Genomic DNA, 461,373 nt, shown 5'->3' with positions numbered 1-461,373 from the left:
AAGGCGCCCTGCATACGGGTGGGCTTGTTGGCGCCCATCGGCAGGAACAGCCCGTCGCCCTTGCCGATCAGCTTCTCGGCGCCCGGCTGGTCGAGGATGACGCGCGAGTCGGCGAGCGAGGAGGTGGCGAAGGCGAGCCGTGAGGGCACGTTCGCCTTGATCAGGCCGGTGACGACGTCGACCGAGGGGCGCTGGGTGGCGAGCACCAGGTGGATGCCTGCCGCGCGCGCGAGCTGGGTGATCCGCACGATGGAGTCCTCGACGTCCCTCGGCGCGACCATCATCAGGTCGGCGAGCTCGTCGACGATCACCAGCAGGTACGGGTACGGCTGGAGCTCGCGTTCGCTGCCCTCGGGCGGCTTGACGGTCCCTTCGCGCACCGCGCGGTTGAAGTCGTCGATGTGCCGGTAGCCGTAGGCGGCGAGGTCGTCGTAGCGCAGGTCCATCTCGCGGACGACCCACTGCAGTGCCTCGGCGGCCCGTTTGGGGTTGGTGATGATGGGCGTGATGAGGTGGGGGATGCCCTCGTAGGCGGTCAGCTCCACGCGCTTGGGGTCGACGAGGATCATCCGGACGTCCTCGGGGGTGGCCCGGATCATGACCGAGGTGATCAGGCAGTTGATGCAGGACGACTTGCCGGAACCGGTGGCGCCCGCGACCAGGATGTGCGGCATCTTCGCCAGCGAGTGCATGACGTAGCCGCCCTCGACGTCCTTGCCGAAGGCGACCAGCATCGGGTCGTCGTCCTCGGCGGACTCGGCGAGCCGCAGCACGTCGCCGAGGTTGACCATCTCGCGGTCGGTGTTCGGGATCTCGATGCCGACCGCGGACTTGCCCGGGATCGGGCTGATGATCCGTACGTCCGGGCTGGCCACGGCGTAGGCGATGTTCTTCGCCAGCGCGGTGATCCGCTCGACCTTCACGGCCGGACCGAGCTCGACCTCGTAGCGCGTGACCGTCGGCCCGCGGGTGAAACCGGTGACGGCGGCGTCCACCTTGAACTCGGTGAAGACGTTCGTCAGCGAGGCGACGACGGCGTCGTTGGCGGCGCTGCGCGCCTTGCCGGGGCCGCCGCGCTCCAGGAGGTCGAGCGAGGGCAGGGCGTAGGTGATGTCGCCGGACAGCTGGAGCTGCTCGGCGCGCGCGGGCATCTCGCGCGGCGCCTCGGGGGCCGCCTTCGTCAGATCCGGTACCGCTCCCCCGGTGTTCGTTTTCTGCTGCCGGGGCCGGCCGGCCGGCGCGGGGACGGGCGTGGGCACGGGGGTCGGCACGGGAGTCGGCGTGGTCGGTTCCCCGTCGGCCGTGGTCACGCCCTGCGTGAGGTCGGCGACGATCCGCGAGGGCGGCATGCCGTGCAGGACGGCGCCGTCGAGGTCGGCCGCCGCGGCCGCGGCGATGTCCACGGCGTCCATGCGGCGGTCCATGGCCGGCTGGGGCACGGCGGAGCGCCTGGGGCGGCCGCGTCGCCGGGTCAGCGCCTCCTGCTCGGCGCTGTCGGGGTCGTACGCCTCGGGGGCGCTCGTGCGCCGTCGGGGGCGCGCGGGGAGCGCCTCACGCCACTGCTCGTCGTAGCGGGCGTCGTCGTCGCCGAACTCGTCGTACGCGTCCTCCTCCGGGTCGCGCAGCAGGCCGAGGGTCACACCGAGCCGGCGTAGCCGCTGCGGGACGGCGTTGACCGGGGTGGCCGTGACGACCAGCAGTCCGAAGACGGTGAGCAGCACCAGCATCGGTACGGCGAGGACCTCGCCCATCGTGTAGGTGAGGGGGGTCGCCACGCTCCAGCCGATGAGGCCGCCGGCGTCCCTTATGGCCTGCATGCCGGCGCTGCGGGCGGGCGCGCCGCAGGCGATGTGGACCTGTCCGAGCACGCCGATGACGAGGGCCGACAGACCGATCACGATCCGGCCGTTGGCCTCGGGCTTCTCGGGATGGCGGACGAAGCGCACGGCGACGACGGCGAACAGGATCGGCACGAGCAGGTCGAGCCGTCCGAACGCGCCGGTCACCAGGATCTCGACGAGGTCGCCCACGGGGCCGCGCAGATCGGCCCAGGTGCCCGCGGCGACGATCAGCGCGACGCCGAACAGCAGCAGCGCGACGCCGTCCTTGCGGTGGGCCGGGTCGAGGTTCTTGGCGCCGTTCCCTATGCCGCGGAACACGGCGCCGACGGCGTGCGCCAGTCCCAGCCACACGGCGCGCACGAGCCGGTACACGCCCCCGGTGGGGCTGGGCGCGGGTGGGGGCGCGGGTTTTCTGGCCGCGGCTTTCCTGGCGGGCGCCTTCTTCGCCGGGACCTTCTTCGCGGCGGCCTTCTTCGCCGGAGCCTTCGCCGGAGCGGCCGCCTTCCTGGCGGGCTGCTTCTTGGCTGCGGAGGGACGTGAGGCCATGGTGTGAGGTTACCGGTGGAGACCACTGGGGACACGTGTGCCCACTGCTTCACCCGTTCGTGTCGCCCGCGCCACGGTGCCGGACTGACGCGTGCGGTCCGCTGTGCGGGGGAACTGACGCGCCCTCATGCACAACTTGTGCGTCGCACGCGTCAGTTCCGGCGGGTTCTTCCGTTCAGTTCGGCGAGGGCAGCGAGGCGGCCCCGCCGCCCGTGCCCGGCTCCAGGGCGTCCAGCGCGCGCCGCAGACCGGTGAGTTTGCGCTCCAGGTGGGCCGCCGTGGCCACCGCCGCCGCGTCCGCCGACTCGTCGTCCAGTTGCTTGGACAGGGCCTCGGCCTGCTCCTCGACGGCCGCGAGGCGCGCGGAGAGTTCCGCGAGCAGCCCGGCCGGCTCCTTGACGTCGCCGCCCGCGACGGCCCTGCCGCCGCCCTCCAACTGCAGCCGCAGCAACGCCGCCTGCTCCCGCAGTTGACAGTTCTTCATGTACAGCTCGACGAACACCGAGACCTTCGCACGCAGCACCCACGGGTCGAACGGCTTGGAGATGTAGTCCACCGCGCCGGCCGCGTACCCGCGGAAGGTGTGGTGCGGCCCGTGGTTGATCGCGGTGAGGAAGATGATCGGGATGTCCCTGGTCCGCTCCCGCCGCTTGATGTGCGCGGCCGTCTCGAAGCCGTCCATTCCCGGCATCTGGACGTCCAGCAGGATGACCGCGAAGTCGTCCGTCAGCAGTGCTTTGAGCGCCTCTTCCCCGGACGATGCCCGCACCAGCGTCTGATCGAGCGCAGAGAGGATCGCCTCCAGCGCCAGCAGATTCTCCGGCCGGTCATCGACCAGGAGGATCTTGGCCTTCTGCACCATGGCCCGCCCTCCTCGCCCCGGCAGTGCACCGGGCGCCGCCCCTGGGGACGACTCCTTTGCGCCGCCCTTCCTTGTGCCGGTCATGGTAGCCGCACCCCGACCGTCGCCACACCCTGTCACCGTGATGTCACTGTGCACATAGCAGGAACGCGGCGCAGGACCAGAAGGTTCCCCGCATCGCGCCCCGCCACACGGCGACGGCCACCCTGAGTCAGCAACTCCCGGCCCGCACCGAAGGTTCCCGTCACGCCCAGGGTTCCCGTCGGGCGGCGCCTCACTCCTGCCTCATCCACTGCTGCATCACCGACAACAGGTGATCGGGGTCGACCGGCTTCGTCACGTAGTCGGAGGCGCCCGACTCGATCGCCTTCTCGCGGTCGCCCTTCATCGCCTTCGCGGTGAGCGCGATGATCGGCAGCCCCGAGAACTGCGGCATCCGCCGGATCGCCGTCGTCGTCGCGTAGCCGTCCATCTCCGGCATCATGATGTCCATCAGGACGACCGCCACGTCGTCGTGCTGCTCCAGGACCTCGATGCCCTCCCGGCCGTTCTCCGCGTACAGCACCGACAGGCCGTGCTGTTCCAGGACGCTGGTCAGCGCGAACACGTTGCGGATGTCGTCGTCGACGATGAGCACCTTCTCCCCGCCGAACTTGATGCCCGCGCGCGCGGGCGCCTCCGCCTGCTGGGCGCGGGCCGGCCACTGGTCGGGCCTGCCGACCTGCTCACCGCCGCTCACCAGCCGCCGCCGGCGCCGGAAGAGCGCCGCCGGACCGTTCTGCGCGTCCCGGTACGACCGCACCTCGGCCGGCGTCTGGATCTCCGCCGGGGACAGCTCCGACAGCTCCGCCGCCCCGTTCTCCGACGCCACCAGGTCGCCGGCCTCCAGGGCGGGCACCACCTGCTGGTAGCCCTGCGGCGGCAGCTCGCTCGGGTGCAGCGGCAGGTACAGCGTGAAGGTGGAGCCGCGTCCCGGCTCGCTCTGCGCGTGGATCTCGCCGCCGAGCAGCTGCGCGATCTCCCGCGAGATCGACAGTCCGAGGCCCGTGCCGCCGTACTTGCGGCTGGTCGTCCCGTCCGCCTGCTTGAACGCCTCGAAGATCACCCGCATCTTGCTGGCCGCGATCCCGATGCCGGTGTCGGTCACCGAGAACGCGATCAGCGGGGCGTCCGGGTCGGTCAGCGAGCCGGCCTCCAGCAACTGCTCGCGGATCGCCACCGGCACCTCCGCGCCGGCCGGCCTGATGACCAGCTCCACCGACCCGGAGTCGGTGAACTTCACCGCGTTGGACAACAGGTTGCGCAGCACCTGCAGCAGCCGCTGCTCGTCCGTGTGCAGCGTGGCCGGCAGCTCCGGCGACACCCGCACCGACAGGTCCAGGCCCTTCTCCGCGGTGAGCGGACGGAAGGTGGCCTCCACGTAGTCGACCAGCTGGACGAGCGCGATACGCGTCGGCGAGACGTCCATCTTGCCCGCCTCCACCTTGGACAGGTCCAGGATGTCGTTGATCAGCTGGAGCAGGTCGGAACCGGCCCCGTGGATCGTCTCGGCGAACTCGACCTGCTTGGGCGAGAGATTGCCCTCCGCGTTGTCCGCGAGCAGCTTCGCCAGGATCAGCAGCGAGTTGAGCGGCGTGCGCAACTCGTGCGACATGTTGGCGAGGAACTCGCTCTTGTAACGCATCGACACCGCGAGCTGCTCGGCCCGCTCCTCCAGGACCTGCCGCGCCTCCTCGATCTCGGTGTTCTTCACCTCGATGTCGCGGTTCTGCTGGGCCAGCAGCTCGGCCTTCTCCTCCAGTTCGGCGTTGGACGCCTGCAAGGCCTTCTGCCGCTGCTCCAACTCCGCGGAACGCTCGCGCAGTTGCTCGGTCAGCTCCTGCGACTGCTTCAGCAGCTGCTCCGTCTTGGTGTTGACGGAGATCGTGTTGACGCTGGTCGCGATCATCTCGGCGAGCTGGTTGAGGAAGTCCTTCTGGATCTGCGTGAACGGCGTGAACGACGCCAGCTCGATCACGCCGAGCACCTGGCCCTCGAACAGCACCGGCAGCACGATCACCTGCGCGGGCGGCGCCTCGCCGAGCCCCGAGGCGATCTTCAGATAGCCGCTCGGGGCGTTCGCCACGAGGATCGTGCGCTTCTCCTCGGCCGCCGTCCCCACCAGCGCCTCACCCGGCCGGAACGACGACGGCATGGACCCCATCGAGTACCCGTACGAGCCCAGCATCCGCAGCTCGTAGAGGTCCGCGTCCCCGTCGGCCGGCGGCATCGCCAGGAAGAACGCGCCGTGCTGCGCCGCCACCAGCGGCGGCAGCTCGCTCATGATCAGCGAGGCGACGTCCTGGAGGTCGCGCCGACCCTGCATCAGAGCCGACACACGCGCGAGGTTGCCCTTGAGCCAGTCCTGCTCCTTGTTCGCGATCGTGGTGTCGCGCAGGTTGGCGATCATCTTGTTGATGTAGTCCTGGAGCTCCTGGATCTCCCCGGACGCGTCCACGTCGATCTTGAGGTTCAGGTCGCCGCGGGTCACCGCGGTCGCCACGCGCGCGATGGCCCGCACCTGCCGGGTCAGGTTCCCGGCCATCTCGTTCACCGACTCCGTCAGGTCGCGCCAGGTGCCGTCGACGTCACGCACGCGTGCCTGACCGCCCAGCTGCCCTTCGGTGCCCACCTCACGGGCCACCCGGGTGACCTCCTCGGCGAACGACGACAGCTGGTCGACCATCGTGTTGATGGTCGTCTTCAGCTCGAGGATCTCCCCGCGCGCGTCGATGTCGATCTTCTTCGTCAGGTCGCCCTTGGCGATGGCCGTCGTGACCATGGCGATGTTGCGCACCTGGCCGGTCAGGTTGGACGCCATCCCGTTCACCGAGTCGGTGAGGTCCTTCCAGGTGCCCGCCACCCCCGGCACATGCGCCTGACCGCCCAGGATCCCGTCCGTGCCCACCTCACGGGCCACCTTGGTGACCTGCTCGGCGAACGAGCTCAGCGTCCTCACCATCGTGTTGAACGTGTCGGCGAGCTGCTGCACCTCGCCGCGCGCCTCGATGGTCACCTGCCGCGTCAGGTCGCCGTTGGCGACGGCCGCCGCGACCTGCGAGATGTTGCGCACCTGCATGGTCAGGTTCTTGGCCATCAGGTTGACGTTGCCGCTGAGGTCCTTCCAGATGCCCGTGACGCCCGGCACGTGCGCCTGACCGCCCAGGATGCCCTCGGTGCCCACCTCACGGGCCACCCGGGTCACCTGCTCGGCGAACGACGACAGCTGGTCGACCATCGTGTTGACGGTGGTGACCAGCTCCAGGATCTCGCCCTTGGCGTCGACCGTGATCTTCTTCGACAGATCGCCCTTGGCGACCGCCGTCGTGACCTCCGCGATCTGGCGCACCTGGATGGTCAGGTTGTTCGCCATGAAGTTCACCGACTGCGTGAGGTCCTTCCAGGTGCCGGAGACGCCCTGCACCTCGGCCTGGCCGCCGAGCTGCCCCTCCGTACCCACCTCACGGGCCACCCGGGTGACCTCCTGGGCGAACGACGACAGCTGGTCGACCATCGTGTTCAGGGTGTTCTTCAGCTCCAGGATCTCCCCGCGCGCGTCCACGGTGATCTTCTGGGAGAGGTCACCGCGGGCCACCGCGGTGGCGACCTGGGCGATGTTGCGCACCTGGGCGGTCAGGTTGCCCGCCATGCCGTTCACCGAGTCCGTCAGGTCACGCCACACACCGGCCACACCGGGCACTTGCGCCTGCCCGCCGAGACGCCCCTCGGTGCCCACGTCCCGCGCCACCCGGGTCACCTGGTCGGCGAAGGCGGAGAGCTGGTCGACCATCGTGTTGATGGTGTTCTTCAGCTCCAGGATCTCCCCGCGCGCGTCCACGTCGATCTTCTGCGACAGGTCGCCCCGCGCCACCGCCGTCGTCACCTGGGCGATGTTGCGCACCTGCGAGGTCAGGTTCCCGGCCATGGAGTTCACGGAGTCCGTGAGCTCCTTCCAGGTGCCCGACACCCCGTCCACCCGGGCCTGACCGCCCAGCCGGCCCTCGGTGCCCACGTCCCGCGCCATCCGCGTCACCTGGTCGGCGAACGACGACAGCTGGTCCACCATCGTGTTCACGGTGTTCTTCAGCTGCGCCATCTCACCGGACACGTCCACGGTGACCTTCTGCGACAGGTCGCCGTTGGCCACCGCCGTGGTCACCTGCGCGATGTTCCTCACCTGTCCGGTGAGATTCCTGAACGCCGTGTTGACGGAGTCCGTCAGGTCCTTCCACGTGCCGGCCGCGCCCGACACCTGCGCCTGACCGCCCAGCTCGCCCTCGACGCCGATCTCCCGCGCCACCCGCGTCACCTCGGCGCCGAACGCCGACAGCTGGTCCACCATCCCGTTGACGGTGTTCTTCAGCTCCAGCATCTCGCCGGCCACGTCCACCGTGACCTTCTGCGACAGATCGCCGCTGGCCACCGCCGTCGTCACCGCCGCGATGTCCCGCACCTGCGTGGTCAGGTTCCGGAACACCGTGTTGACCGAGTCCGTCAGGTCCTTCCAGGTGCCCGCCGCGCCCGGCACGTTCGCCTGACCGCCCAGCTGCCCCGCGGCGCCCACCTCGTTGGCGACGCGCGTGACCTCGTCCGCGAAGGTCCGCAGCGTCTCCGTCATCTGGTTGATCGTGTCCGCGAGCTGCGCGACCTCACCGCGCGCGGAAACCGTTACCTTCTGCGACAGATCGCCGTTGGCGACCGCCGTCGTCACCTCCGCGATCCCGCGCACCTGGGCCGTCAGGTTCCCGGCCATGGTGTTCACCGAATCGGTGAGTTCCTTCCACACCCCGTCCACACCGGACACCTGCGCCTGCCCGCCGAGAATGCCCTCGGTGCCCACCTCGCGGGCGACCCGGGTCACCTCCGACGAGAACGCCGAGAGCTGGTCCACCATCGTGTTGACGGTGTTCTTCAGCTCGAGCATCTCGCCCTCGACGTGAACCGTCACCTTCCGTGACAGATCACCCTTGGCCACCGCCGTCGTCACCAGCGCGATGTCCCGCACCTGCGCCGTCAGCCGGTACGCCATCGTGTTGACGGACTCCGTGAGGTCCTTCCACGAACCCGACATACCGCGCACCTGGGCCTGACCGCCCAGCTTGCCCTCGGTGCCCACCTCGCTGGCCACGCGCGTGACCTCGTCGGTGAACGTCGACAACTGGTCGACCAGGTTGTTCACCGTCCGCCCGACCTTCAGGAACTCCCCGCGCAGCGGATGCCCGGTCCCCTCCGGGGTGTGCGTCCGCAACTCCATCCGCGACGACAGATCACCCTCGGCGACCGCCGACAGCACCCGGCCGACCTCGGAGACCGGACGTACGAGGTCGTCGACCAGCGCGTTCGAGTTGTCGATCGCGGTCGCCCAGGACCCCTCGCAGGCCCCCGTCTCCAGCCGCTCGGTGAGCTTCCCCTCACGCCCCACCATGCGCCGCACCCGCGACAGCTCACCCGTGAGATGCAGATTGCGGTCCGCGACCTCGTTGAACACGGCGGCGATCTCCGACATCACGCCGTCGCCGGAGACCGTGAGCCGCTTGCGGAAGTTCCCGTCCCGCATGGACGCCAGAGCCGTGAGCAAACGGTCCAGAGCTGCCGTGTCCACGACAGTGGTACCTCCGCGTGGGGTGCGTGGCCTGCTCAGAGACTGTCCGCCTTTCGCGCGCGTCTTAGTGCCCCGCGTCGCTGCGCCAGACTCCACGTTGTCCCTCCCGCAGGGGTCGACCGTTACCACTGTGCCCGGATGCCGCTCGCCGCCGTTCCTGGGTACCACCCGGTACCGCGCCCGACACGACCGGGCGAGCCCGGAGGGCTGCTGCCCGCCGAACCAGGACGACACTCACTCCGCCCGGACCTTCACCACAAGCCTGCCCAGTGTTTCACCATTGCCGAACCAGGCCATAACAGTTCGGCAGCTTCGCACACGGTCCGCACACCCTCGGGCGGAAACACCGTGACCGGCATCCGCACGGCCCCGGAAGGTAAGTAACCTTGCATGCGGCTGTCCAGCCACACCGGTCCGACGGTCTGGGCGGTGGCACCGGCACTAGCGGGCATCGGAGGGGCGGCCGCACACATGACCACCGGACTGATCCCGGGGGGACACCCCCCGGACCCCCGGCCCTCAGCCGCGCGCACGCCCCACCAGCGCCGCGACCCGGTCGGCCGGGGAGCCCTGTCCGCAGACAACCGGCCGAGGAGTTCTGTGATCACCGCGCGCGCGGCCGCCAGCTTCGAGCCCGTCGGGCGATCGGTGGCGACCGCCCGGTCCTTCGTCCGCGACACCCTCCAGGGCTGGGGCTTCGCCGACATCATCGACGACGCCGTCGTCCTCACCAGTGAACTGGTGACCAACGCGGTCGTCCACGCCGGCACCCACGCCGACGTCCTGTGCCTGCGCAGCGACGACGGCGTCCGCATCGAGGTGGCCGACCGGTATCCCGAGCGCGAGATCCCCCTCCAGGGCTCCCTCGCCACCATGGGCAACCCCGACCGCGAAGGCGGCCGCGGACTCCAGCTGTGCGCCGCCATCGCCGCCCGCTGGGGCGTCGAGTACACCCCCACCCAGAAGCAGGTCTGGTTCCGGCTCGACCTCCCCGACCGCCCGGTGGGCACCCGCGCGGCCGGCCCCTCCCTCCCGGCCGACCTCCTGCCGCTCGCCGACAGCCGGGTGCGCGTCGCCGTGGTCCAGATCGACCGCACGGGCGCCATCTCCGCCTGGAACGAGGACGCCGAGGAACTCTTCGGCTACGCCGCCGACCAGGTCACCGGCAAGCCCCTCACCGACCTCGCCGCCTGGCCGCACACCCCCGGCACCAGCACCGGCATCGTGGAGGCCCTCCAACTCTCGCGCTGGGAGGGCAGTTACGGCATCCGCGCCGCCGACGGCCGCGTCACACCGGTCTACGCCTCCCATCTGCGGGTCCGCGACACCGGCGGCGAGCCCTCCACCGTCTGCCTGCTCGTCCGCAACCACGAACGCGCGGTCCTGCAGACGCCGTTGCGCGTCCCGGCCTCCGACACGAACACCGGCTCCGACGGCCAGAGCACGGACCCCTTCGAGGTGTTCATCGGCTCCCCCGCGCCGGACGACCTCGACGGTCTCCTCCAGCGCACGGTGGAGCGGGCCCGCGACATGCTCGACGCCGACTCCGCCTTCCTCCTCCTGGCCACCGACGACGAGACCGAGCTGGAGGTCCGCGCCTCCACCGGCCTGCCCTCGGCCCGGCAGCGCTTCGCACGCGTGCCCGTCGAGGCGGGCCCCGGCCGCTACGGCTCGGCCCGCATGCCGGCCGTCCACGAGGACCTCCTGGCCGTCCCCGGCGCCGTCCCGCTGCTGAGCGGCACGGGCATGCGCTCCGTCGTCACCGTGCCCCTGAAGGTCGAGGGCCGCCTGACGGGCTCCCTCGGCGTGGCGGCGGAAGCCGCGGGCCGCTACTCCAACGAGGAGGCCCTGCGCCTTCAGTTCGCGGCCGACCGCATCGCGCTGGCCGTGGAGTCGGCCCGCCTGGGCGAGCTGGAACGCCTGCGCCGGGGCTCCCTGAGCTTCCTCGTCGAAGCCTCCGACCTCCTCGCGGGCACCCTGGACCGCGACCAGACCCTGGCCCTGATGGCCCAGATGACGGTGCCGACGCTGGCCACCTGGTGCGCGGTCTACACGATCGCCGACCAGGCCTCCGAGCCCTATCTGTCGTACGTCCTGCACGAGGACGAGGAACTCATCGACGGCATCAAGTCGTTGCTGTCGAAGGTCCCGCCCCCGGACCCGGTCCCCACCCCCGGCGCGCGCGTCTGGGCGGCCCCCGCCGAGGCCGCGCACGACGCGGCCCTGCGCAGCTCCATGCGCAGCCTGGGCCTGACCGGCGGCCCCACCCACCAGGTGGCCTCCGGCATCGGTCCGACGCTCGCCACGGCCTCCGCGGTCGGCGGCGAGACCGTCGTCCTCCCCCTGGTCGCCCGCAACCGCGTGATCGGCATGCTGACCCTCGGCAAGCCCACCGACGAGCACTTCCGCCAGGAGATCCTCGAACTGGCCGAGGACCTGAGCCGCAGGGCGGCCCTCGCCCTGGACAACGCCCGCCTGTACTCCGAGCGCACGGCCATCAGCCAGGCCCTCCAGCGCAGCCTCCTGCCCCCGGAACTCCCGTCCATCGACGGCGTCGAGGTCGAGGTCATCTACCGCGCGGCCGGCGAGGGCAACGAGGTCGGCGGCGATTTCTACGACGTCTTCCCGATCAGCGACGGCGCGTACGGCTTCGCCATCGGCGACGTGTGCGGCACGGGCCCGAACGCCGCGGCGGTGACGGGCCTGGCGCGGCACGCGCTCAGGCTCCTGGCCCGGGAGGGCCTCAGCGGCCCGGCGGTGCTGGAGCGCCTGAACTCGGCCATCCTCGACGAGGGGGCGCGCAGCCGCTTCCTCACTCTCCTCTACGGCGAGATGCGCCCGCAGGCGGACGGCAGCGCGGAGTTGAAGGTGGTCTGCGCGGGCCACCCGCTGCCCCTGCGCCTCCGCCAGGACGGCACGGTCGAGCCGGCCGCCGAACCCCAGCCGCTCCTGGGCGTCATGGAGGACCTGGAGCTGTACGAGGAGTCGGTGACCCTCGACCCGGGCGACGTCCTGCTGTGCGTCACGGACGGCGTCACCGAACGCCGCGAGGGCACCCGCATGCTGGGCGACGACGGCCTCGCCGACGTCCTCACCACGTGCACGGGCCTCACGGCCGGCGCGGTCGCCGCGCGCATCATGCGTGCCGTGGAGCGCTTCGCGTCCGACGCCCCTTCCGACGACATGGCCATCCTGGCGATGCGCGTGGCGTGAGAATCAGCCCGGACATGAGAAAAGCCCCCGCCCGAAAGGGCGGAGGCTTTTTTCGTGGAGCCCCCTAACGGAATCGAACCGTTGACCTTCTCCTTACCATGGAGACGCTCTGCCGACTGAGCTAAGGGGGCTGGTCACTTTTCGAGGTTTCCCTCGCGGCAACGGAATAGAGCATACCCCGAACAAGCCGATGTTCTCAAACCCGTTCGGGCGGCGGTCTGAACCCGTTGGTGCGGGGCCTGCGGCAGCCCGCCGCTCGCCTCGCAGGCCGCCACGGCTCGACGCCGGCCCGAAAGCCGACGAACAACAACGCCCCGAACGCAGGAAACCCCCGCACCAACGGTGCGGGGGTTTCCCATACAATTTGTTCGGCGGTGTCCTACTCTCCCACAGGGTCCCCCCTGCAGTACCATCGGCGCTGTAAGGCTTAGCTTCCGGGTTCGGAATGTAACCGGGCGTTTCCCTCACGCTATGACCACCGAAACACTATGAAACTGTCAGCCGCACCACACCCGTGACCATGGGCATGGGGCTGTTCGTGGTTTCAGAACCAACACAGTGGACGCGAGCAACTGAGGACAAGCCCTCGGCCTATTAGTACCAGTCAGCTTCACCCATTACTGGGCTTCCACATCCGGCCTATCAACCCAGTCGTCTACTGGGAGCCTTACCCCATCAAGTGGGTGGGAATACTCATCTCGAAGCAGGCTTCCCGCTTAGATGCTTTCAGCGGTTATCCCTCCCGAACGTAGCCAACCAGCCATGCCCTTGGCAGAACAACTGGCACACCAGAGGTTCGTCCGTCCCGGTCCTCTCGTACTAGGGACAGCCCTTCTCAATATTCCTGCGCGCGCAGCGGATAGGGACCGAACTGTCTCACGACGTTCTAAACCCAGCTCGCGTACCGCTTTAATGGGCGAACAGCCCAACCCTTGGGACCGACTCCAGCCCCAGGATGCGACGAGCCGACATCGAGGTGCCAAACCATCCCGTCGATATGGACTCTTGGGGAAGATCAGCCTGTTATCCCCGGGGTACCTTTTATCCGTTGAGCGACGGCGCTTCCACAAGCCACCGCCGGATCACTAGTCCCGACTTTCGTCCCTGCTCGACCCGTCGGTCTCACAGTCAAGCTCCCTTGTGCACTTACACTCAACACCTGATTGCCAACCAGGCTGAGGGAACCTTTGGGCGCCTCCGTTACTCTTTAGGAGGCAACCGCCCCAGTTAAACTACCCATCAGACACTGTCCCTGATCCGGATCACGGACCCAGGTTAGACATCCAGCACGACCAGAGTGGTATTTCAACGACGACTCCACAACCACTGGCGTGGCCGCTTCAAAGTCTCCCACCTATCCTACACAAGCCGAACCGAACACCAATATCAAACTGTAGTAAAGGTCCCGGGGTCTTTCCGTCCTGCTGCGCGAAACGAGCATCTTTACTCGTAGTGCAATTTCACCGGGCCTATGGTTGAGACAGTCGAGAAGTCGTTACGCCATTCGTGCAGGTCGGAACTTACCCGACAAGGAATTTCGCTACCTTAGGATGGTTATAGTTACCACCGCCGTTTACTGGCGCTTAAGTTCTCAGCTTCGCCACACCGAAATGTGACTAACCGGTCCCCTTAACGTTCCAGCACCGGGCAGGCGTCAGTCCGTATACATCGCCTTACGGCTTCGCACGGACCTGTGTTTTTAGTAAACAGTCGCTTCTCGCTGGTCTCTGCGGCCACACCCAGCTCGAGGAGCAAGTCCTCTCACCAAACGTGGCCCCCCTTCTCCCGAAGTTACGGGGGCATTTTGCCGAGTTCCTTAACCATAGTTCACCCGAACGCCTCGGTATTCTCTACCTGACCACCTGAGTCGGTTTAGGGTACGGGCCGCCATGAAACTCGCTAGAGGCTTTTCTCGACAGCATAGGATCATCCACTTCGCCACAATCGGCTCGGCATCAGGTCTCAGACTATATGGTGTGCGGATTTGCCTACACACCGTCCTACACCCTTACCCCGGGACAACCACCGCCCGGGATGGACTACCTTCCTGCGTCACCCCATCACTCACCTACTACAAGTCTGGTTCGCCGGCTCCACCACTTTCCATTCCCCGAAGGGTCCGGAACGGCTTCACGGACTTAGCATCGCCTGGTTCGATGTTTGACGCTTCACAGCGGGTACCGGAATATCAACCGGTTATCCATCGACTACGCCTGTCGGCCTCGCCTTAGGTCCCGACTTACCCTGGGCAGATCAGCTTGACCCAGGAACCCTTAGTCAATCGGCGCACACGTTTCTCACGTGTGAATCGCTACTCATGCCTGCATTCTCACTCGTGAACCGTCCACAACTACCTTCCGGTGCTGCTTCACCCGGCACACGACGCTCCCCTACCCATCACGATCCCCGTTGGGGGTATGTATCGCAATGACACGACTTCGGCGGTACGCTTGAGCCCCGCTACATTGTCGGCGCGGAATCACTAGACCAGTGAGCTATTACGCACTCTTTCAAGGGTGGCTGCTTCTAAGCCAACCTCCTGGTTGTCTGTGCGACTCCACATCCTTTCCCACTTAGCGTACGCTTAGGGGCCTTAGTCGATGCTCTGGGCTGTTTCCCTCTCGACCATGGAGCTTATCCCCCACAGTCTCACTGCCGCGCTCTCACTTACCGGCATTCGGAGTTTGGCTAAGGTCAGTAACCCGGTAGGGCCCATCGCCTATCCAGTGCTCTACCTCCGGCAAGAAACACACGACGCTGCACCTAAATGCATTTCGGGGAGAACCAGCTATCACGGAGTTTGATTGGCCTTTCACCCCTAACCACAGGTCATCCCCCAGGTTTTCAACCCTGGTGGGTTCGGTCCTCCACGAAGTCTTACCTCCGCTTCAACCTGCCCATGGCTAGATCACTCCGCTTCGGGTCTTGAGCGTGCTACTAAAAACGCCCTGTTCGGACTCGCTTTCGCTACGGCTTCCCCACTCGGGTTAACCTCGCAACACACCGCAAACTCGCAGGCTCATTCTTCAAAAGGCACGCAGTCACGAGAATGGAGCAAGCTCCATTCCGACGCTCCCACGGCTTGTAGGCACACGGTTTCAGGTACTATTTCACTCCGCTCCCGCGGTACTTTTCACCATTCCCTCACGGTACTATCCGCTATCGGTCACCAGGGAATATTTAGGCTTAGCGGGTGGTCCCGCCAGATTCACACGGGATTTCTCGGGCCCCGTGCTACTTGGGTGTCTCTCAAACGAGCCGCTGATGTTTCGACTACGGGGGTCTTACCCTCTACGCCGGACCTTTCGCATGTCCTTCGCCTACATCAACGGTTTCTGACTCGTCTCACGGCCGGCAGACCGTAAAAGAGAGATCCCACAACCCCGTATGCGCAACCCCTGCCGGGTCTCACACGCATACGGTTTGGCCTCATCCGGTTTCGCTCGCCACTACTCCCGGAATCACGGTTGTTTTCTCTTCCTGCGGGTACTGAGATGTTTCACTTCCCCGCGTTCCCTCCACACTGCCTATGTGTTCAGCAGCGGGTGACAGCCCATGACGACTGCCGGGTTTCCCCATTCGGAAACCCCCGGATCAAAGCCTGGTTGACGACTCCCCGGGGACTATCGTGGCCTCCCACGTCCTTCATCGGTTCCTGGTGCCAAGGCATCCACCGTGCGCCCTTAAAAACTTGGCCACAGATGCTCGCGTCCACTGTGCAGTTCTCAAACAACGACCAGCCACCCATCACCCCCAACCTGAGCTGGAGTTCACTGGGGCCGGCATCAGAAGGACGACCTTGCGGCCCTGCCCTCAGACACCCAACAGCGTGCCCGGCCCTCCCGCCGCTTCCCTCATTCGTTCCACGCCCCGAAGGACAGTACTGGAAGGAGAAGACAGTCAAGAGTGCCGAATAATCAACGTTCCACCCTTGAGCAACCAGCATCGGACGTTCGCCGATGAACTGGCCTCTGACCTCACCCCGGAGGGATCGGTGAGAAGTGCTCCTTAGAAAGGAGGTGATCCAGCCGCACCTTCCGGTACGGCTACCTTGTTACGACTTCGTCCCAATCGCCAGTCCCACCTTCGACAGCTCCCTCCCACAAGGGGTTGGGCCACCGGCTTCGGGTGTTACCGACTTTCGTGACGTGACGGGCGGTGTGTACAAGGCCCGGGAACGTATTCACCGCAGCAATGCTGATCTGCGATTACTAGCAACTCCGACTTCATGGGGTCGAGTTGCAGACCCCAATCCGAACTGAGACCGGCTTTTTGAGATTCGCTCCACCTCACGGTTTCGCAGCTCTTTGTACCGGCCATTGTAGCACGTGTGCAGCCCAAGACATAAGGGGCATGATGACTTGACGTCGTCCCCACCTTCCTCCGAGTTGACCCCGGCAGTCTCCTGTGAGTCCCCATCACCCCGAAGGGCATGCTGGCAACACAGAACAAGGGTTGCGCTCGTTGCGGGACTTAACCCAACATCTCACGACACGAGCTGACGACAGCCATGCACCACCTGTACACCGACCACAAGGGGGCGACCATCTCTGGCCGTTTCCGGTGTATGTCAAGCCTTGGTAAGGTTCTTCGCGTTGCGTCGAATTAAGCCACATGCTCCGCTGCTTGTGCGGGCCCCCGTCAATTCCTTTGAGTTTTAGCCTTGCGGCCGTACTCCCCAGGCGGGGAACTTAATGCGTTAGCTGCGGCACCGACGACGTGGAATGTCGCCAACACCTAGTTCCCACCGTTTACGGCGTGGACTACCAGGGTATCTAATCCTGTTCGCTCCCCACGCTTTCGCTCCTCAGCGTCAGTAATGGCCCAGAGATCCGCCTTCGCCACCGGTGTTCCTCCTGATATCTGCGCATTTCACCGCTACACCAGGAATTCCGATCTCCCCTACCACACTCTAGTCTGCCCGTATCGAATGCAGACCCGGGGTTAAGCCCCGGGCTTTCACATCCGACGCGACAGACCGCCTACGAGCTCTTTACGCCCAATAATTCCGGACAACGCTTGCGCCCTACGTATTACCGCGGCTGCTGGCACGTAGTTAGCCGGCGCTTCTTCTGCAGGTACCGTCACTTTCGCTTCTTCCCTGCTGAAAGAGGTTTACAACCCGAAGGCCGTCATCCCTCACGCGGCGTCGCTGCATCAGGCTTTCGCCCATTGTGCAATATTCCCCACTGCTGCCTCCCGTAGGAGTCTGGGCCGTGTCTCAGTCCCAGTGTGGCCGGTCGCCCTCTCAGGCCGGCTACCCGTCGTCGCCTTGGTGAGCCATTACCTCACCAACAAGCTGATAGGCCGCGGGCTCATCCTTCACCGCCGGAGCTTTCAACCCCCACCCATGCGAGTGGAAGTGGTATCCGGTATTAGACCCCGTTTCCAGGGCTTGTCCCAGAGTGAAGGGCAGATTGCCCACGTGTTACTCACCCGTTCGCCACTAATCCCCACCGAAGTGGTTCATCGTTCAACTTGCATGTGTTAAGCACGCCGCCAGCGTTCGTCCTGAGCCAGGATCAAACTCTCCGTGAATGTTTTCCCGTAATCGGGACCACACATCACGAGAGCGGAACGGTCAGGCGGAATAGGCCCGACCGTTCACAGCGTCCTCGCTGTGTTTTTTTCAAAGGAACCTCATCCTCGGCTTTCACGGCCGGGGACGGGGTATCAACATATCTGGCGTTGATTTTTGGCACGCTGTTGAGTTCTCAAGGAACGGACGCTTCCTTTGTACTCACCCGAACTTCTCGGGCTTTCCTCCGGGCGCTTCCCTTCGGTCTTGCGTTTCCGACTCTATCAGACCGTTTTCCGATCCGATTTCGTCGATGCTTTCCAGGTTCCCGCTTTTGTTTCGCGGTTTCCTTTCCGGCGGTTCCGACTTTATCAGAAGTTCTGAGTCGGTTTTCCCGGCCCCTCCCGGGTTCGGTCCCGACGCGCAAGGCGTCGAGGCGTTCCCGCTCGGGCGGAGCCGTAAACGTACTGGAGCGGGGCTGCCCGATGCAAATCGGGTGGCCCCGCTCCTGGTTCACCTGTACGGCGGGTCGTGCGCCGGTCAGACCTCGACGACGACCGGGAGGATCATCGGCCTGCGGCGATAGGTGTCGGATACCCACTTGCCCAGTGTGCGGCGGATGAGCTGCTGGAGCTGATGGGGCTCCACGACGCCGTCCTGGGCGGAGCGTTCCAGGACCTCGGCGATCTTCGGGGTGACGGCCGTGAAGGCCGAGTCCTCGATGCCCGAGCCGCGGGCCTGGATGTGCGGACCGCCCGTGATCTTGCCGGTGGAGGAGTCCACGACGACGAAGACCGAGATGATGCCCTCGTCGCCGAGGATCTTCCGGTCCTTCAGGGCCGGCTCGCCCACGTCACCGACCGAGAGGCCGTCGACGTACACGTAGCCCGCCTGCACCTTGCCGGTGATCTTGGCCTTGCCCTCGACGAGGTCGACGACGACGCCGTCCTCCGCGATGACGATGCGGTCGTGCGGGACGCCGGTCAGGGCTCCCAGCTCGGCGTTGGCGCGCAGATGACGCCACTCGCCGTGGACCGGCATCAGGTTCTTCGGGCGGCAGATGTTGTAGAAGTACAGCAGCTCGCCCGCGGACGCGTGGCCCGAGACGTGCACCTTGGCGTTGCCCTTGTGGACGACGTGGGCTCCCCAGCGGGTCAGGCCGTTGATCACGCGGTAGACCGCGTTCTCGTTGCCGGGGATGAGCGACGAGGCCAGGATCACCGTGTCGCCCGGGACGATGCGGATCTGGTGGTCGCGATTGGCCATCCGGGACAGGGCCGCCATCGGCTCGCCCTGGGATCCCGTACAGACCAGGACCACCTCGTGGTCGGGGAGGTCGTCGAGCGTCTTGACGTCCACGACCAGACCCGGCGGGACCTTCAGATAGCCGAGGTCGCGGGCGATGCCCATGTTGCGGACCATCGAGCGGCCCACGAAGGCGACGCGGCGGCCGTACTCGTGCGCGGTGTCGAGGATCTGCTGGATGCGGTGGACGTGGCTCGCGAAGCTGGCCACGATGATCCGCTTGCGGGCGTTCGCGAAAACGGTGCGCAGGACGTTGGAGATGTCGCGCTCGGGCGGCACGAAGCCGGGGACCTCGGCGTTCGTCGAGTCGGAGAGGAGGAGGTCGATCCCCTCCTCGCTCAGACGGGCGAACGCGTGCAGGTCCGTGAGGCGGCCGTCCAGCGGGAGCTGGTCCATCTTGAAGTCGCCCGTGTGGACCGCCATGCCGGCCGGCGTGCGGATGGCGACCGCGAGAGCGTCCGGGATGGAGTGGTTGACGGCGATGAACTCGCAGTCGAACGGGCCGATGCGCTCCCGGTGCCCCTCCGTCACCTCGAGGGTGTACGGGCGGATCCGGTGCTCCTGGAGCTTGGCCTCGATCAGCGCGAGGGTCAGCTTGGAGCCGATCAGCGGGATGTCCGCCTTCTCCCGGAGGAGGTAGGGGACGGCGCCGATGTGGTCCTCGTGACCATGGGTGAGGACGATGCCCTCGATGTCGTCGAGGCGGTTCCTGATGGACGTGAAGTCCGGCAGGATCAGATCGATGCCGGGTTGCTCCTCCTCGGGGAAGAGCACACCGCAGTCGACGATCAGCAGGCGGCCGCCGTACTCGAAGACCGTCATGTTCCGGCCGATCTCACCGAGGCCGCCCAGCGGGGTGACGCGCAGGCCGCCCTCCGGCAGTGGCGGCGGCGGGGCGAGTTGTGGATGCGGATGACTCAAAAGACTCTCCTCACACACGCGCGCCACGTACCGGTGGGCACGTGGCGCGCATGACGTTCGTGCAGAAGCAGTTGTCGTTGTGGATCGCAGGCACCGGTGGCCTGCCTATTCAGTTGTGAAGTCCGTTGTCAGAGCTGTACCCCGCCCGCGGCAAGATCGATCTTGAGCTGCTCGATCTCTTCGGGCGAGCACTCGACCATCGGTGAGCGCAGCGGTCCGGCGGGCAGGCCCTGGAGCGCGAGCGCGGCCTTGGTCGTCATGACGCCCTGGGTGCGGAACATGCCCGTGTAGACGGGCAGCAGCTTCTGGTGGATCTCGGTGGCCTTCTGTACGTCGCCGGCGGTGAACGCCTCGACGAGGGCGCGCAGGTCCGGGGTGACCACGTGGCCGACCACCGAGACGAAGCCGACCGCGCCCACGGAGAGCAGCGGCAGGTTCAGCATGTCGTCGCCGGAGTACCAGGCGAGGCCGGAGCGCGCGATGGCCCAGCTCGCGCGGCCCAGGTCGCCCTTGGCGTCCTTGTTGGCGACGATCCGCGGGTGCTCGGCGAGCCGGACCAGCGTCTCGGTGCTGATCGGGACGCCGCTGCGACCGGGGATGTCGTAGAGCATGGCCGGCAGCGCGGTGGCATCGGCGACGGTCGTGAAGTGCCGGTACAGGCCCTCCTGTGGGGGCTTGTTGTAGTACGGGGTGACGACCAGGAGGCCGTGCGCGCCCGTCTTCTCCGCCGCCCGGGCCAGCTCCACGCTGTGGCGGGTGTCGTTGGTGCCGACTCCCGCGACGACGTGGGCGCGGTCTCCGACGGCCTCCAGGACGGCTCGTACCAGGTCCGATTTCTCCGCGTCACTGGTGGTGGGGGACTCGCCGGTGGTGCCGTTGACGATCAGGCCGTCGTTGCCTGCGTCCACCAGGTGGGCGGCGAGCCGCTGCGCGCCGTCGAGGTCGAGTGCGCCGTCCGCCGTGAAGGGCGTGACCATGGCGGTGAGGACCCGCCCGAAGGGGGTCTGCGGAGTGGAGGTCGGAGCCATGGGTGACACGCTACTCGTTGCTCACCGCGGGGTCTGCCCACGGGGTCCGGAAGGTCATGACAAAAGAGGAGCCCGGCACTGCCTGCTCGGGGGTTCAAGCAGTGCCGGGTCCGTTTGATCAGGCTAGATGAACTTCTCTAAATGCCGCAATACGGACACTTCGCACGGATGATCCGTACATACGTCTCCGTGACCGCGTCCCCTCAGGGGGCCACCCGGCCGTTGGCGTTGAAGGCGGCGTAGGTGAGGGGCATGAGCCGGGCCCATTCGGCCTCCATCTTCTCGCCCACCATCTCGATCTCCCGCTGCGGGAACGAGGGGACCTTCGCCAGCTCGTGCTGGGTGCGCAGGCCCAGGAAATGCATCAGGGAGCGCGCGTTGCAGGTGGCGTACATCGAGGAGAAGAGGCCGACCGGCAGGACCGCGCGGGCCACCTCACGGGCGACGCCGGCGGCGAGCATCTCCTGGTAGGCCCGGTAGGCCTGGCGGTAGGAGTCCTCCATGGTGCGGCTGACGAGTTCCTGCTGGTCCTCGGTGCCCTCGACGAAGACGTACTTGCCGGGCCGCCCCTGCTGGACGAGCTTGCGGTCCCCGCCGGGGACGTAGAAGACGGGCTGGAGCTCGCGGTAGCGTCCCGACTCCTCGTTGTAGGACCAGCCCACGCGGTGTCGCATGAACTCGCGGAACACGAAGATCGGGGCGCTGATGAAGAACGTCATCGAGTTGTGCTCGAACGGGCTGCCGTGGCGGTCCCGCATCAGGTAGTTGATCAGGCCCTTCGAACGTTCCGGGTCCTTGCCCAGCTCGTCCAGGGACTGCTCGCCGACGGTCGAGACGCGGGCGGCGAAGAGCACGTCGGCGTCGGACGCGGTGTGCTTGACCAGCTCGACGGTGACGTCGCTGCGGAAGCCGGGTTTGAGGTCGTCGGCGGGGCTGTCGGTCACGGTGCGGGGGTCCTTCCGTCGCGTCTTCGGAGCGGCGACAACTCTACGGGGACCGGCGGGGCGGGCTTCCGTCGGCGTGCCCGGAGGATTCGTGCGGGACGTCTGCCGATATGGGGCACGTTTTCGGGCACTCGCTCGTCTGAACCAGTGACGAGGTCCCCCTCGGCAGCGTCCTCACGACATCTCCCAGGAGGAAGTACCCACCATGTTCCGCCGGCGCGAGCCCGTACCCTTCGCCTTTCTCGCCGAGGCCGACAGGTTCCGTAGCAATGTCACTCCCCCGCCCCCCGAACGGTCCTCGGTGAGCCAGATAGCCGGGCGCTGGCTGCTGGGGCTCACCATCGTGGCCGCGCTGGTGGGCTCCCTGGTCGTCGGGATGCCGGCGCTGAGCCAGAACCAGCCCGCGCAGGGACCGCAGTCACAGGCCTCCCAGGGGCGCTGAGCACCGCGCCGCCGCCATCCGGCCCCCGAAGGTGGTGAGCCGGGACACAGCCGGATAGCCTCACCGGGCACAGCCCACGCATGGACGAGTGAGGACCAGCCGTGCCCCTGCCCTTCCTGACGGCCGACCGCGCGTTCGAGACGGCGGACGACGTCGCGTTGCCCTTCGACGACCGCGACCGCTGGCGGCGCCCCTACCGGCCCGGTCCCTGGCGGGTCGGCGCGGCCGCGCTGGCGTTGCTGCTCGCCTCGTACGTGCTGTTCGCGGCCGTCATCATCGCCCTGACCGGATCGGTGTCCGAGGCGGGGACGGTCTTCGGCTGCTCGCTCGTCGTCATCGCCGCCGCCCTGCGGCTGCTGCGCGTGGGAGTGTGGGTGAGCGACCGCGGACTGCGGCATGTGGGCTTCCTCCGCACGCGCACCCTGCCGTGGGAGCGGGTTCTGGCCGTGCGGACGGTCCAGCAGCCGGTGCGCTGGCTCGGGCTGCCGCGGACCGTGCAGGGCGAGGCGCTGACCGTCGTCCGGCGGGACGCGCCCGGTGAGGCGGTGCCGCTGCTCACCACGCACGGGGCGGACTTCCTGGCGCGCCCCGAGGCGTTCGACCGGGCGGCCGACGCCGTCGAGGCGTGGGCGTCGGAGAACCGGCGCGGCTGAGTCCGCGCAGAGGGACGTGAGGGCCGGCCCGCGGTGTCGCGGGCCGGCCCTTCTCGTGTGCGTGCGGTCGCGGCCGCCGGTAACCCGCTGTTCAGGCGGTGTGGACCGGCTTGCCGTCGTGCAGGGCGATCGCGCGCTGCATCGCCTTGCGGGCGCGGGGGGTGTCGCGGGCGTCGTGGTAGGCGACGGCGAGACGGAACCAGGTGCGCCAGTCCCCCGGCGCGGCCTCGGTCTCGGCCTTGCGCCGGGCGAACACCTCGTCGGCCGAGTCGCGGTCGACCCGGCCGCCGGGGGTGCGCCTCAGCTCGTCGACGGGCAGGCCGCCCTCGGCGTCGAGTTCGGCTGCGAGGGCGTTGGCCCGGCGGACGAACTGGGTGTTCTTCCACAGGAACCAGACGCCGATGACCGGCAGGATGAGCACCGCTACGCCGAAGGTGACGGTCAGGAGCGTGCCGGACTGGATGAGCATGACACCGCGGCTGCCGACCAGGACGAAGTAGAAGACCAGGACGGCGGCCGTGACGGCATAGGAGATCTTCGCGCGCATGACGTCACAGACTCAGTTCAGGTCCAGGAAGTGTTCCAGGCCGAAGGTGAGGCCCGGCGTGGACACCACCTTGCGGGCGCCCAGCAGGATGCCCGGCATGAAGCTGCTGTGGTGCAGCGAGTCGTGGCGGACGGTGAGGGTCTCGCCCTCGCCGCCCAGCAGGACCTCCTGATGGGCCAGCAGTCCGCGCAGCCGGACGGCGTGCACGGGGATGCCGTCCACGTTCGCGCCGCGCGCCCCGTCCAGGCCCGTCTCGGTGGCGTCCGGCGCCGGTGCGGTGCCCGCGTCGCGGCGGGCCGCGGCGATGAGCTGGGCGGTGCGCGTGGCGGTGCCGGAGGGGGCGTCCACCTTCTTGGGGTGGTGCAGTTCCACGACCTCGACGGACTCGAAGTAGGGCGCGGCGATCTGCGCGAACTTCATGGTGAGGACGGCCCCGATGGAGAAGTTGGGCGCGATGAGCACGCCCGTGCGGGGGGAGGCGTCCAGCCAGCCGCCGAGCTGCGCGAGGCGTTCGTCGGTCCAGCCGGTGGTGCCGACGACGGCGTGGATGCCGTGTCCGACGCAGAACTCCAGGTTGTCCATGACCGAGGCAGGGGTGGTCAGCTCGACGGCGACCTGGGCGCCGGTCTCCGTCAGCGTCTCCAGCTTGTCGCCGCGGCCGAGGGCGGCCACCAGTTCCATGTCCTCGGCGGCCTCGACCGCCCGGACCGCCTCGGAGCCGATCCGGCCGTTGGCGCCGAGGACGGCCACGCGCAGCTTGCTCATCTCTGTGCTTCCTTACCGAAGATGCCTGCCGGAGGTGCTCACCGGGAGGTGCGTACCGAAGGTGCTTGCGGAGGTGGTGGTGCCTGACGACCCGGCCCGGCCGGGCCGGGTCAGGCGACCGCGTCGTGCAGGCGGGCGGCCTGCTTGTCCTTGAGCGGGCCGATGACCGACAGCGAGGGGCGTCGTCCCAGGATGTCGCGGGCCACCGAACGGACCTCGTCCGGGGTCACGGCGGCGATCCGGGCGAGCATGTCGTCGACCGACATCTGCTCGCCCCAGCACAGCTCGCTCTTGCCGATGCGGTTCATCAGCGCGCCGGTGTCCTCCAGGCCGAGGACCGTGGAGCCCCTCACCTGGCCGATCGCGCGGGCGATCTCGTCGTCCGACAGACCCTGCTCGGCGACCTGGTCGAGTTCGTCGCGGCAGATCTTCAGGACGTCGTGCACCTGTGAGGGCCGGCAGCCCGCGTACACGCCGAACAGACCGCAGTCGGCGAAGCCCGAGGTGTACGAGTACACGCTGTAGGCCAGGCCGCGCTTCTCGCGGACCTCCTGGAAGAGCCGGGAGGACATGCCGCCGCCCAGGGCGGTGTTCAGCACGCCGAGCGCCCAGCGGCGGTCGTCCGTGCGGGCCAGGCCGGGCATGCCGAGGACGACGTGCGCCTGTTCCGTCTTGCGGCCGATCAGCTCGACGCGGCCCGAGGTGCGGATCGCGCGCCGGCCGTCGCGCGGGGCGATGGGCTCGGCGTCGGCGCTCCGGAAGGCGCCGGCCTTGTCGAAGGCGGCGCGGACCTGGCGCACGACCTTGTCGTGGTCGATGTTGCCGGCGGCCGCGACCACCAGGTGGGTGGGGTCGTAGTGCTTCTTGTAGAAGCGGCGGATGCGGTCGGCGGTGAGGGCGTTGACCGTGTCGACGGTGCCGAGGACCGGGCGGCCCAGGGCGGTGTCCCCGAACATCGTCTGCGCGAACAGGTCGTGCACGCAGTCGCCGGGGTCGTCGTCGGTCATGGCGATCTCTTCGAGGATCGCCCCGCGCTCGACGTTGACGTCCTCCTCGCGGATGAGCGAGCCGGTCAGCATGTCGCAGACGACGTCGATGGCGAGCGGCAGGTCGGTGTCGAGCACGCGCGCGTAGTAGCACGTGTACTCCTTCGCCGTGAACGCGTTCATCTCGCCGCCGACCGCGTCTATGGCGGACGAGATGTCCAGCGCCGACCTGCGGTCCGTCCCCTTGAAGAGGAGGTGCTCCAGGTAGTGCGTGGCGCCGTTCAGGGACGGCGTCTCGTCGCGGGAGCCGACGTGCGCCCAGATGCCGAAGGTGGCGGAGCGGACCGAGGGGAGGGTCTCGGTGACGATGCGCAGGCCGCCCGGGAGGGTGGTCTTGCGGACGACGCCGATGCCGGCCGTGCCCTTGATCAGGGTTTGGGTACGGGCGACGGCCCGCGCCTCCGAAGAAGTGCGGGCCGTCGCCTGGGAGCTACTCGACGTCACTTGTCGGAGTCGTCCTTCGTGTCCTCAGCAGCTTCCTCGCCCTCGATCACGGGGATCAGGGAGAGCTTGCCGCGCGAGTCGATCTCGGCGATCTCGACCTGGACCTTGGAGCCCACGCCGAGCACGTCCTCGACGTTCTCCACGCGCTTGCCGCCGGCGAGCTTGCGGATCTGCGAGATGTGCAGCAGACCGTCCTTGCCCGGGAGCAGCGACACGAACGCACCGAAGGTCGTGGTCTTGACGACCGTGCCCAGGTAGCGCTCGCCGACCTCCGGCATGGTCGGGTTGGCGATGCCGTTGATCGTGGCGCGGGCCGCCTCGGCCTGCGAGCCGACCTGGGCGCCGATGTAGATGGTGCCGTCGTCCTCGATCGTGATCTCGGCGCCGGTGTCCTCCTGGATCTGGTTGATCATCTTGCCCTTCGGGCCGATGACCTCGCCGATCTTGTCCACGGGGATCTTGACGGTGATGATCCGCGGGGCGTTGGGGGACATCTCGTCCGGCGTGTCGATCGCTTCCATCATCACGTCGAGGATGTGGAGGCGGGCGTCGCGGGCCTGCTTGAGGGCCGCGGCCAGGACGGAGGCCGGGATGCCGTCCAGCTTGGTGTCGAGCTGGAGGGCGGTGACGAACTCCTTGGTGCCGGCGACCTTGAAGTCCATGTCGCCGAAGGCGTCCTCCGCACCGAGGATGTCGGTGAGGGCGACGTAGTGCGTCTCGCCGTTGATCTCCTGGGAGATCAGGCCCATGGCGATGCCGGCGACGGGGGCCTTGAGGGGCACACCGGCGTTCAGCAGCGACATGGTGGAGGCGCAGACCGAGCCCATGGACGTCGAGCCGTTGGAGCCGAGGGCCTCGGACACCTGGCGGATCGCGTAGGGGAACTCCTCGCGCGTCGGCAGGACCGGCACGATGGCGCGCTCGGCGAGCGCGCCGTGGCCGATCTCGCGGCGCTTCGGGGAGCCGACGCGGCCGGTCTCGCCGACGGAGTACGGCGGGAAGTTGTAGTTGTGCATGTAGCGCTTGCGGGTCACCGGGGAGAGGGTGTCCAGCTGCTGCTCCATGCGGAGCATGTTGAGGGTGGTGACGCCCAGGATCTGGGTCTCGCCACGCTCGAACAGCGCCGAGCCGTGCACGCGCGGGATGGCCTCGACCTCGGCGGCGAGCGTACGGATGTCCGTGACGCCGCGGCCGTCGATGCGCTTCTTCTCCTTGATCACGCGCTCGCGGACGAGCTGCTTGGTCAGGGAGCGGTACGCGGCGGAGATCTCCTTCTCGCGGCCCTCGAACTCCGGCAGGAGCTTCTCGGCGGCGAGCGCCTTGACGCGGTCCAGCTCGGCCTCGCGGTCCTGCTTGCCCGCGATGGTCAGCGCGGAGGCCAGCTCCGGGCGGACGGCGGCGGACAGCGCCTCCAGGATGTCGTCCTGGTAGTCGAGGAAGACCGGGAACTCGCCGGTCGGCTTCGCGGCCTTGGCGGCGAGGTCGGCCTGGGCCTTGCAGAGCACCTTGATGAAGGGCTTCGCGGCGTCCAGACCGGAGGCGACGACCTCCTCGGTCGGCGCCTCGGCGCCGCCCGCGACGAGCTGGATGGTCTTCTCGGTGGCCTCGGCCTCGACCATCATGATCGCGACGTCGCCGTCCTCCAGGACGCGGCCGGCGACCACCATGTCGAAGACGGCGTCCTCGAGCTCGGTGTGCGTCGGGAACGCGACCCACTGGCCGTTGATCAGCGCGACGCGGACGCCGCCGATCGGGCCGGAGAAGGGCAGGCCGGCCAGCTGCGTCGACGCGGAGGCGGCGTTGATCGCCACGACGTCGTACAGGTGGTCGGGGTTGAGCGCCATGATCGTGGCGACGACCTGGATCTCGTTGCGCAGGCCCTTCTTGAAGGACGGGCGCAGCGGGCGGTCGATCAGCCGGCAGGTGAGGATGGCGTCCTCGGAGGGACGGCCCTCACGGCGGAAGAAGCTGCCGGGGATCTTGCCGGCGGCGTACATCCGCTCCTCGACGTCCACCGTGAGGGGGAAGAAGTCGAGCTGGTCCTTGGGGTTCTTGGAGGCGGTGGTGGCCGACAGCACCATGGTGTCGTCGTCCAGGTACGCCACGGCGGAGCCGGCGGCCTGCTTGGCCAGGCGGCCCGTCTCGAAGCGGATGGTGCGGGTGCCGAAGGAGCCGTTGTCGATGACGGCCTCGGCGTAGTGGGTCTCGTTCTCCACTAGCGAATTCTCCTCGTCTTCGTCCCTCGCTGCCCGTGTGGCAGGGGGACGGTTGCGGAGAAGCGCTCCGTGCGGTGCGGGCCGGTCTTCGATCGAAGCACCCGGGATTCTCTGTCCGGGGGCCACTACCGAGGACCGGCGGCGGTGCGGTGCGCTTCTCCTCGTTCGGTGTGCGTGGTGACGTCTACCCGCAGCGGGCACGCGTCATCACGCTGGGTCGTACGTCCTGCGTTGTGCTACCACACTACAAAGCGTGGGTGACACTCCGCACGTTTCCGCGACCGGCAGGGCGTACGACGGACCCTGCCGGTATGAGTCCCGCGGCTGCACGACTCGTGTGAGCCGTGTACGCGGTTGCGAGCCGTGTACAGCAAAAGGGAGCGGTCCCGATGCTGCCGGGAACCGCTCCCCTCACGGCGTCCTACTTGGCGCCCGCCGCACCGCGGCGGATGCCGAGGCGGTCGACCAGCGCACGGAAGCGCTGGATGTCCTTCTTGGCGAGGTACTGCAGCAGGCGGCGACGCTGACCGACCAGGATCAGCAGACCACGACGGGAGTGGTGGTCGTGCTTGTGCGTCTTGAGGTGCTCGGTCAGGTCCGAGATCCGGCGCGACAGCATGGCGACCTGGACCTCGGGGGAGCCGGTGTCGCCCTCCTTCTGGCCGAACTCGGTGATGATCTGCTTCTTCGTAGCGGCGTCGAGCGGCACGCGTACTCCTCGTAGTCTTTTCAGTGGCCACCGAGTGCCCCCGGTCTGTGTCTCGGGGGAGCTTCCGTTACTCGGGAGGCGGGGATCCGCTGAGCGCGACCTCCAGAACCTGAGGCACTGCCTCAGGGCGCTTCCGGGGGTGCGTACACAAACGGCCGAGAGCCAGGGTATCAGGCCGTTCCGCCGGGCTTGTCCGGGACGGCCCGGGGGCGGGCTCGGGACGGGCGGGCGGGCGCCGCGCGGGCGGGCCTCTCGCCGGCGGGTGGCGCGTGGGCGGGGGCCGCGGTGGGGCGGGGGTGTCCCTCTCGCCGGGTGGGGGCAGTGTAGGGGGCGTGATGCCGGGCCGGAACGTAAAGGAGGAACCTCTGAGCTGGGAGAACTGCGGCAAGTAGGGTGACGCCACAGCTCGTTGGCACAGCGGGAACAGAGGGAAGGGTCGGAGCCGATCATGGCGGATGACATGGCCGAAGCCGAGAAGACCGGGCGGGCCGGGCAGGCGGGACAGGCGGGACAGGCCGGGAACGCCCAGCAGGCTGCGCATGCCGGGGGCGCAGGGAACGCCGGGGGCGCCGGGGCAGCCGAGAGCGCGGCGGCCGTCCGGGCACGCAAGGACCGGGAGCGTGACGAGCTCTACGCGCTCGACATCTCCGGCGTCGAGTGGCAGTGCGCGCCGGGCACGGAGCAGCACGAGGAGCGCGTGGAGATCGCCCACCTGCCCGAGGGCGCCGTGGCGATGCGGTCGTCACTCGACCCGGAGACGGTGCTGCGCTACACCGAGGCGGAATGGCGGGCCTTCGTGCTCGGCGCCCGCGACGGCGAGTTCGACCTGGAGCCGGCGCCGGGGGACGGGGGCTGAAGACGGGACGGCGGGAGCCCGTCGCGGTCCGGGTCCTGTGAGGCGGCGCGGAGGTGAGCGGCCGGGACGACGATCGTCACGGCCGCTTTCCGCGTGCGCGAGCGGGTCAGCCGGTCATCGAGCGCGCGGTGGCGTAGACGTCGAAGACGGCCAGCGCCAGCGGCACCAGGGTCAGCAGGACGAAGCCCTCGGCGATCTCCGCGAACCGGCCCCAGAACGGCGTGAGACCGCCGCGGGAGCCGATCAGGCCGATCGAGGTGACGATCGCGGAGGCAGCGGCGATCGCGGCGACGAGCCAGATCGTTCGGAGGTCCAGGCCGGTGCGGTCGCCCGTCAGGGCGGCGTGGACCACCGGGTGGGGCGGGTTCAGCGCCAGACCGACAGCGAGCAGGACGAGGGAGCCGAGGCCCGCGGCCAGCACGGGGGCGACCTGCGCGGTGTAGCGGAAGAGGTGCGCACGCATCAGCAGGGCGATGCCCGTGGCCAGTGCGAGGAGCTGCGCCCAGACGTCGTCGGAGAAGCCGAGCACGGCGCAGGCGCCGACGGCGATCACCGCGCAGCCGCCGACGAGGCCCACCAGGAGTTCGTGGCCGCGGCGGGCCTGGGCGGCGATCCGTTCGGCGTCGACCGGCTCCCGGGGCGTGGGCTCGGCCCCGTACGCGCCGCGCGCGCCGGAGTCCGGGGCGTCGAAGCCGATCGGCAGGCGGGCGAAGCGCATGGACAGGCCGGGCAGGAAGGCCTGGGCTCCCACGCCGACGGGGGCGCACAGAGCGGCCGTCTCGGCGGGGGTCCAGTGCGCGAGGATCGCCGCGAAGGCCGCCGTCATTCCCGTCCCGGAGGCGACCACGAAGGCGACGAAGGGGCCGTCCCCGCGGGGTGAGCACAGGGTGAGCAGGACCGAGGCCAGCAGGACCGCGGCGCAGGCCAGCAGGAACTGGAGCCGGCCGATGCCCTGGCCGTCGGCGAGCGGCAGGAGGCCGGAGCCCGCGACCGCCACGTTGGGCAGCGCGCCGAGACCGAGGGCCACGGCGGAGCCGCGGTCGTCGTAGACGCGGGCCCGGACGCAGGCGAGGGCGACCAGCAGGACGCCGACGACCGCGGCGAGGACGCCGGGCAGGCTGTTCATGTCGTGGCGCGGGTCGCCGTTCCAGGCCACGAAGGCGAGCAGGGCCGGCAGGACGCCTCCGCCCACGAGGCCCGCGGCACGGGTCAGGTGGCCGCTCCACAGGGTGTGCTCGCGGGTCACCGCGGCGGCGACCGCCTCGGAGACGTCGTCGAAGACCGCGGGCGGCAGGGACTCGGAGAAGGGGCGCAGGGTGAGGAGTTCGCCGTCGAGGATGTGCTGGGCGGCGAACGACCGCGAGCTGTCGAGGACGGTTCCGTCCCGGCGGACCAGGTGGTAGCCGACCGGAGCGCCTTCGGCGGGGCTCTGCCGGGCGAGCCTGAGGATCTCCGGGTAGATGTCGGCGACGGGAACGTCGTCGGGCAGCGCCACGTCGATCCGGCTGTCGGGGGCGACGATCGTGACCCGGCAGAAGCCGAGCCCCGTCCCCGCCGTGGCCGCGGCGCCGCGCCCTTCTGCGGTGGCTGCCGCGGAGGCCGCGATACTCACCTGCTGCTCCCCCTCCGTGATGGTTCCGCGTCGACGGTGTGACCGTGCGGTGTGCGGCGTCCCGCTCGGGTGCGTGCTCCGAGCGGCCGCGGTGTGCTCACGCGAACATCCGGCACCCTACCGTCCTCGGGTCGCGGGGGTGGTCAGTAGGATCACGCGGCGGCCTGCGTCCGGCTGACACGGGGTGACGGACGGTATTTCGGGGGCCTCGCAAGAGGATTGGTGAGCAGTGAGCCATATCGTCGTGAAGCGCCCACCACGGGCGCTGCCGTCCGAGGTGCCGACGGACGAGGTCGTCCTGCAGCCTCCGCCGGAGCTGCCACGGGGGCATCAGGAAAGCGTGCTGATGCAACTGCTGCCGACGCTCGGCATGGGCGGTTCGGTGGTCTTCTTCTTCACGAGCGGGCAGCCGTTCATGAAGATCATGGGCATGGTCATGATCGCCTCGACCGTGGCGATGTCGATCGCGATGGTGGTGCGCTTCCGCCGGGGCTCCCAGGGGCAGTTGGCGGACATGCGCCGGGACTACCTGAGCTATCTGGCGCAGACCCGGCGCACCGCGCTCGACACGGCCCGGGCCCAGCGCGACGCCCAGTACTACCTGCACCCCTCTCCGGAGCAGCTGTGGGCCCTGGTCGCCGAGGGCAGCCGGGTGTGGGAACGCAGGCCCGGGGACGAGGACTTCGCCCAGGTCCGGGTAGGGCTCGGCCCGCAGGCGCTGGCGACCCCGCTCGTCGCCCCCGAGACCGGCCCGGTGGAGCAGCTGGAGCCGCTGACGGCGGGCGCGCTGCAGCGCTTCGTCACCGTCCACGGCAGCCTGGACGACCTGCCGATGGCCGTCTCCCTGCGGGCCTTCTACCACGTCACGCTCAGCGGCGACCCGGAGTCGGTGCGCTCGTGCGCCCGTGCCCTGGCCGGTTCGCTGGCCGCGCTGCACTCGTCCGAGGACATGGTCCTCGTCGTCGCGGCCGGGCGGGGGGAACTGCCGCACTGGGACTGGGTCAAGTGGCTGCCGCACGTCCAGTCGTCCGACGCCGTGGACGGGGCGGGCAGCCGCAGGCTCGTCGGCACGGACGTCCGCGGGCTGGAGCAGTTGCTCGGGGCGCGGCTGGCCGGCCGGCCGCGCTTCCATCCGAACGCGGCGCCACTGCCCGACGAACCGCATGTGGTCGTCGTCCTGGACGGTGTCTCCCTCCCTCCGGACTCGGTCCTGGCCAACCCCGAGGGGCTGCAGGGTGTGACGGTGCTGGAGGTCGTCCCCGGTGAGCTCGCGGGAGCGGGAGGCGAGCTGGACATCGTCGTCCAGCCCGGCGCTCTGCGGCTGGAGTCGGCGCACGGCGCCGTCTACGAGGGCACGCCCGACGCCCTCTCGCCGGAGTCCGCGGAGGCGCTCGCCCGGCAGCTCGCCCCGCTGCGCATGGCCTCGGGCGGGGACGACGACGAACCGCTGCTGGCCAACCTGGAGTTCACCGATCTGCTGAACCTCGGGGACGCGGCGGCGGTGGACCCCTCGCGCACCTGGCGGGCGCGTTCGCTGGCCGAGCGGCTGCGCGTGCCGATCGGGGTGGGCGAGGACGGCCGTCCGGTGATGCTGGACCTCAAGGAGGCGGCGCAGGAGGGCATGGGCCCGCACGGCCTGTGTGTGGGCGCGACGGGATCGGGCAAGTCGGAGCTGCTGCGCACGCTGGTGCTGGGCCTCGCGGTCACCCACTCGTCCGAGACGCTGAACTTCGTCCTCGCCGACTTCAAGGGCGGCGCGACCTTCGCCGGCATGGCGCAGATGCCGCACGTGGCGGCGGTCATCACCAACCTCGCGGACGACCTGACGCTGGTCGACCGGATGGGCGACTCCATCCGCGGAGAGCTCAACCGGCGTCAGGAACTGCTGCGGGACGCGGGCAACTACGCCAACATCCACGACTACGAGAAGGCGCGGGCCGCGGGAGCCGCTCTGCAGCCAATCCCCTCCCTGGTGCTGGTGATCGACGAGTTCAGCGAGCTGCTGACGGCGAAGCCGGACTTCATCGAGATGTTCGTGCAGATCGGCCGGATCGGCCGCTCCCTCGGCGTGCACCTGCTGCTGGCCTCGCAGCGCCTGGAGGAGGGCCGCCTGCGCGGCCTGGAGACGTATCTGTCGTACCGCGTGGGTCTGCGCACGTTCTCCGCGGCGGAGTCGCGAGCGGCGCTGGGCGTGCCCGACGCGTACTCGCTGCCGAACGTGCCGGGTTCGGGGTTCCTGAAGTTCGGCACGGACGAGATGGTGCGGTTCAAGGCGGCGTACGTGTCCGGCGTCCACCGGGCGGGCGGGCAGCGGGCGGCGGCCGTCGGCGGGGCGCTCCCGGTGGACCGGCGGCCGGTGCTGTTCACCTCGGCCGAGGTGCCGGTGCGGCACGCGGCCCTGCCGCGGCAGCCGCGTTCCGGGGACGCTCCGGAGGTCGACGAGGCGCTCGCCGACACCGTCCTCGACGTGATCGTGCGCCGGCTCGAGGCGCAGGGGCCCGCGGCGCACCAGGTGTGGCTGCCGCCGCTGGACAGCCCGCCGCCGCTCGACGCGCTCCTGCCCGGTCTCACGGCCGTGCCGGGCCGCGGGCTCACCCAGCCCGGCTACGAGGGCGCGGGCCGGCTGGTCGTGCCGGTCGGCCTGGTGGACAAACCGTTCGAGCAGCGGCGCGACTCCCTCTGGGTGGACTTCTCCGGCGCGGCCGGCCACATGCAGATCATCGGCGGCCCGCAGTCCGGCAAGTCGACGCTGGTGCGCTCGCTGATCGCGGCGTTCGCCCTCACCCACACGCCGCACGAAGTGCAGTTCTACGGACTCGACTTCGGCGGCGGCGGGATGTCGACGGTGGCCGGTCTGCCGCATGTGGGCGGCATCGCCTCGCGGCTGGACCCGGAACGGGTGCGGCGGACGGTGGCCGAGGTGTACGGCGTCCTGAACCGGCGCGAGGAGTACTTCCGCTCGGCCGGGATCCCCTCGATGGCGGACTTCCGGGCCGGGCGGGCGAGGGGCGACATCCCGGTGGCGGACCAGCCGTGGGGCGACGTGTTCCTGGTCATCGACGGCTGGGGGAACTTCCGCGCGGAATACGAGGCCCTGGACCAGATCATCCACGAGATCGCGGCGCGCGGCCTCGGCTACGGCATCCACCTGGTGCTGACCGCGTCGCGGTCGATGGAGGTCCGGTCGGCTCTCAAGGACCACCTGATGAACCGCCTGGAGCTGCGCCTCGGAGACATCATGGACTCGGAGATCGACCGCAAGGTCGCGGCGAACGTCCCGGCGGGCGTTCCGGGCCGCGGCCAGTCCCCGCAGAAGCTGCACTTCATGGCCGCGGTGCCGCGGATCGACGGCCTCACCTCCGACAGCGACCTCTCCGAGGCCACACAGGCGCTGGCCGCCGAGGTCACCCGGCACTGGGAGGGCTCCGAAGCTCCCGAGGTGCGGCTGCTGCCGCGGGAGTTCCCGGCCGCCTCGCTGCCGCCGGGGGGCCGTTTCCCGCGTCGCGGCGTTGCGTTCGCCCTGGACGAGAACGCCCTCGAACCGGTCTTCGTCGACTTCGAGCAGGACCCGTTCTTCCTCGTCTTCGGTGAGGGCGAGTCCGGTAAGTCGAACCTGCTGCGGCTGCTGATCAAGCAGTTGACGGAGCGCTACTCGGGCGACGAGTGCAAGCTGTTCGTCGTCGACAACAGGCGCTCCCTGCTGGACGTGACGCCGTCCTCGCATCTGGCCGAGTACATCCCGATGTCCAACGCCATGGAGCACCACATGGCCGCGCTGGCGGACCTGATGAAGCGCCGCACGCCCACGGCCGACGTCACGGCGCAGCAGTTGCGGGACCGCAGCTGGTGGCGCGGGCCGACGGTGTACGTGGTCATCGACGACTACGACCTGGTGGCGACGTCCAGCGGCAACCCGCTGGCCGGACTGACGGAACTCCTGCCGTTCGCCCGGGACGTGGGCGTGCGGTTCATCATCGCGCGGTCGACGGCGGGCGCGGGGCGGGCGTCGTACGAGACGTTCATGCAGCGCATCAAGGAACTCGGCGCACAGGGCGTGGTGTTGGCGGGCGACCCCGGAGAAGGCGACCTCCTCGGAGGCGTACGGCCTCGTCCGATGCCTGCCGGACGGGGCGTCTTCGTGTCACGCCGGCGAGGGAAGCCGCTGGTGCAGGTCGGACGGGTGCCGGAAGGTACGGATGAGCGGGCGTAGGGGGCAGGCCTGGCCTCGGCCAACACCGGGGCGTGCGGGGCGAGTTGGGGTAAGTAGGGTGAGATGCGTGAACTCACCGGACCCGAGTTCACGCATCCGTCTGCCGGGAGCGGGCGCGGCTCTCCCGTCCGGCAGGCGGACTCACGGGGACACGGGGACACGGGGACACGGGGAAGGGGATCACGCATGGCGTGGGAAGAGTGGGAGCAGGCTAAGGCAGCGGCGGCCGGTCGGCATGCCACCCGGATGCAGCTCAACCAGTACCCGGCCGACCAGGGCGGGGACGGCACGCAGGGCGACCTGGTGGCCGGCCACAAGGATCTGGAGGCGGTCGGCAAGGCGGCTCACGACCTGTTCGTGGACTTCACGACCTACAGCGGGCACGCACGCGTGGCCTCCGCCGCGGCCGCGGGCGGACTCAAGGGTGAGGGTTTCGCGCTGGGCGCGGCCCTGGACCACGTCACGGAGCGCTGGAGCGAACAGACCAGGACCCTGCTGGACGCCTGCGCCCACATCTCCAACCACCTGCGGTTCACGAAGAACCAGCACGCGGCGGACGACTCGTACATCGCAGGCGCGGTCAGCAGCATCGCGACGTTGGACAAGGGTTTCGACGACCGGAAGGGCCACTGACGCCGATGGACCTCGACGCTCTGCGCCACGGGGACTTCTCCAAGCTCGGTGAAGCGGTCACCGACTGGAAGCAGATGACGAAGAATCTCGCGGAACTGCGGAAGGACGCGGAGACCAACCTCAAGGCGAAGGCGGACAAGGCCAAGTGGGCCGGGGTCAACGCCACCGTCTCCCGTGAGTTCATCACCAGGACCGCGGCCGAGTTCGCCGACGCGCACACCCAGGCCGACTCCATCACCAAGATCCTCAGCGACACCCGCGATGAACTCATCGACTACCGGACTCAGTTGAACGACGCGATCAGCCGAGCCGCGGGGCAGCATCTGACCGTGGTCGACACCGGTGAGGGCACGTTCACCGTCGCCGGGAACACCCGGCCCGACTGGGCGTCCGACCCCAGCGGGAAGACCGGTGTGACGGATCAGAAGGTGGTGGACGCCTTCCGCGACGAGATCCAGGGCATCCTGAGCAAGGCGACACAGAGCGACAACAGCGCCGCGAAGGTCCTGCGACTGCTCGTCGACCAGGCCAAGTACGGCTTCGCCGACGCAGCTTACGCGAACCGGGACGAGGCTGCCGAAGCCGTCGCGGCAGCGGAGAAGCTCGCCCGGATGGCCAGGAACCCGGCCGACATGAGCCTCGACGACATCGCCGACTTCAACCGCACGATGGAGAAGTACAACGGCGACGCCCTGTTCGCAGAGCAGTTCGCCACCCGCCTCGGCCCCAAGGGAACGCTTCAGTTCTGGACCGAGATGACCTCGGCGCACGCCGGTGCCAGGGGCACTGAACTGGAGACGATGAAGAGCCTCCAGAACAACCTGAGCCTCACCCTGGCCACGGCGTCCTTCTCGGACTCGGACGCCATGCGGGACTGGAGGAAAGACCTGATCGCCGAACGGAACACCAACTTCCGCGCCACGAACGCGCTCAGCCCGATCGGCGCTCTGGGCTCCCAGGTCATCAGCAGCCTGATGCGGGAGGGGCAGTACGACACGGAGTTCCTGGACGACTACCGGAAGATTCTTTTCAAAAGGGACGAGGTGGGTGGCGAGAACAACACCGACGCCCTGTGGGTCAAGGGCTATGACGCCGTCGACCTCGTCTTCGGCGACGGCAACGGGCGGGACCCGCTGGAGGGACTGTTCGAGGGCCTGTCGCACAATCCCGAGGCGGCGACGCACGCGTTCGACTCCAAGACCGACCTCAACCGCTTGCTGGCCACGACCGCGTACACGGACCGGGGCCCCTCACTCGGGCACGCGCTGGAAGCCGCGGTGACCGGTGTCGGGTTGGGGGACTCGATGGCCGCAGCTCCGCCCCACAGCGAGACCCAGGTCCAGATCATGGCGAACATCATGGAACAGGTGGCGCAGGCCGACGGCGGCGCCGACCTTGTGGGAAGAGGGATGGGCGAGAGTTTCGGGCACATGGCAGCTGCCTATATGCCGGAAATCAGCAGGTCGTTCGGGGGACCGGAGTCCGAGGCGATCTTCCTTTCACCCAGCGACTCCGTCTCGGGACTGCAGCGACCGGAGGTGGCTCGATTCCTGGCAGCAACGTCATTGGATCCGTCCGGAAGAGCAGGAATCGTCTACGGAGAAAGCATCTACACCGGCAGCCTCCTTGACGCGCACTTGGCTGACCCGTCTCTGTACGACGGAGACCGGGACCAGGTTCTTCAGGGCATCGGAAGAAACGCTGGGATCATCGAAGGGATCGTCGGGCATTCGATTGCTGACGCGGACATCGAAAAATCCGTGGAGTCCGAAAAGGCGTACAACGACAGCCTGAAGAACCAAGGAGATTTCTTCAATACCGTGCTCTCGGCCGGAATCGGGTACGGCACCGCCATTCTGACGCCCAGCGGACCGGCAGGTGCCGCATATGCCGGAGGTGGAGGTTTCGTCACTGGTGTCGCCGGCATGGCCGTCGGCCGTCTGCTCGACGGAAGAGAGTTGGACGGCGCTCTGGATGAGGCGATATACCGGAACGGGCAGGATCTCAGCAGGGCCCAGGACTCGGTCAACCAGCAGACGCAATGGTCGACGCAGGACGCCTTGAAGCGTCATCACGTGAATCTCCCGGAAGACGGAACCAACACCCTCGTCCGAAACGCCGTCAACGAGGGCTGGGAATCGAGCAGCAACATTTTGAGAGACAACAAGAAGCTCTCGAACTGAGAAGGATGTCGACACGTTTCCCATGCGCAAGAACACAAAGATCCTGGCACTCGGTGCAGCCACACTGACCTTGGCGATGGGAGGCTGGTTTTCCTATCAGGAATACTTCACGAAGGGGCTCGACAGCCTTCCGGAGAAGGTATGCGATGAAAGCGTGCCGAGGGAGACCGTGATCCGCATCCTCCCGGAGAGCAGATCGGCAGAGGAGGGCTCCGACACCAGTGGCAGCGGAAACGGCTTCATGTACAGCTGCCACATATACGGCGACGGAGACTCGATCCTTTCTGGTGAGGTAAAGATACAGAACTCATCGGTGAAGGGCTGGGAGGATTACTATCAATCTTACGGCGGAAAATCGGGGGCGGCGGCGGAGAAGGTTTCCTTCAATGGAATGCACGCCCTTGCCAGAAGCAATTTCGCGAGCATCTACGTTCCATGCGTTCCCAGCACAACAAAGCCCGGCACAACGTCAGGGAACTACGCGCTGGTATCCGAGGTGCGGGTGATCGGAGAGAGTCGAACCGCGGGGACTGCACTGCATCAGGCGTTGACCGACTTTGCCTACGGGATCACGCAGCACGCGCACAGAGCGGGCAACTGCGGGAGCGACATCACATTCCCGACCCAACCCCCTCGCTTCGAAGAAGACCAGACCGGCCGCTGATCGCCCACGCGAAGGGCCCGCAACGCCGTCAACCAGGGGTGGGACGGCGCCCGTGAGTTGTTGCACCGCACGAAGGAGCGGCCCCAGTGGTGAACAAGTCGACATGGAGCCACGCAAGAATCGCCACATGGGAGTGCGGGAAGGGCCTCGTGCTCTGCCTCGTGGTCCTGAGTCTCCTGGGCGGTGCCGCTTGGCTGTTCTTCATCAAGGGCCTGTACATGCTCCCGGAGAAGATGGTGCGACGGCACACTGGAGCGGAGCGTGGTCACTCGGGTTCTGCCGAACGCGCGATCGGCGGACGAGGGTTCCCACAGCAGAGGCGTCGGAGCCGGCCTCTCCTTCTCCTGCTATGTCACCACGAGCAACGACTCGGGGATCTCCGGCGAAGCGCGCGTACAGGCCGCTTCCAGCCAGGAATGGCTCAAGCACTATCGGGAAACGGGTGGCAATAAGAAGGTCATTCGCATGTCTGCAGGTGCCGTCGAGGCTCTGGCGCAGATCGACTCGGAAAACGGCACCGCATCCGTTTATGTGCCCTGCACTCCGCCCGCCGTCCCCGAGTACAACGCCTCCGAGCCCTATGCGGTGATCGGTGAGGCCCGTGTCGACGGAGGCACGGACATCACGGGCAGACCGCTGCGGCAGACCCTGACCGACTTCGCCTACCGGCTCACCGAGCACGCGTACGAACTGGCCGAGTGCAAGGACGCCCGTGATTTTCCCGAGGAACTGCCTCGCTACGAGGACAACTGACGACGGACGCGGAGATCGTCGGGCGCTTCGACGGATGCGGGTGGTGCAAGGTCCTTCGCGGGCAAGAGGTCGAGCGTTTCTGACGACTCGGCTCCCAGCCGACAGCCGAACTGCCTTCGGACGCGAGCTTCCCGACGGCGCGAGACGGCGCGGGGTGGGCACCTCCCGTGCGTGCCCACCCCGCGCCTGCCTTGGTGACCGGTCTGGTCCGGTCCGGTCCGGGTCAGAGGAAGTAGCCGGCCGCCTTGAGGTCGCCCCCGCGGTAGTCACCACTGGCCTCGGTGACCCGGTGGCCGATGGCGAGAAGCGCCGCGTGGATGGCCGCGGCGTCCTTGTCCCAGTCGGCCATCTTGGTCTGGAAGGCTCCGGCGGCCTCGCCCTCCCAGCCCGCGGCGACCTGCTGCACGGCGGCCTTCAGGGCCGCCAGGTCGTCCTCGAGCTTCTTGGCCTGGTTGCCCAGCTCGGTCGTGATCGCGTCGAGACCGCCGTACTTAACGGCGAGCTCGTCATAGTGCACGTTGACCATGGGTTACTCATCTCTAGGTAGGAGTGCGGGCCGTGACGGCCCCGGTGCTGGAGAGAGAGCCGGTCCGGTCGACCGGCTGCGCGGATCAGTAGCTGTGGAGAGCCGAGTGGGCCCCGCCGTACTGGACGTCGATGCTCTTCATGGTGGCGAGCACCTGGTCGTCGGTGTGCGAGGAGAGCTTGCGGGTCTCGTTGATGTTCTCCAGGAACCAGGCCAGCAGCCCGCCGATGTGCTTGACCTTCTCGTTGATCTCGGTCTGCTTCGCGTTGAAGGCGCCGGCACCGATGCCCTTCCAGTGCACCTCCATCGTGTCGAGCGTGCCCTGGAGGCTGCTGAGCTGGCCCTTGATGGACTCGTACCGCTCGACGATCTCCTTCTCGAGCTTGATTACCTGACTGTCACTGAGCCGCTGCCCATCTGCCATTTCGGGACGTCCCTTCGTGATGTTCCGCTGCTGATTCGGGTTCTTTCATGACGCGCTCGCGGGTTGTCAGGCGGCGCGCCTCCTGCGTACCACCGCGAACACACCGCCGCCGATCGCCGCGACGAGAACCGCGCCGAGAACGCCGTACCACTGGGTTGTGCTCCCGGAGGAGTTCGCACCGGTTTCCGCGACGCTTTTCGGGGGCTGCGACGAGGTGGAGGCGGAGGGAACCGGAGAGGCCTGGGCGGCCGGGGTGTCGCCGGTGACACCTGCCGCGTTTTCCTTCGCGAGGGGGTCCGTGTCGGCCGGTCCGGGGTTGAAGTCGCTGTTCTCCAGAACCTTACGGGGGCGGATCAGGCCGTATCCGAGGTAGGTGCTCGGGTCGTCCTTGGCCCAGTCGCGTCCGGCGGTGTCGATGAGGCTGGCGAGGACCTGGTTGGCGGTCCACTTGGGGTGGGCGGACCAGATGAGGGCGGCGGAGGCGGAGGCGATGGCTGTGGACATACTCGTTCCCCCGCTGAGGCAGTACGAGCGAAATGTCTTGTCACACCATGTGGGTACACGCAGCCCGGGAGCCGCCAGGTCGACGTAGTTCCCGTACTCCGAGAACTTGCCGACTTTACCGGATTCATCCGACGCGGCCATGCCAACCACATACGGGAAAGCGGCCGGATACCCTATCGAATTATCCTTTTCGGCGTCGTTTCCCGTGCCGGCGATCATCAACTTGCCCTTGGACTGGGCGTATTTAATCGCCGCGTCCATGGCCGGATAGGCAACTTGACCACCATAGGACATGTTGATGATTTGGGCATCACTGTCGGCAATGGCCCTGATAACCGCTTCTTCGGTGGGCGCCTTTTCTCGTTCGGTCTTGCTGTCGAGGCCCTTGAGCGAGATCCGGTAGGGAACGATCTTCGCCCCGGGGGCAAGGCCCTTCAGCCCGCCGCCCGCTCCAGTACCGGCGATGAGTTCGGCCATGGTCGTCCCATGACCCGTGTAGTCATCGGTGGCCTTGTAGCCGACGCCCTTCGACACATCGCCGACGAGCACCTGCCCCTTGAGCGAGGGGGTAGCCGGGTTGACTCCCGTATCGACGACGGCCACCTTCACACCCTTGCCGGTGCTCACCTTCCACATCTCATCGGCCTTCATGGCTGACAGGTACCACTGCTGGGACTGAGCGTCGGCTGCCGTCGCCTCGGGAGCCAGACCCGCAGACAGGACGACCAAGGCACCGAGCGCTGAACAGACGGCGGACACCCGTCCCCTGTTTCGTCCTGAGAAGGGCGTGCTCCGCCCGCGTCGACTGATCCCTGACACCATGCCTCTGTCTGTCCTCGCTCTTGTCCGGTCAGTCGGTCGAAGATTCGTCACGGCGCTCATCACGGCGTGAACGCCTGTCGTCGGAACGCTGGTTGCCCCTGGCGCCGCGCGTGATGCCCGCGCCGCCCGGCGTGGGCCGGCCGTTCCCGGATCCCGGCGTCCGTCCCTTCGGCGTTCCGACCACCCCATCAGGATTGGCGACGGGGCGACGCGCTTCCTGCCCCGCTCCCTTTGTTGAGGCCGGGGCCCCGATCACCCCCCGTTGGCCGGGATTTGCGCCCGCGCCGGGCCGGGTGGGCGCAACCTGACCGCCGACCACCGTTCCACGTGGCACCTTTGCGCCGTTGGCTCCAGACGCGGCTCCAGTGATCGGCTTTCCGCCGACAACGCCATTGGCGGGACGACCGGCACCGGTGCGGCCGGGCCCGGCGCCCATGCCGTTCACGGGACCGCGGGGCGCACCGCCGGCTTGGCTCGCCGTCGGTCCGCCGGTCCTGGGCATGCCTCCGACCACCCCTCGTCCCATGGGGGCGGCGGTGCGGCCGCCTGTCTGAGCAGTGCCACCGGCCCTCCCCATCGGCCCCACGGGCCCGGTTCCCGTGCGGCCCGTTGTACCACCGACTCGGCCCTGCGCCGAGGCCGGGCCCTTCGCTCCGGGCCCACCGCCGAACACTGCCGCACGCCCAGCAGGCCCTCGCAGAGCGGCCGGCACTCCGACGGGCTTGACCGGAGGCGTTGTTCCGACAGGAGTGACGGCGGGACCCGTCGATGTCGGCGCGGTGGGCGCCGGCTTCGTCGTCTCCAGGGGCGGCAGGGCACCGACGCTGTCGATCTCCGTGCCCACATGCTGTTCGGGAGTTCTGATCGAGTCGTCCACGCTCTTGTGGGACGACAACGTCTCGCCCGAACGGGGCCGCCCTGTCCCGGAATCCACCGAATCCCTTCGAGTCGTCGCCGAATCAGTCAATGGAGAGAGGGACTCGCGCGTGGATAGTGGCGTCTTCGGAGGGTCGTATCCCGGCGGCGGTTCCGGTACCCCCACGCTCGGCATTTCCGGGAACACCGGCTCCTTCGCCAGTTCCATCATTCCGCTCGACACCGTGTAGAACGACGCCAGTCGGTACATCTGGTTGATCGCCTCTTGGCGGTCCTTCTCGGCCTTGACCGCCGCCGTGTACTCCGCGTTGCCCTCGACCTGCTGGGGCGTCGGGATGTCGTCGACCTTCTTGGGGACGAGGCGGCTGTCGCGCGGGGGCATCGACTTGCGTACGGAGGCGAGGCCGGAGCTCGCGGCCAGGACCTGGGTGCCCACGTCGTCGGTGTAGGTGGCCAGCTCCAGTGCCGTGGTGGTGAGGTTCATGCCCCAGGTGTAGAAGGCGGTGTGCGCCTCGCCCTTCCAGTCGACGTCGCCCAGATTGCGGCTGAGTTCGTCGGCGGCGTCGCTGATGGCGTCCCGGGCGTCGACGAGGGCCTTGGCGGCGCTCTCCAGCGTCTCCGGGCTCGCCCCCTCGACGATGTCGATCATGGTGTTGAGGTCGTAGCCCTCGAAGCTGGTCTTGCCGAAGCCGCCGGGACTGCTGAGCATCCCGGGGCTGATGGCCACGGCCTTGTTCACGGCGTCGTCCACGCCGCTGTTCTGCTGGGTCGCGTCCTGGCGTTCGGCCTGGTAGTGGTCGGGCTTCTTCTTGCCGCCGCTCATCAGTACCCCGCGTCCGTGTGGTCGGCGTCGTTGGTCCGCTTGATCTGCGGGTTGAGCGCCTCTTCCCGGTCCCGGTTCACCTCGGTGCGGATCTCGTGGAACCGGTAGCGCAGGTCGGCTTCGAGGTTGTCGAAGGTGACGTCCACGCCGTGCACGGCGATCTGCATGGCCTCCAACTGGAGCCCCAGCGACCTGGAGAGCGCCGTGATGCGCTCGTGCACGCGCGCGTACTGGAGGTGGAGCGCCTTTGCCTCAGGAAAGTGTCCCGCGCCGAACGTGGTCTCCGACAGGCTGTGGTCCCCGACCTTGGCCGAGCCGCCCGCGCTTTTCTCGAAGGCCGTAAGCAGGTCGTCCACCCGCTTCTTGAACGTCGAGAGCGCCATGTAGCCGCGCCGGACGTCGGCGGCGCCCCCACCCAGATCCGCAGGAATCACTGCAGCCCATCTCCCCGTTGTTCGCTGCCCGTCCCGAGCAGCTCATCCGCGCCTTTCACGTGTTCATGATTGCGACACGACCACTCTAATGACTCCCACTGACAGCCCCAACTGCCCTGTACAACAACCCTGCTGTGGATTCGAGCACACTCGGTTCATTGGGCGCGGAACGCCGTATAGCGGCCATGACGCCTGGACCGTCATGTTCCGATCGTTTTCGTCTGCAACCAACGCCGCGCCCCCGCCTCGCCCGGATACTCGCGGACGGTGAGCATGGCCACGCACCAGCCGACGCCCCACGCGACGATCGCCGGCAGTACGGGGGCCGCGATCAGCAGGGGGATCACGGCGGCACGGGCCAGTCCGGTGGCACGGCTGGTCTCGCCGCGCCTGGCGTTCTCCGTCTGCCGCGGGGTGGGCGGGTCGAGGAGCTTGGCGCGGTGATCCCGGCGCTGCTTCCTCCACCCCCACCCGACGGCCACGACCGACGCGGCTGCCTGCGCCCCGTCCCACACCGTGCGCGCGGTCGCGGGCAGGTCGCTGCGAGGAACGCCCAGGTAGAGCCTGAGCGTGAGGTAGCAGACGAAGGCGAGGACGGACAGGAGCAGGACGGCCGTCCAGGCGCGGCGCGCCCAGTAGCGGGCGCCGCGCTCGTGCCATGTGGTGCCGAGTCCCGGCAGGGCCGGGACCGCAACCGCGGCCCCGGGAGCGGGAACGTCAGAAGATGCTCTTGATGCCATGCCAGACGTCATCCTTGAGTCGTACGAAGTCGTCCCCGGTCTCGGACAGGACGTCGCCGGTGCCGTGCAGCACCCCGCCGACCACTCCGTGGTCGTGGATGTCCTCGCTCCAGTGCTCGTGGAAGGAGTGGTCGATGATGCCGGTGGCGCCGATCACCACCAGCCCGCCGCCCACGGCCACGGCCGCGACGGGGGCTTCGACGGGCAGGGCGGCCACGACCCCGGCCGTGACGGCGGTACCGGCCACCAGGCCGGCGACGTTGGCGCCGCCGTCGACGGCCACCGACTTCTGCCACGACCAGCCCTTGTCGTGGTCGTCGGAGGCCTCGAGGATCCCGCAGGCGCCGGCCGCCGCGACGTCCAGGACCGGGATCTCCTTGAGGAAGTCCGGCAGTTTCTCCAGGCTCCGGCCCGCGCGGAGGGCGTCGGCGGCGTCGGCCAGTTTGACGTTGAGGGCCCGGTCGTAGGGCAGTGCGGTGCTGCCGTGCTCGGCGCGGGCCATGGCCTCCTCGAGCGAGTCCACCTTCATGACCGCGTCGGCGTACGCGCTCTTGGCCGGGAGGTCGTGGGGCAGGGCGCGGCCCGCTTTGCGGAACGCCTTCCGCTCGGCGCGCAGTTCCTTCTTGGCCGCCTTCTCCTCCGCTTTCGCGTCGTCGATCTGGGTGCGGGCCTTCGCTCCCCCGGCCCGCGCGTCCTCGGCGTCGTAGGCGTACAGCCCGCGCAGATAGTCGGCGAGGGTGACCTTGTCGCCGGTCGAGGCGGGCGCCGTCACCTGTGCGTACAGTCCTCGCAGCTTGTCCGCCGCCACCAGTCGGGCGTGCTGAGCCGTGTGCAGCACCTCCTGGCGTACCCGGTCGTACTCGCCCATCGCGGAGATCGTCTGCCGGTCCTGCGCACTCGGCGGGTTCGCGGTCACGATGGCCCGGGGCACGCCCGCCGCCGTCATGGGCACGCCCTTGCGGGTCGCCACGTGCTCGGCGTTCTGCAGGGCGGTCTCGCAGGCGGTGAGAGCGTCGGCGAGGTCGGAGAGGATCTCCCCCGCGTCGTGCACGAGACCGGCGAAGGCGCCCGCCGTCAGCGCGTCCTCGCTCCAGGCGGCCCGGAAGGCCTCGGCGGCCTCGCCCTTCCAGGCCGCGTCGCCGACGAGCGCCTCGACGGCCCGGCTGACCGGGGTGACGACGTCGTCGAGCTTGTCCTTGGCGTTCTTGTACGTCTCGGCCATCGTGCGCAGTCCGCCGATGTCGCCGCCCACCCAGCTGTCGGCCATCAATCGTCCCCCGTCATCAGGTCCTCGAAGAGTCCGTGGACGTCGATGTCGTGCCGCCGGAAGGAGTCGCGGGCGTACGCCACCTTGTCGCCGTGGTCGTCGAGACGGTCGGCGAAGCCGATGTGCAGGGCGACGATGAGGTCGGCGACCTCCTTGAGGGCGTGGTCGAGCCCCGGGTCGCCGCCGCTGACGAGGGGCGGGGCGACGTCGGCGTGCAGCTTGCGGTAGGTGACGGCTTCGTCGTGGAAGGTCTGGGACATCGAGGTGAGGTCGGCGAGGACGGCCTTGAAGTCGGGCGGCATCAGCGCACCTCCCGGGCGTAGGCGGCCAGGTCGTCCGGTCGCCAGTTGTGGTGTCCGGGGGCGACGTGCGGGTCGAGGAGGACCGTGCCGTCGTGTGCGGCGACGGCCTCCGCCAGAGGACCGATCGAGGTGGCGACCCAGGGCTGCGCCTCGCCCAGTGCGGCGACGAGCCGCTCGCGCGTGGTGAAGGCGAACGCCACCGCCCCCGTCCCCGCTGTGGTCACGGTTTCCGTTGCCGCCGCCGGGTGCGCGAAGAGCTCGTACGCGATGAAGGGCGTCCGGGCCGGGCGGCCGTCTGGGCCCGTCACGTCGGCGTACCGGGGATGGGCCGGGACGAACACGGGGGTGTGGTAGGCGGGCACTCCGGGCTGCGGGCCCTTGGGCGCGGACCGGGCCGCTTCGGCGTCGGCGTCGGCGTCGGCGGGTCCCGCGTAGTCGAGGAGGCGTGATCTCGCGCTGCGCGGTCCGGGCGTCGGCGCGGGCTCCGGTGGCGCACCGGTGGGCGGCTCTGCCTCGACGTAGTCGAGCAGGCGTGAACGGATGGGTGTGCCCACCGCCGTCTCCTGTTCCCCGTGGACCTGCGGATCTGCGGATGCGTGGATCCGCGGATGCGTGGTGGCACCACCGTAGCCAGGGACGTTTCCGGTAAGTCCCCCCATGTCAGGTTGACGTGTCCCGAGCATGCGGAACCCATACGGGTGTTTGGCCGCGGCCACATCAGGACTTGACCGCGAGATGACCCGGTGGGCGCCTATCGTGCCCGGCCGGCGCCGCCCGCATCCGCCCGTTCCGCGGCTCGCCGAGTCCGCCGCCGTGCGTCCCTGAGGGCCACCGCAGCGCCGCCGAGGCCCGCGACCAGGACCGCCGCCGCCACGACCACGTACGTGGCGAGACGGGCGTTGCGCTCGTCGGGGGTCTCACCGATCCGGAACTTCGCCGGGGACGGCGCCCGGACCTGGCCCATGCCGTCGCGGGGAGTCGGCGACTCCACGGGCCGGTCGTCGTCCGTGAGGGCGCGGACGGGGTCGACGACACCCCATCCGACCAGCCGGTCGTGGCCCGCGATGGTGCGTTCCGCGGTCTGTTCGATCCGGGCGACGATCTCTTGCGCTGTCCAGTCCCGGTGCCTCGCCTTGAGCAGCGCCGCCACACCGGCCACGTAGGGCGCCGAGAAGCTCGTCCCGTTGTCGGAGCAGTGGCCGCCCTTGGGAACGGTGGAGACGATGTCGACGCCCGGGGCGGCCACACCGACGAAGTCGCCGGACTGGGAGAAGGAGGCGCGCTCGTTGTTGCGGTCCGAGGCGGCGACCGCCAGGACGCCGGCGTAGGACGCCGGGTAGGTCTTCTTGACGTTGCCGCCGACGCCGTCGTTGCCCGCCGAGGCCACCACAACGACCTTGCGGGCCAGAGCCTCGTCGACGGCCCGCTCGAGGTCGTCGGAGGGCTTGACCGCGTCGGACGTGTCCTGGGAGATGTTGATGACGCCGGCCCCGGCCTGGACGGCGTACCGGATCGCTCTGGCCAGCGACTCGGTGTCGCCGTGGCCCTCCGCGTCGTTCTGCTGGACGGGGATGACGGTGGCCGCGGGGGCCAGTCCCACGAAGCCGGTGCCTTCGAGGGGGCGGGCCGCGATGATGCCGGCGACCTTAGTGCCGTGGCCGACCGTGTCCGTCGTGCCGTTCTCGTTCCCCCGCTCGATGGGGTCGCCCTCGTCGTCCTTGAGGTTCTTCGGCAGGAGGTTGCGGCCCGCCTTGACGTCGACCGCCGCGGTGAGCTGAGGGTTGGTCACGTCCACGCCCGTGTCGATGACGGCCACCCGGACTCCCTCGCCCTTGGACCGGCTCCACAGCTGGTCGAGGAGGACGCGTTGCAGGGCCCAGGGGCGGCCAGGGTACTCGCCGTTGGGGAAGGTGCACTGGTCCGAGTAGGGCAGCTTGCCGGCCGCGGCGGCCGGGGGTGCGAGGGCCGTGGCCGTCGTGAGCAGCGCGCCGGCCACGGCGAGCGCGGTGCGCAGCAGCGCGGCCCGGCCGGGCGTCGTGACCGCAGGGAGCGCCATCGGTGTACGGGGCACCTTCGTCCCTTCCACTCAGGAGCCCTGGGGCTGGCGGGCCGCCGCTGTGGACAGGCGCGGTCCGGTGGGCAGGAACTCCGACCACGCGACGGGGATCGGCGCCGCGTCGACGTCCTTGTAGCCCAGCAGGGTCTGGGCCTGCCGGGCCTCCTGCTGGAGCTGTTCACGCTTCTTCGCGTTCGTGCCGATGCCGGCGTCGTCCGTCGCGCTGTCGCCGTTGGACTGCAGGACGTACCGCAGGCCCGTGTCCGTGACGAGGAAGACCGGGCCGACCCCGGTCTCCTGGCCCTGGAACTGGCGGTAGAGCTGGCCGGAGCCGGGCGTGACGTACGCGCTGGAGGAACCGGTGGGAAGTTCGGCCGGGAAGTCGGTGCCCGCCCAGGTGCTCAGGGTCGTCGCGCCCGTTCGGGCGTTCACGCCGCGCAGGACGTTGCAGACCGTGCTGCGGCCGCCCGTGTCCCGCGAGGCCTCGTTGACCGGCGCGGGGTCCCCGGTGGGCCAGTGGTGCTCGGTGCCGAACGCCTGCCCCGGCACGATGGCGCCGGGGCTGATCTCGCGCGCGTGGCCGGCCTGGCCGAGGGGCGCCAGCTCCTTGCTGAAGAGCAGGAGCTGCGCGACGAAGGCGGACACCGGAGCCACGCGGTCGCTCAGCACGACGTAGTACTGCTGGGTGTTGTTGTCGAAGGCCTTGAGGACCGTGCCGATCTTGCCGGCGTCTCCCTCCAGCCGGCCCGGCGCCGTGGTCGCGGCGCCCGGCCGGCCGGGGACGTCCGGGAAGGCGATCGGGTCGCCCCGGTGCAGGGTCGCCAGCCATTGCGTGGACACCCGCTGGGGTTCCCGGCCGGAGCCGACCACGGCGCGCAGCAGCAACTCGTCGCCCTTGTCGACCTGGTAGGCCGTGCCGGCTGCGTCCACGACGTAGCGGGTGCCGGCCGGGTCGCTCACGTAGAGCAACTGCCCGCCGTGCAGGCGGTTCGCGCCCTCGGTCGCGTCCTTCTCACGGGACGCCAGGACCAGCGCCGCCCGCTGCACGGACGCGCCGCCCGCGCCGGGCCGCTCGCAGACCGCCCAGCGCTTGGCGGTGCCCGCCTCCGAGGCGGGCGGCAGCCGGTCGGGGGCGTACGGGATGCCGACGGTGACACCGTGCGGGATCTTGCCGCTGTCCAGGACGGACTCCGAGACGGTGACCACCTCGCCCTGCCCCTCGTCGAGGAGGAGCCTGGCGGATGCCATGTTCAGGACCGGGTGCAGCTGGACCTGCTTCCCGGTCTTCAGGACGACGTAGCGGGTGGTCGACTTGCTCGCGACGATCACCTTGGCGTTGGGCGCGTCCCAGCCCTTGGGCGCGGTCGGCTTGAACATGCCCCACGCCCCGAAGACGGCCATGACGACGACCCCCACGACGACGCCCGGCAGGATCGCGCGCAGCGGGCGTGGCGCCCCCTCTTCCGAACCGTCGGGCGAGGACTGCAGGAAGGCCGCCAGCATGCGGCGCTTCGCGAAGGTGTAGGCGTTGAGCTGATCCCGCCGAGATGCCATCTGTGCCCGTCTCTCCCCGTTTTCCGGCCGATCCTCGTGAGCCTCGGCACGGTGCCCCGGTACCGCATCCTCGATGTCAGAGCGGCCACCTACTATGCCTGGTGACCGTGGGGACTTGAGGAGCGGGTAGGGTTCCCCGGCCGTCGAGTGCCCGGTGCGGTGCCGCACCACGGGGGAAGCGTGAACGGAACGGGGATCGAGTGATGGCTTCGCGAACAGGCGTGCGCTCCGCCGGCCGGTCACGGCCCGGGGGCTCCGCGGCTGCCGGATCGCCGCCGCCCGGGCGGCCGTCGGCTCACGGCACGCTCCGGGTCCGGTCCGGTAGCGGCCGACGCCGGTCGTTCCGCCTGCAACGGCTCGTGCTGGTGGAGATCGCGGCCGCGCTCCTGCTCGTCGGCTGGGCGAGCGGCCCCATGGCGCTGCCCGCTGCGGGGATCCTCGCCGTGGTGCTGGTGGTCCTCGCCTTCGTCCGTCGCCGGGGCCGCTCGCTGCCGGAGTGGCTCGCCACCGCACGGGAGCTGAAGGCCCGTCGGCGGCGTGCGGGCAGGCTGGGGATACCGCCCGGCACCGAGCCCGGTTTCGGGCCGGCCGTGGAGTGCGATCCCGGGCTGCGGACCTACGTGTACGGCGGCCGTGACCGCCGGCCCGTCGGGCTCGTCGGGGACGGGACCTTCGTCACCGTCGTGCTCCAGGTGGAGGCCGACGCGACGGCGATGCGGGCACCGCGCGACCGGCAGCCGCTGCCGCTCGCCCTGGTGCGGGACGCCCTCGACGTGGACGGCATCCGGCTGGAGTCCGCGCAGATCGTGCTGCACACCCAGCCGGCGCCCGCGCTGCATCTGCCTCCGCAGTCCGTGGCCGTGGCCAACTACCTCCCCTTGCAGGAGCAGACCGGAGCGCCTGCGGTGCGCATCACCTGGATCGCGCTGAAACTCGATCCGGAGCAGTGTCCGCAGGCCGTGGCCGTACGCGGAGGCGGTCTGATCGGGGCTCAGAAGTGCGCCGTCCGCGCGGCGGATCACCTCGCGAGCCGGCTCACCGGCGCCGGATTCCGGGCGACGGTGCTGAACGAGGAGGAGCTGACGGCCGCCATCGCCACGTCCGCCTGCGCCAATCCGCTGGTGACCGCGGAGGCGGGACGGACCGGGCAGCTGGATCGGCGCACCGAGGAGAGCAGCCGGAGCTGGCGGTGCGACAACCGGCGTCACACCACGTACTGGTTGCACCGGTGGCCCGCGTCGGGCGCCGACGGCCCGTCCCTTCCGCAGTTCGTGGCCCTGATCACGGCGGTGCCCGCGCTCGCCACCACGTTCAGCGTCACCCTCGCGCGCGGTGACCGCCAGGAGGTGTCCCTGGCCGGGCACGTGCGGGTGACGGGCCGCAGCGACGACGAACTCGTGGCGGCCCGGCGCGCGGTGCAGGGTGCGGCCCGGCACGCCGGCGCCGGACTGGCCCGTCTGGACCGCGAGCAGGTGCCGGGCATGCTCGCCACGCTGCCCCTCGGAGGTGCCCGATGACGTCGGTCCCGACATCCGGCGCCACTGCCGCCGGCGAACCCGAGCCCTCCCCCGGACGGTTCCGGCGCCTCTCGTCGCGCAGCGGTTTCGGCCTGATCGGGCCACGGCACGGACGTCACTCCGTGTCCGTCGACCAGTTGGCCGCCCTCACGCTGCCCATCGGGGACGACGGTGTCGTCGCGGGGGTGGATGCCGAGGGGCGGCCTGCCGTGCTGGGGCTGAACCGGCCCACGGCGTACGACGTCGTCCTGATCGGGGGGTTGTGGACGGCGCAGGTGCTGGCGCTGAGGGCGGCGGCGACCGGCGCGCGGGTCGCCGTGGAGACGGGGCGGCCGCAGGCCTGGGTGCAGATGCTGCACGCGATGGGCGGCGGGCAGAACGGGCTGGCCGTGCACGAGGTGGGCCGGGTGCCTCCGCAGGGCGCTTCGGCGGGCACGCCGGTGCTGGTGGTGCGGGACTGCGGGATGCGGCCGCCGCGGGGGCGGGTCGCCTCCGGGCCCTGGCAGGCCGTGCTGACGTTGCTGCCGTATCTCAGCCCGGTCGCCCCGCGTCTCATCCGGCAGGCCCGGCTGGTCGGCGTCCAGCGGATCTCACCGGACGAAGCCGCTGAGCTGGGGCGCGCGTTGGCGCTGCCCCGTGCGGACGTGGAGGCGCTTCCCACGCTCGCCGACGGCTTGACCCTGTGGTGCGCCGAACGTGACCGGCAGTACGTGATGACGCAGCCCACGGACGCGGAGACGGGGTTGCTGGGCACACCGCGCCGCATGGACTGAACCGAGACGTCAACGAGACCTCGGGCCGCTACTCCCGCCCCGCGCGCGGCACTTCCGGTCTTTTGCCCGGTTTTCCGTGTGACGCGGCGAACTGCGACCGCTTCGTCGTGGAGTCACCGGCGTGGTCGCGGCGTCACCGACGTGATGGACTGGTGCCGAGGGGCGGGCGGGCCTGCCTGTGCCGGGCGTCCGGTGATTAGGCTGGTGCGGGGGCGCGGTACCGGAAACCGTGGGACGGGTGTCCACGCCTCTGGGGGAGGGCCGGTGCATCGGACGACCTCAGACCGCCTCGCATCACTTCGGACGACGAGAAAAACGGTCGCCCCGCCACGGCGTCAGGGTGCTCGACCACTTCAGGAGGAATTGTGAGCAGCGATCGGGACGGGATCCGCGGGGGCTGGGCCACACCCGGCGATGACCAGCCCGACGCGGAGTCCTCCGTCGAGGCGACGGGCGAGTTCACCATCGACTACGCGCCGCCGGCCTGGTACACGCAGAACGCGGGCGGTGGCGCGCCGAGCGGCGCGACCGGGCCGGCGGCGCCGATGACGCCCACAGGTCCCCCAACGCCCACAGCGCCCGCAGCGCCCGCAGCGCCCACGGCCGTGCATCCCGCCGCGCCCGCCGGATCCGCGGAGCCCGGCGCGCCGTTCGCTCCGGCCGCTCCAGCCGCTCCTCCGGCGTCCTTCGCGCCGGAGATGCCCGTGCCGCCGGGGACGCCTCCCGCGGCCGTCACACCCCCCGCGCCCGCCGCGCCCGTCCCTCCGGCGCCCGCTCCTGAGCAGGCGCCGCAGGCTCCGTTCGCATCGCCCGCACCGCCCGCGCCACCGGTGCAGCCCGTGTCGTCCGCCCCGCAGTCGGAAGCCGTGCCCGGCGTTCCGGCGGACAGCGGGTTCGAGCTCCAGCGTCCCTCGGCTCCGGCTCCGGCTCCGGCTCCGGCCCCGGCCCCGGTCCCCCAGCCCGTCACCGCTCCGGTGCCCGACCCTGTGACGCCTCCGGCCGCGCAAGCGTCGGGAGAGGAGGGGGACTCCGGGAACGGCGATATCGAGAGCGGCGCCACCATGCGCTTCTCCGCGGTCGCCCTCAAGCGGGAGATCGCCGAACACGCCGCCGCCGCGGCCGAGCCCGTGGGTTCCGCGCAGGAAGCCGCCGCCGGGGTGCGCGAGGGTGACGAGGACTCGCCTGTCGCGCCCGAGCGCGACCGAGGCACGGACGGGGCGCAGGGTCCGGTGGACGGTTCCCGGCCCGCCCAGCTCCCTGCCCCGGACGTGACCGAGCCGCCCGTGGCGCAGACGGAGCCGACCGGGGCCCACGAGCCCCACGCCACCGCCGACGCTGCCGACGACGAAGGCGGGAGGGACGCCGGCGCGGCCGGAGCCCGGTCTTCCGAGGAACCGGTGGCTCGGGAGGGCGAGGGTGCGGCTGTCGCCGTGCCCGAGGAATCTCCCGTGGTCGGGGACGCGGCGCCCGGACACTCCGCCGCCGAAGCTGCGTCGGACACCGCTGCCCCGCAGGCCCCGGAACCCCCGCACCACCAGGAGCCGCAGGACAGCTTGCCGCAGGACAGCGTGCCCTCGGACGGTGCGCCCCGGGACAGCGTGCCTCAGGACGCTCCGCCCACCGGCCCGCCCGTCTGGACTCCCCCGCCCGTCCCTCAGGGGGATCTGCCTCCGCTGCCGCCGTCGTACGAGCCGGCCGCCCCCGCTCCGGCGGCCCAGTGGCCGGCCCAGCCGCAGCCGGCCGATGCCCCGGCGCCCGTCCCGGCTCCCGCGCCCGCGCAGCAGCCCCCGGTCCAGCCGCAGACGGCTCCCCCCGCGCCGGCCGGGTGGAATCCGCCGGGCCCGCAGCCCGTTCCGGCCGCACCGCAGCCCGGTTACGGCTTCCCGCAGCCCGGCGAGACTCCGGCGCCCGCGCCCGGAGGCTACGGCTTCCCGCAGCCTCCGGCGCCCGCGCCGACGGCCCAGCAGGCGCCCCCGGCCCCGCAGCCGGGCTACGGTTTCCCCCAGCCCGGCGCTCCGGCGCCCAGCCCCGCGGCCCCGCCCGGCGGCTACGGCTTCCCGCAGCAGAACAGCGGCCCCGTCGCGCCCCAGGCGCAGCCCGGCTACGGCTTCCCCCAGCCGTCCGCGCCGCAGCCGCAGCCCCAGGCCCAGTCGCAGGCCCCGCAAGCCGCCCAGCCGCAGCCCGGTGTCCAGCCGGGGGTTCCGCAGCAGCCGGACGGGTCCTTCCCGATGGCCGCTCCTCAGGGGTTCCCCCCGGGCACTCCGCACAGCGCGGCCCCGCAGGGCCATCCGCAGGGCCATCCGCAGGGTTTCCCGGGAGGCGCTCAGCAGCAGGCCCCGTACGCGCCTCAGGCCCCCGCGCCCGCCCCCGCGCCCGGACAGGCGCCGATTCCTGCACAGACGCAGGCGCAGACGCAGGCGCAGGCGCAGGCGCAGACGCCGGTGACCGCGCCCGGTGCTGACGTGCCGTCGCAGAGTCACCCGGCGGGCGCACCGCAGATGCCGCAGCAGCCCGTCGACCCCCGGACCGGGGCCGCGTGGCCGCAGCCGATCCAGCACGACCAGCGGCAGCCGGTCAATCCCGGTGCCGCGCCCCTGGGTTACACGGCCGCCGTCGAGCTGTCGTCCGACCGGCTGCTCAACAACAAGAGGCAGAAGGCGAAGAGCGGGCGTCCCGCCGCCTCGTCGTCCCGGTTCAAGCTCGGCGGGAAGAAGGAGGAGGCCGAGCGGCAGCGGAAGCTGGAGCTGATCCGCACGCCGGTGCTGTCGTGCTACCGGATCGCGGTGATCAGCCTCAAGGGCGGCGTGGGCAAGACGACGACCACCACCGCGCTCGGGGCGACGCTGGCCACCGAGCGCCAGGACAAGATCCTCGCCATCGACGCCAACCCGGACGCCGGCACGCTCGGCCGGCGGGTGCGCCGCGAGACCGGGGCGACGATCCGGGACCTCGTCCAGGCGATCCCGTACCTCAACTCGTACATGGACATCCGGCGGTTCACCTCCCAGGCGCCGTCCGGCCTGGAGATCATCGCCAACGACGTCGACCCGGCCGTCTCGACGACGTTCAACGACGAGGACTACCGGCGCGCGATCGACGTGCTCGGCAACCAGTACCCGATCATCCTCACCGACTCGGGCACCGGTCTGCTCTACAGCGCCATGCGCGGGGTGCTCGACCTCGCCGACCAGCTCATCATCATCTCCACCCCGTCCGTGGACGGCGCGAGCAGCGCCAGCACCACGCTGGACTGGCTGTCGGCGCACGGGTACGCCGAGTTGGTCTCGCGGTCCCTCACCGTCATCTCCGGGGTGCGCGAGACCGGCAAGATGATCAAGGTGGACGACATCGTGGCGCACTTCGAGACCCGTTGCCGCGGTGTCGTCGTCGTGCCCTTCGACGAGCACCTGGCCGCCGGCGCCGAGGTCGACCTCGACATGATGCGGCCCAAGGTGCGCGAGGCGTACTTCAACCTGACGGCGTTGGTCGCGGAGGACTTCATCCGTCACCAGCAGCGCCAGGGGCTGTGGACCAGCGACGGCAACCCGCCCCCGGTGGCCGCCCCGCCGATGCCGGGTCAGCAGACGCCGGGTCAGCCGGCGCCCGGGCAGCCGTACCCGGCGCAGGCGGGCCAGCCGTACCCGCACGTTCCGCAGCCCGGCCCCGGCCAGCCCTACCCCCAGCAGGGGCAGCCCTACCCGCAGGACCCGGGCCACCCCTATCCGCACCAGCAGCCCCCGCAGGCTCAGCCCCAGTCCCAGCCCCACCCTCAGTCCCAGCCGCAGCCCCAGCAGCCGCACCCGGGGTATCCCCCGCCGGGCTACGGCTACCCGCAGCAGCCCCAGCCCCAGCAGCCGCACGCGCCGCAGCCCGGGCAGCAGCCTCCGCAGCAGTAACCGTCCGCAGGTGCGGCCGCCGCGGCGGCGGCCGTCCCGGCGGTGGCCGTGGCCGGGGCGAGCAGTGGTCGGTGACGGCGAAGGGCGGCCGGTGTCCTGGGACACCGGCCGCCCTTCGGCCGTTCACGGTCAACCCGCGGCGCGGCTACGGCTGCTGAGCCGCCACCAGTTCCCGGCAGCGCTGCACGTCCCGCGCCATCTGCTCCAACAGGCCTTCCAGCGAGTCGAACTTGGCCTGACCGCGCACGAAGGCGAGGAAGTCGACGGCGACGTGCAGTCCGTAGAGGTCGAGGCCCACGCGGTCGATGGCGTACGCCTCCACGGTGCGCTCCGTGCCGTCGAACTGCGGGTTCGTGCCGACGGAGATCGCGGCGGGCATCGCCTCGCCGGCCACGTGCAGCCAGCCCGCGTAGACGCCGTCCGCCGGGATCGCGGTGTGCGGGAGCGTCTCGACGTTCGCTGTGGGGAAGCCGAGTTCGCGGCCCCGCTGGGCCCCGCGCACCACGACGCCCTCGACCCGGTGCGGGCGGCCGAGGATCTCGCCGGCGCCCGCGAGATCGCCCTCGGCGACCAGGCGCCGGGTCAGCGTCGAGGAGAACGGCTGCCCGCCGCCCGCGTCTCCGCACAGCACCAGGTCGACGACCTCGACGTCGAAGTCGTAGACCTTGCCCTGCTCCGTGAGGAAGTCGACGTCGCCCGCCGCCTTGTGGCCGAAGCGGAAGTTGGGGCCCTCGACGACCGCCTTGGCGTGCAGCTTGTCGACGAGGACCTTCACCACGAAGTCGGCCGGCGAGAGCTTCGAGAACTCCGTCGTGAAGGGCAGGATCAGGACCGCGTCGACGCCCAGTTCCGCCATCAGCTCGGCGCGGCGGTGGTGCGGGGCGAGCAGCGGCGGGTGGCTGCCGGGGCGGACGACCTCGCTGGGGTGCGGGTCGAACGTGACGACGACCGCGGGAACGCCCAGCTCACGGGCGCGGTCCACGGCATGCCGGATGATCAGCTGGTGCCCGCGGTGGACCCCGTCGTAGGACCCGATGGTGACGACGCTGCGTCCCCAGTCCTCGGGGATGTCCTCCAAGCCACGCCAGCGCTGCACTGTGACCGCTCCTCGAACCCGTGTCCGTATCCACTGTTGTCTCTTACGCAGGTCTAAGGGTGCCATGCCGGGTGCTCGGGGCCCGCATCGGCATGGAGGTGTGACCCGGCACACGGAGTCCGCCCCGGTGTGCCCACGGCCCGTCCGGTGCGCCCGGCCCGCCCGGTGCGCTCACGGGCGCGCCCCGGGTGCGCTCACGCGGGCACGCGCGCTCCCGCCAGGCTCTCCAGGGTCCGGCGGGCGCTGGGTCCGACCACCGCCGCCCACTCCCCCGGGTCCCGGGTGAGCCAGTCCACCACCTGGGCGGCGAATCCCGGCACATGACGTCCGAGGTCGACCAGGCCGCGGTCGAAGCGCGTCGCGCCGTCCGGGGTGCGGACGAGGAGGAGGCCGGTGCGGTGGACGAGTGCGCGCAGGTCCTCGCCGTCGCGCCCGGCGGCCCCGTACAGGACGGCGGCCAGGACGGCCGGGGCGCGTTCGTGTGTGAGGAGGCGGTCCAGGAGTTCGCGGCGCAGGGGCTCGGACGGCGCGGTACCGGGAGCGGCCAGCATCCCGGCCAGGGCGGCCCGCGCCTGCTCGGGACAGTCTCCGTCCAACAGGGCGCGGACCAGCGGGAGGACGAGGGCGCGCGCGGTCGGACCGTCGTCCAAGCGGCGGCCGACGGACTCGGCCAGACGCCCGGCGCACTCCGGCCGCCGTTCGAGCGTCTCCCGCAGGAGCGCGGCGATCCCAGGGGCGAGGGCCGGGGTGGCGGCCTCCACGAGGGCGTTCAGGATGCCCTCCGTCCCCGACCCCCTCCCCGAACCCGTTTCCTTCTCCGCCTCTGTCTCCGTCTCCGGCTCCCTCGCCGGCCCTGTTCCCGGCTCCCTCGCCGACCCTGTTCCCGGCTCCCTCTCCGTGTCCGTCCTGGGTTCCGTCTCTGTCTGTGGCAGCCGAGGGCCCGTCCGACGCGTGTCCGTCCGCCGGTCGGGGGCCTGCCGGTCGGGGGCCTGCGGGTCGGGCGCCGGGCGGGCGGGGGTGTGCAGGCGGGTGCGGAGGGCGTCCAGGACCGGCTCGGGGTGGGTGCTCAGGGCGGTGAGCAGGGCCTCCGGGGGCAGCCGCGGGTCGCCCGCCGCGAACCGCTCCAGGGCGTGCGCGAGGTGGTGGGCGCGCGTCCCGGGGTCCCGGACGAGGAGGGCGAGGGCGCCGCCGTGCAGGGTGCGGTCGGCCGGGCGGGCGAGCAGGGCGCGGGCGGCGCGGCGCAGCAGCAGGCGGTCCCGTTCCGTGCGCACGTGCGGTGCGACGTGCGGCGCGTGGGTCGCCGCCGCCGCCCGCCGGGCGGGCCGCTCGTCGTGCGCCCACCGGTCGACGGCCCGGCACAGCGCGGACGGTTCGTCCTCGGCGAGCACCGCGAGCAGTTCGTCGGCGCGCGGGTGGGCGCAGTCGGCGAGGGCCTCGGTGAGGTCGTCGGGCGCCCGGTGGCGGTGGGTGTGCAGCAGCGCCTGCGCCGCTGTCGCCACCGTCGCGTGCGGGGTCGCGGGCAGCGGCCGTTCGTCGTCGAACCAGTGCGTGAGGTGCGACTGTACGGCGCGGGGGTCGGCGGCGAGGAGGCCGGCGACGGCGTCGAGGTAGCGGGGGGCGTCCGCGTCGTGCGGGGCGCCGTCGGCGAGGACCAGGCGGCGCAGCAGGTCGAGCCGGGCGTCGGGCGGGAGGGCGAGCCGCGTCCAGAAGGCGGGGCCGAGGTCGGCGGACCGGAGGGCGTCCGCGGCGCCGGCGCCGATCAGGTCCGCGATCAGGCGCAGGACGGCCGTGTAGGGGGTGGCGTCCGGGACGCGCAGCAGGGTCTCGGTGAGCAGGCGGGCGGCCCACCAGGAGTCCGGGTCGGCTTCGAGGGCGTGGGTCAACTCGCGGAGCCGGGCGGCGAGCCGGTGCGGGCCCTGCTGGCGGGCGAGGAGGAGCAGGGCCTGGACGACGGGGCCGATGCGGTGGTGCGGGACGGGCAGCGGGCGGCCGTCCTCGGGGGTGTCGCAGCGGTGGACCAGGGCGCGCAGTGCCTCGTCCAGGTCGAGGTGGGCGCCCTGGATCCAGTCGGCCAGTTCCTCGTGGGCGAAGCGGTAGCCGTCGCCGGCCGGCACGAGGAGGCCCTCGGCGAGGACGGCGGACGCCCAGCCGGTTCCGCCTCCGAGGCGGGCGGGCGCGGGCCCCCAGGGGAAGACGTCCTCGAACGACGCCCGGTCCAGGCCGCCCTGTCCCGGCCCGAGGCTGCGCCGGGCGGCCTCGTGCACCTGGCCGGAGACCTTGGCCGCGAGGCGTCGTACGGCGTTGCCGCGCAGCCCGTTCGCGGCGGCGAGGCGGACCGCGACGCGCAGGCACATCAGGTCGAGGTGGGCGGACAGGACGTCGTCGCGGTCGACGGGGTCCGGTCCGGGCGGGCCGGGGAGCGCGGCCCGGACCTCGCCGAGCAGGCGCAGGGTGAGCGGGTGCCGGTCGTCGGGGAAGACGAGCGCGCCGTCGGGAAGGCAGTGGCGGGCGCGGGCCTCGCGCGCCTCCTCGGGCGTGAAGTCGCCCAGCCGGACGCAGGGCGGGAGCGGATCGCCCGCGGGCGCGGATCCGTGCAGCGTCTCGGGCGGGAACAGGGCTCCCGCGTGCTCCCAGTACTCGCTGCGGCACGCCACCACCAGCCGGGCCCCGGTCTCCGCGAGCCATCGTGCCGTGCCCTCGGTCCACTCGGTGAGCCGGTGCGCGAGGACCGGGGGCATCTCCTCGGGGCCGTCGAGGAGGATCAGCAGCGGTCGCCCGACGGCGCGGGCGAGGCGGGCGAGCCGTTCGGGGGTGACGTCGCCGGGGGCGGCCGGGGCGCAGGAGGCCGCCGGGGTGGGGGCCGGGGCCGGTCGCGAGGCCGTCACGATGCGGGCGGCCCTGGCCAGGGTGCGGCGGGCCGCGTCGGCGAGCGAGGCGTCCTCGTCGCGCAGGTCGGCGCCGCGCAGCCACAGCGTGGGTGCGGGCCGGTCGCCCCCGGCGCGGCGGGCGGCGAGGGCGGCGAGTTCCGTCGTACGGCCGCTGCCCGGAGCGCCGACCAGGCCGAGGACGGTGGCCTCGCTCGCCGCGAACCGCGCGAACTCCCGGGCGGGGAAGGCGCGTTCGACTGGCTCGGAGGCTGCGGTGCGGGATCCGTTCCCGGTGCGGTCGAGGGAGTGGCGCAGCGCGCCCTGCGGACCGTCCGAGCCGACGGACGTCGCCGTGAGCTCCAGGACGGCCGCCAGGTTGAGGTCCGCACCGTACGCGGGGACGGTGGCCGCGTTGCGGGCGAGCAGCTCGGCGAGGGGCCCCTCGGGCCGCGCCCGCACCGCGCTGGCGGCGGGGCGGATCACGGTCGGCCGTGCGCCCGGAGTCCCGGCGGCCTCCGCGGCCTCTGCGGCCCCCGCAGCACCGCAGGTACGAGCCGCCGCCGTGGTCGGCGAGGGCGTTCCCCGTGTCCGGACACCTTGGGCCGGGGCTCCCGCCTCCGGCATCGCCGCGCCGTCGGCCGCGATCGCCTCCCCCGGCCTCCCCACGCCGTCGGGCCAAGCCGCCTCCCCCGCACGCGCGGGCAGCTCCTCCGCCGCCCGGCCGGCCCCCCAAGTCCCCCAGGCCGTTGCCGCTGTCGACGCCGCTGTCGACGCCGTTGCCGACGCCGTTGCCGCCGTTGCCGCCGTTCCCGCTGTCGCCGCCGCCGTCGGGGCCGTCGGTGAGGCCGTGACCGGTTCGTTCCTCTTCTCGTCCCGCCGGTCGCCTGTCGCGCCGGTGAGGGGCCGCAGCGGCACGGCGAAGCAGGCGTCGCGGTCGTCGCGGCGCAGCGCGGTGTTCAGGACGGCGACGACCGCGCCGGTCCCGGCGTCGAGGACCGGCCCGCCCGCCGCGCCGCCGCCCGGCCGCAGCGCGTCCCGGCCCGCGGTGCCGATGGCCAGCTCCAGGACGCCGTCGAGGCGGTGAGGGCGGTCGGGCGCCGGGTACGTCGCGCTCGCCTCGGCAAGGACCCGGGCCTCGCGCCAGCAGCCGGCGGCCAGCCGGACGTATCTGCCGCTCTCCACGCCGTCCCGCACGGTCACCGGCAGGGGGTCCGTGCCGAGGCCCTCGGTGCGCACGAGGGCCAGGCCGAGGCCGGGCAGCGGGGTGACCGCGTCGGCGGTGACGGTGCACGTGCGGTCGCCGTCGGCGTGCAGCACGAGCCGGGACAGGCCGTCGACCGCCTCGTGGCCGGTGACCACCGTGCCGTGATGGTCGGCGACGAACCCGGCGCCGCGCGGCCGGCCGGTGTGGTCGCTGATGCGGACGAGGCCGGGGACGGCGTCCGGGGCCGTAGGGGTGCCGTGCGCGACGGTACGGGTGGCGTCCGGGGCGGTACGGGAGGCGTCCGCCGGAGCGTCCCGGGGCGCGCCGCGCCCGCCGTCGTGCCACGGTGCCCGCGGGCCCCGTCCCGCCATCGTCGTACCTCCCCGCCGCGCCCGCGTGTCCTGCGTCCGACGGTAGGCGGAGATGATCAGCGGGACGGATCGCCGGGCGAAAGCGCCCCCCTGCACTCCCTCGGTTCACTCCGAGCGCCCGCCCGGACGGGTGAATGAACCGGAGCCGTCGGACACACGCTGGAGGTGGGGGAACCGAGGGGGGACCGTGGAGCGGCGGCGCAGCACCACCCCGTGTCCGCCGCTCCACGGGCCGGGACGGGCAGGGACGGGGCGGGGGCGGGACGGGACGGGACGGCGAGATCGCACCCGCACCCGAGCCCACACCCACACTCGTACCCGCACCCGTACGGCGACCCGTACGGCGGCCGCGCCGGTGACCGGGGCGGGAGGAGCGGGTCAGCCCAGGACGGCCAGGCTCTTCGCCTTGCCCTTCTGTTCCTCCACCAGGGCCAGGAAGCGGCCCTCGGGGTCGAAGACGGCCACGGCGCCCGCGTCGGCGTACTCCTCGGGCATCTCCAGGCGTACGCCGTTGAGGAGCAGCCGGGCCCGCTTGGCGTCCACGTTCCAGCGGGGGAACGCGGCGGAGGCCGCGTCGGCGATGGGCATCACGCTCAGCTCCTGCTGGAGCTGGTCGAGCGTCTTGGCCGAGTCCAGCTTGTAGGGGCCGACGCGGGTGCGGCGCAGGGCGGTGAGGTGGCCGCCGACGCCGAGTCCGGCGCCCAGGTCGCGGGCGAGGGCCCGGATGTAGGTGCCGGAGGAGCAGACGACGGAGACCACCAGGTCCAGGACGGCGGTGCCGTCCTCGGCGACGGCGTCGCGGACGTCGTAAACCGAGAAGGACGAGACGGTGACCGGGCGGGCCGGGATCTCGAAGTCCTCGCCGTCACGGGCCCGCTTGTAGGAGCGCACGCCGTTGATCTTGATGGCGCTGACCTTGGACGGCACCTGCATGATGCGGCCGCTGAGCTGGGCGATGCCGGCGTCGATCGCGTCCCGGGTGACCTTCGAGGCGTCCGTGGACCCCGTGATCTCGCCCTCGGCGTCGTCGGTCAGGGTCGTCTGGCCGAGCCGGATCGTGCCCAGGTACTCCTTCTCGGTGAGCGCGAGGTGCCCGAGGAGCTTGGTCGCCTTCTCGATGCCGAGGACGAGGACGCCCGTGGCCATCGGGTCGAGCGTGCCGGCGTGGCCGACGCGGCGGGTGCCCGCGATCCCGCGCATCTTGGCCACGACGTCGTGCGAAGTGAAGCCCGACGGCTTGTCGACGATGACGAGGCCGTCGGGCGGGGTCGGCTTGCGGTTCATCAGGCGGAGTCGTCCGTCTCGTCCTCGTCGCCGGGCTTCTTGTACGGGTCGGCGTCGCCCGCGTAGCCGGCTCCCGCGGACACCTCGCGGACCTTCTCGTCGGCGGCGCGCGCCTTGTCGAGGAGGTCGTCGATGGTGCGGGCGTTGTCCGGCAGGGCGTCGGCGACGAAGGCCAGCGTCGGCGTGAACTTCACGCCCGCGGCCCGGCCGACCTCGGAGCGCAGGACGCCCTTGGCGCTCTCCAGGCCGGCGGCGGCGGCCGCCCGCTCCTCGTCGTCCCCGTACACGGTGTAGAAGACGGTCGCCTCACGGAGGTCGCCGGTGACCCGGGTGTCCGTGATGGTGACGTGGGAGCCGAGCCGCGGGTCCTTGATCCCGCGCTGCAGCTTCTGGGCCACCACCTGCTGGATGAGGTCCGCCAGCCTCTTGGCGCGCGCGTTGTCGGCCACTGGTCCGTCTCCCGTTCTTTCTTCTGCTTGGTGCGCTCTCGCGCGTTCTTGCGTTTCGCGTGGTCTTCGCGTGGTCGGTCGGTCGTCAGTCGTCTTCGCCGTGGAAGCGCCGTCTGACCGACAGCAGTTCCACCTCGGGGCGGCCGGCGACCAGCCGTTCGCACCGGTCCAGCACGTCGGTCAGGTGCTCCGCGTCGCCCGAGACCGCGGCGAGGCCGATCCTGGCCCTGCGGTGAAGGTCCTGGTCGTCCACCTCGGCCACGCTCACCGCGAACCTGCGCTGGAGCTCGGCGACGATGGGACGGACGACGGAGCGCTTCTCCTTCAGCGAATGTACGTCGCCGAGGAGGAGGTCGAAGGACAGAGTCCCCACGTACATGTGTATCCGGTTCACCCGCCGGTACGGGATCGATGGCCCTGCCGCCGTGGGACAGGGACATCGAGAACGGTACAGCGTTCCCGGCGGCCGCTCGACGGGGTTTTCTCCCGCGCGCGTGTGCCGGACGCCGTACCGGCCGGCGGGGAGCGATCCCCCGCCGGCCGGTACGTACCTCGGGTGGTTACACCCGCGGCTTCTCGCGCATCTCGTACGTCGCGATGACGTCGTCGATCTTGATGTCGTTGAAGTTTCCGAGGTTGATACCGCCCTCGTAGCCTTCGCGGATCTCGGTGACGTCGTCCTTGAAGCGACGCAGGCCCTCGATGTTGAGGTTCTCCGCGACCACCTTGCCGTCGCGGATGAGGCGCGCCTTGGTGTTGCGCTTGACCTCGCCCGAGCGGATGAGGACACCGGCGATGTTGCCGAGCTTGGACGACTTGAAGACCTCGCGGATCTCCGCCGTGCCCAGCTCGAACTCCTCGTACTCCGGCTTCAGCATGCCCTTCAGGGCCGCCTCGATCTCCTCGATCGCCTGGTAGATGACCGAGTAGTACCGGACGTCCACGCCCTCGCGCTCGGCCATCTGCGCCGCGCGGCCCGCCGCGCGGACGTTGAAGCCGATGACGATGGCGTCCGAGCCCATGGCCAGGTCGATGTCCGACTCCGTGACCGCACCGACGCCGCGGTGCAGGACGCGGATGTCGACCTCTTCGCCGACGTCCAGCTGGAGCAGGGAGGACTCGAGGGCCTCCACCGAACCGGAAGCGTCACCCTTGATGATCAGGTTCAGCTGCTGGACCTCGCCGGCCTTCAGGGCGGCGTCCAGGTTCTCCAGGGAGAACCTGCGCGTGCGCTTGGCGAAGGCGGCGTTCCGCTCGCGGGCGGCACGCTTCTCGGCGATCTGGCGGGCGGTGCGGTCCTCGTCGACGACGAGGAAGTTGTCGCCCGCGCCCGGGACGTTGGTCAGGCCCAGGACCTGGACCGGCGTCGACGGGCCGGCCTCGGCGACGTTGTTGCCGTTGTCGTCGAGCATGGCGCGCACCCGGCCGTAGGCGTCGCCCACGACCATCGTGTCGCCGACCCGCAGGGTGCCTCGCTGGACGAGGACCGTGGCCACGGCGCCGCGGCCGCGGTCGAGACGGGACTCGATCGAGATGCCCTGCGCGTCCTGGCTGGGGTTGGCCCGCAGGTCGAGCGAGGCGTCGGCGGTAAGGATCACGGCCTCCAGCAGGGAGTCGATGTTCAGACCCTGCTTGGCGGAGATGTCGACGAACATGGTGTCGCCGCCGTACTCCTCGGCCACCAGACCGAACTCGGTGAGCTGACCGCGCACCTTGGTCGGGTCGGCGCCCTCGACGTCGATCTTGTTGACCGCGACGACGATCGGGACCTCGGCCGCCTTGGCGTGGTTGAGCGCCTCGACCGTCTGCGGCATGACGCCGTCGTTGGCCGCGACGACCAGGATCGCGATGTCCGTCGACCGGGCACCACGGGCACGCATGGCGGTGAACGCCTCGTGACCCGGGGTGTCGATGAAGGTGATCGCGCGGTCCTCTTCGTTGACCTGGGTCGAGACCTGGTAGGCACCGATGTGCTGGGTGATGCCGCCGGCCTCGCCCGCGATGACGTTCGTCTTGCGGATGGCGTCGAGCAGTCGGGTCTTTCCGTGGTCGACGTGACCCATGACGGTGACGACCGGCGGACGGACCACCAGGTCCTCGTCGTCGCCCTCGTCCTCGCCGAACTCGATGTCGAAGGACTCGAGCAGCTCGCGGTCCTCCTCCTCGGGGCTGACGATCTGAACCGTGTAGTTCATCTCGCCCGCGAGGAGGTGCAGCGTCTCGTCGGAGACGGACTGCGTGGCCGTGACCATCTCGCCGAGGTTCATCATCACCGCGACGAGCGACGCCGGGTTGGCGTTGATCTTCTCGGCGAAGTCGGTGAGGGACGCACCGCGCGACAGGCGAATGGTCTCGCCGTTGCCGCGAGGCAGCATCACGCCGCCGACCGACGGGGCCTGCATGGCCTCGTACTCCTGGCGCCTCTGACGCTTCGACTTGCGACCGCGACGCGCGGGACCGCCGGGACGGCCGAAGGCGCCCTGCGTGCCGCCACGGCCACCGGGACCGCCGGGACGACCGCCGAAGCCGGGACGGCCACCGCCGCCGCCGAAGCCACCGCCGCCGCCGGGACCGCCGGGACGGCCGGCGAAGCCGCCGCCGCCACCGGGACGGGCACCGCCGCCGGGACCGCTGGGACGACCGGCGAAGCCGCCGCCGCCACCGGGACGACCGCCGCCGCCGCCGGGACGACCGGCGCCGCCGGGACCGCGGCCGCCGGGGCCGCCGCCGGGACGCGGGCCGGCAGCCGGACGCTGCGGCATCATGCCGGGGTTGGGACGCGGACCGCCGCCGGGACGGGGACCGCCGGGGCCTGCGCCCTGGGGACGGGGCATCCCGCCCGGGCTCGGACGTGCTCCGCCCGGAGACTGCGGACGGGGGCCGCCGCCCTGGCCGCCGGCGGCCTGGGGACGGGGACCGGCGCCGGGAGCACCCGGGCCGCCGGGACGCGGGGCGCCCTGCGGACGGGGCGCCTGCGGACGCGCCATGCCGGCGTTGCCGCCGGACGTGAAGGGGTTGTTGCCCGGACGCGGACCCGAGGGACGGGCACCGCCCGGACGCGGGGCGCCTGCGCCACCGGGGCGCTGCCCCTGAGCGGCGGCCGGACGCTGGCCGCGGTCGCCACGCTCACCACGGTCACCGCGCTCGCCACGGTCCTGACCGGGCGCGGGACGGCCGGCGGGGCGCGGCGCGCCGGGGCGCGGTCCCTGCGAGGCCGGCCGCGGGCCGGACGACTGGGCCGGAGCCGCGGGGGCGGCCGGAGCGGCCGGAGCGGCCGGCGGAGCGGTGAACTCCGGGGCGGCCGGGGCCGGACGCGGCGCGGGCTTGGGGCCCGGACGCGGGCCGGAGGCCGCCGGTGCGGGAGCCGACGGGGCGGCCGGGGCGGCGGGAGCCGCCGGAGCCGCGGGCGTCTGCGCCGCGGGAGGCTTGGGGGCGGCCGGCCGAGGCGCGGCCGGACCCGGACGGGCCGCCTGCGCCGGGGAGGGCGCGCCGGGCCTGGGGGCTGCCTTGCGGGGGGCGGACTTGCCGCCGCCCTGGAAGGCGTCAGTCAGTTTGCGGACAACGGGCGCTTCGATGGTCGAAGACGCCGAACGGACGAATTCACCGAGTTCCTGGAGCTTGGCCATGACGACCTTGCTCTCCACCCCGAACTCCTTGGCGAGTTCGTATACCCGGACCTTAGCCACTTCGCTCCTTTTAGGTCCGGGTGTGTCCGGACCGTCGCTACTTCATGGGCGTACTCATCGCGTGCTCATCGAGTGCTCATCGCAATCTCGACCTACTTCCAACTCGCGGGGTACCGGAGCCGCACGGGGGTTTCCGTGAGACGCCTTCTTACGGTGCCGCCTGTTCGGCGACGTTCGTCTGCTCGACGTACTGGCGCAACGCGTTGGTGTCGAGCGTTCCCGGGGCTCGCAACGCCCTCGTGAACGCCCGGCGGCGCACCGCCTGGTCGAGACAGACCGGGGCGGGATGCAGATACGCACCCCGGCCGGGCAGCGTACCGCGAGGATCGGGGACGCATGCGTCCTTGATCGCCACGATGCGCAGCAGCTCCGTCTTGGCCGCCCGCTTCCGGCACCCCACACAGGTGCGTTCAGGGCATGCTCCGGTGCGCGTCCGGCCAGACACAGTCAAGTCTACCTCCCCGCGCCGACCTCGCCCCAATGGGGCAGGAATCGAACACGTGCCGTGACGAACTCTGACGTGATCTCAGCCACCACAGGCCGAGATCTATTCCTCCGGCTGTTCGGTGTCCGGACGGATGTCGATGCGCCAGCCGGTCAGGCGGGCGGCCAGCCGGGCGTTCTGCCCTTCCTTGCCGATCGCCAGGGACAGCTGGTAGTCCGGCACGGTCACGCGCGCGGAGCGGGCCGCGAGATCGACGACCTCGACCTTCGAGACCCGGGCCGGGGAGAGCGCGTTGGCCACCATCTCGGCCGGGTCGTCGGACCAGTCGACGATGTCGATCTTCTCACCGTTCAGCTCGCCCATCACGTTGCGCACCCGGCCGCCCATGGGGCCGATGCAGGCGCCCTTGGCGTTCAGACCCGAACGGGTGGACCTGACGGCGATCTTCGTGCGGTGACCGGCCTCGCGGGCGATCGCGGAGATCTCGACCGATCCGTCGGCGATCTCCGGCACCTCCAGGGCGAAGAGCTTCTTCACCAGGTTGGGGTGCGTGCGCGAGAGCGTCACGGACGGACCGCGCACGCCCTTCGCCACCCGGACGACGTACGACCGCAGGCGCAGGCCGTGCGTGTACGTCTCGCCGGGGACCTGCTCCTGCACCGGCAGGATGGCCTCCAGCTTGCCGATGTCGACGAGCACGTTCTTCGGGTCGCGGCCCTGCTGGACCACGCCGGTGACGATGTCGCCCTCACGGCCGGCGTACTCGCCGAGCGTCGCGTCGTCCTCGGCGTCGCGCAGGCGCTGCAGGATGACCTGCTTGGCCGTGGTGGCGGCGATACGGCCGAAGTCCGACGGGGTGTCGTCGAACGTGCGGGGCTCCTGCCCCTCGTCGAGGTCCTCGGGGTCCTCCTTCGCCCACACGGTCACGTGCCCGCTCTGCCGGTCGAGCTCCACGCGTGCGTGGCGGCGGCTTCCCTCGGTGCGGTGGTAGGCGATGAGGAGGGCCGACTCGATCGCCTCGACCAGCAGGTCGAAGGAGATCTCCTTCTCCCGTACCAAGCCCCGCAGGGCGCTCATGTCGATGTCCACGGCTACGCCTCCTCTTCCTTCTCGTTGTCGTCGTGCTTGTCCTTGCGGTTGAACTCGACCTGCACGCGCGCGGCGTCGACGTCGCCGAAGGCGACTCTGCGGGCGGTGGCCTTACGGCCCTTCACGCCCGGCACCTCGACGTCGAGTCCGTCGTCGTCCACCCGGAGGATCCGGGCGACCAGCTCGCCGTCGTCGGCCAGCCGGAAACGCACCAGCCGGCCGGTGGCGCGCACGTAGTGCCGGTGTTCGGTGAGGGCGCGCTCCGCGCCCGGGGTGCCGACCTCGAGGGTGTACTCGCCCTCGCCCATCGCGTCCGTCTCGTCGAGCTTCGCCGAGAGCGCGCGGCTCACATCGGCGATCTGGTCCAGGTCCGCCCCGGTGTCGGAGTCGACGACCACGCTCAGCACCCGCTTGCGTCCTACGGAGTCCACGGTGATCTCTTCGAGATCCAGTCCCTGGGAGGCGACGAGCGGTTCCAGGAGCTCTCGCAGCCTCTCGCTGTGGGTGGTGCTCATCCGGGTGACTCCTCGGCCGCGTGTGCTGTTGTGGGACGGTGCGCGTGTCTGGTCAAAGGGTATCCGGTCGCAGGGTGTGTTGCCGTCCACCTGTGCACGGAGGGTGGCGAACGCTCTCGCACGCGGTGCCGCTGAGTGGTGGGGAAGCGGCGCGCGGGTACGGTGATCACGGGCCTGCCCCCTTCTTGGTGTTTCTTTCGTACGAGTTCCCGAGGACGTCCGCCGTGCCGCTCCCCCTCCCCCCGCGCGCCCCGTCGGGACCGCGCAGAAGATCCCTGCTCGCGTCCGCCGCGGGAGCGGCGCTGCTCGCCGGCTGCTCGTCGGGCTCCGGGGGCGGACGGGAAGGCGGCGCGGACGCGAGCGGCAGCCCCGGCGTCACCGAGCGGGCACGCGCGCGTGCGGCCGTGGACAGCGACGCACTGGTGGCGCGGTACGACGCCGTCCTGGCCGTCCATCCGGGGCTGGCGGGGCTGCTGGGGCCGCTGCGGGCGGAGGTGGTCCGGCACGTGGAGGCGTTCGGCGGCGTCCGCCGGCCGTCCCCGTCGCCGTCCGCCTCCGCCACCGGCCCGGCCGCCGGTTCGCCCACGGGCTCGGCCACCGGCTCCGCCGCGACCCCGCCGCCCTCGGCCGTGCCGTCCCCCGTCCCGGTGCTCGAGAAGGACGCGCTGGCGCAGCTGGCCGGGGCCGAGCGGGCGCTGGCCGACCGCCGGGCCGCGGAACTGGGCGAACTGCCGGGCGAACCGGCCCGGCTGCTGGCCTCCGTGGCGGCGGCCGGCGCGGCCCACGCCTATCTGCTGACGGAGGGGACGCGATGAGCGCGGAGACGAGCGCGGAGCTGACGGCGTTGCAGGCGGCGCTGGCCGCCGAGCATGCCGCCGTCTACGGCTACGGGGTCGTGGGCGGGCGCGTGGGCGAGGCCCGGCGGGCCGAGGCACGGGCGGGCTACGACACGCACCGGGCGCGACGTGACGCGCTGGCGCGCGAGGTGCGGGCCATGGGCGCCGAGCCGGTCGCGGCGAGCGCCGGGTACGCGCTGCCGTTCGCGGTGCAGGACTCCGCCGCGGCCGTGCGGCTCGCCGCCGAGCTGGAGGGACGCGTGGCCGGGGTGTACTCGGACCTGGTGCGGGCGACCGGCGCCGCACGGCGCCGGGAGGCGGCGGCCGCGCTGCGGGAGGCGGCGGTGCGGGCGGCGCGCTGGCGCGGCGGCAGCGTAGCCTTCCCTGGTCTCGCGGAGCGGGACGGCACGGATCCGGCCACGCACCCGGCGCCCGCCACGACGGCGGCGCCCGCCGCGCCCCCGGCAGCGGCGACGGCGGCGACCGCGGCGACGACGGGGTGACCGACGGCTCGGCCGCAAGCACGGAAGGGGACGACTCGCGCATGGCTTTCGCACCGCCGCAGCGTCTGGTCAAGGCGCTTGGTGAGACGGCGCCGGACGGGGACGGCTGGCTGGAGAGGCTGCCCGAGACGGTCCGCGAGGCCGTCGCCCTGCGCGAGCTGACCGTCGACCGGGTGCAGGTGCCGGGCGGCAGGTCCAGCCTGGTCGTGCTCGTGCGCCGGGCGGACGGGACGCCGGCCGTGCTGAAGCTCGCCCCGCCGCGTTTCCGCCCCGAGGCCGAACGGGCCGCACTCGCGCACTGGGACGGCCTGGGCGCCGTGCAGACGCTGGACGGGCCGCAGACGGCGGGGACGCTGCTCCTGGAACGGCTGCACCCCGATGTGTCGGTGCGGTCCCTGCCGGAGGCGAAGGCGTTGCTGGAGGCGGCGGGGACGCTGCGCCGGCTGTGGGTGCGACCGCCGGCCGGTCAGGTCTTCGAGACGGTGGCCGAGCGGACCGGCCGGCAGGCCGAGGCGATGCGGAGCGCCGCCGTCGGGGCGGGACCGGCGGTGGCGGCTCTGGTGGACGGGGCGCTCGCCGCCCGCGAGGAACTGGTGGGAACGGCGCCGGAGGTGCGGTTGCTGCACGGCACGTTCCGGCAGAGCAAGGTGCTGGCGGCCGAGCGGTCGCCGTGGCTGGCGGTGGGCCCGGATCCGGTGGTCGGCGAGTGCGCGTTCGATCTGGCGCGGCTGGTGCGCGACCGGGTGGAGGATCTGATCGGCTCCCCCTCGGGGGCCGCGACCACACGGCGACGGGTGCGCAAGCTGGCGGAGTCGCTGGAGCTGGACGGCGAGCGGGTGCGGGGGTGGACGCTCTTCCGCGCGGTGGAGTCCGGGGTGCGGGCGATGCGGGTCGGACGGCCCCGGGACGCGGAACTCCTGCTGGAGTTCGCGAGCTGGCTGTGACCGCCGCCGCGGCGTGAGTCCCGCCCCCGGTGCGCGCAGAACCCCGCGACAGACCGGGAGTCCGGGTCGACGTGTCGATACACCGGTGCCGGGTGCGCAGCCAGAGGCCATCCGCGCGGGGCGGGAGCGGGGCCGTCGGCGCGGGGCGGGAGGAGGACCCGTCGGCACAGGGCGAGAGCAGGACCCGTCCACGCGGGGCGGGAACAGGACCCGTCGGCACAAGGCGCGAGCGGCGCCCGTCGGCGCAGGGCGGGAACAGGACCCGTCGGCACAGGGCGCGAGCAGGACCCGTCCACGCACGGCGAGAACAGGACCCGTCCACGCCCAACGGGACCGTGACCTGTCCGCGCACGGCGGGAACGTCAGGCCGACGGCTCCGTCACCCCGGGGTGAGTTCCGCGCCCCGCGCACAGGGGCGTGGCCGACCGTGAAACCCGGTCGACATGTCGATACGCCAACCCCGGGCGCGGCTCACGCCTCCGAGGGCCGTCAGGGCTGTGGTGGGTCCTGACGGCCCTCGGGGCGGCTCGTGCGTCAGGCGGTGAGGCGGGCGATCGCCTCGTCCACCGTGAGCTCCTCACGCTCGCCGGTCCTGCGGTCCTTCAGCTCCAGGACGCCCTCGGCGGAGCGACGGCCCGCCACCAGGATCTGCGGCACGCCGATCAGCTCGGAGTCGGTGAACTTGACGCCCGGGGAGACGCCGGCCCGGTCGTCGACCAGGACGCGCAGTCCGGCCGCCCGCAGCTTCTCGGAGACCTCCAGCGCCAGCTCGGTCTGGAGGGCCTTGCCCGCGGCGACCACGTGCACGTCGGCCGGGGCGACCTCGGCGGGCCAGCACAGGCCCTTGTCGTCGGCGGTCTGCTCGGCGAGGGCGGCGACCGCGCGGGAGACGCCGATGCCGTAGGAGCCCATGGTGACGCGGACCGGCTTGCCGTGCTGACCGAGGACGTCCAGCTTGAGGGCGTCGGCGTACTTGCGGCCCAGCTGGAAGATGTGGCCGATCTCGATGGCGCGGTCCAGCTTCAGGCCCGTGCCGCACTTCGGGCAGGGGTCGCCCTCCTTGACGACGACGACGTCGACGTAGGCGCCGACCTCGAAGTCGCGGCCCGCGACGACGTTCTTCGCGTGCGTGCCCTCCTTGTTGGCGCCGGTGATCCAGGAGGTGCCGGGCGCCACGCGCGGGTCGGCGATGTAGGTGACCTTGTCGCCGAGGCCCTGCGGGCCGACGTAGCCGCGCACCAGGTCGGGACGCCCGACGAAGTCCTCGGCGGTGACCAGTTCGACGGCGGCCGGCGCGAAGTGCGCCTCGACCTTGCCGAGGTCGACCTCGCGGTCGCCGGGCACGCCGACGGCCACGATCTCGCCGTCGACCTTCACCAGCAGGTTCTTGAGCGTGGCGGAGGCCGGGACGCCGAGGTGGGCGGCGAGGGTCTCGATGGTCGGGGTGTCCGGGGTGGGGATCTCCTCGAGCGCGGCGACGCCGGCGGCGTCAACCGGCGCCAGCTCGTAGGTGATCGCCTCGGTGTTCGCCGCGAAGTCGCAGTTCGGGCAGTCGGCGAAGGTGTCCTCGCCGGCCTCGGCCGGGGCGAGGAACTCCTCGGACTTCGAGCCGCCCATGGCGCCGGCGGTGGCGGCGCAGATGCGGTAGTCGAGGCCGAGGCGCTCGAAGACCCGCTGGTAGGCCTGGCGGTGCAGGGCGTAGGAGTGGGCGAGGCCCTCGTCCTCGGTGTCGAAGGAGTAGGAGTCCTTCATGAGGAACTCGCGGCCGCGCAGGATGCCGGCCCGCGGACGGGCCTCGTCACGGTACTTGTTCTGGATCTGGTAGAGGATCACCGGCAGGTCCTTGTAGGAGGACGCCTGGTCCTTCACCAGCAGGGTGAAGATCTCCTCGTGGGTGGGGCCGAGCAGGTAGTCGCCGCCCTTGCGGTCCTGGAGGCGGAACAGCTCGGCGCCGTACTCCTCCCAGCGCCCGGTGGCCTCGTACGGCTCCCGGGGCAGGATGGCGGGGAGCAGCACCTCCTGGGCGCCGATCGCGTCCATCTCCTCGCGCACGATGCGCTCGACGTTGGAGAGGACCTTCTTGCCGAGGGGCAGCCAGGACCAGATGCCGGCGGCGGTGCGGCGGACGTAGCCGGCACGGACGAGGAGCTTGTGGCTGAGGACCTCGGCGTCCGCCGGGTCGTCGCGCAGCGTCTTCGCCATCAACTGGGACATGCGCTGGACCGGTGCGTTGGCCATGGTTGTCGTACTCCTGCCGATGGGGTACCCCCGCTCGGAACGGGGCCGGGAGCGGAGGAGGGTGTTGGCTAGGAGGTTAGCCGGGAGCGCGGCGTGCCCGGAAATCGGTTATCGCGCTCGCAGCAGCGGAAGGGGGGCGCCCATCACCGCGTAAGGGCGGGGGGCGCTGGGGAAGAGGACGCGGCGGGCCAGGTCCCGGTAGCCGAGGGAGCGGTAGAGGGCCCGGGCGGGGCTCTCGGTGTCGATCGCGGACAGGATCGAGCGGGGCTCGCTCGCGGTGTCGGTGATCGTGGTGATGAGGGCCCGGCCCGCGCCGCGGTTCTGGTGGGCGGGGTGGACGTGGAGTTCGGTGATGACGAAGGAGTCGTCGAGCCAGTGCTCGTGGTGCTGGGCCCGCAGGTAGGGCTGGACGACGGTGGACCACCAGTGGGTGCGGTCGTTGGGCATGCCGTAGACGAAGCCGACGAGACGGCCCTCGGACGTCGTCGCTCCGAAGGCGCGCGCGCCCGGGTTCGTCATGTGCCGCAGCACGATCTGGCGTCTGACGGCGACTTCGTCGGGGCCGAGCCCGAAGGCGAAGGCCTGGACGCTCAGGGCCTCGTCCACGTGGGCGGGAAGGTCCAGGGGGCCGATGACGAGGTCCATGGCGGGAGCCTACAGGGGCGTCAGAAGAGCACGCTCGTGAAGGCGCCGACCTCCTGGAAGCCGACCCTTCGGTAGGTCCGCCGGGCCGCGGTGTTGAAGTCGTTGACGTAGAGGCTCGCCACGGGGGCCACGTCGGCCAGGGCGTAGCGCAGGACGGCCGCCATGCCGGGGGCGGCGAGGCCCTGTCCGCGGTACTCGGGGGCGACCCAGACGCCCTGGATCTGGCAGGCCCGCGACGTCGCCGCGCCGATCTCCGCCTTGAAGGCGACCTTGCCCCGCTCGTCGAGGCGGGCGAACGAGCGGCCGGAGCCGACGAGTTCGGCGACCCGAGCCTGGTACAGCAGTCCGCCGTCGCCGGCCATCGGGGAGACCCCGACCTCCTCGGTGAACATCGCCACGCACGCCGGCATGATCGTGTCCATCTCGTCCTTGCGGACGCGGCGGACGTAGGGGTCGGGGGCGATGTCGTCGGGCATGCGGTCGGTGACCATGAGGGGCTGGCGGGCGCGGACCTCGCGGGCGGGGCCCCAGTGGGGTTCGAGGAGTCGCCACAGCTGGGTCGTCGGCTCGGCGGGGCCGACGATCGAGGAGCAGCGGCGGCCCGCGCGGCGGGCCCGGTCGGCGAAGGCGCGTACCGCGCGCGGGCCGGCGCAGATCGGGACGAGGTTGGCGCCCGCGTAGCACAGGGACGTCAGCATGCCGTCCTCGTACCAGCCCCACATCTCGCCGCCGAGGCGCCAGGGGTCGAGGCCCGCGACCTGTACGCGGGACGTCACGAAGGCGTTGGCGACCGGCTCGCGGTCGAGGACGGCGAGCGCGGCGTCCAGGTCGCTCGGTTCGAGGACCCGGGAGGTGGTCTGGGTCAACACGCGCGGGGCCTCACACTCAGGTCTGCTGATCTCCGCACTGTACCTGCGGAAGCTTTGCGGTGCCGCCCTGCGTTCGGTCCGCGTTCGCGTTGGTCGCCGTGGGCGTGGGGTGGCGTGCCGTCCTCCGGGGACTGCCGCCCCCGGACTCCCGCTTCGGCCCTGAACGGGCCTCGTCCTCGAACGCGGGACGGGCCGGCTCTCCCGGCCCGGCGCCGAGCGGTTCCTGCCAGCCGTGGACACCGGACGGGCTGGATGCCCGAACCCGGCGCCGACGGGTCTCGTCGGCCCCGGACCGGCGGACGGGCTCGGGTCGCGGGTGTCAGCCGGCGACCGACACCGACGGTTCGCCGGAGGCGACGCCGTCCTGTTCCATCTGCTCGGCCAGCTTCATGGCCTCCTCGATGAGGGTCTCCACGATCTTCGACTCCGGGACGGTCTTGATGACCTCGCCCTTGACGAAGATCTGGCCCTTGCCGTTGCCGGAGGCGACGCCGAGGTCGGCCTCGCGGGCCTCACCGGGACCGTTGACGACACAGCCCATCACCGCGACCCGCAGCGGGACCTCCATACCGGTCAGACCGGCCGTGACCTCCTCCGCCAGCTTGTACACGTCGACCTGGGCACGGCCGCAGGACGGACACGAGACGATCTCCAAGCCGCGCTGCTTGAGGTTGAGCGACTCCAGGATCTGGTTGCCGACCTTGACCTCCTCCACCGGCGGCGCCGACAGAGAGACCCGGATGGTGTCGCCGATGCCCTGTGAGAGCAGCGCGCCGAAGGCGACCGCCGACTTGATCGTGCCCTGGAACGCCGGACCCGCCTCCGTGACGCCGAGGTGCAGGGGGTAGTCGCACTGCGCGGCGAGCTGCCGGTAGGCCTCGATCATCACGACCGGGTCGTTGTGCTTGACCGAGATCTTGATGTCGCGGAAGTCGTGCTCCTCGAACAGCGACGCCTCCCACAGCGCCGACTCCACCAGCGCCTCAGGCGTCGCCTTGCCGTACTTCTGCAGCAGACGACGGTCCAGCGAGCCCGCGTTCACCCCGATCCGGATCGGCGTGCCGTGCTCCTTCGCCGCCTTCGCGATCTCCCGCACCTTGTCGTCGAACTGCTTGATGTTGCCCGGGTTGACCCGCACCGCCGCACACCCCGCCTCGATCGCGGCGAACACGTACTTCGGCTGGAAGTGAATGTCCGCGATCACCGGGATCTGCGACTTGCGCGCGATCGTCGCCAACGCGTCCGCGTCGTCCTGCGTCGGACACGCCACCCGCACGATCTGACACCCCGACGCCGTCAGCTCCGCGATCTGCTGCAACGTCGCACCGATGTCCGACGTACGCGTCGTCGTCATCGACTGCACCGACACCGGGGCGTCCCCGCCCACCGCCACGGAGCCGACCTGGATCTGCCGGCTCCTGCGGCGCTCGGCGATCTTGGTCGGAACGGACGGCATGCCGAGAGAAATCGCAGTCATCTGCTGTGCAACCCCAAGTCGTGGATCAAGGTCCGGTCCCGTCAGCAGCGGGCTCCGATCCTTGAGATTACGGCACGAGCGTGAACGAGAGCGCATGGCGTCCCATCGGTTCGCCCGATGGCGTCCGGTAGCGGCGGCCCGGGCATGGCACCCGATCAAGAGGACATACTCTCTGGCTGCGCATGCCCGGGCCTCGCGTCGCGGATGATCAGCGGAGAACTTCGGCGTCGAGGTCCGTGCGGATGACCATCGCCGGGGCGGCCTCGTAACTCAGGACTGGCGTGCTCTCCCACGCGTCACCCAGGAGCTTCACGATGTCCGCCCACACGCCGTCCGCCAGCCATGTGCGCTGCCTGCAACGAACCTTCCGAGAATCCCCGAACTGCTCAGGAAGATCACGCCACAGGATTCCGGTGCGCAGACGGTGCAGCATTCCTGCGCATGCAGCCCGCAGGTTCAGGCGCGACCTGAAGTGGTGGGCCGGATACCTGGAGCGCAGCAGTTCTTCAATACGAGCCCACTGACAGTCCGTGGGGTCGGGCGGCACCGGTGTCCCCGTACGCAGATGCCACTCCGTCGTCAGGCAGCGCGTCCCCTCTCGATAGCGGAATGCGGGATCCATCATTTCCACGCGTACCTCCACCAACTCGATGATGCGGCGCTTTTCGGACGGCGAGAGGGTCCGGATGTCCGGTGCCGGCGATGCCAGCACAGTTCGCAGCCGGTTATCACGATTGCCCTCGTTTTCGAGTTCACGCAGCCAGTCCCGCGCATGGGCCAGAATCCGGCCGACCACTTCCACATCCGATTCGAGCTGACGCGTGGCAGCCTCGGCGATGAGGCCCTGTTCACCACGGCTCCGCAGCGCATCGAGTTCCTGCCGGTATCGGGCGGCAAGCCGATCAAGCGACCTCACCCGCTCAAGGTGCCGGATCAACGTCGCTGACGCCTGACCGGCAGACGGCAGAGCCGACCGGACGTCCGGCGGCGTCGAGGCGAGCAAGGCGTTGATGCGCTCCTCCACCTCGCGCTCCACGTAATCGGCGCGAAGGAAGACGCACCCGCAGGAACCCGGCTTACCGAGTGCCGAACACCGGTAGGTACGAATCCCGTCCTTCCCACGGAACGATCCGACGTACGGAAGTCCGCACACCCCTTGGATACGCCCCGTGAGCGGGTACACCAGATTGGGTTTGCGGCCGGGCCTCGTCAACCTGGCCAGCGCTTCCTGAAAACTCTTGATCCGATCCGTCGAGAGGATCGGAGGCAGCGGAATCACCACGCTCGCGCCGTACAGGGGGAGTCCGTCGCTCCCGAGTTTGGTGCAGTGTCCACCCCACTGCTGATCAGAGCGGCGAAAGACCGCCTGTCCGAGAAACGTGGATCCCCTCAACCGCTGATGAAGGTTCGCGCAGGTCCAACGACTTCCGTTCCGGGTGAGGAATCCACGTACGTTCAGCTCCTCAGCGAGCTCCACGAAGGTGCGGCCCCCCCCTCGATCACCAGGTCGGCGATGAGCCTCACCACCCGGGCTTCAGCAGAATCCACCTCGAGCGTCGAGCCGAACGAGCCCTTGCCCCTGATCCTGTAGCCGTAGGGAGCCGGACCACCAGGCCAGCCACCCTCGACCGCCTTGAATTGCCGACCGGCCTGCGTGCGCGCGACAAGGCGCCGGTAGTCCGCTTCGACACCTGCGCCAGCCGGTCGACCGTACGCCACCGTTCGACACCCCGCTCGCCGAGCGGTTCGGTGCAACACTCCACCCGCCCCCCGGCGTCCTCGATCTGCCAGATGCAACGCCAGATGGCAGCCTCCGTACGCCCCAGCCGATCCAGACGGTGCACCAGGACGATCTTCACGCGGGCTGCTGCGATGTCGTCGAGCAGCGCGTCGAATCCAGGGCGCGAATACGCCGAGCCCGATTCACCGGCGTCCTGCTGGGACCCCACCAGGCTCCAAGACGGCCACTGCTCCACGAACTCCCGGATGGCTTGCGCTTGAGCGGGAATCCCGAACCTGCCCTTTTGTTCGGCGGTCGAGACCCGCATGTAGGCCGCGACACCAACGGTCTCCGCGGGTCCGCCCGGCTGATCTGCGCACGGCGCAGTACCTTTCTGCATGTCAGTCCCTTCAAGACTGGCCAGACCCCGGGGTGTTGCAGCACCGCCGGGGTCACCCATGAACAGCAGAAACGTACGAAATTCGTAGACATGACGGCATGCGAAGGCCCCACCCTCCACTCTCACGAGTGACGCGAATGAAGGGTGGGGCCGAACGGTCTTTCAGTCGAAATATCCGCTTAACTGATTTTGACTGGGTTTACCACATCTGCGATCAACACCAAGATCGTGAAGCAGATGAAGACGCCCGCCACCACGTAAGCGACCGGCATCAGCTTCGCCACGTCGAACGGGCCCGGGTCGGGGCGGCGCAGGGCCTTGGCCAGGGTGCGGCGCAGGGACTCCCACAGGGCGCCCGCGATGTGCCCGCCGTCCAGGGGCAGCAGGGGGAGCATGTTGAACAGGAAGAGGGAGAGGTTGAAGCCCGCCACGAGCATCACGGCCAGGGCGAGCTGCTGGGAGGCCGGGATGTCCAGGGTGAAGATCTCGCCGCCGACGCGGGCCGCGCCGACCACGCCCATGGGGGAGTCGGGCTCGCGGGGTGCGCCGTCGAAGGCCGCGTTCCACAGGGCCGGGATCTTGCCGGGCAGGGCGGCGAGGGAGTCGACGGCCTCGCCCACCCGGTCGGTCATCCAGGAGACGGAGTCGCCGAAGTCCTGCTTGACGACGCCGTTGGCCGCGCTGAAGCCGAGGAATCCGGCCTTGACGAACTGGCCCTGGACGTAGGCCCCGCTGGAGTCCTTCTTGGCGACCATGTTGGTGGCGATCTTCGCGTGCAGGGTGAGTTCGCCGCCCTTGCGCTCGACGACGATGGCGACGTCCTTGCCGGCGCTGACCCGGATCAGGTCGGAGAGGGTGTCCCAGTCGTCCGTGCGGTGTCCGGCGAAGGAGACGATCCGGTCGCCCGGCTTCATGCCGGCGGCGGCGGCCGGGGAGGCCGGGTCGGAGGGCTTGCAGGCGTCACGGTTCTGGCTCTGCGCGATGACGCAGGGGGAGACCGAGCTGACGCTGGTGGTCTGCTGGGAGATGCCGAAGCCCATCAGCACGGTGAGGAACAGGACGATCGCGAGGATCAGGTTCATGAAGGGCCCGGCGAACATGACGATGACGCGTTTCCACGGCTTGCGCGTGTAGAACATGCGCGTCTCGTCGCCGGGCTGCAGTTCCTCGTAGGCCGCCGAGCGGGCGTCCTCGATCATGCCGCGCCAGGGCGAGGTGGAGCGGGCCGTGATCCGGCCGTCGTCGCCCGGCGGGAACATGCCGATCATGCGGATGTAGCCGCCCAGCGGGATCGCCTTGACGCCGTACTCGGTGTCGCCCTTCTTCCGCGAGAAGACGGTCGGGCCGAAGCCGACCATGTACTGCGGGACCCGGATGCCGAAGAGCTTGGCCGTGGACAGGTGTCCCAGCTCGTGCCAGGCGATCGAGAACAGCAGACCCGCCGCGAAGACGACTATGCCGAGGATCATCATCAGGGCTGTCATGCACGCGCCTCCGCGGTAGCCGTCAGTTCTTGGGCCCGGGCCCGTGCCCAGGTCTCCGCTTCGAGGACGTCCGGCACGGTCAGTGAAGTTCCCGTCACCGGCGTGCCGTGCTCGTGCACGACCCGGGTGACGGTCTCCATGATGCCGTTGAAGGGCAGCGCGCCCCTGCGGAACGCCTCGACGCACTCCTCGTTTGCGGCATTGAACACCGCCGGGGCCGTGCCCGCGAGCTCGCCCACGTGCCGGGCGAGGCCGACCGAGGGGAAGGCCTCGTCGTCGAGCGGGAAGAACTCCCAGGTCGACGCGGTGCTCCAGTCGAAGGCGGGCGCGGCGTCCGGGACCCGTCCGGGCCAGCCGAGGCCGAGGGCGATGGGCCCGCGCATGTCGGGGGGCGTCGCCTGCGCCAGTGTCGATCCGTCCGTGAACTCAACCATCGAGTGGACATACGACTGCGGGTGGACGACCACCTCAATGCGCGAGAAGGGAATGTCGTAGAGCAGGTGCGCCTCGATGACCTCCAGGCCCTTGTTGACGAGGGTCGCGGAGTTGATCGTGATGACCGGGCCCATGGACCAGGTGGGGTGGGCGAGGGCGTCCTCGACCGTCACGTTGGCCAGTTCCGCCTTCGTCCGGCCGCGGAAGGGGCCGCCGGAGGCGGTCACGACCAGCTTGCGGACGTCGGCGCGGGTGCCGGCCGCGAGGCACTGGAAGAGGGCCGCGTGCTCGGAGTCCACCGGGATGATCTGGCCGGGCTTCGCGAGCGCCTTGACCAGCGGGCCGCCGACGATGAGCGACTCCTTGTTGGCGAGCGCGAGGGTGCGGCCCGCCTCCAGGGCGGCGAGGGTGGGCGCGAGGCCGATGGAGCCGGTGATGCCGTTCAGCACGGTGTGGCAGTCGGAGGCGGCCACCTCGGTGGCGGCGCCGGGGCCGGCGAGGATCTCGGGCAGCGGCTCGGCGGCGCCGTACCGGGCGGCCAGCGCCTCGCGCAGGGCGGGCACGACGTCCTCGCGGGCGACCGCGACGGTCCGCACGCGCAGCCTGTGGGCCTGCTCGGCCAGGAGGGCGACCCGGCCGCCGTTGGCGGACAGGGCGCTCACCCGGAAGCGGTCCGGGTTGCGCAGCACGAGGTCGATGGCCTGGGTTCCGATCGAGCCGGTGGAACCGAGGATCGCCACGTCCTTGGGGCCGTCGCCCACGACGGGGTCGTAGACGCGGTGCGGGTCGGCGAGGGGGGCTGGACTGTCGCTCATCCCCCCATTGTTGCCGCAACGGGAAGGCGGCCGGACGGCGCGTCCCGCTGAGGGACGCGCCGCGACCCGGCCGCCGGGCAACCGTGTTCGACGGATCACCTGATCGGGCGGTGGACGTTCTCCCGCTCGCTGGGGCCGGGGGTCGCGTCGGCGATCCAGGGCGCGTCACCGGACAGGTCGACGACGCCCTGCTCGAGCCACTCGTAGGCGCCCGCCATGACGCCCTTGACGACCTTGCGGTCCAGCTCGTCGGTGTTGTGCCACAGGCGGGCGAAGAGCTCGTCGACGCGGATGCGGGACTGGCGGCAGAACACGTCGGCGAGCTGGTAGGCCTCGCGGCCGTTCTCGCCGCGCGAGCGCAGCAGTTCGGCGCGTACGCAGGCCGCGCTCATCGCGAACAGCTCCGCGCCGATGTCGACGATGCGGCCGAGGAAGCCCTGTTTGGTCTCCATCCGGCCCTGCCAGCGGGACATGGCGTAGAAGGTGGAGCGGGCGAGTTTGCGCGCGTGCCGCTCGACGTGCCGCAGGTGCGGCGACAGGTCGACGCCGGCGTGCTTGAACTCGGCGTAGGAGGAGGGCAGTTGTCCCGGTCCCGCGACCAGTTTCGGCAGCCACTTGGCGTAGAAGACGCCGGCGTTGGCGCCTGCCCTCGCCTTGTCCTGGAGGGATTTGTCGGGGTCGATGAGGTCGCCGGCGACGGTGAGGTGGGCGTCGACGGCCTCGCGGGCGATGAGGAGGTGCATGATCTCCGTCGAGCCCTCGAAGATGCGGTTGATCCGCAGGTCGCGCAGGACCTGTTCGGCGGGGACGGCCTTCTCGCCGCGGGCCGCGAGGGATTCCGCCGTCTCGAAGCCGCGGCCGCCGCGGATCTGGACCAGTTCGTCGGCCATCCGCCAGCCCATCTCGGAGGCGAACAGTTTGGCCAGCGCGCCCTCGATGCGGATGTCGTTGCGGTCCTCGTCGGCCATCTGGGAGGACAGGTCGAGCACCGCCTCCAGGGCGAAGGTGGTCGCCGCGATGAAGGAGATCTTCGCGCCGACCGCCTCGTGGTGGGCGATCGGCTTGCCCCACTGCTCGCGGGCCGCCGACCATTCGCGGGCGATCTTCAGGCACCACTTGCCGGCGGCCACGCAGGACGCCGGCAGGGAGAGCCGGCCGGTGTTGAGGGTGGTCAGGGCGATCTTGAGGCCGGCGCCCTCGGGGCCGACGCGGTTCGCGGCCGGGACCCGGACCTGGTGGAAGCGGGTGACGCCGTTCTCGATGCCGCGCAGGCCCATGAAGGTGTTGCGGTTCTCGACGGTGATGCCGGGCGAGTCCGTCTCCACGACGAAGGCGGTGATGCCGCCCTTGTGCCCCTCGCTCTTCGGGACCCGCGCCATGACCACGAGCAGGTCGGCCACCACGCCGTTGGTGGTCCACAGCTTCACGCCGTCGAGGACGTAGTCGTCGCCGTCGGGCACCGCGCTCGTGGCGAGGCGGGCGGGGTCGGAGCCGACGTCGGGCTCGGTGAGCAGGAAGGCGCTGATGTCGGTGGTGGCGCAGCGCGGCAGGAACCTCTGCTTCTGCTCGGGGGTGCCGAACATCTTCAGGGGCTGGGGCACGCCGATCGACTGGTGCGCCGACAGCAGCACGCCGACGGCGGGGCTGGCGGAGCCGATCAGGGCCAGCGCCTTGTTGTAGTACACCTGGGTGAGACCGAGGCCGCCGTACTTGGGGTCGATCTTCATGCCGAGGGCGCCGAGTTCCTTGAGTCCGCGCACGACCTCGTCGGGGATGCGGGCCTCGCGTTCGATGCGGGCCGCGTCCACCTGGGTCTCGCAGAAGTCGCGGAGCTTGGCGAGGAACGCCTCGCCCCGCCGGACGGCCTCGTCGGAGGGGACCGGGTGCGGGTGGACGAGGTCGAGCCGGAAGCGGCCCAGGAACAGTTCCTTGGCGAAGCTGGGCTTGCGCCAGTCCTGTTCCCGGGCGGCCTCGGCGACCTGGCGGGCCTCACGCTCGGTGACGGTGGGTTTCTTGAGGGGTGGTGCGGACATGAGGCTCACCTCGCCGCGAATCGGGATCTCGGGCCACATTGGTTACCGATGGGTGCTACCCGATCGTTGGTACCCGATCCGGGCCGCGGTGGCCACCCCACGCGCGCGCCTTCGGGCGGGCGGGGGCCCGGCGGCGGGGCTGGGAGGGGGCGGCTCCGCGGCGTCCCGCGGGCGTCGCCCGGCGTCCGCGCGCGGGCCGGGCGGGGCGCTCGGCGCGGTGGCGCGGCCTGGGCCGAACGGGTGTGGGCGACTCGCGCGCCGTGTTCGGCGTACTCTTCTCCACCAACTCGCCACAACTCCGTGTCGAAGCGCTTCGACAACCTATGGACACCCACTCGCGCTAGAGCTACTGTCGAACCACCCTCACTCGCCCCTGTTCGCAATGCGCACTGTCGAAGCGCTTCACAAAACTTGGAGAGCTGGATGGTCACCCTCGCCGAGGTCGCCCAGCACGCCGGAGTCTCGGCGAGCACGGTGAGCTATGTCCTCAGTGGCAAGCGGTCCATCTCCACGACCACCCGGCAGCGCGTCGAACAGAGCATCCGGGAACTCGGCTACCACCCGAACGCGGGCGCGCGCGCCCTGGCGAGCAGCCGGTCGAACATCATCGCGCTGATGATCCCGCTGCGCACCGACATCTACGTGCCGGTGATGATGGAGATCGCCATCGCGGTGGCCACCACGGCCCGCACCCACGGGTACGACGTGCTGCTGCTCACCGGCGAGGAGGGCTCCGACGCGGTCCGCCGCGTCACCGGCAGCGGGCTCGCCGACGCGATGATCCTCATGGACGTCGAACTCGACGACGAGCGGCTGCCGTTGCTGCGCTCCTGCGGCCAGCCGTCCGTGCTGATCGGCCTGCCGGCCGACACCTCGGGTCTGACCTGCGTCGATCTGGACTTCGGGGCGACCGGCGCGCTGTGCGTGGAGCATCTGGCCACACTCGGCCACCGCGACATCGCCGTCATCGGCGAGGCCCCGGCGGTCTACGAACGGCACACCGGCTTCGCCGAGCGCACGCTCGACGGGCTGCGCGGCCGGGCGAGGGAACTCGGCCTGCGGCTGCTGCACCGCCCGTGCGAGGGCGGGTACGACGCGATGGCGGTCACCCTGGCCCGGATCCTCGACGAACGTCCGGGCACCACCGGGTTCGTCGTGCAGAACGAGTCGGCGGTGGAGCCGCTGCTCGCGCTGCTGCGCCAGCAGGGCCGGGCCGTGCCGGAGGACGTCTCGGTGGTGGCGATCTGCCCCGACCAGGTCGCCGTCCAGGCATCGGTGCGGCTGACGTCCGTGGCCATCCCCGCGCAGGAGATGGGGCGGCACGCGGTGGAACGCCTGGTCGCCAAGCTGGAGGGGCGCGGCGGCGACGAGGTCGTGCTGATCGCGCCCGAGCTGACCGTCCGGGCCAGCACGGGACCGGCGCCCTCCGGAGCCTGACCCGCCCCCTCGCACCGCCGTCCGCCCCCGCGCACGTCGACCCGCCGCCCCTCCCCCCTCTCACGCCTTCCCGTTGTCACGCCTCCCCTCGCCACGCCTCACCGTCGTCACGCCGCCACGTCCTCGTCTACCGCGCCGGTCCGGGCGCCCCCGTGCCCGCGTCCCCCGCCTCACTCCCGTCTGCACTCCTTCAAGGAGCACCCCTCGTGAACCAGCCTGCCGAAAACCAGCCACAGGTCAGCCTCGCGCAGTCGTCGCCCACCGTCGGCACCTTCCGGGAGCGCGACGGCGCGCTGGAGTGGAGCGGCCGTCAGGAGACCCTGCGGGTCGAGCCGTGGGGTCCGGACGCCGTCCGGGTGCGCGCCCGGCTCGGCGGCCCGATCCTCGAGGGGCTGCCCGGCGCCCTGCTCGACGGGCCGCCCGCCACCGAGAGCAGCGTCAAGACGAGCGAGGCGGAGGGCCTGCTGACGGTGGGCGCGCTCACCGTCGAGGTGAGCGCCGAGGGCCTGGTCCGCTTCCTGCGCACCGACGACCGCACCGAGATCCTGGCCGAGGACCGCGCCCACTTCTGGTGGCCGGGCTCGCGCCTCTACACGGCCGTCGGCAACGGCCACCACCGCTTGGAGCAGCGGTTCGCCGCCTACGACGACGAGCGGCTGTACGGACTCGGGCAGCACCAGCACGGCCGGCTCGACCAGAAGGGCCTGGTCCTGGATCTGGTCCAGCGCAACGCCGAGGTCGGCATCCCGGTGCTCACCTCCAGTCGCGGCTACACCCTGCTGTGGAACAACCCGGCGATCGGCCGTGTCGAGCTGGCCGGGAACGGCACCCGCTGGGTCGCGGACTCGGCACGCCAGATCGACTACTGGATCACCGCCGGCGCCCCGGCCGACGGCCAGCGCCGCTACAGCGCGGTCACCGGCCGCACCCCGATGCTGCCGGAGTGGGCGGCGGGCTTCTGGCAGTGCAAGCTGCGCTACCGCACCCAGGACGAACTCCTGGACGTGGCGCGGGAGTACAAGCGCCGGGGGCTGCCGCTCGACGCCATCGTCTGCGACTTCTTCCACTGGACGCACCTGGGCGACTGGAAGTTCGACCCGGCCGAGTGGCCCGACCCGGCCGCGATGGTCCGCGAGCTGGCGGAGATGGGCGTCAAGCTGGTGGTGAGCGTGTGGCCGTCGGTGTCGCCGCTGAGCGAGAACCACCAGCTGATGGAGCAGCGCGGGTACTTCATCGGCACCCAGTACGGTCCGATGGCGCACGCCGACTGGCCCGACAAGGGGGTCGCCTCGACGGTCCAGGTGGCGTTCTACGACGCGACCAACCCCGAGGCACGGGACTTCCTGTGGTCGAGGATCCGGGACAACTACCTGGCCCCGTACGGCATCACGGCCTTCTGGCTGGACGCCTGCGAGCCGGAGCTCAAGCCGGGCTTCCCGGAGAACCTGCGCTACTGGGCGGGTCCGGGTCTGGAGGTCGGCAACATGTACCCGGCCGAGAACGCGCGCACGTTCTACGAGGGGCTGCGCGCGGCGGGCGAGGAGGAGATCGTCAGCCTCAACCGTTCGGCGTGGGCGGGCAGTCAGCGGTACGGGGCCGCCCTGTGGTCCGGTGACATCGGGACCGACTTCCCGACGCTGCGCCGGCAGATCGCCGCCGGCCTCAACACCGCGCTGTCGGGCATCCCGTGGTGGAACACCGACATCGGCGGCTTCCACGGCGGGGACCCGGACGACCCGGCGTACCGGGAGGTGATGGTGCGCTGGTTCCAGTTCGGGGCGGTGTCGCCGCTGATGCGCCTGCACGGCTTCCGCGATCCGGGCATGCCGCTCGGCCCGGACATGACCGGCGGCCCCAACGAGGTGTGGTCGTACGGCGAGGAGGCGGGCGCGATCCTGGAGGCGTACCTGCGGCTGCGGGAGCGGCTGAAGCCGTACGTCATGGACGTCATGCGGGAGGCGCACGAGGAGGGCCTGCCGCCCATGCGGCCGCTGTTCCTGGAGTTCCCGGACGACCCGGCGGCCTGGTCGGTGGACGACGCCTACCTCTTCGGCCGGGACCTGCTGGTCGCGCCGGTTCTGACGGCGGGCGCGACGACCCGCACGGTCCACCTCCCGGCGGGCGCGGTCTGGACGAACGCGTGGACGGGCGAGACGTACGAGGGGGGTGCGCGGGCCACGGTGGACGCCCCGCTGGAGCGCCTCCCGCTGTTCCTGCGGGACGGGGCGCGGCTGCCGGTGGCCGAGTAACGCCGGTCCGCCGCATACGGGTCGAACTGCCTTGTGCGATAGGGGGGTTGGCGGGGTAGGGAGCTGGGGTCCGGGCGTCCCCCCTGCCCCGCTTTCCCCCGTCGCTCCCGACCGTTCCCCCGCCGACCCCGCGAAAGGGTGTCCCCCCATGGCGTCGTCCCCGCTCGCCCTCACCGTGGCCAACCAGGTGCTGCGGCCCGGTTTCCGCTCCCGCCGCACGCCCGACCGCGTCTTCGACCGGCTCTCGGCGCAGGCGGGTTCGGCGCCCGGGGACGAGGAGTTCGCCGAGGAGTTCCGGTTCCTGCTGCGCCACTGGGCCCGGGACGGGAATCTCACGCCGGTGGGCTGGTGGTCGGCGCAGGGCCATGTCCGGCGGCATCTGGCCAACCGCGCCCGCGTCCGGCGGCTGATCGCCGAGCACCCCGGCATCGCGCGGGAGCCGGTCGAGCGGCCGGTGTTCGTGGTGGGGCTGCCGCGCACCGCGACGACCCTCACCCACGGTGTGCTCTCGCTGTCCGAGGAGCACCGATGTCCCCTGCTGTGGGAGCTGCTCACCCCGGACCTGGCGGGCCCGCCCGAGCGGCACCGCAGGGCTGTCGCCGGGGCCCGTCTCATGGTCGGCGCGATCGATCTGTTCGCGCCGCGCTACCGCGACATCCATCCCCTGGTCGCCGAGGGCCCCGAGGAGTGCACCTTCGCGCTCCCGCACACCGTCATGCCGCTGTCCCAGGCGCGCATCCCGGCCTACCGGGCGGCGCTGGAGGAGCGGGACTTCGTCCCCGACTACGCCTACCTCAAACAGGTCTACCAGGTGCTCCAGCACGGCCGCCCCCGCCGCCGCTGGGTGCTGAAGTCCCCTCTGCACACCGGCCATCTCGACGCGCTGCTGGCCGTCTTCCCGGACGCCACGCTGGTCTGGACGCACCGGGAGCCGGCCGCCGTCGTGGCGTCGTTCTGCAGTCTGGTGGAGCACGGCATGGCGATCACCCGGCGCCCGCTGGACCTGCACGAGCTGGGCGCGACCTGGCTCGCCCTGCTGAGCCGTTCCGTGGAGCGCGGACTCGCGGCCCGGGCCGCCGTCCCGCGCGAGGCGCTGGTGGACGTCCCCTACTCGTGGCTGGGCTCCGATCCGGCCACCGGAGCCCCGAAGCTCTACGACGCCGTGGGCGCCCGCTGGACCGACGCCGACGCCGCGCGGCTCCCCCGGGTCGCCGCCCGCCCCAAGGGCAGCCGGCCGCACAGCTACGACCTGGCCCGCTACGGCCTGACGCGGGCCGGCGTCGACGCCGCGTTCGCCGGGTACGACGCCCTGCGCGCCGAGGTCGACCGGGCCTGACGCCCGGCCCGGCGCGCCGCCCCCGCCCCCGCGCACGGCGGGGGCGCTGACGGGGCAAGGGGCGCCGGGCGCGTCCTGTGGACGCTCACCACGTCCCCAGGGTGAGGACGTGCTCCTCTCCGGCGACCAGGTCGACCGTGCGGGGATCGCCGTCGGGGGTCCGCACGTCGACGCGGTGCGTGCGCCGCGGTGTGAGGACCGCCCGGCCGCCGTCGGGGCCCCAGGTCAGGTCGAGTCCGGCGCCGAACCGGGTGCGCACGCCGCGCAGTTCGCCCGCGGGGAGCGCCGGGGGCACGGCCGGCAGCAGCACCAGCCGGTCGGGGGTGGACTGGACGAGCGCCTCGATCAGCACGGCGGGCAGGGTGTGCGCGGCGTCGGCGTTGTAGACGTCGCGGCGGGGGTAGTGGGCGCTCATCAGGGAGTCGTGGAAGAAGTCGCCGTCGAGGACCGCTCCCAGGGCGTTGGCGACCCGGTGGGCGTCCCGCAGCCGGGCGGCGATCAGGGCGTGGTGCAGGTGGCCGTGCGCGGAGTCGTTCTCCGCGCCGCGCAGTTCCAGGGCGCGGTGGGCGGCCGCGGCCTGCCGCGGGGTGTCGTAGGGGTTGATCTCGTCGAGGGGCCAGACGCCGTAGAGGTGGCTGAGGTGGCGGTGGTCGTAGGAGTCGTCGAGGCCGGGCCAGGCCCACTCGGCGAGGGCTCCGTCGGCGTTGGTGCGGTGGGGCGGGAGGCGGTCGGCGAGGGCCCGCCAGCGGGCCGCCTCCGGGGCGCCGGGGTGGTAGTCGGCCGCGGTGAGCAGGGCGTGCCGGGCGGCGGAGAGGTCCATGGCCGCGTTCAGCGCGCCCCAGCCGCCGTTCGCGGGCCGGTTCTCCGGCGAGTAGGAGGGGACGACGACGAGCCGGCCGTCCGCGTCGGTGCGGGTGAGGAAGTCCTCGTAGAAGCGGGCGGTCTCGGCGAGGGCGGCGGCGGTGCGCGGGTCACGCGCGCCGCGGGTGTCGTCGTGGTCGACGAGGGGCTTGAGCAGCCAGTCGGCGCCGGCGGTCCACAGGTGGAGCGGGTACTCGCGGCTGAAGTGGTACGACAGCCCGGACTCCCCGTCGGAGTGCGCGGGCGCGACCGCTCCGCGGGCGCCGAACACGGCGCGCGCGTTGGCCCGCCAGTCGTCTAGCTGACGGTCGATCAGTGAGGCGAGGGCCTCGGTGACTTCGGGGAGGGCGGCGGCCGCGGCCGAGGCGGTCTGGAGGTTGACGTTGGCGTCGTTGGTGAACGCGCCGGACCAGGCGGTGTCCCAGTCGCCGGTCCACAGGCCCGGCAGGCGGGGCGGGTTCAGGCCGGAGGAGGACAGGAGGTGGTAGCGGCCCGCGGCGAAGAGCCGCTCCAGGAGGGCGGGGCTGCGCGGGCGCGCCAGCAGCTCGGAGCCGGGCAGGGCGCGTTCGGCCGGGTCGGCGCGCAGGTCGAGGGTGACACGACGGTAGGCGGTGCGGTGCGGGGCGAGGTGGCGTTCGAGCAGTTCGCCGTAGGAGTGCGGCAGCCGGTCCAGGGCGTGCCGCTCGGCGAGGACGTCGAGTTCGCCGGTGTGCCGGCGCACCCGGGTCAGCAGGAGCACCGACGTGGCGCCGGTGACCCGCACGCCGGGCAGGGTCAGGTCGGCGCGGCCGCCGGCGGCGACGACGAGGGTGACGCCGGTGTAGGAGCGGTCGCTGTCCGGGTAGCGGGCGCGCAGGGTGAGCAGGGCCCCGGACGGTGTGCGGACGGCGCTGTGACCGACGGCGAGGCCGGCGGGGGCGCCGGGGAGCCGGTGGTCGAGCGCGATGTCCACGTCGAGTCCGGTGACCTGGTGGACGATCACGTCGTCGGCGCGGGAGACGAACACCCGGCCGGTGGCGTCCGCACGGCTCGCGACGGTCTCGCCGGTGGTGAAGTCGACGGACCGCAGGAGTCGGCCGTCGCCGCGCGACCCGTGCGAGGGCGGGCGGCGCACGCTCATCCGGAAGGCCGGGTGGAAGGGCTGGACCCACCGCAGCGGGCGGTGGTCGGTGAAACTCTCGGCGGCCGTCGTGTCACCGGCGAGCAACGCGTCCTGGAGCGCGGGGAGTTCGTCGGCCAGCTCGGGCGGGCGGGCGTGTTCGGAGCCGTTGGGGCGGACCAGGGTGTGATGGGTGACGACGACCCGTTCGTCATGGGGGTCGCCGAACACGAGGGCGCCGTGCCGGCCGTTGCCGCTGAGGTAGGCGTCCTCCCAGCGGGCGGCGGGCCGGTGTTCCCAGGTGCCGTGCACGGGGCCGTCGGCGCCGCCGAAGCCGGGAGGGGCGGGCTCGGCCGGACGGGAGGCAGGGGTGGGCTGTGTGGTCATGGGCGCAGCACCGCCACGCCGTGGCGGCCCAGTTCGATCCCGTCCGTGACCGTCGTGCCGGTCAGCAGCTCGTGGTGGGCCCCCGCGAGGGGGACGGTCACGGGCTCGCGGCCGTGGTGGAGCAGGAAGAGCAGGTCGCCGCGGCGGACGGCCTCGACGCCGGGCGGGAGGCCTTCGAGGACGGGCCGCACGCCCGCCTCGGCGGCGATCCGGGCGAGGAGGGTGCGGAAGGCGCCGGGTTCGGGGAGGGTGGACAGGTACCAGGCGCGGTCCCGGCGCAGGACGGCCGGCATGCCCTCCAGCTCGCCCCGCCGGTAGACGGCCTCGACGCGGGCGTCGGCGGCCGGTTCCAGTTCCTCGGACCACAGGACGCCGTCGAAGCCGTCGGTCCCGACGCTCTCCCCCGCGTCCAGCGGCCACCACTCGTGCAGGACGCGGATGCCGAACAGCTCGCGCAGCCGGGCGTCCATGCCGCCCTCGCGCACCCGGTCGTCCTCGTCGGCGACGCCGGTCAGGAACCCGCAGACGAGGACGCCGCCGCCGCGGACGTAGCCGAGGAGGTTGTCGATCGCCGCGTCGGTGAGGGCGTACAGCTGCGGGACGAGGACCATGCGGTAGCCGGACAGGTCGTGCGCGGGGTGGGCGAAGTCGGCGGTGAGGTTGTTCTCCCACAGGGCGCGGTGCCAGGCGGTGAGGACGGCCGGCAGGTCGACCTCGGCGGACGGGCGGGCGTCCTGGGCTCCGGCCCACCACGCGTGCCAGTCGTGGAGCACGGCGACCTCGGCGGTGATGTGCCGGCCGGCCGTGTGCGGGCCGAGTCTCGCGAGGTCGGCGCCGAGCTGCTTGACCTCCTGGAAGGTGCGGCCCTCCTCGCCGGCGTGGCTGACCATCCCGGAGTGGAACTTCTCCGCGCCCTGCCGGGACTGCCGCCACTGGAAGTAGCAGACGGCGTCCGCGCCGCGGGCGACCGCCTGAAGGGACCACAGGCGGTTCATGCCGCGCGGCTTGGGGTGGTTGACGCCGCGCCAGTTGACGGGTCCGGCGGCCTGTTCCATCAGCATCCAGGGGCCGCGCGCCTGGGAACGGGTCAGGTCCTGGACCATGGCGGCCTGCTGGGCGCCGTAGGGGTCACGGGGGTCGGGGTAGAGGTCGACGGAGACGACGTCCTCCTCCTCGGCCCAGCGCCAGGCGTCCTGGCCGATCCACAGCGGCATGAAGTTGGTGGTGACCGGCAGGTGCGGGGTGTGCCGGGCGACGATGTCGCGTTCGGCGCGGAAGCACTCCAGGAGCATGTCGGAGGTGAAGCGCCGGAAGTCGAGGACCTGGGTCGGGTTCTTCAGGTAGTGCGGGGTGCGCGGGGGCAGGACGCCGTCCCAGGTGTCGTAGTCCTGGGACCAGAACGCGGTGCCCCAGGCGGTGTTGAGGGCGTCGAGGGTGCGGTACTTCTCGCGCAGCCAGCGGCGGAACGCGGCGGCGGCCTCGTCGCCGTGGTCGAAGGTGCAGTACTCGTTGTTGATGTGCCACATGGTGAGGGCGGGGTGGCCGCCGTAGCGGGCGGCCAGGTCCTCGGTGATGGCGGCGGCGTACCGGCGGTAGACGGCGCTGGAGTGCGAGAAGTGCTGGCGGCCGCCCCACCACTCGGTGCGGCCGTCCTCGGTGCGGGGCAGGGTCTCGGGGTGCAGCCGGCCCATCCAGGGCGGCGGCGAGGCGGTGGGGGTGGCCAGGACGACGCCGACGCCGCTGTCGTGCAGCAGGTCCATCAGGGTGTCCAGCCAGCCGAACTCCCGTGTGCCGGGCTCGGGTTCGAGCCGGGACCAGGAGAAGACGCCGAGCGTGACGGAGTTGACGCCGGCGTCGCGCATCAGCCGGACGTCCTCGTGCCAGGTCTTCTCGGGCCACTGCTCGGGGTTGTAGTCGCCGCCGAAGAGGATCCGGCCGCGGGTGGCGTCGCCCAGGTTCGGCATCAGACGGGCTCCCCGTACTGGATGCCGCGCCCGTTGGTGGCGATGTAGACGCGGCCGTACAGGCGCGGGTCGGCCGCGAGGGTCGCGCCGATCCAGCCCCACTGGTGCCGGTCGTCGTTGATCCGCGTCCAGGTCTGAGCGCCGTCGTCGGAGCGGTACACGGCGGTGATCGTATCCGTCGAGCCGACCATGTAGACCGCCGGGTACACGGCGCCGACGGCGGCCTTGCCGAAGGCGAGGGTGTAGGAGGCCCAGCAGCTGGTCAGCTTGGTGAAGGTCACCCCGCCGTCGGTGGACCGGTACAGCCCGTTCCACTTGGTGCTGAGCCACAGGTCGCCGGACCGGCCCGGGGCGGCGGCGAGCTGGAACTGGCTGTCCCCGGACGGCAGTCCGCTCGCCCGCCCGGTGAACGTGAGGCCGCGGTCGGTGCTGGCGAACAGGGTGCCGGTGTCGGTGTCGTAGGCGTAGAAGCGCGCCGGGTCGGCCGGGTCGGCGAGCGGGGTGGCGCCCTTGGGGAAGGAGGCGACCTCGGACCAGGTCGCGCCGTCGTCGGTGGAGCGCTGGGCGGGGTACTTGGTGCCGTCCCAGTGCACGAAGGACCACAGCAGCACGCTGCCGTCGCTGTTGGCCGCGATCGGGCCGGGGGCGTCCTTGGCGATCGCGGGCTGGGCCGCGAAGGGCGCCCAGGTCTTCCCGCCGTCGCGGGAGTACGCGCCGTTGCCGTGGTCGCCGAAGCCGGTGCGCACGACGTACGAGGGCCTGGCCGCCGCCTGGGCGAGTCCCGTCGTCGAACCGAACACCGGGTTGGCCGCCATGCCTCGGGACGGCGAGGCCGTGAGCCGGTCGTGGTACATCACGCCGACGTCCCCGAGGCCGCTGATCAGGTGCGCCGTCCCCGTCGGCGGCGAGATCAGCTGGCGCACGGAGGTCTCCTCCAGGCCGCGGATCTGCGGGGCCCAGTGCTTCAGGTCCCGGGTGCCGTAGAGGGTGGCGCCGGTGCCGTACACGACGTGCTTCGAGTCGTACGGGTCGACGGCGAGGGCCTGGATCCACCAGCCGAACTTGGGCTCGTCGGCGCCGAAGGTGAGGAACGGCGTCTCGGACACGTCGAGGACGGCGGAGTCCTTGAGGGACGTCCAGGTGCGGCCGCCGTTCGTGGTCCGGAACAGGGTGTCGACGGCCGACCAGCGGTTGTTCGTGGAGACGACGACGGTGCCGGGCCGCCGGGCGTCGACGGCCGCCCCGCCGTAGCCGAACGAGTCCCGCCCTCCGTCGCCCGTCGTGCCGCCGGGCACGACGGGGGTGACGTCGGTCCATCTGCCGGTGGCCGTGGCCAGCTTGTGCACGCTGCCGTCGGACTGCCCGTTGGGTCCGGGCGCGTCGGCGTACGTCACGTACAGCTCGCGGGTGTGGCAGTCGTAGGCGGCCCGGATCGGCACCCTGGCGTTCGCGCCGGCGGGCTGACCGGGGACGGCCTGCCAGGTGCCGCCGTCGGTGGTGCGGTACAGGTTGGCCGCCCGGCCGTCGGAGTCGCCCCAGCCCGCGTAGAGGGCGCGGCCGGCGGCGACGAGGAGCGTGACGCCCTGCCCGGTGGCGGACGGCGTCGCGGGGAACCCGGCCGCGGCCGCCCAGGTCGCGCCCCGGTCGGTCGACTTCAGCAGGCCGTCGTGGCGGGTGCCGAGCCACAGGGTGTCGCTGTCGCGCGGGTCGACCAGCAGCCGCTCGCCCGTGCCCCGGCCGTCCTCGTTGCCGCCGAGCTTCACGGTCAGGTCGGTGCGCGCCCAGGTGGCGCCGCGGTCCTCGGAGCGCAGGACCGCGCCGTTGCCCGCCCAGGACTGGGCGTAGGTGCCCAGGGCGAGGTAGAGGCGGTTCGGATGCGCGGGGTCGACCGCCATCGCCTCCACGCCGAGCAGGTTCCAGTCGTCCCAGCCGAGGTGGTCGGTGAGCGGGGTCCAGCGGGCGGTCCGGTCGTCCCAACGGTAGGCGCCGCCGATGTCCGTGCGGGCGTAGGCGAGACCGCGCACGGCGGGGTGGAAGAGGACGCCGGTGACGAATCCGGTGCCGCCGATGACGGCGTTGCGCCACCGGTAGGCGGGGGCGGCGGCGCCACCGGCGGTCGCGGTGGCGGCTTCGGCCGCGTCGGCGCGCCCCTGCACCACCGGGAGCGCGGTGAGCGCGGCGGCGGCAGCGGTGCCGGCGAGGACGCTGCGGCGGCTGAGCGGGGAGACGGACATGGGGTACCTCGCAGGGTGGGGTCGCGGTTCGGGGGCGCTGCCGGGGACGGCGGACTGCGGGCGGCTGGCGGCTGGCGGGGGGATGTGTGTCGGACGCGGGACGGCAGGGTGCCGGGGGCGCGACACGGGGTCGTGGGACGGGTGGGGGCGATGGGAGGCACCGGGGGCGTGGGGGCCGGCGCGGTGTGCGGCTCCGGGCCACGGGGTGGGTGGAGGGGCCGGTCGGGCGCGGGGGCCGCGAGGTGTGCGGCTTCGGGCTCATGGGATGTGGGGGCGACCCCGGGGCGGGGGGCGAGGGTGTGCGGTTCCGTCGTGTGGGCGCGACCGGTGACGGCCGCCACGCGGCGGCAGGCCCGACGGCCCCGGCGGCCCCGGCGGCCCCGGCGGCCGCGGGGGCGGGGCCGCCGGCGCCGTGGCCTGAGGGGCTCACCGGCTGGTGAGGCCGGCCCGGCTCGGGCGCTACCCCTTCACCGCGCCGGTGAGCATGCCCTTCTTGAAGTGCTTCTGGACGAACGGGGAGAGCACGGCCACCGGCAGCAACGCCATCACCATGACCGCCATCTGCACGGCCAGGGCCGACAGTTGTCCCGTCTTGATGGCCTGTCCCATGCCGACCGGAGCCTCCTGCTTCTGCACCAGCTGGATCATGACGTTCTGCAGCGGCATCATGTCCTGGTCGTTCAGGTACAGCGACGCGTTGAACCAGGCGCTCCAGTAGCCGACGGCGTAGAAGAGCGTGATGACCGCCAGCACCGCCCTCGACAGGGGCATCACGATCTGCCACAGGATGCGGAACTCGCCCGCGCCGTCGATGCGGGCGCTGTCGATGAGTTCCTGCGAGATGCCCTGGAAGAACCCGCGCAGGACCAGGATGTTGAACACGCTGATCGCGCTCGGCAGGATCAGCGCGAGATAGGTGTCCGTCAGGCCGAGGGACTGCACGAGCAGGTACGTGGGGATCAGGCCGGCGCTGAAGAACATCGTCGCCAGCAGGATCATCAGCAGCCAGCGGTGTCCGAGCGAGCCCGAGCGGGAGAGTCCGTAGGCGCACAGCACGGACACGCTCATCGAGAAGAGCGTGCCGACGAGGGTGATCAGGACGCTGATGACCGCGGCCCGGGTGACCTGGCCGCCGCCGAGCAGCTCCCGGTAGGCGACGAAGGTGAGGCCCTTGGGCACCATCACCAGACCGCCCGCCTCGTCGATCGTCTTGCGCGAGGAGAGGCTGGTGACGAGGACGATCCACAGCGGGAAGAGGATCGCCAGGCAGGCGAAGGACAGGGCGACGCCCTTGCCCGCGAGGCCGGCCCTGCTGGGCGGTTCCTCCCACACGGGCCGCGGGGGCGCGGCCCACCGGCCGGGCGGGCGCGTCGGCTTGTCGATGACGGCGGTCATTTCTTGTACACCCCCTGCTCGCCCATCAGATGGGCCACCTTGTTCGCGACGAGCACCAGCCCGAGGCTGATGACGCCCTTGATCAGACCGGCGGCGGCCGCGTAGCCGAAGTCCTGGTTGCGGACGCCGTTCCACCACACGAAGGTGTCGAGCACTTCCGACGCCCCGGGTCCCACCGCGTCGCGCTGCAACAGGATCTGTTCGAAGCCGACCGTCAGCGCGTCGCCCACCCGCAGCACCAGGAGCAGCGCGATCACCGGCCGCAGGGCGGGCAGCGTCACGTGCCACATGCGGCGCCAGCGGTTGGCGCCGTCCATCGCGGCGGCCTCGTACAGGTCCGGGTTGACGGAGGCGAGCGCGGCGAGGAAGACGATGATGCCCCAGCCGGCGTCCTTCCAGACGCTCTGCGCGGTGATCAGGAACTTGAAGGTGTCCGGGTCGGTCATGATGTCGACGCCGTCGTACCCGTGCTGCCGCAGCAGCTGCGAGAGGATTCCCGCGCCGCCGAACAGCTGCTGGAAGACGGCGATGACGAGCACCCACGAGAAGAAGTGGGGCAGGTAGAGGATCGCCTGCGACACCGCCCGGATCCGGGGCCGGACCACGCTGTTGATGAGCAGCGCGACCAGGATCGGGACGGGGAAGTACAGGACGAGCTGGAGGAAGAAGAGCACCAGGGTGTTCTGGACGGCGCTCCAGAAGGCGGAGTCCTCGAAGAGCCGCTGGAAGTTCTCCAGGCCCACCCAGGGACTGTGCAGGATGGAGACGACGCCGTTGTCGCTGACGTAGGGGTCGTAGTCCTGGAAGGCGACCACGTTGCCGAGGATCGGCACGTAGTTGAAGAGCAGGACCAGCAGCACCGCGGGCAGGGTCATCAGCAGCAGGACGCGGTCGCGTCTGAACCTGGTCCGCAGACTCAGCTTGCCGGCGGTCCGCCCGCTTCCGGGACCGGCGGTCCCGCCGGACGCCGCCGGCGTCTTCTGCGCCTCGTCGGCCTCGGCCCTGCTCCGAGGCACCGTGCTGTTCGACACGGCCGTTCTCCTCGCCCCGGTCCTGGTCAGCTCGCCGCCGGGCCGTTGTCGTCCAGCAGCTTCTGGTACCAGTCGCGCAGCTGGTCGCCGCCCTTCTTCTTCCAGTCGGCGACCGCCTGCTGCATGTCTCCGATCTTCTTGCGGCCGCGGACGATGTCGTCCTCCAGCTGCTCGAAGTCGTTGGAGAGGTTGGTCCAGCGGGTGGGCTCGGTGATCTGCATGCCGTAGAAGGCCGACTTCTTGGTGAAGGCGCCCATTCGCTGCTGCCACTCGACCTGGCCCTTGGCGACGTCCGGGAAGTCGGGGTGCGCGATGGTCGCGGCCGGGCTCGCGATCATCACGAAGGCGTTGGCGACCTCCTGGTTGCCCTTGTCGTTCTTGACGGGCACCCCGTCCTTGACGGTGTAGTGCGTGCCCTCGACCCCGTAGTTGGTGAGCATGTACTCCTTGGTGCCGTACGGGGCGGCGGTGACGTTGGCGACGGCCAGCACGTCGCGGATGACCGACTCGGAGGCCTTCTTGTTGACGAAGGCGAAGATGTTGGCCGGCTGGGTGGCGTAGATGACCGGGTCGGCGCCGCCGTGGCCGAAGATGTCCATGCCCCAGATCCGGAAGTCGGGGTTCTGGGTGGCCTGCGAGGCCTGCTGCCCGTACCAGCTGGAGATGTCGTTGTTGTAGATCAGGAACTCGCCGGCCGCGAACTTGGTGCTCGGGTCGACGGCCTGGCTCTTGCCCAGCTTGAAGTCGGGGTGCACGTACCCGGCGGCGAACAGCTTGCGGGACCATTCCAGCGCTTCGAGGTAGGCGTCCAGCTCGATGCGGTTGACGAGCTTGCCGTCGACGAGGACCCAGCCGAGCGGCTTCTCCTGGCCGGAGGGCACCCCGAAACTGTTGAACGCGGTCCACTTCATGTCGCCGCAGGCCCACACCTTGGCCTTGGCGTCAGTGATCTCCTTGGCCAGCGCCGTGAACTCGTCCGTCGTCTTCGGGACCTCGTAGCCGTGCTTGTCGAAGAGGTCCTTGCGGTAGAAGGGGACGATGTTCGGCACGTACGAGGACGGCATCGGCAGGGCGCGCAGCTTGCCGCCGAAGATCGAGCGCTGCCAGGCGTCCGTGGGGATCGCCGCGAGGTTCGGGTACTCCTTGACCTTGTCGCCGGACAGGTAGGGGCCCAGGTCGGCGAACTTGCTGAGGATGGCGCTGGGTATCTTGCCGCCCATGTTCCAGCCGGGGACGACCACCACGTCCGGCACGTCGCTGGAGGCGAGGACCGCGCCGAGCTTCTGGTCGTAGGTGTTGCCGTCCTGGTTCTGCCAGACGACGTCGACGCCGGTGAGGCTGTTCATCCCCGTGTAGTAGGGGTTGTCGGCCTTCGGCGGCGAGCCCCAGAACGGCGACATGACGGTGACCTTGCCGCCCTTGCCGAGCTTCTTCGGCACGGACGTCTTCAGGGCCGAGAGGTCGAGCTTGCCGGTGAAGCCGACCGCGGAGCCGTTCTTGGACGGGATGTCGGGCGTCACCACGCCGGCGGCCACGTAGGCGGGCAGGATGTTCTTCGCGGCCTTCCCCGACGTGGTCCCCTCGCGTGAGTCGCCGTCCGACCCGCCGCAGGCGGCGAGCAGGGGCATCCCGCCGGCCACCGCTGCGGTGGCGACCGCCGTGGAGGCGAGGAAGCTTCTCCGGCTCGGTCCGGAAGGACCAGAAGAGAAGGAAGCGGCGTTCGGCGTCATTGCGTCAACCCTTCATGGCGCACCAGGACACCCGGCGGTGGCCGTCGGCTGCGGTGTCTCGAGTGGAACTGGCTGAGCCGAAGCGGTTCCTGCGGCCCCGTGTGCTGGGGCTTTCCAGTCGAAGCGCTTCGATGTTGCTGCGAGGTTAAGTGAACACCCCGGGGTGCACAAGGGTCGTTCCCAAGATTCCTCCGCGGTAGCGCGGGTGACCTGTTCGTATGCACCGCTTGAAATATGCGTGAGGTCCCCTTGACACCCGGCGGGGTGCCGACTGAGCATCGAAGCGCTTCGAAAGAGCCCAGCCCGCTCCACCGCAAAGGGAACCCCACGTGACCGCACACCCGCCGCCCGCGCCGCCCTTCCGTGATGCGCGGCTGCCGTTCGCGAAGCGCATCGACGACCTGCTGTCCCGGCTGACCCCGGACGAGAAGGTCTCCTTCCTGCACCAGTTCGCCCCCGCCGTCGAGCGGCTCGGGGTGGCCGCGTTCCGCACCGGCCAGGAGGCGCTGCACGGCGTCGCGTGGATGGGCCCGGCGACGGTGTTCCCGCAGGCCGTGGGGCTGGGCGCGACCTGGGACACCGACCTGGTGCGCCGGGTCGGCGAGGCGGTGTCCAGGGAGGTGCGGGCGATGCGCGCCCTCGACGAGCGCGTCGGCCTGAACGTGTGGGCGCCCACCGTGAACCTGCTGCGCCACCCGTTGTGGGGTCGCAACGAGGAGGGCTACTCGGAGGACCCGAAGCTGACCTCCGCCATCGCCACGGCGTACACCCACGGCCTGCGCGGGGACCATCCGACGTACTGGCGCACGGCCCCCGTCCTCAAGCACTGGCTGGCGCACAACAACGAGACCGACCGGGCCGTCACCTCGTCCTCGGTGCGCCCCCGGGTGCTGCACGAGTACGATCTGCGCGCCTTCCGCGACACCGTCGAGGCGGGCGCGGTGGCGGGTGTGATGCCCGCGTACAACCTGGTCAACGGCCGCCCGAACCATGTCTCGCCGTATCTGCGCGAGCAGTTGCGGGCCTGGACCGACGAGGATCTGCTGGTCTGCTCGGACGCGGGCGCGCCCTCCAACCTGGTCGACAGCGAGCACTACTTCGACACCCACGAGGAGGCGACGGCGGCCTCGCTGCTGGCCGGCGTGGACAGCTTCACCGACCACGGCACCGACGGCTCGACGATCGCCGCCCGGGTCCGGGGCGCGCTGGAGCAGGGGCTGCTGACCGAGGCCGACGTCGACGCGGCGGTCCGCCGCCAGCTCTCGGTCCGCTTCCGGCTCGGCGAGTTCGACCCGCGGGACGACCCGCACGCGGGGACCGGCGCGTTCGACACCCCCGAGCACCGCGCGCTGGCCGGCGAGGCCGCCGAGAAGTCGGTCGTGCTGCTGCGCAACGACGGGGTGCTGCCGCTGGCCGCGGACGCCCGGATCGCGGTGGTCGGACTGCTCGCCGACGAGTGCAAGACCGACTGGTACAGCGGCACGCTGATCCACCGCTCGACCCCCCTGGAGGGGCTGTACGAGCGGTTCGGCGCCGAGCGGGTCGAGTTCGCCGAGGGGGTGGACCGGGTCCTGCTGAAGACCTCGGCCGGGACGTTCCTGACGGTCCCCGCCGCGCCCGAGGCCGCCGGCGGGGCGCGCGGCGCGGAGGGCGCGCTCGACCCGGCGCTGCTGGCCGGCCGCACCGACCTGCCGCCGCTGACCGCGGACGCCGGGGGCACGGAGCTGGCGCTGGTGGACTGGGGCGAGGGCGTGCTGACGCTGCGCGCCCCCGACGGCCGCTATCTCTCGGTCGCCGAGGACGGGCTGCTGCGCGCCTCCGCCGACCAGCCCGGCGGCTGGGTCGTCCAGGAGACGTTCCGGCTCGAACCCCATGAGAACGGTCACCTCCTGCTGCATCTGGGCACGGGTCGTCATGTGTGTGTCGCCGCCGACGGCGTGCGGGTTGCCGGGCCGCAGGAGAACGGGGCGGATCCCGAGGTCCCTGAGGTCTTCGAGGTCATCGTCGTCGAATCCGGCGAGAGCGCAGTGACGCGGGTCACTGCCGGGGCCGACGTGGTCGTGGTGGTGGCCGGCAACGACCCGCACATCAACGGCCGGGAGACCGAGGACCGCGCCACGCTGCGGCTGCCGGCCCACCAGGAGCGGCTGCTGGCGGCGGCCCGGGCGGCGAACGCGCGCACGGTGCTGGTGCTGGTGTCGGCGTACCCGTACGCGTTCGAGCCGGGAGAGACGGCCGCGGCGCTGTGGACGGCCCATGGCGGTCAGGCCGCGGGCGCCGCCCTGGCGCGCGTCCTGGCGGGCGACGTCTCCCCGGCCGGCCGCCTGCCGCAGACCTGGTACGCCGACGACGCGGACCTGCCCGGCCTGCTGGACTACGACGTGATCGGCGCCCGGCAGACCTACCTCTACTTCGAGGGCGCCCCGCTGTTCCCGTTCGGGCACGGCCTGTCCTACGCGTCGTTCTCGTACGCCGGTCTCACGGCGCGGGTGGCGGACGGCCGGGCGCACGTGGTCTGCACGGTGACCAACACCGGCGACCGGACGGCCGACGAGGTCGTCCAGCTCTACACCCGCGCCGTGGACCCGTCGGTCGTCCGCCCGCGCCGTGAGCTGGTCGGCTTCCGCCGGATCACCCTGGCCCCCGGCGCGAGCGCGGACGTCGCCTTCGACGTGCCGCTGTCCGCCTTCGCCTTCTGGGACGTGGCGCGGCGCGCGCCGCGTGTGGAGCCGGGCCCGTACGAGCTGCTGGCCGGCGCGTCCAGCGAGGACGTCCGGCTGCGCACGACCGTCGTCCTCGACGGCGAGCCGTCGGCGCCGCGCGCGGTGCGCGAGGACGGGCTCGCGGCGGCCGACTTCGACGAGCAGAGCGGGACCGAGATCGTCGACCGCGCGAAGGAGGCGGGCGACGCGGTGACCCCGGCCGGCCGCGGGACGGGCGAACTGCTCTACCGCGCCTGCGACTTCGGCACGGGCGCGGAGGCGGGCACGCCGGGGGTGACGGCCGTGACGGTGACGGCGTCCGGCGAGGGCACGGTGGAACTCTCCCTCGACGGCGGCCCGGTGCTCGCCACGGTGGCCCTCGGCACGCCGACGCCGGGCCCCTACTCCTACGTGACCGTGGACGCGCCGTTCGTCGCCGGCGGCGTCCACGACCTGCGCCTCGGACTGCGCGGCCCGCTGCGGCTCGCGCACGTCGGCTTCTCCGGTTGAGGGTCCGGACGAGGCCGACGACAGGAAGGGGCCCGGCGCCGGCAGGCAGCGGCGCCGGGCCCCTTCGGGCACGCGGAGCGGGGATCGTTCCCGTCAGCCGGTCACCGGGGCGGGATCCGGCCCCCTGAGGGCGACGGGATCAGAGCGCGAGGCCCGTGAGGACCAGCACCCGCTCGTAGGTGTAGTCGTCCATCGCGAACCTGACGCCCTCGCGGCCCACCCCGGACTGCTTGGCGCCGCCGTACGGCATCTGGTCGGCGCGGTAGGAGGGCACGTCGCCGATCACGACGCCGCCCACCTCCAGCGCGCGGTGGGCCCGGAAGGCGGCCTGGAGGTCGTGGGTGAACACGCCCGCCTGGAGGCCGTACTTGGAGGAGTTGACGGCCGCGAAGGCCTCGGCCTCGCCGTCCACCCGCTGCACGGTGAGGACCGGTCCGAAGACCTCCTCGCACGCGATCGTGGCGTCCGCGGGCACGTCGGTGAGGACGGTCGGCGCGTAGGAGGCGCCGTCGCGCTCGCCTCCGGCGAGGAGCTTCGCGCCCGCGGCGACGGCCTCGTCCACCCAGGACTCGACGCGCCGGGCCGCGGCCTCACTGACCAGCGGGCCGACGTCGGTGGCGTCGTCGGAGGGGTCGCCGGTGACCTGGGCCTCGACGGCGGCGACGATGCGCGGCAGCAGCCGGTCGTACACGGAGGCGTCGGCGATGACCCGCTGCACCGAGATGCAGGACTGGCCGCCCTGGTAGTTGGAGAAGGTCGCGATGCGGGCGGCGGCCCGGTCGAGGTCGGCGTCGGAGGCGTAGTCCGCGAGGACCACGGCCGCTCCGTTGCCGCCCAGCTCCAGGGTGCAGTGCTTGCGCGGCACCGAGTCCATGATCGCGTAGCCGACCTGCTCGGAGCCCGTGAAGGAGATCACCGGCAGGCGCTCGTCCTGGACGAGGGCGGGCATGCGGTCGTTGGCGACGGGCAGGATCGACCAGGAACCGGCCGGCAGGTCCGTCTCGGCGAGCAGTTCGCCGAGGACGAGGCCGGACAGCGGGGTCGCCGGGGCGGGCTTGAGGATGATCGGCGTGCCGGCCGCGATCGCCGGGGCGACCTTGTGGGCGCACAGGTTCAGCGGGAAGTTGAACGGCGCGATGCCGAGCACGACGCCCTTCGGGAAGCGCCGGGTGAGGGCGAGCCGCCCCTGGCCGCCGAGGTCGGTGTCCAGGCGCTGGGCCTCGCCGCCGTTGAAGCGCCGGGCCTCCTCGGCCGCGAACCGGAAGACCGACACGGCACGGCCGACCTCGCCCCGCGCCCACTTGACGGGCTTGCCGTTCTCGGCGGAGATCAGCCGGGCGATCTCCTCGGTGCGCTCGGCGAGCCGCTTGCTGACGTGGTCGAGGGCGGCGGCGCGCACATGGGCCGGGGTGGCGGCGAACTCGTCCCGTACGGCGTACGCGGCGGCCACGGCCTCCTCGACCTGGGCGTCCGTCGGCACGCCGACCCGGGCGACGAGACGGCCGTCCCAGGGGGAGGTGACGTCGAAGCTGTCCTCGCCGGTGACCTGGCGGCCGGCGAGCCAGAAGGCGTGGAGGGAAGTCATATGCGGGTCCCGGCCCTTCCGCTTAGGGGGTGTCAAGAGGTGTGCGTGGTCCACGGTAGGGGCGGAACGCCGGGCGGGCGCTTGTCCGAGTCGTACGGATGGCGGGCGGTTGTGCGCCGCTTTGGCGCGGTCGCCCCGCGCCCGGCTTCCCCCGCTCCCGTGCCGGCCTCCCCCGGTCCCGGTCCCGGTGCGGTTCCGGTCGCCGCTCCTGCCCTTCCCGCTCCCCGCCCGGCCCCGGCTCCCCCGCCGGCCCCCGGTCCACCGCCCCCGCGTCGCTCCCCCAACCGTTCCCCTCGGTCCTCGCGCCGCCGTTCCCGTCGCAGGAAGAGCCGCAGCGCGCCGAGCAGCACCGCGCCGAGGCACCAGCTCGCCACGACGTCCAGTGGCCAGTGGTAGCCGCGCCGGACCAGCCCGAAGGAGACGGCCAGGACCAGGAGCACGCCCGCGGCGACCGCTGCCCGGCGGGCGCGTGGCGTGCGCAGCCAGGGCAGCAGCACCAGCACGGCCGAGCCGTAGGCGACGGCCGCCGTCGCCGTGTGCCCGGAGGGGTAGTAGCCGGTGGCAGGCGGCACGGCGGGCGTGCCGGGCCGGTCGATCCACTCCTTCAGGGGGACGACGATCAGCGGCGCCAGCGCCATCAGGCAGAGCGCGGCGGCGGACGGCGCCCACCACCGCGCGCGGCCCGCGCCTCTGCCCCGCCACGCCGTCCAGCCCGCCACCAGCACCAGCACCGGGACCGCGACCTGCACGTTCCCCAGGTCGGCCAGCAGCTCGCCGGTCCGGCCGGGATGGACCAGGGCACGGCTGAGGCGCTCGTCGCGGGCCACGAGCGGCCCGCCGGCGGCCACCTGCCAGGTGATCAGCGCGAAGAGGACGGCGGGCGGCAGGAGGCCGAGGAGGGCGCGGCTCGGTCGGGACGGCATGGCCCCCAGCTTGTCAGCAGCGCCCGGCCGGCCGCCGCCGAGGGACCGGGCGGAAGGGCGGGAGGGAAGGAGACAGGAGGGGAGGCAGGGGAAACGCGCGGGTCGGTAGGGGGAACGAGAAAGGGCCCCGGAGCGCGTCCAGGGCCCTTTTCGTGGTCTCGCCGGCGGACCGTGTCAGTGGTCCGCGTCAGTGTTCCGTGCCGGAGAAGGAGGTCGGCCACCCCGGAACAGGGGGGGTGGTTCCGGGGTGGCCGTCCGGACCGGGTCGTCGGCCGCCCCGGGGGGTTTGGGGCGGACGACCGTCCGATCGGTGTGGAGATTTCCGAAGCCGGAAGCTCCGGTTGTGTGCGCGAGGGCACGACCAGGTCGAAGCTGGGGAGGCCCCGGCCCGGTGTCCGTCCACAGTCCCCTGTGGGCGGGGTGTATCTCTCATCTGGGAAGAACCTACGGCAGGGACGGGCGCCGCGACAGGCCGAATCCCGTCCCGCCATCCTCCCCGCACACCTTCTTCACACGCTCTGCGGGCGCGGGGAGACAGGTGTGCGAGGGGCCCGCTCAGATGCGCGCGAAAGCCTGCTCGATGATGTCCAGGCCCTCGCCGAGCAGGTCGTCGCCGATGACCAGCGGGGGCAGGAAGCGCAGCACGTTGCCGTAGGTGCCGCAGGTCAGGACCAGCAGGCCCTCCTGGTGGCAGGCCTTGGCGAGGGCGGCGGTGGCCTCGGGGTGCGGCTCCTTGGTCGCGCGGTCCTTGACCAGCTCGACCGCGATCATCGCGCCGCGCCCGCGGACGTCGCCGATGACGTCGAACTTCTCGGCCATGGCCGACAGACGGCCCTTCATGACGCTCTCGATGTGCTTGGCCCGGCCGTTGAGGTCCAGTTCCTTCATCGTCTCGATCGCGCCGAGCGCGCCCGCGCAGGCGACCGGGTTGCCGCCGTAGGTGCCGCCCAGGCCGCCCGCGTGGGCGGCGTCCATGATCTCGGCGCGGCCGGTGACGGCGGCGAGCGGCAGACCGCCCGCGATGCCCTTGGCCGTCGTGATCAAGTCCGGGACGATGCCCTCGTCCTCACAGGCGAACCACTGGCCGGTGCGGCAGAAGCCGGACTGGATCTCGTCGGCGACGAAGACGATGCCGTTGGCGGAGGCGAACTCGCTGATGGCCGGCAGGAAGCCCTTGGCGGGCTCGATGAAGCCGCCCTCGCCGAGCACCGGCTCGATGATGATCGCGGCCACGTTGTCCGCGCCGACCTGCTTGGTGATCTGGTCGATGGCCTGCGCGGCGGCCTCGGGGCCCGCGTTCTCGGCGCCGGTGGGCCAGCGGTAGCCGTAGGCGACCGGGACGCGGTAGACCTCGGGGGCGAACGGGCCGAAGCCGTGCTTGTACGGCATGTTCTTCGCCGTCAGGGCCATGGTGAGGTTGGTCCGGCCGTGGTAACCGTGGTCGAAGACGACGACGGCCTGGCGCTTGGTGTGCGCACGCGCGATCTTGACGGCGTTCTCGACGGCCTCGGCGCCCGAGTTGAACAGCGCGGACTTCTTGGCGTGGTCGCCCGGGGTCAGCTCGGCGAGCGCCTCGGCGACCGCCACGTAGCCCTCGTAGGGGGTGACCATGAAACAGGTGTGGGTGAAGTCGGCGAGCTGGGCGGTGGCCCGGCGTACGACGGCCTCCGCCGAGGCGCCGACGGAGGTCACCGCGATGCCGGAGCCGAAGTCGATCAGACGGTTGCCGTCGACGTCCTCGATGATGCCGCCGCCCGCGCGCGTGGTGAAGACGGGGAGCACCGAGCCCACGCCGGCCGCCACCGCGGCGGTACGGCGGGCCTGCAGCTCCTGCGACTTCGGGCCGGGGATGGCGGTGACGACGCGGCGCTCCTGCGGAAGGGCGGTCATGACGGGCTCCTGTGGTTCTGCGAACGGGTCTGTGCGGACGCTTTTCCCTCTCTTCTCGCAGGCTAGGACGGCGGACGGGGCGTGGGCATGCTCCATGTGGGCGGTGTCGGGGTGACGCGTTGTCCGAGATGGACAGTGCCGAAGGGAGCCGACGCGGCCGGGCCGGACCGCGCAATCGGTGAACTCCCGTTGCGGGGGCGTTAGATTGACTCGCTGATGTCGGATGGAACGGCTGGTCAGGGGGCAAGGGCGATGGACAGCGACGGGACGCAGGACGCGCGGGGCACGCATGCGAATCCCGTGCCGCGCCCGGCGGGGCCCGCGCACCCGCCGGCGCCGCCGCGGCCGACCCGCGCGCCGGGCGTGCCGCCGGCCGCCGAGCACGCGCCGCGGGCCGCGTCCGCCGTCGCCGCCTGGCTGGACGAGGCGCGTCCGGCGGCCCGGCCGGGGATCTGGCGGTTCGGCCACCGGCCGCCCGCGCCGCCGCGGGCCTCGGAGCGGCTCGCGCCGGTGACCGTCGTCGGCGTGCTGGTCCCGCTGGTGATCGCGCTCGTCCTGTGGTCGCTGTGGCGGCGGGGCGCGCTGCCCTACCAGTTCACCCTGCTGAGGCTGTTCACCCCCGGCGACTGGTGGTGGGGCGGCACGATCGCCTCCCCCAAGACCATGGACGGCGCCGAGGCGCGGGTGGTCTACGACGGCGTCTTCTTCGCCGTCCTGCTGTACGCCATGGGCCGGCTGGGCAGCTGGCCGCACGTCGTGCGGCACTTCGTCGGCCGCCGGCCGCAGCCGTCGCGGGCCCTGATCGCGCTGCTGGGCGCGCTGGCCGCGCTGAGCTTCGTCTTCCCCGGCGCCTTCGGCGTCGGCTGGGACGCGCTGCCGGTCGTCGACCCGCTGTTCTCGCTGATCGTGCTGATCTCCGGCGGCTACGAGCTGTTCGCCTCCCCGCTGTTCACGAACGCCCTGTATGCCGTCGTCACGACGCTGGTGGTGTGGCCGTTCGCGCGGGTCGGGGGCTGGCTGCCCTACGCGCGGGAGCGGCTCGCCGCCCGGCAGGCGGGTCCCGCGCACCCGGCGCCCGCGGCCGAGCGGCCGCGCTCGCAGTGGCCCGAGCTGCGCGACGCCGGTGAGCACGAGGCGGCCGACCTGCTCGCCGGGGAGGTCGCGGCGGGCCGGATGAACGACGTGGACTGCGCGCGGGTGCGCCGGGCGTGGAGCGCGGGGCTCGGGGACTTCCGGGAGACCGTGCTGCGCCAGGGCGGCGCGGCCTGGACGCATCCCTCCGGCGACCGCGACCTGCCCCGGCGCACGGCCCGGCACGACCTGCTCGCCGGGCAGGTGCGCATCGGCCGCTGGGTGGCCGCCGAGCGCACTCCGCCCGCCTACCACGACGCGGGCGCCGCGCTCGGCCCGGAGCTGCTGGGCACCTCCCTGCTGGCGGTCGGGCCGTCCGGCTCGGGCAAGACGCGCACGCTGACCGGGCCGCTGACCGAGGCGCTGGCCCTCCAGGCGCTGACCGGCTCGTGCGCCGTGGTCGCGGTGTCCGCGCCCGGCGGCGGCCCGCTCGGCGCCGATTCCGCGTTCGACGTGATCGTGCGGATCGGCGACCCCTCGTCGGTGCACGACCTCGACCCGTACGCGGGCTGCGACGACGCCGACGAGGCGGCCGCCGTCCTCGCCGAGGCGCTGGTCGGCGACCTGGACTCGGTGAGCGCCCAGGGCGCGGCCACGGCGCTGGCGCAGCTCCTCGGCCCCTACCGCGCCGCGTACGGGCGCTTCCCCGCCCTCGCCGGGCTGCGCGAGCTGCTGGAGGGCGAGCCCGCGGCGCTGGCCGCGCTGGGCGAGGCGGTGGCCGGGGACGAGGTGATGCGGCGCGAGTTGCAGGCGCGGGTCCGGCAGACGGGCACGCCGGGCGACCCGGGCCGCGCCCTCGCCGACCGGCTGGCGCTGCTGAGCCGCCCGGTGTTCGCGGGGTTCTTCGGCGCGGACGCCGACGCGCACCGCACGTTCTCGCTGCGCGCCGTCGCCCACCACCCGCTCCGGGTGCGGATCGACCTGCCCGAGCGCGGGCACGAGGAGGCCGCCCGGCTGATCACCCGGCTGGTCCTCGCGCAGTTCCACACCGTCGTGCGGGAGCGGCACGACCACTTCGCCTGTCTGGTCCTGGACGACGCCGCCGGCGCCGTCACGGACGGGTCGGTGCGCCGGCTTCAGCGGCTGCGCTCGCAGAACGCGGGCGTGGTGCTGGCCCTGCGCAGCGTCGGCGACGTCCCCGAGGCCCTGCACGGGCCGCTCTACGGGGCCGTCGGCTGCCGGATGGCGTTCTCCGGGATCACCACCTGGGACGGCGGCCGGTTCGCGCGGACGTGGGGCACGGAGTGGGTGGAGACCACGGAGGTCGCCAAGCACACCGTGTTCGCCGACCAGCCGATGACCCGCGCCATCCACGCGCTGCGCAAGCTGGTCACCGGCAACGCGGTGACCACGGACGCGGTGACCGTGCGCCAGGTCGAGCGGGAGCGGTGGTCGGCGTCGCAGCTCGCGCACGAGGTCCCGCCCGGACACGCGGTGCTGTCCCTGACGAGCGTGGGGGGCGAGCACACACCGCCGCTGCTGGTGGATCTGCGGGGCTGAAGCGCGACCCGCGAGCCCTTACGGTGAGGCAGAATCGGCAGTGGCCCTTCATACGAAGCGGCCAAAAGATCGCGTCGCCGACGCCCCCGCCGCTCGCTCGTCCCCTCGACCTGAAGGCCCCATGCCTCTCACGCTCGCCTCGCTCGCCCACCACTCCGCGCTGAAGCTGACCGTGCGCGCGGGCGGGGACCGCCTGGACGTCCCGGTGCGCTGGGCGCACGCCAGCGAACTCGCGGACCCGGTGCCCTACATGGAGGGCGGGGAGCTGCTGCTGATCACCGCGCTCAAGCTGGACGCCGAGGACCCGGAGGCCATGCGGCGCTATGTGCGGCGGCTGGTCAAGGCCGGGGTGGTCGGGCTGGGCTTCGCCGTGGGCGTCCACTACGAGGAGATCCCCGGGGCGCTGCTGGACGCGGCCGGGGAGGAGGGCCTGCCGCTGCTGGAGGTGCCGCGCCGCACGCCGTTCCTCGCCATCAGCAAGGCGGTGTCGGCGGCGATCGCGGCGGACCAGTACCGGGCGGTGACGGCCGGGTTCGCGGCCCAGCGGGAGCTGACCCGGCAGGCGCTGACCGAGGGCCCCGAAGGGCTGCTGGGCGCGCTCGCCGCGCAGGTGGACGGGTGGGCGGCCCTGTACGACGCCTCGGGCTCCGTGGTCGCGGCCGCGCCCGAGTGGGCGGGCCGGCGGGCGGCGCGGCTGACCGCGGAGGTGGAGCGGCTGCGGGAGCGGCCGGCGCCCGCGTCGGCGGTGGTCGGGAGCGGCGCCGCGGACCGGCCCGGACACGACGGCCGCGACGACGACCGGATCGAACTGCACTCCCTGGGCACCGGGCGGCACCCGCGCGCGGCGCTCGCCGTCGGCACCGCGTCGGCCCCGGGCACGGCCGAGCGGTACGCCGTCCACTCGGCGGTCGCGCTGCTGACGCTGACCACGGAGCGCTCGCGCCCGCTGCACGCGGCCCAGCAGCGGATCGGCGCGGCGGTGCTGCGCATGCTGCTGGCGGGCGAGCCCGACCACGCGCGGGCCGTCGCCGGGGACCTGTACGGGGATCTGCTCGACGCCCCCTTCCGGGTGATCGTCGCCGAGGCGCCCTCTGCCTCGCGGCCGCACCCGGAACCGCCGGCGCGCGGATCCGCGGGCTCCGTGGAGGGGCCGCTCGCGCGCGGGGCGCTCGCGGTCCAGCCGGCCGGCGACCCGTTCGGCGCGCTCGTGGAGGCGATCGAGTCGGCCGCCGCCCGCGCCGGTGAGGCGGTGCTGGCGGTCCCCGAGGGCGACCGGCTGACGGCGCTGGTCAGGGACGGGGGCGCGGCCGCGGCGGCGTGCGCGCGGTACGCGACGGCGCGGGAGGGCGCGGGGGCGGACGACAGCGTCGCGGCCGGGCCGGCCGACGAGCCCGAGCTGGTGGTGGGGCTGTCGGCGCCGGCGGGGCCGATCGCGGCCGCGGCGGCCTACAAGCAGGCGGAACAGGCGCTGTCGGTGGCGCGGCGGCGGGGGCGGTTCTTCGTGGAGCACGAGCAACTGGCGGCGGGCTCCGTGCTGCCGTTGCTCGCGGACGACGCGGTGAAGGCGTTCGCGGACGGTCTGCTGCGGGCGCTGTACGAACACGACGCGACCGGCCGCGGCGACCTGGTGGCCTCCCTGCGGGCGTGGCTGTCCCGGCACGGGCAGTGGGACGCGGCGGCGGCCGACCTGGGCGTCCACCGCCACACCCTGCGCTACCGGATGCGCCGGGTGGAGGAGATCCTCGGCCGCTCCCTCGACGACCCGGACGTGCGCATGGAACTGTGGCTGGCCCTGAAAACAACATCACCGACCTGACGCCCGGCCCGCCGCCCGGCGGGCGTACCGGCCCGGCCCGCGCACCCCGGACCCGGCCCCGCGCACCCCGGCGCTCGCAGGTCAGTCCCCTCCCGGCCCCCCGCCGGCCGACGCACCCGCCCGGCCCGCGCCCCCCGGACCCGGCGCCACGCACCCCGCGCCCCGGCCCTCGCAGGTCAGTCCCCTCCCGGCCCCCCGCCGACCGGCGCACCCGCCCGGCCCGCGCACCCCGGACCCGGCCCCGCGCACCCCGGCGCTCGCAGGTCAGTCCCCTCCCGGCCCCCCGCCGGCCGACGCACCCGCCCGACCCGCGCCCCCCGGACCCGGCGCCACGCACCCCGCGCCCCGGCCCTCGCAGGTCAGTCCGCTCTCGGGCCCCGCCAAACAGTCCGGCTCCCGGCCCGCCGCCGGCCGGCGCACCCGCCCGGCCCGCGCCCCCGGGCCCAGCCCCGCGCACCTCGCCCCGCGCACGCGCACCCCGCCCCGGCGCTCGCGGGTCAGTCCCCTCCCGGCCCCCGCCAAACAGTCCCCTCCCGGCCCCCCGCCGGCCGGCGCACCCGCCCGGCCCGCGCCCCCAAGGCCCGGCCCCGTGCACCTCGCCCCGCGTACCCCGCCCCGCGCACCCCGCCCGGGTGCTCGCGGGTCAGTCCGCTCCTCCGTCCGCCAGGGTCGCCGCCGCCTCGTGCATCGCCAGTTCCAGGAGCGCGGGGTCGGTCAGGGTGCCGGTGCCGTCCGGGGGGACCAGCCAGCGCACGGTGCCGGTCGAGCGGCCCGGGTAGGGCACGACGATCCAGGTGCCGGGCCCGGCCGTGCGGATGCCGGTGCCGAGCCAGTGGGCGGCCGTCCCGGGCGCCACGAAGAAGCCCATGCGGTCGTCCCCGAAGTCGACGAGCACCGGGCCCGGCCGGTCCAGGATCCGGGTGAGCACGTCGAGGGTGGGATAGCCGAGCCCGCCCGGCAGGATGAGCACGTCCCAGGCCCGGCCGGCGGGCAGCAGCGCCACCCCCAGGGGGCTGCGCTCCCATTCCCAGCGGCACGCGGCGGGATCCGGTGCGACCGATGCCAGCCATTCGACGGCCGTCTTCGCCCCAGCCATGAGAAGACCTCCCCTTCACTCGTGGACGCGGTCGCGTCACAGGGGAGAGGGAGGTTCCCGTCCGGCATTACGCGGGTTCGGGCGACCCGTCGGAGTGAACCGGGCCGCCCGTCACCGGTCCCGTCAGCTGTCGAAGCCCAGTCCCAGTCGGTCCATCGTCCTCAGCCACAGGTTGCGCCGACCGTCGTGGGCGTCGGCCCTGGCCAGCGACCACTTGGTGAGGGCGATGCCCGTCCAGGCGAACGGCTCGGGCGGGAAGGGCAGCGGCTTCCGGCGGACCATCTCCAGCGCGGTCCGCTCGGTGGTCTCCCCCGACAGCAGGTCCAGCATCACCTCGGCCCCGAACCGGGTGGCCCCGACGCCCAGACCGGTGTACCCGGCCGCGTAGGCCACGTTGCCCCGGTGGGCCGTGCCGAAGAACGCCGAGAAGCGCGAGCAGGTGTCGATGGCGCCGCCCCACGCGTGGGAGAAGCGGACGTCCTCCAACTGGGGGAAGCAGCCGAAGAAGTGCTCGGCGAGCTTGGCGTACGTCTGCGGGCGGTCGTCGTACTCGGCGCGCACCCGGCCCCCGTAGGGGTAGACGGCGTCGTAGCCGCCCCACAGGATCCGGTGGTCGGCGGACAGCCGGAAGTAGTGGAACTGGTTGGCCGAGTCGCCGAGCCCCTGCCGGTTCTTCCAGCCGATCGAGTCGAGCTGTCCGGGGGTCAGGGGCTCGGTCATCAGGGCGTAGTCGTAGACCGGCACGGTGTACGCCCGCACCCGCCGCACCAGGCTGGGGAAGATGTTCGTGCCCAGGGCGACCTGCCGGGCGCGGATCCGCCCGTACGGGGTGCGGACGGCCATCGCGGCGCCGTGCGGCTTCAGGTCGAGCGCGGGCGTGTGCTCGTACACGCGCACCCCGAGCCGCAAGCAGGCGGCCTTGAGGCCCCAGGCCAGCTTGGCGGGGTGGAGCATGGCGACGCCCCGGCGGTCGTACAGGCCGGCCTCGAAGGTGGGCGAGGCGACCTGCTCGCGCACCGCGTCGGCGTCGAGGAACTCGACGCCCTCGCCGAGGCCGCGCCGGTCCAGCTCCTCGTACCAGTCGCGCAGTTCGCGCGCCTGGTACTCCTCGGTGGCGACGTCGATCTCGCCGGTGCGCTCGAAGTCGCAGTCGATGCCGTAGCGGGCGATCGCCGCCTCGATCTCGTCGAGGTTGCGCATGCCCAACTCCTGGAGCCGGTGGATCTCGTCCGGCCAGCGGGTGAGCCCGTTGGACAGCCCGTGGGTGAGGGAGGCCGCACAGAACCCCCCGTTGCGGCCGGAGGCGGCCCAGCCCACCTCGCGGCCCTCCACCAGCACCACGTCGCGCCGCGGCTCGCGCTCCTTGGCGACGAGCGCGGTCCACAGGCCGCTGTAGCCGCCGCCGACGACCAGCAGGTCGCAGGTCTCGGGGCCGGTGAGCGCGGCCTCGGGGCGGGGCCGGCCGGGGTCTTCCAGCCAGTACGGGACCGGCTGGGCGTCGGACAGGGAAGCGGTCCAGCGGTTCATGGCGCTCGGGGCCATGATGTCAACTCCCTACGGAATGCTGTGCGGGCTCACGCCTTCTGCTTGTTGCGGCGGTTGCCGATGACCATCGACGTCAGGACGAGGGCCACGGCGACGAGGAACATGGCCGTGCCGATGACGTTGATCTGGACGGGCGTCCCGCGCTGTGCCGAGCCCCAGACGAACATGGGGAAGGTGACGGTGGAGCCCGCGTTGAAGTTGGTGATGATGAAGTCGTCGAAGGAGAGCGCGAAGGCGAGCAGCGCGCCGGCGGCGATGCCGGGGGCGGCGATCGGCAGGGTGACCCGCAGGAACGTCTGCGCGGGCCCGGCGTAGAGGTCCTGGGCGGCCTGTTCGAGACGCGGGTCCATCGACATCACGCGTGCCTTCACCGCCGTCACGACGAAGCTCAGGCAGAACATGATGTGGGCGATGAGGATGGTCCAGAAGCCCAGCTGACCGCCCAGGTTGAGGAAGAGGGTGAGCAGCGAGGCCGCCATGACGACCTCGGGCATGGCCATCGGCAGGAAGATCAGCGAGTTGACGGCGCCCCGCGCGCGGAAGCGGTAGCGCACCAGCGCGAAGGCGATCATCGTGCCGAGGAGGGTGGCGCCCAGGGTCGCCCAGACGGCGATCTGGAGGCTGAGCGACAGCGAGCCGCACATGCCGGCGACTCCGCACGGGTCCTTCCAGGCGTCCGTGGAGAACTGCTGCCACTCGTAGTTGAAGCGGCCCTTCGGCTTGTTGAAGGAGAACACCGTGACGACGACGTTGGGCAGGAGGAGGTAGGCGAGCGTGAGAAGTCCCGCGATGACCACGAAATGGCGCTTGAGCCAGTTGACGAAGGGCATTTAGACCAGATCCTCCGTCCCGGACCTGCGGATGTAGAAGGTGACCATGAAGAGGATCGCGGCCATGAGGATGAAGGACAGGGCCGCGGCCGTCGGGTAGTCCAGGACGCGCAGGAACTGCGTCTGGATGACGTTGCCGATCATGCGGGTGTCGGTCGAGCCGAGGAGTTCGGCGTTGACGTAGTCGCCGGAGGCGGGGATGAAGGTCAGCAGTGTTCCGGAGACCACGCCCGGCATCGACAGCGGGAAGGTGACCTTGCGGAAGACGGTGGACGGCCGGGCGTAGAGGTCGCCCGCCGCCTCGTGCAGCCGTCCGTCGATGCGCTCCAGCGAGGAGTACAGCGGAAGGATCATGAACGGGAGGAAGTTGTAGGTCAGACCGCAGACGACCGCGAGCGGGGTGGCGAGGACCCGGTCCCCGGCCGTCCAGCCGAGCCAGCTGGTGACGTCGAGGACGTGCAGGGTGTTCAGGGCGCCGACGACGGGGCCGCCGTCGGCGAGGATCGTCTTCCAGGCGAGGGTGCGGATCAGGAAGCTGGTGAAGAACGGCGCGATCACCAGGATCATGATCAGGTTGCGCCAGCGTCCGGCGCGGAAGGCGATCAGGTAGGCCAGCGGGTAGCCGAGCACCAGGCACAGGACCGTGGCGGCGCCCGCGTAGAGCACCGACCGCAGGAACTGCGGCCAGTACGCGCCGAGCGCGTCCCAGTAGGTCGCCAGGTGCCAGGTGACCTTGTAGCCCTGCTCCAGTGAGCCCGTCTGCACGGACGTGGAGGCCTGGTAGATCATCGGCAGCGCGAAGAACACGACCAGCCAGAGCAGGCCGGGCAGCAGCAGCCAGTACGGCGTCAGACGACCGCGCTTGCGCGGGGGCTTCGTCGCCGGCGCCGTCGGGGACAGAGGCGGGGGCGCCTCGGTGAGCGTCGCCATCTCAGACCGCCGCCTCTTCCTGGATGCCGGCGTCGATGTCCTGCGCCGCGTCCAGGCCGAAGGTGTGCGCCGGGCTCCAGTGCAGGACCACGTCGGCGCCGGGCACCAGGCGGGCGTCCCGGTCGATGTTCTGCGCGTACACCTCGAACTCGGGGCAGACCGTGCTGTCGATGACGTACTGGGTGGAGACGCCGATGAACGAGGAGTTGGCGATCTTCCCGGTGATGCGGTTGCGGCCCTCGGGGATCTGGCCCGCGTCGTCGGCGTGGCTGAGGGAGATCTTCTCCGGGCGCACGCCGACCAGCACCCTGCCGCCGGTCGTGGTGGGCGCGGAGCAGCGCGCCCGGGGCAGCACCAGCTTGCCGCCGCCCGCCTTCAGGACGATGTCCTCGCCGCTGCGGGAGTCGACCTCGGCCTCGATGAGGTTGGAGGTGCCCAGGAAGTTGGCGACGAACGTGGTGTGCGGGTTCTCGTAGAGGTCGGCCGGGGAGCCCAGCTGTTCCACGCGGCCCGCGTTCATCACCGCGACGGTGTCGGCCATGGTCATGGCCTCTTCCTGGTCGTGGGTGACGTGCACGAAGGTGATGCCGACCTCGGTCTGGATGCGCTTGAGCTCGAGCTGCATCTGGCGGCGCAGCTTGAGGTCGAGGGCGCCGAGGGGCTCGTCGAGCAGGAGCACCTTGGGGTGGTTGATGAGGGCGCGGGCCACGGCGACGCGCTGCTGCTGGCCGCCGGAGAGCTGGTGCGGCTTCTTGCGGGCCTGCTCGCCGAGCTGGACGAGTTCCAGCATGTCCTCGACCTGCTTCTTCACGCTCTTGATGCCGCGCCGGCGCAGACCGAAGGCGACGTTCTCGAAGATGTCGAGGTGCGGGAAGAGGGCGTAGGACTGGAAGACGGTGTTCACCGGGCGCTTGTAGGGCGGCAGGGCCGTCACGTCGAGGTCGCCGAGGTGGACGGTCCCGGAGGACGGTTCCTCCAGGCCGGCGATCATGCGCAGGGTGGTGGTCTTGCCGCAGCCGGACGCGCCGAGCAGGGCGAAGAAGGAGCCCTGCGGGACGGTCAGGTCGAGCGGGTGGACGGCGGTGAAGGAGCCGTAGGTCTTGCTGATGCCGGTCAGCCGGACGTCGCCGCTGCCGCTGTCGTTGGTCTTCATCTGCTCACGCCCCGGTCAGCTTCGCGAACTTCGCTTGGTAGGCGGTCTCTTCCTTCGCGCTCAGGGAGCGGAAGGCGTGGGACTTGGCCTGCATGGCCTTGTCGGGGAGGATCAGCGGATTGTCCGCCGCCGACTTGTCGATCTTGGCGAGGTAGGGCTTCACGTCCGCGACCGGACTCACGTAGTTGATGTACGCGGCGAGTTCGGCGGCGGGTTGGGGCTGGTAGTAGAAGTCGATCAGCCGCTCGGCGTTCGTCTTGTGGCGCGCCTTGTTGGGGATCAGCATGTTGTCGGTCGAGGTCATGTAGCCGCTGTCCGGGATGACGTAGTCGATGTCGGGGTTGTCGGCCTGGAGCTGCACGATGTCGCCGGCCCAGGCGACGCAGGCGGCCAGGTCGCCCTTGCTCAGGTCGGACGTGTAGTCGTTGCCGGTGAAGCGGCGGATCTGCCCCTTGTCGACGGCCTTCTGGATGCGGGCGAGGACGGCGTCGTAGTCGTCGTCGGTGAACTTCGCCGGGTCCTTGCCCATGTCGAGCATCGTCATGCCGACGGTGTCGCGCATCTCGGTGAGCAGGCCGACCCGGCCCTTGAGCGCCGGGGTGTCGAGCAGGTCGGAGACCGACTTCACCTCGACGCCGTTCAGCGCCTTCTTGTTGTAGGCGATGACCGTCGAGATGCCCTGCCAGGGGTACGAGTAGGCGCGGCCCGGGTCCCAGTCGGGGCTGCGGAACTGGTCCGACAGGTTGGCGAAGGCGTTGGGCAGGTGGGAGGCGTCCAGCTTCTGCACGTAGCCGAGCCGGATCATGCGGGCGGCCAGCCAGTCGGTGAGGACGATGAGGTCGCGGCCGGTGTCCTGGCCGGCGGCGAGCTGCGGCTGGATCTTGCCGAAGAACTCGTCGTTGTCGTTGATGTCCTCGGTGTAGGTGACCGCGATGCCGGTCTGCTTGCGGAACGCGTCCAGAGTGGGGTGGCGTTTGCCGCTGTCGTCGACGTCGATGTACTCGGGCCAGTTGGAGAACTTGACGACCTTCTCCTTCGCCGAGTGGTCGTCGGCGGAGACGCCGCCCTGGGACTTGCCGGCGGCGGGGATGCCGCAGCCGCTCAGCGCGCCGAGTCCGCCCAGGGTGAGCGCGCCGCCGGCGGAGGCGCGCAGCACCGACCGGCGGGTCATGGCCGCCCTGCCGTTGCGCAGGCTGCGCCGTATGGCGGCCAGGTGGGCCGGGCTGAGGCGGTCTGGCTCGTACTGCTCCATGCGCGTGGTGCCCTTTCGGGAGGTACGGCCGTGGTCGGCGGCCGGTCGTCGTCGCTTTATGAGTCCCCGAAGACAGTGCGGTGCCAGGGCTTGCGGGCAACCGCCGTGTTATCGAACATAACGTGCTTTACCTGGGTGTACTCCTCGAACGAATACGCTGACATGTCCTTGCCGAATCCGGAGGCCTTGTAACCCCCGTGCGGCATCTCGCTGATGATCGGGATGTGGTCGTTGATCCACACGCATCCGGCCTTGATCTCGCGCGTCGCCCGGTTCGCCCGGAACACGTCCCGGGTCCACGCGGAGGCGGCCAGCCCGTAGGGGGTGTCGTTGGCGAGCGCGATGCCCTCGTCGTCGCCGTCGAAGGGCAGGACCACCAGGACCGGCCCGAAGATCTCGGACTGGACGACCTCGCTGTCCTGGGCCGCGTCCGCGATCAGCGTGGGGAGATAGTAGGCGCCGTTCTTCAGCTCCCCCAGGGGCGCCTCGCCGCCGGTCACCACGCGCGCGTAGCCGCGCGCCCGGTCGACGAAGGCCGCGACCCGGTCGCGCTGCGGGTGCGACACCAGCGGGCCGAGGTCGGTCCCGGGGGCGAAGGGGTCGCCGACCCGGACCGTCTCCATGAGCGCGGCCGTCCGCTCGACGAACGCCTCGTAGAGCGGCCGCTGCACGTACGCGCGCGTGGCGGCCGTGCAGTCCTGCCCGGTGTTGATGAGCGCGCCCGCGACGGCGCCGTTGGCGGCGGCCTCCAGGTCGGCGTCGTCGAAGACCAGCAGGGGCGCCTTGCCGCCCAGCTCCAGGTGCAGCCGCTTGACGGTCGCGGTGGCGACCTCGGCGACGCGCTTGCCGACGGCCGTGGAGCCGGTGAAGGACGTCATCGCCACGTCGGGGTGGCCGACGAGGTGCTCGCCCGCCACCCGCCCGGTCCCGGTGACGATGTTGACGACGCCGTCGGGGATGCCGGCCTCGGTGGCCGCCAGGGCGAACAGGAGCGAGGTCAGCGGGGTGAGTTCGGCGGGCTTGAGCACGATGGTGTTGCCGGCGGCGATCGCCGGGAGGATCTTCCAGGCGGCCATCTGGAGGGGGTAGTTCCAGGGGGCGATGGAGCCGACCACGCCGATGGCCTCACGGCGGACGTAGGAGGTGTGGTCGCCGGAGTACTCGCCGGCCGACTGCCCCGCCAGGTGGCGGGCGGCGCCGGCGAAGAAGGAGGTGTTGTCGATCGTCCCCGGGACGTCGAACTCGCGGGTCAGCTTCAGCGGCTTGCCGCACTGCAGGGACTCGGCGCGGGCCAGGTCCTCCGCGTGGCCGGCGAGCACCGAGGCGAACCGGTGCAGCGCGTCGGAACGCTCGCCCGGAGTGGCCGCCGACCAGCCGGGGAAGGCCGCGCGGGCGGCGGCGACGGCGGCGTCGACGTCACCCGCGCCCGCCAGCTCGTAGGTGAGGACCGCTTCGCCGGTGGCGGGGTCGATCACGGTGTGGGTGGCGCCGGACGTGCCCTTCGTCAGGCGGCCGGCGATGTACTGCGCGCCGTCCGAGAAACGTTCCTGTGCGGGAAACCGGTCCTGCATGTCGCTCTCCTCCGCCTTCGCCCCGAAGTGTTCCGCAGCGGGTGGCGTAGCTCCAGCTCGATTTGATTGCCGATCCTGACAGAGCAGGGGCACTCCAACAAGTGATTCCGTTGTTGCCTTTTGGTTACGCGACGGAATCTGTCGGCAGGGGTCGACCAGGTGTCGAGTCGGAGCGGAAAAGGGGGGACGCTCTGTCAGTGGCGCGTGCCATGCTCGGCTGCATGGACAGGATCGAGGACCGGGAGGCGCTGGTCAGCGCCGTCCGGGCGGGGGCCGGGATCAAGTACCTGCACTTCTGGGGACACCGGCCCCGGCCGGACGGGCGGATCGGCGCGAGCTGCCTCAGCCAGTGGTGGCCGTCACCGTTCGTGGTCGACGGGGTCGGCTATGCGACGGCCGAGCACTGGATGATGGCCGCGAAGGCCCGGCTCTTCGGCGACGCGGAGGCGGAGCGGCGCGCGCTGGCCGCCGCCTCCCCCGCGCAGGCGAAGAAGGAGGGGCGCCTGGTGCGCGGCTTCGACGAGGAGACCTGGCGGCGGGAGCGGTTCGGGATCGTCGTCGAGGGCAGCGTCCACAAGTTCGCCTCGGACGACGGGCTGCGCGCGTTCCTGCTGGGCACCGGCACCCGCGTGCTGGTCGAGGCGAGCCCCATGGACCGCGTCTGGGGCATCGGCCTGGCGGCGGACGACGAGGCGGCGATGGATCCGCAGCGGTGGCGGGGGCCGAACCTGCTGGGCTTCGCGCTGATGGAGGCGAGAGAGCGGCTGCGCACCGACGCCTGAGCGCGCCCGGAGCGCCGCCCGGGGGTCCGGGCGACGGCCGAGGGGTCCGGGCCGGTGCCCGAGGGTCCGGGCCGACGGCCGAGGGGTCGTCCTCGAGAGGGGTCGACCTCCAGAAGGGTCGCTCCTGCGGGATCGTCCTCCTGAGGCCTCAGGACTCCGTGAGGGTCAGCGCCCCACGATCGTCAGGACGCCCAGCGTGACCGCCAGCGCGACTCCCACGGCCCCGCAGATGATGCCCGCCAGCGCCTGCCCGGGGTTGGAGGCCTCGCCCCGGCCGGCCTTCCGCCGCCCGATCGCGCCGAAGACGACACCGAGGACGCCGAGGACGACGGCGAGGGGCCACAGACAGAAGAGGACGGCGCCGAGGATGCCGAGCACGAGCCCGGCGACGCCCATGCCGTTGCTGTCCCCGGTCCCGTTCCATCCGTACAGTCCCGGGCCGCCGCCTCCGTACGGCGGCGGGTACCCGTAGCCGTAGCCCCCGGGGTAGCCGTAGGGGACCTGCCCCGGGCCACCGGGGGCGATGGGCGGCGGCGGGACGGCCTGGGCGGGAGGCGCGAAGGGGTTGGGGGGCGGACCGCCGACGACGGTCGCCGGGTCCGGCGGCGGGAACGACGCGAACGGCTGCCCGGCCTGCGGGGCGCCGAACGGATGCGCCCAGGGGCCCGCGGCGCCTCCCGCGGCCGGCAGCGAGGTGACCGTCCGCTGGTCGTGCACGGACGGGGGCGCCTGGCCGTGGCCCACCGGGGCCTGACCGCCGGACCGGCCGGGCCCGCTCGGCCCGTCGCCGCCACCGGGAACGGCCCAGGGGCCGGCCCCCGCCACCGCCTCACCCGACGGCGCCGCATCGGCCGGGGGCGCTCCCGCCCAACCCTTGCCGAACGACACCTGCGGCCTGTCCGTCTCACCGGGGGCGGGCGCGGACCACGCGGGGCCGGGGGCGTCGACCGGGCCCCCTTCCCCCGCGACCGCCGGACCCCCACCGCCGTCCACCGCTCCCGCGCCCTCCACACCCTTGCCGAACGACACACCGCCGACCGCGCCCTGCGGCCCAGCCGTCTCACCGACGACGGGCGCGGGCGCGGACCACGCAGGGCCGGGGGCGTCGACCGGGCCCCCTTCCCCCGCGACCGCCGAACCCGCACCGCCGTCCACCGCTCCCGCTCCCGCTCCCGCGCCCTCCGCACCCTTGCCGAACGACACGCCGCCGACCGCGTCCTGCGGCCCAGCCGTCTCACCGACGGCGGGGGCGGGCGCGGACCACGCAGGGCCGGGGGCGTCGACCGGGCCCCCTTCCCCCGCGACCGCCGGACCCGCACCGCCGTCCACCGCTCCCGCTCCCGCGCCCTCCGCACCCTTGCCCATCGCGAGTCCACTCGCCGCGTCCGCCGGGTCGCCGCCCGGCCGGGGGCCGGCGGGGGCAGCGTCCCGCGGACCGTCCGACCCCTCGGCGGCGGTGGGCCGTGGGGAGGTGGGGGCGTCGTCGGTCGGGGTCGGCGCCTCGTCGGACATGCGTGGATCCCCCTGTCGCCCGCTTCCGGGCCTGTGTCCTGCGTTCCGTCATCCGTACGCCGTTCCGCCCCGCGCACGTTCCGTCATGCTACGGCCCGAGGCCGGTGCGGAGCGCGGCCGGGGCGAGGCCCTCCGCGGCTCGCGGGCCCTTCCGCCTACGATGATCCCGGCCCACCGATCAGCCGATCACCCGCGTCCCGTCCGGCCCGCCGGGCCCGGGGCGCCGTCCCGGGAGGACCCCATGACCGACCGCCTCGACGCATCCTCAGCAGCCCCCGCGTCCGGCTCCCCCGCGTCCCCCGCGTCCGGCGCGCCCGCCGGTCCCACCGCCGGGGCCGCGGCCGGCGGCCGCGATCTGCACGCGTTCATCGCCGGGCTGCCGAAGGCCGAACTGCACGTCCACCACGTGGGCTCCGCCTCCCCCCGCATCGTCTCCGAGCTGGCCGCCCGGCACCCGGACTCCCGGGTGCCCACCGACCCCGAGGCCCTCGTCGACTACTTCACCTTCACGGACTTCGCCCACTTCATCGAGGTGTACCTGTCCGTCGTCGACCTCATCCGCACCCCGGAGGACGTCCGGCTCCTGACGTACGAGGTCGCCCGGGACCTGGCCCGCCAGCAGGTGCGCTACGCCGAGCTGACGATCACCCCGTTCTCCTCGACCCGGCGCGGCATCGACGAACTCGCCTTCATGGACGCCGTCGAGGACGCCCGCAAGGCGGCGGAGGCGGAGTTCGGGACCGTGCTGCGCTGGTGCTTCGACATCCCCGGAGAGGCCGGGCTGGAGGCCGCCGAGGAGACGACCCGGCTCGCCACCGACGACCGGATCCGCCCCGAGGGGCTGGTCTCCTTCGGGCTCGGCGGGCCCGAGATCGGGGTCCCGCGCCCGCAGTTCAAGCCGTACTTCGACCGGGCGATCGCGGCCGGGCTGCGGTCCGTGCCGCACGCCGGCGAGACCACCGGACCCGAGACGGTGTGGGACGCGCTGACGCATCTGCGCGCCGAGCGCATCGGCCACGGCACCAGCTCCGCGCAGGACGCGAAGCTGCTCGCCCACCTCGCCGACGCCCGCATCGCGCTGGAGGTGTGCCCCACGTCGAACATCGCCACGCGCGCGGTCCGCACCCTCGACGAGCACCCCCTGGCGACGTTCGTGGAGGCCGGCGTCCTGGTGACGGTGAACTCCGACGACCCGCCCATGTTCGGCACGGACCTCAACAGCGAGTACGCGGTGGCCGCCCGGCTCCTCGACCTCGACGAGAGCGGCCTCGCCGGCCTCGCGAAGAACGCCGTCGAGGCCTCCTTCCTGGACGAGAGCGGCAAGCGGCGCGTCCGGGACGAGATCGACGCCTACACCGCCGGGTGGCTCGCCCCCTGACGGCGTCCCGCCGCGATCCGCCGCCGCCCGCCACAATGGGCGCATGCAGAACGTGACCGCCGTCGCCCACCGCGGCGACCCCTACCGCGTCCGTGAGAACACGATCGCCTCGCTGCGGTCCGCGCTCGACCGGGGCGCGGACGCCGTCGAGTGCGACGTCCGGCTCACCAGGGACGGCGTGCCCGTCCTGCTCCACGACGAGACGCTGAAGCGGCTCTGGGGGCTGGACCGGCCGCTGCGGTCGCTGTCCGCCGCGGAGGTGCGCGGGCTCACGGCCGGCGGGGTGCCCACCCTGGCGGAGGCGCTCGCGGCGACGGACGGCAGCCGGCTGATGCTCGACCTGCCGGGCACCCGGGACGCGCGCACCGCGCGGCGGATCGTCGACGCCGTGCGCGAGGCCGGCGCGGCCGACCGGGTCCACTACTGCGCCGACGCCGTGGCGATGCTCGCCGTGCGCGCCGCGGACCCGTCCGCCGAGATCGCGCTGACCTGCACGAGCCTGGCGCCCCCGCGGCCCGCACTGCTCGCGGCGGTGAAGCCGCGCTGGCTCAACTACCGCTTCTCCCTGGTGGACCGCGACCTCGCCGCGCGCGTCCACCACGACGGCTTCCTGCTCTCCGTCTGGACCCCGGACACCCGCCGCGCGCTGCGTCGGCTCATCGACCTGGGCGTCGACTCCGTCACCACCAACCGCATCGACGTCCTGACCGCGCTGCGCGACCGGGGCTGAACCACGCCCTCACCGCAGCCGGACGGACCTTCACCGCAGCCGGACCTTCACCGCGGCGGGGCCCTCACCGCAGCGGCACCTCCAGCGGCACGTCGCTCACGCCGGGGAGGTGACCGTCCGGCTCGCCCGGTTCGAACCGGCACACATGTTCACCGCGTGCCAGGAGCGGTCGGCCCGGACGGCTACGGTGCGTGAATCGGCCTCAGCGGCGCGTCTTCGACGCGGACGGCGCGGTGGACGGCGCACTCGACCGCGTGCTCGACTGCGCCACCCGCCGGGGCGACGTCGTGTCCTGCGCGACGGGCGTCGGGCTGGAGCGGCCGGTGCGGTCCGTGTCCGGGGCAGCGGTGCCGGTGGCGGCAGCGGGGGTGCCGGGGGCGTGGGTCGCGTCCGCCCCCCGGGTAGGGCGTTCGGTGCTCCGCGGCGGCGGGAGCGACGGCACGGGCCGGGGCCCGGTCGACGGACCGCCGGTGACCGGGGGCGGGGCGAGCGGCGTCGTGGGGCGCGCGGGCGCGTCGGAGGACGCCGAACGCAGCGGCAGCAGGACGGCGAGCACGGTGACCGCGCACGCCGCTCCGACTCCGGCCGCGCGCAGCGTCCGGCGACGGGTGGCGCCGCGGCGGATCTGCTCGTAGCGGCCGGGCGGTGGGCCGAGGTGTCCGGCGGGAGGGCGCAGGATGACGGTCAGGGGGTCGTCGGGGTCGAGGTCCGGGCCGTCGTCGAAGTCGTCAGCCGGTGTGATCAAGGCTTCTCCTCAGGTGGACGCGGAGCAGTTCGCGGGCCGCGTGCAGGTCGGCCTTGACGGTTCCTTCCTTGCGTCCGGTCAGCACGGACACCTCCCGGATCGGCATGTCAGCGTAGTAGTGCAGCAGGATCGGCACGCGCAGCCGGTCGGGCAGGGACTGCACGAGCATCCGCACCGACGGGTCGGCCTGTTCGGCCGGCGGGGCCACGGCGACCTCGACGGTGACCCGGCGCACGGCCCGGCGTTCGCGCTCCAGCTTGCGCCAGTGGTCGCGGACCAGGTTGGCGGCGGTGACGAAGAGGAAGCCCTGGGGCTCGGACACGGTCGTCCAGCGTGCCCAGAGCCGGGTGAACGCCTCCGAGGCGATCTCGTGCGCCGTCTCGTCGTCGTCGACGAGGCGGCGGCACCAGCCGGCGAGGCGGGGGTAGAGGGCGGCGAACAGTTCGGACGCCGCCCTCTCGCGCGAGCGTGGGCGTTTCAACGTTCTCCCGCGGTGCTCGACGCGTCGCCCGCCGCCGCCCCGGGCCCCGAGGAGGCTCCGGAGGAAGCCCCGGAGGCGGCCCCCGGGACCAGGGCGGCGAAGACGATCACGTTGTCGCGGTACCCGTCGCCGGTGCGCGGGCCGCCGCACGTGATGAGACGCAGTTCGGGCCGGCCGACGTTCCCGTAGACCTCCCCGGTGGGGAAGCTCGCCTTGTCGACGGTCCGCACGCGGGTCACGGCGAACGCGGCCGTCGTGCCGTTCTCCAGGCGCACCGCGATCCGGTCGCCCCGGTGCAGCCGGTCCAGGCGCCGGAACACTCCGTCGCCGTACCGGCCGACCGTGACATGGCCGAGGATCACCGACGGCCCGGTCCGTCCGGGGGTCGGCGAGTGCTCGTACCAGCCGGCCCGGTCGTGCCGCTCGACCGGAGGCACCTGCACGCTGCGGTCGGCGGCCAGCCCCAGCCGCATGAGCGGGGTGTCGACCCCGATGGCCGGGATCCGCAGTCCGACCGGCGCCGAGCGCGCGAGGGGGCGCGCGGCCCGGGCGGCCGGAGCCGGGGACCCCGCTGCGCCCGCGGCGGCAGTGGCGTCCGTGGCGGTCGCGGCGGCGGTGCCGGACGTCGCGGCCGGTCCGTCGCTCTGCGCGGTGCAGCCGCAGAGCAGCAGCGCCGCCAGGGCCGCGAGCGCCGGGGCGCGCCTGGAGAGCGGGCTCATGCGCCGGTCGCCCTCCGGCGCCGCACGACGTAGAAGACGGAGCCGGCGGCGGCGACCGCCGCGGCCGCGCCGCCGCCGATCAGCGTGCCGTGGCCGTCGGACCACGGCTCGGCGACGCCGGTGTCGGCCGCTCCGCGCGGGACGACGCCGACCTGGGCCGGCGCGGCGGACGGGGCGTCGGTCGCCTCGGGCGCCTTGGTGGGCTCGGTCGCCCTGGTCGGGGCGGTGGTGGGGCCGCCCGGGACCGGGCTCGCGCTGCGGGTCCCGGGCGCGGGGGTCGGGGTGCCCGCGTCGGCGAGCGCGGGGGCCGCGCCGGCCAGCAGGGCCGTGCTCGCAACTGCCAGGGCGGCGAGGCCCGTTCGGGGCATGAGTCGCATGGGTCGCTCTCTTTCGTCGGTCCGTTGACGGATCGAGCGAAGAGACGAGGCAGCCCCGGACCGGGTTGTAAAGAGATGGCAAAGCCGTCGCGGGCTTTGCTGACGGCCGGTCACCCGTCGCCCCGCACACGCGCGGACGGGCACGGCGGCGGACCGCCGTGCCCGTCCGGGGCACATCCCGCGGGGCGTTACGCGTCGAGGGACGTCATGACGTGCTTGATGCGGGTGTAGTCGTCGAAGCCGTAGCCCGAGAGGTCCTTGCCGTAGCCGGACTTCTTGAAGCCGCCGTGGGGCATCTCGGCGACCAGCGGGATGTGGGTGTTGATCCACACGCAGCCGAAGTCGAGCTTCTTCGACATCCGCATCGCGCGGCCGTGGTCCTTGGTCCACACCGAGGAGGCGAGGGCGTAGTCGACGCCGTTGGCCCACTCGACGGCCTGGTCCTCGTCCGTGAAGGACTGGACCGTGATGACCGGACCGAAGACCTCGTTCTGGATGATCTCGTCGTCCTGCTTCAGCCCCGAGACGACCGTCGCCGCGTAGAAGTAGCCCTTGTCGCCGACGCGTTCGCCGCCCGCCTCGACCTTGGCGTGGGCCGGCAGCCGCTCGATGAACCCGGCCACCTGCTTGAGCTGGTTCGGGTTGTTCAGCGGCCCGTACAGCACGTCCTCGTCGTCCGGCTGCCCGGTCTTCGCCTCGGAGGCGGCCTTGGCGAGCGCGGCCACGAACTCGTCGTGGATGGACTCCTGGACGAGGACGCGGGTGGCGGCCGTGCAGTCCTGGCCGGCGTTGAAGTAGCCCGCCACGGAGATGTCCTCGACGGCCTTGGCGATGTCGGTGTCCTCGAAGACCACGACCGGCGCCTTGCCGCCCAGCTCCAGGTGGACGCGCTTGAGGTCACGCGAGGCCGACTCGGCGACGGACATGCCGGCGCGCACTGAACCGGTGATGGACGCCATCGCCGGGACCGGGTGCTCGACCATCAGCCGGCCGGTGTCCCGGTCGCCGGTGACGACGTTGAAGACGCCCTTGGGCAGGATCGAACCGATGATGTCGGCGATCAGGACGGTCGAGGCCGGGGTGGTGTCGGACGGCTTGAGGACGACCGTGTTGCCGGCCGCGATCGCCGGGGCGAACTTCCACACCGCCATCATCATCGGGTAGTTCCACGGCGCGACCTGCGCGCAGACGCCGACCGGCTCACGGCGGACGATCGAGGTCATCCCGTCCATGTACTCGCCGGCCGAGCGGCCCTCCAGCATCCGGGCCGCGCCCGCGAAGAAGCGGATCTGGTCCACCATCGGCGGGATCTCCTCGGAGCGGGTCAGCCCGATCGGCTTGCCCGTGTTCTCCACCTCCGCGGCGATGAGGTCCTCGGCGCGCTCCTCGAACGCGTCCGCGATCTTGAGCAGGGCCTTCTGGCGCTCCGCCGGGGTGGTGTCGCGCCAGCCGGGGAAGGCCCTGGCGGCGGCGGCCATGGCCGCGTCGACGTCCGCCGGGCCGGACAGCGGCGCGGTCGCGTACGCCTCGCCGGTCGCGGGGTTGACCACCTCGGTGGTCCGTCCGTCGGCGGCGTCCCGGAACTCACCGTCGATGTAGTTGCGCAGACGACGCAGCTCGGTGCTCACTGCCGGCCCTCCAGATGTGGGTGTCCATTGACTGAGACACCCACACTAATCAATGCGCTGACGTTTTCAACACCCCCGATCCCGCCACGGCTGCGGAATCCGCAGATCTCACACACGTAAACAACGAATTTCATCGCCCCGACCTTGCGGAACTGTCGAGACGTCGTGCACAGTGTGGCCGTGGCCAGTCGAAGCGCAGAGCACAGGGACTCCCGCGAGTCCAGGAACGGCAGCACCCCTCACCTGGATGCCGTGAGCCTCGCCATCATCGAGCAGCTCCAGGAGGACGGCCGCCGGCCGTACGCCGCGATCGGCAAGGCCGTGGGCCTGTCCGAGGCGGCCGTGCGCCAGCGCGTCCAGAAGCTGCTCGACCAGGGCGTGATGCAGATCGTCGCCGTGACGGACCCGCTCACCGTGGGCTTCCGCAGGCAGGCGATGGTCGGGGTCCACGTCGAGGGCGACGTCGAGTCCATCGCCGAGGCGCTGACCGCCATGCCGGAGGTCGAGTACGTGGTGATGACGGCGGGCTCGTTCGACATCCTCGCCGAGATCGTCTGCGAGGACGACGACCACCTGCTCGACGTGATCAACAAACGCATGCGCGCCCTGCCCGGCGTGCGCTCCACCGAGAGCTTCGTCTACCTGAAGCTGAAGAAGCAGACCTACATGTGGGGAACCCGATAACCGTGAGGACCCGATAACCGTGAGCACCAAGGACCTCAGCCGCACCGCGTACGACCACCTGTGGATGCACTTCACCCGCATGTCCTCGTACGAGAACTCGCCGGTCCCGACCATCGTCCGGGGCGAGGGCACCTACATCTACGACGACAAGGGCAAGCGCTACCTCGACGGTCTCGCGGGCCTGTTCGTGGTCCAGGCGGGCCACGGACGCGTGGAGCTCGCCGAGGCCGCCTTCAAGCAGGCGCAGGAGCTCGCGTTCTTCCCGGTGTGGTCCTACGCCCACCCCAAGGCCGTGGAGCTGGCGGAGCGCCTCGCCCACCACGCGCCGGGCGACCTCAACAAGGTCTTCTTCACCACCGGCGGCGGCGAGGCCGTCGAGACGGCCTGGAAGCTCGCCAAGCAGTACTTCAAGCTCCAGGGCAAGCCGACCAAGTACAAGGTCATCTCCCGCGCGGTCGCCTACCACGGCACTCCGCAGGGCGCCCTGTCCATCACCGGTCTGCCGGCGCTCAAGGCCCCCTTCGAGCCGCTCGTCCCGGGCGCGCACAAGGTGCCCAACACCAACATCTACCGCGCCCCGCTCTTCGGCGACGACCCCGAGGCCTTCGGCCGCTGGGCCGCCGACCAGATCGAGCAGCAGATCCTCTTCGAGGGCCCGGACACGGTCGCGGCCGTCTTCCTGGAGCCCGTGCAGAACGCCGGCGGCTGCTTCCCGCCGCCGCCCGGCTACTTCCAGCGGGTGCGCGAGATCTGCGACCAGTACGACGTGCTGCTCGTCTCGGACGAGGTCATCTGCGCCTTCGGCCGCCTCGGCACGATGTTCGCCTGCGACAAGTTCGGCTACGTCCCGGACATGATCACCTGCGCCAAGGGCATGACCTCGGGCTACTCCCCGATCGGCGCGTGCATCATCAGCGACCGGCTGGCCGAGCCGTTCTACAAGGGCGACAACACCTTCCTGCACGGCTACACCTTCGGCGGCCACCCGGTGTCCGCCGCGGTGGGCCTCGCCAACCTCGACCTGTTCGAGCGCGAGGGCCTCAACCAGCACGTGCTCGACAACGAGGCAGCGTTCCGCTCCACCCTGGAGAAGCTGCACGACCTGCCGATCGTCGGAGACGTCCGCGGCAACGGCTTCTTCTACGGCATCGAGCTGGTCAAGGACAAGGTCACCAAGGAGTCGTTCGACGACGAGGAGACCGAGCGCGTCCTGTACGGCTTCCTCTCCAAGGCGCTGTACGACAACGGCCTGTACTGCCGTGCCGACGACCGCGGCGACCCGGTCGTCCAGCTCGCCCCGCCGCTGATCTCCAACCAGGAGACCTTCGACGAGATCGAGCAGATCCTGCGCGCCACGCTCACGGAGGCGTGGACGAAGCTGTGACGTCAGCCTGATCAGCTGATCAACACCGGCCCCGGCGTCGACCGTTCGAGTGAGAAACGGCGGCCCGGGGCCGCGTGCTGTCCGGATGCCCGCGCTCGCCTCCTTAGCGTGCCAGTGACCGATCGGCCCTGCCTTCGTTCCCCCGGTCGGGGGATCGGCACGGGAACCACAGATCTGAACGAGGTGTACGCCCATGGAGGCCCCGCCGGACAACGACGTGCTCTGGGCACGCTCCCTGCACTTCTCGCACCCCGACGGCTCCCCCGGGCTGGCCGGGGTCTCGCTGGGTGTGCGGGAGGGCGAGATCCTCGCCGTCAGCGGCCCGCGCGGCAGCGGCAAGACGACCCTGCTGCGCTGTCTGTCGGGCCTGACGACCGCCCGGAGCGGCGAGGTCTGGTTCAACAGCGTGCCCGTGCACACGATGGGTCCGGCGGCCCGCGAACGGCTGCGCCGCGACCGCTTCGGCTGGATCGACCCGGCGCCGCTCCTCGTCCCCGAGCTGAACGTCTGGGAGAACGCGGCGCTGCCCCTGATGCTGCGCGGCACCGGTCGCCGCCGGGCCAAGGCCGCCGCGCTGGAGTGGCTGGAACGCCTGGACATCGGCGACCGGTCCCGCTGCCGTCCGCACGAGCTGACCCAGGCCGAGCGCCAGCGGGTCTGCATCACCCGCGCCCTGGCCCCGGCCCCCTCGGTCCTGTTCGCGGACGAGCCGACGGCCCCCCTGCACCGGGCGGACCGGGCGCACGTCCTGCGCACCCTGACGACCGCCGCCCGCTCGCACGGCATCACGGTCGTCCTCGCCACCCACGACGCGGAGACGGCGGCCCTCGCCGACCGCACGGTGCCGCTGCTGGACGGCCGCCGGGTCAAGACCGTCCACCTGCCCCCGGTCGCCGAGTCGGAAGGCCGGGGGGCGGCGTGCTCGCTCTCCGTCTGACCCGCGGTGCCCGTCCCGCCGTCCAACTGCGCCGGCTGCTGGTCGCGGCGGCGTCGGCGGGCACCGGCTTCCTCCTGCTGAGCACCCTCGGCCACGCCCTGACCCACCCCGAGAACCCGGCGGCCTCCGCGCTGCGGCTGGCCTGGTGCCTGGTCCCGCTGGCCGCGACCGTCCACCTCGCGCTGGCCGTCGCCCGCACCGACCCCGGCACCCGGCCCCGCCCCGGACTCGCCGCGATCGGCCTCGGCCCGGCCCGTCTGATGGCCGTCTCCGCGATGACGACGGCCCTGTCGACGCTGCTCGGCTCCATGCTCGCGCTGCTGTTCTTCCTCCATCTGCGCGGCGACCTCACGGGCATGCCCTTCGACGGGGCGGCCCGCGACTTCCTGGCGGCCGGACGGCCGCTGCCGTGGCCGGCCGCCCTGACCCTGCTGGCCCTCGCCCCCCTGTCCTCATCGATCGCGGTCGTGCTCATGCTGCGCCCGCGGGACACCCGGGTCGCGGCCCGGACGGCGCCGCGGATGTTCGGCCGGTTCGGGGCGTACGCGACGACGGGACCGGGCGAGACGTTCGGCGCGTACGGCAGGTTCGGCAGCCGGACCGTCCGCCCCTTCGCCGCCCGCGCCGCCGCGACCACCCCCGCGTCCGCCTCCGCCGCGCACGACGTGCCCCCGACGCCGGACGGCACGCTCCCCGCTCCGGCGGACGGCGGCCCCGGCGAGACGGTCCCGGCCGCCGTGAACGGCTCCGCGCGGCAGGACGTCCCCCCGGCCCGCGACGTCCCGGCCCCCGACCCCACCGCCCTGCCCTGGGGCACGGCCCTGCTGGCGGTCGGTCTGGCCGTGGAGGCGTACGCCGGCCGCGGCCCCGACGGCGGCGGGCTCCCCCTGCCCGGCGGTCTGCCCACCGGGCCCGCCGCCGTCCTGCTCGGCTGGACGCTCACCGCGGTGGGACTCGCGCTCGCCGGCCCCGGACTCACCCACCTGTGCGGCCGGCTGCTCCAGGCGGTCCGCCCCGGCGCCCTGCGCCTGCTCGCGGGCCGCGGGCTGATGCAGGAGGCCTCCCGCATCGGCCGCCCGCTGGGCGTGGTCTGCGCGGTGGGCTCCGGCGCGTACACGATGGCCCGGCTGTACGACCCGGCCGACCCGTCCTTCGGTCCGCTCACCACGCTCGGCGCCGTGGTCGTGGCCGGCTGCACGGTCGCCACCCTGCTGACCGCGGCCGTGGAGGCGAGGCAGTGCCGTGCCGACACCACGGCCGCCCTCGTGCGGCTCGGCGCCCCGGCCAAGACGCTCCGCAGCGCCGCCGCCCTGCGCACCGCGGCCCTGCTGGCGCTCTTCGTCCCGCTCACCCTGCTCGTGGCCGAGCTGGCCGCCCTCCCGCTGATGCGCTGAACCCGCCGTCCGCGCGCTCCCGAAAAAAAACTCTCCCCGGCTCCGATGAGTTCCGCGCGGCCCCCCGGTCCACCCCTCGACACCGCACACAGCGACAGCGATCCCCCGGGAGAGACCAGATGAGCACCTCCGCCCACCAGCAGATGATCTTCGTGAACCTGCCCGTGAACGACCTCGACGCCTCGAAGAAGTTCTTCACGGAGCTGGGCTACTCGATCAACCCGCAGTTCAGCGACGACAACGCGGCCTCCGTGGTGATCAGCGACACGATCGTCGCGATGCTGCTCACCAGGCCGTTCTACTCGACCTTCACCAAGAAGGAGATCGCGGACGCCACGACCACCAGCGAGGTGCTGATCGCGCTGAGCGCGCCGAGCCGCGAGAAGGTCGACGAACTGGTCGACCGGGCGCTCGCGCTGGGCGGTTCGCCGAGCGGCGAGACCCAGGACCACGGCTTCATGTACGGCCGCTCCTTCGACGACCTCGACGGCCACACCTGGGAGATCGTCTGGATGGACCCGTCGGCCGTCGAAGCCTGACCGACGCCTCCGACCCGGCGTCCGCTCCGGGTCCGGCTCCGGCGCCCCACGGTCCGGACCGGACGAGAACGGCGGACGGCCCGGGGCCCCGGTCCGACGGTGCCTAGCATGGGCGGGTGCATCCGACGACACCCGCCCAGCCGTTCGACGGTCCCCACGACCGTGAGATCGAGTCCCTCGTCGAGTTCGACGAGGTGGTCACCGCCCACGGCGCCCTCGCCCACTTCCGCGTCCAGTCCGTCGACCTGACGGGCCGTACGGACGCCCTGCTCTCCCTCGACGCCTCGGGCGCCGTCTTCCTCGGCTGCCCGATGGACCCGGCGGCCGCCGCCCGCGTACGGGCCTGCGGCGCCCTGGTCTTCCCGCCCGTGCCGGGCCTGCCCTTCGACCCCTACCGCGGCCGTGTCTACTCCCCGGACGAACTGTTCGCCTCCCTCGACGAGGGGTACGAGGCGACCCCGGACGCGCGGACGTACGCCTGGTTTCAGCGCACGAAGGGGGACGGCGACGTCTTCGGCTCCATGCTGCGCTCGCTCCACGACGACGCCGTCTCGGACGCCCTCGACGAACTGCTCGCCGGGGAACGGGTGGTGGGCGTCATGGGCGGTCACGCGATGGCGCGCGGCACCGAGGAGTACACGGGCGCGACCCGGCTCGGCCGTGAACTCGCCCGCACCGGACTGACGGTGGCCACCGGCGGCGGGCCGGGCGCCATGGAGGCGGCCAACCTCGGCGCGTACGCGGCGCCCTTCGACCCGGGAATGCTCACCGAGGCCCTGCGGATCCTCGCCAAGGCCCCGGGGTTCACGCCCTCGGTGACCGACTGGGCGCGGGCCGCCTTCGAGGTCCGCGCGAACTGGCCCGGCGGCGGCCCCTCGGTCGCCTTGCCCACCTGGTTCTACGGTCACGAGCCGCCGAACCCGTTCGCCGCGCACATCGCCAAGTACTTCTCCAACGCCACCCGCGAGGACGGGCTGTTGGCCCGCTGCACCGCGGGCGTGGTGTTCCTGCCGGGCGCCGCGGGAACCGTCCAGGAGATCTTCGACAACGCGACGCCCAACTACTACGAGTCGCGGGGCGAGCCGACGCCCATGGTCCTCGTGGACCGGGCGCACTGGACGCGGCGGCTGCCCGCCTGGCCGCTCCTGCGGTCCCTGGCCCGGGAGCGGTCGATGGAGTCCCGCATCACCCTCGTCGACCGGATCGAGGAGGCACCGGAGGCCCTGAAACGTCTCAGTGGTTAATAAGCAGGCAAAGCCAACCGCTCGCAGGGGTCGTGACGTTGACAGTGCTTATGAAACGCTTATAGACCTGAGGGTCTGCTGGGGATGGTGACGCACTCGGCTCACCCGGGGGCGCCATCTCCCCCTCCACCCCCCGCAGTTGCGCTTCCCGTAAAGGACAAACGTGTCCCTTTCCCGCCGTACCGCCGCCCGTTCGGTGCGCATGCTCGGTGTCACCGCCGCCTCCGCGGCCCTTGCTCTCAGCGCCGCCGGCACCGCGCTGGCCTGCGAGATCTCCGAGTTCTCCGCCTCTGCCGCCTGTGACGGCGCCAAGGGCGTCATCACCGTCACCGACAAGGACCCCACGGGCGTCCCGGCCGTCGTCACGGTCTTCCTCGAGAACAACGGCGCCGACCTCCGCCAGGTCGGCAAGGAGCAGACGGTCACCGGCTCGAAGAAGGGCGTCACCGTCTCCTTCGCCGAGGACTGGGAGCCGAACGCCGAGTACCGGGTCCACATCGTGGCCGTCAAGGGCAAGAAGAAGCTCGTCGACGCCGACATCGCCCCGAACGTGACCACCCCGTCCAAGGCCTGCCAGGCCGACGACACGACGACCCCGCCGACGAGCCCGTCCTCGTCGCCGTCGTCGACGCCCTCCACGCCGTCGTCGCAGACCGCGTCGCCGCCGGCCGGGACGGCCACCCCCTCGCCGGCCCCGTCCGACTCGGCCGCCGACAGCGCCGCGCCCCCGGCCTCCGCGAGCAACGCCCCCTCGCCCGCGGCGCAGGAGTCCAACCTCGCCGAGACCGGCGCCAACTCCAACACCGGCCTGATCGTCGGCATCGCCGCCGCTCTGGTCGTCGTCGGCGGCGGAGCGGTCTTCTTCGGAATGCGCCGCCGCGGAGCCAGCCACCGCTGACCCGAACGGCCGCGCACCGCACAAGGCACACAGAGAGGGCCCGCCCCACACAGGGGGGCGGGCCCTCCCCGCGTCCATGTCCGCGTCAGCCGAAAGTCGCCTTCTCCCTGGCGCGGCTCAGTCCAGCACCACGGTCTCGGCCGGGTCGAAGGACACGCCCACCGCGCTGCCGACCTCGGGGGCGTCGCGCAGCGCGCACGCCGCCTCCAGTCTCGGCGCGCCCTCTGGCTGGAGGTGCAGGGCGACGTGCGTGCCCCGGAAGGTGCGGGCGGCGACCGTACAGCGCAGCCCGTCGTCCGCGTCGCCCAGGAGCACGCCCGCCGGCCGGACCAGCAGGGTGCGCGCCCCCTGGGCGGACCCGGCCGCCACCTGCGTCTTGCCCCACGGCGTGACCGCGACCTCGCCGGTGACGGTGGCCTCCACGACGTTGTCGAAGCCGAGGAACCGGGCCACGAACGCGTCCGCCGGCCGCTGCCAGACGTCGAGCGGCGTCCCGGACTGGGCGATCCGGCCGTCCCGCATCACCACGACCCGGTCGGCCAGCGCGAACGCCTCGCCCTGGTCGTGGGTGACGGCCAGCACGGTGGTGCCCAACCGGCCGAACAACTCCCGCAGTTCGACGACCAGCCGCTCGCGCAGCGACCGGTCGAGCTGGCCGAGCGGCTCGTCGAGCATCAGCAGCCGGGGGCGCGGCGCGAGGGCCCTGGCCAGCGCCACCCGCTGCTGCTCGCCGCCGGAGAGCGAGGCCACGGCCCGCCTCGCCGCGCCCGGCAGCCCGACGAGTTCGAGCAGCTCCGCCACCCGCTCGCCCTGCCCAGCCCGTGGCATGCCACGCATCCGCAGGCCGAAGGCCACGTTGCCGCCGACGTCGCGCTGCGGGAACAACTGGTGGTCCTGGAACATCAGCCCCAGCTCGCGCCGGTGCGCGGGCACCCCGGCCTGGTCGCGCCCGTCGAGCGAGACCCGCCCGGCGTCCAGGGGCTGAAGACCGGCCACGGCCCGCAGCAGCGTCGACTTGCCGCTGCCGCTGGGCCCGAGCACGCACACCACCTCGTGCTCGGCGACGGCCAGATCGACGGCGTCCAGCACGGCCCGGCCGCCGAACCGCACGGTGGCCCGCTCCAGTTCGAGCGCTCGCATCAGAACTCCCCCGCCCGGTCGGTCCGCAGCCGCTCCAGCACCAGCAGGGCCACCGCGCACACCACCATCAGAATCGTCGAAAGGGCCATCGCCTGCCCGTAGTTGAGTTCCCCGGCCCGGCCGAGCAGCCGCGCGACGGCCACCGGCAGGGTCGGGTTGTCGGGCCGGGCGATGAACACGGTCGCCCCGAACTCCCCCAGCGACACCGCGAACGCGAACCCGGCCGCGACCAGCAGAGCGCGCCGCACCATCGGCAGGTCGACCTCGCGCCACACCCGCCAGGGCGACGCCCCGAGCACGGCCGCCGCCTCCCGCAGCCGCTGATCCACCGCCCGCAGCACCGGCAGCATGGTCCGCACGACGAAGGGCACGCCGACCAGCGCCTGCGCCAGCGGCACCAGGATCCATGTGGCGCGCAGGTCCAGCGGCGGCTCGTCGAGCGCGATGAGGAACCCGAAGCCGACGGTCACCGCGGACACGCCGAGCGGCAGCATCAGCAGCGCGTCGAAGCCCCGGACGAGCCGTCCGGCGTCCCTGCGGGTGAGCGCGGCCGCGGCGAGGCCGCCGACGGCCACGGCGATCGCGGTCGCGGCGAGCGCGTACCGCAGCGAGTTGCCGATGGCGTCGATCGGCGGGACGAGGAAGACGTTCCCGTCGTCGCGGGTCAGCGCCCGGTAGTAGGCGAAGCCGGGCGCGTCCAGCGAACGCTGCACCAGCACCGCGAGGGGCAGGACCAGCAGGACGGCGATGCTCGCGAGCACCCCGGCGAGCAGCGCCCACTGCCCGGCCCCGCGCGGCCTGCGCGCCGTCCCGGCCGCGTCCACCAGCCGCAGCGAGGCCTCCCGCCGGCGCACCGTCCAGGCGTGCACGGCGAGGATCGCGCCGACGGCCGCGAACTGCACGATGGTCAGGACGGCGGCCGTGGACAGGTCGAAGATCTCGGAGGTCTGCCGGTAGATCTCCACCTCCAGGGTGGCGAAGGTGGGCCCGCCGAGGATCTGCACCACCCCGAAGGAGGTGAAGGTGAACAGGAAGACCATCAGCGCGGCCGCGGCGACGGCCGGCCCGAGCGCCGGCAGGGTCACCGTGCGCCAGGCCCGCAGCCGGGACGCGCCCAGCATCCGCGCCGCCTCCTCCTGCCGCGGGTCCAGCTGCGCCCACAGGCCGCCCACCGTGCGGACGACGACCGCGTAGTTGAAGAAGACGTGCGCGAGCAGGATCGCCCACACGGTGGTGTCGAGGCGCACCCCCCACAGCTCGTCGAGCAGTCCGCCGCGCCCGACGAGCGCGAGGAACGCCGTGCCCACGACGACCGTCGGCAGCACGAACGGGACGGTGACGACGGCGCGCAGCACCTGCCTGCCCGGGAAGTCCAGGCGCGCGAGGACGTAGGCGCCCGGCAGCGCCACCAGCAGGGTGAGCGCGGTGGAGGCGAGCGCCTGCCAGGTGGTGAACCACAGCACGTGCCGGACGTCGGACTCCCCGAGCACGTCCCACAGCCGCCCGAAGCGCCACGCCCCGTCGACGTGGAGCCCTCGGGCGACGATCGCGGCGACCGGCCAGGCGAAGAAGACCGCGAAGAACGCGACGGGCACGGCCAGCAGGCCGAGCCGGGCCGCCGCGCCCCGCCGGCCGGCTCCCTTGCGCGGGCCTACTTCAGTACGAGCGAGGTCCACGACTTGACCCACTGGTCGCGACGGTCGGCGATCTTCGCCGGGTCCATGGTCTCGGGAGCCTTGGCGGCGGGCCCGAACCGGGTGAACTCGGCAGGCACGGCCGCGTCCTTCGCCACCGGGTAGACGAACATGTTGAGCGGCATGTCCTGCTGGAACTCCTTGCCGATCAGGAAGTCGATCAGCGCCTTGCCGCCCTCGCTGTTGCCGGCGTTGCTCAGCAGGCCCGCGAACTCGGTCTGCCGGAAGCAGGTTCCGGTCGCGACGCCGGTCGGCGCGGTGGCCGGCTTCGGGTCGCCGTAGATCACCTCGGCGGGCGGCGAGGAGGCGTACGAGACGACGAGCGGCCGGTCCGCCTTCGCCTTCCTGCCGCCGGCGGAGCCGGAGAACTCCTCGTTGTAGGCCTGCTCCCAGCCGTCGACCACCTTGACGCCGTTGGCCTTGAGCTTCTTCCAGTAGCCCTCCCAGCCTCCGTCCCCGTACTTCGCGGCCGTGCCGAGCAGGAAGCCGAGGCCGGGCGAGGAGGTGGAGGCGTTCTCGGTGACGAGGAGGTCCTTGTAGGCGGGCTTGACCAGGTCGTCGAAGGAGGCGGGCGGCGCCAGCTCGTGCGCGGCGAAGTACGCCTTGTCGTAGTTGACGCAGATGTCGCCGAAGTCGACCGGCGTGACCCGGTGCTTCTTCGCGTCCAGCTGGTACCGGCCGTCGACCCGCGCCAGCCCCTTGGCCTCGTAGGACTGGAACAGCCCGTTGTCGAGGGCGCGCGACAGCAGCGTGTTGTCGACGCCGAAGAAGACGTCGCCCTGCGGATGGTCCTTGGTGAGGATCGCCTTGTTGACGGCCTGCCCGGCGTCGCCGTCCTTGAGGACCCGCACCTTGTACCCGGACCGCTTCTCGAAGTCGGCGAGGACGCTCTTGGAGACGGCCCACGAGTCGTGGCTGACGAGGGTGACCGTCTTCGAGGCCGCCGAAGCCGTCGAGCCGGTCGTGCCCGAGGTTCCCTTGCCGTCCGTGGACCCGCACGCGGACAGCACGGGCGACACGACCAGGCCGAGCCCGACGGCCACGGCCACGAAGGTCTTGTTCTGCACTGGATTTTCCTCCTGGGTTGACCAGGAAGAGACGCGGCCCCGCCCGGGTCCGCACGGACTCCGGGCAGGGCGCAACAGCTCGAGTGATGACCGAACTTCCTACCCAGAATGACCTGGGCGAGGTTCAGAGGGTCTGCGGGCCTGGGTGCCGCACTCTCAGCGCTGTGGCGCTCCCCTGTCGGAATATGAAGATGTCGGAATACGAAGATGCGTACGGTCCTCAGACTACCGCTCGGTGGCCGCGAGCTGACCGCACGCCCCGTCGATCTCCTGACCACGGGTGTCCCGGACGGTCACCGGCACCCCGTGCGCGGCGATCGCCTCGACGAAGGCCTTCTCGTCCTCCGGCCGCGACGCCGTCCACTTCGAGCCCGGCGTCGGGTTCAGCGGGATCAGGTTGACGTGCACGGGCTTGCCGCGCAGCAGCCGGCCCAGCCGGTCACCGCGCCACGCCTGGTCGTTGATGTCCCGGATCAGCGCGTACTCGATGGACAGCCGGCGGCCCGACCGCGCGGTGTACTCGAATCCGGCGTCCAGCACCTCGCGCACCCTCCACCGCGTGTTCACGGGGACGAGGGTGTCGCGCAGTTCGTCGTCCGGCGCGTGCAGGGAGATCGCCAGGCGGCACTTGAAGCCCTCGTCGGTGAACCGCTGGATGGCCGGCACCAGCCCGACCGTCGACACGGTGATCCCGCGCTGCGACAGCCCGAGCCCGTCCGGCGCCGGGTCGGTCAGCGCGCGGATGGCGCCGACGACCCGCTTGTAGTTGGCGAGCGGCTCGCCCATCCCCATGAAGACGATGTTGGAGAGCCGGGCCGGCCCGCCGGGCACGTCCCCGTCGCGCAGCGCCCGCATCCCGTCGACGATCTGGTGCACGATCTCGGCGGTGGACAGGTTCCGGTCGAGCCCCGCCTGCCCGGTGGCGCAGAACGGGCAGTTCATCCCGCACCCCGCCTGCGAGCTGATGCACATGGTCACCCGGTCCGGGTAGCGCATCAGCACCGACTCCACGAGCGTGCCGTCGAACAGCCGCCACAGCGTCTTGCGGGTGGTCCCCTGGTCCGTCGACTGATGCCGCACGACCGACATCAGGTCCGGCAGCAGCGCCTCGCGCAGCTTCTCGCGCGCGCCGGCCGGGATGTCCGTCCACTCCGCCGGGTCGTGCGCGTACCGGGCGAAGTAGTGCTGCGACAACTGCTTGGCACGGAACGGCTTCTCCCCGATCTCCGCCACGACCTCCTTACGCTCGGCGGGCGAGAGGTCGGCGAGATGCCGCGGCGGCTTCTTGGCTCCGCGGGGGGCGACGAAAGTGAGTTCTCCGGGTGCAGGCATAACACGTCCAGTGTGGCAGATCATCGGCGGGGGCCCGGGCCCGGACCGGCGTGGGGGTGGTCACCCACGGACGCCGACTGCCGACGCCGGTCGGTATCGGCCGGCTTCCGACGGCCCGGGGACGGCCCGGGGACGGCCCGGGGACGGCCCGGGGGCGGCCCGGAGGCGTGCCACTCGAGATGGGATGATCTCTCCGGAGGGGTGCGAGTGGACATGCTCGAACTGATGGAGTGGCCGGCCGAGCGCGGCGTCACGACCGTCTTCACGCTCGACGGTGACCGCATGGCTGAGCGACGGGCGGCATGGATGGTGATCGTCAGCGGCGGTCAGTTCGGCAACAAGGGCCTGTCGCCGTTCGCATGATCGACGACAAGGACCCGGGCTTCGGCTTGCCGCGAGGGGCGACAGGCTTTCGTCGGCCCAAGGACGACTCCCTTCCCGAGACCGATCTACGAGCCTTCAGGGGCGCCCTGTATGCGGCTGCTCGCGCTGCCGGAGGCAAGGTGGGCAAGGTGGAGGAACAGGCATACCCCCGCACGTTCCACACCGCGTCGGCCGTCGAGGACACAGGCCGCCGCATCATCTTGTGCCACGCCCATCAGCCCTGGATCGCGTTCGCTCAGATGCGCAGGGACTGGTACAGCGAGGAGTTCGTCGCACCACCGCCCTGGGCCGGCACCTTCATGCACGCCGGGTTCCTGGTGCTCGACCGCGAACAGCTCACCGCACCTCTTGCAGACGTGAACACCTCGGACCTGTCACAGGGCGAGTGGCGCGAGATCCGTTCCTATGGCATCACCACGCTGGGCGGGGTGATCTTCAACGCGTGGGACTGAGTGGTCCAGGGGACAGGCCACGCCGCAGAGGCGGCGTGCGCCCGCGCCGTGCGCGGACTTCGGGAGACTGCGGCCCATGCGCCCAGGGGCGATCCGGCAAGAAGCGATCGGGGCGGGATGGCCCCTGGCTCACTCAGAGATGCGGGCCGTCGAGGCTGTCCGGTCCGCCGTATTCGTCACCGAGGTCGGTCTCGACCCCGTCAGGGGTGTGGCCCGAGGATTTCGTGAAGTCCGGGGCTTGTGGCCACTCGGGCAATGGTTCCTCCCACAGCGGCTCCACAGCCAGGTCCGTCGCACCGGGCTGAGTGACGCTCCGGACCTCGCCTTCGAGACCGGGGCCGTCGACCGTCGCAACACCTCCAGGTTGCGGGCCGTCCGTGTACGGGAACTCCAACAACTCGGCGAGGCGGCCGGACACCAGGATCGCGTCGAGGTCGTTCACACAGTCGATCAGCTTCTTGACGTGCAGGGAGTACACCGCCTGTCCGATGATTTCCGTGACGTCGTCCAGGATGAGCAGGGCTGTGGGATGCAGGAGGTACTTGCCGAGCTTGACCGCCCGCTCGAGCGTCTCGTTCCCCTCCGCCGCCCGGGTCACGAGTTCGGCCGCCCAGCCCTGCGGTGAGGCGTGCGGCAGGATGAGTTTACCGAGGGCGTCGAAGCCGTCGGCGGCTCCCGTCTCACCGGCGTTCTCCGTCCTCACCACCTCGTCCACGGCCTCTGGCGTCAGTTCTTCGTCGCCCCAGTTGTAGGCCCGCAGAAGCACCGCGAGTTCGCCCGCGCACCTGATGAGCTCCTGTTGGTGTGCGGTGTCCAGCGGGCCGGGATCGGGCAGGCCGGGGAGCAGCTCCGCGACCGCCGTCCACAGGTCATGCACCTGGTCGTCGAGCTCGGCGTGCCCGGACTCGTCCGGATTCGGTCGCCGATCGAGCAGGCGAGCGGCAACTCGAGCCGTTCGCAGCACGCGAAGAGCGCCGTCTTCGCGCTCCCGCCTCGTCATCGGCGCGAAGCAGAAGTCCCTCTCGTCCCCGTCCTCGGTCATACTCGCCCCCTCGTGATGTCCGGCGCCCGGTCCTCGGCCGGCGAACGACGACGGTAGACGACGCCCGACGCCGGCGGGTGATCGGTGCGGACGCCGGGGCGAGGGGCGCGCAAGTGGCGAATGAACCGGTCGGAATGCCTGCGAACGGGCGGCTTCCGCCCTGACGCGAGCGGGCCCCGTCCATGGAGCAGGACGGGGCCCGTGCGAGCCTTCCGGCGCGGTGCTGTACCGCTTGTGCGCCGTGGGTCAGCCCGACCCGACGAACAGCACGAGCAGCAGCCAGACGACGGGCGCCGTCGGCAGCAGGGAGTCCAGCCGGTCCATGATGCCGCCGTGGCCCGGGAGCAGCGTGCCCATGTCCTTGATGCCCAGGTCCCGCTTGATCATGGACTCGCCGAGGTCGCCGAGCGTGGCGCTGGCGGCGACGGCGAACCCGAGCACCAGCCCCTGCCACCACCTGCCGTCGTCGATGAGGAACTGCATGCACAGCGCGCCGGCCGCCATCGCGAACGAGACCGCGCCGAGCAGGCCCTCGCGGGTCTTGCCCGGACTGATGCGCGGGGCCAGCTTGGTCCTGCCGAAGCGCCAGCCGACGGCGTACGCGCCCGTGTCGCTGACGACCGTCAGGAGCAGGAAGGTCATGACGCGGAACGCGCCGTCCTCGGCGGTGAGCATGAGGGCGACGAACGTGGCCAGGAACGGGACGTAGAAGGCCGCGAAGACGCCGGCCGTGACGTCCTTGAGGTAGCCCTCGGGCGGTTCGGTCATCCGCCAGACCAGCACCGCGAGCGCGGTGAGGGCCATGGCCACCCAGGCGCCCTCCGGTCCGCGGACGTATCCGGCGACCACCATCGCGGCGCCGCCGACCGCGAGCGGCACGAGCGGAGCCTTGATGCCCTTGCGCTCCTGCAGCCTGCTGGTCAGCTCCCACAGGCCGACGACGACGGCGACCGCGATCACGCCGATGAAGACGGCCTTGACGACGAACAGCGACGCGACGATGACCACGCCGAGGCCGACCCCGACCCCTATGGCCGCGCCCAGGTCGCGGCCGGCGCTCTTCTTCGGCGGCGGCGCGGTCGCCGGGTGAGGGGCGTCGGGCATGGGCTCCGGATTCTGCGGCGCCGCCGCGTGGGGCTGGGCCGTCGGGGTGTCGTCGCCGTGGGCGGCGAGGCCGTGGGGCTCGCCGCCGTAGGGCGCGTTGCCGTGGTTCTCGTCGTGGAACAAGGGGCCGCCCATGCGGGCGGCCCCCCGGTCGTCATCCTGGTTTCCGCCGTGTGCGCGGACGTCGGGGACGATGGGCATGGGGCGGGTCTGCTGCGCCTCAGGCGCATCGTACGCGGGACCCGCCGGGGCGGCTCCCTGGACGGGCCCCTGGTCGGCGGGCCCCCAGTACCCGGCCCGCGACCCGGCGTGTGGCGGTGAGCCCCAGGAAGAGTCGTTCATCAGACCTCGAGCAGCTCCGCTTCCTTGTGCTTCAGGAGCTCGTCCACCTGGGCGACGTACTTCGCGGTGGTGTCGTCGAGTTCCTTCTCGGCACGGCGGCCCTCGTCCTCGCCGACCTCGCCGTCCTTGATCAGCTTGTCGATCGCGTCCTTGGCCTTGCGGCGGACGGCGCGGATGGACACCTTGGCGTCCTCCCCCTTGCCCTTGGCGACCTTGATGTAGTCGCGGCGGCGCTCCTCGGTCAGCTCGGGGAACACCACTCGGATGATGTTGCCGTCGTTGCTCGGGTTGACGCCCAGGTCGGAGTCGCGGATCGCCTGCTCGATGTTGCGCAGCGCGGTCTTGTCGAACGGCGTCACGACCGCCATGCGCGGCTCCGGCACGGAGAACGAAGCCAGCTGGTTGATCGGCGTCGGCGCACCGTAGTAGTCGGCAACGATCTTGTTGAACATCGCCGGGTGCGCACGGCCGGTGCGGATCGCGGCGAAGTCCTCCTTGGCGACCACGACGGCCTTCTCCATCTTCTCCTCGGCCTCGAGGAGGGTCTCTTCGATCACCACTTGCTCCTGCGTGTCTTGAGTAGGCCCGGCTGCGGATCCTTGCGAGAGGGCGGCGGCCGGCTGCGTCGCGTCTTCTTCCTGCACGGTTCCCGACCGGCAGGACATTGTCCATCCTCCGCCCAGGGTCCGTCCCCCGGTCGGACGTTGCCGGGGAGAGCCCGGACGGCGCCGGTCAGGACCGGCTGCCCTGCTCCCCCACGAGCGTGCCGATCTTCTCACCCTTGACCGCGCGGGCGATATTGCCCTCGGCCAGAAGCTCGAAGACGAGGATCGGCAGCTTGTTGTCGCGGCACAGCGTGATCGCGGTCATGTCGGCGACCTTGAGGTCGCGGGTGATGACCTCGCCGTAGCCGAGGGCGTCGAACTTGACGGCCCCCGGGTTGGTCTTCGGGTCGGAGTCGTAGACGCCGTCCACGCCGTTCTTGCCCATGAGCAGCGCCTCGGCGTCGATCTCCAGCGCGCGCTGGGCGGCGGTGGTGTCGGTGGAGAAGTACGGCATGCCCATTCCGGCGCCGAAGATGACCACACGGCCCTTCTCCAGGTGCCGCACGGCCCGCAGCGGGATGTACGGCTCGGCGACCTGGCCCATGGTGATGGCGGTCTGCACGCGGCTGTCGATGCCCTCCTTTTCCAGGAAGTCCTGGAGGGCGAGGCAGTTCATGACCGTGCCGAGCATGCCCATGTAGTCCGAGCGGGCCCGGTCCATGCCGCGCACCTGGAGCTCGGCGCCGCGGAAGAAGTTGCCGCCACCGATGACGACCGCGATCTCGGCGCCGTCGCGGACGACGGCCGCGATCTCCCGGGCGATCTTGTGCACCACGTCGGGGTCCACGCCCAGGCCTCCGCCGCCGGAGAATGCCTCACCGGACAGCTTCAGCAGAAACCGGCCGCGTAGTTTGCCGTCGTCGCTCTTCTGGGCCTTGGTGGTCATGGGAGATCCCGCCTCTTTCACGTGGTGCACATACGAAGAAGGCCACTGCCGGTGGGGGGTCGTGGGCAACCCGTGCGCGGCAATGGCCTCCTCGTCAGATCTGCTGTCGTCCGTCACGCGTGCGCGTGACGGCGTACCGGACGACTGCTCCCGACCCTATCGGGCCGACGCGTCGCTCGCGGTACGGACTCAGATGCCGACCTTGATGCGCGTGAAGCGCTTCAGGGTGACACCGGCCTCGTCCAGGACCTTCTGGACGGACTTCTTGTTGTCCAGGGCGTACGGCTGACCGAGCAGCGTGGCGTCCTTGAAGAAGCCGTTGAGGCGACCCTCGACGATCTTCGGCAGGGCGGCCTCGGGCTTGCCCTCGGCGCGGGTGGTCTCCTCGGCGACGCGGCGCTCGGACTCGACGACCTCGGCCGGCACGTCCTCCTTGGAGAGGTACTTCGGCGCGAAGGCGGCGATGTGCTGGGCGACGCCCTTGGCGATCTCGGCGTTGGGCTTGTCGAGCTCGACCAGGACACCGATCTGCGGGGGCAGGTCGGGCATCGTGCGGTGCATGTAGGCGGTGACGTAGCCGTCGGCGAACTGCGCGAAGCGGTCCAGCACGATCTTCTCGCCGAGGTTGGCGTTGGCCTCGTCCACGAACGCCTGGACGGTCTTGCCGGGCTCGATCTCGGAGGCGAGCAGCGCCGCGATGTCGGCCGGGGCGGTCTTGGCGACGTGCTCGGCGATCGCGCTGGCGACGGCCTGGAACTTGTCGCCCTTGGCGACGAAGTCCGTCTCGCACTTCAGCTCGACGAGGACGCCGGAGGAGTTGTCGTCGGCGATGATCGAGACCACGGCGCCGTTCTCGGCGGAGCGGCCCTCGCGCTTGGCGACGCCCTTCTGGCCCTTGATGCGGAGCGCCTCGACGGCCTTGTCGACGTTGCCCTCGGCCTCGTCCAGCGCCTTCTTGCAGTCCATCATGCCGGCGCCGGTGAGCTCACGGAGCTTCTTGACGTCAGCGGCGGTGTAGTTCGCCATGATCTGTGAATCTCTCTCGGAGTTCGAAGTCTCGAAGATCTACGAAGATCTGGGGGCTGTGGGTGAACGGCGGGCGGCGCACTCGGCGCCCCCCGCCGTCACTTCGTCCCTGGGCCGTGCGGGCGCGACGGCGACCGCACGGCTCACGGCCTGGATCAGGCCTGCTCGCCCTCGGCGGCCGGAGCGGCCTCGGCGGCGGGAGCCTCGGCCGGGGCCTCGGTCTCGGCGGCCGGAGCCTCGGCAGCGGGGGCCTCGGCAGCGGCCTCGGCGGCGGGGGCCTCGGCAGCGGCCTCGGCGGGCTTCTCGGCGGCGTCCGCGCTGTCGGCGTCGGCCTTCTTCTCGCCCTCGAGGAGGTCGCGCTCCCACTCGGCCAGCGGCTCGCTCGCGGCCTTCTCGCCCTTGTCGCCGGTGGCGACGCCGGAACGGGAGATGAGGCCCTCGGCGACGGCGTCGGCGATCACGCGGGTGAGCAGGGTGACGGAGCGGATCGCGTCGTCGTTGCCCGGGATCTTGTAGTCGACCTCGTCGGGGTCGCAGTTGGTGTCGAGGATGGCGACGACCGGGATGTTGAGCTTCCGGGCCTCGCCGACCGCGATGTGCTCCTTCTTGGTGTCCACGATCCAGACGGCGCTGGGCACCTTGGACATCTCGCGGATACCACCGAGGGTCTTCTCGAGCTTGGCCTTCTCACGCGAGAGGACCAGGAGCTCCTTCTTCGTCAGACCCGAGGCGGCGACGTCCTCGAAGTCGATGAGCTCGAGCTCCTTGAGGCGCTGAAGGCGCTTGTAGACGGTCGAGAAGTTGGTGAGCATGCCGCCCAGCCAGCGCTGGTTGACGTAGGGCATGCCGACGCGGGTGGCCTGCTCGGCGATGGCCTCCTGCGCCTGCTTCTTCGTGCCGACGAACATGACCGTGCCGCCGTGGGCGACGGTCTCCTTGACGAACTCGTAGGCGCGGTCGATGTACGACAGCGACTGGAGCAGGTCGATGATGTAGATGCCGTTGCGCTCGGTGAAGATGAAGCGCTTCATCTTCGGGTTCCAGCGACGGGTCTGGTGACCGAAGTGGACGCCGCTTTCCAGCAGCTCCCGCATCGTGACGACGGCCATGGCCGTTCTCCTCGTTTTTCTCGGTTGTGCCGCGGGTGCCGGACGGCTCCCGCGCCTGACGCCCGCGATGCGCCGAGCCACTGAGGACCGAGGGGCGCGAGTACCGGGAGACCGGCCGGAACCGGTCCCCGTTACCGGGGCGTGCGAAGTCGACCCGGTGACCCGGATCGCCAGTAGAAGTGTACGGGACCCGGGGGGCACCGGGTGACGCCGCTGTCCACAACCGGGCGGCGGTCCACAGGTCCGGGCGGTGCCGGGCGGGATGCGCGACGGTTCCCGCATGCACGTGAAGCGACTTCTCCGCGGCCTGGCGCCGCTGCTGATCCTTTCGGTGCCGGCGACCCCCGGCTGGGCGACCCCGCCGCCACCGCCCCACGCCTCCGCACCCCCGCCGGGCCTCACGGCTCCCTCTCCCCCACCGGCATCTGCCTTCCCCACTCCCTCGTCGGCCCCGCCCGCCTCGCCGACCTCGCGCGCCCCCACAGCCCCAGGAACCCCGTCCACCCCGGCCACACCCGCCCCACCGGCCGCACCGGCCGCACCGGTCCCTCAGGACTCGACTGCTCCGGCCACCCCGGCAGGACCAGCGGCCCCTTCGGATCCGGACGCCCCGGACGCCCCGGACGCCCCGGACGCCCCGGCTCCGGACGTCGTGGCCGTCCCCGCGGTGGCCCGGGTCTGGCCGGTGGGCTCGCGCCCGCGGGTGGTGCGCGGCTGGGAGCCGCCGACGACGCCGTACGCCCGCGGTCACCGCGGGGTGGACCTGGCGGCGGCGCCGGGGACCCCTGTGCGGGCGGTGGCCGCCGGCCGGGTGTCCTTCGCCGGGCGGGTGGCGGGCAGGGGCGTCGTGGCGGTGGAACTCGCGGACACGGGCGAGCCGCCGCTGCGCACCACGTACGAGCCGGTGGCCGCGTCGGTGCACGCGGGCGACCGGGTGGTCGCGGGCCAGGTCGTCGGCACGGTCGAACCGGCGGGCTCGCACTGCGCCGGCGGCTGCCTGCACTGGGGTCTGCTGAGAGGCGAGACCTACCTGGACCCGCTCTCCCTGCTGCCACCCTGGCTGAGGCGCAGCCTCCCGGCCCGTCTCCTCCCGGTCCTCGGCGTCCCCCTGCCCTGAGCCCGACACCGCCGCCCGGCCCGCGGTGCGCCTCTCGCACGGACCACGAGCCCGCCCCTGCCACGTCCGGCCTGCGAGCGCGGGCCCGGGGGCACGGCGCGTGAGCCCGACCCTGCCGCCTCCGGCCTCCGGCCTGCGGGCATGAGGGCACGAGGGGCGTGCGAGCCCCACCCTGCCGTCTCCGGCCTGCGGGCGCGAGGGCGCGGGGGGCGTGCAAGCCCCGCCCTGCCGTCTCCGGCCTGCGGGCACGAGGGCACGAGGGCACGAGGGGCGTGCGAGCCCCACCCTGCCGTCTCCGGCCTGCGGGCACGAGAGGGCGCGAGGGGCGTGCGAGCCCCGCCCTGCCGTCTCCGGCCTGCGGGCACGAGAGGGCGCGAGGGCGCGAGGGGCGTGCGAGCCCGACCCTGCCGTCTCCGGCCGCGGGCACCTGCCGCATGGGGGGCGAACCTCCGCCGCCCCAGGGCTGCGCGTGCGGGCCTGGCGGGGCAGCCCGCCTTCCCCTGCTGCCCTGACCGCGAGCCTCCGCCGGCAGCGATGCACCAGGCCCGGCGTCGCCGCCGCCACCCCACGGCCCCCTGCCATGGGCGGCGTGCACCGGCCGCCGCCTCCAGTCTGCGGGGCGGTGGGGCGGCGAGGCGTGCAAGCGCGACTCCGCCGCCTCCGGGCTGCGGGCACCTGCCGTGTGGGACGCGAACCCGAATCTGCGGCGCGTCCGGCCCTCTGCTCCGGCCCCTGAACGCCTGCCATGACCCCTTGCCATGGGCAAGGGGTCATGGCCAACGGGCCATGGGCAGGGGGCCGGGTGCGGTCGGACGGGGTTTCAGCTGCCGACTCCGTGCAGGGCCATCGCCACCGCCGCGTCGGTGATCGCCTCGGGTTCTTCGGCGGCCCCGAGTTCGATGCGCCGCACCGCCGCGTCGACGACGCCCTGGAGGAGCATGGCCGTCAGCCGGGGCTGTGTGTGGCCCAGGTCGGCCAGCGCCTCCCCGATCATCGCCACCAGGGCGCCGTGCGCCGCGCGGATCTTCTCCCGGGCGCCGGCGTCCAGTTCGCTCGCCGAGATGGCCACGACGGCCCGGTGCCGCCGGTCCCCGACCAGCGCGAGCTGACCGCGGACGTAGGCCTCGACCTTGGCCTGCGCGCCGTCGGCCGCGGCCATCGCCGCCTCGACCTCCGCCGTCCACAGGGGGAAGTCGACCGCGCACAACTCCTCGACCACGGCGGCCCGCGACCGGAAGTACTCGTACACGGACGAGCGCGCGAGGCCCGTCCGCTCGGCGAGGGCCGGGAAGGTCAGCGCTTCCGTCCCGCCCTCGGACAACAGGGTGCGCGCCGCGTCCAGGAGGGCTGCACGCTGCATCGACCGGTGCTCGGCCACGGAGGCCGCTCGAATCCTTGGCACGTCGTCCACTTTACGGACGCGTCGCCCCCGACGGGAGTGACGCCGACGAGGTCCGTGTCGTCGGCGCAGGTCAGCGTCCGAAGCTCGCCAGTTTCGCGCGCAGCTGGAGCACGGACTTGGTGTGGATCTGGCTGACCCTGCTCTCGGTCACGCCCAGCACGTTGCCGATCTCGGCGAGCGTCAGCCCCTCGTAGTAGTACAGCGTGACGACCGTCTTCTCCCGGTCGGGCAGCGTGTTGATCGCCCGGGCCAGGAACCTCCGCAGCTCGCGGTCCTCGGCCACCTCCACCGGGTTGTCGGCGGCGGTGTCCTCCAGCGTGTCCATGAAGCTGAGGCCGTCGCCGTCGTCGCCTCCGACGTGCAGCAGCTCCTCCAGCGCCACCACGTTGGCCAGCGACAACTGGCTGAAGACGGCGTGCAGTTCCTCGACGGCGATGCCCAGTTCGGCGGCCACCTCGTACTCGGTGGGCGTCCGCCGCAGCCGGGCCTCCAGCGTCGCGTAGGCCCGCTCCACGTTGCGGGCCTTCTGCCGCACCGACCTCGGGATCCAGTCCAGCGCCCGCAGTTCGTCGATCATCGCGCCCCGGATCCGGGTGATCGCGTACGTCTCGAACTTGATCTCCCGGTCGACGTCGAACTTCTCGATCGCGTCGATCAGCCCGAAGACCCCCGAGGAGACGAAGTCGGCCTGTTCCACGTTGGGCGGCAGACCGACGCTCACCCTCCCCGCCACGTACTTCACCAGCGGCGAGTAGTGCAGGATCAGCTGTTCGCGCAGCCGCTCGTCGCCTGTCGCCTTGTACGACCGCCACAGCTCGTCGAGCGTCGAGGGAGCGGGCGGCCGCACGCTGCCACCGTCACGGGCGGCTGGGGGGATCGCCGCCCGGTCGGACCCGGAGGTGTGCTGGGGCATTCGTCGCCTTGTGCCGTTCTGCCGTGAAGTGCGTGAGGTCGGTACCGCGTGGTGCAGTGGTCCGGTCTGTGCCGGAATCCACGTGAGCGTAGCGTGACTGAGGTGTCGCGGTGAGCGAAGGGCGTGCCCGGACCGGTACGCAGATACGTTCCGCTGAACGCTCTCCGGAGTCACGGCGGTCGCTGCGGGTGACGGTCGGGTGGGTCAACTGCCTGAATTCTCAAGGCTTTCGACGTTCCCCCGGACGGCCGAACCCCCCGGGTCAACATCGTGGCCGGCCTCCTCGAACGGAGACCATCGCCTGGCGTGTCAACTTCCAGCAGTCGCCGTGTCGTTCGACGTAGCCGAGCGCCCGGAGCTCGTACAGCCGGGCGATCGCGTCGTCCGGTGTGGTGCCCGCCTCCCGGGCGATCTCGTGCGGGGAGGCGGGCCGCCGGGCGGGGAGGGCGGCCAGGACCCGGCGGGCGCCCGGCTCCAGCAGGTCGCGCGGCAGCTGCGGCCCGCGCCGGTCCGGGGCCAGCTCCCCCATGTTCCCGACGAGTTCGACGACCTCCGCCGCGTCGGTGACCAGCACCGCCTCGCCCCGCAGCAGTTCGTGCACCCCGGCGGACAGCCCGCTGGTGGCGGGCCCGGGCACGCCCATGGTGTGCCGGCCCAGCCGTTGCGCCGCCCTCGCGGTGACCAGTGAGCCGCTGCGGTAGGCGGCCTCGACGACGACCGTGCCCCTGGTGAGGGCGGCGATCACCCGGTTGCGCTGGATGAACCTGGCGGGCGTGGGATGGTCGCCCGGCGGCAACTCCCCCACCACCAGACCCTGTTGCGCGATCCGGCCGATCAACTCCGTGTGGCCGCTCGGGTAGGGCCGGTCGACCCCGCAGGCCAGAACGGCGACGGTCGCGCCACCCGCGCCGAGGGCGCCCCGGTGGGCCGCGCCGTCGACCCCGTAGGCCCCGCCGGACACGACCACCCACCCTCGTTCGGCGAGGCCGCAGGCCAGGGTGGCGGCCATGTGGGCGCCGTACTCGGTGCAGGCACGGGCCCCGACCACGGCGACCGACCGCAGCGCCCACATGCGCAGGCTGGGCCGCCCGCGCACCCACAGCCCGAGCGGCCGGGCGTCCCCGAGTTCGTCCAGCGTGCCCGGCCACTCGGCGTCGCCGGGACAGACGTAGCGGACCCCTGCTTCCCGGGCGACGGCGAGATCGCGCCGGGGGTCGGCCTGCTCGGCCCGCGCGAGCAGCCCGGCCCAGCGTCGGGCGGTCACCCCGGGCAGCGGCTCCCCGTCACCGCGCAGCCGGCGCACCACCTCCCGCACGCCCCGTTCCCGCACCCACTGACCGCTCACCTCGTCCCCGGGCTCGACGACCCTCCCGAGGAAGACCCGGGCGAGCCGCTCCTCGTCCCGAGATCCTTCGTCCGCGGGTCCTTCGTCCCAACCCTCACCGTCGGGACGATCGCCGTCCGACGGACGGTGGGCCGGAGAACCGTGGGTCGGAGAACTCTGGGTCGGAAAAGCCTGGGCCGGAGAACCGGAAGCCGGGGAACCGTGGGCCGGAGAAGTCCGCGACGGAAGACCGTGGGCCGGAGAACCGTGAGCCGGAGGGTCGTAGGTCGAGGGGTGGTCGGGCCGGGAGCTGTCGTGGCGGGGGCCGTCGGCCGTCATGTCAGCGCTCCCAGGGCCATGGGGACACCGCGTGGCACCCCTGTGCGCAGTTGCAGGGCGAGGGCGACGTCCATGGCGTCCGGCCGGTCGTGGCCGACGAGGTCGGCGACGGTCCAGGCGACGCGCAACACCCGGTCGAGGCCCCGCGCCGTCAGCACCCCGCGCTCCAGGTTGCGTTCGGCCTCGTCCATGGCTCCCGTCGCGGCGTGCCAGCGGTTGCGCAGTTCACGGCCCGGCACTTCGCTGTTGGTCCGCCACGGCGTCCCCGCCAGCCGGGCCGACGCCCGCTCGCGGGCGGCCCGGACCCGGTCGGCGACGGTCCGGGTGGACTCGCCGCCCGGGCCCCGGTGGGCCAGCTCGGCGCGGCCGACCGGGTCGACCTCGACGCGCAGGTCGACCCGGTCGAGCAGCGGGCCGGACAGGCGGGCCTGGTAGCGGCGGATCGCGGAGGGCGAGCACTCGCACAGGGTGTCGCGCTGCGAGAAGCGGCCGCACGGGCACGGGTTGGCGGCGAGCACCATCAGGAACCGTGCCGGGAAGCGCACCACGCCCGCGCTGCGCGCGATCACCACGTGGCCCGCCTCCAGCGGCTGGCGCAGGGCGTCGAGGGCGTGACTGCCGAATTCCGGTGTCTCGTCGAGGAAGAGCACCCCTCGGTGGGCCAGTGAGACGGCGCCGGGCCGGGCGACACCGGGGCCGCCTCCGACCAGCGACTGCATCGTGGCCGAGTGGTGCGGCGCGCAGTAGGGGGGCACGTCGATGAGGGGCTTGCCCGGTGGCAGCAGCCCGGCCACCGAGTGCACGGCCGTGACCTCCAGCGACTCCTGCCTGCCGAGCCGGGGCAGCACCGCCGGCAGGCGTTCCGCGAGCATGGTCTTGCCCGCTCCCGGGGGGCCTTCCAGGAAGAGGTGGTGGCCGCCGGCCGCGGCGACCGCGACGGCGGTGCGCGCCGAGCGCTGTCCGACCACGTCCGCGAGGTCGTGCCCCTGGTCCTGCTGGGCGGCGCCCATGCCGTGCATTCCGGTGGCCGCGCCGGAGCCGGGCATCCGCAGCCCGGCCAGGAGCGGATCGGGGCGGCCCGCCTCGTCCGGCTCCTCCTCGGGCACCGGCTCGTCGGCGAGGACGGCGATCAGCTGGCGCAGGCTGCGCACGCCGAGCACGGAGACGCCCGGCACCAGCGAGGCCTCGGCGGCGGCGCATTCGGGCACGACCACCTGTTCGTATCCGGCGTCGGCCGCGGCGAGCACCGCGGGCAGGATGCCGCGGACCGGGCGCACCCGGCCGTCCAGACCCAGTTCCCCGATCATCACGATGTCGGCGAGCACCCTGGGGTCGATGCGTTCGGCCGCGCCGAGCACGGCACAAGCGACTGCGAGATCGAAGCCCGACCCTCCTTTGGGGACGGAGGCCGGGCTGAGGCCGACCGTGAGCTTCTTCTGCGGCCACTCGGCGCTGGAGTTCACGACCGCCGCCCGTACCCGGTCCCGGCTCTCGCTCAGGCTCTTGTCCGGCAGCCCCACCAGGGTGAACGCCGCCACTCCGGGCTCCAGGTCGGCCTGGACCTCGACGACGACTCCCTCGACGCCGACCAGCGCCACCGAGCACGTACGCGCGAACCCCATCTCAGGCCACCCCCCGCGCGTGCTCGACGACGGGCGCTCCGCGGCGGGGCAGGACCACGCCGACGAGGTCGATGCGGACGCCGCCCGGCGGGGCTCCCCCGTGCGCCTGGATCCATCGCGCGGCGAGCGCGAGGAGTCGTCGCGCCTTCTGCGGCGTCACCGCGGCCATCGGGTGCTGGAACGCGCCGCCCCTGCGGGTCTTCACCTCGCAGACGACCAGGACGTCGCCGTCCCGGGCGACGATGTCGATCTCGCCGGTCCTGCCGCAGCGCCAGTTGCGCTCCAGGACGGTCATGCCGGCCGCGGCGAGCCGTCGTGCGGCCAGGTCCTCGCCGTACCTGCCGAGTGCTCCTCGGGCCAGATCCGTGTTCGTGCTCATGTGGGCACCACCTCCGGCACCCACGCTCACGCATCCGCCGCCACCGAAAAGATCTTGGTGGACAACCCGGCGGCTGTGGAAAACCCCGTCACCCGCACGGGCGGCGCTGCGGGCGGTATGCGGGACTCAGCTGCTCGGAAGCTCCAGATCGCTCTTGTTTAGCTCCTCGATGTTCACGTCCTTGAACGTGAGCACCCGCACCTGCTTCACGAACCGGGCCGGCCGGTACATGTCCCAAACCCAGGCGTCGGCCATCGACACCTCGAAGAACACCTCGCCCTGGACCGAGTGCACCTGCATCTCGTAGTCGTTGGTGAGGTAGAAACGCCGCTCGGTCTCGATCACGTATTTGAACAGACCGACGACGTCGCGGTACTCCCGGTAGAGCTTCAGCTCCATCTCGGTCTCGTACTTCTCGAGGTCCTCGGCGCTCATGGCATGTTCCCCTTCAGCCGTGCGATCTCCCCATTGTGCGCCAGTCCCGCGCGCCCCTAGACGATTTCCGTGTCCAGGGTCACCGGCCCGGCGGGGAGACCGTCGTCGAGCAGCGTGCGCAGCAGCTCGGCGAGTCTGGTCGGATACACCGTCTCATGTGCCCGGGCCAGTTCCCGACACGTCCACCAACGCGATCCGGCGACGCTGCGGCGCTCCAGCTCGGTCAGGGCCGTCGCCCCGGTCGCCGTGCCCGTCGTACGGGCCAGGAAGTACCACTCGTCCTGGTCCCAGCGACGGCCGGCGAAGGGGAACGAGCACACGCGCCGCCACAGCACCGGGCCCAGCTCGACCTCGGTGATGCCGGTCTCCTCGGCGAGTTCGCGCAGGGCGGCCTCCGCACGGGTCTCGTCGCCCTCGACACCGCCGCCGGGCGTGAACCACCAGTCGTCGGAGGGGTCGTCCGGCTCATGGCCGTGCAGCAGCAGGATGCGGTCCTGCGGGTCGAGGAGCACGACCCGGGCGACCTTGCGCAGCCCGTCCCCGGCGGAGGCGGCGCCGGCCGGCCCGTCCGCCGTCTCAGCGGGCACCGGCGGCCTCCGGCCGGGCGCGGCGGCCCGAGGTCCGCTTGGCGATCGGGCCGTACGCGCCGCCGCCGAGCACCAGGACCGCCCCGGCGACGATCAGCCAGCCGATCGTGCCCAGCGGACCGGGCCGGGAGAGCGCGCCGAGGGTCTCGAAGCCGGTGGGCCGCTTCAGCATGCCGTTCATCGGCCAGACGACGGCGTCGACGCGGGCCTTGACGGCGGTGCGCGCGACGGTTCCCTGCGCCGCGTCGGTGAGGTGGGCGGTGGAGTCCAGGGAGCCCTCCCGCTCGTCGCCGAGCAGGAACAGCCGGCCGTCCGGGACCTTCACGGTCGGGATGTTCTTGTTCTCGGCCAGGCTGCCGGCGGGAAGATACGGTTCTTCGATCTGCTTGCCGTTGACGGTCAGCTTGCCGTCGGTGCAGCAGGAGACCGTGTCGCCGCCGACGGCGACCACCCGCTTGACCACGGGCGCGTCGCTGACCCAGGTCTTGTCGGTGAAGACGACCACGTCCCCGCGGCGCACCTCGCCGCCGTCGACGCGCTCGGCCAGCACCCGGTCGCCGGCGGCGATCGTCGGGCTCATGGAGCTGGTGGGCACGGTGTACGGCCGGTAGACCAGGGCGCCCCAGCCGAATCCGCCGAGGAACAGCACGAGGCCCAGCGCGACGGCCAGACCGGACAGACGTTGTCCGGTCCGGCTGCCCACCGGGCCACTGCTGGTGCCGCCGCTGCGCGGGGCCGTACGTGTAGTGCTCTCGCCACCCATGGATCCGCACCCTACCCGGCGGTACCGAGCCGGGTCAGCCCTTCACCCCAGGACTTCCCCGGCCCCGTCCACAAGCTTGGGAAAGGGTTTGCACGGCGGAGAGGGGGAGGTCAGCGGGTCCCGGCGGTCCGCTCGCGCCGACGACGCCACAGGACGACCGGTACGGCGCCGGCCAGGGCGAGACCGCCGGGGGCGGCCGTCAGCGCCGCGGAGGCCGCGGACTGGTCGTTCAGGCCGGTCTGGTCGAAGGTGTCCGGCACCGGCAGCGTGCCCCAGTGGCTGATCGGCCAGGCCTTGACGATGGCGCGTCCGACGACCTGGTCGACGGGGACCATGCCGTGGTTCTTGTCGGACTGGTTGTAGCGCGAGTCGCGCGAGTTCTGCCGGTGGTCGCCCATCACCCAGACGTAGCCCTTGGGGACCTTCACCGAGAACTGGCCGCCCTGGTCGTCCTGGCTGCACGGGGTGTTGCCGGGGTAGACGTACGGCTCGTTCAGCGCCTTGCCGTTGACCGTGAGCGGGCCCGTGCCCTTGCAGGAGACCGTGTCGCCGCCGACGCCGATGACCCGCTTGATCAGGTCCTTCTCCTCCGCGGACGGCATCAGGCCGATCCAGCTGAGGACGGTCTGGAAGGCGTTCGGCTCGGCCGGGTTCTCGCCCGCCAGCCAGTCGTCGGGGTCGTGGAAGACGACGACCTCGCCGCGCTCCGGCTCGGAGCCGAACCACGGGGTCAGTTTGTCCACGAGGACCCGGTCGCCGATCTTCAGCGTGTTCTCCATCGACGCCGACGGGATGGAGAACGCCTGCACCAGGAACGTCTTGATCAGCAGCGCCAGGACGAGCGCGATGCCGATCAGGATCGGCAGCTCCTTCCAGAAGGAGCGGGGCTTCTTCGCCTTCGGCGCCGTGCCGCCCGATCCCTCGCCGCCGGTCCGCGGCGGCTCGCTCGACGGCGGGCCGTCACCTCCGGTCGCAGGGTCACTCCCGGAGGTCACGCCGTCGTCCGGCGCCGGATCGGCGGCTTCCACGGGGTGTCCGCGGTGTTCCTCGCCGTCGTGCCCGGACCGTGCGCCAACCGCCACATCCCCCACGCCAACTCCTCACTCTGTGCCGCTGCCTGCGCCACGTACGACGCAGACCCACCACTCCCATAACGAGCGGGAGTTCCGCAGGGCTCGGGAGTTGCCGGACCGATCCGTTCGGATCGCCGGTAGCAACACTATGCGACAGCCGGGGCGACGCGGTCGCCCCGGCGGCCGAGGCGGTCACGGACGAGAAAGTTTGCGGTTCCTTGAGGCGCACCCAGTGCCCCAGCGGCCAGGCGATGACCATGGCCCGGCCCACCACCTCGTCCTCCGAGACGGTGCCGCCGTAGTCGGTGTTCTGGTGGAACCGGGAGTCGGCCGAGTTGGCCCGGTGGTCGCCCATCACCCACAGCCGGCCGGGCGGGACGGTGATGTCGAACGGGGTGCTGGAGGGCGCGTTGCCGGGGTACAGATACGACCCCTCCTCCAGGGGAGCGCCGTTGACGGTCACCCGGCCCTGGGCGTCGCAGCACACGACGCGGTCGCCGCCCACTCCGACGACCCGCTTGATGAGGTCCTTCTCGTTGTCGGAGGGCAGCAGACCGATGAAGGTGAGTCCTTCCTTGATCTGCTTGACGACGACCGGGTCCTTCTTCTTGACGGTGGTCTGCTCGTCGTTCAGCCAGCCGCCCGGGTCCTTGAACACGACGACGTCCCCGCGCTCGGGCTTCGAGCCGAACCACGGGGTGAACTTGTCGACCAGGACGCGGTCGCCGATCTGGATCGTCTGCTCCATGGAACCCGAGGGGATCACGAAGGCCTGGACGAGGAACGTCTTCAGGACGAGGGCGATCAGCACGGCGACGCCGACCAGCAGCGGGATCTCCCGGACGGCCGACCGCCTGCGCTTGCGCTTGACCTTGCGCTGAAGCTTGCGCCGCTCCGCGCGCGAGCGTCCGCCGCCGGGGCTCGCGGCGCGCCGTGAGCCGGTGGGCAGCAGGTTGTCCGCCGGGGACGCGGACACGCCGCGCGGTCTGCCGCGGTTACCCATGGGCGCCCTCCGGGCCGGGCACGCGCGCGTAGGCACCCGGACGGGACAGCCGGGTCAGGTGTGCGTAGGGCCAGACGATCCAGTCGGCGCGGCCGACCACGTCACCGACGGGGATCATGCCGCCGCCCGGTGAGCCGAGGTGGTTCCGCGAGTCGCTGGAGCGGGCGCGGTGGTCGCCGAGGACGAAGAGCCTGCCGTCGGGGACGACGACGTCGAAGCCGACCGTGGACGGGCTGTCACCGGGATACAGGAACGTCGACTCGTCGACCGACCGGCCGTTCACCTGGATCCTCCCCTCCTTGTCGCAGCAGACCACGTGGTCTCCCCCTACCCCCACGACGCGCTTGACGTAGTCGGAGTTCCCGAAGTAGCCGGTGCCGTCGAACACGACGACGTCGCCGCGCCGGGGGGCGGCACCGAAACGGTACGCCAACTTATTTACGAGAACCCGGTCCCCGATCCTCAATCCGTTCTCCATGGATCCGCTGGGAATCTGGAACGGCTGTGCCACGAAAGCGTTGACGGCGAGCAGGAACACCAGGCAGACCAGCAGCGTCAGGCTGACCCGGCCGCCGGGGAGCCACCGGGCGAGACGCGCCGCGAACGCGAAACGCGACCGGCCCTCCGGTCCCTCCGGGCCCGGGGTCTCCTGGGAGACGCCGGGTGCGGAAGGGCGGGAGGAGCGGTCGCGCTCCGTCGGCTGAGCTTCGGTGTCCATCGGGGCCAGATGGTATCCGGCCCCTCTGTGAACCCCGGAAGGCGCTCAGTTGTCGCGCTTCTCCTTGATCTTCGCGGCCTTGCCGCGCAGCTCACGGAGGTAGTAGAGCTTGGCGCGACGCACGTCGCCGCGGGTCACGAGCTCGATCTTCTCGACGATCGGGGTGTGCACCGGGAAGGTGCGCTCCACGCCCACGGAGAAGGAGACCTTGCGGACCGTGAAGGTCTCGCGGACACCGGCGCCCTGACGGCGGATGACGACGCCCTTGAACTGCTGCACACGGGAGCGGTTGCCCTCGATGACGCGGACGTGGACGTTGACGGTGTCGCCCGGGCGGAAGGCCGGGACGTCGCTGCGCAGCGACGCTGCGTCGACGGTGTCGAGAAGGTGAGACATTTCGTCTGCTTTCTTCGCTGATGCCACAGGTCATCAACGGAACTAGAAGTTCGGGGATTGAGTGCCGTGTGCCCGTCGAGGCGGGCGTCGTGTCCCCCTGTGGCAGGGGCGCACACCGGACGGCGCACAACAGCGACCTATTGTTCCACGCCGCCGGTCCTGCGCCAAAATCGACCGTGGGGCGAGCCCTCGGGGTCGGGTGTCCAGCCCAGGATGGAGAGCATCTCGCGGTCCTTCTTGTCGAAGGCCTCCGGCGGGCAGCGCTCTATCAGGTCGGGCCGGTTGGCGGTGGTGCGGCGCAGCGCCTCGTCGCGCCGCCAGCGGGCGATTTTGCCGTGGTGCCCGCTGATCAGCACCTCCGGGATCTCCCGGCCGCGCCAGGCGGGCGGCTTGGTGTAGACGGGGCCTTCCAGGAGGTTGGCCATGGCGCCGGGGGCGAAGGAGTCGTCGCGGTGGGACTCGGCGTTGCCGAGCACGCCGGGCAGCAGCCGGGCCACCGCCTCGGTGACGACCAGTACGGCGGCCTCCCCGCCGGCCAGCACGTAGTCGCCGATGGAGACCTCGTAGACGGGGAGCCTGGTGGCGTACTCGTCGACGATGCGCCGGTCGATGCCCTCGTAGCGGGCCGGCGTGAAGATGAGCCAGGGGCGCTCGGAGAGCTCGACGGCCAGTTCCTGGGTGAAGGGGCGTCCGCTCGGCGTCGGGACGACGATCGCCGGGGCGTGCGCGCCGGTCTCGTAACCGTCGGCCAGGACGGAGTCGAGGGCGTCGCCCCAGGGGTCGGTCTTCATGACCATGCCGGGGCCGCCGCCGTACGGAGTGTCGTCGACCGTGTTGTGCCGGTCGTACGTCCATTCCCGCAGGTCGTGCACGCGCACGTCGAGCTGCCCGCGCGCGCGGGCCTTGCCGACGAGGGAGACGTTCAGCGGCTCCAGGTACTCGGGGAAGATCGTGACGACGTCGAGGCGCATCAGGACCCGTCCTCGGTCGCGTCCTCGGTCGCGTCCTCGGCCGCGTCGCGGGAGGAGGCGATCTCGGCGCGGTCGTCGATCAGGCCGGGCGGCGGGTCGATGACCGCCCGCTGCTCCTCCAGGTCGATCTCGGTGACGATCGACTCGACGAACGGGATCATCACCTCGCTGCCGTCGGGCCGCTCGACGATGAAGAGGTCCTGGGAGGGGAGGTGGGAGATCTCGGTGATCCGGCCGACCTCCTCGCCGTCCTTGGTGACGACGTCCAGGTCCATCAGCTGGTGGTCGTAGTACTCGTCCTCCTCCTCGGGCAGCGCCTCGGGGTCGACCTCGGCGATGAGGAGCGTGTTGCGCAGGGCTTCGGCGGCGTTGCGGTCGCGGACGCCCTCGAAGCGCAGGAGGAGACGGCCGCTGTGCACCCGGCCGGTCTCGATGGTCAGCGGGCCGGTCGAGGCCGGGTCCGTGGACAGGACGGCGCCGGGCGCGAGCCGCAGTTCCGGCTCGTCGGTGCGTACCTCGACGGTGACCTCGCCCTTGATGCCGTGGGCGCGGCCGATCCGTGCGACTACGAGCTGCACTTCTCAAGATCTCCTGTCGTGCCTGTCGTGCCTGTCGGTGCCGGCGATGCGCGGGGGCACGAGTACGTCGTACCTGCGGGGGTGCGGGTGCCGGAACGACTGCGGGCCGGGGAAGGCCGAGTGGCCCTCCCCGGCCCGAGCCGGTGCTGCGAAACGCGTCAGCGGACGTGATCCACGTCGACGAGGTCGACGCGGACGCCCCGGCCGCCGATGGCGCCCACGACGGTGCGCAGAGCGCGCGCGGTGCGGCCGTTGCGGCCGATCACCTTGCCGAGGTCGTCCGGGTGGACCCGGACCTCGAGCACGCGCCCGCGGCGCAGGTCGCGCGAGGCGACCTGCACATCGTCGGGGTTGTCGACGATGCCCTTCACGAGGTGCTCAAGCGCCTCTTCGAGCATGGTGCTCAGGCCTCGGTCGACTCGGAGGACTCGGCGGCAGCCTCGTCCTTCTTCTCGGCCTTCTTCTTCTGGGTGATCGCCTCACCCTTGCCCGAGTCGTCGCCACCGAGGGCCTCGAACACCGGGCGGGCCTTCTTCGGCTCGGCGACGAGCAGCGGCGCCGGGGCGGGCTCGCCCTTGAACTTCTGCCAGTCGCCGGTCTTCTTCAGGATGGCGAGGACGGGCTCGGTCGGCTGCGCGCCGACACCCAGCCAGTACGCCACACGGTCGGCGTCCACCTCGATGATCGACGGGTGGTACGTCGGCTGGTACTTGCCGATCTCCTCGATCGCACGACCGTCACGACGGGTACGGGAGTCGGCGACGACGATGCGGTAGTGAGGCGAACGGATCTTGCCCAGACGCTTCAGCTTGATCTTGACTGCCACTGGAGTGGGTTCTCCTGGTTTTGACGTGATTGGGCACGGCGAAGTTGCCGCGTGGGGTTGCGGTACCCGAGTGCCCGATGGACGCGTCAGCCGGAGGAGAGAGGGGTCCTGTGCGACTGTCGAGTACAGCTTGCCATTGTGCCACACCCCGCGGGGCGCCTCGGGCCGAGGTCCCGTCGGCGGCCGCCCGGCCCCGGCCGGGCACGCCGCGGGGGCGTCCGGCGCCGCGGACGCCTGCCGTGTGCGTGGCCGGAGCCGTGAGGCCCCGGCCGCGCCCGCCCGTGCCGCCTGGCCGTCGACCGGCAGCCACGAGATGCCGGTGCCGGGCCGCCCGGGTTACGCCGCGCCGGCGATCTCCGGGATCCGGAACGGCTTGCCGCAGCCCCCGCACACGATCGGCGCCTGGGCCAGGACCGAGGGCACGACCCGTACGTTGCGCCCGCAGTCGCAGACGGCCTTGACCCGGACGCCTCCGCCCGAGGAGCCGTGCCGGGCCGCCGGACCGCGGAAGGTGCGGGCGGTGTCCGCGGAGGTGGCCGCCGTGTGGGCCTTCAGGGCCCGCTGGAGGCGCTCGATCGTCGGCCGGTAGCGGCGCTTGGCCTCGGGGTTGAGCGTCACCAGCGAGAACCCGCTGCTGGGATGCGGCTCCTCGGGGTGGTCCAGCCCCAGCTCCTCGGCGATCGCGAGGAACCGGCGGTTGTGGTAGCGGCCCGCGCGGGAGGTGTCGCGGACGCCGCGGGCGGCGGCGATGCCATGGACTGCCTCATGGAGCAGTCGCTCGAAGGAGAGCTCGTGACCGCAGGCGGACGACGACTCCCCGATCAGGGACTCTGGCGCGGCGAGATCCGGCAGCTCGGGGTGGTACCGCTGAATGTCGGCCCACGCCTCTGCCAGCTCTGCGGCGAGAACTGGTGGTGTCTGTGTCGTGCTCACGTAATGACAACGAGCGGGGGTGCCCTCGTGTTCCTATTCCGGGGCATCCCAAATAATTTGCACGTACCCGTCAGTCGGTACTGATGCGTCCGGACGAGGGCGGGTGCGCTGATCTGCGGAGAAGCCTCACAGCTCATACCAAGCTGGTGCGTAGGCCGCGCTACGACCCGGCGCGTAGGCCGGGTCCGCACGCCGGGGCGCGGTTGTTCCGAGGGGCGCAAGGGGCCTTTCGGACGCTCTCGCCGGCGAAGGGCGCTGCTTCGGTAAGCGCGTGCGACGACCGTGACGTTACCGCGACCGTCCTCGCCGTCCGGCACCGGGCCGCCGACGGACGCCCGGCGAGGGCGGGAGCCTCGGCCACGGCCGCGATGGTACGGCCCCGCGTTGCCGGGATGTGAATTCTCGCCACAGGCACATGCCGTCCCCAACCGGGGCACCGCAACCCCTGGACGCGGCCGCAGACGGGGAGTTACCTGGCATACGGGAGCGGTGCGAGGGCACTGCACGGGGGCCCACCTGAGCGAGTCGAGCGGCAGACTCACGGCGGATTGGGGCGCTTTTCCATGACACCTGTGCTCGTGCGACGGAACCTGGCTCACGCGGGGCCGGCGCCCCGCGCTGATCTGGGCGCCCGCGCGCGTGACTGGTCCGAGATCCAGGAACGGATGCTGGTTCCGCTCTACGAGGCGGTCCACGAACGACTGGACGTGGGGCCGGGCACCCGGCTCCTGTCCCTCGGCTGCGGCTCCGGGCTCGCCCTGGTGATGGCGGCCTCCGCGGGCGCGGCCTTCACGGGCGTCGAGCCGGCCTCCCCCGCCCGGCTGGCCCTCGCCCGCGAGCGGCTGCTCGGCGAGAACCCGGGGGCACGCGCGCGTGCGGGCGTCCGGCTCACGGACCGCCTGCCCGTGGCGTCCGCGGACCGGCCGGGCGGACAGCCGTCCGCGTACACGGCGATCACGGCCTTCGAGCCGATCGGGCGCGTGGCGGGCGACGCGGAGGAACTGGCCGGGACGCTGGCGGCCGCGACGCCGCTCGCCCGGCGCGGCGCGCCGGTGGTGCTGGTGGGCTGGGGCCCGCCCGAGCGCTGCGCCACCACGGCGGTGCTGCGGGTCGCGGCCAAGGCGGCCGACCAGGACCGCGGCACGGTCCGTCTGCGTCCGGCGGTCCGCGACGAACTGGAGGACGTAGCCCGGCGGGCCGGACTGCGGCCTGACGGCTCGGGACGGGTGGCCTGCCCGTTCGGGTACGCCGGCCTGGACAGCGCCCTCAAGGGGCTGCTCTCCACGGGCCTGTTCGACGCGGCGGTCGCGGCGACCGACCAGGCGCAGGTCGACAAGGAGGTCACGGAGGCGCTGCACCCGTACCTGCGGCCGGACGGGACGGTGTGGATGCCGAACGTGTTCCGGTACCTGATCGCCCGTACCCCCTGACGCGCGTGCGCGTCCGGGGCCGCGGGCCGGGTCGCGGCCGTCAGAACTGCGCGTCGGTCTTGGTCAGCCGGGAGATGCCGACGATCCGGTACGCGTCCGCCTCCTCCAGCGTCTCGTGTTCCAGCAGCGCCTGGGCGAGGGCGTCCAACTGCCCCCGGTGGTCGCGGAGTTTGCGGCAGGCCTCCTCGTAGCACTCGTCGACGAGGCGGCGCATCTCGCTGTCGATGGCGTCGAGGGTGGCCGGTGCGGCGGCGAGGCCGTAGGCCTGCTGGGCGTCGCCGGGCAGGGCGGACAGGCGGCCGACCCGTTCGCTCATGCCCCAGCGCGCCACCATCCCGCGCGCGATGTTGGTGACCTGTTCCAGGTCGTTCTCGGCGCCGGTGGTGACGACGTCGTACACGACCTGCTCGGCCGCCATGCCGCCGAGGGCGCCGATGATCCGGCCGCGCAGGTACTCCTCGGAGTGCGCGTACCGCTCGACCTCGGGGGTCGACATGGTGACCCCGAGGGATCGGCCGCGCGGCACGATGGTGACCTTGCGGACCGGGTCGGCGCCGGGTTGCAGCATGCCGAGGAGGGCGTGGCCGCTCTCGTGGAAGGCGGTGCGCCGGCGGTCCTCCTCGGGCATGACCAGGGTGCGCTCCGCGCCGAGCTGCACCTTCTCCAGCGCCTCGGACAGGTCGGACTGCGTCACCTGCTCCTGTTTGCGCTTGACGGCGAGGAGCGCGGCCTCGTTGGCGAGATTGGCCAGATCCGCTCCCGTCATGCCGGGGGTGGTCCGGGCCACCCGGGTCAGGTCCACGTCGGGCGCGAGCGGGATGTCGCGGGTGTGGATGGCGAGGATGGCCTCGCGTCCGGCGCGGTCCGGCGGGGAGACGCTGACCACCCGGTCGAAGCGGCCGGGCCGGGTCAGTGCCGGGTCGAGGATGTCGGCGCGGTTGGTCGCCGCGATGACGACGACGCCCTCGGAGCCGGTGAAGCCGTCCATCTCGGTGAGGATCTGGTTCAGGGTCTGCTCGCGCTCGTCGTGGCCGCTCACCGAGGCGCCGCCGCTGCGGGCCCGCCCGATGGTGTCGATCTCGTCGATGAAGATGATCGACGGCGCCACCTTGCGGGCCTCGGCGAACAGTTCACGGACCCGGGACGCGCCGACGCCGACGATCATCTCGATGAACTCCGACGCCGAGGCGGAGAAGAACGGCACGCCGGCCTCACCCGCCACCGCCCGTGCCAGCAGGGTCTTGCCGGTGCCGGGCGAGCCGGCCAGCAGCACGCCGCGGGGCATCTTCGCGCCCATCCGGCGGTACCGCTCGGGGTGTTCGAGGAAGTCGACGACGTCGTCCAGCTCGCCCTTGACCTCGTCGATCCCGGCGACGTCGGCGAAGGTGGTGCGCCGGCCGTCGGGCCGCAGTTCCACCGGCTTGGGCGGGGTCTTGCGCCCGAGCATGCCGCCCGCGCCGCCGAGGCCGCCGCCGAGTCGCCGGGCGAAGAAGATCCACAGGGCCGCCAGCAGCACGATCGGCGCCAGCGAGAGCAGGACGTTGGACAGCAGGCTGCGCTGCTGCACGACCGGGCGCGCGGTCACGGTGACGTCCTGGCGGTCCAGGCTCCGCCAGAGGTCGTCGTCGGCGAAGGCCGGGCGCTGGGTCTTGAAGGTGGTGTACTGGCCGCCGCCGTCGGGGTCGTCGCGCGCCTTCTTCAGGCGACCCTGGATGGCGTCGCCCTTGGAGTAGATCTTCTCGACGTTGCCCGAGTCGACCTGTCTGCTGAACTCCGTGTAGGAGATCGTCGGTTCGTCTCCCCCGCCGAGGTAGTTCAGCCCGATGTAGGCCAGCAGGAAGACGATCACCGCGGTTATGGCCAGCCCCCACCAGCGGCCCCGCGGTCTCCTGCCGTCCGGGGATCGCTGCCGGTCGTCCGGGGTGCCCTCGGTTCGCCACGGCTTGTCGGGGGCCTTGCGCGCCGGAGCGGCATTGCTCATATCTGGACGTTACGGCAGAGCGCGCGCTACGGCATGCGCTGAGGGCGCCCTCCGGTGCGGAGAGCGCCCTCATGGCCTTGCGGGGCCTCAGCCCATGAACTTCTTGAACTCGTCCGGCAGCTCGAAGTCCTGCGCGCCCTGCTGGGGCAGACCGAGCGCGTTGCCGCCCTGGGCCTGGGCCTCGCGCCGCCGGGCCGCCTCCAGCTCCTGCTGCTTGCGCTTCATCGGGTTGCCGGAGCGCTGCTTGCCCTTGGCCTGCTTGGGCTGCTTCTTGGTCCGGCCGGCGCCGCCGCCCATGCCCGGCATCCCCGGCATTCCGGGCATGCCGCCGCCCTGGGCCATGCGGGACATCATCTTGCGGGCCTCGAAGAACCGCTCGACCAGCCCCTTCACGGCGCTGACCTCGACGCCGGAGCCCTTGGCGATACGGGCGCGGCGCGAGCCGTTGATGATCGTCGGGTCCTGGCGCTCGCCCGGGGTCATCGACTTGATGATGGCGGCCGTGCGGTCGACGTCGCGCTCGTCGAGGTTGGCGATCTGGTCCTTGATCTGGCCCATGCCGGGCAGCATGCCGAGCAGCTTGGAGATGCTGCCCATCTTCCTGACCTGTTCCATCTGGGCCAGGAAGTCGTCCAGGGTGAAGTCCTGGCCCTTCTTGGACGCCAGCTTGGAGGCCATTTTCTCGGCCTCTTCCTGACTGAACGTCTTCTCCGCCTGCTCGATCAGGGTGAGCAGGTCGCCCATGTCGAGGATGCGGGAGGCCATCCGGTCGGGGTGGAACGCGTCGAACTCGTCGAGCTTCTCGCCGTTGGAGGCGAACATGATCGGCTTGCCGGTCACCGAGGCGATCGACAGGGCCGCGCCGCCGCGGGCGTCGCCGTCGAGCTTCGACAGCACGACGCCGTCGAAGCCGACGCCGTCGCGGAAGGCCTCGGCGGTGTTGACCGCGTCCTGGCCGATCATCGCGTCGACGACGAAGAGGATCTCGTCGGGCGAGACGGCGTCGCGGATGTCGGCGGCCTGGCGCATCAGCTCGGCGTCGATGCCGAGGCGGCCGGCGGTGTCCACGATCACGATGTCGTGGACCTTGGACTTCGCGAACTCGATGGAGTCCTTCGCGACCTGGACCGGGTCGCCCACGCCGTTGCCCGGCTGCGGGGCGTAGACCGCGACGCCGGCGCGCTCGGCGACGACGCTGAGCTGGTTGACGGCGTTGGGGCGCTGGAGGTCGCAGGCGACGAGCAGCGGCGAGTGGCCCTGCTCCTTCAGCCAGCGGCCGAGCTTGCCCGCGAGGGTGGTCTTGCCGGCGCCCTGGAGGCCGGCCAGCATGATCACCGTGGGCGGCTGCTTGGCGAAGCGCAGCCGGCGCGTCTCGCCGCCGAGGATCGTGACGAGTTCGTCGTTGACGATCTTCAGGACCTGCTGGGCGGGGTTCAGCGCCTTGGAGACCTCGGCGCCGAGGGCCCGCTCCTTGACGTTCTTGATGAAGGTGCGGACGACCGGCAGGGCGACGTCGGCCTCGAGGAGCGCGATGCGGATCTCGCGCGCCGTGGCGTCGATGTCCGCTTCGCTCAGGCGCCCCTTGCCGCGCAAGTTCTTGAAGGTCGCTGAGAGGCGATCGGAGAGAGTATCGAACACGGCGGCGTCGGTCCTCGGAGTCGGGGGCAGTCTGAGCGTCTTCCAGGGTATCCGGCCGCGCAAGACATTCGTCCCCGCCTGTCGCATTCGGCGACGGGGACGACGCGCGCGCCGCCGTGCTCACGCCCGCAGCGCCTCCTCCAGCTTGCGGGTGACGGAGGCCGCCTCGTCGGCGGGCAGGGGCGCGCCGTCGGCGCCGGTGACGTAGAAGGCGTCGACGGCGTTGGCGCCGAGGGTGGAGACGTGCATGCTGCGCACGTGCAGGCCCTCGTCCTCCAGGGCCTGTCCGATGCGGAACAGCAGGCCCGGCGCGTCCTGGGCGCGCACCTCGATGACGGTGGCGTGCCGGGAGGCGGCGGAGGCGACGGTCACGCGCGAGGGCGGCGGCACCACGCCGCGGCGGCGGGGGTAGGCGGCGTCGCGTTCGGCGAGCCGGCCGGCGATGTCCAGCGAGCCGTCGAGGGCACGGACGAGGTCGGCGCGGAGCCGGGTGGCCTGGGGAAGCGAGCCGTACTCGGCGGCGACGCGCCAGTTCAGCAGCAGGACGGAGCCGTCGACCCCGGTGGGCAGGTCCAGGGCGCGCAGTTCGGCGGTGCGCACGGTGAGCCGGTGCACGGCGAGCACGCCGGCCACCGCGGGCAGCACGCCGGCCTGGTCGGGCACCGCGATGAGCAGTTCCACGCCGAGCGGTTCGGGGTCGCCGGCCGGCCCGTCCTCGGCGGGCGGCTCGGTCTGGGCGTGCAGGGACAGCACCGGGCCGCCGGTGGCGATCGCCTCGATGGCGAGCCGCTCCTGCTCGGCGGTGGGCGCGGCGGCGTCGGGCTCGTCGGGCTCGTCCCCGGCGAGGACCGCCGCGACCCGCTTGACCAGGTCCGTCACGAGCGAACCGCGCCAGGAGGACCAGGCGGCGGGCCCGGTGGCGAGCGCGTCGGCCTCGGTGAGCGCGTGCAGCAGCTCCAGGGTGCTCTGCGAGCCGACGGCGTCGGCGACCGAGCGGACCGTGGCCGGGTCCTCCAGGTCGCGCCGGGTGGCCGTCTCGACGAGCAGCAGGTGGTGCCGGACGAGGCAGGACAGCACGGCCGCGTCGGCGCGGTCGAAGCCGATGCGGGCGGCGACGTCCTTGGCGATGATCTCGCCCGCCACGGAGTGGTCGCCGGGCCAGCCCTTGCCGATGTCGTGCAGCAGCGCGGCGACCAGGAGGAGGTCGGGGCGGCCGACGCGGCGGGTGAACTCGGAGGCGCGCACGGCCGTCTCGATGAGGTGCCGGTCGACGGTCCAGATGTGCACGGCGTTGCGCTGCGGGCGGCAGCGCACCCGCTCCCAGTCGGGCAGCAGCCGGGTGATCAGGCCGTCGGCCTCCAGCGCCTCCCAGACGTCGACGGTGGGCGGGCCGGAGCCGAGCAGGGTGACGAGCTGCTCACGGGCCTCGGCGGGCCAGGGTGTGGGCAGCGGGCGCACGGTCGCGGCGAGGCGGCGGACGGCGTGCAGGGAGAGCGGGAGGCCGGCCTGGGCGGCGGCGGCCGCGGCGCGCAGCGGGAGCACGGGGTCGCGTTCGGGGCGTGCGGCGCGGGCGAGCACCACTTCGCCGTCCTGCTCCACGACGCCCTCGGCCAGCGGCGACCGCTCGGGCGCGGGCTTGCCGCCGCCCACCAGTCTGCGCAGCCGCGGCCGTACGGCGCGCGAGCGCAGGACGCGCCCCACCTCGCGCCAGGTGACGTCGCTGGCGTACGAGATGACGCGTGCCGCCTCGTACACCTGCCGCAGCAGGGCGTCGGCGTCCAGCAGGCCCAGCTCGGCGGCGACCTGGTCCTGTTCCTGGAGGGCGAGCCGGTCGGTGGCGCGGCCGGTGGCGAGGTGGAGGGCGTCGCGTACGTCGAGGAGGCGGCGGCGGGCGTCGTCGAGGCCCTCGCGGGGCGCGTCCGCCAGCCAGGAGGCGGCGACGGCGCGCAGCGCGGTGGCGTCCCGCAGCCCGCCGCGCGCCTCCTTGAGGTCGGGTTCCAGCAGGTACTGGAGTTCGCCCTGGCGCTCGGCGCGCTCGGCGCACAGTTCCTGGAGTTCGGGCAGACGCCTGGGCGCCTGGTTGCGCCAGTCGGCGAGGACCGAGGTCCGCAGCCCGGCGGTGAGGCCGAGGTCGCCGGCGAGGTGGCGGGCGTCCAGCAGGCCGAGCTGGACCTTGAGGTCCTCCCCGGCGGTCCTGCGGGCCTCGGCCGGGGTGCGGACGGAGTGGTCGAGGGCGAGGCCCAGGTCCCAGACGGGGTACCAGAGCCGGTCGGCCAGGGCCGCGACCGCCTTGGTGTCGCCGCCGTCGTGCAGCAGGAGGAGGTCGAGGTCGCTGCGCGGGGACAGCTCGCCGCGCCCGTAGCCGCCGACGGCGACCAGGGACACGCCCTTCAGGTCCTCGGAGCCGGCGGCGAACAGGCCGGCCAGCCATTCGTCGGTCAGTTCGGCGAGGGCCGCACGGCGCGGCGGCCCGGACCGCGCCCCCTCGGTGAGGAGGCGCAGCCGGGCCGCCGCGTAGCCGCTGGGTCCCGAGTCCTCTGCATCCTTGCGCACGTTCGTACTCGTCACCCAGCGACTCCTGTTCTGTTCTGCCGTCAGAGCGCGTCCGGGCCGCGCTCGCCGGTGCGGACCCGTACGGCCGTCTCGACCGGGAGGGACCAGACCTTGCCGTCACCGATCTTGCCGGTGCGGGCCGCCTTGACGACGACGTCGATCAGCTGTTCGGCGTCCTCGTCCTCGGCCAGCACCTCGATGCGGATCTTGGGCACCAGGTCGACGGTGTACTCCGCGCCCCGGTAGACCTCGGTGTGTCCCCGCTGACGACCGTAGCCGCTGGCCTCGGTGACCGTCAGGCCGTGCACGCCGAACGCCTGGAGGGCTTCCTTGATCTCGTCGAGCCGGTGGGGCTTGACGACGGCCGTGATGAGCTTCATGCGTCCACCTTCTTGTTCGCGCCGGCGACCGCTGTCGGCAGGGCGGTCGTGCGGGCGGCGCCACCGCCGGCCCCGCTGAAGTCGTATGCGGTCTCGGCGTGCTCCGCCTGGTCGATGCCGGCGATCTCGTCGTCCTCGGAGACCCGCATGCCGATGGTCTTGTCGAGGAGGAAGGCGAGGACCGCGGAGACCACCAGCGAGTAGGCGAGCACCGCGAAGACGCCGGCGCACTGCTTCCACAGCTGGTCGAAGGAGTGGTCGCCGTAGAAGACGCCGGTCGCGGTGGACTGGCCCTTGCCGGTGGCGAAGAAGCCGATCAGCAGGGATCCGGCGATGCCGCCGACCATGTGGACGCCGACGACGTCGAGGGAGTCGTCGTAGCCGAACTTGTACTTCAGGCCGACGGCCATGGCGCACAGCAGACCGGCGATGGCGCCGACGGCGATCGCACCGAGCGGGGAGACGGCGCCGCCCGAGGGGGTGATGGCGACCAGGCCGGCGACCGCGCCGGAGGCGGCGCCCAGCGTGGTGAACGCGCCGTGGCGGATCTTCTCGTAGACGAGCCAGGCCAGCATGGCGGCGGCGGTGGCGACCTGCGTGTTGACGAACATCAGCGCGCCGACGCCGTCGTCGTTGCCGAGCCACGAGCCGGCGTTGAAGCCGAACCAGCCGAACCACAGCAGACCGGCGCCGAGCATGACCAGCGGCAGGCTGTGCGGGCGCATCGGGTCCTTCTTGAACCCGACGCGCTTGCCGATGACGAGGATCACGCCGAGGGCCGCGGCGCCGGCGTTGATGTGGACCGCCGTGCCGCCGGCGAAGTCGATGACGCCCAGCTCGAAGGCCCAGCCGCCGGCGCCCCAGACCCAGTGCGCGACCGGGAAGTAGACGACGGTGGCCCACAGGGCGACGAAGAGCGCCCAGGCGGAGAACTTCACCCGGTCGGCGAGCGCACCGCTGATCAGGGCGGGCGTGATGATGGCGAACATCATCTGGAAGACCATGAAGACGAAGACCGGGATGGTGTAGCCGTCCCAGAGCTGCGTCAGGCCGATGTCGCTGAGGCCGACCCAGTGGGAGTTCCAGCCGATGAGGCTGCCGGAGTCGGTTCCGAAGGCGAGCGAGAAGCCGTACAGCACCCACAGGATGGTGACGATCCCCATGCTGATGAAGCTCATCATCAGCATGTTGAGCGTGCTCTTGACGCGGACCATGCCGCCGTAGAAGAAGGCGAGGCCCGGGGTCATGATCAGCACCAGGGCGGAACAGATGAGCATGAAGCCTGTGTTCGCGGAGGACAGCTTGGGTGCCTCCGCGGCAAGCGTGATGGCTGCTGCCATCGGCGTCTCCTCGTCGTAGGTACGGCCCCGTGCGGGCGAAGCCGGAGCGGGTTCGTGAGGGGCGGGCCGGTTATGCGCCATGAGATTCGCGCAGTGCCGTTTCGGTGGAAGCCCCTCGTTGTTTCGCCGCCGTGACGAAGACGCCTCCCGCGTTACGCCTCGATGAACTGCCCTGTGTCCGGCGAGTCGATCGTTATCGTGGCGCAACCTGCACGGCGGGAAGAGGAACCGGCCGCGGTCGGCCTTCCGATGACCTGGCACGGGGGAGCCGAGTCGGGCTGTTCGGGAGGGCCGGCCGCGGCCGGGGTACCGGGGTGCCGCGAGGCGTTCAGACCGCCTCGGCCGTCTCCGGGAGTTCGATGGTGAGCCGTTCGGTGAGGTCCACGACCTCGGACAGCTCCCCGAAATCGCGTACAGCGCTGTCGACGGTCTTGCGGATGCGCGTGTTGACCCGTTCGGAGCGCACCTTCTTCGCCTCTCTCATGGCCTGGGTGGCGAGGGCGGCGCTCTGTTCGGGCTCACGCTGGAGCAGATGGACGGTGGCCATGCCGATCAGGTTGAGCACGTACGACCGCTGGTGGTCGCGGTCGCCCGCGAACAGCTCGACGGCCCTGTGCATCAGGGGCTCGGCGAGCGAGGCGTACGCGGGGCTGCGTCCGGCGACGTAGGCGAGGTCGCGGAAGGAGTGGCTGTTCTCGCCGTACAGCTCGGCCTCGGAGAAGAAGCGGATCCAGTCCGGGTCCGGCTCGTCCCACTCGCCGGCCTCGGTGAAGGTGTCCTCGGCCATCCGCACGGCCCGCTTGCAGCGGCCGGGCTGCCCCATGTTGGCGTAGGCGCGGGCCTCCATCGCATACAGCATGGACTGGGTGCGCGGGCCGGCGCAGTCCCGGCTGCCGTACTGGGCGAGGTGGATGAGTTCCAGCGCGTCCTCGGGGCGGCCGAGGTGGATCATCTGGCGGCTCATGCTGGACAGCACGTAGCTGCCGAGCGGCCGGTCGCCCGCCTCCTTGGCGGCGTGCAGCGCGAGGACGAAGTACTTCTGCGCGGTCGGGTGCAGGCCCACGTCGTACGACATCCACCCGGCCAGCTCCGCCAGTTCGGCGGCGACCTTGAAGAGCTTCTTCGCGGTGGCCTCGGGCTGCGGTTCCTGGAGCAGGTCGGTCACCTCGTGGAGCTGACCGACGACCGCCTTGCGGCGCAGCCCGCCTCCGCACTGGGCGTCCCACTGCCGGAACATCACGGTGGTGGACTCCAGCAGCTCCAGTTCGGGCCGGGAGAGCCGGCCGCGGGCCCGGCTGGTCGGCATCGAGTCCGGTTCCGGGAGCGGGGCGGGCGGCGAGGGGACCAGCCAGCGCTGCATCGGCTCGATGAGGGACGGTCCCGCGCACAGGGCGAGCGAGGTGCCGAGGAAGCCGCGCCGGGCCAGCATCAGGTCGCTGCGTGAGAACTCGCTGAGCTGGGCGACCGTCTGCGGGGCCGTCCAGGGCAGGTCGACGCCGGTCGCGGAGGGCGCCTGGCGCGCGGCGCGCAGACCGAGGTCCTCGACGGAGACGACGCAGCCGAACCGCTCGGAGAACAGCTCGGAGAGGATCCTGGGGATGGGCTCGCGGGGGTTCTCGCCGTCCAGCCAGCGGCGCACCCGCGAGGTGTCCGTGGAGATGTGGTTGGCACCCAACTGGCGGGCCCGGCGGTTGACTTGGCGGGCCAGTTCGCCCTTCGACCAGCCGCTGCGCACGAACCACGAAGTGAGCAGCTCGTTCGGGCGCTTGTCCGCGCCCGCAGCGTTGGTTCCGCTTCCGCCGTTGCCGCTCACTGGAACGCCCCCATTCCTGAGACCACTTGTCACCGAGTGCGCCAAGCCCTATCAGAATGCCGGTAAATACGGCCCGCCGTACGGCACTTGTCACCCTTCGAACGGAAAGGCGACTTGCCTCCGGCATACCCACAAGCGCATGTGCCTCCATGACCCGCACACTCAAAGTAGTCCTACGATCACGCTCCCAGCCACGGGGATCCCGGAATCGCCACCATTCGCCACCCCTTCGAATGAACTCTCGGCGGCCCGCACGCGATTCACTTGACATAGGACGGGCGGGAGTGAGCGGAGCGGTGCACTCAGGGGCGCGCGAAGCCGGGCACGCCACCGAGGGCGCTTCCGGGCGCTGCCTGGAACGCGCGGCCCGCGGGAAGCGACAACACAGAGCGTCACGGAACGGGACCGCTGCGTAACCATCGGTGCGGCGGGCCGTTGGAGGGGGCAGTCGGACCCGTTGGAGGGGGCATGGGCTTCACGATCGGCGGCATTCGCGAGATCCGATCCGGGGCGCGCAGGCGGGGCCGCGCGTCCGAGTGCACCGCCGTCGCCGAGTTCACCGGGCTGTGGGGCTGGGACGCGGTGCCGGGCGCGCGGGCCTCGGCGGGCGTCTGCTCGTGCGGCCGCCCCGACTGCCGCGCACCGGGCGCGCACCCTCTGGAGTTCGCCCCGCGGGTTCCCGCCGGGGCCACCCTCGACGACGTGACGAGGACCTGGTCGGAGTTCCCGGGCGCGGCGATCATGCTGCCCGTCGGGCGCGCGTTCGACGTGATCGACGTCGCCGAGGCGGCCGGGCGGCGCGCCCTGGTCCGCCTGGAACGCATGGGGCTGCCGCTCGGTCCGGTCGTCGCCGCCCCGCAGGGCCGCACCCAGTTCTTCGTCGCGCCGGGCGCCGCCGCCGAACTGCCCGGTCTGCTCTACCGCATGGGCTGGGACGATCCCACCGCCCTCGACCTGCGCGGTCTCGGCCCCGGCACGCACGTCACGGCCCCGCCCTCCGACCGCGGCGGCCTCGGCCCGGCGCGCTGGCTGCGCCCGCCCGCGCTGGACTCGGCCACCCGCCCGCCGGAGGCGCGGCTGCTGCTGGGCACCCTGGCCTACCTGGCCCACCGCGCCCGCGCCTGAGCCGGGGCGCCCGGCCTCACCCGCCGGCACTCCGCACGCCCCGCGCACGACACGCACGACGCGTGCGAGACCCGCGCGGGCGTACGGCACGGGCGGCGCGGGCGCCGGACCGCGGCGGCCTCGGCCCGGCGCGCTGGCTGCGCCCGCCCGCGCTGGACTCGGCCACCCGCCCGCCGGAGGCGCGGCTGCTGCTGGGCACCCTGGCCTACCTGGCCCACCGCGCCCGCGCCTGAGCCGGGGCGCCCGGCCTCACCCGCCGGCACTCCGCACGCCCCGCGCACGACGCGCACGACGCGTGCGAGACCCGCGCGGGCGTACGGCACGGGCGGCGCGGGCGGCCCGTGCAACGGCGCACACAGCGAAGCGCCCGCTCCCACTGCACCTGGGGGCGGGCGCTTCTCGCCGCCGGCGGCCGGGCCCCCGAAGCCATGCGGCTTGCGGGCCGGGGCCGTTCCTCGGGTCGCTCAGTCGCCGATGAGGGCGTCGACGAACGCCTCCGGCTCGAAGGGCGCCAGGTCGTCCGCGCCCTCGCCGAGCCCCACCAGCTTGACCGGGACGCCCAGCTCGCGCTGGACCGCGACCACGATGCCGCCCTTGGCCGTGCCGTCCAGCTTGGTCAGCACGATGCCGGTGATGTCCACGACCTCGGCGAAGACCCGGGCCTGGACGAGTCCGTTCTGCCCGGTGGTGGCGTCGAGGACGAGCAGCACCTCGTCCAGCGGGGCGTGCTTCTCGACGACCCGCTTGACCTTGCCGAGCTCGTCCATGAGGCCGGTCTTGGTGTGCAGCCGGCCGGCGGTGTCGATGAGGACGACGTCGACCCCCATCTCCTTGCCCTCCTTCACCGCGTCGAACGCGACGGAGGCGGGGTCGCCGGCCTCGGGCCCGCGCACGGTGTGGGCGCCGACGCGCTCGCCCCAGGTCTGGAGCTGGTCGGCGGCGGCGGCGCGGAAGGTGTCGGCCGCGCCCAGCACCACGGTGCGCCCGTCGGCGACGAGCACGCGCGCGAGCTTGCCGGTGGTGGTGGTCTTGCCGGTGCCGTTGACCCCGACGACCATCACGATGCCCGGCTTGCGGTCCGCGGGCTCGGTCTTCACCGTGCGGTCGAAGTCCGTGCCGACCAGCTTGAGGAGTTCGTCGCGCAGCAGGGCGCGCAGTTCCTCCGGGGTGCGGGTGCCGAGCACCCGCACGCGCTCGCGCAGCCGCTCGACCAGTTCCTGGGTGGGCTGCACGCCGACGTCGGCGGTGAGCAGGGTGTCCTCGATCTCCTCCCAGGTGTCCTCGTCGAGGTGCTCGCGCGACAGCAGCGTGAGCAGCCCCTTGCCGAGGGCGTTCTGCGAACGGGAGAGCCGGGCGCGCAGGCGGACCAGACGGCCCTCCGTCGGCTCCGGGATCTCGAGCTCGGGGACCTCGGGAGCGGGCGGCTCCTCGACGGCGGTGCCGGTCGCGCCGCCGCCGGGGAGGTCCACTTCCTCGATCGTGCGGCGCGGTTCGTCGCGCGGCGTCTCGGCCTCGTCGCCGACGTGCGGCTCGGTCGGCGGGGCGGTGATGTCGGGCGTGGTGGGGGGCGGCGGGGGCAGCGACTTCTGCCGTCGACTGCCGACGACGAGCCCGCCGAGCACCGCTAGCACGACCACGGCGATGACTACAGCAAGGATGACGGTTTCCATAACGCACCCAGTATGCGCGACCCCTCCGCGCCGGGACGGACGGCTCCACGCCGGGACCTCCGACCCACCGAACGCTCCCGCGGGCCCGGGGGCCGGCGGCCCCGTTGCCGGGCCACCGAAAACATGACGGGGGCCGCCACGCTGCACGCGCGTCCGCTGCCGTGGGCCGGCGGTCGTGGGCGGTGCGGATGTCACGGTCACGGCGGGGGTTCGCGGGGATGGATATCTGACGTTGCGTCAGTTACCGTCCCTCGCATCCGCCGAAGGGGGTCGCCATGCCCGTCACCGTGGTCCGGTTCAACCTCGTCGCGCCGGGCGCGACCCGCGCCGAGCTGGGCGCCCGTTACCGGGCCGCGCTGGAGATGGCCGCGTACGCGGACGGGCACGGGGTCACGACCGTGCAGACCGAGGAGCACCACGGCGTCGAGAACAACTGGCTGCCGTCCCCGTTCACGTTCGCGGGCGCGGTGCTGGGGGCGACCCGGCGGCTGGCGGTGACCGTCTCCGCCGTCATCGGCCCGCTGCACGACCCGCTGCGGCTCGCCGAGGACATCGCGGTGCTCGACCTGCTGAGCGGGGGCCGGCTGGTCACGGTGGCCGGGATCGGCTACCGGCCCGAGGAATACGCGCGCGCGGGCGTCGAGTGGAAGCGCCGGGGCCGGCTCCAGGACGAGTTGCTGGAGACCGTGCTGCGGGCGTGGACCGGCGAGGAGTTCGAGTACCGCGGCCGCACCGTACGGGTCACCCCGCGCCCGGGGACCGCGCCGCACCCCCTGCTGCTGGTCGGCGGCTCCTCGCGGGCCGCCGCCCGCCGGGCCGCCCGGCTGGGTCTGCCCTTCTTCCCCAGCGCGCATCTTCCGGAGCTGGAGGCGTACTACAAGGAGCGGCTGGTGGAGTACGGGACGGAGGGCTGGACGATGATGCCCGCCGCCGAGACCCCGCTGCTGCACGTGGCCGAGGACCCCGACCGGGCCTGGGCGCACTACGGCGGGCATTTCCTGCACGAGGCCAGGACGTACGCCTCGTGGCAGTCCGGGGAGATCCGCTCGGCGGTGCGCTCGGGCGCGCTCACGGTCGACGAGCTGCGCGACGAGGGCGTGTACCGGATCCTCACGCCGGACGAGTGCGTGGCGCAGGGGCTCGACAACCTCGTCCTGCATCCGCTGGCGGGCGGGATGCCGGTGGAGGAGGCCTGGCGGAGCCTGCGGCTGTTCTGCGAACGCGTGCTGCCCCGGCTCGGGCAGTGAGCCGGGGCGGCACGCGTCACGGGTGTCGAGGAGCGGGCGGCGGGGACTCGGCCCGGCTCCTCGAGTTCGGGGGGATCGCGGGCCCCGTCACGGGACCCGGCCTGGATCCGTGGTTCAGCCCATCTCCTCCAGTGCCTTGCCCTTCGTCTCCTTGACGTACTTGAGGACGAACGGGATGGAGAGCGCGGCGAAGACGGTGTAGATCACGTAGGTCCCGGACAGGTTCCAGTCGGCCAGCGACGGGAAGCTCGCGGTGATGGCCCAGTTGGCGATCCACTGCGCGGAGGCGGCGACGCCGAGGGCGGCGGCGCGGATCCGGTTGGGGAACATCTCGCCGAGGAAGACCCAGACGACCACGCCCCACGACAGGGCGAAGAAGAGGACGAACACGTGGGCGGCGATCAGGGCGATCCAGCCCTGGGTGGCCGGGAGCTTGCCGTCGACGAGGTCGAAGGAGAACGCCCAGGCCTCCAGCGCGAGGCCGACGACCATGCCGACCGAGCCGATGAGGGCGAGCGGCCTGCGGCCGACCCGGTCCACGAAGATCATGGCGATGACGGTGCCGATGATGTTGATGATCGACGTCGTGAAGGAGTAGAAGAAGGACTCCGTCGGGTCGACGCCGACCGACTGCCACAGCGTCGAGGAGTAGTAGAAGGCGACGTTGATGCCGACGAACTGCTGGAAGACCGACAGGCCGATGCCGACCCAGACGATCGGCTTGAAGAAGAAGGAGCCGCCGAGCAGGTCCTTGAAGGTGGACTTGTGCTCGCTCTTCATCGCGTGCTCGATCTCGGCGACGCGGGCGTCCAGGTCGATCTTGTCGCCCTCGACCTCTTCCAGGATGTCGCGGGCCCGCTCACGCCTGCCGACGGAGATCAGGAAGCGCGGGGACTCGGGGATGGCGAAGGAGAGCAGTCCGTACAGGACGGCCGGGACGACCATCACGCCGAGCATGACCTGCCAGGCCTCCAGGCCCATGAGCTTGCCGCGCTGGTCGCCGCCGGCGGCGTTGAGCAGACCCCAGTTGACCAGCTGCGAGATCGCGATGCCGATGACGATGGCGGCCTGCTGGAAGGAGCCGAGCCGGCCGCGGTAGGCGGGCGGGGCGACCTCGGCGATGTAGGCGGGGCCGATCACGGAGGCCATGCCGATGGCGAAGCCGCCGACGACCCGCCACAGGGCGAAGTCCCACAGCGCGAAGGGCAGGGCCGAGCCGACGGCGCTGACCGTGAACAGGACGGCGGCGATCTGCATGACCCGGATGCGGCCGATGCGGTCCGCCATGCGGCCGGCGGTCGCCGCGCCGATGGCACAGCCGATCAGGGCGATGGCGATGACCTGCGCGAGGGCTGCGGAGCCCACGTCGTAGCGGTCGCGGATGGCCTCGACGGCGCCGTTGATCACGGAGCTGTCGTAGCCGAAGAGGAAGCCGCCCATCGCGGCCGCCGCGGCGATGAAGATGACATGCCCGAGATGATCGGGGTGAGCCGTCGCGGCTCCTGACTTGGGTGCCTGCGCTGTGCTGGTCACGTGAACTCCTCGGGCACCGGCAACGCCGCCGGCGTGGTCAGCCCTCCAGGTAGGTGGCACCTGAAGGTAAATCCAACGTTCCTGACCTTATGCCTTCAAGTTTCAAAATCAAACGTGGTGAGTTGTGAGAACCCAGACAAGATCGAGGGCAGATGTGTTCACTTCTTGAAGACAGCGCGCATCGCGGCGTGCGCCCTGGGACCGGGCGGCCCGGTCGTCAGCGCAGCCGCTGACTGATCACCTTGGACACGCCGTCGCCCTGCATGGACACGCCGTAGAGCGCGTCGGCGACCTCCATCGTGCGCTTCTGGTGGGTGATGACGATCAGCTGCGAGGCCTCCTGCAACTCCTGCATGATCCGGATCAGCCGCTGGAGGTTGGTGTCGTCGAGAGCCGCCTCGACCTCGTCCATGACGTAGAACGGGCTCGGACGGGCCTTGAAGATCGACACCAGCATCGCGACGGCGGTCAGCGAACGCTCGCCGCCCGAGAGCAGGCTCAGCCGCTTGACCCTCTTGCCGGGAGGCCGCGCCTCGACGTCGACGCCCGTGGTGAGCATGTTGTCGGGGTCGGTCAGGACCAGCCGTCCCTCGCCGCCCGGGAACAGCCGGCCGAACACGCCCTCGAACTCGCGGGCGGTGTCCCGGAACGCCTCGGTGAAGACCTGCTCCACCCGCTCGTCGACCTCCCTGACCACCTGAAGCAGGTCGGTGCGGGTCTTCTTGAGGTCCTCCAGCTGCTCGCTGAGGAACTGGTGGCGCTCCTCCAGCGCGGAGAACTCCTCCAGGGCCAGCGGGTTGACCTTGCCGAGCTGCTGGTAGGCGCGCTCGGCGGCCCTGAGCCGCTTCTCCTGCTCCGCCCGGACGAACGCCCTCGGCCGGTTGCGCGGGTGCTCGGGATCCTCCGGCAGCTCCTCGCCCTCGGCGGGGGGCGAGGGCGGCACCGGCAGCTGCGGACCGTACTCCGACACGAGTCCCGCCGGTTCGACACCGAACTCCTCCAGAGCCTTGGTCTCCAGCTGCTCGATCCGCAGCCGCTTCTCCGCTCCGAGTACCTCGCCCCGGTGAACCGAATCCGTCAACTTGTCGAGTTCCGCCTTCAGATCACGCCCCGCGGTGCGGGCGGCGGCCAGCTCCTGCTCCCGGCGCGCCTTCGCGGCGTCGGCCGCGACGCGCTCCTCCTGCGCCCGCCCGAGGGACACCTCGACATGGGCGAGCAGCTGACGGGCACCGGAGGCCACGGCCTGCGCGACGGCGGCCTCGTGCCGCAGCCGCGCCCGCCGCTGCTCGGCACGCGCGCGTGCCTCGCGTTCGGTGCGCGCGGCCCGGTCCAGGGAATCGGCCCGCCCGGCCAGCCCCTTGACCCGCTCCTCGTGGGTGCGCACCTGCAACCGTGCCTCCATCTCGGTCTGCCGGGCGTTCGCCCCGTCCGCGGCGAGCCGGTCGCGCACCGAGGTGTCGGGCTCCTCCTCGACCGGCATCTCCTCGGCCACGGCCAGCCGTTCGGCCAGCTCCTCGGCCTCCTCGACGGCGCGGTCCAGCGCGTCCTGCGCCCGCGCCGCGGCCGCCGCGGACCGCTCCGCCTCGCCCGCAGCGCCCCGCGCCTGGCCCGCGAGCCGCCCGAGCTGCTGCGCCACGGCCGACTTCTCCCGGTCGGCGGCCCGCCGCCGCTCCCCCAGCTCCTCGACGAGAGCGGCACACCGCGCGCGCCGCTCCCCGGCCGCGCTCTGCGCCCGCGCCAAGTGCTCGCACCGCACCGCCAGTTCCTCCAGCTCGGCGTCGGCCTCGTCGACCGACGCCTGCACCTCCAGCAGACTGGGCGCCCCGGCCGACCCGCCGTGCGCGAAGTGCGCCCCCAGCAGATCGCCCTCGGCGGTGACGGCGACGAGGTCGGGACGGCCGTAGACGAGGTCCTCGGCGTCCTCCAGGGTGCCGACGACGACGATCCCGCGCAGCAGCCGGCGCACGGCGGGCATCAGCTCGGCGGGGCCCCGCACGAGGTCGGCGGCCCAGGGCGGACCGTCGCCGCGCCGTTCCCCGGGCGGCTCGTCGGCGGCGCCGCTCAGCAGCAGCGCGGCCCGGCCGGCGTCCTGCTTGCGCAGCAGGCGGATCGCGTCGGCCGCCGACGCCGGCGTCGCCACGGCCACCGCGTCCGCGGCCGCCCCGAAGGCGGCCGCGAGGGCGACCTCGTGTCCCGGGGTCACCGTGAGGAGTTCGGCGGCGGGACCGAGCAGGCCGCTCAGCCGGTCCCGCGCGCCCAGCAGCACGCCGGTGCCGTCCTTGCGGCGCAGTCCGAGCGCGAGGGCGTCGCGGCGGGCCCGGGTCGCGGCGCGGCTGCGCTCGGCGGCCGTGGTCGCCTCACGGGCCTCGGCGAGGGCGGCCTCCGCCTCGGCGAGCCGCACCCTGGCCGTCTCGTGCCGCTCCCCCAGTTCGTGGTCGTCGGCGTCGAGGCCGTCGACCTCGGCCTTCAGCGTCTCGTACTCCTCCTGCGCGGCGGCGGCGCGCTCCTGTGCCTCGTCGCGGGCGGCGGCCAGCCGGTCGATCTCGGCCTGGGCGGACGCGGCGCGCGAGCGGGCGGCGTTGACCTGCCCGTTCAGACGGGCCAGCCCCTCGCGCCGGTCGGCGATCGCGCGGGCCACGTCCTTTAGCCGGCGTTCCTCCCCGGCGAGTTCACGCTCCAGGTCGGCGCGGTGGGCGACGGTGTCGTCCAGGGCGTGCCGGGCGGCTTCGAGGGCGGCCTCCAGCTCGGCCTCCTGCTCGCGGACGCGGGCGGCCTCGCGTTCCATGTCCTCGGGGTCGCGGCCGCGCCGCTCCTCGGGGGGCGCCGAGGTGGCGCTCTTGACCCGCGCGTCGGCGAGCGAGATCGTGCCGCGGACGCGCTCGGCGAGCTGGGACAGCTCGTACCAGGTCTGCTGGGCGCGGTGCAGCCGGGGCGTGAGGCGGCGGACCTCGTCCTCCAGGAGGGACTCGCGTTGCAGCGCCTTGCGCAGCTCCTGCTCGGCGGCGTCCTTGCGCTCCTTGAGGGCGGCCTCGTCGGCGATCTCGCCGCGCAGGGCCTCGCGCAGTGTGACGAGGTCGTCGGCGAGGAGGCGCAGCCGGGCGTCGCGCAGGTCGGCCTGGATGACGGCGGCCCGGCGGGCGACGGCCGCCTGGCGGCCGAGGGGCTTGAGCTGGCGCCGCAGTTCGTCGGTGAGGTCCTGCACGCGCGCGAGGTTGGCCTGCATCGCGTCCAGCTTGCGCAGCGCCTTCTCCTTGCGCTTGCGGTGCTTGAGGACGCCCGCGGCCTCCTCGATGAAGGCGCGGCGGCCCATCGGATCGGCGTGCAGGACGGAGTCGAGCTGGCCCTGGCCGACGATGACGTGCATCTCGCGGCCGATGCCGGAGTCGGACAGCAGGTCCTGGATGTCGAGCAGGCGGCAGGTGTCGCCGTTGATCTGGTACTCGCTGCCGCCGTTGCGGAACATGATCCGCGTGATGGTGACCTCGGCGTACTCGATGGGCAGCGCCCCGTCGGAGTTGTCGATGGTCAGCGACACCTCGGCGCGGCCCAGCGGGGGGCGGCCGGTGGTGCCGGCGAAGATGACGTCCTCCATCTTGCCGCCGCGCAGGGACTTGGCGCCCTGTTCCCCCATGACCCAGCTGAGCGCGTCGACCACATTGGACTTGCCCGAGCCGTTCGGACCCACGACGCAGGTGATGCCCGGTTCGAACCGGAGGGTGGTCGCCGAGGCGAACGACTTGAATCCCCGGAGGGTCAGGGCCTTGAGGTGCACGGCGCTGGACTCTACCTTCCGGGCCTGTCTCACTCCATGAACGCGCGGTTTCACCGGTGAACACGCAGGGCACACCAGACGTCAAGAGAGTGAAAGGGTGCGTGGGGGAAGCGTCGGCGGGGGCCACGGGAGCGGCGGGAAAGAAAGAAGGGACGCCGAGGAGGCGTCCCTTGCAAACTCTGACAACTTAGCGGTCCGACGCGGTTGGTGTGTGCCGCCCGACCACTGCGATGCCGTTGTGCAGCCGTGCAGCGATCAGGTGAGCGCAGGCTCCGCCTGGCGTGCGTCGATGCTCTCCAGAAGCGATTCGTGAGAAGCGGCAGCCGTCAGCGCGTCGTTCTCGGCCTGGATCCGTCCGAGCTCGGATTCCAGATCCTGTACACGCTGCTGGAGCCGTCGCATCTCGGCGAGGAGTCGCGGGTCGGAGCCGCCGACGTAACCGAGAAGCGCCTTTGCCATGATGGATGGTCCTCCACAATGAGTGACCGACCGAAGCGGTGTGGGTCGTGAGGGATTCGCACCCGCGATGCCTGGCGGGATCTTGTTCTTGCTGCCGTTGATCCATGCCGGACAGCGAAGGTGCGCGGGGTGCTTTCAGCGTCTCACCAAAAAGTTTGACGGTCAACACGATCACGCCCCGTATTGGCGGGCGACCCGGTGGCATGCGGCCGTTCACGGCGGCGCTGCGGCTCCTGCGGGGCCCTGGAGGCGTGGCGATCATCCTTGCGTGCGGAGCCTGCCACTGCAAGCGATTCTTGGCAACCACCTGCGCTTTCCTCTTCCGGCAGCTGCCGGTGGCACATCCGCCCGTTTCCGGGGCGCCGGCCCGCCTCCCCCGATCAGCGGATGGCGAAGCCGTCGTAGCCCCCGCGCGGTGTGTCCCATATCTCTGTGACGCCGTCCACGCGTCCGGGCGTGTCGTCGCCGAGGAGCCAGTCGAGCAGTTGCTCGCAGCCCTTCCGCGCGCCCTCGGCGACGACCTGGACCCGGCCGTCGGCCAAATTGAGAGCAAAACCACTCAGGCCGCCGATCTCCAGAGCCTTGGCCCGCGTGAACCAGCGGAATCCCACGCCCTGGACGTTTCCGCGCACCCAGGCGACCAGCCGTACATCCTCGCTCATGGGTGCAACCTAACCGGGCAAAGTCACTCGGGGCACTTCCTCCCCGGGCGCCATGCGGTACCGTCCCCACCCAATGATTCTCATATGAAACTCACTCGATCGGGTGAGTCCGGTTGACCAGGGGGAGCAGGAGGCGCGCGACGCCCCGAGCCCCCGGCCGACCCTGGGGAAACACCGCTTGGACGAGGAAGGCAAGGACATGGGACGCCACCGACGCTCCGCCGCCGGCCGCGCCGCCACGAGCCGCGCCACGGGGGTCGCACAGACGCACGGCTCGCTCGCGGACGGTCACACCCCGCAGGACCGGTACGGCGCCGACCGCCCCGCCATGGGCATCGCCCCGTACCTGAACCCCGAGGCCTACGCCGACTCCGTGGCCCGCAGCCAGGAGTACCTGTTCGCGAGGGACGACGAGCACGGGCGCGCCGACACCGCCGTCTTCGCCTCCGGCGGGTTCGCTCCAGGCGGCAGGCCTGCGGGCCGGGACGGCTCGGGCCGCCGCCGCAAGAAGCGCGTCGTCACCCCGGTGAAGACGGGGCTGCTCGGCGTGTCCGCGGCGGTCGCCCTGGGCACCGTCGCGGTGGCCACGGGCGTGGTGCCGGGCCTGGACAGCTACCGGCTCGGCGGCGGCAGCGGCCCCGCCGACAAGGTGCAGGCGGCGGGCTCGCCGACCAACTCGGCCGCCGAGCAGGGCGGCACGTCGGGCTCCGCCGAGTCCGGCCGCGGCCCCGCGTCGACCAGCCGCGACGCCGGCCGGGCCGCCTCGCCGTCCGCCTCCTCGGCCGCCCCGTCCCCCTCTACCTCCGCACCCTCGGCCTCGACCTCGCCCTCGGCCTCTCCGAGCAAGACGGCGGCCGAGAAGCCGCAGGTCACGCCCTCGAAGCCGGCGCGGAAGCCGCAGAGCACGCCGTCCACCTCGAAGCCGTCGGCCAAGGCGCCGCAGCGGGCCGAGACGCCGATCACCGTCTCCGCCGAGGCCCAGGCCGCGGCCGAGGTGCTGAGCCTGGTCAACGAGGAGCGGGCCAAGGTCGGCTGCACCCCTCTCTCCGCGAACAGCGCCCTGTCGGACCTCGCCGAGAACTTCAGCGACGACATGGCCGCGCGCGGCTTCTTCGACCACACCGACCCGGACGGTGCGAGCCCCTGGGACCGGGCGGCCAAGGCCGGCATATCCGACCTCGGCGGCGAGAACATAGCCCGCGGCCAGTCCGACGCCGCCGCGGTCATGGCGGCCTGGATGAACAGCCCCGGCCACAAGGCGAACATCCTGAACTGCGACTTCAAGACGCTCGGCGTCGGCGTCCACTTCGGCTCGGGCGGCCCCTGGTGGACGCAGGACTTCGGCTACTGAGGGCCCTCCCCCCGCCCTGAGCGCAGAAACGATCAAGCAGCCCGGTTGCGGCCGGCCAGGAAGACCGCGGCCGTCTCGGCGACCCTGCGGCCCAGGTGCTCCGCCGTCGCGAGGTCGGCCTTGTGCACGGCGTCCGGGCCCTCGTCGACGTTGGTCTGGGCGGCCGCGCCGAGGAACACGCCGAGGCGGTTGAGGTCGTGCTCGGAGCCGGTGGAGCTGTTCCAGCCGGGCAGCAGACCGAGGCTGACCCAGTGCATGCCGAGCTGCGCGGCCAGGATCTGGAAGAACTGAAGCGTGTGAAGCTTGTCGCCGCTCTTGGAGCCCGAGTTGGTGAATCCGGCGGCCAGCTTGTCCTTCCAGGCCTGGGTGGCCCAGCGCGCGGAGGTCGCCTCGGCGAAGGCGTGGAAGGCGCCGGACGCGGTGCCCATGTAGGTGGGTGAGCCGAAGACGATCGCGTCCGAGCCGTCGAGCAGGGACCACTGCTCCTCGGTGATCTCGTCGACCTTGATCAGGTGCACCTCGGCGCCGGCGTCCAGGGCGCCCGCGCGCACGGCCTCGGCGAGGACGGCGGTGTGGCCGTGGCCGGAGTGGTAGGCGACGGAGACGACGGGCGGGGTGGGGAGGACGGGGGCGGCGCCGGCGGCCGTGGTGACAGGGGCGGACATGCTCACTCCTCATGAACAGAGCCGTTGGGCAGCTCAGGGACAGTGAATGAAGGAAAGCACTAACTTTTGGTTAGTGCAACCTGCCGGTTAGCGCTGCCTTGGAGTACGCTCGCGTCATGACCACCACCCGGACGGACGAGGAGGACCAGGCCCTCCCGTTCAACGTGTTCGCCAGGGCCTGCCCCTCGCGCGGCACGCTGGAGCACATCACCGGCCGCTGGGGCGGGCTCACGCTCGGCGCGCTGTACGAGGGCTCACTGCGGTTCAACGAGCTGCGCCGCCGGGTCGACGGCGTGAGCGAGAAGATGCTGTCGCAGACGCTGCACGCCCTGGAGCGCGACGGGCTGGTGCACCGTGAGGCGCAGCCCACCAACCCGCCCCGCGTGGACTACGAACTGACCCCGCTCGGGCGTGAGGTGGCCGAACGCCTGCTCAGCCTGATCCATCACCTCGAAGGACGGATGGACGACGTCCTCGCGGCCCGCGAGCGTTACGACGGTATGCGCGGCGGCGTCTGACACTTCGGGCAGAAGTAGCTGGACCGGTTCATCCACGGGCGCCGGCGCATGGGCGTGCCGCAGCGCTTGCAGGGCAGGCCCTCGCGCCCGTAGGCGTCCAGCGACCGGTCGAAGTAGCCGGATTCGCCGTTGACGTTGACGTAAAGGCTGTCGAAGCTGGTGCCGCCGACGGCGAGCGCCGCGTTCATCACGTCCCGGACGTGGCCCAGGAGTTCACGCGTGCGCGGACGGGTGAGGTTCCCGGTCGGGCGGTCGTAGTGCAGACGGGCCCGCCACAGCGCCTCGTCCGCGTAGATGTTGCCGACTCCGCTGATCAGCGACTGGTCGAGCAGGGCCCGCTTGATCGTGGTGCGCTTGCGCCGCAGGGCCTGGTGGAAGGCCTCGTCGTCGAACAGCGGGTCGAGGGGGTCGCGGGCGATGTGCGCGATGACGTCCGGCAGTCCGTCGGGGGTGACGTCGTGCAGGGACAGGCCGCCGAAGGTTCGCTGGTCCACGAAGCGCAGTTCGGTGTCCACGTCGTCGGCGAAGCGGACCCGGACGCGCAGGTGCTTCTCGTCGGGGGCCGCGTGCGGCTGGACCAGGAGCTGGCCGCTCATGCCGAGGTGGGCCAGGACCGCGAGGCGGGTGTCCTCCAGCGGCAGCCACAGGTACTTGCCGCGGCGGCTGGGCGTGCCGACGCGATGGCCCTCGACGCGGTGAGCGAAGTCGTCGGCGCCCGCGAGGTGGCGGCGCACGGCGCGCGGATGCAGCACCTCGGCGTCGGCGACCGTGCGATGGGCGACCCACCGCTCCAGACCGCGCCGGACGACTTCGACCTCGGGCAACTCGGGCATGGGATCCCCCGTACGGAACGCCCGCCTCCCTGCGGGGGGGGGCGGGCGTTCGTCTCGTACTGCTGGTACTGCTGGTGCTGCCGGGTACTGCTGGTGCCGGCACTGCGGTGCTGCTGTGTCGCTGCCGCGGTGCCGGTCAGGCGGAGGCGGACTCGGGGTCCGGCGTGCTGCCGTCGGCGACCGGGACGGCCTGGGCCGTCTGCTCCGCCTTGGCGCGCTCGTCCGCCGCGGCCCGGATGGACCGCCATGCGGACTCGGCGGCCTGCTGCTCCGCCTCCTTCTTGCTGCGGCCGGTGCCGGTGCCGTACGAGACGCCTCCGACGCGGGCGGCAGCAGTGAAGGTCTTCTCGTGATCGGGGCCGGTCTCCGTGACCAGGTACTCGGGGACGCCGAGCCCTTCGGTCGCGGTGAGCTCCTGGAGACTGGTCTTCCAGTCCAGGCCGGCGCCGAGGTTGGAGGACTTCTCGATCAGCGGGTCGAACAGGCGGTGCACCAGTTCGGAGGCCGCTTCGAGGCCCTGGTCGAGATAGACCGCGCCGATCACCGCTTCCAGGGTGTCGGCGAGGATGGACGCCTTGTCCCGGCCGCCCGTGCCCTCTTCGCCCCGGCCCAGCCGGATGAAGGAGCCCAGGTCGAGGCCACGGCCGACCTCCGCCAGCGCGCGCGAGTTGACCACCGCGGCCCGAAGCTTGGCCAGTTGGCCTTCGGGCAGGTCGGGGTGGGTGCGGTACAGCGTGTCCGTGACGACGAGGCCGAGCACGGAGTCCCCGAGGAACTCCAGCCGCTCGTTCGTCGGCAGACCGCCGTTCTCGTACGCGTAGGAACGGTGGGTCAGCGCACGCACCAGAAGGGCGGACTCGAGCTGATAGCCGAGCCGCCCTTCCAGAAGCGTGTGGGACGAGGCTGTGGTGTCCGCCTTTTTCTTGGCGGTCGTGTCCGCCTTGGCGTCAGACATGAAGCCTCTCACCAGCCGCTCAGACCTCGAGGACCTGGCGCTTGTTGTAGGTGCCGCAAGACGGGCACGCGATGTGCTGCAGCTTGGGCTCGTGGCAGCGCTCGCACGCAACCAGGGTGGGGACCGCAGCCTTCCACTGCGACCGGCGGTGGCGCGTGTTGCTGCGCGACATCTTCCGCTTCGGAACAGCCACGGCTACTTCTCCTGCTTCTCGTCGGCGGGCGCTGATCGAGGCACGCCGCCGCTCATCTCGTCCTTCTCGCCGTCTTCGAGTGAACCGGCGAGTCCCTGCAATGCCGCCCAACGGATGTCGGTGGCGTCATGGTGGTGTCCCGGGTCGTCCGCCAGCCGGGCTCCGCACTGGGAGCACAGGCCGGGGCAGTCGTCCTGGCACACCGGCTGCATCGGCAGTGCGAGCACTACCGCATCACGCAGCACGGGTTCGAGGTCGAACAGGCCGTCCTCGAGAAAGAGCCTGTCCTCGTCTTCCTCGGCGTCGTCGGCCGGCTCCGCTTTCACGCGGCCCCGGTCGTCGGCGTCAGGGTACGAGAACATCTCCTGGAACTCCGCTTCGAGATCGAGCTCGAGCGGCTCCAGACACCTTACGCACTCCCCCTCGGCCTGTGCACGGGCGGTGCCTGTGACGAGCACCCCTTCCATGACCGACTCGAGTCGGAGCGCGAGCTCCACCGGGGCGCCTTCCGGCACCCCGATCACTCCCTGGATCCCGAGATCCCTGGGAGCGTCGATCTCACGGGTCAGGCGCTGGAGTGCGCCAGGACGCCGCCCCAGCTCGTGTGTGTCGAACACAAGAGGGTTGCGGTGGTCGAGGCGGGCGTTCAGAGCCATTCCTGCTTTCGATCTTCGAACTCGGGACGCCGCCCCCGGTGTGGACGGGCGGCATCGATCGCGGGCGCATGCGAAATCGGCCAGGCGCACACGCGACCGAAGAGCCAGGATACTGGAGCTTTCGCCCACAGCCCAATCGGGTGGTGCGGGCGCCCCTACAGGCCGCGCTCCTGCTCGTACGCGCGCAGTTGCTCGGCACTGATCATGCTGGTGTCGAAGAGGCTGGTCTCGTCCAGGGCGTACCCCGGCCGGTCCTGCTGCTGTTGCTGCGCCTGCTGTTGTTGCTGGGCCTGCTGGGCCTGCTGGGCCTGCTGGACGGCCTGGTGGGGGTCGTAGGACGCCTGCCCGCTGTCGTAGCCGTACGCGTAGGGGTCCGCCTGCTGGTAGCCGTAGGCGTCCTGCCCGCCGTAGGTCTGCTGCTCCTGCTGCTGGTAGCCGCCGTAGGGGTCCGCCTGCTGCGGGTAGCCGTCCCCCGGCTGCTGATAGCCGTACGCCGGCTGCGGCTCCTGCTGTCCGTACGGCTGCTGGACGGGCTGTGCGGCGTTCGCGTCCTGCTCCGCGAGAGCGGCCAGGTCGGCGAGGTAGTCGGCGTCCGAGGAGTGCTGGAACGTCGTCGGGTCGCCGGCGAGGGCGCCGAGGTCGTCCGTGGCGATGCGGCCGTGCAGCTTCTGGCGGCCGCGGCCGACCGCCTCCAGGGTCTTGGCGAGGACCGCCTCGAAGGCGCCCAGCTTGGTGTCGACGTAGGCGTCGGCGTCCCGGCGCAGGGTCTCGGGGTCGTGGCTGCGCTCGGGGGCGTCCTCGTCCTCGTAGCCGTTCTCGTCGACGCCCGGGCCGGTGCCGAGGAGCTTCTCGCGGCCGCGCCCGACGGAGCCGAGCGTCTTGGTGAGGACGACCTCGAAGTTCGCGAGCTTGGAGTCGACGTAGTCGTCGGCCTCGGCGCGGACCTCCTCGGCCTCCTTGCGGGCCTCGGCGAGGATCCGGTCGGCCTCCGCCTGCGAGCGGCGGGCGATCTCGGTGTCGGAGAGCAGCGAGCCGCGTTCGGCGTGCGCGCCGGAGATGATCCGCTCGGCCTCGGCGCGGGCCTGCTCGACCATCTGCTCGCGGCCGCCGATCAGCTCCTCGGCCTGGGCCAGGGAGTCGGGCAGGGCCGCGCGCACCTCTTCGAGCAGGGCGAGCAGGTCCGCGCGGTTGACCACGCACGAGGCCGACATCGGCATCGACCGGGCACTGGAGACCGCCGTGACGATCTCGTCGAGCTTCTTCTGCACGTCCACCGGTTGCTCGCCACTCTCTACAGCTGGGTTGGAGACGGACGGGTCGACTGTAAGGCCACGGGGTGTCCGCCGGACAGCGGATGACGGGCCGTCAGGAACCCCGTTCGGCGTCAGTCCCGCCGGAGGCGCTCGCCGAGCGCCGCGAGGACCTGCGCGGGCACCAGGTGGGAGACGTCGCCGCCCCAGGTGGCGACCTCCTTGACCAGGGAGGACGACAGGAAGCTGTAGGTGGGGTTGGTCGGCACGAACAGCGTCTCGACGCCCGAGAGGCCGTTGTTCATCTGGGCCATCTGCAGCTCGTAGTCGAAGTCGCTGACCGCGCGCAGGCCCTTGACGATGGCCGGGATCTCGCGTTCCTTGCAGAAGTCGACGAGGAGGCCGTGGAAGGCCTCGACGCGGACGTTGCCGTACTCGGCGGTGACCTCGCGGATCAGGTCGATCCGCTCGTCGATCTCGAACAGGCCCTTCTTCGACTTGTTGATCATCACCGCGACATAGACCTCGTCGTACAGACGGGAGGCGCGGGAAATGATGTCGAGGTGTCCGTTGGTGATCGGGTCGAACGACCCGGGACAGACGGCACGGCGCACTTGTGGTCCCTCGCTCTCCGGTCCGGTCATCGTGCGTCTTCGCACGTAGAGGCGGCGCGACCGTACCAAAACGTTCCCTCGCCGTAGCGACGGGCCCGCAGCGCCGCGAAGCCGTCCGGCCAGGGGAACTCCCCGCCTCTGGTGCTGCGCTCCACGGTGACGAGGGCATCGGCCGCTAGCCAGCCCCCCGAGCGGAGTGTGAGCAGGATCTCGCGAAGATCGTCGTCGGAGACGGCGTACGGGGGGTCGAGGAACGCGAGGTCGTAGGGGGCGGCGGGCTCCTCCTGGACGACCTGGCGGGCCTTGCCCGCGCGGACCTCGGCGCCGGGCAGGCCGAGCGCCTTCACGTTCTCCCGGATCGTGCGGGCCGCGCGGGCGTCCGCCTCGACCAGGAGGGTGTGGCCCGCGCCGCGGGAGAGGGCCTCCAGGCCGACGGCGCCGGAGCCGGCGTACAGGTCGAGGACGCGTTCGCCGTCCAGGGGGCCGCCGAGGAGCGACTGCCAAGTGGAGAAGAGGCCTTCGCGGGCGCGGTCGGAGGTGGGACGGGTGCCGTTCCCCGGCGGGACGGCCAGGCGACGTCCGCCTGCTGCGCCAGCGATCACGCGGGTCATCTCGGGTCCTTGTTCGGCAGGGGTCACGGGCCGCCCGTTGCGGACGGGCCCGACGGTCACGGCTCCAGTCTCTCAGGCGGGGACGGGACGCCCTCGTGGCCTGCGGCGGCCGCTGTGGCTCAGCCCTTCTCCAGGTACTGCTCCCGCTCCTCGTCCAGCAGGGCGTCCAGGGCCGTGCGCAGGCCCGGGTAGGCGCCGAGTTCCGGGTCGGCCGTGACCACGGCCACCGCCTCCTGACGGGCCTCGGCGATGACCTCCTCGTCCTCGATCACCGCGAGGACGCGCAGGGAGGTGCGGGCGCCGGACTGGGCCTGGCCCAGGACGTCCCCCTCGCGGCGCTGTTCGAGGTCGATGCGGGAGAGCTCGAAGCCGTCGAGGGTGGTGGCGACGGCGTCGAGGCGCTGCCGGGCCGGGCTCGCCTCCGGCATCTCGCTGACCAGGAGGCACAGGCCGGGGGCCGAGCCCCGGCCGACCCGGCCGCGCAGCTGGTGGAGCTGGGAGACGCCGAAGCGGTCGGCGTCCATGATCACCATCGCGGTGGCGTTGGGGACGTTGACGCCGACCTCGATGACGGTCGTCGCGACGAGGACGTCGGTGTCGCCGGCGGCGAAGCGGCGCATGACGGCGTCCTTGTCGTCGGGGTGCATCCGGCCGTGCAGCACTTCGACGCTCAACCCGCTCAGCGGGCCCTTCGCCAGTTGCTCGGCCACCTCCAGGACCGCGAGGGGCGGGCGCTTCTCCGCCTCGTCCTCGGCGGACTTCTTCCGGCCGCCCTTCCCGGACTCCCCCGGCTCGTCGGCGTCGTCGCCGATGCGCGGGCAGACGACGTAGGCCTGGTGGCCGCCCGCCACCTCCTCGCGCACGCGCTCCCACGCGCGCGCAAGGAAGTGGGGTTTGTCGGCGGCCGGGACGACATGGCTGGCGATGGGCGAGCGGCCGGCCGGGAGCTGGTCCAGGACGGAGGTCTCCAGGTCGCCGAAGACGGTCATGGCGACGGTGCGCGGGATCGGCGTGGCCGTCATGACCAGCAGGTGCGGGGGCTGCTTGCCCTTGCCGCGCAGGGCGTCGCGCTGTTCGACGCCGAAGCGGTGCTGCTCGTCGACCACGACCAGGCCGAGGTCGTGGAACTGGACCTTGTCCTCGATCAGCGCGTGCGTGCCGATCACGACGCCGGCCTCGCCGGTGACCAGGTCGAGGAGGGCCTGGCGGCGGGCGGCCGTGCCCATCGACCCGGTCAGCAGCACGACCTTGGTGCCGTGGTCGGATCCGCCGAGCATGCCCCCCTCGGCGAGGTCGCCCATCATCTCGACGACGGAGCGGTGGTGCTGCTGGGCGAGGACCTCGGTGGGGGCGAGCAGCGCGGCCTGCCCGCCGGCGTCGACCACGGCGAGCATGGCGCGCAGGGCGACCAGGGTCTTGCCCGAACCCACCTCGCCCTGGAGCAGCCGGTGCATCGGGTGGTCCGTGGCCAGGTCGTCGAAGATCTCCCTGGAGACCTTCCGCTGGCCCTCGGTGAGGGTGAACGGCAGACGGGCGTCGAAGGCGGTGAGGAGGCCGTCGGGGGCGGGCCTGCGGGGGACGGCCGGGAGTTGGGCGTCGGCGTGCCGGCGGCGGGCCAGGGCGACCTGGAGGACGAACGCCTCGTCCCACTTCAGGCGGGCGCGGGCGTCGGCGATGTCTGCCTTGGTGTGCGGGCGATGGATCTTCAGCAGGGCCTCGGGCAGGGAGACCAGGCCGCGGCCCTCGCGCAGGGAGTCGGGGAGGGGGTCGACGGCGTCGCGGGCGTCGGGCAGGACGGTCTGGACCGCCTTGGCGATCTTCCAGGACTCCAGTTTGGCGGTGGCCGGGTAGAGCGGGATCAGGGCGCCGGCCCAGCTCTCGACGGACTCCTCGGAGTCGGCGCGCAGCAGCTCGTAGGCCGGGTGGGCGAGTTGGAGGCGGCGGTTGAAGACCGAGACCTTGCCGGAGAACATCGCGCGCGTGCCGGGCAGGAGGTCCTTGTGGGGCTTGTGCACGCCGCTGCCGAAGAAGACCAGTTGCAGCCGGCCGCTGCCGTCGGTGATCGTCACCTCCAGGCGCTGGCCCTTGCCGCGGGGGGCCTTGGCGGAGGCGAAGCTGTGCAGCCGGGCGTCGGCGACCTGGGCGACCACGGTGACGTGCTCGTCCATGGGCAGGTCGGCGAGGTGGGTGAGCTGGCCGCGCTCCTCGTATCTGCGGGGGTAGTGGTGCAGAAGGTCGCCGACGGTGTGCAGGCCGAGGTGCTCGGCCATCACCTTCGCGGTGGCGGGGCCGAGCACTGACTTCAGCGGTCGTTCCAGTGGTTCTTTCAGCGCGGGCACGGGATCCATTGCACACCACGGCACTGACATCGCCGCACAGGTGTCCCGAAACCCCTGGTCAGACGGCTCGTTCGGGCCCTACGATGGCGCTTTGGCCATCATCCGCGGTCACCGCCCCACCGGGACCGCCCGACCCCGCGCCGTGCTCCTCCCCCAGCCCGCGGCGCTGCAGCGATGGACTCCCAGACCTCACAGTCATCCCAGGCGCCCCGGCCGCCTCACACGTTCCAGGTCGACCTGCGCGGCCTGGTGGACCTGCTGTCCCATCACCTCTACTCCAGTCCGCGGGTCTACCTGCGGGAGCTGCTGCAGAACGCGGTGGACGCCGTCACCGCCCGGCGGGCCGAGGAGCCCGGCGCCCCGGCGCGGGTGCGGCTGGTCGCGGCGGACGGGCGGCTGCGGGTGGAGGACTCGGGCATCGGGCTCACCGAGGCCGACGTGCACAGCCTGCTGGCCACCATCGGGCGCAGTTCCAAGCGCGCCGAGGGCCTCCAGGAAGCGCGTTCGCACTTCCTCGGGCAGTTCGGCATCGGGCTGCTGGCCGCCTTCGTGGTCGCCGAGCGGATCCGGGTGGTCAGCCGCAGCGCGCGGACGCCGGACGCGCCGCCCGTGGAGTGGACGGCCCGCGACGACGGCTCGTACACCGTGCGGACACTGCCCCACGAGGAGCGTCCCGAGCCGGGCACCACCGTGCATCTGGAGGCCCGCGCGGGCGCCGGGGAGTGGCTGACGCCGTCGCGGGTGCGGGAGCTGGCGCGGGACTTCGGGTCGCTGCTGCCGTACGACGTCCGGGTCGGCGACGAGGCGGTCGCCGACCTGCCCGCGCCCTGGGACCGCCCGTACCCCTCCCCCGCGGCCCGGCGGGTCGCGCTGGCCCGGCACTGTCACGAGCTGTTCGGCTTCACACCGCTGGACGCGGTCGAACTGGACGTGCCGCTGGCGGGCGTCCGCGGGGTGGCGTACGTGCTGCCGTCGGCGGTCAGCCCGGCGCAGCGCGGCGGTCACCGGGTGCACCTCAAGGGCATGCTGCTGACCGAGCGGGGCGAACAACTGCTGCCCGACTGGGCGTTCTTCGTGCGCTGCGTCCTGGACACCGACAGTCTGCGCCCCACGGCGTCGCGGGAGTCGCTGTACGAGGACGAGACGCTGGCGGCGGTGCGCGAGGCGCTGGGCGGGCGCATCCGGTCCTGGCTGACGGGACTGGCCGCCGGCGATCCGGAGCGGCTCACGGCCTTCCTGGCGGTGCACCACCTGGGCGTGAAGTCCCTGGCGCGGCACGACCGGGAGATGCTGCGCACGATGCTGCCGTGGCTGCCCTTCGAGACGACCGACGGACGGCTGTCGCTGGAGGACTTCGCCCGGCGCCACCCGGTGGTGCACTTCACCCGGACCGTGGAGGAGTTCCGGCAGGTCGCGCCGATCGCCTCCGCGCAGGGCGTCGGGGTGGTCAACGGCGGTTACACGTACGACGGCGAGCTGGTGGAGGCGCTGCCCTCGGTGCGGCCGGGGACCGTGGTCGCCGAGCTGGACGCGCTCACCGTGACGGCCCACCTGGACGGCGTCGACGCGGCCGACGAGCTGGCGCTGGCGGGCTTCCTGGCGGCCGCGCGCGCCAGGCTGGACCCGCTGGGGTGCGACGTCGTCCTGCGGGCCTTCCATCCGCTGTCGGTGCCCGCGCTCCATCTGGACGACCGGGCGGCGAGGCACGAGCAGGCGCGCGCACAGGCCGAGGACGAGGCCGACGACCTGTGGGCGGGCATCCTGGGCTCGCTGCGCGGAAGCGCCCCACGCGCGCGTCTGGTGCTCAACCATCTCAACCCGCTGATCCGGCGGATCGGTTCGCTGCGCGATCCCGAGCTGATCGGCACGGCCACGGAGTCCCTGTACGGGCAGGCGCTGCTGATGGCGCAGCGGCCCCTGCGCCCGGCGGACTCGGCGCTGCTGAACCGGGCGTTCATCGGCCTTCTGGAGTGGGCCACACACGGGGAGCCGGCCCATCGGGAGCCGGCGGAGGGACAGGCGGCCGACGATGAGTGAGATCACGGACTTCGACTCGCTGCGCCGGGCGATGGCGGAGAACGGCGAGCAGCCGGAGGGCCCGGCCCGCAACGCGCGCGCGGAGCAGTTGCTGGCGGAGGCCGAGCGGCTGGGCATCCCGCTGGCCGTGATCGAGGCGCTCGGGCACCAGCTGAAGGTCTACAACTACAGCTCCGAGAAGGCGAAGATGTTCGTCCCGTTCGCGCGGCTGCTGCGCATGTGGGACGAGCGGCCCGAGGACTTCGACGCGTACGAGACGCACACGCTGCACTGGGTCTTCAAGTGGATGTCGGCGGGCATGCTCGACCAGCCGCACGTGCCGCTGGCGTCGGTGGAGAAGTGGCTGGGCGAGATGGAGCACCGCTACCGTCTCGCCGGGCACTCCGAGCGGGCGGTGCGCAGCGCCGAGTTCAGCGTCGCCGCGCACGTGGGCGACGTGGAGCGGGCCGAGCGGGCGTTCGCCGCCTGGCTGGCCGCGGACCGGGACGCCATGGCCGACTGCCATGCGTGCGAGCTGCACGGGCAGGGCTGGTGGCAGGCGGAGCGCGGCCGGGACGCCGAGGCCCTGGAGGTGTGGGCGCCGGTCCTGGAGGGCGAGTACACGTGCGCGCACGAGCCGCACACCGTGCTCGCCTCGTCCCTGCTGCCGCTGCTGCGGCTGGGCCGCGCGGAGGAGGCCCGCGCCCACCATCTGCGCGGGTTCCGGCTGGTGCGGCCCATGGAGTCGATGCGGGGGGCCTACGCCGACCACGTCGAGTTCTGCGCGCTGACCGGCAACGAGGCGCGTGGTCTGGAGCTGCTCGCGGAGCGGCCCGCGTACTTCACCGACGAGGGGCACCCGCGCAGCAGGATGGAGTTCCTGAGCGTGACGGTGCTGCTGATGGACCGGCTGGCGGAGCTGGGGCTCGGCGGTCAGCGGGTGCCCGGGCCGGCCGGCCGGGAGTGGACCGCCGCCGCACTCGCCGACCACGCGCGCGTGCAGGCGCTCGCGCTGGCCGCGCGTTTCGACGAGCGCAACGGCACCCGGCACGTCAGCGAGCGGGCCCGCGCGCGGATGGCGCGGCGGCCCCTGGTGGAGCGGCTGCCCCTGGGGGTGCGGACCGCGCGCCCGGTGTCCGCCGGGGCCGTCCCGAAGCCCTCGGCGCAGGCTCCGGCCGCGGCCGGGGAGTCCGGCGGGCCGCAGTCGGCGGCTCTGCTCGCCGAGGCCCGGCGGCTGTCGGAGACCCTTCAGCCGCACGCCGTCGAGGCCTGGGCGCGGGTCGCCGAGGCGGCCGCCGGCCCGGAGGGCCTGGAGCTGGGGGCGCGTGACCTCGCGGAGATCGCCGACCACGAGGCGATCGGCCTGGGCCCCGAGGGCGCCGGGAGGTTCGAGGAGGCGGCCCGGCTGTACGAGCGGGCGGGCGACCCCGGCGAGGCGCTGGCCGCACGCGCGCGTGCCGCCTACGTCCGCGCGCTCGCCGGCGAGGTGGACGAGGCGCTCGCGGCGGTGGCCGGCCCCTACGACCGCGTCCTCTCGCTGTACGCCGACGGCGGCACCCAGGTGCCGCAGGCGGCCGGTGTGCTGATGGCGCGGGCCCGGATCCTGATGCGGCACGTCCACGGGGCCGAGGGCCCGGTGCCGGACGGCGTCCTGACGGCGGCGGAGGCGGCCGTGCGGGAGCTGCTGGCGCTGGTGGAGGGCCGGGCGGGCGACGACGTGCGGCTCGCCGCACGGGTCGCCGAGGGCCACGCGATGCTCGCCGAGCTGGCGGTGCGGTCGGGGGAGCCGGAAGGGGGCGTGGAGCTGTTCGCCCGGGCGGCCGGCGAGTTCGTCGCGGCCGGACTGCCGTGGTTCGCCGTGGAGTACGAGGCACGGCTGGCCGGTCTCGCCCACCAGCTCGACGACATGGCGGAGGCGGAGCGGGCGCTGCGGGCGGCGCTGGAGCACGGCGGGCCGTACCTGGAGGCGGTGGGGCGCGCCCAGCTGCATCTACAGCTCGCCGAAGTGGTCGGGGGCCGGGGGGAGGACGCCGAGGCCGCCGAGCACGCCCTGGAGGCGGCGCACTGGGCCGACGAGGCGGGCGTGGGCCCGACGTTCGGCGCGTGGGCGCGCCACCAGCTCGGCGGGTACCTGGTGCGGCAGGGCCGCTGGGCCGAGGCCGCGGAGGTGCTGGAGTCGGCGCTCGCGGACCTGAGCGCGGACACGCACGGCGACGGCGCGGTCGTCCAGACGCAGTGGTGGCTGGGCGACTGCCTCAGCGAGCTGGGAGAGCACCGGGACGCCGCCGAGCGGCGGTTGCAGGCGGCCGAGACCGCCCGCCACTGGCCCGAACAGCACGACCACGCGACCCTGGCCCACCTGGCCGCCGAGTCGCTCGGCCAGGCCGGTCTGCATGCCGACGCGGACCGGGCCTACGCGCGCGCTGGCGCGCTGTGGCGCGAGCTGGGCAACGTCCACGGGCTGGTCCGCTCACTGCGGGCCCGCGCGTGGCTGGCGTTGCGCGCCGAGGGCGGCGCCGAGGCGGCGCGCGACCTGATGGCGAGCGCCCTGGAGGAGTGCGCGGACGCGTTCGACGCGGCCCGCGACGACGACGAGGTGCGCCGCCGGATCGTCGTCGAACTGGGCGACACCCACCGCCAGTTCGGGGATCTGCTGGCCCGCTCGGCCGCCGAGGACGCCGACGACGACGCGATCCGGGCCGCTCTGGACGAGGCGCTCTCCCAGATGTCCGAGGCCGTCGCGGTGTTCGTCGCCCTGGGCGACAGCGCCCTGCACGCCCGGACCGGCGCGGAGCTGGCGGCGGGCTGGCTGGAGAGCGACCTGGGGCGTCCGGCCGAGGCGGCGGCACGCGCGCGTGCGGTGCTGCGCTCCTACGCGGACGCGCAGTCGCGCGCCGGGTCGGGCGCCGACGCGGAGGCCGGACACGGCCGCCTCGACGAGCCCGGCGAACACGGTGAGTACGGCGGCGGCCGGCGCGGCCGGAGCCCGCAGGGCGACGACGGGACGGCGCGGGCACGGCGGGCCGAGGCGGAGCAGCTGCTCCAGGTGGCGGAGGAACAGAAGGACCGCTGAACGCCCCGGCGCCCCCCAGGGGCCCGCGAACCGCAGGGCCCACGAACCGCGAGCGGTGAGGCCGTGGTGACGCCGTGGGCCGCCTCCCGTGGGGCCATGCCCCGACGAGGGGGCGCCCCCAGGCTCCCGATGGGGGCGCGCCCCCACACCCCCGCACCCCGTGCCCGCCGCGCCCCGTGGACGCCACGCTCCGGGCTCGCGGAGCGGCCGGGTCGGGGCCCGGTTCAGGACGGGCCGGGTCGGCACCGGGTGCACCGGGCTACTCCAAGGAAGCGCCCAGGCTCCCGATGAGGGCATGTCCCCATGCCTTTGAACCCCGAGGACGCCGCACCCCGTGGGCGCCGCGCTCCGGGCTCGCGGAGCGGCCGGGGCGGGGCCCGGTTCGGGGCCGGGCCGGGCCGGGGCCACCGTCGAGGGTGGGCGGGGTCGGCGGCGAGGGTGGGCCGGGGCCGGCGGCGAGGGTGGGCTATTCCACGCCGATGAGCAGCAGGGCGCCCTGCCGGCCGCCCCGGTACACCACCGTGTCGACGGCGAGGTACGCCTCCCGCACCCGTGCCTCCAGGTGGTCGGCGACCCCCTCGGGGGCCTCGTCGCCCAGTACGAGGGTGACGAGTTCGCCGCCGGCCGACAGCATGCGGTTCAGGACGGTCTCGGCGGTGGCGGTCACGTCGGAGCCGATGACGGCCACGTCGCCGTCGACGAGTCCGAGGACGTCGCCGGCCTGGCAGATGCCGGCCATGGTCCACGACTGGCGCTCGGCCAGGACGATCTCGGCGTGCCGGGTCGCGCCGGCCGCCGAGGTCATCGAGACGACGTCCTCGTCGAAGCGGCGTTCCGGCTCGTGGACGGCGAGGGCGGCGATCCCCTGCACGGCCGAGCGGGTCGGGATCAGGGCCACCCGGATGCCCTCCGTGCGGGCCTGCTCGGCAGCCGCGGCGGCGGTGTGGCGCAGGTCGGCGTCGTTGGGCAGCAGCACGACCTCCCGCGCGTGGGCCCGTCGTACGGCGTCGACCAGTTCGCCGCTCGCGGGCGGCTCCCCGGGGCGGGCGAGCACGGTGGTCGCGCCCGCCTCGGCGTAGAGCCCGGCCAGCCCCTCCCCGGGGACGACGGCGACGACGGCGCGCTGGACGCGCTCGCGGGGCGGACGCTCGCTCCCGCGCGTGTGCGCGTCACCGGCGCCGAAGTGGGTGATGCGGATCCGGTAGGGCCGGCCCGCGTCGACGCCGGCCTCCACGGCGGCGCCCGCGTCGTCGACGTGCACGTGGACGTTCCACAGTCCGTCGCCGCCGACCACGACGAGCGAGTCGCCCAGGGCGTCCAGCCGTCGGCGCAGCCGCCCCACGGCGGCGTCCTCGGCCTCCAGCAGGTAGATCACCTCGAAGGCGGGACCGTTCCCGTGCTGCGGCCCGTCGCCGCAGTCCCGCGCGGGACCCTCGCCACCGCCCAGAGCCGACCCGCCCTCGCCCTCCCGCTCCCCGCGCTCCCGCACCGGCCCTCCGGACGCGACCGGGGAGAACCCGGGCGCCTCCCCGGTGAACGTCTCCACCAGGGCCGCGAGCACCGCGACCAGTCCCCGGCCGCCCGCGTCCACGACTCCCGCGCGCTCCAGGACGGCCAGCTGCCGCGGGGTCGCGGCGAGCGCCGCGCAGGCCCCCCGGTAGGCGGCGCGGGCGACGATCCCGCAGTCGTCCTCCGCCCCCTCGGTCCCCCCGGCCGTCCCGGCGGCGTCGGCGGCGGCCGAGGCGACCGACAGGACGGTGCCCTCGACGGGGTGGGCGACGGCCTGGCGGGCCGAGTCGGCCGCCCGCCGGAGGGCCAGCCGCAGTCCGCGTCCGTCGGTGTGAGAGGCCTCACCCTCGGCGGCGAGCACCTGGGCCATGCCGCGCAGCAGCTGCGCGAGGATCGTCCCCGAGTTGCCGCGCGCCCCGATCAGCGCGCCGTGCGCCATCGCGCGGGCGGCGTCGGCCAGGGCGGGCTTCCCGGCGGGCGCGGAACCGGCGCCCGCACCCGAACCGGCCTCGTACCCGGCGAACACCGCCTCGACGGCGGTCGCCGCCGACTCGACGGTCAGATACAGGTTGGTGCCGGTGTCCCCGTCCGCGACCGGGTAGACGTTGATGGCGTCGATCTCCTCGCGCGCCCGCCCCAGGGCCGTGAGGGCCAGGCCGCACCAGGTGCGCACCGCGAGAGCATCGAAGAATGTCTGCGGCACCTGCGCCACCTGCGCCTCCCTGGCTGCTGGACTGGACGCAGCGTAGACCCCGGACGGGTGAACGGCGGAAAGCGGCCGGGCCGGGCCGGAGCGGGCGGGACGGCTCCGGGCGGGGGCCGGGCCCCTGAGCAGCCATGGTAGTTTCGTTGTACCGGCGCGGCCGTTGTATGCTGCTCCGGTTGCCCGATCCGCATCGGGCCATCCCCCTGGCACCGCCACTCAGATCCTAGATCCGATCCCGGCATGCCGGGATCATCCGTAAGTGCATCTGAAGTCTTTGGAGTGACCCGTGGCTGCCAACTGCGACGTCTGTGGCAAGGGGCCGAGCTTCGGCAACAACATCTCGCACTCGCACCGCCGTACGTCCCGTCGCTGGAACCCGAACATCCAGCGCGTCCGTACCGTGGTGGGCGGGACGCCGAAGCGCGTGAACGCTTGCACCTCGTGCATCAAGGCCGGCAAGGTCTCGCGCTGACGCACGTTCCCCCGCGCTCGACTCCGTTCGAGCCGGCGGGATCCCCATCGCGCGCGGCCACTGCTGGTTCGCTGCATCGAGCCGGTCCACCCAGTGTGGACCGGCTTTTTGCCGTCCCCGACGGGCCCGACCGTCCGAAACGCGACCGTCCGAGGCTCGACGACCCGGAGCACGACCAGCCGGGGCACGGCCGTCAGGATGCCGGGACGTCCCGGTCGAGGGCCCAGCCGTGGTCCACGGGACCGATGCCCGCCCCGAGCGCGAAGCCGGCGGCGATCGCCCCGGTGACGTAGCTCTTCGCCGCCGTCACCGCCTCGGGCACGGACCGTCCCTTCGCGAGGTGCGAGGCGATCGCCGACGCGAGGGTGCAGCCGGTGCCGTGCGTGTGCCGGTTGTCGTGCCGCCGGGCGCGCAGCCAGTGCTCCTCGACGCCGTCCGTCAGCAGGTCCACCGCGTCGCCGGGCAGATGGCCGCCCTTGATCAGCGCCCAGCGCGGTCCGAACGCCAGCACCGCGGCCGCCGCCTCCCTGAGCTGATCCTCGGACTCGACCCGCACGCCCGTCAGCCGGGCCACCTCGTCGAGGTTGGGGGTGGCGACCGTGGCCCGCGGCAGCAGCTTCGTACGCACGGACTCCAGCGCGGAGACGGCCAGCAGCGGATCGCCGTGCTTGGAGACGCCGACCGGGTCGACGACGACGGGCGCGTCCGTCCCGGCCAGCAACTCGGCGACGGTCTCGACGAGTTCGGCGGAGGAGAGCATGCCCGTCTTGACGGCCTGGACGCCGACGTCGTCGACGACGCTGCGGTACTGGGCACGGACCGCCTCCGCCGGCAGCTCCCAAGCCCCCTGCACGCCGAGGGAGTTCTGCGCCGTGACGGCCGTGACGACGCTCATGCCGTGCACCCCGAGGGCGAGCATCGTCTTGAGGTCGGCCTGGACGCCGGCCCCGCCGGCGGAGTCGGAGCCGGCCACGGTCAGCACGCGGGGCGGGGCCGGTCGGGCGGTCACGACTCCATGTCCCCGAAGTGGTCCCAGCCGCCCTTGCTGGTCCACGGCGCCCCGTCGACCGTCACCTGGGGCAGCGCGGACGGGTTGAGCACCTCGCCGATCACCTTCCAGCGGGCGGGCAGTTTCACGTCCGGCGGGAAGGTCGCCACGATCGCGTGGTCCTCTCCCCCGGTGAGCACCCACTGGATGGGGTCGACGCCGACGGCCTGTCCGATGTCGTTCATCTGGGTGGGGATGTCTATGGCGCCCGAACGGATGTCGATGCGGACCTTGCTGGCCTCGGCGATGTGCCCGAGGTCGGCGATGAGCCCGTCGCTGACGTCGCACATCGCCGTCGCGCCGAGCCCGGCGGCCGCCGGACCGGCGTGGTAGGGCGGCTCGGGACGGCGGTGGGCCTCCACGAAGGCGCGGGGCGAGCGGAAGCCGCGGGAGAGGACCGCGTACCCGGCGGCGGACCAGCCGAGCCACCCGGTCACCGCGACGAGGTCGCCGGGCTGGGCTCCGCCGCGGGTGACGGGCTCCTGGTTGCGCAGATCGCCGAGCGCGGTGATCGACACCATGATCGTGTCGCCCCGCACGACGTCGCCGCCGACCACGGAGGCGCCCGCCACCTGGCACTCGTCGCGCAGTCCGTCCATCATCTCCGACGGCCAGGTCACGGGCAGCTCGGCGGGCACCACGAGGCCGAGCAGCAGGGCCGTCGGCACCGCGCCCATGGCGGCGATGTCGGCGAGGTTCTGCGCGGCGGCCTTGCGTCCGACGTCGTAGGCCGTCGACCAGTCGCGGCGGAAGTGCCGGCCCTCCAGCAGGATGTCGGTGCTGGCCACGACCCTGCGGTCGGGCGCGGCGACCACCGCGGCGTCGTCGCCGGGGCCGACCCGGACCGCGGGGGTGGTGGTGAGACGGGAGGTGAGCTCCCTGATGAGCCCGAACTCGCCGAGTTCACCAACAGTGCCCTTCATTTGCCCTTCGGCCCCTTCTGTACCTGTCCGTGCCCGGTCGCGCATACCCAGTGTCCTCGATACGGTCGAGGCGACCGTCGTCTTCTTCCGTGCCCCCGTACCCCGGCGCGCGAGCCGTGGTCCTCGTAGGTCTCCCCGCGGCGCGCGGCGACGCGATACCGTGGCGTTCCTTTTCCCCACATGATCCTCGTGGCCGCCCTGGAGGTTCCGTGGTACAGGCGTACATCCTCATCCAGACGGACGTCGGCAAAGCGTCGACCGTCGCCGAGGAGATCGGCAGAATCCCTGGCGTGGTCCAGGCCGAGGACGTGACGGGACCCTATGACGTGATCGTGCGAGCCCAGGCCGACACCGTGGACGACCTCGGCCGCATGGTGGTCGCCAAGGTCCAGCAGGTGGACGGGATCACCCGCACCCTGACCTGCCCGGTGGTCCATCTGTAGCCCCCGTCTAACCTTGGCCGGTGAACCTTTTCCGTCACCGGCCCGTCGTCCTGCCCTCGCTCGCTCTCCTGCTCGCTGCGGGGGGCTGCTCCTCAGCAGACGGCGCCACGTCGACGGCGGTTCCCAGTCCCACGGCAGCGGTCACCGAGCTGTGCCGAAACCTGGACGAGGCGCTGCCGTCCGCCGTGGACGACCTCGACCGCCGGGATCCCTCGCCCGCGTCCGCGCTGACCGCGGGCTGGGGGAACCCGGCGATCATACTGCGCTGCGGTGTGGAACGACCCGCGAAGATGAACGACTCCGAGGCCGAGGGCGTCGAAGTGGACGGGGTGGGCTGGCTGCTGGAGAAGCGGGACGGCGGGGCGTTCCGTTTCACCACCACCCTGCGCAAGGCGTATGTGGAGGTGACGATCCCCGAGAAGCGCACGGGGGACGGCATGGCGCCGCTCGTCGACGTCGCCCCGGCCGTGAAGAAGGCGATCCCCGAGGGGATCGCCGACTAGGTCCTGCACGGCCTGCACGGCCGCGTGCGCCGAGTGTCCTGTTCGTGCGGATCCGGCCGGTTCCGCCGGGGTCGCGGCCCCGGACCGGGCCGCCTGACGGCTCCGAGCCGGGGGTCAGCGCAGGCCCGTGGACCTGCGCAGCGCCGCCTGCACCAGGCGGTCCACCAGCTCGGGGTAGCCGATCCCGGTCTCCTGCCACATCTTGGGGTACATCGAGATCGGCGTGAAGCCGGGCATCGTGTTGATCTCGTTGATGACGAACTCGCCGTCCTCGGTGAGGAAGAAGTCCGCGCGGACCAGGCCCTCGCAGGACGCCGCGTCGAAGGCCTCCACCGCCAGCCTGCGGACCTGCGCCGTCTCCTCGTCCGTCAGCGGCGCCGGGACGATCCCCGGGGTCGAGTCGATGTACTTGGCGTCGAAGTCGTAGTAGGCGTGCGCGTCCGGCGGCGGGATCTCGGCCGGGAGGGACGCGCGCGGGCCGTCCTCGAACTCCAGGACGCCGCACTCGATCTCGCGGCCCCGCAGCGCCGCCTCGACGAGGATCTTCGGGTCGTGGCGCTGGGCCTCGGCGATCGCCTCGTCCAGGCCGGACAGGTCGTCGACCTTGGTGATGCCGATGGACGAACCCGCGCGCGCGGGCTTCACGAAGAGCGGCCAGCCGTGCTCGCCCGCGAAGTCGACGATCTTCTTGCGGGCGGCGGACTCGTCCTGCGCCCACTCGCGCGGGCGGATCACCACGTACGGGCCGACCTTGAGCCCGAAGGAGGTGAACACCCGCTTCATGTACTCCTTGTCCTGGCCCACGGCCGAGGCGAGCACGCCCGCGCCCACGTAGGGGACGCCGGACAGCTCCAGCAGGCCCTGGAGCGTGCCGTCCTCGCCGTAGGGGCCGTGCAGCACCGGGAAGACGACGTCGACCTCGCCGAGCGCCTTCGGCACCGATCCGGGCTCGTAGTAGACGACTTCGCGGTTGGCGGGGTCGACGGGGAGCACCACTCCGCCGTCCCGCGACTCGGCGAGCTCCTCGACGTCGGGCGTGCGGCGGTCGGCGATCGCCATGCGCTCGGGCGCGTCGGCGGTGAGGAACCAGCGGCCCTCGCGCGTGATGCCGATCGGCAGGACCTCGTACTTGGTCCGGTCGATGGCCCTGAGGACCGCGCCGGCGGTCACCACGGAGATCCCGTGCTCGGAGCTGCGGCCGCCGAAGACGACGGCCACCCGCGGCTTGCGGACGGGCTGCTGAGGGCTCTGGGGGAGGTTCTCGGTGCTCATATCGGTGTGAGAGTACCCGGTGGTAGGGCCGGGAGTCAGCGTCCGCCCGCCGGGGTCGCTCAGCGTCGTTCGGGCTTCGCGCTGCGCGACATCAGCTCCTTGACGGCGACGACCGGAGGCTTGCCCTCGTGCACGATGGCGACGACCGTCTCGGTGATCGGCATGTCGACGCCGTGCCGGCGGGCCAGATCCAGCACCGACTCACAGGACTTGACGCCCTCGGCGGTCTGCCGGGTGACCGCGATGGTCTCCTGGAGGGTCATGCCCTTGCCGAGGTTGGTGCCGAAGGTGTGGTTGCGGGACAGCGGCGAGGAGCACGTGGCCACCAGGTCGCCCAGACCGGCGAGTCCGGCGAAGGTGAGCGGGTCCGCGCCCATGGCCAGGCCCAGCCGGGTCGTCTCGGCGAGCCCGCGGGTGATCAGCGAGCCCTTGGCGTTGTCGCCGAGGCCCATGCCGTCGGCGATGCCGACCGCGAGCCCGATGACGTTCTTCACCGCGCCGCCCAGCTCGCAGCCCACCACGTCGGTGTTGGTGTAGGGCCGGAAGTAGGGCGTGTGGCAGGCGGCCTGGAGCCGCTGGGCGACGGCCTCGTCGGTGCAGGCGACCACGGCGGCGGCCGGCCTGCGGGAGGCGATCTCCTTGGCGAGGTTGGGACCGGTGACCACCGCGACGCGGCCGGGGCCCACCTTGGCGACGTCCTCGATCACCTCGCTCATCCGCATGGTCGTACCGAGTTCGACGCCCTTCATCAACGACACCAGGACGGTGCCCGGGGCGAGCAGCGGCGCCCAGTCGGCGAGGTTGGCGCGCAGCGTCTGCGAGGGCACCGACAGCACGGTGTAGTCGGCGCCGGCGGCGGCCTCGGCCGGGTCCGTCGTGGCCCGCAGACCGTCCGGGAGCTCGACGCCGGGGAAGTAGTCGGGGTTGGTCCGGGTGGTGTTGATCGCGTCGGCGACCTCGGGGCGGCGCGCCCACAGGGTGACGTCGCACCCGGCGTCGGCGAGCACCATGCCGAACGCCGTCCCCCACGAACCGGCGCTGAACACCGCCGCCTTCACGGACTTGCTCACTTGCTGTTCTCCCCCTCGTGACGGTCCTGCGCGCGGCCGGTCTGCGACTGCGTGCGGCGGCGCTGCTCGATCCGCTCCCGGCGCGGGTCGTAGGGCCTCTCGGGCGCCTTCTCGCCGCGGATCTCCTCCAGCTGGGCGGTGACGGCCGCCATGATGACCTCCGTCGCCTCCTTCAGCAGCTCGGGGGTCATCTCGTGGCCGTAGAACCGCGAGAGGTCCACGGGCGGGCCGGCGAGCACATGGTGGGTCTTGCGCGGGAAGAGGTGGGGCTTCTTGGCGTAGGGCGGCAGCAGTTCGTTGGCGCCCCACTGGGCGACGGGGATCACCGGGCACCTGGTCTGCAGGGCCACGCGGGCCGCGCCGGTCTTGGCGGTCATGGGCCAGCCGTCGGGGTCGCGGGTGAGGGTGCCCTCGGGGTAGAACGCGACGCACTCGCCGCGTTCCACGGCGTCGATCGCGGCCCGGAAGGCGCTCAGCGCGTCCGTGCTCTCGCGGTACACGGGGATCTGCCCGGTGCCGCGCATCGCGGCTCCGACGAATCCCTCCCTGAAAAGCCCGCTCTTCGCGAGGAATCGCGGCACCCGCCCGGTGTTGTACTGGAAATGGGCGTACGCGAAGGGGTCGACATGCGAATTGTGGTTCACCGCGGTGATAAATCCACCCTCTGCCGGAATGTGCTCCATTCCGCGCCAGTCCCGCTTGATCAGAACCACCAGCCAGGGTTTGCAGAGGACCGCTGCGAAGCGGTACCAGAAGCCGATTCTGCGGCGGGGCACGCGGACACCTTCCTCTAGGACTTCCCGAGGCCTGCTCCTGGACCCGGGGCCGCACAAGTGTCGCCCCGGGCCGCTGGTCTGTCGAGAACACCGTACGCCCGCCTCCGCGGCGTGCCGACGGGCCGGGTGACAATGGCCGCGACGAGAGAGGGACGGTACACCGGTGCAGTGGACCTTGGTCATACCCCTGAAGCCCTTGGCGCTGGCCAAGAGCAGACTCGCGGACACCGCCGCCGACGGGCTGCGCCCCGGTCTCGCCCTGGCCTTCGCCGAGGACACCGTGGCGGCGGCGCTGGCCTCGGCCGCGGTGCGGGATGTGGCCGTAGTCACGGACGACGCGCTGGCCGCGCGTTCCCTGGCGGCGCTGGGCGCCCGGATCGTCCCGGACGAGCCGCGCGCGGGCCTCAACGCCGCCCTGGAGCACGGCGCGGCCGCCGTACGGGCCTTTCGTCCGGATTCCGCGCTCGCGGCCCTCAACGCCGACCTGCCCGCGCTGCGCCCACCGGAATTGACGCGCGTTCTGGAGGCGGCCGCCGAATTCCCCCGTGCTTTTCTCGCCGACGCGGCCGCGATCGGCACGACTCTTCTCACCGCCGCTCCGGGAAGCGCGTTGCGGCCCGCGTTCGGCGCGGATTCCCGTGCCCGTCACCGGGCCCGCGGAGCCGAGGAACTCCGTCTCGACGCGGTGGATTCCGTGCGCCGGGACGTGGACACCGGCGAGGACCTGCGTGCGGCGCTGGCCCTGGGGGTGGGGCCCCGGACGGCCGCGGCGACCGCGCGGCTGCTGATCCCGGGGCAGTAGGCTGCCGCACATGCAGGCGACCGCGTACACGTACGACCCCGCCACGCGCAGCGGACAGGTGCTGCTGGACGACGGCACTCCCGTCCCCTTCGACGCGTCGGCGTTCGACGCGGGCGGGCTGCGGCTGCTGCGGCCCGGACAGCGGGTGCGCGTGGAGACGGAGGACGGTGGCGACGGCGCCGGCCCGCGGATCACCCTGGTGACGCTGCAGACCTTCTGAGCGCTCCGCGCACACGCCGCGGGCCGGGCTCCGTGCGGAGTCCGGCCCGGCGTGTGAGTGCCCCAGCTGCCCTACGCCTTGCGGGCGGTGGCCTTCTTGGCGGTGGTCTTGCGCGCGGTCGACTTCTTGGCGGGGGCCTTGGTGGCCGTCGCCTTCTTCGCGGCCGGGGCCTTCTTCGCCGTCGTCTTCTTGGCGGTGGCCGACTTGGCGGCCGTGGTCTTCTTCGCGGCCGCCGGAGTCGCCTTCTTGGCGGTGGTCTTCTTGGCCGTCGTCTTCTTGGCGGCGCCCGTGGTCTTCTTCGCCGCGCCCGTCGTCTTCTTCGCCGCGGCCGTGGTCTTCTTCGCGGCGCCGGCCCTCGTCGAGGGGGAGGCCTTCTTCGCGGCGGCCTTCTTGACCGTGGCGGAAGAACCGCCGGTCAGGCTGCCCTTGGGGGCCTTCTTGACGGCGACCTCGCCACCGCGGGGAAGCTTCTTCGACCCGCTCACCAGGTCCTTGAAGCCCTGGCCCGCGCGGAAGCGCGGGACAGACGTCTTCTTGACCCGCACCCGCTCGCCCGTCTGGGGGTTGCGGGCGTAGCGGGCCGGCCGGTCGACCTTCTCGAACGAACCGAAGCCGGTGACCGAGACCCGGTCGCCGGCGACCGTCGCGCGGACGATGGCGTCCAGGACCGCGTCGACCGCGTCGGCGGCCTGCTGGCGGCCGCCCACCTTGTCGGCAATCGCTTCTACGAGCTGCGCCTTGTTCACGTCTTCCCCTTCGGAGACATTAGCCGGAACGATACGTTCAAGCTTTTTCGCACGTTAGGCAGATATATACCGCAAATCAAACACGAAACGGGCTAATCACCCTTGTGCCGCAACGAAATCGGCGGCTCCGGAGGCGATCAACGCCCCTCTTCGGGCGTTCGCCCTTCGTCGAGGTCCGCCATGAACCGCTCCAGACGCCTTGTCGCATCGGCGAGATCGTGCTTGGCCGCGGCCGTAATGACCAGCAGCTTCCGGGTCAGCGCCATCCGTACGCCCTCCGGGACTTGCAGTGCGCGCACCCTCGCGTGCGCTTCCTTGAGTTGGTTCGCGACCGCCGTATAGAGCTCGAGTTGGCCGTCGTGTTCCATGCACAGATTGTGCCATCTGGGGCGAGTTGTCGCCCGCTCAGGGGGCAACTGCCGCCTCGGACGGCCGTTCCGGCACCTGCGGCGGTCGCGTCGTCATCAGCCGCGTACCCCGGCAACACCCCGCCTAACGTGGGAAGTTGGCGGCGGCGGACGGGGACCGCAGGGCCGAACGGGTGCAGACACAGCCGTACCCCCGATCGGCGGGATCGGGGGTACGGCGGGGGTGTCGCGGTGGCCGAAACTCGACCTGCCCGGGGCGTGCCGGGCTCCGTGATCAGACCGGGAGCGTCCTCGGCTTGTACGACGGGCGCTTGGCCTCGTAGGCGGCGATGTCGCCCTCGTCCCGGAGGGTGATGGAGATGTCGTCCAGGCCGTTGAGCAGCCGCCAACGGGCGTTCTCGTCGAGCTCGAAGGCCGCGGTGACGCCCTCGGCGCGCACCTCGCGGGCCTCCAGGTCGACGGTGATCTCGGCCGTCGGGTCCTTCTCGCTCAGGTCCTGGAGCGCCTCCACGGTCTTCTGGTCCAGGACGACCGTGAGCAGGCCGTTCTTGAGCGAGTTGCCCCGGAAGATGTCGGCGAAGCGGGAGGAGATCACGGCCTTGAAGCCGTAGTTCTGCAACGCCCAGACGGCGTGCTCACGGGAGGAGCCGGTGCCGAAGTCGGGGCCGGCGACCAGCACGCTCGCGCCCTGCCGCTCGGGGCGGTTGAGGATGAACTCCGGGTCCTTGCGCCAGGCCTCGAACAGTCCGTCCTCGAAGCCGTCCCGCGTGACCTTCTTGAGCCAGTGAGCAGGGATGATCTGGTCGGTGTCGACGTTGGAGCGGCGCAGCGGGACGGCCCGGCCGGTGTGCGTGGTGAATGCTTCCATGACTGATCAGACTCCAGCGGGCGTGCGGTTCTCGGCGTCGGACAGGTCGGCCGGGGAGGCCAGGTGCCCCAGGACGGCCGTGGCGGCCGCGACCTGCGGCGACACCAGGTGGGTGCGCCCGCCCTTGCCCTGCCGGCCCTCGAAGTTGCGGTTGGAGGTGGACGCGGAGCGCTCACCCGGCGCGAGCTGGTCGGGGTTCATGCCGAGGCACATCGAGCAGCCCGCGTGCCGCCATTCGGCGCCGGCCTCCTTGAAGACGACGTCCAGGCCCTCGGAGACGGCCTGGAGGCCGACCCGCGCCGAGCCGGGGACGACCAGCATCCGTACGCCGTCGGCGACTTTGCGGCCCTCGACGATCGCGGCGGCGGCGCGCAGGTCCTCGATGCGGCCGTTGGTGCAGGAACCTACGAAGACGGTGTCCACGTTGATGGAGCGCAGCGGCTGTCCGGCCTCCAACCCCATGTACTCCAGGGCCTTTTCGGCGGCGAAGCGCTCCGAGGCGTCTTCGTACGAAGCCGGGTCGGGGACGTGGGCCGAAAGCGGCGCGCCCTGGCCGGGGTTGGTGCCCCAGGTGACGAACGGCGACAGCGCGGCGGCGTCGATGACGACCTCGGCGTCGAACTCGGCGTCGTCGTCCGTCCTCAGCGTCTTCCAGTACGCGACGGCGGCGTCCCAGTCCTCGCCCTCGGGCGCGTGGGCGCGGCCCTCGAGGTAGGCGAAGGTGGTCTCGTCGGGGGCGATCATGCCCGCGCGGGCGCCGGCCTCGATCGACATGTTGCAGATGGTCATCCGGGCCTCCATCGAGAGCTTCTCGATGGCGGAGCCGCGGTACTCCAGGATGTAGCCCTGGCCGCCGCCGGTGCCGATCTTCGCGATGATCGCCAGGATCAGGTCCTTGGCGGTGACGCCGTCGGGCAGCTCGCCGTCGACCGTGATCGCCATGGTCCTCGGGCGGGCCAGCGGCAGCGTCTGGGTGGCCAGCACGTGCTCCACCTGCGAGGTGCCGATGCCGAACGCCAGCGCACCGAAGGCCCCGTGCGTGGAGGTGTGCGAGTCGCCGCAGACGACGGTCATGCCGGGCTGGGTCAGGCCCAACTGCGGGCCCACGACGTGCACCACGCCCTGCTCGACGTCGCCGAGGGGGTGCAGCCGCACGCCGAACTCGGCGCAGTTCTTGCGCAGCGTCTCCAGCTGGGCGCGCGAGACCGGGTCGGCGATCGGCTTGTCGATGTCGAGAGTCGGGGTGTTGTGGTCCTCGGTCGCGATGGTGAGGTCGAGACGCCGCACCGGGCGGCCGTTCTGACGGAGGCCGTCGAAGGCCTGGGGGCTGGTCACCTCGTGCAGCAGGTGCAGATCGATGAAGAGGAGGTCGGGCTCGCCCTCGGCGCGCCGGACGACGTGGTCGTCCCAGACCTTCTCCGCGAGTGTCCTACCCATCGCTTTCCCTCCGGCCGGCGCAGGAGCACCGGCCCAACTAGAGATCTGGTGGAGGCGACGCCCTCGTCGTGTTCTCGGCGTTCCCGGGCACTCGCCGCCAGGCCCGTTGGTCTGCGGGCCGTCATGTCTCCAAGGGTTGCGCGTCTCACGGAAAAATGAACTTGCGTTTCACAGAGTGAGACGGGAGTATCGTTTCATGGACAACAGTAGCGGCGTCGGCGTCCTGGACAAGGCAGCCCTTGTCCTGAGCGCCCTGGAGTCCGGTCCGGCCACCCTCGCAGGCTTGGTCGCTGCCACCGGACTCGCACGACCCACGGCCCATCGTCTGGCCGTGGCACTGGAACACCACCGTATGGTGGCGCGGGACATGCAGGGACGGTTCATCCTGGGCCCCCGGCTGGCCGAGCTGGCCGCGGCCGCGGGCGAGGACCGCCTGCTGGCCACCGCCGGCCCGGTGCTCACCCACCTGCGGGACATCACGGGCGAGAGCGCGCAGCTCTACCGCCGCCAGGGCGACATGCGCATCTGCGTGGCCGCGGCGGAACGCCTGTCCGGTCTTCGGGACACGGTCCCGGTGGGCTCCACGCTGACGATGAAGGCCGGCTCCTCCGCGCAGATCCTGATGGCCTGGGAGGAGCCCGAGCGCCTGCACCGCGGCCTCCAGGGCGCCCGGTTCACGGCGACGGCCCTGTCGGGCGTGCGGCGCCGCGGCTGGGCCCAGTCCATCGGCGAGCGCGAGCCGGGCGTGGCCTCGGTGTCGGCCCCCGTGCGCGGTCCCTCGAACCGCGTGGTGGCCGCCGTCTCCGTGTCGGGCCCGATCGAGCGCCTGACCCGGCATCCGGGCCGTATGCACGCACAGGCCGTGATCGACGCGGCGGCCCGTCTGTCGGAGGCGCTGCGCAGGACGGGCTGACCCGCCGGGGGGGGGGGACGAGGGCAGCCTCAACGCCGCGGCGGCCCTCTCCCCTACGGCGCCGACCGGTGCGCGAACCGGTCCCTGGCGTACCGTCCCCGCTGTTCCAGCGGGATCTGCCCGTGCGCGGCCGCGAGGCCGAACGCGGGCATGTCCCCGTAGACCGCCTCGTAGGAGCCCTCCGGCACGACATACGTCTCGTGCCAGATCCCGACGTGACCGCGGATCCGCCCGCGCCGTTCCATGCGGTTGATCTTCGCCCACGCCTCGTGGTGGAAGGCGTCGGGCGCGGTCGCGTAGGCGTAGAGCTTCTCCTTGGACTCCCAGTACTGGACGACGTAGTACGTGCGGGGCGAGGCCGTCAGCAGCACCCGGGAGAGCAGCCCGCGCTCCGGGTCCTTCTTCAGCTCCGCGAGCATGCGGAACATGGCCAGCATGACCGGCACCCACTGGTGCACGGCCCAGAAGTGGTTGACGCGCATGCCGATCAGGAGGACGACCACGTCTCCCCGGGCGTCCGCGGTGGTGCGGGTGGCTTCGACAGACATGCTTGGATAGTGGCGCTTCCCAAGGAGAGACGCAAGACATGCGACTGGCCGAACTGAGCGAACGCAGCGGTGTGTCCACCGCGACGATCAAGTACTACCTGCGCGAAGGCCTGTTGCCGCCCGGCCGCCAGGTCAACCGGACCACCGCGGAGTACGACGAGGAGCATCTGCGCCGGCTGCGGCTGGTGCGCGCGATGATCCAGGTGGGCCGGCTGCCGGTGGCCACGGTCCGCGAGGTGCTCGGCCATGTCGACGACGACTCCCTGGGCCGCACGATGCGCCTCGGCGCGGCCCTGTGGGCGCTGCCCCAGGCGCCCGAGCCGGACACGGACGACGACCACGTGCGCGCGGCGCGTCAGGAGACGGACGAGCTGCTCGCGGGCCTGGGCTGGGAGAACGCCCGGCTGCTGACGTCCCTGTCCCCCGCCTACCGTTCGCTGGTGGTGTCGGTGGCCGCGCTGCGCCGGCTCGGCTACGAGTGGGACGCCGAACTCCTCGCGTCCTACGCCCGGTTGATGCACCGGGCGGCCTCGCTGGACCTCGACTTCGTGGAGACGCAGGAGTCGGAGGCCGAGCGGGTCGAGACGGCGGTGCTCGGCGCGATCCTCGTCGAGCCGATGCTTCAGGCGCTGCACCGGCTGGCGCAGGAGGAGGAGTCGGCCCGGCGGTACGGCTTCGAGTGAGCGCGGTCACAGGAGTGGTCGGGACGCCCGCGGACGCACGAGGAAGGCCCCCCACCGGAGTGGAGGGCCTTGCCTGATGCGTACCCCCGACCGGATTCGAACCGGCGCTACCGCCTTGAGAGGGCGGCGTGCTAGGCCGCTACACAACGGGGGCGAGGATCTTGCGAGCGAGTGAACTGCACCGCCGCAGATCCGAGCTGGTCTACCAGGACTCGAACCTAGACTAACTGAACCAGAATCAGTCGTGCTGCCAATTACACCATAGACCAATGTGGTTTAGACCAGTTTGTACCCCCGACCGGATTCGAACCGGCGCTACCGCCTTGAGAGGGCGGCGTGCTAGGCCGCTACACAACGGGGGCCCTAGCGATCCTGCATCGAGGTGAGCGGGAGCTACCCGAACTCCCCCCGCGGGAAGGATCTGTACCCCCGACCGGATTCGAACCGGCGCTACCGCCTTGAGAGGGCGGCGTGCTAGGCCGCTACACAACGGGGGCGTTTGCGGAGATGATCTCCACGTGCGCAGATGAGCTCTGCGAGCTGGCCTACCTGGACTCGAACCAAGACTAACTGAACCAGAATCAGTCGTGCTGCCAATTACACCATAGGCCACTGGAACGCAAGCCCCGAAGGGGATCTCGTTCTAGTTTCGCTCCTCCGGTCCGGCCTTTCGGCCCGCTCTCCGGCGGCGCAGGAAGAACATTACCCGAAGGTGGACTGCGCTCCAAAACGGGTATCCGCGCCGAGCAGCGCGGGAAGTTCGGCGAGGCTGACGATGCGGTGCCGGCCGGACGGGAGCTCGACGGTGGCGCCGCCTCCGGGGCGGTCGATCCACACCGACAGGAGTCCGGCGTCGGCGGCGCCCCGTCCGTCGATCTCCGGATGGTCGCCGACGTAGGCCACCTCGTGCGGGGGCAGGGAGAGGGCCTCGCAGGCCGCGAGGAAGGCGGCCGCCTCCGGCTTGGAGACGCCCAGCTCCGCTGCGCACAGGACGGCCTCGAAACGGTCGTGGACGCCGAGGACGCGCAGCTTGTGGTCCTGCACGTGGATGCTGGAGTTCGACAGCACGGCGTGGCGGTGGCTGGCGGCGAGGGCGTCGAGCACGGGCAGGACGTCGGGGAAGAGCGACCAGGCCGCCTCGTAGTGCGTGATGTAGCGGCGGAACCAGGCGTCGGCCTCGTCGTCGGTCAGCTCCGGTCGCTCCAGGAACGCCCGTACCCGGTCGCGGCGCTGGTCCTCGAAGGTCATCCCGCCCGCGGAGAACCGCGCCCACTGCTGGTCGGTCACCTCCCGCCAGCGCGCGAGGGCCTCCTCCGCGGTGCCGAAGCGGTCGAGCAGCCGCTCGGTGGTGAGGTACGACCGCATGCCCTCGCGGTCGGCGGTCGTGTAGTCGAAGAGGGTGTCGTCCACGTCCCAGACCACGGCACGAATGCTCATGCGCCGACGGTATCGCGGGCCGGCACGCTCCGGACATGACCGAGTACGCGTTCAGTTCACCGTCGAGGCACAGGCCGCGTACGACGCCGCGTCCGGCGAACGCCGGGCGGGACGGGACAGGGCCGTGCGGATACTGGCGAGCGACCCGTTCAGCACGAAGTCCAGCGCGCCGATCGGCGCCGGCGACCGCTTCCGCAGGGCTTGCGCGGCCCCCGGAGTCAGGATCGAGTACAGGGTCCGGGGGCCGTCGTGATCGTCGTCGCACGGGAGATCTTTGACGGGTTCGCCTACCTGATCGACGAGAACGACGCCGTCTGAGGCGAACGCGTGAGGGGCGGCCCCCGGTGGTGTCCGGGAGCCGCCCCTCACATGGGTTCCGCCGCTACGCGGCGAGCTTCGCCAGGGCGGCGTCGATGCGGGCCAGCGTCCTGTCCCTGCCCAGGATCTCCAGGGACTCGAAGAGGGGCAGGCCTACGGTGCGGCCGGTGACGGCGACGCGGACGGGGGCCTGGGCCTTGCCGAGCTTGAGGCCGTGGGCCTCGCCGGCGGCCAGGACGGCCTCCTTCAGGGACTCGGCCGAGGACCAGTCCGCCGCGTCGAGCTTCTCGCGCGCCGTGGTCAGCAGGGCGTCGCTGCCCTCCTTCATCGCCTTCGTCCAGGACGCCTCGTCGACGACGGGTTCCGGCAGGAAGAGGAAGTCGACGTTGTCGGTGATCTCGGAGAGGACCTTCAGGCGGGTCTGGGCGTGCGGGGCGATCGCCTGCCACTTCGCCTCGTCGAAGTCCTCCGGCGCCCAGGGGGCGGCGGGGGCCTTCAGCCAGGGGGCGCAGCGCTCGGTGAAGTCCTTCACGTCCAGCAGGCGGATGTGGTCGGCGTTGATCGCCTCGGCCTTCTTCAGGTCGAAACGCGCCGGGTTGGGGTTGACGTCGGCGATGTCGAAGGCCGCCGTCATCTCGTCCATCGTGAAGATGTCCTGGTCGGCCGAGAGCGACCAGCCGAGGAGCGAGAGGTAGTTGAGCAGGCCCTCGGGGAGGAAGCCGCGCTCGCGGTAGAGGTTGAGGGACGACTCCGGGTCGCGCTTGGAGAGCTTCTTGTTGCCCTCGCCCATCACGTACGGCAGGTGACCGAAGGCGGGCACGGACTTCGCGATGCCCAGCTCGATCAGCGCCTTGTAGAGGGCGACCTGGCGGGGCGTGGAGGACAGCAGGTCCTCGCCGCGCAGCACGTGCGTGATCTCCATCAGCGCGTCGTCCACCGGGTTGACCAGCGTGTACAGCGGGGCGCCGTTCGCGCGGACGATGCCGTAGTCGGGGACGTTCTCCGGGGTGAACGTCAGCTCGCCGCGCACCAGGTCGGTGAAGGTGATCGTCTCGTCGGGCATCCGGAAGCGGACGATGGGCGTGCGGCCCTGGGCCGTGTACTCCTCGACCTGCCCGGCGCTCAGGTCGCGGCAGTGGCCGTCGTAGCCGGACGGCTTGCCGGCGGCGCGGGCGGCCTCGCGGCGGGTGTCCAGTTCCTCCTGCGAGCAGTAGCAGCGGTACGCGTGCCCGGCTTGCAGGAGCTTGTCGGCGACGTCCCTGTAGAGGTCCATGCGCTGCGACTGGCGGTACGGCGCGTGCGGGCCGCCGACCTCGGGGCCCTCGTCCCAGTCGAAGCCCAGCCAGCGCATCGAGTCCAGCAGCTGGGCGTAGGACTCCTCGGAGTCGCGGGCCGCGTCGGTGTCCTCGATGCGGAAGACCAGCGTGCCCCGGTGGTGCTTGGCGAACGCCCAGTTGAACAGGGCGGTGCGGACCAGGCCCACGTGGGGGTTGCCGGTGGGCGAGGGGCAGAAACGGACGCGTACGGGGGAGCCTGATGCGCTAGCCACGCTTGACAACCTTGTTGGTGAGAGTGCCGATGCCTTCGATGGTGACGGCGACCTCGTCGCCGACAGCCAGGGGGCCGACCCCTGCCGGGGTGCCCGTGAGGATCACGTCGCCGGGGAGCAGCGTCATGGCCTCGGTGATGTTGACGATCAGATCCTCGATGGAGTGGATCATCTCGCTGGTGCGGCCGAGCTGCCGCTGGGCGCCGTTGACCGTGAGCTGGACGGTGAGGTCGCCCGCGGTCTTCAGGTCCAGGCCGGTCTCCACCCAGGGGCCGAGGGGGCAAGAGGTGTCGAAGCCCTTCGCGCGGGCCCACTGCTTCTCGCGCTTCTGCACGTCGCGGGCGGTGACGTCGTTGGCGCAGGTGTAGCCGAAGATCACGTCCTTGACGCGTTCGCGGGGCACCTCGCGGCACAGCCGGCCGATGACGACGGCCAGCTCGGCCTCGTGGTGGACCTCCGCGGAGAAGGACGGGTACTGGATGGCGTCGCCGTCGCCGATCACGGAGGTGGACGGCTTGAAGAAGGCGAACGGCGCGTCCGGGACCTCGTTGCCCAGCTCGCGCGCGTGTTCGGCGTAGTTGCGGCCGAAGGCGACGACCTTGTTGGGCAGCACGGGCGGGAGCAGCCGGACCTTGCTCAGCGGCACCTTGGTGCCGGAGAGCTCGAAGTCCGTGAACGGGATGCCCTTGATGATGTCGAGGACGAGCTCGTCCGGCTTGTCGCCCTCGACCGCGCCGAAGGCGACGTTCCCGTCGATGGAGAACCTGGCGATGCGCACGGGTTGGTTGGCCCCTTGACTGAGCTGGCTGGAGTGTGACGCTCCAGGCTAACGCGGAAGGGCGTCCCCGGCCGGGGACGCCCTTGACATCGGGGACGGTCGCCTTGAGCATTCGGCGGCCGCCGCCCGTACTCCTCCACGAAGATCGGCGAACGACGACGAGCGTGTGGAGCGACGGGTGGGTCTACTGCGCGACGGAGGCCGCGACCGGGATCTCCATGAGGACGGTGCGGCGGGGGTTGGCGGTCTGGGCCGGGAGGTCGACGGCGTGCTCCGGCTGCTCGGGGAGCTGCAGTTCGTCGGCGCCCGCGAGGTGGGCCAGCGTGGTGCGCCGCGGGTTGGCGATCTTGTGGAACATCGTCGTCGTCTTCACTGTTCTACTGGACCCTGTCGTTTCCGGGCGCCGGAGAGGCCTTCGAGGGCCTCCGCGCAGGCGCGTCTTGTCGGATTTGCCATCCCTGTAAAACGCCAGGCTAAACACGCGAATGCCGGTGAACCCGTGAAGGTCACATGATCGGCGTGTGAGTTTCCTCACGAATCCAGGGGCAAACCGGTCAATTCAGACCCCCAAGGGAACGCAGAAAAACGGACATTGGGCATCTGAAGCCCTCATTCCGCTCCTGATCATCGCGACTGGGACACCGCCAGCACCCTGCGGCTTCGCCCATTTATGTCCGCCTTATGTGGGATCGGCCTCTACATCCCGTGACGCCACCCTCACTTCGTGTCACGGATGTCACAGCCTGGCCAACGGGCCTTGTTGGAGATCCTGCACTGTGCTGGAATTCCTCGGACCGCCGCGGGATCGAGCCGGCGCACAGAGGGCGCGTCAGAGCGCCCGGTGGCGGCGAGGTTAGGGGGAGCCGGCGCCGGTACTCACGACCATTCGGGGGGCGTAATTCAGGACGCCCCTCCACACGCCGACACCGTCCTTCCGTTCACGCGGGAGGGCGCCTGGTCCAGAGGTTGCGACGCTAGTGCAGGGACGTTTCAAGAGGGATGGCAGCGCTTCGGCCGAGCCGGAGCCGCACGGCGGGACTGGCCCGATGGCAGTCGGCTCCTCGCCCCAGCACGCCCAGAACCCGGGCCATGCTCCGTCCGGCGACGGCGGTGAGCGCTCCGGGCGCCCCGGCGCGTCCGCGTCGTCGAGTTCTCCCACGCCCACTCCGACGGTGAAGCCGCCGGCCGGTCCCCCCGGTCCCGGCTCGCGCGTGGCGCTGCGCAACTGGCGCATCTCCACCCGCCTGGTGGCGCTGCTGACCCTGCCGGTGGTCGCGGCCACCTCGCTGGGCGCGCTGCGCATCAACCAGTCCATGGACGACATCCAGCAGCTCGACAACATGAAGCTGCTGACGGACATGACCAAGCAGGCCACCACGCTGGCCGACCGGCTCCAGGACGAGCGCGACAACTCGGCCGGCCCGCTGTCGCACGGCGGCAAGGCGAACGACTTCGGCGTCACGGGCTACCGGGACAAGACCGACAAGGCCCTCACCGCGTTCCAGGACGCCTCCGAGGAGATCGACGCCGCCACCGCGGACGGCAACCTCGAGGGTGTCCGCGACAGCCTCGTCGGCCTCCTGAGCGACCTCGGCAGCCTCAACAAGATCCGCAACACGGCCTATGCCGAGCGGGGCAACTCGACCCAGACCGTCGAGGCCTACCACCGGCTGATCACCGGCCTCCTCGACCTGTCGCAGGACATGGCGCAGGCCACGAGCAACCCGGAGATGATCCAGCGCACGCGTGCCCTGGCCGCCTTCTCCGCCTCCCAGGAGTACGCCTCGGTCCAGCGCGCCGTGCTCGCCGCGGCCCTGCCGGTGGGCAACTCCGTCACCGGCAAGATGTCCGAGAACGACCGGCAGTACGGCAACGCCGCGGTCGACAACGAGGACCGCGAAGAGTCGACCTTCCGCAGCATCTACGGCAACGACGCCGCCGACGAGCTGCTCCAGCCGATCGACAAGGGCAACCCCGTCATCGAGGAGGCCGACACCTACGCCCGCCGCGCGCTCAACTCCAGCACGGGTCTGCAGTCCCTGGACAAGCGCTCGTACCGGGACTGGATCGACGACAGCTCGACCAAGATCAAGCAGATGAACAACATCGAGCACACGCTGCTCGAGGACATGGAGCAGAAGGCGCGTGAGCTGCGCTCCGAGTCCGAGCGCGAGGCGATCATCTCCGGTGCGCTCATCCTGCTCGTGCTGGGCGTGTCGCTGGTCGGCGCGTTCGTCGTCGCCCGGTCCATGATCCGCTCGCTGCGCCGCCTCCAGGAGACCGCCACCAAGGTCGCCCAGGACCGGCTGCCCGAGCTGGTCAAGCAGCTGTCCGAGTCCGACCCGCAGGACGTCGACACGTCCGTGGAGTCGGTCGGTGTGCACTCCCGCGACGAGATCGGCCAGGTGGCCGCGGCCTTCGACGACGTGCACCGCGAGGCGGTCCGCCTCGCCGCCGAGCAGGCCCTGCTGCGGGGCAACGTCAACGCGATGTTCACCAACCTCTCGCGCCGCTCCCAGGGCCTCATCCAGCGTCAGCTCTCGCTCATCTCCGAACTGGAGTCCCGCGAGGCCGACCCGGACCAGCTGTCCTCGCTCTTCAAGCTCGACCACCTCGCGACCCGCATGCGCCGTAACGGCGAGAACCTCCTCGTCCTCGCCGGCGAGGAGCCCGGCCGCCGCTGGACCCGGCCGGTCCCGCTGGTCGACGTCCTGCGCGCCGCCGCCTCCGAGGTGGAGCAGTACGAGCGCATCGAGCTCTCCTCCGTGCCCACCACCGAAGTGGCCGGCCGGGTCGTCAACGACCTCGTGCACCTGCTCGCCGAGCTGCTGGAGAACGCCACGTCGTTCTCCTCCCCGCAGACCAAGGTCAAGGTCACCGGTCACGCGCTGCCCGACGGCCGCGTGCTGATCGAGATCCACGACACCGGCATCGGCCTGTCCCCCGAGGACCTCGCCGCGATCAACGAGCGGCTCGCCTCGCCGCCGACCGTGGACGTGTCCGTCTCCCGGCGCATGGGTCTGTTCGTGGTCGGCCGGCTGTCGCAGCGTCACGGCATCCGCATCCAGCTGCGCCCGTCCGACTCCGGTGGCACGACCGCGCTGGTCATGCTGCCCGTGGACGTCGCCCAGGGCGGCAAGAAGCCCCAGCCCAAGCCCGGCCAGGGCGGCTCGGCCGGCGGTCCCGCCGCCGCGCAGGCCGCCGCCGGCGTCGCCGCCGCGCGTCGTCAGAACGGCTCGCAGGGCGGTGCGCTCGGTGCGGGCGCCCCGAACGGCGGCGGCGCCCTCGGCGCCGGTTCCGGCGGGGGCGGCCGGCTCGCCGGCGGCCAGGGTCCCCGGGCCGCGCTGCCCGGCCGTGACAGCGGTGGCCGTCCCGGCGGCCAGCCGCCGCGCGGACCGCAGCAGCCTCCGCTCTCCCCCCAGCAGGGCCGTCCGGCTCCGGCCGGCGCCGGCTTCGGCGGCCAGGCGCCGGGCGCGCCGCAGGGCATGCAGGCCGCCGGCACGGGCACGCAGGGCACGGACATGTTCGGCGGCGGACGTCCGCCGCAGCAGCGGGGCGCCAAGAACGAGCAGGGCGGCCGCGGCCGTCAGCCGCAGCTGCCGCCGCGCGGGGGTCCGCGCGCCGAGCTGCCCGGCGGCAACCCGCAGCCGCGCGTGACCAGCTGGGGCGACGAGAACGCCCAGCCGCCGGTGCCGCGCACCCCGCTGGACGCTCCGCGCGGCCACGAGGAGCCGGACGTCGCCCAGACGTCGCGGATGCCGCGCATCGACGACCGGCAGGGTCCCGGCGCCACCGCCGAGATACCCGCCGTCCCGCGGATGGACGAGCGCCAGGGCCCGGCGGGCCCCGCCGACTTCGGCCGTCCGGTCGCGAACGGGCTGCAGAGCACGGGCCAGTTCCCGGCTGTGAGCGCCCCGCAGGGCGGTTACGACGGACGCCAGGACACGGGCCAGTTCCAGCGTCCGGGCCTGAACGGCGTCAACGGCGCCAGCGGTGCGAACGGGCAGCAGGACGGCGGCCGCTTCGAACGGCCCGGCACGTCCGGCCGCCCGGACGACAACGGCTTCACCCGCTCCGACGTCTTCGGTGCCCCGGGCGGGCAGAACGCCCCCGCGAACCCCGGCCAGTACGCCCCGCAGGCCTACGACAACGGCTCCACCGGTCAGTACGCCGCCCCCGGCTACGACGGCTCCGGCACCGGGCAGCACGCGCTGCCCGACCGCCAGGACCCCTCGGCCGCGGGCCGGTTCGCCGCTCCGCAGCAGGACGGCTACGGCACTCCGGACCGGCCGGAGGCCCTGCCGCCGGCCGGTCCGGGCGACGGCCGCACCCCGCTGTACGACACGCTGGAGACCAACTGGTTCCACGGTCAGCAGGCGGGCGGCACGGCCCCGGAGCCCCAGCAGTCGCAGCCGCAGCAGCCGGCTCCGGCCGCACCCCAGCGTCCCGCCGCCACTGCCTCCTGGCGCACCTCGCCGAACGACGAACTCGTCCGGCAGGCAGAGCGTGTCAGGCAGCCGGCCGCGGGCGGCGTCACCACCTCCGGTCTGCCGCGCCGGGTGCCCAGGGCGAACCTCGTCCCGGGCACCGCTCAGCAGCAACAGCACCAAAGCGGTCCGCAGGTCTCGCGTGCGCCTGACGACGTACGCGGCCGGCTGACCAATCTCCGTCGGGGCATCGCACAGGGTCGACAGGCCGGCAACGGCCCCCAGACCGGCAGTTTCCCCAGCCCCACTCACCAGCAGGAGCGTTAGTTGAGCCAGATGAGCCAGGCAGCACAGAACCTGAACTGGTTGATCACCAACTTCGTGGACAACACCCCAGGGGTGTCCCACACCGTCGTGGTCTCCGCCGACGGGCTCCTGCTCGCGATGTCCGAGGGCTTCCCGCGCGACCGTGCCGACCAGCTGGCGGCCGTCGCGTCGGGACTCACCTCGCTGACCGCCGGCGCGTCCCGGATCTTCGAGGGCGGCAGCGTGGCGCAGACCGTCGTCGAGATGGAACGAGGGTTCCTCTTCCTCATGTCCGTCTCGGACGGCTCGTCGCTCGCCGTGCTCGCGCACCCGGAGTGCGACATCGGCCTCGTCGGCTACGAGATGGCGCTCCTCGTCGATCGTGCGGGAGCGGTGCTCACGCCGGATCTGCGCGCCGAGCTCCAGGGCAGTCTGCTCCACTGACCCGCCCTCGTACCACCCACCTCACGAAATCACCGTCCGGCCGACACAATCCCCCCACCGGCCCAGACGGACGGCACGACAATCCGAGAATGCTGTCCCGCCCGGAGGATCCATGACCCCGCCCACCGCCCATCATGACCCGTACGCGGAGCCGTACGGGGATGAGGGCGACCAGCCGCTGGTGCGTCCGTACGCGATGACCGGTGGCCGGACCCGGCCGCGTTATCAGCTCGCCATCGAGGCGCTGATCAGCACCACGGCCGACCCGGCAGCGCTCATGGGGCTGCTTCCCGAGCACCAGCGCATCTGCCACCTGTGCCGTGAGGTGAAGTCGGTCGCCGAGGTGTCGGCGCTGCTGGCCATGCCACTGGGGGTGGCTCGGATCCTCGTCGCGGACCTCGCCGAGGCCGGTCTGGTGGCCATCCACCAGCCGGGCGGCGACGAGAACAACGGCGGCGCACCTGACGTGACGCTGCTCGAAAGGGTGCTCAGTGGACTTCGCAAGCTCTGACGGAGGGCGGGCCACCACCTCCGCGAAGATCGTGGTGGCGGGCGGCTTCGGCGTGGGCAAGACCACGTTCGTGGGCGCCGTCTCCGAGATCAACCCGCTGCGCACGGAGGCCGTCATGACGTCCGCGAGCGCGGGCATCGACGACCTCACCCACACCGGGGACAAGACCACCACCACGGTGGCCATGGACTTCGGCCGCATCACGCTCGACCAGGACCTGATCCTCTACCTGTTCGGGACGCCGGGTCAGGACCGCTTCTGGTTCATGTGGGACGACCTGGTGCGCGGCGCGATCGGCGCCGTGGTGCTGGTGGACACGCGGCGGCTGGCCGACTGCTTCCCGGCGGTCGACTACTTCGAGAACAGCGGCCTGCCGTTCGTCGTCGCCCTCAACGGCTTCGACGGCCAGCAGCCCTACCAGCCCGAAGAGGTGCGCGAGGCGCTGCAGATCGGTCCGGACACCCCGATCATCACGACGGACGCCCGGCACCGCTCGGACGCCAAGAGCGCGCTGATCACGCTGGTCGAGCACGCGCTCATGGCACGACTGCGGTAATTTTCGACAACACCGTGCACCTACGGCGGTTGTCGTAGACGCTTCGGAGCCGGCTGTGGCCTTTGACACGGCCGGCTCCGGTGTTCATAACGTTTCGGCAGAGGAATCGGCGAACGCGGCCACGCGTCGCGGTCGTTCGGTCTCACTGTGCGCACGAAGGCCCCGTCTTTTGACGGGGCTCGTTCTTTTTGACCGTTTTATCTGGGGTTTACATCACGTCGAACCCTCTCTTACTCATGTTTGGAAGAGGACTGGTCGTCGTGCTGGAATGCCTGAACTGCCCAATAGTCAATGACGTACTCATGGTCGATGGCTGACCGGGCTCTGAGACACTGCGGCACGACGAAGGTGCCGACCGCCGAGAGGTTGTTGGTCGAGTGAGGCGAAGCAAGAAAAGTCCCGAGCCGGCGGCGCGGGGCAACTTCACCCCGCCGCCGCGCGGAGCGGCGACCGCCCCCGTGGCCGGCTCGGAGCCGGCGGCCGCGCCCGCGAAGAGCGGCGGCCGCCTCTCCCCGCGCAACTGGCGGGTGCCGACCCGGCTGAACGCGATCCTGCTCATACCCGTGGTGGTCGGCCTGGTCATGGGCGGCTTCCAGGTGAAGAGCTCGATCGACACCTGGCAGGAGGCCGAGGACGCGGAGAACACCGCGCGTCTGGTGCGGGCCGCGCTGAGCTACGGCGACGCCCTCTACAAGGAGCGCGACGTCTCCGCGGCCCCCCTGCTGGCCGGCAAGAAGGACGACGCCACGGTCGCGGACTCCCGCAAGGCCACCGACGCCGCCGCCGACGCCTTCGACGCGGCCGCGCAGAACATGCCGTCCAAGCCCGGCCTGGAACGCAGGCTGAAGCTGTTCCGCGTCACCGAGACCAAGCTGCCCGCGCTGCGCGCGGCCTCCTACACCTCCAAGCTCGCCGGCGTGCAGACCGAAGAGGGCTACACCCAGGTCGCGCACCCGCTGATGGAGTTCTCCAACGAGCTGGGTCTGGGCACCGGAAACATCACCTCGTACGGCCGTACCGTCTACGCCATCTCGCTGACCAAGGCCGCGCTCTCCCTGGAGCGCTCGATCGGCATGCACCTGCTGATCAAGCCGGGCCCGCAGGACACGGACTTCGCCAAGCAGAAGGTCTCCCTCTCCTCCTACGCCTACCTCGAGGGCATCGCCGTCGAGGAGTACATCGGCGGCGGCACCGAGGCGGACGCGAAGCGGCTGGAGGACGCCAGCGCGAAGATCAAGGGCGACGGCGCCGCGCTGGCCGCCGAGCAGAAGCAGAAGGACCCGGACTACGTTCCGCCGCCGTCCGACCCGACCACGATGGTCGGCGCGATCTCCACGATGGAGACCACCTCGGGCGCCGAGCGCGCCGGTCTCGCCCAGAAGGGCATCAGCAAGGAGAACTGGTGGGCGGTCACCACGCTGAAGTACGACGCCTACCGGCAGATCGAGTCGGACATGGCCGACAAGGCCGTGACCGAGGCCTCGGACATCGCCGCTGACGCCAAGACGTCCGCGATCATCACCGGCGCCGCCGTCGTCGTCGCCCTGCTTCTGGCGTTCATCCTCGCCGGCGCCGTGGCACGCCAGATGAGCCGCGCGATGCGCCAGCTGCGCAACGCGGCCTTCGGCATCGCCGAACAGCGGCTGCCGATGCTGGTCGACCAGCTCTCGCGCACCGACCCCGGACGCGTGGACACCCGTGTCCAGGCCATCCCGATCACCACCACGGACGAGATCGGCGAAGTCGCCCGCGCCTTCGACCAGGTCCACCGCGAGGCGGTCCGGCTCGCCGCCGAGCAGGCCCTGCTGCGGGGCAACATCAACGCGATCTTCACCAACCTCTCGCGCCGCAACCAGTCGCTGATCGAGGGCCAGCTGACCCTGATCACCGACCTGGAGAACAACGAGGCCGACCCGGACCAGCTGGAGAACCTCTTCCGCCTGGACCACCTCGCGACCCGTATGCGCCGCAACGGCGAGAACCTCCTGGTCCTGGCCGGCGAGGAGCCGGGCCGCCGCTGGGACCAGCCGGTCCCGCTGGTCGACGTGCTGCGCGCCGCCTCCTCCGAGGTGGAGCAGTACGAGCGCGTCGAGCTGTCGGGCGTCCCGGAGGCCGAGATCCACGGCCGCGCCGTGACCGACCTCGTGCACCTGCTCGCCGAGCTGCTGGAGAACGCCACCACGTTCTCCTCGCCGCAGACCAAGGTCCGGGTGACCGCCACCCGTCTCCCCGACGGCCGGGTCATGATCGAGATCCACGACAAGGGCATCGGCCTCACCGCCGAGGACTTCGCGGACATCAACCACAAGCTGGCCAACCCGCCGACCGTGGACGCCGCGATCTCGCAGCGCATGGGCCTGTTCGTGGTCGGCCGGCTGTCCGACCGGCACGGCATCCGCGTCCAGCTGCGCCCCTCGGGCGAGCAGGCCGGCACCACCTCGCTGGTCATGCTGCCGGACGCCATCACCCACGGTGGCGGCGGCGAACAGCAGCAGTCGCGCGACGACTTCACGGTCTCGCAGATCATCCCCGAGCAGCAGCAGCAGAACTTCGGCGGCGAGGACTTCAACACCGGTCTGCCGATGCGCACGGCCGCCGAGCTGGGCTTCGACGACAGCCGCTACGAGGTCCCGGACGACATCCGCGAACTGGACCCGGTGGGCCGCTCCCTGCTGCGCGAGGAACGACGCGCCGCACTGGAGACCCCCGGCGACCAGCAGGACCAGCCGGGACAGCAGAGCCAGCAGGGACAGCAGGGGAACCAGGTACAGCCGGGGAACCAGGTACAGCCGGGCGGGCAGGGGCAGCAGGCCGGTCAGTTCGGGCAGCAGCCCGCCGAGGCCGGCTCGTACGCCGAGGGCTTCGACGCCCCCCGCCAGCAGGAGTACGGCGCGGGACAGAACGGCTACGACCCCGCGCAGAACGCCGCCCAGAACGGCTACGACCCCAACGCCACCGGCTACGCCGACCGGCCCGGGACGTTCGACCGGCAGACGGCGTACGAGGAGCAGCAGCGCCCGGCGTACGACGACCAGTACTTCGGTCAGAACGGCGGCCTGCCGCAGAACGACGCCTTCACCTCGAACGGCGGCTATCCGGACCCCGCGTACGCGGAGCCCGTCCAGCCCGTCCAGGAGGAGCGGACGCCTGCCCCGGCCGACGGCTCCGAGGGCTTCCCGCCCTACGAGGAGCAGCAGTCCTACCAGGACGACTGGCCTCAGCAGAACGGCCACACGAACGGTTACCAGAACGGTTACCCGGACCAGTACGCTCCGGAAGCGGAATCCGTGCAGGCCGCTGACGCGGGCGAACAGAACCGCGTAGGCTTCGACCGTCCGGGACCGGGCCCCTCCGCCCCCCACGCGCTGACCGAAGCCGGTCTGCCTCGCCGCGGATCCACCGCAAGCGGTGCGAACGGCACGCGGCCCGCGAGGCAGGAAGCGCCGGCCACCTCCTCCGAGAACGGCGGCGGCAGCGACGTCTGGCGATCGGCGAACGACGAGCGCTGGCATCAGGCCTCCGCTCTGAAGAAGCCCAAGGCGGGCGGGGTCACCTCCTCCGGCCTGCCGCGGCGGGTGCCCAAGGCCAATCTGATCGAGGGCGCCGCCGAGAACACACCTCAGGGCGGCCCACAGGTCTCCCGCGCCCCGGAGGACGTCCGAGGCAGGCTGAGCAACCTGCGTCGGGGCGTCCAGCGCGGACGCAACGCAGGCAGCAGTGAAACGAACGGTCAGGGCTTCGGTTCTGACAGCACCTACGACCAGGAGCGTTAGTGTGAGCCCGATGAGCCAGGCGGCACAGAACCTGAACTGGTTGATCACCAACTTCGTGGACAACACCCCGGGGGTGTCCCACACGGTGGTGGTCTCCGCCGACGGACTCCTTCTGGCGATGTCCGAAGGCTTTCCCCGTGACCGTGCCGACCAGCTCGCGGCCGTCGCCTCCGGCCTGACGTCCCTGACGGCAGGCGCCTCCCGGATCTTCGAGGGCGGCAGCGTGAACCAGACGGTTGTGGAGATGGAGCGGGGATTCCTCTTCATCATGTCCGTATCCGACGGTTCCTCGCTCGCGGTGCTCGCGCACCCGGAGGCGGACATCGGCCTCATTGGGTACGAGATGGCCCTTCTGGTGGACCGGGCCGGCTCGGTCCTGACGCCCGACCTTCGAGCGGAGCTCCAGGGGAGCCTTCTCAACTAACAGCGGGACGGTGCGGTTTGACGTCCCGAGGCCGTAGGGTTTCGGGACGCGGCTTCCATGCGATGGAGGCCAGGCACAGTCGGAGGAGGAGAGAGAGTGGCAACACCACCAGGCGGTTCCAATTCGGGTAACTGGTCGTACGGCCCTGCCCAGGGCCAGGGCGACGGTTCCCAGAACCCGAACCGTTACAACTTCCCCTCCGCGCCCAGCCAGCAGCGGCCGTACGCGCCCCAGTCCCCCCAGGGTCCCGGGCCTTCCCCGTACGACCAGCCGCAGGCGCCGCGCATCCAGCCCGTGCAGCCCCATCGCCGCACGCCCGAGGCGGCTCCCGCCGGGGCGGCGAACAACCCGCTGGTGCGTCCGTACGCCATGACCGGCGGCCGGACCCGCCCGCGTTACCAGCTCGCCATCGAGGCGCTGGTGCACACCACCGCGCAGCCGCACCAGATGCAGGGCCAGTTGCCCGAGCATCAGCGGATCTGCAACCTCTGCCGAGAGATCAAGTCGGTCGCCGAGATCTCGGCGCTGCTGACCATCCCCCTCGGCGTGGCCAGGATCCTCGTCGCCGACTTGGCGGAGGCGGGCCTGGTCGCCATCCATCAGCCCGGCGGCGACGAGAGCGCCGGCGGCCAGCCAGCCGTGACACTGCTCGAAAGGGTGCTCAGTGGACTTCGCAAGCTCTAGCGGGGGTCCCTCCCGCTCCACCACTTCCGCGAAGATCGTGGTGGCGGGCGGCTTCGGCGTGGGCAAGACCACGTTCGTCGGGGCTGTTTCGGAGATCAATCCGCTGCGCACCGAGGCCGTCATGACGTCAGCGTCGGCGGGCATCGACGACCTCACCCACACCGGGGACAAGACGACCACCACGGTCGCGATGGACTTCGGCCGCATCACCCTGGATCAGGACCTGATCCTCTACCTCTTCGGCACGCCCGGCCAGGACCGTTTCTGGTTCATGTGGGACGACCTGGTGCGCGGCGCCATCGGTGCGATCGTGCTCGTCGACACCCGCCGTCTCGCCGACTGCTTCCCCGCGGTCGACTACTTCGAGAACAGCGGCCTCCCCTTCGTCATCGCGCTCAACGGCTTCGACGGCAACCAGCCGTACAACCCGGACGAGGTGCGCGAGGCGCTGCAGATCGGCCCGGACACCCCGATCATCACGACCGACGCGCGCCACCGTGCGGACGCGAAGTCGGCTCTGATCACGCTCGTGGAGCACGCGCTGATGGCGCGCCTGCGGTAGTCGGGCACGCGGCCACCGGGCCGCCCGGGACGTGCGCAGGCCGTCCGGGGCGGCCCGTGTCCGTTCGCGGCCGGCGGTGCGCGGTGCGCCGCGCCTGCCCCCCCCCGGTTCTCCACGCCGCCCGGGCACGCCTCCCCGGCGTGCGTGCTCACCAGGCGACGACGAAGGGCCCCTCTCCCGCGGGAGAGGGGCCCTTCGTCGTCGCGTGGTGCGGGGTCAGCGCCAGCTGTGCGGGGCGCGGAAGCCGCCCTCGCGCTCCAGGCGGCGCCAGCCGGCCCTGGGCCGGATGCGGTGCGCGGTGGGCTCGGAGGGACGGGCGGCCGCGCGGGCCAGGAGGATCGCCGTGATGGCGGCGACTTCCTCGGGCTCGGCATGGCCCTTCTCGACGCGGATGTCGGGAGCGTTCATGGGTGTCAGTCTCCGTTGATGAGGTTTCCGCAGGGGGTCCGCCGGGTTGCCGGCGGGCTACTGCGGGGGGTTGCCGTGCTTGCGCGAGGGCAGGTCCGCGTGCTTGGACTGGAGCATGACCAGGGACCTGATGAGGACCTCGCGGGTCTCGGCGGGGTCGATGACGTCGTCGACCAGGCCGCGCTCGGCCGCGTAGTAGGGGTGCATCAGCTCGGACTTGTACTCCTTGACCATGCGGGCCCGCATGGCCTCGGGGTCCTCGGCCTCGGCGATCTGACGGCGGAAGATGACGTTGGCGGCGCCCTCGGCGCCCATGACGGCGATCTCGTTCGTCGGCCACGCGTAGGTGAGGTCGGCCCCGATGGACTGGCTGTCCATGACGATGTAGGCGCCTCCGTACGCCTTGCGCAGGATCAGTGAGATCCGGGGCACGGTCGCGTTGCAGTAGGCGTACAGCAGCTTCGCGCCGTGGCGGATGATTCCACCGTGCTCCTGGTCGACGCCCGGGAGGAAGCCGGGTACGTCCAGAAGGGTGACGATCGGGATGTTGAACGCGTCGCACATCTGCACGAAACGCGCGGCCTTCTCGCTGGCCTCGATGTCCAGGACGCCCGCGAGGGACTGCGGCTGGTTGGCGACGATGCCGACGACCTGACCGCCGAGGCGGGCGAGGGCGCAGATGATGTTGCGCGCCCAGCGCTCGTGGACCTCCAGGTACTCGCCGTCGTCGACGATCTCCTCGATGACCTTGGTCATGTCGTAGGGCCGGTTGCCGTCGGCCGGGACCAGGTCCAGCAGGACGTCACCGCGCCGCTCGGCCGGGTCGGAGGAGTCGACGCGCGGCGGGTTCTCGCGGTTGTTCTGCGGCAGCAGCGACAGGAGGTAGCGCACCTCCGCGATGCAGGTCTCCTCGTCGTCGTAGGCGAAGTGGCAGACGCCGGAGGTCTCGGCGTGGACGTCCGCGCCGCCCAGGCCGTTCTGGGTGATCTCCTCACCGGTGACGGCCTTGACCACGTCGGGGCCGGTGATGAACATCTGCGAGGTCTCGCGGACCATGAAGACGAAGTCGGTCAGGGCCGGGCTGTAGGCCGCGCCGCCCGCGCACGGGCCCAGCATCACCGAGATCTGCGGGATGACCCCGGACGCCCGGGTGTTGCGCTGGAAGATGCCGCCGTACCCGGCGAGCGCGGACACGCCCTCCTGGATCCGGGCGCCCGCACCGTCGTTGAGCGAGACCAGCGGCGCCCCCGCCGCGATGGCCATGTCCATGATCTTGTGGATCTTCGTGGCATGCGCCTCGCCCAGCGCGCCGCCGAAGATGCGGAAGTCATGGGCGTACACGAACACCGTGCGCCCCTCGACCGTCCCCCACCCGGTGATGACCCCGTCGGTGTACGGCTTCCTGGCCTCCAGCCCGAACCCGCTCGCCCGGTGCCGGCGCAGCTGCTCGACCTCCTGGAAGGACCCCGCGTCCACCAGCAGCTCGATCCGCTCCCGCGCGGTCAGCTTGCCCTTGGCGTGCTGCGCCTGGGTCGCCTTCTCGCTCGGGCCGGCCAGCGCCTGCGCACGGATCCCGTGCAGCTCGGCCACGCGACCACGCGCGTCCGTGGGCTCCGTGGTCGGCTCACCGGTCGTCTCTTCCAAAACGGTCATGTAGTGACCTTACGAAGCCCGCCAAGGAAAGAGTGACGTCGACTCCGTACAGTCCTCGGAGCGTTTTCCTGGTACGACCGAACAGAACCGGGTCGGCATGCAGCCGTTCCGACTGCTCAGAGGGCCCGGGGGTTGTAGGTGTCACACAAACCCGGCGGCGGAGACCCCGCTCACATTTCGCCCCGCGCCTGCCCTCCCCGGGGTGAACCGGCAGCGCCGGACGGCGGTCGCCGGGGCCGTCCGGACGCGACGCGGGGCCCTGCGGGAGTCCCTCGGAATCCCCCGCCAGATTAAGTTGAAAGTTGAACTGAATGGGACTACAGTCGTCCATGTCAGCTCGTTGAAGGTTAAACATCTTCGACCTCCTCCTCCGTCCCCAAGGAGCACGTCATGGGCATCTTCGGCCGCAAGAACACCGACGAGACCACCACCGCCGCCGACACCGCCGACACCGCCACCGTGAACCCCGGCCTCGCCGCCCTGACCGGCGAGTACGCGATCGACCCGGCGCACTCGACGATCGGCTTCACCGCCCGCCACGCCATGGTCACCAACGTCAAGGGCAAGTTCGGCGACTTCAGCGGCTCGCTGCTGCTGGACGGCGTCGACCCGTCCCGCTCGACCGCCTCCATCGACGTCAAGATGGACAGCATCGACACCGGGTCCGCCGACCGCGACGGCCACCTGCGGAGCGCGGACTTCTTCCGCACCGACGAGTTCCCGGCGATGACGTTCCGCTCCACCTCCGCCGAGGCCCTGGGCGGCGACGACTACCGCGTCTCCGGCGAGCTGAGCATCCTCGGCGTGACCAGGCCCCTCACCATCGACCTGGAGTTCAACGGCTCCGCCAAGGACCCGTTCGGCAACGAGCGCGTGGGCTTCGAGGGCAAGGCCGAGATCCTGCGCTCCGACTGGGGGCTGACCTGGAACGCGGCGCTGGAGACGGGCGGCGTCCTGGTCTCCGACAAGATCAAGCTGAACTTCGACATCTCGGCGATCAAGAACGCCTAAGCCTGTGGCCGAATACGGCGAATACCGGCAGAAAGGGGCCGGAAGCGAAGAGCTTCCGGCCCCTTGATGTGTCCTGTGTCACAGTCGCGAACCATGAGCATCAAGACCGGACCCCAGCACTACCCCGGCGCCGACCGCGAGCACTGGTACCAGGACGACTTCGGCGGTGACCGCATGGAGGTCAACGTCGTCGTCCTGCACACCACGGAGGGCCGCTCGCTGCCCGACTACCAGGGCGGGTCGGTCGCGCCCAACCTGACGGCCGTGCCCGACCTCGCCGCCAAACGGCTCAAGTGGTACCAGCACTTCGAGATCGACGTCTCCTCGCGGGCGCTGGCCAACCGGCGCGGGGGCGTCGAGACGAACACGCTCAACGTCTGCCAGGTGGAGCTCGTCGGCACCTGCGACCCCAAGCTGCACACCAAGTGGAACACCCACGGCCAGGCCCACGTCTACTGGCCCAAGGCCCCGGAGTGGGCGCTGCGCGCCCTCGCCGAGTACCTGGCCTGGATGCACATCCACCACGACGTGCCGCTGCGCGGGCCGACGCTGTGGCCCGCGTACCCGAAGTCCGCGGGCACCGGAGGCGGACAGCGGATGGGCTTCGAGCGCTGGAACGGCTTCAAGGGCGTGTGCGGCCACATGCACGTGCCCGAGAACGACCACGGCGACCCGGGGGCGATCGACTTCGAGGCGCTGATCGGCTTCGCCAAGGCCGCCGCCCAGGACTGACCGCCCGCCCGGCGGGCCGCGGGCCGGGCGCGCCGCGTCAGCTCCGCAGGCGGGCGTTGAGCCGGGCGGCCTGGCGCGTCAGGTGGTCGCGTTCGGCGAGGTCGGACGCCTGGTGGGCCGCCTCGGCGTACAGGCGCGCCGCCCTCGCCGGGTCGCCGTCGCGCTCGTGGAGGTACGCCGCGACCGCGGTGTGACGGGGCAGCGACGCGTCCAGCGCGGCGAGCGCCGCGAGACCGGCGCGCGGTCCGTCGGCCTCGCCGACGGCGACCGCGCGGTTCAGCCGGGCGACCGGGTTGCCGGTCAGGGCCACGAGTTCGTCGTACCACTCGACGATCTGCACCCAGTCGGTCTCCTCGGCGGTGGGCGCGTCGGCGTGCAGGGCGGCGACGGCGGCCTGGGCCTGGAACTCGCCCAGCCGGTCGCGGGCGAGCGCCCCCTGGAGGACGGCCACGCCCTCCGCGATCGCCGCGGTGTCCCACCGGCCGCGGTCCTGCTCGGCGAGCGGCACCAGGCTGCCGTCGGAGGCGGTCCGGGCGGCGCGCCGGGCGTGGTGGAGCAGCATGAGGGCGAGCAGGCCCGCCGCCTCGGGATGGTCGACGGCGGCCGCGAGCTGCCGGGTGAGCCGGATGGCCTCGGCGGCGAGGTCGACGTCGCCGGAGTAGCCCTCGTTGAACACCAGGTACAGCACGCGCAGCACGGTGGCGACGTCGCCGGGACGGTCGAACCGGACGTCGGAGACGGTGCGCTTGGCCCGGCTGATGCGCTGCGCCATGGTGGCCGCGGGCACCAGGTAGGCGCGGGCGATCTGGCGGGTGGTGAGCCCGCCGACGGCGCGCAGGGTGAGCGCGACGGCGGACGACGGCGTCAGCGACGGGTGGGCGCACAGGAAGTACAGCCGGAGCGTGTCGTCGGCCGTGGGCGGGGGGCCGGGGGCCGGCTCCTCGTCGACGCGGTCCTCGCGCCGGCGGCGGGCGGTGTCCGCCCGTCTCGCGTCGAGGAACCGGCGCCAGGCCACGGTGATCAGCCAGCCCTTGGGATCGCGCGGAGGGTCGTCCGGCCAGACGCGCAGCGCCTCCAGGAGCGCGTCCTGGACGGCGTCCTCGGCGGCCGCGAAGTCGGCTCCGCGGCGGACGAGGACGGTGAGCACGTTCGGCATGAGGCCGCGCAGCAGTGCCTCGTCCATCGTGGCGGTCACTCCGTGACGGTGCAGTGCTCGCCCATGAGCGGGCGCACCTCGAGCCATTCGTGGATCGGCCTGCCGCCGGCCCCGGGGGCGGCCGACAGTTCGCCCGCGACCTCCAGGGCCCGTTCGTAGCTGTCGACGTCGATGATCGTCCACCCGGCGATGAGGTCCTTGGTCTCGGCGAAGGGACCGTCGGTGACCGGCGGGCGGCCCTCGCCGTCGTAGCGCACGAACGTGCCCTCGGGGGCGAGCGCCTGGCCGTCGACGAATTCGCCGGTGTCCCGCAGGCGGTCGGCGAAGTCGTTCATGTACCGGACGTGGGCCGAGATCTCCTGCGGGGTCCAGTGCTCCATGGGGACGTCGTTCACCGGGGCCGGGGCGCCTCGGTAGTGCTTGAGCAGCAGGTACTTGGCCATGGCGGTTCTCCTCCGTGCGGTGTGCGGCCCATTGTGGCCGCGTTCGCACCGGGGACGGAGCCGGACGCGGGTTCTCGACATCGCCGTCCGGTGGCCGGATCGCCTCTTGTGCGCGGGGCGGCACGGTTCGCATAATCCAGCCATGGTTTTGACCTGACCATGTCAGGAGGAAGAGCGATTCTTTACGCGTGTCGCATGCATTGACATGCGCACGTCAGCGCAGGGCGACCCCCCACGGAGGGCAGCACCTTGAAGAAGCTCCTCACCGCACTCAGAAGATGCGCCGTCGTCGGCGCGGCCGCGCTGGCGATCGCCGGCCTCCAGCCCGTCCCGGCCGCGCAGGCGGCCCCCGCGCCCGTCGTCGGCGGGACCCGCGCCGCACAGGGCGAGTTCCCGTTCATGGTCCGGCTCTCCATGGGCTGCGGCGGGGCGCTCTACACGCAGCAGATCGTGCTCACCGCCGCCCACTGCGTCGGCCGGACCGGCGCCGACACCGGCATCACCGCCACCGCCGGCGTCGTGGACCTGCAGTCCACCGGCGGCCGGGTCCAGGTCAGGTCCGCCTACGTCTACCGCGCCCCCGGTTACAACGGCAACGGCAAGGACTGGGCGCTCATCAAGCTCGCCTCGCCGATCACCACCCAGGCCACCCTGAAGACCGCCACCACCCCGCAGTACAACACCGGCACCTTCACCGTCGCCGGGTGGGGATCCGCGTCCGAGGGGGGCGCCCAGCAGCGCTATCTCCTCAAGGCCTCCGTGCCCTTCGTGAGCGACGCGACCTGCCGTTCCTACCGGGGATACGGCGGACTCGTGGCGAGCGACGAGATCTGCGCCGGGTACGCGGCCGGCGGCACCGACACCTGCCAGGGCGACTCGGGCGGCCCGATGTTCCGCCGCGACGACGCCGGCGCCTGGATCCAGGTCGGCATCGTGAGCTGGGGCATCGGCTGCGCCCGGGCCAACGCCCCCGGCGTCTACACCGAGGTGTCCACCTTCGCCTCCGCGATCGCCTCGGCGGCCGCCTCGCTCTGACCCGCACCCCGGCGCGCCCGGCCGCGACGTCCCCCGGCCGGGCGCTTCCCCGGCAGAGCGTCGGCAGCGCTTCCGCCGGCCCCCGGCACACCCCCGGCAGCCCCCCACGGGGTCCACGGGCCCGGCGCCACCGCACTCAGCGGCGCCGGGCCCGTACCCGCGCCGCGGGTACGGGGTGGGCTGCGGGTGCGGGCCGCCCGGTCAGAACCCTCCGCCGAAGTCGCCGCCGCCCCCGCCGCCGAAGTCCCCGCCGCCCCCGCCGCCGAAGCCGCCCCCGAAGTCGCCGGGGTCGAAGTCCGCGCCGGAGACGTCGCCGCCGTCGTAGCCGCCGCCGAAGTCCCCGTAACCGTCGCCGTAGCCGGCCGCGTACGAGGGGGTGGCCATCATCGAGCCGAGCATCGTGCCGACGAGGAGGCCGGGCAGGATGCCGCCGCCGAAGTAGCCGCCCGCCCAGGGGCCGTAGGCCGGACCGGCCTCCCAGTACGGGCGCCGACCGTAGTCGCTGTCGACCTCGCGGATCACGGGGTCCCGGCCGTCGGCCAGCCGGGTCGCGTCCGCCGCGCAGACCGGGACCTCGCGGGTGGCCCCGCCCGGCGGCGTCCAGGTGGCGTCGGCGACCGAGGGGCCGTGGCGGGGATCGAAGAAGCAGGGCGGACGGCGCTCGGGCAGCGGCCTGCCCTCCCTGCGGGCCGCCAGCGACGCCAGGGAGAACCGGCCGTCCTCCAGCGCTTCCGTGACGGCCCGGACGTCCTGCGGTTGGCCCGCCGCCGCCATGGCCGCCTTCGCCCGCTCGTAGGCGTCCAGGGCGCGCTCGTAGTCGGCGCGCATGGCGTCGTCGGCGCCCGCCTCGGCCGGATGGAAGTCGAGGCGGTCGAGTTCCTCGCCGAAGGCGGTGATGTCCTCGTCCACGACGACCCGCAGCCGGTCGAGCGCGGCCCGCTGCTCCTCGGCCCGGCGCCGGCGGCCCCGCCGCACCAGGGTGTACGCGCCCGCCCCGCCGGCCGCCAGGACCGCGCCCGCGACGATCAGCCCGGAGGACGAGATCCCCCCGCCGCCGCCCGGGGAACCCCAGCTCGCGGGGGCGGAACCGCCCATGCGGGTGAGGGCGCGGTCGGTGAAGTCGGTCAGCTGGGTCGCGGCGTCCCCCTCGCCGTCGACGCTGCCCACCAGGTTGCGCACGGCCGTCCGCGGCAGGACCGAGGAGTCGGCGCGGGCGTCGAAGCGGTCGCCCAGGCGGATCGCGTACAGACCGGTCACGCCGGTCGCGGTGCGCAGGTCGCTGAAGAGTCCGGCCGTGGGATAGCCGGCCGGGAGGACCGCGATGAACAGCGGTTTGTCGGCGTCCTCGATCCGCCGCTCCAGGGCGCGCTCCTGCGCCGGGGACAGCTGCCCGGCCGCCTCGGGGTCGACGTAGACCGGATCGCGGCGCAGGGAGTCGGCGATCGTCGAGACGCCCGTGGCGGCGGCGGCCCGCGGGGCGCCCGCCCCCCACACGGTCCACACCGTGAGGGCGGCGAGCACCAGCGCGAACAGCGCGCCGGTGAGGGCTCGGGCCCGGCGGGCCGAGAGCACGGCCTTCATCCTTCGACGCTACCGCGAACTCTCACCGGGCGGGCGCCGGCCGCCTCCCGGACGTCACTGCGCCGGGTCCACGCCCGCCCGCAGCAGTCCGTAGGTGTACGCGTCCTCCAGGGCCTGCCACGAGGCGGCGATGACGTTCTCCGCCACGCCCACCGTGGACCACTCCCCCGTGCCGTCGGTCGTGGAGATCAGCACGCGGGTGGTGGACTGGGTGCCGTGGACGCCCTCCAGGATGCGGACCTTGTAGTCCACCAGGTCGAGCTTGGCCAGCTGGGGGTAGATCTTCTCCAGGGCCACCCGCAGGGCGCGGTCGAGGGCGTTGACCGGGCCGTTGCCCTCGGCCGTCGCGACGATGCGCTCGGCCTTGGCCCAGAGCTTCACGGTGGCCTCGTTGGCGTGGGTGCCGTCTGGGCGGTCCTCGACGATGGCGCGCCAGGACTCGACGTCGAAGTACTTCAGCGGCCGGCCCTCGACCTCGGCGCGCAGCAGGAGTTCGAAGGAGGCGTCGGCCGCCTCGTAGGTGTAGCCGCGCAGCTCGCGCTCCTTGACCCGCTCCACGACCCGGCCCACCAGCTCGCGGTCGCCGCCCAGGTCGACGCCCAGCTCCTTGCCCTTCAGCTCGATGGAGGCCCGGCCGGCCATGTCGGAGACCAGCATGCGCATGGTGTTGCCGACCTGCTCGGGGTCGATGTGCTGGTAGAGGTCGGGGTCGACCTTGATCGCCGAGGCGTGCAGCCCGGCCTTGTGGGCGAACGCCGAGACGCCCACGTAGGGCTGGTGGGTGGACGGCGTGAGGTTGACGACCTCGGCGATGGCGTGCGAGATGCGGGTCATCTCCCGCAGGCGACCCTCGGGCAGCACCTTCTTGCCGTACTTCAGCTCCAGGGCGGCGACCACCGGGAACAGGTTCGCGTTGCCGACGCGTTCGCCGTAGCCGTTCGCCGTGCACTGGACGTGGGTCGCGCCCGCGTCCACCGCGGCGAGGGTGTTGGCCACCGCGCAGCCGGTGTCGTCCTGGGCGTGGATGCCGAGGCGGGCGCCCGTGTCGGCGAGCACGGTCGAGACGACGGCCTGGATCTGCGCCGGGAGCATCCCGCCGTTGGTGTCGCACAGGATGACGACGTCGGCGCCGGCCCCGGCGGCGGCCCGGACGACCGCCTTCGCGTACTCGGGGTTGGCGCGGTACCCGTCGAAGAAGTGCTCGCAGTCGACGAAGACCCTGCGGCCCTCGCCCCTGAGGAAGGAGACCGTGTCGCTCACCATGGCCAGGTTCTCGTCCAGGGTGGTGCGCAGCGCCAGTTCGACGTGCCGGTCGTGGGACTTCGCCACCAGGGTGATCACGTCGGCGCCCGACTCCAGCAGCGCCCTGACCTGCGGGTCCTCCGAGGCCTTCGCACCGGCCCGGCGGGTCGCGCCGAAGGCGACCAGCTGGGCGTGCCGGAAGGCGATCTCCTCCTGCGCGCGGGCGAAGAACTCGGTGTCGCGGGGGTTGGCGCCGGGCCAGCCGCCCTCGATGAAGCCCACGCCGAAGTCGTCCAGGTGCCGGGCGATGGCCAGCTTGTCGGCGACGGTCAGGTTGATGCCCTCCCGCTGCGCGCCGTCGCGCAGGGTGGTGTCGAACACGTGGAAGGAATCGTCGAGTTCGCTCGGTGCGGTCATGGTCTGAAGACTCCTGTGTCGGATCTCGGTCGTTACCGGAATGACCGGCTCCACCGTCCCCCCATGGTCCCCCGCGCGCGCTCGCTCCCGGCTGTGGGTGGGCCAGAAAAGCGAAAAACCCCTCGCGGGTGCGAGAGGTCTGCGCGCGGGTCGAGGACGACGATGGCCGCTCGTACCTGGTCGTACGGAGCGGTCACTGCGGACCGGCGCGCCTGCTGCCAATAATCATGGCGAACGAGAGCACGGGGGCAGTTTTGCACAGACCGCCCTCGTGCTCACGGGGTGTCTCAGGATGCGAACAGCGCGTTCTCAGGCGTCGGTGAGCAGGCTCCCGGCGAGGAACTCCCCGACGTGTGCGAGGACCTGCGCGCGGTCCGTGCCGCGCAGGCCGACGGCGACGTGGATGGAGAACCCGTCGAGCAGGGCCCGCAGCCGGGCCGCGAACCGGTCGGGGTCCACCTGCCGGAACTCGCCGCGGGAGGTCCCCTCCGCGAGCAGGGCGACGAGGTCGCGGTGCCAGGCGCCCTCGATGGCCGCCTGGCGGTCGCGCGCGTCCGTGTCGTCGGCGGCGTTCTGCGAGCGGTTCCAGACCTCCAGCCAGAGCGTCCAGTGCGGGTCGCGGTGGCCGTCGGGGACGTACAGGCCGACGTAGGCGTCGAGGCGCTCGCGGGCGGGCGCGGCGCGGGCCAGGAGCCGGGCGCGCTCGGCGCCGAGCCGGCCCTCGCTCCACTCCAGGGTGCGCAGCAGGAGTTCGTCCTTGGAGTGGAAGTAGTAGAGGAGATGGCCGCTGCTCATGCCGACCCGGCGGCCGAGCGCCGCCATGGTGAGCTTCTCCAGACCGCGTTCGGCGATCATCCCCATGGCGGCGGCGAGGACGTCCTCGCGGGGCGGGGCGTTCCTGCGTGCCCGTGCCGCTGCGGCCATGTCCCCGCTCCCCTGCTCTCGCGTTCTCGTGCTCGCGTGCTGTCGTGCTGTCGCGCTCTTGCTCGTCGTCGGCCGGGGGTCAGACCCTCGGCTGCTGCTGGGTGACGCAGTGGATGCCGCCGCCGCCGGAGAAGATCGTACGGGCGTCCACCGGTGTCACCGTGCGCCGCGGGAACAGCCGCCGGAAGACGTCCGCGGCGAGTTCGTCGCGCGGGTCGCCGAATCCGCAGAGCACCACGCCGCCGTTGCAGAGGTAGTGGTTGATGTAGGACCAGTCGACCCAGTGGCCGTCGGCCTCCAGCACCGTCGGGGCGGCGACCTCGACGACCTCCAGCCGGCGGCCGCGCGCGTCGGTCTGCGCCCGCAGCAGTGCGACGGCCTCGCGGGTCACCTCGTGGTCGGGGTGCGCCGTGTCCGGCTGGCTGTGGGCGACGACGACTCCGGGGCGGGCGAAGGCGGCGACGATGTCCACATGGCCGAGGGTGCCGTAGCCGTGCGGCGGGTAGTCGGCGGTGAGGCCGCGCGGGAGCCAGATCGCCTTGCGGGTGCCGAGCATGGCGTGGATCTCCGCCTCGGTCTCCTCCCGCGTCCATCCCGGATTGCGCTCGGGGCCGAGTTGCACGGTCTCCGTCAGCAGGACCGTGCCCTCGCCGTCGACGTGGATCGCGCCGCCCTCGTTGACCAGCCGCGAGGCGTAGGTCCGGGCTCCCGCGAGGTCCGCCACGGACGCGGCGATCTTCGCGTCGTGCTCCCAGCGGGCCCAGGGCTGGGCGCCCCAGCCGTTGAACGTCCAGTCGACGGCGGCCAGTTCACGGCCGTTCGTGAGGAACGTGGGGCCGATGTCGCGCATCCAGGCGTCGTCGAGGTCGCGTTCCACCGTGTCGACGTCCGGGCCGAGGAGGGCGCGGGCCCCCGCCGACCGGCCGGGGCCGCACACCACGGTCACCGGCTCGAAGCGGCGGACGGCGCGGGCCACCTCGGCCCAGGCGGCGCGGGCGGCGGCCAGGCCGTCGGGGTCGTCGAAGGTGGGGTTGGGGCCCGGCCACGCCATCCAGGTGCGTTCGTGCGGGGCCCACTCGGCGGGCATGCGGAAGCCGGCGGCGGCTGCCTTGCTCATGGGACGGTCCTTGGTCGGTGGGGCGTCAGAGGAAGTAGAGGCGGTTGAGGGACACGGACTGGGCCGGCCCGGAGCGCAGCGGCTCGCCGTCGAGGGTGACCAGGCCGGTGCGCCCGTCGACGTCGACGGTTCCGGTGCGCGAGTTCAGGCGCAGGTCGGCGGGGCCGATGCCGCGGGTGCCGTGCACGGCGACCCGGCGGCGGCGGGTGGGCATCGAGTCGTTCCCCCGGTCGAGGGCCGCCCGGGCGACGAAGGCGACGGAGAGGTCGGCGGGGGTGGCGCCGTACGCCCCGAACTGCGGGCCGAGGACGAGGGGTTCGCAGGTGTCGGTGGCCGCGTTGGGGTCGCCGGTCACCCCGTAGGCGGGGAAGCCGGACTTGAGCACGAGTTGCGGCTTGGCGCCGAAGTACTCGGGGCGCCACAGCACGATGTCGGCGAGCTTGCCCACCTCGAGGGAGCCGACCTCGTGCGACAGCCCGTGGGCGATGGCGGGGTTGACGGTCAGCTTGGCGATGTAGCGCAGGACGCGCTCGTTGTCGTGGTCGTCGTGCGGGGCGCCGGACTCGGCCTTCATCTTGCCGGCCATGGCGAAGGTGCGGCGCACGGTCTCGCCCGCGCGGCCCATGCCCTGCGCGTCGGACGAGGTGATGCCGATCGCGCCCAGGTCGTGCAGCACGTCCTCGGCGCCCATCGTGCCGGCGCGGATGCGGTCGCGGGCCATGGCGGCGTCGCCCGGCAGGTCGGTCTTCAGGTCGTGGACGGCGACGATCATGCCGTAGTGCTCGGCGACGGCGTCCCGGCCGAAGGGCAGGGTCGGGTTGGTGGAGGAGCCGATGACGTTCGGCACGCCCGCCATCTTCAGCACGTTGGGCACGTGGCCGCCGCCGCAGCCCTCGATGTGGAAGGCGTGGATCGTGCGGCCCTCCAGGACGCCCAGGGTGTCCTCGACCGAGAGGCATTCGTTCAGCCCGTCGCTGTGCAGGGCGACCTGGACGTCGTGTTCCTCGGCGACGCGCAGCGCCGTGTCCAGCGCCCGGGTGTGGGCGCCCATGTCCTCGTGCACCTTGAAGCCGCACGCGCCGCCCTCGGCCAGCGCCTCGACGAGCGGGGCGTCGCGCGAGGACGAACCGCGGGCGAGGAAGCCGATGTTGACCGGCCAGGCGTCGAAGGCGCCGAACGCGTGCCGCAGCGCCCAGGGCGAGTTGACCCCGACGCCCCACACGGGCCCGAACTCCTGCCCGATGACCGTCGTCACGCCGGAGGCCAGCGAGGCTTCCATGACGCGCGGCGACAGCAGGTGGACGTGGGTGTCGACGGCGCCCGCGGTGGCGATGAGCCCCTCGCCGGACACGATCGAGGTGCCGGTGCCGACGACGACGTCCACCCCGTCCAGGGTGTCGGGGTTGCCGGCGCGTCCGATCGCGTGGATGCGGCCCTCGCGGATCCCGATGGAGACCTTGCGGATCCCCTGCACCGCGTCGATCACGACGACGTTGCTGATCACGACGTCGCAGGTGTCGCGGACGGCGGCGGCCTTGAGGTGCAGGCCGTCGCGGGCGGTCTTGCCGAAGCCGGCGAGGAACTCGTCGCCGGGCAGCTGGGAGTCGGACTCGACACGGACGACGAGGCCCGAGTCGCCGAGCCGGAGGCGATCGCCGGCGCGCGGGCCGTGGGTGGCGGCGTACTCGTGCGGGTTCACGCCCTCGCCCCCAGGTATCCGCAGGCGGCGGCCCGGCGCAGGGCCTCTTCGCGGGCCCCCGGGGCGTCCAGCGGCCCGTCGACGAGTCCGGCGAAGCCGATCGCCACCCGTTCGCCCCCGATGGGGACCAGGCCGACCTCGGCGCTCTCCCCGGGCCCGAACCGCACGGAGGACCCGGCGGGGACGGCGAGCCGCATCCCGTAGGCGGCGGCCCGCGCGAAGTCCAGCCGCGGGTTGGCCTCGAAGAAGTGGAAGTGGGACGTCACGGAGACGGGCACGGCGGCGGTGTTGACGACCGTCAGGCGCACGGCCGCCTCGGGCTCGGCGTGCGCGGGTCCCGGCAGCAGCGCGCCCGGCCCGAGGCCGTCCGGTCGCCGGGCGCCCGCGCCGCCCGCCCCGATCGGGTCGCGGACGACGGCGAGCCGCGAGCCGTCGTCGAAGACGGCCTCGACGTGCACCTCGGTGACGACGTCCGCGACGCCCGGCAGGACGTCGTCCGGGCCGAGGACGGACCGGGCCCGCTCGATCGCCTCGGCGAGCCGGAGGCCGTCGCGGGCGGCCTCGCAGACGGCGTCGGCGACCAGCGCGGTGGCCTCCGGCACGTTGAGCCGCAGCCCGCGGGCCCTTCTCGCGCGGGCCAGCTCGGCGGCCCCGAAGAGCAGCAGCCGGTCCCGCTCGGTGGGGGTGAGTCGCACAAGGCCTCCCTGAACGTTCTTAGAACGGCACTCTAAACGTTCCGCTCGATGATCAGAAGACCTGGCGGCGACTTTTAGAACGCCGCTCGATAGCGAGGGCGCGGCGGCGTGCGGGGGGCGGAAACGCCGCAGGGCCGCCCGGTTCGGGGGCGGCCCTGCGGCGGCGTCGGAGGCGCCGGGATCAGCCCAGGCGGTGCATCCAGCCGTGCTTGTCCTCGGCGGTGCCGCGCTGGATGTCCAGCAGGGCCTGCCGCAGCCGCAGGGTGACCTCGCCGGGCTCGCCGCCCGACTGCCGCCACTCGCCGCCGGTGCGCTTGACCGTGCCGACCGGGGTGATCACGGCCGCGGTGCCGCAGGCGAAGACCTCCCGCAGCGCGCCGCTCTCGGAGTCGCGCTGCCACTGGTCGACGGAGACGCGGCCCTCCTCGGCCTCGTAGCCGAGGTCGCGGGCGACGGTGAGGAGGCTGTCGCGGGTGACGCCCTCGAGGATGGAGCCGGTCAGCGAGGGCGTGACGATCTTGTTCCCGTAGACGAAGTACAGGTTCATGCCGCCGAGCTCCTCGACCCACTTGCGCTCGACGGCGTCGAGGTAGCAGACCTGGGCGCAGCCCTGTGCGGCGGCCTCGGCCTGGGCGAGCAGGGAGGCGGCGTAGTTGCCGCCGGTCTTGGCGTCGCCCATGCCGCCGGGGACGGCGCGGACGTGGTCCTCGGAGACCCAGATGGAGACCGGCTTGACGCCGCCCGGGAAGTAGGCGCCGGCCGGCGAGGCGATCACGATGAAGAGGTACTCGTTGGCCGGCTTCACGCCCAGGCCCACCTCGGTCGCGATCATGAAGGGGCGCAGGTAGAGGGACTCCTCGCCGCCGTGCGCGGGCACCCAGTCCTTGTCCTGCGCGACGAGCGCGTCACAGGCCCCGATGAACGTCTCGACCGGCAGTTCCGGCATGGCCAGGCGGCGGGCGGACCGCTGGAACCGCTTGGCGTTCTGGTCCGGGCGGAAGGTGGCGACGGAGCCGTCGGGGCGGCGGTAGGCCTTCAGTCCCTCGAAGATCTCCTGCGCGTAGTGCAGGACGTTGGTCGCGGGGTCGAGCGGGATCGGCGCGTACGGAACGAGCTGACCGTCGTGCCAGCCGCGGCCCTCGGTCCACCGGATCGTCACCATGTGGTCGGTGAAGTGGCGGCCGAAGCCGGGGTTCGCCAGGATCGCCTCGCGCTCGGCGGCGGAGAGGGGGCTGGCGGAGGGCTTGAGCTCGATCGTGGGCGTCGTCATGAGTGGTTGTCCTTCACCGGTTGTGTGTGACGGGCCGCGCTCACGTCCGTACGGCCAGTGGCGTGTGCTAGGACGTCCGAGCATTGCCTGATACCGCGGCTCCGCGTTCGATTATCGCAAGCGGGGTGCGCGGAGGAAAACGGCGTGCGTGCGACCCGGGGTCGATGGTGGCACCCGGCAGGACATACGAGAAGCCGCCGGGTGCGATGTGACCCGGCGGCTTCGATGGGGTGCCCCCGCTCCGGGGAGCGGGAGTCGTGCGGTGCGCCGGGTCAGCCGGCTACTCGTGCGGAGAGCGCGTCGCCGATCTCGGAGGTGCTGCGGGCGGGCAGCGCGGCGCGCTCGGCCAGGTCGGCGGAGACGGCGTCCTCGATGCGGACCGCCTCGGCGTCGTGGCCGAGGTGGCGCAGCAGCAGGGCGACGGACAGGACCGTGGCGGTGGGGTCGGCCTTGCCCTGGCCCGCGATGTCCGGGGCCGAGCCGTGCACGGGCTCGAACATGGAGGGGAACTCGCCGGAGGGGTTGATGTTCCCGCTCGCGGCGACGCCGATGCCGCCGGAGACGGCCGCGGCGAGGTCGGTGATGATGTCGCCGAAGAGGTTGTCGGTGACGATGACGTCGAACCGGCCGGGGTCGGTGACCAGGTAGATCGTCGCGGCGTCCACGTGGATGTAGTCCGTGGTGACGTCGGGGAACTCCTGGGCGACCCGGTTGAAGACGTTCGTCCACAGGTGGCCGGCGAAGGCCAGCACGTTGTTCTTGTGGACCAGCGTGAGCTTCTTGCGGGGGCGGGCCTGGGCGCGGGCGAAGGCGTCGCGGACCACGCGCTCGACGCCGAAGGCCGTGTTCACGGAGACCTCGGTGGCGACCTCGTGCGGGGTGCCCTTGCGGATCGTGCCGCCGTTGCCGGTGTACGGCCCCTCGGTGCCCTCGCGGACCACGACGAAGTCGATCTCGGGCTGGCCGGCCAGCGGGGTGGCCACGCCGGGCAGCAGCTTCGAGGGCCGCAGGTTGACGTGGTGGTCGAAGAGGAAGCGCAGCTTGAGCAGGAAGCCCCGCTCCAGGACGCCGGACGGCACGCTCGGGTCGCCGATCGCGCCGAGCAGGATCGCGTCGTGCTGCCTGAGCGCCTCGGCGTCGGCGTCGGTGAGGGTCTCACCGGTGGCGTGGTAGCGCCGGGCGCCGAAGTCGTACTCCTTGGTCTCCAGCTTCACGTCCTGCGGGAGGACGGCGGAGAGGACCTTGAGACCTTCGGCCACGACCTCCTGGCCGATGCCGTCACCGGGGATCACTGCGAGATTGAGGCTGCGAGACATGCGGGAAACCGTACTCCTCGTCCCATGGGATGACACGGACCGTCCGTCATGCGGACAGCGCGTCGCGGGCGCGCGGGGGTGCAGGGGGGCGCGGAGCGGAGCAGGGCGGCGCGGGGCCCGGCGTCCCGTGCGGACGCCCGCGACGCGCCCCTGTTCGGCGACCTGTGCTCAGTGGCCGGTCTCGCCGCCGTTGTCGCGGCGGTCGAGGGCGCGCTGGAGGGCGGCGGCGGCGTTCTTGCGGTCGGACTCGGTGCTGCGGGAGACGTGGCGGACTCGGCGGCGGACGGTCGTCTCGGCCATGGGGAATCGACTCCTTCTGGTTCCGGGGAGTGCGGAAGGGTTGCGAGACACCGGAAGGGGCGGGGAGCGGACCGCAGGGGTTGCCTGCACGGGGCCCGGCTCACGACCGCCGTTCGCTTGATCGAGCGAGACGTTCGGCTCCTACAAAACTAAGGGAGGAGCGCGCGCCTGTCTCTACAGTTACTCGGACTTCCTACTATCTGAGACGGCACGGTCCGATGGAGCCCCCGTCACGGGCGATGGCACGCCGAACGGGCCGGTCGGGGAAGACCGGCCCGTTCGGGGTACGTGCGCGCGTTGTGCGCCGTCAGCCCATGTGCGGGTAGCTGTAGTCGGTCGGCGCGACCAGGGTCTCCTTGATGGCGCGGGTCAGGGTCCAGCGCATCAGGTTCTGCGGGGCGCCCGCCTTGTCGTTGGTGCCGGAGGCGCGGCCGCCGCCGAAGGGCTGCTGGCCGACGACGGCGCCGGTGGACTTGTCGTTGATGTAGAAGTTGCCGGCCGCGTAGCGCAGCTTCTCCATCGTGTACGCGGCCGCCGCACGGTCGCCCGAGATGACCGAGCCGGTCAGCGCGTAGTCCGACACCGACTCCATCTGCGTCAGCATGGCGTCGTACTGGTCGTCCTCGTAGACGTGCACGGCGAGGAACGGGCCGAAGTACTCGGTCGTGAAGACCTCGTTGGCCGGGTCCGTGCACTCGACGACGGTCGGGCGCACGAAGTAGCCGACGGAGTCGTCGTACGTGCCGCCCGCGACGACCGTGCAGGCCGGGTCCGCCTTGGCGCGGTCGATGGCCGCCTTGTTCTTGGCGAAGGACCGCTCGTCGATGACCGCGCCGATGAAGTTCGACAGGTCGGTGACGTCGCCCATGGTCAGCTGGTCGACCTCGGCCGCGAACTCCTCCCTGAAGCCGGAGTTCCAGATCGACGCCGGGATGTAGGCCCGGGAGGTCGCGCTGCACTTCTGGCCCTGGTACTCGAAGGCGCCGCGGGTGAGGGCGGTCTTCAGCACCGCGCGGTCGGCGCTCGGGTGCGCGACGACGAAGTCCTTGCCGCCGGTCTCGCCGACCAGCCGCGGGTAGGAGCGGTACTTCTCGATGTTGGCGCCGACCGTCTTCCACAGGTACTGGAACGTTTTGGTGGAGCCGGTGAAGTGGATGCCGGCGAGGTCGCGGTGGTTCAGGGCGACCTCGGACACCTCCAGGCCGTCGCCGGTGACCAGGTTGATGACGCCCTTGGGCAGCCCGGCCTCCTCCAGGAGCCGCATCAGCAGCACGGCGGCGTGCGTCTGCGTCGGCGACGGCTTCCACACGACGACGTTGCCCATCAGCGCGGGCGCGGTCGGCAGGTTGCCCGCGATCGCCGTGAAGTTGAACGGCGTGATCGCGTAGACGAAGCCCTCCAGCGGGCGGTGGTCGAGACGGTTCCAGACGCCCGGGGAGTTGGCCGGGGGCTGCTCGGCGAGGATCTGGCGGGCGTAGGCGACGTTGAAGCGCCAGAAGTCGACCAGTTCGCAGGGACAGTCGATCTCCGCCTGCTGGGCGGTCTTCGACTGGCCGAGCATGGTCGACGCGGCGAGCGTCTCGCGCCAGGGGCCGGAGAGCAGTTCGGCGGCGCGCAGGATGATCGCCGCGCGGTCGTCGAACGACATCGCGCGCCAGGCGGGCGCGGCGGCGAGGGCCGCGTCGATCGCGTCCTGGGCGTCCTGGCGGGTGGCGTTGGCGTAGGTGCCGAGGCGGGCCTGGTGGTTGTGCGGCTGCACGACGTCGAACCGCTCTCCGCCGCCCATCCGCCGCTCGCCGCCGATGATGCAGGGCAGGTCGACCGGGTTGCCGGCCAGCTCCTTGAGCTTGGCCTCCAGCCGGGCGCGCTCCGGGGAGCCGGGGGCGTAGCCGTGCACCGGCTCGTTGACGGGGGTGGGGACCTGGGTCACAGCGTCCATGAGTTCAGTGACTCCTTACTGAGCGGTGTTGCGGGCGGTGTGGCGAGCGGGGGTGGGGCTCAGCCCTTGCTGACCATCGAGCGGAGGAAGAACCGCAGGTTGGCGGGCTTCTCCGCCAGACGGCGCATGAAGTAGCCGTACCAGTCGGTGCCGTAGGCGGTGTAGACGCGCATGCGGTGGCCCTCGGCGGCCAGGCGCAGGTGCTCGTCGCCCCTGATCCCGTACAGCATCTGGAACTCGTACTCGTCGAGCTTGCGGCCGGCCCGGCGGGCCAGTTCCTGCGCGATGGAGATCAGGCGCGGGTCGTGGGACCCGATCATGGGGTACCCCTCGCCCTCCATCAGGATGCGCAGGACCCGGACGTACGCCTTGTCGATCTCGTGCCTCTGCTGGTACGCGACCTCCGCGGGCTCCTTGTACGCGCCCTTCACGAGCCGGACCCGGCTGCCGCTCGCGGCGAGGCGGCGGGCGTCGGCCTCGGTGCGGAAGAGGTAGGCCTGGATGACGCAGCCGGTCTGCGGGAAGTCCTTCCGCAGCTCCTCGTGGATGGCGAACATCGAGTCGAGGGTGGTGTGGTCCTCCGCGTCCAGGGTGACGGTGGTGCCGATGGCGGCGGCGGCCTCCACCACCGGGCGGACGTTGGCGAGCGCCAGCTCGTGCCCGCCCTCCAGCGCCTGCCCGAACATCGACAGCTTGACGGACATCTCGACGCGGTCGCCGAGCGCCGGCCCCGCCAGACGGTCGATCAGCGCCAGGTAGGCGTCGCGGGCGGCGCGGGCCTCGTCTTGGGTCGTGATGTCCTCGCCGACGACGTCCATCGTCAGCTCCAGCCCCTGGGCGGTGCGCTCCTCGATGATCGGCACGATGTCGTCGACGGTCTCACCGGGGATGAAGCGGTCCACGACCTGTTTCGTCACCGGGGCCGCCGAGATCAGACGTCGCATCCGGTCGCTGCGCGACGCGGCGAGAATCACGGGACCCAGCACGGGGCACCTCCACAAACCAGCAGACAGAACCACCGTGAAACCTAAGGATCCCTCCGATCCTGAGCCATCGACAGCTGTCACGCATCCGTGCCGCAGATCTCAGACAGATGTATGAAGCGCCTGGGGGAATGGGGGAGAATGCCCCTGTGACGGCCGATGCTGCATCCTCCTCCCACGCGGGCGACTACCAGGAGCTCGTCGACGAGATCTCGGCGCTGCTCGGCGCCCCCGCGACCCTGGAGAACCGCGACTTCGAGCTGATCGCGTTCGGGGCCTACGACAGCGACGACGAGCTGGACGCGTCCGCGCTGGACCCGGTGCGCACCCGCTCGATCCTGACCCGGCGCTCGACGGCCGCCGTGCGCACGTGGTTCGAGGGCTTCGGCATCACCCGCGCCACCGGCCCGGTCCGCATCCCGCCCACCCCGGCGGCGGGGGTCCACCGCGGGCGCGTCTGCCTGCCCGTACGGCACCGGGGGGTCGCCCTCGGCTACGTCTGGCTGCTGGACGACGACCCCGGGCCCTCGGACGCCCAGCTCGCGGCCGCGATGGAGGTGACCGCGCGGATCGGCGCCCTGCTCGCGGACGAGGCTCAGCACGGCGCGGACCTCACCCGGGAGCTGCGGGCGGTGCTCACCGCCGGCCGCGGCTGGCCCCGGGACATGGCGGTGGCGGAGCTGCGCACCGCGCTCGGCGCCCGCGCCGACGCGTCGCACACGGTGGTGTGCGTGGCCCCGTGGCCGTCCGCCGACCCGGACGAGGCGCCCTCGCTGCGCACCCTGCCGGGGGCGACGGCGCTGTGCACGGTGCCGTGGGCGACGACCGGTCAGTGCCTGGCGGTGCTGGTGCGGCTGCGTTCCGCGGACACCCTCACCCCGGCGACCTCCGCGGCGGCCCGGCTGCTGGAGCGGGCGGCGGGGGCGGCGGCGGGGGTGGCCGCCGGTCGGGTCGGGCTGGCCGGGCTCGGGGCGGCCTGGGAGGAGGCGTCGGCGTCGGCGCGGGCCGCGCTGGCGGAGCCGCGCCTCGGCCCGGTCGCGCGGTGGGCGTCCGTCGGCCCCTACCGGCTGCTGACCTCGCTGCCGCCCGAGGTCGCCCGGGATCCCGGCGTGCTGCCCCTGCTGGCGCCCGCCCAGCGGGAGCTGGCCCGCACCGCCGAGGTGTACCTCGACTGCGCGGGCCAGGCCGGCCGCACGGCCGCCGAGCTGGGCATCCACCGGCAGACGCTCTACTACCGGCTGTCGCGGGTGGAGCAGTTGACGGGCCTCGACCTGGACGACGGCGAGGACCGGCTGCTGCTGCACATGACGCTGAAGGCGGCCCGGCTGCCCTGACCGGCCGCGCCGGAGGCGGATCAGTCGCGCGGATCGCGCGGATCGCCCGCGGCGCCCGCGATCACCCGCCGCAGCCCCTCGGTGAGCTGCTCCGCGCCGGTCGCCGACGGGGGGTCGAAGAGCCACTGGACCATGAGCCCGTTGAGCAGGGTCTGGTAGAAGCGGCCCTCCGACTCGACCGTCTCCTTGTCGAGTTCGCTCTCGGGGACGCCGGTGAACATGGGGACGATCCCGGCGCGGCCCTGCTCCTGCGCCACGGCGAGCAGCGAGCGCACCTCCTGCAACCGGTCGGCGTAGAGGATGACTTCGAGGCTCAGCATCCACACCCCCCGGGCCTCGGGCATCGACCGGATGATGTTCGCCCAGACCTCCTGGAAGCGCTCCAGCGACCTCGGCGCCGACGAGCTGTCGCCGCCCGCGCCCCAGCCGGGGTCGAAGGTGTCGCCGAGGCCCTCGATCAGCGAGACGTAGGCCTGCACGAGCAGGGCGTCCTTCGATCCGTAGTGGTAGCCGATCGACGCGAGGTTGGTCCCCGACTCCTTGACGATGTCGCGCGCCGTCGTGCGCACGAAGCCCTTGTCCAGCAGGCAGCGCCGGGCGCCTTCGAGCAGATCCTCACGGTGTCCCATGCCCGACACCCTACTCCGGATCCATACAGCCGTCCTAGACGCATGATTTATACAATCGTTCTAGACAACCGTTTAAGACGCCCGTACAGTCGTCGCCATGACGAACCCGACGAGCACCGCCACACCCCCGGCCGCCCGCGCCGGACGACGCGAATGGACCGCCCTCGGCGTGCTGATGCTGCCGCTGCTGCTGGTCTCCATGGACGTCTCGGTCCTCTACTTCGCGATCCCCGCGATCAACGCGGACCTGCACCCCAGCGGCACCCAGCAGCTGTGGATCTTCGACGTCTACGCGTTCGTCCTGGCCGGGCTGCTGATGACGATGGGCTCGCTCGGCGACCGCATCGGCCGCCGCAGGCTGCTGCTGATCGGCGCGGCCGCCTTCGGCGCCGCCTCGCTGACCGCCGCCTACGCCGACAGCGCCGGAACGCTGATCGCCGCCCGCGCGGTGCTCGGCATCGGCGGCGCGACCCTGATGCCCTCCACGATGGCCCTGATCCGCACGATGTTCGCCGACCCCGGCCAGCGCGCGAAGGCGATCGGCCTGTGGTCCGGCGTCATGACGGGCGGCATCGCGCTCGGCTCGGTGATGAGCGGCGTCCTGGTCCAGTACTTCTGGTGGGGCTCGGTCTTCCTGGTCAACCTGCCCGCGATGGCCCTGCTGCTGGTGCTCGGCCCGGTCCTGCTGCCCGAGTCGCGCGACCCCGCCCCGGGCCGCTTCGACTGGCCGAGCGTGCTGCTGTCGATGGCCGCCGTGCTCCCCGTGATCTACGGCCTCAAGGAGATCGCCGCGCAGGGCTGGCACACCGACCACGTCGTCTCGATCACCCTGGGCCTGCTCTTCGCCGCCCTCTTCGTCCACCGCCAGCGCACGACGGCCGACCCGATGATCTCCCCCGCCCTGTTCCGCGGCACGGGCTTCGGCCCCGCCGTCGTCCTGAACCTCGTGTCCTCGTTCGGGATGCTGGGCTCGGCGTTCTTCACCACGCAGTACCTGCAGTCGGTCCTCGGCAGGAGCGCGCTGGAAGCGGCGCTGTGGGCGCTGCTGCCCTCGGTCCCGATCGGCGCGGCGGCGCCCCTGGCCACCTCCCTGGTCCAGAAGGGGGTCGACCGGGCCCACGTGGTCACCGCGGGCTTCGTGACCGGCGCGGCCGGCTACGGCCTGCTCACCCTCGCCGGCACCGACTCGATGTGGCTCGTCCTCACCGCGTGCGGGGTCCTCGCCTCCGGGATCGTCATGGTCCTGTCCCAGATGACGGACCTGGCGCTGGGCACGGCCCCCGTCGAGCGCGCCGGCTCCGCGTCCTCCCTCCTGGAGACGGGCACCGAGTTCGGCGGCGCGCTGGGCATGGCGGTGCTGGGCTCCATCGGCACCGCGATCTACCGCCACGAGATGCCGGCCTCGGCGCCGGCGGAGGCCCGCGAGACCCTCGGCGGCGCCCTGGCCACCGCCGCCCACCTGCCCGGGCGCACGGGAGACGCCCTGGCCACCGCCGCCCGCGAGGCCTTCACCCACGGGATGCAGGGGGCGGCGATCGCGGGAGCGGTGATCCTCGCGACGGCGGGAATCGCGGCGACGGCGACACTGCGACGAAGCCGCGTAGGCGGCGCATAACCGCACAGCACAAACAAGACGCCGGACGGGCCGGATCACTCCAGCCCGCCCGGCGTACACCTTCATCGAGCCCGGTCGGCGTGCACCTTCAAGCCGGGGTCGAATATCCCAGCCCGTCTTACGTGCCCCTTCAAGCCGGGGCCGGACATCTCAGCCCGTCTTACGTGCACTTTGAGCCCGGGTCGGACATCCCAGCCCGTCTTACGTGCACTTTGAGCCCGGGTCGGACATCCCAGCCCGTCTTACGTGCACTTTGAGCCCGGGTCGGACATCCCAGCCCGTCCGGCGTTTGAGGACAAGGCCCGTTCAGGGCCGGAGCGGGGGCCCGGGGGCGGCAGCCCCCGGACCGTGCGGCGAACCTCAGACGAGGTTCACGGCACGAGCAGACGTCGCGCCGATCTCCTCCGCCACCTCCGCCAGCACCGCGGCCGGCACCGTGTCGTCGACCGTCAGCACGGCGAGCGCCTCGCCGCCGGCCACCGCGCGGGCGACCTGCATGCCGGCGATGTTGATCCCGGCCTCGCCGAAGACCCGGCCGACCGTGCCGACGACGCCCGGCCGGTCCTCGTACCGCAGGACGACCATGTGGTCGGCGAGCGCGAGGTCGACGTCGTACTCGCCGACCGCGACGATCTTCTGGAGGTGCTTGGGGCCGGCCAGCGTGCCGGACACCGACACCTCCTCGCCGTCCGAGAGGGTGCCGCGCACGGTGACGACGTTGCGGTGGTCGGCCGACTCCGAACTGGTCGTCAGCCGCACCTCGACACCGCGCTCCTGCGCGAACAGCGGGGCGTTGACGTAGGACACCGTCTCGTCGACGACGTCCTCGAAGACACCCTTGAGGGCCGACAGCTCCAGCACCTTCACGTCGTGCTGGGTGATCTCGCCGTACACCTCGACGTCGAGGCGGACGGCCACCTCGCCGGCCAGCGCGGTGAAGATCCGGCCGAGGCGCTCGGCGAGCGGCAGACCGGGCTTGACGTCCTCGGCGATGACGCCGCCCTGGACGTTCACCGCGTCGGGGACCAGCTCACCGGCGAGCGCGAGGCGTACCGAGCGGGCGACGGCGATGCCGGCCTTCTCCTGCGCCTCGTCGGTGGACGCGCCGAGGTGGGGGGTGGCCACGACCTGGTCGAACTCGAACAGCGGGGAGTCGGTGCAGGGTTCCTTCGCGTACACGTCGAGTCCGGCGCCGGCGACCCGGCCCTCCTTCAGCGCCGAGTACAGCGCCTCCTCGTCGACGATGCCGCCGCGCGCGGCGTTGACGATCCGCACGCTCGGCTTGACCTTGCGCAGCGCCTCGTCGCCGATCAGGCCGACCGTCTCGGGCGTCTTGGGCAGGTGGACGGTGATGAAGTCGGAGACCTCGAGCAGCTCGTCCAGCGACAGCACCTTGACGCCCATCTGCGCGGCCCGCGCGGGCTGCACGTAGGGGTCGTAGGCGACGACCTTCATCCCGAAGCCCGACATGCGCTGCGCGACGAGCGCGCCGATACGGCCCAGGCCGACCACGCCGAGCGTCTTCTCGGCCAGCTCGACACCCGTGTACTTGCTGCGCTTCCACTCGCCGTTCTTCAGCGCGGCATTGGCCTGCGGGATGTGGCGGGCGGTGGCCAGCAGCAGACCGCAGGCCAGCTCGGCGGCGGTCACGATGTTCGAGGTGGGGGCGTTGACGACCATCACGCCGGCCTTGGTCGAGGCCGACACGTCGACGTTGTCCAGGCCGACGCCGGCCCGCGCGACCACCTTCAGCCTGCTCGCGGCGGCGATCGCCTCGGCATCCACCTTGGTGGCCGAGCGGATCAGGATCGCGTCCACGTCGGCGATGGCCGGGAGCAGTTCGGCCCGGTCCGCTCCGTTGCAGTGCCGGATCTCGAAGTCCGGGCCGAGCGCGTCCACGGTGGCGGGCGACAGCTCTTCAGCGATGAGTACGACAGGTTTCGAGCTCACGTGAGTCCTCACAAGTCCAGAGCGTGCGGACGGCCGTCCCGACGGCCGCAGGCGGAGGGAGGGGCTAGCCGCGTGGAAGACGCACGACGCTGTGGGCCTGAACGCGAATGTAGGCAGCAGTGTAGTGCTGCGACGGAGGTCGCCTCATGCCTCCGCGGAAGGATCACCCGTCCGTGGCCGGACGGAATGGACAACGGGCCGGAGCAGTGCGCTCCGGCCCCTCGTCCTGAGGCTACGCCTCTTCGTTCACCCAGCTCATCAGCTTGCGGAGCTGCTTGCCGGTGGTCTCCAGCAGGTGCTCGGAGTCGGCGTCCTTGTACTCGTTGTACTTCTTCAGACCGCCGTGGTACTCGTCCATCCAGTTCCGGGCGAAGGTGCCGTCCTGGATCTCGGTGAGGACCTGCTTCATCTCGGCCTTGGTGGCGTCGGTGATGATGCGCGGGCCGGTGACGTAGTCGCCCCACTCGGCGGTCTCGGAGACGCTCCAGCGCATCTTCTCCAGGCCGCCCTCGTACATGAGGTCCACGATCAGCTTCAGCTCGTGCAGGCACTCGAAGTAGGCGATCTCCGGCTGGTAGCCGGCCTCGACCAGGGTCTCGAAGCCCGCCTTGACCAGCGCCGAGGTGCCACCGCACAGGACGGCCTGCTCACCGAACAGGTCGGTCTCGGTCTCCTCGGTGAAGGTCGTCTTGATGACGCCCGCGCGGGTGCCGCCGATGCCCTTGGCGTACGACAGCGCCAGCGCGAAGGCGTTGCCCGTGGCGTCCTGCTCCACCGCGGCGATCGCGGGGACGCCGCGGCCCTCCTCGTACTGGCGGCGGACCAGGTGGCCCGGGCCCTTCGGGGCGACCAGGGCGACGTCGACGCCGGCCGGGGCCTTGATGAAGCCGAAGCGCACGTTGAAGCCGTGGGCGAAGAACAGCGCGTCGCCGTCCTTCAGGTTCGGGGCGATGGACTCCTCGTAGACCTGGGCCTGGATCGGGTCCGGGATGAGGATCATGATGACGTCGGCCTCGGCGGCGGCCTCGGCCGGGGCCACCACGCGCAGGCCCTGCTCCTCGGCCTTGGCCTTGGACTTGGAGCCCTCGTGCAGACCGACCCGGACGTCGACACCGGAGTCACGCAGCGACAGGGCGTGGGCGTGGCCCTGGCTGCCGTATCCGATGACCGCGACCTTGCGGCCCTGGATGATGGACAGGTCGGCGTCGGCGTCGTAGAACAGCTCGGCCACTTTGGGTTCTCTCCTTGGGGTGCAGGTGTTGCGTCCCACCGTATGACGGCGGGCGGAAGGGAAGTCTCGGGGTCTCGGCATACGGGCGGCCGGATGACGCCGGCCGCCCGTTCCGTGTCTTAAGCCGACCGGTCGAGGGAGCGCAGGGACCGGTCCGTGATCGAACGGGCGCCACGGCCGATCGCGATCGTTCCCGACTGGACCAGTTCCTTGATGCCGTACGGCTCCAGCATCTTGAGCATGGCGGACAGCTTGTCGCTGCTGCCGGTGGCCTCGATGGTCACGGCCTCCGGGGAGACGTCGACCGTCTTGGCGCGGAAGAGCTGGACGATCTCCACGATCTGGGAGCGCGTCTCGTTGTCGGAGCGCACCTTCACCAGAACGAGTTCGCGCTGGACGGCCTGTCCCGGTTCCAGCTCGACGATCTTCAGCACCTCGACGAGCTTGTTGAGCTGCTTGGTGACCTGCTCCAGCGGCAGGGCCTCCACGCTCACCACGATCGTGATGCGGGAGATGTCGGCGTGCTCGGTGACGCCGACGGCGAGCGAGTCGATGTTGAAGCCGCGGCGCGAGAACAGGGCGGCGATCCGGGCGAGGATGCCCGGCTTGTTCTCCACCAGGACGGAGAGCGTGTGCTTGGACATGTCTTCTTTACGTCTCTCTCGCTCAGTCGTCTTCGTTGTCGCCGAAGTCGGGGCGGACGTCACGGGCGGCCATGATCTCGTCGTTGGAGGTGCCGGCGGCGACCATCGGCCACACCATCGCGTCCTGGTGGACGATGAAGTCGACGACGACCGGGCGGTCGTTGATCGAGTTCGCCTCCTCGATGACCTTGTCGAGGTCGTCCGGGGACTCGCAGCGGATCGCGTGGCAGCCCATCGCCTCGGACAGCTTCACGAAGTCCGGAACGCGCGTGCCCCGGGCGTCCGGGTTCACGTCGTTCGGACCGGAGTGCAGCACCGTGTTGGAGTAGCGCTGGTTGTAGAACAGCGTCTGCCACTGGCGGACCATCCCGAGGGCGCCGTTGTTGATGATGGCGACCTTGATCGGGATGTTGTTCAGGGCGCAGGTGGTGAGTTCCTGGTTGGTCATCTGGAAGCAGCCGTCGCCGTCGATCGCCCAGACCGCCTGGTCCGGCACGCCGGCCTTGGCGCCCATCGCGGCCGGGACCGCGTAGCCCATCGTGCCCGCGCCGCCGGAGTTCAGCCAGGTGGCGGGCTTCTCGTACTGGATGAAGTGGGCGGCCCACATCTGGTGCTGGCCGACGCCCGCGGCGAAGATCGTCCCCTCGGGGGCCAGTCGGCCGATCCGCTCGATGACCTGCTGCGGGGAGAGCGAGCCGTCGGAGGGCTGGTCGTAGCCGAGCGGGTAGGTCTCGCGCCAGCGGCTGAGGTCCTTCCACCAGGCGGTGTAGTCGCCCCGGTGGCCCTCGCTGTGCTCCTTCTGGACGGCCTGGACCAGGTCGGCGAGGACCTCGCGCGCGTCGCCCACGATCGGGACGTCGGCGGTGCGGTTCTTGCCGATCTCCGCCGGGTCGATGTCCGCGTGGACGATCTTGGCGAAGGGCGCGAAGCTGTCCAGCTTGCCGGTGACGCGGTCGTCGAAGCGGGCGCCCAGCGCGACGATCAGGTCCGCCTTCTGCAGTCCGGTGACGGCGGCCACCGAGCCGTGCATGCCGGGCATGCCCAGGTGCTGCGGGTGGCTGTCGGGGAACGCGCCCAGCGCCATCAGCGTGGTGGTGACGGGCGCGCCGGTCAGCTCGGCGAGGACCTTCAGCTCGGCGGTGGCGCCGGCCTTGAGCACGCCGCCGCCGACGTACAGGATCGGCCGCTTGGCGGCGGTGATCAGCTTGGCGGCCTCGCGGATCTGCTTGGCGTGCGGCTTGGTCACCGGCCGGTAGCCGGGCAGGTCCATGGCGGGCGGCCAGGAGAACGTGGTCTTCGCCTGGAGGGCGTCCTTGGCGATGTCGACCAGGACCGGGCCCGGACGGCCGGTGGAGGCGATGTGGAAGGCCTGCGCGATGACCTGCGGGATGTCCTCGGCGCGGGTGACCAGGAAGTTGTGCTTGGTGATCGGCATGGTGATGCCGACGATGTCCGCCTCCTGGAAGGCGTCCGTGCCGATCGCCTTGGAGGCCACCTGCCCGGTGATCGCCACGAGCGGCACCGAGTCCATGTGGGCGTCGGCGATCGGGGTCACCAGGTTGGTGGCGCCGGGGCCCGAGGTCGCCATGCAGACGCCGACCCGGCCGGTGGCCTGCGCGTAGCCGGTGGCCGCGTGGCCGGCGCCCTGCTCGTGCCGGACCAGGACGTGGCGGACCCGGGTGGAGTCCATCAGCGGGTCGTAGGCGGGAAGGATCGCACCGCCGGGAATGCCGAATACCGTGTCGGCGCCGACCTCCTCGAGAGAACGGATGAGGGACTGCGCACCCGTCACGTGCTCGACGGACGCGGAGTGTCCTCCGGATCGGGGCCGCGGCTGCGGATGGGCCCCGGTGGCCTGCTCGGTCATCGGCATTCTCTTCTCGATGCTGAGGGTTTTACTGAGGGTCGTGCGGGTCGTGCGGGTGGTGCGGTGCCTGCGGGTTTTGTGCAACAAAAAACCCCTCGTGCCAAAAGGCAAGCGAGGGGAGCGCGCCGGGTGTGGGTCGCGGTGTGTTCCGGTCCGACCGGACGTCACCAGCTTCAGCCGACGCGCTTTCCAAGTACGAGAATTCGGGTGCGCATGGCATTGACCCTCCCTCTGGCGCGCACCGACTGTCAAGTGGGTGGGACGGGAGTCTCATTATGTGAGCGAAGGGCATTCCCGCTCCCGAGTACGGCCGTGACGCCGCCGGCGACGACGCCACCTGCGTGGACACCACTGGTGTACACCCCCGCGCCCCCGCCCGCGAACGCGGGTTCCACGGGCTCGTGGGGCACCGGGAAGCGGCCCGTCGCCAGGGCCCGGCGCAGCCGGTACTCGTCCAGCGGTCCGGTGAAGGCCATGCCCTGGCCGTGGGTGCAGCCCATCGCGCGCAGGGCGACGACCTGTTCGGGAAGGTCCACCCCGTCGGCGACCGACTGGAGCCCCAGATCGCCGGCGATCCGCAGCAGCCCGCTGGTGATCTTGTGCAGCCGGGCGGACTCGACGACGCCCTCGACCAGGGAGCGGTCCAGCTTGAGGATGTCCACGGGGAGCCGGCGCAGCGCCGTGAGGGCCGCGTAGCCGCTGCCGAAGCCGTCCAGGGCGATGCGGACGCCGAGGCGTTTCAGAGCCCCCAGGCGGCGCTCCAGCTCGTCCAGCGGCACTCTGGGGTCGGTGTCGGAGAGTTCGATCACGAGGGAACCGGACGGCAGGCCGTGCCGGGTCAGCAGCGCCTCCACCGAGCCGAGGGGCAGCGAACGGTCCGTCAGCCGCCGGGCGCCCATCCGTACGACCACCGGCAGGGTCAGCCCGCTCGCGGTGCGGTCGGCGGCCTGTTCGACGGCCTCCTCCAGCACCCAGCGGCCCAGCTCGGCCGCTCTGTCGCCGTCCTCCGCGACCCGCAGGAACTCGGCCGGCGTGAAGAGGACTCCCTGGGAGGAGCGCCAGCGGGCCTGCGCGGCCACCGACGTGATCCGGCCGTCGTCCAGGCGCACCACGGGCTGGTGCAGCAGCGCGAACTCGCCGTCGTGCAGCGCGGCCCGCAGCCGTGTGGCCAGCTCCGCCTTGCGGACGACGTCCTGCTGCATCTGCGGCTTGTACAGCTCGACGCGGCCCTTGCCGCCAGCCTTGGCGCGGTACATGGCGAGGTCGGCGTTGCGCAGCAGTTCGCCGGCGCCGAGACCGGGGTCGGCGAAGGCGACGCCGATGGACGCGGCGACCCGTACCTCGCCGCCGTCGATGAGGTACGGCTGGGAGAGCGTGAGCCGCAGGCGGTCGGCGAGTTCCAGTATCTGCCGTTCACGGGCGGCCCGGTCGCGGGCGCCGTCGCCGACGATCAGGGCCGCGAACTCGTCTCCTCCCAGCCGGGAGGCGGTGTCCGACTTGCGGACCGCTTCCTGGAGCCGGCGGGCGGCCTGGACCAGGAGCTGGTCGCCCGCCGCGTGGCCGATGGTGTCGTTGACGGCCTTGAACCCGTCGAGGTCGATGAACAGGACGGCCGTGCCCCGCAGGGCCTGGCGGTCGGAGCTGCGCCGGCCGGACAGGGCCTGCTGGACGCGCCGGGTGAACAGGGCGCGGTTGGGCAGGTCGGTGAGCGGGTCGTGCTCGGCGTTGTGCTGGAGCTGGGCCTGGAGCCGCACGCGTTCGGTGACGTCCCGGCTGTTGAAGATGAGGCCGCCGTGGTGGCGGTTGACGGTGGACTCGACGTTGAGCCAGCCGCCGTCGCCGGAGCGGAACCGGCACTCGATGCGGGTGGTGGGCTCGTCCTGGGGGCTGGCGGCGAGGAAGCGGCGCACCTCGTGCACCACGCAGCCGAGGTCGCCGGGGTGGATCAGGTCGGCCAGCTCGGTGCCCACCAGGTCCTCGGCGGGCCGGCCGTAGACGCCCGCGGCGGCCGGGGAGACGTAGCGCAGGACCCCGCTGGGCGCGGCGATCATGATGACGTCGCTGGAACCCTGCACCAGGGAGCGGAAGTGGTTCTCCTTCTGGGCCAGTTCCTGGGTGAGGGTGATGTTGTCGAGCAGCATGATCCCCTGGCGCACCACGAGGGCGAGCACGACCGTGCCGCCGGTCAGCAGCACCACGCGGTCGACGCTGCGGCCGTTGAGGACGTTGTAGAGGATCCCCAGGGTGCAGACGGCGGCGGCGAGGTAGGGCGTCAGCGCGGCCAGGGAGCCGGTGATGGGCCGGGTGGACGGGAAGCGGCCGTGCTCGCCCTGCTGGGCAGGCGCCTGCGCCTGGGGGTGCGGGGCGGTGTGCGCGGTCGGCCGGCCGGGCTGCGGGGTGCGGCCCGGGGTGCGCGGCGGCGTCTGCGGGCGGGCGCCGGCGCGCCGGCCGGGGAGGTGTTCGAGGACCACGCGCGTGTGTCCCTCCTCCGCGGCCTGCCGTCGGGAGGCGGCCCAGGGCGCGTAGGCGAGGAGCAGCGAGCCGGCGAACCAGCCCGCGTCGAGGAGTTGGCCCGAGCGGTAGTTGTTGTGCAGCAGCGGCGAGGTGAACAGGGCGTCGCACATCACGGTCAGCGCGAGCGCGCCGACGGCCGTGTTGACCGCCGTGCGGTTCACCGAGGTGCGCCGGAAGTGCAGCACCAGCACCATGCTCACCAGCGCGATGTCCAGCAGCGGGTACGCCAGCGAGAGGGCGGCGTGCGCCACGCTCGGCCCGTCGAACTTGGCGGCCTGGGCGAGCGCGAGACTCCAGGAGAGGGTGAGCAGCGAACCGGCGATCAGCCAGGCGTCGAGCGCCAGGCAGACCCAGCCGGCCTTCGTCATGGGGCGGGCGGCGAGCACCAGCAGCCCCACGATGGCGGGGGGCGCGAAGCACAGGAAGAACAGGTCGGCGAAGCTGGGGCTGGGCACGGGACGGCCGAGGACCACCTCGTACCAGCCCCAGACGAAGTTGCCGAGGGCCGCCATCGCCGAGGAGAGCGAGAACAGCAGCCAGGCGGGTCGAAAGCGGACGCGGCGGTTGCGCGCGTAGAGCAGGCACGAGACGGCGGCCGTGCCGGCCGCGGCGGTGAGCCCGAAGTCGCCCATGATCAACGCGAGTCGGTCGGAGCCCCAGCCCAGCGCGGAGCCGACGGCGTACACCGCGCAGACCAGGGCGAGCAGAAGTTGGTGGACCAGGTTCGATCCGGGGCCGTGGGCGGACGGCGGTCCGAGGCGCGGCCTCCCGGCAGGGGCCGCCTGTGTCCGCGGCGCTCCGTCGAGGAGGGGCGTGGAGGTCGACGGCGAACTCACCGCGGCCTCCCGGTCCGTGTGGCTCCCGGGCCCCTCGGGGTGCGGGACGGTGGCTGCGTCCGCCTCCCGCGGCCGCCGCATCCCGAGGAAGGGGGGCCGTGGGGAGAACCGTGGTGGGTGCGGTGACCGTGACCGCCCGCGGCCGGGTGCCAGGGTCGCCGCCGGCGGCTCCGCCGCGTCGGATCGTTCGTCCATAGGCCGTGCATCGCCCGTCGCCCCCCTCACAAGTCTGAAATGTCCATCCCTGACGCCGATCCTGCGCGGCGCAGCCCCTGTCGGGACGATACACCAGTCTCGTCACTCAGGGACATAGTTCCTCTACGCTGCGTGACGATCATCGGCATATGCGCCCGGATGAGGTACAGAACGCGTCCGCAGGACTGCGGAGCGTGCCCGTGCAGGGGCGGCGGAGTTCCCCGGCGCCGTCAGGATCCGTCGTCCGTGCCCGTCGTCACGATCACGTTGCGCAGCGGTTCACGGTTCACGAAGCGGGTCAACTGGTCCGCCAGCAGGCGCTCGGCGCGGGGACGGAAGGCCGAGGTGGGTCCGCCGACGTGGGGGCTGATGAGGACGCCCGGCGCGGTCCACAACGGGTGGCCCGGGGGCAGGGGTTCGGGGTCGGTGACGTCCAGGGCGGCGGTGAGGCGGCCCCGTCGGAGTTCGGCGAGCAGCGCCTGCGTGTCGACGACCCCTCCGCGGGCCACGTTGACCAGCAGCGCGCCGTCCTTCATCCGGGCCAGGAAGCCGGCGTCGACCAGGCCGCGCGTGCTGTCGTCCAGCGGCGTCGAGAGGATCACCACGTCCGCCTCGGGGAGCAGGGCGGGCAGTTCGGCGATCGGGTGCACGGGGCCGCGCGCCGTCGTGCGCCAGGAGCGCGCGACGCGCGCCACCCGCGCCACCTCGAACGGCACGAGCCGGTCCTCGATGGCGGCGCCGATGGAGCCGTACCCGACGACGAGGACGTTCTTGTCGGCGAGCGCGGGATGGAACGCGCCCTGCCAGCGCCCCTCGTCCTGCGCGCGCACGAACCCGGGGATGCCGCGCAGGGCGGCCAGGGTGAGGGTGAGCGCCAGTTCCGCGGTGCTGGCCTCGTGCACCCCGCGCGCGTTGCACAGCCGCACCCCGGGCACGAGGTCCGCCAGGCGCGCGGTGATGTCGTCGACGCCGGCGGTGAGGGTCTGCACGACCTGGAGGCGGCTCATCTCCCGCAGCGGACGTACCTTCACGGGCTGCCGCTTCATGTACGGCACCACGTAGACGACGCAGCGCGCGGGGTCACCGGGGTAGGGCTGGTCGCCGCTCTCCCCGCCGTCCCAGAAGAGGTAGTCGAGCCCCTCGGGGAGCCCGTCGATCTCGTCGGGCGGGATGGGCAGCCATACGTCGCGTGCCAGGTCAGCGGTCATGCCAGGAGGCTATGTCAGGGGTGTGCCGGCCCAGCGGTTAGGTTGGGGGGTCCGGCGAGGGAGGGTCACGAGCAGGTGGAGCGCAGGACGATCGGCGCGGGGGCGCTCGAGGTGGGGGCCGTGGGCCTCGGGTGCATGCCGATGAGCTGGGCGTACAGCGGGTCGCGGCAGCGCGGTGACGAGTCGCTGAGGGCGGTGCACCGGGCGCTGGACGCGGGTTCGTCCCTGCTGGACACCGCGGACATGTACGGGCCGTTCACCAACGAGCTGTTGCTGGGGCGGGCGTTGAAGGAGCGGCGGGCGGACGCGTTCGTGTCGACGAAGGTGGGGCTGCTCGTCGGTGAGCAGCACATCGTCGCCAACGGCCGCCCCGGATACGTGAGACGGGCCTGCGACGCGTCCCTGCGGCGCCTTCAGACGGACGTCATCGACCTCTACCAGTTGCACCGTGCCGACCCCGAGATCCCGGTCGAGGAGACCTGGGGCGCGATGGCGGAGCTGGTACGGGTGGGCAAGGTGCGGGCGCTGGGGTGGTGCGCGGTGGGGGCGCGCGGCGGCCGCCGGTCGGGCGGTCTGTACGACGGAACGATTCGGCAGCTGGGGCGGGTCCAGCAGGTCTTCCCGGTGGCCGCGGTGGAGGCGGAGCTGTCGGTGTGGTCGCCCGAGGCGCTGGAGGCGCTGCTGCCGTGGTGCGAGGCGCGCGGCGTCGGCTTCCTGGCGGCGATGCCGCTCGGCAACGGCTTTCTCACCGGCACGCTGAAGCCCGGCCGGGGCTTCGAGCCGGACGACCTGCGGGCCCGGCATCCGCGGTTCACCGCCGAGATGATGGCCGCGAACCAGCCGATCGTGGCCGGTCTGCGCCGGATCGCCGCCCGGCACGGCGAGGGGGTGACGGCGGCGCAGGTGGCGCTGGCCTGGGTGCTGTCGCGCGGCCGGCACGTGGTCCCCGTGCCGGGCGCCAAGCAGGAACGCTGGGTGGCGGAGAACGCGGCGGCGGCCGGGCTGCGTCTGACGCCGCAGGACCTGGCGGAGGTGGCGAAGCTGCCGGCGGCGCTGGGATCGTGGGAATGAGTGCCCCTCGGGGGTGGTGCCGGCGCAGATCGGGAACCCTGGAGACGTGCGCTGCGTAGGACTGGGCGTAGGACGAATGGACCCGCCGAAGGAACCGCCGTGCCGAAGGGACCGTGATCGTGGAACGTCGAGCTGTGTCCGCCGTGTTGGCCGTGCTGGCCGGGGGCGCCCTGCTGGCGACGGCCGGCTGCTCCCCGGGCGCCGGGCCGTCGCCGCGCGCCTCCGCCAGCCCCTCACCGGGCGGCGCGTCCGCGCCGGCGGCCTCCCCGTCGGCGGTACGGACCCCGCCCGCGAAGGGCACGGTCACGGTGGTGCGCACGGTCGCTGAGGGTCTGAACAGTCCCTGGGGGCTGGCCCCCCTTCCGGAGGGCGGCCTGCTGGTCGCCTCGCGCGACGAGGGGACGATCACACGGGTCGACGAGAAGACGGGCGCGAAGACGCGGCTCGGCGAGGTGCCCGGCGTCTCCGCGGCCGGCGAGGGCGGCCTGCTGGGCCTCGCGCTGTCTCCCCGCTACGCCTCGGACCGCATGGTCTACGCGTACGTCACCACGGCGTCGGACAACCGCGTCGTCCGTATGCTCTACGACGCGAAGCGGCCGGCCGGGGACCAGCTGGGGGCGCCCGACACGATCTTCAAGGGCATACCCAAGGGCATGATCCACAACGGTGGCCGGATCGCCTTCGGTCCCGACGGGATGCTGTACGCCGGCACCGGCGAGAACGGCGACCGCGGGCTGGCCCAGGACCCCAAGTCCCTGGGCGGCAAGATCCTGCGGCTGACCCCGGAGGGCGAACCGGCTCCCGGCGACCCCTTCCCCGGCTCACCGGTGTACTCCTACGGCCACCGCAATGTGCAGGGCCTGGCCTGGGACGCCGAGCAGCGGCTGTTCGCCTCGGAGTTCGGCCAGGACACGTGGGACGAGCTGAACGCGATCGCGCCGGGCGCCGACTACGGCTGGCCGGTCGCGGAGGGCAGGAGCGCCGGGGGCGGCGGCGCGGACGCGAAGTTCCGCGACCCGATAGCCCAGTGGCACACCGACGACGCCTCCCCCAGCGGCATCGCCTACGCCCGGGGGTCGATCTGGATGGCCGGTCTCAAGGGACAGCGCCTGTGGCGCGTCCCCCTTCGCGGGACGGCCGCCTCGGCGGCGCCGCAGGCCTTCCTGGCGGGCGAGTACGGCCGGCTGCGCACGGTGGTGTCGGCGGGCGGGGACCGGCTGTGGGTCACGACCAGCAACACGGACGGCCGCGGCGGCCCGAAGCCGGGGGACGACCGGATCCTGGAGCTGCGGGTGAGCTGAGCGCCGTCACCCGCCCCCGGCCGCGCCATCACCCGTCCCCGCCCGCGCCATCACCCGTCCCCGCCCGCGCCGTCACCCGTCCCCGGCCGCGCCGTCACCCGTCCCCGGCCGCGGGGTCCGCCCGGTCCGGTCCCCCGCGGACCGGCCCGTCCCCCGCGGGCTCCTCGCCCCGCCCCTCTCCCGGCTCCGCCTCGATCGTGTCGGTCTCGATCGGGTCGGTCTCGGCGGCCCGGACCACGACCTTTCCGGAGGCGAGGTCTATCGGTCCGTGCCCGGGGTCGGCGTCGCCGACGTCCTCGCGGGTCAGCTCCAGCCGGTTCTGCTCGTCGCGGGTGTGCTTGCGGCCGGGCGCGAAGAGTTCCTCGAAGGGGCTGAACATTGTCCTCCTCCGGCGTGCCTGGTCAGCGGCCCGAGCCCATTATCGCGCGGCCACCCGGTCTTCGGCGTTCGGCGGGAACAGCCCCTGCCGGTGGGCCAGCGCCGCCGCCTCGCCCCGGCCCGAGACGTCGAGCTTGGACAAGATGTTCGAGACGTGGACGCTCGCCGTCTTCGGCGAGATGAACAGCTCCTCGGCGATCTGGCGGTTGGTGCGGCCCTCGGACACCAGCCGCAGGACGTCCCGTTCCCGGCTGGTCAGGCCGAGGGCCGTCAGCGGGTCGACGGGAGCGGCCGGGGCGGCGGCGCGGTCCGCGACGGGCGCCGGGCCCAGGCGGGCGCGCCGGCCGAGCAGGGCGGCGGCGTCGGCGAGGGGACGGGCGTCGAGGTGGGCGGCGACCGCGTGGACGAGGCGCAGCAGCTCGGCGGCCCGGTCGCGTTCGGCGGCGTCGCCGGTGGAGAGCAGGGCCTCGGCCAGCCGGAGCCGGGTGCGGGCGAGGTCGTAGGGGCGTTCCAGGCGTTCGAAGGCGGTGACGGCCTCGCACCAGTCGTCGGGGCCGGCGCCGCCCTCGGCGCGCAGGACCTCGGCGCGCACCCAGTGTTCGTGGGCCTGCCAGACCGGCGCGATCGTGACGAGCTTCTTGGCGGCGTCGCGGATCCGGGCCAGGAGGCCGTCGCGGCCGGCGTCGGCGGCGGGCAGCGCGCGGGCGTCGCCCTCGGCGGCCGCGGCGGCGAGCAGCAGGGGCCAGGCGTCGCGCTGGGTGCCGGGCGGGAAGCCGCGGTCGAGGACGGGGACGACGTGGGCGCGGGCGTCCAGCGGGCGGCCCCGGGCCGCGGCCAGTTGGACGACGAGGCGGGTGAGGGGCAGGTGGTGCTGCGGGGCGCGCTCCTGGGAGCCGAAGTAGTCGCGCCCCGCGTCGAGCCGGCGCGCGGCCTCGGCGAGGTCGCCGCGCGCGAGGGCGAGTTCGGCGCGGAGGATGGCGTGCACCCCGCGGACCGCCACGCCCTGGCCGACCCGGCCGGCGGCGGCGCACGCGCGGTCCGCCTCGTCCCAGCGGCCCAGGGAGAAGAGGGATTCGGCGAGGTTGCCCCACACCCAGGCCTCGGTGTCGGGCGGTCCGTGCCGCCGCGCGAAGTCGAGGCCCTTCTCCAGCATCGGGACGGCCTCGCGCGAGCGGCCGACCGCCTCCAGTTCGGAGGGCAGGTTGACGTAGGCGTTGAGGGCGACGGCGGGGGCGTCCTCGGCGAGGGCCCGCTCCCTGACCTCGTGCAGCTCCGCGAGTCCGGCCTCGATGTGGCCGGCGTGGACCTTGAGGACGCCCAGGATCTGGCGGGCGTCCAGCTCGGTCTCGCGGGAGCCGATCATGCGGGCGTACTCCACGGCGCGCTCGGCCGCCTGGTAGGCCTCGGGGCCGGGGGCGTGGATCGTGGACCAGTGGGCCAGGTGGGCGAGCACCTCGGCGTGCACCGCGCTGGGCGGCAGCCCGCCCAACAGCTCCTGAGCGGTGGCCAGTTCCTCGCGGCCGCTGCCGCGGCCGAGGGCGCGCGCGAGCCGGGAGCGCTGCATCCAGAACCAGGCGGCGCGCAGGGGGTCGTCCTCGTCCTCCAGCAGCCGCAGCGCCCGCTTGGCGATCTTCAGGGCGCGTTCGCGCTCCCCGCAGTAGCGGCCCGCGACGGCGGCCTCGGCCATGAGGTCGAGATAGCGCAGCGGGGTGGCGGCGGGGTCGCGGCCGCCGGGGGTCCCTCCACACCTCTCGGGCAGTGGGCGGGGGTAGGCCTCGGTGTGGTCGACGGCGCGCAGCGCGGCCCGCACCTCCTGCGGGGCGGACTCCCACAGTTCCATCGCCCGTTCCAGAAGCCGCAGTTGTTCGCTGTAGGCGCGCCGGGAGCGGGCCTCGACGGAGGCGTCGAGGACGGCGGGCAGGGCCTTGGCCGGGTCGTGGGCGTGGTACCAGTAGCTGGCCAGCCGCATGACGCGCTCGTCGGCGGGGACGAGTGCCGGGTCGGCCTGGAGGGCTTCGGCGTAGCGGCGGTTGAGGCGGGCGCGCTCGCCGGGCAGGAGGTCGTCGCTGACGGCCTCGCGGACCAGGGAGTGGCGGAAGCGGTAGCCGTCGCCGTCGGGGGTGGCGAGCAGGAGGTTGGCGTTGACGGCGGCGCGCAGCGCGTCGATGAGGTCGTCCTCGGCGAGCCGGGCGACGGCGTCGAGCAGCCGGTACTCGACGGTGGAGCCGCCCTCGGCCACGATCCGGGCGACGTGCTGGGCGCTCTCGGGCAGCGCCTCGACGCGGACGAGGAGCAGGTCGCGCAGGGAGTCGGTGAGGCCGGTGCGGCAGCCCTCGTGGGCGGCGACGGCGAGTTCCTCGACGAAGAAGGCGTTGCCGTCGGAGCGTTCGAAGATGTCGTCGACCTGGGCGGGGTCGGGTTCGCGGGCGAGGATGCCGGCGATCTGGCGGCAGACCTCGTCGCGGGTGAGGCGGGCCAGTTCCAGGCGGCGGACGGTGCGCAGCCGGTCGAGTTCGGCGAGCAGGGGGCGCAGCGGGTGGCGGCGGTGGATGTCGTCGGCGCGGTAGGTGGCGAGGACGACGAGGCGGCCGGTGCGCAGGGTGCGCAGCAGGTAGGACAGGAGGTGGCGGGTGGAGGCGTCGGCCCAGTGCAGGTCCTCCAGGACGAGGACGACGGTGTGCTTCGCGGCGACGCGTTCCAGGACGCGGGCGGTGAGTTCGAAGAGGCGGGCCATGCCCTCCTCGTCGTGGCGTCCGGTCCGGTTCGGCCCCAACTCCGGCAGGAGCCGGGCGAGTTCCTCCTCCTGGCCGGCGGCGCAGGCGGCCAGTTCGTCCGGCAGGGTGCGGCGCAGGGCGCGCAGGGCGGTGGAGAACGGGGCGAAGGGCAGTCCGTCGGCGCCGATCTCGACGCAGCCGCCGAGGGCGACGACGGCCCCCCGGCGGCCGGCGGCCGTGGCGAACTCCTCGACCAGCCGGGTCTTTCCGACGCCGGCCTCGCCGCCGATGAGCAGCGCCTGCGGTTCTCCCGTCGCGGCGCGGGTGAGCGCCTCGTTCAGGGTGTCCAGTTCGTCGGCGCGGCCGACGAAGACGGGGCTGACTGACCTGGTCTCCACGGGGGCGAGCATGGCACGCGCAGACGACGAGGGCCCAGCGGATATCGCCGGGCCCTCGTCCGCGGGGCGGCCGACCCCCGTGCGGCCGCCCCGCCCGGTGGCGGTGCTCACGCCGGCCGGGGGAAGCCGAACCGGCGCGGGCGGCGGGTATGCGGTTCGCTCTCGGCTTCGCCCTCGGAGCGCTCGGCGGCGCGTGCGGTGGCTTCGCGGCGGGCGGCGCGGGCGCCGCGGACGGCCTCGTGGGCCAGTCGCTCCTCGGCGGCCCGGCGGCGCAGTTCGGTGGAGCGGGCCTGGTGGAGTTCGAGCTCGTACATGGTGTGTCCCCTGAGAGGTCGGTGTCGGGCTTCGCTTGCTGCGATGCCTTCACTGTCGTCTGCCAGGGGGGTGCGCCACATCGGGAGAGTGCCGCATCTTCGGCGGCGGGCGGGGGCCTTAGACGCGCCGGAGGGGCCTCAGGCCGGCCGTAAGGTGCTTACGGCGGGTCTGAGGCCCCTCGTGACGTGCGCGGACTCAGCCGCCGGAGGGCAGGCCGAGCAGGGCGTCGGTGTACTTCAGGACGGCCAGCAGCAGGCCGACGACGCCGAGGACGACGCCGGCCCAGGAGACCGACTTGATCCAGGCCGCCTGCGGACGGGCCGGGCTGCTGAAGGCGGGGCGCGCCAGCACGACGACGCCGGTGACCAGCGCGGCCAGGGCGAAGAGGCCGGCCCACAGGGCGGTGGCCTGCCAGGCGTCGCCGTAGATCGCCTCCAGCTGCTTGGCGACGGTCGTGCCGGAGGAGGCGGACGTCTGCAACTGGCCGACGAGGGTCTGGCGGGCCCCGGCGAGGGTGCCGATCCAGCTGCCGGTGAGCGAGACGAAGCCGAGCACGGCGGAGACGACGGCGCCCGCGCCCTGGCCGACGCCGGCGGAGCCGTCCGTGACGGCGGCCTCGTTCCCGGCGGCGAGTTCGTCCACGGCGGCGGGTTCGCCGGCGCCCTCCCCGGAGTGCGGGGCCTCCTCGGTCACCTCGCCCGTGGCGCCCACGACGGCGGCCTTCTCGTCGTCGGTCGTGGTCCCGGCGGTCTCGGGGCCGGTCTCGTCAGCAGTCTTGGTTCCCATACCTCGCACCGTACGGACGCTCTCTGAGAGGTCTCTTAATGATCGTCGTGAGCGGTACGCGCGCGTGCGTCGCGCCACTCCTGGGCCAGCACGGACCACACCTCCAGGTCGTGCCGCACCCCACGATAGGGGTACGCCTGCCGGCGCACGCCGTCCCGGGTCATGCCGAGCCGGCGGGCGACGTCCAGGCTGGGCGTGTTGCCGGCGGAGGCGACCCATTCCACGCGCTGGATGCCGCGCTGCTCGACCGCGAAGTCGATCAGCACCCGGACGGCCCGGGTGACCAGTCCGCGGCCGGTGCCGGCGGGCTCCAGCCAGCACCCGACCTCGCAGTTGCCGGCCTCGGCGTCGAAGTTCAGGAAGAGCACGCCGCCCACGAGCCGGCCGTCCAGCCACAGGCCGTGCAGCGAGCCGGTGTCGGCGGCCCGCATGTCGGCGTAGCGCTGGAGCACCTCGCGCGCCCCGGCCGCGTCGGTGGCCTTCGAGCCGAAGGGGACGTAGCGGTTGATGAACTCGCGGCCGCGTTCGAGGTGGGCGAGGAACTCCTCGGCGTGCCAGGGCTCCAGGGGGCGCAGTTCGGCTCCGTCGTCACCCAGCGATGTCGCGTACATCGGCTCGCGGCTCCTTCTCCGGTACGTGGGCTGCGTCCACAGCCTGCGCGAGCCTCTCATGGGCGGCGCGGCACTCGGGAGCCTCGATGCTGATCCTCGGCAGCCGCCGGTCGAGCCCGCGCGGCAGCCACCAGTTGGCGCCGCCGAGCAGGTGCATCAGCGCGGGCACCAGCAGCGTGCGCAGCACGAAGGCGTCGAGGGCGACGGCGGCGGCGAGGCCGATGCCGAACATGGCGATCACCCGGTCGCCGCTGAGGACGAAGGCCAGGAACACCGAGATCATGATGACGGCGGCGGAGTTGATGACCCGGCTGGTCTCGGCGAGGCCGACGCGGACGGCGCGCCGGTTGTCGCCGGTCTCCAGCCACTCCTCGTACATCCGGCTGACCAGGAAGACCTGGTAGTCCATGGAAAGGCCGAACAGCACCGACACCATGATCACGGGGAGGAAGGGCTCGATCGGGCCTGCCCGGCCGAGGCCCAGCGGTTCGCTCCCCCAGCCCCACTGGAAGATCGCGACGACGACTCCGAACGCGGCGGCGACGGCGGCCACGTTCATCACGGCGGCCTTGAGCGGTATGCCGACGGAGCGGAACGCGAGCAGGAGCAGCAGCGCGCCCAGGGCGACGACGACGCCCACGAACAGGGGCAGTTTGCCGACGATGACGGCGGCGAAGTCGTCGTAGCCGGCCGTCACCCCGCCGACGTGCACGTCGAGGGAGGTGCCGGCCCGCGCGCGGGGTAGCACCTCGGTGCGCAGCCGGTGGACGAGGTCGCTGGTGCGCGGCGACTGCGGCGAGGACCGCGGCACGACGGTGAGGTGGGCGGCGCGGCCGGCGGAGTCGAAGGTCACCGGCGTCACGGACGCGACGCCGTCGACGGCGCGCAGGGCCGTGCCGAGGTTGTCCAGGGCGAGCCGGTCCTCGGCGCCGTGGACGCGGGTCACGAGGGTCAGCGGGCCGTTCACGCCGGGTCCGAAGCCGTCGGCGAGGAGGTCGTAGGCCTGGCGGGTGGTGGCCGACCGCGGCCCGTTGCCCTGGTCGGAGCTGCCCAGGCGCAGGGAGAGGGTGGGCAGGGCGAGGACCGTGACGACGACGAGGGCCAGCGCGCCGAGCAGCCGGGGGTGGCGCTCCACGAACGCCGACCAGCGGGCGGCGAGCCCGGTCGGCAGTTCGGGCCGGGGCCCGTGGTCGGCGAGGCGGCGCCGTTCGCGGCGGCTGAGGGCGCGCATGCCGAGGAACGACAGCAGGGCGGGCAGCAGCGTCACGGAGGCGGCGACGGTGAGGACGACGGTCAGCGAGGCGGCGACCGCCACGCCGTTGAGGAAGCTCAGGCGCAGGGTGAGCATGCCGAGCAGGGCCAGGCACACGGTGGCGCCCGCGAAGACCACGGCGCGTCCGGTGGTGGCGACGGCGTTCGCGGCGGCCTCGGCGACCGGCAGTCCGCGTTTCAGTCCGCGCCGGTGCCGGGTGACGATGAACAGGGCGTAGTCGATGCCGACGCCGAGCCCGACGAGCAGGCCGAGCATGGGCGCGAAGTCGGCGACCGTCATGGCGTGTCCGAGCAGGGAGATCCCGGCGTAGGCGGTGCCCACGCCGACCAGGGCGGTGGCGATGGGCAGCGCGGACGCGGCGAGCGAGCCGAAGGCGAGGAACAGCACCACGGCGGCGACGGCCACGCCGACGATCTCGGCGAGATGGCCGCCGGAGGACTCGGTGCGGGCGATCGCGGCGCCGCCCAGTTCGACCTGGAGGCCGTCGCCGCGGGCGGCCCGCGCGGTGTCGACGACGGCCCGCGCCTCGTCCCGGCCGACGTCCTCGGCGCGGTCCGCGAAGACGACGGTGGCGTAGGCCGTGCGTCCGTCCTCGCTGATCTGTCCGGCGCCCTGCTCGTCGTAGGGGCCGGCCACGGAGGCGACGCCGGGCAGCTCGGCGATCTCGTCCAGGGTCCGGGTCATGGTCTGTTCGACGTCGGCGGCGCGGACGGCGCCCGCCGCCGTGTGCCAGACGACGGTGTCGCTGTCGCCGCCGAGGTGCGGGAAGGCCTCGGTGAGCAGAAGGGCGGCGCGGCCGGACTCGGTGCCGGGGACCTCGTAGTCGTCGGAGTACGCGGAGCCGGCGACGACGGCGGCGGTGGCCGTGCCGCCGAGGGCGAGCAGCCAGAGCAGCACCACGAGCAGGCGGTTGCGGACACACCAACGTGCGAGGGCTGCCACTGACGTGCTCCCGGAGGTGAATTGTGGATCTTTGACCGGGAAACAGCCCGCAAAGAACGTATGAGCGATACGTGGTCACTCTCGCAGGCACACGAGATCGTTTGTCGCGTTCGTGTGGCTTTTCACAGGAGTGGGAGGCAGCTCACAGGACAAGGGCGCCGGTGCTGTCGGGGGACGTCAGTCGGCCTGGTCGCCGAACGCCATGACGGTGACGCCCGCCACGAGCAGCCACAGGGCGCGCCGGGTGCGGCCCCGGGAACCGAGGAACGCGGCGACGGCGCAGACGGCGGCGCCGAGGGCGTAGGCCGCCGGGACGAGGGCCGGGGCGGAGCGGGTGAGGCGCATGAGGGAGGCGGCGAGTCCGGCGAGGGTGAGCAGGGCGCCGGTGGCGGTCGCCGTCCAGCGGGCCTTGCGGGCGTCCTCGGCGCCGTACTCCTCGTCCGGGTCCCGCACGTCGTCCGGGTCCTCTATGCCGCTGTGGGGTTCGGAGTCGGTTCGTGCGCTCATGGCGGGCGAGCGTAGCGCGTCGCGCCGCGGACGGCGGAGAGGGGTGCGCCGGCGACCGGTGCACCCCTCTCGACTTCGCCGCCGCGGGTCTCAGCCCTCGGTGACGCCCAGCTTCTCCAGGATCAGCTCCTTGACGCGGGCGGCGTCGGCCTGGCCCCGGGTGGCCTTCATCACCGCGCCGACCAGCGCTCCGGCGGCGGCGACCTTGCCGCCGCGGATCTTGTCGGCGATGCCCGGGTTGCCGGCGATGGCCTCGTCGACGGCCGTGCCGAGCGCCGAGTCGTCGGAGACGACCTTCAGGCCGCGCTCGTCGACGACCTCGTCCGGGCCGCCCTCGCCCGCGAGGACGCCCTCGATGACCTGGCGGGCCAGCTTGTCGTTCAGGTCGCCCTTGAGCACCAGCTCGGCGACCCGGGCGACCTGCCGCGGCGTGATGGCCAGCTCGTCGAGCGCGACGCCCGACTCGTTGGCGCTGCGGGCCAGTTCGCCCATCCACCACTTGCGGGCCGAGGCCGCGTCGGCCCCGGCGTCGATGGTGGCGACGATCAGGTCCAGCGCGCCGGCGTTCAGGATCGACTGCATGTCGGTGGCGGAGACGCCCCACTCGGCGACGAGGCGGTTGCGGCGGGCCAGCGGCAGCTCCGGCAGCCCGGCGCGGATCTCCTCGACCCACTCGCGGGACGGGGCGACCGGCACGAGGTCGGGCTCCGGGAAGTACCGGTAGTCCTCCGCCTCCTCCTTCACGCGGCCCGAGGTCGTCGACCCGGTGTCCTCGTGGAAGTGGCGGGTCTCCTGGATGATCGTGCCGCCGCCGTTCAGGACGGCCGCGTGCCGCATGATCTCGAACCGGGCCGCGCGCTCCACGGACCGCAGCGAGTTCACGTTCTTCGTCTCGGAGCGCGTGCCGAACTTCTCCCGGCCGTGCGGGCGCAGCGACAGGTTGACGTCGCAGCGCATCTGGCCCTGCTCCATGCGGGCCTCGGAGACGCCGAGCGCCTTGATGACCTCGCGCAGCTCACGGACGTACGCCCGCGCGACCTCGGGGGCGCGCTCGCCGGCGCCCTCGATGGGCTTGGTGACGATCTCGATGAGCGGGATGCCGGCCCGGTTGTAGTCCAGCAGCGAGTGGGACGCGCCGTGGATACGGCCGGTGGCGCCGCCGACGTGCAGCGACTTGCCGGTGTCCTCCTCCATGTGGGCGCGCTCGATCTGCACCCGGAAGGTCTCGCCGTCCTCCAGCTGCACGTCGAGGTAGCCGTCGAAGGCGATCGGCTCGTCGTACTGGGAGGTCTGGAAGTTCTTCGGCATGTCCGGATAGAAGTAGTTCTTCCGGGCGAAGCGGCACCACTCGGCGATCTCGCAGTTCAGCGCGAGACCGATCTTGATCGCCGACTCGATGCCGATCGCGTTGACGACCGGGAGCGCGCCGGGCATGCCGAGGCAGGTGGGGCACGTCTGCGAGTTCGGCTCGGCGCCCAGCTCGGTCGAGCAGCCGCAGAACATCTTCGTCTTGGTGCCGAGTTCGACATGGACCTCGAGGCCCATGACGGGGTCGTACGACGCGAGTGCGTCCTCGTACGACACCAGGTCGGTCGTGGTGGTCACGGTGAAACTTCCCTCTCAGCCCAGCAGGACGTCGTCGTCGCCCAGCCGCTTCAGCTCGCGGTACAGGATGGCGAGGCCGGTGACGATGGCGACGGCGGACACGGTGGCGTCGATCAGGACGAGCGTGTCCTTCTCGGCACGGGCCTTCTTGAGCCGCTTGGCGACGCCGAACGCGCCGAACGCGGTCCCGGCGATGGACAGGTACGTACCGGACTTGGACTTCTTGAAGCCCTTGGCCTTGTTCAGTGCGCTCACAGCGACGGAGCCTCCTCGAGAAGCGGGTGCCCCCACCTTTCCACGAAGGCGGCCTCGACGGCGGCGCCGACCTTGTACAGCCGGTCGTCCTTCAGCGCCGGGGCGATGATCTGCAGACCGACCGGGAGGCCGTCCTCCGGGGCGAGGCCGCAGGGCAGCGACATGGCCGAGTTGCCCGCGAGGTTGGTCGGGATGGTGCACAGGTCGGCCAGGTACATCGCCATCGGGTCGTCGGCGCGCTCGCCGATCGCGAAGGCGGTGGTCGGGGTCGTCGGCGACACGATCACGTCGACCTGCCCGAACGCCTTCTCGAAGTCGCGCGTGATGAGCGTGCGGACCTTCTGGGCGGAGCCGTAGTAGGCGTCGTAGTAGCCGCTCGACAGGGCGTACGTGCCGAGCATGATGCGGCGCTTGACCTCGGGGCCGAAGCCCGCCTCCCGGGTGAGGGAGGTGACGTCCTCGGCCGAACGGGTGCCGTCGTCGCCGACCCGCAGGCCGTAGCGCAGGCCGTCGAAGCGGGCCAGGTTGGACGAGCACTCGGACGGCGCGATCAGGTAGTACGCCGACAGGGCGAGGTCGAAGGACGGGCAGTCCAGCTCGACGATCTCGGCGCCCAGCTCCTTCAGCAGCGCGACGGACTCGTCGAAGCGCTGGATGACGCCGGCCTGGTAGCCCTCGCCGCGGAACTGCTTGACGACGCCGACGCGCATGCCGTCGACGCTGCCGTTGCGGGCGGCCTCGACGACCGGCGGGACGGGCGCGTCGATCGACGTGGAGTCCAGCGGGTCGTGCCCGGCGATGACCTCGTGCAGCAGCGCCGCGTCCAGGACCGTGCGGGCGCAGGGGCCGCCCTGGTCGAGGGAGGACGAGAAGGCGACCATGCCGTACCGCGAGACCGCGCCGTACGTCGGCTTGACGCCGACCGTGCCGGTGACGGCGGCCGGCTGGCGGATCGAGCCGCCGGTGTCGGTGCCGATGGCCAGCGGCGCCATGTGCGCGGCCAGCGCGGCGGAGGAGCCGCCGCCGGAGCCGCCGGGGATCTTGGTGAGGTCCCAGGGGTTGCCGGTCGGGCCGTAGGCGCTGTTCTCGGTGGAGGACCCCATGGCGAACTCGTCCATGTTGGTCTTGCCGAGGATGACCACGTCGGCGGCCTTCAGCCGCTTGGTGAGCGTGGCGTCGTACGGCGGGATCCAGCCTTCGAGGATCTTCGAGCCGACGGTCGTCGGGATGCCCTCGGTGGTGAAGATGTCCTTGAGCGCGAGCGGGACGCCGGCGAGGGGGCCGAGCTTCTCGCCGCGCTCCCGCTTCTCGTCGACGGCGCGGGCCTGCGCGAGGGCGCCCTCGCGGTCGACGTGCAGGAAGGCGTGCACCTTCTCGTCGACGGCCTCGATGCGCGCCAGGTGCGCCTCGGTGACCTGGACGGCCGTGAGCGCGCCGGAGGCGATCCGCGCGGCGGTCTCGGCGGCGGTGAGCTTGATGATGGCGACGTTGTCCGTCATGGCGGTTAGTCCTCCCCCAGGATCTGCGGCACCTTGAAACGCTGCTGCTCCTGGGCCGGGGCGCCGGAGAGCGCCTGCTCGGGGGTGAGCGACGGACGGACCTCGTCCGCCCGCATGACGTTGGTCAGCGGGAGCGGGTGCGAGGTCGGCGGTACGTCTTGGTCGGCGACCTCGCTGACGCGGGCGACCGCGCCGATGATGTCGTCCAGCTGTCCCGCGAAGTGTTCGAGCTCTTCGGGCTTCAGCTCCAGACGCGCCAGCCGGGCGAGGTGGGCGACCTCCTCGCGCGTGATGCCAGGCATGCAGCGTTCCTCTGGGGTGGGGTGAGTGAGTGTGGTTTTGGGGCCAATCCTATGGGGCGGGCGGCGGTGGCCGTGACGCGGTTTCGCCCGGGGGCGGCCGGAGCGGGCCCGGGCGCCGGCGCGGGGGCTGTGCCGGCGGGCGGACGAGCGGCCCGCCGGGTCATTCGTCGGAGGCCGCCGCGGGCAGCGCCGCCGCCGGGCGCTGCCAGCCGCGTGAACCGCGGGCGCGCAGCCAGGCCGTCGTCTCCTCCGGGGGCATCGCGGCGGCCACCAGCCAGCCCTGCACCGCGTCGCAGCCCAGGTCGCGCAGACGCTCCCAGGTCTCGTCGTCCTCGACGCCCTCGGCGACCACCAGCAGCCCCAGGGAATGCGCCAGGTCGAGGGTGCAGCGCACGATCTCGGCGTCCTCGGCGTCCACGGCCAGCCGGGCCACGAAGGAGCGGTCGATCTTCAGCTCGCTCACCGGCAGCCGGCGCAGGTGGACCAGGGAGGAGTAGCCGGTCCCGAAGTCGTCCAGGGACATCTTCACGCCGTGGCCGGTCAGCGCGTTGAGGGTGTCGGCGGCCCGCTGCGGGTCCTCCAGCAGGACGTGCTCGGTGATCTCCAGCTGGAGCGCGCCCGCGGGCACACCGTGCCGGGCCAGGCGCGCGGCGACGGACCCGGCGAACCCGGGCGTGTGGACGTCGCGGGGCGAGACGTTCACCGCGACCGGCACGAACAGGCCCTGGGCCCGCCAGCGGGCGACCTGGGCGAGCGCGGTGTCCAGCACGTACTCCGTCAGATGGGGCATCAGTCCGGACGACTCGGCGATCGCTATGAACTCGTCCGGCGGCACCTTCCCGCGCTCCGGGTGCACCCAGCGAACCAGGGCCTCCAGGCCCGCCACCTGTCCGTCGAAGCGGACCTTGGGCTGGTAGTGCAGCTCGACCTCGTGCGCGTCCAGGGCGCGCCGCAGGTCGCCCAGCAGGCCGAGCCGGTCGGGAGTGTTGGAGTCGCGCTTGGACTCGTACACCTCGACCCCGGTGCGGTCCCGCTTGGCCTGGTACATCGCCACGTCGGCCCGGCGCAGCAGGCCCTCGGCGTCGAGCGCGTGATCGGGGAAGACGGCGACCCCGGCGCTGGCCTCCAGCACGAGGGTGAGGCCGTCGAGGTCGAGCGGCGAGCCGAGGTCGGCGACCAGGGCGCGGGCGATCCGGCTCGCGGAGGTGGTGGAGTCCGCGACGGGCAGTAAGACGGCGAACTCGTCCCCGCCGAGCCGCGCGACCTCGGCCCCGCGCGGGAGGGCGACGCGCAGCCGGTCGGCGATCTGGAGCAGCAGCCGGTCCCCGGCGAGATGGCCGAGGGTGTCGTTGACGGAGCGGAAGCGGTCGAGGTCGATCAGCATCAGGGCGGCCCGGGCGCCGATGCGCTCGGCGTCGTCCAGGGCGGTCCAGATGCGCTCCAGCAGCCACTGGCGGTTCGGCAGTCCGGTCAGCGGGTCGCGCAGTTGCTCCTCGGCGCGGGCGCGCGCTATCCACAGGGTGGAGTCGAGGGCGATGAGCGGGATCGCGAACAGCGGCAGCAGGACGGGCTTGGCCAGGGCCACCACGCAGATCAGGGGGGCGATGCCCAGCAGGGCGACCGCCAGCAGGCCCTGTCTGACCAGGGCGGTGCGGGCGACGGTCGGCAGTCCGCCGACGCGCGGCGCGTGCAGGTACCAGAGCAGGACGCGGGTGACGGCGAGGTAGGCGACGGCCACCAGGACGACCTGCGGGGCGGTGTAGAGCGTCCAGGTGTCGGGGGCCCAGGGGTGCTCCACGGACGGTATCCGCCCGCAGGCGGCCAGCAGGAGCGCGCCCGCGCCGATGCCGAGGACGTCCACCGCGCCGTGCAGGACGCCCTGCCGCCAGCGGTGGCGCCGGGCTATGCCGACCAGCACGACGACGGTGAGGCTGACCATCCCGGCGGGCACCCAGCCGTACAGCAGCAGCACGGCGAGGGTGAGGGCGGCGCCGGAGCCGGTGCCGCCCCACCAGCGGGCGCGGCCGAGCAGGACCAGGTGTCCGACGATGACGCCGGCGAGGACGGCCAGCGCCCAGCCGGCCGTGCCGCACGGGAAGAGGGCGTGGCCGTCGGTGAAGGCGCGGTAGAAGCCCGCGCCGAGGGCGAAGGCGGCCGCGCCGACGACGGCCGCGGGCAGTGTGGGCCAGGACAGGTGCCGGTCGGACGCGGCGCCGCCGGGCAGACCGGGAGGCGGCTGGACCCGGGCGCGCGCGTCCAGCGTGGAGTGCGGCTCGGTGTGCGGTACGAACGCCTCCGCGCCGGGACGCCCTCCGGAGCGCTCCGCCCACCAGCTCCCCCACCAGACGCCGGCGACCCCGCGTCGGCGCACCGTCGCGTCCGGGGCGGCGCTCTCGGTCGGTTCCATTCCCGTCCCTCTCACAGCCGGCGGTGCCCACGCCACGCGGCCCGTTGCCCGGCGATCCCGGGCGGCGCCGCGTTGGGAAAACCCTTCCTTCTGCCCGCCTGGAGCAGAGGGATGCCCCGGCCGCAGCTGGGCACGGCAGGGCGCACGCCTCAACAGTAGGCCGCGGAAGGCTTCCACGGGCAGCGGTCGTCGACGGTTGCCCGAATGCGCCCCGGCCACCCGTATGCATCTGGTATGCGCCGATCGGGTGGCCTTCGACCGCCGCCGGGCGCTACTCCTCGACGGGCAGGGCCGCTTCGGAGGCCGCCTCGGGGCCGTGTTCCAGCAGGACGGTGAAGCCGTCCTCGTCCAGGACCGGAACCTTGAGCTGCACCGCCTTGTCGTACTTCGATCCGGGGCTGTCACCCACGACGACGAACGACGTCTTCTTCGAGACCGAACCGGTGACCTTGGCCCCACGGCTCTGCAGGGCGTCCTTGGCGCCGTCCCGCGTGAAGTGTTCGAGGGTGCCGGTGACGACGACGGTGAGCCCTTCGAGGGGGCGCGGCCCCTCGTCGCCGGCGGAGCCCTCCTCCTCCATGCGGACGCCGGCCGCCTTCCACTTGCGCAGGATCTCCTGGTGCCACTCCTCGGCGAACCACTCCTTCAGGGAGGCGGCGATGATCGCGCCGACGCCGTCGGTCGCCGCGAGCTCCTCCTCGGTGGCCCGCTCGATGCGCTCGATCGAGCGGAACTCGCGGGCCAGCGCCTCCGCCGCGACCGGTCCGACGTGGCGGATCGACAGGCCGGTGAGGACGCGCGCCAGCGGGCGGTCCTTGGCGGCGGCGATGTTGTCGAGCATGGCAAGCGCGTTCTTGCGGGGCTCGCCCGACTGGTTGGCGAAGACGGTGGCGATCTTCTCCTCGCCGGTCTTCGGATCCCGCTTGGGCAGTCCGCTGTCCTGGTCGAGGACGTACGCCCGGATGGGCAGCAGTTGGTCGACGGTGAGGTCGAACAGGTCGCCCTCGTCCGCCAGCGGCGGCTCCGCGGGCTCCAGCGGCTTGGTGAGGGCGGCCGCGGCCACGTACCCGAAGTGCTCGATGTCCAGGGCCCTGCGGCCCGCCAGGTAGAACAGCCGCTCGCGCAACTGGGCCGGGCAGCCGCGGGCGTTGGGGCAGCGCAGGTCGACGTCGCCCTCCTTCATCGGCCGCAGCGCCGTACCGCACTCGGGGCACTCGGACGGCATCACGAACTCGCGCTCGTCGCCGTCGCGCAGGTCGACGACGGGGCCGAGGATCTCCGGGATCACGTCACCCGCCTTGCGCAGCACCACGGTGTCGCCGATCAGGACGCCCTTGGCCTTGACGACGTCCTTGTTGTGCAGGGTGGCGAACTCGACCTCGGAGCCGGCCACCGTCACCGGCTCGACCTGGGCGTACGGGGTGACCCGGCCGGTGCGGCCGACGCCCACCTTGATGTCGACGAGCTTGGTGTTGACCTCCTCCGGCGCGTACTTGTAGGCGATCGCCCACCGGGGCGCCCGGGCCGTGGAGCCGAGCCGGCCCTGGAGCCGGATCTCGTCGAGCTTGACGACGACGCCGTCGATCTCGTGCTCCACCGAGTGCCGGTTCTCGCCGAAGTAGGCGATGAACTCCCGTACGCCGTCGAGGTCGTCGACGACCTTGTTGTGCCGGGAGGTGGGCAGGCCCCACGTCTTGAGCAGGTCGTAGGCCTCGGAGAGCCGGCCGAGCCCCTCGTAGCCCTCCAGGGCGCCGATGCCGTGCACGACCATGTGCAGCGGACGGGACGCGGTGACGCGGGGGTCCTTCTGGCGCAGCGAACCGGCCGCCGCGTTGCGCGGGTTGGCGAAGGGCTTGTCGCCGGCCTCGACCAGACGGGCGTTGAGCTCCTCGAACTTCTCCATCGGGAAGTAGACCTCGCCGCGGATCTCCACCAGGGACGGGACGCCGTCACCCGTGAGACGGTCGGGGATGTCCGCGATGGTGCGCACGTTGGGCGTGATGTCCTCGCCCGTGCGGCCGTCGCCGCGGGTCGCCGCGCGCGTGAGACGGCCCTTCTCGTAGGTGAGGTTGACGGCGAGGCCGTCGACCTTCAGCTCGCACAGGAAGTGGTGGCTGAGCGATCCGACGTCCTTGTGGACGCGCTCGGCCCAGGCGGCCAGCTCCAGGTCGTCGAAGGCGTTGTCCAGCGAGAGCATCCGCTCCCGGTGCTGGACGGCCGTGAACTCCGTCTCGTACGCGCCCGCGACCTTCTGGGTCGGCGAGTCGGGCGTGCGCAGCTCGGCGTACCGCTCCTCCAGCGCCTCCAGGGCGCGCAGGAGCCGGTCGAACTCCGCGTCGCTGATGACCGGAGCGTCCTTCACGTAGTACCGGAAGCGGTGCTCCTCGATCTGCTCAGCGAGCTGCGCGTGCTGCTCCCGTGCCTCCGAGGGCACCGTCGTCTCCGCTTGCCTGTCGCCGGCCACCGTGTCGTCCTCCCGTTACTCAGGGTTGTCCGCGAGGGATCTCGCCGCCCGGACGCAGTGGGCGAGGGCCTGGCGGGCGTACGCGGGAGAGGCCCCCGCGAGTCCGCACGACGGCGTGAGCGTGACCGCCTCCGCGAGCAGCCCCGGCCGCAGCCCCAGCCTGCGCCACAGCGTCCTGACACCCCTGACGCTACCGGCAGGGTCCGACAACGGGGCGTCCACGCCCGGCACGACACCGGCGAAGAGCCGGGTGCCGGCCTCGACCGCCTCCCCGATCGCGTCGTCGTCACGCTCGGTGAGCAGCGAGAAGTCGAAGGAGACGGCCGCCGCTCCGGCCCGGCGCAGCAGGGCGAACGGGACGTCCGGCGCGCACGAGTGGACGACGACGGGCCCCTCGCCGTTCACCCCGGCGACGTCGCGCAGCGTGCCCTCCACGATCTGCCGGTCCACCGCGCGGTAGGTGCGGTAGCCGCTGGCGCTGCGGACGTGGCCGCGCAGGACGGCGGTGAGGGAGGGCTCGTCGAGCTGGAGGACGACGTCGGCGCCGGGGACGCGCCGCCGCACCTCGTCGAGGTGCAGGCGCAGGCCTTCGGCGAGGGAGCCGGCGAGGTCGCGGCAGGCGCCGGGATCGGAGAGCGCGGCCTCGCCGTTCCGCAGCTCCAGCGCGGCGGCGAGCGTCCAGGGCCCGACCGCCTGCACCTTGACCTGTCCCTCGTAGCCCTGGGTGAACTCCTCCAGCGCGTCGAGGTCCTCCCCCAGCCAGGACCGCGCCCGCCTGGTGTCCCGGCCGGGCCGGTCCCCGATGCGCCAGCCGCTGGGCTCCACGCGCGCGAACAGCTCGACGAGCATCCCGGCGGTGCGGCCGATCATGTCCGCTCCGGGGCCGCGGGCGGGCAGTTCGGGCAGGTGCGGGAAGTCCTCGAAGGACCCGGTGACGGTCCTGGCGGCCTCGCGGGCGTCCCCTCCCGGCAGGGAGCCGATGCCGGTGGCGGGGCCGAAACTGAAGTGTGCGTTCACGGGTGAAGCCTACGTAGCCGCAGCGGCGCGTCCGCCCACCGGGAACCGCCCTCCCGCGCGCGGGGCCGGCCTCAGCTTCCGGGGCGCACCGTGAGGTCGTTGACCTCCGCGTCCCTGGGCAGGTCGAGCGCCATGAGGATCGTCGTCGCCACCGACTCGGGGTCGATCCACTCCGCCGGGTCGTACTCCTTGCCCTCCTGCTGGTGGACCTTGGCCTGCATGGGGCTGGCGGTGCGGCCGGGGTAGACGGAGGTGACGCGGACGCCGTTGCCGTGCTCCTCCTGGCGCAGGGAGTCCGCGAGCGCCTTCAAGCCGTGCTTGGAGGCGGCGTAGGCGGACCATTCGGCGCTCGCCCGCAGGCCCGCCCCGGAGTTCACGAAGAGGACGTGGCCGCGGGCGGCGCGCAGCTGGGGCAGGAAGTGCCGGGTCAGCTCGGCGGGGGCGATCAGGTTGACGTTGAGCTGGTGGCGCCAGGCCTTCGGGGTGAGGTCGCCGACGGGTCCGAGGTCGACGACCCCGGCGACGTGCAGCAGGGAGTCGACCCGGCCGGGGAGCGTCTGGTGGGAGAAGGCCCAGCTCAGCTTGTCGGGGTCGGCCAGGTCGCCGACGAGCGTGCGCGCGCCGGGGAAGAGCGCCGCCAGTTCCTTCGCGCGGCCCGCGTCGCGCGCGTGCAGCACGAGGTCGTCCCCGCGCGCGTGCAGACGGCGGGTGACGGCCGCGCCGATGCCGGAGCCCGCTCCGGTGATCACATGAGTAGCCATGTCCGCCATGCTCGCATCACCGCCGGGTCACTCGATGCCCCGGCTCTCCTCCAGGCAGGCGAGCGCGCCCACCGGCTCCTCGGCGAAGAACACCAGGTCGGTGAGGGGCAAGGGCAGGAAGCCCTCGTCCTCCATGCGGCGGAACTGCTCCTTGAGGCCGTCGTGGAAGCCGGCGGTGTTGAGCAGCACGACCGGCTTGTCGGTGTGTCCGTGCTTCTTCAGCTCCAGGATCTCGGTCGCCTCGTCGACGGTACGCGGGAAGAACCGGCGGCCCGCGCGTGCTGTTCCGGTATGGCCAACGGACACACGATCACGATCGAGCGGGACGGCCGGCGCGTCAGGGCCGTCCACGGGAAGCACGTCCTCGCCGAGACCGGCCGGGCGCTCGCGCTGCGCGAGACCGGCTGTCCCGTGCGGTACTACATCCCCGCCGAGGACGTACGGCTCGACCTCCTGACCCCTTCCGACACCCACACGTACTGCCCGTTCAAGGGCACGGCGTCCTACTGGTCGCTCCCGGACGCGGCCGACCTCGTGTGGTTTTACCCCGATCCGAAGCCGGACGTCGCCGCGATCAAGGACCATCTGTGCTTCTACGAAGTGGAAGTCGCGCCGGCCGAGGTGTCGTAGGCCGATGAGTGCCGTGCCGTGCGGCAGTCTGCATGAGCATGGACAAGAAGACTGTTTCCCGCGACGGCACCGAACTCGCGTACGAGAGCACCGGCCGGGGCCCCGCGGTCATCCTGGTGAGCGGGGCGATGTCCACGGGCGGCACGATGGCGCCCCTGGCCGCCCTGCTCGCGGACGGCTTCACGGCCGTGCGCTACGACCGCCGGGGCCGCGGCGAGAGCGGTGACACGGCTCCGTACGCGGTGGAGCGCGAGGTCGAGGACCTGGCGGCGCTGATCGAGGCGGTGGGCGGCGAGGCCGCCCTGTACGGCGTCTCGTCGGGCGGCGCGCTGGTGCTGGAGGCGGCGGCCGCCGGGCTGCCGGTGAGCCGGGCGGCCGTGTACGAGACGCCGTTCGCCCTGGACGAGGAGGCCGCCGGGGCGCGCGCGCAGTACACCGCGAACCTCACCGAGGCGCTCGCGCAGGACCGGCGCGGGGACGCCGTCGAGCTGTTCCTGCGGCTGACGGGGCTGGCCGAGGAGATGATCCAGGGGGCCCGCCGCTCGCCCATGTGGGCGGGCATGGAGGCCGTCGCGCCGACCCTGGCCTACGACGACGCGGTCATGGGCGACGGGCGGCCGCCGAGGGAGCGGCTGGCGTCGGTCGGCGTGCCGGTGCTGGCCCTGGCGGGCGGGGCCAGTCCGCCCTGGCTGCGGGAGGCCGTGCGCACCGTCGCGGAAGCGGTCCCGGACGGCGTGTACCGGACGCTGGAGGGCCAGACCCACATGGTCGACCCGGCCGTCCTCTCGCCGGTGCTGGCGGAGTTCCTCGGGGGCCGCCGGGACTGACGGGGTCAGGCGACCGGGGCCGCCGTCCGCACGGTGGAGGCGATCGTCGCCGAGCCCACCACGCGCGTGCCGTCGTACAGCACGATCGCCTGGCCGGGGGCGACGCCGCGGACCGGCTCGGTGAAGGCGACCTCCAGGCGGCCGTCGACCAGTTCGGCGCTCACCTCGGTCTCGCCGCCGTGGGCGCGCAGCTGGGCCGTGTAGACGCCGGGGCCGGTGGGGGCGGCGCCGCACCAGCGGGGCTTGATCGCGGTGAGGGCCGTGACGTCGAGGGAGGCGGCGGGACCGACCGTCACCGTGTTGTCCACCGGGGAGATGTCCAGGACGTAGCGCGGCTTGCCGTCGGCGGCCGGGGTGCCGATGCGCAGGCCCTTGCGCTGGCCGATGGTGAAGCCGTACGCGCCGTCGTGGGTGCCGACCTTCGCGCCGGACTCGTCGACGATGGCGCCCTCGGAGCGGCCCAGCCGGGTGGCGAGGAACCCCTGGGTGTCGCCGTCGGCGATGAAGCAGATGTCGTGGGAGTCGGGCTTCTTGGCGACGGCGAGGCCCCGGCGCTCCGCCTCCGCGCGGATCTCGTCCTTCGTCGTCACGGTGTCGCCGAGCGGGAAGAGGGCGTGGGCGAGCTGGCGGTCGTCCAGGACGCCGAGGACGTAGGACTGGTCCTTGGCCATGTCGGAGGCGCGGTGCAGTTCGCGCGCGCCGTCCGCGCCGACGACGACCTTCGCGTAGTGGCCGGTGCACACCGCGTCGAAGCCCAGCGCGAGGGCCTTGTCGAGCAGCGCGGCGAACTTGATCTTCTCGTTGCAGCGCAGGCAGGGGTTGGGCGTGCGGCCTGCCTCGTACTCGGCGACGAAGTCCTCGACGACGTCCTCGCGGAAGCGGTCGGCGAGGTCCCACACGTAGAACGGGATGCCGATGACGTCGGCGGCGCGGCGGGCGTCGCGGGAGTCCTCGATGGTGCAACAGCCCCGGGCGCCGGTGCGGAACGACTGCGGGTTCGCGGAGAGCGCGAGGTGGACGCCGGTGACGTCGTGGCCGGCTTCGGCGGCGCGGGCGGCGGCGACGGCGGAGTCCACTCCGCCGGACATGGCGGCGAGTACGCGAAGGGGGCGGGGGCGCGGCGAGGTCTCAGTCATAACCCTTCCAGGGTACGGGTCGCCGGGAACCGCGGCCCGCGAGTATCCGTTGACGATCTCGAGGGGCGAGGAAGGGCGCGGACATGGGGGACGGCAAGAGCGACTCCGACCGGAGGATCGGGCGGCGGGCCCTGCTGATCGGCGGGGCGGCGGCCGCCGCCGGCACGGCTCTGCTCGCGCGTGAGGAGCTGGAGCGGCTGTACTGGCGCCTGCCGGGCGTGCGCAAGGCGCGCGTGGAGGGCGCGGTGGACTTCCGGGGCGCGCGGTGGGTGGCGGCGTCGGAGGCGAACTTCCGCTGGGCGGACCGGCCGGACGACTACGACGTCGACATGGTCGTCGTCCATGTCACGCAGGGCGACCTCGGCAGCGCGGTGAAGGCGTTCGAGGACCCGGGGCACAAGGCGGCCGCGCACTACATCGTCGGCCAGGACGGCCGCGTCACGCAGATGGTCCGCGAGCTGGACGTCGCGTACCACGCGGGCAACCGCTCCTACAACGAACGCAGCGTCGGCATCGAGCACGAGGGCTTCGTGGACCGGCCGCGGGACTTCACCGACGCGATGTACGCGGCCTCGGCCCGGCTGGCCGCCGCGGTCTGCCGGCGCTACGGCATACCCGTGGACCGCGAGCACATCATCGGGCACGTGGAGGTGCCGGGCACCGATCACACCGACCCCGGCGAGCACTGGGACTGGGACCGGTTACCTGCGGCTCGTCGCCCGGGCGCACACGACGCCGGCCGTCTGAGGGCCACAGCACCGGGGCCGGCGGCGCGGGCGGCCCCGTTCAGGCGGCGGGGGCCGGGGCGGCGCTCCCGTCGCCGCCGAAGATCCGGTCCAGGTGATGGGCCGGCACCGCGGCGGCCGACTCCGGGGCGTGCCGGCCGACAAGCACGGCGGCGCCGAGCCCCGCGGACAGGGCGGCAGCGCCTGGTGCCGGGGGCTCGGGCCGAGGTCGTCGCGGGCACCGGTCACGGGCCGCAGATCGATCACGCCGACGAGATCAACCGGCGGATGCCGGACTTCATGGACTCCGTCGGCTGACCGGCGGCCCGCCCGTCAGGTCAGGCCCGCGGCCCGGGCCCGTTCCACCGCGGGGCCGATGGCCTTGGCGACGGCCTCGACGTCGGCCTCCGTGGAGGTGTGGCCGAGCGAGAAGCGCAGGGTGCCGCGGGCCAGGTCCGGGTCGACGCCGGTGGCGAGCAGGACATGGCTGGGCTGGGCGACGCCCGCGGTGCAGGCCGAGCCGGTGGAGCACTCGATGCCCTGTGCGTCGAGCAGCAGCAGCAGGGAGTCGCCCTCGCAGCCCGGGAAGGTGAAGTGCGCGTTGGCGGGCAGCCGGTCGACGGGGTCGCCGCCGAGGATCGCGTCCGGGACGGCCGTGCGGACCGCGTCGATGAGGCCGTCGCGCAGGGCGCCGATCTCGCGGGCGAACCACTCGCGCTGTTCGGCGGCGAGGCGGCCGGCGACGGCGAAGGAGGCGATCGCGGGGACGTCCAGGGTGCCGGAGCGGACATGGCGTTCCTGGCCGCCGCCGTGCAGGACGGGCACGGGCGTGTGCTCGCGGCCCAGGAGGAGCGCGCCGATGCCGTAGGGGCCGCCGATCTTGTGGCCGGAGACGGTCATCGCGGCGAGGCCGGAGGCGGCGAAGTCGACGGGCGCCTGACCGAAGGCCTGGACCGCGTCGGCATGCAGCGGCACGCCGAACTCGGCGGCCACGTCGGCCAGTTCACGGACCGGCAGGATCGTGCCGATCTCGTTGTTCGCCCACATGACGGTGGCCAGCGCCACGTCGTGCGGGTTGCGGGCGAGGGCCTCGCGCAGGGCGTCGGGGTGGACGCGCCCGTAGGGGTCGACCGGCAGGTACTCGACGGTGGCGCCCTCGTGCTCGCCCAGCCAGTGCACGGCGTCGAGGACCGCGTGGTGTTCGACGGGGCTGGCCAGAACCCGGGTGCGGGCCGGGTCGGCGTCGCGCCGGGACCAGTACAGGCCCTTGACCGCGAGGTTGTCGGCCTCGGTGCCGCCTGAGGTGAACACGACCTCGCTGGGGCGGGCGCCGAGCGCTTCGGCGAGCGCCTCACGGGCTTCCTCGACCGTGCGGCGGGCCCGTCGGCCGGCCGCGTGCAGGGAGGAGGCGTTGCCGGTGACGCCCAGGTGCGCGGTGAGTGCCTCGACCGCCTCGGGGAGCATCGGCGTGGTCGCGGCGTGGTCGAGGTATGCCATGGTGGCCCCGATTCTACGGGGGCCCGGCGGCGCGCCTCGATGCCAGGTGGGCTCGACGGTCAGAAGCTCCAGGAGACGGTCGAGTCCGCCTGCATGAACGCCACCAGGACCAGCAGGTCGGCGACGCCCAGCGCGAGACCGAGGTAGGCGCGGCCGCGGCGGGCCGTGCCGCGCCAGAGGGCCGCCGCGGCCAGGACGATGGCGACCGGGCCGAGGAAGATGTTGAGCACGAGCAGGCCGAGCAGGCCGAGGATGAAGGACGCGACGGCCATGCCGTCGGCGTCGCGGACTCCGGTGCGGCGGGTGGCCGGTGCGGTGAGCTGCATGGTCGGTCGACTCCTGTCGGTGTGCGGGGCGGTCAGCGGGTCGGGTTGTGCCGGCGGCCGTGGCGCTCGCGCAGCGCGAAGATGCCGAGCCAGGCGGCGATCACGGCGGCGGCGACGGCGGTGAAGGCGAACGGCGCATGGGCGACGGTGCCCATGACGACGCCCAGCAGAAGCAGTGCGGCGACGAGGAACAGCATGGGATCGGATCCCCCTCCGTGAAGTTTGGGTGAACAGTTGTGGTTACACTTGTTCACTGACTCTTGAGTCTAGCGCCTCCCGCGGCTTTTCAATTCCGGAGAACAGTTGTTAACTGGATGACATGAGTCACATCCTCGGCGTTCGGCAGGCCCAGAAGCAGAAGACCCGGCAGGCACTCATGGACGCGGCGCTGGCGCTGCTGGAGGAGCAGAGCCTGAGCAGTCTCGGTCTGCGCGAGGTCACCCGCGCCGTCGGGGTCGCCCCGACCGCCTTCTACCGCCACTTCCGCTCCACCGCGGATCTCGGCGTGGCCCTGGTCGAGGAGGCGCTGGGCAGCCTGCACCCGATGATCCGGACCACGGTCACGTCCGCCGACTCCAGCGGCGAACGCATCAAGCGCGCTGTCGAGTTGATAGCCGGTCACGTCAACGCGTACCCCGCTCACGTCCGTTTCATCGCCCGGGAACGACATGGCGGGGTGCAGATCGTGCGGGAGGCGATCCGCGACCAACTGGGCCGCTTCGCCGACGAGGTGAAGACCGAGCTGGCCAAGGACGCCCAGGCGCAGGGGTGGAGCGACGACGACCTGCTGATGCTCGCGCATCTCTACGTCGACCAGATGCTCATCACGGCCTCGCTGTTCCTGGAGACGCTGGAGGCCTCGCCGGAGGAGCGCGAGCGGGTCGGCCTGCGCGCGACCCGTCAGATGCGGCTCATCAGCATCGGCCGCCACCACTGGCTGGACTGAACGGGCGCGGGAGCCGCGGCAGGAGCGGGGCCCGCGCGGGGACGCGGCGGACGGGCTTCGGCGCACGCTTCCCGCGCGACGGCTCCGGGGACGAGACGACGAGGAGAGCCCGGAGCGCACTCGACCGACAGCGCCCGGGGCCACCTCGGGTGGCCCCTGTCCCCGGGCCGCCAGGTGGAGCGCCACGCGCCCCGAGTCACCTCACCGGAGCGGGAGTCCGTCCGGGCGTCCGGGGCATCCGGGGTGCGGGCCGGTACGGCCCGGGGACGGGAGGGGCCGGGGACAGGAGGAGCTGGGAGGGGCGGGGGACGGGAGGGGCCAGGAACCCGTCAGCCGAGCCTGACCCGGGCCAGCTGGCGCGACTGGGCGACGAGCCGGTCCGCGCTGTCCCAGACCTCGGCGTCCTCCTCCAGGAAGCCGCCGGCGAGGTTGCGGGTGGTGATGGACACGCGCAGCGGGCCCGGGGCCGGACGGCAGCGGACGTGCACCGTCAGCTCGACGGTGGGGACCCAGCCGCGCAGGCCGATCTCGAAGGCGGTGGGCGGCAGCGCGTCCACGGCGAGCAGCAGGGACAGCGGGTCGTGGTCGCGGCCGTCCTTGAGGCCGAACCAGGCCCGCATCTCGCCCTTGCCGGAGGGCTGTCCGAGCGCCCAGCCGAGGGTGGACGGGTCGAGCTTGAGCATCAGGCGCTCGGTGATGGCGGAGCTGCCGTCGACCGGCGCCGGCCCGTCCTCGGGGCCGAAGCACTGGTCGAGGGGCGGGATCGCGGGCGGCTGCGCGGTGGTGCGGACGTCGTCCGGCAGGGCGTCCAGGTCGCCGTAGGAGGCGAGGACGCGGATCCGCTCGACCTCCGCGCCGTGTTCGTCGTACTGGAGGAGCGAGGCCTGGCCGGTGGACAGGGTGCGGCCGGTGCGGACCACGTCCGTGCGGACCACAGCCGGGCCCGGCTGGGAGGCGGTCAGGTAGTGCGCCGTGATCGTGAACGGGTCGCGGTGCGGCAGGGCGTCCGCGAGCGCGCGCCCGAGGACGGCGAGGAGGTAACCGCCGTTGACCGCGCTGATGATCGTCCAGCCGGCCGACAGGTCGATGTCGTAGACGCCGGGCTCGCGGCGGGTGAGCGCGGTGTCCCGGTCGAACTCGCTGTCCCCGACGGTGGCCCGCCGCGCCGTCGCCATAGCTGCTTCTGCCATGGCTGCACGGTACAACATGGCATTACTAAGCGGTAGCTTTCCATAGGGCCGTACGGGCGTATCCTCAGCCCGCCTCTGCAATTTCTTGGTAAGTGTCCGAACTCGTCCGTAACCTCGACGCCCCGTTTTCCCTCTGCTAAGGCATGAGCCTCACCGGGACTCCGTTCCTCTACACCCTGATCGCGCTGTCCGCCGTCGCCGTCGTGCTGCCGCTGCTGCTGTGGTCGCGACTGCGCGGGCCGCGCATCCTGCGCGCCGCGGCCCGGGTCATGATGCTGCTGTTCGCCCAGACCACGGCCGTGGGCCTGGTCTTCGTGCTGGTCAACAACTCCAACGGCCTGTACGACACCTGGGCCGACCTGCTGGGCACCGGTTCCCATGTGCAGCAGGCCGCCGACCTGGGCGCCGACGGCACCGGCGGCATCGCGCTGGACCGGCTGCCGCGGGTGCGGCAGAAGTTCACCCGGGCCGAGGGCCCCGGGATGCACGCGGCCGGCGGGGTGCGCGTCACCCAGGTGCAGGGACGCGTGTCCGGCGTCAACGCCGAGGTCTACGTCTGGCTGCCCCCGCAGTACGACGAGCCGGCCTACAAGCACCGCCCCTTCCCCGTCGTGGAGCTTCTGCCGGGTTACCCGGGCTCCGCCAAGACCTGGTACAGCACGCTGCACGTGCACGAGCAGCTGGCCCCGCTGATGCGCGAGGGCAAGGTCGCGCCCTTCATCCTGGTCGCCCCCCGCACCACCCTGCTGCCCGGTGTGGACACCGGCTGCGCCAACGTCGCGGGCACCGTCAACGCCGACACCTGGCTCAGCGTGGACGTGCCGAAGATGGTCACGGACAACTTCCGGGCCCTGCCCGCGCCCAAGGGCTGGGCCTTGGCCGGGTACTCGGCGGGCGGGCACTGCGCGACCAAGCTCGCCGTCGCCCACCCCGACCGCTACCGGGCGGCGGTGAGCCTGTCCGGCTACAACGACCCGGTGGTCGAGCGCGACTCGCTCGCCGCGCAGGACGCCAGGCTGCGCCGGGAGAACAACCCCTACCTGCTGCTGCGCAAGGCGGTCGCCCCGCCGCCGGTGGCGCTCTACCTGTCGGGCCAGCCGCACGACGGCTACGAGGCGGCCATGGCCCTGCGCCAGGAGGCGAAGGCCCCGACCACGGTGCACGTGGTGTACATCCCGCGCAACGCGGGCGGGCACACCATGGGGCTGTGGCGGCCGCAGGTGGCGCCGGCGTTCCGCTGGCTGACGACCCAGATGGGCCAGCGCGCGGTCGTCGACGGAAAGGGCTCTACTCCTCACGCACCGTCGAGCGGCGGTTCCAAGCGCGCGGAGCTCGCCAGTGGAAGCGCATCGCGAGCAACCGCAGGACGAAAGCGGTGACCGCGGCCACCCCGCCGGCCAGCGGCGTGAGCGCGTCGTAGCGGATGCACAGCGCCACCATGACGGCGCCGGCCATCGCGGGGACCGCGTAGAGGTCGCGGTCCCAGCGCAGCAGCGAGGGCACCTCGTTGGCCAGCACGTCACGCAGCACGCCGCCGCCGACGGCGGTCGCGATCCCGAGGGCCGCCGACGCGGTCAGGTTCAGCCCGTAGGCGTGCGCCTTCGTCGTCCCCGTGACGCTGAACAGGCCGAGGCCCGCCGCGTCGAAGACGTTGACCCCCAGCTGGATGCGTTCCACCTGGGGGTGCAGGAAGACGACCAGCAGAGCGGCGATCAGCGGCGTGAGGAAGTACCCCAGGTCGGTGAAGGCGGCCGGGGGCACCGCCCCGATCACCAGGTCCCGGAACACGCCGCCGCCCAGCGCGGTGACCTCGGCGAGCATGGCGATGCCGAACACGTCGAAGTTCTTGCGCACGGCCAGCAGCGCGCCCGAGATGGCGAAGACGAAGATGCCGACCACGTCGAGGGTGTGCTGGACGGAGGGGCTGAAGATTTGCTCGTACACCCCTACATTCTCACCCGTCGCGCGACCTTCGCCTTACATTACAAGGCGGACCGACCTCACAGGGACGGTTTTCCCGGCGTGAAGAGCCAGGTCCGGAAGAGGTCGTCGAGCTGGCGTCCGGAGACCTTCTCGGCGAGGCGGATGAAGTCGTCGGTGTCCGCGTTGCCGTAGCGGTGCAGCCGGGTCCAGGCGGGCAGCAGCCGGAAGAAGGCCCGGTCGCCGATCCGCTCGCGCAGGACCTGTAGCGCCATCGCCCCGCGCTGGTAGACGGCGGAGGCGAACATGGTGTCGCGCTGGGGGTCGCCGACGACCGTCTGCCAGAAGGCGTTGCCGGCGGGGCGGGCGTCGTAGCCGGCCAGGAAGGAGTCGTGCGCCGAGCGGACGCCCTGGTGCTCGGCCCACAGCCACTGGGCGTAGGTGGCGAACCCCTCGTTGAGCCAGATGTCCTTCCAGTGGGCCACCGACACGGAGTCGCCGAACCACTGGTGAGCCAGCTCGTGCACGATCGTGGACTCGTCGCGGACGGCCGAGTAGGCCGGCTTGGACTGCACCTCCAGGGAGAAGCCCGCCTGCGGCATGTCGTCGACGATCGCGCCGGTCTCCTCGAAGGGGTACGGGCCGAAGACCCGCGACCAGTAGTCGGTGGCCGCGGCGGTGACGGCGTACACGTCGACGGCGTTGCCGTCCGCGAGCACCGGGTCGATCGCGACGTAGATCGGTATGCCGCCGGGCGTCCTCCCGGTCCGCACGTCGAACTTCCCGATGGTGGCGGTCGCGAGGTAGCTGGCCATGGGCTTCGTCTCGCGCCAGTGCGTGTACGTCGAGGCGCCCTTGTCGTACGTCGAGACGAGCCGGCCGTTGGAGACCGCGGTCAGGCCGCGGGGCGCCTTGACGCGGATGTCGTAGGCGGCCTTGTCCGAGGGGTGGTCGCTGGACGGGAACCAGGTCGAGGCGGCGTTGGGCTCGCAGGCCACGAAGACGCCGTCGGCCGTCTTCATCCACCCGTAGGAGGAGCCGAAGACGATGGGGCCGCCGAGGGGTTCGGGGACGCCGCCGTAGGTCACGGCCACCTCGAAGGTCCGCCCCTTGCGGATCGCTGCGCGCGGGACGATGCGGATCTCGTCGCCGACGCGGGTGAACCGCGCCTTTCTGCCGTCCACTTCGACCCGGGATACCTCGAGTTTCTGCAGGTCCAGATCGAAGGACGACAGGCTCTGGGTGGCCCGGGCGGTGATCGTCGTCCGCCCGTCGAGGCGGTCGGTGTCGGGGTCGTAGGCGAGGGAGAGGTCGTAGTGGCGGGCGTCGAAGCCGCCGTTGCCGAGCCGCGGGAAGTAGGCGTCGCCGATTCCGTCGGAGCCCGGGGTGGGGGCGGAGGAGGCGGCGATGACGAGGAGGGAGGCCGCCGCTGTCGCGAGGGCCCCCCGACGTGCCGAACGGGAGAGTGCCATGAGTCGTCCCTTCGAGCGCGTGCCGTGGTACCGGACGCGGACGACTCTGCACTCTCCCGTTAAGGCATGTACATGACTTTACTAACTCGTCATGCCCTACTTGTCGGTTGACTCCTGGCGCCCCTCGGACTCCCCGGACTCCCCGGACTCCCCGGACTCCTCGGACCCTTCGGTCCCGGCGGCCTCGGTCGCAGCTGCCGGCTCGGCCTTCGCGAGCTTGCCGGGCTCGGCGACGACGGCCGGCTCGGGGGCCGCCGCCTCGGCGGGCTCGGGAGCCTCCTCCGTGGCCTCGGTGGCCTCGGTGGCCTTGGTGACCTCAGCGGTCTTCGGAGCCTCGGCGTCCTTCGCGGCCTCCGCGGTCTTCGCGGTCTTCGGAGCCTCCGCGGCCTCGGCCGCCAGCGCCGCCGACGTCTCCGCCGACTCCGCCAGCACCTCGTCGGCCACCAGCTCCGCCGCCTCCTTCGCGGCGGTCAGCAGAACGGTGTCCTGCGGAGCCTGGTCCTCGAAGTTCTCCGGGTGGTGGCAGGCGACCTGCTGACCGGTCCGCAGCTCGACGAGCTTCGGCTCGGTGGTCTTGCAGATCTCCGTCGCCTTCCAGCACCGGGTGTGGAACCGGCAGCCGCTCGGCGGGGAGATCGGCGAGGGCACGTCGCCCTTGAGCAGGATCCGCTCGCTCTTGGCGTTCTTGCGCCGCGGGTCCGGGATCGGCACCGCCGACATCAGCGCCTTGGTGTACGGGTGCATCGGCGACTTGTAGAGCAGGTCGCGGTCGGCCAGCTCCACGATCTTGCCGAGGTACATCACCGCGATGCGGTCCGAGACGTGCCGGACGACCGAGAGGTCGTGCGCGATGATCACGTACGTGAGGCCCAGCTCCTGCTGGAGGTCGTCGAGCAGGTTGACGACCTGGGCCTGGATCGACACGTCCAGGGCCGAGACCGGCTCGTCGGCCACGACCAGCTTCGGGTTCAGCGCGAGCGCGCGGGCGATGCCGATGCGCTGGCGCTGACCGCCGGAGAACTCGTGCGGGTAGCGGTTGTAGTGCTCGGGGTTGAGCCCCACGACCGACAGGAGCCGCTGCACTTCCTTCTTGATGCCGCCCTCGGGCTCGACGCCCTGGAGCTTGAAGGGAGCGCCGACGATCGTGCCGATGGTGTGCCGGGGGTTCAGCGACGAGTACGGGTCCTGGAAGATCATCTGTACGTCGCGGCGCAGCGGACGCATGCCGCTGACGCCGAGGTGCGTGATGTCCTTGCCCTCGAACTCGACCGTGCCGCCGGTCGGTTCGAGCAGCCGGGTGATCAGCCGGCCCATGGTGGACTTGCCGCAGCCGGACTCGCCCACGACGCCGAGCGTCTCACCGGAGCGGACCTCGAAGTCGATGCCGTCGACCGCGTGCACCGCCCCGACCTGCCGCTGGAGCAGGCCCTTCTTGATGGGGAAGTGCTTCTGCAGCCCGGTCACCTTGAGCAGGACCTCGCCGGGGGCGGCGTCCTTGGTGAGGGTGGCTCCCGGCTCGGTCCGGCCGTCGGCCTGCGCGGGGATCGTCACCGCTTTCTCTTCGTCGCTCACAGCTTCGGCGCAATCTCTTCGGTCCAGATACGCTCCCGCTGCTCCTGGCCCAGGTGGCAGGCGGCCCAGTGCCGGCTCCCGACCTCGGACAGCTCGGGCCGGACGGTGCGGGTGACGTTGTCCTTGGGCAGATCCGCGTACGGGCAGCGCGGGTTGAAGGCGCAGCCGGACGGGATGTTGATCAGCGAGGGCGGCGAGCCCTTGACCGGGATCAGCCGCTCCTGCTGGTCGCGGTCCAGACGCGGCATCGAGCCGAGCAGACCCCAGGTGTAGGGGTGCCGGGGCTCGTAGAACACCTTGTCGGCCGGGCCCCGCTCGACGCAGCGGCCGCCGTACATCACCAGGATGTCGTCGGCGAGTTCGGCGACGACGCCCAGGTCGTGGGTGATGACGATGACCGCGGAGCCGAACTCCTTCTGCAGGTCGCGGATGAGGTCGAGGATCTGCGCCTGGACGGTCACGTCCAGGGCGGTCGTCGGCTCGTCCGCGATGAGCAGTTCGGGGTTGTTGACCAGCGACATCGCGATCATCGCGCGCTGGCGCATACCGCCGGAGAACTCGTGCGGGTAGCTCTCCACCCGCTTGTCCGGCTGCGGGATGCCCACCCGGTCGAGCATCTCGACCGCACGGCGCTTGGCGGTCTTCTTGTCGACGTCGTGGTGGATGCGGTACGCCTCCACGATCTGCTGGCCGATCGTGTAGTACGGGTGCAGCGCGGACAGCGGATCCTGGAAGATCATCGCCATCTCGCGGCCCCGCAGCTTGCGCACGTGGTCGGGGTCGGCGGACAGCAGCTCGGTGCCGTCCAGCCAGATCTCGCCGGAGATCTGCGCCTTGCGCTTGCCGTACTGGCCGGCGGTGTGCAGGCCCATGATGCCCAGCGAGGTCACCGACTTGCCGGAGCCGGACTCGCCCACGATGCCGAGGGTCTTGCCCTTCTCCAGCTGGAAGCTGAGTCCGTCGACGGACTTGACCAGGCCGTCGTCGGTGGGGAAGTGCACCTTGAGGTCGCGCACTTCGAGGAAGGCGGTCGGCGCGGGCGAAGCGGGGGAGGGCTCGCCCACGGCCGCTCCGCTCTTGCTGAGTTCGGTCATGCCAGCCTCACTCGGGGGTCGATCACGGCGTACATAATGTCCACCACGAGGTTGGCGACGAGCACCGCCAGAGAAGTGATCAGGGTGACGCCCAGGATGATGGGCAGGTCCTGGTTCTTGATGGCGTTGAGCACCGCCTGGCCGAGGCCGGGCAGGTTGAACGCCGTCTCGGTCAGGATCGCACCGCCGATGAGGGCGCCGAGGTCCATGCCGAGCATGGTCAGCAGCGGGGTCATCGTGGAGCGCATGGCGTGCTTGCCGATGACGGTGTGTTCCTTGAGGCCCTTGGCGCGGGCCGTGCGGATGTAGTCCTCGCCGAGGATCTCCAGCATGGTGGCCCGGGTGATGCGGGCGTACATCGCCGCGTACAGGAACGCGAGGGTGACCCAGGGCAGGATCATGCCGCCGAACCAGCCGGTGAAACTCTCGTCCAGGGGGACGAACTGCCCGTCGAACAGGTCGAGTCCGTACACGAAGATCGACAGGGCGACCATGCCGGTGAAGTAGATCGGCAGGGAGACGCCCGAGAGCGCGATGACCATCGCGCCGCGGTCCCACATGCTGCCCCGCTTGAGCGCGGAGAGCACACCCGCCGAGACGCCGAAGATCAGCCACAGCACGGCGGCGCCGAGCGCGAGCGCCAGCGTCACCGGGAAGCGGTCGGTCAGCACCGGCCAGACGGCCTGCTCGCTGCGGAAGGAGTAGCCGAAGCACGGGGCGGCGCAGTGGATGGAGTCGCCACCGCCCGTGTAGGTGCGACCGGCGAAGATGCCCTTGAAGAACTCCCAGACCTGGGCGTAGATCGGGTCGCCCAGGCCCAGCTTCTCGCGCACACCCTCGACGGCGGCAGGGTCGGCCTGCTTGCCCACGAAGCTCAAGGCGATGTCTACGCCAGCCCACTTGGGGATGAGGAAGAAGATGCCGAAGACCACCATGACGATGACCACGAGCATCACTACGGCGGCGAACAGCCGCCTGATGAGGTAAGCGAGCACAGCTCTCGGCCCGCCGCGGACCGCGGGCCACCGGATTGTGTCCAGTGACCCGCGGGTCCGCCGCGCCGGCCTTCACCTGCCTTTCGTGCCGTTCGGCGGGTGTGCCGGGACTACTTCTTCGGGTTCTTCAGACCGAGGTTCACGAAGTCGTACTGACCGCTGTAACCGTCGGTGGTGTAGACGTTCGCCAGGTTGTCCGAGCGCCAGTTGATGAACCGCTCGAAGACGAAGGGCAGGTAGTACGCGCCCTCCATCACCTTGTGGTTGATCTCCGTGGCGATCTTGGTCTTGCCGGCGTCGTCCAGCGTGGTGACGTACGACGAGAACAGACCGTCGATCGTCTTGTCGTTGATCAGCGCGTAGTTGTTGTTACCGCTCTGCGCGATGTACTTGCTGTTCCACAGCGGCAGACCGAAGCCCTGGACGGACGGGAAGTCCGGACCCCAGCCCATGATGATGATGCCGTAGCCCTTCTTCTTCACGTTCGAAGGGCTGCCGATGATGCCGGCGGTCTGCGAGCCGTCGTACTGGTCGATCTCGGCGGTGATGCCGATCTTCGCCAGCGACGCCTGGAGCGACTGGGCGGTGGCCACCTCGACCGGCTTGTTGTTGCGCACCGCGATGGTGGTCTTGAAGCCGTTCGGCTGACCGCAGGCCTTCAGGGCCGCCTTGGCCTCGGCCGCGTTGCCGTTCTTGTTGTCGCCCGCGAGCTTGTACGGGTCGTACTTCTGGCCCTCGGCGCCCGGGACGGACGGCGGGAGCATGTTGGTGCCGATGTCGCCGCCGGCGACCGGGCCGCCGCGGGCGGTCTGGAGCGACACGTGGTCGGCGCCGAGGATGACGGCCTTGCGGCACTCGATGTTGTCGAACGGCTTCACGCTCTGCGGGAAGACCGCGTAGCGGACGTAGCCGGAGACCGGGTTGTCCAGGTTGGCCTTGTGCTGCTTCAGGGCGGTGGTGCGGCCCTGCGGCGACATGCCGGTCTGGTTCAGGTCGAGGTCCAGGTCACCGCTGAGCAGACGCTGGTCGAGCTGGTTGGCGTCCGAGAAGAACTTGATGGTGATCTCGTCCGGGTAGGCCTTGCGGACCGGGTCCGAGGCCTGCTTCCAGCTGGTGTTGCGGACCAGCTTGAGGTCCTTGCCGGGGGCGTACGAGGCGAACTTGTACGGGCCCGAGGAGAACGGCTTCAGGCCGTACTTGGACTTGGTGTCCATGTCCTGGCGGACCGGCGACGCCGACACCAGGGCCAGCATCTCCTCGAAGTCCGAGTTGGCCTCGGGCAGGTGGAAGACGATGGTCTTGTCGTCGGGCGTGTCGATCGCCTTCAGACCCAGCTTGTCGGCCGACGTGTCCTTGTAGGGGCCCTTGTAGGCGCCCTTGGGGTCGAGGACGTCCTTCAGGTACGTCGGACCGCCGGACAGCACGTCCTGCGCCCACACGCGCTCGATGCCGTACTTCACGTCCTTGGACGTGACCGGCTTGCCGTCCTCCCAGGTGACGCCGTCACGCAGGGTGTACGTGTAGGTCTTGCCGTCGTCCGTGACCTTCGCGGTCGCGGTGGCGAGGTCCGGAGTGATCTCGGCGCCCGCGGCGCCCGGCTCGGCCTTGTTGGTGACGAGCTGGCGGCTGTAGTAGCGGGCGAAGTTCCACATCATGCCGTAGTAGCCACGCGTGGTGTCCCACGAGTCGGCGTCCTGCGCGGCACCGAACTTCAGCGTGCCGCCCTTCTTGGCGGCGGAGGCCTGGGCGACCTTGTTGTTCGCGGCGTCGAAGCCGGCGGCGCCGGTCTTCGAGCCCTTGTCGTCGTCTCCGCCACCGCCGCACGCTGCCGTGGTCAGCAGCGCGGCGACCGCGGCAGTAGCGGCGAGCGCCTGCTTCCGCCGCCCTGAGGTGCGTTGGGTAGTCACGATCTCGGATCCTCCGGATAGATGAGAGATATCCCGTGTAAAGACCACGGAACGGTTGGGGCGCCGTGTTCCCGGCGGTTCTGCGGCTCGCTGTGGTCGCGGATCCCCTGCGGGGCGGATCAGCGCGAGGCCTTGGGGTCGAGCGCGTCCCGGATGCCGTCACCGAAGAGGTTGAACGCCAGCACGGTGATGAAGATCGCCAGACCGGGGACCACCATGTACATGGGGTCCGACTCGTAGTAGTCGATCGCGCTCGAGAGCATCTGTCCCCACGAGGCGGTGGGCGGCTTGACGCCGACGCCCAGGAAGCTCAGCGCCGCCTCGGTGAGGATGTTGGTGGGGATCATCATCGTGGTGTAGACGACGATCGGGGCGACCAGGTTGGGCAGCAGCTCCTTGAACAGGATGTACATCCGTCCGGCGCCGAGCGAGCGGGCGGCCTCGACGTACTCGCGCTCGCGCAGCGAGAGCGTCTGGCCGCGCACCACGCGTCCGATGTAGGGCCATCCGAAGAACCCGATGACCAGGATCATCACGAAGACGCGCACGCTCGAACCGGTGAGGCCCAGCATGTGGTTCGGCATGACGGAGACCAGCGCGATGATGAACAGCAGCTGCGGGAACGCGAGCAGACCGTCCATCACCCGGCTGATCAGGGAGTCGACCCAGCCGCCGAAGAAGCCGGCGAGGATGCCCAGCACCGTTCCGAGGATCACGGCCACCACGGCGGACAGGAAGCCGACCAGGAGGGAGATCCGGGCCCCGTAGAGGATGCGGGCGAAGATGTCGCGGCCGTTGACCGGCTCGACGCCGAGCAGGTGGTCGCCGCTCAGGCCGCCCAGGGAACCCGTGGGGGTGCCGAAGAGCGGGTCGATGAGGTTCTCGTGGTACTCGTTCGGGTCCTGCCCGAGGAGGCTCGTGATGACGGGCGCGAGCAGCGCGACCACCACGAGGAGGAGCACCACGATTCCGCCCGTGAGGGCGAGCTTGTCCCGCTTGAGGCGCTCCCAGGCGATCCGGCCCAGGGAACGGCCCTGAACGGCCTTGGCGTCGCTGCTGGCGACCGCCGCTTCCTCGGCCGCACTCGGGGCCGCTTCCGCGGTCGGCTCGTGCAATGGTGCCGTCATCTGGCAGGGACCCCTCTCAACCGGCGGTAGCCGGCCCGCACTTGCCGCTGTAGCGGCGTGATCAGTCCGTAATACGCGGGGGATAAGTCCCCCTGGAGCGGGAGTCTTCAACGCTTTGGCGATCTGTTGCCAGACTTGGCAGTGAATGGATGCGTAAACGTGATGCGGGTAGAGGGGTTCCGTTATCCGGACGGCGGGTAACGCCCCCCGGACAGTGACAAATTCGGGCATATTGGGCGCGTCCACCCCATATCGCTGTTATCTACGCGCGAAGAAGTCCGACTCCTGCCATGGAGTCAGGAGCGGCGAAGGGGTCAGTAACGTCCGGCGGGCGGAAAGCCGTAGCCGCCCGCGGGAGCCTGGGCGGGAGCGGCGGCGTGCGCCTCGCGGTCGTAGAACGGCCGCGCGTTGGCGCGCATCCACATGACGACGGGGTCGTACTCGTCGGTCATGGCGACCGTCGAGACCGGCAGCCCGTCCGGCACCGCCGCGACGGACTGCTGCATCATCGCCCGGACGGCGTCCACGGCCGGCGGGGAGGACTCGTAGACGTCGAGACCGAGGGCCAGGTAGGGCGCGCCCAGCGCGGGCTGCACCCAGGCCCGGCGCAGCGCGCGGACCACCGGGGTGCGGTGGGCGTTCTGCGCGAGCAGGGCGTAGAACTGCGGGATCTCGATGCCGGGCTCGGACAGCCGCAGCGGGCCGGCGGGCTGGCGCTCCAGACCGGTGGCGATGCGGCGCAGGTCCAGCCAGGGGATGCCCATGCCACCGCCGGGGGCGTGCGGGTTCAGCCAGAGGCCGTAGTGGTCGGGGTAGAGCGTGCGGGCCGCGTCCAGCCCGTCGATCACCTCGTACGACCTGTTCCAGCCGCTGGCGCTCAGTTCCTGTGCGGAGGTCACGCAGGGCGCGTAGCCGTGGCCCTCGACCTCCATGTTCCCGTACTGCGCGTCCGGGGAGCCGGCCTGGCCGTGCCACAGCAGCATCCAGACCTGGCCGGAGGAAGGGGTCGCGAGCGCGCGCAGGAGCGCCTCGTAGGCGTCGTAGCGCCCGGGCGTGACCTGGCGCAGCATGTGCTCGACCTGACCGGTCGCGATGCCGCTGGCGCTCACCTGTACCGCCCCTTCTTCCGTGTCGTCCCGCGTCGGAGTCCAGCTTAAGCGTCCAAGGGGTCAGGAGGACCGGCACGTTGGCGGGTGCGGTCCGTTTGTGACCCCGGGCCCCCGCGCGCGAGCCGTAGCGGGCCGCGGCCCCCCGCCCCCGGGCCGCCCCCACGGCCCGTCCGCCCGACCTGGTCCGCGCGGCCCGTCCCCACGGCCTTTCCCCGCGGCCTCGCCGCGGGAACGCCGTCGGCCGCGGCCTCGCGGCCCTCCCCGCCGCCTTGTGGCGGGAACGCCGTCGGCCGCGGCCTCGCGCGATTGGTCAGGGCCGCGTGTAGAAGGGGCGGACCCGTTCCCGCAGCCACTCCCCCACCGGGTCCTGGGCGACGTCCAGCAGCACCAGGTTGACGGGCCAGGGCGACGCCGTCGCGCCCAGCGCCCTGCCGAGGGCCTCCAGCGGCAACGCGCGCAGGTCGCCCTCCCACTGGGAGAGTTCCACACCGACGAACATCACCGGGTCAGCCGTCTCGATCGCGGCCAGGCAGCGGCGGGCGGTGCGGACCACGCCGATGGCCTCGAACTCCGCGGAGGCCGCGGCCAGGAAGTCGACGGGGTCGTCCTGCCAGTCGGGCTCGTAGAGGCGGACCCGGCCGCCGCTCGCCGGGCCGTCCAGCGGGGTGCGGCCCGCCCGACACAGTTCGGCCACGGCCGGCGGCGGCAGCGGGACGCCGACCACGCCGTCGGGGTTGACCAGGATGCCGGCCTGCGGGGGCAGCCCGCGGGCGAACTCCACGGCCGGGGCGACCGTGAACGACATGTGCGCGCCGGCGACCCGGCGCAGCTGCTCCTCGGAGCTGAAGACCGGCACGTACACCTGGCCGTCCAGCTCCAGCGTGGGCAGGTCGAGGGGGCCGCTGTGCGGGCCGCCGCCGCCGGGCAGCGGCACCCATACGAAGCTGCGGCCGAGCACCTCCACGATCCGGGCGCCGGCCTCGGGCACGCCGAGGGAGGCGGAGAGCACCTCCTCCAGCTCGTTGCCGGGCCATCCGCCGTGCGAATGGGGGTGTGCCTGCGCCGGGAATTCCGTCGGGAAGTCCGCCGGTGGGAAGTCCATCTGCCTACCGCCTGCCGAGAACCGCTCTCACTGCTGTGACCGAAAGGCTAACGGGTGCCGGGAGGCCCGGTTCAGCCCGTGAAGCCGATGCGCCGCAGGACGTCGGCCGCGGGCCGGTCGAGCAGGACCGCCGCCCCGCAGCCCGCGGGCAGCCGCCCCTTCTCCACCGCGCGCAGCAGCCGGGCGGCCGCGCGGCGGTGCCGCAGGAAGGCGTAGCGCGAGACGCCCCGGCCGCGCTCGCGCTGGCCCGCCAGCGCCGTGTCCGCGCCGACGTCGAGGACGATCAGGTGGAGCGTGCCGCCGCGGCGGCGGGCCGCGCGGCCCAACCAGCCGCGGACCCAGGCCTGCGCGCCGCAGTCGTGCACGACGACGCCCCCGCCGCCGCGCAGGGCCCGGCGCAGCCCGGCGTAGTGGGAGAGGCGGACGAGGGGGCGGTAGAGGGCGTAGGGCAGGAAGCCGGGCATGCGCGCGTCCCAGCGGTCGCGGGTGTCCTGGGAGTCGACGCGGACGCCGCCCGCCGTCCGCCGCATCAGCGTGGACTTGCCGCTGCCGGGCAGGCCGGTCACCACGACCAGGTCGCGGGGTCCGAAGAGCAGGCCGTGCGGGCTGCGGCCGGCCCGGTCGCGGAGGTCACGGACGACGGGCGCGGGCCGCGCAGCGCGCGCGTCCCGGGCCGTCGGGCCCGGCCGGGCGGGCAGCGCGATCCCCGCGCCGGTGGCCAACGCCGTGGTCGTCGCCGTGCGCGTCGTCCTGTTCACCGTGATCGTCCTCCCCTGGGGTCAGGTGGGCCTCATCCCCGCCAAGCGTAAAGAGAAGGTAATGGGCGGCGTCTCGCGTTTTCATGCGCGTACCGACACAGGCCGGTTACAGATACGGCCCTGCCGTGATCGGGGCGGGCCGTGCGATGATGGCCGCGCCAACTGCATACCGGCCGTTTGAATCCGCGCGGGAGAGTCCTCAGCAGCAGCTTCGCTGGGGCGCCGAAGGAGCAAGTCCCTCCCTTGAATCTCTCAGGCACCGTTACCGCGCGGGCGAGGCACATCTGAAAAGCGGGTCGCCCACGGGCGGCTCCACCCAAGGTGCAAGTCACGATCTTCGCGATCATGGCGAACCTCTCAGGTTCCGATGACAGATGGGGAGGAACGACCTCGCCATCCCCCACGCCCGGATCCGCTCGCGCGGGGGACCCCATTGCCCCTGGGAGACGACCGACCGATGAGCAGTACCGAATCCACGGCCGTGCGCCGCACCGCGCTCGACGCCCTGCATCGCTCGCTCGGCGCGACGATGACCGACTTCGCCGGCTGGGACATGCCCCTGCGCTACGGCTCCGAGCGCGACGAGCACACCGCCGTCCGCACCCGGGCCGGGCTCTTCGACCTCTCGCACATGGGCGAGATCACCGTGAGCGGCCCGCAGGCGGCCGAGCTCCTGAACTTCGCGCTGGTGGGCGACCTCTCGGCCGTGGGCACGGGCCGCGCCCGCTACACCATGATCTGCCGGGCCGACGGCGGCATCCTGGACGACCTGATCGTGTACCGGCTCGCCGAGAGCGAGTACATGGTCGTCGCCAACGCCTCCAACGCCCAGGTCGTGCTGGACGCGCTCGTGGAGCGCTCGGCGGGCTTCGACGCCGAGGTCCGCGACGACCGGGACGCCTACGCGCTGATCGCCGTCCAGGGCCCGCAGTCGCCCGGCATCCTGAAGTCGCTGACCGACGCCGACCTCGACGGCCTGAAGTACTACGCCGGCCTGCCCGGCACGGTCGCCGGCGTCCCCGCCCTCATCGCGCGCACCGGCTACACCGGTGAGGACGGCTTCGAGCTGTTCGTGAAGCCGGAGCACGCCGTCGAACTGTGGCAGGCGCTGACCGAGGCCGGCGAGGGCGCCGGCCTGGTCCCCTGCGGTCTGTCCTGCCGGGACACGCTGCGCCTGGAGGCGGGCATGCCGCTGTACGGGCACGAGCTGAGCACCTCCCTCACCCCGTTCGACGCCGGGCTCGGCCGGGTGGTGAAGTTCCAGAAGGAGGGCGACTTCGTGGGCCGCGAGGCGCTCGCCGCGGCCGCCGCCCGCGCCGAGGAGAAGCCGCCGCGCGTGCTGGTCGGCCTGGTCGCCGAGGGGCGTCGCGTCCCCCGCGCCGGGTACGCGGTCGTCGCCGGCGGCGAGGTGATCGGCGAGGTCACCTCCGGCGCCCCCTCCCCCACCCTCGGCAAGCCGATCGCGATGGCGTACGTCGACGCGGCCCACGCGGCGCCGGGCGCCCCGGGCGTCGGCGTCGACATCCGCGGCGCGCACGAGCCGTACGAGGTCGTGGCGCTGCCGTTCTACCGGCGCCAGAAGTAGACACTGGGCGCGTCCCCGCGCCGCAGCGTGCGACCGGGCCGCGTGAGACTGCGCACATTCTCGCTGCTCACGTGCGTCCGCAGCCGTCCCCCTTCAACAGCACTCCACCGCGTACAGGAGAATTCAGGCCATGAGCAACCCCCAGCAGCTGCGCTACAGCAAGGAGCACGAGTGGCTGTCGGTCGTCGAGGACGGCGTCTCGACGGTCGGCATCACGGAGCACGCGGCCAACGCGCTCGGCGACGTGGTCTTCGTCCAGCTCCCGGAGGTCGGCGACGCGGTGACCGCGGGCGAGTCCTGCGGCGAACTGGAGTCGACGAAGTCGGTCAGCGAGCTGTACGCGCCCGTCTCCGGTGAGATCGCCGAGGTCAACCAGGACGTCGTCGACGACCCGTCGCTGGTGAACTCCGCCCCCTTCGAGGGCGGATGGCTGTTCAAGGTACGCGTGACGGACGAGCCGGGCGACCTGCTCTCCGCCGACGAGTACACCGCCTACACCGCCGGCTGAGGAGTCGCAGACGCATGTCCGTCCTGAACACGCCCCTGCACGAGCTCGACCCGGAGATCGCCGCCGCGGTCGACGCCGAGCTGAACCGCCAGCAGTCCACGCTCGAGATGATCGCCTCGGAGAACTTCGCTCCGCTCGCGGTCATGGAGGCGCAGGGCTCGGTGCTGACCAACAAGTACGCCGAGGGCTACCCGGGCCGCCGCTACTACGGCGGCTGCGAGCACGTGGACGTCGCCGAGCAGATCGCGATCGACCGGATCAGGGAGCTGTTCGGCGCCGAGTACGCCAACGTGCAGCCCCACTCCGGCGCGTCCGCCAACCAGGCCGCCCTGTTCGCGCTGGCCCAGCCCGGCGACACCATCCTCGGGCTCGACCTGGCCCACGGCGGCCACCTGACCCACGGGATGCGGCTGAACTTCTCCGGCAAGCAGTTCGACGTGGTCGCCTACCACGTGGACCCGGTGACCGGCCTGGTCGACATGGCCGAGGTCGAGAAGCTCGCCAGGGAGCACCGCCCGAAGGTGATCATCGCGGGCTGGTCGGCGTACCCGAGGCAGCTGGACTTCGCCGAGTTCCGCCGCATCGCCGACGAGGTCGAGGCGTACCTGTGGGTGGACATGGCGCACTTCGCCGGTCTGGTCGCGGCGGGCCTGCACCCGAACCCGGTCCCGTACGCCGACGTCGTCACCTCCACCACCCACAAGACGCTGGGCGGGCCCCGGGGCGGTGTCATCCTCGCGAAGAAGGCGTTCGCGAAGAAGCTGAACTCGTCCGTCTTCCCGGGCTTCCAGGGCGGCCCCCTGGAGCACGTGATCGCCGCCAAGGCGGTCTCCTTCAAGGTCGCGGCCTCGGAGGACTTCAAGGAGCGCCAGCGCCGTACAGTGGACGGTGCGCGCATCCTCGCCGAGCGCCTGACGGCCGAGGACACGCGCAAGGCCGGTGTGAACGTCCTGTCCGGCGGCACGGACGTCCATCTGATCCTGGTCGACCTGCGCGAGTCGGAGCTCGACGGGCAGCAGGCCGAGGACCGTCTCCACGAGGTCGGCATCACCGTCAACCGCAACGCGGTCCCGAACGACCCCCGGCCGCCGATGGTCACCTCGGGTCTGCGGATCGGCACGCCGGCCCTCGCGACCCGCGGCTTCACCGCCGAGGACTTCGCGGAGGTCGCGGACGTGATCGCGCGGACGCTGACGGCGCCCTCGCCGTTCCCCGAGGCCGACCGCGCGGAGCTGAAGGCGAGGGTCACGGCCCTGGCCGACAGGCACCCGCTGTACCCCGGCCTGAACAAGTAGTTCCACGGCGGGGGCGCCCGACGACGTGCGCCCCCGCCCTTTTTGAAGGAGTACCCGTGGCCATCTCGGTCTTCGACCTGTTCTCGATCGGCATCGGCCCGTCCAGCTCCCACACGGTCGGCCCGATGCGTGCGGCGCGCATGTTCGCGCGGCGGCTGCGCAACGAGGGCCTGCTGGAGTCCACCGCGTCCGTCCGCTGCGAGCTGTACGGCTCACTGGGCGCGACCGGCCACGGCCACGGCACCCCCAAGGCGGTGCTGCTCGGCCTGGAGGGCGCCTCGCCTCGCACCGTCGACGTGGCGGGGGCGGACGACCGGGTGGCGCGGATCAGGGAGTCCTCACGGCTGCGGCTGCTCGGCAGCCACGAGATCCCCTTCTCCTTCGACGACGACCTGGTGCTGCACCGCCGCAAGGCCCTGCCCTACCACGCCAACGGCATGACGGTGTGGGCCCACGACGCCTCGGGCGCGGAACTGCTGTCCAAGACGTACTACTCGGTCGGCGGCGGCTTCGTCGTCGACGAGGACGCGGTCGGCGAGGACCGCATCAAGCTCGACGACACGGTGCTGAAGTACCCCTTCCGCACGGGTGACGAGCTGCTGCGCCTGACCCGTGAGACCGGCCTGTCGATCTCCTCCCTGATGCTGGAGAACGAGCGCGCCTGGCGCACGGAGGACGAGATCCGGGCCGGGCTGCTGGAGATCTGGCGCGTGATGCAGGCCTGTGTGTCCCGGGGCATGTCCCAGGAGGGCATCCTGCCGGGCGGCCTGCGGGTGCGCCGCCGCGCCGCCATGACGGCCCGTCAGCTCCGGGCGGAGGGCGACGCGTTGGCCCACTCCATGGAGTGGATCACGCTGTACGCGATGGCGGTCAACGAGGAGAACGCGGCCGGCGGACGGGTGGTGACGGCCCCGACGAACGGCGCGGCCGGCATCATCCCCGCGGTCCTGCACTACTACATGAACTTCGTTCCCGGCGCGGACGAGGACGGCGTGGTGCGCTTCCTCCTCGCGGCCGGCGCGATCGGCATGCTGTTCAAGGAGAACGCCTCCATCTCCGGCGCCGAGGTCGGCTGCCAGGGCGAGGTCGGCTCCGCCTGCTCGATGGCGGCGGGCGCCCTGGCCGAGGTGCTGGGCGGCTCCCCCGAGCAGGTCGAGAACGCGGCCGAGATCGGCATGGAGCACAACCTCGGCCTCACCTGCGACCCCGTCGGCGGCCTGGTGCAGATCCCCTGCATCGAGCGCAACGGCATGGCCGCGGTGAAGGCCGTCACGGCGGCCCGCATGGCGATGCGCGGCGACGGCTCGCACAAGGTGTCCCTGGACAAGGTCATCAAGACCATGAAGGACACCGGCGCCGACATGAGCGTCAAGTACAAGGAGACGGCGCGCGGCGGGCTGGCCGTGAACATCATCGAGTGCTGAGGGCGTGAGCCCTGACCGGGGCGTTCGCGGGCCTTCAGCGCTGTCTGAGCCTCTCCTGCTTACACGGCGGAAAGCCCCTGGAAACTCCCCGGGACAGGCTTGAAAGGCCATGAAAAAGTCTGTGGGAAATCCCGTGGTAAAGCTCGACCTGGACGAGCTCCCCCGCCATCTCGATGGCCAGCACGGGATCCCAGGGGCTGGCCGCAGGGGGTCCCGCGAGCGGCGTGGACTCGCCCTTACCGAGTGCCGCCCTGTAGTCGGTGGCGTTATCCGCCAGGGGTGGGCAACGTGGCGGGCCACGGCGTCCGTGGTGATATACAGGCCGAACCGATCGAAGTCGGCGCGCCAGTACAGCCCTGCTACCGCGCCCACGGCATCGCCGCGCAGCTTGTGGCAGGCGGTGGACGGGACGCCCTCCGTGCACACGGGGGCCACAGCGATACCTTGGAGTTCACCGGCGGCGAGCAGTACGGCCGGGTTCTCGCAAGCCAGGGCCCCGCCCGACCCCGGTGGCCATGAGGCCCGCCGGCCGAGCGGGAGGGGCGCGCCGTTCTACGTGACCGCCGTCTTCGTCGCGCCTCCGTGTTGGGTGACCCTGGGACGGCACTGGATCCGCACCGCGCCTCGAGTGAATGCCTCGTCCGTGGCTTTGCCGGACCAAACGAAGGCCTCACCCGGCTCGAGCCCCGCCATCTTCTCCGGAGTGAGGCTGGAAAGCGCCGCATTCGCCTTCTGCAAGTGCTTGAGCCACGCCGGGGACGTGAATTTGTGCAGCACCATATGGTTGGACAACTCGATCAGCGAAATGGGCACAGAGGGCGGATCCTGGCTGGCCACCAGGATGGACATTCCCTTGTGGCGCATTTCCCGGACGCTCGCCACAAGACCATCCACGAGATCCGGACTGTGAATGTATTTATGGGCTTCGTCAAAGACGACCAGCTTGTTGAAAGGCTCGCCATCCTGCCGGGCGTCGGCGAAGAGCTGCATCAGGACGACGAACAGGCCGAGTGCCTCGTCCTTGTCGATGTACTCGTCACGCAGGTCCACAATAATCAGTCGTCCTGGCCGGACCAGGTCTTTGAGACGGACGCTGTCGTCGATGTAGTCGGCAGCCAGATCCAGCCGCTGGAAGGCCAGCTGCTTCAGCGAGTCGGAGAGCGACGACTCGTCCACGCCTTGCCGGATAGCCTCCAGAGTGAGGTCGTGGCGGTGGGCTTTCATGATCCGCCCGAGCTGACGGATGTAGATCGCCTGGTTACCGATGGCCCCCATCAGGAACCGCCAGTGCGCTGCCTGAAGCTCCGAAGATGCGAACGCGAGAGGGCGCACCTCCAAGTCCGGATACTCCGCCTTGCGTTCCTCCACCTTGTCGGAGGGGGCCAGCAAGAGGACGTCGGACAGAGCGGCAGGCTCCGCGCCGTAGCGGGCGCGGAGTCCTGCGACCTGTTCCACCTCGCTGTTGGCCCTGGTCATGCTGGTGAACTCCGGCGCGTAGTCCTGGGTGTCGCTGTAGTGGAAGACGATGCTGGCCAGCGGATGGGAGAGTTGGTTGACGCCCGGCGCGGGAAGACTGGCCATCTCCAGGATCGAGCCGAGGGTGTAGCTCTTGCCGCCTCCCTGGACACCGAACAGGCTGATGGTGTGGGTCTCGTTGAGGTCCAGAGCCACCTTTCGTCCCGCGGTCATACCGAGCAGGCCGTACTGTTGCGTCTGGTGAGACGCGCCGAGGAACACGTCCACGTTCGCAAAACCGTCCCCGGCCTCCGCCGTCTGCTCAGCGACACGCGGCTCGGCCCACGCATGCTCGTCCCGCGGCGGATGTGCCGACGCGGACGCCGGGGGCGCCTCCGATGCCGTGTCAAGCCGGGCGGGCTCCTCCGGAGGCCGCTGGGGAAGCTCGTCAACGGCTACGCGTCGGGCGTCCTCCGGAGCCGGCGACGACTGCGGCTCCGGCTCCGGCTCCGGCTCCGGCTCCGGCTCCGGCTCCGGGGCGTAGTCGACCACGGCCTGTAGGGGGGCGGGCTCGTCGGGTACTTCACGGGTCCGCTCCTGGGGACCCAGACTCCGCGCGGCCTGACCGTGCTCGATACCGAGATCGGCGATCGAGAGCTGCTTCGGCGAGCTGTGTACCTGGCCGCCGAGGTATTCGGTCTCGATGGCCTCCAGCAGCCGCTTCACCCCGTCCTTCCCGACCCGGTGGAAAGTGACACCGCCGTCGGTCTCGACGTCAGTACCTGCCTGGCCCAGATCGAAGATCAGCCCTGTCCTGGCGAACTCCAGCGAGTAGCCGTGATCGAGGTGGTCCAGCAGCCAGTGCGCTTCGGCATACCCCTTGTCGTCGAAGAGTCCGTACCGGTTCGCGCGGGCGAGGTAGTAGCCCAGCAGGGAGCGCAGGGTGAGGTTCTGCAACGGGCGGTCGGTGCGCTCGACTGCGGGGTCGAACTGCGCGGCCAGCACTCGCTGGCTTCCTTCGACCTGCTGAGCGATCTGCTTCTTCTTCGTCTCGTACGCCCCGAGACCACCCGCCCCGGTGAAGCATTTCACCTCGACCAGCCTGCACACTACTGTCCTGCGTGCCGCGTCGAGGTCGAACAGCGCCAGGTCGGTCCGGTGCAGCCGGACCATCGCGTCACCGGCTGCGGCGCGACGACGGTCTTCGCCGTACAGATCGGTGTGCGCGTCGAGCGGGATCAGGATCTGGTTCCCCAGAGCGCCCTGGCATCCGAGGTACAGGCGCGCCAGGGCCAGGCCGAGGACTTCGCTGTGGCTGCTCTCACCGAGGGCGGCGAGTTTGAAGGCGAAACTGCCGGACAACTCCCGCAACTGGTCGAAGAAGGTCGCCACATGGCGCTCCTCGATGTCCAGGTTCCGGTCCGCCAGGACAGGGCCGATCAGGGCACGCAGCTCGTCGACCGAGCGGGAGGAGACCACGATGTGGTGTCCCATACCGGTCTGAGACGTGGCCGAGTAGTCGATGACGTATTCGGGCCGGTCGGCACGGCCGTGGTCGAAGTACTCGACGCCGAGGGTCCGGTCCACGGTGACGACCCAGTCACTGGCGTGGTGAACGTCGTGCAGCAGTGCCCGGTCGTCGGGCGACAGCCGCAGGGTGATCTGCGGCAGGTACCCGGGGCGCGGCTCGCCGGACGTAGCGGCGACAACGGCGGCCGAGAGCGCCTGAGGAAGTGCCGCCAGCAGATCACCGGTCTCCTCGGCCCCCTCCAGCGGGTCGGTAGCGCCGTGACGCGGCTGACGGCTCCATGCCACGTACTCCTCTTCCTCGGCGTAGGAGCTGGAGAGTTCCTGGACGAGGCCGTGGGCGGCGACACGGCCCGTGGTGGTGACACCAGGCGCAATGTCGTACTGCTCCCCGCCGAACGGATCGAACAGGATGCTGAGGTGAGCCGGGAACTCCCCGGCGCGCCGGCGCAGGTCGGCCGCGTGACGTACGACGACGGCGAGTTTGGGCCGGAGCGGGTCGCCCGGCGTGGCAAATGCCTCGGCGGCTACGGACCGGGGCCCTGACCCGGGCGAGAACAGGTCGGTCAGTGCTTCGCCGACCCAGGGCTCGGTCGGGCTGTCCGAGAACAGCCTGATGGTGAAACGCAGGTGGGCCAGGTGCTTGCGGCTTTGCAGTTCGGTCAGCATCGCGGCGAGCAGGTCCCCGCGGCCGGCTCCCAGAGCGTTGATGACGAGGCTGTCGACGTACGGATGGAGCCTGACATAGCGTTCGATCCGGTCGGCGAGGTCACCACCCGTCACCATGCCGGAGGCCGCCGCGTCGTCAGCGGCGCCGACCGACGCGGCGAGCAGGGACACCGTCCCGCGTGGGTCGGCGGTCTCGCTCGGCAGACACACCTGCCAGTAGTCGGTGAGCTGCCCGCCCGCGAAGGTCAGTTCGCCGGTGGCCAGGGGCACGACCAGGGGGAAGCCCAGCGGCACCAGCGACGTACTCAGGCTGTGCAGGCGCTCCAGGACGGTGGCCCGGTCCTCATCGGCGAGCCGGTCGAGCCAGTGGTCGGCCAGGGCGGCTTGCCCGCTCCACCAGAGCATCCGCAGCGGATGGGTCGGGGCGACGAGGACGACCCGGCGCCGGCCGCCCCGTACATCGGTCAGGTCCACCTGGAGCGTGTCGGTGCGCAGGAGCAGGGCCAGTTCGGCGCGGTCTCGGTCGGCGCCGCCCGAGTGCGCGTTCTCCAGGGAGCGGACGCACCTGTTCACTGCCCTGAGGTACGCCTCGGCGTATGCCTCGGTCTCCTTGCGCACGGTCCGCGGGTCGGTCGCCTCCACAACCAGAGGCGCCGTGTCCTCGGTGTCGTCCCGCACGGCGGCGAACAGCACCGCCCGGGCCTGGAGGTAGTTGTCGAAATCGCTGTCGGGCTCTGCTGTGACGGCGGGCGTCTCGTCGTCACCCAGGAGTGCGACTCCGGTGGCGTCGACCGTGAGGCGGGGCCCTTCGAGAGCGTACGGCCGGGCCAGCATGCGCTCTTCGGCCTCGGCCAGCGGGATGGGCAGGTCGATGGTGACGGAACCGGCCGCGCCGAACGACGCTTTCAGGGGCCGGGTCTTCGCGGTCTTGGCACCCCAGCCGATGTCGCGGCAGGTGACCCGCGAGGGGTCGCGGCCCTCGGCCCGCGCGGTGAAGCGCAGCTTGTTGAGTGCCTGAGCCAGGCCGGGCGCGTGCTGGGACCGACGGACCGGCGGGTCGTCGAACTCGCCCTCGGGGACGACGTAGAAGCGGTCGCTCTCGTGCGGCCGTTGCGTGCCCTCCGCGCCCACGACCGGCATGGGGTCGCCGTTGGTGTCCAGCGGGGTGACCCTGACGAAGTGCCAGCCTTCCTCCCAGTCGGCCTTGCGCCCCTTCTTCAGTTTCACACTCGATTTGTAGAGCGTCTTGGCGGTCCTGGTCACGGACACGGTCGCGGTGAAGCCGGTGGGACTGGCGGTGGTGGTCCCGTTGTCGCCGTCGGTTTCGGACTCGGCATAGATCTGTACGGCGAATCGGGCGAGCCCAGGGATATGACGGGCGTCCGGCTCGACGGTAAAGGCCACGGGCAGCGAACTGAGCCCGCCCGGCAGCAGATACTGCGCCCCGAAGAGCCGTTCCAGGGCAGGGTGGTTGCGCAGATCGTCCTGGTTCTGGCCAGCCTTGGGCAGCACCGAGAGGTCCTGGACCTCGATGCCCACCGTTTCGTCGCCGGGAGCGTTCTCCTGCGGCCACAGGTGGAAGGCGAGCGGCCAGTTCTCCTCGTCGACAGCGATGGCCCTGCACCAGCGCGACGGCTCGTCCAGGCCCGCGTCCGCGGCGAACTCGACCAGACGGCGCACGAACGCCTGGTGCGCCCGGGAGTTCTGGGGCAGGCCGAGGCCAAGGATCCGCTGACGGTCGGTGGCCGCTGATTCCGTGAGCCGTGCCACGCTGCGGCGGTTGCGGTCCGCCTTGCGGGCGACCAGCGTCATGTCGTTGAACAGCTCGAAGTCGGGGATCAGCCCGAGCAGGAAGACCGCCGCTCCCGCCGCCTGGAGATCGAAGTCGTTCTCCCGCAGGGTCAGCAGATAGCGGACGACCGCCTGACCGTTCGCGGCGGGCCAGTCCTCGGCACGGAGCCGTTCCAGGAGTTCGGTGACGGCCGGGCGCAACGCGTCAGGTACCTCGCGCAGGAGCGATGCCTTCAACTGCGTGTGGACGTCACTCAGGGACAGCTGCTCGAAGGTGGCGACGCCGAAGGAGTCCTCCGCGCTGGCACGCATCCCGGGCGGTACGAAGACCAGCAGCGGCGGTCGCAGTGCGCCGTCCTCATCGGGATTGCGCAGCTCCACGAGTTTGGTGCTGGTCACCGCGACGTCCGCGGGCAGGTGCGACTCCGCGTTGCCCAGGACGAACACCTGGGAGTGGGGAACGGTCGTGCGCAGTCCCCGCACCAGCCGTGCGGCGAGTTCGGCGCCGAGGTCACCGAGCCGCATGCAGTGTCCGGCCTCCCGGCCGCGCAGTACGGCGGCGAGCCTCGGCAGCAGAGCGTGCTCCAGGGCGTCGCGCCACTGGGCCTCGCTGATCTCGTTCAGTCCGCGTGCCATGCCGTTACCTTCCGCCCGCCGTCACTGTGCCGTCCTCGGAGATCACGAATCTGGGCGTGATCACCTGGGTGAGGTAGGCGTCGGACAGGTCGTTGTAGAAGCCGATCTCCCGCATCCGGGTGGTGAACGCCTCGGCGTTGGACCGCAGCGCCGTCTGCTCCTCGAAGCCCGGGGACGCGAAGCCGTCGGCCACAGGCAGCTGGTTCACGTACAAGCCGTAGCGGGTCCGCAGGATGTCCATGAACTCGTCCAGCCGAAGGGACACCGTGTGGTACATGAAACGGGACCTGGTGCCACGCGGGTTGGGCCTCAGCAGTGCGATCTGCACGAGCACTTCCAGCAGAGCGCTGTCCAGGACGAAACGGCGGCGGCCCCGGTAGGGCTGGGCGATGACCGCACCTTGCCGGTTCTTGAGCAGCAGCGAGTCGATGGTGTCGATGATGTAGTCGTTGTGGTATTTGCCCCGGTAGGCCATCAGCAGTTCGATGTACTGCTCGAAGAAGCCGAGTCCCATCGCGGCGTCGAGTAGCGGCCGTACCTCCTCGGGTTGCTCGTCGACGGGGGTCTCGTCGAGGAGCGCGTCCATCCTGGCGGCGAAGAACTGCTCACGCCGCTCCTTGTAGTCCTTGCCGCCGTACCGCAGCACTTCGGCAACCGTGAAGTAGCCGCCCGCCGGCTTGGCGATCTCGCCACGACCGGCCATGTGCTCGGCGAACTCACCGAGTTTGCGCACCACGTACCCGGCGCGGACGAAGCCGGGGATGCGCCGCAGCCACACCTCCGCGCTCCGCTCGGCGAGGGCGGCGGCCGGCGAGCCGGGCACCCCGGCCGCGTCCGCGAACAGTCCGACCTGGAACGGGCAGGTTCCGAAGGCGTCATGGCCCTGATCAGGACCGGCGGGGCAGTTCTCCGGCCCGCAGCCGGGCTCGGGGCCGGACCGTTCCACGAAGGACGGCAGCAGCTTCATCGTCTTCAGCTGCCCCAGGGCCAGGTGGAAGGCGAAGAGGATCTTCAGATACTCGACCATCACGATGCGGGGCAGCAGATCACGCAGGGACAGCAGCCGCAGCACGTCGTCGGCGAGCAGGTCGGACTGTCCCACACACAGCGGCGGGGCGGAGTACCAGCCCTTCACCGTCTGCGGGGTGTCCGGCTTCACCTGGCTGTTGAGGTGAAGTACGGCCTGGGTCTCGACATCGAGGCTGCCGCCGGACAGCGCCGTCCCGAGCGCCGGGTCAAGACCGTTGAAGAAGAAGCCCCGGATCCCGTCCAGGGCGAGGCCGCCCCGGCCCCCACGGGCGTGCCTCAGCATCTCGTACAGCTGTGCGTCGGCCCCGTAGGCCCGGGAGTGGTAGTAGTTGCGGAATTTGTACGTCAGGCCGTGCAGCGGACGCAGTCCCGCGACCGCCTGGCTGGGTTTGCCCCGGTTGACCATGTCCAGGAGCTGTGTCTCGATCCAGCGGCGGGCCATCTCCGGGGAATCGCCGAAACCCTGGAACCGGTCGGCGTACTTCTTGTCCAGGAACTCCTGGACGAACTTGTCGCTCGTGAGGGCGAACCGCCCGGTGAGCTTGCCAGGCTGGCCGTTGTGGTTGACGCGCATCAGGAATCCGGTGAGCACCCGGTCCATCTCGACCCGCTTGAACTCCAGGTACGACACGCCGAGGTGCCGGAATTCGCTGTCCCGCTTCCGCAGGGCCATCAGTCTCTCCCCGTTCCCGTCCCCGTGCCGTGCGCTGACTCGACCGGCGCGAGCCGCAGCGCCCCGTCCGCCAGACGACTGATCCGGTGCGGCACACTGCCGGGCGCCGTCAGCAGCACCTCCTGGTACGGGGTGGCCGACAGAGCGTTCTTGAACACCGTGAGCGCCAGATTCTGGCCCTGCCGGTCCTCGACGCCCGGCTGGTAACCGGTGTGGAGCCTGATCAGCAGCTCGTACAGGTCGAGCCTGACCACGAGTTCGGCACTGTGCCGCCGCCCCCCGTCGGGGTCCTCGTAGCGCACGATCAGCTCACGGGAGCTGGTCTCCACATACCGTGAGGCCGCCGGAACCCCGATGGCCAGCGTGAACCGGTCGGCGGGGAACAGCCGGTAGCTGCGGACGCTCCCACCGGGGACCGCTCTGACCTGGAGCGCGAGTGCGGGCCGGCCGTCCAGGGCCGCGCCTGGCAGCCCCTCGCCCCGGTTGACGGCCTCGATGATCCGCTCCAGCTCGGCGGGGCCCGGCTCGCCGCCGGTGAGCAGGTCCAGGAACCGGCCGCCCGCGTGATAGCTGAGCATGCTCTTCCAGCGACCGTCGTCGAGGCTTTCGAAGTAGAAGCGCCGCCGGGCGGCAGCGAGGTAGGCCCGGTGCGCGGAGGCCGCCCGTACGTCAGCCGACGGGGTGCGCGGCAGCGCGGCGAAGCGGTCTCTCAGCAGCTCGGCGTCGTGGTCGCCGCGCCGATCGACGGCGACCAGGCTGTGGCCGCCTTCCGGCCCCACATAGTCCAGCTTGCGATCCAGTTGCGGGTCCGGGACCGTGGCGATGTCCAGCTCGCGCAACTGGCCGAGCAGCCGGTCCGGTTCGCCGCCGCCATCCGTGTGCAGGCCCGCCCAGCTGGTGAAGTAGAAGCCGTCCAGGCGTTCCTGGACGCTGTCCGGCCGCTCGTAGAGCTCGTGGATCTGCGCACAGTCCCGGCCCGAGGTGAGCGTGTAGGCGAGAGCAGACCGCAGGTCGCGCAGGGTGATGTGCAGCCGCCCGCGCAGATGGGTCATGCGGTACAGCGACGCCAGTCGCTCGGTGACCTGGGGTCCGGCTGCCGGGTGAGCGAAGGTCTGCGCGTTGTGCCGGGCGTAGCAGCGGGGCGCGAGGTCGCAGGAGGCACAGGCGGCCCAGTGCTTGGCGTCCGTCATCACGCCGATCATGTGGTGCAGGATCGACTCTCCGGCGCCCCCGGGATCGGCGACCACGTCCCGGGCGTTGAGATTGACCACCGCGACGCCGTGGGCGGCCGCACCGGATCCCAGTCCCGTGCGGATGGTCCCGGCCAGCAGCGGATAGGTGTCGTCGTGCTCGGTGACGAAGTCGACCAGGCGCCCTTCGTTGATGGCGATCAGGCGGGTCTCTCCGTCCGGCCAGGCGTCCGGGTCTGCGCCCCTGTAGGGGGCGAGGAAGGCGTCGAGCACGGTGTCGTTGTCCTGCTCGCCCTCGTCCTGGCTGCCGTCGTGGTTGGTACGGAAGGTCCGGCCCTGGAAGACGAAGTCGTCGCCGTTGACCCGTTTCTCCCCTCGGGTCGCTCCTCGCTTGACCGCCTCGACGACGAGCTGTTCGAGGAACGCCGTCTTGCCGTCCCCCGCGTTGCCGGTGATGACGACCAGCCGGTGTTCCCCGGCCAGAACGGCGGCGCGCAGCCGGGTGTCGAGGGCCGTGGCCACGTAGAGCGGGAATTCCGCGGGGTCGAGCCCGCGCGTTCCCGCGTTGGTGCGGGTGCTCTGGCTGTACAGCGTCTGGAGGTGGCTGACGAAGGAGTTGGTGTTGGCGGTCTGCGGCACGTGCGACACGGCCGGCAGGGCATACGCGAGGCCACTGTGCGGGTCGGCCGGTGCGATCCTCACCTCGCCCATGGCCCGTACGGCGGTCAGGAACGCCTCGGCGTCGGCGAAGCGGTCGGCCCTGCGTGGTGCGATCGACCGCAGCAGCACGTCGGCGAAGGCCTGGCTTAGATCACCGAGGCCGGCGATCTTCCGGGGGTCGAGGCCGCGCTCGTCGCGGGGCGGCTGCCGTTGGCCGGGCCAGGGGTAGTCCCCGGTCAGTGCCATGTAGGCGGAGATTCCCAGGGCGTACAGGTCGAGGTCGGCGAGTTCCGCGCGGGTGGGACGCTGCCGGTGGACGGCGTCCGGGGCGTAGTAGCGCGGTGAGCCGAGGGTGGGGGTGAGGGTGGAGTCCACCGAGACCGCGGCGTTGAAGTCCAGCAGCCTGGTGCCCTCGGGCGTCCACAGCAGGTTGCTGGGCTTGATGTCGCAGTGGTAGACGCCGTGCTCGTGGAGGTGTCCGAGCCCGCTGAGGCAGTCCTCCAGCAGCCGTTTCACATCGGCGGCGCCGAGTCGGCGCTCTCGGCCGGACACGACCTGGAGGTCATGCCCTTCGGCGAACTCCAGGCGCAGATAGGGAAATCCGCCCTTGGGCAGCCAGTCGGCGTCGATGACCTTGACCAGGTTCGGGTGGGGCGGCAGCTGGCGCAGGATGCGGTACTCGAGTTTCAGCCGGGTCTCGACCGACTCCCGGTCCTTGGTGATGATCTTCAGGACCTCGTCGGTGTCGTCCAGGGTGTTGAACACCTGGTAGACCACGCCGAAGCTGCCCCGGCCCAGCTCCTTGCGGACACGGAACTTCTCCGTGAGCCGGAAGCCCGCCGGCAGGTCGTAGAAGCTGGTCGGGCTGTTCCAGTCGAAGGGTTCGTCGGGCTCCCCGGGAGGCGCCTGAGGCCCCGCGCCTCGGCCACGTCCGCTCCCGCCCGAGCCAGCCCGCAGCAACTGCTCCAGCTCGGCGACGGCCGTCCGCGCGTCGGGCCGCCGCGCCGGGTCGGCGTCGAGCAGGCGTCTGATCAGGTCCCGGATCCCGGAGTCGATCCCGTCCGTTTCACCGAGACTGTCGACGAGCCGGTTTCCGCCGGTCACCGCCGGCAGTTCACCGGTGTACAGCTCGTGGAAGAGGACTCCGGCGGCAAAGACGTCCGACGCCGTCCCGAACCCCTGCGGCCCCTGCAGACACTCCGGCGCCAGGTAGGCGGCGTCATGGCGCGCGTACGCGTCCATCACCACCGTGCCTGCCCGGCGCTGCCCGGTGTGGGCGTAGTCGAAGCCGGTGATCATGGCGGTGCCGTTGCGGTCCACCAGCACCGTGTCCGGGGTGAGGTTGCGGTGCACCACCCGGTAGCTGTGCGCCGTCGCGAGCCCCGACAGCACCCCGGACACCACCCGGCGCTTGGCGTCCGCGCCGAGCACGGCGCGGCCAGCGGCGGCGCCGCCCGTGCCCATCCGCACGCGCAGCGCCTCCGCGTGCACGTCCTTGAGGACCACCGCGTACCCGCTCTCGTCCTCCAGCTGGACGACGTCGACGCACGGCACGATGTTGCGGCTGGGCGGCAGCTTGTTGAGCGCCTGCAGCGGATTGCCGATCTTCTCCCGCGCCCGGGTGTGCTCCTCCTCCGGCAGCAGCGGGTCCACGGTGTGCACCTGGACCAGGTACGTCCCCGTGTTCGGCTGGTCGGACCGCACCGCCCGGTACACCGACACCCGGTCCGCGTCGTCCGCCGCCTCGCCGCCCGCCTCGGCCAGCGTCTCCCTGGCCTCGTAGATCCCGAACCGCCGCGGCCCGGACCGGGGCCGGTACACCGCGCCCAGGGTCCGCGCGATGTCCTCGTGCAGGGGGGTGATGGGCAGTACGGGCCGGCCGTTGGACGGCTGATGCCCCTGGAGGAAGGGCACCAGGTCCCTCAGCAGGACCGTGCTCTTCTCGTCCTTGCCGTCCGCGTCGACCAACTGCGAGTCGTCGTACGGGAGGATCACCAGCTCCTCGCACCACACCGAGCCCATCTGCGACGAGGCGCGCGACTGGCGGAGCAGGCTCGCCACCGTCTTGGCGTGCTCGCGCACCTTGCGCACAGGACTCGGGTACGGCTGACGCCCCTGAGGGAACCACCGGGGCCCGTGCACCTCGATACGGCCGTGGGTGCCCTTGGTGTCGGCGATGTAGCAGGCACGGTCGGTGAGGATCGCGAGATCGATCTCGAAGGTCTGCCGATGCCGGACGATCTCGAAGTTGTGGATCACGGTCCAGTCGGCCGGAGCCTTGTCCCGCAGGTGCCGCAGCACCATGCTCTCGGCGTCGTTGACGGGCTCGCCGACCCTGATGATCCTTGCCATGCGCCGCCCCCGGCCCCCGTCCCTGCTGGTCAAGCGGATGCGGGTGTGATGTGCACCGCACCACCATGTGCGCGAGTCACTTTAGTCCCAGGCCAAGGGCAAATTCAGGCGCTCCTGCCTCGATAGGGTGATTGTCGGCCAGGTCGGCAACGGGGAGGGCACATGTCGAATCCGGTTCACGTCCGCAATCTGCGCAAGCAGCTCAACGAGCGCTTCCTGCCGCTGATCAGCACGACGGACGTCTCGGAGCACGAGAAGGACAAGAAGTTCCTCAGCCGGGCCGTCGCCGCGCTGGCGGTCAAGAGCGAGACGGGATGCGGCGACCGGGACGCGGCGCTCTCGGTGATCGACGGCCGGGACGACTGGGGTATCGACGCCGTGGCCGTCGAGCAGCGCGGCAACCGCCACCACGTCACCCTGATCCAGGCCAAGTGGAGCGACAAGGCGACAGCGGGCTTCGGGCAGAACGAGGTGGATCACCTCCTGCGTGGGCTTGACTACCTGCTCAACCTGGAGTTCGGCAAGTTCAACAGGCGTATCGAGCCACATACGGAAGCCCTGGAACGGGCGTTGGAGAGCGGTTCCCCCAGAGTGACGCTCATCCTCGCCCTGGTGACGGACACCGACCTGCACCCCGACACCCGGCATCTACTCAAGACCGAACTGGCCAAGCGCAATTGGGGCCACACCGGGGAGGAGATGGTGGACTACAAGGTCGTCGACCTGCGCGGTCTGTACCGCGAGATCCTCGGTGAGCACGCCGAGCGGAAGATCACCTTGGAGGCGTGGCTCGATAGCGTCGGTATGGAAGAGGTCCCCTACCGGGCCTTCTACGGCACCATGTCCGCCGAGGACATCGCCGCCTGGTACGACGAGCACGAACGCCACCTGTTCGCCCGCAACATCCGTGACTCGCTCGACTCCAGCGATGTCAACGAGAAGATCCACAGCACGCTTCTGGAGCGGCCCGAGGACTTCTGGTACTTCAGCAACGGCATCACCCTGGTCTGCGACCGTATCGTGAAGAAGGGCAGGGGCGAGGTCCGGCCCGGTGCCGGTGCCGGGTTCGTGCTGGAAGGCGCCAGCGTGGTCAACGGTGCCCAGACGGTGGGCGCGATGTCCCGCGCGATGCTGCGAAACGCCTCGTCCGCCCGTCGGGGCCGGGTGCTCGTCCGGCTCATCTCCCTCGAAGAGTGCCCGGACGGCTTCGGGGACGAGGTCACGATCAACACCAACACGCAGAACCCGATCGAGGAGCGGGACTGGAAATCCAGGGACCCGATCCAGATCGCCCTGCGGGACGACTTCGCCCTGACGCTGAGAAGTACGTACGTCGTCAAACGTGGTGAGCCCGCGCCCGAGCCCGACAGCGGCACCACCATGACCGAGGCAGCGATCGCCCTCGCGGCAACCCACCGTGCCGCCGAGATGGCGGCGCGAGCCAAGAGGGACGTCTCACTGCTCTGGGAGAAGGAGAACTACCGCGCACTGTTCGGCTCGGGCGCGGGCAACTCGCTCGGCGCGCTGAGAGTATGGCGCTGCGTACAACTGCTGCGCGCGGTGCAGTCCGCGCTGGCCGTCCAGAGCGACAACCTCTTCGGCCGTGCGGCCAGCGCCGCCAGCAACGGCGATCTGCTGATCACCCACGTGATCTTCCAGGTCCTGGACACCACCGACATCGAGAAGGAAGGCGCGGACTGGGACTCCCGGCTCGCCCTGGTGCCGGACCTCGTCGAGCGGGCCCTCGGCTGGCTGGTAGCCACGGTCGACGTGGCGTACGGCCGCAACAGCCAGATGCTGACCGCGATGCGCACGTTCGAGCGGGTCCGCCTGGTCGTACGACGTGTCGTGGATGGCATGCGCTCCGGTGAACCCGCCCCCGACAATGCCGATTACCGGGTGGAGGAGCGGGTTCAGGGCAAGCGCGCCCGCTCGACCAATGCCGTGAGCCTCATCGTCAAGTCGGCTCGGATCACGGACGGCACCCCCGTGGAGTTCCGTCCCGTGACCCGGCCGGACCGGCAGGGCCTGTCCGCCTGGCTGGCGGCCGATCCGGCCCGGGGCCGGGCGGAATGGCAAAACAACACGTCCAAGCCGCTGGTCTGGGCCGGGGACGGCGAGTCGTACGCCCCCAGCACACTCGTCCGCAAGATGCGGAAGGAAGCCATGAACAACAACCAGCAGGTACAGGGCACTCTCTACTGGCACGTGGTCGGTGAGGGTTCACTCGTCGATCTGGCGGCGGAGCTGCGGGCCGAGGACGAGCTGGACGTGGTCGACGACCAGCTCGGGTGAGCACGGCGGCCTTGACCGACGTCGGGACCTGAAGGAGGTCGTTGGCCGTGGACGTGTCCAGGGCGCGAGCAAGGTCACTCTTCAAGCACAGACACCGGACAAGGTATTCATTGGTATTCTCCCTCTATGGCTGACACCACTATCAAGATCGACGAAGGCATAAGAGATCGCCTTCGCACGCTGGCCGAAGAGCGCGGAATGAGTACCCGCGCGTACGTGGAACGCGTTGTCGCGGCAACTCCCACCGAAGGCGAGCGGGCCGAGCGGACAGCACGGGCGATCGCGTACGTCCGCGCGAACCTGCGGCCGGATCTGACCGATGAGGACGTGCGCGAGGCTCAGGCCTGGCGAGCGGAAATCGCCGCGGGCCGCTTGGGGGAGCGCCGGTGATCATCCTGGATCACACGGCGGTGGTCGCCCTGTGCAGGGGGCATCGCCTGCTGTCCGGACTGGCCGTGGTCGAGGTCGACGATCCGCTTCAGCGCGCGCACGTCCCCGCATTGTGTCTGTTCGCGGCAAGCCAGGAGCTTCCTGGTGCGGCGGCGCACACGGGGGCGCTTCCCGGCCTGGAGTTCCTGCCCCTCGACTTCGCGGGAGCGGCCGCCGTGGAACAGGCGACCGTCGCGGGCGTCGACTGGCGGCACGCGCACGCGCTCTACGCTTCGGCGGCCGGCCAGGGCGAGGGTCAGGTACTGACCGCGACCCCGGAGGCGTACGACGGCACGGGCGTATGGGCGGTGGACATCGGCAAGCCGTGAGACCGGTCCGGGTGAGCTCGGTGAGGCTTGAGCCGGCATCGGCCCTCACGACAGCGGTACGACGTCTCCCGGGTCGGTGGTCCACTCACGGCCGCCGCCCACCGGACGGATGAAGGCGAGCAGCCGGGGCGGCCGGACGACGGAACCCGGGACCGGCCGGCTGTCCGGGGGCTCGTAGGGGAGCACGTCCCGCAGGGTGCCCTGGCGACCGGTCGCCGTGTCCCGGACCAGGGTGCCTACGGGGATGCCGGGCAGTCCGGCGGCGGGGGTGTACGCGCTCGCGTTCACTTTCTCGTTCGCTTTCGGTGACGGGTCCAGTGGGTTCTGCTGGTCCGGTGGGTTCCGGCGGCTCACAGGATCTCGCCCCGGCTACGGGCGTTGGCGCGGGCCACGCGTGGGCCCAACTCCTCGCCCGCGCAGGCCGGTTCGACGTCCTCCGGCCGCGCCGCCCACTCCAGGCCGCCGCCCTTGGGACGGAGGTGCACCTGCCCGCCCGTACGTTCCATCACCACGCCGTAGCGATCCCTTCTGGTGTCGTACGCCAGGTCGCCGACGGCCGGTGACGATGGCGGTTGCGGTACGGCTCCGGCGGGGGGTGCGCCCGGGACGTAGACCGGGCCGATGTCGCGCGAGCCGATCCAGAACCCGTCGTAGTCGGAGGCGGGTCGGGCGGGCGGACGGTCCGGACCGGGGATGGGGCTGGGGCTGGGGGCAGGGCCGGTGGTGAGGGTGGGAGCGTCGGGCGACTGGGCAGCGTCCATCAGGGATCTCCGAGAACGAGGGTGCGTGCGAGCGGCGGGAATCACCGTTCGTGCCTCTATCGTCACCATCCGTCGCTACTCTCGACAGGGGTGATCCGTCCCCTCCGGGGACCTGGAACAGCGAGAATCACGGGACCAAGGAGGACCGACGGATGACGGTTGGCGCACGTGACCTCGAACCCGCGCGCTCGGCACGGGAGTTGTACGGAACCGAACTGCACCGGCAGCGGCAGCTGGCCCGGATGTCCCTGGACCGCCTCTCGGACGTCGTCAACTACAGCAAGACGCATCTGCACGGCGTGGAGACGGGGGAACGGCTGCCGCTGCCGCCGATCTCCGAGAAGCTGGACGCGGCGTTCGGGACCGGGGAGTTGTTCCAGGGGTTGTGGGGGGTCGTCAAGCGGGAACACACGCCCAGGCGGTTCGACCACTGCTTGGAGCTGGAGGCGAAGGCGGCGCGGATTCAGGAGTTCGGGGCCAGCATTGTTCCTGGGCTGCTTCAGACGGAGGCATATATGCGGGCACTGTTCCGCGAGTGCAACCCTGGAGCCGGCGTAGCGGAGATCGACAGCCTCGTAGCAGCTCGCCTGAGCCGCCAGGAGGTTCTACGCGGAGACAACCCACCGGATTTCTGGTGGATCCTCAACGAGGCGGCCGTCCGGCAGGCAGTCGGCGGCCCAGCTGTGATGTACGAGCAACTCGAAGCGCTCCTACCGCTGGTGCAAACCGGGCGCACAACGATTCAGGTCGTCCCATTCAGCGCCGGGGCCTGCGCCCTGATGAACGGCACGCTCATCCTGCTCACGCTCCCTGACAACTCCACGACCGTCTACCAGGAAGGCGCCGGGAGTGGGGAAGTCTTCGACGACAGGGAGACCGTCACCCGGCGACTGCGGGAGTACGATCGAATGAAGGCCTGCGCCCTGCCGCCGCGGGGGTCCGCGGCATTGATCGAAGCAGCGATGGAGAACTTCAAGCCATGCGAGCCACCCCAGATCTGAGTGCCGCCCTGTGGCGCAAGTCCAGCTACAGCGGCGGGGAACAAGGCGACGCCTGCGTGGAGGTAGCCGACGGCATCCCGGTCCTCGTCCCCGTCCGCGACAGCAAGACCCCTCTCGCTCCTGTGTTGGCCTTCGCGCCGGACGCCTGGGGCCCGTTCGTCGCCGCCCTCAAGAACGGCACGACACCTGCCGTCTGACGCCTCCACCCACGCCCCGGTCCGCAGTGGGCCGGGATACCGATACACCCAAGGCTGTTCCATGAGCTCGTGGGGAACAGCACCCCATTATCCACGTCGAGCAGACTCAAGCTCACGCGGTCGTGCTGTGCTCCAACACCGCCTGCTCCAGAAGCGCCAATGCCCAGTCTTCGTAGACATCGGCCTCGTCGCGCTTCCGGTATGCGGTACGAATCGTTTGCTCAATGTGTTCCCGGTCCGTCGCGGTGAGAACTGGCACCGCGATGTCGCCGCACAAGCCAGTGTGAATGTCCTGCTGCTTGCCACCTGTGGACATAGAACGCAGGGTCCTAAAAATCGCCTCAGAACGGAAAAAGGCGAACAGATAGGCTCCGGAGATTTCCGAGCCTCCAGGACGGATTCGCAAGAAGTGCTCCGAGAAGGCATGCCTCAGCCAGGAGCCAGTAGCGAAGACAGGGCGAGCGAAGACCTCGTTTTCGCCCAACGTTCCCTGCGAAGCAATAAGAATCGTCTCATCTCGCGCCAACACCGCAGGGGACGTCTTCGCCTTGCTGATCCAACGCCCTTCCGGGCGCATCCAGAATGCCTGCCGCTGACCCACCAACTTGTAGCTGTGTTGCGGCCCCACGGCGCCATCCACCCGCGTGAATCGTAGCCCCCGACTCAGCTGCCCACCCGCGCAGATGTCACGAAGAAGCACATGATCCGCATCCCGCAACTTGCGCAGGATCCGACCTGCCCGCGGCTGATAATTGAGCGCCCGCAGAGTCGTCGACGTGATCCCCCGCTGCGCGAACCCCAGATCACGAGGCTGCTCATGCCACCGCAGGTCGAGCAGCTCCTCCAGCCCTGCCCTGGTGAACAGGTCCGTGGTCGCCGCCTCCAGCCCGGCCTGGAACTCCACCCGAAGCCGCGCCGCCTCTTCCACAAGCTCGTGGATACTCTGCTCCACCTCCGGAGCGAACCGCGGCACGGGCAGGCTCGTGATGTGGTGCGGCTCGATGTGCTGGATGATCGCGCCATACGCCTGGCTTGTGATCATGGGAATGCCGAAGCGGCTGCGCAGAAAGGTGTTGAGGTAGCCGGACGGCACACGGTCCGGGTTCGGCTGGACCTTCATTACGTGCTGGGAGGACCAGATACCCCGCATGTCGGTCCGCACGTACGACATGCGCCCGATGGTCCCCGAGCAGGAAATCAGAGTCATGCCCGGCTGGATATCGAGATAGGGAAACTTATTGGCTACTTCATGGCTGAGCAACGGCAGGTGAGTGAGATCGGCCTCCATCATGTCGGTGCTACCGAGGAACGGAACGCCGATCTCGGGATCGTTGACATACACGCGGCTGAACTTCGGGCCGTTGAAAACCCCCCCGTTGTGCCCCTTGGTCAGTTCCGCCAAGGGGTCCTTGTCCACGGGCAGCCGCTTCAGCAACTGCCTAGCGGCGAACGCCCCCGACAGATAAGGCGCCGCGTCCAGCCGCAGCCCCTGTTCCGCGAGCCAGCCGATCTTTACCGGGTTGTCGTGGGACGCGATCTTCACTGCGTGTGCTCCGTCTGTTCCGTGTTGTCCACCGCGTAAGTCGATGCGTCAGCCGATGCGTGAGTCGTCACGGCTCGTCCGTCCGTGGCCGGGAACCACTCGGCGAGCGTGGCCGTCAGCAGCCGGAACGACTCGTCCGTGCACCCCCGCACCGACGGCAGCGCCAGGGCCAGCCGCTTGAAGATGCCGTTGAGCATGTCACGGCTGTACCCGTTCTCGTACAGGTACTCCACCGCCTTCTTCGGGTCGAGCGGCTTGTCGGCTCCGGCCTGCCACAGGCCCGCCTCCGCCAGTACTTCCCTGGGGGTGCGGTCGCCGCCCTTCGCCGTCCACAGCAGGACCTTCTTGACCAGGTCGGGGTAGTCCACCCAGAACCAGTTCTCCAGCTCCGGCTCGATGACAATGACGGCGAACTGCTCCCAAGTGCCGTCGAGTTGGGCGGAGATCCGCTCGCGGATCTTGTCCGGGGCGAGGGGGTTGTCGTAGGCGTGGTCCACGACGACGATCGCGCGGCGGAACTCGTGCCTGCGCCGGTTGAGGATCAGCCCGGCTTCCTTCTTCACCAGTCCGGGATCGTGGCCGCCGGCGCGCACGATGTCGGTCTTGGGGTTGAAGTCGAAGTCGGCGCAGCGGAGCTTGTGAGGGAAGTCCGGTCGTCCGAAGAAGGCGCCGATCATGGCCTCCATGCCCTTGTCCGCGACCAGGAACACCAGTTCCCGCTTGGTCTCCTCGGCAACCGGGGCGGCCTGCCGGGGCACGACGGGTGTCGCGGGGCTCCCCCGCCCTGCGGCGCGGTTCCGTCTGGCGTTGGCGCGGGTCACTCGAACACCCCCGTGGCGAAGAGGGTGCCGAGGTCGAGATCGTCGAGTCCGGCCCGCCAGTCGGCCATCCGGGGGTGCTGGTCGCCGCGTACGACGGTGACCGCGCCGGTGGCCGGATCCATGCGGGTGGCGAGTACGTCCGCGAGGCCGACGTTGGCCAGCACCAGGGGTGACTGGGTGGCCACGAGTACCTGGCTGCCGCGTACGTTCCGCAGGGCCTGCATGACGATCTCGATGGCCTGCGGATAGATGCCGTTCTCCGGTTCCTCGGTCAGCAGCAGGGCAGGGGTGCGGGGCAGGTACGGGAGCAGGGTGAGCGCCAGTACGCGCAGGGTGCCGTCGGAGAGGCCGGAGGAGGTGACCTGGTAGCCGCCGGAGTAGGTCACACGGAAGTAGGCGTGGCGGTCCTCCTCCCGCTCGACGACCTCCACCTGCTCCACCTGGGGCAGGGCGAGCTGGACGAGATCGACCCAGGCGCCGTACAACTCAGGGTCCTCGCGGCTGAGCTGGAGCGCGAGCCAGGGGGTGTTGCGGCCCTGGGTGTCGAGTGCCGGTTCTCGGCCGGCGGGCGGGGCGGCCTGACGGAGAGCGGACCACTCGGGGTCGTAGAGGACGGCGCCGTCCCGGAGAAGGTTTTGGAACCACAGCGCGGCCGGGAACTGGGTGTCGTCGAAGGGAACGTTGGCCAGGGCCAGGCTGCTGTGCTGGCTCTGGAGGGAGAGCTGGGGCGCGCGGCCGGTCTCGTCGGTGAAGCGGACCACCGTGCCGCCGGTGCGGGCGAACACCGGGCGCCAGGATTCCTGCCAGGGGTATTCGACCCGGCGCGGGCGACGGCCGCTGCCCGGGATGACCACGGTTTCGTCGGGGTCGTCGAACATTTTCTGACGCGGTACGGGGCGTACGGGGTTCTCCTCGTGGAAGAGCACCAGATACTCACCCGCGATCTCCATGCCCAGACCGCTGTCCACCGGCGCGAGATGGAGTTCGTACCGCAGGTGCGTGGGAACCGGGAACCGCGGGTCGCGTGAGGATTCGGCGATCGCGTCGGCGATCTCCCCCGGGAGGATGGCCTCGACGGCGAAGCCGAAGCCGCCTCCCTGGCCCCGGTGCGCCGACTCGGCGAGGGACAGCGCGCGCGGCGGCCGGCCGGTGGACGGAGAGGGGGCCAGGAAGGCGTCCGCGATCTGCCGGACGGTGAGCAGGTCACGGAGCAGGACGGGGATGTCCAACAGGGTGCTCTTGCCCGAGCCGTTGGCCCCGGCGAGGACATGGAAGCGGGACAGATCGATGGCGAGATTCTCGAAGCAGCGGTAGTTGTAGGCCTCGATGCGAGTGATCACGTACGGGCCTTCCAGGGGAACTCGTGCGCGTGCCGCTTCACGAACTCGTGGTACTCCTCCGCGATCTTGGGAAGGTCGTTGTCGACGATGGGGCGCTGACGCTTGAAGGTGCGCAACACCTCGCGCTGCCCGATGCGCAGAACCTCCGTCTCCTCGTACTCCTCGGTGATCACGTCCCCTTCGGGAGAGCGGACCAGGACCGGGTTCCCCCGGCGGTCGACTCCCACCTTCTCGGCGACCGCCATGAACACCGGGTAGTCGGCCGCGCCGTACATGCCCTCTTCCTGCTTCTCCTGCTCGGTCTTGCGGCGCAGGAAGAGCAGCGTGGTGAGGATGTTGACGTTGGCCTCGACGATGAAGGTCTCCACCGGCAGCTCGATGCTGGCCATGACCCAGCACTCCTGAAGGATGAGCCTGCGTGCGGCCTCGTCCGACGGGCCCGGGTTGGACAGGATGCCGTTGGGCAGGACGATGCCGATACGGCCGCCGGGCTTGACCCACTCGATGGCACGCTGGACGAAGAGCTGTTCCGGGGCGACGGCCGAGGCGGGAACGGTCGACGGCTTCAGCGTGCCGTCCTTCTCCCGGGAATAGGACCAGGCGACGCCCCACTTACGGGCACGCGCACGGTACTTGCCCAGGACGGCGGCCTCGGAGAAGGGGATATCGGCGCCGAACGGCGGGTTCGTCATCAGGACATCCACATTGCCCAGCTGGATCTCCGGGACCTTCCGCGCTTCCTCGTTGCCCGGCAGATGGCCGTCGGGGAAGGCGATCGAGTCCATCTGGAAGGCGTTGCCGGCGACGTCCGTGAGCATCATGACGCTCATCGCGGTGGCCCGGCGCAGGAACGGGTCGAAGTCGGCGCCGAAGATGTGCCCGCGCGCGTAGTCCGCCAGCTTCCTGCGCAACGGGGGCAGGATCTGTGCGTACTGCTGACTGGTGAAGGTACCGTTCTTGGGCTTCCACTGGTCCAGCAGGTGGTTCAGGGTCTCGCGGAGGAAACCGCCCGTGCCGCAGCAGGGGTCGAAGACGGTCTCGTGCTCCTTGGGGTCGAGGATGTCCACCATCAGTCGCACGGCGCCGGTGGGGGTGAAGTACTGCCCGCGGTCACCGCGCAGGTTGTCACCCACGAGTTCCTGGTACGCCACGCCCTTCGCGTCGATCGGTGTGGCATACAGGTTGAAGGGAGCCAGCTCGCCGGTGATGAAGGTGAGGGCCGCGGACGACAGGGTCAGCTCGTCGCGGTGATCGAACAGGAGCTGGTCCGCGTAGAACTTCCTGACCTCTTCGAACAGTTCCTTTATGCGTGCGGCGACCGCGGGGCTGCCCGTGTGTCCCTCGGGATCCAGGTCTTCGATACCCACTCGGAAGCGCGGCGTCCGGCCGTTCTCCCGGACCAGCCGCTCGTCATGGATCTTGGCGAACAGCACATACAGGAACTGCCAGAAGGCGGCGTCCTTGGGCAGGCCCTCATTGCCGTGGATGAAGTTGTGGCAGCGCCGGAAGGCGAAGCGGAGCATGTACTCGTCGGCATGGCGCATCTCCGCCAGTGAGGAGGCGTCCCGCGTGGCGTCGAACTCCTCGGCGTCGCCGCTCGGCCAGTTCGGCAGCGGGTGGAACTCCGGCTCGAAGCGGGTGTCCTTGCGCTCGACGAAGTACAGGTCCTTGTCATCGGTCCACATACCGAGCGTGCACGACGGCCCGGCGGCGAGCATCAGTTCGCGAAGCTCCGCCAGCTGAGCGTCCGCCTGGGCGTAGGTGCGGATCTTGGTGACGGTACGGCTGCCCTTGGGGCGGGCCTTGGTCACGACGATGCGCTTCAGGGTTTGCAGGCTCTTCGGCTTGCCGTGCTCGAAGATCGCGATACTGGCGCGCCTGCGGCTCGTCCGCCCCGTCTCGGCGTTGGGGACCTGTAGCCCGTAGTCGCGAACCATGTCGTCGGGGTTGATGCCGTACTGGTGGACGAGCACCTTGGCGATGCGCTGACGGACGACCTCGGCCTCGGTCAGTTTGACGACATCCTTGTTGCTGATGTAGTCGATCGTCTCGTCGTCGCCGAGCCTGCGTGGGGGGCCGGCCTGATCGGAGCCCTCTTTGGACCCGCCCTTGCCCCCCGGCCTTTCCGGCATCGGAATTCCGAGGTCCAACTGCTCGTCCGCCATGTGTACCGTCTGCTCCGTCCCGACCTTCGCCGACCCTGCCGTCAAAGGGGCCCGCGTACGCTGCGAGCCCCACCTTAGTAGCAGCTCCCCGCACGGCCAGCGGCTGTCGGTGACTGCCGGCCAGGATGACCGGGCGGTGGCCTTCGTTGGCGAACCCGCCCGGCGTCCCGGCTCAGGGGCCGGCAGCCGCATAACTCCCCAGCCACCCCACGGCCACCCGGTCCCCGCCCCTGGTGAAAACAGCGGCGCCGCCGTTGCCGTACGGGCCCTCGCCGTGCCGTCCGGCGGCAGGAGCAGCGTGCTCCCCCCGCCTTCGCCGATACGCAGGGTGGTCGTAGCGCCGTTCCACAGCCGGATCACCGCTCCCGGCGGCGCCGCCACCCGGACTTCGCCGTCGTCCTCCCGAAGGTCCAGGCGAATCCTGGTGGCGTGCTCCCCGAGCAGCGCCCGGTAGCGGTCCGGGGCAGGCCCCAGTCACCGAGCGGAGTCGTGCCGCTCCAGTCGGGGGCGTCGACGTCGCGGACCTGGGCCGCGCGCCACGGCGCCAAACTCCGCGACGGCGCCTTCTACAACCCTTCACCCCCGCGGACGTCGAGCTCACCGCGTAACTTCGGCAAGCCCAAAACCGCTCAAACCCGCTATTTGCGCCTTGGCGAACGGCATAGAGGCACCCCCGTGTGCGCCGAAGGGAGGGAGAGCACCAGTGTGCCCACTATGGCGTCGCCCTTCGCCGAATCCTGGTGCGGAACGAAGGACTGGCCGTTGCCCGGGTGCGGCTCAGCCCGCAACCGGCTCGCCGCAGGGAGCCCGAGAGCATCCCGGAAGTACTCCAGCGCGCCACCCGGCAGCGACGACCGGAAGGACCGGCAAGACTGGTCTGATCCGGCGAGATCTGCGGGGCGTCCCGCAGGCCGGTGTCGCTCGACGTCTGTTCGCCCCGCCCGGACCACGCCGGCCGTGCCACCGAGATCAGGCGCTTCACCGCTTCCTGCCCGACCCCCGGCGGAAACAGCCGATCGCCCCACGACGCCCGTTTCCGCCGCGGAATTGTTCCCCGATTTCCCTCGGGCCCCTCCCCCGCATTGGCCGATGCCATATATTCGACGCGCCGTACGAACGCACGCCCGAACGACGGGCCGGCTCCACGGGGGATTGACGGTGCGTTGTCTGCCTCCGCACGAGGGAGGATTACTGTGACGGAACAGGGGTCCGGAGCATCCGAGGACATTTCCGGGGAAAGTCCGGGGCTTTCCCGGCGTTCCCTGCTGCACCGTTCGGGCGCCGTCGGGCTGGGGGCGCTCTGGCTCGGCGGCGAGGCGGGACCGCTCGGCGCGGGCGGCGTGGCGTACGCCGACGACGCGGCCGGCAGGGCGGCCGGCGACGGCCTCGTCCGCGTCGACACCCATGAGAGCGCCAATCTGTGCGTCGCGCTGTCGCCGGACGGCACGACGCTCGCGATGGACGCGCTCAACGCGATCTGGCTGTTACCGCTCGCGGGCGGCACGGCCCGCCGGCTCACCGACGACGTGCTGGACGCGACGCAGCCGCACTGGGCGCCCGACGGGCGCAGCCTGGTGTTCCAGTCGTTCCGCGACGGGACGTACGACCTGTGGCGCATCGGCGTCGACGGGTCCGGGGCGCGCCGGCTGACCAGCGGCGACGGGTACGACCAGGAGCCCAAGGTCTCGCCGGACGGCCGTTCGGTCGCGTTCGCCTCGGACCGGGACAACGCCGGGCGGATCGAGGTCCTCGACCTCGCGACGGGCGCGCGCCGCGCGATCACCCGGCAGGACCGCGACCTCGCCATGCCGACGTGGTCCCCGGACGGGCGGGAGGTGGCCTACGTCGCCGAGTACGGCTCGATCGAGGCCGTCGACCTCGGGACGGGAGCGGCGCGGACCCTGCTCACCGGCCCCGCGGACGCCGCCCTGTACGCGCCGTCGTTCGCCCCCGACGGCCGCCGGTTGGCGTACGTCCGGGTCACCGGCGCGCGCGCCGAACTCATGGTGGACGACCGGGTCGTCTCCGAGGACGAGGACGTCTTCCCGCTGGCGCCGGTCTGGCTGTCGGCCGGCGAGCTGCTCTACACGGCCGACGGCCGGATATGCCGGCGCAGGCTCGACGGCGGCGGCGGGCGCGCCGAGGTCCCGTTCACCGCCACGGTCGAGGTGCGGCGGGTGGACCACGACAAGCGCAGGGGACCGGACCTGACCGGCGACGGCCCCCAGGACGTCCTGGGCATCGCCGACCCCGCGCTCTCCCCCGACGGCCGCAAGGTCGCCTTCCGGGCGCTGAACGCGCTGTGGCTGCGTACCGGCGCCGAGCGGCCCGTCAGGATCGTCTCGGACGGCTACTCCAACTCCTCCCCCGACTGGTCGCCCGACGGCCGCTCCCTCGTCTACGTCAGCGACCGGGCCGGCACCGCCAACCTGTGGCGCCACGAGGTCGCCTCGGGCGTCTCCGAGCGGCTCACCGACCTGCCGAACGCCCAGCTCTCGCCCCGCTGGTCCCCGGACGGCTCCCGGATCGCCTACCAGGACGAGAGCGGCGCCACCTGGGTGCTGACCCTGGCCGACGGCTCGGTCACCCAGGTCGTCCCCGCCCTGTACCAGCCGGGTCCGCCCGCCTGGTCGCCGAACGGCAGGATCCTCGCCCTGGCCGCGGCCGCCCCCTACTCGCGGCGCAGCGTCAACGGCGTGAACCAGATCCTCACCGTCGACCTGACCACGCACGAACTGCGCTACCAGGCCGTGGCGCCCGGGCGTTCGGTCTCCACCCGCAGCGGCGACGGCCCGCTGTGGACGCCCGACGGCACGCATCTCGTCGTCGGCATCGAGAGCCAGGCGTGGAAGGTCCCGGTCGACGCGGCGGGGACGATCACCGGCGAGCCCGTGCTGATCGCCGGCGACGTCGCCGACTCGCTCTCCGTGGGGACGCGCTGCGGCGCGCTGCTCTACCTCTCGCTGGGCCGGCTGCGCATGGTCGGCCTCGACGGCGGCTCGCCGCGCACCCTGCCGACCCGGCTGACCTGGACCCGCCGGCCCGCCCCCGCCGGACGGACCGTGGTGCGCGCGGGAGCGGTGTGGGACGGCACGTCCGGCTCGCTGCGCCACGACGTGGACGTCGTGCTGCGCGGCGACCGCATCGAGGAGATCGTGCGCCGGGGAGGCGCGCGCGGCGAACGGATCGTCGACGCCTCCGGCCTCACCGTCATGCCGGGGCTGATCGACACCCACAACCACTGGCACTGGCGCGGCCCGCAGTGGGGGGACCGGCAGGGCCGGGCCTGGCTCGCGTACGGCGTCACCACCAGCCGCAGCCCCGGCGATCCCGCCTACCAGATGGTCGAGACGCGCGAGGCCCTGGCGGCCGGGACCAAGGTCGGGCCGCGCTACTTCGGGTCCGGCGAGGGTCTGGAGGGGACCCGCGGACGTCACCGCGTGATGCGGCCGGTCTTCTCCCGCGACCAGCTGGACCGGGACCTGCGGCGCGCCCTCGCGCTGCGCTACGACCTGCTGAAGTCGTACATCCGGCTGCCGGTGGAGTACCAGCGGGAGGTGGTGGCGCGCGGGCACGCGGCAGGCATCCCGGTGACCTCGCACTACCTCTACCCGGCGGCCCGCGAGGGCCTGGACGGCATGGAGCACACCGGGGGCGGCAACCGCCTCGGCTACTCGCGGACGCTGAGCTTCGCCGCCGGGCGGACCTTCCAGGACTCGGTGGACCTGCTGGCGGCGAGCGGCATGTGGATCTCCACGACGACGCTGTTCGCGAGCGAGCTGTTCGTGGAGGACCGCTCCCTGGTCGAGGACGAGCGGACCCGGGTGCTCTACCCCGACTGGGAGTACGCCCGGCTGGTGCGCAAGGCGGACGACGCGGCGTCGGACAGCGCGGACACCCGGCTCAACCACGCCTGGACCGTCGGGGACTGCGACATGCTGCTGCGGGTGCACCGGGCCGGCGGGCTGGTCGTCGCCGGCACGGACTCGGCCCTGGACGACATCGGCATCAGCCTCCACCAGAACCTGCGGATCCTGGTGAAGTACGGGTTCACCCCGCGTGAGGCGCTCCAGACGGCCACCGGCAACGCCGCCCGGGCGCTCGGCCTGGGCGACCGGCTGGGCCGGGTGGCGCCGGGCCGTCTGGCCGACCTGGTGGGCGTCGCGGGCGACCCGCTCACCGACATCCGCGCGGCGGCGGCGGTGCGCACGGTCATGGTGGGCGGTCACCCGCACGAGGTGCCCGAGCTGCTCGCGCCGTTCCGGCCGGCCGCGGCCGCCGCCCGTGGCGCCGCACCGGGCGGCGCCGTGCGCAACACGGTCCGGGCGGCGGCGCCCAGCGCCCGCGACGACGCCGCGTACTACTGGCACGAGGCGGAGTGGCGGCACCTGGGCTGCTGCCGCTCCCGCTGACGCCCGGGGACTCGGCCGGGACCCGCGGGAGCCCGCGGGTCCCCCGCGCGCAGCAGGGTCCGGGACCGGCTTCGGCCGGTCCCGGACCCGGACCCGTGTCCGCGGAGTTCCCGCGGGGAAATCCCCCCGAACCCAGGAACGCCCGGAGGGCGTCCCGGAACGCCCGGAGAATACCTGCGGGAATGCATGCGGAAATCCCTGCGGAGTTTTCCGCAGGGATTTCCGCAGGGTTTTCCGCGGGGAATCCTTCCGCGCTTCCCGTACTTCTCGGGCGGCCGCTCCCTCGCCGTCAGTTCACCTGGCGTTCGCGGTCGGCCCAGAATTCCTTGCGGAGTTCCCTCCTGAGGATCTTTCCGCTGGGGTTGCGGGGCACGCGCTCGATGAATTCGTAGCCGCTCGGGGACTTGAAGTCGGCGAGCCGCCCCTGGAGGTGGAGCTTCAGCTCCCGCGGGCTCGCCGACATCCCCGGTCTCAGCACGACGAAGGCGCGCACGACCTCGCCCCAGCGGTCGTCGGGCACCCCGATGACGGCGGCCTCGGCCACCGCCGGGTGGGTGGCCAGCGCGTTCTCCACCTCGGCCGGGTAGACGTTCTCGCCGGCGACGATGACGGTGTCCTTGAGGCGGTCGCACACGTAGACGTAGCCGTCCTCGTCGAGGTAGCCGGCGTCCCCGGTGTGCAGCCAGCCGTCGGCGAGGGTCTCCTGGGTCGCCTCCTTCATGCCCCAGTACTCGACCATCACCGCGGGCGTGCGCAGACAGATCTCCCCGATGGCGCCGGACGGGAGGGAGTCGCCCTCGTCGCTGACCACCTTCACCTCGACGCCGGGGTACGGGCGGCCCGCGGCGCGCAGTCGGGGGCTGCCGGCGCGGTGGTCCGAGGGCGGCAGGCACAGCGCGGTGTTGCCGCTCTCGGTGAGCCCGTACAGCTGGCCGAGGTCGCAGCCCAGCATCGCCATGCACTGGAGCATCAGCGTCTCGGAGATCGGGGAGCCGCCGTAGGTGACCTTGCGCAGCGAGGCGAAGTGGCCGGGCCCGACGCCGGGTTCGGACACCATCATCTGCAACATCGCCGGCACGGCGCAGGTGGTGGTGACGCCGTGTTCGCGGATCAGCCGTACGGCGTCGTGCGCGGCGAACATGCGCATGGCCACGTTGGTCACGCCGGCGTTGAAGGCCTGCATGGCCCACCAGATGCCGGCGACGTGGAAGCCGGGGATGCAGATGAGGCTGACGTCCTGCGGGTACCAGTCGATCCAGTCGAGGCCGTGGTCGGCGAGCAGGTCGCGGACCGCGAAGAAGCTGCGGTGCGCGAGGACGACGCCCTTGGGCAGGCCCGTGGTGCCGCTGGTGTAGATCTGGGTGACCGGGTCGTCGGGCTGGGCCCGCGCCGCGAGGTCGTCGTCGGTCCGGTCCGCCTTCCACTCCCGCAGGCCCGCGCCCCGGTCGTCGCCGCCGTCGATCACGACGAGCGCGGGGCGGGCGGGCAGCTCCTCGCGGATGCGGGCGGCGACGGCGGCGTACTCGCCTTCCACGAAGAGGACTTCGGCGCCGGAGTCGCGGAGGATGTGCTCCACCTCGGCGGGGGTGAGCCGCCAGTTGATCGGGACGAGCACCGCTCCCGTCTTGGCGCAGGCGAAGAAGATCTCGTAGTAGTGCTCGGACTCCTTGCCCAGGAAGGCGACGCGGGTGCCCCGTCCGGCGCCGGCCGCCAGCAGGGACCGGGCCGTGCGGTTGCTCTCCCGGTGCAGCTGCTCGTAGGTGACGCTGCGGCCCTCGCAGCTCAGGGCGGTGCGCCGCGGGTGGTGCGTGGCGTGAAACGCCACCGTGTCGACGGCGGTCCTGAGGTTCGGGTAGTGCATGAAGGGGTGTCCTGTCCGTAGAGGGCTGAGACTCAGATCCAGTTGTGGTGGTCGGGCCAGTGGCGCCGCCGGACGAGCGCCGGGCCGGGGAGGTGGAGCAGTTCGGGGCGCGGGCGGCCGGCGGGCCACCACTCGTCGGTGGCGGGGGCCTCCCCGGCGAGGTGGCGCCGGACGCGCCGGGCCGCCTCGGCGGCGTGCGCGGTCACGGCGTGGGCGTCGGAGCCCGTACCGCCGTCGGCCGTCACGGCGTGGGCGTCGGAGCCCGGGCCGCCGTCGGCCGTCACGGCGTGGGCGTCGGAGCCCGGGCCGCCGTCGGCCGTCACGGCGTGGGCGTCGGAGCCCCTGCCGCCGCCAGCCGTCACGGCATGAGCGTCGCAGCCCGTACCGCCGTCGGCCCTCGCGGCCTGTTCCAGGGCGGCGAGGAGGTCGTCGCGGTCGTGGACGACGGCCGCGTACCGGACGGCGGGGTGGTCGCGGCCTTCGGCCAGGGTCCGGCAGACGGCGGCGGGGCTCCAGCCCGCCCGCCGCCGCAGATGCCGGTGCAGCCGGGCGGCCGTGCCGGCCAGTGCCTCGGCGCTGTGGGCCGAGAGCAGCAACGGCCACGGGCCCCCGTCCCCGTGGGCCCCGGCGTCCTCCAGGGATCCGGCGGACCCGACGGACCCGGGAGTCCCGCCGGACCCCGCGGACCCGGCGGTGCCGACGGACCCGGCGGTGCCAACCCTCCCCGCGCCCACGGCGGTTCCGGCCGCCCCGGCGGTTCCGGCCGCCCCGGCGGACCCGGCCGCCCCGGCGGACCCGGCCGCCCCGGCGGACCCGGCCGCCCCGGCGGACCCGGCCGTCCCGGCGGTTCCGGCGGACCCGGCGGTGCCAACCTTCCCCGCGCCCCCAGCGGTCCCGGCCGCCCCGCCGGACCCGGCCGCCCCGGGGGTTGCAGTGGTTCCGGGGGTTGCGGTGTCCGTGGTGGGTGGGCGGTCGGGGACGCTTTCCAGGACGACGTGGGCCAGGGTGCCGCAGAACCCGAAGCCGCTGACGGCCGCCCGCCTCCTGCCCCGCGTGGGCCAGGGCTGCGGCTTCGCGGCGAGCCGCAGCGCGGTCCGGCCCCAGGGGATGTCCGGGTCCGCCTCGTCCTCGCCGGGCTGCGGCGGGATCTCGGCGTGGGCGAGCGCCAGCACCGTCTTCATCAGCCCGGGTGCGCCGGAGGCGGTCTCGAGGTAGCCGAGGTTCGCCTTGCAGGAGCCGATGTACAGCGGCGGCGCGTCCGGTGAGCGCCGCGCGTACGCGTCGGCCAGGGTCTCCGCCTCGATCTGGCCGCCGATCCGCGAGCCGTTGGCCTGCGCCTCGACGTACTGCACGTCCTCGGGGGCGATGTCCGCGTCCTGGAGGGCCCGCTCGATCACGGTCTTCTGACCGCGTGCCGGGGCGACCGAGATGCCGGGCCGGTCGCCCTGGGCGTGGACGGCGCTGCCGCGCACGAGGGCGTACGGCCGGTCCCCGTCGGCGGCGGCGTCCGCGTACCGCTTCAGGACGACGACCCCGCAGCCCTCGCCGCGGACGTGTCCGTCGGCGTGCCGGGTGAAGGGCCTGCTGCGGCCGGTCGGCGACAGCATCCCGGCCCGGTCGAGGATGCCGGTGCTGAACGGGGAGAGCAGCAGATTGCAGGTGCCGACGAGGGCGATGTCGCACTCGCGGGCGCGCAGCGCCCGCACCGCCAGGTGCACGGCCGTCAGCATGGACGAGGACGCGGTGTCGACGGTGACGGCCGGGCCGTCGAGTCCCAGCGACAGCGCGATGCGGCCGCTGAAGGCGCTGGGCGAGGAGCCCGTGCTCATGTGCCCGGTCAGCGCGTCGGCGGGGATGCCGCCGCGCAGCCAGGCGTACGGGTACTCCACCGGCCCGGCCACCGCGTACACGCCGACGGTGCGGCCGCGCAGCCGCTGCCGGGACAGGTTGGCGTCGGCGAGGGCCTGGGCGGCGACCTCCAGCAGGAGGCGCTGCTGCGGGTCCATGTGGCGGGCCTCCTCGTGTCCGATGCCGAACCGGTCGGCGTCGAAGAGGTCCACGTCCGTCAGGTAGGCGCCCTGGCGCAGCCGGGGGGCCAGCGGCGCGAGGTCGGGCGCGGCGAGGTTCCAGCGCGGGCGGCCGAGGCTGTCGACGGGCACGCCGGCCGTGTCGGTGGGCAGGACCCGCCCCTCGCGGAGCGCGGTCCAGAACTCCTCGGGGTCGTCGAGCCCGCCGGGCAGCCGGCAGCCCATGCCGATGACGGCGACCGGCTGGGTCCGCTCGTGGTGCTGCCTGGCCAGCATCACCATGAGCTGTTTCCTCGACAGGGTCTCCAGGTGGTCGATGTAGCTCGTCACCTTCGGGCCGCCCGTCACCGGAACATCTCGCGCAGCGCGTCGAGTTCGTCGTCGGCCTCGGCGTCGGTCAGTTCGCGCACGTCCTCGCCGGGGTTCTCCCGCGGCGGTGCGGCCGGTGCGTCCCCGGCCCCGTCGGGCACGAGCTGCTCGTCGAGGAAGACGGCCAGCGAGCGCACCTCGGGGTGGTCGAAGAGGGCGGAGGCGGGCAGGGGCACGCCGAGCACGGTCTCCAGGGCGTTCTTCAGTTCCACCGAGCCGAGCGAGTCGAGGCCGAGGTCGACGAAGCGGGCGTCGAGGTCGATCTCGTCGGGCGAGTCGTAGCGCAGCACGTCCGCGATGCGGGCGCGCAGCAGGGAGCGCAGCGCGGCCTCGCGGTCGGGCTTCGGCCGGGCGAGCAGTTCGTCGACGTCCAGTTCGGCCCGGTCCGGCGCGCCGTCGCGGGCCGAACCCAGCTCGGCGAGGAGGGCGTCCGGGGTGGGCTGGGCGTTCGTGTAGGCGTCCCAGTCGAACTCGCCGACGACGGTCTGCGCGTACGGCCGGGCGAGCGCGGCGAACAGCGCGTTCAGCGCGGCGTCGGGCTTGACGAACTTCAGGCCGCGGGCCTCGATGCCGGCGATCTGGCGGTCGGTGAGGGAGGCGGCCATGCCGATCTGGGCCCACGGGCCCCAGTTGACGCTGAGTCCGGGCAGTCCGGCGGCGGCCCGGACCTGCATGAGGGCGTCCAGGTAGGCGTTGCCGGCGGCGTAGTTGGCCTGGCCGGCGGAGCCGAGCACCGAGGCGATCGACGAGTAGCCGACGAAGAAGCGGACGGTGGGCACCTCGGCCAGCGCGCGGTGCAGCAGCCAGGAGCCGTAGAGCTTGGCGCGCAGGACGGCGGTCATGCTCTGCGGGGTCTGGGCGGTGAGCGGGGCGTCGGCGAGGACGCCCGCGGCGTGCAGGACGCCGCCGAGCGGGGCCTCGCCGCCGGCGAGGGCGTCGACGATCCGCCGGACGTCGGCCGCGTCGGCGATGTCGCCCTGGAGGATTCGCACCTCGACGCCTTCGCCGAGTCCGGCGGCGATCTCGGCCCGCCGGTCCTCGTCGACGGCCCGGCGGCTGACGAGCGCGATGCGGCGGGCGCCCTGGCGCACCAGCTTGCGCGCGGAGGCCAGGCCGAGCGCGCCGAGGCCGCCGGTGACGAGGTAGGTCTCCCCCGCGTCGATCCGCACGGGCTGTGCGGGCAGGTCGCGTTCGTCGCGGAACTCCAGCACGACCTTGCCGACGTTGGCGCCGCGGCTGAGGACGCCGAACGCCTCCTCGACCTCGTCGAGGGAGTAGCCGACGACGGGCAGGGCGGTGAGCCGGCCGGCTTCGACGTGGTCGGCGACCGTGCGCAGGATGTCGTGGTTGAGGCGGTCGAGTTCGTCGGCGGGCAGCTCGCTGAGGTCGAAGTTGTGGTAGGCGACGTCGGGCCGGCGGGCGCTCATCTCCTCGGGGGTCCAGACGCCGATCTTGCCGAGTTCGACGAACCGGCCGCCGTCGGCGAGGCAGCGCAGGCCTGCCGGGATGTAGTCCTTGTTGAGGCTGTTGAGGACGACGTCGACGCCCCGGCCGCCGGTGGCGGCGAGGACCTCGTCGGCGAAGTCGAGGGTGCGGGAGTTCATGACGTGCCGCACGCCCTGGGAGCGCAGCAGGGGCCACTTGCGGGGGCTGGCGGTGGCGTACACCTCGGCGCCGGCGAGCCGGGCGAGGCGCACGGCCGCCTGGCCGACGCCGCCGGCCGCCGCGTGGATCAGGACGCGGTCGCCCGCCTTGAGCCCGGCGAGGCCGTGCAGCGCGTGGTGGGCCGTGACGTAGGCGGCGGGCAGTCCGGCGGCCTCGGTGAAGGTGAGGCCGGCGGGCTTGCGCACGACGACCGTGGAGGGGACGGTGACCCGCCGCCGCATGCAGCCGATGCGGCTGAGCACGACGTCGTCGCCGGGCCGGAACGCGGCGTCGGGTCCCGCCTCGACGACGGTGCCGGACGCCTCGAAGCCGAGCGGGAGGGGCTCGTGCGGGAGGCCGTGGTCCAGCGCGTACTGGCGGAGCATGCCGAGCGCGTTGAGGACGTCCTTGAAGTTGAGGCCGGCCGCGTGGACCTGGACGGTGACCTCGTCGCCGGTGGGCGGGCGGTCCTCGACGGGCAGCGGGCGTACGGCGGAGAACTGGCCGTACTCGGTGATCGTGAGTTCCGTGTTGACGTCGTCGCGGACGGCGGCGGGCGGCGGGGAGAGCCGCTTCACGTGGCGCACGCCGGACCGGTAGGCGATGCGGTGCTCGCCGCCGGAGGCGTCCGCGGCGAGCAGTTCGTCGGCGAGGGGCCGCAGGTCGGTCCCGTCGAGGTCGAGCAGCACGGGCCGCAGCGCCGGGTGCTCGTGGGCGAGGACCGCGCCGAAACCCCACAGGGAGGCGGCGGCGAGGGCGTCGCCGTCGCGGGCCGCGCCGTCCGCGACGTCGCCGGGCAGCCACTGGGCGCGTTCGGTCACGAGCAGGATCCGCGGGTCGCGGCCGGCCGCCGGGCCGTCGGCCAGGGCCGCCACGAGGGCGAGCAGGTCGCGGTAGTTGCGCTCGGTCTCGGCGCGCAGCCGTTCCTCGCCCCGCAGGGCGGGTTCGGGCGTCCAGAACCAGCACAGGTCCGTGACGGCGGGGTCCGCGGCGAGCAGCGCGGCGGCGGCCGTCGCGTCGGGGGCGTGCAGGGTGTGGACGTCCGTGCCGGCGAGGAGGTCGTCCAGGTCGCCGGGGAGGCCGTCGCCGGGGTGGACGACCAGGACGCGGCGGTCCTGTCCGCCGGTCCTGGCGGCGGGCAGGGAGCGCTTGAGCCAGCGGGGGCGCAGCAGCATGCGCTCGGCCGGGTCGGCCGGGGCGTCGGCGACGCGCTTGAGGCGGACGCCCTTGACGGCGAACACCGTGCGGGCGCCCTCCAGGGCGACGATGTCGGCGGTGAGTTCGCCGGGGCCGAGGTCGACCTGGACGAGGACGCGCAGGCCGGCCTTGGGGCGCTTGAGGAGTTCGACGGCGTCGAAGCCGACGGGCAGGTAGGTGCCGTCCAGGTCGACGGCGGCGCCGAGGGTCTGCATCGCGCAGTCGAGGACCGAGGCCCGCAGGTGTTCCCCGACGGGGGTGTCGAGGGCGCGCAGCTCGCCGGTCGCGAAGCCGTCGGCGTGCCGGTCGACGCGCAGGACGCGCCGGAACTCGGGGCCGTAGGGCAGCCCCAGCTCGGCGTACCGCTCGTACAGGTCCTCGCCGGACCGGCGGGACTGCGGCTCGTCCAGGGCCGCGGCCGTCTTGCGCAGGCGGTCCACGACGTCGCCGAGGGCGGCCGGGCCGGTGGGCGCGCCGTCGAGGACGGCGGTGGCGTGGACGCGTTCGATCACGCCGTCCCGGCCGTCGACGCGGCTGACGATCTCGACGTCGGCGGGCCCGTCGGCCTCCGCGCGCGGGCGCAGCCGGGTGCGGATCTCGGTGGGTTCGCCGTCGCGCAGGAAGAGGGGTTCGTGGATGCGCAGGTCGCGGACCGGCCGGCCGGTCTCGCCGTGCACCGCGTCCTGGAGGGCCAGCACGATCTCGACGTATCCGGCGCCGGGGAACACGGCCTGGCCCATGACGACGTGGTCGGCGAGGTAGGCCGGGGAGGCGGGGGACAGCGGTGCGCCGAACTCGCGTTCGCCCGTCGCGCGGCGGTCATCGGCGGTGACGTCGACGCCGAGCAGCGGGTGGCGGGCCGGGCCGACGGCGCGGCCGGTGAGGGCGGCGCCGGCGCGGGCGGAGGGCAGCGGGTGGCGCTTCTTCGCGAAGACGTAGCCGGGCAGCGGCACGTGCCGTCCGCCGCGCTCGGCGTGGTAGCCCGTCCAGGAGACGGGGAGTCCGGCCCGGTAGCAGCGGGCGACGGCGGCCGCGGCGGTGGCGGCGCCGTCGTCGGACCTGGCCATGCTGGACACCCAGACGTGCGCGTCGGGGTCGCCGTTCTGCCGGCCCAGGGCGGTGAGCGCGCCGGACGGGCCGACCTCGACGAGGACGTGGGGGCCGCGGGCCTGGACCCGGCGCATGCCGGCGGCGAAGTCGACGGGCTCCAGGATGTGGCGGACCCAGTAGTCGGGCGTGCCGACGTCGGCGAGCGCGGCGACCTCTCCGGTGAGGTTGGAGACGAAGCTCAGCCGCGGTTCGTGGAAGGCGATGCCGGCGATCGCCTCGCGGAACGCGTCGGCCACCTCGGCCATCAGCGGCGAGTGGAAGGCGTGCGACACCGGCAGGTCCCGGACGTCGACGCCCCGGTCGCGCAGGACGCCGGCGAGTTCGGCGAGGGAGTCGCGTCCGCCGGAGACGACGCACTGGCGCGGGGAGTTGACGGCGCCGAAGCCGAGGTCGGGGTAGCGCTCCAGGTGCGGGGCGATGTCCTCGGCGGGGGCGAGGACGGCGGCCATGCCTCCGGGCGCGGTGACGGACTGCATGAGGCGGGCGCGGACGGCGACCAGCCGGACGGCGTCCTCCAGCGAGAACAGGCCCGCGATCGCGGCCGCGGCGATCTCGCCGACGCTGTGTCCGAGCAGGACGCCCGGCCGGACGCCCCAGGACATCCACAGGCGGGCGGTCGCGTACTCCAGGCTGAACAGGGCGGGCTGGGTGTAGAGGGTCCGGTCGAGGTCGCGGTCGCTGTCCGGGGCGTCGCCGAACATGACGTCCTTGACGGAGCGGCCGAGGTGGGCGGCGAAGAGCCGGTCGCAGGCGTCGAGGTGGCGGCGGAAGACGGGGTGGCGCTCGTACAGGCCGCGGCCCATGCCGACGTACTGGGCGCCCTGCCCGGAGAACAGGAACGCGGCCTCGGTGAACCGGGGTCCGTCGCCGTCGCGGCCGTCGTCGGCGAGCTGGCCCTCGAGCAGGCGCACCAGGTCCTCGCGCGAGGAGACCGGTCCGGCGAGCCGTGCGGGCAGGTGGGCGCGGCCGAGGTTGGAGCTGCGGCAGAGGTCGGGGACGGCGAGACCGGGGTGGGCGTCGAGGAAGCTCAGGTGGGCGGCGGCCTGGGCGCGCAGTCCGGCGTGGTCCTTCGCCGAGAGGGTGAACACGGCGGTGCCGTCGTCCGGCGCCGGTGCGGGCGCGGGGACGGGCGGCGCCTCCTCCAGGACGACGGAGGCGATGGTGCCGGCGAAGCCGAAGGAGTTGACCAGGGCGCGCCGGGGTCCGTCGGCCCGCCACTCGCGCAGTGCGGTGGGGACGGTCACCCGGTAGCGGTCCCAGGGGATGTGCCGGGACGGCGTCTCCAGGTTGATGTGCGGGTAGATCACGCCTTCCCGGAGCTGGAGGAGGACCTTGGCGACGCCGCCGATGCCGGCGGCGGCCTCCATGTGGCCGATGTTCGTCTTCACGGAGCCGACGGGCAGCGGTTCGCCGTGCGCGCGCGACTCGGCGAAGACGGTGTTGACGGACCCCATCTCGATGGGGTCGCCGAGGGAGGTGCCGGTGCCGTGCGCCTCCACGTACTGGATGTCGGCGGGCTCCAGGTTGGCCGAGGCGAGCGCGTCGCGCATCAGGGCGACCTGGGCGGTGCCGTTGGGGACGGTGAGGCCGCCGCTCTCGCCGTCCTGGCGGACGGAGGAGCCGCGCAGCAGCGCGAGCACGGTGTCGCCGTCGCGCCGGGCGTCGGAGAGCCGCTTGAGGACGACCATGCCGGATCCCTCGCTGCGGCCGTAGCCGTCGGCGGAGTCGTCGAAGGTCTTGCAGCGGCCGTCGGGCGAGAGCATGCCGGCGCGGGAGTAGACGATGTGGTTGCGCGGGTGGTGGGTGGCGTTCACGCCGCCCGCGAGGGCGATGTCGCACTCGCGCCGGCGCAGTCCCTGGGCGGCGAGGTGCAGGGCGACGAGCGAGGCGGAGCAGGCGGTGTCGACGCTGATGCAGGGGCCGCGCCAGCCGAGGAAGTACGACAGTCGTCCGGCGGCGGCGCTGTGCGCGGTGCCCGCGGCGACGTGCGCGTCGAGGTCGACCGGGTCCAGGGCCTCGACGTCGATGGCGAAGTCCATCTGTCCGACGCCGAGATAGACGCCGCCGTTCCTGCCGCGCAGTGCGGCCGGGTCGAGCTGGGCGGATTCCATGGCGCGCCAGGCCGATTCCAGGGCCCAGCGGTGCTGGGGATCCATGAAGTCGGCTTCCTTGGGCGATATGTTGAAGAACTTCGAGTCGAATTCGTCCGCACCGGAGACGAATCCGCCGCCGGCCGCGAGGGGACTTCGGCCCGCCTCTTTCTCGGCGGCCTGCAAGGCGTCCATGTCCCAGCGGTCCGCGGGCACCGGGCCGGTTCCCGCCCGGCCTTCCCTGAGGAATGCGGAGAATTCCTCGGGAGTGTCGTTGTCCCCCGGGAAGCGGATGCCCAGCCCGATGACGGCGATCGGCTCGTACTTCTCCAGAAGCAGGTCCTTCAGCAGGGCGTCGGTGCGGGACGAGGCCGTGTCGGTCACTGGTAGAGCTCCTTGAGGATGTCGTTGACCAGGTGCTTCGTGGACGTGGACACTCCTGCGTCCTGGGCCGGCTCGGGGGCGGGCGGGCCGGCGGAGAAGAGTTCGGGCAGCACGTCGGCGGTCAGGAAGTCGACGAGGTCCCCGACCGTGGGGTGGTTGAACAGGAAGGCCGCGTCGAGCGTGCGGCCGAGTTCCTGTTCGAGCCGCCGCCGGGTGTCGACGGCGCCGAGGGAGGTGAGTCCGAGTTCGAAGTAACTCACCCCGAGAGGCATCACCTCCGTGTCGTCCATCATCAGTTCCCGTTTGAACTCCGCGACGACCAGCGATTCGAGGAGCGCCCGGCGTTCGGAAGGCGGAGTGTCTGACAATTCCTGAATCCAGGGTGTACGCGAAGTCATGCCGCTCCTTGGCTGGATGGTTTTCTGGTCTGTTGACCGGGGTCGCTCACGGATGGAAGGATCGGCGCGCCAAGTCCGGAGAAAACAAAAGGAATTGAGGGCATTCGATGACGGGGACCGGCGAGGAGAGCGACCTGGAGTTCGCGGCCCGGCGGCGCGCCGAGGAGCTGTACGCGAAGGACCGCACCTGCGAACTGCTCGGCATCGCCCTGCTGGACGCCGGGCCGGGGCGGGCGACCGTCGGCATGCGGGTCACGGAGGCCATGGTGAACGGCCACGGCATCGGGCACGGCGGCTTCCTCTTCCTGCTGGCGGACGCGGCGTTCGCCTTCGCCTGCAACACGTACGGGCCGACGACCCTGGCGCAGGGCGCCCAGATCACCTTCCTGCGCCCGGCCGAGGTGGACGACGAGCTGGTCGCGGAGGCGGTGGAGCGGACCCGGTTCGGGCGCGGCGGCCTGTACGACGTCACCGTGCGCCGGGCGGACGGCGTCGCGGTCGCCGAGTTCCGGGGGCAGAGCCACACGCTCGGGAGCCGCCCGGCTCCCGAGGCGCGGCAGCAGGACCCGTCACGCCGGTGACCACCGCGGGTCGCGGCCCAGCGAGGCGAGCAGCCGGTCCTCGGCGCTCGCCGCGCCGGCCGGGTCGACCGGCGGCCCGAACGCCGCGCCGGGACGCTCCCGTGACGGCCCGGTCGGCACCTCCTTGACGGCCACCTCGGCGGCGGCCGCGACGAGGTCGTCGTCGTACGCCGCCGGTACGCCCACGGAGACCGCGACGTCCCAGCCGTGCACCACGTAGTCCACGAGGTGGAAGCCGATCGCGCGGGCCGCGGCGAACCGCATCGTCGGATGGATCCACGGCAGGGCGAACTCCCGGTCGAGCACGCCGTCGGCGGCGAACGCGTCGAGGACGCGGTCGACGGAGTCGGCGTAGGCGCGGCGGGGATCCGCGAGCGGCGTCTCCCGCCAGACCGACTCGTCGACCGGTCCGCCGCCCGCGGCCGCGGCGAAGCCGAGGTGCTGGGCGGTCATATGGGCGAGGAGGCGGCGCAGGGACCAGTTCCCGCAGGGGGTGGGGGCGTCCCACTGGTCGTCGCGGATGCCCGCGACGATCTCCGCGCTGCGCAGCACGGCCCTGCGGTCGAGTTCCTGGACCGCGCCCTCGGACGGGTCGGCGGCGGGGTGCCGGTCGGTCATGATCAGCCCTTCTCCTGTGCGTTCTCCCGCCACCAGCGCCGGCCCGCCTCGGGCAGCGTGGTGATGGGGTCGTAGAACGGGTGACGGCGTGCGAGCGCCTCGGGGTCGTCCAGCTCGATGCCGGTGCGGTAGTTCTTCGTCCACTGCGAGACGCCGCGTTCCCGGTCGTAGTCGACGAGTTGGTGGACCCAGCGCTTGCCGACGTAGGGGACGTCGCACACGATCCGCGGTGTCGCGTAGCCGGGCAGGTAGCCCATGACGGCGTGCTGGAGCTCCTGCGCCTCCCACACCGCGATGCGCCAGTGCTCGGCGTTCGGGATCATGTCGCACATGTAGAAGTAGTAGGGCAGGATGTTCGCCTCGCCCTGGAGGACCATGCACAGGTCGAGCAGCGCCTTGGGGGTGTCGTTGACGCCGCGCATCACGACGCCCTGGTTGCGGATGTCGCGCACGCCGGCGTCCAGCGCGGCCCGGGCGGCCTCGGCCACCAGCGGGGTGACGGACTGGGCGTGGTTGACGTGGGTGTGCACCGCCAGGTTCACCGAGCGGCGGGCGGCGGTGCGCGCCACGCGTTCCAGTCCTTCGAGGACCGCCGGCTGGAGCCAGTGCTGGGGCAGTCCGGCGAGGGCCTTGGTGGCCAGCCGGATGTCGCGGACGCTCTCCAGGTCGAGCAGCCGCATCAGGAACGACTCCAGCCGCGGCCACGGCACGTTGGCCACGTCGCCGCCGGAGACGACGACGTCGCGGACGCCGGGGTTGCGCTTGAGGTAGTCGATCATCTGGTCCTGGCGGTCCGCCGGTTTGAGCGTCAGCTTCAGCTTCTCCACCTGCGGGGTGGAGCCCCCCACCAGGTCCATCCGGGTGCAGTGGCCGCAGTACTGGGGGCAGGTGGAGACCAGTTCGGCCAGGACCTTGGTCGGGTAGCGGTGGGTGAGCCCTTCGACGACCCACATCTCCGCCTCGTGCAGCGAGTCCCGCTGGGCGTAGGGGTGGCTCGGCCACTCCGGGTCGCGGTCGGAGGCGACCGGCAGCATGTAACGGCGGACCGGGTCGGCCAGGAAGGCGTCCGTGAAGTCCGCCGGCCGTAACGGCGCGTCGGGCGCCATGGTGTTGAGCATCTGCGGGGTCAGCAGCATCGACATGGTGGCGAAGCGCTTGTGGTCGGCCTCCAGGTCGTCGTAGAAGCGGTCCTGGAGCAGCGGGCCCGTCACCGCCCTCAGCTGCCGGGCGGTCTTCACGCAGTGCGCGCGCTGCCACTGGGCGTCCCGCCACTGTTCGGCGGTGACCTCGCTCCAGCCCGGCAGGCGACGCCAGTCGGGTTCCACCGGGACGACGCGCTCGTACTCGTAGGGCTGCGGTGCGGGCAGGGTGTGCGGTCCCTGTGTCGTCATGATTCCCATCGGATTCCTAACTGACCGGCAGCGCGGGCGCGGCGCCGGTGAAGAGGGTGGCCCAGCGGGTGCGTAGCTCCCGCTTGAGGACCTTGCCGGTGACGCCGGTCGGGAAGTCGGCCGCGTCGCGGGCGACGATCACGGCCTCCAGCGGCGTGAGCCCGGCGGCGGCCAGTTCCTTGTTGGCCTGTGCGCACAGGTGCGTCGCGGACGGTTCGACCACGCCGGGCTGAAGCCGTACGACGGCGACGGGGACCTGTGCCCTGCCGTTCTCGGCCGGCACGCCGACGACGGCGCAGTCCTGCACCACGTCCCCGCAGTCGGCGAGCAGCACCTCCTCGGCGGGCAGGCTGTAGACCGGGCCGTCCTCGGTGTCGATGACGTCCACGGTGCGGTCGAGGTGGTAGAAGTTCCCCTCCTCGTCCCGGCGGGCCACGTCGCCCGTCAGCCAGTAGCCGTCGACCTCGAAGCTGCGGGTCAGCTCGGGGGCGTTCCAGTAGCCGGGGGTGCGCGAGGGGGTCTTCACGGCCAGCAGGCCGGCCGTGCCGTCGGGGACCTCGCGGCCGTCGGGGTCGAGGACGACGGCGGCCGTGACGACCTCGGTGGGCTTGCCGACGCAGCGGTCGTCGCGCTCGGACTCGGGGGTGGTCACCTGCCCGAACAGGGCCATGCCCATCTCGGAGGAGCCCAGTCCGTCGATGAACTGGGAGCCGGGGACGGCCTCGTCGCCCGCGTGGCCGCGCGGCAGCAGCCACGGCTTGATGAGCCCGGCGGGCCGTTCGCCGAGCCGCACCAGACGGCGGACGTGTCCGTAGTGGGCGCTGTCGCCGGTGTTGAACCAGCTGTGCACCCTGGCGGCCGCCCGGGTGGGCGGCTCCCCCGTGGCGAGTTCGACGAAGGTGCGCGGGAAGGAGGCGACCATGGTCGGCCGGAACGCCTCCATGACGGGCTCCACGGCGGCGCGCCGCCAGTCGCCCATGACCACGGTGGGCAGCCCGAGCAGGGTGGCGGTGAGGAAGTAGCTGAGCCCGCCGGCGTGGGTGTGCGGCATCAGGGACATCAGCCGGTCGTCCGGCGAGGCGGGGAACCGCTCCATGCGGGGTTCCTTGCCGGCCCAGAACTGGCGGTGCGCGAGCATCGTCGACTTGGGGGTGCCGGTGGTGCCGGAGGAGTGGATGAGCGCCACGACCTCGTCGTCGGCGTGCTCGTACGGGTAGTCCTCGGGCAGCGGGCCGCTCGGTTCGTACGCCTTGATCTCGGCGGCCGGGACGACGAAGCGGGGCCGGCGGCGGTTGGCGTCGGCGCGGTAGGCCGCGACCAGCCGGGTCGGGTCGTCGGCGACCAGGCCCACCGCGCCGACGTGGTCGATGTAGCGCAGGGCCGTGGTCTGCGGCATGGCGTCGTTGATGAGGGCCGGCACCGCGCCGAGGGCGGTGAGCGCCAGGAAGTGCAGCAGGGGTTCGAGGCCCTCGGCGACGACGACGGCGACCGGCTCGCCCCGGCGGACCCCGTTGGCCAGGTACCAGTGGGCGTACCGGTCGCGCAGGGCGGCCAGGTCGCGCAGGCTGTGGCCGCGCAGCACGACCTCGCCCCGGTGGTCGGTGGTGTGGGTGAAGGCGTACGGGACGGTGTTGTTCGGGTTCGCCTCCAGCGCCTTCTGGAGGAAGTTGCCGGCTCCCAGGGCGGGGTCGGTCATGAACTGCCGCCGGACGGCGAGCGGGGCGATCGGGCTGGTGGTCACGGTGCTCTCCAGAGAATGTCGGGGTGGTCTCGTGACTCGGGCCGGCCGACCGCGGGCGTCCGGCCCTGTCGCGCCGGACGACGGCGAACGCCGGACGACGGCGGGGGCCGGGCGGCCGCGACGGGCGGGCGGTTCCCGCGGGCGGACCGGGCCGGGACGGAAGCGGCCCGTCGGCGGCCCGCTAGCGGGGGGCGGTCAGTTCCGCGGCGGCCCGGTGGCCCGATCGGACGGCGCCCTCCATCAGCCCGAAGAACTCGGTGCTGGTCTCGGTGCCGGCCCAGTGGACGCGGCCGTGCGGGCGGGTCAGGTGGGGGCCGAGCGCCGACCAGTCGCCGGGACCGAACAGGGCGGCGTAACAGCCGCGGCTGTAGGGGTCGTTGACCCAGTCGGTCACATGGAAGCCGACCGGTTCGGGCAGGTCGGGGAAGAGCCGGCGGGCCTGGGCGACGGCGGCCGCGCGCTGTTCGGCGAGGGGCAGCGCGGCGAAGCGGCGGGCCTCCTCGCCGGTGACGAAGCCGGTCAGGATCCCCGCGCCGCCCTCGGGTGAGTCGTCGACCGTGGACAGCAGCGGGCCCTCGGCGCTCACCGACCAGCCGGACAGGCCCTGTTCGCGCCACAGCGGGGACGGGTGGACCAGATGGACCTTGACCGCGCAGCCGGGGCCGGTGCGCTCCCCCGAGCGCGGGGCGGGCAGGGCGGGCGAGTAGTCGATCCGGTCGGCGAGGACCGGGGGCAGCGCGACGATCACCGCGTCGGCGCGGGTGGCGCCGCTCGCGGAGCGCACCGTCACGCCGTCGTCGTCCTGCTCCACCGCGGTGACCGGCTCGGACAGCCGCACCCGGTCGCCCAGCCCGGCCGCGAGGGCCTCGCCGAGCCGGTGCGCGCCGCCGTCGATCCGCCACTCCTGGGCGCCCCCGGCGAAGGCGTTGAGGTAGCGCAGCCCGCCGCCGGAGCGCAGGTAGAAGGCCATGTGCAGGACGGACACGTCGGCGGGGGCGGCGGCCATCATCTCGCCGAGGAACAGCGGGAAGAACAGCCGGCTGTCCGGGTGCCGCAGCCGGGCGTCCGCCCACTCGGCGGCCGTCATGGCGTCGAGGCGTGCGGCGTCCGGGGTGAGCCAGGGGGCGTCCACGCGCACGGACCGGGTGACCTCGTCCAGCAGGTCGAACAGCTCGCCCAGCGCCACGCCGCTCAGCGGCGGGAAGCGTCCGGGGACGCTGTCGGCGCGGTCCGCGCCGGAGACGTCGAAGCGGCTGTCCCCCTCCATGACGGTGGGCGCCGTCTTGAGGCCGGAGGCGGCCATCAGCGCGAGCAGTTCGGTGTGCCGCTCGCCCAGGTAGGCGGCGCCGGCGTCGGCCCAGTCACCGGGGGCGACCTCGATGCCGTGGGTGCGTCCGCCGACCCGGTCGCGGGCTTCGAGGACCTGGACGTCGACGCCGCGCCCGGCGAGGTCGGCGGCGGCGGTGAGGCCCGCGAGCCCCGCCCCCACGACGACGACGCGCGCCGGGGCGCCGGCCGGGGCGTTCGCGGCCGGGCTCATCGGGCCACGCTCGCGACGCGGTCGGCGAGCAGCGCGGGCGTGGGGGCCCCGAGGAGGTCGTCGAAGGTCAGCTCCACTCCCCGGGCGCGGGCGACGGCGCTCAGCACGCGGGTGCCCATGAGCGAGTCGCCGCCGGACTCGAAGAAGTCGGTGTCCGCCGTGACGCCGTCGGTCTCCAGAACCCTGCGGAAGATGGCGACCATGTCGTCGGGACTCATCGGTTGTCCTGTTCTGTGAGGCCGCCGGGGCGTTCCGCCGGGGCGGACGGTGCGGCGGCGGGTGAGTGACGTCGGTGGGTGCCGAGCCGGTCGATCTTTCCGCCGGCGGTGTGGACGAGTCCGGGGACGACGGTGACCCGGTGGGGCACGAGATGGCCGGGCACGCTCGCGCGCAGGTCGCGCAGGACCTGGCGGGCGAGGGCGGCGTCGTCGGCGCCGGCCCGCTGGGGCACCACGTACGCGGTCACGGTCGTGCGGTCCTCGACCCGGGTGCCGACGACGACGGCGACGCCGACCTCCGGATGGGCGGTCAGGTGGGCCTCGATCTCGCCGGGGTCGACCCGGATGCCCCGTACCTTGAACTCGGCGTCGAGGCGGCCTTCGTGGACCAGGTGTCCGTCCGCCCGGCGGGCGACCCGGTCGCCGGTGCGGAACCAGCGCACGGGTCCCTCAGGGCCCTGGCGGGTCACGAAGCGCTCGGCGGTGATCTCCGGCAGATCCCGGTAGCCCAGCGCCAACGCCGGTCCGCTGACCAGGAGTTCGCCGTCCGGGCCGATGGCGTCGGCGACGTGCGGCAGCGCCTTGCCGACGGGGACGCCGCCGTGCTCGCCCCACCAGGATCCCGGTCCGGGCGCCTCGGGGCCGTGCAGGTCGGCGGCGTGCGTGATCAGCGTCGTCTCGGTGCACCCGTAGGTGTTGACGAGCCGGACGCGCGCGGTGTCGCGGGCCCGCCACTCGGCGAGCCGGGCGGGGCTCACGGCCTCGCCCCCGATGACCACCGTGCGTACGCAGCCGGGCAGTTGTTCGTCGCTGTCGGTGAGGTGGCGGACGAGTTCGTGCCAGAACGCGGTCGGCAGGTCGAGCAGGGTGACGCCGCTCGCGGCGACGGCCCTGAGCAGCCGGGGGATCGAGCCGGTGTACGCCTCCCGGTGGAAGACGAGGGTCGCGCCGGTCGTCAGCGCGGGGAGGATCTCCTCCAGACAGGTGTCCCAGTTGAGCGAGGCGAACTGCAGGACCCGGTCCGCGGGGGTGAGGGCGAAGAGGTCGCGCAGCGAGGCGACCGAGGCGGCGATGGCGCGCCGCGGGGTGAGGACGGGCTTGGGCTTCCCGGTCGATCCGGAGGTGAAGAGCGTGTACGCGGGCGCTTCCGGGTCCTCCGCCTCCGGCACCGCCCCGGACGCGGGCCACGCCCTGGAATGCTCGGACGGCTCGGACGGCTCGGAGGGGTGGGACGGGTCGAGGACGCGGGTGCAGCCGGCCGCCTCCAGGAGCGCCTGCCGGCGGGCGGCGGGGAAGGCCGGGTCGACGGGGACGTAGACCCCGCCCGCGGCCAGGATGCCCAGAAGGGCGACGACGGTGGCTTCGGAGCGGTCCGTCAGGACCCCGACCGGTCCGGGCCCGGGTCCCAGCTCGCGGGCCGTCGCACGGACCCGGCGGGCCAGTTCCGCATAGGTCACTTCACGTCCGTCGCATTCGACGGCGCACTTTTCAGGAAAGGTGCGAGCCATTTCCAGAAAGGCGGGCACTATACCCACCATCAACATATCCCTTCATTTTCCAGCATGGCCATGACGCTACCACTCCAAAATCTCGACGAGTCAAGCGAGTTTCGCACGTGATCCACATCACATGGATTTCCGTGCGCCGAGGCGGCCTTGCCCGCCCCAACTGCATGCGGTAGGAATTCATCCATCCACAGGAGGAGGTCGACTGCACATGACGAAACCGTTCCAGTTGCGGCTCACCGTACGGGGCTACGAACTCGACACACAGGGACATCTGAATCAGGCCGTCTATCTGCAGTACTGCGAGCATCTGCGCTGGGAGAGCCTGCGCGCGGCCGGGATCTCGCAGGACAAGCTGATCGCGACGCAGATCGGCCCGGCCGTGCTGGAGAACACGATGCGTTTCCGCCACGAGCTGCGCGGCGGCGACGAGGTCGACGTGACCTGCCAGTGGGTCTGGGGCGAGGGAAAGACCTTCCGCGTCGAACAGGAAATCCGGCGCGCCGACGGCGTCCTCGCCTGCGAATTGTCGAGCGTCGCCGGACTCATCGACCTGACGCAGCGCAAATTGATTTCCCGGCCGGCCGAGCATTTCGCGAAACTGGCCGACCATCCGGAGATCATGGGTCTCTGAGCCACGCCGGCCCTCACCGGCCGAGGGCACCCGAAAGCACCCGAGGACGATTCTCCCGGCACTCGACGGCAGAATCCTCCGAGGGTGCTTCCGGCATTTCACACCCCGTCCGCCGCTTCGGAACTCACTCCTTCTGCGACGCCCCCCGCCCTGCCGACACATGGGGCGGCGGGAGCCGCGACAGCATGAGCAGCGCCCGCCCGATGTCGGCCCCCTGGCGGCCGAGCGCGTCGGCGTACCGTCCCAGCACGGCGTTCTCCCAGGCCAGCTCCGAGGCCGGCAGGCCCGACAGGCGCCGTGCCGACTGGTCGTAGCGGGCCAGCTCGGCCCGGCGCAGCACCAGCGTGATGATCTGGCCGTCGAGGTCGGCGAGCAGCGCGCGGACCTCCGCCTCCCCGGCGTTCGCGGGGACCGCGCGCGGCGTCCGGGTCAGCGCGGCCGGCAGGTCCAGGGCGGCGCTCACGCGTCCACCGCCTCGCCCGGCGACGGCACGGCGCGGGCCGTTCCGGCCACTATGGCCGCGGTCATGGTCCGCGACTTCACCAGCGTCTCCTCGTATTCCTCGGCCGGCTCGGACAGCGCGATCACCGCACCGCCCACGCCGAAGGAGGCGCCCTCGTCGGTGGCGACGATCGTGCGGATCACGATGCTGAGGTCGGCGGCGCCGGCCAGCGAGAACCAGCCGAGCGCGCCGGAGTAGACCCCGCGGGCCCCGCCCTCCAGCCGGTCGATGATCTCCATGGTCCGCAGCTTGGGCGCGCCGGTCATCGACCCGCCGGGGAACGACGCCCGCACGCACTCCACCGCCGACACCCCCTCGCGCAGCGTGCCCCGCACGGTGCTCACGAGCTGGTGGACGGGCGCGTACGTCTCCACGTCGAACAGCTTGGGGACGTGCACCGATCCGACCTCGCACACCGTGTTGAGGTCGTTGCGGAGCAGGTCCACGATCATCAGGTTCTCGGCGCGGTCCTTCTCGCTGGCCAGCAGGCCGTCCCGCAGCTCGCGGTCCTGCTCGGGGGTGGCGCCCCGTGGACGGGTGCCCTTGATGGGCTTCGACTCCGCGACCCGGTCCGTGCCGATGCTCAGGAACCGCTCCGGGGACGCGCTGAGCACGGCCGCCTCGGGGAAGTCCAGGAGCGCGCCGTAGGGGACGGGGCTGATGTCCCGCATCAGCCGGTAGGTGGCCAGCGGGTCGATGACGGCGGGCGTGGAGACCATGTTCGTCAGGCAGATCTCGTACGACTCGCCGTCGCGGATCGTGTCCAGGCACTGTCCGACGCGGTCCAGGTACTCCTGCTCGTCGTGGCGCTGTGTGAGCGCGGCGCCGGCGAGCGGGGGCGCCTCGGTGAGCGGGGTGCGCTCGCGGTCGGTCTGGTCGGGAAGCACGGCGAGGCGTCCCGCCGTGGCGTCGAGCCACTTGACGGCGTCCGTGTCGTCCGGGCCGGTGCCGAGGCAGAGCAGGTAGGTGCAGCGCGCGCTGTGGTCGACGACGACGGCGCGGTCGGCGAAGAGCATCGCCGCGTCCGGGGTGGGCGCGGTGTGCGCGGCGCTCGCTCCGGCCTCGGCCTTGAGTTCGTAGCCGAGGTAGCCGACGTAGCCGAGGTTGAAGGAGAACGGCAGCCGTGGGTCGGCCGGCAGCGCGCGCCGCTGTAACTCGGCGTCCAGGTGGTCGAAGAAGCCGCTGGTGACGTACTCGTCGGGGCGGCCGGTCCGCTCGATGCGCACGGTGCCGGTGGCGACCCGGTAGGTGAGGTACTCGGCGAGCGGACCGCTGCCGTCGCCGAGGACGGAGAAGCGGGAGTCGCCGTCGGCGTGGGAGCCGCTGTCGAGCCAGAAGCTGTGCGGCCGGCCGGCGAACAGCTCGGCGTACACCGCGTCCGTGTCGGGCGCGTGGTCCAGCCGCCGGGTGTGCAACCGGTACGGCGACTCGGCCGGCGTCGCGTCCGACGCGCGCCTCAGGGACAGGTCGCGGAAGTTGGCGAGCAGTTCGCGGCCGAACTCGCTGGATATGGACTCGGGGTGGAACTGGACGCCCCACACGGGGCGCGTGCGGTGCCTGAGTCCCATGAGGACGCCGTCCTCGGTCCAGGCGACGCCCTCCAGTTCGTCGGAGAGCGCGGAGACCGCGAGGGAGTGGTAGCGGACCGCGGAGAACGGCGAGGGCAGCCCGGCGAAGAGGTCCTCGCCGTTGTGCAGGATCCGCGACAGCCGGCCGTGCATCGGCTCGGGAGCGTGCTCGACCGTGCCGCCGAACAGGGCGGCGATGCCCTGGTGTCCGAGGCAGACGCCGAGCACGGGCAGTCCGGAGTCGCGGATCGCGCGGCTCCCGACGCCGAAGTCGCGGTCCCGGTCGGGGCGTCCGGGGCCCGGCGAGACGACGATGTTGTCGTAGTCGCCGAGGTGCAGGGCGGACCAGTCGACGTCGTTGCGGACGACGACGGGCGGCTGGCCGTTCACCTCGCCGAGGAGTTGGTAGAGGTTGTAGGTGAACGAGTCGTAGTTGTCGACGAGGAGGGTGCGGACGGGGCGGCTCATGAGGCGACGTCCCGGGCGCGCGCCCTGCCGCCGATGTCCGGCGCGTCGGTCACGAACTCCTCCACGGGGCTTGCCTCTTGGATGGTCAGGTCGTGCGTCCGCCTCGTGGACGGGCTGTCGGCGCCGTGCTTCCGTGCGTGCCGCGCACCCCGGACGCGGATGTCGGTCCGGGTCCTCGGGGTGTGGAGCGGCGTCGCGTTCTCGCAGTGGGGTTCGGCGTGCGGACCCGCCAGCCCGGCTTCAGGGCTCGAGGTCGTCGTCATGCCTGTGCCTTTCTGAACGTCGTGGTGCAACGGGCTGGTTCCGTCGGGTGTGGGGTCCTCCCGGTGTCGGGAAGGCACGGCCCAGTACGGCCGCGCGTGTGTTCAGGGCTTCGGTCGGCGGGACCGCTCGGCGCCGTTGCCCAGCGTCCCGCCAAGGTGGCCCTGTGAGCCAAACACACGGCGCGAAGGCCCCCCAAAGCTTTTAGCTGAGGCTAAAAGCTCCGCACGAAGCCGCTCACGGACACGGACACGGGCCGGTCCGCGAGAGTGAGTCGGACGGTGCGGAGGGGGCGCCGCCAACACTCCGGACCGCCGGAACGCCCAGCTCACAGGGGCTGCGACGGCTTGGTCACAGGGGGTGCGACGACCTGGTCGCAAGGGACGAGGCGGCCTGATCGCAGGGGGTGGGACGGCCGGTTCACAGAGGGCGCGACGGCCGGATCGCGGGGGACGAGGCGGCCTGATCGCAGTCGTCGGCGACGGCCCGCGGGCAGGCCGGGAGGGACGACCTCCCGAGCGGACCGGCCGGCGGCCGACGGCGACCGGACGTCGCGGCGGCCGAGGGCCGCTGTGCCCGGCAGCCCGGCCTCGCGGTCTCCGGACGCCCGGCGGCCCGGCGTCCCGCATCGCGGTGTCCGGACGCCCGGCGGCCCGGCGTCCCGCATCGCGGTGTCCGGACGCCCAGCGGCCCGGAGTCCCGCATCGCGAAGTCAGGCCGCCCGGCATCGCAGTGGCCCGCATCGCGGAGCCTGGCCGCCCGTCGCGGAGCCCGGCGGCGCAGTGTCGCGCATCGCGGTGTCCGGACGCCCAGCGGCCCGGAGTCCCGCATCGCGAAGTCAGGCCGCCCGGCATCGCAGTGGCCCGCATCGCGGAGCCTGGCCGCCCGTCGCGGAGCCCGGCGGCGCAGTGTCGCGCATCGCGGTGTCCGGGACGCCCAGCGGCCCGGCGTCCCGCATCGCGGAGCCCGGCCGCCCGGCATCGCAGTGGCCCGCATCGCGGTGTCCGGACGCCCGGCGACCCGGAGTCCCGCATCGCGGAGCCCGGCCGCCCGGCACCGCAGTGGCCCGCATCGCGGAGCCCGGCCGCCCGGCATCGCAGTGGCCCGCATCGCGGAACCTGGCCGCCCGTCGCGGAGCCCGGCGGCGCAGTGTCGCGCATCGCGGTGTCCGGGACGCCCGGCCGCCCGGCATCGCAGTGGCCGGTTGTCAGACCGCGCGGCCGGCGGAGTGCTCGGCCCCGCGGACGAGCGCTTCGCCCGTCTCCGTGAGGGCGTGCACGACCCGTTGCCCCGACCGCTGGCTGGTGACCAGGTCGCAGCCTCTGAGCACGGAGACGTGCTGGCTGATGGCGCCCGGGGTGACGTCGACCATGGCGGCCAGCTCGCCCGTCGAGGAGGGCGTGAGCAGGGCTTCGAGGACGGCGGCGCGGACGCCGCCGAGCAGCGCCCTGAGCGGGCTGGGGCGGTCCTCGCCGTGGTGACGCCAGATGTCGGCGACCGCGGGCCGCGGGTACACGATCATCGCCTGGAGCGGCGGCAGCATGGTCAGCACCTCCGGGCCGCAGAAGACGCTCGGCACCAGGACGATGCCCTGGCCGTTGAGCGACTCCTCGAAGACGTAGCTGCTGCGTACGACGAGGCGGTCGTCCTGCCAGCCGATGCGCTCGTTGAGCGTGGAGAAGACGGAGGCCGCCCCCGAGTTCTCCATCACCCGCATCCGTGAGCGGACGTCGGACACGAGCCCGGCGTGCAGTTTGTGCCAGGACGGTTCGAGGGCCACCCGCCAGTAGGCGCGCAGCCGTTGGGTGATCTGCTGGAGGGCCTTCTCGGGCTCGTCCAGCATCTGCCGGTGCAGCGGCGCCGTCTCCCGGCGCCAGGCGAGCGGCGTCCCGGTGTCCCCCACCATCCAGGCCAGCTCGTCCACGAAGTGGGACAGGCGGGTGGCGCGCACCGCCTCCAGCTCGTTCTCGAAGCTGGAGGGCGTGCCGGTGGGCGGTGGGGTGAGGAAGTCCGGCACGTATCCGGTGGGCGGGATCACGGCCCGCAGGGGCCGCAGGTCGAGGCCCTTCAGCCGGTGGAGGACGTCGTCCACCCACGGCTGGTGCTGCCTTCTGCGCTCGGGGGACGCCAGCATGCGAAAGCTGTAAACGGTTTCCCCGAGCGGAGACATTGAAAATCGAACTTTCGCGACGTCATCGGCGGTCGCACTGTAGCTGATCAACGTTCCCCCGTTTCTCTGCTGCACCTGCTCCTCTCACGGTAGGCCGGTGAAGGCGCCGTTGCGCAACGCAATCCGGCCGTGGAACACCAAGGAGAGGCGAACGCCGCCGCGCCGGAAGAAGGCCCGCCGGGAACGAAAACGGCCGCGCACCCCGCCGATCACGGCGGAGATGCACGGCCTTGACGAGGTTCGACACGACTTCGCCCAGGGGGAATCCGAACAAGTCAAGCAACATTCCGGTCAGATGGCAGCCGAAGCCGCACCCCGGGAATTCGGCCATGAATATGTCCGGAAACAGCGCCTCCCGTCCGGGTGCGGCCGTGGGGCGCCGGCGCGGGTCCTAGTCGGTCCCGGCGGGGGCGATCTCCCGGGCGAGGACCGCGTACACGTACTCGCTGCCCCAGCCCCGGTCGTCGCGGTCGTTCTCGATCAGATGCGCCTCCCGACGCATCGACAGCCGCTCGCAGATCCGCTCGGAGGCCGTGTTGTCGGCGTCGATGCGGGCGAACAGACGGTGCACGTCCAGCTGTTGAAAGGCCAGGTCACGCAGGGCGAGCGCGGCTTCCGTGGCATAGCCGCGGCCCCCGTGGTCCGGATGGAAGACCCACCCGATCTCGGCCTGCCGGGCGTACGCGCTCGACAGCGTCACCTGCACCTCGCCGATCACCCCCGGGGTGTCGCGGCGGCACACCGCCAGGGTGAGGTTGTCGCCGTCCTCCTTCCAGTGCGTGCCCTGCCCGATGCGCTCGACGACCTCGGCGCAACGCGCGCGGTCACGCGGCGGCCGGTAGAGGAACCGGGCGACTTCGGGCAGCCCCTGATAGGCGTGCATGTCGTCGACGTCGTCCGCCGTGAACAGACGCAGGACCAGCCGGTCCGTCGTCACCGGCTGGGAAATCGCGAAATTCATGGGAACCGCTTCCCTATTCATAGGATTGACACCCCATCATGCGCAACTTAGACTCCACGGCGCTACCTGGCCAGTGGCAACTGCAACGGGGGAACATGAGGCAATGCGGCGAAGTGCACAGTCCCGGGCCCTTGTCGGGGGATCTTCGGACTGGACCTCCACCCCATTTCCCATCCCGTTTCGGAAGCGGCCCCCTGAGGCTGCCGAAAGCGGACGTCTAGGCGGCGTGGCAGTACCCACGCCCCGGCGGAACCGCGAGGCCGCCCGCCCTTCACACCGCGCACCACGCCCCTGTGGCAGGCGTGCGCGCGGTGGCGGACACGTGGCTCAGGACAGCGCGGTCCGAGCGACCGTCTGACGCCCGTCCGGGCACGACGACATCCCCACCCTTTCTCACGGCCGGAGCACGCGCCGAGCGGCGCCCCCGTGCCCGCAGACACGAGGAGAACCATGTACGCAGGGCCACAGCAGACTGCCGTCGTCGTCGGCAACGGAGCGGTGGGCGCCTCCATCGCCTACGAGTTGAGCAGCCGCGGATTCCAGGTCACGCGCGTCGGCCGGGAGAACCGGCCCTACGCCGCCTCGCTCGCCGCCGGCGCGATGCTCGGCTGCTTCGGCGAGGTCACCACGTCGCTGCTGGCCAGCGACCACGGCCGGGCCAAGCTCGACATGGACCACCGGGCCCGCCGCTACTGGACCGAGTGGGACGAGCGCCTCAGCCAGGACTCCGGCGACTCGCGCACGCTCTTCAGCGCCGACGGCACCTTCGTCCTCCTCAACACGATGGGCTCGGCCGCCGTCGACTCCGGCAACTTCCGCGCCATCGAGGCGACGCTGCGGGAGTACCAGGAGCCCTACGAGACCGCCGACCCCGAGGACCTGGACTGGCTGGCCCCGAACGACCTCTCGCGTTCCCTGCGCGGCATGTACATCCCGGGCGAACACGCCGTGGACTCCCACCGGTTGCTGGTCAAGCTGGACCAGGCGCTGGTGAAGTCGGGCGGCCGGGTGGTCGACGCCGAGGCGCTGCGGGTCCGGGTGAGCGGCGGCCGCGCGACCGGCGTCGAGCTGGCGAACGGGGAGGTCCTGCCCGCCGACCACGTCGTGGTGGCCGCCGGCGCCAGGTCCCTGACCCTGCTGGACGAGGTGGCCGAGGCCCGCGCCCAGATGCCGCCCATGGTCAGCGGGTACGGCGTGTCGGTGCTGGTGGAGACCGAGGACCGCGCGCTGCCCTCGTCCGTGGTGCGCACCCCCAACCGGGCCTTCGCCTGCGGCCTGCACGCCGTTCCCCGCGCCGACGGGGTGCTCTACCTCGGCGCCACCAACATCATCTCCGAGCAGCCGCGCCGCTTCGCCGCCGTCGGCGACCTGCAGTTCCTGCTCGGCTGCGCGGTGGACCAGCTGCACACCGACCTGTCCGAGGCCTCGCTGCTGTCCGTGCAGGTCGGCAACCGGCCCGTGCCCGCCGACGGCTTCCCGCTGATCGGCAACGCCGGCGCGGAGGGGCTGTGGCTGGCCACCGGCACCTACCGCGACGGACTGCACCAGTCCCCGCTGCTGGCCCGGCACATCGCCACCCTCGTCGAGGGCGGCACGAGCGAGTACGACTTCCTGTCGTCGTTCTCGCCGGTGCGCGCCCCGCTGGCCGGCGGGACCCGCGAGCAGGTCGTCACCACGGCGGTCGAGCACATGATGGCCACCGGCTACGAGTACAAGTGGAACGTCACGCCGGAGTGGCCGCCGCGCATCGAGCGTCATCTGCGCCGGTTCTACGGCTCCCTGGTGGAGGAGCTGCACCCGTCGTTCACGCCCCCGGCCGAGCTGGTCGCCGCGATGACCGACGGCATCCGCGCCTCCCTCACCCGGTACTACGCGGCGTGGTCGTGATGACGACGGCGCAGGACATCCGGTCCGTGCGGGACGCGGCCCGCGCCCGGCTGGCCGAGGCGGGCGTGTGGGACGTCGACGGCGACCTCGCCGCCCTCGGGGAGCGCTTCCTCACCGGCGGCGCGGCGGCCGTGGCCCGCTTCGAGGCCGCCGTCGCCGAGCGCTGCCGGCGCATCCCGCTCGGGCACATCACCGGCTCGGTCGAGTTCGACGGCCTCGAACTCGTCGTCGGCAGCGGGGTGTTCGTGCCCCGGCACGAGAGCACCGCGCTGGTGGCCTGGGCGGCCGACGGCAGGGCGCTGCCGCGCGAGGGCGTCGCCCTCGACCTGTGCTCGGGCGTCGGAGCGCTGGGCCTCGCCCTGTCGCGGCGGCGCCCCGACGCGCGGGTGACGTGCGTGGAGCGGGACGACACCTGCCTGCAGTACCTGCGGCGCAACGTGGCACGCCACGAGGGCGTCCTGGGCACGGTCGACGTGCTCGCCGCCGACCTCACGGAGCCGGGCTGCCTCGACGCCTTCACCGGCCGCACCGACCTCGTGGTCGCGAACCCGCCCTACGTCTCGCCCGACGTGCGGCTGCTGCCCGAGTGGTCCGAGCACCAGCCGCGGGCCGCCGTCTACAGCGGCGCCGACGGCCTCGACCTGATCCGCCGGATCGCCCGCCTCGCCGCCGCCGCGCTGCGCCCCGGCGGGCGGCTGGCGCTCGAACACGACCGGGCGCAGCCCGAGCAGGTGCGCGCGCTCCTGCACGGCGACGCCTTCGACGACGTCACCACGTTCGCCGACACCGCAGGAGAACCGAGGATCACGGTCGCCCGCCGTGCCGACCAGGAGGGAACCCCGTGAGCGCGTCCCCGACCACCCCGACCACGCAGAACTGGCTGACCACCCGCAGGGACCGCACGTCCTCGGCCCTGGACCTGTGCTTCGCCGAGGGACTGACCGGGCACACCGTGGTCTCCCGCGACGGCAAGCGGGTCACCCTCCAGGACGGCTCCACGGCCACCGAGTTCGTCTCCTGCTCCTACCTGGGGCTGGAGTCGCACCCGGCGCTGGCGCAGGCCGTGGTGGAGGCCGTCGGCCGCTTCGGCGTGCACCTGTCGTCCTCACGCAACCGGATGCGGCCGTCCTACCTGCCCGAGCTGGAGGAACTGCTCGGCCGGGTCTATCCGGGCGCCACCCCCTGCGTGTTCACCTCCACCAGCAACGTCCACCTCGGCGTGCTGCCGCTCCTGGCGTCGGGGTCGCTGCCCAGCTACCCCGTGCAGGGCGGCCCGCACCTGTTCGTCGACCGGACCGCGCACGCCTCCATGCAGGTGCTGCGGGGGATCTTCGAGCAGTTCGGCCCGGTCGACCGGTTCCGCTCCGACGACCCCGCCTCGGTGGACGAGGCGCTGCGGCGGGCGACCGGGGCGGGACGCACCCCGGTCCTGCTGGTGGACGGGGTCGGTTCGATGAACGGCCTGGTCCCCGTCCAGGACCTGGCGCAGCGCACCGCGTCGGCCGGCGGGTACCTGTACGTCGACGACGCCCACGGCATCTCCATCGACGGCGCCGGCGGCTGCGGTTACGCCTTCGACGCGCTCGGGGGCAAGCTCCCCCACAACGTCGTCCTGGCCGGCTCGCTGTCGAAGGGCTTCGGCGGCTCGGGCGGCTTCCTGCTGGTGGCGTCCGGCGACGACGTCGCCGTCGTCAGGAAACTCGCCAACCCGCTGGTCTTCGGCCACTCGGTGATGGTGCCGATGATGGCCGCCAACGTGGCGGCGGCCCGCATCCACCTCTCCCCCGAGATCACCGCGCTCCAGCGGCGGCTGTGGGCGAACGCGGCCCGGCTCGACGAACTGACCGGCGGCAGGCTGTCCAACGCCGGTCTGCGCACGCCCGTGCGCGGCGCGGAGTTCGGCACCGAGGAGGAGGGGCTGCGCGCCGTGCGGCGGCTCAAGGAGCGCGGGGTGATCATGCTTCCCGCGTTCTACCCCACGGTGGCGCAGGGCCGGTCCCTGCTGCGGTTCGCGCTGTCCGCACTGCACAGCGAGGAGGATCTGACCCTTCTCGCGGACACGCTGGAGGAGAGCGGGCCGTACGGAAACGGTCAGGAGCCCGGCGGCCGTGACTGAGCAATCCACCTCGCCGGCCGCGGCGGCGGAACCCGCGCCGCCCGGCCCGGCGCTGGGGCCGGTCGTGCGTCCGCTCGCCGTGTCGCACTTCGTCACCTACTTCGGCGACGGCCTGTTCTACGTCTGCGCGGCGCTGTACTTCACCCGGGTGGTCGGACTGGCGCCGGTCACCTACGGGGCCGCGCTCACCGCGTCCTGGCTGCTGGCCATGGTGCTCAGCGTGCCGGTCGGCCATCTCTCGGACCGGTTCGAGGCCCGCACCGTCGCCGTCGCCCTGCTCTCGGTGGCCGGCCTGTCCCTGTGCCTGTACCTGGCGACCTCCAGCGTGCCGCTGTTCTTCGTGGGGGCCTGTCTGCTGGCGGTCTCCACGCAGGGCGCCATGTCGGCCCGCTCCGCGCTGATCGCCCGCTCGTTCCCCGCCGCACAGGTCACCCGGGTGCGGGCGGTGCTGATCGCGACCGCCAACGCCGGTCTGGCCGTGGGGGCGGCGCTGGGCGCGCTGGTCATCGCCGTGGACACCGACGCCTCCTACCGGCTGGCGTTCGCCGCGGACGGGCTGTCGTTCTTCCTCGCCGCGGCGCTGCTGCTCAAGGTTCCGCGGACCTCGCGCGCGGCCGCCGCCGCCACGCCGGACGGCGACGCGGCCCCCGGCGTCGGCGGCTCGCCGCTGGCGGTGTTCCGCGACCGCGGCTACGCCGCCGTCAGCCTCGTCAACCTCGTCCTGATGCTGCACGTCCCGCTGATCGACGTGGCGCTGCCGCTGTGGATCGCCCGCGAGACGCACGCGCCGGAGTGGAGCATCGCCGCCGTCTTCGTCGTCAACACCGGCCTGGTGGTGGCCCTTCAGTACCGCACCTCGAAGGCGGTGACCAGCGTCGACGCGGGGGTGCGCAGCCTGCGCGCCGGCGGGCTGCTGCTGTTCACCGGCATGGCGCTGTACTCGCTGTCCGGGCTGCCCTCCTCGCCCTGGGCGGCGGGCGGGGTGCTGCTGCTGGCGGTCACGGTGCTCACCTTCGGCGAGATCCGGCAGATCTCCAGCATGAACGAGATCAGCTTCCGGCTGGTGGCGGACGGCCGGTACGGCGAGTACCAGGGGTTCTTCGGCATCGGCTCCACCATCGCCGAGGCGGTCGGCCCGCTCGCCCTCACCTGGCTCCTGCTGTCGCACGGCTCCTGGGGCTGGCTGGTCCTCGGCGCCCTGTTCCTCGTCGCGTCCTACGCCATGAAGTACTGCGTCGCCCTGGCCCGCCGCTCTCCGCTCGTGAGGGAGAACGCCCTGTGACATCCCCCGCCCCGCGCCGTCCCGTGCTCCTGCTGCTCAGCGGCAGCCGCCGGGTCGTCGACAAGGCCCTGGCCCTCGGTCTGGACGTGGTGCACCTCCAGGCGCCCACCATGACCGACCCCTCGCTGGACCCGCTGTGCCTGCGCTCGGTGCGCACCGACCTGCTCGACGTGCCCGGCGTCGTGGCCACGGCCCGCGCCCTGCACGAGGAGTTCGGCTTCGCCGGGGTGTGCAGCAACCACGAACCCGCGTGCGCCGCCGCCGAGGCGGTCGCCCTGGACCTGGGGCTGACGGCGCCCGGCACCGGCGTCGCCGCGCTGCTGCGCGACAAGGCCAGGACCCACGAGGTGCTCGACAAGAGCCCCGCGCTGCGCTCCGTCTGGGCCCGGCTGACCGGCCCCGAGGACGCGCTCCGGGTCGCCGGGGAGGCCGGCTGGCCGCTCATCCTCAAGCCCGTCGACGGCTCCGCGAGCCTGGGCGTGCTCAAGGTCGACGGCCCCGAGGACCTCGACGACGCCTGGCGGCGGGTGCGCGAGACGCTGCGCAACGGCCACCGGTACCACGAGGTGCTGCCCGTGACCGGCTATCTCGTCGAACCCTTCGCCGACGGCGAGGAGTTCAGCGTCGAGACGTTCAGCCGCGGCGGCGTCCACGAGGTGCGGGCGGTGGTGCGCAAGCTCGTCGGCGGCGCGTTCGTCGAGACCGGCCATCTCGTGCCGGCCGACCTCGACGCCGGGCGGCGGCGGGCGGTCGTCGACCGGGTCGTCGCCTTCCTCGACCACGTCGGGCTGGCCGAGGGCCCCGCGCACACCGAGGTCATCGTCGGCGGCACGGACGTCCACCTCGTCGAGTCGCACGCCCGGACCGGCGGCGACGAGATCCCGGCCCTGCTCACGCTGGTCACCGGACGCGACATGGAGGCCGACATGCTCGCCCACGCCTGCGGCCTGCCGCTGCCGCCCGCGGCGCCGCCGCTCGGCGCGGCCGCCGTGAAGCGGTACCTGCTGGCGGACCGCGCGGGCCGGGTCGCCGCCGTCGACGGCACGGCCGAGGCCGCCGCGCTGCCGGGCGTGCACAGCGTGCGCGTCTGGACGGGCCCCGGCGACACCGTCCGCCCGGCGACCGCGAGCTGGGACCGGCTCGGCGAGGTCGTCGCCGTCGGCCCGGACACCGCGAGCGCCGCGGCCGCCGCCGAGCGGGCCTGCCGGGCCATCACCCTACGGATGGAGGAACAGTGAGACTCCTCGCCGATCTCACGCTGCCGCGCCCGGAGTTGCTGGCCGTCCAGGCCGGCAACCTGGCGCTCATGCGCGACGCCGTGCGCCGGTCGCCGACCTGCACGGCGCTGCGCCCCCACGCGGACGCGCTGACCCCCGAAGGGCTGGAGCAGGTCCCGCTCACCTCCCGCGACCGGCTCGCCGAGTGGAGCGCGGCGCCCGGCGCGCCGAACCGCGTCACCGAGGGCGACATCCGCCTGGTGCTGCGTTCGAGCGGCTCCTCGGGCCGGGTGCGGACCCTGCTGCACGACCGCCCGTTCAACGAGCGGGTCGAGGCCCTCGGCGCGCGCGGGCTGTGCGTCGACGGACTGGGCGACAACCCGTTCGTCCTCAACTCGCTCGCCCCGGGCGACCTGTTCGGCGGGTTCGGCTTCGCGGACGCGGTGCTCTCCCGCCGGGGCGCGGCCGTGCTCCCGGCCGGCACCTCCATGCCCGCGCCGCACCTCGCGGAACTGATCGACGACCTCCCGGTCACCGCGATGGTCGGCCTGCCGGGCTACGTCGAGCGCCTGGTCGCCGAGATCCCCGCGCAGATGCGGCGGCTGCGCACGCTGTACTACCTCGGCGAGCGCATGGCCGGACCGGCGGCTGACCTGCTGACCGAGGCCGGCTGCGCCGTGCGGTCCTTCGCGTACAGCACCACGGAGACCGGACCCATCGGGTTCCAGTGCGCCCATCTGACCGGCACGGACCACCATGTGCACGAGGACCTGGTGATCGCCGAGGTCGTCGACGACGACGGCCGGCGGCTGCCGGACGGCGTCGCGGGCGCGCTCGCGGTCACCGTGCTGGCCGACACCGGCACCGCGCTGGTGCGCTATCTCGTCGGCGACCGCGCGAGCCTGCGGACCGCCGGCTGCCCCTGCGGCTCGACCGCCCGGGTGCTGCGGATCGGGGCCCGCGACGACGTGTCGGCCAACCTGGACGGCACCCTCGTCACCCGCTCCATGTTCGACACCGCGCTCGGCCTGCCGCCGGACGCCCGCTACCAGGTCGGCTTCGGCTCACGCCGGGGCATGCTGCGGCTGGCCCTGCGCGGCGCCGCCCTGGGCGCGCTGACGGGCGAGGCGGCGCGCACGGCCCTCGGCCGGCACCAGACCCTGCGCAAGGTCGTCGGATCGGCGCGCTTCGCCGGACTCACGGTCGACGCCGGGACCGCCCCGCGCATCACCACCCGGGCCAAGGCCCCGTTCTTCTGGGATGACAGTGAAGAGGACTGAGATGATCACGTCTGGTGCGGCGGCCGGCGAGGCCGAGGCCGCCACGGTGCTGGGTCCGCTGCGCGACCGGCTCGACGAGCTGGACCGCCGGCTGCTCGCCCTCGTCGTCGAGCGGATGGACCTCTGCCTGGACATCGCCAGACTCAAGGCCGAGCACGGGATCCCCATGATGCAGCCCTCGCGCGTCGGGCTCGTCGTCGGCCGGGCCCGCGCCCACGCCGCCGCGCACGGACTGCCCGAGGAGTACCTCGGCGACCTGTACGAGCGGATCGTGGCCGAGACGTGCGCCCAGGAGGACGTGCTGATCGCCGAGCTGGACGGGGCCGGGGAGCGGTGAAGGTCCTCGTCGTCGACAACTTCGACTCCTTCACCCTCAACATCGCCCAGTACCTGTACGAAGTGACCGGCGTGCAGCCGCTCGTGGTGCCCAACACGACCCGCTACGACGACCTGCCGCTCGACGAGTGCGGCGCCGTCGTCCTGTCGCCGGGCCCCGGACGGCCGTCGCGGGAGGCCGACTTCGGCGTCTGCCGCGAGATCCTCGCGCGCTGCGCGCTGCCGCTGCTCGGCGTCTGCCTGGGACACCAGGGGATAGCCGAGTTCTTCGGCGGACGCACGGTCCACGCGCCGGTCCCCGCGCACGGCGTCGTCGACACGGTCGCCCACGTGGGCACCGGGCTGTTCGCGGGGCTGCCGCAGGACCTGCCGGTGGTGCGCTACCACTCACTGGTCAGCACCGACCTGCCCGACTCCCTGGAGCGCACCGCGTGGACGCGGGACGGGCTGGTCATGGCCCTCGCGCACCGTTCCCGGCCGGTGTGGGGCGTGCAGTTCCACCCGGAGTCCGTCGAGTCGGCGGGCGGCCACGGCCTGCTCGCCAACTTCGTCGCGCTGGCCGCCCGGCACCACGCCGGGGAGGACGCGCGGCCGCCCGCCTCCCCCGCCGCCGGCGGGCGGACGGCCGCCGAGCCGCCGTCGGTGACGGCGTTCCGCGGGGCGGGCGGTGCGCTGCGGATGCGGCTGGAGGCCGAGGCCTTCACCACGCCGGACACGCCCGAGGAGTTCTTCCACCGGCACTGCGCCGGCCGCCCCTACGCGTTCTGGCTCGACTCCGAGGGCAGCGAGCATCCCGGCTCCCGGTACTCGCTGATGGGCGCCTGGGGCGAGCCGGGCGACGTCGCCCTCGGCTACGACCTCGCCGCACGCCGTCTCACGCTGCGCGGCCCCGGCCGCACCGAGGAGGTGACCGGCGACGTCTTCGCGCTGCTGGAGGAGATCGTCGACGCCGTGGAGGTCACGGCGCCCGCGGACTGGCCGCTGCCGTTCCGCGGCGGTCTGGTGGGCTGGTTCGGGTACGAGCTGAAGGCGCTCACCACGGGCGTCGAGCGGCACTCCTCGCCGGAGCCCGAGGCGTGGTTCCTGCACACCCGCGCGTTCACCGTCTTCGACCACCGGCGCGGCGTCGCCCTGGCCTGCCGGCTCGTCCCCGAGGACGGGGAGGGGACGCCGGACCGCGCGCCCGGCGCCGGCGCGGACCGGGCCGTCCCCGCCCCGCTCACCGCCCCGCTCGCCGCCCCGGCCGCTCCCGCGACGACGGCCGCGGCGACGAACGCGACGGCCGCGGCGAGCACGGCGGACGCGGGCGGTTCCGCCGCCTACGCGCCCGGTCCGGTGTCCGAGCGGCTGCTGGAGCTGCGCGACGACCGGGCCGCGTATCTGGCGAAGATCAAGGAGAGCCAGCGCCTCATCACCGACGGCGAGAGCTACGAGATCTGCCTCACCAACAGCGCCGAACTGACCGGCGTGGGCGCCGGACTGCCCGCCTACTCGCGGATGCGCACGGTCAGCGCGGTGCCCCGCGGCGCCTATCTGCGGGCCGGGGACGTCGAGGTGCTGTGCTCCTCGCCGGAGACCTTCCTCCGGGTGGACGAGAGCCGCATGGTGGAGTCCCGGCCGATCAAGGGCACCCGGCCGCGCGGGGCGACGCCGCAGGAGGACGCGGCGCTGCGGGAGGACCTGCGGTCCTCGCGCAAGGACCGCGCCGAGAACCTGATGATCGTCGACCTGGTGCGCCACGACCTCAACTCGGTGTGCGTCCCGGGCAGCGTCCACGTCCCGCACGCGTTCACGATCGAGAGCTACTCCTCCGTCCACCAGCTGGTGTCGACGGTGCGCGGACGGCTGCGGCGCACCGAGTCGGCGCTCTCGGCGGTGCGGGCCTGCTTCCCGGGCGGTTCGATGACGGGCGCGCCGAAGAAGCGGACCATGGAGATCATCGACGAGCTGGAGGGCGCCGCGCGCGGTGTCTACTCGGGCGCGCTGGGCTGGGTGTCCTTCTCGGGCGCGCTCGATCTGAACATCGTGATCCGTACCGCGGTGGTGCGCGAGGGCACGGCCCGCTTCGGCGTCGGCGGTGCGATCACCGCGCAGTCCGACCCGGACGAGGAGTACGAGGAGACCCTGGTGAAGGCGAGCGTGCCGTACTTCGGGCTGCGCGGCTGGCAGCGGCAGGAGCAGGAGTGAGCGGCCCGGACGCGGGCGGCGCGGTGGCGGGGCGGCGGGTCGTGCTGCTGGGCGCGGACGGCACGGTCGGCCGCTGGTACCGCACGCATCTCCTGGCCGGCGCCGACACGGTGACGACCGCCGGCCTCGGCGCCGGCGCCGACCACCGCGGTGACGCGCGCACGCCCGGCGCGGGGTTGCGCGAGGCCGTCGCCGCCGCCGACGAGGTGGTCCTCGCGCTGCCGGAGGACGTCGCCGCCGCGTGCCTGGGGTGGCTGGCCGGGTGCACCGGGCCCGGGACGGTGGTGGTGTCCACCTGCTCGGTCCAGCTGCCGTTGTTCGAGGCCGCGTCGCAGCGGGGGCTCCGCGCTCCGCTGCGCGGCGTCAACCCGATGTTCTCGCCCACGCTGCCCTCCGCGGGGCAGTCCGTCGTGGTGATCGCCCCGGACGGCGAGGCGGACGCCCATGTCCGCCGGACGCGGACGCGGCTGGAGGCGGGGTCGATGACGGTCTCCGTCATGGACCCGGCCGGCCACGACGCGGCGATGTCCGTGCTCCAGGCCCTGCCGCACGCGGCGGTGCTGTCGTTCGTGGACGCGCTGCTGGCCGCGCCGGTGGACGTGCCCACGCTGATGCGGATCGCCCCGCCCCCGGCCCGCACCCTGGTGGCGCTGGCCTGCCGCATCCTGGCGGCTCCGCCCGAGATCTATTGGGACATCCAGCGGGCCAACGCGCTGGGCGGCGAGCGCCGCAAGGAGTTGTCGTCCTCCCTGCTGCGGCTGGACGCGCTCGTCGAGGCGGACCGGGCCGACGACTTCCGCGCCGCGCTCGCCTCGGCGGCGCGGGGCCTGGGACCGTACGCCGCCGAGGGCGCCGAGGAGTGCCGCGAGCTGTTCGAGCTGATCCAGCGGCGGCGGACGGCCCGGCGGTCCGCCGGGGGCGGGGCGCCGGGCTGAGCGGGCGCGGTCAGCCGCGGAACGCCTCCGGCCGCTGCGGGCTCGCCTCCGCCAGGGCCTCGGCGACCGTCTCGACGCCGGCCCGCAGCCCGTAGACGGGGGTGTCGGGCTGCTGACGCCAGGAGTCGTCGATGCCGCCCGCGTCGACGGTGTCGAAGCCGAGCGCGTCGATGAGGGCGCGCACCTTCGCCTTCGCCGCGGCGTCGTCGCCCGCGACGGGCAGCGCGATCCGGCCGGGGTCGCCGGCCGGCCGCGGGCGGTCCAGGATGTCCTGGGCGTAGGTGCCGTTGAAGGCCTTGACCACGGGATGGCCGAGCCGGTGTTCGACCCAGCGGCTCTCGGTGAGGCCCTCGTCCTCGATGGCCGCGATCCGGCCGTCGCGCTGCCGCGGGTAGTAGTTGTTGGTGTCGATGACGACCACGCCGTCGGCCGCGCCGTCCAGCAGGTCCGACGGCAGGTCGGGGACGGCCTTCAGCGGGACCGTGACCACCACGATCTCGGCGTCGCGCGCCGCCTCGCCGACCGTCACGGGCGTCGCCCCGGTCTCCTTCGCGAGGTCGGTGAGCGTCTGCGGGCCGCGTGAGTTGGCGACCGCGACGTCGTGGCCGAGGGCGCTGAGACGCCGGGTGAGGTTGCCGCCGATGTTGCCCGCGCCGATGATGCCGATCTTCATGACAGGTCCTGCCTTCCGATGCGATCCGGGGACGGTGAGCGATCCAGAGGACGGTGGGCGCTCCACTTGAATGCACACGCATGCGTCTGGACGGCGTCAACCAGGTCCCGCGGGCGCCTATTCCGCGCCCCGCCGCGTTCCCTTCCCCACGGCGAAGGGGGCGCCGCTCGTGCGGCGCCCCCTTCACCGATTCGGCTCGGCGAGCCGGCTCACTTGTCGAGGTGGGCCCAGAACTCGTCGAACGACAGAACCTTGTCGCCGTCGAGGTCACGGCTCTTGATGATGACCTCGGCCACCGACTCCGTGACGTTCCAGTCGCCGCCCTGGGCCAGGGCGGTCTTGAACTCGGCCGCGGTGATGTAGCCGTCACCGTCCGTGTCGATCCGCTGGAACTGCTTGCGCGCCTCTTCGATGTCGGCCACCGATCCGCCCCTCTTGACGATGCCTTGCGGTCATACGTGCTGTCTTGCCTGTCCTGCTGACGCAGGTCAGATTAACGGCCCCCGCGGGCGCGTGGCGCGCCGCCCACCCGGGAGCCGCCCGGGAGCCGCCTCACACGGTGGCTCCCGGGTGGACGCGAGCGGCGGGATCCGGCGGATCCGGCGGATCCGGCGGATCCGGCGGGGGCGTCTACCGGAAGACGCCCGTGTGGCCGAGCGAGTAGCGGCCGGGCTGGGGGTAGACGGCCAGGCCGTGGGGTCCGCTGCCGACCTTGACGCGGGCGAGCTGGCGTCCGGTGCGGGTGTCGATGGCGTACACCTCGGAGTTGTAGCGGCCCGACAGCCACAGGACCTTGCCGTCGGCCGAGACGCCGCCCATGTCGGGGCTGCCGCCCTGCGGGAGGCGCCACTTGTCGGTGACCTCGTTCGCGGCGAAGTCGAAGACCGAGACGGTGCCCTCGCCGCGGTTCGACACGTACATCGTGCGGGAGTCGCGGCTGACGTAGAGCCCGTGGCAGCCCTTGCCGGTGGGCAGGAACGCCGGCTTGCCGAACGTGTCGCCGTCGACGATCCACATCCCGTCGGCCTTCATGTCCGCGATGTAGAAGCGCTTCCCGTCCGGGGAGACCTTGACGTCCTGCGGCATCGCGCCCCGGAAGGGCAGCTTCTGCTGGGCGACGACCTTCATCTTCTCGGTGTCGACCTTGAGCAGCTCGCCGCTGAACTCGCAGGACACGATGAAGTACCTCCCGTCGAGGGAGAAGTCGGCGTGGTTGACGCCGTAGCAGGTGACCGGTTCGGTCTTGACGCGCTTCATGGTGTGCGGGTCGCGGAAGACGAGTTCGCGGTCGAGGGAGGCCATGACGACGGCGTACTTGCCGTCGGGCGTGAAGTAGAGGTTGTACGGGTCGTGCACCTCGACCGACTTGCCGGTCTTCCCGGTCATGGGGTCGATGGGAGTGAGGGTGTTGCCGCGGTCGTTGTTCACCCAGAGCGTCTTCAGGTCCCAGGAGGGCACGACGTGCTGCGGCTGGCGTCCCACCCGGAGGGTGTCGATCACCTGGTACGTCTTCGGGTCGATGACGGACACGGTGTCGGACTCGGTGTTGGGGACGTAGACCCGGGAGGGGAAGTCGCGGACCACCGGGGAGAGCCGGTTCGGGCGGTCCGCGGCGTAGACGTCCTTGGGGTCCAGCACGGGCGGCATACCGGGCAGCCCGTCGACGGCGGGCTTGCGCACGGTCTTCTTCGCCGGGGCGGGGGCGGCGGCCCTGGTGGCGCCGTCCGGGCCGGCCTTGGTCGCGGCGCCGCAGGCGGCGAGGACGGCGAGCGCCGCGCCGGTGAGCAGGGTGCGTGTGACGAGGTTCGGGTGCATCAGCCGATCAGCTCCGTGGCAGTGACCGCGCGCAGGCGGCGGCGGGCGAGTTCGTCCAGCAGGACGGGGAGGGCGGCGACCGTGTCCGCGTAGCCGAAGTGCAGGCTCACGACGGATCCGTCGCGGACCCCGCCGAGGACGTTGCGGGTGACGGCGGGGGCGCCGGGCGAGGTGAAGTCGAGGGAGTCGACGTCGTAGGAGAGGACGTGCGGATATCCGGCGCGCCGGGCGAGCCGTTCGACGAGGGGGGAGGCGCGGGCGGCGCGGGAGGGGCGGAACCAGGTGCCGACGGACCCGGTGAGCCTGCGCAGCCGGTCGGCGCACCCGGTGATCTCGGCCGTCGCGTCGGCCTCGGACATGGCGTTGACGTCGAGGTGGCGCAGGGTGTGGTTGCCGAGGTCGTGGCCGCCGTCCAGGATCCGGCGGGCGATGCCGGGGTGCTCGTCGAGCCAGGTCCCGACGGCCAGCACGGTGACGCGTGCGCCGTGCCGTTCGGCCTCGTCGAGCAGGGCGCGGGCGACGGCGGGGTCGCCCTGGCCGTGGAAGGTGAGGGCGACGCGGGGACGGTCGCGGGCCCCGTGCGCGATCTGGACGGGCTGTCCGGGGAAGGCGCGCGGCGAGGGCGCGGCGAGGGGGCGGGCCGCCCTGCCGGGGGCGGCCGGCGCGGACGGGGCGGCGTCGTGGGCGGCGACGGCGGCGGAGGGGGCGGCCGGGGAGGCGGCCGGGGGTGAGCAGGCGGCCGCGAGCGCGCCTCCGGCGACGAGCCCGGCGCCCGCCCGCAGCGCGGAACGGCGGTCGGATGTGGTCATCCCTCCCATTTAAGGGGTGATATGCCGCAATCCGGGCGATTGACGCAGCCCGCCGTCCGACGCCTTACCCGTTCCTTGCCCGCACGGGCGGGCCCGCTCCCGCTGCCGTCCGCGGCCCGTCGCCGGTACGGGAGCGGTCGGGCGCGGGCCGTCTACCGGTCGGCGACACGCATCTCGAACCAGGTCGTCTTGCCGCGGGGCAGCAGGTCGACGCCCCAGCGGTCGGACAGCTTGTCGACGAGGAACAGGCCCCGGCCGCTGACGTCCATCTCCTGGACGGGCATCAGACAGGGCAGGCCGCGGGAGGGGTCGCGGACCTCGACGCGGATCCAGCCGCGCCGCCGCCGCATCCGCAGCCCGAACATCCGGGCGCCGGTGTGCCGTACGGCGTTGCCGACGAGTTCGGAGACCAGCAGGACCGTGTCCTCGGTCATCTTCGGCGTCAGTCCCCAGTGGCGCAGGACGACGACCTGGGCCAGCCGGCGGGCCGAGGCGGCGGACTCGGGACGGGACGGCAGTGAGACCTCGCCCTCCGTGGGATTGCCGAACAACTCCAGCGCCTTGAGCGCCCGTTCGTCCTCGACCGCAGGCGACCAGCGCGCCGCGGCAGCACGGCTGTGTCCCCGCGGCTGTCCGATGCCCTCCAGCCCCGCCATGCCCCCATCATGGCCGCCCGCCGGGCCCCCCGGGGCCGTTCCGCCGGAATACGCCCCCCGCGCGCGACCCCTCCCCATCAGGCGTCCGACGTGCGACGGAGCCGGGACGGGCACCGGGGCACCCGCGCCCACCTGCGAGGACGGCGTGCCGGAGAGTGACCGGCGATCACCGCCGGCTACACGGTCCCGACCGTCCCGCGAGGCCCCCTCGAGGGCGCGGAAACCGCCCCTTCGGGGGACCCGGGTGAGACGTCTCGTCAAGGGCAAGCGCTTCCGGCGGCCCGGAAGGAGACGATGATCACAGGAACGTGGCCTTGCCCGGGCCCTCCTCCACGAAGCTGCGCATGCCGGTCTCGCGGTCGGCGGTCGCGAAGAGACCCGCGAACCAGTTGCGTTCGACCGCCAGGCCCGTCTCGATGTCCGTCTCCAGACCGGTGTCGACCGACTCCTTGGCGGCGCGCAGCGCGATCGCCGGGCCCTTCGCCAGCCTGGCGGCCCACGCGTGCGCCTCGGCGTACACGTCGGCGGCCGGGACGACCCGGTCCACCAGGCCGAGGGCGAGCGCCTCGTCGGCCTTGACCATGCGGCCCGTGAAGATGAGGTCCTTGGCCTTGGAGGGGCCGATCAGCCGGGAGAGCCGCTGGGTGCCGCCGGCGCCGGGAATGAGGCCGAGCTGGATCTCGGGCTGGCCCAGCTTCGCGTTGTCCCCGGCGATCCGGAAGTCCGCGCACAGCGCCAACTCGCAGCCGCCGCCCAGCGCGTAGCCGGTGACGGCCGCCACGACGGGCTTGGGGATGCGGGCGACGGCCGTGAAGGAGTCCTGGAGGGCGCGGGCGCGCACCACCATGGCGGCGTGGTCCATCGCCTGCATCTCCTTGATGTCCGCGCCCGCCGCGAACACCTTCTCGCCGCCGTACAGGACGACCGCGCGGACGTCGTCACGACGGCCGGCCTCCTCGGCGAGTTCCTTGAGACGGTCCTGGGTGGCCACGTCCAGCGCGTTCATGGGCGGGCGGTCGAGACGGATCGTGCCGACGCCGTCGGCGACTTCGAGATTCACGGTCATGCCAGCAGGTTAACCACCATTAACGACGACGGGCCCGGTGCCGTGGGTCACAGCACCGGGCCCGTCGGGAGGGCGCGCCCTCCGGGGCGTCCGCCGTCCTACTTCTTCCACTCCGCCCAGGGGATGTTCCAGCCGTTGAGGCCGTTGGCGGGGTCGACGGTCGGGTCGGTGGAGTTCTTCACGACCACCACGTCGCCGACGATCGAGTGGTCGAAGAACCACGCGGCCGCGACGGAGCTGTCGTAGCCGCCGCGCACGTCGCGCAGGCCGATGCAGCCGTGGCTGGCGTTGTAGTTGCCGAAGGCGTCGCCGCCCCAGTAGTTGCCGTGCACGAAGGTGCCGGAGTTGGTCAGGCGGACAGCGTGCGGGACGTCCTTGATGTCGTACTCGCCGTCGTAGCCGACGGTGTCGCCGTTCATCCGGGTCACGGTGAACTTCTCGCTCATGACCATCTGGCCGTTCCAGGTGGCGTAGCCCGGCTTGCCGGTGGTGACCGGGATGGTCCTGACGACCTTGCCCTCCTGCGTGACCTTCATCGTGTGCTTCTTGGCGTCCACGACGGACACCTGGTTGCGGCCGATGGTGAAGGAGACGGTCTTGGACTGCTTGCCGTAGACGCCCTTGCGGCCCTCGACGCCGTCCAGGTTCATCTCGACCGTCACCTTGGTGCCGGCCTTCCAGTACTTCTCCGGGCGGAAGTCGAGGCGGTCGTTGCCGAACCAGTGGCCCTCGACCTCGACGGCCGGCACCGTCGTGACCTTGATGGCCTTCTCGACGTCGTCCGGCTTGGTGATGCCCCGCGTGAAGTTGACCGAGAACGGCATCCCGACGCCGACGGTCGAGCCGTCCTCGGGCGTGAAGTTGCCGATGAAGGTGTTCTGCGGGCTCAGCGTGGTGAAGGACGAGTCCTCGGCGGCCGTCCGGCCCGCGGAGTCCTTGGCGACCGCGTGCACCTGGTAGGCGGTGGACGCGGCCAGGTGGGTGGCGGGCGTCCAGCCGGCGCCGTCGGCCGAGATCGCGCCCTCGATCTTCCTGCCCTTGGTGTCCTTGACGGTCACCTCGGTCAGCTTGCCCTTGGCCGCGGTCACCTTCAGGGCGCCGCTGGTGTCCACGTCCTTGGCGCCGCTCTTCGGGGCGATCGTGACGACCGCCTCCGACTGCTTGCTCTGCGCGGCGGTCGTCGCGCCCTTGCCGCCGTCGCCGCCGGCCTTGGCGTCGGATCCGGAGCCGTCACCGCCGCCGCACGCCGTGACGGCGAGCAGTATTCCGCCGGCGAGCAGCGCCAGCCGCCTGTTGCGGCCGCGTGAGCGCCCCCCAACCGACGCCCCCCGTATCGGTCCCACGTTCAAAGTCCTTCTCCCCACTCCCCCGGGCCCTCCCCGGGCCGCACAGCGACGCGTCCCCCGCGTTCGCCGCATATTAACCACAAGGTCAGCGGCCTGGACGCGCCGAAAATGTCACCGTTCAGTCCCAACTTGGACCATGGGACAGCGGGGAAGGTTGCCCCCGGGGGGGCGGGGACTTTCCGCGGGTCAGTCCGCGGAGGCGGCCGTCCACTCCTTCCAGGTCATGTTCCAGCCGCCGAGACCGTTGTCCGGGGCGACCTGCTTGTCCTTGCTGTGGACGACCTCGATGACGTCCCCGACCAGGCTGCGGTCGAAGAACCAGCCCGCGGGCGTGTCCGAGGAGCCGCCCTTGACGTCGCGCAGGCCGACGCAGCCGTGACTGACGTTGGCGCGGCCGAACACGTCGTCCGCCCAGTAGTTGCCGTGCAGAAAGGTGCCGGAACTGGTCAGGCGCATGGCGTGCGGCACGTCCGGGATGTCGTACTCGCCCTTGCCGTTCGCCTTCCTGAAGCCGACCGTGGCGCCGTTCATCCGGGTCAGCTCCAGCATCTCGCTCACCACCATCCTGCCGTTGTAGGTGGTGTTCTTCGGCGCCCCGGCCGTGACGGGCACGGTGGCCAGCAGTTCCCCGTCGCGCCGGACCTCCATGGTGTGCTTCGCCGCGTCGACCAGCGACACCTGGCTGCGGCCCACGGTGAACGAGAACGACTTCTGCTGTAGCCCGTAGACGCCGGGCGCCGCCTCGACGTCGCGCAGCCCCAGCGCCACCGTGACCCGGGTGCCGGGCTTCCAGTACTCCTCGGGCCGGAAGTCGAGCCGGGCCCTTCCGAACCAGTGCGGCCGGACCTCCACCGGCGGCTGCGCCGTGACCCGGACGGCGCGTTCGACGGCCGCCCGGTCGACGATCTCCCGGTTGAACTCCAGCGAGACGATCATGCCGGTGCCCACCGTCGAGCGGTCCTCGGGCGTGACGTAGCCGATGAAGCGCTTGTCGGGGACGAACGTGGTGAACGTGGTGTGACGGGCCGAGCGGTCGCCGTCCCCGTCGAGGGCGACCACGTCCACCGTGTAGCGGGCCGCGAGGCCCAGCCGGTCGTCGTCCGGCCGCCAGCTCAGCCCGTCCGCGGCGATCCTGCCCTTCACCTCCGTCTCCTCGGCGTCCTGCGACCGGACGACCTTCACCGACTCCAGCCGCCCCTCGGGCACCCGCACCCGCAGGCGCTCCCCGGGACGCACGCCCTTGGCGCCGTCCAGCGGGGTGACGCCGATGACGTCCTCGGGGGCCGGCGGTTTGCCGAGCATCCGGTCGAGTCCGCTGCGGCTGTCGCCGCCGGTGCAGCCGGCGGCCCCGGCCAGTAGTCCTGCCCATGTCAGTACGGCGGCCAGTGCGACCCCCGCGCGCCGTGCGCGCCCATGTACGTGCCTCACGGCGTGCCCAACGACCGGGCACGCCTCGGGGAAACGTGAGTGCGAGGGCCGCTCTGGGCAGGAATGGAGGGAGGACGACACGACGGGGAGCCGCGGCAGGGACACCGCGCGCCCCGCACCCCCGTCGTCCCACGAGCCGCGGGAGGCTGAACGGTGTCCAGCGCAGCCGAGCAGGAGGCGGTGGCGGCCCAGCGCGCCACGCCGGCCACCGTCGTGAACGGTGCGCCGCGCAAGGTGCCGGGCCCACCCGTGCGGCCGGGTGCGCCGACGCCCCTGGGCGCCCGGTTCAGGGTCGGCCCCGACGGGGTCGCGGGCACCAACTTCGCCCTGTGGGCGGGCGGGGCGGAGGCGGTCGACCTGTGCCTGTTCGACGAGGCCGGACGCGAGACCCGCGCCCGGCTCACCGAACTCACCCACGAGATCTGGCACGGCTTCCTGCCCGGCGTCATGCCGGGCCAGCGGTACGGCTACCGGGTGCACGGCCGCTGGGACCCGTGGACCGGCGGCCGCTGGAACCCGGCCAAGCTGCTCCTCGACCCGTACGCCCGCGCGGTGGACGGCGAGTTCGCGCTGCCCGCGGAGGTCTACGGGCATGTGCGCGACTGGCCCCAGCAGCAGGTCGCCGACACCGTGCGCGACGAACGCGACTCCGCGCCGCACGTCCCCAAGGGCGTCGTCGTCCACGACGACGACGACTGGGCCGACGACCGCCGCCCGAAGACGCCCTGGGCGGACTCCGTGATCTACGAGCTGCACGTGCGCGGCTTCACCCGGCTCCACCCGGGCGTCCCCGAGGAACTGCGCGGCACCTACGCCGGGCTCGCCCACCCCGCGGCCGTCGGCCATCTGACGCGGCTCGGCGTGACGGCGGTGGAGCTGCTGCCCGTCCACCAGTTCGCGCACGAGGACCATCTGCTGCGCCGCGGCCTGAAGAACTACTGGGGCTACAACTCGATCGGCTACTTCGCCCCGCACGCCGCCTACTCGTCCGCGGGCACGACGGGACAGCAGGTCGGCGAGTTCAAGCGGATGGTGCGCGCGCTGCACGCGGCCGGCATCGAAGTGATCCTCGACGTCGTCTACAACCACACGGCCGAGGCCGGCGAGCTGGGCCCGACCCTGTCGCTCAAGGGCGTCGACAACCGCGGCTACTACCGGTTGCAGGCCGACGCCCGGCGCTACGCCGACTACACGGGCTGCGGCAACACCCTGCACGTGGTCCAGCCGCACGTGCTGCGGCTGATCACCGACTCGCTGCGCTACTGGGTGACGGAGATGGGCGTCGACGGCTTCCGCTTCGACCTCGCGGCGGCGCTCGCCCGCTCCATGCACGACGTCGACATGCTGTCCCCGTTCCTCGCGGTCATCGCGCAGGACCCGGTGCTGCGCCGGGTGAAGCTCATCGCCGAGCCGTGGGACGTCGGTTCCGGCGGCTACCAGGTGGGCGCGTTCCCGCCGCTGTGGACGGAGTGGAACGACCGCTACCGCGACACCGTGCGCGACTTCTGGCGGCACGCGCTGCCCGACGTGCGGGAGATGGGCTACCGGCTGTCCGGGTCCAGCGACCTGTACGCCTGGGGCGGCAGGCGCCCGTACGCCTCCGTCAACTTCGTGACCGCGCACGACGGTTTCACCCTGCGCGACCTGGTGTCCTACGAACGCAAGCACAACGAGGCCAACGGCGAGGGCAACCGGGACGGCACGGACGACAACCGCGCCTGGAACGGCGGCGCCGAGGGCGAGACCGCCGACGACGCCGTACGGGCCCTGCGCCGGCGGCAGTTGCGCAACCTGCTCACGACCCTGCTGCTGTCGACGGGCGTGCCGATGCTGGTCGCGGGCGACGAGCTGGGGCGCACCCAGCAGGGCAACAACAACGCCTACTGCCAGGACAACGAGATCAGCTGGCTGGACTGGGGGCTGCTGGACGACCCGGGCTGGCGGGCCCTGTTCGACCTCGCCTCACGGCTGATCGCGCTGCGCCACCGCCACCCGGTGCTGCGCCGCCGCGCCTTCTTCTCCGGCCGGGCGCACTCGGCGGACGGGCTGCGGGACCTGGCCTGGTTCACGGAGCGGGGCACGGAGATGACGGAAGGGGACTGGTACGCGCCCGCCGCGACGCTGGGGATGTACCTGTCGGGGCGGGACATCCCCGGCCGGGACGAGCAGGGGGCCCCGATCACCGACGACAGCTTCCTCGCCGTCCTGCACGCCGGGGACCGGCCGGTCGACTTCGTCCTGCCGGGGCCGCCGTGGGCCGAGCGCTACGAGGTGGTCGTCGACACCTCGCGCGAGAACCAGGACGAGGCGCCGGGCGTGACGCTGCCCGCGGGGGTCGCGGTCACGGTGCCGGGGCGGGCGGTGCTCCTGCTGAGGGTGACGGGCTGAGCCGGCGCCCCGCCCGCGGGCCCTTCCCCGCCCGCGAGCCGTTCGCCGCCCGGGGCGCGGGCGTCGCGGCGGGGGCGCCGCCCGCCCGTCGCGACGGCTCGCTCGAACGCGTGTCGGCCGATCGGTGGATGTGCCGGTGCGACCCCTCGAACCGCGGGTCGTAGGACCTGCGGTTCGAGGGGTCGCACCGCAGGTCGTAGGACCTGCGACCGAGCCCGGCCGGGCCGAAACTCGGTGGGCGATGTCAGTGCCGGTCCGTAGGCTCGCAGTGATGGCCCAGACACGTGCAACCCCCGCCCCCGACCGCTCCGCCGTACGGTCCCTGCTGCGCCTGTGGCCGTACGTCCGCCCCGTACGGGCGCGGCTGTTCACGGCCGCCCTCGTCGCCGTGCTGGCCTCCTGCACGGGGCTGGTGATCCCGCTGGTCCTGAAGTGGATGGTGGACGGCCCGGTGGCGGACCGGGACACCTCCGGGGTCTGGCTGGGGGCGCTCGTCCTGCTGCTGCTCGGTCTCACGGAGGCGCTGCTGTTCGGGATACGGCGCTGGCTGGTGGCGCGTCCGCTGGCGCACGTCGAGGCGGAGATGCGGGCCGAGCTGTACGGGCGGCTGCAACGGCTGCCGGTGGCGTTCCACGACCGGTGGGCGTCGGGCCAGCTGCTCTCGCGGGCGACGGCCGATCTGGGGCTGATCCGGATGTTCCTCGCCTTCCCGCTGACGTTCCTGCTGGTCAACTCGGTGACGATCGTCTTCGGCGTTGTCGTCATGCTGGTCCAGGACTGGACGCTCGGGCTGGTCATCCTGGGGCCGGCCGTCCCCGTCGTCGTGATGTGCGTGTACTTCGAGCGCCGGTACGCGCTGGTGGCGCGGCGGGCGCAGGACCAGGTCGGGGACCTGACGACGGTGGTCGAGGAGAGCGTCCTCGGCATCCGCGTCATCAAGGGCTTCGGCCGGCACCGCACGCAGGCGCGCGCCTTCCGGGAGCTGTCCTCGACGCTGCGCGGCACGGAGCTGGCCAAGGCGCGGCTGCTGGCCACGATCTGGGCGGTCATCGTGACGCTGCCCGAACTGGCCATCGGGGCCGCGCTGGTGCTGGGGGCGGTGCGGGTCGCGGACGGGGACCTGTCCGCGGGCACCCTGGTCGCCTTCCTGTCCACCGCGCTCGCGCTGCGCTGGCCGGTCGACTCGATCGGGTTCCTCCTCGCGATGAGCCAGGAGGCGTCGACGGCGAGCGAGCGGTACTTCGAGGTGATGGACGAGGAGCCGGAACGGGACGCGGCGGTGCGGTCGGCGCCGGCGTCCGACACCGGGCTGCGCTTCGACGGCGTCGTCTTCCGCTACCCGGACGCCGTCCCCGGTTCCCGGCCCGTCCTCGACGGGGTCGACCTGCACGTCCGTCCCGGCGAGTCGATGGCCCTGGTCGGGGCCACCGGCAGCGGCAAGACCACCCTGACGGCCCTCGTGCCCCGGCTGCACGAGGCGACGGCCGGACGCATCACCCTGGACGGCGAGGACGTCGCCGGGCTGCCGCGCGAGGAGCTGCGCGCGCGGGTCGCCGTCGCGTTCGAGGAGCCCACCCTGTTCTCCGCGAGCGTCGGGGAGAACGTCCTGATGGGCGCCGACGACCGGGCGGGCGCCGTCGAGCTGGAGCGGGCGCTGGCCGTGGCGCAGGCCGCGTTCGTGCACGCGCTGCCGCAGGGCGCCGACACCCAGGTCGGCGAGCAGGGGCTCAGTCTCTCCGGCGGGCAGCGGCAGCGGCTCGCCCTGGCGAGAGCCGTGGTGGGCCGCCCCCGGTTCCTCGTCCTCGACGACCCGCTCTCCGCGCTGGACGTGCACACCGAGGCCGCCGTGGAGGCCGCGCTGCGGCAGGTCCTCGCGGACACCACCGCGCTGATCGTCGCCCACCGCCCGTCGACCGTGCTCCTCGCCGACCGGGTGGCCCTGCTGTCCGGCGGTCGGATCGCCGCCGTCGGCACCCATCACGAACTGCTGCGCGACAACCCCGAGTACGCCCACCTCATGTCAGGAACCGGCCGCCAGGAGGACGACCGATGACCGCCTCCGCCACTTCCGCCCCCACGACCGGCGGCGGACCGGACCTGCCCGACGGACCGGACCGACCGGACGGACCGCCGTCGGGCGACGCGCGGGATCCCTTCGACCGGGACGTCCTGCCCACCCCGCCCGGCGCGACCGGCGCGCTGCTGCGCTCCCTGCTGGCCCCCATGCGGGCCCGCGTCGCCCTCACCGCGCTGGTGCTGCTGCTCCAGCAGGCGGCCGTGCAGGCGGGCCCGCTGCTGGTGGCGTACGCCATCGACCGCGCCGTGCCCGCGTGGCGGGGAGCCGACCACGGGCCGCTGGTCGCGGTGGGCGCCGGCTACCTGCTGTGCGCGCTGGCCTCCGGCGGGCTCCAGTACGCGTTCCTCATCGCCTCCGCCCGGATCAGCCAGGACGTGCTGCTCGACCTGCGCGGCCGGATCTTCCGGCACGCGCAGGCGCTGAGCCTGGACTTCCACGAGCGCTACACGTCGGGCCGGCTCATCTCCCGCTCCACCAGCGATGTGGAGGCCCTGCGCGAGCTGCTCGACGAGGGGTTGCAGGAACTCGTCTCGATGGTGCTGTCCTTCGTGTTCATCTCCGCGATGCTGCTCTGGCTGGACCTGGGGCTGGGCGCGGTCGCGGTGGTGTCGTTCGTGCCGCTGTACCAGCTGGTGCGGGTCTACCAGCGCCGCGCGGGACGGGTGTTCACGGCGCGCTCCACCGCGATCGCGGCCGTCATCGTGAAGTTCGTGGAGACCATGAACGGCATCCGGCCGGTGCGCGCCTTCCGCCGCGAGGCGGCCAACGAGGCGGGCTTCCGGGTCCTGAACCGACGGCACGAGCGCAGGAACGGCGACGCGCTGCTGGAGATGGCCCGGTACGTGGTGGGCTCCCGGCTGGTCGCCAACACGGCGGTCGCGCTGATCGTGCTGTGGAGCGCGACCCGGGTCGCGCGGGGCTCGCTGGAACTGGGCGTGCTGGCGGCGGCCGTGCTGTACCTGCGGCGGCTGTACGACCCGATCGACCGGCTCGGCATGTTCCTGAACTCCTACCAGTCGGCCGCCGCCTCGCTGGAGAAGATCGCGGGCCTGCTCGCGCAGCGGCCGTCGGTGCCGGAGCCGTCGGCGCCGAGGGAACTGCCCGCGCCCCGCGGCGGTCTGCCCGGCCGCGAGGTCGTCTTCGACGGGGTCTCCTTCGGCTACCGCACGGGCGGCGAGGTCCTGCCCCGCTTCGACCTGGTGCTGCCCGCCGGTCAGACGGTCGCCGTGGTGGGCTCCACGGGCGCGGGCAAGTCCACGCTGGCCAAGCTGCTCGCCCGCTTCTACGACCCCTCCCGGGGCCGGGTGCTGCTGGACGGGGTCGACCTGCGCGAGCTGGCCGGGCCGGAACTGCGGCGCGGGGTGGTGATGGTGACGCAGGAGGCGTTCCTGTTCTCCGGCACGATCGCCGAGAACATCGCGATCGGGCGGCCGGACGCGTCCCGCGAGGACGTCGAGCGGGCGACGAAGGCGATCGGCGCGCACGAGTTCATCAGCGCCCTGCCGGACGGCTACGACACCGACGTCCGTAAGCGCGGCGGCCGCATCTCCGCCGGGCAGCGCCAACTCGTGGCGTTCGCACGGGCGTTGCTCGCCGATCCGGCGGTGCTGATCCTCGACGAGGCGACCAGCTCGCTCGACGTGCCGGGCGAGCGGGCCGTGCAGGCGGCGATGGCGACGGTGCTGAAGGGCCGCACGGCGGTGGTGATCGCGCACCGGCTGTCGACGGTGGAGATCGCCGACCGGGTGCTCGTCATGGAGCACGGCCGGATCGTCGAGGACGGCACTCCGGCCGAACTCGTCGCGGGCGACGGCCGCTTCGCCGACCTGCACCGCGCCTGGCGCGACAGCCTCGTCTGACCCGACCCCACCCGGCCCGCCCAGACCGAACCGATCGGGCGAAACCGCCCGTCCGCCCCGCCTGCCCGAACCGCCCGCCCGACCCCCGGGGGACTGTGTGATCGACGCCTACGAGGATCCCGGCACGCCGGACAGCCGCGGCGGCTGGTGGTATCTCGCCTGGCTGGTGCGCTGCCAGCCGTGGCGGTCGGCGGCCGGCGCGGTACTGGCCAGCGTCTGGATGGTGCTGATGGCGGTGACGCCCTACCTGCTGGCCAGAGCGGTCGACGACGGGCTGGAGCCCGGCGACACGGCCGCGCTGGCCGGCTGGACGGGGGCCCTGCTCGCCGTGGGCGCGTTCAACGCCTGGGTGAGCGTCATGCGGCACCGCACGATGACCCGGGTGCGCATGGACGCCTACTTCCGCACCACCAAGGTCGTCGTCGGGCACGCGGCGAGCCTCGGGGCCAGGCTCTCGCGCGGGGTGGGCAGCGGCGAGGTCGTCACCATCGGCGTCGGCGACGTGCACACCATCGCGAACTCGCTGACGGTGATCGGGCCCGGCGTGGGCTCGGTCGTGGTGTACGTGTTCGTGGCCGGGCTGCTGCTGTCGGTGTCGCCGCTGCTGGCGGCGGTCGTGCTGCTCGGGATGCCGGTGGTCGCCGGGCTGGTGGGCCCGCTGATGGCGCGGCTTCAGGGCACGGAGGCCGAGTACCGGGAGCGGCAGGGCGTGCTCACCGCGCGGATCGGCGATCTGGCGGGCGGCCTGCGCGTCCTCAACGGCCTCGGCGGCAAGGGGCTGTTCGCGGACGCCTTCCGGCGCGACTCGCAGCGGCTGCGGGAGCAGGGCTACCGGGTCGGCTCGGTCACCAGCTGGATGCAGGCGCTCGGAGTCGGTCTGCCGACGCTGTTCCTCGCGGTGGTGACCTGGCTCGCGGCCCGGCTCGCCGCCCAGGGCGAACTGACGGTGGGCGAGCTGGTGTCGGTGTACGGCTATGTGGCCGTCCTGATCGGGCCGGTGGCGTTCCTCGTCGACATGGGCTACCAGCTCAGCCGGGGTGTGGTGGCCGCCCGGCGGGTCGTCGGCCTGCTGCGCGTGGAACCGGAGGCGGACACCGGGACCGCCGAGCCGCCCGTCAAGCCGTCGGTCCTGCACGATCCCGCCTCGGGCGTGCGGGTGGCGCCGGGCAGACTGACCGCGCTGGTCGGCGCGCGGCACGCGGACGTGACCGCCCTGGTGGACCGGCTCGGCCGCTACGGTCCCACCGACGTCACCTGGGGCGGGGTGCGGCTGGACGCGCTGCCCCTGGACCGGGTCAGGGCCGCGATCCTGGTCGCCGACAACGAGGCCGACCTGTTCACGGGGAGCCTGCGCGAGGTGGTGTCCGGGCGCGGTGAGCCGGGCCCGGCGGCCGTCGCGCGGGCCGTGCGGGCGGCCGCCGCCGACGACATCGTGCGGGGGCTGCCGCAGGGGCTCGACTCGCCCGTGACCGCGCAGGGCCGCAGCCTCTCCGGAGGCCAGCGGCAGCGCGTGCGCCTGGTGCGGGCGCTGCTCGCCGATCCCGAGGTGCTGCTGGCCGTGGAGCCGACGTCGGCGCTCGACGCGCACACGGAGGCGGTCGTCGCCCGGCGGCTGCGGGAGGCCCGCTCCGGCCGGACCACGGTCGTGACCACCACCTCCCCGCTGCTCCTGGACCACGCCGAGACCGTGCACTACCTGGTCGACGGCAAGGTGGCCGCGACCGGCCGCCACGCCGACCTGTTGCACGGCGAGCCGGGCTACCGCGCGCTGGTGGCACGCGACACCGAAGACGCCGAAGACACGGCGGACACCGAGGAAGCCGACGGCACCGATGACACCGCGGAGGCCGAGGACGGCGGCGACGGCGACGCGGGCGGCGGCGAACGCGGCGGCGAAGGCCGCAAGGACAGCGACGAACGCGGCGGCGAAGGCCGCAAGAACAGCGGCGAACACGGCGACGAAGGCCGTAAGGACAGCGACGAACGCGGCGGCTGCGGCGGCCCGGTCGGCGGCGGAACCACCGAGGGCGCCGCGAGCGACGCGAACACCGCCGACGCCCACGGCGGCCGCGGTCCCGTGCGGGCGGAGAGCGTGCGTGTGGAGGCCGTGCCGGCGGAATCCGGGCGGGCGGAGCCGGGCGGCATCGATGGCGAGGAGGCCCTGCGATGACCGAACCGACCGGGAGCACGGCGGCGGGCGACGGCGGCGTGAGCGCCGGGCGGCTGCCGGTCGCCGGGCGGGCCGACGTGCGTCGGGCGGCGGTGCGCCTCGTGCGGGCCGACGGCCGGGCCTTCGCCGCGGTGCTGGCCCTGAACGTCCTCGCCGCCGGGGCGGGTCTGGCCGCGCCGTGGCTGCTGGGCCGGATCATCGACGAGGTGCGCGCCGGGCACGGGACGGGCGTCGTGGACCGGCTGTCGGCGGCCATCGTGGTCTGCGCGCTGGCCCAGCTGCTGCTGGCGCGCTGGGCCCGGTACGCGGGGCACCGCTTCGGCGAGCGCACGCTCGCACGGGTCCGGGAGCAGTTCGTCGACCGGGCGCTGGCGCTGCCCGCGTCGGCGGTGGAGCGGGCCGGCGCCGGGGACCTGACCACCCGGGGCACCGCGGACGTGGCCGCCGTCGGCACGACCCTGCGGGACGCCGGACCCGAGCTGCTGGTCTGCACGGCCCAGGCGCTGTTCACGCTCGCCGCGGTCTTCCTGATCGACCCGCTGCTCGGCGCCGTCGGGGTGCTGGCGCTGACGCCGATCTGGTGCGCGCTGCGCTGGTATCTGCGCCGGGCCCGCGCCGGCTATCTGGCGCAGGGCGCGGCCGACTCGGAGGTCGCCGAGATCGTCACGGCGACGGCGTCCGGGGCGCGCACGGTCGAGGCGTTCCGGCTGCGCGGCCGGCGGACGGCGGCGAGCAGGGAGGCGCTGGAGACCGCGCGCCGCTCCCGCTTCCACACCCTGCGTCTGCGCACGGTGTTCTTCCCGGCGGTGGAGGTGTCGTACTCGCTGCCGGTGGCGGGGGTGCTGCTGCTGGGCGGGGTGCTGCACGCGCGGGGAGGGACGAGCCTGGGCGCGGTGGTAGCGGCGGCGCTGTATCTGCGCCAGTTCACCGAGCCGCTGGACCAGATCCTGATGCGCGTCGAGCAACTGCAGAGCAGCGGCGCCTCGTTCGCCCGCGTGGAGGGCCTGGCGGGGGCGCCGCGCGGCGCGGCCGACGGCGGGGCGCCGGCTCCGGTGGGCGACCGGATCGACGTGCGGGGCGTGCGGTACGCGTACGAGCGCGGCGGCGAGGTGCTGCGCGGGGTCGATCTGACGGTGCGGCCCGGCGAGCGGCTCGCGGTGGTCGGCCCGTCGGGGGCGGGCAAGACCACGCTGAGCAGGCTGCTCGCCGGGGTGGACGCGCCGAGCGCGGGCACCGTGACGGTGGGCGGCGCGCCGGTCGCGGAGCTGGCGCCCGAGACGCTGCGCCGCCAGGTCGTCCTGGTCACCCAGGAGCACCACGTCTTCCTCGGCACGGTCCGCGACAATCTCCTGATCGCCGAACCGGCGGCCGCCGACGAGCAGTTGTGGGCGGCCCTGGAGGCGGTCGGCGCGGCCGGCTGGGTGCGGGAGCTGCCGGACGGCCTGGACGCGGCACTGGGCGGAACCGGCCGGGGCACGGACGGCTCGCAGGCCCAGCAGCTCGCGCTGGCCCGGGTGGTGCTGGCCGATCCGCACACACTGATCCTGGACGAGGCGACGGCCCTGCTGGACCCGACGACGGCCCGGCACACCGAGCGCGCGCTGGCCGCGGTGCTCCGGGGCCGGACCGTGATCGCGATCGCCCACCGGCTGCACACCGCGCACGACGCCGACCGGGTGGCCGTCATGGAGGACGGCCTGCTCACCGAACTGGGCACGCACGAGGCGCTGGTGGCGGGCGACGGCGCGTACGCGGCGCTGTGGCGGACCTGGCACGGGGAGCCGGCCGAGGGCCCGGCCGGGTCCGTTCCGCACCCGTCCTGAGCGCCCGCGCGGGCGGTGTCCGGGGATTTCGGGTGGCCGAAAATCAACGGGTCCGTTTATCGGACATGACTTCCCGGTCAACGGACCGTTTCCGGCCAACTTTCTGACGCGCTCCTGACAGACAGCGCAATCCACTGCCACTCTTCCCACTGCCAGTTCACAGCAACCCCACAGCAACACCCCGCTCCAGGTTCCGCCTTGGTTCTGCGTACCGCCTTTGTCGTGCCCGTACGGCCCACCCGCCGTCGGGTCTCCCCCTGGCCGCGTGATCCGCGGCCGCGCAGAAGGAGTCCGTGTTGAGCAGCAGTCCCTCTCGCAGACGCACCCCCCACACCACCACCCGTCGTGCCGCGGCCGTCGCCCTCGTCGGCGTCTCCGCGCTCATCGCCGCCGCCGTGCAGTCGGGGGCCGCCACCGCCGCCCCCGCGCAGTCGCCGCGGGCGGGCCAGTCCCACCCCGGCGCCGAGTCGCTGCGCCTCACCCCCGCCCAGCGCGCCGCGCTGATCCGCGACGCGGACGCCGGCAAGGCCGCGACCGCCAAGGAGCTGGGCCTGGGCGCCAAGGAGGCGCTCGTCGTCCGTGACGTCGTCAAGGACGCCGACGGCACCGTGCACACCCGCTACGAGCGCACCTACGCCGGCCTGCCGGTCCTCGGCGGCGACCTCGTCGTCGAGAAGGCGAAGTCGGGCGCCACCGAGGCCGTCACCAAGGCGACCCGGGCCACCATCAAGGTCGCCTCGCTCAGCCCGGCCGTCAGCGCGGCGAAGGCGCAGAAGCAGGCAGTGGGCCTCGCGGCCGCCGGCGGCGCCGCCGGGGCCGCCGCGGACCACGCCCCGCGCAAGGTGATCTGGGCCGGCAACGGCACCCCGGTCCTCGCGTACGAGACGGTGGTGGGCGGCCTCCAGAAGGACGGCACACCGAACGAGCTGCACGTCGTCACGGACGCGACGACGGGCGCCAAGCTGTTCGAGTACCAGGGCATCGAGACCGGCACCGGCAACACGATGTACAGCGGCACGGTGACGCTCGGCACGACGCAGTCCGGGTCGACGTACAACCTGACCGACGCGGCGCGCGGCAACCACAAGACCTACAACCTCAACCACGGCTCCTCCGGCACCGGCACGCTCTTCTCCGGTCCGGACGACGTCTGGGGCAACGGCTCCGCCTCCAACGCCGAGACGGCGGCCGCCGACGCGCACTACGGCGCGGCCCTCACGTGGGACTACTACAAGAACGTGCACGGCCGCAGCGGCATCAAGGGCAACGGCGTCGGCGCGTACTCGCGGGTGCACTACGGCAACAACTACGTCAACGCGTTCTGGGACGACGGCTGCTTCTGCATGACGTACGGCGACGGCTCGGGCAACACGCACCCGCTGACGGCGATCGACGTGGCCGGCCACGAGATGACGCACGGCGTCACCTCCAACACCGCGGGCCTCAACTACAGCGGGGAGTCCGGCGGTCTCAACGAGGCCACCTCGGACATCTTCGGCACCTCCGTGGAGTTCTACGCGGCGAACCCGTCCGACGTCGGCGACTACCTCATCGGCGAGGAGATCGACATCAACGGCGACGGGTCGCCGCTGCGCTACATGGACAAGCCGAGCAAGGACGGCGCGTCCAAGGACAGCTGGTACTCGGGGATCGGCGGGGTGGACGTCCACTACTCGTCCGGCCCGGCGAACCACTTCTTCTACCTGCTGAGCGAGGGCAGCGGCGCCAAGGTCATCAACGGCGTCAGCTACAACTCGCCGACGGCGGACGGCCTTCCGGTCACCGGCATCGGCCGCGACAAGGCGGAGAAGATCTGGTTCCGCGCGCTGACCACGAAGTTCACCTCGACCACCAACTACGCGGCGGCCCGCACCGGCACGCTGGCGGCGGCCGGTGAGCTGTACGGCACCACGTCCACCGAGTACAAGGCGGTCCAGGACGCGTGGGCCGGCGTCGCGGTCGGCGCCCGCTCCGGCGGTGGCGGCGGCGGTGGCGGCACCTCCTTCGAGAACACCGCCGACGTATCGATTCCGGACAACGGCGCGGCGGTCACCTCGTCGGTCACCGTCTCGGGCCGGACCGGCAACGCGCCGTCGAACCTCGCGGTGGCCGTCGACATCGTGCACACCTACATCGGCGACCTCCGGGTGCAACTGGTGGCTCCCGACGGGTCGGTGTACACGCTGAAGGCGTACGGCACCGGCGGGAGCGCGGACAACATCAACACCACGTACACCGTGAACGCCTCCTCGGAAGCGGCCAACGGCGTGTGGCAGTTGAAGGTCCAGGACAACGCGGCCCGGGACACCGGCTACATCAACAGCTGGAAGCTGACCTTCCCGTAGGCGGCAGGCCCGGCACGGGCCACGCACAGCCGTCCGCAGGGCGGCGCACCTGACGCCGTCCCGGGGGTCGCGACCCCCGGGGCGGCGTCCGCCGTTTCCGCCGTCGTCCCGGCCGGCTCTCCCCCGCCCATCGCCCACCGGCCGGTCACCGGCCGCACACCGGCCGCGCACCCGCCGTATACCGGCCCCGCGGCGGCCGTTGACCGGGGCCGACGCCGTTCACATTCCTGCAATGTTCACCGGACAGTCGAATTTCGGCCAACATCACTTGGGGGTCCTGACATGTACGCGCCTTGATGTCAGTCTTCCCTCACCCGCCGCACAACTTCACACCCGTCTCGGGCGGCCGCCCCACGCCGCCTGGACCCCCCACATCCAAGGAGCTTGTGTGACCTCCCTCTACGCGCGTCACAAGCGCACCACTCTGGCCATCGCCACCGCCGTCGCGGCCGGAGCCCTGGTCACCACCGGTCTGACCGCCGGTACCGCCACCGCCCAGACCCCCGCGGAGAACGGCGGCAGGGCGGCCCAGCCGGCCGCGCCGGTCCAGCTGTCGGCCGCCGCCCGCACGACGCTGATCAAGCAGCAGCAGGTCGACGCGCCCGAGACCGCCCAGGCGATAGGCCTCGGCGCGAAGGAGAAGCTCGTCGTCAAGGACGTCGTCAAGGACGCCGACGGCACCGTCCACACCCGCTACGAGCGCACCTACGCGGGCCTGCCGGTCCTCGGCGGCGACCTCGTCGTGCACGAGTCGGCCACCGGCGCGTCCAAGGGCGTCACCAAGGCCAACCCGGCCACCATCAAGGTGGCCACGCTGACCGCGAAGGTCGCCCCGGCCAAGGCGGAGAAGCAGGCGCTCACCGCCGCCAAGGCCGTGGGCTCCGAGTCCACCGCGGCCGACCAGGCCCCCCGCAAGGTGGTCTGGGCGGCGAACGGCGCCCCGGTCCTCGCCTTCGAGACGGTCGTCGGCGGGTTGCAGGACGACGGCACCCCGAGCGAGCTGCACGTCATCACCGACGCGGCCACCGGCAAGAAGCTCTACGAGTACCAGGGCATCGAGACCGGCACCGGCAAGAGCCTCTACTCGGGCACCGTCACCCTCGGCACCACCAAGTCGGGCTCGACGTACAACCTGACGGACGGCTCGCGCGGCGGACACAAGACGTACAACAAGTCGCACGGCACCTCGTCCTCCGCGGGCACCCTGTTCACCGACGCGGACGACACCTGGGGCACCGGCGCGGCCTCCAGCTCCGCCACGGACCAGACGGCCGCCGTGGACGCCGCCTACGGCGCGCAGGTCACCTGGGACTTCTACAAGTCCACGTTCGGCCGCAGCGGCATCAAGAACAACGGCGTCGCCGCCTACTCCCGCGTCCACTACGGCAACGCGTACGTCAACGCGTTCTGGGACGACAGCTGCTTCTGCATGACGTACGGCGACGGCGACGGCAACAACCACCCGCTCACCTCGCTGGACGTGGCCGGCCACGAGATGAGCCACGGCGTCACCTCGAACACGGCGGGCCTGAACTACTCCGGCGAGTCCGGCGGTCTGAACGAGGCCACCTCGGACATCTTCGGCACCGGCGTGGAGTTCTACGCCAACAACGCGTCCGACAAGGGTGACTACCTCATCGGCGAGAAGATCAACATCAACGGCGACGGCACCCCGCTGCGCTACATGGACAAGCCCAGCAAGGACGGCGGCTCGGCGGACTCCTGGTCCTCCTCCGTCGGCAACAAGGACGTGCACTACTCGTCCGGCGTCGCGAACCACTTCTTCTACCTCCTGAGCGAGGGCAGCGGTTCCAAGACGATCAACGGCGTGTCCTACAACTCGCCGACGTCCAACGGCTCCACGGTCACCGGCATCGGCCGCGCCAAGGCGCTCCAGATCTGGTACAAGGCGCTCACCACGTACTTCACGTCGACGACGAACTACAAGTCGGCGCGGACGGGGACGCTGAGCGCGGCCTCCGCCCTGTACGGCTCCACCAGCGCCGAGTACAAGGCGGTCGCGGCCGCCTGGTCGGCGGTCAACGTCAGCTGACGCCACGGCGGTGAGTCACGGGCGGCACCCGGGGAGAAGGCATCCCCGGGTGCCGCCCTACTCTTGGCTCCCATGTCTTCGAACGACTTCACGTACGACGAGGTCGGCGCGACCCGCGACCGCCCGGGCTTCTGCCCGCCGGGGTACCACCCCCTCCACGTCCGCGCCCGCCTCGGCGAGGGGCACGAGGTCTTCCGCCGCGCCGCGGAGGCCGTCATGACGTGGGAGATGCACCGCGCCCTCGGCGTGGGCGTCGACGCCTCCGCGGACCGCGCGGCCCCGGACGTGGACGTCACCGTCACCCTGGCCGGCCTGGTCAGGGCCCCCTGCCGGGTGGTGTGGACGGTGGACGAGCACCGGCGCGCCGGCTGGGCCTACGGCACCCTCCCCGGCCACCCCGAGACCGGCGAGGAGTCCTTCGTCGTCGACCGCACCGGGGACGGCACGGTCTGGCTGACGGTCTCCGCCTTCAGCCGGGGCGCCAAGTGGTACGCGAGGGCCGGCGGTCCCGCCACGCGAGGCCTGCAACAGGCGTACGCCCGCCGCTGCGGCACGGTGCTCCGGGGGCTGTGCGCGGGCGAGGACGCGTAGCCGGGCGGGAGGGCGGTCCCGCCCGGCGGCGGCTCAGGTGCGGGACGTCACGCCGCAGGGCTCGTCGCCGTTTCCGGTCAGGTCCCGGCTGCGGTCGTAGGGGTCCACGGTCGGTCCGCTCGGAGCCGCGCCCGTGGGCTCGGCCGTCGTCCCGGACGTCGGGAACCGCGGGTGCAGGAAGCCGTCGTAGACGTCGCAGGCGGAGTTGCCGATGTCCCGGTCGTACCTGACGACCCTGAACCTGCCGGGCGTGGCGACGTACTTGCGCGGATCGGGGAACTCCAGGTCGAGCACGCGCCGCACGATCGTGCGGGCGACCTCGGTCGGGGCGTTCTCGTCGACGCGCGTCACCGGGTAGACGAAGGTGTAGTCGGCGTGCACGACGACGGAGGCGTGCTCGCCCGCCGTGAACGTCATGCGCCCCCGCGTCTTCACCACCTCGCCGACCAGGCGCAGCCGGCGGGGGTCGAAGCGGCTGAACAGGGACAGCGGGTCGTGCGCCTCGTCCGGCTTGCTCAGGCCGGTGTTCAGCAGGGTCAGCAGGTCCTTCTGCCGCGGCTCGATCGCGGCGAGCGCGGCCCGGGGACGGTCGCCGCGCAGGGTCGCCGGGTCGAGGTTGGCGTCGATCAGCAGCTTCCTGCTGCTCTGGAGCGCCTTCTCCACCTGGGCCTTGGACAGCGTTCCCACCGGGGTCGCCGGGGGCACGACGATGCCGGCGGCGCCGTCGGCCCACCGCAGCGCGGGGGAACCGGCGAACGGCCGTTCCAGGGTGGGCGTCTGCGGATCGACCGCGCCGGGCGCGGCGGTCGGGGCCGCGGTCTCGGCCGGCAGCGGCGAGGCGGCCGCCTCCGGGTCCCCCGCGCCGAAGGGGTCGCCGGGCAGCAGCGAGGGCCGCATCGCGACGACGGCCAGGGCCGCCGCGACGGGCAGCCCGACGATCGCCCACAGCCGCCGCCTGCGCGTCGCCCTCCTCTGCGTCTCGCGCAGGGACGGCCCCGTGCGCCAGCCCGACGGCAGCTCGCCGCGCTCCTCCTGACGCCGCAGCCGCTCGGTCACCATGCGGGCCCGAGCGGACGGCTCCTTCGGGGCGGAGTCGGGTATCCCCCGCGCGCTGTCCTGGACGAACTTCGCCCACTCCTCGTCGGATATGGAACCGGCGGCCCCCGGAGAGGACCCGCCACCGTCCCCCTCCCGCGCACCGGATCCGTGTTCTTCGGGCGATCTGTCGGACACGCTCCGTGGCCCTCTCTCTGCGTCGCTCACCGGACGGCACAGCCTATGGCAGCCCGGCCGGCGCGCGGCGAGGGGATTCCCCCGGCCGCCCCGCCCCCCATCCGCCAACCGGCCCTTCCAGCATGCCGATTGACGCCGAATCAGCCGATCTCCACCACCCGGGCCCAGTCCGGCGGGGAGTCCGGCACGGCGTCGGGATCGTTTTCGCGGTAGGAGGTCCGGGTCCGGGGGAACAGGCCCACCACCGTGCGGCACGGCGGGCGGGCCTCGGGCCAGGGGGTCTGCCCGTCGGTCAGGGCGACGATCACGTCCGGCGCGGGACGCGAGCGCAGGGCCCGGGCGAAGCCCGCGCGCAGGTCCGTGCCCCCACCGCCCAGCAGGGGGATCCCCTCGCCCCGGCACAGGGGGTGGGCCAGATGCGCCGCCGCGTCGCAGGGCACGACGGTGACCATGTCGCGCCGGCCGCCCACGGCCCGCCCGATCGCCGCGACCTCCAGCAGGGCGCTGCCCAGTTCGGCGTCGCTGATCGACCCCGAGGTGTCGACGACGACGCTCACCCGCGGGGGGCGACGGCGCAGACTCGGCAGCACCACGCCGGGCACCCCCGCCGAGCGGCGCGAGGGACGGCCGTAGGAGTAGTCCTCGCCCGCGCCCGGCCCGGACACCGCCGAGCGGATCGCCGCGCCCAGCAACTCCCGCCACGGCTGCGGCGGATGGAACGCCTCCTCGGCCCAGCGCCGCCACCCGGCGGGCGTGCTCCCGCGGCGGCCCGAGATGCCCTGCGCCACGCGGAAGCGGACCGCGTCCCGTTCCTGCTCGCTCAGTCCGTGGGCGCCGTCCGGACCCAGGTCCCACTCCCGGTCCCGTCCGTCGACGCCGCTGCCGCAGTCCAGCCAGGCGAAGTCCAGGGTGTGCGGGCCGAGCCGGAACCGGGTCAGGTACTCCTCCATCAACTCGCCCTCCGGCAGCCCCAGTCCGGCCGGTGTGACGACACCCTCGGGCCGCACCAGCCCGTCCCCGTAGGCGTCGTCGTTGATCTCGCAGTCCGCGGCGATGTTCATCCGCAGCCGCTCGCCCGGGCCGGTCAGCGCGTGCTGCCGGGCGAACCGGTCGCTGCGCCCGTGGTGGTCGCGCAGCAGGTGCGACACCTCGTGCACCCAGACCCCGGCCAGCTCCTCCACGGGCGTGCGGTCCACGAACACCGGTGAGACGTAGCACCGCCAGTGCCGGTCCACGGCCATCGTCGGCACGTGCCGCGACTCCACCGGGTGCAGGGCGAACAGGGCCGTCGCGAGGTAGGGCCGGGCCCGGACCGCCTGGAGCCGGGCCGCGAACAGCTTGCCGACATCCAGCGCCCCGGCCCCGCCCGCGCCCCCCGAGCCGAACCCCCCGGGCGCGTGGGAGCGGCCGAGGCCACCGGACCCGCCGGAGGAGCCGAGGCCGCCGGACCCGCCGGACTCCCTGGAGCGGCCGAGGCCGTCGTACCCGCCGGACTCCTTGGAGCGGCCGAGGCCGCCGGACCCGCCGGACTCCTTGGAGCGGCCGAGGCCGCCGGACCCGCCGGAGGAGCCGCGGCCACCGGACCCGCCGGACCCGCCGGGCGCGTAGGAGCGGCCGAGGCCACCGGACCCGCCGGGCGCGTAGGAGCGGCCGAGGCCACCGGACCCGCCGGAGGAGCCGAGGCCGCCAGACCCGCCGGACTCCCTGGAACGGCCGAGGCCACCGGACCCGCCGGAGGAGCCGAGGCCGCCGGACCCGCCGGACTCCCTGGAACGGCCGAGGCCGTCGGACCCGCCGGAGCGGCCGGGAGCGCCCGGCTTTCCGGCGCTCACCGGTCGGCCTTCGCGGTCGGCGCTCACCGGCCGGCCTTCGCGGTCGGCGCGTTGCGGGTCGCCGCACGGTCGGCCGCCCGGTCCGCCCGGCGGGACAGGGTCACCACCCCGGCGAGCCGCTCGATCGCCGCCGGCACGTCCCAGTCGTCGCGCCGCAGCGAGGCGAGCGTCGTCGCGGGGACGACCACGAGGTCCGGGGCGCCGGTCTCCAGGGCCCGGACGAGGAGCGCCCACGCCGCGTCCCAGCGGGCCCGGTCCGGGCGGGCCCGGACCGCCGCCACCACCCCGTCGAGGACGGCCTGGCGCAGGTCGCCGCGCTCGGGCAGTTCGGCGCCCGCCGGGTCGGCGAGCAGCGTCTCCGGGTCGGGCAGGTCCATCCGGTCCAGGCTCGCCAGCAGCTCCAGCCCCGGGCCGTCGCCGACCGCGCCCCTCACCAGCAGGGACAGCACGTCGCGGGACGAGCCCGCCGCCGTCGCGAAGGCGACCAGGGTCAGGGTCGTCTCCCAGCTGCGCGGCGACGGCCAGGCCCCGCCACGGCGCGCCTCGCTGCTCGGCAGCTGGTGCACCAGCTTGGGCCGGGCCGCGAGCAGCCCGCACACCGCGCGCCGGGCGAAGTCCACGGCTTCGGCGAGCTTCGCCGGGTCGAGCCGGGGCAGGGTCGCCCGGGGCCAGGTCCCGCCGAGGCCGCGCACGACGACCTCGTGGTCGTGGGTCCACTGCAGATGCACGAACCGGTTGGCGAGCGGCGGGCTCAGCTCCCAGCCGTCGGCCGCCGAGGAGCGCGGGTTGGCGGCGGCCACGATCCGCACGCCGGGCGGCAGGGTCAGCGCCCCGATCCGCCGCTCCAGCACCAGACGCAGCAGCGCGGCCTGCACGGCGGGCGGCGCGGTGGACAGCTCGTCGAGGAACAGCAGGCCCCGGCCGGCCCGCACCAGTCGCACCGCCCAGTCCGGCGGGGCCATCGGCACGCCCTGCTCCGCGGGATCGTCCCCGACGACGGGCAGGCCCGAGAAGTCGGACGGCTCGTGCACGCTGGCGATGACGGTCGTCAGCGGAAGGCCGAGGGAGTCGGCGAGCTGGGTCAGCGCCGCGGTCTTGCCGATCCCCGGCTCGCCCCACAGCAGCACGGGCAGGTCGGCGGCCACGGCCAGGGTGAGGGCCTCCAGCCGGTTGTCGGGGCGGGGTTCGGTGGTGACGTCCCGCAGCAGGGACAGCAGCCGGCCCGCCACGTCGAGCCGGGAGGGCGCGGGCTCAACGGAGGGGGCGGCGACGGGGGTCGGGGCGGCGACGGGGGTCGGGGCGGGGGCGGCGGGAGCGTGCGGCGGGCAGGGGGTCTGCGTGGGCATGGGGCTGGGCATGAGGCATCACCTTTGAGGTCGAGAGGGCGGCGGGCGGCGCGCAGGCGCGTGAGGGTTCGAGGGGGGCGGCGGCGGCTTCGCGGTCAGTGCGCGTGGCGCCGCGGCGGGCGCGGACGCGCGGGACGGCGGTCCGGACCGGGCCCGGAGCCGGTCAGGCCGGCCCGGAACAGGCCGTGGACGATCCGCCGGCGCGCGGCCGACTCCAGTTCGTCCCGCAGCGGGCCGTCGCGCAGGACCGCGTCGGGACCCAGCAGGCCCTCGACGACGGCCAGCGCCCCGGCGACGTCGCCGTGGAGCAGCCGGTCGCGCACGCCGACGAGGCAGTCGGGACGCCGGTGCGCGCGGTCGATCGCCCGCAGGCAGGGCAGCGGGGTGCCGGTGAGCGCGGCCAGCAGCTCCTCGCGCCGGATCTCGGCCGGGTCGTGGTCCAGCGCGGACAGCACGCCGTCGACCAGGCCGATCCGGTGCGTGGCCCCCTGGCACGCCACCAGCCGGGCACGGCCCAGCGCCGGGTCGGGGATCCGGTCGCCGTCGGCCGGACCGGCGACGGGCGGGGCGGGCCGGGGCTCCGGCGTGCCGGGCACGAGCGCCGAGGCGACCAGCGGATGCAGCTGCCCCGCCCCGACCGCCCCGGAGCGCAGCAGCGTCAGGTCGGGCAGCACCCAGGTCGCCGCGTCCGGCAGCACCGGCAGCGACGCGTCACGGCCCTCGGCGCCGCGCAGGACGGGCCCGGCCCGCCCGGTCTCCGTCCCCGGTCCGGGTCCGGGTCCGGCGGCCGTTCGCGCGGGCGTGGTCGCACCGTCCTCGCCGACGTCCAGGACCAGCCGTCGCCCGGCCCCGATCCGTACGAGGACGGAGCCGCCGTCCCGTCCCTCGGCGCGCAGCAGGATCCTCGCCTCGGCCTCCCAGCGGTCCACCGCGCAGCCGAGTTCGCGCAGCGCGCGGACGCCGGACGGATCCTGCACGGGGTCGGCGGGCGGATCCGCGGCGGGGGCGACGGACGGCAGGTCCGCCCCGCTTCTGACCCGCAGTTCACCGGCCCTGCGCGCGTCCCACAGATGACGGTGCAGGTCGAGGCGGAAGCGCCGGTCGGGGCGCGGGTGCGGATGCCGGCGGTCGTTCGTCGCCGGGTCGGAGGCGTCCAGCAGGGCGAGGCTGACGCGCTGCCCCGCGTCGGCCCAGGCGGGCGGGGTGCGCAGGACGAGCTGCACCGGACGCACCCCGTCGCGCCCGGCGCGGTCGTAGCGGGCGAGCGCGACGGTCAGGCCGGGGCGCAGCAGCCCGTCGGGGGCGATCCTCGGCAGATGCCAGCGCAGCAGGTCGGGGGCCAGATGGCGCAGGTCGGAGCGGATCCGGACAGCCGACTCGCGGCCGTGGGTACGCGCCCGGAGCCGCAGATCGAAGTCGACGTCGAACCCGGCGGCGGCGCACGCTCCGGCCCAGTCCCCGGCGCGGCGGCGGGCGGTCGCGGTCTCGATCATGGCGGCCGGCACGGCGAACTCGCGCACGCGCGGCCAGAAGGACAAGCGGTGGTCCTCGTTCACGGAGTGAGTGGGCATCAGCACTCACCTTGCGCGGACGGGTCCCCCGATCTGTGTGCAGAAGGAGTGGTCATCGCCGGGACGATAGCGCCGTCCGGGCCCCCGCGCCCACCGAATTACCCCGCCCCGTCCGCCCGGCGCCCCCGGCGCGGCCGGCTCCGGCGCGTGCGGGGACGTCCGTGCCCCGGCCGGCCGGGCCCGGCAGCCGCGGGAGGGCGGCCGCCGGAGGTCAGCCCGGCCCGCTGCTCCTCCCGGTGGGACGCGGCCACGCCCTCCCGGCGGCCGCCCGCCCGGGCGCTCCGGGCTGCGGCACGACGGGAAGGCGGACGGCCTTCGACTGCCGGGCGGCCGCCGGACGTCAGCCCGGCGTCCCCTCCCAGCGGACGCGACCCCGCGCGGGAAGGCGTTCGACTGCCGAGCGTCCGGCGTCGGACGTCGGACTTCGGACGTCCGGCGTCCGGCGTCAGACGTCAGCGCAGCAGCACGCCCGCGCCCTCGACGGCCTCCTCCGACGGCACCTCCACCAGTCCGAGTTCCGCGCCGGAGGCCAGCAGCCGGTGGGCCGGCAGGATGCGGACGGTGTAGCCGAACGGGCCGGTGCGGTCCAGGGAGAGCGGGCCCTCGTAGACCCAGCGGCCCTCCAGGTCGGGGCCGCCCGCCGGTTTGAGCGGGACCGACGAGGCGTCCGTGATCCGGTCCTCCTCGTCGACGCGGCCCGACACGGCCTGCACCTCGACGTCGTCGGGGGTGAGGTCGCCGAGGCCCACCCGCACCCTGAGCGCGAGGGTCGTGCCGAGTTCGGCGGTGGCGGCGGTCACCGACGTCTCGACGTGGTCGACCCGCACGGCGTGCCAGGAGGAGCGCACCCGCTGCTTCCATTGGGCGAGTTCACGCGCCGTGCCGGGGGCCATCGTCCGGTGCGCGTGGGCGGCCGGCGCGTAGAGCCGCTCCACGTACTCGCGGACCATGCGCCCCGCCAGCACCTTGGGGCCGAGATTGCCGAGCGTCCGGCGGACCATCTCGATCCAGCGGTCGGGCAGGCCCGCCCGGCCGCGTTCGTAGAAACGCGGCGCGATCCGCTGTTCGAGGAGGTCGTAGAGGGCGGCCGCCTCGATGTCGTCACGGCGGTCGACGTCGGTGCCGGCGCCGTCCGCGGTGGGGATCGCCCAGCCGAAGTCGGGCTGGAACCACTCGTCCCACCAGCCGTCCAGGACGGACAGGTTGAGACAGCCGTTGAGCGCCGCCTTCATGCCGGACGTGCCGCAGGCCTCCAGCGGACGCAGGGGGTTGTTCAGCCAGATGTCGCAGCCGGGGTACAGCTTCTGCGCCATCGCCATGCCGTAGTCGGGCAGGAAGACGATCCGGTGCCGCACGCGCGGGTCGTCGGTGAACCGGACCAGCTCCTGGACCAGGCGCTTCCCGCCGTCGTCCGCCGGGTGCGCCTTGCCCGCGACGACGATCTGGATCGGCCGCTCGGAGTGCAGCAGCAGGTCCGTGAGCCGGTCGCGGTCGCGCAGCATCAGCGTCAGCCGCTTGTACGAGGGGACCCGGCGGGCGAAGCCGATGGTGAGGACGTCCGGGTCGAGGACGCCGTCGATCCAGCCCAACTCGGCCGTGGCCGCGCCGCGTTGACGCCAGGAGGCGCGCAGTCGCCGGCGCACCTCCACCACGAGCTGCTCGCGCAGATCGCGGCGCAGCTCCCAGACGTCCTGGTCGGGGATGTCGGCGACGGCGTCCCAGCGCTCCGAGCCGCCGACGCTGAGGGCGTCCTCGGCGCGCTCGGCGCCGATCTGGCGGGCCCCCAGGCGCAGCACCTCGGGAGCCACCCACGTGGGGGCGTGCACGCCGTTGGTGACGGACGTGATCGGCACCTCGTCGGGGTCGAACCCGGGCCACAGGCCGGAGAACATCTCCCGGCTGACACTGCCGTGCAGCAGGGACACGCCGTTCGCGCGCTGGGCCAGCCGCAGGCCCATGACGGCCATGTTGAAGAGGTTCGGCTCGCCGCCGGGGTAGGTCTCCATGCCCAGCCGCAGGATGCGGTCGACGTCGATGCGCGGCAGCTCGGCGTCGGGGCCGAAGTGCCGGGCGACGAGACCGCGGTCGAAGCGGTCGATGCCGGCGGGGACCGGGGTGTGGGTGGTGAAGACCGTCCCGGCTCGCACCGCTTCCAGCGCGGAGTCGAAGTCGAGCCCCTCGTCGCCGAGTTCGGCGATGCGCTCCAGGCCGAGGAAGCCCGCGTGGCCCTCGTTGGTGTGGAACACCTCGGGCCGCGGGTGCCCCGTCAGCCGGCAGTACGCGCGTACCGCCCGGACACCTCCTATGCCGAGCAGCATCTCCTGGAGCAGCCGGTGCTCGCTGCCGCCGCCGTAGAGCCGGTCGGTCACCCCGCGTTCGCCGTGGTCGTTCTCCTCGACGTCGGAGTCGAGCATGAGGAGCGGGACGCGGCCGACCTGGGCCAGCCAGACGCGGGCGTGGAGCCGTTTGCCGCCCGGCAGGGCGAGGGAGACGCGCGCGGGCGAGCCGTCGTCCTCCCGCAGCAGGGTCACCGGCAGCTCGTTGGGGTCGAGGACGGGGTAGTGCTCCTGCTGCCAGCCGTCCCGCGACAGCGACTGGCGGAAGTAGCCGTGCCGGTAGAGCAGTCCGACGCCGATCAGCGGGACGCCCAGGTCGCTGGCCGCCTTCAGGTGGTCGCCCGCGAGGATGCCGAGACCGCCGGAGTACTGCGGGAGCGCGGCGGTGACGCCGAACTCGGGCGAGAAGTAGGCGATGGCGGCGGGCAGTCCCGCGGAGGCGGGCTGCGCCTGGTACCAGCGGTCGCCGGTGCGGTAGTCGTGCAGGTCGTCGGCGGCGGCGGCGAGCCGGCGCAGGAAGCGGCGGTCCTCGGCCAGCTCGGCGAGACGTGCCGGGCGCACGCTGCCGAGGAGTCTCACCGGGTCGCCGTCGACGAGCGCCCAGCACTCGGGATCGACGGACTGGAAGAGGTCACGGGTCTGCGCGTGCCACGACCAGCGCAGATTGCGGGACAGGTCGCTGAGCGGTCGGAGGGGTTCGGGGAGGAGGGGTCGGACGGTGAATCGACGGATCGCCTTCACATTCCACCTCGGCGTAGCGCGTTCGCTGGATGGACCCACGGCGGTGTGGGCCCACGTCTACGGAAACGGTACCGGCGCGGGTGTCGACCTCGCTGGGGGCTGGCCGCCCGCGGGCCGCCGCGTTTCGCCGCGGACGGCCGCGCACCGCGGACGCCGCAAGGGACGGGCCGCCCTGGACCCGGTGTCCCGGGCGGGGCCGCAACGGGCCGAAAACCCTGTTTCCGCCCGCTTCCGCCCCGGAGGCCGCCTTGTGGCGCTTCGCGCACCGCGAGAGGCTGCCCCTGGCGTGCCCGGGCCCGGCCGGGGCGCGCCGCGTCGAGGAGGGGAACTCGGACCATGGCACGGACGCGCGCGTCTGCGCCGGGCGGGGGGCCTGACGGCGGTCGTGGCGGCCGCCGCGCCGTCGGCCGTCCCCCTGTCCGCGCCGCACCGGCGGGGACGGCACCCGTCGCCGGGCTGCCGGTCCCGTGCGCGGCGGTGCGCGCCCCCGCCCGGTCCGGCGTGGTCGTGGAGGGGTCGCACGGCAAGGTGTCCGGCCGTGGGTCCGGTTCGCCGGAGAGGCTCCCGCGCGTGCCACCGTTCATGGGACGGACGTCCGGAAGCGGCTCCGCGTTCGTCCGGATCCAGGCGTCTCTTGTGTAAAGACATGGGCGGGAGCTGTTAACAAAGCGCCGGATTGCACACCCGAATAGGGTGGAAGGCTCCCCCGGTACTCCCCCAGCAGGTATTCACCCCGCAGGACCCACCTCCCCACATCCATCCGCCCACCCCCCGTTGATGCGGACAGGAGCGGTCATGCCAGCCAGGCACCACCCGTCATCACCCCCGACGCCCCGTACCGAGAGCGGCGGGACCGCCGAGACCGGTCCCCCGCACGAGGACGGCAGGACCAGCAGGGCCGCCACGAGCGGCGAGACCGTCAGGAGCGGCAAGGCCGCCAAGGGCGGCAAGAGCAGCAAGAGCGGCAGCACCGGCAAGGACGGCAAGCGCGCCAAGGGCGGCAAGGCGGCCAAGGGCGCGAAGGGCGTCGCCGCCGACGGATCCGCCGAGTGGACGGAGCGGGCCGGGGCGGCTCGGGGCCCCGGTTGCGCCGGGGGCGGTCGTGCCACCGCCGTCGGGCGCATACCCGTCCTCGACGTCCGCCCCCTGGTCCAGCAGGGGCGCCGGCCGGCCAAGGCGGTCGTCGGCGAGACGTTCGAGGTCTCGGCCACGGTGTTCCGCGAGGGGCATGACGCGGTCGCCGCCAACGTGGTCCTGCGGGATCCGCAGGGCTCGCCCGGCCCGTGGACGCCGATGCGCGAGCTGGCCCCCGGCACGGACCGCTGGGGGGCGGACGTCACCCCGGACGCGGAGGGCCGCTGGACCTACACGGTGGAGGCCTGGGGCGACCCGGTCGCCACCTGGCGGCATCACGCCCGCATCAAGATCCCCGCCGGGATGGACACGGAAGCGGTCCTGGAGGAGGGCGCGCGTCTGTACGAGCGGGCCGCCGCCGGAGCGCCCGAGGGGCCGGACCGCACCGCGGTGCTGGCGGCCGCCGAGGCCCTGCGCGACGAGAGCCGTCCGGCCGTCTCACGGCTGGCGGCGGCGCTGACGCCCGAGGTGGACGCCGTCCTGGAGCGGCATCCGCTGCGGGAGCTGGTGACGGCCTCGGAGCCGCTGCCGCTGCTGGTGGAGCGGGAGCGGGCCCTGTACGGGTCCTGGTACGAGTTCTTCCCGCGCTCGGAGGGCACTCCGGAGCGCCCGCACGGCACGTTCCGCACCGCCGCCCGCCGACTGCCGGCCATCGCGAGGATGGGCTTCGACGTCGTCTACCTCCCGCCGATCCATCCCATCGGGACGACGTTCCGCAAGGGCCGCAACAACACCCTCGATCCTGGGCCGGACGACGTGGGCGTGCCGTGGGCGATCGGCTCGCCGGAGGGCGGCCACGACGCCGTCCACCCCGACCTGGGCACCCTGGAGGACTTCGCCGCGTTCGTGGAGCGGGCCCGCGAGCTGGGGCTGGAGATCGCCCTCGACTTCGCCCTTCAGTGCTCCCCCGACCACCCGTGGGTGCAGAAACACCCGGAGTGGTTCCACCACCGTCCGGACGGGACGATCGCCTACGCGGAGAACCCGCCGAAGAAGTACCAGGACATCTACCCGATCGCCTTCGACGCCGACATGGACGGCCTGGTCGCCGAGACCGTCCGGGTGCTGCGGCACTGGATGGCGTACGGGGTGCGGATCTTCCGGGTGGACAACCCGCACACCAAGCCGGTCGTGTTCTGGGAGCGGGTCATCGGCGAGGTGAACGGGGCCGACCCGGACGTGATCTTCCTCGCCGAGGCCTTCACCCGCCCGGCGATGATGCACACGCTCGGCCAGATCGGCTTCCAGCAGTCCTACACCTACTTCACCTGGCGCAACACGAAGCAGGAACTGACGGAGTACCTAACCGAACTCTCGGGGGAGGCCGCCTCCTACATGCGGCCCAACTTCTTCCCCAACACGCCGGACATCCTGCACGCCTATCTGCAGCACGGCGGCCGGCCCGCGTTCGAGATCCGGGCCGTGCTGGCCGCGACCCTCTCCCCGACCTGGGGCCTCTACAGCGGCTACGAGCTGTGCGAGAACGCGCCGTTGCGGGAGGGCGGCGAGGAGTACCTGGACTCGGAGAAGTACCAGCTCAGGCCGCGTGACTGGGAGGCGGCCGAGCGCGAGGGCCGCAGCCTGGCCCCGCTGATCACGAGGCTCAACGAGATCCGGCGGGCCCACCCGGCCCTGCACCGGCTGCGCAACCTGCGCTTCCACCACACCGACCAGGAAGCGGTGATCGCCTACTCGAAGAGGAGCGGCTCGAACACGGTTCTGGTGGTCGTCAACCTCGACCCCCACCACACCCAGGAGGCGACGGTGTCGTTGGACATGCCGCAACTCGGCCTGGACTGGCACGAGTCCGCGCCGGTGCGCGACGAGCTGACCGGCGAGACCTACCACTGGGGCAGGGCCAACTACGTGCGCCTCGAACCGGGCACCCGGCCCGCGCACGTCTTCACCGTCCTGCGACCGTCCAACCCGCAGATCGGAGGGTCACCCACATCATGATCGTCAACGAGCCCGTTCCGGACACCTTCGAGGACACTCCCGCCAAGGACCGCGACCCCGAGTGGTTCAAGCGCGCCGTCTTCTACGAAGTCCTCGTCCGCTCGTTCCAGGACAGCAACGGCGACGGCGTCGGCGACCTCAAGGGCATCACCGCCAAACTGGACTACCTGCAATGGCTCGGCGTCGACTGCCTCTGGCTGCCGCCCTTCTTCAAGTCGCCCCTGCGCGACGGCGGCTACGACGTCTCCGACTACACCGCCGTCCTGCCCGAGTTCGGCGACCTCGCCGACTTCGTCGAGTTCGTCGACGCCGCCCACCAGCGCGGCATGCGCGTCATCATCGACTTCGTCATGAACCACACCAGCGACCAGCACCCGTGGTTCCAGGAGTCGCGCAAGGACCCCGACGGCCCCTACGGCGACTACTACATGTGGGCCGACGACGACAAGCAGTACGGCGACGCCCGCATCATCTTCGTCGACACCGAGGTCTCCAACTGGACCTTCGACCCCGTCCGCAAGCAGTACTTCTTCCACCGCTTCTTCTCCCACCAGCCCGACCTCAACTACGAGAACCCGGCCGTCCAGGACGAGATGATCTCCGCGCTGCGGTTCTGGCTGGACCTGGGGATCGACGGGTTCCGCCTCGACGCCGTGCCCTACCTGTACGCCGAGGAGGGCACGAACTGCGAGAACCTCCCCGCGACGCACGAGTTCCTCAAGCGGGTCCGCAAGGAGATCGACGCCGCCTATCCGGACACGGTGATCCTGGCGGAGGCCAACCAGTGGCCCGAGGACGTCGTGGACTACTTCGGCGACTACGCCTCCGGCGGCGACGAATGCCACATGGCCTTCCACTTCCCCGTCATGCCGCGCATCTTCATGGCCGTGCGCCGCGAGTCGCGCTACCCCGTCTCCGAGATCCTCGCCAAGACCCCCGCCATCCCCGCGAACTGCCAGTGGGGCATCTTCCTGCGCAATCACGACGAGCTGACCCTCGAGATGGTCACCGACGAAGAGCGCGACTACATGTACGCCGAATACGCCAAAGACCCGCGTATGCGCGCCAACATCGGCATCCGCCGCCGCCTCGCGCCCCTCCTCGACAACGACCGCAACCAGATCGAGCTGTTCACCGCACTGCTGCTGTCCCTGCCCGGCTCCCCGATCCTCTACTACGGCGACGAGATCGGCATGGGCGACAACATCTGGCTCGGCGACCGCGACGCCGTGCGCACCCCCATGCAGTGGACCCCCGACCGCAACGCCGGCTTCTCCTCCTGCGACCCCGGCCGCCTCTCCCTGCCCACCATCATGGACCCCGTCTACGGCTACCAGGTCACCAACGTCGAGGCGTCCATGTCGTCGCCCTCCTCGCTGCTGCACTGGACCCGCCGCATGATCGAGATCCGCAAGCAGAACCACGCCTTCGGCCTGGGCACCTACACCGAACTGCCCTCCTCCAACCCCGCCGTCCTCGCCTTCCTGCGCGAACACGAGGACGACCTGGTGCTGTGCGTGCACAACTTCTCACGCTTCGCACAGCCCACCGAACTCGACCTCAGCCGCTTCATGGGGCGGTATCCGGTGGAGCTGTTCGGCGGGGTGCGCTTCCCGGCGGTCGGCGAGCTGCCCTACCTGCTGACGCTGGCCGGGCACGGCTTCTACTGGTTCCGGCTGCGCAAGGATCCGGCCTAGTCCGGGGCCGCGGGCCCGCTACCCCGGGGCGGGGCGGTTTCCCCCGTCCCGCCCGGGGCACGCATGAGTAACACCCCGACCCCCGCGGGGAAAGGAATGCGACGCCATGGCGGAAACGGTCACGCTCTCCGGCAAGACAGTCCCCGGCCTCCTCGGGTCGCTGGATCCCCTGCTGCGCGAGTGGCTGCCACGGCAGCGCTGGTTCGCCGGAAAGGGGCGTCCGATCACCGGGTTCTCGCTGGTGGCGGCCACCGAGCTGCTGCCGGCCGACTCCCGGCTGGGGCTGTACCACCTGCTGGTGCGCGCCCGTCAGGGAGCCGGGCCCGGCGACTGCTACCAGCTGCTGCTCGGCGTCCGCGAGGCGCTGCCGCCCCGGCTGGCCCCCGCGCTGATCGGACACGTGGCCCAGGGGCCGCTGACCGGGCGGACCGTCTTCGACGCCCTGTACGACGCCCGGCCCGCCGAGGTGCTGCTGGAGGCGCTGCGCACCCGGGCCCGCGTCGGCGTGCTGCGCTGCGAGCGGGATCCTGCGCAGGAGATCCGGCCGGGACTGGTCCCGCGCCTGCTGACCGGCGAGCAGTCGAATTCCTCCGTCGTCTTTGGAGATACGTTCATCCTCAAGCTCCTGCGCCGGGTCGTGCCGGGCGTCAACCCCGATCTGGAGCTGCCGCTGGCGCTGGCCCGCGAAGGCTGCGCCCGGGTGCCCGCGCCGACCGCGTGGCTCCAGGCCGACCTCGGCGAGGGCCGGGGCGGCGAGACCCCCGGCGGCGACGGCAGGGGCGACGACGGCTCCTACGTCCTCGGGGTGCTCCAGCCGTATCTGCAGGGCGCTTCGGACGGCTGGGAGCTGGCACTGCGGGAGCTGGCCAAGGGCGAGGACTTCGTGGCCGAGGCGAGGGCGCTGGGCCGCGCGACCGCCGAGGTGCACGGGGCGCTGGCCCGCGCGCTGCCCACGGCGACGCTGGGGCCCTCCCAGACCGGGCCGATGGTGGACGGCATGACCGAGCGGCTGGACGCGGCCGCGCAGGCGGTGCCGGCGCTGCGCCCCTACGCGCCGGCGCTGCGCACCGCCTTCACGGCTCTGGCCGACCTCGCGGCCGAGGGCCGCACCTGGACCGCCCAGCGCGTCCACGGCGACCTGCACCTCGGGCAGTGCCTGCGCACCTCCGCGGGCCGGTGGACGCTGATCGACTTCGAGGGGGAGCCGGCCAGGCCGCTGGCCGAGCGGCGGATGCCGCAGCCCACCGTGCGGGACGTGGCGGGCATGCTGCGCTCCTTCGACTACGCGGCCCACTCGGCGAACCCGCCGGACCCCGGCTGGGCGCACGCCTGCCGGGCCGCCTACTGCTCCGGGTACGCCGAGGCGGCGGGCGTCGACCCGCGCGCCGACCCCGTGCTGCTGCGGGCCCACGAGACGGACAAGGCGATCTACGAGGTCGTCTACGAAGCCCGGCACCGCCCCGACTGGCTGCCCGTCCCCCTGTCCGCGATACATCGCCTCGCCGCCCCCGACCTGCCTTGAGGAGGCTCCGCACGTGACTCCCCCGAAGAAGGTCAAGAAGGCCCACGGGAAGAGCGGGAACCCGGCCGTCGCCCCCGCGCCGACGTCGCCCCCGGCCCCGTCCCCGTCCTCTGCCGCCTCCCCCGCCCGACCTCCGGCCCAGCCCCCCGCCCGGCCCCCGGCCCCCGCTCCGGCCCCGCCGGCCGTGTCCCCCGTGCTGGACGCCGAGGACCGCGAGCGTCTGCTGCACGGCTCCCATCACGCCCCGCACGCGGTCCTGGGCGCGCATCCGGTCCCCGGCGGCGTCGTCTTCCGGGCGCTGCGCCCGTACGCGCGCTCCGTGACCGTGCTCGCGGGCGAGCTGCGCGCCGGCCTCCAGGACGACGGCGACGGCTTCTTCTCCGGCCTGCTGCCGCTGACCGAGGTCCCCGAGTACCGGCTGCTCGTGGCCTACGACGACGCCACCGTGGAGACCGAGGACGCCTACCGCTTCCTGCCCACGCTGGGCGATCTGGACCTGCACCTGATCGGCGAGGGCCGGCACGAGGAGCTGTGGACGGTGCTCGGCGCGCATCCGCGGGTCCACCAGGGGGTGAGCGGCACCGGTTTCTCCGTGTGGGCTCCCAACGCGCGCGGTGTGCGGGTGGCCGGCTCCTTCAACTTCTGGGACGCCACGGGGTTCCCCATGCGTTCGCTCGGCTCGACGGGCGTCTGGGAGCTGTTCGTGCCCGGCGTCGGCGAGGGCGAGCTGTACAAGTTCGACATCACCCGGCCCGACGGCTCGCACACGCTGCGCGCCGACCCGATGGCCCGGCGCACCGAGGTCCCGCCCGCGACCTCGTCGATCGTCACCGCCTCGCACTACGAGTGGGGCGACGGGGAGTGGCTGGCCCGGCGGGCCGAGATACCCGTGCACCGGGCCCCGTTCTCGGTGTACGAGGTCCATCTGCCGTCCTGGCGGCCCGGCCTCACCTACCGGCAGCTCGCCGACCAGCTGCCCGCCTACGTCAAGGACCTGGGCTTCACGCACGTCGAGCTGATGCCCGTCGCCGAGCATCCCTTCGGCGGCTCCTGGGGCTACCAGGTCACCGGCTTCTACGCGCCCACGGCCCGGCTGGGCACGCCGGACGACTTCAAGTACCTGGTGGACGCCCTGCACCGGGCCGGCGTCGGCGTCCTGATGGACTGGGTGCCGGCGCACTTCCCCCGCGACGACTGGGCCCTCGCCGAGTTCGACGGGCGTCCGCTGTACGAGCACGAGGACCCGTTGCGGGCCGCGCACCCGGACTGGGGCACGCTGGAGTTCGACTTCGGCCGGCGCGAGGTGCGCAACTTCCTGGTGGCGAACGCCACGTACTGGTGCGAGGAGTTCCACATCGACGGGCTGCGGGTGGACGCCGTCGCCTCGATGCTCTACCTCGACTACTCGCGCGAGCCGGGCCAGTGGACGCCGAACGAGCACGGCGGCCGGGAGAACCTGGACGCGGTCGCGTTCCTCCAGGAGATGAACGCGACGGTGTACCGCCGCAGTCCCGGCGTCGTCACCGTCGCGGAGGAGTCCACGGCCTGGGACGGCGTCACGCGCGCCACCGACCAGCCGGGGCCGAGCGGCTTCGGCGGGCTCGGCTTCGGGCTGAAGTGGAACATGGGCTGGATGCACGACTCGCTGGACTACATGAGCCACGAGCCGGTGCACCGCAGGTACCACCACCACGAGATGACGTTCTCGATGGTGTACGCGTACAGCGAGAACTACGTGCTGCCCATCTCCCACGACGAGGTGGTGCACGGGAAGCGCTCGCTGGTGTCGAAGATGCCCGGCGACTGGTGGCAGCAGCGCGCCGGCCTGCGGGCCTACCTGGCGTTCATGTGGGCCCACCCGGGCAAGCAACTGCTGTTCATGGGGCAGGAGTTCGCGCAGGGCGCGGAGTGGTCGCAGGAGCACGGCCCCGACTGGTGGCTGCTGGACCCGGCGTACGGGGCCGAGGCGGACCACCGGGGCGTGCGGGACCTCGTGCGCGACCTCAACGCGGTCTACCGGGCGACCCCCGCGCTGTGGCAGCTGGACACCGACCCGGCCGGCTTCCGGTGGGTGGTCGGCGACGCGGCGGAGGACAACGTGTTCGCGTTCCTGCGCCACGACGCCGAGGGCTCCCCCCTGCTGTGCGTCAGCAACCTCTCGCCCGTCGTGCGCCCCGACTACCTCCTGGGCGCCCCCGACGACGTCCCGGCCTGGCACGAGGTGCTCAACACCGACGCGTCCGGGTACGGGGGCAGCGGCGTCACCGGCCCCGACCCGGTCAAGCCGGAGCCCCAGGGCCGCCACGGCCACCCGGCGTCCGTCCGCCTGACCCTGCCCCCGCTGGCCACGGTCTGGCTCCGCCCGGCCTGAGCCCGCCCGGCCTGAGCCCGCCCGGCCCCTCCCGGCGGGCGGGCCCGAGCCGTCAGGCCCCGGTGGGGGCCGGGGCGGCGAGGGCGTCGGCGAGCGGTCCGGGGAGGGGCCGGCTGTGCAGGACGCCGAGCCGCTGGGTGGCGCGGGTCAGCGCCACGTACAGGTCGCTCGTGCCGTAGGCCGCCGGCTCGACCACCAGCACGGAGTCGAACTCCAGGCCCTTCGACCGGCGAGGGTCCAGCAGGACGACCGGCCGCGTCAGGTCCGGCTCCGCGCCCGCGGTGATCCCGTCCAGCCGCTCGGCGAGCCGGTCGTGCAGGTCGCGCGGGGCGATGACGGCGAGCCTGCCCTCGGCGGGCGTCAGCTCGCCGACGGCCTCGGCCACCGCTGCGGCCAGGTCGCCGGCCGCGCGCGCCCACGGCCGCACCCCCGTGGACCGCACGGAACTCGGCGGTGCGAAGTCCGGGCGCTCGGCGCGCACCACCGCGGCCGCCACCTCCATGATCTCCGCCGGGGTGCGGTAGTTGACGCCGAGACGGGTGAGCTCCCAGCGGTCCTGGACGTACGGTGCGAGGATCGCGTCCCAGGATCCGACGCCGGCCGCCTCGGCGGTCTGCGCCGGATCGCCGACCAGCGTCATCGAGCGGGTCGGGCAGCGCCGCATGAGCAGCCGCCAGGCCATCGGCGACAGCTCCTGCGCCTCGTCGACGATGATGTGCCCGAACGCCCAGGTGCGGTCGGCCGCCGCGCGCTCGGCGGCGCTGCGGTGGTCGTCCTCCTCGTGCCGCTCGGCGAACCGCTCGGCGTCGATGATGTCGTGCGCGGACAGGACCTCGGAGTCCTCCTCGTCCTTGTCGTCGAACTCGTAGGTGCGCGAGGCGTAGGAGACGTCCAGGACGCCCTGCGCGTAGGCGACCTGCGTCTCGCGCTCCCGCTCGGCCAGCGCCCGCGCCACGCGCTCGTCCACGCCGAGCAGTTCGGCGGCCTCGTCCAGCAGCGGGACGTCCGCCACCGTCCACGCGCGGGTGACCGGGCGGCGGATGACGGCCGCGTCGTCGTCGCCGACGTGGCCCACGGGGTCGGCGAGGAAGTCGGCGACCAGGCGCTGCGGGGTCAGGCGCGGCCACAGCCGGTCGACGGCGGCCCACACCTCGGGGTTCTCGGCGAGTTCGTCGCGGATCTGGGTGATGTCGCTCGGGTCCAGCAGGTTCGTGCCGTCGAACGGGTCGGTGCCGATGCGTTCGGCGACCATGTCGGTGAGCGTGTTGAGGATGTGCCCCTCGAAGACCTCTCGGGCCGCGTTGTGCGGGAGGTTCGCGGCGCGGGTGCGCTCGCGCGCCATCCTCACCAGGCCGGCGTCGAGCATCAGGATCTCGCGGTCGTGCTCGACGGCGATCACCGGGTCGGGCAGCGCCTGCCGGTCGCGTACGACGCCGGCGAGCACGTCCGCCATGTCGGCGCGGCCCTTGACCGCGGCCGCCTCGCGGCTGTCGGCGGCCGTGGCCCTGACGCCGGGGAACAGTTCGCCGACGGTCGCGAGCAGTACGCCGGTCTCGCCGAGCGCGGGCAGCACCTCGCCGATGTAGCCGAGGAAGGCGGGGTTCGGGCCGACGATGAGGACGGCCCGCTTGGCGAGCAGTTCCCGGTGCTCGTAGAGGAGGTAGGCGGCCCGGTGCAGGGCGACGGCCGTCTTGCCCGTGCCGGGGCCGCCCTCCACCACCAGCACGCCGCGGTGCGGGGCCCGGATGATCTCGTCCTGCTCGGCCTGGATGGTCTGCACGATGTCGCTCATCCGGCCGGTGCGCGCGGAGTCGAGGGCGGCGAGCAGCACGGCGTCGCCGGTGGGGTCCTCGTGGCCGGTGCGGGTGGTGTCGCCGAGGTCGAGGATCTCGTCGTGCAGGGCGGTGACCCGGCGGCCCTCGGTGGTGAGGTGCCGGCGTCGGCGCAGCCCCATCGTGGTGTGGCCGGTGGCCAGGTAGAAGGGGCGGGCGACGTCGGCCCGCCAGTCGATGAGGAGGGGGGTGCGGTCGGCGTCGTCGGTGCGCAGGCCGATGCGGCCGATGTGGTGGTCCGTGCCCGAGGCGAGGTCGATGCGGCCGAAGCACAGGGAGCCGTCCACCGCGTTCAGGGCGGCCAGGAGCCCGGAGCGCTCGGCGACGAGGATGTCCCGCTCCAGGCGCGCCTGCATGGGCTTGTCCCCCTGGGCGAGGGCGTCCGTGACGCCCGCCTCGGTGTCCCCGCGCAGGGCGTCCACGCGTGCGTACAGCCCGTCGATGAATTCCTGTTCGTGCCGCAATTCACCGTCAGGAAAGTCGGTGTTTGACAATTCCACTCCCGCCCGAATATACTGTGCTCACTGAGCTTCTTCACGACCCGGTTTCCCTTTGAGTCGCGAATCATCGAATATACGCAGACAAATCCCCCGAGCGCAATTGCTCGGGGGATTTCCTGTGTTCCGGCGGGGATTACAGCACGTCGGCCAGTTCCTCCAGCAGCCGCCTCTTCGGGCGGGCTCCCACCATCGCCTTCACGGGCTCGCCGGACCGGAACACCATGAACGTCGGCATCGACAGCACCTTGTAGGCGTTGGTCGTCTCCGGGTTCACGTCCACGTTCAGCTGCACCACCTTCAGCCGCTCGCCCTCCTCTGCGGCGAGCGCGGTCAGCACCGGTCCCATCTGCCGGCACGGCGGGCACCAGTCGGCGGTGAACTCCACCAGCACCGGCAGGTCCGCCCCGAGCACCTCCGTCCCGAAGTCCGCGTCCGTCACTTCCGCCACACCGTCGGCCTTGGTCACCGCGTCCGCCCTCCCAGTTCGCACACCGGATCCGGACCTCCCGGAACCGTCGCATCGGCCGCCAGCTCGTCCCGTGCCCGCTCGGCCCTGAGCAGCTGCTCGCCGACCTGGGCGCGCACCGCCCGCAACTCGCCGATCAGCTCGTCCAGCTCCGACAGCTTGCGCCGGTAGACCGCCAGCGACGCCGGGCAGGAGTCGCCCTCGGGGTGCCCGGCCCGCAGGCACTCCACGAAGGGCCGGGTCTCCTCCAGGTCGAACCCGAAGTCCTGGAGCGTCCTGATCTGCCGGAGCAGTCTCAGGTCGTCCTCGTCGTAGGTCCGGTAGCCGTTGTGGTTCCGCCGGGCGGTCAACAGCCCCCGGGACTCGTAGTACCGCAGCGTCCGGGTCGTGGTCCCGGCCCGCGCGGCCAGCTCTCCGATGCGCATACGGTCGACGGTACGGCTTGACGCCGACGTCAAGGCAACGACCCCGGAATGCCGAACCGCCCGGCGCAGGGCCGGGCGGACAGCGGGACGAGCGGAACGAGCGGGACGGGGAGACCGGGCGGCCGAGCCACGGGGGAGTGCTCGGCCGCCCGGAGCGGGGGGAGGCGGTGACCGGGTGTCCGGCCCCGGTTCAGGCGGGGCCGGACACCCGGAGTCGGGGACCCGGAATCCGGATCTCAGGCCTTGGCGAGTTCCTTCTCGCCCTCTTCGCGCTGCTCGGGCAGGTCCGCCGGGGCGGCCCCGTCGGCGTCGACGTCGTGGTCGGGGGCGTCGTCGTCGTGGTCGAGCAGGGTCTTCTCGTCGAACGGCAGGCCGCCGGCGAGCACCAGCCGCACGCGCTCCTTGTCGATCTCCTTGGTCCAGGTGCCGACCAGGACGGTGGCGACGGCGTTGCCGGCGAAGTTGGTGAGGGCGCGGGCCTCGCTCATGAAGCGGTCGATGCCGACGATGAGGCCCATGCCGTCCACCAGGGCGGGCTTGTGCGACTGCAGGCCGCCGGCCAGGGTCGCCATGCCCGCGCCGGTCACTCCGGCCGCGCCCTTGGAGGCGACGAACAGGAACAGCAGCAGCGGGATCTGCTCGCCGATCGACATCGGGGTGCCCATGGCGTCGGCGATGAACAGGGACGCCATGGTCATGTAGATCATGGTGCCGTCGAGGTTGAAGGAGTAGCCGGTCGGGACGGTGATGCCGACGACGGGCTTGCTGACGCCCAGGTGCTCCATCTTCGCGATGAGCCGCGGCAGCGCGGACTCGGAGGAGGAGGTGGACAGGATCAGCAGGAACTCACGGGCCAGGTACTTGAGGAACGTGAGGATGTTGAGACCCGTGAAGATCTTCAGCATCGCGCCGAGCACGATGAAGACGAACAGGAAGCACGTGATGTAGAAGCCCAGCATCAGGACGGCGAGGCTCTTGAGCGCGTCCACGCCCGCCGAGCCCACGACCGCGGCCATCGCGCCGAAGGCTCCGACCGGGGCGGCCCACATGACCATCGCGAGGATGCGGAAGACGAGCCGCTGGATGTGCTCGACGCCCCGCAGGATCGGCCGGCCGGCCCTGCCCATGCCCTGGAGGGCGAACCCGCACAGCAGCGCGACCAGCAGGGTCTGCAGCACGTCCGGCTGGGTGAAGGCGGAGACGATCGTGGTGGGGATGATGCCGAGCAGGAACTCGGTGGTGTCCTTGGCCTCGGCCGAGACCTGCGCCTGGCCGGTCTCCTTCACGGCGTCGGTGATGTGCAGCCCGCTGCCCGGCTCCAGGATGTTGCCGACGACCAGGCCGATGGTGAGCGCGACCAGCGACATGACCACGAAGTAGCCGAGCGCGATGCCGCCGACCTTGCCGACCTTGGCGGCCTTGCGGACCGACCCGATGCCCAGCACGATCGTGCAGAAGATGATCGGCGAGATCATCATCTTGATCAGGTTGACGAAGCCGGTCCCGATGGGCTTCAGCTCCACGGCGAAGTCGGGGGCGGTGAGGCCCACCGTGATGCCGAGCGCCACCGCGATGATCACCGCGATGTACAGGTAGTGGGTGCGGTCCCGCTTGGCCACGGGTGCGGCAGGTGCCGTATCGGGGGTGCTGCTGGCGGCCACGGCTGCCCTCCTTGACGTCGTCGTCGGCATTCACCGGCGTGCGGCTCACGTCCGGGAAGTTGTGGGGGATGCCGTGACTCTCTCGCGCCGTGTGAGGGCGGTCACCCTTCCGTTCATTTAGTTCACGCCCGGCGGCGGGGGCACACTGACCGCATGCGCATCCCCGACCTGCCACGACCCCGCAGCCTCGCCGGCCAGCTGTTCGCCATGCAGGCCGTGCTGATCGCGGTGCTCGTGGCGGGATACGCGCTGTTCACGTACGTCAGCGACCGCGACCAGGCCGAGCAGGCGGCGCGCAGCCAGGCCACCGCGGTGGCCCGTTCCGTCGCCGACTCCCCCTCCGTGCGGGCGGCGATCCGCACGGCCCGCCCCAGCGCCGAGCTCCAGCCGTACGCGCTGCGGATCATGCGGGACACCGACGTCGACTTCGTCACGATCATGAACCCGCGGGGCATCCGCTGGACCCACCCGGACGTCACCCAGATCGGCGGGCGGTTCCGCGGGAACACCGCCCCGGCCCTGCGCGGGAAGACCTTCACGGAGACCTACACCGGTACCCTCGGCGCGTCCGTCCGCGCGGTCACCCCCGTGGTGGACGGCGACCGCGGGATCGTCGGCCTGGTCAGCGCGGGCATCAAGGTCGAGTCGATCAGCAAGCGGGTCCAGGACCAGGTCACGGCGCTGTTCGCGGTGGCCGGCGGGGCGCTCGCCCTCGGCGCGATCGGCACGTACGTCGTCAACGCGTCCCTGCGCCGGCACACCCACGGCATGAACGCGACCGAGCTGAGCCGGATGCACGACTACCACCAGGCCGCGTTGCACGCGGTGCGCGAGGGGCTGCTGATGCTGGACGGACAGTACAGGGTGGCGCTCATCAACGACGGAGGCCGCGAGTTGCTGGGCGTCTCCGGGGAGGTGGTGGGGCGGTCCGTCGCGGACCTCGGCCTGCCGGCTCCCCTGACGGGCGCGCTGCTCGCCTCCCGAACGCGGGTGGACGAGGTGCACCTGGCGGCGGACCGGGTGCTCGTCGTGAACACCTCCCCGGTGTCGGGCGGCGAACGCCGCGGCACCGTCGTCACCCTGCGCGATGTGACCGAACTCCAGTCGCTGATGGGCGAGTTGGACTCCGAGCGCGGTTTCACGCAGGCGCTGCGCTCGCAGGCCCACGAGGCGGCGAACCGGCTGCACACGGTCGTCTCGCTGATCGAGCTGGGTCGGGCCCCGGAGGCCGTGGACTTCGCGACCTCGGAACTGGAACTGGCCCAGGCGCTGACCGACCGGGTCGTCGCGGCGGTCGGCGAGCCGGTCCTGGCGGCGCTGCTGCTGGGCAAGACGGCCCAGGCCAACGAGCGGGGCGTGGAGCTGGTGGTGTCCGAGGAGAGCACCCTGGACGACGGTGTGCTGCCGCCGTCCCTGCCCGCCCGCGACCTGGTGACGATCCTCGGCAACCTCATCGACAACGCGGTGGACGCGGCCCAGGGCAGCGTCCGGGCCCGGGTGACGGTGACGGCGTCCACGCAGGACGGCGAACTCCTGCTGCGGGTGGCGGACACGGGGGCGGGGGTGGACCCCGCGCACGCCGCGCTGGTCTTCGAGCGCGGCTTCTCGACGAAGCCGTCCGGGCCGGGCGGCCGGGGCCTCGGACTGGCCCTGGTCCGGCAGGCCGTGCAGCGGCACGAGGGCACTCTGTCGGTGGCCGGGGCCGAGGGCGGCGGAGCCGAGTTCGAGGCGCGCCTGCCGTTGCGGACGGCGGCCGCGACCACGCCGGGAGGCAGCAGATGACGGGCACGGAGCAGACGCCGACACCGACGCCGATAAGAGTGCTGGTCGTGGAGGACGATCCGGTCGCCGCCGACGCCCACGTCATGTACGTCGGACGCGTCCCGGGGTTCGTGGCCGTGGGCAAGGCGCACACGGGCGCGGAGGCCCGCAGGCTGCTGGACCGCACGCCGGTGGACCTGCTCCTGCTGGACCTGCACCTGCCGGACGGACACGGCCTGCAACTGGCCCGCTCACTGCGGGCGGCCGGCTACCACGCGGACGTCATAGCGGTGACCTCGGCGCGCGACCTGACGGTGGTCCGCGAGGGCGTCTCGCTGGGGGTCGTGCAGTACGTGCTGAAGCCCTTCACGTTCGCCACCCTGCGCGACCGGCTGGTGCGGTACGCGGAGTTCCGGGGCGCGGCGGGCGAGGCGAGCGGCCAGGACGAGGTCGACCGGGCGCTCGCGACACTGCGCGCGCCCGGCCCGGCCGCACTGCCCAAGGGGTTGAGCGCTCCGACCCTGGAACGGGTGACGGAGACCGTCCGCGAGGCCCCGCAAGGGCTGACGGCGGCCGCCGCGGCCGAGGCGGTGGGCATCTCGCGGATCACCGCCCGGCGGTATCTGGAGCATCTCGTCGAGGCCGGCCGGGCCGAGCGCAAGCCGCTGTACGGGCAGGTGGGAAGGCCGGAGCTGGTCTACCGGTGGGTGCCGGGCACGGCCAGGGGGCGGTGACCGGTCCGGCGCGCGGCCCGGCCACCGGGTGACACCCCGCGCGCCACGGGCGGACGGGCCGCTCACGCACCCCCGCTGCCGAACGGCAGCGCATAGCGCACGACGAACACGCCCAGACCGGTCACCGCCGCCGCCTCGGCGAGGGACAGCGCGAGCAGGCCCGTCGTCACCTGTCCGCCGCACCAGTACACGGCGAGCGCGGCCAGCGGGACGACGCAGAAGGCCAGCAGGTCGACCACGCACTGCACGATCTTGCGGGAGACCCGGCGGGCGTCGCCGCGGTGGTACGTCTCCCAGCGGAACGCCGCGTCGGTGCCCGCCAGTTCGGCGAGCCGCGGCCCCAGTTCCTGGCGGACGTAGCGGCCGACGGCCGAGATCTTCTCGTCGTTGACGAGGTAGGTCCAGCCCAGCACGACGCACACCGGGGGCAGGGCGAGCAGCATCGCCGTCTGCCCGGCCTGGGCGGCCGCGGCGGCGACCGCGGCCACCACCGCGAGGGTCACGTAGAGCAGGTTGTCCCGGAACCCGATCCGGGCCTTCTGCTCGTCCTTGACGCTCTGGTACTCCGCGAGCAGCAACTGCCCGGCTCCCACGTCCTGTCCGGCCATGGCGACCGCCCCCTCCCCCGATGGACTAGGCAGTACCTTAAGGGGACGCCGCAGACGAATCCCACCGTTCGCAAGCCCGCACCGCGCCCGCCGTGGACGGCCGGGTCCGCCGGCCTCGCCCCTCGCGCCTCCCCGCCGGCCCCGGCGCTCCCGCTCCCCCGGCTGCCGGGTCCCCCGGGCCGCCCGCTCCGCCCCCGCCGCCCGTGCCGCCGTCCCATCCGCCAGCCCCGTCACCCCCGTCACCCCCGTACCTTTCTACGACCGGTGACTATGTCCGAACACCCCGTAGTCAACGCAGTCCGGGCCCCCTACCTTGTCCCCCGTGTCCAGACCCGCAGCTCACACCCGTCAGCCCGGCCCGCCCTTCGACGCCCCCGCCGCCCGCCGGCTCCGTGTCGCCCTCGGCATGACCCCCGGTCACGTCGCCCAGGGGCTGCGCGCCTCCTACGCCCTCGCGCACGCCACCCCCGACCTGGTGAACGCCTGGGAACGCGGGGCGCTCACCCCGGCCCACGCCGAACTCACCGCTCTCGCGGGGGTGTTGTGGTGCTCCCCGGCCGAACTCATCGGACGCCCCCGCACCCTGCGCGAACACCGCGTCGCCCGCGGCCTGGCCCCCGAGGACGTCGCCCGCGCCGTGGGCCACGAGTTCCTGGCGTACACGCGCATGGAGGAGAGCGGGCAGTGGCGCGGCACGGACCGGCAGAACGCCCTCCTCGCCGACCTGCTCGACCTCGCGCTGCCGGACCTGGTCACGGTCACCGGCCGGGAGGGCGAACTCGCCGGCCTGCTGCGCTCCGCGACCGGCACGCGCTGGCAGGCGTACGTCAGGCAGGTGGCCAGGATCGTGCCGCTGGACCGGCGGCTCCTGGAGGACACCCTCCGGGAGCTGCACCAGGACTATCAGGGGCGGATGGCCGCCACGCTGAGCTGGGGCGGCGGCAGGGCGGCCGGGGACGCGAGCGACGCGGGCGACGACTTCCTCGACCGGATCGTCGACCACTTCTGGACGGGCCTGAGGAAGCGGACGGCGTAACCGCCGCCGGGACCCCGGCCCCGGCACCGGCCCCGGGGTCCAGAAGGGTCTAGAAGACCGACTCCGCCTCGACGATGCGGTCCTTGGGCACGGTCTTCAGCTCGGTCACCGCTTCCGCGAGCGGCACCATCACGACGTCCGTGCCGCGCAGCGCCGTCATCCGCCCGAACTGGCCGCGGTGCGCCGCCTCCACGGCGTGCCAGCCGAAGCGGGTGGCGAGGACGCGGTCGTAGGCCGTGGGGACGCCGCCGCGCTGGACGTGACCGAGGATAACCGGGCGGGCCTCCTTGCCGAGCCGTCGTTCCAGCTCGTAGGCGAGGGCCGTGCCGATGCCCTGGAAGCGCTCGTGGCCGAACTGGTCGATCGCGCCCTTGCTGTAGTCCATGGTGCCGTCGGCCGGGTGCGCGCCCTCGGCGACGCAGATCACCGCGAACTTCTTGCCGCGCGCGAACCGCTCCTCGACCATCTTCACCAGGTCGGCCGGGTCGAAGGGCCGCTCCGGCAGGCAGATCCCGTGCGCGCCCGCCGCCATGCCGGACTCCAGCGCGATCCAGCCCGCGTGGCGGCCCATGACCTCGACGACCATGACCCGCTGATGGGACTCGGCGGTCGTCTTCAGACGGTCCATCGCCTCCGTGGCGACGCCGACGGCCGTGTCGAAGCCGAAGGTGCGGTCGGTGGAGGAGATGTCGTTGTCGATCGTCTTCGGGACGCCGACCACCGGCAGCCCGGCGTCGGACAGCATGCGCGCGGCCGTCAGCGTGCCCTCGCCGCCGATCGGGATGAGGGCGTCGATGCCGAAGTCGTGGATCATGTCGGAGGCGCTCTCGCAGGCCTCGCGCAGCCGGTCGCGCTCCAGCCGGGACGAGCCGAGGATGGTGCCGCCGCGGGCCAGGATGCCGCTCACCGCGTTGAGGTCGAGCCCCCGGTAACGGCCGTCCAGCAGGCCCGCGTAGCCGTCCTCGAAGCCGATGACCTCGTCGCCGTAGTTGTCCACGGCGCGGTGCACGACCGACCGGATCACTGCGTTCAGGCCGGGGCAGTCGCCGCCTGCGGTGAGAACTCCGATGCGCATCGTGCTGTGTCTCCTGCTCGCTGTCGTTGCTTGTGAGCCGGATTCGATTGTTTCACGCCGCCGAGCGGGCTGTCGCTTGACGGGCGCCTTAATCACGGCCGGGGGTATTGTCAAGAGGGATCTGCTCACCTAGGTGGGCGATTTTTGTGCGCCGGAAGCGGTCCGGGCCGGGCGGCCGGGCCGGGCGCCGGCGAACTGCCCCGGAACGAAACGGAGAGCGCGCGTGACCCGCTGTGTGTACGTGACCGGCATCGACCGCGGCGACGGCCGCCAGGTCGTCGAGCTGGGAGTCATGGAACTCCTGACCCGGCAGGTCGACCGGGTGGGCGTCTTCCGTCCTCTCGTCCACGACGGGCCCGACCGGCTCTTCGAACTGCTGCGCTCGCGCTACCGGCTGGCGCAGGATCCGGCCACCGTCTACGGCATGGACTACCACGAGGCGTCCGCCCTCCAGGCCGAGCGGGGGGCGGACGAACTGGTCTCCACCCTGGTCGAGCGGTTCCACCGGGTCGCCCGCGACTACGACGTCGTCCTCGTCCTGGGAACGGACTACGCCGACACGCAGTTCCCCGACGAGCTGGCGCTCAACGCGCGCCTCGCCAACGAGTTCGGCGCGTCCGTGATCCCGGTCGTCGGCGGCCGCAGGCAGACCGCGGAGTCGGTGCTCGCCGAGACCCGCAACGCCTACCGGGCCTACGAGGGCCTCGGGTGCGACGTGCTGGCCATGGTGACCAACCGGGTCGCCCCCGACGAGCGGGAGGAGATCGCCGCCGGTCTCGGCGTTCGGCTGCCCGTGCCCTGCTACGTCGTGCCCGACGAGCCCGCGCTCGCCGCCCCGACCGTCGCGCAGATCAGCCACGCCCTCGGCGCGCGGGTGCTGCTGGGCGACGACTCCGGGCTGGCCCGCGACGCCCTCGACTTCGTCTTCGGCGGCGCGATGCTGCCGAACCTCCTCAACGCCCTGACGCCGGGCTGCCTGGTGGTCACGCCCGGCGACCGCGCCGACCTGGTCGTCGGCACGCTGGCCGCGCACAGCGCCGGCACCCCGCCGATCGCCGGTGTGCTGCTCACGCTGGGCGAGGTCCCGCCGCCGGAGATCCTCACCCTGGCCGCCCGGCTGGCTCCCGGCACACCGGTCCTGTCGGTGCCCGGGAACAGCTTCCCCACCGCGGAGCGGCTGTTCTCGCTGGAGGGCAAGCTGAACGCGGCCACCCCGCGCAAGGCCGAGACCGCGCTGGGCCTGTTCGAGCGGTACGTCGACACGAGCGGGCTGCTGGGGCGGGTCTCCGCGCCGAGCACCGACCGCGTCACGCCCATGATGTTCGAGCACAAACTCCTCGAACAGGCCCGCTCCGACAGGCGGCGCGTGGTGCTGCCCGAGGGCACCGAGGAGCGCGTCCTGCACGCGGCCGAGGTCCTGCTGCGCCGGGGCGTGTGCGACCTCACGCTGCTCGGGCCCGTCGACCTGATCCGCAAGAAGGCCGCCGACCTGGGCATCGACCTGGGCGACTGCGCGCTGATCGACCCGGCGACCAGCGAGCTGCGCGACGCCTTCGCGCAGAAGTACGCCGCGCTGCGCGCCCACCGGGGCGTCAGCGTGGAGCTCGCCCACGACGTCGTGTCCGACGTCAACTACTTCGGCACGCTCATGGTGCAGGAGGGCCTGGCCGACGGCATGGTCTCCGGGTCCGTGCACTCGACGGCCGCCACCATCCGGCCCGCCTTCGAGATCATCAAGACCAGGCCGGACGCCGACATCGTCTCGTCCGTGTTCTTCATGTGCCTGGCCGACAAGGTCCTCGTCTACGGCGACTGCGCGGTCAACCCCGATCCGGACGCCGGTCAGCTCGCCGACATCGCCGTGCAGTCGGCCACGACGGCGGCCCGGTTCGGCGTGGAGCCGCGGATCGCGATGCTGTCGTACTCGACCGGCACGTCCGGCTCGGGCGCGGACGTGGACAAGGTGCGCGAGGCGACGGAGCTGGTGCGGGCGCGGCGGCCCGACCTGAGGATCGAGGGGCCCATCCAGTACGACGCCGCCGTCGAGCCGACCGTCGCCGCGACGAAGCTGCCGGGGTCCGAGGTGGCCGGCCAGGCCAGCGTGCTGATCTTCCCGGACCTCAACACGGGCAACAACACCTACAAGGCCGTGCAGCGGTCGGCCGGCGCGATCGCGGTCGGGCCGGTCCTCCAGGGGCTGCGCAAGCCGGTCAACGACCTGTCCCGGGGCGCTCTCGTCCAGGACATCGTCAACACCGTCGCCATCACGGCGATCCAGGCCCAGACCCCGTCCGAGCCCCGGCCCGAGCCCCGGACCCAGGCCCCCAGCGAGAAGGCGAACGATCTGTGAGCGCGACCCGCGTCCTCGTCCTCAACTCCGGTTCCTCGTCGCTGAAGTACCAGCTGCTGGACATGCGGGACAGCAGCCGGCTGGCGAGCGGGCTCGTCGAGCGCATCGGCGAGCGGTCCTCCCGGCTGAAGCACACCCCGCTCGCGGCGGGCGGTGGGTCCCGCGAGGAGAACGCCCCGATCGCCGACCACGACGCCGCGCTGAAGGCCGTGGCCCGGGAGCTGGCGAAGGACGGCCTCGGCCTGGACTCCCCCGAGCTGGCAGCCGTCGGGCACCGCGTCGTGCACGGCGGCAAGCACTTCACCCGGCCGACCGTGATCGACGACGCGGTCCTCGCCGAGATCGAGCGGCTCATCCCGGTCGCGCCGCTGCACAACCCGGCCAACCTCACCGGCATCCGCACGGCGACGGCCCTGCGGCCCGACCTGCCCCAGGTCGCCGTCTTCGACACCGCCTTCCACACGACGATGCCGGAGGCGGCGGCGCGCTACGCCATCGACGTCGAGACGGCCGACGCGCACCGGGTGCGCCGCTACGGCTTCCACGGGACGTCGCACGCGTACGTCTCGCGGGCGACGGCGAAGCTGCTGGGCAAGGCCCCCGAAGAGGTGAACGTCATCGTGCTGCACCTCGGCAACGGGGCGTCGGCGTCGGCCGTGGAGCGGGGCCGGTGCGTGGACACCTCGATGGGGCTGACGCCGCTGGAGGGGCTGGTGATGGGGACGCGTTCCGGAGACGTCGACCCGGCCGTCATCTTCCATTTGGCGCGCGTCGGCGGAATGTCCATCGACGAAATCGATGCTCTTCTCAACAAGAGGAGCGGTCTCGTCGGGCTGTGCGGCGACAACGACATGCGGGAGATCCGGCGGCGCGTCGACGAGGGCGACGAGCGGGCGAAGCTCGCGTTCGACATCTACATTCACCGGTTGAGGAAGTACATCGGCGCCTATTACGCGGTACTCGGGCGGGTGGACGCCGTCGCGTTCACCGCCGGGGTCGGCGAGAACGCGGCGCCGGTGCGGGCGGCGGCGGTCGCGGGCCTGGACTCCCTGGGCCTGGCCGTGGACGACGCGCTGAACGCCGTGCGCGCCGACGAGCCGCGGCTGATCTCCCCGGCGGACGCCCGGGTGGCGGTCGCGGTGGTGCCGACGGACGAGGAACTGGAGATCGCGACACAGACCTACGCCCTGGTGAAAAACACAAACTGAGCAGGAATACAACTGAGCACGCTTCCGCCCGTTTGTATCTTCCGCCAGACGGAATATTCCGCGGCGAAACAAACCGATAGGATCGCCTCATGCGCCGTTCGAAAATCGTCTGTACTCTCGGCCCCGCGGTCGACTCCCACGAAATGCTCGTGTCGCTGATCGAGGCCGGCATGAACGTGGCCCGCTTCAACTTCAGCCACGGCTCGCACGCCGAGCACCAGGGTCGCTACGACCGGGTGCGGGCCGCCGCCAAGGAGACCGGCCGGGCCATCGGCGTCCTCGCCGACCTCCAGGGCCCCAAGATCCGCCTCGAGACCTTCGCCGAGGGCCCCGTCGAGCTGGTGCGCGGTGACGAGTTCACCATCACCACCGACGACGTCCCCGGCGACAAGACGATCTGCGGCACGACGTACAAGGGCCTGCCCGGCGACGTCTCGCGCGGCGACCAGGTCCTCATCAACGACGGCAACGTCGAGCTGAAGGTCCTCGACGTCGAGGGTCCGCGGGTGCGGACGATCGTCATCGAGGGCGGTGTCATCTCCGACCACAAGGGCATCAACCTGCCCGGCACGGCCGTCAACGTGCCCGCGCTCAGCGAGAAGGACATCGAGGACCTGCGGTTCGCGCTGCGCATGGGCGCCGACCTGGTCGCCCTGTCCTTCGTCCGGGACGCCAAGGACGTCGCCGACGTCCACCGCGTCATGGACGAGGAGGGCCGCCGGGTCCCCGTCATCGCCAAGGTGGAGAAGCCGCAGGCGGTGGAGAACATGGAGGACGTCGTCATGGCGTTCGACGGTGTGATGGTCGCCCGCGGCGACCTCGCCGTCGAGTACCCGCTGGAGCGGGTCCCCATGGTGCAGAAGCGCCTCATCGAGCTGTGCCGCCGCAACGCCAAGCCGGTGATCGTGGCGACCCAGATGATGGAGTCGATGATCACCAACTCCCGTCCGACCCGCGCCGAGGCCTCCGACGTGGCCAACGCGATCCTGGACGGCGCGGACGCGGTCATGCTGTCCGCCGAGTCGAGCGTGGGCGCGTACCCGATCGAGACCGTGAAGACGATGTCGAAGATCGTCACCGCGGCCGAGCAGGAGCTGCTCAGCAAGGGCCTCCAGCCGCTCGTGCCGGGCAAGAAGCCGCGCACGCAGGGCGGTTCCATCGCGCGCGCCGCGTGCGAGATCTCCGACTTCCTCGGCGGCCGCGGCCTGGTGGCGTTCACCCAGTCCGGCGACACCGCCCGCCGGCTCTCGCGCTACCGCGCGTCGCAGCCGATCATCGCCTTCACCACCGACGAGGGCACCCGCAACCAGCTGACGCTCAGCTGGGGCGTCGAGTCGCACATCGTGCCGTTCGTGAACACCACGGACGAGATGGTCGACATGGTCGACCAGGAGATCGCCAAGATCAACCGGTTCAGCCCCGGCGAGATCGTCATCATCACCGCCGGCTCGCCCCCCGGCGTCCCCGGCACCACCAACATGCTCCGCGTCCACCACCTCGGCGGCGGCGCCCGCGACTGATCAACGGCCCCCGAGGGGCCGGTACGGCGCCGAGGGCGCCCCCTGCGACAGGGGCGCCCTCGGCGCTTTCACGACCGTGCCCCCGCCGGTGTGGAACCCGGCGGGGGCACGGTCTTCTTGCGGCTCCCGGAAAAGCCGGTGACGCCCGCGCTCAGTCGGCGGTCGTGAACTGGTGCAGGCCGGGAACGGTGAGCGTGCCGCCGAACTGGCCGGCCTGCTGGACCTTGGCGTTGGTGAAGTAGATCAGCGGGATGTTCAGCGGCGGAGGGCTCTTCGGGCTGAACGTCACCGGGATGAGACCGAACAGGTTCCCGGAGATGCTCTCCGTGTACATGATCGTGTCGCCGTCCTTGATGGTGGACGTCGTGCCCTTGCCGGCCTGCACGTGGTAAGTGCGGCCCGCCTGCTTGTCGTCGACCGTCTGGTGCAGGTCGCCGATGTCGGTCCCGCCGGAGATGACGTACTTCAGCACCTCCTTGACGGTGCCGTTGGCGGTCTTCACCTTGACGATGCCCTGGTAGTCGGCGCCCTTGAGGAGCAGCGAGCTGGCGTTCAGGAACCAGGGGTCGTCGGGCAGCCGGACCTTGTTGTCGATGCCGCCCTCGTCGTCGGTGGCGGCGGGGCAGTTCTCGGCCTTCGTGTCCGCGCTCGCCGAAGGGCTGGGGGTGGACGTCGCGTCGGCGGCGGTGTCCCCGGCGTCCTTCGCCTTGTCCTCGGCCGCGTCCTTCACCTTGTCTGCGGTGTCCCCGGCCGTGTCCTTGACGGTGTCCTTCACCGTCCCGGCGCCGGAGCCGCCGGAGTCCTTGGACGTGCCCGAGGAGTCCTTGCCCGACGCCCCGGAGGAGTCCGAGGACCCGGAGGAGCCCGAGCCGGCGGCCGGAGCCGAGGCCTCGGCGGAGGGGGTCGCGGACGGGGACGGGCTCGCGGTGGCCGTGTCGTCGGACTTCTTGCCGTCGAACAGGTCCGTGAGGGCGTCGCCGACGGTCTCCAGGAGGTTCTTGCTCGTCTCCGGGGCCGACGGAGTCGTCGCGGCGCTGTCGCCGGACGTCGCCGACTTCTCGGACGAGGAGGACGCGGACGGGGCGGGCTCCGCCGCATCGCCGGAACCTGAATCCGACGAGGAGGAACCGTTCTTGTCGTCCGCGGAGCCCGAGGTGTCCTTCGAACCGCCCGAGTCGTCCTTGGCGCCGTCCGAGGAGTCCTTGGAGTCGCCCTTGGAGTCGTCCGCGGACTCGCTCGCGCTCTTCGAGGCGGACGGCGAGGGCGAGGCCGACGCGGAGGCGTCCGTGCCCTCCAGGGCCGCCACGCAGTCCTTGTACTCGTCGATCGTGAGGTTCTTGGACGACGGCTGGTCGTCGGCGTTCGCGAGGGTGGGCGTGAAGCCCATGCCCATGAGGACCGCCGTCGGCATGGCCGCCAGGGCTATCGCCTTGCCGGCCGGCATGTGGAACCTGGTGAACAGCGGCTTCTTGGGTGCCGCGTGGCGCGGTCCGGTGGTTCTCACGCAGGCAGCGTCCACATCGCTCCCGGTGGAAACCTCGTCAGCCGGCACTGTGCCTCCCGTTCGCCCCGTTGGCCGGGCTCGTTCCTGACAGATCGTGCAGGTCGTGCGGCTCGCCCGGTCCCTCGCCCTTGCTGAAGGACGGCCGTTCGGCGACGGCGGGACCTGTGCTGTACGGATTCGCGCCGAGGTCGTCCGCCGGGGCGGAGCCCTCGGGGTACGCGCCCTCGGGAGCGCCTCCGGCGTTCACGCCGGCCTCCGGCGCCCGGAGCGGCTCGGGCGGTGCGCCCGGGGCCCAGGAGACGGCCATCGCGCCGCCCACGAGGGCGAACAGGAAGCCGATGAGGAAGCCACCGAGGTTGGACACCGGGATGGACACCAGACCCAGCAGGATCGCCGCGACGCCCGCGAAGACCTGCACGTGCTTCTGGAACCACAGACTGATGCCCAGGACGCCCAGGAGCACGCCGATGATCAGGGACCCCGCCCCCGCGGTGGTCGCCATCGCCAGTGTCAGATGGCCCACTTGGAGGTGGGCGTAGGGGAAGTAGGCGATGGGGAAGCCGGCGAGAAGGACGAACAGGCCCGCCCAGAACGGCCTGGCGCCCCGCCAGGCGCGGAACTGCTGCCTCCGGCGGGTGAACTGGCCGGGTGCGGCAGGGGTCTCGGCGCTCATGGAAAACAGCTCCCTGGTGCGGCGTTTCTGTGGTGGTAGTCGTGCTGCCGGTGAAGACCCGGGCTTCAGACTGGACGGGCGGGGGCGCCACCGGCTCCCCCGCCCGTCAGAGAGTGCTTAGTAGCACTCCTTGACACCCGTCGACAGCGACATCTTCAGGCCGCTGAGCTTGAAGGTTCCGGCGGTGGTGGCCCACGCCGTCTGCTTCACGTCGGTCAGCGTGGCCGACTCGGCCTGCTGAGCGAAGCCGTACGGGTTCGCCGCGTCACCGCTCTTGAGACCGGGACCCTTGCTGGCGTCCTTGGCCGCGACGCCGATGTCGATGTTCCTGAAGGTCGCGTTCGCCTGCAGGTCCTCGACGTCGATGTAGAGGTTCTCGGCCTCGACCGGCGTACCGCCGCCGCCCGCCTTCAGCGTGAGGCTGACGGACCCGAGCAGCGGGATGTTCGGGGTGACCACGGACTGGCACATGTTCGTGATCGAGGCGCTCTTGAACGCCGAGACGGCGACGGGGTGAGCCGTCTTCTTGCCGTCGAGGGTGTAACCCGAGTCGATCGCGCCGTACTGCGAGAAGCCCGTGCCTTCGAGCTTGTCGGCGCTCACCTTGAACGACTGGCCGGACACGCTGAACGACGCGGCCAGCGCACCCTGCGCGAGGGCCACGCCTATGCATGCCGTCGCTGCGACGCTGGGCACCATGACCACAGCGAAGCGCTTCCATCTGGTCCCGCCACGCACCTGGGACTCCATATTTCCTCCTTCTCGGACGTACATCTCCTGGCCCTGACTCGCCTCCGAGACGGCGGCTCAGCCGGGCAGGGATGGGAGAAGTGCTACGTCCTCGGGAAGGGGAGCGCCTGTTCCGGAGGCGCGAACCGCGCACCGATCACCGGCGATCACCCCCGAGCGACAACCACTGGTCGCGCCTGACACGCATCACGCACAACCTTGCTGGACAGGCTTCGCCGCAGCGAAGACCCCCCTGTCCAAGGCCCGACGACAGCGCCGTCGACCCTGCTCGGTGGGGACCCAGGGAGACCCGTCGACCCAACCGGCTGTCGGGGTACGGGATTGGACCGAGCGTGGCCGATCGTGGTGCATTCTCGCCGCCCGCACAAGGGGGTTCGTTACTCGCTAGTAACGGCCGGATAACCGAAGAACGACCCACAGGTCTCGGCCGACGACACAGGGTGTCCCTCATGCCCAGGACAAAACTGTTGATCGATGGACGGAATCCGACAGATCGGCGGCCCCGTCTTACTCCCAGTAACAGCGGCCGCGATTACCAAGATTTGGTAAAGCGCGGCCGCGAGGGAACCGATTCGGCAGAACTTTCACTCCGGCGCCACGGGCTCTGACGTTTAGCGACTGGTCAGAACCCGGGCGCCCGGGGGATCAGAACAGGGCGCGCGCCAGCGCGCGCCGGGCGGCCGCGACCCTTGGGTCCTCGGGCCCGACCACCTCGAACAGCTCGAGCAGCCGCAGCCGCACGGCGTCCCGGTCGTCGCCCGCGGTGCGGGCCACGGTGTCGATGAGCCGCCCGAACGCGTCCTCGACGTGACCGCCCACCAGGTCCAGGTCGGCCGCGGCGATCTGCGCCTCGGGGTCCTTCGGCCTCTCGGCGGCGTCCTTGCGCACCTGCTGCGGGTCCATGCCGCCCACCCGGTGGAGCAACTCGGCCTGCGCGAGACCGAGTTTGGCCTCGCTGTTGCCCGGGTCGTCGGCGAGCACGTTCTTGTAGGCCTGCACGGCGCCGCCGAAGTCACCGGCGTCCAGGGCCTGTACGGCGGCTTCGAGCAGGGCGTCGTACGGCCCGACGGGCTCGGCCGCGACCGGCTGGTCGGCGTCCGGCGCGGCGTCGGCGTCGACGGTCAGGCCGGTGAGCCCGAACCGCTGCTCGGCGACCTCCACCAGCTGGTCGAGGGTCTGGCGGATCTGCGCTTCGCCGGCGGCCCCCTGGAAGAGGGGCAGCGCCTGCCCGGCGACGACCGCGAACACCGCCGGGATGCCCTGCACCCCGAACTGCTGCATCAGCATCTGGTTGGCGTCGACGTCGATCTTGGCGAGCAGGAAGCGGCCGTTGTACTCGACGGCGAGCCGCTCCAGGACGGGGCTCAGCTGCTTGCAGGGCTGGCACCACTCCGCCCAGAAGTCGATGACGACGGGCACTTCGGCGGACCGCTGCAGGACGTCCCGCTCGAACCCCGCCTCGTCGACGTCGATGACGAGATCTGCCGGGGAGACGGCCCCCGCGCCGCCCTGCCGGGCCGCTTCGGCGCGCGTCTGCTCCGCCTTCGCCTTGGCCTCCTGGGCCGCCTTCACCGCGGCGAGGTCGACGACTCCGCTCATGGACATGTTCCGTGGCTGCATGCGTCTATCCTCCCCTGTCCGCGCGCCTGCGTGAAAAGCGATCCCCGTACTTCCCGAACAACTTCGACACGAGCGCCCGGGTCCCCACCCGCGCCCTGCCGGATCCGGCCCGTGTACGTCCGTCACGGGCTTTCGCTACGAGTCGTAGCGTAATGGCACCGGGTGCCCGCGCAACACCGCCCCCCGGTGATCTGCCTCACGGAGGCGGGGAAAAAACCTGCGGTTATGGTCGAAGGCATGCAGATCCGCACTCCCGCCTGCCGTCCCGGCCGTCCGCGCAGCGCCGCCGCGGACACCGCGATCCTGGCCGCGACGCGGGAGGCCCTGGTCGAGCTGGGCTGGTCGAAACTGACCCTGGGGGACGTCGCCACGCGGGCCGGGGTCGCCAAGACGACCCTGTACCGCCGGTGGGCCGGCAAGAACGAACTGGTCGTCGACGCGGTCGCGGAACTCTTCGGCGAACTCGAACTCCCCGACCGCGGCAGCCTGGCGGCCGACATCGAGGGCGTGGTCCTTCAGTTCGCGGCGATCCTGGCCCGCCCGGAGGCCAAGAGCGGGCTGATGGCGGCCGTCGCCGAGTCCACCCGCGACGACGCGCTGCGCGAGCGCATCCGCGCCTCCATCGTCGACCCGCAGAAGGGGCTGGTCCTGGAGGGCCGGGCCCGCGCGCAGGCCCGCGGCGAACTCCCCCCGGAGACCGACCCGGCGGAGGCCGCGCGCACGGTCGACCTCATCTTCGACGTGGTCGCGGGGGCGGTGGTGCACCGCACCCTGGTCAGCGCGGAACCGGCCGACGAGGAGTGGGTGCGCGGCTTCACGCGCGTACTGCTGCAAGGCCTGTCGTCGGCGTCCCTCCCGGCCGACGACGCCTGAGGACGGCTGACCGGGGACGTCAGAAGACGCCTTCGGCTGCGGACGTCAGAAGCCTCCCGAGGACGCCTGGAGACGTCCGAGGGCGCCGGGCGGCCGACGACGGCCGCGGGGCAGCCGCCGGCCTGACGCGCCGGACCGCCGTACGCGCGCGTGGGCGTACGGCGGGGAGGGGTTACGGGGTCACGCCTCGACGGGCGCCGGGGCCGCGTCCGCGGTCCGGCCGGCCAGCTCGTGGCTGATCCTGCGCTCGACGAAGAACGCGGCCGTGGGGATCGTCCCGGCCAGCAGGACCCACAGCTGCTTGCCGACCGGCCACTTCGCCTTGGAGCCCAGGTCGAAGGCGAAGATCAGGTAGACCACGTAGAGCCAGCCGTGCGCGATGGCGATGACACGGGTGAAGTCCGCGGCGCCGTCCATGTCCAGGCCGTACTTGGCGATCATGCTCAGGCACAGCAGTACCAGCAGGACACCGGTGACGTAGGCCAGGACGCGGTAGCGGGTCAGCACGCTCTTTTTCATGAGGACGAGCGTAACCACCGGTTTTGGGGCGATCTTGCCCGGGTCCGGACCCGCCGCGCCGGCCCGTGCCGGGGTCCGGGCCCGTCCGTGCCGGTCAGTCCTCGAAGTCGTGCGCCGCCACGCGCAGGGGCCTCAGCATCGCGAAGATCTCCCCGCACTCCTCCGCGTCGTACACCCCGAGCCCGAAGTCCATCGCCATCAGGTCGCGGGTGGCGGCCTCGACGACCTCGCGGCCCTTGTCGGTGATGACGGCGAGCGTGCCGCGTCCGTCGTTGGGGTTGGGACGCTTGTCGACCAGGCCCGAACGCACCAGCCGGTCGACGGTGTTGGTCACCGACGTGGGGTGCACCTGGAGCCGCTCGCCGATCTTCGACATCGTCAGCTCGCCCTCCTTGGAGAAGGTGAGCAGCACCAGCGCCTCGTACCGCGCGAACGTCAGGCCGTACGGCTTGACCACGGCGTCCACCTCGGCGAGCAGGATCTGGTGCGCGCGCATGATCGACGTGATCGCGGACATGGACGGCACGTTCCCCCAGCGCTGCTTCCAGAGCTCATCGGCGCGGGCGATGGGGTCGAAAGGGAGACTGAGCGGTTTCGGCACGCCTCCAGACCTTACCGGCCGGTCACATCGCGGTCAGCCCCGTCTCGCCTGTCGGTCCCCCGAAGCGCCCGCGCCGGGAGCGCACGGCGCACGAGCCGACGGGGCCGGGGTCACACGGACGAGCGGCGGGGCGACGCGCGCGCGGCTGACGCGGCGTGTCCGCACCCCGCGACCGGGGCGGGGCCGGCCGGCGGCGGTGTCAGTAGAGGCTGCGCAGGCCGAGGACGTCGCCCTTGCCGAGGGTGCGGGCGGCGGTGGAGCAGGCGAACGAGCTGGCGTACATGGTGAGGTTCTCGTGTCCCTCGCCGGCGTGGCCCAGGCCGAAGACGTGCCCTGCCTCGTGCGTGGCGACGCTGCGCAGGTCGTACGCGCGCGTGCAGGCGTCCGACGGACGGTCGGTGAAGGCGAAGTCGCGGACGTTGAAGCGGACGTCTGCTTCCAGCAGTTCCTCCGGGCCGCCCGGCACCGGCCGGCTCCAGGAGCAGGTCGTGGCGACGGCGTCGGGGCCGATGTCGCCCGCGTCCCACACGCTCAGACCGTCCCGGTGCACGCAGCGGGCCTCGCGGTCGATGCCCGCCTCGTGGCCGGTGGTCAACAGGTACCGGGCCTTCGCGGTGACGGCGTCGTCGTAGCCGCAGTCGTTGCGGCTCGTGGTGATGGCGGCGACGGCGGACGAGAAGGCGTGCCGGGCCTCCGCGCGGGAGAGGTGGGCGGGCAGCGGTCCGTCGCCCAGGAACCACTCGTACGTGCCGTACTCCTTGCGTCCGGCGGTCGAGTACGCGCCGTCGGAGCAGGAGGCGGGGGCGTCGTCCCGGCGGTGCGGGCGGTACGGGCGGGCCTGCGCGTGCTCGGCGTCGTAGGCGTAGGAGACCGTGCCGTCGGGCGCGACGGCCACCGTGAAGCCGCGTGCCGAGCCGTCCGCCGTGAGGGCGTCGACGCTGACCGTGGTGCCGGGTTCGGGGACCGCCAGGCCCGCGCCGTCGTGGGTGACGACGCGGCCCACGGCGTGGCAGTCCCGCACCGACGAGCCCGCGGGGAAATCCTCCACGGTGAGTTCGCCGCGCGCGGGCGGGCACGCGGGCGGGTGAGCCGCCTCCCCCGCGCGGGCCGCCGCCAGCGACGCCGTCACCGTCAGTACGAGCGCCGTGAGCGCCCTGCCGAGACCGCCCGGTCCGCGCCGCCCTGCCACCGCACACTCCCCTTTCCGGCGCCGCGCCACGGCGCGGAACATGATCGACCGGGGAGACATTAGCCACGCGGCCGGGGAGGGGACCCCGCCTCTCCGTAGCCGTTCGGGTGACCGGCGGACGGGTGTGCAGAGCCGGGCTCAGGACGTCAGGTGCCGCTCCACGGTGGCCACCTTCGACGTCAGGCCGTCGGTGACGCCGGGGCGGATGTCCGCCTTCAGGACCAGGGAGACGCGGGGCGCCCGTTCCTCGACGGCGGCCACGGCGCGCCGGACGACGTCCATCACCTCGTCCCACTCGCCCTCGACGGAGGTGAACATGGCGTCCGTGCGGTTCGGCAGGCCCGACTCGCGGACGACGCGTACGGCTTCCGCGACGTACTCGCCGACGTCCTCGCCGACGCCCAGCGGGGTGACCGAGAAGGCGACGATCACGCGTTCACCACGCCTTCCTTGCGCACGCGGGAGGCGATGACCGCGTCCTCGGCCTCGCGGCGCAGCCTGCGCTCGGCGAAGAAGCCGCCGGTCGGCAGAACGGAGAGGACGAAGTAGAGGGCCGCGGTCTTCAACGACCACTTCGTGCGGTTCCAGGCGTCCGCCCAGAAGAGCACGTACAGGACGAACAGCAGGCCGTGGACCGCGCCCATCACGGGCACGCCGTTGAAGTCGGTGGTGCGCTTCAGCACGGAGCAGACGAGCAGCAGGAGAAAGGACACGGCTTCGGGGGCCGAGACCAGACGCAGTCGGCGGAGGGCGGAGGCGGTCTTCAGGTCCACGGGTCACCTTCGGGGAGGGCATGCGGCAGGGGCGGCTTGTGAACGCGCGCACAAGCGTTCGTCCATTGTGGCAAACGGTCCCCTTAAGGGTGCGGTCAGGGTCGTTCTCCACCCCCGGGTGCTGTTCCGCGCACCCGGGTGGCGGATACCTTCGCAGCGTGGCGATGTTTCGACTCCAAGGCAGCAAGGTGCTCGCCGTCGACATGACCGGGGACGCCGTGAAGGCGAAGAACGGCTCGATGGTCGCGTACGACGGACAGATGGCCTTCAAGAAGCTCAGCGGCGGCGGCGAGGGCGTCCGGGGCATGGTGACCCGGCGGCTCACCGGCGAGCAGATGACGGTGATGGAGGTGAGGGGGCAGGGCACGTGCTGGTTCGCCGACCGCGCTTCCGAGATCAACCTCGTCCGGCTCCAGGGCGACAAGCTCTACGTCGAGTCGAGCAATCTGCTCGCGACCGACGCGGGCCTGCGCACGGGCACGAGCTTCACGGGGCTGCGCGGCGCGACGCAGGGCAACGGGCTGTTCACGACGACCGTCGAGGGGAGCGGCCAGGCCGCGATCACCTCGGACGGGCCGGCCGTGGTGCTGCGCGTCAGCCCGCAGTACCCGCTGACCGTCGACCCGGGGGCGTACATCGCGCATCAGGGCGACGTCCGCCAGTCCTTCCAGTCCGGTGTGACGTTCCGCACCTTCATGGGCGAGGGCGGCGGCGAGGCCTTCCAGATCCGCTTCGAGGGGAACGGCCTGGTGTACGTCCAGCCGAGCGAGCGCAACACGATCGCGGGGGATGTGTGACATGACATTCCGCGAGATCAACTCCAAGATCGTCGAGGCGTCCGTGCTCCCCGGGCAGCGGCTCTACAGCCAGCGCGGCGCGATGCTCGCGTACCGCGGCGAGGTGTCGTTCACGCCCAACGTCCAGGGCGGGCAGGGCGGCGTGATGTCCATGATCGGGCGGCGGCTCGCGAACGAGTCCACGCCGCTGATGACCGTCGAGGGCAGCGGCACGGTCCTCTTCGGGCACGGCGGCCACCACGTCCAGGTCATCCGGCTCAGCGGCGACACGCTGTACGTCGAGGCGGACCGGCTCCTCGCCTTCGAGGGCACGCTCCAGCAGGGCACGATGTTCCTGGGCTCCCAGGGCGGGGTCATGGGCATTGTCCGCGGCCAGGTCAGCGGACAGGGGCTGTTCACCACCACCCTCAAGGGCCAGGGGGCCGTCGCCGTGATGGCCCACGGCGGGGTCTTCGAGGTCCCGATCACCCCGCAGCGCCCGGTCCACGTCGACCCCCAGGCCTACGTCGCCCACCACGGCGACGTCCGCAACAAGCTGTCGACCGCGCTCGGCTGGCGGGACATGGTGGGCCGCGGCTCCGGCGAGGCGTTCCAGCTGGAGCTGAGCGGCAGCGGTGCGGTGTTCGTCCAGGCGTCGGAGGAGAAGCTGTGAGCATGCACGGGGCTCCGGGCGGCGGCCCGACGGTCTACGACCCCATGACCCTGCCGGTCGACGACAACGTGAACAGCTACACCTTCTGCGTGGAGCTCAAGGGGAGCCAGTGGTTCCTTCAGAAGGGGAAGATGATCGCCTACTACGGGTCGATCGACTTCAACGGCGTGGGACACGGCCGGCTGGACCGTCTGGTGCGCACTTCCTTCCATTCGCCTCTGCACGCCAGCGACTGGGTGGTGGCGGAGGGCTCGGGCAAGATGCTCCTCGCCGACCGGGCCTTCGACGTGAATTCGTACGATCTGGACGACGGTAACCTGACCATTCGCTCGGGCAATCTGCTCGCTTTTCAGCCAAGCTTGTCGCTCAAGCAGTCGATCGTGCCGGGATTCCTCACGCTCATCGGAACCGGAAAGTTCGTGGCCGCATCCAACGGCCCGGTGGTGTTCATGGAACCTCCCCTCCGAGTGGACCCCCAGGCGCTCGTCGGATGGGCCGACTGCCCCTCCCCGTGCCACCACTACGACCACGGGTACATGACGGGTGTGATGGGCGGTCTACGTGCACTGACGGGCCTCGGCGGGGCCTCCGGCGAGGAGCACCAGTTCGAGTTCGTGGGCGCCGGGACGGTGCTGTTGCAGTCGACCGAGACGCTGATGGCGGAGCAGGCCACGGGGGTGGTTCCGCACGAGCCGGGAGTGCCCGGTTCCGGGGCCGGCGCGGGCGGGCACGGGGGTCCCGGAGCGCAATCCGGCGCACCGCGCCTTCCCGGACAGCTGGGGGACCTCCAGCGTCGCTTCGGGCTGTGAGCGGTAGTCTGCGGAGTGTGACATCGAACGCGTGCGCACCGTCACACCGCCCTCACTAGTTCACCTTTCAACATTTTAGGTAGACTTCATCTATGGAGACCGAAACGGCCACCCGGTGGCTGACCGATGCGGAGCAGTGCGCCTGGCGTACCCATCTGGAGGTCAACAGGCTGTTGACGTACCAGCTCGAAAAGGATCTCCAGCCGTTCAGCCTGACCATGAACGACTACGAGATCCTGGTGAACCTCTCCGAGTCGGAGGGCCACCGGATGCGGATGAGCGACCTCGCGTCCGCCACCCTCCAGTCCAAGAGCCGCCTCTCGCACCAGATCACCCGCATGGAGAACGCGGACCTGGTGCGCCGTGAGAACTGCGAGTCGGACCGCCGGGGCCTGTACGCGGTGCTGACCGAGCACGGCATGGAGACGATGCAGAAGGTCTCGCCGCACCATGTGGACTCCGTGCGGCGGCACTTCATCGACCTCCTCTCCCCCGAGGCCCTGACCGAACTCTCCAAGGCCCTCAAGCCCGTCGCGGAACACCTCCGCGGCCACCGGGGACGCCCGTAGGCAGCCTCCTCGGCGAGGGGCCCGTCGTCCGGTTCGTCCCCCGGACGCGGCGGCTCACCGGCGTCGGCGCACCCCGCCGACGTCCCCTGAACCGGTCAGGACGACACACCCCGGACAACCGGAAGGCGGAGCTCGAACAGGGCTCCGCCTTCCGGCGTCTGCCGGACCGTGAGCGTGCCGCCGTGCCGCACGGCGACGTCCCGGGCGATGGCCAGCCCCAGCCCCGCCCCGCCCTCGTCCCGGCCGCGGGCCGCGTCGAGCCGTACGAAACGCTCGAAGACGCGCTCCCGCTCCGCCTCGGGCACCCCGTCCCCGTCGTCGGCGACCGCGACGACCGCCCACCGCCTGCCCTCCGCCGTCTCCCGGCGCACGGTCACCGTGACGGCCGAACGAGCGTGCCGCTGCGCGTTGTCGAGCAGGTTGGCCAGCACCCGCCCCAACTGCCCCCGCGATCCGGCCACCTCCACACAACCGGCCTCCTCCACGCAGCCGGCCTCCCCGGCCACCCGCCCCAGGCCCGCGGGCTCCACCTGCACGGTCACGCCGGCCCGGTGCGCGGCCTCCTCGCGGGCCAGGGCCGCCAGATCGACCCGCCGCCCCGGCGCCGGCGCCTCCCCCGCGTCCAGCCGGGCGAGCAGCAGCAGGTCGGCGGCCAGACGTTGCAGCCGTACGGTGTCCTCGACGGCTCCCGCGACGTCCAGCAGTGCGGGATGCGCCGCGCCCACCTCCAGCTGGGTGCGCAGCGAGGCGATCGGGCTGCGCAGCTCGTGCGAGGCGTCGGCGATGAACCGGCGGCCGCGCTCCACGGACGCCTCCAGCGCGGCCAGCGTCTCGTTCGTGGTCCGGGCGAGGCGGGCCACCTCGTCGTGCGTGTCCGGCTCGGGCACCCTGCGGCCCAGGTCGGCGGAGGCCGTGATCGCGGCCATCTCGCGCCGGATCGCCTCCACCGGGCCCAGCGCCCGCCGGGTGACGAGCCACGTCACGCTCGCGACGACCGCGAGGAGCAGCGGGAAGCCGACCAGCAGCGCGGTGAGCGCCGTGCGCACCGCGCTCCGCTCGGCCCCCAGGGGCGCCCCCGCGTACACGGCGAGCGGTCCCTTGCGCGGGTCGTGGACCTCGACGACGGCGAACCGGTGGCCGGCGCTCTCCCCGTCGACGGTCGCCGAGCCGTCGGCGAAGCGGGTGTCGTCGTCGATCTCACCGGGGTCGAGGTCCTCGCCGGCCTCGCCGGGAGCGCCGTCCGCCCCGGACACGGCGATGCGCTCCACGTCCTCGCTCACGGCCACCCGGGCGCCGCCGGCGTCGAGGATCTGGACGGGCCGCTCGTCGTCGTCCATCGAGGAGAGGTCTCCGTACGGTGTGCCGACGGCGAGTTGGGCGGCGACGGTCCGCGCGGTCCGCTCGGCCTGGGCGTCGGCCTGCCCGGTCAGGTTGGCGCGCAGCGACAGCAGGACGGCCGTCCCGGCCGCGAGCAGGGCGACCGCGACGACGAGGGTGGCGCCGAGCGTCGCCCGCGCCCGCACGGAGCCGAACCGCCGCCTCACCGCGTCGCCTCCGGCCGCCGGGGCCGCTCCAGCCGGTAACCGGCGCCGCGCACGGTCGCGATGAGCCCGGCGCCCAGCTTGCGCCGCAGCGCGCTGACGTAGACCTCGACGATGTTGAGGTCGCCCTCGTAGGCGAAGTCCCAGACGTGGTCCAGGATCTCGGCCTTGGAGACCACCTCGCCCGCGCGCACCACGAGGTGCTCCAGCACGGCGAACTCCTTGGCGGTGAGCGCCACTTCGTGCTCGCTCAGGAACACGCGGCGGGCGGCGGCGTCCACCGTCAGCTCGCCCAGGACCTGCACCGGGGAGGCGCCGACGCCCTGTGCGCGCCGGCGCAGCAGCGCCTTCACCCGGGCGACCAGGACGACGTAGGAGAACGGTTTGGTGAGGTAGTCGTCCGCGCCCGTGTCCAGGCCCTCCGCCTCGTCGTACTCGCCGTCCTTGGCGGTGAGCATGAGGATGGGGAGGTCGTGGCCGGCGGCGCGCAGGGCGGAGCAGACGCGGTAGCCGTTCATGCCGGGCAGCATGATGTCGAGGATCAGCAGGTCGTACGGCGACCCGCCCGCCCGGTGCAGCCCCTCCAGCCCGTCGTGGACGACGTCGACGGCGTAGCCCTCGGCGGTCAGGCCCTTGGCCAGGGACAGGGCGAGGCGTTTCTCGTCCTCGACGATCAGCAGACGCATGGGGACAGGGTCCCAAACCGCACCTGAAGCGATCTTCAGGTGACTTCAGCATGCCTTCAGCCGGTCTCAGGCAGCTTGGGTCCCGTCGAAAGCGACACGAGCCGAAAGCGGCCCGCCGACCGATCCGGTCCGATCCGGTCCGATCCGGGCCGGGCCGGTCAGATGTGCCTTCGCCTCTTCCGTCGCGTCTCTTCCCGTCCCATCCCGTCCAGGAGGACTCCATGAAGCGCAAGTTGGTCATCGCCGCCGTCGCCGCGTCCGTCGTGATCGGCGGGGGTGCGGCGGTCGCCCTCGCCGACGACGGGCCGCACGACGGCCGGGCGCGGGGCGCGGCCGCCGGTCCGGCGGCGGCGGGCCGGTCCGAGGCGGCGGGTTCCTCGAAGCTCACCGCGGCGGAAGCGATCGGGGCCGCGCTGCGGCACACCCCGGGCACAGCGGTCGGCGCCGGCCTGGAGGACGACGGCGCCGACGCGGGCGCCTGGCACGTGGACGTCGTCAGGACCGACGGGTCCGAGTACACCGTCGCCCTCTCCCCCGCCGGCACGGTGACCGGCGCGCACCGCGACGCGGAGGACGACGCGGAGGACGCGGACGAAGCCCAGGACGACGACGCCGCCGACGCCGCCGAGGCGCGGGCCGAGCGGGCCGCGCTGAAGGGTGTGGAGGTCGACGCCCGCGAGGCCGCGCTCGCCGTCACCGGCAAGGGCGCGGTGACCGAGGTCGACCTCGACGCCGACGGCCGCGCCGCGGTCTGGAGCGTGGAGACCGCCGGGGGCGGCGAATGGCTGGTCGACCCGCGCACGGGCAAGGTCGCACAGGACCCCGACGCCTGATCGACTGACCACCGCCCGGCACTCCGGGAGCCCGGCACTCCGGCACTCCGGCAGGGCAAGGCGCCTGTGCGGTGGGGCTCACCCCTCCGTGAGGCCCGCCACCAGTTCGTCCGCCGCGCGGTAGGGGTCGAGCGTGCCGCTGACGATGCGTTCGGCGAGGGCGCTCAGCCTGCGGTCGCCGTGCAGGTCGCCGATGCGTTCGCGCAGGGCGGTGACGGCGATCGTCTCGACCTCGCGGGCCGCACGCGAGCGGCGCCGCTCGGCGAGGACGCCGCGCTCCTCCATCCAGGCCCGGTGCTTCTCCAGTGCCTGGACGACGTCGTCGACGCCCTCGGCGCGGGAGGCGACCGTCTTCACGATGGGCGGCCGCCAGTCACCGGGCGCACGGGCCTCGCCGAGGCCGAGCATGTGGTTCAGTTCCCGCGCGGTGGCGTCAGCGCCGTCCCGGTCCGCCTTGTTGACGACGTAGACGTCGCCGATCTCCAGGATCCCGGCCTTGGCGGCCTGGATGCCGTCGCCCATGCCGGGGGCGAGCAGCACCACGCTGGTGTCCGCCTGGGAGGCGATCTCCACCTCCGACTGGCCGACGCCGACCGTCTCGACCAGGATCACGTCGCAGCCCGCCGCGTCCAGCACGCGGATCGCCTGCGGGGCCGCCCACGCGAGGCCGCCGAGGTGGCCTCGGGTGGCCATGGAGCGGATGTAGACGCCGGGGTCCGAGGCGTGCTCGGACATCCGGACCCGGTCGCCGAGCAGCGCGCCGCCGGAGAACGGCGAGGACGGGTCGACGGCCAGCACGCCGACCCGCCTGCCCTGCCTGCGGTACGCGGTGACGAGCGCGGACGTCGTGGTCGACTTGCCCACGCCGGGCGAACCGGTCAGGCCCACGACGTAGGCGTTGCCGGTGAGCGGGGCCAGGGTCGCCATGACCTCCCGCAACTGCGGGGACGCCCCCTCGACCAGCGAGATCAGCCGGGCCACGGCCCGTGGCCGGCCTTCCCTGGCCTGGGCGGCCAGTGAGGAGACGTCCTGCATCACAGCTCCGTTCAGCTCCGTTCAGCTCTGTTCCGACCACGCCCGCACCCGGCCGTCTCCCCGGCCGCGCCCGTTCAGCTTCGACCGGTTCCGAGCGGAGGGCATGACGACCGCCGTCCGGCACGGGGGCCGTGCCGGCACGGTCCCCGCCGCCGGCCGGGTGACCGTCTCAGGCCTTGGCCACCCGGACGATCAGGGCGTCGCCCTGGCCGCCGCCGCCGCACAGCGCGGCCGCGCCGACGCCGCCGCCCCGGCGCTTGAGCTCCAGCGCCAGGTGCAGGACGAGCCGGGCGCCGGACATGCCGATCGGGTGGCCCAGGGCGATGGCGCCGCCGTTCACGTTCACCTTTTCCGTGGACACGCCGAGGTCCTTCATTGACTGGACGGCGACGGCGGCGAAGGCCTCGTTGATCTCGATCAGGTCGAGGTCGGCGACCTCCAGGCCCTCCTTCTTCAGCGCGTGGAGGATGGCGTTGGACGGCTGGGACTGCAACGAGTTGTCCGGACCGGCCACGTTGCCGTGGGCGCCGATCTCGGCGATCCACTGCAGGCCCAGCTCCTGCGCCTTGGCCTTGCTCATCACGACCACGGCCGCCGCGCCGTCGGAGATCTGCGAGGACGTGCCCGCGGTGATCGTGCCGTCCTTGGCGAACGCCGGGCGGAGCTTGCCGAGGGACTCGGCGGTGGTGTCGGCGCGGATGCCCTCGTCCTTGCTGAAGACGACCGGCTCGCCCTTGCGCTGCGGGATCTCGACCGGGGTGATCTCGGCCTCGAAGACGCCGTTCTTCTGCGCGGCGGCGGCCCTCTGATGGCTCAGCGCGGCGATCTCGTCCTGCTCGGGGCGCGCGATGCCCAGGCGGGTGTTGTGCTTCTCGGTGGACTCGCCCATCGCGATGTTCTCGAAGGCGTCGGTGAGACCGTCGTACGCCATCGCGTCGAGCATCTCGATGGCGCCGTACTTGAAGCCCTCGCGGGACTTGGGCAGCAGGTGGGGGGCGTTGGTCATGGACTCCTGGCCGCCCGCCACCACGATGTCGAACTCGCCCGCGCGGATCAGCTGGTCGGCGAGCGCGATCGCGTCGAGGCCCGACAGGCACACCTTGTTGACGGTGAGCGCCGGGACGTTCATCGGGATGCCGGCCTTGACGGCGGCCTGGCGGGCCGGGATCTGGCCCGCGCCGGCCTGGAGCACCTGGCCCATGATCACGTACTGCACCTGGTCGCCGCCGATGCCCGCACGGTCGAGGGCGGCCTTGATCGCGAAGCCGCCGAGGTCGGCTCCGGAGAAGGACTTGAGGGAGCCCAGCAGCCGTCCCATGGGCGTACGCGCGCCCGCGACGATCACCGAGGTCGTGCCGTTGGAGCCAGTCGAGTCAGTCATGAGCTGCGAATCCCCTTACCGGCCTGCACAGGCCGAGGAGTGAACGAGGGTTTACTTCGAATGTACTGAGTGGCACTCCGTGCCGTCATCGGGCCGTCAGTGTGATCGCGCGCACGTTGCGTAACCACCGCGGGCGCGCTGCACTGACACCATGCTGACGCGAATCGACCACATCGGGATCGCCTGCCACGACCTCGACGCGACCGTCGAGTTCTACCGTTCCACATACGGCTTCGAGGTGTTCCACTCCGAGGTCAACGAGGAACAGGGCGTGCGCGAGGCCATGCTCAAGATCAACGAGACGTCCGACGGAGGCGCCTCCTACCTGCAACTTCTCGAACCGACGCGCGAGGACTCCGCCGTCGGCAAGTGGCTCGCCAAGAACGGCGAGGGAGTCCACCACATCGCTTTCGGTACGGCGGATGTGGACGGCGACGCCGAGGACATCCGCTCCAAGGGCGTACGCGTTCTGTACGAAGAGCCCCGACGCGGCTCCATGGGGTCACGGATCACCTTCCTGCACCCCAAGGATTGCCACGGAGTACTGACAGAACTGGTCACATCGGCCCCCGTTGAGTCACCTGAGCACTGACCCTCGTACATATGGGCCGGTAGGGTTGGGCTCGGTCGCCGCTCACACCGGGGCGACCCGGTCCTGCCGTCCGGCGGCAGGACGCGGCCGGGGTCCGGGTTTCGGGGGACGAGCGTCGGGGCAGCAGCCCATGCTCCGTCGTTGATCTGACACCATTCCCCGGGAGCCCCGTCCGGCGGATGGACGGAGCTCGTTCGGCAAGCTTGCGACCAGGGACGGATGGGACCGCGCAGTGCGGGGCTACGAGAGCCAGGAGCGGGAACCGGCGGCTGACGTCGACCACCTGACTCGGTTCGAAGCCGAGATGAAGCGGCTGAAGACCGAGCGGGAAAAGGCGATCCAGCACGCCGAGGACCTCGGCTACCAGGTCGAGGTGCTGCGCGCCAAGTTGCACGAGGCGCGTCGCACCATCATGTCCCGGCCCGCCTTCGACGGCGGCGACCTCGGGTACCAGGCCGAACAGCTGCTGCGCAACGCGCAGATGCAGGCCGACCAGCTGCGCCAGGACGCCGAGCGCGAGCTGAGCCAGGTGCGGGCGCAGACGCAGCGCATCCTCCAGGAGCACGCCGAGCAGGCGGCCCGGCTCCAGGCGGAGCTGCACCAGGAGGCGGTCACCCGCCGCCAGCAGCTCGACCAGGAACTCGCCGAGCGCCGGCAGAACGTCGAGTCGCACGTCAACGAGAACGTGGCCTGGGCCGAACAGCTGCGCGCCCGCAGCGAGGCGCAGGCCCGCCGGCTGCTCGACGAGTCGCGGGCGGAGGCCGAGCAGGCCCTGGCGACGGCCCGCGCGGAGGCCGAACGCGTCGCCGCCGAGGCGCGCCAGCGGCTCCAGGCCGACGCCGAGGCGGCCCGCGCGGAGGCCGAGCAGCTCCTGCTGCGCGCCCGCACGGACGCCGAGCGGCTGCTGAACGCGGCCTCCACGCAGGCCCAGGAGGCCAGCGACCACGCCGAGCAGCTGCGCACCTCCACGGTCACCGAGTCCGACGCCGCCCGCCGCCAGGCCGGTGAGCTGAGCCGCGCCGCCGAGCAGCGCATGTCCGAGGCCGAGGAGGCGCTGCGCAAGGCGCAGGCCGAGGCGGACAAGGTGCTCGCGGAGGCGAAGGCGGCCGCGGAGAAGGCGCTCGCCGCCGCGGAGGCCGCCAAGGAGCAGCGCACCCGCACGGCCAAGGAGCAGGTCGCCCGGCTGGTCAGCGAGGCCACCAAGGAGGCCGAGACCACCAAGGCGGACGCCGAGCAGCTCGTCGCCGACGCGCGCGCCGAGGCCGAGAAGATCGTCGCGGAGGCCTCCGAGAAGGCCCGCACGCTCACCGCCGAGGAGAGCGCCACCCAGCTGTCGAAGGCGGCGAAGACCGCCGAGGACGTCCTCAACAAGGCGCAGGAGGACGCGCAGCGCACCACGAAGGCCGCCGCCGAGGAGGCCGAGCGGATCCGTCGCGAGGCGGAGACCGAGGCCGACCGGCTGCGCGCCGAGGCGCACGACATCGCCGAGCAGCTCAAGGGCTCGGCGAAGGACGACACCAAGGAGTACCGCGCCAAGACGGTCGAGCTTCAGGAGGAGGCCCGCCGGCTGCGCGGCGAGGCCGAGCAGCTGCGCGCCGACGCGGTCGCCGAGGGCGAGAAGATCCGCGCGGAGGCCCGCAAGGAGGCCGTCCAGCAGATCGAGGAGGCAGCCCGCTCCGCGGAGGAGCTGCTGTCCAAGGCGAAGGCCGACGCGGACGAGCTGCGCCAGAAGGCCACCTCGGACAGCGAGAAGGTGCGCACCGAGGCCATCGAGCGCGCCACCACGCTGCGCCGGCAGGCCGAGGAGGTCCTGGAGCGCACCCGCGCGGAGGCCGAGCGCTCCCGCGAGGAGGCGGTGGAGCTCGCCGAGACCATCACCTCGAACGCCGAACAGGCCGCGCGCGAGCTGCGCGAGGAGACCGAGCGGGGGGTCGAGGCCCGGCAGGCGGAGGCCGCCGAGGAGCTGACCCGGCTCCAGACGGAGGCGCAGGCGCGCCTCGCCTCCGCCGAGCAGGCGCTGACGGAGGCCCGTGAGGAGGCCGCGCGGATCCGCCGCGAGGCCGCCGAGGAGACCGACCGGCTGCGCTCGGAGGCCTCCGAGCGGATCCGTTCCCTTCAGCAGCAGGCCGAGGCGGAGGCCGACCGGCTGCGCACCGAGGCCGCGTCCGACGCGGCCGCCTCGCGCGCGGAGGGCGAGGCCGTCGCCGTCCGGCTGCGGTCCGAGGCCGCCGCGGAGGCGGAGCGGCTGAAGTCCGAGGCGCAGGACACCGCCGACCGGGTGCGCGCCGAGGCGCAGGCGGCGGCCGAGCGGTTGTCGGCCGAGGCGTCCGAGACGCTGGCCGCCGCGCAGGAGGAGGCCGTCCGGCGCCGGCGCGAGGCCGAGGAACTTCTCGGTTCCGCCCGCGAGGAGGCCGGCCAGGAGCGCGAGCGGGCCCGCGAGCAGAGCGAGGAGCTGCTGGCCTCGGCGCGCAAGCGCGTCGAGGAGGCGCAGACCGAGGCCGTCCGTCTGGTCGAGGAGGCGGACCGGCGGGCCGGCGAGATGGTGTCGGCGGCCGAGCAGCACGCGCAGCAGGTGCGCGACTCGGTGGCCGGGCTGCACGAGCAGGCGCAGGAGGAGATCACCGGGCTGCGCTCGGCCGCCGAGCACGCGGCGGACCGCACCCGGCGCGAGGCCGAGGAGGAGGCGGACCGGGTCCGCGCCGACGCCTACGCCGAGCGGGAGCGGGCCGCCGAGGACGCGAGCCGGGTCCGGCGCGAGGCGAGCGAGGCGTCGCAGGCCGCGCAGGAACTGGCCGACCGGACCCTCGGCGAGGCGATCGCCGAGGCGGAGCGGCTGCGTTCGGAGGCGTCCGCGCACGCCCAGCGGGTGCGCACCGAGGTCTCGGACGCCATCGCGCAGGCCGACCAGGACGCGTCGCGCACCCGGGCGGACGCCCGCGACGACGCCAACCGCATCCGTTCGGACGCGGCGGCGCAGGCCGACGCCCTCATCAACGAGGCCCGCAGTGAGGCGGAGCGGCTGCAGAGCGAGACCCTCGCGGAGGCCGAGCGGCTCCAGTCCGAGACGATGGCGGAGGCCGAGCGGCTGCGGTCGGAGTCGGTCGCGAAGGCGGAGAAGCTGATCCAGGACGCGTCCGGCGACGCGGAGCGGCTGCGCGCCGAGGCCGCCGAGACCGTGGGGTCCGCGCAGGCGCACGCGGAGCGGATGCGGACCGAGGCCGAGCGCGTCAAGGCGGAGGCCGCGGCGGAGGCCGACCGGTTGATGAGCGTGGCCCGCGAGGAGGCCGACTCGACGCTGGACGAGGCCCGCAAGGAGGCCAACAAGCGGCGCTCCGAGGCGGCCGAGCAGGTCGACACCCTCATCACGGAGACGGCGGCCGAGGCGGACAAGCTGCTCACCGAGGCGCAGCAGCAGGCGCAGAAGGCCACGGCGGACGCGGAGGCGCAGGCCGACTCGATGGTGGGCGCGGCCCGCAGCGAGGCGGAGCGGCTGGTGTCCGAGGCGACCGTCGAGGGCAACTCGCGGGTGGAGAAGGCGCGTACGGACGCCGACGAGCTGCTGGTCGGCGCCCGCCGGGACGCCACGGCGATAAGGGAGCGGGCGGAGGAGCTGCGCGACCGCATCACCGGCGAGATCGAGGCGCTGCACCAGCGGGCCCGCCGCGAGGCCGCCGAGACGATGCGGTCGACCGGCGACCGCTGCGACGCGCTCATCAAGGCGGCCGAGGAGCAGCTCGCCAAGGCGCAGGCGAAGGCGAAGGAGCTGGTGTCGGACGCCAACTCCGAGGCCGGCAAGGTCCGCATCGCCGCGGTGAAGAAGGCCGAGGGGCTGCTCAAGGAGGCCGAGCAGAAGAAGTCGACGCTGGTGCGCGAGGCCGAGGAGCTGAAGGCCGAGGCGATCCGGGAGGCGCGGCGCACGGTCGAGGAGGGCAAGCGGGAGCTGGAGGTCCTGGTGCGCCGGCGCGAGGACATCAACGCCGAGATCTCGCGGGTCCAGGACGTGCTGGAGGCGCTGGAGTCGTTCGAGGCGCCGGCCGGGGGCAAGGACGGTGCGGTGAAGGCGGGCGCGGCCATCGGAGCCCCTCGATCGGGTGGGAAGTCGCCGGACGGCTAGCGGAATGTGTGGATTGCGTTAAATTCTGGGGCCTTTGAGTGCACCTTTGGCAAGCGGTCCGCCGCCGAGCCACCCAAAAGGGGTGTCATTCTCCAGATCAAACACGCATACGCTCGATGACACACCGCAAAGGCCCCTAGGATTCCACCTATCACCTCACCGGTCTCATTCGACAGGAACCCCATGAGCGACACTTCCCCCTACGGCTTCGAGCTTGTGCGGCGTGGGTACGACCGCGCTCAGGTGGACGAACGCATCTCGAAGCTCGTCTCCGACCGTGACAGCGCTCTGGCCCGTATCACTGCTCTGGAAAAGCGCATCGAGGAGCTTCACCTCGAGACGCAGAACGCCCAGGCCCAGGTAAGCGACGCGGAGCCGTCGTATGCCGGTCTCGGCGCGCGTGTCGAGAAGATCCTCCGCCTCGCCGAGGAAGAGGCCAAGGATCTGCGCGAGGAGGCCCGTCGCGCGGCCGAGCAGCACCGTGAGCTGGCCGAGTCCGCGGCCCAGCAGGTGCGCAACGACGCGGAGTCGTTCGCCTCGGAGCGCAAGGCGAAGGCCGAGGACGAGGGCGTCCGGATCGTCGAGAAGGCCAAGAGCGACGCGTCGCAGCTGCGTTCCGAGGCGCAGAAGGACGCGCAGTCGAAGCGTGAGGAGGCCGACGCCCTCTTCGAGGAGACCCGCGCGAAGGCCGCACAGGCCGCCGCCGACTTCGAGACCAACCTGGCCAAGCGCCGGGAGCAGTCGGAGCGCGACCTCGCGTCCCGTCAGCAGAAGGCGGAGAAGCGTCTCGCGGAGATCGAGCACCGCGCGGAGCAGCTGCGCCTGGAGGCGGAGAAGCTGCGCACCGACGCCGAGCGCCGCGCGCGTCAGACCGTCGAGACGGCCCAGCGTCAGGCCGAGGACATCGTGGCCGACGCCAACGCCAAGGCGGACCGGATCCGTTCGGAGTCGGAGCGCGAGCTGGCGGCTCTCACCAACCGCCGCGACTCGATCAACGCCCAGCTGACGAACGTCCGCGAGATGCTCGCCACGCTGACCGGCGCCGCGGTGGCCGCGGCCGGCACGCCGTCCACGGACGACGAGCCGATCTCCCGCGGGGTTCCGGCGCAGCAGTCCCGGTAACGTCCGGGGGCACGGCGGCCGAACGCCGGTGAAGCCCTTTGCCACTCCGGTGGCAGAGGGCTTTGGCGCGTTCTAGCGTGGCCGCATGATCGAGCTCGAGGGCCTGACGAAGCGGTACGGCGAGAAGGTGGCGGTGAACGATCTGACGTGCACCGTCAGACCGGGCATCGTCACGGGCTTCCTCGGGCCCAACGGCGCCGGCAAGTCCACGACCATGCGGATGATGCTGGGCCTGGACCGGCCGACGGCCGGGGACGTGCGGATCGACGGGCAGCACTACGACCGGCTCAAGGACCCTCTGAAGTACATCGGCGCCCTGCTGGACGCGAAGGCCATGCACGGCGGGCGCAGCGCGTTCAACCATCTGCTGTGTCTGGCGCAGAGCAACGGCATCCCCCGCGGCCGGGTGCACGAGGTGCTGGACACCGTCGGTCTGACGGCGGTGGCGGGGAAGAAGGCGAAGGGGTTCTCGCTGGGCATGGGCCAGCGGCTGGGCATCGCGGGGGCGCTGCTCGGCGACCCGCGGATCCTGATGTTCGACGAGCCGGTCAACGGGCTCGACCCCGAGGGCATCCACTGGATCCGCAACCTGATGAAGACGCTGGCCGCGCAGGGGCGGACGGTGTTCGTCTCCTCGCATCTGATGAGCGAGATGGCGCTGACGGCGGACCATCTGGTGGTCATCGGGCAGGGCCGGCTGCTCGCCGACACCTCGATGGCCGACTTCATCGCGCAGAACTCGCGGTCGTACGTGCGGGTGCGCACCCCCGAGCGCGAGCGGCTGCTCGACGTGCTGCACGCGGCCGGGACCACCGTCGTGCAGGCCGGCGACGGGGCGCTGGAGGTGGACGACGGCAAGCCCGAGCACATCGGGGAGCTGGCCGCGCGCCACCGGGTGGTGCTGCACGAGCTGAGTCCCCAGCGGGCCTCGCTGGAGGAGGCGTTCATGCAGCTGACCGCCGAGTCGGTGGAGTACCACGCGCATTCGGACGCGCCGCCGCAGAAGCGGTGGGGCGACGACGGGACGAGGAGCTGACGATGGCGGCGACCCAGGTCATCCGGTCCGAGTGGACCAAGATCCGGTCGGTGGCGTCCACCGTGTGGACGCTCTCCCTCTCGGTGATCGTCACCGTCGCCCTCGGCATGCTGATCTCGGCGCTGTCGAACAACGACTTCGACGACATGAGCCGCGACGACCGGCTCTCCTTCGACCCGACGTTCATCAGCTTCGCCGGGATGGGCCTCGGCCAGCTCGCGATGATCGTGTTCGGGGTGCTGGTCGTGTCGAACGAGTACAGCACGGGCATGATCCGCACCTCCCTGGCCGCGGTGCCGCAGCGCGGGGCGTTCATGTTCAGCAAGATCGTGGTGGCGGGCGGACTGGCGCTGGCGGTCGGCCTCGTCACCAGCTTCGTCACGTTCTTCCTCGGGCAGGCCATGCTCGGCTCGCACCGGGCGGAGATCGGTGACAGCGGGGTGCTGCGCGCGGTGATCGGCGGCGGCCTGTACATGACGCTGATCGCCCTGTTCTCGATGGGTGTGGCGACGATGCTGCGCTCGCCGATGCTCTCGCTCGGCATCCTGATGCCGTTCTTCTTCCTGATCTCCAACATCCTCGGCAACGTCTCCGCGACGAAGAAGATCGGCCAGTACCTGCCCGACCAGGCCGGCAGCAAGATCATGCGGGTGGTGACGCCGATCGACGACGACACCCCGTACGGGCCGTGGGGCGGCTTCGCCATCATGGCCCTGTGGGTGGCGGCCGCGCTGGCGGGCGGCTACCTGCTTCTCAAGCGGCGCGACGCCTGATCGGAGCCCGCGCCTGCGAGGGGGGACGGCCTGTGACGCGGGACGGCGCCCGGCCGGTACGGCGCCTGGCACGACGGGACGGGTCACGCTTCGGTCTTTGCTTTCATTTGAGCGGAACCGTCAGCGCCCCGATATCCTCCTAACCCTTACGGGGGCGTGTGCCCTGCTGTCCTGATCCTTTCGATGGGTGCGGAGCATGATCGAAGCAGTCGGCCTGACCAAGCGCTACGGCGACAAGACCGCTGTTCACAACCTTTCCTTCCAGGTACGGCCCGGCGCGGTGACGGGCTTCCTCGGTCCGAACGGCTCGGGCAAGTCGACGACCATGCGGATGATCCTCGGCCTGGACAATCCGACGGCGGGCACGGTGACGATCGGCGGCTACCCGTACCGCAAGCTGCCGAACGCGGCCCGGCAGGTGGGCGCGCTGCTCGACGCCAAGGCGGTGCACGGCGGCCGGCACGCCCGCAACCACCTGCTGTGCCTGGCCCAGCTGTCCGGCATCCCGGCCCGCCGGGTCGACGAGGTGCTCGGCGTCGTCGGCCTCCAGGACGTGGCCAGAAAGCGCTCCAAGGGTTTCTCCCTGGGCATGGGCCAGCGGCTCGGGATCGCGGCCGCGCTGCTCGGCGACCCGCAGGTGCTGCTCTTCGACGAGCCGGTCAACGGCCTCGACCCCGAGGGCATCCTCTGGGTGCGCAACCTGATGAGGTCGCTGGCCGCCGAGGGCCGCACGGTGTTCGTCTCCTCGCACCTGATGAGCGAGATGGCCCTGACCGCGGACCACCTGATCGTCATCGGGCGCGGGCAGCTGCTGTCCGACATGAGCGTGACGGACTTCATCTCGGCCAACTCCGCCGACTTCGCCCGGGTGCGCACCCCGCACACCGACCCGCCGCTGCGCGAGAAGCTGGCGTCGGCGCTGACCGAGGCGGGCGGCCATGTGCTGCCCGAGCCGGACGGAGCGCTGCGGGTGACGGGTCTGCCGCTGCCCCGCATCAGCGACATCGCCCACGACACCGACGTCCGGCTGTGGGAGCTGTCGCCGCACCAGGCCTCGCTGGAGGAGGCGTACATGCGGATGACGCAGGGCGCCGTCGACTACCGCTCGACCATCGACCAGAAGGCCGGGCTCCAGCAGCAGTTGCCGCCCGGCGTCCAGCCGCCGGTGCCGATGCCCGTGCCGGGCCAGGGCCAGCCGGGCTGGTACGCCCCGCCGCCCCCGCAGCAGGGCTACGCGCCCCCGCAGCCCGCGCAGACGCCTCCGGCGGCCTCCTACGGGGCGTACGGCGCCCAAGGCGCGCCCGGGGCGGCTCCCGGGCCCGGTGGGGCCAACCCGTACGCGGCGGCCGCCCAGCCGCCCGCCCAGGCCCCGGCGGAGCCGGCCGCGGCGCCGGCCCCCGCCCCGGCGCAGCCCTCCGCCGCCACTCCGGCCTCTGATTCCTCCCCCGCCCCCGACGCAGCCCCGACCAAGTCCGAGGACGCCCGATGAGCACCCCGCAGCACCAGCCGCCGCAGGCCGCGCCCGCCTGGCAGGCGCCCGGCCCCTCGTACGCCCAGGCCGGCCCCGGCTACACCTCGCCGATCCCCGTCGTGCGCACCCACCTCGGGCACGCCGTCGCCTCGGAGTGGACCAAGATCCGGTCGGTGCGGTCCACGATGTGGACGCTGGGCGTGTTCGTGCTGCTCGTCGTCGGCGTCGGCCTGCTGGCCGGCGCGGTGGTCGCCGCGAGCGCCTCGGAGAGCGACCTCTCGGACGAGACCGCCCTGCCGTTCGGGTTCTTCGGGCTCCTCCTGGGCAGCATGTGCGTCATCACGCTGGGCGTGCTGACCACGGCCTCGGAGTACGGCACCGGCATGATCCGCACGACCATGGTGGCCTGCCCGTCGCGCGGGCGGGTCCTCGCGGCGAAGGCCGTCGTGTTCTTCGCCGTCGCCTTCGTGGTGACGCTCCTGTCGTCCGGCCTCGTCGCCCTGGTGCACGTGGGCATGCTGGGCGACGCCCGGCAGCCGACGGGCGGGGAGTGGCTGAAGGCGACGGTCGGCGTGTCCCTGTACGTCGCGCTGCTCGGCCTGCTCTCGCTGGCCGTCGGTTCGATCATCCGGCACTCCGCGGGCGCGATCACCATCATGATCGGCCTCCTGCTGGCCCCGCTGGTCATCGCGATCTTCATGTTCTCGTCCTCGCTGGAGGACCTGCGCCAGGCCCTGTTCGAGTACTCGATCCCGAACCAGATGAGCGTCTTCTACGCGACCTCGCTCAGCGAGAGCGGACCGAGCGGCTGGGACCCGCTGTGGATCGCGCTGGGCGTGACCGCCGCCGCGCTCGGCGCCGCCTTCGCCCTGCTGGAGAAGCGGGACGTCTGACCCGCCGCGAGGCAGCCCGCTCCACGTGGGGCCGAGGCTAGAACCTCGGTGCGTTACGGGACCGCTGCACCCCCGGGGTGCGGCGGTCCCGTGCGTTCCAGCACGCCTTGTGCCAGTGCCGGCGGTCGTCCACGCCCGCGTGCTCGGGCCAGGCGACGACGTGCGGGACGCCGTCGGGGATGAGCTGGTCGCAGCCGGGGCATCGGTAGGCCTTGCCCTGCGCGCTCGAACCCGCCACGTGGCGCACGCTCCACCGCTCGCCCTGCCAGGCCTCCGCCGACTGCCAGCCGCCGTAACGGCCCGCGCCGTCGTCCTCGGCGCTCCGGCCGGACGAGCTCTCACCCTTGGGTCGGTTGCGGCGCGGGGACACGGGACACCTCACGGGACTCTGCGGGAAGCGGGTTCGGCGTCCAGCGTACGCGGCCCGGACCGGGGCGCCCGTAGGTCGGCCGCCCCCGCAAGTCACCCTGCTGGACGCCGCATTCTGCAGACAATCCGGAAATCTCTTCGCCAGGCCGTGTCCTCGGCACGTGTCGGACGGTTATGCCCGGTGGGGGAGCTCCGCGTCGGAGCCAAGGAAGCAGGAATGTCCATGCGTGTCGGAAGTTTCGTGTTGGGAGCCCAGTTCCCCGGCCAGGGCCAGGGGGAGGCGCTGCACCGCGCCGTCCGCTCCGCCGAGGTGGCCGAGGAGGCGGGCCTGGACTCGGTCTGGCTGGCCGAGCACCACTTCGTGCCGTACGGCACGTGTCCGTCGGCGGTCACGCTCGCCGCGCTGCTGCTGGGCCGCACGCGGCGCATCCGGGTCGGCACGGCGGTCAGCGTACTGCCCACCGTCCATCCCGTGGCCCTCGGCGAACAGGCCGCCCTGCTGCACCTGACGAGCGGCGGCCGCTTCTCGCTGGGCGTGGGCCGCGGCGGCCCGTGGGTCGACCTGGAGGTCTTCGGCGCCGGGCTGCGCGCGTACGAGCAGGGGTTCCCGGAATCACTCGATCTGCTGGTGCGCTGGCTGCGCGAGCCCTCGGTGGGAGCGGACGGCGAGCGGTTCCGCTTCCGCGAGGTCCCCGTCGTCCCCCGGCCGTCGGAGGCCCTGACCGAGACGGCGGGACCGGAGGTCGTCGTGGCGTGCACCTCCCCGGCGAGCGTGCGGCTGGCCGCCGAGCGCGGGCTGCCGATGCTGCTCGGCATGCACGTCGGGGACGAGGAGAAGGCCGAGATGGTCGCCCAGTGGCGGCACTGCGCGCGCGCCGCCGGCCGCTCGGGGGACGAGATCCGGGGCGCGGCGCATGTGTCGGCGGGCGTCTGCCAGATCGCGGACCGGCGCACGGACGCGGTGGAGACGCTGGTGAAGGCGATGCCGGGCTGGCTCAGGCAGGGCCTGGACGCGCATGTGACGGTGGACGGCCGAGCCCGCAGCATGCGGGACCCGGTGGCGTACACCGAACTGCTCTGCGGACTGCACCCGGTGGGCACCCCGCGGTTGTGCGCCGACCGCCTCGCGGCGACCAGCGAACGGACCGGCATCTCGCGCTTCGCGCTGCTCGTCGAGGGCTCCGGCGACCTCGCGGCCACGGAGGAGAACGTATGGCGGCTGGGCTCGGAGGTGCTCCCCCACCTCCGGTGAACAGCCCAGCCGACCCTGAGGCCTGCCGCTCCCGTGTCTGTGGAACCTCCCGCGTCAGGAGCGGCAAGCGACAGCCTCACCGGTTCAGCAGTCCCGGAATTCCGGGGACTGGTTCAGCACCTGGCTGCGGACCGAGGTGAAGCGGCCGAGCTTCTCGTCGACCGCGGGGTCCAACGGGAACACCGCCACCCGGTGGCAGTTCTGGAAGGCCAGCCGCACACCGAAGTGCCGTTGCAGCGCACCGCGTATGGCGTCACTCGCGAGCGCGCGCAGCAACTGCCCGCGTGCCTGCTCGTCCGGCGGGGGCGTCTGGTTGTCGGCGAAGTCCGCGCCGTCCACCTTCAGCTGGGCCACCAGGGAGCTGACCATCTCCCATGCGTAGGGCAGGGAGGTCCGGACGCAGTCGACGAATTGTGCTTCGTCGACCTCGCCTCGCTCGGCCTGTTCGAGTAGGGCCGGTGAGACGTCGAGCGACATGGGTACTCCTCTCGCACCCCCAAAACAGCAGGGGTTGCCGGACAGGGACGGGAGTCCGCATGCCGAAACACCGCACACGCTGAGTACACGCATCGCGACCTCCCGTTCCCTACGGTAGGCAACGGACGGTGACCGCACCAGGAGAATGGGCACATAGGGAACCTGGGTTGGGCTCACAATCGGCCACTGTCGAGCGCCCGCCGAAGGATCTTTTTCCAGGGCGAATCGCTTGGGGGCGGGGGCGTCGGATAGCGTTGCGCCCCATGCGTCTCGTCATCGCCCGGTGCTCCGTCGACTACGCCGGCCGGCTCACCGCCCATCTCCCTTCCGCTCCCCGCCTCATTCTGGTGAAGGCGGACGGCAGCGTCTCGATCCATGCGGACGACCGCGCCTACAAGCCCCTGAACTGGATGTCGCCGCCCTGCACGCTCAAGGAGGGCGCGGGCGACGAGGAGGGCGTGTGGACCGTCGTCAACAAGGGCGGCGAGAAGCTCATCATCACGATGGAGGAGATCCTCCACGACTCGTCGCACGAACTGGGCGTCGATCCCGGCCTGATCAAGGACGGCGTGGAAGCGCACCTCCAGGAACTGCTCGCCGACCGCATCGAGACCCTCGGCGAGGGCTACACCCTCATCCGCCGCGAGTACATGACGGCCATCGGACCGGTCGACATCCTGTGCCGGGACGCGGCGGGGCAGACCGTCGCGGTGGAGATCAAGCGGCGCGGCGAGATCGACGGCGTCGAGCAACTCACGCGCTATCTGGAGCTGTTGAACCGCGATCCGCATCTCGCGCCGGTGCGCGGCGTCTTCGCGGCCCAGGAGATCAAGCCCCAGGCCCGTGTGCTGGCCACGGACCGCGGCATCGGCTGCACGGTCCTCGACTACAACGCCCTGCGCGGCATCGAGGACGACAAGCTGCGCCTGTTCTGAGCACACCCGCGCGATCCGGACCGTCCCGCGCGCGGGACGAACGGGAACGGGCCGGTTCCCCTGCGGAACCGGCCCGTTCCCGTGTGTCCGCGGGCTCGGGCGGGCTAGAGCACTTCGTCCGGCGTGGCGGGCGGGACGGCGTCCGCGGCGGGCCCGGTGGAGGTGAGGGAGCCGCCCGGCGCGGACGACATCGGACTGCCCGCCGAGTTCGAAGTGTCCCCGGTCGGCGTCCCGGTGGGTTCCTCGGTTTCCGACGCGGAAGGGCTCGGCGAACCGGACGAGCTCGACGACGCCGACTGCGAGGGCGTCGCCGAGGGCCCGGTGCTGTGGCTGGGCGACGTGGAGGGCCTGGGCGTGCTCGACGGCGAGCTGCCGTGCCCGGGACCGCCGGGGGAACCGGTGGCGTCCGGGGACGGTTCGGCCGGTCCCGTGGGCGAGGGGTCGTCCGTGGTGCCCATCGTGCCGTCCGGACCGGGGTCGGTCGGCCCGCTGGTCGCCTCGCCGGTGTCGGAGGACGAGCCGGCGTCGCCGGGGGTGTCGTCGTTCGGGTCGTCGCCGTTCTGCCCGGCGTCGGCGGTCGGGTTGACGCCCACCCGGTCGGAGGGGTTGTGGGCGTCGTTGTCGGAGGTCGCGCCCAGCGTCACCACCGTGCCGAGCACGGCGACGAGCAGCGCGCCCGCGCCGGCCGCGACGAGGTTGCGCCGGGCCAGGCCCCGCAGGCCGCCGCGCTGGTGCTTGGCCGGCCCGAAGGGCCGGGCGGGCGGTTCGCGGCGGGCGACGAGGGTCTCCGCCTCCGGCGCGAAGGACGGGAGCGCCGCCTGGACGGCGCGCGGCGCGGGCGCGGACTCCTCGTGGCGTGCCTCGGGCGTCTCCTCGTCGGCGGCCACGGGCGGGGTCGTCGTCGGCAGGCCGGGTATGTCGCCGGAGGCGTCGGCGACCAGGGCGAGGGCGCGCCGGCCGGCCACGGTGCCGCGCTTGTCGGAGATGACCCCGCGCAGCGCGAGGGAGGCCTCCAGCTCGGAGCGGGCGCGGTCGAGGTCGCCGGTGCACAGGGCGAGGACGCCCAGTTCGTGGTGGAAGTAGGCGCGGTCGCCGGACTCGCCGGCCAGCCGGGCGGCTTCGGCGCCCTCGTGCAGGGCGCTCGCCCAGGCCCGCCAGTGCAGCCCCGCGGCGAAGGCGGGGGCGGCGGTGCGGGCGAGCCGGACCGCGGTGGCCTCCTCGCCCTCTTCGGGGCGGGTGGTGGCGGGGACGAGGGCGGCGAGCGCGGCGAGCACCGCGTCGGCCTCGGCGCACACCCGCTCGGGGGTGACGGAGGGGTGTCCGGCCCACCAGGCGTAGTGCTGGGCGGCGGCCAGGACGCGGGCCTCGACGTCGTCGGCGTATCCGGCGGCCTCCAGCTGGGTCCGCACGCCGACGGCGAGGCGGTAGCGGGTGCCGACCGGGGAGACGAGTCCGCAGGCGGCCAGTTCGCCGAGGGCCGCGTCGGCGTGGGTGTCGCCGACCAGGGCGGGCAGGTGCGCCTGGTGCGGGACCTCGCCGCCCAGGGCGACGGCGAAGCGCAGGGTGGCGCGGGCAGAGGCGCTCAGGCGGGCGGCGAGCAGCGGCGCGGGCGCGGCGGCCTCGCCGAGGGAGGGCAGGGGTATCTCCTCCGCCTCACCGGCCCCGGCGGCGGCCTCGGCCGGTGCGGGGAGCGGCCG

The 461,373-nt window shown here is 72.2% G+C and carries 356 protein-coding genes, 6 tRNA genes, 3 rRNA genes, 7 pseudogenes and 2 riboswitches (2 of these 374 cut by a window edge); of the genes and pseudogenes, 125 read left to right on the top strand and 247 right to left on the bottom strand.

The genetic code is table 11. From position 1 onward, the window contains the following. From OG802_RS26315 to OG802_RS26305, 3 genes are all read right to left on the bottom strand, one after another. On the bottom strand, positions 1 to 2,387 hold the 5' portion of the coding sequence (locus tag OG802_RS26315) for a DNA translocase FtsK (RefSeq protein WP_329414258.1). It extends 361 nt beyond the left edge of the window; 2,387 of the gene's 2,748 nt are visible here — the first part of the coding sequence; it begins with the start codon at positions 2,385 to 2,387; its stop codon lies beyond the left edge, outside the window. Between the two features lie 175 nt (positions 2,388 to 2,562). Beyond that, positions 2,563 to 3,249, bottom strand: a complete 687-nt coding sequence (locus tag OG802_RS26310) for a response regulator (RefSeq protein WP_329414256.1) — start codon at positions 3,247 to 3,249, stop codon at positions 2,563 to 2,565. Between the two features lie 274 nt (positions 3,250 to 3,523). Next, positions 3,524 to 8,986, bottom strand: coding sequence for a HAMP domain-containing protein (locus tag OG802_RS26305; RefSeq protein ID WP_329414255.1), 5,463 nt, complete (start codon positions 8,984 to 8,986; stop codon positions 3,524 to 3,526). 375 nt (positions 8,987 to 9,361) lie between these two features. Here OG802_RS26305 and OG802_RS26300 point away from each other — a divergent pair, with 375 nt between their 5' ends. Further along, positions 9,362 to 12,103 carry a SpoIIE family protein phosphatase gene (locus OG802_RS26300; protein ID WP_329414254.1) on the top strand — a complete coding sequence of 914 codons (2,742 nt, stop codon included), beginning with the start codon at positions 9,362 to 9,364 and terminating at the stop codon, positions 12,101 to 12,103. A 55-nt stretch (positions 12,104 to 12,158) separates the two neighbouring features. Here OG802_RS26300 and OG802_RS26295 read toward each other — a convergent pair. From OG802_RS26295 to thyX, 7 genes are all read right to left on the bottom strand, one after another. Then, positions 12,159 to 12,234, bottom strand: a tRNA-Thr gene (locus OG802_RS26295). A gap of 235 nt (positions 12,235 to 12,469) precedes the next feature. Then, a 5S ribosomal RNA gene (rrf, locus tag OG802_RS26290) occupies positions 12,470 to 12,586 on the bottom strand. A 91-nt stretch (positions 12,587 to 12,677) separates the two neighbouring features. Further along, a 23S ribosomal RNA gene (locus OG802_RS26285) occupies positions 12,678 to 15,800 on the bottom strand. A 315-nt stretch (positions 15,801 to 16,115) separates the two neighbouring features. Next, positions 16,116 to 17,641, bottom strand: a 16S ribosomal RNA gene (locus OG802_RS26280). Together the 16S, 23S and 5S rRNA genes with 1 tRNA gene alongside form the textbook arrangement of a ribosomal RNA operon. 520 nt (positions 17,642 to 18,161) lie before the next feature. Continuing rightward, entirely contained in the window at positions 18,162 to 19,847 is a 1,686-nt protein-coding gene (locus OG802_RS26275; RefSeq protein ID WP_329414252.1) for a ribonuclease J, read from the bottom strand. Positions 19,848 to 19,975: 128 nt separating this feature from the next. Continuing rightward, positions 19,976 to 20,875 (bottom strand): 4-hydroxy-tetrahydrodipicolinate synthase, encoded by a 900-nt coding sequence (dapA, locus tag OG802_RS26270; protein WP_329414250.1) that lies wholly within the window; start codon positions 20,873 to 20,875, stop codon positions 19,976 to 19,978. A 203-nt stretch (positions 20,876 to 21,078) separates the two neighbouring features. Then, positions 21,079 to 21,819, bottom strand: a complete 741-nt coding sequence (gene thyX / locus OG802_RS26265; RefSeq protein WP_329414249.1) for an FAD-dependent thymidylate synthase — start codon at positions 21,817 to 21,819, stop codon at positions 21,079 to 21,081. Between the two features lie 205 nt (positions 21,820 to 22,024). Between thyX and OG802_RS26260 the strand changes: the two genes are divergently transcribed. Both OG802_RS26260 and OG802_RS26255 read left to right on the top strand, forming a co-directional pair. After that, positions 22,025 to 22,261 (top strand): hypothetical protein, encoded by a 237-nt coding sequence (locus OG802_RS26260; RefSeq protein ID WP_329414248.1) that lies wholly within the window; start codon positions 22,025 to 22,027, stop codon positions 22,259 to 22,261. 101 nt (positions 22,262 to 22,362) lie between these two features. Next, positions 22,363 to 22,914 (top strand): hypothetical protein, encoded by a 552-nt coding sequence (locus OG802_RS26255; RefSeq protein ID WP_329414247.1) that lies wholly within the window; start codon positions 22,363 to 22,365, stop codon positions 22,912 to 22,914. Positions 22,915 to 23,005: 91 nt separating this feature from the next. Here the strand turns inward: OG802_RS26255 and OG802_RS26250 are convergent, their stop codons facing one another. The 5 genes from OG802_RS26250 to rpsO all read right to left on the bottom strand — a co-directional run bounded on the left by OG802_RS26250 (position 23,006) and on the right by rpsO (position 28,641). Next, the gene (locus tag OG802_RS26250) at positions 23,006 to 23,461 is read right to left on the bottom strand and encodes a hypothetical protein (protein ID WP_329414245.1); all 456 of its coding nucleotides are present in this window, start codon (positions 23,459 to 23,461) and stop codon (positions 23,006 to 23,008) included. 12 nt (positions 23,462 to 23,473) lie between these two features. Further along, positions 23,474 to 24,226: a 4-hydroxy-tetrahydrodipicolinate reductase gene (dapB, locus tag OG802_RS26245; protein ID WP_329414243.1), complete on the bottom strand. Its 753-nt coding sequence runs from the start codon at positions 24,224 to 24,226 to the stop codon at positions 23,474 to 23,476. 110 nt (positions 24,227 to 24,336) lie between these two features. Next, the gene (locus tag OG802_RS26240) at positions 24,337 to 25,716 is read right to left on the bottom strand and encodes a M16 family metallopeptidase (protein WP_329414242.1); all 1,380 of its coding nucleotides are present in this window, start codon (positions 25,714 to 25,716) and stop codon (positions 24,337 to 24,339) included. Beyond that, complete coding sequence (locus tag OG802_RS26235) at positions 25,713 to 27,932, bottom strand: polyribonucleotide nucleotidyltransferase (protein ID WP_069773759.1); 2,220 nt, start codon at positions 27,930 to 27,932, stop codon at positions 25,713 to 25,715. Before OG802_RS26235 ends, OG802_RS26240 begins: the two co-directional genes overlap by 4 nt. A gap of 421 nt (positions 27,933 to 28,353) precedes the next feature. Beyond that, on the bottom strand, positions 28,354 to 28,641 hold the full coding sequence (gene rpsO, locus OG802_RS26230) for a 30S ribosomal protein S15 (protein ID WP_003993372.1): 288 nt from the start codon (positions 28,639 to 28,641) through the stop codon (positions 28,354 to 28,356). Between the two features lie 595 nt (positions 28,642 to 29,236). Here rpsO and OG802_RS26225 point away from each other — a divergent pair. Continuing rightward, positions 29,237 to 29,497: pseudogene (locus OG802_RS26225) on the top strand (DUF397 domain-containing protein); the annotation flags it as partial. A 106-nt stretch (positions 29,498 to 29,603) separates the two neighbouring features. Here OG802_RS26225 and eccD read toward each other — a convergent pair. Then, complete coding sequence (gene eccD / locus OG802_RS26220; RefSeq protein WP_443055344.1) at positions 29,604 to 31,109, bottom strand: type VII secretion integral membrane protein EccD; 1,506 nt, start codon at positions 31,107 to 31,109, stop codon at positions 29,604 to 29,606. A gap of 229 nt (positions 31,110 to 31,338) precedes the next feature. On the opposite strand from eccD, the gene eccCa reads away from it, so the two are divergent. The 5 genes from eccCa to OG802_RS26195 all read left to right on the top strand — a co-directional run bounded on the left by eccCa (position 31,339) and on the right by OG802_RS26195 (position 39,552). Then, positions 31,339 to 35,319, top strand: a complete 3,981-nt coding sequence (eccCa, locus tag OG802_RS26215; RefSeq protein ID WP_329414236.1) for a type VII secretion protein EccCa — start codon at positions 31,339 to 31,341, stop codon at positions 35,317 to 35,319. A gap of 186 nt (positions 35,320 to 35,505) precedes the next feature. After that, a complete protein-coding gene (locus OG802_RS26210) occupies positions 35,506 to 35,952 on the top strand; it encodes a hypothetical protein (protein WP_329414234.1) in 447 nt (148 codons plus the stop codon). 5 nt (positions 35,953 to 35,957) lie between these two features. After that, the gene (locus tag OG802_RS26205) at positions 35,958 to 38,135 is read left to right on the top strand and encodes a hypothetical protein (protein ID WP_329414232.1); all 2,178 of its coding nucleotides are present in this window, start codon (positions 35,958 to 35,960) and stop codon (positions 38,133 to 38,135) included. Between the two features lie 22 nt (positions 38,136 to 38,157). Then, positions 38,158 to 38,799: a hypothetical protein gene (locus OG802_RS26200; protein ID WP_329414230.1), complete on the top strand. Its 642-nt coding sequence runs from the start codon at positions 38,158 to 38,160 to the stop codon at positions 38,797 to 38,799. 465 nt (positions 38,800 to 39,264) lie between these two features. Further along, entirely contained in the window at positions 39,265 to 39,552 is a 288-nt protein-coding gene (locus tag OG802_RS26195) for a hypothetical protein (protein WP_329414229.1), read from the top strand. A gap of 223 nt (positions 39,553 to 39,775) precedes the next feature. Here the strand turns inward: OG802_RS26195 and OG802_RS26190 are convergent, their stop codons facing one another. The 11 genes from OG802_RS26190 to eccB form a co-directional block, all read right to left on the bottom strand. Next, on the bottom strand, positions 39,776 to 40,078 hold the full coding sequence (locus OG802_RS26190) for a WXG100 family type VII secretion target (RefSeq protein WP_329414228.1): 303 nt from the start codon (positions 40,076 to 40,078) through the stop codon (positions 39,776 to 39,778). Positions 40,079 to 40,163: 85 nt separating this feature from the next. Next, entirely contained in the window at positions 40,164 to 40,502 is a 339-nt protein-coding gene (locus OG802_RS26185; RefSeq protein ID WP_329414225.1) for a hypothetical protein, read from the bottom strand. A 66-nt stretch (positions 40,503 to 40,568) separates the two neighbouring features. After that, positions 40,569 to 41,657: a S8 family serine peptidase gene (locus OG802_RS26180; RefSeq protein ID WP_329414224.1), complete on the bottom strand. Its 1,089-nt coding sequence runs from the start codon at positions 41,655 to 41,657 to the stop codon at positions 40,569 to 40,571. 199 nt (positions 41,658 to 41,856) lie between these two features. Next, positions 41,857 to 43,527 carry a hypothetical protein gene (locus OG802_RS26175; RefSeq protein WP_329414222.1) on the bottom strand — a complete coding sequence of 557 codons (1,671 nt, stop codon included), beginning with the start codon at positions 43,525 to 43,527 and terminating at the stop codon, positions 41,857 to 41,859. Further along, positions 43,527 to 43,961, bottom strand: a complete 435-nt coding sequence (locus tag OG802_RS26170) for a hypothetical protein (protein WP_329414220.1) — start codon at positions 43,959 to 43,961, stop codon at positions 43,527 to 43,529. The genes OG802_RS26175 and OG802_RS26170 overlap by 1 nt, the downstream gene beginning before the upstream one ends. 200 nt (positions 43,962 to 44,161) lie before the next feature. Then, positions 44,162 to 44,701, bottom strand: a complete 540-nt coding sequence (locus tag OG802_RS26165) for a hypothetical protein (RefSeq protein WP_329414218.1) — start codon at positions 44,699 to 44,701, stop codon at positions 44,162 to 44,164. After that, complete coding sequence (locus tag OG802_RS26160; RefSeq protein WP_329414216.1) at positions 44,679 to 45,968, bottom strand: WXG100 family type VII secretion target; 1,290 nt, start codon at positions 45,966 to 45,968, stop codon at positions 44,679 to 44,681. Before OG802_RS26160 ends, OG802_RS26165 begins: the two co-directional genes overlap by 23 nt. Next, the gene (locus OG802_RS26155) at positions 45,968 to 46,270 is read right to left on the bottom strand and encodes a DUF6317 family protein (protein ID WP_329414215.1); all 303 of its coding nucleotides are present in this window, start codon (positions 46,268 to 46,270) and stop codon (positions 45,968 to 45,970) included. Before OG802_RS26155 ends, OG802_RS26160 begins: the two co-directional genes overlap by 1 nt. Continuing rightward, positions 46,270 to 46,824, bottom strand: a complete 555-nt coding sequence (locus tag OG802_RS26150; protein ID WP_329414213.1) for an SAV_915 family protein — start codon at positions 46,822 to 46,824, stop codon at positions 46,270 to 46,272. The genes OG802_RS26155 and OG802_RS26150 overlap by 1 nt, the downstream gene beginning before the upstream one ends. A 197-nt stretch (positions 46,825 to 47,021) precedes the next feature. After that, the gene (mycP, locus tag OG802_RS26145) at positions 47,022 to 48,326 is read right to left on the bottom strand and encodes a type VII secretion-associated serine protease mycosin (RefSeq protein WP_329414211.1); all 1,305 of its coding nucleotides are present in this window, start codon (positions 48,324 to 48,326) and stop codon (positions 47,022 to 47,024) included. A 30-nt stretch (positions 48,327 to 48,356) separates the two neighbouring features. Beyond that, on the bottom strand, positions 48,357 to 49,880 hold the full coding sequence (gene eccB / locus OG802_RS26140; RefSeq protein ID WP_329414209.1) for a type VII secretion protein EccB: 1,524 nt from the start codon (positions 49,878 to 49,880) through the stop codon (positions 48,357 to 48,359). Between the two features lie 203 nt (positions 49,881 to 50,083). Between eccB and eccE the strand changes: the two genes are divergently transcribed. From eccE to OG802_RS26125, 4 genes and pseudogenes are all read left to right on the top strand, one after another. Continuing rightward, positions 50,084 to 51,397, top strand: a complete 1,314-nt coding sequence (eccE, locus tag OG802_RS26135) for a type VII secretion protein EccE (RefSeq protein WP_329414207.1) — start codon at positions 50,084 to 50,086, stop codon at positions 51,395 to 51,397. Beyond that, a complete protein-coding gene (locus OG802_RS26130) occupies positions 51,394 to 52,170 on the top strand; it encodes a hypothetical protein (RefSeq protein WP_329414205.1) in 777 nt (258 codons plus the stop codon). Before eccE ends, OG802_RS26130 begins: the two co-directional genes overlap by 4 nt. Positions 52,171 to 52,535: 365 nt before the next feature. Next, positions 52,536 to 52,664: pseudogene (locus tag OG802_RS35985) on the top strand (SCO5717 family growth-regulating ATPase); the annotation flags it as partial. A gap of 492 nt (positions 52,665 to 53,156) precedes the next feature. Beyond that, entirely contained in the window at positions 53,157 to 56,066 is a 2,910-nt protein-coding gene (locus OG802_RS26125; RefSeq protein WP_443055459.1) for an AAA family ATPase, read from the top strand. Positions 56,067 to 56,211: 145 nt separating this feature from the next. Here OG802_RS26125 and OG802_RS26120 read toward each other — a convergent pair whose 3' ends face one another. From OG802_RS26120 to rimP, 9 genes are all read right to left on the bottom strand, one after another. Further along, entirely contained in the window at positions 56,212 to 57,162 is a 951-nt protein-coding gene (locus OG802_RS26120) for a bifunctional riboflavin kinase/FAD synthetase (RefSeq protein ID WP_329414202.1), read from the bottom strand. 194 nt (positions 57,163 to 57,356) lie between these two features. Further along, entirely contained in the window at positions 57,357 to 61,604 is a 4,248-nt protein-coding gene (locus tag OG802_RS26115) for a serine protease (protein WP_329414199.1), read from the bottom strand. Between the two features lie 378 nt (positions 61,605 to 61,982). Beyond that, a complete protein-coding gene (truB, locus tag OG802_RS26110) occupies positions 61,983 to 62,888 on the bottom strand; it encodes a tRNA pseudouridine(55) synthase TruB (RefSeq protein ID WP_329414197.1) in 906 nt (301 codons plus the stop codon). Continuing rightward, complete coding sequence (rbfA, locus tag OG802_RS26105) at positions 62,888 to 63,337, bottom strand: 30S ribosome-binding factor RbfA (protein WP_054239652.1); 450 nt, start codon at positions 63,335 to 63,337, stop codon at positions 62,888 to 62,890. Before rbfA ends, truB begins: the two co-directional genes overlap by 1 nt. An 85-nt stretch (positions 63,338 to 63,422) precedes the next feature. Beyond that, positions 63,423 to 63,716 carry a DUF503 domain-containing protein gene (locus OG802_RS26100; protein WP_329417399.1) on the bottom strand — a complete coding sequence of 98 codons (294 nt, stop codon included), beginning with the start codon at positions 63,714 to 63,716 and terminating at the stop codon, positions 63,423 to 63,425. Between the two features lie 181 nt (positions 63,717 to 63,897). Next, entirely contained in the window at positions 63,898 to 67,023 is a 3,126-nt protein-coding gene (gene infB / locus OG802_RS26095; protein ID WP_329414194.1) for a translation initiation factor IF-2, read from the bottom strand. Positions 67,024 to 67,171: 148 nt separating this feature from the next. Next, on the bottom strand, positions 67,172 to 67,468 hold the full coding sequence (locus tag OG802_RS26090) for a YlxR family protein (RefSeq protein ID WP_329417397.1): 297 nt from the start codon (positions 67,466 to 67,468) through the stop codon (positions 67,172 to 67,174). A 102-nt stretch (positions 67,469 to 67,570) separates the two neighbouring features. Beyond that, the gene (gene nusA / locus OG802_RS26085; RefSeq protein ID WP_329414193.1) at positions 67,571 to 68,557 is read right to left on the bottom strand and encodes a transcription termination factor NusA; all 987 of its coding nucleotides are present in this window, start codon (positions 68,555 to 68,557) and stop codon (positions 67,571 to 67,573) included. 2 nt (positions 68,558 to 68,559) lie between these two features. Further along, a complete protein-coding gene (gene rimP, locus OG802_RS26080; protein WP_329414191.1) occupies positions 68,560 to 69,072 on the bottom strand; it encodes a ribosome maturation factor RimP in 513 nt (170 codons plus the stop codon). 224 nt (positions 69,073 to 69,296) lie between these two features. On the opposite strand from rimP, the gene OG802_RS26075 reads away from it, so the two are divergent. The 3 genes from OG802_RS26075 to OG802_RS26065 are packed head-to-tail and all read left to right on the top strand — an operon-like array spanning position 69,297 to position 71,355. After that, positions 69,297 to 69,887, top strand: a complete 591-nt coding sequence (locus tag OG802_RS26075; protein WP_329414189.1) for a hypothetical protein — start codon at positions 69,297 to 69,299, stop codon at positions 69,885 to 69,887. Next, the gene (locus OG802_RS26070) at positions 69,884 to 70,411 is read left to right on the top strand and encodes a DUF4439 domain-containing protein (RefSeq protein WP_329414187.1); all 528 of its coding nucleotides are present in this window, start codon (positions 69,884 to 69,886) and stop codon (positions 70,409 to 70,411) included. The genes OG802_RS26075 and OG802_RS26070 overlap by 4 nt, the downstream gene beginning before the upstream one ends. 41 nt (positions 70,412 to 70,452) lie before the next feature. Beyond that, positions 70,453 to 71,355: an aminoglycoside phosphotransferase family protein gene (locus OG802_RS26065; protein WP_329414185.1), complete on the top strand. Its 903-nt coding sequence runs from the start codon at positions 70,453 to 70,455 to the stop codon at positions 71,353 to 71,355. A 534-nt stretch (positions 71,356 to 71,889) separates the two neighbouring features. Here the strand turns inward: OG802_RS26065 and OG802_RS26060 are convergent. The 9 genes from OG802_RS26060 to OG802_RS26025 form a co-directional block, all read right to left on the bottom strand. Continuing rightward, positions 71,890 to 73,593: a proline--tRNA ligase gene (locus OG802_RS26060; RefSeq protein ID WP_329414184.1), complete on the bottom strand. Its 1,704-nt coding sequence runs from the start codon at positions 73,591 to 73,593 to the stop codon at positions 71,890 to 71,892. 108 nt (positions 73,594 to 73,701) lie between these two features. Then, the gene (locus tag OG802_RS26055; protein WP_329414183.1) at positions 73,702 to 74,238 is read right to left on the bottom strand and encodes a GNAT family N-acetyltransferase; all 537 of its coding nucleotides are present in this window, start codon (positions 74,236 to 74,238) and stop codon (positions 73,702 to 73,704) included. A 20-nt stretch (positions 74,239 to 74,258) separates the two neighbouring features. Then, on the bottom strand, positions 74,259 to 75,107 hold the full coding sequence (locus tag OG802_RS26050; RefSeq protein WP_329414181.1) for a GNAT family N-acetyltransferase: 849 nt from the start codon (positions 75,105 to 75,107) through the stop codon (positions 74,259 to 74,261). Positions 75,108 to 75,426: 319 nt separating this feature from the next. Beyond that, entirely contained in the window at positions 75,427 to 76,584 is a 1,158-nt protein-coding gene (ispG, locus tag OG802_RS26045; protein WP_329414179.1) for a flavodoxin-dependent (E)-4-hydroxy-3-methylbut-2-enyl-diphosphate synthase, read from the bottom strand. Positions 76,585 to 76,792: 208 nt separating this feature from the next. Continuing rightward, entirely contained in the window at positions 76,793 to 77,866 is a 1,074-nt protein-coding gene (locus OG802_RS26040) for a transposase (RefSeq protein WP_329414178.1), read from the bottom strand. A gap of 238 nt (positions 77,867 to 78,104) precedes the next feature. Then, on the bottom strand, positions 78,105 to 78,632 hold the full coding sequence (locus tag OG802_RS35980; RefSeq protein WP_443055458.1) for a recombinase family protein: 528 nt from the start codon (positions 78,630 to 78,632) through the stop codon (positions 78,105 to 78,107). 251 nt (positions 78,633 to 78,883) lie between these two features. Continuing rightward, the gene (locus OG802_RS26035; RefSeq protein WP_329414176.1) at positions 78,884 to 80,188 is read right to left on the bottom strand and encodes a M50 family metallopeptidase; all 1,305 of its coding nucleotides are present in this window, start codon (positions 80,186 to 80,188) and stop codon (positions 78,884 to 78,886) included. Then, positions 80,185 to 81,438: a 1-deoxy-D-xylulose-5-phosphate reductoisomerase gene (gene dxr, locus OG802_RS26030; protein ID WP_329414174.1), complete on the bottom strand. Its 1,254-nt coding sequence runs from the start codon at positions 81,436 to 81,438 to the stop codon at positions 80,185 to 80,187. Before dxr ends, OG802_RS26035 begins: the two co-directional genes overlap by 4 nt. Before the next feature lie 95 nt (positions 81,439 to 81,533). Further along, positions 81,534 to 83,471: an acyl-CoA dehydrogenase family protein gene (locus OG802_RS26025; RefSeq protein WP_329414173.1), complete on the bottom strand. Its 1,938-nt coding sequence runs from the start codon at positions 83,469 to 83,471 to the stop codon at positions 81,534 to 81,536. 423 nt (positions 83,472 to 83,894) lie between these two features. Here OG802_RS26025 and OG802_RS26020 point away from each other — a divergent pair, with 423 nt between their 5' ends. From OG802_RS26020 to OG802_RS26010, 3 genes are all read left to right on the top strand, one after another. Beyond that, positions 83,895 to 84,908, top strand: coding sequence for a LacI family DNA-binding transcriptional regulator (locus OG802_RS26020; protein ID WP_329414171.1), 1,014 nt, complete (start codon positions 83,895 to 83,897; stop codon positions 84,906 to 84,908). Positions 84,909 to 85,114: 206 nt separating this feature from the next. After that, a complete protein-coding gene (locus OG802_RS26015) occupies positions 85,115 to 87,157 on the top strand; it encodes a glycoside hydrolase family 31 protein (protein WP_329414170.1) in 2,043 nt (680 codons plus the stop codon). A gap of 148 nt (positions 87,158 to 87,305) precedes the next feature. Next, a complete protein-coding gene (locus OG802_RS26010; protein WP_329414169.1) occupies positions 87,306 to 88,493 on the top strand; it encodes a sulfotransferase family protein in 1,188 nt (395 codons plus the stop codon). 85 nt (positions 88,494 to 88,578) lie between these two features. Here OG802_RS26010 and OG802_RS26005 read toward each other — a convergent pair whose 3' ends face one another. From OG802_RS26005 to OG802_RS25980, 6 genes are all read right to left on the bottom strand, one after another. Then, positions 88,579 to 90,840 carry a glycosyl hydrolase family 95 catalytic domain-containing protein gene (locus OG802_RS26005; protein WP_329414168.1) on the bottom strand — a complete coding sequence of 754 codons (2,262 nt, stop codon included), beginning with the start codon at positions 90,838 to 90,840 and terminating at the stop codon, positions 88,579 to 88,581. After that, complete coding sequence (locus OG802_RS26000) at positions 90,837 to 92,804, bottom strand: beta-galactosidase (protein WP_329414167.1); 1,968 nt, start codon at positions 92,802 to 92,804, stop codon at positions 90,837 to 90,839. The genes OG802_RS26005 and OG802_RS26000 overlap by 4 nt, the downstream gene beginning before the upstream one ends. Continuing rightward, positions 92,804 to 95,038 (bottom strand): 1,4-beta-glucanase, encoded by a 2,235-nt coding sequence (locus tag OG802_RS25995; RefSeq protein WP_329414165.1) that lies wholly within the window; start codon positions 95,036 to 95,038, stop codon positions 92,804 to 92,806. Before OG802_RS25995 ends, OG802_RS26000 begins: the two co-directional genes overlap by 1 nt. Before the next feature lie 459 nt (positions 95,039 to 95,497). Beyond that, positions 95,498 to 96,433, bottom strand: a complete 936-nt coding sequence (locus OG802_RS25990; protein WP_329414164.1) for a carbohydrate ABC transporter permease — start codon at positions 96,431 to 96,433, stop codon at positions 95,498 to 95,500. Then, the gene (locus OG802_RS25985) at positions 96,430 to 97,464 is read right to left on the bottom strand and encodes an ABC transporter permease (protein ID WP_329414162.1); all 1,035 of its coding nucleotides are present in this window, start codon (positions 97,462 to 97,464) and stop codon (positions 96,430 to 96,432) included. The genes OG802_RS25990 and OG802_RS25985 overlap by 4 nt, the downstream gene beginning before the upstream one ends. 26 nt (positions 97,465 to 97,490) lie before the next feature. Further along, entirely contained in the window at positions 97,491 to 99,194 is a 1,704-nt protein-coding gene (locus tag OG802_RS25980) for an extracellular solute-binding protein (protein WP_329414161.1), read from the bottom strand. 329 nt (positions 99,195 to 99,523) lie between these two features. Here OG802_RS25980 and OG802_RS25975 point away from each other — a divergent pair, with 329 nt between their 5' ends. Next, positions 99,524 to 102,406, top strand: coding sequence for a glycoside hydrolase family 3 C-terminal domain-containing protein (locus tag OG802_RS25975; RefSeq protein WP_329414160.1), 2,883 nt, complete (start codon positions 99,524 to 99,526; stop codon positions 102,404 to 102,406). A gap of 139 nt (positions 102,407 to 102,545) precedes the next feature. Here the strand turns inward: OG802_RS25975 and OG802_RS25970 are convergent, their stop codons facing one another. The 3 genes and pseudogenes from OG802_RS25970 to gabT all read right to left on the bottom strand — a co-directional run bounded on the left by OG802_RS25970 (position 102,546) and on the right by gabT (position 106,804). After that, complete coding sequence (locus tag OG802_RS25970) at positions 102,546 to 103,991, bottom strand: aldehyde dehydrogenase family protein (protein WP_329414158.1); 1,446 nt, start codon at positions 103,989 to 103,991, stop codon at positions 102,546 to 102,548. Positions 103,992 to 104,284: 293 nt separating this feature from the next. Continuing rightward, positions 104,285 to 104,914 (bottom strand): annotated as a pseudogene (locus tag OG802_RS25965) (phosphatase PAP2 family protein); the annotation flags it as partial. Positions 104,915 to 105,469: 555 nt separating this feature from the next. Continuing rightward, positions 105,470 to 106,804 (bottom strand): 4-aminobutyrate--2-oxoglutarate transaminase, encoded by a 1,335-nt coding sequence (gene gabT, locus OG802_RS25955; RefSeq protein ID WP_329414157.1) that lies wholly within the window; start codon positions 106,802 to 106,804, stop codon positions 105,470 to 105,472. 252 nt (positions 106,805 to 107,056) lie between these two features. Here gabT and OG802_RS25950 point away from each other — a divergent pair, with 252 nt between their 5' ends. Then, on the top strand, positions 107,057 to 109,435 hold the full coding sequence (locus OG802_RS25950) for an ATP/GTP-binding protein (RefSeq protein WP_329414155.1): 2,379 nt from the start codon (positions 107,057 to 107,059) through the stop codon (positions 109,433 to 109,435). A 121-nt stretch (positions 109,436 to 109,556) separates the two neighbouring features. Further along, a complete protein-coding gene (locus tag OG802_RS25945) occupies positions 109,557 to 111,251 on the top strand; it encodes a PucR family transcriptional regulator (RefSeq protein WP_329414154.1) in 1,695 nt (564 codons plus the stop codon). Positions 111,252 to 111,894: 643 nt separating this feature from the next. On the opposite strand, the gene OG802_RS25940 is transcribed toward OG802_RS25945, so the two are convergent. The 7 genes from OG802_RS25940 to OG802_RS25910 form a co-directional block, all read right to left on the bottom strand. Then, positions 111,895 to 112,347, bottom strand: coding sequence for a hypothetical protein (locus OG802_RS25940; protein ID WP_329414153.1), 453 nt, complete (start codon positions 112,345 to 112,347; stop codon positions 111,895 to 111,897). Positions 112,348 to 112,470: 123 nt separating this feature from the next. Beyond that, positions 112,471 to 113,889: an NAD(P)/FAD-dependent oxidoreductase gene (locus tag OG802_RS25935; RefSeq protein ID WP_329414152.1), complete on the bottom strand. Its 1,419-nt coding sequence runs from the start codon at positions 113,887 to 113,889 to the stop codon at positions 112,471 to 112,473. A gap of 32 nt (positions 113,890 to 113,921) precedes the next feature. Next, positions 113,922 to 114,722: an ABC transporter permease gene (locus OG802_RS25930; protein WP_329414151.1), complete on the bottom strand. Its 801-nt coding sequence runs from the start codon at positions 114,720 to 114,722 to the stop codon at positions 113,922 to 113,924. Next, entirely contained in the window at positions 114,723 to 115,652 is a 930-nt protein-coding gene (locus OG802_RS25925) for an ABC transporter permease (RefSeq protein WP_329414149.1), read from the bottom strand. Between the two features lies 1 nt (position 115,653). Next, positions 115,654 to 116,805, bottom strand: a complete 1,152-nt coding sequence (locus tag OG802_RS25920; RefSeq protein WP_329414147.1) for an ABC transporter ATP-binding protein — start codon at positions 116,803 to 116,805, stop codon at positions 115,654 to 115,656. A gap of 4 nt (positions 116,806 to 116,809) precedes the next feature. Beyond that, positions 116,810 to 118,057, bottom strand: a complete 1,248-nt coding sequence (locus tag OG802_RS25915) for an ABC transporter substrate-binding protein (protein WP_329414146.1) — start codon at positions 118,055 to 118,057, stop codon at positions 116,810 to 116,812. Between the two features lie 56 nt (positions 118,058 to 118,113). Next, positions 118,114 to 119,628, bottom strand: a complete 1,515-nt coding sequence (locus tag OG802_RS25910; protein WP_329414144.1) for a gamma-aminobutyraldehyde dehydrogenase — start codon at positions 119,626 to 119,628, stop codon at positions 118,114 to 118,116. Between the two features lie 221 nt (positions 119,629 to 119,849). On the opposite strand from OG802_RS25910, the gene OG802_RS25905 reads away from it, so the two are divergent. Then, positions 119,850 to 120,410: an NADAR family protein gene (locus OG802_RS25905; RefSeq protein ID WP_329414143.1), complete on the top strand. Its 561-nt coding sequence runs from the start codon at positions 119,850 to 119,852 to the stop codon at positions 120,408 to 120,410. Between the two features lie 165 nt (positions 120,411 to 120,575). Here the strand turns inward: OG802_RS25905 and OG802_RS25900 are convergent, their stop codons facing one another. After that, complete coding sequence (locus tag OG802_RS25900; protein WP_329414141.1) at positions 120,576 to 121,922, bottom strand: DUF4190 domain-containing protein; 1,347 nt, start codon at positions 121,920 to 121,922, stop codon at positions 120,576 to 120,578. A gap of 241 nt (positions 121,923 to 122,163) precedes the next feature. On the opposite strand from OG802_RS25900, the gene OG802_RS25895 reads away from it, so the two are divergent. Next, positions 122,164 to 123,300: an adenosine deaminase gene (locus OG802_RS25895; protein ID WP_329414139.1), complete on the top strand. Its 1,137-nt coding sequence runs from the start codon at positions 122,164 to 122,166 to the stop codon at positions 123,298 to 123,300. Between the two features lie 43 nt (positions 123,301 to 123,343). Next, complete coding sequence (locus OG802_RS25890) at positions 123,344 to 124,030, top strand: glycerophosphodiester phosphodiesterase (RefSeq protein WP_329414138.1); 687 nt, start codon at positions 123,344 to 123,346, stop codon at positions 124,028 to 124,030. A gap of 202 nt (positions 124,031 to 124,232) precedes the next feature. On the opposite strand, the gene OG802_RS25885 is transcribed toward OG802_RS25890, so the two are convergent. The 5 genes from OG802_RS25885 to OG802_RS25865 form a co-directional block, all read right to left on the bottom strand. Beyond that, a complete protein-coding gene (locus OG802_RS25885; protein ID WP_329414137.1) occupies positions 124,233 to 124,775 on the bottom strand; it encodes a hypothetical protein in 543 nt (180 codons plus the stop codon). Continuing rightward, positions 124,759 to 125,256, bottom strand: a complete 498-nt coding sequence (locus OG802_RS25880; RefSeq protein ID WP_329414134.1) for an RNA polymerase sigma factor — start codon at positions 125,254 to 125,256, stop codon at positions 124,759 to 124,761. The genes OG802_RS25885 and OG802_RS25880 overlap by 17 nt, the downstream gene beginning before the upstream one ends. Beyond that, positions 125,253 to 125,975 carry a class F sortase gene (locus OG802_RS25875; protein ID WP_329414131.1) on the bottom strand — a complete coding sequence of 241 codons (723 nt, stop codon included), beginning with the start codon at positions 125,973 to 125,975 and terminating at the stop codon, positions 125,253 to 125,255. Before OG802_RS25875 ends, OG802_RS25880 begins: the two co-directional genes overlap by 4 nt. Continuing rightward, the gene (locus OG802_RS25870; protein ID WP_329417394.1) at positions 125,972 to 126,343 is read right to left on the bottom strand and encodes a sortase-dependent protein; all 372 of its coding nucleotides are present in this window, start codon (positions 126,341 to 126,343) and stop codon (positions 125,972 to 125,974) included. The genes OG802_RS25875 and OG802_RS25870 overlap by 4 nt, the downstream gene beginning before the upstream one ends. Positions 126,344 to 126,540: 197 nt before the next feature. Further along, positions 126,541 to 127,980: a gamma-aminobutyraldehyde dehydrogenase gene (locus OG802_RS25865; protein WP_329414130.1), complete on the bottom strand. Its 1,440-nt coding sequence runs from the start codon at positions 127,978 to 127,980 to the stop codon at positions 126,541 to 126,543. A gap of 165 nt (positions 127,981 to 128,145) precedes the next feature. On the opposite strand from OG802_RS25865, the gene OG802_RS25860 reads away from it, so the two are divergent. The 7 genes from OG802_RS25860 (at position 128,146) to OG802_RS25830 (ending at position 135,060) form a co-directional block, all read left to right on the top strand. Next, on the top strand, positions 128,146 to 128,664 hold the full coding sequence (locus OG802_RS25860; RefSeq protein WP_329414128.1) for an Lrp/AsnC family transcriptional regulator: 519 nt from the start codon (positions 128,146 to 128,148) through the stop codon (positions 128,662 to 128,664). 19 nt (positions 128,665 to 128,683) lie between these two features. Further along, positions 128,684 to 130,048: an aspartate aminotransferase family protein gene (locus OG802_RS25855; RefSeq protein ID WP_329414126.1), complete on the top strand. Its 1,365-nt coding sequence runs from the start codon at positions 128,684 to 128,686 to the stop codon at positions 130,046 to 130,048. A gap of 193 nt (positions 130,049 to 130,241) precedes the next feature. Beyond that, positions 130,242 to 130,985: an ABC transporter ATP-binding protein gene (locus tag OG802_RS25850; RefSeq protein ID WP_329414124.1), complete on the top strand. Its 744-nt coding sequence runs from the start codon at positions 130,242 to 130,244 to the stop codon at positions 130,983 to 130,985. After that, positions 130,967 to 132,379 carry a hypothetical protein gene (locus OG802_RS25845; protein WP_329414121.1) on the top strand — a complete coding sequence of 471 codons (1,413 nt, stop codon included), beginning with the start codon at positions 130,967 to 130,969 and terminating at the stop codon, positions 132,377 to 132,379. The genes OG802_RS25850 and OG802_RS25845 overlap by 19 nt, the downstream gene beginning before the upstream one ends. A 119-nt stretch (positions 132,380 to 132,498) precedes the next feature. Next, positions 132,499 to 132,918 carry a VOC family protein gene (locus OG802_RS25840; protein ID WP_329414119.1) on the top strand — a complete coding sequence of 140 codons (420 nt, stop codon included), beginning with the start codon at positions 132,499 to 132,501 and terminating at the stop codon, positions 132,916 to 132,918. Positions 132,919 to 133,034: 116 nt separating this feature from the next. Continuing rightward, complete coding sequence (locus tag OG802_RS25835) at positions 133,035 to 134,162, top strand: LOG family protein (RefSeq protein ID WP_329414116.1); 1,128 nt, start codon at positions 133,035 to 133,037, stop codon at positions 134,160 to 134,162. A gap of 163 nt (positions 134,163 to 134,325) precedes the next feature. Beyond that, positions 134,326 to 135,060 carry an LAETG motif-containing sortase-dependent surface protein gene (locus OG802_RS25830; protein ID WP_329414114.1) on the top strand — a complete coding sequence of 245 codons (735 nt, stop codon included), beginning with the start codon at positions 134,326 to 134,328 and terminating at the stop codon, positions 135,058 to 135,060. Positions 135,061 to 135,177: 117 nt separating this feature from the next. On the opposite strand, the gene OG802_RS25825 is transcribed toward OG802_RS25830, so the two are convergent. The 4 genes from OG802_RS25825 to rlmN all read right to left on the bottom strand — a co-directional run bounded on the left by OG802_RS25825 (position 135,178) and on the right by rlmN (position 140,293). Beyond that, on the bottom strand, positions 135,178 to 136,200 hold the full coding sequence (locus tag OG802_RS25825) for an ABC transporter ATP-binding protein (RefSeq protein WP_329414112.1): 1,023 nt from the start codon (positions 136,198 to 136,200) through the stop codon (positions 135,178 to 135,180). Then, positions 136,200 to 137,876: an ABC transporter permease gene (locus OG802_RS25820; RefSeq protein WP_329414109.1), complete on the bottom strand. Its 1,677-nt coding sequence runs from the start codon at positions 137,874 to 137,876 to the stop codon at positions 136,200 to 136,202. Before OG802_RS25820 ends, OG802_RS25825 begins: the two co-directional genes overlap by 1 nt. After that, positions 137,852 to 138,961 (bottom strand): thiamine ABC transporter substrate-binding protein, encoded by a 1,110-nt coding sequence (locus OG802_RS25815; RefSeq protein ID WP_329414107.1) that lies wholly within the window; start codon positions 138,959 to 138,961, stop codon positions 137,852 to 137,854. The genes OG802_RS25820 and OG802_RS25815 overlap by 25 nt, the downstream gene beginning before the upstream one ends. A 225-nt stretch (positions 138,962 to 139,186) precedes the next feature. Beyond that, complete coding sequence (gene rlmN, locus OG802_RS25810; RefSeq protein ID WP_329414103.1) at positions 139,187 to 140,293, bottom strand: 23S rRNA (adenine(2503)-C(2))-methyltransferase RlmN; 1,107 nt, start codon at positions 140,291 to 140,293, stop codon at positions 139,187 to 139,189. A 207-nt stretch (positions 140,294 to 140,500) separates the two neighbouring features. On the opposite strand from rlmN, the gene OG802_RS25805 reads away from it, so the two are divergent. Together OG802_RS25805 and OG802_RS25800 are read left to right on the top strand one after the other, a co-directional pair. Then, positions 140,501 to 140,656 (top strand): hypothetical protein, encoded by a 156-nt coding sequence (locus OG802_RS25805; RefSeq protein WP_329414101.1) that lies wholly within the window; start codon positions 140,501 to 140,503, stop codon positions 140,654 to 140,656. Continuing rightward, a complete protein-coding gene (locus tag OG802_RS25800; protein ID WP_329414098.1) occupies positions 140,653 to 141,129 on the top strand; it encodes a hypothetical protein in 477 nt (158 codons plus the stop codon). Before OG802_RS25805 ends, OG802_RS25800 begins: the two co-directional genes overlap by 4 nt. A gap of 133 nt (positions 141,130 to 141,262) precedes the next feature. On the opposite strand, the gene OG802_RS25795 is transcribed toward OG802_RS25800, so the two are convergent. From OG802_RS25795 to rpsB, 6 genes are all read right to left on the bottom strand, one after another. Continuing rightward, on the bottom strand, positions 141,263 to 142,171 hold the full coding sequence (locus OG802_RS25795; RefSeq protein ID WP_329414096.1) for a hypothetical protein: 909 nt from the start codon (positions 142,169 to 142,171) through the stop codon (positions 141,263 to 141,265). 246 nt (positions 142,172 to 142,417) lie between these two features. After that, the gene (locus OG802_RS25790) at positions 142,418 to 143,617 is read right to left on the bottom strand and encodes a phosphatidate cytidylyltransferase (RefSeq protein ID WP_329414095.1); all 1,200 of its coding nucleotides are present in this window, start codon (positions 143,615 to 143,617) and stop codon (positions 142,418 to 142,420) included. Beyond that, on the bottom strand, positions 143,617 to 144,174 hold the full coding sequence (frr, locus tag OG802_RS25785; protein WP_020128692.1) for a ribosome recycling factor: 558 nt from the start codon (positions 144,172 to 144,174) through the stop codon (positions 143,617 to 143,619). Before frr ends, OG802_RS25790 begins: the two co-directional genes overlap by 1 nt. 175 nt (positions 144,175 to 144,349) lie before the next feature. Beyond that, positions 144,350 to 145,108, bottom strand: a complete 759-nt coding sequence (gene pyrH, locus OG802_RS25780; protein ID WP_329414093.1) for a UMP kinase — start codon at positions 145,106 to 145,108, stop codon at positions 144,350 to 144,352. A 189-nt stretch (positions 145,109 to 145,297) separates the two neighbouring features. Next, on the bottom strand, positions 145,298 to 146,134 hold the full coding sequence (tsf, locus tag OG802_RS25775) for a translation elongation factor Ts (protein ID WP_329414090.1): 837 nt from the start codon (positions 146,132 to 146,134) through the stop codon (positions 145,298 to 145,300). A gap of 155 nt (positions 146,135 to 146,289) precedes the next feature. After that, positions 146,290 to 147,243, bottom strand: a complete 954-nt coding sequence (gene rpsB / locus OG802_RS25770) for a 30S ribosomal protein S2 (protein ID WP_329414088.1) — start codon at positions 147,241 to 147,243, stop codon at positions 146,290 to 146,292. Positions 147,244 to 147,895: 652 nt separating this feature from the next. Between rpsB and OG802_RS25765 the strand changes: the two genes are divergently transcribed. Then, the gene (locus OG802_RS25765) at positions 147,896 to 148,360 is read left to right on the top strand and encodes a murein hydrolase activator EnvC family protein (RefSeq protein ID WP_329414087.1); all 465 of its coding nucleotides are present in this window, start codon (positions 147,896 to 147,898) and stop codon (positions 148,358 to 148,360) included. Between the two features lie 820 nt (positions 148,361 to 149,180). Here OG802_RS25765 and OG802_RS25760 read toward each other — a convergent pair. The 17 genes from OG802_RS25760 to OG802_RS25680 all read right to left on the bottom strand — a co-directional run bounded on the left by OG802_RS25760 (position 149,181) and on the right by OG802_RS25680 (position 162,622). Continuing rightward, the gene (locus OG802_RS25760) at positions 149,181 to 149,738 is read right to left on the bottom strand and encodes a TetR/AcrR family transcriptional regulator (RefSeq protein ID WP_329417392.1); all 558 of its coding nucleotides are present in this window, start codon (positions 149,736 to 149,738) and stop codon (positions 149,181 to 149,183) included. 94 nt (positions 149,739 to 149,832) lie between these two features. Then, positions 149,833 to 150,675 (bottom strand): RNA polymerase sigma factor WhiG, encoded by an 843-nt coding sequence (gene whiG / locus OG802_RS25755; RefSeq protein WP_329414086.1) that lies wholly within the window; start codon positions 150,673 to 150,675, stop codon positions 149,833 to 149,835. Between the two features lie 262 nt (positions 150,676 to 150,937). Next, the gene (dprA, locus tag OG802_RS25750; protein WP_329414083.1) at positions 150,938 to 152,020 is read right to left on the bottom strand and encodes a DNA-processing protein DprA; all 1,083 of its coding nucleotides are present in this window, start codon (positions 152,018 to 152,020) and stop codon (positions 150,938 to 150,940) included. 314 nt (positions 152,021 to 152,334) lie between these two features. Next, complete coding sequence (locus OG802_RS25745) at positions 152,335 to 153,960, bottom strand: YifB family Mg chelatase-like AAA ATPase (protein WP_329414080.1); 1,626 nt, start codon at positions 153,958 to 153,960, stop codon at positions 152,335 to 152,337. A 1-nt stretch (position 153,961) separates the two neighbouring features. Further along, the gene (locus OG802_RS25740; RefSeq protein ID WP_329414078.1) at positions 153,962 to 154,339 is read right to left on the bottom strand and encodes a YraN family protein; all 378 of its coding nucleotides are present in this window, start codon (positions 154,337 to 154,339) and stop codon (positions 153,962 to 153,964) included. A 126-nt stretch (positions 154,340 to 154,465) separates the two neighbouring features. Then, a complete protein-coding gene (locus OG802_RS25735; RefSeq protein ID WP_055510545.1) occupies positions 154,466 to 154,774 on the bottom strand; it encodes a DUF2469 domain-containing protein in 309 nt (102 codons plus the stop codon). A gap of 56 nt (positions 154,775 to 154,830) precedes the next feature. Continuing rightward, positions 154,831 to 155,361, bottom strand: a complete 531-nt coding sequence (locus OG802_RS25730) for an NUDIX hydrolase (RefSeq protein WP_329414076.1) — start codon at positions 155,359 to 155,361, stop codon at positions 154,831 to 154,833. Beyond that, on the bottom strand, positions 155,351 to 156,124 hold the full coding sequence (gene lepB, locus OG802_RS25725; RefSeq protein WP_329414074.1) for a signal peptidase I: 774 nt from the start codon (positions 156,122 to 156,124) through the stop codon (positions 155,351 to 155,353). Before lepB (OG802_RS25725) ends, OG802_RS25730 begins: the two co-directional genes overlap by 11 nt. A gap of 110 nt (positions 156,125 to 156,234) precedes the next feature. After that, entirely contained in the window at positions 156,235 to 157,215 is a 981-nt protein-coding gene (gene lepB / locus OG802_RS25720; RefSeq protein ID WP_329414072.1) for a signal peptidase I, read from the bottom strand. Next, complete coding sequence (lepB, locus tag OG802_RS25715; protein WP_329414070.1) at positions 157,103 to 158,200, bottom strand: signal peptidase I; 1,098 nt, start codon at positions 158,198 to 158,200, stop codon at positions 157,103 to 157,105. The genes lepB (OG802_RS25720) and lepB (OG802_RS25715) overlap by 113 nt, the downstream gene beginning before the upstream one ends. Next, on the bottom strand, positions 158,193 to 158,918 hold the full coding sequence (gene lepB / locus OG802_RS25710; RefSeq protein WP_329414067.1) for a signal peptidase I: 726 nt from the start codon (positions 158,916 to 158,918) through the stop codon (positions 158,193 to 158,195). Before lepB (OG802_RS25710) ends, lepB (OG802_RS25715) begins: the two co-directional genes overlap by 8 nt. Before the next feature lie 45 nt (positions 158,919 to 158,963). Continuing rightward, positions 158,964 to 159,314 (bottom strand): 50S ribosomal protein L19, encoded by a 351-nt coding sequence (rplS, locus tag OG802_RS25705; protein WP_030943163.1) that lies wholly within the window; start codon positions 159,312 to 159,314, stop codon positions 158,964 to 158,966. Between the two features lie 137 nt (positions 159,315 to 159,451). After that, on the bottom strand, positions 159,452 to 160,285 hold the full coding sequence (gene trmD / locus OG802_RS25700; RefSeq protein WP_329414064.1) for a tRNA (guanosine(37)-N1)-methyltransferase TrmD: 834 nt from the start codon (positions 160,283 to 160,285) through the stop codon (positions 159,452 to 159,454). Then, positions 160,285 to 160,863 carry a ribosome maturation factor RimM gene (gene rimM, locus OG802_RS25695; RefSeq protein WP_329414061.1) on the bottom strand — a complete coding sequence of 193 codons (579 nt, stop codon included), beginning with the start codon at positions 160,861 to 160,863 and terminating at the stop codon, positions 160,285 to 160,287. Before rimM ends, trmD begins: the two co-directional genes overlap by 1 nt. A gap of 158 nt (positions 160,864 to 161,021) precedes the next feature. Beyond that, positions 161,022 to 161,261, bottom strand: coding sequence for an RNA-binding protein (locus OG802_RS25690; RefSeq protein WP_005479813.1), 240 nt, complete (start codon positions 161,259 to 161,261; stop codon positions 161,022 to 161,024). A 5-nt stretch (positions 161,262 to 161,266) separates the two neighbouring features. Beyond that, positions 161,267 to 161,689, bottom strand: coding sequence for a 30S ribosomal protein S16 (rpsP, locus tag OG802_RS25685; protein ID WP_329414059.1), 423 nt, complete (start codon positions 161,687 to 161,689; stop codon positions 161,267 to 161,269). Positions 161,690 to 162,025: 336 nt separating this feature from the next. After that, the gene (locus OG802_RS25680) at positions 162,026 to 162,622 is read right to left on the bottom strand and encodes a hypothetical protein (RefSeq protein ID WP_069773287.1); all 597 of its coding nucleotides are present in this window, start codon (positions 162,620 to 162,622) and stop codon (positions 162,026 to 162,028) included. Positions 162,623 to 163,185: 563 nt separating this feature from the next. Between OG802_RS25680 and OG802_RS25675 the strand changes: the two genes are divergently transcribed. Beyond that, on the top strand, positions 163,186 to 164,052 hold the full coding sequence (locus tag OG802_RS25675) for a class I SAM-dependent methyltransferase (protein WP_329414057.1): 867 nt from the start codon (positions 163,186 to 163,188) through the stop codon (positions 164,050 to 164,052). Positions 164,053 to 164,092: 40 nt separating this feature from the next. Here OG802_RS25675 and ftsH read toward each other — a convergent pair whose 3' ends face one another. The 6 genes from ftsH to nsdA all read right to left on the bottom strand — a co-directional run bounded on the left by ftsH (position 164,093) and on the right by nsdA (position 173,757). Next, on the bottom strand, positions 164,093 to 166,033 hold the full coding sequence (gene ftsH / locus OG802_RS25670) for an ATP-dependent zinc metalloprotease FtsH (RefSeq protein ID WP_329414054.1): 1,941 nt from the start codon (positions 166,031 to 166,033) through the stop codon (positions 164,093 to 164,095). 87 nt (positions 166,034 to 166,120) lie between these two features. Then, the gene (gene ffh / locus OG802_RS25665; RefSeq protein ID WP_329414052.1) at positions 166,121 to 167,671 is read right to left on the bottom strand and encodes a signal recognition particle protein; all 1,551 of its coding nucleotides are present in this window, start codon (positions 167,669 to 167,671) and stop codon (positions 166,121 to 166,123) included. Between the two features lie 120 nt (positions 167,672 to 167,791). After that, positions 167,792 to 170,239 carry a [protein-PII] uridylyltransferase gene (locus tag OG802_RS25660; protein ID WP_329414049.1) on the bottom strand — a complete coding sequence of 816 codons (2,448 nt, stop codon included), beginning with the start codon at positions 170,237 to 170,239 and terminating at the stop codon, positions 167,792 to 167,794. Positions 170,240 to 170,265: 26 nt separating this feature from the next. Beyond that, complete coding sequence (locus OG802_RS25655) at positions 170,266 to 170,604, bottom strand: P-II family nitrogen regulator (RefSeq protein WP_329414046.1); 339 nt, start codon at positions 170,602 to 170,604, stop codon at positions 170,266 to 170,268. Further along, positions 170,601 to 171,944, bottom strand: coding sequence for an ammonium transporter (locus OG802_RS25650; RefSeq protein ID WP_329414044.1), 1,344 nt, complete (start codon positions 171,942 to 171,944; stop codon positions 170,601 to 170,603). Before OG802_RS25650 ends, OG802_RS25655 begins: the two co-directional genes overlap by 4 nt. Positions 171,945 to 172,272: 328 nt before the next feature. Further along, a complete protein-coding gene (gene nsdA, locus OG802_RS25645) occupies positions 172,273 to 173,757 on the bottom strand; it encodes a transcriptional repressor NsdA (RefSeq protein ID WP_329414040.1) in 1,485 nt (494 codons plus the stop codon). 468 nt (positions 173,758 to 174,225) lie between these two features. Here nsdA and OG802_RS25640 point away from each other — a divergent pair, with 468 nt between their 5' ends. Then, entirely contained in the window at positions 174,226 to 174,882 is a 657-nt protein-coding gene (locus tag OG802_RS25640; protein WP_329414037.1) for a bifunctional DNA primase/polymerase, read from the top strand. Positions 174,883 to 174,944: 62 nt separating this feature from the next. Then, on the top strand, positions 174,945 to 175,115 hold the full coding sequence (locus OG802_RS25635) for a hypothetical protein (RefSeq protein ID WP_443055334.1): 171 nt from the start codon (positions 174,945 to 174,947) through the stop codon (positions 175,113 to 175,115). 231 nt (positions 175,116 to 175,346) lie between these two features. Here the strand turns inward: OG802_RS25635 and ftsY are convergent, their stop codons facing one another. After that, positions 175,347 to 176,552, bottom strand: coding sequence for a signal recognition particle-docking protein FtsY (gene ftsY / locus OG802_RS25630; protein WP_329414034.1), 1,206 nt, complete (start codon positions 176,550 to 176,552; stop codon positions 175,347 to 175,349). A gap of 275 nt (positions 176,553 to 176,827) precedes the next feature. Here ftsY and OG802_RS25625 point away from each other — a divergent pair, with 275 nt between their 5' ends. Then, on the top strand, positions 176,828 to 177,799 hold the full coding sequence (locus OG802_RS25625; RefSeq protein ID WP_329414031.1) for an LLM class flavin-dependent oxidoreductase: 972 nt from the start codon (positions 176,828 to 176,830) through the stop codon (positions 177,797 to 177,799). Between the two features lie 114 nt (positions 177,800 to 177,913). Here the strand turns inward: OG802_RS25625 and OG802_RS25620 are convergent, their stop codons facing one another. The 4 genes from OG802_RS25620 to OG802_RS25605 all read right to left on the bottom strand — a co-directional run bounded on the left by OG802_RS25620 (position 177,914) and on the right by OG802_RS25605 (position 184,225). Then, the gene (locus OG802_RS25620) at positions 177,914 to 179,332 is read right to left on the bottom strand and encodes a sugar porter family MFS transporter (RefSeq protein ID WP_329414028.1); all 1,419 of its coding nucleotides are present in this window, start codon (positions 179,330 to 179,332) and stop codon (positions 177,914 to 177,916) included. A gap of 217 nt (positions 179,333 to 179,549) precedes the next feature. Further along, positions 179,550 to 183,104: a chromosome segregation protein SMC gene (gene smc, locus OG802_RS25615; RefSeq protein WP_329414025.1), complete on the bottom strand. Its 3,555-nt coding sequence runs from the start codon at positions 183,102 to 183,104 to the stop codon at positions 179,550 to 179,552. Positions 183,105 to 183,359: 255 nt separating this feature from the next. Continuing rightward, positions 183,360 to 183,563, bottom strand: coding sequence for a hypothetical protein (locus OG802_RS25610; RefSeq protein ID WP_020128723.1), 204 nt, complete (start codon positions 183,561 to 183,563; stop codon positions 183,360 to 183,362). A gap of 380 nt (positions 183,564 to 183,943) precedes the next feature. Further along, on the bottom strand, positions 183,944 to 184,225 hold the full coding sequence (locus tag OG802_RS25605; protein WP_329414022.1) for an acylphosphatase: 282 nt from the start codon (positions 184,223 to 184,225) through the stop codon (positions 183,944 to 183,946). Positions 184,226 to 184,424: 199 nt separating this feature from the next. On the opposite strand from OG802_RS25605, the gene OG802_RS25600 reads away from it, so the two are divergent. Further along, positions 184,425 to 185,576, top strand: a complete 1,152-nt coding sequence (locus tag OG802_RS25600) for a CAP domain-containing protein (RefSeq protein WP_329414019.1) — start codon at positions 184,425 to 184,427, stop codon at positions 185,574 to 185,576. 32 nt (positions 185,577 to 185,608) lie between these two features. Here OG802_RS25600 and OG802_RS25595 read toward each other — a convergent pair whose 3' ends face one another. Continuing rightward, entirely contained in the window at positions 185,609 to 186,241 is a 633-nt protein-coding gene (locus tag OG802_RS25595) for a flavodoxin family protein (RefSeq protein WP_329414018.1), read from the bottom strand. A gap of 116 nt (positions 186,242 to 186,357) precedes the next feature. On the opposite strand from OG802_RS25595, the gene OG802_RS25590 reads away from it, so the two are divergent. Next, entirely contained in the window at positions 186,358 to 186,759 is a 402-nt protein-coding gene (locus OG802_RS25590) for a winged helix-turn-helix transcriptional regulator (protein WP_329414014.1), read from the top strand. Here OG802_RS25590 and mutM read toward each other — a convergent pair. From mutM to recG, 8 genes are all read right to left on the bottom strand, one after another. Then, positions 186,732 to 187,592, bottom strand: coding sequence for a bifunctional DNA-formamidopyrimidine glycosylase/DNA-(apurinic or apyrimidinic site) lyase (gene mutM, locus OG802_RS25585; protein ID WP_329414012.1), 861 nt, complete (start codon positions 187,590 to 187,592; stop codon positions 186,732 to 186,734). The genes OG802_RS25590 and mutM overlap by 28 nt on opposite strands. A gap of 136 nt (positions 187,593 to 187,728) precedes the next feature. Next, positions 187,729 to 188,547, bottom strand: a complete 819-nt coding sequence (gene rnc, locus OG802_RS25580; protein WP_329414009.1) for a ribonuclease III — start codon at positions 188,545 to 188,547, stop codon at positions 187,729 to 187,731. Between the two features lie 19 nt (positions 188,548 to 188,566). Continuing rightward, positions 188,567 to 188,740 carry a 50S ribosomal protein L32 gene (gene rpmF / locus OG802_RS25575; RefSeq protein WP_007493396.1) on the bottom strand — a complete coding sequence of 58 codons (174 nt, stop codon included), beginning with the start codon at positions 188,738 to 188,740 and terminating at the stop codon, positions 188,567 to 188,569. Between the two features lie 2 nt (positions 188,741 to 188,742). Beyond that, on the bottom strand, positions 188,743 to 189,396 hold the full coding sequence (locus OG802_RS25570) for a YceD family protein (protein ID WP_329414007.1): 654 nt from the start codon (positions 189,394 to 189,396) through the stop codon (positions 188,743 to 188,745). A 155-nt stretch (positions 189,397 to 189,551) separates the two neighbouring features. Next, entirely contained in the window at positions 189,552 to 190,670 is a 1,119-nt protein-coding gene (locus OG802_RS25565; RefSeq protein WP_329414005.1) for an ATP synthase F0 subunit B, read from the bottom strand. Between the two features lie 110 nt (positions 190,671 to 190,780). Further along, positions 190,781 to 191,260: a pantetheine-phosphate adenylyltransferase gene (gene coaD, locus OG802_RS25560; protein WP_329417389.1), complete on the bottom strand. Its 480-nt coding sequence runs from the start codon at positions 191,258 to 191,260 to the stop codon at positions 190,781 to 190,783. Positions 191,261 to 191,286: 26 nt separating this feature from the next. Further along, positions 191,287 to 191,898, bottom strand: a complete 612-nt coding sequence (gene rsmD / locus OG802_RS25555; RefSeq protein WP_329417387.1) for a 16S rRNA (guanine(966)-N(2))-methyltransferase RsmD — start codon at positions 191,896 to 191,898, stop codon at positions 191,287 to 191,289. A gap of 92 nt (positions 191,899 to 191,990) precedes the next feature. Then, positions 191,991 to 194,219: an ATP-dependent DNA helicase RecG gene (gene recG, locus OG802_RS25550; protein ID WP_329414002.1), complete on the bottom strand. Its 2,229-nt coding sequence runs from the start codon at positions 194,217 to 194,219 to the stop codon at positions 191,991 to 191,993. A 165-nt stretch (positions 194,220 to 194,384) separates the two neighbouring features. On the opposite strand from recG, the gene OG802_RS25545 reads away from it, so the two are divergent. Beyond that, complete coding sequence (locus OG802_RS25545; protein WP_329413999.1) at positions 194,385 to 196,247, top strand: HSP90 family protein; 1,863 nt, start codon at positions 194,385 to 194,387, stop codon at positions 196,245 to 196,247. After that, a complete protein-coding gene (locus tag OG802_RS25540; protein WP_329413996.1) occupies positions 196,240 to 199,299 on the top strand; it encodes a tetratricopeptide repeat protein in 3,060 nt (1,019 codons plus the stop codon). The genes OG802_RS25545 and OG802_RS25540 overlap by 8 nt, the downstream gene beginning before the upstream one ends. A 466-nt stretch (positions 199,300 to 199,765) precedes the next feature. On the opposite strand, the gene OG802_RS25535 is transcribed toward OG802_RS25540, so the two are convergent. After that, positions 199,766 to 201,520, bottom strand: coding sequence for a DAK2 domain-containing protein (locus tag OG802_RS25535; protein WP_329413994.1), 1,755 nt, complete (start codon positions 201,518 to 201,520; stop codon positions 199,766 to 199,768). A 280-nt stretch (positions 201,521 to 201,800) separates the two neighbouring features. Here OG802_RS25535 and rpmB point away from each other — a divergent pair, with 280 nt between their 5' ends. Then, the gene (rpmB, locus tag OG802_RS25530) at positions 201,801 to 201,986 is read left to right on the top strand and encodes a 50S ribosomal protein L28 (RefSeq protein WP_013000438.1); all 186 of its coding nucleotides are present in this window, start codon (positions 201,801 to 201,803) and stop codon (positions 201,984 to 201,986) included. A gap of 193 nt (positions 201,987 to 202,179) precedes the next feature. On the opposite strand, the gene thiD is transcribed toward rpmB, so the two are convergent. Together thiD and OG802_RS25520 are read right to left on the bottom strand one after the other, a co-directional pair. Beyond that, on the bottom strand, positions 202,180 to 202,995 hold the full coding sequence (gene thiD, locus OG802_RS25525; protein ID WP_329413991.1) for a bifunctional hydroxymethylpyrimidine kinase/phosphomethylpyrimidine kinase: 816 nt from the start codon (positions 202,993 to 202,995) through the stop codon (positions 202,180 to 202,182). Next, entirely contained in the window at positions 202,992 to 203,957 is a 966-nt protein-coding gene (locus tag OG802_RS25520) for a thiamine-phosphate kinase (RefSeq protein ID WP_329413989.1), read from the bottom strand. The genes thiD and OG802_RS25520 overlap by 4 nt, the downstream gene beginning before the upstream one ends. Before the next feature lie 209 nt (positions 203,958 to 204,166). Here OG802_RS25520 and OG802_RS25515 point away from each other — a divergent pair, with 209 nt between their 5' ends. Continuing rightward, positions 204,167 to 204,400, top strand: coding sequence for an Lrp/AsnC family transcriptional regulator (locus OG802_RS25515; protein WP_329413987.1), 234 nt, complete (start codon positions 204,167 to 204,169; stop codon positions 204,398 to 204,400). Positions 204,401 to 204,420: 20 nt separating this feature from the next. Continuing rightward, entirely contained in the window at positions 204,421 to 204,903 is a 483-nt protein-coding gene (locus tag OG802_RS25510; RefSeq protein WP_329413985.1) for a DUF3515 domain-containing protein, read from the top strand. Between the two features lie 114 nt (positions 204,904 to 205,017). On the opposite strand, the gene OG802_RS25505 is transcribed toward OG802_RS25510, so the two are convergent. From OG802_RS25505 to OG802_RS25495, 3 genes are read right to left on the bottom strand one after another with little or no spacing between them, the layout of a single operon-like run. Next, complete coding sequence (locus OG802_RS25505; protein ID WP_329413984.1) at positions 205,018 to 206,175, bottom strand: D-alanine--D-alanine ligase family protein; 1,158 nt, start codon at positions 206,173 to 206,175, stop codon at positions 205,018 to 205,020. 59 nt (positions 206,176 to 206,234) lie between these two features. Continuing rightward, positions 206,235 to 207,245 carry an NAD(P)H-dependent glycerol-3-phosphate dehydrogenase gene (locus OG802_RS25500; protein ID WP_329413982.1) on the bottom strand — a complete coding sequence of 337 codons (1,011 nt, stop codon included), beginning with the start codon at positions 207,243 to 207,245 and terminating at the stop codon, positions 206,235 to 206,237. Beyond that, positions 207,242 to 208,021: a lysophospholipid acyltransferase family protein gene (locus tag OG802_RS25495; protein WP_329413980.1), complete on the bottom strand. Its 780-nt coding sequence runs from the start codon at positions 208,019 to 208,021 to the stop codon at positions 207,242 to 207,244. The genes OG802_RS25500 and OG802_RS25495 overlap by 4 nt, the downstream gene beginning before the upstream one ends. A gap of 163 nt (positions 208,022 to 208,184) precedes the next feature. Here OG802_RS25495 and cofC point away from each other — a divergent pair, with 163 nt between their 5' ends. Both cofC and OG802_RS25485 read left to right on the top strand, forming a co-directional pair. Continuing rightward, positions 208,185 to 208,823: a 2-phospho-L-lactate guanylyltransferase gene (cofC, locus tag OG802_RS25490; RefSeq protein ID WP_329413979.1), complete on the top strand. Its 639-nt coding sequence runs from the start codon at positions 208,185 to 208,187 to the stop codon at positions 208,821 to 208,823. 10 nt (positions 208,824 to 208,833) lie between these two features. Then, a complete protein-coding gene (locus tag OG802_RS25485) occupies positions 208,834 to 209,043 on the top strand; it encodes a hypothetical protein (RefSeq protein WP_329413977.1) in 210 nt (69 codons plus the stop codon). 71 nt (positions 209,044 to 209,114) lie between these two features. On the opposite strand, the gene OG802_RS25480 is transcribed toward OG802_RS25485, so the two are convergent. The 4 genes from OG802_RS25480 to leuC all read right to left on the bottom strand — a co-directional run bounded on the left by OG802_RS25480 (position 209,115) and on the right by leuC (position 212,462). Beyond that, positions 209,115 to 209,789 (bottom strand): HU family DNA-binding protein, encoded by a 675-nt coding sequence (locus OG802_RS25480; protein ID WP_329413975.1) that lies wholly within the window; start codon positions 209,787 to 209,789, stop codon positions 209,115 to 209,117. Between the two features lie 137 nt (positions 209,790 to 209,926). Next, positions 209,927 to 210,157: a hypothetical protein gene (locus OG802_RS25475; protein WP_069773489.1), complete on the bottom strand. Its 231-nt coding sequence runs from the start codon at positions 210,155 to 210,157 to the stop codon at positions 209,927 to 209,929. A gap of 274 nt (positions 210,158 to 210,431) precedes the next feature. Then, positions 210,432 to 211,025, bottom strand: a complete 594-nt coding sequence (leuD, locus tag OG802_RS25470) for a 3-isopropylmalate dehydratase small subunit (protein ID WP_329413973.1) — start codon at positions 211,023 to 211,025, stop codon at positions 210,432 to 210,434. A 6-nt stretch (positions 211,026 to 211,031) separates the two neighbouring features. Continuing rightward, on the bottom strand, positions 211,032 to 212,462 hold the full coding sequence (leuC, locus tag OG802_RS25465) for a 3-isopropylmalate dehydratase large subunit (RefSeq protein ID WP_329413971.1): 1,431 nt from the start codon (positions 212,460 to 212,462) through the stop codon (positions 211,032 to 211,034). 196 nt (positions 212,463 to 212,658) lie between these two features. Here leuC and ndgR point away from each other — a divergent pair, with 196 nt between their 5' ends. Then, positions 212,659 to 213,375 (top strand): IclR family transcriptional regulator NdgR, encoded by a 717-nt coding sequence (gene ndgR / locus OG802_RS25460; protein WP_007384919.1) that lies wholly within the window; start codon positions 212,659 to 212,661, stop codon positions 213,373 to 213,375. Between the two features lie 53 nt (positions 213,376 to 213,428). Here the strand turns inward: ndgR and OG802_RS25455 are convergent, their stop codons facing one another. Beyond that, positions 213,429 to 213,923 (bottom strand): DUF4188 domain-containing protein, encoded by a 495-nt coding sequence (locus OG802_RS25455; protein ID WP_329413968.1) that lies wholly within the window; start codon positions 213,921 to 213,923, stop codon positions 213,429 to 213,431. Between the two features lie 38 nt (positions 213,924 to 213,961). Here OG802_RS25455 and OG802_RS25450 point away from each other — a divergent pair, with 38 nt between their 5' ends. After that, positions 213,962 to 214,606 (top strand): MerR family transcriptional regulator, encoded by a 645-nt coding sequence (locus tag OG802_RS25450; protein ID WP_329413967.1) that lies wholly within the window; start codon positions 213,962 to 213,964, stop codon positions 214,604 to 214,606. A gap of 81 nt (positions 214,607 to 214,687) precedes the next feature. Here OG802_RS25450 and OG802_RS25445 read toward each other — a convergent pair. From OG802_RS25445 to OG802_RS25405, 9 genes are all read right to left on the bottom strand, one after another. Next, positions 214,688 to 214,760, bottom strand: a tRNA-Glu gene (locus tag OG802_RS25445). A 43-nt stretch (positions 214,761 to 214,803) separates the two neighbouring features. Next, a tRNA-Gln gene (locus OG802_RS25440) sits at positions 214,804 to 214,875 on the bottom strand. Between the two features lie 20 nt (positions 214,876 to 214,895). Further along, a tRNA-Glu gene (locus OG802_RS25435) sits at positions 214,896 to 214,968 on the bottom strand. Between the two features lie 62 nt (positions 214,969 to 215,030). Further along, positions 215,031 to 215,103 (bottom strand) — tRNA-Glu (locus tag OG802_RS25430). 43 nt (positions 215,104 to 215,146) lie between these two features. Next, positions 215,147 to 215,218: transfer RNA gene (locus tag OG802_RS25425), tRNA-Gln, on the bottom strand. A gap of 90 nt (positions 215,219 to 215,308) precedes the next feature. Continuing rightward, on the bottom strand, positions 215,309 to 216,043 hold the full coding sequence (locus OG802_RS25420) for an HAD family hydrolase (RefSeq protein WP_329413964.1): 735 nt from the start codon (positions 216,041 to 216,043) through the stop codon (positions 215,309 to 215,311). A gap of 382 nt (positions 216,044 to 216,425) precedes the next feature. Next, the gene (gltX, locus tag OG802_RS25415) at positions 216,426 to 217,910 is read right to left on the bottom strand and encodes a glutamate--tRNA ligase (RefSeq protein ID WP_329413962.1); all 1,485 of its coding nucleotides are present in this window, start codon (positions 217,908 to 217,910) and stop codon (positions 216,426 to 216,428) included. Further along, positions 217,903 to 218,688: a fumarylacetoacetate hydrolase family protein gene (locus OG802_RS25410; protein WP_329413960.1), complete on the bottom strand. Its 786-nt coding sequence runs from the start codon at positions 218,686 to 218,688 to the stop codon at positions 217,903 to 217,905. Before OG802_RS25410 ends, gltX begins: the two co-directional genes overlap by 8 nt. A gap of 184 nt (positions 218,689 to 218,872) precedes the next feature. Next, complete coding sequence (locus OG802_RS25405; RefSeq protein WP_329413958.1) at positions 218,873 to 219,061, bottom strand: hypothetical protein; 189 nt, start codon at positions 219,059 to 219,061, stop codon at positions 218,873 to 218,875. A gap of 604 nt (positions 219,062 to 219,665) precedes the next feature. Between OG802_RS25405 and OG802_RS25400 the strand changes: the two genes are divergently transcribed. From OG802_RS25400 to OG802_RS25365, 8 genes are all read left to right on the top strand, one after another. Then, positions 219,666 to 223,442: a nitrate- and nitrite sensing domain-containing protein gene (locus OG802_RS25400; protein ID WP_329413955.1), complete on the top strand. Its 3,777-nt coding sequence runs from the start codon at positions 219,666 to 219,668 to the stop codon at positions 223,440 to 223,442. 9 nt (positions 223,443 to 223,451) lie between these two features. Continuing rightward, entirely contained in the window at positions 223,452 to 223,865 is a 414-nt protein-coding gene (locus OG802_RS25395) for a roadblock/LC7 domain-containing protein (RefSeq protein ID WP_003993189.1), read from the top strand. A gap of 112 nt (positions 223,866 to 223,977) precedes the next feature. Then, positions 223,978 to 224,376, top strand: a complete 399-nt coding sequence (locus tag OG802_RS25390) for a DUF742 domain-containing protein (RefSeq protein ID WP_009190816.1) — start codon at positions 223,978 to 223,980, stop codon at positions 224,374 to 224,376. After that, complete coding sequence (locus tag OG802_RS25385) at positions 224,357 to 224,932, top strand: GTP-binding protein (protein ID WP_030793795.1); 576 nt, start codon at positions 224,357 to 224,359, stop codon at positions 224,930 to 224,932. The genes OG802_RS25390 and OG802_RS25385 overlap by 20 nt, the downstream gene beginning before the upstream one ends. Positions 224,933 to 225,309: 377 nt before the next feature. Then, positions 225,310 to 228,705, top strand: coding sequence for a sensor histidine kinase (locus tag OG802_RS25380; protein ID WP_329413954.1), 3,396 nt, complete (start codon positions 225,310 to 225,312; stop codon positions 228,703 to 228,705). A gap of 10 nt (positions 228,706 to 228,715) precedes the next feature. Then, positions 228,716 to 229,129 carry a roadblock/LC7 domain-containing protein gene (locus OG802_RS25375; protein ID WP_037781109.1) on the top strand — a complete coding sequence of 138 codons (414 nt, stop codon included), beginning with the start codon at positions 228,716 to 228,718 and terminating at the stop codon, positions 229,127 to 229,129. A 96-nt stretch (positions 229,130 to 229,225) separates the two neighbouring features. Then, the gene (locus OG802_RS25370; protein WP_329413951.1) at positions 229,226 to 229,813 is read left to right on the top strand and encodes a DUF742 domain-containing protein; all 588 of its coding nucleotides are present in this window, start codon (positions 229,226 to 229,228) and stop codon (positions 229,811 to 229,813) included. After that, the gene (locus OG802_RS25365) at positions 229,794 to 230,375 is read left to right on the top strand and encodes a GTP-binding protein (RefSeq protein WP_026248371.1); all 582 of its coding nucleotides are present in this window, start codon (positions 229,794 to 229,796) and stop codon (positions 230,373 to 230,375) included. The genes OG802_RS25370 and OG802_RS25365 overlap by 20 nt, the downstream gene beginning before the upstream one ends. Positions 230,376 to 230,591: 216 nt before the next feature. On the opposite strand, the gene OG802_RS25360 is transcribed toward OG802_RS25365, so the two are convergent. Further along, positions 230,592 to 230,783, bottom strand: coding sequence for an acyl-CoA carboxylase subunit epsilon (locus OG802_RS25360; RefSeq protein ID WP_329413948.1), 192 nt, complete (start codon positions 230,781 to 230,783; stop codon positions 230,592 to 230,594). 57 nt (positions 230,784 to 230,840) lie between these two features. Beyond that, a complete protein-coding gene (locus OG802_RS25355) occupies positions 230,841 to 232,436 on the bottom strand; it encodes an acyl-CoA carboxylase subunit beta (RefSeq protein ID WP_329413946.1) in 1,596 nt (531 codons plus the stop codon). A 390-nt stretch (positions 232,437 to 232,826) separates the two neighbouring features. On the opposite strand from OG802_RS25355, the gene OG802_RS25350 reads away from it, so the two are divergent. Beyond that, positions 232,827 to 233,447 carry a YceI family protein gene (locus OG802_RS25350; protein WP_329413945.1) on the top strand — a complete coding sequence of 207 codons (621 nt, stop codon included), beginning with the start codon at positions 232,827 to 232,829 and terminating at the stop codon, positions 233,445 to 233,447. 93 nt (positions 233,448 to 233,540) lie between these two features. Continuing rightward, positions 233,541 to 234,179, top strand: a complete 639-nt coding sequence (locus OG802_RS25345; RefSeq protein WP_329413943.1) for a hypothetical protein — start codon at positions 233,541 to 233,543, stop codon at positions 234,177 to 234,179. A gap of 37 nt (positions 234,180 to 234,216) precedes the next feature. On the opposite strand, the gene OG802_RS25340 is transcribed toward OG802_RS25345, so the two are convergent. Both OG802_RS25340 and OG802_RS25335 read right to left on the bottom strand, forming a co-directional pair. Then, positions 234,217 to 235,362, bottom strand: a complete 1,146-nt coding sequence (locus OG802_RS25340) for an RNA polymerase sigma factor (RefSeq protein WP_329417385.1) — start codon at positions 235,360 to 235,362, stop codon at positions 234,217 to 234,219. Positions 235,363 to 235,370: 8 nt separating this feature from the next. Then, positions 235,371 to 235,778 (bottom strand): YciI family protein, encoded by a 408-nt coding sequence (locus OG802_RS25335; RefSeq protein ID WP_329413940.1) that lies wholly within the window; start codon positions 235,776 to 235,778, stop codon positions 235,371 to 235,373. 249 nt (positions 235,779 to 236,027) lie between these two features. Here OG802_RS25335 and OG802_RS25330 point away from each other — a divergent pair, with 249 nt between their 5' ends. After that, positions 236,028 to 236,813 (top strand): serine protease, encoded by a 786-nt coding sequence (locus OG802_RS25330; protein WP_329413939.1) that lies wholly within the window; start codon positions 236,028 to 236,030, stop codon positions 236,811 to 236,813. Positions 236,814 to 237,014: 201 nt separating this feature from the next. Here the strand turns inward: OG802_RS25330 and OG802_RS25325 are convergent, their stop codons facing one another. The 11 genes from OG802_RS25325 to OG802_RS25275 all read right to left on the bottom strand — a co-directional run bounded on the left by OG802_RS25325 (position 237,015) and on the right by OG802_RS25275 (position 250,299). After that, positions 237,015 to 238,394: a hypothetical protein gene (locus tag OG802_RS25325; RefSeq protein WP_329413938.1), complete on the bottom strand. Its 1,380-nt coding sequence runs from the start codon at positions 238,392 to 238,394 to the stop codon at positions 237,015 to 237,017. Between the two features lie 54 nt (positions 238,395 to 238,448). Continuing rightward, a complete protein-coding gene (cimA, locus tag OG802_RS25320; protein WP_329413936.1) occupies positions 238,449 to 240,053 on the bottom strand; it encodes a citramalate synthase in 1,605 nt (534 codons plus the stop codon). Positions 240,054 to 240,362: 309 nt separating this feature from the next. Further along, entirely contained in the window at positions 240,363 to 240,977 is a 615-nt protein-coding gene (locus tag OG802_RS25315; protein WP_329413934.1) for a TetR/AcrR family transcriptional regulator, read from the bottom strand. Positions 240,978 to 241,056: 79 nt separating this feature from the next. Further along, a complete protein-coding gene (locus OG802_RS25310) occupies positions 241,057 to 242,094 on the bottom strand; it encodes an agmatine deiminase family protein (RefSeq protein ID WP_329413933.1) in 1,038 nt (345 codons plus the stop codon). A 25-nt stretch (positions 242,095 to 242,119) separates the two neighbouring features. Continuing rightward, complete coding sequence (locus OG802_RS25305; protein ID WP_443055457.1) at positions 242,120 to 243,811, bottom strand: urease subunit alpha; 1,692 nt, start codon at positions 243,809 to 243,811, stop codon at positions 242,120 to 242,122. Next, positions 243,790 to 244,488, bottom strand: a complete 699-nt coding sequence (gene ureA / locus OG802_RS25300; protein WP_329413929.1) for an urease subunit gamma — start codon at positions 244,486 to 244,488, stop codon at positions 243,790 to 243,792. Before ureA ends, OG802_RS25305 begins: the two co-directional genes overlap by 22 nt. A 181-nt stretch (positions 244,489 to 244,669) precedes the next feature. Continuing rightward, positions 244,670 to 245,758, bottom strand: coding sequence for a branched-chain amino acid aminotransferase (locus OG802_RS25295; protein ID WP_329413926.1), 1,089 nt, complete (start codon positions 245,756 to 245,758; stop codon positions 244,670 to 244,672). A 272-nt stretch (positions 245,759 to 246,030) separates the two neighbouring features. After that, the gene (locus tag OG802_RS25290; protein WP_329413923.1) at positions 246,031 to 247,074 is read right to left on the bottom strand and encodes a 3-isopropylmalate dehydrogenase; all 1,044 of its coding nucleotides are present in this window, start codon (positions 247,072 to 247,074) and stop codon (positions 246,031 to 246,033) included. 168 nt (positions 247,075 to 247,242) lie between these two features. Further along, positions 247,243 to 247,374 (bottom strand): hypothetical protein, encoded by a 132-nt coding sequence (locus tag OG802_RS25285; protein WP_329413920.1) that lies wholly within the window; start codon positions 247,372 to 247,374, stop codon positions 247,243 to 247,245. 307 nt (positions 247,375 to 247,681) lie between these two features. Beyond that, the gene (pruA, locus tag OG802_RS25280; RefSeq protein WP_329413918.1) at positions 247,682 to 249,313 is read right to left on the bottom strand and encodes an L-glutamate gamma-semialdehyde dehydrogenase; all 1,632 of its coding nucleotides are present in this window, start codon (positions 249,311 to 249,313) and stop codon (positions 247,682 to 247,684) included. 59 nt (positions 249,314 to 249,372) lie between these two features. After that, entirely contained in the window at positions 249,373 to 250,299 is a 927-nt protein-coding gene (locus OG802_RS25275; RefSeq protein WP_329413916.1) for a proline dehydrogenase family protein, read from the bottom strand. A 128-nt stretch (positions 250,300 to 250,427) separates the two neighbouring features. Between OG802_RS25275 and OG802_RS25270 the strand changes: the two genes are divergently transcribed. Continuing rightward, positions 250,428 to 251,630, top strand: a complete 1,203-nt coding sequence (locus OG802_RS25270; protein ID WP_329413914.1) for a PucR family transcriptional regulator — start codon at positions 250,428 to 250,430, stop codon at positions 251,628 to 251,630. 20 nt (positions 251,631 to 251,650) lie between these two features. Here the strand turns inward: OG802_RS25270 and OG802_RS25265 are convergent, their stop codons facing one another. Next, entirely contained in the window at positions 251,651 to 252,259 is a 609-nt protein-coding gene (locus OG802_RS25265) for a TetR/AcrR family transcriptional regulator (protein WP_329413912.1), read from the bottom strand. A gap of 97 nt (positions 252,260 to 252,356) precedes the next feature. Here OG802_RS25265 and OG802_RS25260 point away from each other — a divergent pair, with 97 nt between their 5' ends. Next, complete coding sequence (locus tag OG802_RS25260) at positions 252,357 to 253,874, top strand: MFS transporter (RefSeq protein ID WP_329413910.1); 1,518 nt, start codon at positions 252,357 to 252,359, stop codon at positions 253,872 to 253,874. Between the two features lie 360 nt (positions 253,875 to 254,234). Here OG802_RS25260 and serA read toward each other — a convergent pair whose 3' ends face one another. From serA to OG802_RS25230, 6 genes are all read right to left on the bottom strand, one after another. After that, complete coding sequence (gene serA, locus OG802_RS25255) at positions 254,235 to 255,824, bottom strand: phosphoglycerate dehydrogenase (protein WP_329413908.1); 1,590 nt, start codon at positions 255,822 to 255,824, stop codon at positions 254,235 to 254,237. A gap of 232 nt (positions 255,825 to 256,056) precedes the next feature. Beyond that, entirely contained in the window at positions 256,057 to 257,055 is a 999-nt protein-coding gene (ilvC, locus tag OG802_RS25250) for a ketol-acid reductoisomerase (protein ID WP_329413907.1), read from the bottom strand. A 119-nt stretch (positions 257,056 to 257,174) separates the two neighbouring features. Further along, positions 257,175 to 257,699: an acetolactate synthase small subunit gene (gene ilvN, locus OG802_RS25245; protein WP_069770471.1), complete on the bottom strand. Its 525-nt coding sequence runs from the start codon at positions 257,697 to 257,699 to the stop codon at positions 257,175 to 257,177. A gap of 22 nt (positions 257,700 to 257,721) precedes the next feature. Next, a complete protein-coding gene (locus OG802_RS25240) occupies positions 257,722 to 259,572 on the bottom strand; it encodes an acetolactate synthase large subunit (RefSeq protein WP_329413905.1) in 1,851 nt (616 codons plus the stop codon). Between the two features lie 242 nt (positions 259,573 to 259,814). Beyond that, positions 259,815 to 262,916, bottom strand: a complete 3,102-nt coding sequence (locus OG802_RS25235) for a putative bifunctional diguanylate cyclase/phosphodiesterase (protein ID WP_329413904.1) — start codon at positions 262,914 to 262,916, stop codon at positions 259,815 to 259,817. Between the two features lie 425 nt (positions 262,917 to 263,341). Continuing rightward, on the bottom strand, positions 263,342 to 264,319 hold the full coding sequence (locus tag OG802_RS25230; RefSeq protein ID WP_329413902.1) for a 2-hydroxyacid dehydrogenase: 978 nt from the start codon (positions 264,317 to 264,319) through the stop codon (positions 263,342 to 263,344). A 75-nt stretch (positions 264,320 to 264,394) separates the two neighbouring features. Between OG802_RS25230 and OG802_RS25225 the strand changes: the two genes are divergently transcribed. After that, positions 264,395 to 265,390 (top strand): aldo/keto reductase, encoded by a 996-nt coding sequence (locus OG802_RS25225; protein WP_329413900.1) that lies wholly within the window; start codon positions 264,395 to 264,397, stop codon positions 265,388 to 265,390. Between the two features lie 119 nt (positions 265,391 to 265,509). Then, entirely contained in the window at positions 265,510 to 266,691 is a 1,182-nt protein-coding gene (locus OG802_RS25220; protein WP_443055327.1) for a PQQ-dependent sugar dehydrogenase, read from the top strand. 94 nt (positions 266,692 to 266,785) lie between these two features. Here OG802_RS25220 and OG802_RS25215 read toward each other — a convergent pair whose 3' ends face one another. The 16 genes and pseudogenes from OG802_RS25215 to OG802_RS25140 form a co-directional block, all read right to left on the bottom strand. After that, positions 266,786 to 267,070 carry a DUF6191 domain-containing protein gene (locus OG802_RS25215; protein ID WP_329413898.1) on the bottom strand — a complete coding sequence of 95 codons (285 nt, stop codon included), beginning with the start codon at positions 267,068 to 267,070 and terminating at the stop codon, positions 266,786 to 266,788. A gap of 39 nt (positions 267,071 to 267,109) precedes the next feature. Next, a complete protein-coding gene (locus OG802_RS25210; protein WP_329413896.1) occupies positions 267,110 to 270,193 on the bottom strand; it encodes a helix-turn-helix transcriptional regulator in 3,084 nt (1,027 codons plus the stop codon). A gap of 95 nt (positions 270,194 to 270,288) precedes the next feature. After that, the gene (locus OG802_RS25205) at positions 270,289 to 270,495 is read right to left on the bottom strand and encodes a hypothetical protein (RefSeq protein ID WP_329413893.1); all 207 of its coding nucleotides are present in this window, start codon (positions 270,493 to 270,495) and stop codon (positions 270,289 to 270,291) included. Positions 270,496 to 270,691: 196 nt separating this feature from the next. After that, a complete protein-coding gene (locus OG802_RS25200) occupies positions 270,692 to 271,282 on the bottom strand; it encodes a hypothetical protein (RefSeq protein WP_329413889.1) in 591 nt (196 codons plus the stop codon). Positions 271,283 to 271,317: 35 nt separating this feature from the next. Then, entirely contained in the window at positions 271,318 to 271,893 is a 576-nt protein-coding gene (locus tag OG802_RS25195; protein WP_329413887.1) for a GNAT family N-acetyltransferase, read from the bottom strand. Continuing rightward, on the bottom strand, positions 271,871 to 274,108 hold the full coding sequence (locus OG802_RS25190) for an MMPL family transporter (RefSeq protein ID WP_329413885.1): 2,238 nt from the start codon (positions 274,106 to 274,108) through the stop codon (positions 271,871 to 271,873). The genes OG802_RS25195 and OG802_RS25190 overlap by 23 nt, the downstream gene beginning before the upstream one ends. Before the next feature lie 177 nt (positions 274,109 to 274,285). Next, entirely contained in the window at positions 274,286 to 274,615 is a 330-nt protein-coding gene (locus tag OG802_RS25185; RefSeq protein WP_329413882.1) for a hypothetical protein, read from the bottom strand. A 90-nt stretch (positions 274,616 to 274,705) separates the two neighbouring features. After that, positions 274,706 to 276,220 carry an Asp-tRNA(Asn)/Glu-tRNA(Gln) amidotransferase subunit GatB gene (gene gatB / locus OG802_RS25180; RefSeq protein ID WP_329413880.1) on the bottom strand — a complete coding sequence of 505 codons (1,515 nt, stop codon included), beginning with the start codon at positions 276,218 to 276,220 and terminating at the stop codon, positions 274,706 to 274,708. A gap of 15 nt (positions 276,221 to 276,235) precedes the next feature. Further along, on the bottom strand, positions 276,236 to 276,475 hold the full coding sequence (locus tag OG802_RS25175) for a hypothetical protein (RefSeq protein WP_020131415.1): 240 nt from the start codon (positions 276,473 to 276,475) through the stop codon (positions 276,236 to 276,238). Then, positions 276,472 to 277,974, bottom strand: a complete 1,503-nt coding sequence (gatA, locus tag OG802_RS25170; protein WP_329413878.1) for an Asp-tRNA(Asn)/Glu-tRNA(Gln) amidotransferase subunit GatA — start codon at positions 277,972 to 277,974, stop codon at positions 276,472 to 276,474. Before gatA ends, OG802_RS25175 begins: the two co-directional genes overlap by 4 nt. Positions 277,975 to 277,979: 5 nt before the next feature. Further along, positions 277,980 to 278,276 (bottom strand): Asp-tRNA(Asn)/Glu-tRNA(Gln) amidotransferase subunit GatC, encoded by a 297-nt coding sequence (gene gatC / locus OG802_RS25165; RefSeq protein WP_007384860.1) that lies wholly within the window; start codon positions 278,274 to 278,276, stop codon positions 277,980 to 277,982. Positions 278,277 to 278,436: 160 nt separating this feature from the next. After that, the gene (locus tag OG802_RS25160; RefSeq protein WP_329413876.1) at positions 278,437 to 280,683 is read right to left on the bottom strand and encodes a putative bifunctional diguanylate cyclase/phosphodiesterase; all 2,247 of its coding nucleotides are present in this window, start codon (positions 280,681 to 280,683) and stop codon (positions 278,437 to 278,439) included. Positions 280,684 to 280,954: 271 nt separating this feature from the next. Then, complete coding sequence (gene ligA / locus OG802_RS25155) at positions 280,955 to 283,147, bottom strand: NAD-dependent DNA ligase LigA (protein ID WP_329413873.1); 2,193 nt, start codon at positions 283,145 to 283,147, stop codon at positions 280,955 to 280,957. 15 nt (positions 283,148 to 283,162) lie between these two features. After that, positions 283,163 to 284,164, bottom strand: coding sequence for a methionine synthase (locus tag OG802_RS25150; RefSeq protein WP_329413871.1), 1,002 nt, complete (start codon positions 284,162 to 284,164; stop codon positions 283,163 to 283,165). A gap of 71 nt (positions 284,165 to 284,235) precedes the next feature. Next, on the bottom strand, positions 284,236 to 284,925 hold the full coding sequence (locus OG802_RS25145) for an SDR family oxidoreductase (protein WP_329413870.1): 690 nt from the start codon (positions 284,923 to 284,925) through the stop codon (positions 284,236 to 284,238). A gap of 27 nt (positions 284,926 to 284,952) precedes the next feature. Continuing rightward, positions 284,953 to 285,177 (bottom strand): annotated as a pseudogene (locus OG802_RS25140) (LOG family protein); the annotation flags it as partial. 39 nt (positions 285,178 to 285,216) lie between these two features. On the opposite strand from OG802_RS25140, the gene OG802_RS25135 reads away from it, so the two are divergent. Together OG802_RS25135 and OG802_RS25130 are read left to right on the top strand one after the other, a co-directional pair. Beyond that, positions 285,217 to 285,555, top strand: a complete 339-nt coding sequence (locus OG802_RS25135) for a DUF427 domain-containing protein (protein WP_329413867.1) — start codon at positions 285,217 to 285,219, stop codon at positions 285,553 to 285,555. Between the two features lie 38 nt (positions 285,556 to 285,593). Next, positions 285,594 to 286,382 (top strand): alpha/beta fold hydrolase, encoded by a 789-nt coding sequence (locus tag OG802_RS25130; protein WP_329413865.1) that lies wholly within the window; start codon positions 285,594 to 285,596, stop codon positions 286,380 to 286,382. Positions 286,383 to 286,387: 5 nt separating this feature from the next. Here the strand turns inward: OG802_RS25130 and mnmA are convergent, their stop codons facing one another. Next, complete coding sequence (mnmA, locus tag OG802_RS25125; RefSeq protein ID WP_329413863.1) at positions 286,388 to 287,518, bottom strand: tRNA 2-thiouridine(34) synthase MnmA; 1,131 nt, start codon at positions 287,516 to 287,518, stop codon at positions 286,388 to 286,390. Positions 287,519 to 287,601: 83 nt separating this feature from the next. Here mnmA and OG802_RS25120 point away from each other — a divergent pair. Both OG802_RS25120 and OG802_RS35975 read left to right on the top strand, forming a co-directional pair. Further along, a pseudogene (locus OG802_RS25120) lies at positions 287,602 to 288,265 on the top strand (N-acetylmuramoyl-L-alanine amidase). A 185-nt stretch (positions 288,266 to 288,450) separates the two neighbouring features. Next, the gene (locus OG802_RS35975) at positions 288,451 to 288,561 is read left to right on the top strand and encodes an alpha/beta fold hydrolase (protein WP_443055324.1); all 111 of its coding nucleotides are present in this window, start codon (positions 288,451 to 288,453) and stop codon (positions 288,559 to 288,561) included. A 15-nt stretch (positions 288,562 to 288,576) separates the two neighbouring features. Here OG802_RS35975 and OG802_RS25110 read toward each other — a convergent pair whose 3' ends face one another. Genes OG802_RS25110 through OG802_RS25100 form a run of 3 tightly spaced genes read right to left on the bottom strand, consistent with a single transcriptional unit; the run spans position 288,577 to position 290,263 of the window. Further along, on the bottom strand, positions 288,577 to 289,740 hold the full coding sequence (locus OG802_RS25110; protein ID WP_329413861.1) for a cysteine desulfurase family protein: 1,164 nt from the start codon (positions 289,738 to 289,740) through the stop codon (positions 288,577 to 288,579). A gap of 59 nt (positions 289,741 to 289,799) precedes the next feature. Further along, on the bottom strand, positions 289,800 to 290,066 hold the full coding sequence (locus OG802_RS25105) for a DUF4190 domain-containing protein (protein WP_329413860.1): 267 nt from the start codon (positions 290,064 to 290,066) through the stop codon (positions 289,800 to 289,802). Between the two features lie 32 nt (positions 290,067 to 290,098). Continuing rightward, positions 290,099 to 290,263, bottom strand: a complete 165-nt coding sequence (locus OG802_RS25100) for a hypothetical protein (protein ID WP_329413858.1) — start codon at positions 290,261 to 290,263, stop codon at positions 290,099 to 290,101. A gap of 122 nt (positions 290,264 to 290,385) precedes the next feature. On the opposite strand from OG802_RS25100, the gene OG802_RS25095 reads away from it, so the two are divergent. Further along, positions 290,386 to 291,012 carry a TetR family transcriptional regulator gene (locus OG802_RS25095; RefSeq protein WP_329413856.1) on the top strand — a complete coding sequence of 209 codons (627 nt, stop codon included), beginning with the start codon at positions 290,386 to 290,388 and terminating at the stop codon, positions 291,010 to 291,012. Positions 291,013 to 291,341: 329 nt separating this feature from the next. On the opposite strand, the gene OG802_RS25090 is transcribed toward OG802_RS25095, so the two are convergent. After that, complete coding sequence (locus OG802_RS25090; RefSeq protein WP_329413855.1) at positions 291,342 to 292,202, bottom strand: thioesterase family protein; 861 nt, start codon at positions 292,200 to 292,202, stop codon at positions 291,342 to 291,344. Between the two features lie 143 nt (positions 292,203 to 292,345). On the opposite strand from OG802_RS25090, the gene OG802_RS25085 reads away from it, so the two are divergent. After that, positions 292,346 to 293,581: an alpha/beta hydrolase gene (locus OG802_RS25085; RefSeq protein ID WP_329413853.1), complete on the top strand. Its 1,236-nt coding sequence runs from the start codon at positions 292,346 to 292,348 to the stop codon at positions 293,579 to 293,581. Here the strand turns inward: OG802_RS25085 and OG802_RS25080 are convergent. The 10 genes from OG802_RS25080 to OG802_RS25035 all read right to left on the bottom strand — a co-directional run bounded on the left by OG802_RS25080 (position 293,490) and on the right by OG802_RS25035 (position 305,264). After that, on the bottom strand, positions 293,490 to 294,146 hold the full coding sequence (locus OG802_RS25080) for a trimeric intracellular cation channel family protein (protein WP_329413851.1): 657 nt from the start codon (positions 294,144 to 294,146) through the stop codon (positions 293,490 to 293,492). The two genes, OG802_RS25085 and OG802_RS25080, sit on opposite strands and share 92 nt — an antisense overlap. Before the next feature lie 56 nt (positions 294,147 to 294,202). After that, complete coding sequence (locus OG802_RS25075; RefSeq protein ID WP_329413849.1) at positions 294,203 to 295,594, bottom strand: M1 family metallopeptidase; 1,392 nt, start codon at positions 295,592 to 295,594, stop codon at positions 294,203 to 294,205. Positions 295,595 to 295,690: 96 nt separating this feature from the next. Beyond that, on the bottom strand, positions 295,691 to 297,166 hold the full coding sequence (locus tag OG802_RS25070) for an ABC transporter ATP-binding protein (RefSeq protein WP_443055322.1): 1,476 nt from the start codon (positions 297,164 to 297,166) through the stop codon (positions 295,691 to 295,693). Then, complete coding sequence (locus OG802_RS25065; protein ID WP_329413848.1) at positions 297,163 to 298,260, bottom strand: ABC transporter ATP-binding protein; 1,098 nt, start codon at positions 298,258 to 298,260, stop codon at positions 297,163 to 297,165. The genes OG802_RS25070 and OG802_RS25065 overlap by 4 nt, the downstream gene beginning before the upstream one ends. Further along, entirely contained in the window at positions 298,257 to 299,255 is a 999-nt protein-coding gene (locus OG802_RS25060; protein ID WP_329413845.1) for an ABC transporter permease, read from the bottom strand. The genes OG802_RS25065 and OG802_RS25060 overlap by 4 nt, the downstream gene beginning before the upstream one ends. 110 nt (positions 299,256 to 299,365) lie before the next feature. Next, a complete protein-coding gene (locus OG802_RS25055) occupies positions 299,366 to 301,162 on the bottom strand; it encodes an ABC transporter substrate-binding protein (RefSeq protein WP_329413843.1) in 1,797 nt (598 codons plus the stop codon). Positions 301,163 to 301,281: 119 nt separating this feature from the next. Next, positions 301,282 to 302,289 (bottom strand): ABC transporter permease, encoded by a 1,008-nt coding sequence (locus tag OG802_RS25050; protein WP_329413840.1) that lies wholly within the window; start codon positions 302,287 to 302,289, stop codon positions 301,282 to 301,284. Between the two features lie 314 nt (positions 302,290 to 302,603). Continuing rightward, a complete protein-coding gene (locus OG802_RS25045) occupies positions 302,604 to 303,398 on the bottom strand; it encodes an enhanced serine sensitivity protein SseB C-terminal domain-containing protein (protein WP_329413839.1) in 795 nt (264 codons plus the stop codon). A 310-nt stretch (positions 303,399 to 303,708) separates the two neighbouring features. Continuing rightward, complete coding sequence (locus tag OG802_RS25040; RefSeq protein ID WP_329413837.1) at positions 303,709 to 304,500, bottom strand: enhanced serine sensitivity protein SseB; 792 nt, start codon at positions 304,498 to 304,500, stop codon at positions 303,709 to 303,711. A 71-nt stretch (positions 304,501 to 304,571) separates the two neighbouring features. Then, the gene (locus OG802_RS25035) at positions 304,572 to 305,264 is read right to left on the bottom strand and encodes an AAA family ATPase (RefSeq protein ID WP_329417381.1); all 693 of its coding nucleotides are present in this window, start codon (positions 305,262 to 305,264) and stop codon (positions 304,572 to 304,574) included. Positions 305,265 to 305,436: 172 nt separating this feature from the next. Further along, positions 305,437 to 305,536, top strand: a riboswitch (glycine riboswitch). Then, positions 305,537 to 305,642, top strand: a riboswitch (glycine riboswitch). 73 nt (positions 305,643 to 305,715) lie between these two features. On the opposite strand from OG802_RS25035, the gene gcvT reads away from it, so the two are divergent. The 4 genes from gcvT (at position 305,716) to OG802_RS25015 (ending at position 310,070) form a co-directional block, all read left to right on the top strand. Beyond that, complete coding sequence (gcvT, locus tag OG802_RS25030) at positions 305,716 to 306,843, top strand: glycine cleavage system aminomethyltransferase GcvT (RefSeq protein ID WP_329413834.1); 1,128 nt, start codon at positions 305,716 to 305,718, stop codon at positions 306,841 to 306,843. A gap of 130 nt (positions 306,844 to 306,973) precedes the next feature. Next, positions 306,974 to 307,351: a glycine cleavage system protein GcvH gene (gene gcvH, locus OG802_RS25025; RefSeq protein WP_329413832.1), complete on the top strand. Its 378-nt coding sequence runs from the start codon at positions 306,974 to 306,976 to the stop codon at positions 307,349 to 307,351. 14 nt (positions 307,352 to 307,365) lie between these two features. Further along, positions 307,366 to 308,646: a serine hydroxymethyltransferase gene (glyA, locus tag OG802_RS25020; protein WP_329413830.1), complete on the top strand. Its 1,281-nt coding sequence runs from the start codon at positions 307,366 to 307,368 to the stop codon at positions 308,644 to 308,646. 56 nt (positions 308,647 to 308,702) lie between these two features. Beyond that, positions 308,703 to 310,070, top strand: a complete 1,368-nt coding sequence (locus tag OG802_RS25015) for an L-serine ammonia-lyase (RefSeq protein ID WP_329413828.1) — start codon at positions 308,703 to 308,705, stop codon at positions 310,068 to 310,070. Between the two features lie 315 nt (positions 310,071 to 310,385). On the opposite strand, the pseudogene OG802_RS25010 reads toward OG802_RS25015, so the two are convergent. The 4 genes and pseudogenes from OG802_RS25010 to mads6 form a co-directional block, all read right to left on the bottom strand. Continuing rightward, a pseudogene (locus OG802_RS25010) lies at positions 310,386 to 310,505 on the bottom strand (hypothetical protein); the annotation flags it as partial. A gap of 117 nt (positions 310,506 to 310,622) precedes the next feature. Then, on the bottom strand, positions 310,623 to 316,037 hold the full coding sequence (gene mads8 / locus OG802_RS25005) for a methylation-associated defense system ATP-binding protein MAD8 (RefSeq protein ID WP_443055456.1): 5,415 nt from the start codon (positions 316,035 to 316,037) through the stop codon (positions 310,623 to 310,625). Between the two features lie 115 nt (positions 316,038 to 316,152). After that, entirely contained in the window at positions 316,153 to 317,850 is a 1,698-nt protein-coding gene (gene mads7 / locus OG802_RS25000) for a methylation-associated defense system protein MAD7 (protein WP_329413824.1), read from the bottom strand. Further along, the gene (gene mads6, locus OG802_RS24995; RefSeq protein ID WP_329413822.1) at positions 317,850 to 322,052 is read right to left on the bottom strand and encodes a methylation-associated defense system protein kinase MAD6; all 4,203 of its coding nucleotides are present in this window, start codon (positions 322,050 to 322,052) and stop codon (positions 317,850 to 317,852) included. The genes mads7 and mads6 overlap by 1 nt, the downstream gene beginning before the upstream one ends. A gap of 162 nt (positions 322,053 to 322,214) precedes the next feature. On the opposite strand from mads6, the gene OG802_RS24990 reads away from it, so the two are divergent. From OG802_RS24990 to OG802_RS24980, 3 genes are all read left to right on the top strand, one after another. Next, on the top strand, positions 322,215 to 324,347 hold the full coding sequence (locus tag OG802_RS24990) for an AIPR family protein (RefSeq protein WP_329413820.1): 2,133 nt from the start codon (positions 322,215 to 322,217) through the stop codon (positions 324,345 to 324,347). A 126-nt stretch (positions 324,348 to 324,473) separates the two neighbouring features. Then, positions 324,474 to 324,737 carry a hypothetical protein gene (locus OG802_RS24985; protein WP_329413818.1) on the top strand — a complete coding sequence of 88 codons (264 nt, stop codon included), beginning with the start codon at positions 324,474 to 324,476 and terminating at the stop codon, positions 324,735 to 324,737. Beyond that, positions 324,734 to 325,105, top strand: coding sequence for a hypothetical protein (locus OG802_RS24980; RefSeq protein ID WP_329413817.1), 372 nt, complete (start codon positions 324,734 to 324,736; stop codon positions 325,103 to 325,105). Before OG802_RS24985 ends, OG802_RS24980 begins: the two co-directional genes overlap by 4 nt. A 45-nt stretch (positions 325,106 to 325,150) precedes the next feature. Here the strand turns inward: OG802_RS24980 and OG802_RS24975 are convergent, their stop codons facing one another. Beyond that, the gene (locus tag OG802_RS24975; protein WP_329413816.1) at positions 325,151 to 325,393 is read right to left on the bottom strand and encodes a hypothetical protein; all 243 of its coding nucleotides are present in this window, start codon (positions 325,391 to 325,393) and stop codon (positions 325,151 to 325,153) included. Positions 325,394 to 325,455: 62 nt separating this feature from the next. Beyond that, positions 325,456 to 325,866: a hypothetical protein gene (locus OG802_RS24970; protein WP_329413813.1), complete on the bottom strand. Its 411-nt coding sequence runs from the start codon at positions 325,864 to 325,866 to the stop codon at positions 325,456 to 325,458. A 152-nt stretch (positions 325,867 to 326,018) separates the two neighbouring features. Here OG802_RS24970 and OG802_RS24965 point away from each other — a divergent pair, with 152 nt between their 5' ends. After that, entirely contained in the window at positions 326,019 to 326,867 is an 849-nt protein-coding gene (locus OG802_RS24965; RefSeq protein WP_329413811.1) for a DUF5753 domain-containing protein, read from the top strand. Beyond that, positions 326,846 to 327,064, top strand: a complete 219-nt coding sequence (locus OG802_RS24960) for a DUF397 domain-containing protein (RefSeq protein ID WP_329413809.1) — start codon at positions 326,846 to 326,848, stop codon at positions 327,062 to 327,064. Before OG802_RS24965 ends, OG802_RS24960 begins: the two co-directional genes overlap by 22 nt. A 112-nt stretch (positions 327,065 to 327,176) precedes the next feature. Here the strand turns inward: OG802_RS24960 and mads5 are convergent, their stop codons facing one another. The 4 genes from mads5 to mads2 are packed head-to-tail and all read right to left on the bottom strand — an operon-like array spanning position 327,177 to position 332,900. Continuing rightward, positions 327,177 to 328,607: a methylation-associated defense system restriction endonuclease subunit S MAD5 gene (gene mads5 / locus OG802_RS24955; RefSeq protein WP_329413808.1), complete on the bottom strand. Its 1,431-nt coding sequence runs from the start codon at positions 328,605 to 328,607 to the stop codon at positions 327,177 to 327,179. Then, entirely contained in the window at positions 328,604 to 329,365 is a 762-nt protein-coding gene (gene mads4 / locus OG802_RS24950) for a methylation-associated defense system protein MAD4 (RefSeq protein ID WP_329413806.1), read from the bottom strand. Before mads4 ends, mads5 begins: the two co-directional genes overlap by 4 nt. A gap of 59 nt (positions 329,366 to 329,424) precedes the next feature. After that, positions 329,425 to 330,768 (bottom strand): methylation-associated defense system AAA family ATPase MAD3, encoded by a 1,344-nt coding sequence (gene mads3 / locus OG802_RS24945; protein ID WP_329413804.1) that lies wholly within the window; start codon positions 330,766 to 330,768, stop codon positions 329,425 to 329,427. Continuing rightward, the gene (gene mads2 / locus OG802_RS24940) at positions 330,765 to 332,900 is read right to left on the bottom strand and encodes a methylation-associated defense system DNA methyltransferase MAD2 (RefSeq protein WP_329413802.1); all 2,136 of its coding nucleotides are present in this window, start codon (positions 332,898 to 332,900) and stop codon (positions 330,765 to 330,767) included. The genes mads3 and mads2 overlap by 4 nt, the downstream gene beginning before the upstream one ends. 1,226 nt (positions 332,901 to 334,126) lie before the next feature. Here mads2 and OG802_RS24935 point away from each other — a divergent pair. Next, positions 334,127 to 337,345, top strand: a complete 3,219-nt coding sequence (locus tag OG802_RS24935) for an amidohydrolase family protein (RefSeq protein ID WP_329413801.1) — start codon at positions 334,127 to 334,129, stop codon at positions 337,343 to 337,345. Positions 337,346 to 337,634: 289 nt separating this feature from the next. Here the strand turns inward: OG802_RS24935 and OG802_RS24930 are convergent, their stop codons facing one another. The 4 genes from OG802_RS24930 to OG802_RS24915 are packed head-to-tail and all read right to left on the bottom strand — an operon-like array spanning position 337,635 to position 348,395. After that, positions 337,635 to 339,206 carry a fatty acid--CoA ligase gene (locus tag OG802_RS24930; RefSeq protein WP_329413800.1) on the bottom strand — a complete coding sequence of 524 codons (1,572 nt, stop codon included), beginning with the start codon at positions 339,204 to 339,206 and terminating at the stop codon, positions 337,635 to 337,637. A gap of 32 nt (positions 339,207 to 339,238) precedes the next feature. Then, on the bottom strand, positions 339,239 to 341,581 hold the full coding sequence (locus OG802_RS24925; RefSeq protein ID WP_329413799.1) for a beta-ketoacyl [acyl carrier protein] synthase domain-containing protein: 2,343 nt from the start codon (positions 341,579 to 341,581) through the stop codon (positions 339,239 to 339,241). Then, positions 341,578 to 348,027 carry a type I polyketide synthase gene (locus OG802_RS24920; RefSeq protein ID WP_329413797.1) on the bottom strand — a complete coding sequence of 2,150 codons (6,450 nt, stop codon included), beginning with the start codon at positions 348,025 to 348,027 and terminating at the stop codon, positions 341,578 to 341,580. Before OG802_RS24920 ends, OG802_RS24925 begins: the two co-directional genes overlap by 4 nt. Further along, on the bottom strand, positions 348,024 to 348,395 hold the full coding sequence (locus OG802_RS24915; RefSeq protein WP_329413795.1) for an acyl carrier protein: 372 nt from the start codon (positions 348,393 to 348,395) through the stop codon (positions 348,024 to 348,026). The genes OG802_RS24920 and OG802_RS24915 overlap by 4 nt, the downstream gene beginning before the upstream one ends. Positions 348,396 to 348,532: 137 nt before the next feature. On the opposite strand from OG802_RS24915, the gene paaI reads away from it, so the two are divergent. Next, entirely contained in the window at positions 348,533 to 349,006 is a 474-nt protein-coding gene (gene paaI / locus OG802_RS24910) for a hydroxyphenylacetyl-CoA thioesterase PaaI (RefSeq protein ID WP_329413794.1), read from the top strand. On the opposite strand, the gene OG802_RS24905 is transcribed toward paaI, so the two are convergent. The 6 genes from OG802_RS24905 to OG802_RS24880 all read right to left on the bottom strand — a co-directional run bounded on the left by OG802_RS24905 (position 348,995) and on the right by OG802_RS24880 (position 356,022). After that, on the bottom strand, positions 348,995 to 349,624 hold the full coding sequence (locus OG802_RS24905) for a TIGR03086 family metal-binding protein (RefSeq protein WP_329413793.1): 630 nt from the start codon (positions 349,622 to 349,624) through the stop codon (positions 348,995 to 348,997). The genes paaI and OG802_RS24905 overlap by 12 nt on opposite strands. 2 nt (positions 349,625 to 349,626) lie before the next feature. Further along, complete coding sequence (locus OG802_RS24900; RefSeq protein ID WP_329413791.1) at positions 349,627 to 351,015, bottom strand: KamA family radical SAM protein; 1,389 nt, start codon at positions 351,013 to 351,015, stop codon at positions 349,627 to 349,629. A gap of 16 nt (positions 351,016 to 351,031) precedes the next feature. Then, positions 351,032 to 352,756, bottom strand: coding sequence for a class I adenylate-forming enzyme family protein (locus tag OG802_RS24895; RefSeq protein ID WP_329413789.1), 1,725 nt, complete (start codon positions 352,754 to 352,756; stop codon positions 351,032 to 351,034). A 181-nt stretch (positions 352,757 to 352,937) separates the two neighbouring features. Continuing rightward, positions 352,938 to 354,296 carry a flavin monoamine oxidase family protein gene (locus OG802_RS24890; protein ID WP_329413787.1) on the bottom strand — a complete coding sequence of 453 codons (1,359 nt, stop codon included), beginning with the start codon at positions 354,294 to 354,296 and terminating at the stop codon, positions 352,938 to 352,940. Then, positions 354,293 to 354,514, bottom strand: a complete 222-nt coding sequence (locus tag OG802_RS24885) for an acyl carrier protein (protein WP_329413785.1) — start codon at positions 354,512 to 354,514, stop codon at positions 354,293 to 354,295. Before OG802_RS24885 ends, OG802_RS24890 begins: the two co-directional genes overlap by 4 nt. Beyond that, positions 354,511 to 356,022 (bottom strand): amino acid adenylation domain-containing protein, encoded by a 1,512-nt coding sequence (locus OG802_RS24880; protein ID WP_329413782.1) that lies wholly within the window; start codon positions 356,020 to 356,022, stop codon positions 354,511 to 354,513. The genes OG802_RS24885 and OG802_RS24880 overlap by 4 nt, the downstream gene beginning before the upstream one ends. Positions 356,023 to 356,230: 208 nt before the next feature. On the opposite strand from OG802_RS24880, the gene OG802_RS24875 reads away from it, so the two are divergent. Next, complete coding sequence (locus tag OG802_RS24875; RefSeq protein ID WP_329413779.1) at positions 356,231 to 356,653, top strand: acyl-CoA thioesterase; 423 nt, start codon at positions 356,231 to 356,233, stop codon at positions 356,651 to 356,653. A gap of 124 nt (positions 356,654 to 356,777) precedes the next feature. On the opposite strand, the gene OG802_RS24870 is transcribed toward OG802_RS24875, so the two are convergent. The 5 genes from OG802_RS24870 to OG802_RS24850 form a co-directional block, all read right to left on the bottom strand. Continuing rightward, the gene (locus OG802_RS24870) at positions 356,778 to 357,116 is read right to left on the bottom strand and encodes a hypothetical protein (RefSeq protein ID WP_329413778.1); all 339 of its coding nucleotides are present in this window, start codon (positions 357,114 to 357,116) and stop codon (positions 356,778 to 356,780) included. Then, a complete protein-coding gene (pabB, locus tag OG802_RS24865) occupies positions 357,113 to 359,191 on the bottom strand; it encodes an aminodeoxychorismate synthase component I (protein WP_329413776.1) in 2,079 nt (692 codons plus the stop codon). Before pabB (OG802_RS24865) ends, OG802_RS24870 begins: the two co-directional genes overlap by 4 nt. Continuing rightward, positions 359,188 to 359,454 carry a hypothetical protein gene (locus tag OG802_RS24860; RefSeq protein WP_329413774.1) on the bottom strand — a complete coding sequence of 89 codons (267 nt, stop codon included), beginning with the start codon at positions 359,452 to 359,454 and terminating at the stop codon, positions 359,188 to 359,190. The genes pabB (OG802_RS24865) and OG802_RS24860 overlap by 4 nt, the downstream gene beginning before the upstream one ends. Before the next feature lie 1,205 nt (positions 359,455 to 360,659). Beyond that, positions 360,660 to 361,586: an ArsR/SmtB family transcription factor gene (locus OG802_RS24855; protein WP_329413773.1), complete on the bottom strand. Its 927-nt coding sequence runs from the start codon at positions 361,584 to 361,586 to the stop codon at positions 360,660 to 360,662. A 427-nt stretch (positions 361,587 to 362,013) separates the two neighbouring features. Beyond that, entirely contained in the window at positions 362,014 to 362,583 is a 570-nt protein-coding gene (locus OG802_RS24850) for a GNAT family N-acetyltransferase (protein ID WP_329413770.1), read from the bottom strand. A 450-nt stretch (positions 362,584 to 363,033) separates the two neighbouring features. On the opposite strand from OG802_RS24850, the gene OG802_RS24845 reads away from it, so the two are divergent. From OG802_RS24845 to OG802_RS24805, 9 genes are read left to right on the top strand one after another with little or no spacing between them, the layout of a single operon-like run. Beyond that, the gene (locus OG802_RS24845; RefSeq protein WP_329413768.1) at positions 363,034 to 364,470 is read left to right on the top strand and encodes an NAD(P)/FAD-dependent oxidoreductase; all 1,437 of its coding nucleotides are present in this window, start codon (positions 363,034 to 363,036) and stop codon (positions 364,468 to 364,470) included. Further along, complete coding sequence (locus OG802_RS24840; protein ID WP_329413767.1) at positions 364,470 to 365,315, top strand: N5-glutamine methyltransferase family protein; 846 nt, start codon at positions 364,470 to 364,472, stop codon at positions 365,313 to 365,315. Before OG802_RS24845 ends, OG802_RS24840 begins: the two co-directional genes overlap by 1 nt. Next, positions 365,312 to 366,586, top strand: coding sequence for an aminotransferase class I/II-fold pyridoxal phosphate-dependent enzyme (locus OG802_RS24835; RefSeq protein WP_329413766.1), 1,275 nt, complete (start codon positions 365,312 to 365,314; stop codon positions 366,584 to 366,586). Before OG802_RS24840 ends, OG802_RS24835 begins: the two co-directional genes overlap by 4 nt. Next, entirely contained in the window at positions 366,579 to 367,868 is a 1,290-nt protein-coding gene (locus OG802_RS24830; protein WP_329413765.1) for an MFS transporter, read from the top strand. Before OG802_RS24835 ends, OG802_RS24830 begins: the two co-directional genes overlap by 8 nt. Then, complete coding sequence (locus OG802_RS24825; RefSeq protein WP_329413764.1) at positions 367,865 to 369,106, top strand: ATP-grasp domain-containing protein; 1,242 nt, start codon at positions 367,865 to 367,867, stop codon at positions 369,104 to 369,106. Before OG802_RS24830 ends, OG802_RS24825 begins: the two co-directional genes overlap by 4 nt. Further along, complete coding sequence (locus tag OG802_RS24820) at positions 369,103 to 370,365, top strand: phenylacetate--CoA ligase family protein (protein WP_329413762.1); 1,263 nt, start codon at positions 369,103 to 369,105, stop codon at positions 370,363 to 370,365. The genes OG802_RS24825 and OG802_RS24820 overlap by 4 nt, the downstream gene beginning before the upstream one ends. Position 370,366: 1 nt before the next feature. Continuing rightward, a complete protein-coding gene (locus OG802_RS24815) occupies positions 370,367 to 370,702 on the top strand; it encodes a chorismate mutase (RefSeq protein ID WP_329413760.1) in 336 nt (111 codons plus the stop codon). After that, entirely contained in the window at positions 370,699 to 372,888 is a 2,190-nt protein-coding gene (gene pabB / locus OG802_RS24810) for an aminodeoxychorismate synthase component I (protein ID WP_329413759.1), read from the top strand. The genes OG802_RS24815 and pabB (OG802_RS24810) overlap by 4 nt, the downstream gene beginning before the upstream one ends. After that, positions 372,885 to 373,823, top strand: coding sequence for a prephenate dehydrogenase dimerization domain-containing protein (locus tag OG802_RS24805; RefSeq protein WP_329413758.1), 939 nt, complete (start codon positions 372,885 to 372,887; stop codon positions 373,821 to 373,823). Before pabB (OG802_RS24810) ends, OG802_RS24805 begins: the two co-directional genes overlap by 4 nt. A 10-nt stretch (positions 373,824 to 373,833) precedes the next feature. Here OG802_RS24805 and OG802_RS24800 read toward each other — a convergent pair whose 3' ends face one another. The 8 genes from OG802_RS24800 to OG802_RS24765 all read right to left on the bottom strand — a co-directional run bounded on the left by OG802_RS24800 (position 373,834) and on the right by OG802_RS24765 (position 381,616). Beyond that, positions 373,834 to 374,496 (bottom strand): NADPH-dependent F420 reductase, encoded by a 663-nt coding sequence (locus OG802_RS24800; protein WP_329413757.1) that lies wholly within the window; start codon positions 374,494 to 374,496, stop codon positions 373,834 to 373,836. A 209-nt stretch (positions 374,497 to 374,705) separates the two neighbouring features. After that, positions 374,706 to 374,918 carry an EF-hand domain-containing protein gene (locus tag OG802_RS24795; protein WP_256916045.1) on the bottom strand — a complete coding sequence of 71 codons (213 nt, stop codon included), beginning with the start codon at positions 374,916 to 374,918 and terminating at the stop codon, positions 374,706 to 374,708. 208 nt (positions 374,919 to 375,126) lie between these two features. Beyond that, positions 375,127 to 376,311 carry a YncE family protein gene (locus OG802_RS24790; protein ID WP_329413755.1) on the bottom strand — a complete coding sequence of 395 codons (1,185 nt, stop codon included), beginning with the start codon at positions 376,309 to 376,311 and terminating at the stop codon, positions 375,127 to 375,129. Then, positions 376,311 to 377,120 (bottom strand): polysaccharide deacetylase family protein, encoded by an 810-nt coding sequence (locus OG802_RS24785; protein WP_329413752.1) that lies wholly within the window; start codon positions 377,118 to 377,120, stop codon positions 376,311 to 376,313. The genes OG802_RS24790 and OG802_RS24785 overlap by 1 nt, the downstream gene beginning before the upstream one ends. 152 nt (positions 377,121 to 377,272) lie before the next feature. Continuing rightward, entirely contained in the window at positions 377,273 to 377,776 is a 504-nt protein-coding gene (locus OG802_RS24780) for an ATP-binding protein (RefSeq protein WP_329413749.1), read from the bottom strand. A 298-nt stretch (positions 377,777 to 378,074) separates the two neighbouring features. Further along, a complete protein-coding gene (locus tag OG802_RS24775; protein WP_329413747.1) occupies positions 378,075 to 378,842 on the bottom strand; it encodes an enoyl-CoA hydratase/isomerase family protein in 768 nt (255 codons plus the stop codon). A gap of 98 nt (positions 378,843 to 378,940) precedes the next feature. After that, entirely contained in the window at positions 378,941 to 380,191 is a 1,251-nt protein-coding gene (locus OG802_RS24770) for a L,D-transpeptidase (protein ID WP_443055314.1), read from the bottom strand. 183 nt (positions 380,192 to 380,374) lie between these two features. Beyond that, complete coding sequence (locus OG802_RS24765; RefSeq protein ID WP_329413746.1) at positions 380,375 to 381,616, bottom strand: L,D-transpeptidase; 1,242 nt, start codon at positions 381,614 to 381,616, stop codon at positions 380,375 to 380,377. Positions 381,617 to 381,769: 153 nt separating this feature from the next. Here OG802_RS24765 and glgX point away from each other — a divergent pair, with 153 nt between their 5' ends. From glgX to OG802_RS24725, 8 genes and pseudogenes are all read left to right on the top strand, one after another. Continuing rightward, the gene (gene glgX, locus OG802_RS24760; RefSeq protein ID WP_329413743.1) at positions 381,770 to 384,004 is read left to right on the top strand and encodes a glycogen debranching protein GlgX; all 2,235 of its coding nucleotides are present in this window, start codon (positions 381,770 to 381,772) and stop codon (positions 384,002 to 384,004) included. 271 nt (positions 384,005 to 384,275) lie between these two features. Further along, a complete protein-coding gene (locus OG802_RS24755) occupies positions 384,276 to 386,057 on the top strand; it encodes an ABC transporter ATP-binding protein (RefSeq protein ID WP_329413742.1) in 1,782 nt (593 codons plus the stop codon). Continuing rightward, positions 386,054 to 387,940, top strand: coding sequence for an ABC transporter ATP-binding protein (locus OG802_RS24750; protein WP_329413741.1), 1,887 nt, complete (start codon positions 386,054 to 386,056; stop codon positions 387,938 to 387,940). The genes OG802_RS24755 and OG802_RS24750 overlap by 4 nt, the downstream gene beginning before the upstream one ends. Before the next feature lie 97 nt (positions 387,941 to 388,037). Then, positions 388,038 to 389,759 (top strand): annotated as a pseudogene (locus OG802_RS24745) (ABC transporter ATP-binding protein); the annotation flags it as partial. Positions 389,760 to 390,106: 347 nt separating this feature from the next. Beyond that, a complete protein-coding gene (locus OG802_RS24740; protein ID WP_329413740.1) occupies positions 390,107 to 391,933 on the top strand; it encodes an ABC transporter ATP-binding protein in 1,827 nt (608 codons plus the stop codon). A 293-nt stretch (positions 391,934 to 392,226) separates the two neighbouring features. Further along, the gene (locus OG802_RS24735) at positions 392,227 to 394,278 is read left to right on the top strand and encodes a M4 family metallopeptidase (RefSeq protein ID WP_443055313.1); all 2,052 of its coding nucleotides are present in this window, start codon (positions 392,227 to 392,229) and stop codon (positions 394,276 to 394,278) included. Positions 394,279 to 394,666: 388 nt separating this feature from the next. Then, positions 394,667 to 396,331: a M4 family metallopeptidase gene (locus OG802_RS24730; protein WP_329413737.1), complete on the top strand. Its 1,665-nt coding sequence runs from the start codon at positions 394,667 to 394,669 to the stop codon at positions 396,329 to 396,331. A gap of 72 nt (positions 396,332 to 396,403) precedes the next feature. Further along, positions 396,404 to 396,922, top strand: a complete 519-nt coding sequence (locus OG802_RS24725) for a DUF1990 domain-containing protein (protein WP_329413735.1) — start codon at positions 396,404 to 396,406, stop codon at positions 396,920 to 396,922. 33 nt (positions 396,923 to 396,955) lie between these two features. Here the strand turns inward: OG802_RS24725 and OG802_RS24720 are convergent, their stop codons facing one another. The 5 genes from OG802_RS24720 to OG802_RS24700 all read right to left on the bottom strand — a co-directional run bounded on the left by OG802_RS24720 (position 396,956) and on the right by OG802_RS24700 (position 405,981). Beyond that, positions 396,956 to 398,155: a hypothetical protein gene (locus tag OG802_RS24720; protein ID WP_329413733.1), complete on the bottom strand. Its 1,200-nt coding sequence runs from the start codon at positions 398,153 to 398,155 to the stop codon at positions 396,956 to 396,958. Between the two features lie 140 nt (positions 398,156 to 398,295). Next, positions 398,296 to 399,507 carry a vWA domain-containing protein gene (locus OG802_RS24715; RefSeq protein ID WP_329417376.1) on the bottom strand — a complete coding sequence of 404 codons (1,212 nt, stop codon included), beginning with the start codon at positions 399,505 to 399,507 and terminating at the stop codon, positions 398,296 to 398,298. Positions 399,508 to 400,010: 503 nt separating this feature from the next. Next, complete coding sequence (locus OG802_RS24710) at positions 400,011 to 401,333, bottom strand: AAA family ATPase (RefSeq protein ID WP_329417373.1); 1,323 nt, start codon at positions 401,331 to 401,333, stop codon at positions 400,011 to 400,013. Positions 401,334 to 401,428: 95 nt separating this feature from the next. Then, the gene (locus OG802_RS24705; protein ID WP_329413731.1) at positions 401,429 to 402,904 is read right to left on the bottom strand and encodes a hypothetical protein; all 1,476 of its coding nucleotides are present in this window, start codon (positions 402,902 to 402,904) and stop codon (positions 401,429 to 401,431) included. Positions 402,905 to 403,356: 452 nt separating this feature from the next. Next, positions 403,357 to 405,981 (bottom strand): glycosyltransferase family 1 protein, encoded by a 2,625-nt coding sequence (locus OG802_RS24700; RefSeq protein WP_329413728.1) that lies wholly within the window; start codon positions 405,979 to 405,981, stop codon positions 403,357 to 403,359. A 795-nt stretch (positions 405,982 to 406,776) separates the two neighbouring features. Between OG802_RS24700 and OG802_RS24695 the strand changes: the two genes are divergently transcribed. From OG802_RS24695 to glgB, 4 genes are all read left to right on the top strand, one after another. Further along, positions 406,777 to 409,071, top strand: a complete 2,295-nt coding sequence (locus OG802_RS24695) for an alpha-1,4-glucan--maltose-1-phosphate maltosyltransferase (protein ID WP_329413726.1) — start codon at positions 406,777 to 406,779, stop codon at positions 409,069 to 409,071. Further along, positions 409,068 to 410,768: a maltose alpha-D-glucosyltransferase gene (gene treS, locus OG802_RS24690; RefSeq protein ID WP_329413723.1), complete on the top strand. Its 1,701-nt coding sequence runs from the start codon at positions 409,068 to 409,070 to the stop codon at positions 410,766 to 410,768. Before OG802_RS24695 ends, treS begins: the two co-directional genes overlap by 4 nt. Positions 410,769 to 410,874: 106 nt before the next feature. After that, the gene (locus tag OG802_RS24685) at positions 410,875 to 412,290 is read left to right on the top strand and encodes a maltokinase N-terminal cap-like domain-containing protein (protein WP_329413721.1); all 1,416 of its coding nucleotides are present in this window, start codon (positions 410,875 to 410,877) and stop codon (positions 412,288 to 412,290) included. Positions 412,291 to 412,486: 196 nt separating this feature from the next. Continuing rightward, positions 412,487 to 414,661 carry a 1,4-alpha-glucan branching enzyme gene (gene glgB / locus OG802_RS24680; RefSeq protein ID WP_329417370.1) on the top strand — a complete coding sequence of 725 codons (2,175 nt, stop codon included), beginning with the start codon at positions 412,487 to 412,489 and terminating at the stop codon, positions 414,659 to 414,661. A gap of 52 nt (positions 414,662 to 414,713) precedes the next feature. On the opposite strand, the gene OG802_RS24675 is transcribed toward glgB, so the two are convergent. The 4 genes from OG802_RS24675 to OG802_RS24660 form a co-directional block, all read right to left on the bottom strand. Beyond that, the gene (locus tag OG802_RS24675) at positions 414,714 to 416,957 is read right to left on the bottom strand and encodes a HelD family protein (RefSeq protein ID WP_329413720.1); all 2,244 of its coding nucleotides are present in this window, start codon (positions 416,955 to 416,957) and stop codon (positions 414,714 to 414,716) included. Between the two features lie 169 nt (positions 416,958 to 417,126). After that, positions 417,127 to 417,459, bottom strand: coding sequence for a thioredoxin family protein (locus OG802_RS24670; protein ID WP_329413718.1), 333 nt, complete (start codon positions 417,457 to 417,459; stop codon positions 417,127 to 417,129). Next, a complete protein-coding gene (locus tag OG802_RS24665; protein ID WP_329413716.1) occupies positions 417,456 to 417,884 on the bottom strand; it encodes a MerR family transcriptional regulator in 429 nt (142 codons plus the stop codon). Before OG802_RS24665 ends, OG802_RS24670 begins: the two co-directional genes overlap by 4 nt. Positions 417,885 to 418,120: 236 nt before the next feature. Beyond that, entirely contained in the window at positions 418,121 to 419,575 is a 1,455-nt protein-coding gene (locus OG802_RS24660) for a cation:dicarboxylate symporter family transporter (RefSeq protein WP_329413715.1), read from the bottom strand. Positions 419,576 to 419,698: 123 nt separating this feature from the next. On the opposite strand from OG802_RS24660, the gene OG802_RS24655 reads away from it, so the two are divergent. Together OG802_RS24655 and OG802_RS24650 are read left to right on the top strand one after the other, a co-directional pair. Beyond that, positions 419,699 to 421,327, top strand: a complete 1,629-nt coding sequence (locus tag OG802_RS24655) for a sensor histidine kinase (RefSeq protein WP_329413712.1) — start codon at positions 419,699 to 419,701, stop codon at positions 421,325 to 421,327. Continuing rightward, positions 421,324 to 422,040, top strand: a complete 717-nt coding sequence (locus tag OG802_RS24650; protein ID WP_329413711.1) for a response regulator — start codon at positions 421,324 to 421,326, stop codon at positions 422,038 to 422,040. The genes OG802_RS24655 and OG802_RS24650 overlap by 4 nt, the downstream gene beginning before the upstream one ends. Positions 422,041 to 422,102: 62 nt before the next feature. Here OG802_RS24650 and OG802_RS24645 read toward each other — a convergent pair whose 3' ends face one another. Then, positions 422,103 to 422,648, bottom strand: a complete 546-nt coding sequence (locus tag OG802_RS24645; protein WP_329413710.1) for a hypothetical protein — start codon at positions 422,646 to 422,648, stop codon at positions 422,103 to 422,105. Between the two features lie 322 nt (positions 422,649 to 422,970). Between OG802_RS24645 and OG802_RS24640 the strand changes: the two genes are divergently transcribed. Next, positions 422,971 to 423,684: a helix-turn-helix domain-containing protein gene (locus tag OG802_RS24640; protein WP_443055312.1), complete on the top strand. Its 714-nt coding sequence runs from the start codon at positions 422,971 to 422,973 to the stop codon at positions 423,682 to 423,684. A 49-nt stretch (positions 423,685 to 423,733) separates the two neighbouring features. On the opposite strand, the gene OG802_RS24635 is transcribed toward OG802_RS24640, so the two are convergent. After that, complete coding sequence (locus OG802_RS24635; RefSeq protein ID WP_256904827.1) at positions 423,734 to 424,759, bottom strand: ATP-dependent 6-phosphofructokinase; 1,026 nt, start codon at positions 424,757 to 424,759, stop codon at positions 423,734 to 423,736. Positions 424,760 to 424,982: 223 nt separating this feature from the next. Here OG802_RS24635 and pta point away from each other — a divergent pair, with 223 nt between their 5' ends. The 3 genes from pta to pyk all read left to right on the top strand — a co-directional run bounded on the left by pta (position 424,983) and on the right by pyk (position 429,837). Beyond that, positions 424,983 to 427,109, top strand: a complete 2,127-nt coding sequence (pta, locus tag OG802_RS24630; protein ID WP_329413705.1) for a phosphate acetyltransferase — start codon at positions 424,983 to 424,985, stop codon at positions 427,107 to 427,109. Then, positions 427,106 to 428,317, top strand: a complete 1,212-nt coding sequence (locus OG802_RS24625) for an acetate kinase (protein ID WP_329413702.1) — start codon at positions 427,106 to 427,108, stop codon at positions 428,315 to 428,317. Before pta ends, OG802_RS24625 begins: the two co-directional genes overlap by 4 nt. 89 nt (positions 428,318 to 428,406) lie before the next feature. Next, positions 428,407 to 429,837 (top strand): pyruvate kinase, encoded by a 1,431-nt coding sequence (gene pyk, locus OG802_RS24620; protein WP_329413699.1) that lies wholly within the window; start codon positions 428,407 to 428,409, stop codon positions 429,835 to 429,837. Positions 429,838 to 429,988: 151 nt separating this feature from the next. On the opposite strand, the gene OG802_RS24615 is transcribed toward pyk, so the two are convergent. From OG802_RS24615 to OG802_RS24600, 4 genes are all read right to left on the bottom strand, one after another. After that, a complete protein-coding gene (locus OG802_RS24615) occupies positions 429,989 to 431,389 on the bottom strand; it encodes a hypothetical protein (protein ID WP_329413697.1) in 1,401 nt (466 codons plus the stop codon). Further along, positions 431,379 to 432,014, bottom strand: coding sequence for a DUF6114 domain-containing protein (locus OG802_RS24610; protein ID WP_329413695.1), 636 nt, complete (start codon positions 432,012 to 432,014; stop codon positions 431,379 to 431,381). The genes OG802_RS24615 and OG802_RS24610 overlap by 11 nt, the downstream gene beginning before the upstream one ends. Before the next feature lie 117 nt (positions 432,015 to 432,131). Next, entirely contained in the window at positions 432,132 to 432,764 is a 633-nt protein-coding gene (locus tag OG802_RS24605) for a DUF6230 family protein (RefSeq protein WP_329413694.1), read from the bottom strand. Between the two features lie 645 nt (positions 432,765 to 433,409). Continuing rightward, positions 433,410 to 434,384 (bottom strand): tetratricopeptide repeat protein, encoded by a 975-nt coding sequence (locus tag OG802_RS24600; RefSeq protein ID WP_329413692.1) that lies wholly within the window; start codon positions 434,382 to 434,384, stop codon positions 433,410 to 433,412. 237 nt (positions 434,385 to 434,621) lie between these two features. Between OG802_RS24600 and OG802_RS24595 the strand changes: the two genes are divergently transcribed. Further along, a complete protein-coding gene (locus OG802_RS24595; protein WP_329413691.1) occupies positions 434,622 to 435,257 on the top strand; it encodes a TetR/AcrR family transcriptional regulator in 636 nt (211 codons plus the stop codon). 180 nt (positions 435,258 to 435,437) lie between these two features. Here the strand turns inward: OG802_RS24595 and OG802_RS24590 are convergent, their stop codons facing one another. The 5 genes from OG802_RS24590 to OG802_RS24570 all read right to left on the bottom strand — a co-directional run bounded on the left by OG802_RS24590 (position 435,438) and on the right by OG802_RS24570 (position 438,339). Further along, entirely contained in the window at positions 435,438 to 435,776 is a 339-nt protein-coding gene (locus OG802_RS24590; RefSeq protein ID WP_329413690.1) for a DUF3817 domain-containing protein, read from the bottom strand. Positions 435,777 to 435,870: 94 nt separating this feature from the next. Beyond that, positions 435,871 to 436,377 (bottom strand): MarR family winged helix-turn-helix transcriptional regulator, encoded by a 507-nt coding sequence (locus OG802_RS24585; protein ID WP_069769979.1) that lies wholly within the window; start codon positions 436,375 to 436,377, stop codon positions 435,871 to 435,873. Positions 436,378 to 436,576: 199 nt separating this feature from the next. Further along, entirely contained in the window at positions 436,577 to 437,566 is a 990-nt protein-coding gene (locus OG802_RS24580; RefSeq protein ID WP_329413688.1) for a matrixin family metalloprotease, read from the bottom strand. A 138-nt stretch (positions 437,567 to 437,704) separates the two neighbouring features. Further along, a complete protein-coding gene (locus OG802_RS24575; RefSeq protein ID WP_329413686.1) occupies positions 437,705 to 437,998 on the bottom strand; it encodes an MTH1187 family thiamine-binding protein in 294 nt (97 codons plus the stop codon). Next, a complete protein-coding gene (locus tag OG802_RS24570) occupies positions 437,995 to 438,339 on the bottom strand; it encodes a DUF3817 domain-containing protein (RefSeq protein WP_329413683.1) in 345 nt (114 codons plus the stop codon). The genes OG802_RS24575 and OG802_RS24570 overlap by 4 nt, the downstream gene beginning before the upstream one ends. A 164-nt stretch (positions 438,340 to 438,503) precedes the next feature. Here OG802_RS24570 and OG802_RS24565 point away from each other — a divergent pair, with 164 nt between their 5' ends. The 4 genes from OG802_RS24565 (at position 438,504) to OG802_RS24550 (ending at position 441,166) form a co-directional block, all read left to right on the top strand. After that, on the top strand, positions 438,504 to 439,136 hold the full coding sequence (locus OG802_RS24565) for an AIM24 family protein (RefSeq protein WP_329417367.1): 633 nt from the start codon (positions 438,504 to 438,506) through the stop codon (positions 439,134 to 439,136). A 1-nt stretch (position 439,137) separates the two neighbouring features. Continuing rightward, a complete protein-coding gene (locus tag OG802_RS24560; RefSeq protein WP_329417365.1) occupies positions 439,138 to 439,788 on the top strand; it encodes an AIM24 family protein in 651 nt (216 codons plus the stop codon). A 2-nt stretch (positions 439,789 to 439,790) separates the two neighbouring features. After that, positions 439,791 to 440,597: an AIM24 family protein gene (locus OG802_RS24555; protein WP_329417363.1), complete on the top strand. Its 807-nt coding sequence runs from the start codon at positions 439,791 to 439,793 to the stop codon at positions 440,595 to 440,597. 92 nt (positions 440,598 to 440,689) lie between these two features. Further along, positions 440,690 to 441,166: a MarR family winged helix-turn-helix transcriptional regulator gene (locus tag OG802_RS24550; RefSeq protein ID WP_329413682.1), complete on the top strand. Its 477-nt coding sequence runs from the start codon at positions 440,690 to 440,692 to the stop codon at positions 441,164 to 441,166. 95 nt (positions 441,167 to 441,261) lie between these two features. Here OG802_RS24550 and OG802_RS24545 read toward each other — a convergent pair whose 3' ends face one another. Together OG802_RS24545 and OG802_RS24540 are read right to left on the bottom strand one after the other, a co-directional pair. Beyond that, positions 441,262 to 442,710 (bottom strand): sensor histidine kinase, encoded by a 1,449-nt coding sequence (locus OG802_RS24545; RefSeq protein ID WP_329413681.1) that lies wholly within the window; start codon positions 442,708 to 442,710, stop codon positions 441,262 to 441,264. Then, a complete protein-coding gene (locus tag OG802_RS24540; RefSeq protein WP_329413679.1) occupies positions 442,707 to 443,393 on the bottom strand; it encodes a response regulator transcription factor in 687 nt (228 codons plus the stop codon). The genes OG802_RS24545 and OG802_RS24540 overlap by 4 nt, the downstream gene beginning before the upstream one ends. Positions 443,394 to 443,614: 221 nt before the next feature. On the opposite strand from OG802_RS24540, the gene OG802_RS24535 reads away from it, so the two are divergent. Continuing rightward, on the top strand, positions 443,615 to 444,226 hold the full coding sequence (locus OG802_RS24535) for a PepSY domain-containing protein (protein WP_329413678.1): 612 nt from the start codon (positions 443,615 to 443,617) through the stop codon (positions 444,224 to 444,226). A gap of 78 nt (positions 444,227 to 444,304) precedes the next feature. On the opposite strand, the gene meaB is transcribed toward OG802_RS24535, so the two are convergent. Further along, positions 444,305 to 445,261 (bottom strand): methylmalonyl Co-A mutase-associated GTPase MeaB, encoded by a 957-nt coding sequence (gene meaB / locus OG802_RS24530; protein WP_329413677.1) that lies wholly within the window; start codon positions 445,259 to 445,261, stop codon positions 444,305 to 444,307. Between the two features lie 169 nt (positions 445,262 to 445,430). Beyond that, positions 445,431 to 446,642, bottom strand: coding sequence for an acetyl-CoA C-acetyltransferase (locus OG802_RS24525; protein ID WP_329413676.1), 1,212 nt, complete (start codon positions 446,640 to 446,642; stop codon positions 445,431 to 445,433). Positions 446,643 to 446,793: 151 nt separating this feature from the next. On the opposite strand from OG802_RS24525, the gene mce reads away from it, so the two are divergent. From mce to OG802_RS24490, 7 genes are all read left to right on the top strand, one after another. Continuing rightward, entirely contained in the window at positions 446,794 to 447,234 is a 441-nt protein-coding gene (gene mce / locus OG802_RS24520) for a methylmalonyl-CoA epimerase (protein ID WP_256917245.1), read from the top strand. A gap of 232 nt (positions 447,235 to 447,466) precedes the next feature. Continuing rightward, on the top strand, positions 447,467 to 451,348 hold the full coding sequence (scy, locus tag OG802_RS24515) for a polarized growth protein Scy (protein WP_329413673.1): 3,882 nt from the start codon (positions 447,467 to 447,469) through the stop codon (positions 451,346 to 451,348). Positions 451,349 to 451,531: 183 nt separating this feature from the next. Continuing rightward, complete coding sequence (locus OG802_RS24510; protein ID WP_329413671.1) at positions 451,532 to 452,470, top strand: cellulose-binding protein; 939 nt, start codon at positions 451,532 to 451,534, stop codon at positions 452,468 to 452,470. Positions 452,471 to 452,555: 85 nt separating this feature from the next. Continuing rightward, positions 452,556 to 453,506 carry an ABC transporter ATP-binding protein gene (locus OG802_RS24505; RefSeq protein ID WP_329413668.1) on the top strand — a complete coding sequence of 317 codons (951 nt, stop codon included), beginning with the start codon at positions 452,556 to 452,558 and terminating at the stop codon, positions 453,504 to 453,506. 2 nt (positions 453,507 to 453,508) lie between these two features. After that, positions 453,509 to 454,279, top strand: a complete 771-nt coding sequence (locus OG802_RS24500; RefSeq protein ID WP_329413667.1) for an ABC transporter permease — start codon at positions 453,509 to 453,511, stop codon at positions 454,277 to 454,279. 196 nt (positions 454,280 to 454,475) lie between these two features. Further along, entirely contained in the window at positions 454,476 to 455,768 is a 1,293-nt protein-coding gene (locus OG802_RS24495) for an ABC transporter ATP-binding protein (RefSeq protein ID WP_329413666.1), read from the top strand. Next, complete coding sequence (locus tag OG802_RS24490; RefSeq protein WP_329413664.1) at positions 455,765 to 456,643, top strand: ABC transporter permease subunit; 879 nt, start codon at positions 455,765 to 455,767, stop codon at positions 456,641 to 456,643. The genes OG802_RS24495 and OG802_RS24490 overlap by 4 nt, the downstream gene beginning before the upstream one ends. A 37-nt stretch (positions 456,644 to 456,680) precedes the next feature. Here OG802_RS24490 and OG802_RS24485 read toward each other — a convergent pair whose 3' ends face one another. After that, entirely contained in the window at positions 456,681 to 457,013 is a 333-nt protein-coding gene (locus OG802_RS24485; protein WP_329413661.1) for an ATP/GTP-binding protein, read from the bottom strand. A gap of 222 nt (positions 457,014 to 457,235) precedes the next feature. On the opposite strand from OG802_RS24485, the gene OG802_RS24480 reads away from it, so the two are divergent. After that, on the top strand, positions 457,236 to 458,264 hold the full coding sequence (locus OG802_RS24480) for an LLM class flavin-dependent oxidoreductase (RefSeq protein WP_329413660.1): 1,029 nt from the start codon (positions 457,236 to 457,238) through the stop codon (positions 458,262 to 458,264). 84 nt (positions 458,265 to 458,348) lie between these two features. On the opposite strand, the gene OG802_RS24475 is transcribed toward OG802_RS24480, so the two are convergent. After that, the gene (locus OG802_RS24475; protein ID WP_329413658.1) at positions 458,349 to 458,741 is read right to left on the bottom strand and encodes an SCO5389 family protein; all 393 of its coding nucleotides are present in this window, start codon (positions 458,739 to 458,741) and stop codon (positions 458,349 to 458,351) included. A 263-nt stretch (positions 458,742 to 459,004) separates the two neighbouring features. On the opposite strand from OG802_RS24475, the gene nucS reads away from it, so the two are divergent. After that, entirely contained in the window at positions 459,005 to 459,676 is a 672-nt protein-coding gene (gene nucS / locus OG802_RS24470; RefSeq protein ID WP_329413657.1) for an endonuclease NucS, read from the top strand. Between the two features lie 104 nt (positions 459,677 to 459,780). Here nucS and OG802_RS24465 read toward each other — a convergent pair whose 3' ends face one another. Continuing rightward, a protein-coding gene (locus tag OG802_RS24465; RefSeq protein WP_329413656.1) for an ATP-binding protein crosses the window boundary here: on the bottom strand, positions 459,781 to 461,373 show its 3' portion. 951 nt of this gene lie beyond the right edge of the window; the window shows 1,593 of its 2,544 coding nt (coding positions 952-2,544); the start codon falls outside the window, past its right edge; its stop codon occupies positions 459,781 to 459,783.

It is taken from the genome of Streptomyces sp. NBC_00704 (genome assembly GCF_036226605.1).
Classification (GTDB): Bacteria; Actinomycetota; Actinomycetes; order Streptomycetales; family Streptomycetaceae; genus Streptomyces.
This window is presented reverse-complemented; position numbering and strand designations above follow the sequence as displayed.

What these genes read in the sequence shown, in the direction of transcription:
- OG802_RS25610 (WP_020128723.1), bottom strand. Translation starts at nt 183,563, where the DNA reads ATGGCAAAGGCGCTTCTCGGTTACGTCGGCGGCTCCGACCCGCGACTC.
- OG802_RS25200 (WP_329413889.1), bottom strand. Translation starts at nt 271,282, where the DNA reads ATGGGAACCAAGACTGCTGACGAGACCGGCCCCGAGACCGCCGGGACC.
- OG802_RS24600 (WP_329413692.1), bottom strand. Translation starts at nt 434,384, where the DNA reads ATGCAGCCACGGAACATGTCCATGAGCGGAGTCGTCGACCTCGCCGCG.
- OG802_RS25745 (WP_329414080.1), bottom strand. Translation starts at nt 153,960, where the DNA reads ATGGGGTTCGCGCGTACGTGCTCGGTGGCGCTGGTCGGCGTCGAGGGA.
- OG802_RS25295 (WP_329413926.1), bottom strand. Translation starts at nt 245,758, where the DNA reads ATGACGACGCCCACGATCGAGCTCAAGCCCTCCGCCAGCCCCCTCTCC.
- OG802_RS25360 (WP_329413948.1), bottom strand. Translation starts at nt 230,783, where the DNA reads ATGAACGCTCCCGACATCCGCGTCGAGAAGGGCCATGCCGAGCCCGAG.
- OG802_RS25790 (WP_329414095.1), bottom strand. Translation starts at nt 143,617, where the DNA reads ATGAACGACTCTTCCTGGGGCTCACCGCCACACGCCGGGTCGCGGGCC.
- OG802_RS24655 (WP_329413712.1), top strand. Translation starts at nt 419,699, where the DNA reads ATGCGCATCCCCGACCTGCCACGACCCCGCAGCCTCGCCGGCCAGCTG.
- OG802_RS25900 (WP_329414141.1), bottom strand. Translation starts at nt 121,922, where the DNA reads ATGTCCGACGAGGCGCCGACCCCGACCGACGACGCCCCCACCTCCCCA.
- OG802_RS24740 (WP_329413740.1), top strand. Translation starts at nt 390,107, where the DNA reads ATGACCGAACCGACCGGGAGCACGGCGGCGGGCGACGGCGGCGTGAGC.
- OG802_RS25870 (WP_329417394.1), bottom strand. Translation starts at nt 126,343, where the DNA reads ATGCCCCGAACGGGCCTCGCCGCCCTGGCAGTTGCGAGCACGGCCCTG.
- OG802_RS25980 (WP_329414161.1), bottom strand. Translation starts at nt 99,194, where the DNA reads ATGACGCCGAACGCCGCTTCCTTCTCTTCTGGTCCTTCCGGACCGAGC.
- OG802_RS24800 (WP_329413757.1), bottom strand. Translation starts at nt 374,496, where the DNA reads ATGAAGATCGGCATCATCGGCGCGGGCAACATCGGCGGCAACCTCACC.
- OG802_RS25145 (WP_329413870.1), bottom strand. Translation starts at nt 284,925, where the DNA reads ATGGCTACTCATGTGATCACCGGAGCGGGCTCCGGCATCGGCGCGGCC.
- OG802_RS25450 (WP_329413967.1), top strand. Translation starts at nt 213,962, where the DNA reads ATGCGACTGGCCGAACTGAGCGAACGCAGCGGTGTGTCCACCGCGACG.
- OG802_RS24750 (WP_329413741.1), top strand. Translation starts at nt 386,054, where the DNA reads ATGACCGCCTCCGCCACTTCCGCCCCCACGACCGGCGGCGGACCGGAC.
- OG802_RS25210 (WP_329413896.1), bottom strand. Translation starts at nt 270,193, where the DNA reads ATGCTCGCCCCCGTGGAGACCAGGTCAGTCAGCCCCGTCTTCGTCGGC.
- OG802_RS25600 (WP_329414019.1), top strand. Translation starts at nt 184,425, where the DNA reads ATGGGACGCCACCGACGCTCCGCCGCCGGCCGCGCCGCCACGAGCCGC.
- OG802_RS25040 (WP_329413837.1), bottom strand. Translation starts at nt 304,500, where the DNA reads ATGGACTTCCCACCGGCGGACTTCCCGACGGAATTCCCGGCGCAGGCA.
- OG802_RS24635 (WP_256904827.1), bottom strand. Translation starts at nt 424,759, where the DNA reads ATGCGCATCGGAGTTCTCACCGCAGGCGGCGACTGCCCCGGCCTGAAC.
- OG802_RS24535 (WP_329413678.1), top strand. Translation starts at nt 443,615, where the DNA reads ATGAAGCGCAAGTTGGTCATCGCCGCCGTCGCCGCGTCCGTCGTGATC.
- mads6 (WP_329413822.1), bottom strand. Translation starts at nt 322,052, where the DNA reads ATGGCAAGGATCATCAGGGTCGGCGAGCCCGTCAACGACGCCGAGAGC.
- mads8 (WP_443055456.1), bottom strand. Translation starts at nt 316,037, where the DNA reads ATGCGGCTCGGTGACCTCGGCGCCGAACTCGCCGCACGGCTGGTGCGG.
- gcvH (WP_329413832.1), top strand. Translation starts at nt 306,974, where the DNA reads ATGAGCAACCCCCAGCAGCTGCGCTACAGCAAGGAGCACGAGTGGCTG.
- OG802_RS26065 (WP_329414185.1), top strand. Translation starts at nt 70,453, where the DNA reads ATGGCTTTCGCACCGCCGCAGCGTCTGGTCAAGGCGCTTGGTGAGACG.
- OG802_RS25655 (WP_329414046.1), bottom strand. Translation starts at nt 170,604, where the DNA reads ATGAAGCTCATCACGGCCGTCGTCAAGCCCCACCGGCTCGACGAGATC.
- pyk (WP_329413699.1), top strand. Translation starts at nt 428,407, where the DNA reads ATGCGCCGTTCGAAAATCGTCTGTACTCTCGGCCCCGCGGTCGACTCC.
- OG802_RS25205 (WP_329413893.1), bottom strand. Translation starts at nt 270,495, where the DNA reads ATGTACGAGCTCGAACTCCACCAGGCCCGCTCCACCGAACTGCGCCGC.
- OG802_RS25800 (WP_329414098.1), top strand. Translation starts at nt 140,653, where the DNA reads ATGATCGACGACAAGGACCCGGGCTTCGGCTTGCCGCGAGGGGCGACA.
- OG802_RS24660 (WP_329413715.1), bottom strand. Translation starts at nt 419,575, where the DNA reads ATGCCGACGACGACGTCAAGGAGGGCAGCCGTGGCCGCCAGCAGCACC.
- rnc (WP_329414009.1), bottom strand. Translation starts at nt 188,547, where the DNA reads ATGTCTGACGCCAAGGCGGACACGACCGCCAAGAAAAAGGCGGACACC.
- pyrH (WP_329414093.1), bottom strand. Translation starts at nt 145,108, where the DNA reads ATGACCACCAAGGCCCAGAAGAGCGACGACGGCAAACTACGCGGCCGG.
- OG802_RS25240 (WP_329413905.1), bottom strand. Translation starts at nt 259,572, where the DNA reads ATGCCGATGACCGAGCAGGCCACCGGGGCCCATCCGCAGCCGCGGCCC.
- OG802_RS25390 (WP_009190816.1), top strand. Translation starts at nt 223,978, where the DNA reads ATGACCCCGCCCACCGCCCATCATGACCCGTACGCGGAGCCGTACGGG.
- pabB (WP_329413776.1), bottom strand. Translation starts at nt 359,191, where the DNA reads ATGAGCCGCCCCGTCCGCACCCTCCTCGTCGACAACTACGACTCGTTC.
- OG802_RS25395 (WP_003993189.1), top strand. Translation starts at nt 223,452, where the DNA reads ATGAGCCAGGCAGCACAGAACCTGAACTGGTTGATCACCAACTTCGTG.
- OG802_RS25090 (WP_329413855.1), bottom strand. Translation starts at nt 292,202, where the DNA reads ATGGCAGAAGCAGCTATGGCGACGGCGCGGCGGGCCACCGTCGGGGAC.
- mnmA (WP_329413863.1), bottom strand. Translation starts at nt 287,518, where the DNA reads ATGACTGAGACCTCGCCGCGCCCCCGCCCCCTTCGCGTACTCGCCGCC.
- rpsB (WP_329414088.1), bottom strand. Translation starts at nt 147,243, where the DNA reads ATGGCCGTCGTCACGATGCGGGAGCTGCTGGAAAGCGGCGTCCACTTC.
- ftsY (WP_329414034.1), bottom strand. Translation starts at nt 176,552, where the DNA reads ATGGAAACCGTCATCCTTGCTGTAGTCATCGCCGTGGTCGTGCTAGCG.
- OG802_RS26100 (WP_329417399.1), bottom strand. Translation starts at nt 63,716, where the DNA reads ATGTACGTGGGGACTCTGTCCTTCGACCTCCTCCTCGGCGACGTACAT.
- OG802_RS24480 (WP_329413660.1), top strand. Translation starts at nt 457,236, where the DNA reads ATGCGTGTCGGAAGTTTCGTGTTGGGAGCCCAGTTCCCCGGCCAGGGC.
- OG802_RS25590 (WP_329414014.1), top strand. Translation starts at nt 186,358, where the DNA reads ATGACCACCACCCGGACGGACGAGGAGGACCAGGCCCTCCCGTTCAAC.
- mads7 (WP_329413824.1), bottom strand. Translation starts at nt 317,850, where the DNA reads ATGGCCCTGCGGAAGCGGGACAGCGAATTCCGGCACCTCGGCGTGTCG.
- OG802_RS26175 (WP_329414222.1), bottom strand. Translation starts at nt 43,527, where the DNA reads ATGAGCGGCGGCAAGAAGAAGCCCGACCACTACCAGGCCGAACGCCAG.
- meaB (WP_329413677.1), bottom strand. Translation starts at nt 445,261, where the DNA reads ATGCAGGACGTCTCCTCACTGGCCGCCCAGGCCAGGGAAGGCCGGCCA.
- ftsH (WP_329414054.1), bottom strand. Translation starts at nt 166,033, where the DNA reads ATGAGCAATGCCGCTCCGGCGCGCAAGGCCCCCGACAAGCCGTGGCGA.
- OG802_RS25265 (WP_329413912.1), bottom strand. Translation starts at nt 252,259, where the DNA reads ATGGGACACCGTGAGGATCTGCTCGAAGGCGCCCGGCGCTGCCTGCTG.
- OG802_RS26115 (WP_329414199.1), bottom strand. Translation starts at nt 61,604, where the DNA reads ATGGCGGGACGGGGCCCGCGGGCACCGTGGCACGACGGCGGGCGCGGC.
- mce (WP_256917245.1), top strand. Translation starts at nt 446,794, where the DNA reads ATGCTGACGCGAATCGACCACATCGGGATCGCCTGCCACGACCTCGAC.
- OG802_RS25795 (WP_329414096.1), bottom strand. Translation starts at nt 142,171, where the DNA reads ATGACCGAGGACGGGGACGAGAGGGACTTCTGCTTCGCGCCGATGACG.
- eccB (WP_329414209.1), bottom strand. Translation starts at nt 49,880, where the DNA reads ATGGCATCTCGGCGGGATCAGCTCAACGCCTACACCTTCGCGAAGCGC.
- dxr (WP_329414174.1), bottom strand. Translation starts at nt 81,438, where the DNA reads ATGAGCGACAGTCCAGCCCCCCTCGCCGACCCGCACCGCGTCTACGAC.
- OG802_RS26070 (WP_329414187.1), top strand. Translation starts at nt 69,884, where the DNA reads ATGAGCGCGGAGACGAGCGCGGAGCTGACGGCGTTGCAGGCGGCGCTG.
- OG802_RS25135 (WP_329413867.1), top strand. Translation starts at nt 285,217, where the DNA reads ATGGCCAACGGACACACGATCACGATCGAGCGGGACGGCCGGCGCGTC.
- OG802_RS25825 (WP_329414112.1), bottom strand. Translation starts at nt 136,200, where the DNA reads ATGCGAGCGCTCGAACTGGAGCGGGCCACCGTGCGGTTCGGCGGCCGG.
- OG802_RS24650 (WP_329413711.1), top strand. Translation starts at nt 421,324, where the DNA reads ATGACGGGCACGGAGCAGACGCCGACACCGACGCCGATAAGAGTGCTG.
- OG802_RS26060 (WP_329414184.1), bottom strand. Translation starts at nt 73,593, where the DNA reads ATGGCCAACGCACCGGTCCAGCGCATGTCCCAGTTGATGGCGAAGACG.
- OG802_RS25110 (WP_329413861.1), bottom strand. Translation starts at nt 289,740, where the DNA reads ATGGCATACCTCGACCACGCCGCGACCACGCCGATGCTCCCCGAGGCG.
- OG802_RS25520 (WP_329413989.1), bottom strand. Translation starts at nt 203,957, where the DNA reads ATGAAGGGCACTGTTGGTGAACTCGGCGAGTTCGGGCTCATCAGGGAG.
- OG802_RS25215 (WP_329413898.1), bottom strand. Translation starts at nt 267,070, where the DNA reads ATGTTCAGCCCCTTCGAGGAACTCTTCGCGCCCGGCCGCAAGCACACC.
- OG802_RS25130 (WP_329413865.1), top strand. Translation starts at nt 285,594, where the DNA reads ATGGACAAGAAGACTGTTTCCCGCGACGGCACCGAACTCGCGTACGAG.
- OG802_RS25910 (WP_329414144.1), bottom strand. Translation starts at nt 119,628, where the DNA reads ATGCAGGACCGGTTTCCCGCACAGGAACGTTTCTCGGACGGCGCGCAG.
- OG802_RS26185 (WP_329414225.1), bottom strand. Translation starts at nt 40,502, where the DNA reads ATGGCAGATGGGCAGCGGCTCAGTGACAGTCAGGTAATCAAGCTCGAG.
- trmD (WP_329414064.1), bottom strand. Translation starts at nt 160,285, where the DNA reads ATGCGCCTCGACGTCGTCACGATCTTCCCCGAGTACCTGGAGCCGCTG.
- whiG (WP_329414086.1), bottom strand. Translation starts at nt 150,675, where the DNA reads ATGCCCCAGCACACCTCCGGGTCCGACCGGGCGGCGATCCCCCCAGCC.
- ispG (WP_329414179.1), bottom strand. Translation starts at nt 76,584, where the DNA reads ATGACTGCGATTTCTCTCGGCATGCCGTCCGTTCCGACCAAGATCGCC.
- OG802_RS26190 (WP_329414228.1), bottom strand. Translation starts at nt 40,078, where the DNA reads ATGGTCAACGTGCACTATGACGAGCTCGCCGTTAAGTACGGCGGTCTC.
- OG802_RS26205 (WP_329414232.1), top strand. Translation starts at nt 35,958, where the DNA reads ATGGACCTCGACGCTCTGCGCCACGGGGACTTCTCCAAGCTCGGTGAA.
- OG802_RS24495 (WP_329413666.1), top strand. Translation starts at nt 454,476, where the DNA reads ATGATCGAAGCAGTCGGCCTGACCAAGCGCTACGGCGACAAGACCGCT.
- OG802_RS25105 (WP_329413860.1), bottom strand. Translation starts at nt 290,066, where the DNA reads ATGCAGCTCACCGCACCGGCCACCCGCCGCACCGGAGTCCGCGACGCC.
- lepB (WP_329414070.1), bottom strand. Translation starts at nt 158,200, where the DNA reads ATGGGTAACCGCGGCAGACCGCGCGGCGTGTCCGCGTCCCCGGCGGAC.
- OG802_RS24685 (WP_329413721.1), top strand. Translation starts at nt 410,875, where the DNA reads ATGGCGGAAACGGTCACGCTCTCCGGCAAGACAGTCCCCGGCCTCCTC.
- OG802_RS24705 (WP_329413731.1), bottom strand. Translation starts at nt 402,904, where the DNA reads ATGCCCACTCACTCCGTGAACGAGGACCACCGCTTGTCCTTCTGGCCG.
- OG802_RS25375 (WP_037781109.1), top strand. Translation starts at nt 228,716, where the DNA reads ATGAGCCAGGCGGCACAGAACCTGAACTGGTTGATCACCAACTTCGTG.
- OG802_RS26000 (WP_329414167.1), bottom strand. Translation starts at nt 92,804, where the DNA reads ATGCCGAACCTGGGCGACGCCACCCGCGGCCGGATCCTCTTCGGCGGC.
- OG802_RS25350 (WP_329413945.1), top strand. Translation starts at nt 232,827, where the DNA reads ATGGGCATCTTCGGCCGCAAGAACACCGACGAGACCACCACCGCCGCC.
- OG802_RS24965 (WP_329413811.1), top strand. Translation starts at nt 326,019, where the DNA reads ATGACGGTTGGCGCACGTGACCTCGAACCCGCGCGCTCGGCACGGGAG.
- OG802_RS24905 (WP_329413793.1), bottom strand. Translation starts at nt 349,624, where the DNA reads ATGACCGACCGGCACCCCGCCGCCGACCCGTCCGAGGGCGCGGTCCAG.
- OG802_RS25990 (WP_329414164.1), bottom strand. Translation starts at nt 96,433, where the DNA reads ATGACCGCCGTCATCGACAAGCCGACGCGCCCGCCCGGCCGGTGGGCC.
- OG802_RS25920 (WP_329414147.1), bottom strand. Translation starts at nt 116,805, where the DNA reads ATGAAGACCAACGACAGCGGCAGCGGCGACGTCCGGCTGACCGGCATC.
- OG802_RS25570 (WP_329414007.1), bottom strand. Translation starts at nt 189,396, where the DNA reads ATGGCTCTGAACGCCCGCCTCGACCACCGCAACCCTCTTGTGTTCGAC.
- OG802_RS24710 (WP_329417373.1), bottom strand. Translation starts at nt 401,333, where the DNA reads ATGCCCACGCAGACCCCCTGCCCGCCGCACGCTCCCGCCGCCCCCGCC.
- OG802_RS35980 (WP_443055458.1), bottom strand. Translation starts at nt 78,632, where the DNA reads ATGCGGGTCTCGACCGCCGAACAAAAGGGCAGGTTCGGGATTCCCGCT.
- mutM (WP_329414012.1), bottom strand. Translation starts at nt 187,592, where the DNA reads ATGCCCGAGTTGCCCGAGGTCGAAGTCGTCCGGCGCGGTCTGGAGCGG.
- OG802_RS24475 (WP_329413658.1), bottom strand. Translation starts at nt 458,741, where the DNA reads ATGTCGCTCGACGTCTCACCGGCCCTACTCGAACAGGCCGAGCGAGGC.
- treS (WP_329413723.1), top strand. Translation starts at nt 409,068, where the DNA reads ATGATCGTCAACGAGCCCGTTCCGGACACCTTCGAGGACACTCCCGCC.
- OG802_RS24960 (WP_329413809.1), top strand. Translation starts at nt 326,846, where the DNA reads ATGCGAGCCACCCCAGATCTGAGTGCCGCCCTGTGGCGCAAGTCCAGC.
- OG802_RS24970 (WP_329413813.1), bottom strand. Translation starts at nt 325,866, where the DNA reads ATGGACGCTGCCCAGTCGCCCGACGCTCCCACCCTCACCACCGGCCCT.
- OG802_RS25850 (WP_329414124.1), top strand. Translation starts at nt 130,242, where the DNA reads ATGGAGGCCCCGCCGGACAACGACGTGCTCTGGGCACGCTCCCTGCAC.
- OG802_RS24590 (WP_329413690.1), bottom strand. Translation starts at nt 435,776, where the DNA reads ATGAAAAAGAGCGTGCTGACCCGCTACCGCGTCCTGGCCTACGTCACC.
- OG802_RS25640 (WP_329414037.1), top strand. Translation starts at nt 174,226, where the DNA reads ATGGGCTTCACGATCGGCGGCATTCGCGAGATCCGATCCGGGGCGCGC.
- OG802_RS25355 (WP_329413946.1), bottom strand. Translation starts at nt 232,436, where the DNA reads ATGACCGTTTTGGAAGAGACGACCGGTGAGCCGACCACGGAGCCCACG.
- OG802_RS25875 (WP_329414131.1), bottom strand. Translation starts at nt 125,975, where the DNA reads ATGAGCCCGCTCTCCAGGCGCGCCCCGGCGCTCGCGGCCCTGGCGGCG.
- OG802_RS25950 (WP_329414155.1), top strand. Translation starts at nt 107,057, where the DNA reads ATGGACAGCGACGGGACGCAGGACGCGCGGGGCACGCATGCGAATCCC.
- gatC (WP_007384860.1), bottom strand. Translation starts at nt 278,276, where the DNA reads ATGCCTGGCATCACGCGCGAGGAGGTCGCCCACCTCGCCCGGCTGGCG.
- gatA (WP_329413878.1), bottom strand. Translation starts at nt 277,974, where the DNA reads ATGACGGACAACGTCGCCATCATCAAGCTCACCGCCGCCGAGACCGCC.
- OG802_RS26035 (WP_329414176.1), bottom strand. Translation starts at nt 80,188, where the DNA reads ATGACAGCCCTGATGATGATCCTCGGCATAGTCGTCTTCGCGGCGGGT.
- OG802_RS26200 (WP_329414230.1), top strand. Translation starts at nt 38,158, where the DNA reads ATGCGCAAGAACACAAAGATCCTGGCACTCGGTGCAGCCACACTGACC.
- gcvT (WP_329413834.1), top strand. Translation starts at nt 305,716, where the DNA reads ATGAGCAGTACCGAATCCACGGCCGTGCGCCGCACCGCGCTCGACGCC.
- OG802_RS26160 (WP_329414216.1), bottom strand. Translation starts at nt 45,968, where the DNA reads ATGGCCGACAGCTGGGTGGGCGGCGACATCGGCGGACTGCGCACGATG.
- OG802_RS25505 (WP_329413984.1), bottom strand. Translation starts at nt 206,175, where the DNA reads ATGAGCACCGAGAACCTCCCCCAGAGCCCTCAGCAGCCCGTCCGCAAG.
- OG802_RS24645 (WP_329413710.1), bottom strand. Translation starts at nt 422,648, where the DNA reads ATGGCCGGACAGGACGTGGGAGCCGGGCAGTTGCTGCTCGCGGAGTAC.
- OG802_RS25340 (WP_329417385.1), bottom strand. Translation starts at nt 235,362, where the DNA reads ATGGACGAGGCACTGCTGCGCGGCCTCATGCCGAACGTGCTCACCGTC.
- OG802_RS25075 (WP_329413849.1), bottom strand. Translation starts at nt 295,594, where the DNA reads ATGGCACTCTCCCGTTCGGCACGTCGGGGGGCCCTCGCGACAGCGGCG.
- OG802_RS25890 (WP_329414138.1), top strand. Translation starts at nt 123,344, where the DNA reads ATGCAGAACGTGACCGCCGTCGCCCACCGCGGCGACCCCTACCGCGTC.
- OG802_RS26010 (WP_329414169.1), top strand. Translation starts at nt 87,306, where the DNA reads ATGGCGTCGTCCCCGCTCGCCCTCACCGTGGCCAACCAGGTGCTGCGG.
- OG802_RS25285 (WP_329413920.1), bottom strand. Translation starts at nt 247,374, where the DNA reads ATGGCCGAGACGACCGTCCGCCGCCGAGTCCGCCACGTCTCCCGCAGC.
- OG802_RS25840 (WP_329414119.1), top strand. Translation starts at nt 132,499, where the DNA reads ATGAGCACCTCCGCCCACCAGCAGATGATCTTCGTGAACCTGCCCGTG.
- OG802_RS25315 (WP_329413934.1), bottom strand. Translation starts at nt 240,977, where the DNA reads ATGGCCGCAGCGGCACGGGCACGCAGGAACGCCCCGCCCCGCGAGGAC.
- truB (WP_329414197.1), bottom strand. Translation starts at nt 62,888, where the DNA reads ATGAACCGCAAGCCGACCCCGCCCGACGGCCTCGTCATCGTCGACAAG.
- recG (WP_329414002.1), bottom strand. Translation starts at nt 194,219, where the DNA reads ATGGATCCCGTGCCCGCGCTGAAAGAACCACTGGAACGACCGCTGAAG.
- OG802_RS25945 (WP_329414154.1), top strand. Translation starts at nt 109,557, where the DNA reads ATGCCTCTCACGCTCGCCTCGCTCGCCCACCACTCCGCGCTGAAGCTG.
- OG802_RS26155 (WP_329414215.1), bottom strand. Translation starts at nt 46,270, where the DNA reads ATGCCGCCCGACTTCAAGGCCGTCCTCGCCGACCTCACCTCGATGTCC.
- OG802_RS24930 (WP_329413800.1), bottom strand. Translation starts at nt 339,206, where the DNA reads ATGCACTACCCGAACCTCAGGACCGCCGTCGACACGGTGGCGTTTCAC.
- OG802_RS24500 (WP_329413667.1), top strand. Translation starts at nt 453,509, where the DNA reads ATGGCGGCGACCCAGGTCATCCGGTCCGAGTGGACCAAGATCCGGTCG.
- OG802_RS26210 (WP_329414234.1), top strand. Translation starts at nt 35,506, where the DNA reads ATGGCGTGGGAAGAGTGGGAGCAGGCTAAGGCAGCGGCGGCCGGTCGG.
- OG802_RS25915 (WP_329414146.1), bottom strand. Translation starts at nt 118,057, where the DNA reads ATGGAGCAGTACGAGCCAGACCGCCTCAGCCCGGCCCACCTGGCCGCC.
- OG802_RS26005 (WP_329414168.1), bottom strand. Translation starts at nt 90,840, where the DNA reads ATGACCACACAGCCCACCCCTGCCTCCCGTCCGGCCGAGCCCGCCCCT.
- OG802_RS24860 (WP_329413774.1), bottom strand. Translation starts at nt 359,454, where the DNA reads ATGACGACGACCTCGAGCCCTGAAGCCGGGCTGGCGGGTCCGCACGCC.
- dapB (WP_329414243.1), bottom strand. Translation starts at nt 24,226, where the DNA reads ATGAGCAAGCTGCGCGTGGCCGTCCTCGGCGCCAACGGCCGGATCGGC.
- OG802_RS25085 (WP_329413853.1), top strand. Translation starts at nt 292,346, where the DNA reads ATGAGCCTCACCGGGACTCCGTTCCTCTACACCCTGATCGCGCTGTCC.
- OG802_RS25540 (WP_329413996.1), top strand. Translation starts at nt 196,240, where the DNA reads ATGAGTGAGATCACGGACTTCGACTCGCTGCGCCGGGCGATGGCGGAG.
- OG802_RS24550 (WP_329413682.1), top strand. Translation starts at nt 440,690, where the DNA reads ATGGAGACCGAAACGGCCACCCGGTGGCTGACCGATGCGGAGCAGTGC.
- OG802_RS25625 (WP_329414031.1), top strand. Translation starts at nt 176,828, where the DNA reads ATGCCCGTCACCGTGGTCCGGTTCAACCTCGTCGCGCCGGGCGCGACC.
- OG802_RS24540 (WP_329413679.1), bottom strand. Translation starts at nt 443,393, where the DNA reads ATGCGTCTGCTGATCGTCGAGGACGAGAAACGCCTCGCCCTGTCCCTG.
- OG802_RS25935 (WP_329414152.1), bottom strand. Translation starts at nt 113,889, where the DNA reads ATGGCCCCGAGCGCCATGAACCGCTGGACCGCTTCCCTGTCCGACGCC.
- OG802_RS25095 (WP_329413856.1), top strand. Translation starts at nt 290,386, where the DNA reads ATGAGTCACATCCTCGGCGTTCGGCAGGCCCAGAAGCAGAAGACCCGG.
- OG802_RS24785 (WP_329413752.1), bottom strand. Translation starts at nt 377,120, where the DNA reads ATGACCACATCCGACCGCCGTTCCGCGCTGCGGGCGGGCGCCGGGCTC.
- OG802_RS24555 (WP_329417363.1), top strand. Translation starts at nt 439,791, where the DNA reads ATGCACGGGGCTCCGGGCGGCGGCCCGACGGTCTACGACCCCATGACC.
- OG802_RS25740 (WP_329414078.1), bottom strand. Translation starts at nt 154,339, where the DNA reads ATGAGCACGAACACGGATCTGGCCCGAGGAGCACTCGGCAGGTACGGC.
- OG802_RS26130 (WP_329414205.1), top strand. Translation starts at nt 51,394, where the DNA reads ATGACGTCGGTCCCGACATCCGGCGCCACTGCCGCCGGCGAACCCGAG.
- mycP (WP_329414211.1), bottom strand. Translation starts at nt 48,326, where the DNA reads ATGGCGCTCCCTGCGGTCACGACGCCCGGCCGGGCCGCGCTGCTGCGC.
- OG802_RS25455 (WP_329413968.1), bottom strand. Translation starts at nt 213,923, where the DNA reads ATGTCTGTCGAAGCCACCCGCACCACCGCGGACGCCCGGGGAGACGTG.
- paaI (WP_329413794.1), top strand. Translation starts at nt 348,533, where the DNA reads ATGACGGGGACCGGCGAGGAGAGCGACCTGGAGTTCGCGGCCCGGCGG.
- OG802_RS24815 (WP_329413760.1), top strand. Translation starts at nt 370,367, where the DNA reads ATGATCACGTCTGGTGCGGCGGCCGGCGAGGCCGAGGCCGCCACGGTG.
- OG802_RS25065 (WP_329413848.1), bottom strand. Translation starts at nt 298,260, where the DNA reads ATGACCGAACTCAGCAAGAGCGGAGCGGCCGTGGGCGAGCCCTCCCCC.
- OG802_RS25485 (WP_329413977.1), top strand. Translation starts at nt 208,834, where the DNA reads ATGCAGGCGACCGCGTACACGTACGACCCCGCCACGCGCAGCGGACAG.
- OG802_RS25185 (WP_329413882.1), bottom strand. Translation starts at nt 274,615, where the DNA reads ATGAGCGCACGAACCGACTCCGAACCCCACAGCGGCATAGAGGACCCG.
- OG802_RS24665 (WP_329413716.1), bottom strand. Translation starts at nt 417,884, where the DNA reads ATGCGCATCGGAGAGCTGGCCGCGCGGGCCGGGACCACGACCCGGACG.
- OG802_RS25345 (WP_329413943.1), top strand. Translation starts at nt 233,541, where the DNA reads ATGAGCATCAAGACCGGACCCCAGCACTACCCCGGCGCCGACCGCGAG.
- OG802_RS25545 (WP_329413999.1), top strand. Translation starts at nt 194,385, where the DNA reads ATGGACTCCCAGACCTCACAGTCATCCCAGGCGCCCCGGCCGCCTCAC.
- OG802_RS24490 (WP_329413664.1), top strand. Translation starts at nt 455,765, where the DNA reads ATGAGCACCCCGCAGCACCAGCCGCCGCAGGCCGCGCCCGCCTGGCAG.
- OG802_RS25995 (WP_329414165.1), bottom strand. Translation starts at nt 95,038, where the DNA reads ATGTCCGTCTCCCCGCTCAGCCGCCGCAGCGTCCTCGCCGGCACCGCT.
- OG802_RS24505 (WP_329413668.1), top strand. Translation starts at nt 452,556, where the DNA reads ATGATCGAGCTCGAGGGCCTGACGAAGCGGTACGGCGAGAAGGTGGCG.
- OG802_RS24845 (WP_329413768.1), top strand. Translation starts at nt 363,034, where the DNA reads ATGTACGCAGGGCCACAGCAGACTGCCGTCGTCGTCGGCAACGGAGCG.
- cimA (WP_329413936.1), bottom strand. Translation starts at nt 240,053, where the DNA reads ATGACCGCACCGAGCGAACTCGACGATTCCTTCCACGTGTTCGACACC.
- pruA (WP_329413918.1), bottom strand. Translation starts at nt 249,313, where the DNA reads ATGGACGCTGTGACCCAGGTCCCCACCCCCGTCAACGAGCCGGTGCAC.
- OG802_RS25270 (WP_329413914.1), top strand. Translation starts at nt 250,428, where the DNA reads ATGGGGGAGAATGCCCCTGTGACGGCCGATGCTGCATCCTCCTCCCAC.
- OG802_RS24610 (WP_329413695.1), bottom strand. Translation starts at nt 432,014, where the DNA reads ATGAGCGCCGAGACCCCTGCCGCACCCGGCCAGTTCACCCGCCGGAGG.
- OG802_RS24890 (WP_329413787.1), bottom strand. Translation starts at nt 354,296, where the DNA reads ATGAGCCCGGCCGCGAACGCCCCGGCCGGCGCCCCGGCGCGCGTCGTC.
- OG802_RS25160 (WP_329413876.1), bottom strand. Translation starts at nt 280,683, where the DNA reads ATGGAACCGACCGAGAGCGCCGCCCCGGACGCGACGGTGCGCCGACGC.
- gabT (WP_329414157.1), bottom strand. Translation starts at nt 106,804, where the DNA reads ATGACCGCCCTTCCGCAGGAGCGCCGCGTCGTCACCGCCATCCCCGGC.
- OG802_RS26260 (WP_329414248.1), top strand. Translation starts at nt 22,025, where the DNA reads ATGTTCCGCCGGCGCGAGCCCGTACCCTTCGCCTTTCTCGCCGAGGCC.
- OG802_RS25930 (WP_329414151.1), bottom strand. Translation starts at nt 114,722, where the DNA reads ATGCCCTTCGTCAACTGGCTCAAGCGCCATTTCGTGGTCATCGCGGGA.
- OG802_RS26180 (WP_329414224.1), bottom strand. Translation starts at nt 41,657, where the DNA reads ATGAAGGCCGATGAGATGTGGAAGGTGAGCACCGGCAAGGGTGTGAAG.
- OG802_RS26310 (WP_329414256.1), bottom strand. Translation starts at nt 3,249, where the DNA reads ATGGTGCAGAAGGCCAAGATCCTCCTGGTCGATGACCGGCCGGAGAAT.
- OG802_RS25735 (WP_055510545.1), bottom strand. Translation starts at nt 154,774, where the DNA reads ATGAGCGCCGAGGACCTCGAGAAGTACGAGACCGAGATGGAGCTGAAG.
- glyA (WP_329413830.1), top strand. Translation starts at nt 307,366, where the DNA reads ATGTCCGTCCTGAACACGCCCCTGCACGAGCTCGACCCGGAGATCGCC.
- rimP (WP_329414191.1), bottom strand. Translation starts at nt 69,072, where the DNA reads ATGAGCACCACCCACAGCGAGAGGCTGCGAGAGCTCCTGGAACCGCTC.
- OG802_RS25675 (WP_329414057.1), top strand. Translation starts at nt 163,186, where the DNA reads ATGACACCTGTGCTCGTGCGACGGAACCTGGCTCACGCGGGGCCGGCG.
- OG802_RS24510 (WP_329413671.1), top strand. Translation starts at nt 451,532, where the DNA reads ATGAGCGACACTTCCCCCTACGGCTTCGAGCTTGTGCGGCGTGGGTAC.
- OG802_RS25335 (WP_329413940.1), bottom strand. Translation starts at nt 235,778, where the DNA reads ATGGCCAAGTACCTGCTGCTCAAGCACTACCGAGGCGCCCCGGCCCCG.
- OG802_RS24565 (WP_329417367.1), top strand. Translation starts at nt 438,504, where the DNA reads ATGTTTCGACTCCAAGGCAGCAAGGTGCTCGCCGTCGACATGACCGGG.
- OG802_RS24605 (WP_329413694.1), bottom strand. Translation starts at nt 432,764, where the DNA reads ATGGAGTCCCAGGTGCGTGGCGGGACCAGATGGAAGCGCTTCGCTGTG.
- rlmN (WP_329414103.1), bottom strand. Translation starts at nt 140,293, where the DNA reads ATGCCTGCACCCGGAGAACTCACTTTCGTCGCCCCCCGCGGAGCCAAG.
- OG802_RS26195 (WP_329414229.1), top strand. Translation starts at nt 39,265, where the DNA reads ATGTCTGCAGGTGCCGTCGAGGCTCTGGCGCAGATCGACTCGGAAAAC.
- OG802_RS26300 (WP_329414254.1), top strand. Translation starts at nt 9,362, where the DNA reads ATGACCACCGGACTGATCCCGGGGGGACACCCCCCGGACCCCCGGCCC.
- OG802_RS26020 (WP_329414171.1), top strand. Translation starts at nt 83,895, where the DNA reads ATGGTCACCCTCGCCGAGGTCGCCCAGCACGCCGGAGTCTCGGCGAGC.
- OG802_RS24855 (WP_329413773.1), bottom strand. Translation starts at nt 361,586, where the DNA reads ATGCTGGCGTCCCCCGAGCGCAGAAGGCAGCACCAGCCGTGGGTGGAC.
- OG802_RS25290 (WP_329413923.1), bottom strand. Translation starts at nt 247,074, where the DNA reads ATGTCTCGCAGCCTCAATCTCGCAGTGATCCCCGGTGACGGCATCGGC.
- tsf (WP_329414090.1), bottom strand. Translation starts at nt 146,134, where the DNA reads ATGGCGAACTACACCGCCGCTGACGTCAAGAAGCTCCGTGAGCTCACC.
- OG802_RS25230 (WP_329413902.1), bottom strand. Translation starts at nt 264,319, where the DNA reads ATGACCGCTGACCTGGCACGCGACGTATGGCTGCCCATCCCGCCCGAC.
- OG802_RS26025 (WP_329414173.1), bottom strand. Translation starts at nt 83,471, where the DNA reads ATGTCCGCACCACCCCTCAAGAAACCCACCGTCACCGAGCGTGAGGCC.
- OG802_RS24875 (WP_329413779.1), top strand. Translation starts at nt 356,231, where the DNA reads ATGACGAAACCGTTCCAGTTGCGGCTCACCGTACGGGGCTACGAACTC.
- OG802_RS24595 (WP_329413691.1), top strand. Translation starts at nt 434,622, where the DNA reads ATGCAGATCCGCACTCCCGCCTGCCGTCCCGGCCGTCCGCGCAGCGCC.
- ndgR (WP_007384919.1), top strand. Translation starts at nt 212,659, where the DNA reads ATGGACAACAGTAGCGGCGTCGGCGTCCTGGACAAGGCAGCCCTTGTC.
- OG802_RS26165 (WP_329414218.1), bottom strand. Translation starts at nt 44,701, where the DNA reads ATGGCATCAAGAGCATCTTCTGACGTTCCCGCTCCCGGGGCCGCGGTT.
- OG802_RS25050 (WP_329413840.1), bottom strand. Translation starts at nt 302,289, where the DNA reads ATGACGGCACCATTGCACGAGCCGACCGCGGAAGCGGCCCCGAGTGCG.
- OG802_RS25690 (WP_005479813.1), bottom strand. Translation starts at nt 161,261, where the DNA reads ATGCTCGAAGAGGCGCTTGAGCACCTCGTGAAGGGCATCGTCGACAAC.
- nucS (WP_329413657.1), top strand. Translation starts at nt 459,005, where the DNA reads ATGCGTCTCGTCATCGCCCGGTGCTCCGTCGACTACGCCGGCCGGCTC.
- rplS (WP_030943163.1), bottom strand. Translation starts at nt 159,314, where the DNA reads ATGTCTCACCTTCTCGACACCGTCGACGCAGCGTCGCTGCGCAGCGAC.
- OG802_RS24755 (WP_329413742.1), top strand. Translation starts at nt 384,276, where the DNA reads ATGGCCCAGACACGTGCAACCCCCGCCCCCGACCGCTCCGCCGTACGG.
- OG802_RS24880 (WP_329413782.1), bottom strand. Translation starts at nt 356,022, where the DNA reads ATGGCTCGCACCTTTCCTGAAAAGTGCGCCGTCGAATGCGACGGACGT.
- OG802_RS24695 (WP_329413726.1), top strand. Translation starts at nt 406,777, where the DNA reads ATGCCAGCCAGGCACCACCCGTCATCACCCCCGACGCCCCGTACCGAG.
- OG802_RS24525 (WP_329413676.1), bottom strand. Translation starts at nt 446,642, where the DNA reads ATGACTGACTCGACTGGCTCCAACGGCACGACCTCGGTGATCGTCGCG.
- OG802_RS24775 (WP_329413747.1), bottom strand. Translation starts at nt 378,842, where the DNA reads ATGACCGTGAATCTCGAAGTCGCCGACGGCGTCGGCACGATCCGTCTC.
- leuD (WP_329413973.1), bottom strand. Translation starts at nt 211,025, where the DNA reads ATGGAAGCATTCACCACGCACACCGGCCGGGCCGTCCCGCTGCGCCGC.
- dapA (WP_329414250.1), bottom strand. Translation starts at nt 20,875, where the DNA reads ATGGCTCCGACCTCCACTCCGCAGACCCCCTTCGGGCGGGTCCTCACC.
- mads2 (WP_329413802.1), bottom strand. Translation starts at nt 332,900, where the DNA reads ATGCCGGAAAGGCCGGGGGGCAAGGGCGGGTCCAAAGAGGGCTCCGAT.
- OG802_RS25925 (WP_329414149.1), bottom strand. Translation starts at nt 115,652, where the DNA reads ATGGCGACGCTCACCGAGGCGCCCCCGCCTCTGTCCCCGACGGCGCCG.
- OG802_RS25325 (WP_329413938.1), bottom strand. Translation starts at nt 238,394, where the DNA reads ATGAAGGCCGTGCTCTCGGCCCGCCGGGCCCGAGCCCTCACCGGCGCG.
- OG802_RS25940 (WP_329414153.1), bottom strand. Translation starts at nt 112,347, where the DNA reads ATGGCTGGGGCGAAGACGGCCGTCGAATGGCTGGCATCGGTCGCACCG.
- OG802_RS24790 (WP_329413755.1), bottom strand. Translation starts at nt 376,311, where the DNA reads ATGCACCCGAACCTCGTCACACGCACCCTGCTCACCGGCGCGGCGCTC.
- OG802_RS26055 (WP_329414183.1), bottom strand. Translation starts at nt 74,238, where the DNA reads ATGGACCTCGTCATCGGCCCCCTGGACCTTCCCGCCCACGTGGACGAG.
- lepB (WP_329414067.1), bottom strand. Translation starts at nt 158,918, where the DNA reads ATGGACACCGAAGCTCAGCCGACGGAGCGCGACCGCTCCTCCCGCCCT.
- OG802_RS25475 (WP_069773489.1), bottom strand. Translation starts at nt 210,157, where the DNA reads ATGGAACACGACGGCCAACTCGAGCTCTATACGGCGGTCGCGAACCAA.
- OG802_RS24725 (WP_329413735.1), top strand. Translation starts at nt 396,404, where the DNA reads ATGTCTTCGAACGACTTCACGTACGACGAGGTCGGCGCGACCCGCGAC.
- OG802_RS25595 (WP_329414018.1), bottom strand. Translation starts at nt 186,241, where the DNA reads ATGTCCGCCCCTGTCACCACGGCCGCCGGCGCCGCCCCCGTCCTCCCC.
- OG802_RS24560 (WP_329417365.1), top strand. Translation starts at nt 439,138, where the DNA reads ATGACATTCCGCGAGATCAACTCCAAGATCGTCGAGGCGTCCGTGCTC.
- OG802_RS24885 (WP_329413785.1), bottom strand. Translation starts at nt 354,514, where the DNA reads ATGAGTCCCGACGACATGGTCGCCATCTTCCGCAGGGTTCTGGAGACC.
- OG802_RS24900 (WP_329413791.1), bottom strand. Translation starts at nt 351,015, where the DNA reads ATGACGACACAGGGACCGCACACCCTGCCCGCACCGCAGCCCTACGAG.
- lepB (WP_329414074.1), bottom strand. Translation starts at nt 156,124, where the DNA reads ATGGGTGGCGAGAGCACTACACGTACGGCCCCGCGCAGCGGCGGCACC.
- OG802_RS25905 (WP_329414143.1), top strand. Translation starts at nt 119,850, where the DNA reads ATGGACAGGATCGAGGACCGGGAGGCGCTGGTCAGCGCCGTCCGGGCG.
- OG802_RS26250 (WP_329414245.1), bottom strand. Translation starts at nt 23,461, where the DNA reads ATGCGCGCGAAGATCTCCTATGCCGTCACGGCCGCCGTCCTGGTCTTC.
- OG802_RS25650 (WP_329414044.1), bottom strand. Translation starts at nt 171,944, where the DNA reads ATGGCAGCAGCCATCACGCTTGCCGCGGAGGCACCCAAGCTGTCCTCC.
- OG802_RS25420 (WP_329413964.1), bottom strand. Translation starts at nt 216,043, where the DNA reads ATGAGCATTCGTGCCGTGGTCTGGGACGTGGACGACACCCTCTTCGAC.
- OG802_RS25260 (WP_329413910.1), top strand. Translation starts at nt 252,357, where the DNA reads ATGACGAACCCGACGAGCACCGCCACACCCCCGGCCGCCCGCGCCGGA.
- leuC (WP_329413971.1), bottom strand. Translation starts at nt 212,462, where the DNA reads ATGGGTAGGACACTCGCGGAGAAGGTCTGGGACGACCACGTCGTCCGG.
- OG802_RS24985 (WP_329413818.1), top strand. Translation starts at nt 324,474, where the DNA reads ATGGCTGACACCACTATCAAGATCGACGAAGGCATAAGAGATCGCCTT.
- OG802_RS25100 (WP_329413858.1), bottom strand. Translation starts at nt 290,263, where the DNA reads ATGCTGTTCCTCGTCGCCGCACTGCTTCTGCTGGGCGTCGTCATGGGC.
- OG802_RS24780 (WP_329413749.1), bottom strand. Translation starts at nt 377,776, where the DNA reads ATGGCGGGGCTGGAGGGCATCGGACAGCCGCGGGGACACAGCCGTGCT.
- OG802_RS25895 (WP_329414139.1), top strand. Translation starts at nt 122,164, where the DNA reads ATGACCGACCGCCTCGACGCATCCTCAGCAGCCCCCGCGTCCGGCTCC.
- OG802_RS25970 (WP_329414158.1), bottom strand. Translation starts at nt 103,991, where the DNA reads ATGACTTCCCTCCACGCCTTCTGGCTCGCCGGCCGCCAGGTCACCGGC.
- OG802_RS24990 (WP_329413820.1), top strand. Translation starts at nt 322,215, where the DNA reads ATGTCGAATCCGGTTCACGTCCGCAATCTGCGCAAGCAGCTCAACGAG.
- eccE (WP_329414207.1), top strand. Translation starts at nt 50,084, where the DNA reads ATGGCTTCGCGAACAGGCGTGCGCTCCGCCGGCCGGTCACGGCCCGGG.
- OG802_RS25195 (WP_329413887.1), bottom strand. Translation starts at nt 271,893, where the DNA reads ATGTACGCGACATCGCTGGGTGACGACGGAGCCGAACTGCGCCCCCTG.
- OG802_RS25605 (WP_329414022.1), bottom strand. Translation starts at nt 184,225, where the DNA reads ATGAGCGAGGATGTACGGCTGGTCGCCTGGGTGCGCGGAAACGTCCAG.
- OG802_RS24840 (WP_329413767.1), top strand. Translation starts at nt 364,470, where the DNA reads ATGACGACGGCGCAGGACATCCGGTCCGTGCGGGACGCGGCCCGCGCC.
- OG802_RS25310 (WP_329413933.1), bottom strand. Translation starts at nt 242,094, where the DNA reads ATGAGCAAGGCAGCCGCCGCCGGCTTCCGCATGCCCGCCGAGTGGGCC.
- ilvN (WP_069770471.1), bottom strand. Translation starts at nt 257,699, where the DNA reads ATGTCCAAGCACACGCTCTCCGTCCTGGTGGAGAACAAGCCGGGCATC.
- OG802_RS24850 (WP_329413770.1), bottom strand. Translation starts at nt 362,583, where the DNA reads ATGAATTTCGCGATTTCCCAGCCGGTGACGACGGACCGGCTGGTCCTG.